The sequence below is a fragment of the Burkholderia lata genome, assembly GCF_000012945.1.
GTDB lineage: Bacteria > Pseudomonadota > Gammaproteobacteria > Burkholderiales > Burkholderiaceae > Burkholderia > Burkholderia lata.
In genome coordinates, this window is the sequence record NC_007510.1 from 341,761 (window position 1) to 795,682 (window position 453,922).

The following is a 453,922-nucleotide window of genomic DNA, read 5'->3' on the forward strand; positions in this document are numbered from 1 at the left end:
AGATCGCGACGCGGCTGTCGGACAACGAGATCAAGGCCGTCGCGGATTACATTGCGGGCCTGCGTTGAGCGGTCAGCCGCGAATGGAATGACCGGGCGCCCGAAGGGCGGCCGGAGTCAGAACAAGAAAAGGGTGGGGCGCCGCATGGTTGCGGTCGCCTTGCCCTTTTTTGTTGTCAGCACTCGCCGGGCCGAGCCATGCCAAGCCAGGATGAAGAGGCATGCCGGGAATGGGGGGCTGTGCTCCCCAAAGCGAACATAGTGAGCGTTGGGGGCTGTTTCCCCTTAGTCGGAGTTTGAATGAGCGTTACCACGTCGGGGTTGCAGTCGAAGTCGGGTCAGGGTGCGTCGAAGCGCGCGGTCGAGCTGCTGAGCTCGATGCGCTTCGCAATTGCGCTGCTGGTGGTGCTGTCGATTGCGAGCATCATCGGCACGGTCCTGACCCAGGACGACCCGTATCCGAACTACGTGAACCAGTTCGGGCCGTTCTGGGCGGACATCTTCCGCTCGCTCGGCCTGTACAACGTGTACAGCGCGTGGTGGTTCATGCTGATCCTGATCTTCCTCGTCATCTCGATCTCGCTGTGCGTGATCCGCAACGCGCCGAAGATGCTCGCCGATGCGAAGAGCTGGAAGGACAAGGTTCGCGAAGGCAGTCTGCGGGCGTTCCACCACAAGGCCGAGTACACGACGTCCGGCACGCGCGCGACGGTCACGGCGACGCTCGCCACGTTCGTCACCAAGGCCGGCTACAAGCACATCGTGCGTGAGAACGACGGCGCGACGCTGATCTCCGCGAAGCGCGGGGCGATGACCAAGTGGGGCTACATCTCCGCGCACCTCGCGATCGTCGTGATCTGTATCGGCGGCCTGCTCGACAGCAACCTGCCGATCAAATTCCAGATGTGGATGTTCGGCAAGAGCCCGGTCAACACGAGCGCGACGATCAGCGAGATCTCGCCCGACCACCGCCTGTCCGCGTCGAACCCGACGTTCCGCGGCTACGCGTGGGTGCCCGAGGGGCAGTTCGTGTCGACCGCGATCCTGAACCAGCCGAGCGGCTCGCTGATCCAGGACCTGCCGTTCTCGATCCAGCTCAACAAGTTCATCGTCGACTACTACACGACGGGCATGCCGAAGCTGTTCGCGAGCGACATCGTCGTGATCGATCGCGAGACCGGCCAGAAGATCCCGGCGCGCGTCGAGGTCAACAAGCCGTTCACGTACAAGGGCGTGTCGATCTACCAGTCGAGCTTCCAGGACGGCGGCTCGCAGATGCAGATGACGGCCTACCCGATGACGGGCGGCAACGCGACGACCTTCCCCGTAAAGGGGACGATCGGCAGTTCGGCGCCGCTGCAGATGCCGGGCAACGACGGCGACACGATCGAGTTCTCCGATTTCCGTGCGATCAACGTCGAGAACATGGCTGACGCGAACGGCAAGCCGGACGTGCGCGGTGTCGCGACGACGAGCTCGCTGAGAGAAGTGTTCGACGAACGGCTCGGCTCCGGCGCCAAGACCTCGAAGCCGACGCAGCTTCACAACATCGGCCCGTCCGTGCAGTACAAGATCCGCGGCAAGGACGGCCAGGCGCGCGAATTCAACAACTACATGCTGCCCGTCGACATGAACGGCGAGCGCGTGTTCCTCGCCGGCGTGCGTGCGAGCCCGAACGACCCGTTCCGCTACATGCGGATTCCGGCCGACAGCCAGGATTCGATCGGCGAATGGATGCACCTGCGCGCCGCGCTCGAGGATCCGTCCGCGCGCGCCGAAGCCGCCGCGCGCTTCGCGCAGCGTTCGCTGCCGGGCACCGACGCATCGCTGCGCAGCCGCCTGCAGGACAGCGCACTGAAGGTGCTGACCCTTTTTGCGGCGAGCGACGACAGCGTCGGCCGTGGCGCCGACGGCCAGCCGATCGGCGGCTTCCAGGCTGTCGCGACGTTCATCGACCGCTCGGTGCCCAAGGCCGAGCAGGAGAAGGCCGCGAGCCTGCTGCTGCGCATGCTCGAAGGCTCGATGTGGGAGGTCTGGCAGATCGCGCGCGAGCGCGCGGGCGAGCCGGCGGCGCAGCAGGGCACCGACACGATCCGCTTCGTGCAGAACGCGATCAATGCGCTATCTGACAGCTTTTTGTATGGATCGCCGGTCTATTTGCAGCTTGACTCATTCAAGCAGGTGCAAGCTTCGGTATTTCAGTTGACGCGCGCACCCGGCAAGAATCTGGTGTATCTTGGCAGCCTGCTGCTGGTCGCCGGCATCTTCTCGATGTTCTACGTGCGCGAGCGGCGCCTCTGGTTCTGGCTGAAGGACGCCGGTTCGGGCGTCGATGTGGTGATGGCAATGTCCACGGCCCGCAAGACCTTCGATTTCGAGAAAGAATTCGTGCAGACGCGCGATGCGGCCGGTGCCGCGTTGCACGCCGCACCTCGCGACGCCGCGCCGGCCGGTGCGGCATCGACGGCCCGTCCGCCTGCCGGCGGCGGTTCCGATTCCGAGAATTCCACCCGGTAACATCATGGATCTCACGCAAGTTTCCTCTTCCCATCGGGCGTCGGCCCAGGCTCCGGTTATGGCGCCGCTGTTCGACGACCGTCCGTTCCTCGCGCGCCTGTCGTTGCTCGACTGGCTGTTCGCACTGGCGCTCGTGGTGGGCGCGGGCTATGCGCTCGTGCACTACAACGCGCACATGGATTACTACGACAAGGCGGTGATGATCGGCACCGTGCCGGCGCTCATCACGCTCGGCTGGCGCTGGAAGCCCGCGCGGCTGATGATGGCGTCGATCGCCGTGCTGGCGCTGCTGTCGATCCAGATCTACCAGGGCGATCTCGCACGCGCCGATTCGGCGTTCTTCCTCAAGTATTTCCTGTCGAGCCAGTCGGCCATCCTGTGGATGAGCGCGCTGTTCGTGCTCGCGACGATCTTCTACTGGATCGGTTTGCTCGCGCGCTCGGAGTCGGGCTCCGCGATCGGCCAGAAGCTCACGTGGGTCGCCGTGCTGATGGGCTTCACCGGGCTGATGGTGCGCTGGTACGAGTCCTACCTGATCGGCGCGGACGTCGGGCACATTCCGGTGTCGAACCTGTATGAAGTGTTCGTGCTGTTCAGCCTGATCACCGCGCTGCTCTATCTGTATTACGAAGGCCACTACGGCACGCGCGCGCTCGGCGCGTTCGTGCTGCTGGTGATCAGCGCGGCCGTCGGCTTCCTGATGTGGTACTCGGTCGCGCGCGATGCGCAGCAGATCCAGCCGCTCGTGCCGGCGCTGCAGAGCTGGTGGATGAAGATCCACGTGCCGGCGAACTTCATCGGCTACGGCAGCTTCGCGCTGTCGGCGATGGTGTCGGTCGCGTACCTGATGAAGGAGCGCGGCGTGCTCGCGGATCGCCTGCCGACGCTCGAAGTGCTCGACGACGTGATGTACAAGTCGATCGCGGTCGGTTTCGCGTTCTTCACGATCGCGACGATCCTCGGCGCGCTGTGGGCCGCCGAAGCATGGGGCGGCTACTGGAGCTGGGACCCGAAGGAAACCTGGGCGCTGATCGTGTGGCTCAACTACGCGGCGTGGCTGCACATGCGCCTGATGAAGGGCCTGCGCGGCACGGTGGCCGCATGGTGGGCGCTCACGGGCCTGCTCGTGACGACCTTCGCGTTCCTCGGCGTCAACATGTTCCTGTCCGGGCTGCACAGCTACGGCAAGCTGTAAGATTTCCGCTGTTCGTCCGACTATGAGACCGCCGGTGCACCGTGTGCCCGGCGGTTTTCTTTTGTAACGGGCGGGCGGTCCGGGCGTCGAACGGCGCAAGACGGGTCGGGTCGAACGCTCATGAAGCTGCGCGCGGCGCATGCAGGAGGAGCAGCACGATGTGGATCAAACGCCCTTTGCGGAACGTACTGACCGGCGGCGATATCGCGCCCGGCGAAATCACGCCGCGTGCAGTGTTCGAGAACCGGCGGCGCGTATTGCAGGCGGCCGGCCTCGCGGCGGCGGGCGGGCTGCTCGGCGGCAGCGGTGCGGCATTTGCCGCCTATGCGTCGCCCGACGCGCGGGCCGCGAAGCTGGCGGCGAAGACGAATCCGAAGTTCGTCGCGGCCGACAAGGTGACGCCGTTCAAGGACATTACCTCCTACAACAACTTCTACGAATTCGGCACCGACAAGAGTGACCCCGCGCAGAACGCCGGCACGCTGCGCCCGCGCCCGTGGCGCGTGAGCGTCGAGGGCGAGGTGCTGCATCCGAAGGTGTTCGATCTCGACGAACTGCTGAAGCTGGCGCCGCTCGAGGAGCGCGTGTACCGGCTGCGCTGCGTCGAGGGATGGTCGATGGTGATCCCGTGGATCGGCGTGCCGCTGTCCGAGCTGATCAAGCGCGTGCAGCCGACCGGCAACGCGAAATACGTGCAGTTCATCACGCTGGCCGATCCGTCGCAGATGCCGGGCCTCTCGACGCCGGTGCTCGACTGGCCGTACTCGGAAGGGCTGCGGATGGACGAGGCGATGAATCCGCTGACGCTGCTGACGATGGGCGTCTACGGGCAGGTGCTGCCGAACCAGAACGGCGCACCGGTACGGATCGTCGTGCCGTGGAAGTACGGCTTCAAGAGCGCGAAGTCGCTCGTGAAGATCCGCTTCGTCGACAAGCAGCCGAAGACGAGCTGGAATACGTATGCGTCGAACGAGTACGGTTTTTATTCGAACGTGAACCCGAACGTCGATCATCCGCGCTGGAGCCAGGCAACCGAGCGGCGCATCGGCGAGGACGGTTTTTTCACGCCGAAGCGCAAGACGCTGATGTTCAACGGCTACGGCGATCTCGTCGCGTCGATGTATCAGGGCATGGACCTGAAGAAGAATTTCTGAGGGCGACGGTGAGAAACGATATGCCCTCTTCGACGCTGACTCCGGCGCGCGCAGCCGGCGCCGGCCAAGGCGCTGCGCGTGCCGCACGAGGCGGCGCGGTCCGTCCTGCCGCGCCACGCTGGCTCGCACCGGCCAAGGTGCTGGTTTTCGCGGCCGGTCTTTATCCGCTCGCGCGTCTCGTGCTGTTCGGGCTGACCGACCGGCTCGGCGCGAATCCGATCGAGTTCATCACGCGCTCGACGGGCCTCTGGACGCTCGTGCTGCTGTGCGTGACGCTCGCCGTCACACCGCTTCGGCGCATGACCGGTTTCGCCGCGCTGCTGCGCTTTCGCCGGATGATCGGGTTGTTCGCGTTCTTCTACGCGACGCTGCACTTCACGACCTACCTGTGGTTCGACAAGTGGTTCGACGTCGTCGCGATCCTGAAGGACGTCGGCAAGCGCCCGTTCATCACGGTCGGTTTCGCCGCGTTCGTGCTGCTGATTCCGCTCGCGGCAACGTCGCCGCGCGCGATGGTGCGCCGGCTCGGCCGCCACTGGGCGACGCTGCACAGCGCGATCTACGCGATCGCGCTGTTCGGCGTGCTGCACTTCTGGTGGATGAGGGCCGGCAAGCACAATCTCGCGCAGCCGAAGCTTTATGCGGCCATCGTGGCCGCGTTGCTCGGCTGGCGGCTCATTGCATGGGGATGGCGGCGCCTGCGCGCGTGACGGCGCAGCCTGAAAAAACAAAAGGCGATGACCGGGAAGTCATCGCCTTGTTTCGTGAGCCGTGCAGGCGGCGCGTCGTTACTTCGCGACGGCCGGGCTCGACGCCGGGGCGGGCATGGACGATGCGCCGCTCGACGACAATTCGGGTGACAGCGTGAGCGGCGTGCCGGACGAATCGGGCACACTGTCGGACGACGCGTTTTCATCGGTCGGCTTCACGTCCGACGGCGGCGCGTCCTGCTGCTGGAGTGGCTTGGGCATCGGAGGCACGGTGGGCAGATAGAGCGCGCCGCTTTGACCGCAGCCGGCAAGAATCGCCAAAGCCGCTACAATCGCGCTCATCCGGAAAACGACTCGCATGATCGTCCCTGAACAATTGAACCGATAGAGTTTAGCATGTCCGATACCGAATACCTGACCCGTGCCGAGGCCGTGCTGGCGGCCGTCGAGCGTACCGTCGACGACGCCAACGACGGCGATCACGACATCGATCTGGAGCGCAACGGCAGCGTCCTGACGCTGACGTTCGAGAACGGCTCGAAGATCATCGTCAACCTGCAGCCGCCGATGAAGGAAGTGTGGATCGCCGCGAAAGCGGGCGGTTTCCACTACCGTTTCATCGACGGCGAATGGCGCGATACGCGCACGGGCACCGAGTTTTTCTCGGCGCTCACCGAGTACGCGACGCAACAGGCCGGCTTGCCGATCACGTTCAACGCGCCGTAACCGCCGAGGCCGAAGCCGGGGCCGCGTCCCGATGCGCCCGTGCCAAAGAAAAAGCGCCCCGCGGGGCGCTTTTTTTATGTCCGGGCCGGTGATCAGTGCGCGAACAGGTTCATGATGTCCTGCTTTTCCTGCTCGTCGACGTGCGGCACGGTTGCGTCGACGTTCTGCGCGGCCGGTGCTTGCGGTACGCCAACCGTCGACACGAAGCCGTGGCCCGGCGCGAACTCGGTGAAGTACAGCTCGCCGCCGAGCGACTCGACGCCGTCCGGCGCGGTCGGCTTGAACTCGGGCACGCCCTTCAGCGCGGCGCCCATGTAGTCGATCCAGACCGGCAGCGACAGGCCGCCCCCCGTTTCGCGATCGCCGAGGCTGCGCGGGTTGTCGTAGCCGATCCACGCAATCGCGGCGAGCGTGTGCTGGTAGCCCGCGAACCACGCGTCGTGCGAGTCGTTCGTCGTGCCGGTCTTGCCCGCGAGGTCGGTGCGCTTCAGCACGTTGGTCCGCGCGCCCGTGCCGCGCTGCGCGACGCTCTGCAGCAGGCTGTTCATCACGTACGCATTGCGCGCGTCGATCGCACGCGGCGCGTTCTGCTCGGCGACGAGCGGCTGCGCGCGCACGACGATCGCGCCGTTCGGATCGGTGACTTCGGCGATCAGGTACGGATTGACGCGGTAGCCGCCGTTCGCGAAGACCGAGTACGCGCCCGCCATCTGCAGCGGCGTGACCTGGCCCGCGCCGAGTGCCATCGGCAGGTAGGCCGGATGGCGTTCGGCGTCGAAGCCGAAGCGCGTGATGTACTGCTGCGCGTACTTCGTGCCGATGTGGTTCAGGATCCGGATCGACACGAGGTTGCGCGAGCGCTGCAGCGCGGTGCGCATCGACATCGGGCCTTCGAAGCCGCCACCGTAGTTCTTCGGCTCCCACGGCTGGCCGCCCGTTTCGGCGGCGCTGAAATACAGCGGGCCGTCGTTGATCACGGTTGCCGGCCCGAGGCCCTTGTCGAGCGACGCCGAATAGATGAACGGCTTGAACGACGAACCCGGTTGCCGCCACGCCTGCGTGACGTGGTTGAACTTGTTCTTGTTGTAGTCGAAGCCGCCGACGAGCGAGCGGATCGCGCCGTCCTGCGGGACGATCGACAGGAACGCCCCCTCGACCTGCGGCAACTGCGTGATCGACCATTTGCCGGTGTCGTTCTTCACGACGCGGACGATCGCGCCCGGGCGGATGCGGCGATTCGGCTGCGCATTGGCCGACAGCGCGCCCGACGCGAAGCGCAGGTTGTCGCCTTCGATCGTCGCATTGCTGCCGTCGATGAACGCAACCGTGATCTGGCGCGGGCTGGCGGCCGTGACGACCGCGGCAATCAGCTCACCGTTGTCGGGGTGTTCGAGCAGCGCATCGTCGATCGCCTGTTCGCGGTCGTCGGCACCGGCCGGCAGCTCGATGAAGCCTTCCGGCCCCCGATAGCCGTGCCGGCGTTCGTAATCCATGATGCCCTTGCGCAGCGCGGTGTACGCGACCTGCTGGTCGGCGGAGTCGATCGTCGTGACGACGTTGAAGCCGCGCGTGTAGGTTTCCTCACGGTACTGCGCGTACATCATTTGTCGGACCATTTCCGCGACGTACTCGGCGTGCACGCTGAAATCGCGGCCCGGACCCTTGACGACGAGCGGCTGTGCGACGGCCTCGTCGTACTGCTCGCGCGAGATGAAGTTCAGCTCGAGCATCCGTTGCAGGATGTATTCCTGGCGCACCTTCGCGCGCTTCGGGTTCACGACCGGGTTATATGCGGACGGCGCCTTCGGCAGCCCCGCGAGCATCGCGGCTTCCGCGAGCGTGATGTCCTTCAGGTCCTTGCCGAAATAGACCCGCGCGGCGCTCGCGAAGCCGTACGCGCGCTGGCCGAGATAGATCTGATTCATGTAGACCTCGAGAATCTGATCCTTCGTCAGCGCACGCTCGATCCGGTACGCGAGCAGCATCTCGTAGATCTTGCGCGTGTAGGTCTTCTCGCTCGACAGGAAGAAGTTGCGCGCGACCTGCATCGTGATCGTGCTCGCGCCCTGCGACGCATGGCCGTTCGTCAGCGCGACGAAGCCGGCGCGGACGATGCCGGTGAGGTCGACGCCGCCGTGATCGTAGAAGCGCGCGTCCTCGATCGCGAGGATCGCATTCTTCAGCGAGTCGGGCACGTCCTTGAAATGGACGACGTCGCGGCGCTCTTCGCCGAATTCGCCGATCAGCACGTGGTCGGACGTATAGATGCGCAGCGGCACCTTCGGCCGATAGTCGGTCAGCGCGTCGAGCGAAGGCATGTTCGGCCAGGCGACGACGAGCGCGTAGCCGAGCACGAGGCCGCCGGCCACGACGAGCGCCACGCACATCGTGGCGAATCCGAGCAGGACTTTTTGCCACCAGGGCCGCTTCTTCGGCTCCGGGGCGGGAGGCGGGGACGTAGGAGTCGTGGATTGCATAGGCATACCGGAAAACAGTCCCGCGATTATAGCTGCCCGGTAAGACCGGTCCTGACGCGGGGGCTACCCGCCGCGAAGCCGCGGGTGTGCGTCCTTCCAGCATAGCCCGCGCGCGCCCGTCGCGAGCCGGTACTGGCCGTTAGGCCGACTGTCGGCCACACGCGCCGCTTTGCAGAATCAGGTCTCGGAAACGCGGCGTGGGCCGCGACGATTTCGGGAGGCTGGGATGGCGGGACGATGGAGGGCGCGGTTTGCGCAGGGCGGGCACCGGTCGACGGGAATCGACGTCGGCGCGGACGAGGTGAGGGTGGTCGTGCTGAGCCGGCGCGGCCGCGGTGCGGAGGTGTGCGTCGAGGCCGGTTCGTCGGAAGCGGAGGGGGCGGCTGCCCGCCTGGCCGGCACGTTCCGCGACGGGCATGCCGGTCTCGCGCTGTTCGACGATGGTGACGGCGCGTTCACGGCCGTGGTACCCGGCGAAGCCCTCGGGGTCGCGCGGGTGGTGCGAGTCGATCCCGTCGCCGTGACGCTCGCGACGGCGGACGGCGCGTACCGCGTCACCCTGGACGACGGGAGGCGGCCATGATGAAGCACGGATGTCGGGTGCTCGCCGTTTGGGCCGGATTGACCGCGGCCAGTGCAAGCGCGTCATTGCCGCCGCTGCCGGCCGTCTGGCCTGCCGCAGCGTTGGATACGCAGGTGCCGGGCGTGCCGTTGCCACAAGGCGCGGTGGACGGTGCGGATCACACCGTCTCGACGGAGGCCGGCCCGCCGCCGTTCGACCAGGCGGCTCGCGCGGTGCTTCAAGCGGAAGCCACCACCACGGCAGCCGGGCTGGAGGGGCCGCCGATCCCGCTGGCGCCGCCGGCCCGGATGGGCGATGCTGCGGCCCGGCAACCGGGCGATGCGGACGACACGCGGCGAATCTCGCTGAATCTGCAGGGCGCGGGGCTCGCGGCCGCGTTCGACGCGTTCGCGCGGTTCACCGGACTCAATATCGTCGTCGGCGAGCAGGTGCGTGGCACCGTCACGTTACGTCTGAACAATGTGCGCTGGCGCGATGCCTTCGACACGCTGCTCGACACGCACGGGCTCGCGATGTCCCGGCGGGGCAGCGTGATATGGGTCACGCCGGCGGCCGAGCTGGCCGCGCGCGAACGCGAGCGCTTCGAAATGCACGCGCGGGCCGCCGATCTGGAGCCGCTTGCGAGCCGGACCTTCGCGCTGCACTACCCGCGCGCGCAGGACGTGCAACGGCTGCTGGCCGGCGCGACCGGCCAGCGCCTGCTGTCGAAGCGCGGCGCCGCGGCGGCCGATCCGCGCACGAACCTGCTGTTCGTCACCGATCTCGCGCCGCGTCTCGATCAGGTCGCGAGCCTGATCGAGGCGATCGACCGGCCGTCGCGGCAAGTCCGGATCGAGGCCCGCATCGTCGAGGGCGAGCAGGGTTTTTCGCGCAATCTCGGCGCGCGCGTCGCGCTGCGGGCGCAGGGGCGGCCGCCGTCGGGCGAGAGCGCCACGTTCACGACCGGTGCGCGCAACGCGCTCGACCTGGCTGCGCGGCCGCTCGGCGGCTTCGAAGCGGCAACCGCCGGCTTCACGCTGTTCGCCGCGCCGCTCAGCCGTGTGCTCGACGTCGAACTGAGCGCGCTCGAGGCTCAGGGGCGGGGCCAGATCGTCTCGAGTCCGCGCGTGGTGACCGCCGATCGCGTCAAGGCCATCGTCGAACAGGGTTCGGAGGTGCCGTACCAGGCGAAGGTCGGCAACGGCGTGAGCGGCGTGCAGTTCCGCCGGGCGACGCTCAAACTGGAGGTCGAGCCCCAGATCACGCCAGACGGGCGCGTGGTACTCGACCTGGACGTGACGAAGGACAGCATCGGCGAGCCGACGGCGGCCGGCCCGGCGATCCATACGAAACACGTCCAGACGCGTGTCGAGGTCGAAAACGGCGGGACGGTGGCGATCGGCGGGATCTATGAGCAACTGAACAGGAACGATGTGACGCGCGTGCCGCTCTTGGGCAAAATACCGTTTCTGGGCGCGCTTTTCCGGCACCGCGCGCAACGCGATCAGCGCAACGAACTGGTCGTCTTCATCACGCCGACCGTCGTCGATGCGCGCTGCAATGAGCGCGGCGCGGCCGGTGCGGATGCCGAAAAAACAGGGCCGGAAGCCGCCGGCGCAGGCTCGACAAGGCAGCCGCTTTGCCAGTAAGCTGCGCCACACACCAGCAAGATTGAAGCAGAGGAAGCCGTTGCAAGCGCGGGACCCACATGCAAACGTATTTTTCGTCGGCCTTATGGGAGCGGGTAAGACCACCGTGGGCCGTGCGGTCGCGCGTCGTCTCGACAGGACGTTCTTCGACTCCGACCACGAAATCGAGGCCCGTACGGGCGCGCGCATCCCGGTGATCTTCGAGATGGAGGGCGAGGCCGGGTTTCGCGATCGCGAAACGCAGGTGATCACCGATCTCACGCAGCGCGAGAATATCGTGCTCGCGACGGGCGGCGGCGCGGTGCTGCGCCCGGAAAACCGCGACTGTCTGAAAAACAACGGCATCGTCGTCTACCTGCGCGCCAATCCGCACGATCTGTGGCTGCGTACCCGCAAGGACAAGAACCGCCCGCTGCTGCAGACCGAAGATCCGAAGGGGCGTCTCGAAGCGCTGTACGAGGTACGAGACCCGCTGTACCGCGAATGCGCGGATTTCGTCATCGAGACCGGCCGTCCGTCGGTCAACGGTCTCGTCAACATGGTGCTGATGCAACTCGAACTGGCCGGCGTCATCGCCAAGCCGCTACAAGCATGATTACTGTCAACGTCGATCTGGGCGACCGCGCCTATCCGATTCACATTGGCGCCGGCCTGATCGGCCGCGCCGAGTTGTTCGCGCCTCACATCAAGGGCTCGTCCGTCACGATCGTCACGAACACGACGGTCGATCCGCTTTACGGCGACGCGCTGCGCGCGGCGCTCGCGCCGCTCGGCAAGCGCGTGTCGACGGTCGTGCTGCCGGACGGCGAGGCGTACAAGAACTGGGAAACGCTGAACCTGATCTTCGACGGCCTGCTGACCGACCGCGCGGACCGCAAGACGACGCTCGTCGCACTCGGCGGCGGCGTGGTCGGCGACATGACGGGCTTTGCGGCCGCGTGCTACATGCGCGGCGTGCCGTTCATCCAGGTGCCGACGACGCTGCTGTCGCAGGTCGACTCGTCGGTCGGCGGCAAGACGGGCATCAACCACCCGCTCGGCAAGAACATGATCGGCGCGTTCTACCAGCCGCAGGCCGTAATCGCGGACATCGGTGCGCTCACGACCCTGCCCGACCGCGAACTGGCGGCCGGTGTTGCCGAGATCATCAAGACCGGCGCAATTGCCGATGCGGAATTCTTCGACTGGATCGAGGCGAACGTCGACGCGCTGAACCGTCGCGACCCGGCTGCGCTCGCGCACGCTGTGAAGCGCTCGTGCGAGATCAAGGCGAGCGTGGTGGCGGCCGACGAACGCGAAGGCGGCCTGCGCGCGATCCTGAACTTCGGCCACACGTTCGGCCATGCGATCGAGGCCGGGCTCGGCTACGGCGAGTGGCTGCACGGCGAAGCGGTCGGCTGCGGAATGGTGATGGCGGGCGACCTGTCGGTGCGGCTCGGCCTGCTCGACGAAGCGTCGCGGCAGCGCCTCGATGCGGTGATCGCGGCCGCGCACCTGCCGACCCGCGGGCCTGCACTCGGCGACGCGCGCTACCTGGACCTGATGCGCGTCGACAAGAAGGCGGAAGCCGGCGCGATCAAGTTCATCCTGCTGAAGCGATTCGGCGATACGCTGATCACGCAGGCGCCGGACGAAGCCGTGTTCGCTACACTGGCGCAGACGACCCACTAACGGCCGCCCGGATGCCCCGGCGCCCCTGACATGGAGGAGACGTGAGCGAGACATCCAGCAGCACACTGCCCGAAGCCGGCCGCGCATCCGCTGCGCCGGTGGCCGAGCCGCCGACGCTGGCGGCGCTGGAAGCCCATCTCGCTCCGTATGCCGCACACGCGTTGCAGTCGCGCGGCCGCCGCCATCCGGAAACACCGCCGGCGGCGCGCACCGAATTCCAGCGCGACCGCGACCGCATCGTCCATTCGACCGCATTTCGCCGGCTCGAATACAAGACGCAGGTCTTCGTCAATCACGAAGGCGACCTGTTCCGCACACGCCTCACGCACAGCCTCGAAGTCGCGCAGATCGCGCGCTCGGTGGCGCGCAACCTGCGCCTGAACGAGGATCTCGTCGAGGCGATCTCGCTCGCGCACGATCTCGGCCATACGCCGTTCGGCCATGCCGGGCAGGATGCACTGAATGCCTGCATGCGCGAGCATGGCGGCTTCGAGCACAACCTGCAGAGCCTGGCGGTCGTCGACGAGCTCGAAGAGCATTACGGCGCGTTCAACGGGCTGAACCTGTGCTTCGAAACCCGCGAAGGCATTCTGAAGCACTGCTCGCGCGAGAATGCGCGCAAGCTCGGCGCGCTCGGCGAGCGCTTCCTGCAGGGCCGCCAGCCGTCGCTCGAAGCGCAGCTTGCCAACATCGCGGACGAGATCGCGTACAACAACCACGACGTCGACGACGGCCTGCGTTCCGGCCTGATCACGATCGAACAGCTCGCGGAAGTCGAGCTGTGGCAGCGCCACTACGAGGCGGCGCTCGCCGAATTCCCGCGCCTCGAAGGCCGCCGTCTCGTACATGAGACGGTGCGCCGCATCATCAACACGCTGATCGTCGACCTGATCGACGAGACGACGCGCAATCTCGCGCGCGTCGCGCCTGCGTCGCTCGACGACGTGCGCGCCGCGCCGCCGCTCGTGTCGCACAGCGAAACGGTCGCCGCGCAGGCGGCCGCCCTCAAGCGTTTCCTCTTCAAGAACCTCTATCGCCACTACAAGGTGATGCGCATGGCGAGCAAGGCGCAGCGTGTCGTCACCGGTCTGTTCGATGCGTTCATCGACGATCCGCGCCTGCTGCCGCCGCCGTACCAGTCGGACGACACCGCGCAGCAGCCGCGCCTCGTCGCGCACTACATCGCCGGCATGACCGACCGCTTCGCGCTGAAGGAGTATCAGCGCCTGTTCGTCATCAACGACAACTGACTGTCACAAACGATCACTAGACTTCGCCGGTTCAATGGCGATGGGAATGTTGCACACGCTGTTGGTAACGTTTTCATAGGAGAGAGGTCGATGAAGAAGAAGCCTGCGGGGACACTGGTTCGTTCGATCGCGCTCGGCGGCGCGCTGATGTTCGGGGTGCAGCACGTGGCGCTCGCCGCGACGGAAATCCAGTTCTGGCATGCGATGGAAGCCGCGCTCGGCGAGCGGGTCAACGCGATCGCCGACCAGTTCAATGCGTCGCAGAGCGACTACAAGATCGTGCCGGTCTTCAAGGGCACCTACGACCAGGCGCTCGCGGCCGGCATCGCCGCCTATCGCAGCGGCAACGCGCCGGCGATCCTCCAGGTCTATGAAGTCGGCACGGCCACGATGATGCAGGCGAAGAAGGCCGTCGTGCCCGTCTACGACGTGTTCAAGCAGGCCGGCGTGCCGCTCGACGAGAAGGCGTTCGTGCCCACCATCGCGAGCTACTACAGCGACGCGAAGACGGGCCATCTCGTATCGATGCCGTTCAACAGCTCGACGCCGGTGCTGTACTACAACAAGGACGCGTTCAAGAAGGCCGGCATCGATCCGAACCAGCCGCCGAAGACGTGGGCCGATGTGCAGGCCGATGCCGAGAAGCTGCGCAAGTCGGGGATGGCATGCGGCTTCACGACCGGCTGGCAGGGCTGGATCCAGCTCGAGAACTACAGCGCGTGGCACGCGCTGCCGTTCGCGAGCCGCAACAACGGCTTCGACGGCGCCGACGCCGTGCTGGAGTTCAACAAGCCGCAGCAGATCGCGCACATCTCGTTCCTGCAGCAGATGGCGAAGGACGGCACGTTCACGTACGCGGGCCGCAAGGATGAAGCGTCGGCGAAGTTCTACAGCGGCGACTGCGGGATCATGACGACGTCGTCGGGCGCGCTCGCGAACGTGCAGAAGTTCGCGAAGTTCAGCTACGGCACCGGCATGATGCCGTACGACGCGAACGTGAAGGGCGCTCCGCAGAACGCGATCATCGGCGGCGCGAGCCTGTGGGTGCTGGCGGGCAAGGATCCGGCGACCTACAAGGGCGTCGCGAAATTCCTCGCGTACCTGGCCTCGCCGGCCGTCGCCGCGAAGTGGCACCAGGACACGGGCTACCTGCCCGTGACGACCGCCGCGTACGACCTCACGCGCCAGCAGGGCTTCTACGCGAAGAACCCGAGCGCCGAAACCGCGATCAAGCAGATGCTGAACAAGCCGCCGCTGCCGTACACGAAGGGGCTGCGCCTGGGCAACATGCCGCAGATCCGCACGGTGGTCGACGAGGAGTTCGAGCAGGTCTGGGCGCAGAAGAAGTCGCCGAAGGACGCGCTCGATTCGGCTGCGTCGCGCGGCGACGAGCTGCTGCGCCGCTTCGAGAAGTCGGGCGGCTGAGCCCGCATCGCATCGTGCCGCCGGCCGCGTCGCATCCTGTACGGATGCACGCGCCGGCTGGCGGCACGGCCACCTTTCCGTTGCGCCTGACCGGATATCCGCGATGCAATCCCGTTCCCGTTTCGGTGCGAGCCTGTTGCCGTACCTGCTGATCGCGCCGCAGCTCGCGATCACCGCCGTGTTCTTCCTGTGGCCGGCCGGCGTCGCGCTGTGGCAGTCGACGCAGATGCAGGACGCGTTCGGCACCTCGAGCGAATTCGTCGGCCTCGCGAACTTCACGCACCTGTTCGCCGATCCGCTGTATCTCGATTCTTTCCGCACGACGCTCGTGTTCAGTTCACTCGTCACGGTGAGCGGACTGGTCGTGTCGCTGATTCTCGCCGCGTGCGCCGATCGCGTGATCCGCGGCGCGCGCGTGTATCGCACGCTGCTGATCTGGCCGTACGCGGTCGCGCCGACGATCGCCGCCGTGCTGTGGGCGTTCCTGTTCAACCCGAGCATCGGCCTGATCACCTATGCGCTCGCGAAGAGCGGCATCGTGTGGAACCACGCGCTGAACGGCGGCCAGGCGATGTTCCTGGTCGTGCTCGCGTCGGTGTGGAAACAGGTGAGCTACAACTTCCTGTTCTTCTACGCGGGCCTGCAGGCGATCCCGCGCTCGCTGATCGAGGCGGCGGCGATCGACGGCGCCGGGCCGGTGCGGCGCTTCTTCAACATCGTGCTGCCGCTGCTGTCGCCCACCAGCTTCTTCCTGCTGGTCGTGAACCTCGTCTATGCATTCTTCGACACGTTCCCGGTGATCGACGCGGCCACCGGCGGCGGCCCGGCGCAGAGCACGAAGACGCTGATCTACAAGATCTTCGCGGAGGGCTTCCAGGGGCTCGATATCGGCAGCTCGGGCGCGCAGTCGGTCGTGCTGATGATCATCGTCGTCGGGCTCACGGTGATCCAGTTCCGCTTCGTCGAACGCAGGGTGCAATACGCATGATCGAAAATCGCAAGGGCTTCGACCTGTTCTGTCACGCGGTGCTGATCGCGGGTGTGGTGCTGGTCGTGTTTCCCGTCTACGTCGCGTTCTGCGCGGCGACGATGAACGCGCAGGAAGTGTTCACGGTGCCGCTGTCGCTCGTGCCGAGCACGCACCTGTTCGAGAACGTCGCGTACATCTGGGGGCATGGCAGCGCCGGCACGACCGCGCCGTTCGGCCGCCTGCTCCTGAACAGCTTCGCAATGGCGTTCGGCATCTCCGTGGGCAAGATCGCGGTGTCGATCCTGTCTGCGTACGCGATCGTCTATTTCCGCTTCCCGTTCCGCAACACGGCGTTCTGGCTGATCTTCGTCACGCTGATGCTGCCGGTGGAGGTGCGGATCTTCCCGACCGTGCAGGTCGTGTCGACGTTGCACATGACGAACACCTATGCGGGGCTCACGCTGCCGCTGATCGCATCGGCGACCGCGACGTTCCTGTTCCGCCAGTTCTTCATGACGTTGCCCGACGAGCTGATGGATGCCGCGCGCATCGACGGCGCGGGGCCGCTGCGGTTCTTCTGGGACGTCGTGCTGCCGCTGTCGAAGACGAGCATCGCGGCGCTGTTCGTGATCACGTTCATCTACGGCTGGAACCAGTATCTGTGGCCGATCCTGATCACGACGGAGGCGTCGCTGTCGACGGCGGTGGTGGGCATCAAGACGATGATCGCGAGCGGCGACGCCGCGACCGAATGGCAATACGTGATGGCGGCGACGCTGCTGGGAATGATCCCGCCGCTCGTCGTCGTGCTGGCGATGCAGCGCTGGTTCGTGCGCGGCCTCGTCGATTCCGAGAAATAAATGACGGACGGCAACCGGGAGAAAGACCAAGAATGGCTGCGCTGAGCTTGAAGGGCGTCAGGAAATCCTACGACGGCAAGCAGCACGTGCTGCATGGCATCGACGTGGAGATCGCCGACGGCGAATTCATCGTGCTGGTCGGCCCGTCGGGCTGCGGCAAGTCGACGTTGCTGCGGATGATCGCGGGGCTCGAGACGGTGACGGACGGCGAGATCGCGATCGGCGAGCGCGTCGTCAACACGCTGGAGCCGAAGGATCGCGATATCGCGATGGTGTTCCAGAACTATGCGCTGTACCCGCACATGACGGTCGCGCAGAACATGGGCTACGGGTTGAAGATCCGCGGGATCGAGCGCACGACGATCGATTCGCGGGTGGCCGCGGCTGCGAAGATCCTCGAGCTCGAGCCGCTGCTCGCGCGGCGGCCGCGCGAGCTGTCGGGCGGCCAGCGGCAGCGCGTCGCGATGGGGCGCGCGATCGTGCGCGAGCCTTCGGTGTTCCTGTTCGACGAGCCGTTGTCGAACCTCGACGCGAAACTGCGCGTGCAGATGCGGCTCGAGATCCAGCGGCTGCATGCGCGGCTCGCGACGACGAGCGTGTACGTGACGCACGACCAGATCGAGGCGATGACGCTCGCGCAGCGCGTGATCGTGATGAACCGCGGCTACGCGGAGCAGATCGGCGCGCCGGTCGACGTGTACGAGAAGCCGGCGACGGTGTTCGTCGCGGGCTTCATCGGCTCGCCCGCGATGAACCTCATGCATGGCCGGCTGTCGGACGACGGCGCGACGTTTACGGTCGCAGGCGGAGGCCCGGCGCTGCCGGTCGCAGGTGCCCCCGGGATCGGCGCGGCGATCGCCACCGGGCGCGACTGGGTGCTCGGCGTGCGTCCCGAACACATGACGCCGCAACCGGGCGTCGCGCAGGCGACGCTGCCGGTCGACTCGTGCGAGCTGCTCGGTGCGGACAATCTCGCACACGGCCGCTGGGGCAATCACGACGTCGCCGTGCGCCTGCCGCACGCGGACCGTCCCGCGCGCGGCACTGCGCTGGCGGCCGCGTTGCCCGCGCACCGGCTGCATTTCTTCGATCCCGAGACCGGCAAGCGTGCCGGCTGAACCTGCTGCACCTGCCGAGACACCGACGATGACAACCCGTACCGACTGGCCTTATCCGCGCGTCGTCGCCCATCGCGGCGGCGGCACGCTCGCGCCGGAGAACACGCTCGCCGCGCTTGACGAGGGCGCGCGCCGTGGCCACCGGATGGTCGAGTTCGATGCGAAGCTGTCGGCCGACGACGTGACGTTCCTGCTGCACGACGACACGGTCGACCGCACGTCGAACGGTCACGGCGCGGCGGCGGGCATGCGTTACGACGCGCTGGCCGCACTCGATGCGGGCGCGTGGTGCGATGCGCGCTTCGCGGGCGAGCGGATGCCGACGCTTGAGGCCGCGGCGGCGCGCTGCATCGCCCACGGGCTGGCCGCGAATGTCGAGATCAAGCCGTGTCCGGGACGCGAGCGCGAGACGGGGCAGCGCGTGGCGGCCGACGCGGCCGCGTACTGGCGTGATGCCGCGATTCCGCCGCTCCTGTCGTCGTTCTCGTTCGATGCACTGCACCAGGCGCGCGCGACGATGCCGGCGCTGCCGCGCGGGATGCTCTACGAGGCCGTGCCGGACGACTGGCATGCGCAAGTCGTCGGCGCGCTCGGCTGTGTTTCGTTGCATGCAGACCACAAACAGCTCGACGAACCGCTCGTGCGCGCGATCAAGGCGGCCGGGCTGCGCATCCTGGTTTACACGGTGAACGACCTCGAACGGGCACGCGAACTCGCGCGCTGGGGTGTCGATGCGGTCTGCACGGACCGCATCGACCTGATTGCCCCCGATGCGCTGGACGACATCGACATCGTCTGACGGCCGCGCCTGCGGCCGCCGAAACCCGTGTCGGGAACGTAACTGACGCGAAAAAACGACGCCCCGACGGGATTCCCGCCGGGGCGTTTCGCATCGTGGAGACGTTACGTCAGGAAAAATCCGCTACAAATTGCAGCAGGATTAACCATTCCCCAAATATTCGACTACGCTTAGAAGCGGTAGCCGACGTTCAGGTACGTCACGATCGGGTTCAGCGAGATGTGAGCCTTCGACGTTTCCGTCAGCGTACCGACCGGCGTGCGGCGGGCCGTCGTGAAGGTCGCGGTCACGCTGACCGGGATGTACGACATCGAGAAGCCGGCGAACCAGTGTTTCGTGAAGTTGTACGTGAAGCCGGCGTTGAACACGGGCGCCCACTGGTTGCTGGTCTGCGCGCTGGTCGGGCCGCCGAGCACGCCGTTCTCGAATGCGCTGTTCGTGATCTTCGCGCCGGTGAACCAGATATACGTCGCGCCGACGCCGACATACGGACGGAACTTCGCGTTGGCGTCGTTGAAGTAGTACTTGAGGAGGAGCGCGGGGCTCCACTGGTACGCGCGGCCAAGCGTACCAAAATTCGAGAACTGGCCCTTGCCGGTGATGTCGAACTTCGGCGGAATGCCGGCGATGAACTCCGTGGCGATGTGGTCGGTCACGAAGTAACCGGTCGCCAGCGCAAGCGTGTCGGCGTCGCTGATGCCGGCGCCGGTGTTGGGCACCGATTGGTTGATGGGCGTGCCGCCGACGCCGTAGAGGAACAGCGGGTCGCTGCTGTCCTGCGGCGCAAGGTGCAGCCAGCCGGTGCTGACGTAGAAATCACCTGCGGATTGTGCATGTGCCGTACCGCCCGCGAACGCGAATGCGAGCGCTGCGGCCCCCGTAATGGCCAGTTTTCGTTTCATTGTGTCTCCTCCGATCAAAGGCGTGCTCATTATGACGACTGCGTTTAAAACCAAACAAGCTCGTAAGTTAGAGTTTTCTCCCTAGGATTCGTACGACCGTACGCTTTCGCGCCTAGCGGGGACAGGCATTCTACGCAGGTGCGCACTTTCGGACCCCCGGGTATTTCCTAACGCGTTCAAACGGACATTCAGCATGGCACGGTTAGCACGACTCTACGTTCCCGACCAGCCGCAGCACGTGATACTGCGCGGCCTGGATCAGCAACCCGCGTTCGTCGACGACCAGGACTACGAACTCTTCATCGATTGCCTGAAGGCCGCCGCACGCGATCATCACCTGTCGGTGCATGCCTACGTGCTGCTGCCGCGCCAGGTGCAACTGCTCGTGACGCCGAGCGACGAAGCGAGCCTGCCGAAAGCGATGCAGGCGGTCGGTCGCCGCTACGTCGCGCATTTCAACCGGCGCTATTCGCGGCGCGGCACCCTGTGGGAAGGCCGCTATCGCGCGACCGTGATCGAAGGCGAGCGCTATTTCCTGCTCGCGAGCCGCGTGGTCGAGATGAGCCCGGTGCGCGCGCAGCTCGTCGCGACGCCCGAGGCCTATCGCTGGTCGAGCTACCGGCACCACGTCGGGCTCACCGTCGACAGCCTGATCACCGACCATCCGCTCTACTGGGCGCTCGGCAACACGCCGTTCGACCGCCAGCGCGCGTACAAGGAGCTGTGCGAGCAGCCGCTCGACGAGCGGCAGGCCGACCAGCTGCAGCAGGCGACGTTGAAGGGCTGGGTGCTCGGCGGCGAGAATTATCGCGAGTGGGCGGCGCGTACCGCGAACCGGCGCGTATCGCCGCTGCCGCGCGGACGCCCCAGAAAGGTGCGTGAAAACACGCCGCCGATTCAGCAGTAACGCAGGGACGGCGGTTCAGGAGGCGGCGCTGCGGGCGCCGCTTCTTTTTGCACCAAAACGATACGGCCCCAATAAAACGGCACCAGATCGAGGCATCCGTTTAATTGGGGTTCGATCAAACGGTTTTTGTTGCTATTCCTTTGATTCGTCGCGTATATTCCGAATTCCGGTGGCCCGGGCGAAGCATGCCCACCCACTGTCGGCCGTGCCGTCTCCCGTCGGGAGCGGGATCGACGGCAACAAGAAAATGGTTCAACGGCCTCCAGGCCCCCTTTACGACGGTGTCCCCATGAACGACCACCAGCAGCCGCTCGCCGCGGTGCCCGCCGCACAAGGTCTGTATGACCCGCAAAACGAACACGACGCCTGTGGCGTCGGCTTCGTCGCTCACATCAAGGGCAAGAAGAGCCACGAGATCATTCAGCAGGGTCTGAAGATCCTCGAGAACCTCGATCACCGTGGCGCGGTCGGCGCCGATCCGCTGATGGGCGACGGCGCTGGCATCCTGATCCAGATTCCGGACGCGTTCTATCGCGAGGAAATGGCGAAGCAGGGCGTGAATCTGCCGCCGGCGGGTGAATATGGGGTCGGCATGATCTTCCTGCCGAAGGAAAACGCATCGCGTCTCGCGTGCGAGCAGGAGCTCGAGCGGACGGTGAAGGCCGAAGGCCAGGTCGTGCTCGGCTGGCGCGACGTGCCGGTCGACCATGCGATGCCGATTTCGCCGACCGTGAAGGCGAGCGAGCCGCTGATCCGCCAGATCTTCATCGGCCGCGGCAAGGACATCATGGTGACGGACGCGCTCGAGCGGAAGCTGTACGTGATCCGCAAGACGGCGAGCCACCGCATCCAGGCGCTGAAGCTCAAGCACGGCAAGGAATACTTCGTGCCGTCGATGTCGGCGCGCACGATCGTCTACAAGGGGCTGCTGCTCGCGGGCCAGGTCGGCGTGTATTACCGCGACCTGCAGGACACGCGTGTCGTGTCGGCGCTCGCGCTCGTGCACCAGCGCTTCTCGACCAACACGTTCCCGGCGTGGGAACTGGCTCACCCGTACCGGATGATCGCGCACAACGGCGAGATCAACACCGTGAAGGGCAACGTGAACTGGCTGAACGCACGTACCGGCGCGATCGCGTCGCACGTGCTCGCCGACGATCTGCCGAAGCTGTGGCCGCTGATCTACCCGGGCCAGTCGGATACCGCGTCGTTCGACAACTGTCTCGAGCTGCTGGTGATGGCCGGCTACCCGCTCGTGCATGCGGTGATGATGATGATCCCGGAAGCGTGGGAACAGCACACGCTGATGGACGAGAACCGCCGCGCGTTCTACGAATACCACGCCGCGATGATGGAGCCGTGGGACGGCCCGGCCGCGATCGCGTTCACCGACGGCCGCCAGATCGGCGCGACGCTCGACCGTAACGGCCTGCGCCCGGCGCGCTACATCGTGACCGACGACGACCTCGTCATCATGGCGTCGGAAGCCGGCACGCTGCCGATCCCCGAATCGAAGATCGTCAAGAAGTGGCGCCTGCAGCCGGGCAAGATGTTCCTGATCGACATGGAACACGGCCGCATCATCGACGACAAGGAGCTCAAGGACAACCTCGCGAACGCGAAGCCGTACAAGAGCTGGATCGACGCCGTGCGCATCAAGCTCGACGAGATCGAGCCGAAGGCCGAGGAAGTCGCGGCCGGCCGCACGCAGGGCGCCGCGCTGCTCGACCGCCAGCAGGCGTTCGGCTATACGCAGGAAGACCTGAAGTTCCTGATGGCGCCGATGGCCCAGCAGGGTGAAGAAGCCGTCGGTTCGATGGGCAACGACTCGCCGCTCGCGGTGATGTCGAACAAGAACAAGACGCTCTATCACTACTTCAAGCAGCTGTTCGCGCAGGTCACGAACCCGCCGATCGACCCGATCCGCGAGAACATGGTCATGTCGCTCGTGTCGTTCATCGGCCCGAAGCCGAACCTGCTCGACACGAACAACATCAACCCGCCGATGCGTCTCGAAGTGTCGCAGCCGGTGCTCGACTTCAAGGACATCGCGAAGATCCGCGCGATCGACCAGTACACGGGCGGCAAGTTCAGCGCTTACGAACTGAACATCTGCTACCCGGTCGCCTGGGGCAAGGAAGGCATCGAGGCGCGCCTCGCGTCGCTGTGCGCGGAAGCCGTCGACGCGGTGAAGTCGGGCTACAACATGCTGATCGTGTCGGACCGCAAGACGGACGCCGAGCATGTCGCGATTCCGGCGCTGCTCGCCACGTCGGCGATCCACTCGCACCTCGTCCAGCAAGGGCTGCGCACGAGCACGGGCCTCGTCGTCGAGACGGGCTCCGCGCGTGAAACGCACCACTTCGCGCTGCTCGCGGGCTACGGCGCGGAAGCCGTGCACCCGTACCTCGCGATGGAAACGCTCGCGAAGATGGCCGAAGGGCTGCCGGGCGACCTGTCGCCGGAGAAGGCCGTCTACAACTTCACGAAGGCGGTCGGCAAGGGCCTGCAGAAGGTGATGTCGAAGATGGGCATCTCGACGTACATGTCGTACACGGGTGCGCAGATCTTCGAAGCGCTCGGCCTGTCGAGCGACCTGGTCGAGAAGTACTTCAAGGGCACGGCGTCGAAGGTCGGCGGCATCGGCCTGTTCGAAGTCGCGGAAGAGGCGATCCGCCTGCACCGCGATGCGTTCGGCGACAACCCGGTCCTGCGCGACATGCTCGACGCGGGCGGCGAGTATGCGTACCGCGTGCGCGGCGAAGACCACATGTGGACGCCGGATTCGATCGCGAAGCTGCAGCACGCGACGCGCAGCAACTCGTACCAGACGTACAAGGAATACGCGCACCTGATCAACGACCAGACCAAGCGTCACATGACGTTCCGCGGCCTGTTCGAGTTCAAGGTCGAGCCGACCAAGGCGATCCCGATCGACGACGTCGAATCGGCGAAGGACATCGTCAAGCGCTTCGCGACGGGCGCGATGTCGCTCGGTTCGATCAGCACGGAAGCGCACGCAACCCTCGCGGTCGCGATGAACCGGATCGGCGGCAAGTCGAACACCGGCGAAGGCGGCGAGGACCAGAAGCGCTACCGCAACGAACTGCGCGGCATTCCGATCAAGGCCGGCGAGACGCTGAAGTCGGTGATCGGCGACGAAATCGTCAGCGACATTCCGCTGCAGGACGGCGATTCGCTGCGCTCGAAGATCAAGCAGGTCGCGTCGGGCCGCTTCGGCGTCACCGCCGAGTACCTCGCGTCGGCCGACCAGATCCAGATCAAGATGGCGCAGGGTGCGAAGCCGGGTGAAGGCGGCCAGCTGCCGGGCCACAAGGTGTCCGAATACATCGGCAAGCTGCGTTACTCGGTGCCGGGTGTCGGCCTGATCTCGCCGCCGCCGCACCACGACATCTACTCGATCGAGGATCTGGCGCAGCTGATCCACGACTTGAAGAACGTGAACCCGAGCTCGAGCATCTCCGTGAAGCTCGTGTCGGAAGTGGGCGTCGGCACGGTCGCGGCCGGTGTCGCGAAGGCGAAGGCCGATCACGTCGTGATCGCCGGCCATGACGGCGGCACGGGTGCGTCGCCGCTGTCGTCGGTCAAGCATGCGGGCACGCCGTGGGAACTCGGCCTGGCCGAAACGCAGCAGACGCTGGTGCTGAACCGCCTGCGCGGCCGCATCCGCGTGCAGGCCGACGGCCAGATGAAGACGGGCCGCGACGTCGTGATCGGCGCGCTGCTCGGCGCGGACGAATTCGGTTTCGCGACGGCACCGCTCGTCGTCGAAGGCTGCATCATGATGCGCAAGTGCCACCTGAACACGTGCCCGGTCGGCGTCGCGACGCAGGATCCGGTGCTGCGTGCGAAGTTCAAGGGCCAGCCCGAGCACGTCGTGAACTACTTCTTCTTCGTCGCCGAGGAAGTGCGCGAGATCATGGCGCAGCTCGGCGTCGCGAAGTTCGACGACCTGATCGGCCGTGCCGACCTGCTCGACACCCGCAAGGGCATCGAGCACTGGAAGGCGAAGGGCCTCGACTTCTCGCGCGTGTTCTACCAGCCGGAAGAATGCGAGGACGTCGCGCCGCGCCACGTCGACGTGCAGGATCACGGCCTCGAGCGCGCGCTCGACCACGTGCTGATCGAGAAGGCGAAGGCCGCGATCGAGAACGGCGAGCATGTGTCGTTCATCCAGCCGGTGCGCAACGTCAACCGGACGGTCGGCGCGATGCTGTCGGGCGTGATCGCGAAGAAGCACGGCCACGACGGCCTGGCCGACGACGCGGTGCACATCCAGCTGAAGGGCACGGCCGGCCAGAGCTTCGGCGCGTTCCTCGCGAAGGGCGTGACGCTCGACCTCGTCGGCGACGGCAACGACTACGTCGGCAAGGGCCTGTCGGGCGGCCGGATCATCATCCGTCCGACCAACGACTTCCGCGGCAAGTCCGAGGAAAACATCATCTGCGGCAACACGGTGATGTACGGCGCGATCGAAGGCGAGTCGTTCTTCCGCGGCGTCGCGGGCGAGCGCTTCTGCGTGCGCAACTCGGGTGCGACGGCGGTCGTCGAAGGCACGGGCGACCACGGTTGCGAATACATGACGGGCGGTACGGTCGTCGTGCTCGGCGAGACCGGGCGCAACTTCGCGGCCGGCATGTCGGGCGGTCTCGCGTACATCTACGATCCGGAAGGCACGTTCGCGGCGAAGTGCAACAAGTCGATGGTCGCACTCGAGCCGGTGCTGCAGCAGGCCGAGCAGGAGCGCACGGTCGACCGCGCGCTCTGGCATGCGGGCACGACGGACGAAGCGCTGCTCAAGGGGCTCGTCGAGCGTCATTTCCAGTTCACGGGTTCGCCGCGCGCGAAGTCGCTGCTGGAAAACTGGGACGCGGCGCGCCGCCAGTTCGTGAAGGTGTTCCCGCACGAATACAAGCGCGCGCTGGGCGAGATCGGTGCGAAGAAGGCAGCGAAGGAAGAACTGGCCGCCTGAGCGACGAACGACATAGCGAATGCCGCGCGCGCATGATTGCCGCGCGCGGCTCCCCCACCCGATACACCGAACAGAAGAGCACCTTATGGGCAAGGCAACCGGTTTTCTGGAGTTCGAACGCCGCCACGAGGCGTACGAAGCACCGCTCACGCGCGTGAAGCACTACAAGGAATTCGTCGCGGCACTGACCGACGCGGACGCGAAGGTCCAGGGCGCGCGCTGCATGGATTGCGGCATCCCGTTCTGCAACAACGGCTGCCCGGTCAACAACATCATTCCTGACTTCAACGATCTCGTTTACCGCCAGGACTGGCAGCAGGCGATCGAAGTCCTGCATTCGACCAACAACTTCCCGGAATTCACGGGCCGCATCTGCCCGGCGCCGTGCGAAGCAGCCTGCACGCTCGGGATCAACAACGACCCGGTCGGCATCAAGTCGATCGAGCACGCGATCATCGACAAGGCCTGGGCGGAAGGCTGGGTGAAGCCGCTGCCGGCCGAGCACAAGACGGGCAAGAAGGTCGCGGTCGTCGGCTCGGGCCCCGCGGGCCTCGCCGCCGCGCAGCAGCTCGCTCGCGCGGGCCACGACGTGACGGTGTTCGAGAAGAACGACCGTGTCGGCGGCCTGCTGCGTTACGGGATTCCCGACTTCAAGCTCGAGAAGTGGCTGATCGACCGCCGCATGCGCCAGATGGAAGCGGAAGGCGTGACGTTCCGGACCAGCGTGTTCATCGGCAAGGATCCGCTGCCCGAGTCGATCGGCAGCCTCGCGAAGGAGACCATCTCGCCGGAGACGCTGAAGGAAGAATTCGACGCGGTCGTGATCGCGGGCGGTTCGGAAACGCCGCGCGACCTGCCGGTGCCGGGCCGCGAACTCGCGGGCGTTCACTATGCGATGGACTTCCTGCCGCAGCAGAACCGCGTGAACGCGGGCGACAAGCTCGTCGACCAGCTGCTCGCGAAGGGCAAGCACGTGATCGTGATCGGCGGTGGCGACACCGGTTCGGACTGCGTCGGCACGTCGAACCGTCACGGTGCGAAGCAGGTCACGCAGTTCGAGCTGCTGCCGCAGCCGCCGGAAGAGGAAAACAAGCCGCTCGTGTGGCCGTACTGGCCGATCAAGCTGCGCACGTCGTCGTCGCATGACGAAGGTTGCGAGCGCGACTGGGCAGTCGCGACGAAGCGTCTCGAAGGCAAGAACGGCAAGGTCGAGAAGCTGATCGCGGTGCGCGTCGAGTGGAAGGACGGCAAGATGCAGGAAGTGCCGGGCTCCGAGTTCGAAATGAAGGCCGACCTCGTGCTGCTCGCGATGGGCTTCACGCAGCCGGCGGCACCCGTGCTCGAGGCATTCGGCGTCGCGAAGGATGCGCGCGGCAATGCGCGTGCGGCGACCGAAGGCGATCGTTCGTACTACACGTCGGTCGACAAGGTGTTCGCGGCGGGCGACATGCGCCGCGGCCAGTCGCTCGTGGTGTGGGCGATCCGCGAAGGCCGCCAGTGCGCGCGCTCGGTCGATGCGTACCTGATGGGGCATTCGAACCTGCCGCGATAAGCGCGGGGCGGTAACCGTCGTCGAAACCGGGCGTCCGAAAGGGCGCCCGGTTTTTTTTGCGCGCGCGATTCGGTGATGCGCCGTGCGTGCGCTGCGCGTTCCGTATCGGGCGTCCGACCGGCGTTTCGGTGCGCCGGCTGCCGTGCCGAACGCACCACGACACGGCTCGGTGCCGCGGCGTCACGATCCTGACGCTCCCGCATTTTCGCGAAGCGTCGCCTAATCTGATCACATCCGGCAGTAATTTCCCGTCATCTCAAATCTTTCGTTTTGTAATGATCCTTGCAAATTGTCATATCATGTCGCCCCTCCGGCCGTGAAACGAGCGGCCATCACATGTGACTGACCCTATTTACAAGGATTCTGGATGGAAGCACTCGTGCAAGGGCTGATCGACGCCGTCAACGGCGTGTTGTGGAACTACGTGCTGATCGCGCTGCTGCTCGGCGTGGGCGTGTGGTTCACGCTGCGGTTCCGGATGATCCAGTTGAAGGCGCTATTCCTCAGCGTGAAGCTGGTCGGCAGCAAGGGCGAGCCGGGCAGCATCTCGTCGTTCCAGGCGTTCGCGACCGGGCTCGCGAGCCGCGTCGGCACCGGCAACATCGCCGGCGTCGCGGTTGCGCTGACGGTCGGCGGGCCGGGTGCGATCTTCTGGATGTGGATGACGGCGCTGGTCGGGATGTCGTCCGCGTTCGTCGAGGCGACGCTCGCGCAGATATTCAAGGTGTCGCACCCGGACGGCAGCTATCGCGGCGGCCCGGCGTACTACATCCAGACGGGCCTGCGCTCGCGCGGCTTCGGCGTGCTGTTCTCGCTGTCGCTGATCCTCGCGTTCGGCTTCGTGTTCAATGCGGTGCAGGCCAATGCGATCGCCGATGCGTTCGACACGTCGTTCGGCTGGAGCCGCGCGACGGTCGGTCTCGGGCTCGTGCTGCTGACCGCGCCGATCATCTTCGGCGGGATTCGCCGGATCGCGGCGGTTGCGCAGGTGATCGTGCCGCTGATGGCAATCGGTTACCTCGCGCTCGCCGTCTATGCGGTCGCGACGCATATCGCGCTGGTGCCGGGCGTGATCGCGCTGATCGTGAAGAGCGCGTTCGGTCTCGAACAGGCGGCGGGTGGCCTGACGGGCTATGCGGTCAGCCAGGCAGTCGCGATGGGCGTGAAGCGCGGGCTGTTCTCGAACGAGGCCGGTATGGGCAGCGCGCCGAACGCGGCGGCGACCGCCAGCACGCGGCATCCGGTCGTGCAGGGGCTGATCCAGATGCTCGGCGTGTTCGTCGACACGGTCGTGATCTGCAGCGCGACCGCCTTCGTGATCCTGCTGTCGGGCCAGTACGAGCTGGGCACCGGCATGGAAGGCGCGGCGCTCACGCAGCGCTCGATCGCGAGCCACGTCGGCGACTGGGGCGGCATCTACATGGCGTTTGCGATCTTCTTCTTCGCGTACTCGTCGGTGATCGGCAACTACGCGTACGCGGAAGGCAACGTCGAATTCATCACGAAGCGGCGCGGCGTGCTGCCGCTGTTCCGTGTCGCGGTGCTCGCGATGGTGATGTTCGGCAGCGTCGGGCAACTGCCGCTCGTGTGGGCGATGGCCGATACGAGCATGGGGCTGATGGCGATCATCAACCTGATCGCGATCCTCGCGCTCGGCAAGTACGCGCACGCGGCCTGGCGCGACTATCGCCGCCAGCGCGCGGAAGGCGTGGCCGATCCGGTGTTCACGCGCAACACGATTCCGGAGCTCGCGAACGTGCTGCCGACCGACGTGTGGGGCGAGCATGGCCCGCTGCCGCAACGTCCGGCCGCGACTGATCCGGCGCGCGTGCCGCGCGCGGTGGCGAGCGAGTCATGAACGGCGACCGGCTGCGCGTGTTCGTCGCGCTGATGCCCGACGCGGTATCGCGCGACGCGCTGCACGCGTTGCCGGTGACCCGCGGCGCGCGGCGTCCGCTGCCCGCGCAACTGCATGTGACGCTCGCGTTCGTCGGTGCGATCGAGCGGGTGTGCTGCGATGAGCTGGCCGCGTGCCTGCCGGCGCTCGCGGCCGCGCATGCATTGCCGTTGATGCCGGTCGAACGGATCGCGTGGTGGCCGAGCCTGCCGCGCGCGCGGCTGATCGTCGCGGAACTGGCCGCCGAGCCGGCGTGTGCGGCGTTGAATGCTGCGCTGTCGACGAAGCTGCGCGAGCTCGGCGTGCCGGCTGACCGGCGGCCGTTCCGCCCGCATGTGACGCTCGCGCGGCTGCCGCACGATGCGGTCGGGCAGCCGGCGCACGGCGGCGCGGTGAAGCGGCCGGTTGCGCTGCGCTTCGATGCGCTTACGTTGTTCGAAAGCCGGTTGTCGCATGAAGGCGTGTCGCATCGGCCGATCGTGTCGGCGCCGATCGCGCGGGCAGATGGTGACGCGGATGGTCCGGCGGAGCAGTGAGCGGCTTGCAAGCGGCGTTGCGATTGCCGGGCGTCATGTGTATTGCGTCGGCGCATCGCATCGCGTCGCCGGTATCGTCCGGCCTACCGGGCCTACCGGGCCTACCGGGCCTACCGGGCCTACCGGGCCTACCGGTCGTAGCGCGCGAGCGTCAACCCCGACAGATCGATCTCCGGATCTCGCCCCGTGACGAGATCCGCCACCACCTTCCCCGATCCCATCGACATCGCCCACCCGGTCGAGCCGTGGCCGACGTTGAGCCAGAGCCCGCCGATCCCGCTCGCGCCGAGCAGCGGCGGCCCGTCGGGCGTCATCGGCCGGCGGCCGACCCAGAAGCGCGCCGACGCACGATCGGCCGCGTGCGGAAACCAGTCGTCGAGCACCTTCATCAGCGTATCGAGCGCCTGCTGGCGCAGCGCTGCGTGCCGGTTGCCGAGTTCCGCGGTACCTGCGACGCGCAACGTCGGGCCGAAGCGCGTGATCGCCGTCTTCAGCGATTCGTCCATCAGCGCCGCGCGCGGCGCCTTTTCATTGTCGACGACGGCGAGCGTCGCCGAGTAGCCCTTCACCGGATACAACGGCACGTCGATGCCGTGCGGCCGCAGCAGGCCGGCGCTGTCGACGCCGAGCGCGACGACGATCGCGTCGGCAGCGAGCCGTGCGTCGCGGTGCTCGCCGCCGGCGTTCGATGCGTGCGGATTCGGTCCGCCGTCCTCGTCGCCGCTGCCGACGATCCGCACGCCGCGCACGCGGCCGGCTTCAACGTCGAGCGCCTGCACTGCCGTGCGAAAGCGGAACGTCACGCCGTTGGCCTCGCACAGCGCCCGCAGTTCGCGCGTGAAGCGAGCGCAGTCGCCGGCTTCGTCGTCGGGCAGGTAGATGCCGCCAACGGGGGCCTGCCGCGCCCAGCGCAAGCCCGGCTCGATCGTCGTGCAGCCGGCCGCGTCGAGTTCGCGAAACGCGATGCCCGCGTCGCGCAGCACCTTCAACGCGGGCTGCACCATCTCGACGTCGAACGCGCCGCGCAGCAGTTGCAGGTAGCCGCGGCTCGCGCCGTAGTCGAATGGATGACGCTCGCGAAACGCGTGCAGGCACGCGCGGCTGTAGTACGCGATGCGCTGCATCCGCTGCTTGTTCACGCGGAACCGCTCGAATTCGCATTCGCGCAGCCAGCGCGCGATCCAGCGCCACTGCGCGGCGTCGAGCGTCGGCCGGAAGATCAGCGGCGAAGCGGGCTTGAACAGGTACTTGAGGATCTTGCCGGGCATCCCGGGCGCGGCCCACGGCATTACGTAGCCGGGGGCGATCACGCCCGCGTTGCCGAGGCTCGTCGCCTGCGCGACATCGGCCTCGCGCTCGATCACGGTGACGTCGCAGCCTGCTTCGCGCAGGTGCCAGGCGGTGGCGACGCCGATCACGCCGGCGCCGAGAACGATCACGTGCATGCGGTTTCCGGAACGAAGCGGTGGCTCACGACGCGACGGCCGGATCGTCGACGAGCGACTTGCCGCGCGTTTCCGGCAGCACGAGCGCGGCGACGATCACGAGCAGGTAGCCGCCGCCCGCGACGAGGCCGATCGCCTTCACGAGCGACATCGACTGCGACAGCGAGCCGACGAGGATCGGGAAGAACGAGCCGAGCCCGCGCCCGAGGTTGTAGCAGAAGCCCTGGCCCGACCCGCGGATCGCGCCCGGATACAGCTCCGACAGGTACGCGCCGACGCCCGCGAAGATCCCCTGCACGACGATGCCGAGCGGGAAGCCGAGCAGCAGCATCGCGGTATCGGTGATCGGCAGCATCGTGTACGCCATGCCGAGCGAGAACGAGCCGATCGCGAACAGGATGAACGACGCGCGGCGGCCGAGCCGGTCGGACAGGATCGCGCCGACCACATAGCCGACGAACGAGCCGACGATCAACACGACGAGATAGCCGCTCGTGTTGAACACCGACAGGTGGCGGACGGTTTTCAGGTAGGTGGGCAGCCACGTCGTGATCGCGTAGTAGCCGCCGAGCATGCCGGTGCACAGCGCGCTGCCGAACAGCGTCGCGCGCAGGTGCGGCGGCGAGAAGATCTCGAGGAAGTGGCCTGACACGCGGCCTTCGTCGCGCGCGCGGCGGGTGGCCGTATAGACGTCGGGATCGCTGACGTTGCGGCGGATGTACAGGATCCACAGCGCGGGCAGGATGCCGATCCAGAAGCACGCGCGCCAGGCGACCTGCTCGGGCAGCAGTGCGAAGAACGCCCAGTAGAGGATCGCGGCCGCGCCCCAGCCGAACGACCAGCTGCTCTGCACGGTGCCGACCGCCTTCCCGCGATGCTCGGGCGAGCGGATCGTCTCGGCCATCATGATCGTCACGACCGACCATTCGCCGCCGAAGCCGAAGCCCTGCAGCGTACGCGTCGCGAGCAACTGCCAGAACGAGTGGGTGAAACCGGACAGGCACGTGAACAGCGCGAACGTCGCGATGGTCCACTGCAGCACGCGCACGCGGCCGTAGCGGTCGGCGAGGATGCCGGCGACCCAGCCGCCGAGCGCCGACGAGATCAGCGAGCTCGTCGCGATCATCCCGGCCTCGCTCTTCGTCATACCCCAGGTGGCGATCAGCGTCGGAATCAGGAACGAATAGATCATGAAGTCGAACGCATCGACCGCGTAGCCGCCGAAGCCGGCGTACAGCGTCCTGCGCTCGCGCGTCGACAGTTCGTTGAACCACTGGAATGCCTGCATGCTTGCCGCCCCCTCTTTTGTCCCGTCTCGCGCTTGCCGTCTGGCGGCTATTTTACGGGCGGGATGCGGGGTGCCAAAAAGGTGAGTGCAGGTGCGCGGCGGCGCGATGAATGGCGAGGGCGGTGGGCGTTCGTTCGGGGAAGGCGTGACGGCCGATCGCGCGTGGGGGCGATGCAGGCCCTGGTGACGGTGACGATCCACGCGCCGGCAGGCGCGCCGGCATTTGCCTCAGAGCGTCAGGCCACCGTCGACGTGAATGACCTGGCCGGTGATCTGTCGCGCGGCGTCCGACAGCAGGAACACGATCAGTGCCGCGACGTCGTCGGGTTCGGCGATCCGGCCGAGCGGTGTCGCCTGTTCGGCCTGCGCCCACGCGGCGGCATTGCCGGCGCTCGGCCCGTGGTCCTTGCGCGTGAAGCCCGGCGCGACCGCGTTGACGGTGATGCCGCGCGCGGCGAATTCGGCGGCGGCGGTGCGCACGAGCGATTCGAGCGCGGCCTTCGCCGCGGCGGTGGCCGCGAACGGCGCGTCGGCGCGGTAGCGGTGCGCGACGAACGAGCTGACCGCGACGATCCGCGGCGCAGCCGACGCTTCGAGCAGCGGCCGCGCGCGGCCCGCGAGTGCGGAGAACGCACCGGGCATCGCCGCGAAGGCGGACGCGAGCGCGTCCGCGGAAAGACCGGAAAAGGATTGCCGCGCGGCGAAGCCGGCATTGGCGACGAGCTGATCGAGCCCGCCAAAGTGCGCGACGGTTGCGTCGACGAGCGACGCGGCGACGCCCGGTTCACCGAGATCGCCGGTGAGCGTGACGCATTCCGCACCCGCCGCCGTGCAAGTGTGGGCGACTTCGGCGAGCCGGTCGCGCGCCGCTTCGTCCGCGCCGCGCGCATGCAGCGCCAACGCGATGCCGGGTGCCGCGAGCCGCCGCGCGAGCGCCGCGCCGATCCCGGAACCCGCGCCGGTGATCAGCGCGATCCGTGCGATGTGCGCGGCGCGTGCGCTCAAGCCGCGACCTTGTCGCTGTCGTTCACGCGCTCGACGTTGATCGTGCCGACGTGGAACGCGGCCAGTGACTCGCGGTGCGCGATGCTGACGATCGCGGCCTTCGGCAGCCGTTCGGCGAACAGGTGATACAGGCGTGCTTCGTTGTCGGCGTCGAGCGCGCTGGTCGCTTCGTCGAGGAACAGGAAGTCGGGCTTGTGCAGCAGCACGCGCGCACCGGCCAGGCGCTGCTGTTCGCCCGGCGACAGCACGCGGGTCCAGTGCGCGGTCTCGTCGAGGCGGTCGACGTAATCCTCGAGGCGGCATGCACGCAGCGCGTCGCGGCAGGCATCGTCGCTGAACGTATCGGGTGTCGCCGGATAGGTGAGCGCGGCCTTCAGCGTGCCGATCGGCAGATAGCTCGTCTGCGGCACGAACATCATCCGCGCGCCGACCGGCGCATCGATCGCACCGTCGCCGAATGGCCACAGGCCCGCGAGCGCGCGCATGAACGTGCTCTTGCCGGAACCCGACTTGCCGATCACGAGCCAGCGCGAGCCGGGCTCGATCGTGACGCTGCCGATGTTCGCGAGCGCGTTGCCGTTCGGCAGCGCGAGCTTGAGCGACGACGTCGACAGCTTCGCGTCGTCGACGTAGTGCAGGTTGATGCCGCCGTGCTCGGTCGCGGGCGACAGGCTTTCCTTCAGGTGCGACGTGCCCATCACGCGCTTGAATTCGCGCAGACGGTTGACGGTGGCGCGCCATTCGACGAGGGTCGAGTAACTGTTGATGAACCACGAGAACGAATCGCTGACGGTGCCGAACGCGGACGAGATCTGCATCAGCACGCCGAACGAGAACGCGCCCGCGAAATAGCGCGGCGCGGCGACGACGAGCGGGAAGATGATCGCGATCTGCCCGTAGAAGCTCAGCACGAACGTGAGCCGCTTCGTGTACTTCATCACGCGCCACCAGTTGTCGCGGATGCGCGCGAAGAGGTTCTGCGCGTTGCCGGTCTCGGTCTTCTCGCCGTCGTAGAACGCGATCTGCTCGGCGTTCTCGCGCACGCGGATCAGCCCGAAGCGGAAGTCGGCCTCGACGCGCTGCTGCTGGTAGTTGATCGACACGAGCGGATGGCCGACCTTCTGGATGATCAGCGAGCCGATCACCGCGTACAGCGCGGCCGCCCACACCATGTAGCCGGGGATCGCGATCGGCGTCGCGCCGAGCGAAACCGTCAGCGCGCCGGCGAGCGACCACAGGATCGTGATGAACGACACGAGCGTGACGACCGTCGACAGCAGGTCGAGCGATAGCGCGAGCGTGGTCGTCGCGAACGACTGGAGGTCGTCGGTGATCCGCTGGTCGGGGTTGTCGGCGAGGCGGTCACGCTCGATCCGGTAGAACGCGCGATCGCCGAGCCACTGGCCGAGAAAGCGGTCGGTGAGCCACTGGCGCCAGCGGAAGCCGAGCATCTGCCGCAGGTAGCGGCCGTACACGGCGAGGATGATGAAGGCGAACGCGAGCGCGGAGAACTGCATCAGCAGGTTCGGGAAGTCGTGGACGTCCTTCGATTGCAGCGCGTTGTAGAACTCCGCGTTCCACTTGTTCAGCCGGACGTTGATCCAGACGACGCAGAGGTTGATCGCGATGATCGTGACCAGCAGCCCCCATGCGATTTTCCATTCGGACGATACCCAGTAGGGCTTGATGAGGCTCCATGCGGATACCGGACGCTCGTCCTGCGGCGCGTCGGAGGCGGAGCGGACGGGATCGATCGATTGGGTCATGTGCTTCCTGATGAGTAGCCGGCGTGCGGGCCGGGCGAAGCCGGGCGCGCGCCGCGATACGGCATGCCGGGACGCGGCGCCGACTGACGGCGGGCGTCCGGATGGTCGCCCGCGCGTCTTAAACGGCACTTAAGGCCGGCGGTGACGCGGCAACCGGCCGCTCGCGCGGCCGGCCTGCGGGCATTGTGCCAGAGCGGCGCGGCACGACGGCGAATTTGCCGCAAGGGGGACAGTTTGCGGCGCTTTCCGCTTTTATGGTCTAATGGCCGACGACGAAACAGGGGTGCTTCGTGGCGCGGCCGGCGGATGTTCCGGGCAGCGCGATGAGGCTGAGAAAAACCCTTTGCACCCGATCCGGGTAATACCGGCGAGGGAAGTTTCTGAACCCGCCGGGCCGCGCTGGCTGCCATCCCACATGGTCAGCGCCCTTGTTCCGCCCGGCCGGCCTTTGCTGCCGGTTTCGTCCTTTTGGGTACGCGCATTGCGCGTTACGGAAGGAATGATGACCGCACAATCTTCAGTCTTTTGCATGGTTCCTGGCCCGATGTCGCGTGCATTCGCATGCGGCGGCGCGTACACGTCGACGCTCGTCGTGCGTGCTTGCGCGAAGGGGGCACGATGAACGCCCGGGATTCCCGACCTGATTTCGCCGTGCTCGGCGGCGGCCTCGTCGGCCGCCTCATCGCCTGGCGGCTCGCGGGCGACGGGCATCGCGTCGCGCTTTACGAGCGCGGCGGCCCGGACGGCGAGCAGTCGGCCGCGTGGATCGCGGCCGCGATGCTCGCGCCGCTCGCGGAAGCGGCGAGCGCGGAGCTGCTGATCACCGAGCTGGGTGCCGCGTCGCTCGCGCGCTGGCCGCAATGGCTCGCGGAACTGCCCGAACCCGTCTTCTTCCAGCATCACGGCACGCTCGTCGTCTGGCACCACGCGGACCGCGCGGAGGCGCCGCTGTTCGAGCGGCGCGTGCGCGCGAACGCGCCGGCCGACCTGTTCGACCGCGGTTTCGTGACGCTTGCCGGCGCGCAGGTCGACGCGGCCGAGCCGGTGCTCGCGGGCCGCTTCGCGCGCGGCCTGCTGCTGCCGAACGAAGGCCAGCTCGACAATCGCCAGGCGCTGCGCGCGCTCGCGGCGGGCCTCGTCGAGCGCGGCGTCGACCTGCACTGGCACGTCACGATCGACGAGGCGAACCTGCCCGCCGCGCATTTCACGATCGATTGCCGCGGGCTCGGCGCGAAACCCGCGCTGCCCGCGTTGCGCGGCATCCGCGGCGAAGTCGCGCGCGTGCACGCGCCCGGCATCGGGCTTACCCGGCCCGTGCGGCTGCTGCATCCGCGCTACCCGCTGTACATCGCGCCGAAGCAGGACGATCTCTATGTGATCGGCGCGACCGAGGTGGAGGGCGAGGACATGTCGCCCGTCAGCGTGCGCTCCGCGCTCGAGCTGCTGAGTGCGGCGTTCTCCGTGCATCCGGCGTTCGGCGAGGCGCGCATCCTCGAACTCAATGCGCAGTGCCGGCCGACGCTGCCCGATCATCGCCCGGCGGTAATCTGGGACGGCGCGTCGACGCTCGCCGTCAACGGCCTGTACCGGCACGGCTTCATGATCGCGCCGGAAGTCGCGCACGCGGCGGTCGCGGTCGCCGAAGCCGCACTCGGCGGCGCGTTCGGCGATGCCGACGCGTTCGCCGCGTGGCGCGACGCCGAGCGCTGGCCGACGCTCCTTCATCACCGCAACGACGCGCGCCAGCCGGCCTGACGCGTGCTGCCGACCGAATTCGACGAAGCCTCATGGATATCCAGATCAACCAACAGAACCTGACGTTGCCCGACGGCGCAACGGTGGCCGACGCGCTCGCCGCGTACGGCGCGCGTCCGCCGTACGCGGTCGCGCTGAACGGCAACTTCGTCGCGCGCACGCAGCACGCGGCGCGCGCACTCGCGGCGGGCGACAAGCTCGACGTCGTGCACCCGGTCGCGGGCGGCTGAGCGCCGCCGGTTCGTCCCCGCTCTTTCAGGAAAACGACATGACGTCCCTCACCTCCGCCGACGCGTTGACGCTGTACGGCGAAACCTTCGCAAGCCGCGTGCTGATCGGCACGTCGCGCTATCCGTCGCTGCAGTCGCTGTCCGATTCGATCGCCGCGTCGCGGCCGGGGATGGTGACGGTCGCGCTGCGCCGCCAGATGACGGGCGGCACGGCCGAAGCCGGCTTCTTCGACCTGCTCAAGCGCCACGCGGTGCCGCTGCTGCCGAACACGGCCGGCTGCCAGACCGTCGCCGAAGCGGTGACGACCGCGCACATGGCGCGCGAAGTCTTCGGCACCGACTGGATCAAGCTCGAACTGATCGGCGACGACTACACGCTGCAGCCCGACCCGGTCGGCCTGATCGAAGCGGCCGCGCAACTGGTCAAGGACGGTTTCAAGGTGCTGCCGTACTGCACCGAGGATCTGGTGATCGGCCGGCGCCTGCTCGACGTCGGCTGCGAGGCGCTGATGCCGTGGGGCGCGCCGATCGGCACGGGCAAGGGCGTCGTGAACCCGTATGGCCTGCGCGTGCTGCGCGAACGGCTGCCCGACGTGCCGCTGATTGTCGACGCCGGGCTCGGCGTGCCGTCGCACGCGTGCCAGGTGATGGAGTGGGGCTTCGATGGTGTGTTGCTGAACACCGCCGTGTCGCAGGCCACGCACCCCGAGATCATGGCGCGCGCGTTCGCGCAGGGCGTCGAGGCCGGCCGTGCTGCCTATCTCGCCGGGCCGATGGATGCACGCGAGACCGCGCATGCGAGCACGCCGGTCGTCGGCATGCCGTTCTGGCACCAGGACGGGGGCGGCGCATGAGCGCGCGTTTCGCCGATGCATTCTGGCCGCCGGCCGACGAACTGGCCGAAGCGGCCGAACGGATTCGCGCGCGGCTCGGCGACTGGCCGGACGGTGCGGCGCCGTGGCGGCTTTGCGTTGCGGTGCCCGATGTGCCGGCCGATGGCGATGTGCTGATCGTCTCGTCCGGCGACCGTGCCGCGCAGGCGCGCGCGTCGGCTGCGTCGCGGCCCGCTGCACCGGGCGCGGTCGCGATCGAATTCGACGAGCAGGGCGCAGTGCTGCATACGGCGGGCGCGCGCTACGCGCTCGCCGCCGCGCATCCGCTCGGGGACGACTGGATCGCGGCGCTTGCCGCATTCCTCGATTGCGGCTTTGCGCCGGTCGATGCGCTGGTGCTGGCGCTGGCCTGGCGCGACGGCGATGAAACGCGCGGCGCCGACGCGTGGCCGGTCGACGCCACGCGGTTCCCGCGGATCGCCGGGCTGCCGGCCGCGCCCGAACCCGCGTTCGCGCCGTGCCCCGAGCAGCTTGGCCTTTATCCAGTCGTGCCGGATGCCGAATGGGTCGAGCGCGTGCTCGATTGCGGCGTGCTGACCGTGCAACTACGTGTGAAAGGCGCGACGCCGGACACCTTGCGGCGGGAAATCGCCCGCGCGGTCGCGGCTGGGCGCCGCCATCCCGATGCGCGTGTGTTCATCAACGATCACTGGCAGATCGCTGCAGATGAAGGTGCGTATGGTGTTCACCTCGGTCAGGAAGACCTCGAAACGGCCGATCTGGCCGCGATTGCGCGCGCGGGCTTGCGGCTCGGACTTTCGAGCCACGGTTATTACGAAATGTTGCGGGCGCTGCATGAGCGCCCGAGCTACCTCGCGCTCGGCCCCGTGTACGCGACCGCGACCAAGGCCGTTGCTGCGCCGCCACAGGGCCTCGCCCGGATCGCCCGTTATGCGCACTTCGCGGGCGCCCAGGCGCCGCTCGTCGCGATCGGCGGGGTGGGGCTCGACGCGCTGCCGGCCGTGCTGGCAACGGGCGTCGGCAGTGTCGCGGTGGTCAGTGCGGTGACGGGCGCGACCGACTATCGGGCTGCCGTTGCTGCGCTGCAGCAATGTTTTCCCGGACAATTTGACAATCATTGACCGCAGGGGCTGAAGCGGCGTCACGACATCATTCCAAGGCAGGCCCTATAATTCGGCGTTCTGCGTAAAAGGACTGTCCGCTCCGTGAGCCCCACTCCTACCGAGACACTGCTGGAACTTCGCGACGTCGACTTTGGCTACGGCGACCGCCTCGTCCTGTCCAACCTGAACCTGCGCTTCGGGCGTGGGCAGGTGGTTGCGGTCATGGGCGGGTCGGGTTGCGGCAAGACGACCGTGCTGCGCCTGATCGGCGGCCTCGTGCGCGCGCGCCGCGGCCAGGTGCTGTTCGACGGCGCCGACGTCGGCGCGCAAACGCGCGACGGCCTGTACGCGCTGCGCCGCAAGATGGGCATGCTGTTCCAGTTCGGCGCGCTGTTCACCGACATGTCGGTGTTCGAGAACGTCGCGTTCGCGCTGCGCGAGCACACCGACCTGCCTGAAGACCTGATCCGCGACCTCGTGCTGATGAAGCTCAACGCGGTCGGGCTGCGCGGTGCGCGCGACCTGATGCCGTCCGAAGTGTCGGGCGGGATGGCGCGCCGCATCGCGCTGGCACGCGCGATCGCGCTCGATCCGCAGCTCATCATGTACGACGAGCCGTTCGCGGGCCTCGATCCGATCTCGCTTGGCATCACCGCGAACCTGATCCGCACGCTGAACCAGGCGCTGGGCGCCACGTCGATCCTCGTCACGCACGACGTGCCGGAATCGTTCGCGATCGCCGACTACGTGTATTTCCTGGCCAACGGCGGCGTGCTCGCGCAGGGTACGCCCGACGAGCTGCGCGCATCGACCGATCCGAGCGTGCGGCAGTTCATCGACGGCGCGCCGGACGGCCCGTTCAAATTTCATTACCAGAGCCCGCCGCTCGCAGCGGATTTCGGGCTCGGCGGAGGGCGCGCATGATCAGCGCGATCGGACGTTACGTCATCGGCGGCCTCGAGCGCACGGGCTACGGCACGCGGCTGTTCGTGCGCCTCGTGCTGGAATTCTTCCCGCTGCTGCGCCGGCCGCGGTTGGTCACGAAGCAGATCCACTTCCTCGGCAACTATTCGTTCGTGATCATTGCCGTGTCGGGGCTGTTCGTCGGCTTCGTGCTCGGCCTGCAGGGGTATTACACGCTGAACCGCTATGGTTCCGAGCAGGCGCTCGGCCTGCTGGTCGCGCTGTCGCTGGTGCGTGAGCTGGGGCCGGTCGTCACCGCGCTGCTGTTCGCGGGCCGCGCGGGCACGTCGCTCACGGCCGAGATCGGTCTGATGAAAGCCGGCGAGCAGCTCACCGCGCTCGAAATGATGGCGGTGGACCCGATCAAGAACGTGATCGCGCCGCGCATGTGGGCGGGCATCATCGCGATGCCGCTGCTGGCCGCGATCTTCAACGCGGTCGGCGTGCTCGGCGGCTACTTCGTCGGCGTCGTGCTGATCGGCGTCGATCCGGGGGCGTTCTGGTCGCAGATGCAGGGCGGCGTGCAGGTCTGGGCCGACGTCGGCAACGGCGTGCTGAAGAGCATCGTGTTCGGGTTCGCCGTGACCTTCATTGCGCTGTATCAAGGGTATGAAGCGAAGCCCACGCCTGAGGGCGTGTCGCGCGCGACCACCAAGACGGTCGTGTTCGCGTCGCTCGCCGTACTCGGCCTCGATTTCCTGCTGACCGCGCTGATGTTCAGCTAAGCCTCAGCCAAGCCAAATTTTGGGATGACGATGAAAAAGACTGCTCTCGACTTCTGGGTCGGCCTGTTCGTGGTGGTGGGCTTCCTTGCGGTGCTGTTCCTGGCGCTGAAGGTCGGCAACATGAGCTCGCTGTCGTTTCAGCCGACCTACTCGGTGAAGATGAAATTCGACAATATCGGCGGGCTCAAGCCGCGTGCGGCCGTGAAGAGCGCGGGTGTCGTGGTCGGCCGCGTGAAGACGATCGGCTTCGACACGAATACGTATCAGGCACTTGTCACGATCGATGTCGACGGCCAGTATCAATTCCCGAAGGATTCGTCGGCGAAGATCCTGACGTCGGGCTTGCTCGGCGAGCAATATATCGGTCTGGATCCGGGCGGTGACACCGAAATGCTGAAGACGGGCGATACGATCACGATGACGCAATCGGCGATCGTGCTCGAAAACCTGATCGGCCAGTTCCTGTACAGCAAGGCTGCCGATGCGGGTGGGGCGAAGCCGGCAGCCGGTGCGCCGGCTGCACCGGCACCGGTGGCGGTGCCGGCGTCGGCGGTGTCCGCTGCGTCCGGTTCGGCGGCCCAATAACCACACGAGAGAAAACAAGAGGGTAATGACCATGCAGACGATCCGCATCAGGCAGGCCGCGCTGGCGGTAGCGGCAGTCGCCGCGTTGAGCGGCTGCGCGACCGTGCAGACGCCGACCAAGGGTGATCCGCTCGAAGGCTTCAACCGGTCGATGTACAAGTTCAACGATACGGTCGATACATATGCGCTGAAGCCGGTCGCGAAGGGCTACCAGTACGTGGTGCCGCAGCCGGTGCGCGACAGCGTGACGAACTTCTTCTCGAACATCGGCGACGTCTACATCGCGGCGAACAACATCGTGCAGCTGCGGATCGCGGACGGTGTCGGCGACATCATGCGCGTCGTGATCAACACGGTGTTCGGTGTCGGCGGCCTGTTCGACGTCGCGACGATCGCGAAGCTGCCGAAGCACACGGCCGACTTCGGGATCACGATGGGCCGCTACGGCATGCCGTCGGGCCCGTATCTCGTGCTGCCGCTGCTCGGCCCGAGCACGCTGCGCGACACGGCCGGCCTGGGCGTCGACTACGTCGGCAACCCGCTCACCTACGTGAAGCCGGATGGCCTGAGCTGGGGCCTGTTCGGCGTCAACCTCGTCAACACGCGTTCGAACCTGCTCGGTGCAGGCGACGTGCTGGATGCCGCGGCGCTCGACAAGTATTCGTTCGTGCGTAACGCGTACCTGCAGCGTCGTCAGATGCTGATCAGCAACGCGCGCGGCGAGGCGGCCGCGACGTCGAGCAACGACGCGCTGCCGAAGTACGACCTGCCGGAGGACGGCGCGGCACCGGCGGCAGCCGGTACGGCGGGCGCGGCAGCGGTGGGCGGCGCAACGGCGCCGGCGGGTGCATCGGGCGCGGCAGTGGCCGCACCGGCATCGGGCACGGCCGAATCGCCGAACCCGGCGAGCGAAACGAACGTGCCGGCGATGCAGGTGGCGCCGCCGTCGCCGGGCGGGTTCCGCTTCCCGAGCATCCGGCTGCACTGACGGATTTACATTCGTTACAGCCGGAAACGATTCAGTCGGTAGCGTGCGCGAACTTGCGCGTAAGCTACCTGCTCCAACCTCCGCATCGACTCATTCATGCAGGTCACTATGATGAAAAAACTGTTCCTGATCCCCGTATTCGCGGCGCTGTTCTCGTTCGGCAGCGCAGCCCACGCGCAAGTCGACCAGTCGAACCCGCAAGCGCTGATCAAGACGGCGACGCAGCAGGTGCTCGACGAAGTCAAACAGCAGACGATCAAGCAGGGCGACACCAATCGCATCATTACGATCGTCAACAAGGACATCCTGCCGTACACCGATTTCCGCCGCACCACGCAGCTCGCGATGGGCCGCAACTGGCGCACCGCGACGGCCGAGCAGCAGCAGCAGGTTCAGGAGCAGTTCAAGCTGCTGCTGATCCGCACGTATTCGGGCGCGCTGGCGCAGCTGAAGCCGGATCAGCAGATCCAGTACCCGCCGTTCCGCGCCGATCCGGCCGATACCGATGTCGTGGTCAAGACGGTCGCGATGAACAACGGCCAGCCGGTCCAGATCGATTACCGCCTGTACAAGTCGGCCAACGGCTGGAAGGTGTATGACCTGAACGTGCTCGGCGCGTGGCTGATCCAGACGTACCAGCAGCAGTTCAACGAGAAGATCCAGCAAAGCGGCGTGGACGGCCTGATCCAGTTCCTCACGCAGCGCAACCAGCAACTTGCCGCCGGCAAGCAAGCGTCGTGAGCGGCTTCGAAGCCGGCTCCTCGCTGACCGTCGCGAGCGCGAAGTCCGCGCTCGCGGACGGTCTTGCGCGCATCGGCGCGGGCGCGACCGCCGTCGATTGCGCGGCGCTGACGCAGTTCGACTCGTCCGCGCTCGCCGTGCTGCTCGCATGGCAACGTGCCGCCAAAGCGCGCGGCACGACCCTCGACATCCTCAATCTCCCTCCGAAGCTCGCCAGCCTCGCGCACGCCTACGGCGTCGACGCGCTCATCGAAGGCACCGGGCGACATTGACCCTGTCCGACCGGAGCCTGCCGCGCCGCCCGGCGCGCGCAAGCTTCAGGCCGCGTGCCTCCGGCACCGGCTTCACCAGCCGGTTTGCCCTATAATCAAGCGTTTTGCGGGGCAGCCAATCGGCGTCCGGCCCCCATTTTCATTCGCAGCAAGCACAGAATAGGCGTCGCGGCCCTGGCGTCGCGCACAGTCATGTCAGCCATAGAAATCCGTCACGTCAAGAAGCGCTACAAATCGCTTCAGGCGCTCAAGGGCGTCAGCCTGTCGGTCGAGGAAGGCGAGTTTTTCGGTCTGCTCGGCCCCAACGGCGCAGGCAAGACCACGCTCATCAGTATCCTCGCCGGGCTTGCCCGGGCCGACGAAGGCAGTATCTCGGTGCGTGGTCACGACGTCGTCAAGGACTTCCGTGGCGCGCGTCGCGCACTCGGCGTCGTGCCGCAGGAACTCGTGTTCGATCCGTTCTTCACCGTCCGCGAGACGCTGCGGATCCAGTCCGGCTATTTCGGGCTGCGCCGCAACGACGACTGGATCGACGAAGTGATGGCCAATCTCGACCTCACCGAGAAGGCCGACGCGAACATGCGCGCGCTGTCGGGCGGGATGAAGCGCCGCGTGCTGGTCGCGCAGGCGCTCGTGCACCGGCCGCCCGTGATCGTGCTCGACGAACCGACCGCCGGCGTCGACGTCGAATTGCGCCAGACGCTGTGGAAATTCATCTCGCGCCTGAACCGCGAAGGCCACACGATCGTGCTGACCACCCATTACCTCGAGGAAGCCGAGTCGCTGTGCGACCGCATCGCGATGCTGCGCCGTGGCGAAGTGGTTGCGCTCGACCGCACCGACGCGCTGCTGCGCCGCTTCGCGGGGCTGCAGCTCTACCTGCGCCTCGCAACCGGCGCGCTGCCGTCCGAGCTGCGCGGGCTGGAGTCCGACCCGGCCGCCCGCGCGCCGGGCGAGCACCTGCTGCGCCTGACGAGCTACGACGATGTCGAGCGGATCCTCGCGCAATGCCGCGCGGCGGGCTGCACGTTCGACGAGATCGAGGTCCGCAAGGCCGACCTCGAAGATGTGTTCGTCCAGGTGATGAACGGGGCAGACGTCATCGAGGGATTGGCATGAGCGGGTTTCAAACGCTGTTCTACAAGGAACTGCTGCGTTTCTGGAAGGTGTCGTTTCAGACGGTGTGCGCACCGATCGTCACGGCGCTGCTGTATCTGACGATTTTCGGCCACGCGCTGTCGGGCCGCGTCGAGGTCTATCCGGGCGTCGAGTACGTGAGCTTTCTCGTGCCGGGCCTCGTGATGATGAGCGTGCTGCAGAACGCGTTCGCGAACAGCTCGTCGTCGCTGATCCAGTCGAAGATCACCGGCAACCTCGTGTTCATGCTGCTGCCGCCGCTGTCGTATCGCGACATCTTCGGCGCGTACGTGCTCGCGTCCGTGGTGCGCGGCCTCGCGGTCGGCACGGGCGTGTTCGTCGTGACGATCTGGTTTATCCCGATGCATTTCGCGGCGCCGCTGTTCATCATTGCGTTCGCGCTGCTCGGCTCGGCGATCCTCGGCACGCTCGGCCTGATCGCCGGGATCTGGGCCGAGAAGTTCGACCAGCTCGCCGCGTTCCAGAACTTCCTGATCATGCCGCTGACGTTCCTGTCCGGCGTGTTCTATTCGACGCACTCGCTGCCGCCCGTGTGGCGCGAGATCTCGCGTCTCAATCCGTTTTTCTACATGATCGACGGCTTCCGTTTCGGGTTCTTCGGCGCGTCCGACATCAACCCGTTCGCGAGCCTCGCGATCGTCACCGGTTTCTTCGTGCTGCTCGCGCTGATTGCGATGCGGCTGCTCGCGACCGGCTACAAACTGCGTCATTGATATCGACAGGCAGCGGCCGCCATCCGGGCGGCGCGCGCCGACAGGAGCCTTACACCATGTTGCCGACTCCCGAACAGGTCAAGCAATACATCGCCGGCGGTCTCGCCTGTACACATCTGGAAGTCGAAGGCGACGGCCAGCATTTCTTCGCGACGATCGTGTCGGCGGCCTTCGAGGGCAAGCGGCCGATCCAGCGGCACCAGCTCGTCTACGCGGCGCTCGGCGATCGCATGAAGCAGGAAATTCACGCGCTCAGCATGAAAACGCTGACGCCCGCCGAATGGCAGAACGCATAAACGGAAATCACTGAGTGCAAGTCACCGTCAACGAGCGCGACGCGGTCCAGAGCGTCGCCACGGCACACCCGGCCGCCAACGGGGAATCGCATGGCCATGGGATGGACAAGCTCGTGATCGAAGGCGGCCACCGCCTGTCGGGCGAGATCGTCGTGTCGGGCGCGAAGAATGCCGCGCTGCCGATCCTGTGCGCGGGGCTGCTCACCGGGGATCCGGTCGATCTCGACAACGTGCCGAATCTCAAGGACGTGCGTACCACGCTGAAGGTGCTGAACCAGATGGGCGTGAAGAGCGAGACGGACGGCTGCCGCGTGCAGCTCGACGCGTCGCGCGTCGACAACCTCGTCGCGCCGTACGAGCTCGTGAAGACGATGCGTGCGTCGATCCTCGTGCTCGGGCCGCTGCTCGCACGCTTCGGCGAGGCGAAGGTGTCGCTGCCGGGCGGCTGCGCGATCGGCGCGCGTCCGGTCGACCAGCACATCAAGGGCCTGCAGGCGATGGGCGCCGAGATCAGCATCGAGCACGGCTTCATCGAAGCCCGCGCGAAGCGCCTGAAGGGCGCGCGCATCGTGACCGACATGATCACGGTGACGGGCACGGAAAACCTGCTGATGGCCGCGACGCTCGCCGATGGCGAGACGGTGATCGAAAACGCCGCGCGCGAGCCGGAAGTGAGCGATCTCGCACACTTGCTGGTCGCGATGGGCGCGAAAATCGACGGCATCGGCACCGATCGCCTCGTGATCCAGGGCGTCGAGCGGCTGCACGGCGCGCGCCATTCGGTGATCCCCGACCGCATCGAGGCCGGCACGTTCCTGTGCGCGGTCGCGGCGGCCGGCGGCGACGTGAGGCTGACGGGCGTGCGCCCGCACATCCTCGATGCGGTGATCGACAAGCTGCGCGAAGCCGGCGTGTCGATCGAGGAAGGCGACAGCTGGCTGCGCGTGAAGATGGACCGCCGGCCGTCGGCGGTGACGATCCGCACGTCGGAATACCCGGCGTTCCCGACCGACATGCAGGCGCAGTTCATGGCCCTCAATACGGTCGCGACGGGCACCGCGCAGGTCGTCGAAACCATTTTCGAGAACCGTTTCATGCACGTGCAGGAGCTGAACCGGCTCGGCGCGAACATCACGATCGACGGCAACACCGCGCTCGTGACGGGTGTGGACAAGCTGTCGGGCGCGAACGTGATGGCGACCGACCTGCGTGCGTCGGCGAGCCTCGTGATCGCCGGGCTGCGTGCCGAAGGCGAAACGCTGGTCGACCGCATCTATCACCTGGACCGCGGCTACGACCGCATGGAAGCCAAACTGACCGCCGTCGGCGCGAACGTGCGCCGACTTTCCGGGAGCCAAGCATGACCGCGCCGCTGACCCTTGCCCTGTCGAAGGGCCGGATTTTCGAGGAAACCCTGCCGTTGCTGGCCGCGGCCGGCGTGCAGGTCACCGAGGATCCGGAAACGTCGCGCAAGCTGATCCTGCCGACGACGAACCCCGACCTGCGCGTGATCATCGTGCGCGCGAGCGACGTGCCGACCTATGTCGAATACGGCGCGGCCGACTTCGGCGTGGCCGGCAAGGACGTGCTGGTCGAGCACGGCGGCTCGGGCCTGTACCAGCCGATCGATCTGAACATTGCGCGCTGCCGGATGTCGGTGGCCGTGTCGGCCGGTTTCGACTATGCGAGCGCCGTGCGCCAGGGCGCGCGGCTGCGCGTCGCCACGAAGTACGTCGAAACGGCACGCGAACACTTTGCCGCGAAGGGCGTGCACGTCGACCTGATCAAGCTGTACGGCTCGATGGAGCTCGCCCCGCTGGTCGGGCTGGCCGACGCGATCGTCGACCTCGTCAGCTCGGGCGGCACGCTGAAGGCGAACAATCTGGTCGAGGTCGAGGAGATCATGGCGATCTCGTCGCGCCTCGTCGTGAACCAGGCTGCGCTGAAGTTGAAGCGCACGGCACTCAAGCCGATCCTCGACGCGTTCGAACGCGCGTCGCAGAATGGCGGTTGAGCGCATCACCGTAACGGAACTCCCATGTCCATCACCATCCGCAAGCTCGATTCGACGAGCGCAGGCTTCGGCGCCGAGCTGCGCGCGCTGCTCGCATTCGAGGCGAGCGAAGACGCGGCGATCGAGCAATCGGTCGCGCAGATCCTCGCCGACGTGAAGTCGCGCGGCGACGCCGCGGTGCTCGAATACACGAACCGCTTCGACCGGCTGAGCGCGAGCAGCATTGCCGCGCTGGAGCTGCCGCAGGACGCGCTGCAGACGGCGCTCGACAGCCTCGCGCCGAAGGCGCGCGCGGCGCTGGAGGCGGCGGCCGCGCGCGTGCGCGCGTACCACGAGAAGCAGAAGATCGAGTGCGGCACGCATAGCTGGCAGTACACGGAAAGCGACGGCACGGTGCTCGGCCAGAAGGTCACGCCGCTCGACCGCGTCGGCCTGTACGTGCCGGGCGGCAAGGCCGCGTATCCGTCGTCGGTGCTGATGAACGCGATTCCCGCGCGTGTCGCGGGCGTCGGCGAGATCGTGATGGTCGTGCCGACGCCGGACGGCGTGAAGAACGATCTCGTGCTCGCCGCAGCGCTGCTCGGCGGCGTCGATCGCGTGTTCACGATCGGCGGCGCGCAGGCGGTCGGTGCGCTCGCCTACGGCACGGCGACGGTGCCGGCCGTCGACAAGATCTGCGGCCCCGGCAACGCGTACGTCGCGTCGGCGAAGCGCCGTGTGTTCGGCACGGTCGGCATCGACATGATCGCCGGCCCGTCGGAAATTCTCGTGCTGTGCGACGGCACGACCGATCCGAACTGGGTCGCGATGGACCTGTTCTCGCAGGCCGAGCACGACGAACTCGCGCAATCGATCCTGCTGTGCCCGGACGGTGCGTTCCTCGAGCGCGTCGAAAAGGCGATCGACGAGCTGCTGCCGTCGATGCCGCGCCAGGACGTGATCCGCGCGTCGCTCGAAGGCCGCGGCGCGCTGATCAAGGTGCGCGACATGGCCGAAGCCTGCCGGATCGCGAACGACATCGCGCCCGAGCACCTGGAAATTTCCGCGCTGGAGCCGCAGCAATGGGGCCAGCAGATCCGCCATGCGGGCGCGATCTTCCTCGGCCGCTACACGAGCGAGAGCCTCGGCGACTACTGCGCGGGCCCGAACCACGTGCTGCCGACGTCGCGCACCGCGCGTTTCTCGTCGCCGCTCGGCGTGTACGACTTCATCAAGCGCTCGAGCCTGATCGAGGTCAGTGCGGAAGGTGCACAGACGCTCGGCGAGATCGCATCCGAGCTCGCGTACGGCGAGGGGCTGCAGGCGCACGCGAAGAGCGCCGAGTTCCGGATGAAGCACTGACCACCCGCTGCGCGGGGCCGCGGCCGGCGCTGACGTGCCGCCCGGCCCGCTCCCGAAGGCCGGGGCTGGAGACACCTGAGCAGGGCGGCAGCCGCCGCCTTGCCGATCATTTGACGCCGGCGCGACGCACGCCGGCTTGAGACCATGACGACGCCACAAGACATCATCCGCCGCGACGTGCTCGCGATGACGAGCTACCCGGTGCCGGACGCGAGCGGGTTCGTGAAACTCGACGCGATGGAGAACCCGTACCCGCTGCCCGAACCGCTCGCCGCGGCGCTCGGCGAGCGTCTCGCGCAGGTCGCGCTGAACCGCTACCCGGCGCCGCGCCCGGCCGCGCTGCTCGACAAGCTGCGCCACGCGATGGGCGTGCCGGCCGGCTGCGAGGTGCTGCTCGGCAACGGCTCGGATGAAATCATCAGCATGATGTCGATGGCCTGCGCGAAGCCGGGCGCGAAGGTGCTCGCGCCGGTGCCGGGCTTCGTGATGTACGAACTGTCCGCGAAGCTCGCGCAGCTCGAATTCGTCGGCGTCCCGCTGAAGGCCGACTTGACGCTCGACGTCGACGCGATGCTCGCGGCAATCGCCGAGCATCGTCCGGCGATCGTCTATCTCGCGTACCCGAACAACCCGACCGGCACGTTGTACGACGATGCCGACATCGAACGGATCGTCGCGGCCGCGCGGCACAGCCTGATCGTGATCGACGAGGCGTACCAGCCGTTCGCCGTGCGCTCGTGGCTGCCGCGCGCCGCCGAGTTCGACAACGTCGTCGTGATGCGCACGGTGTCGAAGCTCGGTCTCGCGGGCATCCGCCTCGGCTATCTGGTCGGTTCGCCCGCGTGGCTGACCGAATTCGACAAGGTGCGCCCGCCGTACAACATCAACGTGCTGACCCAGGCGACCGCCGATTTCCTGCTCGACCACCTCGACGTGCTCGACGCGCAGGCGGCCGACCTGCGTGCGGAACGCACGCGTCTCGCACAGGAAGTGGCCGCGCTGCCGGGCACGACGGTGTTCCCGAGCGCCGGCAATTTCCTGCTGGTGCGCGTGCCGGACGCGGCTGCCGTGTTCGACGCGCTGCTCACCGAGCGGGTGTTGGTCAAAAACGTGAGTAAAATGCATCCGTTGCTGGCTGAATGCGTGCGGCTGACTGTCGGTTCTCCCGACGAAAACGCGCGCCTGCTGGCCGCTTTGAAACTCGCGCTGCCCGGTTGAGCCTCTGGGCGCCGCAGCGCGAAACGATCAATCCCCATTTACATCGACTCAGTCAAGGAATTGCCATGCGTGTGGCGGAAGTCGTTCGCAATACCAGCGAAACGCAGATCCGTGTGAAGCTCAATCTCGACGGCACGGGCCAGCAGAAGCTGGCTACCGGCGTGCCGTTCCTCGACCATATGCTCGACCAGATCGCTCGACACGGTCTGGTCGATCTCGAGGTTGAAGCGCATGGCGATACGCACATCGACGACCACCACACGGTCGAGGATGTCGGCATCACGCTCGGGCAGGCCGTCGCGAAGGCGATCGGCGACCGCAAGGGCATCCGCCGCTACGGCCATTCGTACGTGCCGCTCGACGAGGCGCTGTCGCGCGTCGTGATCGACTTCTCGGGCCGGCCGGGCCTCGAATTCCACGTGCCGTTCACGCGCGCGCGGATCGGCACGTTCGACGTCGACCTGTCGATCGAATTCTTCCGCGGGTTCGTGAACCACGCGGGCGTCACGCTGCACATCGACAACCTGCGCGGGATCAACGCGCACCATCAGCTCGAAACGGTGTTCAAGGCCTTCGGCCGTGCACTGCGCGCGGCGGTGGAGCTGGACGAGCGTGCGGCGGGGCAGATCCCGTCGACGAAGGGCAGTCTCTGAACCTGAACTGACCGGACGGCGCGTCAAGGACAACCTCACGGCTTCGGCGCACGGCGCCGGCTTGCGATGGATCTGCTCAAATCGTTCATTTCGCTGCTGGCGCTGATCAACCCGGTCGGTGCGGTGCCGTTCTTCCTGAGCCTGACGGCGCAGCAGACGGATGCCGAGCGGCGGCGCACGATCCGGATCGCGTCGGTGTCGGTGTTCTGCGTGATCACGGTGACGACGCTGCTCGGGCAGCAGATCATCAACTTCTTCGGCATTTCGGTCGGGTCGCTCGAAGTGGGCGGCGGGATCATCATGCTGCTGATGGCGATCAACATGCTGAACGCACAGATCGGCAACACGCGATCGACGCCGGAGGAGCGCCACGAGGCCGAGCTGAAGGACAACATCGCGGTCGTGCCGCTGGCGATTCCGCTGCTCACGGGCCCCGGCTCGATCAGCACGGTGATCATCTATGCGGCGAACTCGCATCACTGGTATGAGCGGGCCGGGCTGGTCGCGATCGGCGCGGTCCTGGCTTTTCTGTGTTTCGTCGCGATGCGGCTCGCCGAGCCGATCGCGAACTGGATCGGCCGCACGGGCATCAACATCGCCACGCGGCTGATGGGTCTGATGCTGTCGGCGCTGGCGGTGGAATTCATCGTCAATGGACTGAGGGCGCTACTGCCTGCACTGAGATGAAAACTTCGATTGCGATTGTGGATTATGGGATGGGCAACCTGCGCTCGGTCGCGCAGGCGCTCAAGAAGGCCGAACCGGCCGCCGACGTGGCGATCGTCGACACGCCGGCCGCGATCCGCGCGGCCGACCGTGTCGTGCTGCCCGGCCAGGGCGCGATGCCCGACTGCATGCGCAGCCTCGGCGAATCGGGCCTGCAGGAGGCCGTGATCGAGGCGTCGCGCACGAAGCCGCTGCTCGGCGTGTGCGTCGGCGAGCAGATGCTGTTCGACTGGAGCGCGGAAGGCGACACGAAGGGCCTCGGCCTGTTGCCCGGCAAGGTCGTGCGTTTCGAGCTCGACGGCCGCCTGCAGGACGACGGTTCGCGCTTCAAGGTGCCGCAGATGGGCTGGAACCGCGTGCGCCAGTCGCAGCCGCACCCGCTGTGGGACGGCGTGCCCGACGACGCGTATTTCTACTTTGTGCACAGCTATTACGTGACGCCGGACAACCCGGCTCATACGGTGGGCGAAACGGCTTACGGCGCGCCGTTTACGTCCGCGGTCGCGCGGGATAACCTCTTCGCGACCCAATTCCACCCCGAGAAAAGCGCGGAGGTCGGGTTGCGTCTGTATCGCAACTTCGTACACTGGAAGCCGTGAACGTCGCGTGCGTGCCACAGTCGGCGGGCCGGAAAGGCCTGTCGCATGGGGCTCGCGCGCCTAAGCGCCGAAAGAGTTGTACTAAACTAGCGAGACGGCGCGGTACCGGATTGGCCGGTACGCGCCGGATTCTTTTCTTTTTCCACGACGATACCCGATTGCTATGTTGCTGATTCCGGCCATCGATCTCAAAGACGGTCAGTGTGTGCGCCTTAAACAGGGCGATATGGACCAGGCTACGATTTTCTCCGAGGACCCGGCGGCGATGGCCCGCAAGTGGGTCGATCTCGGCGCCCGGCGGCTCCATCTCGTCGACCTGAACGGCGCATTCGCCGGCAAGCCGAAGAATCTCGAGGCGATCGAAGCGATCCTCGACGAAGTCGGCGATGAAATCCCCGTACAGCTCGGCGGCGGCATCCGCAGCCTCGAGACGATCGAGAAGTATCTCGACGCGGGCCTGTCCTACGTGATCATCGGCACGGCGGCCGTGAAGGATCCAGGCTTCCTGCAGGACGCGTGCACCGCGTTCGCCGGCAGCATCATCGTCGGGCTGGACGCGAAGGACGGCAAGGTCGCGACCGACGGCTGGAGCAAGCTCACCGGCCACGAAGTGATCGATCTCGCGCAGAAGTTCGAGGACTACGGCGTCGAATCGATCGTCTACACGGACATCGGCCGCGACGGGATGCTGCAGGGCATCAACATCGAGGCGACCGTGAAACTCGCGCAGGCGGTCGGCATCCCGGTGATCGCCAGCGGCGGCCTGTCGAACCTCGTGGACATCGAGAACCTGTGCGAAGTGGAAGAGCAGGGCGTCGAAGGCGTGATCTGCGGCCGTGCGATCTACTCCGGCGATCTCGATTTCGCGGCCGCGCAAAAGCGCGCGGACGAACTGAACGGCGAACTCGACAACGCGTAAGCGCGGTTGTCCCGCTCGCCGGGGCTGCCTGCAGGCGGCCCCGACCGGAAGCCTCGCGCGAGGCTTTCCGTAACCGGCCGTCCCATCGCGGCATTTGGCGCAACATCATGGCTCTAGCTAAACGCATCATCCCCTGCCTGGACGTGACTGCCGGGCGTGTCGTCAAGGGCGTCAACTTCGTCGAGCTGCGCGACGCCGGCGACCCCGTCGAGATCGCCCGCCGCTACGACGACCAGGGCGCCGACGAACTGACGTTCCTCGACATCACCGCGACGTCCGACCAGCGCGACCTGATTCTGCCGATCATCGAAGCCGTCGCGTCGCAGGTCTTCATTCCGCTGACCGTCGGCGGCGGCGTGCGCGCCGTCGAGGACGTGCGACGCCTGCTGAACGCGGGCGCGGACAAGGTCAGCATGAATTCGTCGGCGGTCGCGAACCCGCAGCTCGTGCGCGACGCGGCCGACAAGTACGGCTCGCAATGCATCGTCGTCGCGATCGACGCGAAGCGCGTGTCGGCCGACGGCGAGACGCCGCGCTGGGAAGTCTTCACGCATGGCGGCCGCAAGAACACGGGCCTCGACGCGATCGAATGGGCGCGCAAGATGGCCGAGCTCGGCGCGGGCGAGATCCTGCTCACGAGCATGGACCGCGACGGCACCAAGTCGGGCTTCGACCTCGCGCTCACGCGCGGCGTGTCGGACGCGGTGCCGGTGCCGGTGATCGCATCGGGCGGGGTCGGCTCGCTGCAGCACCTGGCCGACGGCATCAAGGACGGTCGCGCCGACGCGGTGCTGGCCGCGAGTATCTTCCACTACGGCGAGCACACGGTCGGCGAGGCAAAGCGCTTCATGGCCGACCAGGGCATCCCGGTGAGGCTGTGATGAATACGGAAACGAATGCATTGCCCGCGTGGCTCGACAAGGTCCGCTGGGACGACAACGGCCTCGTGCCGGTGATCGCGCAGGAAGCGTCGACGAACGACGTGCTGATGTTCGCGTGGATGAACCGCGAGGCACTGGCGAAGACGATCGAGACGCAGCGCGCGGTCTACTATTCGCGCTCGCGCAAGCGCCTATGGTTCAAGGGCGAGGAGTCGGGCCACGTGCAGCACGTGCACGAGGTGCGGCTCGACTGCGACGAGGACGTCGTGCTGCTGAAGGTCGAGCAGGTGTCGGGCATCGCGTGCCACACCGGCCGGCATTCGTGCTTCTTCCAGAAATTCGAAGGCACCGTCGACAACGGCGACTGGGTCGCGGTCGAACCGGTGCTGAAAGATCCCGAACACATCTACAAATGACGCAATCGACCGAAGACACGCTGCTGCGCCTCGCGGCCGTGATCGATAGCCGCAAGGGCGGCGACCCCGATCAATCGTACGTATCGCGCCTGTTCCACAAGGGCGACGACGCGGTGCTGAAGAAGATCGGCGAAGAGGCGACGGAAGTCGTGCTGGCCGCGAAGGATGTGCGCCAGGGCGGCGCGCCGACCGCGCTCGTCGGCGAGGTGGCCGACCTGTGGTTCCACTGCCTCGTGATGCTGTCGCATTTCGACCTGAGCCCGGCCGACGTGATCGCCGAGCTCGAGCGTCGCGAAGGGCTGTCGGGTATCGAAGAGAAGGCTCTGCGCAAGCGTCGCGAGCGCGAGGAAAACGGCGGGTGACAGGCCCTTGTCGCAGGATGGCCACAGTGCGTTAAGCTGTAAGAATTGTCATCTAACGGGGGTAGCATCATGACCGATACGCCAAGCCAGTTTCCGCCGCCGTCGGTGCCGGGGGCCGCGGACGCCGAGCGCCTGAACGGGCTGCGCACGCTGACTCACGTGCTCTACGGCCTCTATGCGTTTCATTGGCTGACGGGCGGCGTCACGGGCATCATCGCGATCATCATCAACTACGTGAAGCGCGACGATGTGGCCGGCACGCCGTATGCGGCTCACTTCGAGTGGCAGATCCGCACGTTCTGGCGCGCGCTGATCGCGTACGTGATCGGGTTCGCGCTGATGTTCGTGGTGATCGGATTCGCAGTGATGTTTGTCACATGGATCTGGACGCTGTACCGTATCATCAAGGGTTGGCTGTACCTGAACGACAACAAGCCGCTCGATCCGCAGGCCTGGTTCTGACCGGCCGCGGGCGGGCGTCTGCAGGAGCAACATGAGTCACGATCCGAATTGCCTGTTCTGCAAGATCGCGGCAGGCGAGATCCCGAGCACGAAGGTGCACGAGGACGAAGAATTCGTCGCGTTCCGCGACATCCGCCCGGCGGCCGAGACGCACGTGCTCGTGATTCCGCGCCAGCATCTGCCGACGCTGTCGGCGGCGAGCGACGCCGATGCGCCGATGCTCGGCCGGCTGATGCTGCTCGTGTCGCGTCTGGCCAGCCAGCTCGGCGTCGCGTATACGGGTGGCGAAACCGGTTTCCGTACGGTAATCAATACGGGCCCGGGCGGCGGGCAGGAGGTCTACCACCTGCATGCACATATCCTGGCCGGCCCGCGCCCCTGGCAGCGGATGGGTTGACGGCGCGGGGCGTTTCCCCGCATCGATAGTCGAAGCCGGCGCGTTGCCGGCGATTTACGCCGCGTAGCGGTGTGGTTGAGGAGAGGTTTCATCATGGGTGGATTGAGCATTTGGCACTGGCTGATCGTGCTGCTGATCGTCGCGCTGGTTTTCGGTACGAAGAAGCTGCGCAACATCGGCAACGATCTCGGCAGCGCCGTGAAGGGTTTCAAGGACGGCATGAAGGAAGGCGAAGCACCGGCCGACGCGCAGCAACTGCCGCGCTCGGGCTCGGTCGACGTCAACGCGAAGGAAACGACGCGTTCCGACTCGAACAAGGCGTAACGCCGGCACGCTGACAGGCATTCGCAATGCTGGATCTCGGTCTTTCGAAGATGGCGCTGATCGGCGTCGTCGCGCTCGTGGTGCTCGGCCCCGAGCGCTTGCCGCGCGTTGCGCGTACGGCAGGCGCGCTGTTCGGCCGTGCGCAGCGGTACATCAACGACGTGAAGGCCGAGGTCTCGCGCGAAATCGAACTCGACGCACTGCGGACGATGAAGACCGATTTCGAGTCGGCCGCGCGGAATGTCGAAACAACGATTCACGACAACCTGCGTGAGCACGAGAAGGAACTGAACGACACGTGGCATTCCGCGGTCGGCGGTCTTAACGAAGCGGCGGGCGACGCCGGTTCGACCGGTTCCGACACCGCCGCGCCGTCGTGGCGCGGCAGTACGGCTGCGCTCGCGCCGAAGCGCCGCAACTGGCGCGTCAAGCAGGCGGCTGCGCCTGCCTGGTACAAGCGCGCGACCACCCGCCGTACGCACGTGCAGTCGGGCGCCGCGCGTGTCGCGCGCCACCAGCCGGCCAGCCTGCGCCGGCCGACGCGCTTCTTCTGAGCCGAGCGCATGCTCGCTCGTCAATCCTACCGAGGGCCGGCGTGAGCGACCCCCAGCAGAACCCGGGCGACGCCCCGGAAGAAACCTTCATTTCCCATCTCGTCGAGCTTCGCGATCGCATCATTCGCGCGGGCGCGGCTGTGATCGTCGTGTTCCTCGGGCTCGTCTACTGGGCGCCCGACATCTTCCGGCTGCTCGCGCGGCCGCTGATGGAGAACCTGCCGAAGGACGGCAAGATGATCGTCACCGACGTCACCGGCTCGTTCTTCGTGCCGATGAAGGTCACGATGCTCGTCGCGCTCGTGATCGCGCTGCCGATCGTGCTGTACCAGATCTGGGCGTTCGTCGCGCCGGGGCTGTACCAGCACGAGAAGAAGCTCGTCGCGCCGCTCGTAGGCAGCAGCTACTTCCTGTTCCTGTGCGGGATGGCGTTCGCGTACTTCCTCGTGTTCCCGACGATCTTCCGCGTGATGGCGCACTACAACGCGCCGCTCGGGGCGGAAATGACCACCGACATCGACAACTACCTGAGCTTCGTGCTCGGGATGTTCATCGCGTTCGGGGTCACGTTCGAGGTGCCGATCGTCGTCGTGCTGCTCGTCCGGATGGGCGTGCTGTCGCTGAAGAAGCTGAAGGAGATGCGGCCGTACGTGATCGTCGGCGCGTTCGTCGTCGCGGCGGTCGTCACGCCGCCGGACGTGTTCTCGCAACTGATGCTTGCACTGCCGCTGGTCGTGCTGTTCGAGATCGGGCTGCTGGCTGCGCGGTTCTTCGTGCCGAAGAAGCCGGCCGAGGAAGGCGAGGCGGAGAACGGCGAAGCCGCCAGCTGACGGCAGCGCGCCGGGCGGTGCGCGGCGGCCGGGCTTCCGGCGTCAGGCTTGAGCAAAACCCGGTAGCGTAGTCCGCCGGAGCTCGGGTGGCGAGGCCATCTTCCCGGCAACGAGACTTTCGATGCAAAGCAAAAGGGCAGCCAACCGGCTGCCCTTTTTCATTTCCGACGGTGTCCGGCATGCGGCTCGGCGCTGCGCGCCCGACGTCACTCGGTATCGCTGTCCTGCTCGTCGAGCGCCTGCTTCGGCGGCGGCGGGCGCTTGCCGATCACCACGTTCACGTCGAACTCCTTGCCCTTGCGCACGACGTGCACCTTGGTCGGCGTGCCGGGCTTGATCTGCGCGACGGTGTTCAGCAGCTTCGTCGTGTCGGTGATCTCGTCGCCGTTGACCGAGACCAGGATGTCGCCCGGCTTGATGCCGGCCTTGTCGGCCGGGCCGCCCTGCAGCACGCCGGCGACGATCGCGCCTGATTTCTGCGACAGCCCGAACGACTCGGCGATCTCCGGCGTGACGTCCTGCGGCTCGACGCCGATCCAGCCGCGCGTGACCGAGCCGGACGTGATGATGCTTTCCAGCACCGTGCGCGCAGTCGATACGGGAATCGCGAAGCCGATGCCGAGCGAGCCGCCCGAGCGCGAGTAGATCGCCGTGTTGATGCCGAGCAGGTTGCCGTTCACGTCGACCAGCGCGCCGCCCGAGTTGCCGGGGTTGATCGGTGCGTCGGTCTGGATGAAGTTCTCGAACGTGTTGATGCCGAGGTGATTGCGGCCGAGCGCGCTGATGATCCCCATCGTGACCGTCTGGCCGACGCCGAACGGGTTGCCGATCGCGAGCACGACGTCGCCGACCCGCGACTGGTCGGAGCGGCCGAGCGTGATCGTCGGCAGGTTCGTCATGTTGATCTTCAGCACGGCGAGATCGGTTTCGGGATCGCTGCCGATCACCTTCGCGGTGGCCGTGCGGCCGTCGGCGAGCGCGACTTCGATCTGGTCGGCGCCGTCCACGACGTGCTGGTTCGTTAGAATGTAACCTTCAGGGCTCACGATAACGCCCGAGCCAAGGTTGGCGGCCGGTTCGTCCTGCTGCTTGCGGGCGTTGCGGTCGCCGAAGAAGTAGCGGAACAGCGGATCTTTCGCGCGTGGGTCGGGCGGCAGCGAGCCGTCCTTGCTGGAGAAGACGTTGACGACGGCCGGCATCGCCTTCTGCGCGGCTTCGGCGTACGACGTGGTCGCCGGCGCCCCGCCGATGCCCGGCGCGACTTCCCGCAGCGCAACGATCGGCGTGGCGAGCTGCTTGCCGAGCTGTCCTTGCCGTTGCAGCCATTGCGGCTTGAGCGTCACGACGATGAACATCAGCGCGAGCAGCACGGTAACCGCCTGCGCGAAGAACAGCCAGAAGCGTCTAAGCATCTGAATGGATTAGAGGTTTATATGGATCGGATCGAACTTGAATTGTACTTGAACAATACCCTTGAAACCGCGCGCTTCAAGGACTATTGCCCGAATGGCCTTCAGGTCGAGGGGCGCCGCAAGATCGAGAAGATCGCCACCGGCGTGACGGCGTCGGTCGCGTTTCTCGAAGCCGCGCTCGAATGGGGGGCAGATGCCGTGCTCGTCCATCACGGCTATTTCTGGCGCAACGAGCCGCCGCAGATCACGGGCCGCAAGTACCAGCGCCTGAAGCTGCTGCTCGCGAACGACCTGAACCTGTTCGCGTTCCACCTGCCGCTCGACGCGCATCCCGAATACGGCAACAACGCGCAGCTCGGCGAGCGGCTCGGGCTGATCGGCGAGCAGCGTTTCGGTGAAGGCGACCTCGGCTGGATGGCCACGCTGCCGATGCCCGTCACGCTCGAGCACTTCGTCGCGAAGGTCGAGCGCACGCTCGGCCGCACGCCGCTCGTGCTCGGCGATCTGGACATGCAGCTGCGCCGCATCGCGTGGTGCACCGGCGCCGCGCAAAGCTATTTCGACGCGGCGATCGACGCCGGGGCGGATGTGTTCCTGACCGGCGAGGTGTCCGAATACGTGACGCACACGGCCGCCGAGAGCGGCGTCGCGTTCGTTGCGGCAGGGCACCATGCGACCGAGCGCTACGGAATCCAGGCACTTGGCGCCCACTTGTCCGAAGAATTCGATATCGAACACCTTTTTATCGATATCCATAACCCGGTCTGAATGCCGGATTTGCGGCAGCGCATCGAAATTTCGCAATGTAGCGGACGCTTAAAAGTGAAATGATTTAATCGTTCCGATAGTGGGGGAAAACCCTTAACTATCAATCACTTCGAAGGGATTTTCATCTCCGGGCCTTGTAAATGGCGGCTCCATTCGAGCAAACTAGCGGCGGAATGGAAAGTCGTGACGGAAAATCCAACTCAGAAGTGGGGCGTGTGATGCGAGACAAGGAAGAGAAACGCGTCGACAGCGGCCGCCGTACCTGGCTGATTGCGACATCCGTAGCAGGTGGCGTGGGAGGCGTAGCCACCGTCATACCTTTCGCGGCGTCGCTTGCGCCGTCCGCGAAAGCGAAAGCGGCCGGTGCACCGGTCGAAGTCGACATCAGCGGGCTGAAGCCCGGTGAAATGGTGACCGTGCCGTGGCGCGGCAAGCCGGTGTGGATCCTGAACCGCACCGATGCGATGCTGGCCGACGTGGTCAAGGCCGACAAGGAAGTGGCCGATCCGACCACTGAAAAGCCCTATACGATGCCGTTGCCGGCGTATTGCGCGAACGAATATCGCTCGCGGGCCGATCGCAAGAACATTCTCGTCGTGATGGCCGTGTGTACGCACCTCGGCTGCACGCCAAGCCAACGCTTCACGCCGGGTCCGCAGCCGAACCTGCCGGACGACTGGCCGGGCGGTTTCCTCTGCCCGTGCCATGGTTCGACCTACGACCTCGCCGGCCGTGTGTTCAAGAACAAACCGGCGCCTCAGAATCTCGACATCCCGCCCTACATGTTCACGTCGGCAACGACCCTCGTGATCGGCAAGGACGAGAAAGGAGAAGCGTGATGGCCGACAACAAGGAAGTCTCCACGACAGGTCTCACCGGCTGGATCGATCAGCGCTTCCCGCTCACGTCCACCTGGAAGAAGCACGTTTCCGAGTACTACGCGCCGAAGAACTTCAACTTCTGGTACTTCTTCGGCTCCCTCGCGCTGCTGGTGCTCGTCAACCAGATCGTCACGGGCATCTTCCTGACGATGAACTACAAGCCCGACTCGACGCTCGCGTTCGCGTCGGTCGAGTACATCATGCGCGAGGTGCCGTGGGGCTGGCTGATCCGCTACATGCACTCCACGGGCGCGTCGATGTTCTTCGTCGTCGTCTACCTGCACATGTTCCGCGGGCTGCTTTACGGGTCGTACCGCAAGCCGCGCGAACTCGTGTGGATCTTCGGCTGCGCGATCTTCCTGTGCCTGATGGCCGAGGCGTTCTTCGGCTACCTGCTGCCGTGGGGCCAGATGTCGTTCTGGGGCGCGCAGGTGATCGTGAACCTGTTCTCGGCAATCCCGTTCGTCGGCCCCGACCTGTCGCTGTGGATTCGTGGCGACTACGTCGTGTCGGACGTCACGCTGAACCGCTTCTTCGCGTTCCACGTGATCGCGATTCCGCTCGTGCTGGTCGGCCTCGTGATCGCGCACCTCGTCGCGCTGCATGAAGTGGGGTCGAACAACCCGGACGGCATCGAGATCAAGGCGAAGAAGGACGAGAACGGCGTTCCGCTCGACGGCATCCCGTTCCACCCGTACTACTCGGTGCACGATTTCCTCGGCGTGTGCGGGTTCCTGATGGTGTTCGCGCTGATCGTGTTCTTCTCGCCGGAGATGGGCGGCTACTTCCTCGAGGCGAACAACTTCGTCCCGGCGAACCCGCTGCAGACGCCGCCCGAGATCGCGCCGGTCTGGTACTTCACCGCGTTCTACGCGATGCTGCGCGCGACCACCGACCCGTTCAAGATCGTGCTGATGATCGTGATCGTGTTGCTCGGCGTGCTCGCGCTGATCCGCGCGCGTGGCAAGTGGAAGGTCGGCCTGCCGGTGCTGGCCGCGGCGATCGTCGTGTTCATGTACCTGACGGAGTCGAAGTTCTGGGGTGTCGTCGTGATGGGTTCGGCGGTGATCACGCTGTTCTTCCTGCCGTGGCTCGACCGCAGCCCGGTGAAGTCGATCCGCTACCGGCCGCTGTTCCACAAGGTGTTCCTCGGGATCTTCGTCGTGGCGTTCCTGACCCTCGGGTTCCTCGGCACGCGGCCACCATCGCCGGCCTCGACACTGATCGCGCAGGCCTGTGCGCTGATCTACTTCGCGTTCTTCCTCGGCATGCCCGTCTGGACGCCGCTTGGCACGTTCAAGCAGCCGCCGGAGCGGGTGCGCTTCAAGCCCCATTAACGTGAGCGAGGAGAGAACGACATGAAGAAACTGCTTTCGACACTCGCGCTGATCGGGGCGACCGCGTGCGCGCTGCTGGTGGCGCCGGCGGTTCGGGCGGAAGGTAATTTTCCGCTCGACCGGGCGCCCGATAACACGGAAAATCTCGTTTCGCTTCAGCACGGCGCGCAATTGTTTGTAAACTATTGCCTGAACTGCCACAGCGCGAACCTGATGCGCTACAACCGTCTGACGGATCTGGGCATATCCCAGAAGGAGATCGAAAAGAATCTCCTGTTCACGACCGACAAGGTCGGCAACACGATGTCCGTCGCGATGCGGCCCGAAGACGCGAAGAACTGGCTCGGCACCTCGCCGCCCGACCTGTCGGTCGAGGAGCGCGCGCGCGGCCGCGACTGGCTGTATACGTATCTGCGGAGTTTCTACCGCGACGATACGCGGCCGAGCGGCTGGAACAACGCGGTGTTCGAGAACGTCGGCATGCCCCATGTACTGTGGCAGCTGCAGGGGCAGCGCACCGCCAAATTCGAAGACAAGACGGACGAGGAGACGGGCGAGAAGGCCCATACGCTCGTCGGCTTCCAGCAGGTCACACCGGGGACATTGTCCGCGGTGGATTATGATTCTGCGGTTGCCGACCTGGTGGCGTACATGACCTGGATGTCCGAGCCGGCTCAGCAGACCCGCAAACGCCTCGGCGTATGGGTGCTGATCTTTCTCGGTGTCCTGACTTTCCTGGCCTGGCGGCTCAATGCCGCGTACTGGAAAGATATCAAGTAATCACGCCTGACCGGCGTGGGGCCGGCGCAAGGTGGAACCCCGGAAGGGGTTCGCCGCGTGCCGGCCCTCGGCTTTTTTGAGGAAACGCAAACATGATGGTTCTGTATTCCGGCACAACTTGCCCGTTCTCCCAGCGTTGCCGGCTGGTGCTGTTCGAGAAGGGCATGGACTTCGAAATCCGTGACGTCGACCTGTTCAACAAGCCGGAAGACATTTCGGTGATGAACCCGTACGGTCAGGTGCCGATCCTGGTCGAGCGCGACCTGATCCTGTACGAATCGAACATCATCAACGAGTACATCGACGAGCGCTTCCCGCATCCGCAACTGATGCCGGCCGACCCCGTGCAGCGCGCACGTGCACGCCTGTTCCTGCTCAACTTCGAGAAGGAACTGTTCGTCCACGTCAGCACGCTCGAGAACGAGAAGGGCAAGGCAGCGGAGAAGAACCACGAGAAGGCACGCCTCGCGATTCGCGATCGCCTGACGCAGCTCGCACCGATCTTCGTGAAAAACAAGTACATGCTCGGCGAGGAGTTCTCGATGCTCGACGTCGCGATCGCGCCGCTGCTGTGGCGTCTGGATCACTACGGCATCGAGCTGTCGAAGAACGCAGCGCCGCTGATGAAGTACGCCGAGCGGATCTTCAGCCGTCCGGCCTACATCGAAGCACTGACGCCGTCCGAAAAGGTCATGCGTCGTTGATGGTGCAATGAGTGCATGACGGAGAGGGCGGCGCGGCGTGCCGCGCCCCCGCTCCGGGTTCGAGGATTGTGATGCAAGAGATTTCAACGAAGCCTTATCTGCTGCGCGCGCTGTACGAGTGGTGCACCGATAACGGTTACACGCCGCATATCGCGGTGAGGGTCGATAACTCGACGCGCGTGCCGCGTCAGTTCGTGCGTGACGGCGAGATCGTGCTCAACATCAGCTTCGAGGCGACCAGCCAGTTGCAGATGGGCAACGAGTGGATCGAGTTCACGGCCCGGTTCTCCGGGAAGGCGCACAAGATCGAGATTCCGGTTGCCAACGTGCTCGCGATCTATGCGCGCGAGAACGGGCAGGGCATGGCGTTCCAGGTCGATGCGGTCGCGGGCGAAGGTGCGGATTCGGGTGCGTTCGACGAAGATGCGGCGCAGACGGATGATGCGCCGCGCGACGAATCGCCTGTTGCGTTGACGCCGGTGGCCGACAGCGGCGCGAACGAGGAGCCCTCCGAAGGCGCCGACGAGCCGCCGAAAACCGACGGCGATGGCGACGGTTCAAAAGGTGGCAGCAGACCTCGCCTCAAGATCGTGAAATGAGGTAGAATCTCGCGCTACGCCGGCTTAGCTCATCTGGTAGAGCAGTTGATTTGTAATCATCAGGTGGCGGGTTCGAGTCCTGCAGCCGGCACCATATCTGACAAGGGGTTACGCGATGTTTGCGTAGCCCCTTCGCGTTTCCAATCCCCGTTTTTCTTGACAAACTCGGGCAACGAGTTTTCCCAGCTTTGCCGAGTTGCCTCTACTGCGGCATCAGCAGTTTCACGGGGCGGTGGGCGATCGCTTCTGGGCGCCGGTACGCAAACACAGCCTACTGTTTTGGAGCCGAGGCGAACGGCCAGGAAATCATTGATACCTCTTCGCTAAAGTCCTTCCTTGACGTATCTGTCATAAGGGACGAATAGCTGCGTAACGAGAGATAGGTCGGGAATGAAGGCGTACTCCAGGACAACAAATAGCGCTTTGGCCACCGAACCCATCGAATTCCAGTACACAAAGCAAAGGGCGGAGACACAGCCCCATGCAAAGACGATGAGCGCTAGCCTGAGACGATAGCGAGAATATTGTGTCCGCGACATCTTCGGCGGGTTGGGTAGTCGCAAGACTCCTTGGATGAAATTCCGCATTGTGGGCTCCGCTCGATTGCCTTTCATAGCTACAAGCATCTCTCACCGAAGCATATGCGCACTTTGCTGCGAGTGGCCCAATGGTTTCAGTTGAACCCCGCGCATACCAGCTAGGAGTTGCGCCGCACCAGTGTTGCCGTGAGCTGCGCGATAGCAGCCTATCAATGCGTGAGACGTTGAACAGCCAGTCCGATCGACGTTTCCAAAACGGAAGGAAGTCTATGCTCATCGCGCCTTCGCGGGCGATGATATTTCGATTTTTGGAAACGTCGAAAACAGATAACTTATTGTTTTAATTGAAAATTTCAACCGATTTGTAATCATCAGGTGGCGGGTTCGAGTCCTGCAGCCGGCACCAAATCCAGCAAGGGGTTACGCGATGTTTGCGTAGCCCCTTCGCGTTTCTAGTTCCCCTCTGCATTTCCAGTCAGCATCGGTGCCCGGCTTTGTCAGCTGCGTGCCGTGTGGTGTGCGTCGTGTGCCTTCAGGCAAAGGTCCGCTCTGTTGCAATGGGAGTCGCGCCACCTTCAATTCTTCGTCGATCATCGGAAAGGGGAAGGGGCGTCGAGCGTACCTGCCGGTATCCGGGCTATCGACGGAGCGGAGAGTACAAGCTCTCGTGATGATCCCCTGCGAGTCATGCATGCATGGCGCCGCGCTGGGAAGCGTACGATAGAATTTCTCGTGAAGTTGTTGGCGCAACGATCAGCCGGGTAACGCTCCTGCGCGCGCGTGGCGCAAAGATCCCGAGCTGAAGTCGTGGCACGACCCGGCATGGCGGATGCGTAGCTCGCCGTCTGACGAGTGGTCGTCCAGCAGCAAAAAAACCGCCAGGCACTTCGGTGCCGGCGGTTTTTTCGCCGATGCTCACGCACAGCGATTGACGGGCCGATTCTTCCAGGCGCCTTTATGCGCCTTGGGGTCTGGCAATCCCCCGTTGATAACGGACGTCCCGCTTCTGCGTGTGCGCATTTCATCAGCCCAGATATGCGGTGCAGATGACCGCGCAATATCTAGTCGGAGTTGATCAGCGTTACGCTGAAATTTCTCCATGCCGGGTCGGAGTCGTTTGTTGCCTCAATGTAGTTTCTGCTATCCGCATTGATGACTGTCAGATAATAGACGTTATCGTTTCCGTGTACTTGAAAATTGATGGTATTTGGCACGGTGCCGTCGGATACATAAAAGATGCACCAATTGTCCACGTGATTTTTTTGCGATGCTACAAGATAGTACGGGCCGCCTGTCGAGTACTGAATGAGGCTTAAGTAGTGGCCGAGCTTGTCCTGTATGGTGACCGAGTTTTCGGCATGCTTTTTTACGAAGAAGTTGCACCAATCGTCGGCGACCCATTTTCCTGCGATGACGTAAAGAGGGTCGTTCGATCCATATTGAATCGGGCTCCAGTATTCCGTGTCTATTGCTTGAAATTGATACGTGCCGGGGTTTAATGTGGTCATCGCAGACTCCAGATCGATCGTTGGCTTTCGCTAGGTTTTTATCTGAAATTGAAGCTGAATGGCGAGATAAGGAACTCAGCCTAGAGTAGGTCAAGGTGCGGCGATAGCTGATATTGTTGTCAGGCGTTTGGGTGGGCAATTTTTTTGATGATTGTTTTATTTTTCGAGATTTTCGAGAATATGTGTCTGACCTCAGAAACGAGTTTCATATCTCCTTTGCCCAGAAAAAGAAAAATGCTGATCGTTAAGGCGGGGTGCGCTACTGTCCTGGCTTCGGTGCTGGCCGCTGGCAGTGCCGCAGCACTTTCCCGACCGTTGGCGCAAGACTGCCTGACGCAAGCCGAAGTCCAGCGGATGGATCGCGACTTCTGGGCGACATTCCCGTCGCCGGACGGTTTCGCGACCTATGCGGCACCGAAGTTTTCGCTCGGCACGAACATCACAGAACTGTCGCAGGCGCTTGCAGGCACGACGAGCGGTCCGGCACGGGCGCGTGCCGTTGCAACATTCCTGGCGCAGCATCCGGACGTGTTCGGGTCGTTCAAGAACGCGCACGACTCCGCATATCTGTCCTATCCCGGACACGGCCACAGCCCCGATGCCGTGCATGCGTCATCGACGCTCCCCATCGGGCAGTGCGTTTCCGAATTCAATTACTCGATCGATACGAGCCGTGCCCAGTGCGTAGCCGGGCAGCGCATCCGCGCGTACAGTCTGTCGTTCATCAAGGACAAGGGGCGCGTGATGCTGCGAACAGGCGTGCTCGGGCTCGACGCCTGCAATTGATCCGCGCGCCGTCGGATGGCATGGCAGCAGCGTCATCCCTCAGGGGTTCCGCACATGACGGCCGATACCGTCACATCTGCCTGAATAACCCCGCATACGCGCGGCTCACGGGCAGCATCTCCCGCTGCCCGCGCACGCGAATCCGCAACCGTCCCAACAGATCGCGCTCGACACGATCGATCGCTGCGTACGCAACGATCACGCCGCGATGCACCTGCGCGAGCCGCTCCGGATCGAGCCGCTGCATCAGTTCCTTGAGCGGCGTGCGAATCACGAGCCGTTGTCCGGCCGCGACGACTTCCGTGTATTTCTCCGAAGCCTGGAAGTACAGCACGTCGTCGACCGATATGAGACGCGTCGCATCCTTCACGCCTGCCGTCAGCCAGCGGTTCGGCGCCGCGTCGCGAGCTTGCGCCGCTTGTGCGAGCGCATCGGCCCACGCGTGCGCCTGCCCGGCGACGCGAGCCTGCTCGTCACGCTGATGCCGACGTTCGTCGCCGAAACCAGCATCCATTACGCGGTCGCCTTGCACGCGCCTTGGGCGGCGACGAGCGGCTTCGTGATGCTGTCGTTCGCGGTATGGGGCGTGCTCGTCGGGATGACGCTCGGGCGCGCGCCGAACGTGGTCGTGCGCCGCATGCGCCATGCGAACGGATCGAAGCATGGGAGTTTCCCGTATTCGGTCGATCCGCGATGAAGGGCAGGGAAACGGTCCGCGAGCGGGCAACTGACGGCCTGACAGGCGATACGGCCCGTCTTCGTCAATCGTTGGGGCATCGAACCGAAACGGCGTATGACACCCCCCGATTTGCGCCCCGTTTTCCTGTCACGGTCGCGTCATGGTGCGCCCATAACGTTGCACGTTCCCGTCGCGGCGCACCGCGGGACCGGGAACGTGCGCAACCCGCTCGCGACGACGTGCCCGCGTCGCAGGTGGGGGCCGACCGGGATCTCGCTCCCGGCGGCGCAGCGGTCATGCATCGCGCCATTTCATTCGAAAATACGATCGACGACGGTTCGAACCGGACCGCGGACGATCAGGAGACAGGGACCATGCTGAGTCCGCATGAATTCTCGATGCTGTTGCGCGTTGCGCGAGCGCCGGACAGTGTCGATCCGTCGAATCCGGCCTTCGCCGTGCTGGTCGAGAAGCGGCTGGTCGACGATACGCAGGTGCGCATGAATGCCGTGGCCGCGCGCCCGGCGCTGACACCGATCGGCCAGATGCTGCTGGCGCGCTTCGACGAAGCGGCCTGAGGAGAAGCGTCACGCCTTCATCGAGACGAAGGGCGTGACGCGTTGTAGCGCCGGGCCGTTTACTGCGCGACCGGCACGGTCACGTCGCTGCCGAACCAGTGCATCGAGATCTTCTTCAGCGTGCCGTCCTTGCGCAGCGAGTCGAGCGCGTCGTTGATCGCCTTCTCGAACTTCGGGTTGCCCTTGCGGAACGGGATCGCCATTTCCTGCTTGCCGCCGTTCAGCACGGCACCCGCGCGCAGCGGCAGGTTCGACGTCTTGATCATGTACGGCAGCATCAGGCGATCGTCGAGCGTCGCCTCGATCCGGCCCGCGGCGAGATCGCGCAGCTTCTCCGGCGCGCCCGGATATGTCTGCACCTCGATGCCCGGCACGGTGCGCGCCATCTGGTCATAGTTGGTGCCGAGCGTCACGCCGAGCTTCTTGCCCTTGAAGTCGTCGAGCGACTTGAAGTTGCGCGTGTCGTCCTTGCGCTGGATCAGCTGCGCGGCCGAGTACGTGTACGGCTCGCTGAAGTCGAGTGCTTCCTTGCGCTGAGGCGTGATCGTGACCTGGTTGACGATCACGTCGAACTTGCCGGCCTGCAGGCCGGCGATGATGCCGCTCCATTCGGTCGGGATGAACTGCGTCTTCACGCCAAGCTTGCCGGCGACCGCGTTCGCGACGTCGACGTCGAAACCCTCGAGTTGCCCCGACGTGCCGCGCGAGTTGAACGGCGGATACGTGCCTTCGAGGCCGACGCGCAGCACGCCGGCTTTCTTCACTGAATCGAGCAGGTCATCCGCGTGCGCGGCGACGGCCGTGAAGCCGAGGGCCGACGCGAGCAGCAGGCCCGACAGCAGGAACTTCGAACGTTTCATCGCAGATCTCCAGTGGTCAGCGTGGTGTGGGGGAGCGCCATGCGCCGGGCGGGCAAGGCGGGCCGTAATACGGGCATGTAGACACTACTCGCAACCGGGCCGCGCCGAAACCGGAATTGGCCCTGATTGCAATCGATTTCATGGATGCGGTGGTCGGCAGGCGTGGCTGCTGCCCACATGCGTGGCACGCGGGCTGATCGGCTTGCGCTGGTTTAAATCAGGTCAGATTGGAGGGCGCGTGCAGCTTTGTCTGTAAAATCGCGCGAGCAAAATCGAATGCTCGTGCCATCCGAGGGCGCGTCAAAAGAAAAAAGGCCGTTCATGAACATGCAGAACACAATCGCCGCCTTGAGCGGCGGATTGCTTCAGCAGGACCGGTTGCTGAAGCTCGATACGCCATTGGGTGCCAACGTCCTGACCGTTCAGCGGGCGGTCGGCCGCTCGCGTATCGGGCGCGCGTACGAGTTCACGCTCGACGTGCTGTCGACCGACAGCGATGTGGAACTTAAAAAGCTGATCGCACAGCCGGTGACGTTGTGGATCCAGCAGGGCGATCTCGGCTACCGGCCAGTCAACGGATATGTGCATACCGCACGCCGGCTGGGCGCCGACGGCGGGCTCACGACCTATCAGCTCGCGTTCGCGGATTTCACCCATTTCCTGAAGTTCCGTCGCGATCAGCGGCTCTGGAACGACACGACCGTCGACCAGATCATCAGCGATGTGCTGAACCAGCATCCGCAGGCCCAGGGCCATTTCCGCTTTGCGCTGACGAAGCCGCTGCCGAACCGCTCCTACACACGCCAGCACGACACCGACTGGCATTTCGTGCATCGGCTGATGGAGAGCGAGGGGCTCTACTGCGCATGGCAGCAGGCCGACGACGGCAAGTCGCATACGCTCGTCATCACCGACAACCTGCAGGCGTTCGCGCCGCTGTCGCCGGAAGCCGTGCGCTTTTATCGCGGCGGCGCGGCCAGCGAAGCCGACGCGTTCACGCAATGGTCGGGTACGCGCATGCTGCAGAGCGTGACCCGCACGACGCGCACGTTCGACTACAAGAATCCTTCGCAGCCGTCGAACCCGAAAGGCACGTCGCTGCCGACGATGGGCGGCCAGGGCGAGTTGCCGGATCAACTCGAAGTCTACGAGTACACGGGCGGCTACACGTATCTCGACCAGACGCGCGGTGACCATCTGACGAAGGTCAAGATGGAGGCGTGGGAGTCGCAAGCGAAGCGTTTCCATGGCGCGGGCGGCGTGCGTGCGATCGATGCCGGCCGGCGCTTCACGCTGGCCGATCATCCCGAGCACGATCGTGATCCCGCCGATCAGCGCGAGTTCGCCGCGATCGAGGTCGCGTGGTGGATCGAGAACAATCTGCCCGTCGCAAGCGACAGCGCGGACTTTCCGTACAGCCTGCGCGAAGCGTTGACGCAGGCACAGGACAACTACGGCGCCGATCCTGCGTTTCGCGTTCAGCACGACGACGGTTCGGCCGGCTTCTATCTCGTCGAAGTCGAAGCGCAACGTGTGAGCGTCCCGTATCGCAGCCCGTTCGAGCATCACAAGCCGGAGATGCACCTCGAGACCGCGATCGTCGTCGGGCCGCAGGGCGAGGAAGTCTATACCGACACCCTGAACCGGATCCGCGTGCAGTTCGTGTGGGACCGGATGAACCCGGGTAACGAGAATGCATCGTGCTGGGTGCGCGTCGTGCAGTCGGATACGGGCGGTGGCTACGGCGGCGTGCACGTGCCGCGCATCGGCGAGGAGGTGCTGATCGACTACGTCGGCGGCGACTGCGACCGGCCGCTCGCGGTCGGGCGCGTGTACAACGGCGCGAACCAGCCGCAGTGGCATACCGACGGGATCCTGTCCGGGTATCGGTCGAAAGAGTATTCGGGCAGCGGCTACAACCAGCTCGTGATGGACGACGCGACCGGGCAAAACCGCGTGCAGCTGATGAGCAGCAGCGCGAACAGCCTGCTGCATCTCGGCTACCTCATCGATCACAACGCCAATTCGCGCGGGTCGTATCTCGGCAGCGGGTTCGACCTGCGTTCCGATGCGTATGGTGCGGTGCGGGCGAGCCAGGGCCTGTACGTGACGACGCACCCGAAGGCAGCGAACAGCCAGCCGCTCGACGTGAGGGAAGCGCAGCAGCAGCTCGTGACGGGCGAGACCCTCGTCGAGGCGATGTCGGGCGCGAGCGAGCAGCATCAGGCGGAAAGCCTGAAGGACGCGCAGGACACGATGCGCGCGTTCACGGACGCGACACAGGACAGCGCATCGGGCAGCGCGTCCGGCGGGCGTACGGCAGGCGGCGGCACGGGTAACGCGAACGCATTCAAGGAGCCGGTGATGCTGTTCGGCAGCCCGTCGGGGATCGGGATGTCGACGCAGCAGTCGGTGCACGTGGTCGCGAACGATCACGTGAACGTGGCGAGCGGGCAGAGCGTGCACGTTGCCGCAGGCAAGTCGCTGATCGGGAGCATCGGGCAGAAGCTGAGCCTGTTCGTGCAGAACGCGGGGATGAAGCTGTTCGCGGGCAAGGGCAAGGTGGAGATCCAGGCGCAGTCGGACAACGTCGAGGTGACCGCGCAGAAGACGGTGAAGGTGGTGTCGTCGACGGACCGGATCGAGATCGCGGCCGATCAGGGGATTCTGCTGACGAGCGGCGGCGGGTATGTCCGCATCCAGGGCGGGAATATCGAGATCCATACGCCGGGGGCGGTGGATGTGAAGGGCGCGTCGCATACGTTCGCGGGGCCGGCGAGCATGGGGTATCCGTTGCCGAGCCCGCGGCCGGATCAGCCGGGGCAGTTGGAGTTGTTGCATACGTACGGGAACGGCCAGCCGGTGAAGGGCGGCTTGTTCTCGGTGTTCGATGCGAATGGCGGGCTGTTGAAGAAAGGGGCGCTCGACAACAACGGGCACATGATCGTGAGTGGCCTGCCACCGGGGGCGGTGCAGGTGAAGTTCGGGGAGGATCCGCGCTCGCAGGATCAACAGGCGAGCCGGTTCGATGTGGCGCCGTGGCCGGCCAATCCGGCGCCGGCGGCAGGCGCCGCGGAAACCGCACAGGCGCAGCTCGGTTCGTTTCTGCCGGCAGCGGGTGGTGCAGCCGGCGCGCTGACGGGCCTGGCCGGTGCGGCGACGCAGGGTGGAGCGGCGCTGGCGAAGGCCGCCGTTGGTCAAGGCATGGGCATGGCGCAGCAGGCGCTGGTCGGCATGCTGCCGGCCGGCGCGTCGAATGCACTGGGTGCGGCGAAAACGGTCGCGGGATTGGCGAGCTCGGCGTCGCAGGGCGGTGCTGCCCTTGCGAAGGCAGTGGCAGGCCAGGGCCTCGGTATCGCGCAGCAGGCTGCGGCCAACATGCTGCCGGCGGGGGCGCAGGCGGCGCTGTCGCACGCGGGCCAGTTGAGTGCCGCCGCGCAGCAGGTCAGCGGTCTCGCGCAGACGGCGCGTAGCGCCGCCGCCGCGCTGAAAATGAGCTGAGCGTCGCCCCTTTCAAATACTCGAGAACAGAAAAATCATGACCGCTGCGGGCGTCCTTCAACCCAAACCTACCGATGTGTTCGTGTCTCCGATCATGAAGATCACGGAGGCCGACGTACAAGCCGGCATCGATGTATTCGACAAGTGGCTGATCAAGGTCAGCGGCGGCGTGGTCAACGTCGGCCGGCTGAAGACGGTCGCGGAGAACGTGCCGGTTCTGGCCAATATCTTTGCGGCAGTCGATGCGGTGCTCGACATCAAGGCGATGATCGAGCATGGCGATGAACCGATCGACATGTTCGACTGGGTCAACCTCGGTCTCGATCTGATCGGGGTCGTGCCGTTGCCGCCGGCTACCGCCGAGCTTCGGCTCGGCGCGCGCCCGGTGCTGAAGCTCATTCGGCAAGAGATCGTCAAAAGTGGCAAGGCGGTGGGCGAGGCAGCGTTGCAGGTGCTGCGGGATTCGGTCATCTCCGCAATCGTCGCGAACGTGCAGGAGCGTTATGCGGGCGAGATCGAAAAATTCCTGAAGGTGATACGTGACGGGCTGAAGGAGCTGCTCGAGCACTGCGCCAAATTCATCGGCGATCTGATGAAGGCGATCGCCGACGTGTTCGCCCATGCGGCGGGGAAGAAGTACGAAGTCGGGCACAACGTGAAGTCGGCCGGGTCGCATCTGAAGGGTGTCGGGGAGGCTATCGTTGCGTACGACGGCAGGAAGATCCTCGACAATTTCGGCGGATTCCTCTCGGACATCCGCAAGGTCGAGGGGAAGGTCGTTATCAACACGGCGACCTCCGCCGCCGATCTGATCACCCCGAATTCGACGAAGAAGCTTCAGCTCTTCGCCGACGATATCTACAAGCGGATTCCGACGGTCCAGAAGTGCATTCGCGAGCTCGACGGGAACGATGCGGGCAAGATCGGGTGGATCATCACGATCGGTGAAGACGGCATGCGGAGCTGGCGCAAGAGCCATCCGAAGCCGCAGTCGGCGGGGATTCAGGAACACAAGACGGCGAAGGTCAAAGAGACGCGTCCGGAACATCGAATTGACGAGGTTCAAAAAACCACTGAAGCGCATCATCCGGGGCCGAGTTGTTGCCCGACACATACCCCGGTGAAGACGCCACCTGCCGCCACCCTGAATTCAATCGGATTCGCGCTCGGCGACGAGCAAATCAATCACGAAGACTTCACGATCGACGGGCCGTTACCCATTGCCTGGGCGCGTACCTATCGATCGTTCTTCGACGCGAACGACGAGCAGGGCGAACTAGGCGCACGCTGGATCACGCCGTATACGACGCGTTTCGATATTGCTGCGGAAAAGCTCGTCTATCACGATGCCGCCGGACGAAGTATCGAATACCCGCTACTCGGTGTTGGAAGTGCGCATGATGATCTTTCCGAGGGACAGACGTTATTGCGGCTGGACGAGCAGTGGCTGACGGTGACGCGCGGACATACGCTGCTCGAAGCGTACGAGCGGCACGGCAACGTGTTCCGTCTCGCATTCGTCAAGGACCGCGCCGGCAATCAGGTGACGCTCGACTACGATACCGAAGGGCGGTTGCATCGCCTGATTGCATCGCACGTTCAGGTTGCGTTCCGACATGACGTGCGGGGGCGGATCGTTGGCATTACGCATCATGACGCACAAGGCGAGTACGTCGGCACACTTGCGAGCTACGAGTACGACGACCAGAACGATCTGATCGGGGCGACGGACCGCTACGGTAATCGCCGCGAGTACCGTTATCGACACCACCTCGTGACGCGATATACCGATCGCACTGGCCGCGGTGTGAACCTCGAGTGGAACGGTGACGGCCCGAAGGCAAAATGCTTCCGCGAATACGCCGACGACGGCAGCGATGAGGTCCGCCTCGCGTGGCATCCGGACTTCCGGATGGTCAGCGTGACCGACGCGCTCGGCAATGTCACGCACCACTACTACGACAGCAAGGGTTATTCGTTCCGTGTGATTCATCCGGACGGTAGCGAAGAGTGGATGTATCGGGACGCGAACGACAAACTCGTTCAGTACATCCATCGTGACGGTACCGTCGAGCAGATGGAATACGATGTGCGCGGCAACTTCGTACGCCATCAGCGTACCGACGGCAGCGTGGTCGAGATGGCGTACGACCAGAAGGACCAGCTCGTTCGCGTGACCGATCCACTTGGGCATCCGTGGCTGCGTGAATATGACGATGCGGGGAACATGGTGGCGGAAGTCGACCCGCTCGGCCACAAGACCGAATATGCGTACGACGGGCGAGGACTGCTTACCCGGATCAAGGATGCGAAGGGAGGCGTGAAAGCGCTGAAGTACGACGACGTCGGCCAGTTGACCGGTTATACCGATTGCTCGGGCAAGACGTCGCAGTGGGCGTATGACGCGCAGGGGCGCCTCTCGGAAGCGAAGGATGCGGCGGGTGGGGTAACTGCATACCGTTATGGTGCGAATGGCCAGTTGATCGAAGTCGTGTCGCCGGCGGGGCGCGAGCAACTGAGCTACGACGCGGAAGGGCGTCTGCTGACCCATATCGATCCGCTGAACCGCAACACGCGTTACGGCTACGACGCGAGCGGGCGTATCAATATCCGCACCGATGCGTTGGGGCAATCGCTGTCATATCGCTATGACCGGCTCGGGCGGATCGTTGGGCTGACCAACCAGAATCACGCGAATTACTCGTTTCGCTATGACGTGGCAGGTCGAATGATCGAGGAGATCGATTTCGACGGGAAGGCCACGCGCTATTCGTATGACGAGGCGAGCAGCCGTCTCGAATCGGTCGACGAGGCGGGACAGGTCATGACGATGTCCCACGATCGCGGTGGACGGCTTAATGGCCGTTCGGTCGGCGAAGAGGCGGAGCGTTTCTCGTACGACCCGCTGGGACGATTGATCGAGGCCAGCAATCGATATAGCCGCGTTCAACGGTTCTTCGACCCGGCCGGTAATCTGGTGCGCGAGCATCACGCTTACGACCTGTTCGGTTCGAGCCGGAGTTTCGTATGGCATCACCGGTACGACGAAATCGGCAACCGGATCGGAACGGTCCGGCCGGACGGCCATGCAGTCGACTGGCTCACGTACGGCTCGGGACACGTCCACGGGTTGATGCTCGACGGCAAGGAACTCGTTCAGATCGAGCGGGACGATCTGCATCGGGAAACGTTGCGCACCCTGCCGAGCAAGATCGATCAACACACTGCATACGATCGTGCAGGCAGGTTGGCGCAGCGTACGGTACAGCGTGCGAATGCACCCGCGCCGCTGGCGGAGCGTCGGTATCGTTACGACGCGGCCGGCCAACTCGTACAGATTGAAGACAATCGCAGAGGATTGACGGACTATCGTTACGATCCGGTCGGACGGTTGCTCGAGTCGATCGGACCGGCGGGCAAGGAGCGGTTCGCGTTCGATCCGGCGAGCAATATCATCGACCCGGTACGTGTTGAAGCGCCTCGCACGGAGAGCCGGCCGAGTCCGGTACGTGCTACCGAGAGTACGTTGCCTGCGGAAGTGCCCAAGGTGTTGGGCAACTTGTTGAAGCAATATGCGGGGGAGCATTTCGCGTACGACGCGCGCGGCAATCTCGTCCATCGCAGATCGCCAGCGGGTGAGCAGCGTTACGAGTGGAACGCGTTCAATCGGATGACTGCGGCGACGGTTGACGAGGTCGCTCGCAGGAGCGAGTCGCGGTACTACTACGATGCGCTGGGCCGTCGTATTGCGAAAGAGGTGAACGGCGAGCGCACGGTGTTCGGGTGGGATGGCGATACGCTGGCATATGAGAGTGGGGAGCAGGGCAGCACGCATTACCTTTACGAAGCGGGTTCGTTCGTGCCGATGGTGCAGTACGCGAGTGCATCGGTAGACGGGTTCGAGACGCCGTCGCGCCGTGAGACCGATCGGTATGTACCGGAAGACGATCCGTTGCAACGGTTGCCGGAGCGGGTGGGGGATGCGCACGCGTTCTATTACCACTGCGACCAGATCGGCACACCGCAATTGCTGACGGATGACGAAGGCGATGTGGTGTGGGAGGCGTCGTATAAGGCGTGGGGGGAAGCGCGGGAGGTGATCGCGCGGGCGTCGAAGGTGGCGGGGATCGTGCCGAGGAGTTCGTTGCGGTTTCAGGGGCAACAGGTTGATGATGAAACGGGGCTGCACTACAACCGGCACCGGTACTATGATCCGAGATCGGGGCGTTTCGTATCGAAAGACCCGATCGGGCTCGCTGGCGGCATCAACGTTTATCAATACGCGCCCAATCCGGTCAAGTGGGTCGATCCGTTAGGGCTATCGAAGTCCGAGGGTGGCTGCTCTTGCTCATGTGGCATCAATCCGGTGACAGGTAAGCCGAGAGGGACGCTTCAAAAACTGGCGCAGAAAATCCGCGAGGCTGGAAAGTTTAAGCCCGCCGTAAACCAAAGAACGATTGCAGTTGGTCAGGACGAGTCTGGCGGCTTGTTTGCAGGCAGTAGCAACGGTTTTGATGCAGGTCAACGAGAAATGGCCGATAGTCTTGGAATAAAGAGGGTTCCTACTTCTAAGAATAAGCATGCGGAAGAGAATTTGATGAATTGCGTTCTGGGATTAAAATCAGTTGGAACGTCAAAGCGTGATCCTTGTGGACCTTCAGAGCATAATTGCGCCGGCCAGCTTGCCGACAAAGGTATTGATGTCGACAACTTACATTAAGGTGATATGAATGAGCGATTTTGAGTTTGATATCTCAGTTGATCATGCTTTCGATCGGAGCGGTGGTAAGGCTGTTCTCATTAAATTCTCGGCGCCGGTGGTGGAGTTAAATGTGTATGTGTCGATCGTTGATGTTGGGAAGATCATCCATTTCGGAAGGCGGGGGAGTGACTATGCCTTAGTAGGGGAGTCGGCGAATAGTTCAGTTCATTGGAAAAGAGAGGATGGTGATGTATATGTGCTTGTTGGAGAGGATCAAGAGGTGTGGGATTTCTCGATCGTCATCAATGATGATTTGCTTGATCAAGTGATATCGGAAATTGAGAACTTGCCCTGAATTTGTGCAGGCTCCAATGTCAGCTGGCCGAGAAGGATGGAGGGCTGTCCCTTAGCAGCCCTCTTGATACGATGCAATCAGAGAAGCGGCACGGCAGGCGGGCATCACGAATCCGCCGCGGTTCACCGGACAGTACTTCGATCGCGAAACGGGGCTGCACTATAACCGGCACCGGTATTACGATTCGCAATCGGGTCGATTCATCTCGAAAAACTTTATCGGGCTCGTGGGCAGCATCAACGTTTAGCAGTACGCGCCGAATTCGATAAGCTGGATCGATCCGACTGGACTCTCTGGATTCGAGCCGAAAGTTCTAACGAGTGGAACCGTTTTTTGGAAATGCGTTTGGAACACCTGATAGTCCTACTCCAAGACTTGGGAAAGGCGCGGATCGCAAAGGCGGGAAAGAGTCAGGTGTATCGGCGGCGACGTCAGTGGCTGGACTGGATAGCGGGAAATACGTTGCGCTAGACTTGGAAAAGCGTTGCTCGTGTGGCTTACAAGCGACGAATGACAAATCAAACGATCACGTAACAATTCGACCCATAAACGATTCTGCCGATTCAAAGTTAATTGATTTGGAAAAGCCCGGAGAATTCCCGGCAGCCATCTTGAAATTCGATCATCCAAAAAAGCGGAAGACGGCAATCGATGCTTTCCTGGTGCTGAAATCGGGTTGGAGCATCGATGGTGGACTCGACTCTTGAAAGACTGTCGCCCGAGGCAGGATTCGCACCGCACGTCATGAATTCCGCATATCCATCAGGAACCTAACGAAATGGACTTCAGATTCTTCGCGAATATCGTGACTTACACGTTCGAGGACGGCGTCCACATCGTCGGCCTCGCGGATCACGACCCGCCGTCCAGCTACGTGATCCTGCAGCGCGGAACCGAAGACGACGAGCAGGACGAGGCGCTCGGTCTCGACACCTACTACATGGAGGTCGGTGAAGATGGCGTGGCCGGATACGGTGGCGTCGCGTCGGTTTCGCTGCAGGGGGAAATGCTCAACATCGAACTGTCTCGCGATGTCGCATGGCCGGAAGGGCTGGCGTTGGTGACGATCGTTGTGTGTGCAACCGACCGGCTCGAACACCTGAAGCAGGGGCTGACGGCGATCTTCGCGAGTCAGGCGATCACGCTGCGCCTCGATTGATTTGCGGCCGGGCATGAGGCAGCAACGGTCGCAGGACCAACCTCATGCGTGCGGAATTGGCATAATCACGGCTCGCTGACACGAGCGCTGCAGCGCATGCATATCCTTGTGCCCGCCGCATTGCCACGCGGGCACATTTACCTCTGTTATCACCGCAATACCCATGTCGACCACCTCCGCGACCGAAGTGTCGCTGAAACACATTCTCGAACGCCCGGGCGATTTCTCCGGATGGCTCTATCTCCCTCCGATGCCGTGGACGCTCGACACGGAAGGTGCATTCTCCGAAGACACCAAAGATGCCGGAGACGATGCAGTGCCTGCCATCGCCCGACAGACCGGCTGGCAAGTGACGCTGGACAGCGCGACGATCGAGGACATCGTGATCAATGCGCATGACCAGATTGACGAGCCGACGCTCGCCCAGCTGTTTGACGCGTTCGTGTTCTACATCGAAAACGACGCGTTCATCCTGTTCTGACGTCACGCAGCGAGCACGCCACAAACAAAAAAGGACCGCCAAGCGGTCCTTTTTTCATGAAGCATCAGCGGCGGTACGAAGCTCACCCCTCAAGGCAACGAAATCGTCAAATTAGCCGACTCCGGCCCGACCTTGATCACCTGCGAATAAGGCGCCAACGCCTGCAGCGTCTTGTCCTTCAGGTACGTGTTGAGCCCGAGATACCCGAGCAGCGCCACGAGCGCGAACACCGCCCCAATCGCCCACACCGGCACCTCACGCTTCAACCGATGCGCGATCTGATCCGGCAGCGGCCAATGGGGCGCGAACGGCGCCCGCTTGCCCTTCATGTGCGCGATCTCGTCCCCCAGCCGCGCGGTGAGGTAAGCCAGCTTCTCCGGCCCTTCCAGCAGATACTTCCCCTGGAACCCGAGCAGCAGGCACATGTGAAACACCTCGAGCGACTGCAGCCGCGCCGCGCCCTGCGCGCGACATTCCTCGAGATACTGGAAGAACTTCTCGCCCGCGAGCTGCTCGCCGAACAGCACGAGCTGCAGCGGCCGGCGTTCCCAGTCCGTGCGGATCTTGAACTGCGACGACAGCACCATCTCGTCGATCGCCGCGCAGAACGCGAACTTCGCGCCGTACACGTCTTCAGCCGCGATATTCAGCTTCTTCGCACCGCGCTCGAAATCCGACAGGAATTCCTGGATCCGCGTGCTGAATTCGCCCGCGCTCTCCGGTTCCCGCCCGTTCTTAAGCAGGAACAGCATGAAGAACCCGTCGTACAGCAGGTCGAGCAGCGAACGGGCCTGGAACGAGGCGTCGGTCGACGCGGGCGTATGCAGCGGTGCCGGCGCGTTGTCGCCGAACAGGGAAGGCGCGTAGCTCATGATGTGACCGCGATCAGTTCGAATTTCAGGTCATTGATGCCAGTCGGCGCGTAGATCATCGCGGACTGGGCCTGCAGCATGCGCTCGTACAGCGCACCACGCGAATCGAGCGCGAAGTAGCAGGCGCCCGGGCGCACCGGAATCGCGGGCGGCACCTGCGGCGTGTACGAGAGCCGCACGCCGGGCATGGCCGACAGCACGAGCTTGTCGACGTCGTCGGGGGCACCGACCTTGAAACGGGCCGGCACCGCATCGACGAGCTCGACGCTCGGCATGTCCGCGGACACCGCCAGGTAGAACTCGGTCTTGTCGTCGATCTTGCCGGAATCGAGGCGGCCGAGGTGGAACGACGGGCGCACCTCATCGAGCGTGATCGCGAAGTAGCGCGTCGAGATCACGGTGTCGAGCAGCTCGCGCAGCATCAGGTCGAGACGCGCGAAGCTCGGGCCCGGATCGTCGTGGCGGTACACCGGCAGGTCGGCGAGCGTGTAGCCCTTCGAGAACGTCATCAGCTGGCCCGCAAGGCGCAGCAGTTCCTGGAACAGCCGCTCCGGGTGCAGCGCCGAATGCTGGTGCAGGTGCGCGAGCGTCGCGAACGCGGCGTTTGCGGTGTGCAGCAGCCAGAACGACGCGATGTCGCCCGAGCGGAACTCGATGATGTTCTTCGACGGTTCACGGTGGAAGCCGTACAGCGCGTTCACCTTCGCCTGCAGCGCGTCGACGAGCTGGCGCAGCCGCTGGTGGAGGATCGGCGACGCGTCGATCGCGAGGCACGGCGGCACGAAGCTGTCGTCGATCTCGAAACCCGACGTCGCGGTGCGGCGCACACGCACGAGCGGCACCGACAGCAGCTGGTCGCGCGGTTCGCTGTGCGCGATCAGCTTGACCTGCGTCTTCAGGAACGTGATGTCGGCTTCGGCCGCGTCGGTGAAGTTGTCGCCGACGCTGGTCTGCTCGCTGACGAAGCGCGTCATGAAGCCGGCGGCCGGATCGTCGCTGTAGTTGGTGCCGTTCTCGCGCAGCGGGTGCAGCGCGAGATAGAACACGAATTCGTTGATGCCATCAGGCAGCGTGTCCAGCGCGATCGGCGGCGGCAGGTCGTCGGCCTGCGGCGCGGCATACAGCGCGCCGTCCGGGAACACGAGCGCAAGCTCGGCTACCCGCAGCACGTTGCTGCCGAGCGCATCGCGGTCGATGCGCACCGAGCGCACGCCCCAGTTGTACGGCTGGATCGCCTGGATCGATTCGAACAGGCGCGCTTCGTGGTACGCGTCCTGTCGCTGAAAGTGTTGAGGCCGGAGGAACAGCCCTTCCCCCCACAGCACCTTGGCCGAATAACTCATGTCAAATCCGGTTAATGTCGCGTTGCGATGTAATCGATTTGTTCGTGCCCGAATTAAATCGCCAATTGTTAACTCTTGTTAATTGACATTCGTGCGTCATTGTTTAACCGCAGGAGACCGAAGAAAGCAAATTCAGCGGTTGCGAAGGCGCACCCTGTTGCGGTGCGATGACAGTGCCGTCGGTGACCGTCATCGCGCAATTATGCAGGCCGATGATTATGCCGGATTTCTCCGACTTCACCGGATCGAACGTCAGTTTCCATCGTTGTAGTGCGGGATCGCGGAACAGCGCGACGATGCCGAATGCCTGCGCTTCGCGCGAAACCTTCTCGGTCGCCGTATAGCGCTGGCCCGGAATCAGCGTGATTTCACGCACGTTCAGCAGGTCGGCGCCCAGCGCGGCCTTTTCCTTGGTCGGATCCGTAAAGGCATCGAACGGCGCCTGCTGGAACGATGTCGGGTCCTTCAGCGTATAGAGCCGCACGACGAGCGCGAGCGGCTTGTTGTCGGTCGCGGCGTTCAGGTTCGGCGCCGCGGCGAGCGTGATGCCGAGGTTGCGCGGCGGCTTCTGCGCGTCGGGCACCTCGGGCTTGCCGATCCCGGCCGCGGACATCACGGCGCTCGCGGCCGAGCCGAGCAGCGGGGCGGCCGCGCATCCGGCCAGAAGGGCGCAGGCAACCAGTGGCAGCGCGTAGCGAATCATCAACGATCTCATCGGTTTTCCGGCGGGCTGCCTTTTATCCCTGTCAAATCTGCCGGGTATTTCCGCGTTCGCTGCGTATCCCCGGCATTGCACCGTTCAACTATTAAGCACGCCCGCATCATGGCAGGCGTCCGGAAATTTTTTCCGCCATCCGGGCGGCACGTCGCGAAACCAGTAAAACTTGCCCATTCCGGCCGAAAGAAAAATCGCTGCGAGCCCGCTGCGAGAGGCCATTGGAGGGGGTAGCGCCCGGTTTTAAAAGGAATTACTCTTCACACGACGATTGAATTATGAAAAATTGATCGGTACTATACCCGCGCGCTTCTTGCAAAGCAAAAGAACCAGATTCTCAACGATTTAAAACTCACGCGCCGGTGGATATAACGATGAAAGACCGTCTCTTCGCAAAACTGTCTGGGGTAGTAGTGGCTTGCGGCGTGATCGCCGGTTGTGCGAGCCAGCCTCCCGCACCGCCGACTGCCGAAGTGTTCAACAAGTCGCTGGCGGATGCGGACGCAGTTGCGAAGGCGGGGGACCAGGACAAGGCGCTCGGCCTCTATCAGCAGCTCGCGAAGTCGGATCCGACGCGCGAAGAGCCGTGGTCGCGCATCGCGCAAATCCAGTTCGCCCAGAACCACTACGGCCAGGCAATCGTTGCCGCGCAGGAAGCCCTGCAGCGCGACGCGACCGACCGTCAGGCGAAGAGCGTGCTGGCCGTGGCCGGCCTGCGGATCGCGACGCAGTCGCTCGGCGAACTGCGCCAGGATTCGTCGCTCGCGGGTGACGCGAAGTCGGATGCGCAGGCGCTCGCGAAGCAGCTGCGCGATACGCTGGGCGAATCGGCGCTGTTCCCGCCGGAAACGACGACCCGCGCCACGGGCCGGGGCAAGAAGGGTCGTACGGTCGTCCATACGAAGAAGGCCCAGACGCAGACCGCCGAATCGAACGTCGCGCCGCCGCCGACCAACACGTCGTCGGGCGGCGGGGCGAAGGGCGGTGACCCGTTCGGCGCACTGCGCAACTGACCGCAACACTGACGCGATAACCACAACTAACCTGGGAGCCGTCGAGATGGCCAAGAAAGAAAGCATTCAGAAAAGCTTGCAGAAAATACGGCCGCCGCGCGTCCAACTGACCTACGAGGTCGAGAAGGGCGATGCGATCGAGGTGAAGGAACTGCCGTTCGTCGTCGGGGTCGTCGGCGATCTGGCGGGCCAGTCCGAAATCGAGCAGCCGAAGCTGCGCGACCGTAAATTCGTCAACATCGATCGCGACAATTTCGACGATGTGATGAAGGCGATCGAGCCGCGTGCCGCGTTCCAGGTGGAAAACCGCCTGAGCCCGGAAGGCGGCAAGTTCGCGGTCGACCTGAAGTTCCGTTCGCTGTCGGATTTCAGCCCGGACGAAGTCGTCGAACAGGTCGAGCCGCTGCGCCGCCTGCTCGAGGCGCGCTCGAAGCTCGCCGACCTGCGCAACAAGCTTGCCGGCAACGACAAGCTCGAGGATCTGCTGTCCGAAGTGCTGAAGAACACGCAGCAGCTGCAGGAGCTCGCGAAGGGCACGGGCGGCGACAAAGACGGCGAATGACGACGGAGTGTTGAGATGAACCAGCAAACGGCTGCGGCCCAAGCGAGCGGCGCGGATTACGCCGCCGGGACTTCGCTGCTCGACGACATCGTCGAGAAGAGCAAGGTCGCGAAATCCGATTCCGAGCATGCGCGTGCGAAGGACCTGATCGGCGAACTCGTGCACCAGGTGCTCGACGGCACGGTGATCGTGTCGGACAACCTGTCGGCCACGATCGACGCGCGCGTCGCGGAACTGGACCGCCTGATTTCCACGCAGCTTTCCGCAGTGATGCACGCGCCGGAGTTCCAGCGCCTCGAAAGCACGTGGCGCGGGATGGACTACCTGGTCAAGGAAAGCAACACCGGCCAGACGATCAAGATCAAGGCGCTGCACGCACCGAAGCGCGACCTCGTGCGCGACTTCAAGGGCGCGAGCGAGTTCGACCAGAGCGCGCTGTTCAAGAAGGTCTACGAAGAAGAATTCGGCACGTTCGGCGGTTCGCCGTTCGGTGCGCTGATCGGCGATTACGAGATCTCGCGCCAGCCGGAAGACATGTACTTCATCGAGCAGATGTCGCACGTCGCGGCGGCCGCGCATGCGCCGTTCATCGCGTCGGCATCGCCGGAGCTGCTCGGCCTCGAGTCGTTCTCCGACCTCGGCAAGCCGCGCGACCTCGGCAAGGTGTTCGATACGGTCGAATATGCGAAGTGGAAGTCGTTCCGCGACGCCGAAGATTCGCGCTACGTCGGCCTGACGCTGCCGCGCTTCCTCGGCCGCCTGCCGTTCAATCCGAAGGACGGCCAGACGGCGGAGAACTTCAACTTCGTCGAGGACGTCGACGGCACCGACCACGACAAGTACCTGTGGTGCAACGCCGCGTGGGCGTTTGCTGCGCGCCTGACGGCCGCATTCGACGACTTCGGCTGGTGCGCGGCGATCCGCGGCGTCGAAGGCGGCGGCCTCGTCGAGGACCTGCCGACCCACACGTTCAAGACCGACGACGGTGAAGTCGCGCTGAAGTGCCCGACCGAAATCGCGATCACCGATCGCCGCGAGAAGGAGCTGAGCGACCTCGGCTTCATCCCGCTCGTCCATTGCAAGAACTCAGATTACGCCGCGTTCTTCGCTGCGCAGTCGGTGCAGAAACCCAAGAAATACAGCACCGACAGCGCGAATGCGAACGCCGTCCTGTCCGCCCAGCTTCAGTACATCTTCTCGGTATCGCGCGTCGCGCACTACCTGAAGGCGATGATGCGGGACAAGATCGGCAGCTTCGCATCGGCGCAGAACGTGGAGACTTTCCTTAACCGGTGGATTTCGCAGTACGTCCTGCTCGACGATAACGCCTCGCAGGAACAGAAAGCGCAATTTCCGCTGCGCGAGGCATCCATACAAGTGTCAGAGATTCCGGGCAAGCCGGGCTCGTATCGTTCGGTCGCGTTCCTGCGCCCGCACTTTCAGCTCGACGAACTCTCGATATCTCTGCGACTTGTCGCTGATCTGCCCAAACCGGCAAATTCATAAGCGAGTAAATCGCCCGGGCGGGCCGCCTGGGTAGGACGTTAAAACCACCTCTTTGGGGAGTCGAAGGGCCATGTTACATATGCACTTGCAGTTTGGTAGTCCCGCGGTGAAGGGCGAATCCGCGGACAAGGACCACCAGGGCTGGATCGAGCTGAAATCGTGGGATCACTCGATCGTTCAACCGCGTTCGGCAACCGCATCGACCGCAGGCGGTCACACGATGACGCGTTGCGAACACGGCGACATGATTTTCACGAAGGAAATCGATTCGTCGAGCCCGCTGCTGTACCAACACGCTTCGGGCGGCACCACGTTCGACGAGGTGACGGTCCATTTCTCGCGCGCTGACGGTGAAGGCAAGCGCGTGCAGTATCTGGAAGTCAAGCTCAAGTACGTGATCATCTCGAGCATCGCCCCGAGCGTTCGCGAAGAAGGTCTGCCGCTCGAGACGTTCTCGCTGAAGTACGCAGCTGTGCAGTGGAAGCAAACCCAGCAGAAGATCGGCGGCAACCAGGGCGGCAACACGCAAGGCGCCTGGAGTCTGACGAAGAACGACAAGACCTACGCGGTCTAAAGTCGGTTGCGGCAACGGGGCGCGTGGCGTCCCCGTTGCCGTTTTCGCTGTGAATCCCGGCCGATGAAACGATTCGAACCCAGTTTTCTCGACAAGCTGTTCGACGACGAACCGCACCTGCCGGCCTCGGCAGCGATGCGGCAATTGTCGCTGGACGAGCTCAAGAACACGGTCGCCCGCGACGTCGAGGCGATTCTCAACACCCGTATCGCCCACACCGAGAACGAACTGGCCGCGCTGCCGGAGTGCCAGAAGTCGGTGCTGACCTACGGGCTGAACGATTTTGCGGGGCTGAGCCTGGCGAGTCACTATGACCGCGCGTTCATCTGCAAGTCGATCCAGCAGGCCATCGCACGGCACGAGCCGCGCCTGCAGCAGGTGCAGGTGACGTTCGAGCTGAACGAGCAGGCCACCAACGCGCTTTACTTCGCGATTCAGGCGCTGCTCGTCGTGCACCCGGCCGAAGAGCCGGTGAGTTTCGACGCGATGCTGCAGCCCTCGACGCTGCAGTATTCGGTCACGCGCGCACGCGCCGCAAGAATGCAGTAAATCATGCCGCCGAGCGGGCCGGACCGCCCGGTGGTGGATCAGGGTCCGGCAGGAAATATTGAGGTTCGGGGTCGTCGATGGAAGAATTGCTGCCGTATTACGAGCGCGAATTATCGTTTTTGCGGCGCTATTCGCGAGATTTCGCCGAACGCTATCCGAAGATCGCGGCGCGGCTCGCGTTGTCCGGCGAGCATTGCGAGGATCCGCACGTCGAGCGGATGATCGAGTCGTTTGCGCTGCTCGGCGCGCGTATCAACAAGAAGCTCGACGACGATTACCCGGAATTCACCGAAGCGCTGCTGGAAGTGCTGTATCCGCACTACCTGCGGCCGTTCCCGTCGTGCTCGATCGCGCAGTTCACGCCGGCGTCGCCCGGCCAGCAGACCGAGCCGGTCGTGATCAATCGCGGCACCGAGCTGAAGAGCCGCCCGATCCGCGGCGTGCAGTGCCGGTTCCGCACCGCCTATGACGTGACGCTCGCGCCGATCCGCATCTCGGAGGCGCGCTATACGCCGGTCGCGCTCGCGCCGAGCGCGACGGTGCTGCCGTCCAATGCGACGGGCGTGATCTCGATCACGTTCGAATCGCTCGCCGCGCAGCTCGATCTCGGCGCGCTGAAGCTGCCGACGCTGCGCGCGCACCTGCACGGCGAGCAGTCGTTCGTCGCCGCGCTGACCGACTGCCTGTTCGTCAACGTGCTCGGCGCATACGTCGAGCCCGAACGCAACGGCCGCTGGACCGCGCTGCGCAAGCTGCCGATCGCGCACGCCGGCTTCGACGAGGACGACGCGCTGATCGACTACCCGGCGAAATCGCATCCCGCGTATCGCCTGCTCACCGAATACTTCGCGTTCCCCGACAAGTTCGATTTCGTCGACTTCGACATCGCGGCGATCGCGCGCGCGACGGGCCGCTGCCAGCGCGCGACGCTGCATCTCGTGCTGCAGGACGTGCGCAGCGATTCGCACGTCGCGCGGCTGCTCGAACTGCTGACGGCGAGCCACTTCCGGCTGTTCTGCACGCCGATCGTCAACCTGTTCCGCCAGCACGGCGAGCCGATCCGCATCACGCACCGCGCGGTGTCCTACCCGGTGATCGCCGAGGCGCGGCGCGCATTCGCGTACGAGGTGTATTCGATCGACTCGGTGAAGCTCGTCAGGCAGCAGGCGCACGAGGAATCGGTGATCGAGTTCCGGCCGTTCTATTCGCTGCATCACGGCGAATCGGCGCGGATCGGCCATTACTGGTTCGCGCGCCGCAACGACTGGGTCGCGCAGAAGAGCCCCGGTTATGAAACCGAGATCTCGATCGTCGACATCGATTTCGAGCCGACGTCGCCGCAGACCGACACGCTGAGCCTCGACCTCACCTGCACGAACCGCGACCTGCCGGCGATGCTCGCATTCGGGCTCGAAGGCGGCGATCTGTTCCAGGAAGGCGGCGCGCAGACGAGCGGCATTTCGCTGCTGCGCCGCCCGACGCAGAGCGTGCGCTTCGAGCGCGGCCGCGCCGCGCACTGGCGGCTCGTGTCGCACCTCGCGCTCAATCACGTGTCGCTGGTCGCGCACGGCCTCGCGCCGCTGAAGGAAATGCTGACGCTGTACGACCTGCGGCGCACGGCGGTGTCGATGCGCCAGATCGACGGCCTCGCCGGCGTCGAGCAGCGCGGCGCCGTGCAGTGGCTGCCCGGCAAGCCGTTCGCGACCTTCGTGCGCGGCATCGAGATCCGCCTGACGATCGACGAGGAACACTTCGTCGGTGCGAGCCTCGCGTCGTTCATACGCGTGCTCGACAGCTTCTTCGGGCTGTACGTCCACCTCAACAGTTTCGTTCAACTAGTCGTCGTGTCGAAGCGCACCGGCGAGGAGATCATCCGATGCAAGCCCCGCACCGGCGAATCGATCCTGGCGTAGTCGACGCGCTGCTCGACGAACCGCACCGCTTCGAGTTCTTCCAGGCCGTGCGCGTGCTCGAAGGGCTGTTCGCGCGGCAGGCGTCAGACGCGCCCGGCGCGTGGCGGCAGGGCGACGTGGTCGCGCAGCGCATCGAATTCCGCAACACGCTGTCGCTCGGCTTTCCGCCGAGCGAGATCGAAGGCGCGCGCTCGTTCGACGACGACGGCACCCAGCTCAAGACGGGCGAGGCGCGCGGCGCCGCGCTCGCGGCCGGCGAGCTCGGCCACGTCGAGCTGACGCCCGCATTCTTCGGGCTGCTGGGCGGGCAGGGCGCGCTGCCGCTGCATTACACCGAGCAGATCGTCGCGCGCGAGCACCTGAAGCGCGACCATGCGGCGCGCGCATTCTTCGACGTGTTCTCGAACCGCGCGACCGCGCTGTTCTATGCCGCGTGGAAGAAGTACCGGCTGCCGTTCCACTACGAGCTTGATCGCGACGAGCGCTATCTGCCGCTGCTGCTCGCGATCGCGGGCGTGCCGAGCGACGAGGTGCGCGACAGTCTCGCGGCCGGCGTGGGCGGCGTGCTCGACGAGGCCGTCGCCGGCTATGCGCTCGCCGCGCGGCACCGGCCGATGTCGGCTGCGTACCTGCAGCGCACGCTGTCCGACTATTTCCGCGTGCCGGTGAAGATCGACCAGTTCGTCGGCAAGTGGTACGACGTGCCGCCCGACCAGCTGAGCGTGCTCGGCGAAGTCAACGCGGTGCTCGGCGCGACGGCGCTCGTCGGCGAACGCGTGTGGCAGCGCGACATGCGCGCGCGGATCGTCGTCGGCCCGCTGTCCAAGCGCGACTACGAGGCGTTCCTGCCCGGCGGCGCGCACGCTATCGCGCTGGAGCGGATGCTGACGCTGCTCGCCGGCGTCACGCTCGAATACGAGGTGAAGCTCGTGCTCAAGCGTACCGAGGTCGGCGCCAGCGTGCTCGGCGCGGGCTCGCGGCTCGGCTGGGACGCGTTCCTCTGCACGCGCGACGCGATCGAGGATCGCTCCGACGCCCGCTACGAGCTGCACGTGATTCACTGATTCCGAACGACAACAAACACGCAACGAACCTGAGATCGACGCCATGAGCACGCCTCTGAAGACCCTGATCACGAAACTGAACCCGCTGTGTCGCCACGCCACCGAGCGTGCGGCGAGCGCGTGCCTGGCGCGCGGCCATTACGAGGTCGATCTGGAGCACCTGTTCCTCGCGTTGCTCGAGGAAGCGACGGGCGACCTGCCGCTCGCATTGCGCGCGAGCCGCGTCGATCCGCACGCGCTGCACGCCGATCTCGAGCGCGAACTGACGCGCCTGAAGACGGGCAACACGCGCACGCCGGTGTTCTCCGTGCACCTGATCGCGCTGTTCGAACAGGCATGGCTGATCGCGTCGCTCGACTCGCAGCTCGGCCGCATCCGTTCGGGGCACCTGCTGCTCGCGCTGCTGACCGCGTCCGATCTCGCGCAATTCGCGCAACGGATGTCGTCGCAGTTCGCGGAAATGAACGTGACGGACCTGAAGCACAAGTTCGACGAGATCATGGCCGGCTCGAGCGAAGCCGGGCCGCGTCAGGCGGACGACGAGGGTAGCGACGTCGCGCCGGCCGCCGACGGCATGGCACCCGCGGCCGGCCCGTCGAAGACGCCCGCGCTCGACACGTACACGACCAACCTCACGCAGCGCGCACGCGACGGCAAGATCGACCCGGTGATCGGCCGTGAGGCCGAGATTCGCCAGGCGATCGACATCCTGATGCGCCGCCGCCAGAACAACCCGATCATGACCGGCGAGGCCGGTGTCGGCAAAACGGCGGTCGTCGAGGGCCTCGCGCTGCGCATCGCGGCCGACGACGTGCCGCCGCCGTTGCGCGGCGTCGCGCTGCACGTGCTCGACATGGGGCTGCTGCAGGCCGGCGCGAGCGTGAAGGGCGAGTTCGAGAACCGCCTGAAGAGCGTGATCGACGAGGTGAAGAAGAGCGCGCATCCGATCATCCTGTTCATCGACGAGGCGCACACGATCATCGGCGCGGGCGGCCAGGCCGGCCAGAACGACGCGGCGAACCTGCTGAAGCCGGCGCTTGCGCGCGGCGAGCTGCGCACGATTGCGGCGACGACGTGGAGCGAATACAAGAAGTACTTCGAGAAGGATGCGGCGCTGGCGCGGCGCTTCCAGGTCGTGAAGGTCGAGGAGCCGAGCGAGCCGCTCGCGGCCGCGATGCTGCGCGGGATGTCCGGCCTGATGGAGAAGCACTTCAACGTGCGGATTCTCGACGACGCGATCACCGAGGCCGTGCGCCTGTCGCACCGCTACATCAGCGGCCGCCAACTGCCGGACAAGGCAATCAGCGTGCTCGACACCGCGTGCGCGAAGGTCGCGCTCGCGCACAGCGCGACGCCGGCGGCGATCGACGACACGAAGAAGCGCATCGAGCGGATCGACGCGGAAATCGCGTCGCTGGAGCGCGAGGCGGCCGGCGGCGCGTCGCACGACGAGCGGCTCGGCGAGCTGCGCGCTGCGCGCGACACGGCGCTCGAACAACTGGCGAAGGACGAAGCGCGCTATGAAGCCGAGCGCGTGATCGTCGCCGAGATCACCGAACTGCGCGAAGCGCTCGACAAGGCACGCGGCCCGTCGGAAGACGGCCAGCCGGTCGACGTGCAGGCCACCCGCGACAAGCTCGCGGAACGCGTCGCGGCGCTGCACGCGCTGCAGGGCGGCGAGCCGATGGTGCCGCTGCAGGTCGATGGTCACGTGGTTGCCGAGATCGTCGCCGCATGGACGGGCATTCCGCTCGGCCGGATGGTGAAGGACGAGATCGACACCGTGCTGAACCTGCAACCGCTGCTCGCCGCGCGCGTGATCGGCCAGGACCACGCGCTGGAAGCGATCGCGCAGCGCGTGCGCACCGCGACCGCGAGCCTCGAGGATCCGAACAAGCCGCGCGGCGTGTTCATGTTCGTCGGGCCGTCGGGCGTCGGCAAGACCGAGACGGCGCTTGCGCTGGCCGACATCCTGTACGGCGGCGAGCGCAAGATGGTCACGATCAACATGAGCGAGTATCAGGAAGCGCACAGCGTGTCGGGCCTGAAGGGCTCGCCGCCGGGCTACGTCGGCTACGGCGAAGGCGGCGTGCTGACCGAGGCCGTGCGCCGCAACCCGTATTCCGTCGTGCTGCTCGACGAGGTCGAGAAGGCGCACCCGGACGTGCTCGAGATGTTCTTCCAGGTGTTCGACAAGGGCGCGATGGACGATGCGGAAGGGCGCGAGATCGACTTCCGCAACACGCTGATCATCCTGACGTCGAACGTCGGTTCCACCGCGGTGATGCAGGCGTGCCTGAACAAGCCGGTCGAGGAGCTGCCCGATCCGGACGCGCTCGCCGAGACGCTGCGCCCGCAGCTGTACAAGACCTTCAAGCCCGCATTCCTCGGGCGGATGAAGGTCGTGCCGTACTACCCGATTTCCGACGACGTGCTGGCCGAGATCATCGAGCTGAAGCTCGAGCGGATCCGCCGCCGGATCGAGACGAACCACAAGGCGGCGTTCGAATGGGACGAATCGCTTGTCGATGCGGTGCTCGCGCGCTGCACCGAGGTCGATTCGGGCGCCCGCAACGTCGACCACATCCTGAACGGCACGCTGCTGCCGGAGATCGCGGGCCACGTGCTCGGCCGGATCGCCGACGGCGAGGCCATCGCGCGCATCGCGGTGCGCGCGGACGAGGCCGGCGAATTCACGTACACCGTCGAATGAGCGCGGCCGTGCAACACAAGCATTTGATGAACTGACCGAACCATGCCGATCAATCTCCCCGAGTTGCTGACGCCGATCAGCGATGCGTCGCCCAGCGGCGACGACCTGCTGTTTTCGAACGAATTCGACGCGATCCAGGACGCGCGGCGCTACGACGATCCGACGCTCGACCAGGGCGAGTGGGTGACCGAGATCAAGGAGGCCGACTGGGGCTTCGTGGTCGACCACGCGGGCGAGCTGTTGCGCACGCGCACGAAGGACCTGCGGCTCGCCGTATGGCTGACCGAGGCGCTCGCGCTGGAGGACGGCATCACCGGCCTGACCGAAGGCTATGCGCTGCTCGAGGGCCTGTGCCGCGACTTCTGGGACACCGTGCACCCGCTGCCCGAAGACGACGACACCGAGCACCGGCTCGGCAACGTCGCGTGGCTGTCCGGCCGCACGGCCGAGCTGCTGCGCGCGGTGCCGATGACGGACGGTGCGTCGAACGCGTTCAGCACGCTCGACTGGGAAGTGGCGCAGCACGTTGCACAGGCGATCAAGCGCGACCCCGAACACGCGGACGACATCGCACGCGGCAAGCCGTCAATCGAGCAGATCGATTCGTCGCGGCGCGTGACGTCGATCGCGTTCTACACCGCGTTGCTCGCGAACCTGAAGGCGTTCGAGTTCGCGCTCGATGCATTCGAGGAACGGCTCGTCGAGCGCGCGGGCGATTCGGCGCCGAGCTTCCGGCAGGCGCGCGACGCATTCGAGACCGTGTACCGGCTCGCCGAGCGCTTTGCGCGCGAGCAGGGTTATACGGGCAGCGCACCGCACACGCAGTCGGCACCGCAGGCGCAGCCCGAGCGCATCGAGCCGGTGTTCGGCAACCCGATCCACACGGAGGAGACTCACGTGCAGCCGCAGTCCGTTCCGCGCGCCCCGGTGACGCAGATGATCGCCGGCATCCAGAACCGTGCGCAAGCCGTCGACCAGTTGCGCGCGGTCGCCCGCTATTTCCGCCAGACCGAGCCGCACAGCCCGGTCGCGTATCTCGCCGACAAGGCCGCCGAATGGGCTGACATGCCGCTGCACAAGTGGCTCGAGAGCGTCGTGAAGGACGACGGCTCGCTGTCGCATATTCGCGAACTGCTGGGCGTGAGGCCTGACGAGCAGTCGTAGGCGACGGGCATTTGACCTGAGAGCGCGGGTCCGGCGGGCCCGCGGCCAACAAGAACGTGGATTGACGCATGAACCTGACCGAACTGGCACAGGCGATTCGCGGTGGCCTGATTCAGCAGGATCGCCTGCTGAAGACGGACATCCCGTCGCTGCCGAACAACGCGCTGGTGCCGCGCCGGGCCGTGATCTGTTCCGAACTGGGGCGCGACTTCAGCGTGGCGCTCGACCTCGTGTCGACCGCCAGCGACATCGAGCTCAAGACGCTGATCGCGCAGCCGATGACGGTGTGGATCCAGCAGGCCGACCAGTCGTACCTCCCGATCAACGGCTATGTCCATACGGCGCGCCGGCTCGGCACGGACGGCAGCCTGTCGGGCTACCAGTTGACCTTCGCGTCGTGGATGCACTTTCTCAAGTTCCGCAGCGACATGCGGTACTGGCAGGACAAGCCGGTCGACGCGATCCTGGCCGACGTGTTCGATACGCATCCGCAGGCCAAGGGGCGCTATCAGTTTGCGCTGTCGAAACCGCTGCCGTCGCGGTCCTACTGCCGCCAGAGCGAAACCGACTGGAACTTCGTGCATCGCCTGATGGAGGACGAAGGGCTGTTCGGCTTCTGGCGGCACGCCGGGGACGGCAGCGCGCACACGCTCGTCGTGACCGACGACCTGCACGCGCTCGACGAACTGGCGCCGAATTCCGTCCGGTTCGACCGTTCGGGAGCCGGGAGCGAAGCCACCGGATTCACGCAGTGGGCCGCGTCGCGCACGTTGCAGAGTTCGCAGCACACGACGCGCACGTTCGATTACAAGTCGCCGTCGACGGCCGGCAATCCGAACGGCACGACGTTGCCCACGAAGGCCGGCCAGGGCGATCTGCCGGGCCAGATGGAAGTCTACGAATACACCGGCGCATACACGTATGCGGGGCAGGATCGCGGCGAGCATCTGTCGAAGATTCGCCTTGAGCAATGGGAGTCGCGCGCGAAGCGCTTCTTCGGCGTGGGCGGCGTGCGCGGGATCGACGCGGGGCGGCGCTTCACGCTGGCGGATCATCCCGAGCACGATCGCGATTCGGCGCAGGACCGGGAATTCGCGGCCTTGAAGGTGTCGCGGTACATCGAGAACAACCTGCCGATCTCGGACCACGAAGCGAACTTTCCGCACAGCCTGCAGGCGCGGCTCGCGGAGGCGAAAGCCGGTCACGGTGCGGCGGTTGCGTTCGAAGTCGGTCATGACGACGGTTCGGCCGGGTTCTATCTCGTCGAGGTCGAAGCGCAACGCGCGGCGGTGCCGTATCGCAGCCCGTTCGAGCACAAGAAGCCCGTGATGCAGCTCGAGACGGCCGTCGTCGTCGGGCCGAAGGGCGAGGAGGTCTATACGGACGAGCTGAACCGGATCAAGGTCATGTTCGTCTGGGACCGGCAGAACGGGGGCACCGAAACCGCGTCGTGCTGGGTGCGCGTCGTGCAGTCGGATACCGGCGGCGGCTATGGCGGCGTGCATATTCCGCGGATCGGCGAGGAAGTGCTGATCGGCTATATCGGCGGCGACTGCGACCGGCCGATCGTCATGCATCGCGTCTACAACGGGGCGACCAAGCCGCAGTGGCATAGCGACGGCATCCTGTCGGGCTTTCGGTCGAAGGAGTATGCGGGGTCCGGGCACAACGAGATGGTCCTCGACGATGCGACCGGCCAGAACCGTACGCGACTGTTCAGCAGCAGCGCGAATTCGCTGCTTCACCTGGGCTACCTGATCGAACAGAACGGCAACACGCGCGGCGCGTATCTCGGTTCGGGGTTCGACCTGCGCACGGATACGTACGGCGCCGTGCGCGCCGGGCAGGGGCTTTACGTGACGACGCATCCGAAAGAGGTGAACAGCCAGCCGCTCGATGCGAGCGAAGCGCAGGGGCAACTCACGGATGCGGACGGGCTGCTGGAATCGATGTCGCAGGCGAGTGAAATGCATCAGGCCGAAAGCCTCGGCCCCGGTCACGATGCGTTGAAGCAGTTCGCGGAAGCCACGAAGAACAGTGTTGCGGGGGCTTCGTCGGGCGGCAGGACCTCGGGCGGCGGAACGGGCGACGCGAATGTGTTCAAGGAGCCGGTGATGCTGTTCGCGAGCCCGGCGGGGATCGGGATGGCGTCGCAGCAGAGCGTGCACGTGGCAGCGGACCGGCATGTGAACCTTGTCAGCGGTCAAAGCACGCATCTCACGAGCGGCAAGTCGCTGGTGGCGAGCGTCAAGGACAAGCTCAGCCTGTTCGTGCAGAACGCGGGGATGAAGCTCTTTGCCGGCAAGGGGCCGGTCGAGATCCAGGCCCACAGCGACAACGTCGAGATGATTGCGCAGAAGGCGATCAAGGTGTTGTCGGCGACGGCATCGATCGAAGGCGTCGCGAAGCAGGAGATCCTGCTGACGGCGGGCGGTGCGTATATCCGGATCAAGGGCGGCAACATCGAGATTCACGCGCCGGGCCAGATCGACGTGAAGGGCGCGCAGCACGCCTTCAGCGGTCCGACGAGCATGCACAAGACGTTCAAGACGGAAGGCCGCAAGGCGGACATGCGGATTCGCTATGTCGACGCCGACGGCAACGTGCCGCACGGGGAGCCGATCAAGTTCGCGACCGAGGACGGGACCGAGCATAGCGTCGCGCTCGACGCGGAAGGCCGGGCGGAATTGAAGAACATCGATTTTGACGAGTTCGTGGCCAGCCAGGTCAAACGGACGGGAGAGTGAAATGGGCAGGCCGCTTGTTCAGCATGATGTTTGTATTGATTTGCCGGGGGAGCCGATCAGTTGCTGGGCCGAATCGGATGTGACGGTGTTGCTGCGCAAGCATCGTGACGTCATCTTTGAAATTAGTGTCAAGAAAGACGCGACTTACACGCTTGAGGCCGATAAAGACTGGTTTTATGACGTCGGCGTGAAGAAGCGTGTCCAGAAAGGGCAGTTTCACGACGGGCAGCGGTATCACATTTGGGTGGGGCGTGATTTCAAAGGGAATTTGCTGCTGAAATCGAATGGAAAGCTGGTGCGCAGTTATTCCATGATCGACTTCGATACGCTTGGCGGAAATTCCGATCCGAAGGCAAAGCCGGAGCCGATAATCATCGCGATCGGCGGATTTCCCGGCGCAGCTTCAAGTGGTCCGCGCGTACCATCCGGCGTTAATAATGTATTTGCCAACCCTGCGCCGTTGGTCTGTCGTAATACCGACGGAAACCTGCCGGGTAATGCCTGGTGGGGGCAATTGACGCCTTTGAATTTCAAATATGGAGAAGTGGCGCCGGAGTTTTTGTTTCCCGCTTCTTCTGGTCCGTTGACTCAGCAGAATGTCGACGAAAGTCTGATTGTTCACATCTTCGAGGTGACGCTTGAACGGGCTCCAGCGGAAGTGTGGCGATTGGCTCAGGAGGGTGGGCCGCCGACGGCACTTAAAATTGATGACAAAGAAAAGGTAATGACGCGAAACTGGATTATCAGTCAATTTGCCGGGGGATTGGCTTATGCGAAGGATAATTGGTCTGATTTACGTGAGCTGTTCAATAGAAAATTCGTGTTCATGTCCGTGAAGCACCCGAAACTCGGGATCAAGTATTATTTGGCCTTCAAGGGAAATAGTTCGTTGAGGAAGATGATCACGGAGACTGTCTATAAATTAAAAAGCACAAAAATAATGGCGATCACGGCCGGCGCGGTCGAGGGCATGGCAGAGACTGCAAGCGCATCGGCGCAGGCGTGGAAGGGAGCATTCAAAGGAGCTGGTGGCATTGCTTTCGTGCTGACCATCGGGCTGGACGTGGCTGAGTGGTATCACGATTATGAGCAAGTAGACGCAAACGGACATCGAGGGAGAGGTCTGGCTGATCTCGTCGCCAAGGTCGGGATTGACATTGCTGCCGCTGGGGTCGCATCCATACTCGGCGCGGTTGCCTATTATCTGATTACGACCGCACTCACTGCGGTGGGCGTTGTGATCGGTGGCTGGGTTGTAGGTGCGGTTGCCGTTCTCGTGGTGGGCGTGTCTGCGTTTTTCTTTTATGTGCTGGGTGTTGCCGATAATCACTATTCCTATACTCAGAAGGCGGCCAAGTTTATTCGAAAGGCAGCGAAGTATCTGGAGGAGAATTATCCGAAGGATTATAATGGCTACCCAATGATTGTGACATATTGAGATGATGGAAGCGCGAGAATTGTCGGGTCGGTTTGATGCACTTTTCAAGGTAAATCTGGGATTTGGTTTATTTTTGATTGGGTGTGCCTTCATCCTCGGGTTGCCGATGTTTTCCGGGAATCGGGTTCCGTTTCACTGGTCCATTGCATGGGTGCTGATTTCTGTCATTGGGCAAATCGTTGCGTGGCGTGCGGATAACGGACGAGGGCGATTGGTCCTGTATGGGGTGTTTAGTAGCATTGTGCTTTGTTCGGCGTATTTTTTTGTTGCAGGCATTTCGTGGATCTTTTATTTCGCGTCTGCCTCGATGCCGTCAACGATTCGTTTTGTATGTATCGCTGCAGCGATAGTTGGAACTTTGCTGTGGATGATTCTGATTGGTCGTCAGGTGTCCGCGACTCTCGATAAACCGGCATTCATCTCGCAGGCATTCAAGGACGTGGGCGGCGAGATCGAGTACCGGCTATCGGGAATGCAGCAGGTGACCGCACATGCGGAGGCCCCTGGCCTGGTCAAGAGGATTGGTCTGGGACTGGTGTTGCTGGCAGCCCCTGCCATCTTTTTGGCCGCCAGGATAATGACGCCTTTTTCGTCCTCGCAGGATTTGCTTCTGTTCGTGGCATTGATCTTGTGCCCATGTTCTCAGCTTCTCATGGGCATCATCGTAAAGGTGTATTTGCTGCTGATTCGCTTGCCGCTCAAACTGGAGCGTCTCCACGGGAAGTCGGTCATCCTGGTGGACGAATGAGGGGGCGGGGTACGGCACGTCAGCGGCGTTGCCGGATACCCCGCAATGCCGGGAGAATTCGTGGCAAATGTTTCCGCTCGGGGCGATGCCGTGAAACCTGTTTTGATACAAAGTCCTGGCGATACGAAGCAAGGCGACAGAACTCGAATTGACGACCATCCGTTAGCTGCCAAGATCGGATTGGTTGTTGGATTTATCCCGATAATCATATATTGGCATGCGTTCAGCGGTTTTTGGTCATCAGGGCTGCCCTGGGTCATTGCGTTGGTGCTGGAGATCGGGTGTCCGCTGTTTTTGTATGTGCATTACTTTCTGAATAGACGATCCAGGCGATTGATTTGGGAGGGGATTGCAGTCTGTGTCGGGTTTGTCCCGACGTGGATGCTGCTCGGATCATATTGGCTGTTTTATTTTTGTTTTGCACCGATGTCAGTTGCAATACGCGCGATCGCGCTTTTGATGTGCCTGACGGTGGCGGCAACTTGGGCCTGGCTCTCGTGGGCTGCTTTTGCTCGGGAAAATGATCGGCTTGGATTGCTTGAGCGGCTTTTCAAGGATGAAGACGATCGTATTGTGTATCCTGATGAGTCTGATTCCGTTATTGGAAAGCTGGACGGGCCAGGAAAATCGATCGCGGTCCCATATTGGCTGGTCTCGGTGGTTGGTCCGATTCTTATCGGATATTCGATGTTGTCAGCCCGGCAGTTTGAAGGGAGTGGTGGGCCGCACGGAATGTTTATTATCCTGTCGGCGATCGGACTTCCTGTTACTTGCTGGCTCCTGACAAAATTCTTTGTGCGATTTGCTTATTTTCATATTTATCTCTCAATCAAGCTGGAGCGCAAAACAGGGAAGAGGGTCATTCTCGGTTCATGAGTGCGGATCGCCTGAAGCCGAGGTTTGTCAGTTTTTTGAGCCGTAAATAATGACAATTGATCTTGATGATGCTTCGCCGATAGATTTTCACGGAAAATTGGCGGTTCTTGAGCTGGTGGCGAGTTCGCTCTTGGCCGGCGGATATTTCGTGTTTTCACAATTTGGGGTGATAGCGACCTCGTTGTGGAAGTTAGTGCTGGTCATTCAGCTTTTCGTGTCGACTGTTTTGATTTTTCACTATGTGATGAACCGACGGCCACGTAGGCTCTGGGTCGAAGGCATTGTCTCAATGCTGATGCTGTTCCCGTTTTTGATGACTGCATTTTTCTGGCTGTTTTATTTGCTGTCCATCCCGATTTCGGTCGTATTGAAGACTTCGGTGATAGCAGCTTGTTTCGCGCTTATCGCGCGGCATGCCTTCTTGGTTCTTTCGGATTTTTGTCGTGCGGCAAAGATAGGGTCAGTCGTGCAGACGATTTATCACGACAATGGAAAAAACCTGATCCTGCGTCACTCGTGTGGTGGGTATATCGATGGCTTGACAGCAAGAAACCCCTTGAAACCGGGCGTGGTGTCGGTGGTTGCGTATTTGATGCCGTTCGCAGCTGCGTTGGGGGGGAGTGTGAATCATGTTTTTGGCGAGAGTATCGGTCTCCATGTGTTGGGCGTCGTTTTTTCGCTTCTTACGTTTCCAATGACGCTCTCGCTTATCGGGAATTTTTATGTGCGGCAGCTATTTTTTCGCGTGTATTTGCCGTTGAAGCTTGAACGGCGAACCGGCAAGAGGGTCATCCTCGCGCAATGACTGGCAATGCGTTGCCGATTGTACCGGCCGCATGTCGCTCCGCATGCGGCGGCGTCTGCCCCGCAACTCTGTAGTTGAGCACGTCTTCAAACCATCGCAACCCGATCGCCCGAATCGGTCAGGGGCTCGTCCTGTTCGCCGCACCGGCCGTGCTCCTGGCCGTGCGGATACGGGCACCTTTGCCAGGGTCAGCGGATTTGCTGTTGTTCTCGACGGTGTTACTGACCCCGTGCTCGCTGTTCTTCGCGGGCCTTGTGGTCAAGGGCATCCTGTTGATGATTGCCACGCCACGTCGGCTGGAGCGCATTCACGGGAAGCCGGTCACATTGACGGACGATTGAAACAGCGAGACTGGCGGCCGGCCACGATTCGGCAGCCGCCAGCGAGCGTTCAAAGGGCCAGCTTGCCGACAACCCCTCGCGCGACCCGCATCCAACGAAGCGATGCGAACACCGCTCCGCGAAGCGGCAAAACGCCCCGCCTACTGCCCCACCCGGAACTCGATCCGCCGATTCCTCGCCCGCCCATCCGCCGTATCGTTCGGCGCGATCGGCTGATCCGGCCCGACACCCGTCGTCGTCATCTGCTGCGGCAAAATGCTCTTCGTGATCAGGTAGCCCTTCACCGCATCCGCGCGCGCCTGGCTCAGCGCGATGTTCGACGTACGGTTCCCCGAGTTGTCGGTGTGGCCGATGATGTCGACCGTGCGGTTCTGCATCTTCGCGAGCGCGGCCGCCATCTGGTCGAGGATCAGCCTGCCCTGCGGCGTGAGCGTCGCGCTGCCGGTCTCGAACTCGATCGTCCGGTTCGCGAGCGTCTGGTCGAGCACACCCTGTTCGGATGCCGACACGCGCAGCCCGTTCTTGATCGTATACGTCGGGTTCAGCGTGTTCGCCATGTCGCTCGCGAGCTGCTGGCGTTGCGCTTCGTTGTGCACCTCGCCCTTCATCTCGATCTGCGTGCCGTTGATCTTCAGCTGTCCCTTGCTGATCTGCTTGAGCTGCGCGCCGAGCAGCTTCTGCACGTTCGCGCTCCAGTTCGGCGGCGTTGCAACGTCACCCACCTCGATCTGGTCGACGACGTTCGTTGCGCCGTAGGTATCGCGCAGCTTCTGCAGCACGGCGGCCTTGGTCGCCTCGTCGGGCACCTTGCCGCCGACGACCACCTGGCCGGGCGTCGCGGTCGCGGGCGGCGGCGTGAGGGTGTTCGCGGTGCCGGCCGTGCCGTGCACGACGGCGCCGGAGGCCGTCCCCGGTGCGGCGCCGGTGTTCGCGGACAGCGCGGTCGTCGCGACCGTGCCGTTGCCGACCGGCGTGACGGTCGCGCCCGTATTCTGCGCGAAAGCCGCGCCGCTGGCGAAGAGCCCGGCAGCGAGGAGGGCGGCGACGGCGGGCGAGAAGGCGACCGAAAAGCGCGCGCGCCGGACGTGAATCGTGCGATGCATCCCGTCAGCCTCCGATGAACGCTTCACGGAACGCGTCGATGGCGACGCGCAGCGAGAGTTGCGGTTGGTCGAGGTAGCTGACGAGCTTGCTGATCTGGTGATCGTTTTGCGCATGGGCGTCGATCCACTCGGGATCGTCGATGTCGATGTTGTGGGCGGCGTAGGTCTGCGGGTCGACGACGCTCAGCAGCGTCTTCGCCGACGCGCCGTTGAAGCCGATGATGAGCCGTTCGCGCTCGGCGATCGTGCCGATGAAGATCGCGAGCTCGAAGTCGGCCTGCGCGACGAACGGCGCGATCAGTTCGAGCCAGAACGCGGCGACGAGGCTGCGGTAGAACGGATCGACCGGCAGCGGCAGCGTGAGGCCGCGCTCGATGTGCGACGAGCCGCTCTGCATCACCGGCCGCAGCAGCGAGCCGAGCGCGAGCATCGCGCCGCGCAGCCGCACGGGATGACCGCTTTCGAGCAGCATCTCCTGGAGGCCGTACAGCGACTGGTGTTCGATGAAATCGTTGAAGGTGCCGTCATGCGACGTGCCGGGGCCGCCGACGTCGATCGGCACCTGCGTGTCGCCGAGCGCCTGCAGCGCGCCGGGCGGCTCGTCCTTGCCGAGCAGCGGCGGGATCTGCGTGGCGACGCGCGACCACAGCCGCGCGAACGCGAGCGGGCTGCGCGCGAGGAACGCGAGCGGCCGGTCGACCTCGAGCGCGGTGGCGCCGAGGAACGGGAAGCGGCGCATCGACACGTCGTGGCTCGCGACCATGTGGCCCGCGATCGCGAGCTTGCTGCGCGAGCCGAGGAACGCGAAATGCATCGGCTTCGCATCCTCGTAGACGAGCTTCCAGCGCGGATCTTCCGCGAGCAGTTCGAGCGCCTGCGCGATCCAGCGGTCGAGCGTCTGCAGCAACTGCGGGTTGTGCGGGCTCTTCACGAAGTCGCCACGCGACGGAATCTTGCCGAAGTAGGCGATCTGCGCCTGTACGGTTTGCGTCATTGCGCCCCCTGGGCATTCGTTGCGTTGGCGGCCGCGACGGCCGGCGCTGCGGCCGGCGTGCCCGTGCCGGCGGACTGGGTCGCGTTCTGCGCGGCGCCCGTGCTCGCGTCGGCGACCGACGACGGCAGCTGCAGGCCGCGCAGGCTCTGCTGCTGCGGCTGGTCACCGCCACCGCCGGACGGTTGCGACGTGCTGATGATGCGCATCGTCACCGACACGTTCACGCTGCCCTGCGCCCACGTCAGGTCGAAGGTGCCGTCCGGACGGCGCTTGCGTTGCGCGGAGTTGATCAGCTTCTCGAGACCGTAGCGGCCCGGCTCGTTGACGAGCTGCACCGTGCGGCCGTCGAAGGTCGTCGCGGACAGCGTCGCGCCCGGCGAACCCTGCGGGTTCGGCCACACGAAGTTGGTCCACTGCGGCGGCGTGTTGCGGTAGCGCAGTTGCTGGCCGTCGATCGCGATCGTGTATTCCGTCGTGCCCGTGCTCGGCTGCGGCAGGATCTGGAACACGGTCTGCGGCTCGGACGACGCGGCGGCGCTGCCTGCCGCACCGCCGGCGAGCGGCGCGACCCAGCGCGCGAAGCCGCTGGTGAAGTCCGGCGTGAGGCCGATGCCCATGTCGCCCCACGTGCGGGCGGCGAGGGTGTCGCCGCGGCGCACCGCGAGCGGCCCGAGCGTCGTGCCGACGAACTTCGCGATCGAGCCGTCCGGACCGAACACCTGCGCGATTTCACCGGCGCCGGCCTCGACCTTCGCGCTCGCCGCGAACGGGTACTTCGTCGCGAGCGAGTTCTGGAACGGCTGGTAGACCTGCGCGTTCCATACCTTGTTGACTTCCGCGCTGGCCGGCTGGATCACGACCGCGAACGCCTGCATCAGCGGCCGCACGAGCAGCGGACGCAGCGACTTGCGTTGCGAATCGGTGAGGCCCGTCAGCATCTGCTCGTCGACCAGCTTCAGCGAATCGGCGAGTTCCGAGCCGTTGCCGTCGAGCGTCTGCTGCATCAGCTGGCGCGCGCCCGGGCCCGGGTCGCCCTGGTTCTTGATCACGTTGAAGCGCGTGCGGACCTTCGACAGCGAATCCATGTAGCCCTTGAGCATCGACGTGCCGTCATGCGTCGCGACGATCCGCGCGAGCCCGATGAACTCCTGGCCGATCGGACCCATCGGCACCTCGGCCGGATTGCCGTTGATGTCGATGTTGGCAGCCGCCACCTGGCCGGCCTGCGAGCGCGAGAACAGTTGCTTGACCCAGTTCACGACGCCCGTCTGCGCCTTCTTGATCGTCACGTTCGCGAGCGACGGGTTGTCCCACGACGTCTGGTCGTACGCGGTCTCGAGGATCTTGCGGATCGGCGAATCCTGCGGGTCGCCGAGGCGGTTCATCCCGTCGACGGCCTGGCCGAAGCTGCTGAAGCCCTGCACCGCGATGCCCTGCATGAACTTCTGCCAGTGCTGCGCGTACTCGGTCTTGTACATGCCGACGAGCGTCTTCTGGATCTGCTCGGGGCTGCCCTCGAGCGTCAGGTCATCCTGCGTCGACGTGTTCAGCACCCAGTCCTTCGCCTGCAGTTCCTTGGTCGCCGCGTCGCGGATCGCCGGCTGCACGTAGTCGAACCACGCTTCGCGCGTGAACGTGCCCGGAATCGCGTAGCTGCCTGCCACGAGCCCCTGGTTGCCGTCGCCGACGATGCGCGCGATGGTCATCGGCGCGAAGCGGGTCGACGCGCGTGCCTTGATTTCCTCGTACACGCGCTGGCGGGCCGGCATGCCGCGCACGACGTGGCGCAGGTTCTCGCGGGTCTGGTCGACGAGCGCGAGGTTCGCGTCGATCATCGGCCAGTCGTCGTCGTTCACGCGGGACAGGTAGAACGAGATCATGCGCTCCGCGCTCTTGATCATCTCGTCACGCGGCATGTTGCCGCGATTCGTCTCGAGCCAGCCGCGCCAGAAGCGGGCGAGCTGGTCGGTCAGGTGCGCCTGCTCGACGTGACGCTTGTCGGACAGCATCAGGTACGTCTTGAGCGCGTTGTACGCGTCCTGCACGTTGGTCGGCGACGCGTCGCTGTAGAGGCCGCCCTGCGGTGCGGCCGGCTGCTGCGGGGCCGCGGCCGGCACGGTGCCGGATGCGGCCAGTGCGGCACCGGCCTGCGGCGCGGCACCTGCCGCGTTCGTCGAGACCGGCATCGCGCCACCCTGCACGGCGCCTGATTCGGGCGGGCGCGTCATCGGCACGAGCTGTTCGGGGTGCGCGTTCACGTCCTTCATGAACGACGCGAGGTTCTGCGACACCGGGGCCAGCAGGATCTGGCGCACGCCGTTGTAGTACTCGGTCAGCAGGTGCTGCTCGAGACGGTCGCCCTGGTACAGGCCGAGCGACACCGAAACCGGCTTGTCGCGGCGGAACTGTTCGAGCTGCTCGATCCGGTCTTCGAGGATGTCCATCGCCTGCAGGCGCGACTGCAGGTCGTTGCGGCCCTGCTGCAGGCGCGTGACGTTGTCGAGGTCGGCCTGCACGTTCGCGACGAGCTGCTGGTTGCCGATCGTCGACCAGGTCCAGCCGCCGAGCGCGAGCGCAAGCGCCGCGACGAAGCCGAAGAAGGTCGCGTAGCGCAGCCGCGTCTTGGTCGGGCTCGCGAACTGCCGCACCGTCTGGCGATCCGCGAAGATCACCTTCGAGAACAGGTCGCGCAGGAAGAAGCCGTTCTTCGAGAACGCACTGTGCGGCTTCGGCAGTGCGGCGCCGTCGAGGCCGAAGCGATGCGCGATGCGCTGCGCGGCCGCGCTGTTGGTTTCGCCTTCCTGCAGCGCGCTGGTGAAGTAGAAGCCGCGGAAGATCGGCTTGTACTGGAACGGGTTGTTCTCGAACAGCGTCGCGAGGAACGCGCGCAGCGACGGCTTGATCGTCGAGAATTCGAGCGGGAAGCTCAACTGGCCCGGCGACAGCTGGTTGCCGCGCGACAGCGACAGCTGCGCGACGCTGATCTCCTTCAGCCCTTCGTAGAGTTCCTCGAAGTGCGTGTCGAACTGCGCGACGACGTCGCGCTTGTCGTCGGGCTCGTAGGGCAGGGTGGCGCCCCACACGCGGTCGTACTCGTGCTTGTCGCTGCTGCTGAAGAATTCGGTGAAGCCGGTGATCAGGTCGGCCTTCGTGAACATCACGTAGACCGGCGCGAACACTTCGAGCTTCTCCGTCAGCTCCTGAACGCGCTGACGGAGGTTTTTCGCGAGGTTGATCGCAAATTCGGGGCGGTTGCCGGTGAGTTCGGCGATGCTCGCGGTGACGATGATGCCGTTGATCGGCGCCTTCGGGCGATAGCGCTTGAGCAGGCCGAGGAAGCCGAGCCATTCGCTGCGGTCTTCCTCGTGCACCGAATAGCGGCCGGCCGTGTCGAGCAGGATCCCCTCGGTCGTGAAGAACCAGTCGCAGTTACGCGTACCGCCGATGCCGTGGATCACGGCGCTGTTCTTGTCCGCGAACGGGAATTGCAGGCCGGAATTGAGCACGGCGCTGCTCTTGCCCGCGGCCGGGTTGCCGATCACGATGTACCACGGCAGTTCGTACAGCGCGGAGCCGCCCGACACCTGGCCGATCTTCGACGTCTTGATCGTCTTCACCGCATCGGACAGGCGCGTGCGCAGCACGTCCAGGTCGGCCGTCTTCGAGTCGGGGGCGAGTGCGGCGGCGGCGGGCGCGGCGATCTTGCCGGTTTCCGCCTGCTCTTCCAGCACCTGGCCGAGCTGCTGGTTCGCGCGCTTCACGCGCCAGCGGCGCCACAGCGCGACGACGAGCCACAGTGCGAGGATCGTCGCGAACGCGATCGCCGCCCACAGGAGCGGCAGTTGCAGCATGTCGGCGACGATGAAGAGAATGGCCGCTAGCGCGACGATCCCGACGATCGAGAGCGTACGCGGATGAGTCAGCACGTTGAGGATGCGTTGCATAGGACGTTCAGGTTCCGGTGCGATTCGGTGAGGCGACGCAGGCGCGCCGAGCGGCAAGGGTGGCGCCGCGATGTGTCGCCATGCTGTCAAACGGGATGAAGGGGGCGGGCATCAATGCGCTCGCGGCATCGGAGAAGGCGCGCGCATTAATGAAAGGACGCTGTGAGATTTAAAACGGAAGCGGCGGCCGGAAAAAATCGCGCACCGGAATGCATGATTTTTTGCGCCGCCCATATCGTTTCCTGCCGGGATATTAAAAAGCCCCATGCCGCCCTCATTATTTCCTGTCCGGCAGCCCTGGCTAGCTGCCGCGTCCCAGTTTAAAACCGGGTTTATGGTATTCCACGTGCCCGAGATCCATCATTTTCCAGCGGCCCCCCCAGGTCAGGCCAACCTGTTCGGCGACCTGGCCATACAGCTGGTAGCCGCGCATCGCCCACGGATCTTTCTCGGAAATGACCAGCTTGCCGTCGCGCAGGAATGCGTTGTCGGCCGCCAGCCCGAATTGGTGATAACTCTGGAAGGCTGCCGCGTTGGTCACGCTACCGCCCATCTGCGCCAGCCGGTTCTGTCGTTCCGGGCTCCGATAACCTTCCAGCAACGCCATTTCATAACCATACTGTTCGTGCATGATCTTGTAGACCAGCAGCAAACGCGTACGGAAATCCGGATCCAGCAGGTTCCAGTCGCGGCTCGCATCCTTCAGCGCCGGACGTACCTGTTCGACTTCCTTGGTGGCGAAGACTTCCGGCGGCAGCGGCGGGGGCGGCACGAGCTGTTCGCCCTGCAGCAGCGCGGCGATCTTCTCGTCGGGCACGCGCGCCGTGTCGTCGTACTGGAACAATTGCCGGCCGCGTAACGCAATGGCGACCAATGGCGGCGTCGCAAGAATACCTGCCGATACCATAATCATCAAGCGCCGGCGAATCAGTAAATTTTGCACGTCGTTTAAAGCACCGCGCGTAACGCTTGCCGATTTAACAATCTGACTTCGCGTACGCGAGGCGCGATCGTTCGCACGGCGCGTTAGACGGCCGTGAAACTGGGCGACGGATTCGAATACGGTCGCGCGGATACCCGGTAAAAGCAACAGTGCCGCAACCGCTACGGCAAGGGCGAAATAGGCGACGAGTGCGACGGCAATCAACGAAATCCCCGGAAATTGGAATTGATTGTGTTTTGCAATGCTTGCTCTTAGAATCAGGCTGCTTCGAGAGGCCGGGCTATATTATCGCGGTGAATTAAACCAGGATTCAATGAGACGCTGAATGAGTGCGCCGGAAAATTCAAATTCGAAATCTCCGCCCAGCCTGCTGTCCGATACCAAACCGGCAGGCGACGGAGCTCAGCAGTCGCGCATTCTCGCGAATCTGGAAGGACGTGTCACGCCCCCGGCCGAACCGCCGCGCCGTTCGCTGAAGGCGCCGATCGCCGCCGTCGTGGCGCTGGTGGTTGCCGTCGGTGGCTGGGGCGCATGGCGCATGCAGCATTCCGGCGAGCAGGTTGCCGCCGTCGCGGCCGAGGCCGCGCCTGCCGCAGCCGCACCGGCGAAGGCCGCAGCGGCCAGCGATGCCGCCGTGCAGGTCGCGCAGAATACCGCGTCCGCCGCATCCGCCGTGCAACCGGCCACGATCGTCAACGACGACGCGGCTTCCCGAACCGTTGCTTCCGCATCGTCCGCGTCCGCCGCGGACAACAGCCGTCTGTCGCGCGCGCTTGCCAATGGCGCCGACGACGCATCGGGCGCAGCCACGGCCGGTGCGGCCGCCGCCGCCGCCGCGACGACCAAAACCGCGAAGGCCGACGCCGCGAAGGGCGCGAAGGTCGCCGCGCACGGCAAGACCGACACGAAGGCCGATGCCAAGGCCGAGGCCCGCAAGCGCCGCAAGGAACAGCAGGCCGAGCTCGCGCAGGCGAAGAAGCACCGCGACGCGACGCCGGTCCGTACCGCGAAGGCGGGCGGGAAGGACGATCCGGATGCGGATCTGCTCGCGGCGCTCGTCGCGCGCACGAAGCCGGCCGACAAGAAACTCGCCGCGCAGAAGGCGCAGGCCGTGCCGACCAAGACGGCCGCGACGACCGGCTCGCTGGCGTCCCGCGTGAAAGAGTGTTCGGAGCGCGGTTTCTTCGAGGATCAACTGTGCCGCTGGCGCGTCTGCGAGGGTCACTGGGGCAAGGACCCTGCGTGCCCGAGCGCCGCGCAGTCGGAGACGCGGCAGTAACGCGTCTAGCACGTGTCGACCCGCCGCACCTGCGCCGCCCGTTGGGCGGCGCGTTGCTTTTGGGGGTACGGAATCGGACGGTATGATGCGCGTGACGCTGTCACCGGCGCGTCATGCCCGTCGGGCATACGTCTCCTTTCCTTTTCCGGCGCGGGCGCGCGACCCGCTTTGCGCGGCGCGCCGTGCGCAGCACGACCTTCGACACGATGGACCTGATCGTACAGACTTACGGCGCCGATACGTCCGGCATGGTGTGCGGATTCCGCTTCGTTCCCGGCGGATCCGGTGCGACGCTCGATGCGGACGCGGCCGCCGCATGGCTGCGCACGTGCCGCGCGCACGATCTCGCATCGGACGATTTCGTCTGGCTGCACTTCAATCTCGCGCACGGCGCGAGCGAGCGCTGGATGCGCACGCATCTCGGGCTGCCCGACAGCTTCTTCGAATTCCTCCACGAAGGCTCGCGCTCGACGCGCATCGAGCAGGAAGACGGCGCGTTGCGCGCGGTCGTCAACGACGTGATGTTCAACCTCGAACTGACGCCGTCGGAGATCGCGACGCTGTTCGTCCACGTCGAGCGGCGCATCATGGTCACCGCGCGGCTCAAGCCGCTGCGCTCGGTCGACACGCTGCGCGCATGCGTGCGCGACGGCGAGCAGTTCAGGTCGCCCGCGGAACTGCTCGTGCACCTGCTGCGCGACCAGGCCGACCTGCTGAGCCAGATCATGCGGCGCACGAGCGTCGACGTCGACCGCATCGAGGATCGCTTCCTGTCGCAGCGGCTCACGTCGAGCCGCATCGAGCTCGGCGCGATGCGCCGCACGCTGACGCGCCTGCAGCGCATGCTCGCGCCCGAGCCCGGGTCGATCTTCCGGCTGCTCGCGAAACCGCCTGCGTGGCTGCATCTGGAAGACGTGCAGGAGCTGCGCGAATCGACCGAAGAGTTCTCGCTGGTGCTGGCCGATCTGGCGGGGCTCAACGAGCGGATCAAGCTGCTGCAGGAAGAGATCGGTTCGCGTCTCGACGAGCAGAACAACCGGACGCTGTTCACGCTGACGCTCGTGACCGTGATCGCGCTGCCGATCAACATCGTCGCCGGCTTCTTCGGGATGAACGTCGGCGGCGTGCCGTTCTCGGAGAACAAGCACGGCTTCTGGCTGATGGTGCTGCTGGTCGCGGGTTTCACGGGGCTCGCCGCGTGGTGGGCGTTCCGCCGGCGCGACGACCGTTAGGGCCGTCGTCGCCGCGTCAGCGCAGCAGCGCGATTGCGCGTTCGCCGATCACCATCCCGAGCAGGCCCACGAGCGCGACGAGCGGCGGGGCCGGCGAGCGCACGTGCAGCAGCGCGTACAGCACGCCGACGCCGAGGCCCACCGCGAGCGACATCACGTAATCCATCATGGCGGTCTCCCGTGTGGTCCGGTGTCAGGGCTTGAGGATGACGCGCTCGCGCGCACCGGCCAGCACCGCGCGATACGCGTCGTGTGCGCGCTCGAGTGGATACACGTAGTCGTCGCCGATCGGGAACGGGCGCAGCGTGCCGTTGCCGAAGCCGGGCGCGAGCGTGTCGAGGATCTGCGCCACTGCGGCGCCGCCGAGCTGCAGCGAATCGACGCCCACGAACGTGTGCTGGCCGCGATAGAACGCGAAGATGTCGAACGGCACGCTGCGGTCGATCGTCGAGATGAAGATCTGCCGTGCCCCGATCGCCATCGACGCGTTCGCCGCTTCGAAATACGGGCTGCCGACCGTGTTGTAGACGATGTCCGCGCCGTGGCCGCCGGTTGCCGCGCGCACCGCGTCGGCGACCGGTTCTTTCGACGCGTCGATCATGCGCACGTCGCCCGATGCATGGCCGCGATAGCCGCCGGCGCTGCGCTCGACGCCGATCACGGTCGCGCCGTGCGCGGTCGCGAGCTGGATCGCGGCCTGGCCGACCTTGCCGTTCGCGCCGAACACGAGCACGACGTCGCCGGCCGTCGGTATGCCGGCGCGGCGCAAGCCCTCATAGGCGGTGACGAACGGCACGCCGACGCCGGCCGCTTCGTCGAGCGTCAGCACCGCGGGCTTGCGGCGCACCAGGGCCGCGTCGAGCACGAGCCATTCCGCATGCGAGCCGTCGCGATGCACGCCGAGATCGCCGCCCGAGCCCCACACCGGCGCGCCGATCCAGCCGTCCGGGCCGCTGCGCACGATGCCGGCCCAGTCGCGCCCGGGCGTGCGCGGCCACACCGCGTGCGGCATGCGGCCGAGCGCGGCCTTCACGTCGCTCGGGTTCACGCCGGCCGCGCGCACCTCGATCAGCATCTGGCCGTCGGCCGGGACGGGCGGGTCGATTTCCCTGACCCGCGCGTCGAGCGACTCGATGTCGGCGGCGGGGGCGTCGAAGCGGATGCTGCGCATGATGATCTCCGTGGCGGATGGCTGTCGCGCGGCCCGGCGTGGCGGGGCGTACAGCGGGTGAAAAGGATGAATGCAGTCTAGTCGGCCCGGTTTGACGCGGAAACGTGCAAAGGCGGATGATTGTTTTGCGATAGACGCATAGCCAAATCCAAAGGCCCCGAATGGACGATTTCCTTTCCCCGCATCTGGCGCTGTTCGTCGACGTGGTCGACCAGCAGAGCTTCTCGGCGGCCGCGCGCCGGCTGGGTGTTGCCGCGTCGTCGGTCACGCGGCGCATCGACCGGCTCGAGACGCAGCTCGGCATCCGTCTCCTGCATCGCACCACGCATGCGCTGCGGCCGACCGAGGCCGGGCAGCTGCTGTACGGGCGCGCGACGCGGATGCTGGCCGAGCTGCGCGGCCTGCAGGAGGATCTGCACAGCCAGCACGCCGAGCCGAGCGGGCTGCTGCGCGTCGACTGCCCGGCGCCGTTCGGCCGCCGGCACCTGATGGCCGCGCTGGCCGCGTTCATGCAGCGTCATCCGGCGCTGCAGGTCGACCTGGTGCTGACCGACAGCATGGTCGACCTGCAGGGCGCGCGGCTCGGCTCCGACGTCGATCTCGCGGTGCGCATCGGCCCGCTCGAGGACACGCGCTTCGTCGCGACCGTGCTGGCGCCGCAGCGGCGCGTGCTGTGCGCGAGCGCGGCGTATCTCGCGCGGCGCGGCGAGCCCGAGTCGCCCGACGCGCTTGCCGGCCACGACTGTCTCGCATGGCACGGTGCGCCGCCGCCCGGTGCGTGGCGCTTTGGCGAGCGCCGCCACGTGCCGGCGCAGCCGCGGTTTCGCAGCAATCATTCGGAAGCGTTGCTCGAAGCCGCGATCGACGGGCTCGGCCTCGCGCACCTGCCGACCTGGCTCGCGGGCGATGCGCTGCGCGACGGACGCTTGCGCGCGGTGCTGCCGGAGTTCGCGGCGGCGCCTGAGCCGGCGACGATCCACGTGTTGCGCCAGCAGGCGCGCGGCACCGCACGCGCGTCGCGGCTCGTCGCGTTCCTCGCGACGTGGTTCGCGCAACCGGCGTGGGATGCCGCGTGGGCATGACGGCGGGCGGGTGCCCGTGCCGAAAGAAAAAAGGGCCTCGCATGCGAGGCCCGTCAAAGGTCGGAGAAGCCGGTACGCCGGCCGGCAGCCGCAGGCTGCGCGGCACCGGCCGGATGCGCACCGTTACTGCGTCACTACCTTGCGCGGCTTGAAGATGCCCTGGTATTGCAGTGCCGGGCGTTCCTTCGTCACCGGCTCGATGCCGCCGAAGGTCGGCGTCTGGCGCAGCTTCATCGCGGCCGGCGAAGCGACCGAGCCGATCGACGTCGAGCGCGACGCCGGCGCGAGGTTGTTCGCCACGAGCAGCGCGGCTTCGCTCTTCAGGTTCGCGAGCAGGACCGGATCGGTCGAGCCGTTGACCTGCGTGAGCAACCCGCTCCAGGCCGCATCGCTGTAGTTCACGACGTAGTAGTCGAGCCCGCTCGGGTCGGCGACCACGCCCGTGCAGCCGTCGACGCGCGTTTGCGTCTGCGTGTCCTTCAGCGCGAGCGTCGTGCGTTTCGCGAGACCCTGGCCGTACGCGAGCGTGATCGGCACCGTCCATTGCAGGCCCGGATACGCGTTCTTGTTCGGGAACGGCTGCTGCTTCAGCGTGATGACGGTCTGGTTCTTCGTCAGGTCGCACTGCGTGTCGAGCGAGATCAGCGGCACCCCGGTCTGACGGACATAGCTGTCGCCGATCGCGCCGATCGCCTGGCCGCTTTCCTTCGACAGCGCATCCCACAGACGCTTCGGCGTGCCGTTGCCGAACGAGTAGTCGACCAGGTACTGCTGCAGGCCCTTGCGCAGCGTCTGTTCGCCGAGATAGTTCTCGAGCGTCTTCAGCACGTGGCCGCCCTTGTCGTACGTGAACGCGCTGGCGCTCAGCACGAAGTCGTTCGACGCCCAGCCGTTGAAGTTCGGTGCGACCGGGAACGCGTTCGGGCCGATGTCACGATTGATCACGCGGTACTTGTTCTTCACCTGGTCGAGCCAGCTGAACTCGTTGGGGAAGAACTGGATCGTCGTCTTCGTTTCGAAGAACGTCGCGAACGACTCGTTGAGCCATACGTTGTCCCACCAGTCGGTCGTGACGAGATCGCCGAACCACTGGTGCGCGACTTCGTGCGTCAGCACCTCGTTGCCGTAGTGCGACATCGGCTGGCCCGGCTGCGGCAGGATGTCGTCGGCGAACTCGAGGATCGACCCCCAGTTCTCCATCCCGCCGAAGTTCAGGTCCTTCTGCTCCTTGAACGCGTCGTTCGCGGCCACCGTGTCGAACTTCGTGAGCGGCAGCGCGATGCCCGTGTAGCGGTAGTAGAAGTCGAGCGCCTGCTTGGTGCGGTCCATCGCCGGCTTCGCCCAGTCGCTCATGCCCGGCGGCGTGAACACGCGCAGGTGCAGGCCGCCCTTGCCGCCCGGCAGCGGGCTCGTGAAGTCGTCTTCATAGGTGTCGAACAGGCCGCCGCCGAAGAACAGCAGGTATGACGGCATCGGCGGGGTCTTGTCGAACTGCACGAGCTTGTAGCCGCCGCCGATGTTGGTCGACGGCTTCTCGGCCGCGTTCGACACGACTCGCCAGCTCTGCGGCACTTCGGCCGTCACTTCATAGGTCGGGCGGAACGCCGGCTCGTCCCAGCCGGGGAACCACTGGCGCGACAGGTTGGTTTCGCCTTGCGTGAGGATCGCGCCGCTCGTCTTGCCGTCGGTGCCCTTCAGGTCGACGCGGAAGATGCCTTCCGCGGCCGAGCAGCCCGGATACGGATCGTCGCCGCAGCTGCCGCCGGTCTTCGCGACCGGATCGTCATACGACTTGAAGTTGATGATGCCCGACCATTCCATGTGCAGCGAATAGTTGCCCGGCGAGATCGTGCCGCTCACGGGGCGCAGCTGATAGAAGTCGCCCTTGTCCTGCGGCGTCGCGATCAGCTGGATGTTGCCCGGCTGCAGCGTGATGCGGCCGTTCGTGAACTTGATCCGGTGGCCGGCGATCACGATGTTGTTGACCGGCTTCAGCACCTTGATTTCGACGTCGGCGCGGCCGTCGAACGCGTTCAGCGCTTCGTTCGGGCGGAACCACAGCCGGTAGTTCACGGGTACCACGGTGTCCGGCAACTCGACAGGCGATACGCTCTTGTCGACATTGGATGCGCTTGGCGGCGCGGTGACGGTGGGCGACGAGCCCGAGTGCGGCGCGCCGGCGGAGCTGAGCGCGGACGCCGAGCCCACGCCGCCGTCGTCGCCACCGCAGCCCGCGAGCGCGAGTGCGGCGACGATCGGCAGATAACGCATCTTGCGAATATTGATCGACATGACTGAAACCTCGATTGTTGAAAGAATCGTTCAGTGCTGCGAAAACGCCGGCAAAAACAATCCCCTCGCCGTTAATCAACAGCGATGAAAATGCCAATGACGGATTATTCGAAAAGACGGCGGCCGACTACGTGAATGTAATCATGGTTTACTGCCCCCTCTGGATTTCCGGATGTCGGTTAACTTGCCGGTTCAAAATGGCCGGGCGCGTGTTGTACTGAATTGATTTCGCGCGCACGACACGGAGCCGCACGCCCTGAGTGGGCGCGCTTTTCCCTTGAACAGACGACCTACAGGGCTGGCCGGGCCTGGTCGCAGGATGGCCGGAAGGCGTGTCGCCATTCCGTAAAAACACCGTCATGCGGCTTCAAGGTTTGTCGGCTTGCTCGAAGGATGCGTAAATATACTTGATGGTTTTAGGTAAAGGAAACGAAAAATTTAGAAATTGCATCTATTGAATTCACAGTGCTTCATTGAATGCTGGAAAGCATTAATGCGCTTTTCGTTTGACTGTTATTTTCGTAGTTTTAATCTATTAACGATCTCGCGTGGCGGCGAAAACTACGAAACCCGGCGTACGGAGGCATGCTCGGTACAATGCAGCGACGATCCGCTCACCGATTGCCGCGAGGAGGTTCTCCCATGCCACGAGCCCTGTTCCGTATCGCGCCGCTGCGCGCCGTGCTGCTGCTGTTCGCTGCCGTGCTCCTGCTCGGCGGTTGCGCGGGGCTGACGCGCGACCCGGTGAACGTGACGGTCGCCGGGCTCGACCCGCTCGTCGGGCAGGGCCTCGAGATGCGTTTCAGCCTGAAGCTGCGCGTGCAGAACCCGAACGACGCGCCGATCGAATACGACGGCATCTCGGTCGCACTCGACCTGAACGGCACGCCGTTCGCGAGCGGCGTCAGCGACCGCTCGGGCACCGTGCCGCGTTTCGGCGAGGCCGTGCTCGACGTGCCGGTTTCCGTGTCGGCCTTCGCCGCCGCGCGGCAGGCGTGGAACCTGCCCGGCGCGGCCGCGAACGGCGAGCTGCCGTATGCGCTGCGCGGGCGGCTCGCGGGCGGCGTGCTCGGCACTGTCCACTTCAACGATGCCGGCACGCTGCGCCTGCCCGCGATGCCGGGGTGGGGCGGCTGAGCCGGGCGGGCGCGGCGGCGCGTGGCGCGGGCCGCCGCCCCGCGCTTTGCCGCGCGGGCAAAGCGCGGTATGGTGTGAGCCGCGCGGCGCCCGAAATACGGTCGCGCCGCCCGTTGAAGCCAACCGTAACCGAGTTCGCGTGACCGATTTCCCTGTTTTCCACTGGACCGACGCCGACGGCGCCGATCATGCCGTGCACTGGCGCTCCGAAGCCGGCGTGCAACCGCCGAAGCGCGCGGTGCCCGCCGACGACCGCCTCACCGCCGACGCGGCCTACCGCCTTGCCTGCGAGGGCACCGCGCTCGTCTGGCAGGGCGACTTCCAGAATGCGCGCCAGCTCGTGCAGGCGATGGCGCGCCGTGTCGAACGCAAGCCGAAGAAGGCGAAAGCCGCGGCCGGCGTCGACGCATTCAATCTGCATCGTCTCGCGCAGTCGCAGCGTGCCCGCACGCTCGGCATGCTGCTGATCCCACTCGATGCCGACTACACGATCCCGCTGCGCCGCGCGCCTGATGTGCGTGCCGCATGCGAAGAGGCGTACGGGCCCGGCGGCGCGCCGTCGGTCGTGTCGTTGCGCGAACTGCTCGGCCTCGTCGGCGCGCATGAATGGCGCAAGAAGGGCGTGCCGATCCCGGCGCTCGGCGGCGCGCCGATCCATCCGCACTACGGCGTGTTCTCGCCGGTGCGCGGCGAATACGTCGAACTCGTCGCGCGCGCGCCGCTGCCGGCAACATCGCTCGCGTTCGACATCGGCACGGGCACCGGCGTGCTGGCGGCCGTGCTTGCGTCGCGCGGCGTCGAGCGTGTCGTCGCGACCGACCAGGACGCACGGGCGCTCGCCTGTGCGCGCGAGAACGTCGAACGGCTGGGCCACGCGAATCGCGTCGAAGTCGTCGAGGCCGATCTGTTCCCGGCCGGCCGTGCGCCGCTCGTGGTCTGCAACCCGCCGTGGGTGCCGGCTCGACCGAGCGCACCGATCGAATACGCGGTCTACGATCCGGACAGCCGCATGCTGCGCGGCTTCCTCACGGGGCTCGCCGCGCACCTTGAACCGGGCGGCGAGGGCTGGCTGATCCTGTCCGATTTCGCCGAGCATCTCGGCCTGCGGCCGCGCGACACGCTGCTGCAATGGATCGACGAAGCCGGCCTCGTCGTGCTTGGCCGCGACGATATCCGCCCCGCGCATCCGAAGGCGATGGACGCCGACGATCCGCTGCACGCGGCACGCCAGGCCGAGGTCACGTCGCTCTGGCGGCTCGGCGCACGCGCCTGACCGTGCATTTTCGGTAAACTATCGCCATTCCTCACGAATTCCCGCCGCCGGGCCGTGGTCGACCGACCGTGGCCCGGCGCCGCTTCACGATGTCGAACAAGACCCACGAAATCCGCCCGGAGCAGTCCGTCGAGCTGCTGAAGGAACTGCACATCCTCACCCGCGACGGGAAGCTGAACCAGGACAGCCGCCGCAAGCTGAAGCAGGTCTATCACCTGTTCCAGTTCATCGAGCCGCTGCTGGCCGGCGTGCAGGCCGACAAAAGCAACGTGACGCTCGTCGATCACGGTGCCGGCAAGTCGTATCTCGGCTTCATCCTGTACGACCTGTTCTTCAAGCAGCAGCCGGGGCACGGCACGCCGGCGTTCGCGTCGCACGTGTACGGGATCGAGACCCGCGAGGAGCTCGTCACGCGCTCGGCCGAGCTTGCCGCGCGGCTCGGGTTCGGCGGCATGTCGTTCCTGAACCTGTCGGTTGCCGATTCGATCACGTCGCCGAAACTGCCTGAGACGGTCGACGTCGTCACCGCGCTGCACGCGTGCGACACGGCGACCGACGACGCGATCCGCTTCGCGCTCGCGAAGCGCGCGCAGCACATCGTGCTGGTGCCGTGCTGCCAGGCGGAAGTCGCGGGCGTGCTGCGCAAGAACAAGGGCAAGTCGCTCGCGAACGCGCTGACGGAAGTGTGGCGGCATCCGCTGCATACGCGCGAATTCGGCAGCCAGATCACCAACGTGCTGCGCTGCCTGCAGCTCGAAGCGCACGGCTACCAGGTCAGCGTGACCGAACTGGTCGGCTGGGAGCATTCGATGAAGAACGAGCTGATCATCGCGCAGTACAAGAACCTCCCGCGCCGGCGGCCCGGCGAGCGGTTGAACGAGATCCTCGGGATGTTCGGGCTTGCCGAGCTGAACGCACGATTTTTCGTGCCGGAAGCGGCGGCGGGCGACGAGGCCGTCGAACCGGCCGCTAGCTGACCGACACGCGGGAGGGCGCGTCGCACTCGCCGCGCCGCACGCCGCACGCCGCACGCCGCACGCCGCACGTTGCGCGGCGCGTCAGACGTCGTCGCCCGGCCGGCGCATCCATTCGCGCCAGCCGTCGTGACCGAGGCGGCGCAGCGTTTCCTGATTCTTTTCGTAGATCGCGGACGCGTCCGGGAACGCGTCGACCGCGCGCGCGATGCTGTCTTCGCGCAGCAGGTGCAGGATCGGATACGGCGCGCGGTTCGTGTAGTTCTCGATGTCGTCGGGCTCGCTGCCTTCGAACCGGTAGTCCGGATGGAAGCTCGCGATCTGCAGCACGCCGTCGAGCCGTAGTTGCCGCACCAGCCGGTCGGCAAAGAACAGCGCATCGTTGTAGTCGATGAAATCGGCGAACGCATGCGGGAAGATCACGAGCGTCGTGTCGACCTGCTGCGGGTCCGCCGCGTCGAGCGCGCGCAGCTCCGTTTCGAGTTCGGCGAGCGCGTCTTCCAGCGTCGTCGCTTCGCTGATCGCGTAGCGCACCTGTTCCTTCACATAGACGCTTTTCGCGAACGGGCACAGATTGAGCCCGATCACCGCGCGCGCGAGCCAGTGCCGCGTGGCGGCGAGGATGTCGTCGTGCGATTCGGGGCGGGTGTCGGTCATCGTGAAACCAGTCGGGCGGAAGGGCGGCGAGGGCCGCATTGTAGCGGGCGCGCCGTCACGCGCAGGCGGCTTCGATCAACTGCGTGACGAGCGCGGGCGCGACGCCGATCGGCGTTTCACCGTGCCGATAGGTCTGGCTGGCCGCGTAGATGCCTTCGATCACCAGCGCGAGCGAGTCGGCGAGCACCTGCGGCTGCCGCGCACCGGCGTCTTCGCACAGTGCGACGAGCCGCTTCATCAGCTGTTCCTTGTTCTGCGCGACGCGCTCGCGCGCCGGGTGCGACGCATCCGGGAATTCGGCTGCGACGTTGACGAACGGGCAGCCGCGGTAATCCTTCTGCGTCGCGCGCTCGGCGAGATCGACGAAATACTGGATCAGCTGCGCTTTCGGCTGACCCGGGTGCTTCGCGACGCTCGTGTTGAAGCGGTCGAAGAAGCACGCATCCATCCGCTCCAGGTACGCGAGGATCAGCTCGTCCTTCGACGAGAACTGGCGGTACAGGCTCATCTTGTTGACGCCCGCACGCTCCACGACCGCCTCGACGCCCACCGTCCGCACCCCTTCCTTGTAAAACAGCTCTTCGGCGGCGCGTAGCAGGTGCTCCTGCGCGGTGGCGCCGTCGATCGGCCGGCGCGTGCGGCGCGCCGGCGGTTTGGCGATCTCGATGCCCGACATGATGACCCTCGACTGCATATTGGATTGCTTGACATGTTACCGATTGGTCACTACGATCGCAACACACTTGTGACCGGTCGGTAACAATGCCGAACGGATCGACAGACAAATGCCACGCATCGGCCCGGGTCAGCCGATGCAGCGTGCGGCGGAGGTGGCCTGGCAGGGCGGGCGGCGCGGGTGCGGAGGCACCGGAGCCGCCAACTGGAGAACGCGAAGATGAACTGGGCAGTGACACGAATCGGCGGGCGCTTCCACTACGGATGGCTCGCGGCGGCGGTGGTATTCCTGATCCTGCTGGCGGCGGCCGGCACGCGCGCGACGCCGAGCGTGCTGATGGTGCCGCTCGAACGCGAGCTTGGCTGGAGCCGCGCGACGATTTCGCTGGCGATTTCGGTGAACATCGCGCTGTACGGACTGACGGGTCCGTTCGCGGCCGCCGCCATGCAGCGCTTCGGGCTGCGCCCGACGATCCTCACCGCGCTCGTGACGATGTGCGCGGGCGTCGCGCTGTCGTCGATGATGACGCAGAGCTGGCAGATGGTGGTGATCTGGGGCCTGATGGTCGGCTGCTCGTCGGGCGTCGTCGCGCTGACGCTGTCCGCGACCTTCGTCACGCGCTGGTTCCATGCGCGGCGCGGCCTGATCATGGGCATCCTGACCGCGAGCACGGCCACCGGCCAGCTCGTGTTCCTGCCGATGCTCGCGGCGATCGCGCAGCACCACGGCTGGCGGCCGGTCGTGCTGGTCGTGGCGGCGGCCGCCGCGATCGTGATTCCGCTCGTGGCGTTCCTGCTGCCCGAGCGGCCGGCCGACCTGCAGCTGCGCCCGTACGGCGAGCCGGCCGATGCGCCGCCGGCGCCCGAGGCGACGAAGGAGAACCCGCTCGCGGTCGCGTTCCGTACGCTGCTGACCGCGAGCCGTTCGCGCGATTTCTGGCTGCTGTTCTTCAGCTTCTTCATCTGCGGTGCGAGCACCAACGGTTATGTCGGCACGCACCTGATCGCGATGTGCAGCGACTACGGGATGACCGAAGTGCAGGGCGCATCGCTGCTCGCGGCGATGGGGGTGTTCGACCTGTTCGGCACGACGCTGTCGGGCTGGCTGTCCGACCGTTACGACAATCGCGTGCTGCTGTTCTGGTACTACGGGCTGCGCGGGCTGTCGCTGATCTACCTGCCGCACGCGTTCGGGATCGATTTCTTCGGGCTGCCGCTGTTCGCGATGTTCTACGGGCTCGACTGGATCGCGACCGTGCCGCCGACGGTGCGCCTCGCGACCGACGTGTTCGGCAAGGCCGCGGCGCCGGTCGTATTCGGCTGGATCGTCGCCGGCCACCAGCTCGGCGCGGCGTTCGCGGCGCTCGGCGCGGGGCTGCTGCGTGCGAGTCTCGGCACTTACACGATCGCGTCGATGATCTCGGGCGGGTTGTGCATCATCGGTGCGCTGATCGTGCTGCGGATCAACCGCGGCCCGTCGCGCGCAGCCGCGCAGGCGGCCTGAGCGCAGCAGTCCGGCCGCCCGGCCGGCCGCGCGGCGGTCGGTCGGGCAACGCACGCACGGAGATTTGCATAGCGCGGGAGGATCGGGCGCGCATCGGCTCAAGCGAGTATGCTTGCGGTTCGCCGGGCGTTCGCGCCCCTTCATCGATGTCAGCGAGGAACCGCATGTCCGTCAAACCTGCTCCCACCACTGTTTCGATTCACGATCTGATCGCGGGCCGCTGGAGCCCGCGCGCGTACTCGGATGAAGCCGTCAGCGCCGGTGATCTGCATGCGGTGCTCGAAGCCGCCCGCTGGGCGCCGTCTGCCTATAACGCGCAGCCGTGGCGCTTCATCGTATTCGACCGCACGCAGGACGAAGACGCATTCAAGCACGCGTTCGCGACGCTGGTGCCGTTCAACCAGGGCTGGAATGCGCCGGCGCCCGTGCTGATCGCGGTGACCGCGCACACGCTCACGCCGAAGGGTGAACCGGCCCCCACCGCGCTGTACGACGCGGGCGCCGCCGCGATGTCGCTGGTGCTGCAGGCGCACGCGCTGGGCCTGGCCGCCCACCAGATGAGCGGCTTCGACGCGAAGGCGTTCCGTGACGCGTTCGCGATTCCGGCGGACGTCGCGATTCCGGCGATCATCTCGCTCGGTCACTACGGCAACGTCGACAAGCTCGATCCGGTGCTGCGCGATCGCGAGAAGGCGCCGCGCACGCGCCATGCAATCGGCGAGGTCGTCTATGCGGGCGCGTGGAAGAAGGGTTTCGACGCGGCAGCCTGACCTGTCAGGCGGACGGGCTGCCGCGCGCATCCCGCCCGCGTGTTTCCCCCGGCGCGCCAGGCCGCGCGCCGTCCCGCCGAGGCCCGTTGCGCGGCACCGGTGGCCGGCCCCGGTTGTGATCCCGCGGGCTTCATGTTAAAAAGCCCGTCCTTTCCGTTTTCGCGCCGGCCCTGCTGCGGCAACTTCCCATGACTTACTGCGCGATCGATTTCGGCACGTCCAACTCCGCCGTGGCGCTGCCCGACGGCGACGGCATGCGCCTCGCGCCCGTCGAGGGCGACCACCTGACGCTGCCCACCGCGATCTTCTTCAACAATGACGAAGAGACGGTCGAATACGGCCGTGCGGCGCTGGCTTCCTATATCGACGGCTTCGACGGCCGGCTGATGCGCTCGATGAAGAGCATCCTCGGCTCGCCGCTCGCGGAAACCACGACCGATCTCGGCGACGGCAGCGCGATTGCGTACACGGAAATCATCGCGCGCTTCCTGACGCATCTGAAGCGCAAGGCGGAAACCCGCGCGGGTGCGCCGATCGGCCGTGCGGTGCTTGGCCGGCCGGTGTTCTTCGTCGACGACGATCCGCGTGCCGACCGCCTCGCCCAGGACCAGCTCGAGGCCGCCGCGCGGTCGGTCGGCTTCACGGACGTGCACTTCCAGTACGAACCGATCGCGGCCGCGTTCGACTACGAGTCGCGCCAGCAGGCCGAGCGCCTCGTGCTCGTCGCCGACATCGGCGGCGGTACGTCCGACTTCTCGCTGGTGCGCGTCGGGCCCGAACGGATGGCGCGGCTCGAGCGCAAGGACGACGTGCTGGCCCACCACGGCGTACACGTCGCGGGCACCGACTACGACCGGCGTGTCGAGCTGGCAGCGATCCTGCCGGCATTCGGCTACCGTTCGCTCGACCCCGAAGGGCGCGAGCTGCCGAACAAGATCTACTTCGATCTCGCCACCTGGCACCTGATCAACACGGTCTACACGCCGAAGCGGCTGGGCGAGTTGAAGCTGATGAAGCACCTGTACCAGCAGGTGCAGCAGTACGACCGGCTCACGAGCGTGGTCGAGCAGCGGCTCGGGCACGCACTGATGGCGCGCGCGGAAGAAGCGAAGATCGGTGTCGCGGCGGGCGGGGAGACGATGATCGACCTGAACGACGTGGAAGAAGATCTGCAGATCGCGTTCGATGCCGACCGGCTCGTCGATGCGAGCCACGACGATACCGCACGCATCGTCGACGCCGCGCGCGAGACGGTGCGGCTCGCGGGCGTTGCGCCGCGCGATGTCGGCGCGCTGTATTTCACCGGCGGCTCGACCGGGCTCGCGTTCCTGTCGGGCGCACTGGCGGGTGCGTTCCCGGATGCGCAACCTGTATTCGGCGACCGCCTCGCGAGTGTCGCGACGGGCCTCGGCATTCACGCGCAGCGATTGTTCGGTTGAAGGCGGGCGGCTGAAAGGCCGCCATGTCGGACAACCGGCGCCGAAAAACAAAAAGCCCCGCCGAAGCGGGGCTTTTTTCACGAATTATCGCGCCAAGCTTAGACCGGACGGATGTTCGCAGCTTGCAGACCCTTCGGGCCCGTCTTCACTTCGAATTCAACCTTCTGGTTTTCTTGCAGCGTCTTGAAGCCTTCGACGCGGATTTCCGAGAAGTGCGCGAACAGATCGTCGCCGCCGCCTTCCGGGGTGATGAAGCCGAAGCCCTTTGCGTCATTGAACCACTTGACGGTACCGGTTGCCATGTTACTTGTTCCTAAAAAGATAAAACGGGGCCGAGGCCCATGGGGTGCGGAAAATCAAGGAAGGGGTAATAGGACCAACCGGAGTACCGTTGATGGGCGAACTACGAAAGAACCAATTCACTCGCCACTTGAAATCCTGCGAAGTCCTTTATACGGCTTATCAATCGCGTGGTCAACCGTATTTCCGTGGACTCAGGGTTATTGCGGAGATCAGGTTTACAAAGCTTGCAAACGGCGCGAATTTTTTGTAGGGGCCGAACGATTTTGGCGCCACGTTTCAGGTGCAACCGTTAAACTACGCGCCGCGTGGACGGGTTGCCCTGATCGGGTGACTCGCCCCCCCAAAATTGCGTGCGCGGTGCAGTCCGAGCCGATCCCGGACCGCGGGCCGACCATGCTTTTTGAGACACAGGAGAGGATGTGAAGAGTTCTATTCAACGGAACATCGGCCCGTTTGCATTGATGCTGACGGGGCTGGGTTCGATTATCGGCTCGGGCTGGCTGTTCGGCGCCTGGAAGGCCGCGAAGATTGCCGGTCCGGCGGCGATCTGCGCTTGGATCATCGGCGCTGTCGTGATTCTCGCAATTGCGCTGACGTACGCGGAATTGGGCGCGATGTTCCCCGAGTCGGGCGGCATGGTGCGCTACGCGCGCTACTCGCATGGTTCGCTGGTCGGCTTCATCAGCGCGTGGGCGAACTGGATCGCGATCGTATCGGTGATTCCGATCGAGGCTGAAGCGTCGATCCAGTACATGAGTACGTGGCCGTATCCGTGGGCGCACGCGCTGTTCGTGAACGGCGAGTTGACGGTACCCGGGCTGCTGCTGTCCGCGGTGCTGGTCGTCATCTACTTCCTGTTGAACTACTGGGGCGTGAAGGCGTTTGCCCGAGCGAACACCACGATCACGATCTTCAAGTTCCTGATCCCCGGCCTCACGATCCTCGGCCTGATGCTGACGAGCTACCATCCGGAAAACCTCGGCACCGCATCGAATGCAAGCTTTGCACCGTACGGCTGGTCGGCGGTGCTGACCGCGGTCGCGACGAGCGGCATCGTGTTCGCGTTCAACGGCTTCCAGAGCCCGGTGAACCTCGCGGGCGAAGCGCGCAACCCGTCGCGCAGCGTGCCGTTCGCGGTGATCACGTCGATCCTGATCGCGCTCGTGATCTACGTGCTGCTGCAGATGGCGTACATCGGCTCGGTGAATCCGGCCGACGTCGCGCAGGGCTGGTCGCACTTCAACTTCAAGTCGCCGTTCGCCGAACTGGCGATCGCGCTGAACCTGAACTGGCTCGCGATCCTGCTGTACGTCGACGCGTTCGTCAGCCCGAGCGGCACCGGCACGACGTACATGGCAACGACCACCCGCATGATCTACGCGATGGAGCGCAACAACACGATGCCGAAGATGTTCGGCAACGTGCACCCGCTCTACGGCGTGCCGCGTCAGGCGATGTGGTTCAACCTGTTCGTCTCGTTCCTGTTCCTGTTCTTCTTCCGCGGCTGGAGCTCGCTCGCGGCAGTGATCTCGGTGGCGACGGTGATCTCGTACCTGACCGGCCCGATCAGCCTGATGGCGCTGCGCCGCGCGGCGACCGACATCAAGCGTCCGCTGTCGATTCCGCTGATGAAGCTGATCGCACCGTTCGCATTCGTCTGCGCGTCGCTGATCCTGTACTGGGCGAAGTGGCCGCTGACGGGCGAAATCATCCTGCTGATGATCGTCGCGCTGCCGGTGTACTTCTACTTCCAGGCGAAGTCGGGCTGGACCGGCTGGGGTGACGACCTGAAGGCCGCATGGTGGCTGGTCGCCTACCTGCCGACGATGGCCGTGCTGTCGCTGATCGGCAGCAAGGAATTCGGCGGTCACGGCGTGCTGCCGTACGGCTGGGACATGCTGGTCGTCGCGGCAATCGCACTGGTGTTCTACTTCTGGGGCGTGAATACCGGCTACCGGACCAAGTATCTCGACGAGCGTGAATCGCACGACGAGATCCTCGAAGGGATCGGTGCCTGACGCGTGACCTGCCGCCGGATTCGGCGGCGGCAGCAAGCAGCGGAAAAAAGCCCGCCCGAGCAATGCTCGGGCGGGCTTTTTGTTTGGCGGTCGACGGTTGTCGTGCGCGGCTCAGGCGGCCGGGCTTGCGAACACGTAGTTCGTCATCGCGAGCACGCGCTGGTACGTGCCGAGCGACTGGATGCCGAGCTGGTAGTCGTCGTCCGCCGCGCCGAGCGCCGTGAATACCGGCAGCAGATGCTCGTCGGTCGGATGCATCAGCGCCGCGTGCGGCGCCTGCCGGCGGTAGTCGAGCAGCGCGTCGACGTCGCGCGCGGCCAGCTTCGCCTCGAACCAGTCGGTGAATTCCGTGACGCGCGGGTCCGCATCCTCCGGTGCCGCACCGAAATCGGCGGCGCGCAGGTTGTGCGTGATCTGGCCCGAGCCGATCACCATCACGCCTTCGTCGCGCAGCGGTCGCAGCGCGCGGCCGAGCGCGAAGTGGTGGGCGGCATCCGCGCGCGGCTGGATCGACAACTGCGCCACCGGCACATCGGCTTCCGGGAACATCAGCAACATCGGCACCCACGCGCCGTGGTCGAGGCCGTGCTCGGTCGTCGCGGTCTCGATGCCGGCCGCATTCAGCAGCCCGGCCGCGCGCTCGGCGACGTCGGGCGCGCCGGGTGCCGGGTAGCGGATGTCGTACAGCGCCTGCGGAAAGCCGTAGAAATCGTGGATCGTTTCCGGATGCGCGGCGATGCTGGCGACGGGGCGCTGCGTGCCCCAGTGCGCGGACAGCATCAGTACCGCGCGTGGGCGCGGCAGTTCGGCGGCGAGGTGGGTGAACGCGCCGGACGGCAGCGTCGGGTCGATCGGCAGCGTCGGGGCGCCGTGGGACAGGTAGAGCGAAGGCAAGCGGTTCATGGTGGTGGCCTGCAAAGGGATTTGCCTGTGACTATAGGCGCGCACCGAATATTGATAAATCCGCGTTACGGAATTTGATTGACGCTTGTTTGTTGATAATCCGGGCGACGCAATGCGTTCCACGGCAGGTGGGCGCTGTATTCGTGAAATCGAATGGATTTCCGCGGAAATCGGCGAAGATGCGCGAAGAACGTACTCTGCGCGGACGTGCGTTTACTGAACGTGCCGGATGCCGGCCCACGGTGTCGTCAGCGGTGCGTTGAGCGCGAACAGGTCGAGCACGCGCGTGACGGTCTGGTCGACGAGTTCCTCGATCGTCTTCGGCATCGCGTAGAACGCAGGCAGCGGCGGGAAGACGATGCCGCCCATCTCGGTGACGGCCGTCATGTTGCGCAGATGCGCGAGGTTGAACGGCGTTTCGCGCACCATCAGCACGAGGCGGCGGCGTTCCTTCAACGTGACGTCGGCCGCGCGCGTGATCAGGTTGTCGGACAGCCCGTGTGCGACGCTCGCGAGCGTCTTCATCGAGCAGGGCGCGATCACCATCCCGCCGGTCGCGAACGACCCCGAGGCGATCGTCGCGCCGACGTCGCGCACCGAATGCACGACGTCCGCGCGGTTTTCGACATCGGCCTTCGACAGCTTCAGTTCGTGCTGGATGTTGAGCCAGCCGGCGTTCGAGATCAGCAGGTGCGTTTCGACGCCGCCGGCAGCGCGCAGCAAGTCGAGCAGCCGCACGCCGTAGATCGCGCCGGTGGCGCCGGTGATCGCGACGATCAGCCGGCGTGGCGGCGCGCTGGGAGATGCCATCGAAAGGGGACGACGCGTATTACGCGGCGGCGAACAGTTGCTGCAGTTCGCCCGACTGGTACATCTCCATCATGATGTCCGAGCCGCCGATGAATTCGCCCTTCACGTAGAGCTGCGGGATGGTCGGCCAGTTCGAGAATGCCTTGATGCCCTGGCGGATCTCGTCGTCTTCGAGGACGTTGACCGTCTTGAACTGGTCGACGCCGCAGGCCTTCAGCACCTGGATGGCGCGGCCCGAAAAGCCGCACATCGGGAATTGTGCGTTGCCCTTCATGAAGAGCACGACCTGGTTTTCGTCGACGATTTGCTTGATACGTTGTTGGGTGTCCATGACTGACCTTGCGTTAGCGGGGCGTTAGATCGAAATGATAGCGGATTTCAACCGGGCGGGCCGGGCATCAGCCCGGCAGGCGGCCGCCTGTCGTCCGTTCGATGGCGGCCAGATCGGCGAGCGATTCGACCGCGACGAAGCCGTGCGATGCGAGCACTGCGCGCACGGCCTCGGCCTGGTCGTAGCCATGCTCGATCCAGAGCGTGCCGCCCGGTTTCAGATAAGTGCCGGCGCCCGCGACGATCGTGCGGATCGCGCTGAGGCCGTCGGCATCGTCGGTGAGTGCGCCGCGCGGCTCGAAACGCAGGTCGCCTTGCGCGAGGTGCGGATCGTGCTGCGCGATGTACGGCGGATTGCTGACGATCGTGTCGAATGCGAGCGCCGGATCGAGCGCCGCATACCAGTCGCTCTCCAGCCAGTGCAGCGGGCCGCCGGGGCGGCGCGCGTCGAGCAGCTTGCCGGCGTTGCGTTGCGCGACCGCGAGTGCGGCCGGCGAACGGTCGAGCGCCCACACGCGCGCATCGGGACGCTCGGCGGCGATCGATACGGCGATCGCGCCGCTGCCCGTGCCGAGATCGAGCACGGCCGGATGCGGCAGCCCGTCGATCGCATCGAGTGCGGCTTCGACGAGCAGTTCGGTTTCCGGGCGCGGGATCAGCACGTCGGGCGTCACGTCGAATGGCCGGCCGAAGAATTCGCGCATCCCGACGAGCTGGGCGACGGGCTCGCCGGCCAGGCGGCGTGCCTCGAGCGCGCGGTAGCGTTCGACCGCGGCTGCGTCGAGCGTCGCGTCGCCGCGCGTGATCAGTTGCGTGCGGGTCCAGCCGAGCGCGTGCGCGAGCAACACGCGCGCATCGACCGCGTCGAGCGGCGACGCGCGCAGCAGTTCGTCGGCGGTGGTGTCGGGCATCGCGGCCTCAGTCGGCATCGCCGAGCGACGCGAGCAGTTCGGCCTGGTGTTCGCTGACCAGCGCGCTGATCAGTTCGTCGAGGTCGCCGTCCATGAGCGCCTCGAGCCGGTACAGCGTCAGGTTGATCCGGTGGTCGGTCATCCGGCCCTGCGGGAAGTTGTACGTGCGGATCCGTTCCGAGCGGTCGCCGGAGCCGATCAGGCTCTTGCGCGTCGCGGCTTCCTTCGCGTGCTGCTCGTGATACTGCTTGTCCTTGATGCGCGCGGCGAGCACCTTCAGCGCGCGATCCTTGTTCTTGTGCTGCGAACGGTCGTCCTGGCACTCCACGACGATCCCGGTCGGGATGTGCGTGACGCGCACTGCCGAATCGGTCTTGTTGATGTGCTGGCCGCCCGCGCCGGACGCGCGGAACGTGTCGATCCGCAGGTCGGCCGGATTGATCTCGACCTCGCCGATTTCGTCGGCTTCCGGCATCACCGCGACCGTGCACGCGGACGTGTGGATGCGCCCCTGCGTTTCGGTGGCGGGCACGCGCTGCACGCGATGGCCGCCCGATTCGAACTTCAGGCGCGAATACGCGCCCTGGCCCGCGATCCGCACGATCACTTCCTTGTAGCCGCCGAGATCCGACGCACTTTCCGACATCATTTCGACCTGCCAGCGCTGGCGTTCCGCGAAGCGCAGGTACATGCGCAGCAGGTCGCCCGCGAACAGCGCCGATTCGTCGCCGCCCGTGCCCGCACGGATTTCGAGGAAGATGTTGCGCTCGTCGTTCGGATCCTTCGGCAGCAGCATCTTCTGCAGCTCGGTCTCGAGGCGGGACATGCTCTCGCGCGCACTGCGGATTTCGTCTTCCGCGAAGTCGCGCATCGACAGATCGCCGAGCAGTTCCTGTGCAGCCGTCTCGTCGCTGCGCGACTGGCGCCACAGCGCGTACTGTTCGACCACCGGGCCGAGTTCCGCGTGTTCACGTGTGAGCTTGCGGTACTGGTCGAGGTCGGCCGTGACGTTTTCGCGGCTCAGCAGGTCGTTCAGTTCGGCCAGCCGTGTGGACAGCTGGTCGAGCTTGCGTTGCATGCTCGTCTTCATGGTGTGGAGCGGCGCTCCCGGGCAAGGGGTATTCGGAAAGGATAGGCCGGCACGCGGCCGGCGGCAGGGCGAGCGGCCGGCGCTAGTGGCCGGACTGGTCGTTCGAGCGCGGTGCGTGCTGGTAGAAGCCGCGCATCAGGTCGATCAGCGAATCGCGATCGGCGCCGTTCACGCGGTTGAGCGCGCTCGTCGGGCCGTGGATCAGCTTGTTGGTCAGCGCCTGCGACAGCGCTTCGAGTACGGCGGCCGGATCGTCGCCGCGCGCGAGCAGCTTCTGCGCCTTGTCGACTTCGGCGCGGCGCAGCGCGTCGGCCTGCGTATGCATGTGACGGATCACCGGCACGACGCTGCGCGTGTCGAGCCATTGCATGAAATTCTGCACGCGCGTTTCGATGATCGCTTCGGCCTGCGCGACCGCGGCCTGGCGCGATGCGTTGCCTTCGCGCACGATCGCGCCGAGATCGTCGACGGTATAGAGGAACACGTCCTTCAGCTTGCCGACTTCGGGCTCGATGTCGCGCGGCACCGCGAGGTCGACCATGAAGATCGGGCGGTGGCGGCGCGCCTTCACCGCGCGCTCGACTGCGCCGAGGCCGATGATCGGCAGCGTCGACGCCGTGCACGACACGATGATGTCGAATTCGTGCATGCGGGTCGGCAGATCGGCGAGCGGCATTGCACGGCCGTTGAAGCGTTCGGCAAGCCGCTGGCCGCGTTCGGCCGTACGGTTCGCGACGACGAGTTCGCGCGGGCCTTGCGCAGCGAAGTGCGTGGCGCACAGCTCGATCATCTCGCCGGCGCCGATGAACAGCACGCGCTGATCGGACACTTTTTCGAAGATCCGTTGCGCGAGGCGCACCGCGGCGGCGGCCATCGACACCGACTGCGTGCCGATTTCGGTCGTGCCGCGCACTTCCTTCGCCACCGCGAACGTGCGCTGGAACAGCTGGTTCAGATAGGTGCCGAGTGCGCCGGCTTCCGTCGCGGTGCGGACGGCGTCCTTCATCTGGCCCAGAATCTGGGTTTCGCCGAGCACCATCGAATCGAGGCCGGATGCGACGCGGAATGCGTGCCGGACCGCTTCCGATTGCGGCAGTGCATAGACGTGCGGCGCGAGCTCGTCGACCGGAATCCGGTGATACTCCGACAGCCAGCGGACCGCGCCTTCGCGTGCCGCGCGATCGTCTGTCGCGCAATACAGTTCGGTGCGGTTGCAGGTGGAGAGGATCGCCGCTTCGGGCGTATTGGGTGCCTGCGGGCCGAGAAACACGTTCTTGAACGTGACGAGAGCCGGCTTGATCTGCTCGAGCGGAAACGCCACGCGTTCGCGCAGGGCGACAGGCGCAGTGTGGTGATTGATTCCGATCGTGAGGAGTTGCATATCGAGGGCTATCGTTTAGCCCCATATTATAGCGTTTCAGCGATTTCCTCACTCGCCGCATACCGGGCATCAGCGTGCCGGGGCCGCGAATTTGGGGGCTCGATCGGCACGCGGTCGAGCTGATAGCCGTAGCCGTAGAGCGGCAGCAGCCGGTAGCCGCGCTCCGGAAGCAGTTGCAGTTTGCTGCGCAGCCGGGACGCGTGGGTATCGAGCGTGCGCGACTTCATGTCGCGGCGGCGCGCCCACACCGTTTCGAGGATATGGGCGCGCGACACCGGCCGCGACAGGTTCGTGAACAGCAACTGCGCAAACCTGAACTCCTTCGGCGTGAGTGAAACGATTGCGTCGCCGAAGCGAACAAGGCAGTGCGTGGCGTCGAAAGCGTATTCGCCATACATTTCGCGCGAGCGGGTGGGTGGCCGGCGCACGCCGGCGCGCCGGCTCAGTGCGTTGACGCGCGCGAGCATCTCGGGCCCGCTCACGGGGCGCACGAGGCAATCGTCGGCGCCCGCGTGCAGGCACGACACGATTTCGCTTTCGCGCGGCAACTGCATCACGGCGATGGCCGGCAGCCCGGGCAGGATGGTCTGCGCGCGCGGAATGACTTCCTCGGCCGGCTGGTCGCCGGCCCAATGGCCGGTGATCAGCATGTCGCAGGTGTCGGTGGCGAGCCACTCGAAGAACGCCGTGCTGGACGGAAACGCGTGGCACACATGACCACCCGCAAAGAGCAGGCGGTTCAGGAGCGCGGCATGGCGCGCGTCCGGATCGATCAGAGCGATTCGCATGAGAGTTTCTTCAATACGGCCGCCGGCGCGCGCTTGCCATAACGTCGAGTCGGCCCCTACACTCGAATGTTGGCGGCACCCGGCTGGTCTCGGGTTCGATGGATGAATCGATGCTAGCCGCTGGCAACGTTCACGCCTATGGGACGAATCTGAATTTATAGAAGGCGTCGAATGAACTGGTTTGGAATCCTTGTCCTGGGAGCGGCCGTCGGGCTGTTCGGCCGATGGCTGCATCCGATGCGGCGCACGGGCCGGCCGGCGTGGTGGATCGCGGTGCTCGCCGGCATCGTCGGCGCGGGCGCGGCCCGCATGGCCGGCAATCTCTCGGGACTGTTTTACGATGGCGAGACGCTCGAATGGCCGGTCTGCACCGGTGTCGCGTTCCTCGTCGTAGCCGTGACGGTTGCGCTGTCGGCCCGTCGCTGAATGTTCTCAGGTGAAATCATGAATGCCCGTCTTCCCGAAGTCTCGCCGGTGCCGGCCCGCCTCGCGCTGCTGCGTGGCGCCATGGCCCGCGAGGACCTGGCCGCCTATCTCGTGCCGTCCGCCGATCCCCATCTGTCCGAGTACCTGCCGGAGCGCTGGCAGGCCCGCCGCTGGCTGTCCGGCTTCACGGGCTCGGTCGGCACGCTGGTCGTGACCGCGGATTTCGCGGGGTTGTGGGTCGACAGCCGCTACTGGGTGCAGGCCGATGCCGAACTGGCCGGCACGGGCGTGCAACTGATGAAGATGACGGGCGGGCAGCAGAGCGCGCCGCACGTCGACTGGCTCGCGCAGAACGTGGTGGCCGGTGCGACGGTCGGCGTCGACGGCGCCGTGCTCGGCGTCGCGGCCGCACGCGGGCTGACGAGCGCGCTGAACGCACGCGGCATCGCGCTGCGCACCGACCTCGACCTGCTCGACGCGATCTGGCCCGAGCGGCCGGGTCTGCCCGGCGACGCGGTGTTCGAGCACACGGCGCCGCAGGCCGACACGACGCGCGCGAGCAAGCTGGCCGAAGTGCGCCGCGCGATGCACGCGCAGGGTGCGCAATGGCATTTCGTGTCGACGCTCGACGACCTCGCATGGCTGTTCAACCTGCGCGGCGCCGACGTCAACTTCAATCCCGTATTCGTTGCGCACGCAATGATCGGCGCCGATCGCGCGACGCTGTTCGTCGCCGACGGCAAGGTGTCGCCGGCGCTGGCCGCATCGCTCGCGAAGGATGGCGTCGACGTTCGCGCCTACGACGCCGCGCGCGCCGCGCTTGCGGCGCTGCCTGACGGCGCGACGCTGCTGATCGACCCGCGCCGCGTGACGTTCGGCACGCTCGAGGCCGTGCCGGCCGGCGTGAAGCTCGTCGAGGCCGTGAATCCGTCGACGTTCGCGAAGTCGCGCAAGACGTCCGCGGAGATCGAGCACGTGCGCGTGACGATGGAACACGACGGCGCAGCACTCGCGGAATTCTTCACGTGGTTCGAGCAGGCCGTGAACCGCGAGACGATCACCGAGCTGACGATCGAGGAAAAACTCACGGCCGCACGTGCGCGGCGCCCCGGCTACGTGTCGGCGAGCTTCGCGACGATCGCCGGTTTCAACGCGAACGGTGCGATGCCGCACTACCACGCGACGCCGGAGTCGCACGCGACGATCGCCGGCGACGGCCTGCTGCTGATCGATTCGGGCGGCCAGTACGTGACGGGTACGACCGACATCACGCGCGTCGTGCCGGTCGGCACCGTCAGCGACCTGCAGCGGCGCGATTTCACGATCGTGCTGAAGTCGATGATGGCGCTGTCGCGCGCCCGCTTCCCGCGCGGCATCCGCTCGCCGATGCTCGACGCGATCGCGCGCGCACCGATGTGGGCGGCTGGGCTCGACTACGGCCACGGCACGGGGCACGGCGTCGGCTACTTCCTGAACGTGCACGAAGGCCCGCAGGTGATCTCGCACTACGCGCCGGCCGAGCCGCACACGGCGATGGAAGAGGGCATGATCACGTCGATCGAGCCGGGCGTGTACCGTCCCGGCCAGTGGGGCATCCGGATCGAGAACCTGGTCGTGAACCGCGCGGCCGGGCAGACGGAATTCGGCGATTTCCTCGCGTTCGAGACCCTGACGCTGTGCCCGATCGACACGCGCTGCGTGCTGATCGAGATGCTGCACGACGACGAGCGCGCGTGGCTGAACACGTATCACGCGACGGTGCGTGAGCGCGTCGGCCGGCACCTGAGCGGCGATGCGAAGGCGTGGCTCGACGCACGCACGCAGCCGATCTGACACGACAAGCGATAACGGCCGGACCACGGCCGAGCGACACAACCGAGGGCAAGCAATGGCAGGCACCGCAGTGATCGTGGTCGACATGCAGCGCGGGCTGGTGCAGCGGGCGCAGCCCGCTTACCGGCTCGATGACGTGGTATCGGGCATCAACCGTCTGACGGCGGCGGCACGCGCGGCGAACGCGCCCGTGTGCTTCGTGCAGCATGACGGCGATGCGGACGACGACATCGTGCCCGGCACGCCGGGCTGGGAGCTGCATGCGGGGCTGGCCGTCGGGAGCGACGACTGGCGCGTGCGCAAGCAGGTGAGCGATTCGTTCCACGACACACCGCTCGCGGCGCAGCTCGACCGCCACGGTATCCGTTCGGTGCTGATCTGCGGCTATGCGACCGAGTTCTGCGTCGATTCGGCCGCGCGCCGTGCGGCGCTGCTCGGCTACCGGACGACGGTCGTGTCCGATCTGCACACGACGAACGAGCGCACGCACCTGTCGGCCGCGCAGATCGTCGCGCACCATCACTTCGTATGGCAAAACAATACGCTGTCGGGCAACCCGGTGACGCCGCGTCCGCTCGCTGACGTTCTTGCGACGGAGTTCGCATGACGATCAAGGCTGTGGTGTTCGATTTCGGCGGCGTGCTGATCGACTGGAGCCCCGAGTACCTTTACCGGGAGCTGATTCCCGACGACACGGAGCGTCGCTGGTTTCTCACGCACGTGTGCGCGATGGACTGGGTGATCCGCCAGGACGGCGGGCAAACGATCGAGGAAGGCACGGCCGAGCTCGTCGCGAAGTTCCCGGCGCACGAGGCGCTGATCCGCGCGTTCTACGCGCGCTGGCACGAGATGATCGGCGGCGTGCTCGACGAAGGCGCCGCGCTCGTTGACCGGCTCGACGCGCAGGGGATGCCGCTGTTCGGGCTGACGAACTGGTCCGCGCAGACATTCCCGTATGCGTGGGACAACTTCCCGGTGCTTCGGCGTTTCAAGGAGATCGTCGTGTCGGGCCGTGTGAAGCTCGTGAAACCCGATCCGGCGATCTACCGCGAGATGCACGCGCGGATCGAACCGCACTTGCCGGGCATCGCGCCGCACGAACTGGTGTTCATCGACGATAACGCGAAGAACGCCGCGGCCGCGACGGCGCTCGGCTGGCACGGCATTCATCACACGAGTGCGGCGGCGACCGAGGCGCGGCTGCGCGAACTGGGCGCGCTCGCGTAGGCGGCAAGCGAGCAGCGGCCATCGGATAAAAAAAGCGGGCCAGTGGCCCGCTTTTTTGTTGTGCCGCTCCTGAAGCGGCCACCCTCGGTGCCTGGCCCTGCGTTGCCGCAGTGCCGGGCCCGTGGGGTCGAGCTGGTCAGCGGCTGATCGGCTTGTAGCGCAGGCGCTTCGGCTTCGCGGCTTCCTCGCCGAGGCGCGCACGCTTGTCGGCTTCGTACTCCTGGTAGTTGCCGTCGAAGAACGTGACCTGCGAATCGCCTTCGAACGCGAGGATGTGCGTCGCGATCCGGTCGAGGAACCAGCGATCGTGCGAGATCACCATCACCGAGCCCGCGAATTCGAGCAGCGCGTCTTCCAGCGCGCGCAGCGTTTCGACGTCGAGGTCGTTCGACGGTTCGTCGAGCAGCAGCACGTTGCCGCCGGAGATCAGCGTCTTCGCGAGGTGCAGGCGGCCGCGTTCACCGCCGGACAGGTTGCCGACGATCTTCTGCTGGTCGCCGCCCTTGAAGTTGAAGCGGCCGATGTACGCGCGCGACGGCGTTTCGTACTTGCCCACCGTCAACACGTCGGCGCCGCCCGAGATTTCCTCGAACACCGTCTTCGTGCCGTCGAGCGCGTCGCGGCTCTGGTCGACGTACGCGAGCTTCACGGTCGGCCCCATCACGACTTCGCCCGAATCCGGCTGTTCCTTGCCCGTGAGCATCCGGAACAGCGTCGACTTGCCGGCGCCGTTCGGGCCGATGATGCCGACGATCGCGCCAGCCGGGATCTTCAGGTTCAGGTTGTCGATCAGCAGGCGGTCGCCGAACGCCTTGCTGACGTTCTTGAACTCGATCACTTCGTTGCCGAGGCGGTCGCCGACCGGGATGAAGATTTCCTGCGTTTCGTTGCGCTTCTGGTATTCCTGGCTGTTCAGCTCCTCGAAGCGCGCGATACGTGCCTTCGACTTCGCCTGGCGGCCCTTCGGGTTCTGGCGCACCCACTCCAGTTCCTTCTTGATCGCCTTCTGGCGCGCCGATTCCGACGCTTCTTCCTGCTTCAGGCGCTCTTCCTTCTGGTCGAGCCAGCTGCTGTAGTTGCCCTTCCACGGAATGCCGTGGCCGCGGTCGAGTTCGAGAATCCACTCGGCTGCGTTGTCGAGGAAGTAGCGATCGTGGGTGACCGCGACGACGGTGCCCGGGAAGCGCACCAGGAACTGCTCGAGCCAGTCGACCGATTCCGCGTCGAGGTGGTTGGTCGGTTCGTCGAGCAGCAGCATGTCGGGCTTTTCGAGCAGCAGCTTGCACAGCGCGACGCGGCGCTTTTCACCGCCCGACAGGTGTTCGATCTTGGCATCCCACGGCGGCAGGCGCAGTGCGTCGGCGGCTACTTCGAGCTGCTGCTCGGGGCTGCCGCCGTCGCTCGACGCGAGGATCGCTTCGTACTTCGCCTGCTCGGCTGCGAGCGCGTCGAAGTCGGCGTCCGGCTCCGCGTACGCCGCGTAGATTTCCTCGAGCTTCTTGTTGGCCTGGAACAGGTCGCCGAGGCCATCCTCGACGGCTTCGCGCACCGTCTTCGTCGGGTCGAGCTGCGGCTCCTGCGGCAGGTAGCCGATGTTCAGGTTCGGCATCGGCGTCGCTTCGCCTTCGATGTCCTTGTCGACGCCCGCCATGATGCGGATCAGCGTCGACTTGCCCGAGCCGTTCAGGCCGAGCACGCCGATCTTCGCGCCGGGAAAGAACGACAGCGAGATGTCCTTCAGGATCTGGCGCTTGGGCGGCACGATCTTGCCGACCCGGTTCATCGTGAAAACGTATTGGGCCATTTCGGTGTGAAATTCAGAAGTGGTTGAGACTGCCGCGCAGCGCGCGGGCGTGGCGGCGTCGGGTGATTCGGTACGGAGCGTGCCGCGCGCGGCGCGGCGGCGTCGCCGCGTGTCGGCGGCGCGAGCGGCTATTGTACTTCGCCGCCGAGTGTCGCTGACAGCGGCGGGTGGCCGCTGCGGTTCGTATGGCCGTTCGGCCGAGGCTACAGCCACGCGGCGACGCCGCCGTGCCCCGAGCACGTGCCGCGCCGGTGACGGCTGAAGCTGTACGTGCCGTCGCGGCAGCGCGCGCTCGCGCCTTCGGGCACGCGGCCCGATTTCGAATGCGCGGGGGCGTGCACGGTGTCGCCGTCGCGGTTGCGATACGTGTCGTGTCGGTCGAGATCGGCTTCGTTACTGTAGCCGGGCGGTGCGCGGTACGCGTGTGCCGGAAGGGGCAACGCGGCGCACGCAACGAAGCATGCGGCGGACAGTGTCGCGATGCGCGTGGCGCGGCGGAGCAGGGCAGGCATGGTCTCTCTCGGTCTGTTGTTATCGGTGCCGGGCCGCATGTTAGCCGATCGGCAGAGAAACCGCGCCGCGCCGGGGGAGTGGCGCTACGACGCGCCGGACATCGATGCCGCGCCGTCGGCCAGTGCGGCGTCGAGAATCCATCGACGGAATGCCGCGACCTTTGGCCGTTCCGCGTGATGCGGCGGATAGACGAGGTAGTACGCGAAATCGTCGAGCCACGCGACGTCGGCGAGCTGCACGAGCCGGCCGCTTGCCAGCTCGCCGCGCACCATCGCGGCCGGCAGCAGCCCGGCGCCCTGGCCGGCGACGATCGCCTGCAGCAACAGGCCCGAATCGTCGAACGCGGGGCCGCGCGGCGGGCCGAAATCGTCGATCCGCTGCGCGCCGAACCAGATGTGCCAGCCCTTGCGCTCGGCGTCGTGCAGCTGCGGCCAGCCGACGAGATCGGCGGGCGTCGCCGGCATGCCGAGCCGCGCGACGAGTTCGGGCGACGCGAGCGCGACGATCTCCACCGTCAACAGGCGCTCGCTGCACAGCCCGATGTAGCGCCCGAGGCCGTGACGGATCGCGACGTCGACGCCATCGCGCGAGAAATCCGCGAGCGCGTGGCTCGTGACGACCTGCAGGTCGACGTCAGGGCAGGCCTCCCGGAACTGCGCGAGGCGCGGGACGAGCCACGCGGATGCGAAGAAAGGCGTGACGCTCACCGTCAGCACGCCGCTGTCGGCAGCACCCGACACGCGCTGCGACGCATCGGCGATCTGCCTGAATGCGTTGCGCACCGGCGGCAGGTAGTCGCGGCCGGCGGCCGTGAGCAGGATGCCGCGGTTGACGCGCTCGAACAGCTGCACGCCGAGATGCGTCTCGAGCGTGCGGATCATCTGGCTCACCGCGCCGGGCGTGACCGACAGCTCCTCGGCAGCCGCTTTCACCGACAGGTGGCGGGCAGCTGCTTCGAAGGCGCGCAGCGCGTTGAGAGGCGGTAGGCGGGAACGATTCATTTAGTTTTTCTAAATCGAAAGTCCGTCGAAATATCGTTTGAGACGAGGTGTACGCGCGAGTACCGTTGACGCATTGGATCACATGCTTCGCGACTGCCTGTCGGCGGCCGATGCGATCAACATAGTTCAACTATATCCATGAGGCAATCCGGACGCCGCCTGGCGGCCGGTGGAACCTGAGAGGAGCATCGTCATGAACCGCCCGGGCGCGTCGCGCCTTTTCTACGGCTGGTACGTGGTTGCCGCCGCGTTTGCCGTCACGTTCGTCGGTTTCGGCAGCGCCTACACGTTCAGCGCGTTCGTCGAGTCGCTGCAGCGGGATTTCGCCGCGTCGCGCGGGCAGATCTCGCTCGTGTTCTCGCTTGCGGGCTTCCTGTATTTTGGTTTCGGCATCGTCAGCGGGCCGCTGGCCGACCGCTTCGGCTCGCGGCGGCTTGCCGTCGCCGGGATGCTGCTGACGGCCATCGGGCTTGCGGCTGCCGGCGCCGCGCATACGCTGGTGCAGGTCTATGTCGCGTACGGGCTCGGTGTCGGCCTCGGCGTCGGCTGCGCGTACGTGCCGGCCGTCGGCGCCGTGCAGCGCTGGTTCGTGCGCCGGCGCGGCTTCGCGTCGGGGCGCGCGGTCGCCGGGATCGGCGTCGGCACGCTGGTGATGCCGCCCCTTGCGTCCACGCTGATCGCGCATGTCGGCTGGCGCGGCGCGTATTTCACGCTGGCCGTGATCGCGGTCGTGATCGGCGCGGGGATGTCGTTGCTGATCGAGAACGATCCGCGCGGGCGGGGGCTGCTGCCGGATGGGGCGGCGGCGCATGAGCCCGTCGAAGGCGGCGGCGCGAACGTCACCGTCCGCGACGCGGGGGCTTCGGTGTCCGGTGCCGTGGCGGGCCGCACGCCGGTCGCCGCTTCGGCGCCTGCCGGCGCGACGGTGCGCGAAGCCGTCACGTCGCGCCCGTTCGCGAGCCTCTACGCGGCATGCCTCATTTGCTCGTTCGGCGTGTTCGTCCCGTTCGTTCATCTCGTGCCGTACGCGCTTGATCATGGCGTCTCGTCATCGACGGCCGTGCTGCTGCTCGGCGCGATCGGCGTTGGCAGCACGGCCGGCCGTTTCTTCCTCGGCGGCCTCGCCGACCGCTTCGGCCGCCGCACTTCGCTGCTTGCGATGTTCGCGGGCATGGCCGTCGCGCTCGTCGCGTGGGCCGGCGCCGGCACCGTTGCGACGCTTGCGGCATTCGCACTCGTGTTCGGCGTGTTCTACGGCGGCTGGGTCGCGGTGCTACCGGCGGTCGTGATGGACTATTTCGGCGGCCGCAACGTGAGCGGGATCATCGGCGTGCTTTATACGAGCGTCGCATTCGGCACGCTGATCGGACCGACCGCGGCCGGCTTCATCTACGACGCGGGCGGTGGCTATCTCGTGCCGATCCTGGCCAGCGCCGCCGCCAATGCGATCGCCTTCGCGATCGTCGCGACGACGGGGCGTGCGTCGACAGCCGCCCGTGCGGCGCGCGGATAGGTGCGTTTCGGCCGGTACGTCTTCGCGAATTCCGGTAGGGTGGCCGGATCGTGAATCGAAGGCATCCAACCGGGAGGCCCCATGACATTCGATGAAGTCCGGCAGATCGCACTGGCGTGGCGCGGCGTCGAGGAAGGCACGTCGTACGGCACGCCCGCACTCAGGGTGAAGGGCAAGATGCTCGCGCGGCTGCGCGAGGACGGCGACACGCTCGTCGTGAAGGGTGTCGGCCCCGACGAGCGTGCGTGGCTGATCGAATCGGAACCCGATGTGTATTACGTGACGGATCACTACGTCGGCTGGCCGATCGTGCTGGTGCGGCTGTCGGCGGCCCATCCGGACGCCGTGAAAAACCTGCTTCTGCGAGAATGGCAGGCCGTCGTCCCCGCCAAATGGCGCGACGAGATGGCGCGCGGCACGCGCTGACGCGCCGGTTGCGTCTGGCTGGCCCGGCATCGTCGGATGCTTTCGGCGCGCTCGCGAACCATCGCAAACGGGTACAAGCGTTGCATCGATCGACGTCGATGCAACAAGTGGTTCCATCGAAATTCTTCAATTGGTTCTTAGTGAAGAACCGTTTGATGCTTACACTCCTTCGCTTCGAAGGCAGCTGACGAAAGCCGACGGAAAGGGCGCACGCGATGCGCCGGCGCCTTGCGCGCGGCATCGCACCTGCAGCTTCGCAGACTGCATTGCGCACCGTTTCCGGAACGGCCCCCGATCCGGCTCCGCGCCCGCATCCCGTGCAGGCGCCGCATCCGGCCCGGCTCAAGAACCACAATCCCCCGTGCTGCCTTCACGCGATGCCCGGCCATACCGGAACCGTTTTTTGGAGAGAGACAGATGAGTGGAAGCAACACAGGCCTCGGTACGGGCCTGAAGCAGCGGCACGTGACGATGATGTCGATTGCCGGCGTGATCGGCGCGGGCCTGTTCGTCGGCTCCGGCCACGCCATCGCCGAAGCCGGCCCGGCGTCGATCCTCGCGTATGCGATCGCGGGTGTGCTGGTCGTGCTGGTGATGCGCATGCTCGGCGAGATGGCCGTTGCGCATCCGGACAGCGGCTCGTTCTCCACCTATGCCGATCGCGCGATCGGCCATTGGGCCGGTTTCTCGATCGGCTGGCTGTACTGGTGGTTCTGGGTGCTCGTGATTCCGATCGAGGCGACCGCCGCCGCGACCATCCTCAATGCCTGGTTCCCTGGTGTTGCAACCTGGGCCTTCGCACTCGGCATCACGCTGGTGCTGACGGTGACCAACCTCTTTTCGGTCAAGAACTACGGCGAATTCGAATTCTGGTTCGCGCTGATCAAGGTCGTCGCGATCGTCGTGTTCCTGTGCATCGGCGGGGCGGCGATCGTCGGCATCATTCCGGCGCCGGCGGTGTCGGGCGTGTCGAACCTGTTCGTGCATGACGGCTTCATGCCGCACGGCGCAGGCGCGGTGCTCGCGGCGATGCTGACGACGATGTTCTCGTTCCTCGGCACCGAGATCGTGACGATCGCGGCCGCCGAATCGGACAACCCGCAACGCCAGATCGTGCGCGCGACCAACTCGGTGATCTGGCGCATCACGCTGTTCTATCTCGGCTCGATTCTCGTCGTTGCGGCGATCGTGCCGTGGAACGACCCGTTGCTGCCGAAGCACGGCTCGTATCAGCGCGCGATGGAGCTGATCGGCATCCCGAATGCGAAGGCGATCATCGACGTGATCGTGCTCGTGTCGGTCGCGAGCTGCCTGAATTCGGCGCTGTACACCGCGTCGCGGATGCTGTTCTCGCTGTCCAAGCGCAAGGACGCACCGGCGTTCCTGCACCGCACGGATTCGACCGGTACGCCGCGCGCGGCCGTGCTTGCATCGACCGCGTTCGGTTTCGTGACCGTGATCGCGAACTACCTGATGCCGGAACAGGTGTTCGGCTTCCTGCTGGCGACGTCGGGCGCGATCGCGCTGCTCGTGTATCTCGTGATCGCGATCTCGCAACTGCGGATGCGCAAGACGCTCGAATCGACCGGCGCGGACCTGACGCTGCGGATGTGGCTGTTCCCGTGGCTCACGTGGTTGGTGATCGTGTTCATCTGCGGCACGCTGACCGTGATGCTCGTGAGCGAGGATCACCGGATGGAAGTGGGGGCGACGGCAGTGTTGGCGCTGATCGTGCTGCTCGCGTCGTGGCTGAACAAGCGTGGCCGCGATGCGCAGGCGAGTGAAGGGCGGCGCGCGTCGGCGATGTGATGGAGTGAAGTGATGGCGGGCGGAAAGCCCGCGTCACGAAAAATGGCCCGATCGGCGTTTGCCGGTCGGGCCATTTGCTTTTTTATCCGATGCGGCGGAAAAAATCGACGCGCGACTCGTCGTCAGAGGCAAGAAGCAACGCGCAACTAGCGCGTAATAATCGAACTCGTCTGATTTCATCAACAAAGACTTGCTCTTACATTGGTTGCTTCGATTACCGAGGTGAATCGATGGATGAATCAATTTGGTGTCCTTTGTTGATGATCGCCATTATCAGGCAGAGCCTGATATCCAATTGCGCGATCGATACGCCTTGTCGTTCGTCGACTGTATCGAAGTCGAAACAATGACCGAGCGTTCGACACCGCGCGTCAGCATTGCTTTCGCCGCCCGCGACGGATTCCAGCTCAAGGGAACCTATTTCCCGGCGTCCGACGGCGATCGTTCCCCCGTGCTCATCTGCCCCGCGACAGGAATCCGACAATCCTTTTATTTCCCGTTCGCGGATTGGCTGCGCAAAGACGGCCATTCGACGTTTGTATTCGATTATCGGGGGATCGGCGCGTCGCTCGGTACGAATCACGTTCGCCAATCCCGAGCGCGGAAACAGGATTGGGGGCAACTCGACATGCCCGCGGCGCTCGAGTGGCTCCTTGGCGAAACCGGTGCGCACGACGCACATTTGATCGGACATAGCGCAGGCGCGCAACTGGTCGGCCTGATGCCGAATCATGCGTCGGTTCGTTCGTTGTGCGCCATCTCTGCGTCTTCCGGGTATGTCGGCAACATTCGCTGGCCAAAGCGTTTCGCGGCCCTGCTGCTTGCGCATATGTATGTGCCGATTTCCGTTCGGTTGCTCGGTTACGTTCCGGCCAGGGTACTCGGCTGGGGCGATGATCTGCCGCCGTGTATCGGACTTCAGTGGGCCCGATGGTGCCGTCGGCCGGGATATGTGGCGAACGAATTCGGAGCAGGGGTGGCACGCCACTACTACGACGAATTTACCGCTCCCGTCACCATTGTGGCCGCAACCGACGATCCGCTTGCCACGCCGGCCAATATCGCAGATTGGCTGCGCCTGCTGCCGAGAGCCAGGTCCGACGTCCACTTCATCCATCCAGAAAATCCCGACGGCCGCGCAATTGGGCACGTCGGCATGTTCCGCCGCGAGCATTCGTCGCTGTGGCCGGAACTCACCAGAGGGTTGCTGCGCTGACAGCGCGTGTCGATCAGACGAGCGCAATCAGTTTTGCGCCCAACGTGACCGGATCGAAATCCGGTCATCGGAGCCAGTCATGACAAGGCCGGTGCACCGAAAAGAAAAAAGCCCGCATAAGCGGGCTTTTCACTGAGACGATAACGCGACGCTCAGACGTTGAACAGGAAGTTCATCACGTCGCCGTCGTGCACGACATATTCCTTCCCTTCCGCGCGCATCTTGCCGGCTTCCTTCGCGCCTTGCTCGCCCTTGAACGTGACGTAGTCGTCGAACGCGATCGTCTGCGCGCGGATGAAGCCGCGCTCGAAGTCGGTGTGGATCACGCCGGCCGCCTGCGGTGCCGTGTCGCCGATATGGATCGTCCACGCACGGACTTCCTTCACACCCGCGGTGAAGTAGGTCTGCAGGCCGAGCAGCTTGAAGCCCGCGCGGATCACGCGGTCGAGGCCCGGCTCCTGCATGCCCATGTCGGCGAGGAACGCTTCCTTGTCCGCATCGTCGAGATCGGCGATTTCCGCCTCGATCGCCGCGCACACGGCCACGACCGGCGCATTCTCGCTTTCCGCGTACTTGCGGACCGCGTCGAGGTGCGGGTTGTTCTCGAAACCGTCGTCCTTCACGTTGGCGACATACATCGTCGGCTTCGCGGTAATCAGGCAGAACGGCTTGAGCAGCGCCTCTTCGTCGTCCGACAGCGTGAGGCCGCGCACGGCCTTGCCCTGGTCGAGTTGCGCGCGCACCTTCTCGAGCACGGCGACGAGCTTGCCCGCTTCCTTGTCGTTGCCCGACTTCGCCGCCTTCGAATAACGCGTGAGCGCCTTCTCGACGGTGCCGAGGTCGGCGAGCGCGAGTTCCGTGTTGATCACTTCGATGTCGTCGATCGGGCTGACCTTGCCGGCGACGTGAATGACGTTCTCGTCTTCGAAGCAGCGCACGACGTGCGTGATCGCGTCGGTTTCGCGGATGTTCGCGAGGAACTGGTTGCCGAGGCCTTCACCCTTGCTCGCGCCCGCGACGAGGCCCGCGATGTCGACGAATTCGACGACGGCCGGCACGACACGCTCCGGCTTGACGATCTCGGAGAGCGCCTTCAGGCGCGTATCGGGCACTTCGACGATGCCGACGTTCGGCTCGATCGTGCAGAACGGGTAGTTCTCGGCGGCGATGCCGGCCTTGGTCAGCGCATTGAACAGGGTGGACTTGCCGACGTTGGGCAAGCCGACGATGCCGCATTTGAGACTCATGGAATCCTTCGGACGGGTAAGGCGGCGCGGCCGGACAGGGCACGGCGGCGCGGGAAAAAAGGGCGGCCGGCGCTTGGGGCGCGGCGGGCCGACGGTCAAAGGCGCTATTGTACCGTGCCGGCGCCCCGGATTCCGGGCTGGCGCCGAACGGCCGATGCGACGGGCCGCCACGCCGCGGCATCGGCCTGCGATTCTGCTGATTTCCCGCAAAGTCCGGCCGCGTAAGGGTTTGGCCCCGCGGCTATAATGCCCGCCATGACTGCCCACCACACCTTCGACGTCGCCGTGGTCGGCGGCGGGCTCGTCGGCAAGACGGCCGCGCTCGCGCTGACCCAGTCCGGCTACAAGACAGCCTTGCTCGCCCAGCCGGCCACGCCGCGCCCCGCCGATCTCGCATTCGACACGCGCGTCTACGCACTGTCCACCAGTTCGCAGGCGCTGCTCGAGCGGCTGCGGGTCTGGCAGGCGCTCGATCACAGCCGGCTCGCACCGGTCTACGACATGCGCGTGTACGGCGATGCCCACGCGGAACTGCATTTCTCCGCGTATCAGGCTTCCGTGCCGCAGCTCGCGTGGATCGCTGAATCGTCGCTGGTCGAGGCGTCGCTCGACGCCGCGCTGCGGTTCCAGCCGAATCTCACGTGGTTCGACGCGCGCGCACAGGGCTTCGACGTGCGCGACGACGCGGCCGTGCTCACGCTGTCGTCGGGGCAGGTGCTGGAAGCGGACCTCATCGTCGGCGCCGATGGCGCGCATTCATGGGTGCGCTCGCAAATGGGGGCCAAAGTCGAGCGACGCGACTACCGGCAAACCGGCGTCGTCGCGAACTTCAAGGCGTCGCTGCCGCACCGCGAGACGGCCTACCAGTGGTTCCACGAAGGCGAGATCGTCGCGCTGTTGCCGCTGCCGGACGGCCATGTGTCGCTCGTCTGGTCCGCGCACACCGCGCATGCGGACGAATTGCTCGCGCTCGACCCGGCGCAGCTCGCGGCCGAGGTCGAGCGCGTGTCGCATGGGCAGGTCGGCACCCTCGACTGCGTGACGCCGGCCGCCGGCTTCCCGCTGGCGCTGCAGACGGTCGACAAGCTGATCGCGCCGCGCGTCGCGCTCGTCGGCGATGCCGCGCACCTGATCCACCCGCTCGCGGGGCAGGGGATGAACCTCGGGCTGCGCGACGTCGCGGCGCTTGCCGACGCGATCGCCGGCAAGGAAAGCTTCCGCAACCTCGGCGATACGGTGCTGCTGCGTCGCTACGAGCGTTCGCGCCGCGAGGACATCCGTGCGCTGATGGTCGCGACCGACGGGCTGCAGCGGCTGTTCGCGGTGCCGGGCTCGCTCGCGAAGGCCGTGCGCAACGCGGGCATGGCCTTCGTCGGCGCGCAGCCGCTCGTGAAGCGCTGGCTCGTGTCGGCCGCGCTCGGCTGATCGAACCTTCCGCCGCTTCGCCGGTCGGACACGGTTCCGTTACGGCGTACACTGTGCCGTGCACACCGATTGAGCTGAAGGAAGATTTCGATGAAAAAAACGATCCGCATCGCGTCGCTGGCGCTGGCCGTCACGATGGCGACGCTTGGCTGCACCGCGCAGGCCGACCAGACCACCGACAAGCTGAAAGCGACGCTGCAGGCCCGTCTCGGCAGCGACGCGCCGATCAAGAGCGTGTCGAAAGCGCCGGTCGCCGGCCTTTACGAAGTGAACCTCGGCTCGCAGATCATCTATAGCGATGCGGCAGGCGACTACGTGCTGCTCGGCGATCTCGTCGACACCAAGACGCACAAGAACCTGACCGACGCTCGCCTGTCCGAAATCAACAAGATCGACTTCGCGAGCCTGCCGTTCGCGAATGCGATCAAGGTCGTCAAGGGCAACGGCGCCCGCAAGATCGCGGTGTTCTCCGATCCGAACTGCCCGTACTGCAAGAAGCTCGAGACGACGCTGCAGTCGGTCGACAATGTGACCGTCTACACGTTCCTGTACCCGGTGCTGTCGCCGGATTCGACCGCGAAGTCGAAGGCGATCTGGTGTGCGACCGACCGCGCGAAAACGTGGCAGAGCTGGATGCTCGACCATCGTGCACCGTCCGGCGCCGGTAGCTGCGATACCACCGCGCTCGACAAGAACCTCGCGCTCGGCCGCGGGATGAATGTCACGGGCACGCCGACGATCTTCCTGCCGGACGGCCGCCGCCTGCCGGGCGCCGTGTCGGCCGACCAGCTCAATCAGGCGCTCGCCTCGAGCAAGTAACCGACCACACGCCGGGCCGCATGGCCTGGCCAGCGAGGGGCGCCCGCATCTGCCGGCGCCTCTCTTCGTTTCCGCCGCCGTATTCGACCGACCGATTGCCACGATGACCCAGCCGATCCGCTATTCGATTGTCCCGAAAGATCTTGCCGCGCACCTGTTCGAAGTGTCGGTGACGGTCACCGATCCCGACCCCGAAGGCCAGCGCTTTTCGCTGCCGGTGTGGATCCCGGGGAGCTACCTCGTGCGCGAGTTCGCGCGCAACATCGTGACGCTCGGCGCATTCAACGATGCGGGCCGCAAGGTGCGGATCGCGAAGACCGACAAGCACACGTGGCAGGCCGCGCCCGTGAGCGGCACGCTGACGCTGCGCTACGACGTGTATGCATGGGACCTGTCGGTGCGCTCCGCGTATCTCGACGAATCGGGCGGCTTCTTCAACGCGACGGCCGTGTTCCTGAGCGTCGCCGGCCGTGAGGACGCGCCGTGTGAAGTCGACATCGCGAAGCCGGCCGGCGCGGCATTCCGCGCGTGGCGTGTCGGCACGTCGCTGCCCGAGGGGCGCGGCACCAAGCGTTATGCGTTCGGCGCCTACCGCGCGTCGAACTACGACGAGCTCTCCGACCATCCGGTGACGATCGGCGAATTCGCGCTCGCGACGTTCGATGCGCACGGTGTGCCGCACGACATCGTGATCGCGGGGCGCGTGACGCAGCTCGACATGGAGCGCCTGCGCGCCGACCTGAAGCGCGTGTGTGAAGCACAGATCGCGCTGTTCGAGCCGAAATCGAAGAAGGCGCCGATGGACCGCTACGTGTTCATGACGCTGGCGGTCAGCGACGGCTACGGCGGCCTCGAGCACCGCGCGTCGACCGCGCTGATCTGCAACCGCACCGACCTGCCGGTGAAGGGGCGGCCCGAAACGACGGAAGGCTATCGCACGTATCTCGGTCTCTGCAGCCACGAGTACTTCCACACGTGGAACGTGAAGCGCATCAAGCCGGCGGCGTTCGTGCCGTACGACCTGTCGAAGGAAAACTACACGTCGCTGCTGTGGCTGTTCGAAGGCTTCACGTCGTATTACGACGACCTGATGCTGGTGCGCAGCGGGCTGATGTCGCAGGACGAATATTTCGCGGCGCTCGGCCGCACCGTCGGCGGTGTGCTGCGCGGCACGGGGCGCCTGAAGCAGAGCGTCGCCGACAGCTCGTTCGACGCATGGATCAAGTACTACCGCCAGGACGAGAACGCGACCAACGCGATCGTCAGCTACTACACGAAGGGTTCGCTCGTCGCGCTCGCCTTCGATCTCGCGATCCGCGCGCAGACGCGCAACAGGAAGTCGCTCGACGACGTGATGCGCCTGCTGTGGCAGCGCTACGGCCGCGACTTCTACCGCGGCAAGCAGGCGGGCGTCGAGGAAGACGAAGTCGAGGCGCTGATCGAAGCGGCGACGGGCGTTGCGCTCGGCCGTCTGTTCGCCGATGCCGTGCACGGCACGCGCGACCTGCCGCTCGCCGAACTGCTTGCACCGTTCGGCGTGACGCTCGCGCCCGATGTCGTGAATGGCACGACCGCGAAGCCGACGATCGGCGCGCGCCTGCGCGGCGGCGCGGACTGCACGTTCGCGGCTGTCTACGAAGGCGGCGCCGCACATCGCGCGGGGCTGTCGGCCGGCGACACGCTGATCGCGGTCGACGGGCTGCGCGTCACGGGCACCAACCTCGACGCACTGCTCGCGCGCTACCGGCCGGGTGACAAGGTCGAGGTTCACGCGTTCCGGCGCGACGAGCTGCGCACCGCGAAACTGAAGCTCGACGGCCCGGAAGTCACGCGCTACCGGCTGACGGCGGCGGCGAAGCCGGCTGCGGTCTCGAAGGCCCGGGAGGCTTGGCTGAAGGGTTGAGCGGTCTGAAGCGGGTATCGGGGCGGGATCAAGGATTGTTCTGCTGCTGCAACAATCCGTCGCCTTGAACCCGCTTTTTCGCGGTCATGCGGCCACGCACAATGGCGTCACTCGCGCTACCAAAGCGCAACCCTACTGGAGCCTGACATGACGACCATTCTGCAAATCAATTCCGCTGCACGTTCGCAAGGTGCGCAATCCACGCTGCTGGCCAACGAACTGACGGCAAAGCTGCAACAATCGAACCCCGGCGCGAAGGTCGTGGTTCGCGACTTGCTGGCCGATGCACTGCCGCACCTCGACGAATCGGTGCTCGGCGCATTCTTCACGCCGGCCGACAAGCGCACCGCGGAACAGAATGCGATCGTCGCGAAGAGCGATGCACTGATCGCAGAACTGCAAGCAGCCGACGTCATCGTGATCGGCGCACCGATGTACAACTTCGGCATCTCGTCGCAACTGAAGACGTACTTCGACTGGATCGCACGTGCAGGCGTCACGTTCCGCTACACCGAGAACGGTCCGGAAGGCCTGATCAAGGGCAAGAAGGTTCACGTGGTGACGGCCCGTGGCGGCAAGTACGCCGGTACGCCGAACGACAGCCAGACCCCGTACCTGCGCACGTTCCTCGGCTTCGTCGGCATGACCGACGTGAACTTCATCTTCGCGGAAGGCCTGAACCTCGGCCCGGATGCGCAAAGCGCCGCGCTGGCCGGCGCACGCGAAGCGATCGCCGCCGCGTAAGGTCGATGCGGGTGCGCCGCACCCGCAGCATCGCCCGATAAAAAAACGCCGCGTCCCGAAAGGGGCGCGGCGTTTTTGCATGCCGGCTGGCGTGGCCGAAAGAATCGGCGGCGCGGCCGCTATGCGAGCGTTTCGGCCACTTCCGGCAGGCGCCAGTCGATCGGTTCGCGGTCTGCCTCGACCAGATAGTCGTTCGCGAGCGCGAAATGGCGGCAGCCGAGGAAGCCACGGTGCGCGGACAGCGGCGACGGATGCGGCGCCTCGAGCACGCAGTGCGCGCTCGCGTCGAACAGCGCGCGCTTCGCCTGCGCGTGTGCGCCCCACAGCATGAAGACGAGCCCGCGATGGCGGCCGGCGAGTTCGCGGATCAGCGTGTCCGTGCACTGCTCCCAGCCGCGCTTCGCATGGCTCGCTGCGGCACCGCGCTCGACCGTGAGCACCGTGTTGAGCAGCAGCACGCCCTGGCGTGCCCAGGTGTCGAGGCAGCCGTGGCGCGGCGTGTCATGACCGAAGTTCGCGGCGATTTCCTTGAAGATGTTGCGCAGCGACGGCGGGGTGCGCACGGCCGGCGGCACCGAGAACGCGAGCCCGTGCGCCTGCGGCGTGCCGCGATCGTCGCCGTGGTACGGATCCTGGCCGAGGATCACGACTTTGACGTCGTCCGGGCTCGTCAGGCGCAGCGCGCGGAACACGTCGGTCGGGTAGACCGTCTTGCCGGCCGCACGCTCGTCATCGACGAAGCGACACAGCGGCGCGTACGCGTCGCTGTCGGTAAAGGGCTTCAGCACGTCGCGCCAGACGGTCGGCAGCGCGTCGAATTGCGCGGCGAGGTGCGGAACGTCGGCGGCAGCGGGCTGTGGCGCCGTCGGGGCCGCAGCCGGAGCAGCGGCTTTCTTTGCGGGCTTGCGTCCGGCCGCGGGCGCGTCGGGCGCCGGGGACGGAATATCGGCCGGTGCCGTTTCCGGCACGGGATCGTCGAACAGCGACGCCTGTTGCGGCGCGCGGGGAGTCTTGCGGGTTGCCATGCGTGATGCGGGTTATTGCGCGCGCAGCCGGTAGCCGCGCTGCGCCTTGCTGATGTTGTCGGGAGCGAGGCCCGGCAGCGCTTGCTGCAGTTCGGCGGCGAGCGTTGCGAGCGCCGCTTCCGGGCCGTCGATCAGTTCGAGTTCGATTTCGCTGATCGGTTCGCGGCGCGTTTCGTGTTCCGCCTGGACGACGATCTCGCCGAGGTCCACTGCGGCTTCGACGGTTGCGCCGCCGATTGCGATGCGCCACAGCGTACGCGAAAAATCCGTGCGGAACAGCGCCGACAGTGTGCCGGCCGCGTCATTCAGCGCGGCGGCGGCTTCCGGCACGTCGCAGGCCGCGACGAGCGCAGCGATCTCGAGTGCGTCGCCGGCGACCGGCAGCTCCCATTCGTGGCGGCGATGCAGGCCGCCTTCCGCGCTGCCGACCGTCTTGAACGTCTGCAACCAGCCTTGCGGCGCGCGGCGCACGCGCACTGCGCTCTTCGAGCGGGCCAGCGCGAGATCGGGCGTGTCGTAATAGACGTTCGCGAGCGTGATGTCGTGACCGGGTTCGCCGGTCAGCGTCTCGAAGAAGCGTCGCGCGGCGTCGGCCTGGCCGGCCGGCAGCGCGAGCTTGATTTCCTTTTCGATCGCCATCAGAAGAACATCCGCGCGAGCTCTTCGCCCGGCTGGTCGGCGCGCATGAATGCTTCGCCGACGAGGAACGTGTTCACGTTCGCCGCACGCATCGTGTCGACGTCGGTGCGCGACAGGATGCCCGATTCGGTCACGACGATGCGGTCAGACGGAATCATGTCGAGCATGTCGAGCGTGGTCTGGATCGACGTCTCGAACGTGCGCAGGTTGCGGTTGTTGATGCCGAGCAGCGGCGTCTTGAGCGTCAGCGCCTGTTCCATCTCGTTGCGGTCGTGGACTTCGACCAGCACCGCGAGGCCGAGCGAGTGCGCATACGCTTCGAGATCCTGCATCAGCGGCGTGTCGAGCGCGGCGGCGATCAGCAGGATCGCGTCGGCGCCCATCGCGCGCGCTTCCATGATCTGGTACGCGTCGACGATGAAGTCCTTGCGCAGCACCGGCAGCGTGCAGGCCGCGCGCGCTTCCTCGAGGTAGCGGACGCTGCCCTGGAAGAACTGTTCGTCGGTCAGCACCGACAGGCACGCGGCGCCGTGCTCGGCATACGAACGCGCGATGTCGGCCGGCACGAAATGCTCGCGCAGCACGCCTTTCGACGGGCTGGCTTTCTTGATTTCGGAAATCACGGCCGCGTGGCCGGCCGCATGCTTCGCGCGCAGTGCGCCGACGAAGTCGCGCAGGTCGCGTGCCGATGCTTCCAGTTTCAGTGCCTCGAGCGGCGCGCTGCGCATGGCCGCTGCGACTTCTTCGCGCTTGACGGCGATGATTCGGTCGAGAATGTCGCTCATGTGGATTCCTGCTTGATTCGTAAGGGGAGTCAGCGCTTGAACTGCTGCGTGAAGCGCACGAGTTCGTCGACTTTCGCGCGGGCCTTGCCGCTCGCGATCGCTTCGCGGGCGAGCTGGATGCCGTCCGCGATCGATTCGGCGACGTTCGCCGCATAGAGCGCGGTACCCGCGTTCAGCGTGACGATCTCGCGTGCGACGCTCGGCTGGTTGTCCAGCGCGCCGAGCATCATCGTGCGCGATTCGTCGGCATTTTCCACCTTCAGCGTGCGGTTCGACACCATCTGCAGGCCGAAGTCTTCCGGATGGATCTCGTATTCGTGCACCTTGCCGTCGCGCAGCTCGCCGACGAGCGTTGCCGCGCCGAGCGATACCTCGTCCATCCCGTCCTTGCCGTACACGACGAGCACATGCTGCGCGCCCAGACGCTGCATCACGCGCACCTGGATGCCGACGAGGTCGGGGTGGAACACGCCCATCAACTGGTTCGGCGCGCCGGCCGGATTGGTCAGCGGGCCGAGGATGTTGAAGATCGTGCGCACGCCGAGCTCGCGGCGCACGGCCGCGATGTTCTTCATCGCCGGGTGATGGTTCGGCGCGAACATGAAGCCCATGCCCGTTTCGGCGATCGATGCGGCAACCTGGTCGGACTGCAGGTCGATGTTCACGCCGAGCGCCTCGAGCACGTCGGCGCTGCCGGACTTGCTCGATACGCCGCGGTTGCCGTGCTTCGCGACTTTCGCGCCGGCCGCGGCCGTGACGAACATCGACGCGGTCGAGATGTTGAACGTGTGCGAGCCGTCGCCGCCGGTGCCGACGATGTCGACGAAGTTCGAGTTGTCCTGCACCTCGACGTGATTCGCGAATTCGCGCATCACGGTTGCGGCGGCGGCGATCTCGCCGATCGTCTCCTTCTTCACGCGCAGCCCGGTGATGATCGCGGCCGCCATCACGGGCGACATGTCGCCGCGCATGATGAGCCGCATCAGGTGCAGCATCTCGTCGTGGAAGATCTCGCGGTGTTCGATCGTGCGCTGCAGCGCTTCCTGCGGGGTAATCGTCATCGTGAGGCTCCCGTCAGGCGGCTTGCGCGGCCGCGGCGCGTGCCTGCTTCAGGAAATTCTCGAGCAGCGCGTGGCCATGCTCGGACAGGATCGATTCCGGGTGGAACTGCACACCTTCGATCGGCAGCGTCTTGTGGCGCACGCCCATGATTTCGCCGTCGTCGGTCCACGCGGACACCTCGAGGCAGTCGGGCAGCGATTCGCGCTCGATCGCGAGCGAGTGGTAGCGCGTGACGTCGAAGTGCTTCGGCAGGTCGGCGAATACACCACTGCAGTCGGTTTCGATCTTGCTCACCTTGCCGTGCATGATGGTTTTCGCGCGCACGACGCGGCCGCCGAAGGCCTCGCCGATCGCCTGATGGCCGAGGCAGACGCCGAGGATCGGCTTCTTGCCCGCGAATTCCTTCAGCACGTCGAGCGTGATGCCCGCGTGCTGCGGGTTGCTCGGGCCGGGCGACAGGCAGATCGCATCGGGATTCAGGCTCGCGATTTCGTCGAGCGTGATTTCGTCGTTGCGGTAGGTGCGCACGTCCTCGCCGAGTTCGCCGAAGTACTGGACCAGGTTGTAGGTAAACGAATCGTAGTTGTCGATCATGAGCAGCATGGTCAGTCTCCGGTCAGAAGTCGCTATCGAGGCCGTCCTGGACCTGTTCGGCCGCACGCAGCACTGCGCGCGCCTTGTTCTCGGTCTCTTGCCATTCGGATTCGGGCACCGAATCCGCGACGACGCCGGCCGCCGCTTGCACGTACAGGTTGCCGTTGTGGATCAGGCCCGTGCGGATCGCGATCGCGAGATCCATCTCGCCCGAGAACGACAGGTAGCCGACGGCGCCGCCGTACAACCCGCGCTTGACCGGCTCGAGTTCGTCGATCAGTTCCATCGCACGGACCTTCGGCGCACCGGACAGCGTGCCGGCCGGGAACGTCGCGCGCAGCACGTCGTAGTTCGTCATGCCGGGCTTCAGCTTGCCTTCGACCGAGCTGACGATGTGCTGCACGTGCGAGTATTTCTCGATGACCATCTGGTCGGTCACGTGCACCGAGCCGATTTCCGCGATGCGGCCGACGTCGTTGCGCGCGAGGTCGATCAGCATCACGTGCTCGGCGATCTCCTTCGGATCGTTGAGCAGCTCGGTCGCGAGTTCCGCGTCGCGCTCGGGCGTGTTGCCGCGCGGGCGCGTGCCGGCCAGCGGGCGGATCGTGACGATCTGGTCTTCGCCACGCTTTTCCTGGCGCACGAGGATTTCCGGCGATGCGCCGACCACGTGGAAATCGCCGAAGTTGTAGTAGTACATGTACGGCGACGGGTTCAGCGAACGCAGTGCGCGATACAGCGACAGCGGATTGTCGCGATACGGCTTCGTCAGGCGCTGGCCGACCTGGATCTGCATCAGCTCGCCGGCCGCGATGTATTCTTTCGCCTGGCGCACGGCGGCCAGATAGTCGTCCTTCTTGAACTCGCGGAACGTCTCGGTGCGCACGCTCGCCGACGTGACCGGCGGCTGCACGGTCGTGCGCAGGCGCTGCTTCAGTTCGCGCAGGCGCTGCTTCGCCTTCGTATAGGCTTCGGCCTGGCTCGGGTCGGCGTAGATGATCAGGTACAGCTTGCCGGCGAGGTTGTCGATGACCGCCACTTCCTCGGTCAGCAGCAACTGGATATCGGGCAGGCCGAGATCGTCGCGCGGCGTGGTGTTCGCGAGCTTCTTCTCGATGTAACGCACCGCGTCGTAGCCGAAATAGCCGGCGAGACCGCCGCAGAAGCGCGGCAGGCCCGGGCGCTGCGCCACCTTGAAGCGCGCCTGGAACGATTCGATGAACTGGAACGGGTCACCGTCATGCGTCTCGACGACCTGGCCGTCGCGCACGACTTCCGACACGCCGTTGCGGGTACGCACGAGCGTACGGGCGGGCAGGCCGATGAACGAATAGCGGCCGAAGCGTTCGCCGCCGACCACCGATTCGAGCAGGAACGAGTTGGCGCCCGAGCGTTCGGGCTGGGCCAGCTTCAGGTAGAGGGACAGCGGCGTTTCGAGATCGGCGAGGGCTTCCGCGATCAGCGGGATGCGGTTGTAGCCTTCGTTCGCGAGCGATTGAAATTCGAGTTCGGTCATGTTCCGGTCCTGTTCGGGACGAGCGGCGCGTGCGCCAGGGATCACTTGACGCTGCGCGGGGTGCCGTCGGCGAAAGGGCGGTCGATCGAGAAGTGCCTGTTGCCGGCCGGCACTCCGGGCGTGAACGTCGCGAGCCTGCGGCCGAGCCTGAACGCAAGCGTTCGGACGCGGTAGAACTCGAGGTGGTGCGACGATCGGCGCGCGGATGCGCAGCGAGATAAAAAACGGCGCTGAAGACGTGCTTCAGCGTACCTCATCGAAGAGGTTAGCGCGACCAGCGACGCCAGGGCCAGGCTCCCCGGTCGATGCTGCTCAGACTCCGTTTTTTATTCAGAAACATGCAGATGGAAGAAATAATCAGAGGGTTGGCCGGCCGGCGTTGTGCGCGGAGATCGCGCGAGCTGCGACCAGCAACGAATCGACTATACCATCCGAATTTATCGTTTGTATAGCTTTGCCATGGTTGTAGCCGTACGGCACCGTCAGCGTCGCCATCCCGGCCGCGCGGCCCGCCAGCGCATCGTTTTCCGAGTCGCCGATCGCGACTGCCGCATCCGGTGCGACGCCGAGCGCATTGCAGGCCGTCAGCATCGGCAACGGGTCGGGCTTCTTGCGCGCGACGCTGTCGCCGCCGAGCACGATGCCGAAGCAATCGGCCAGCCCGTACTGCTCGAGCAGCTCGACCGCGAAGCGGTGCGGCTTGTTCGTCACGCACGCGAGCCGGATGCCGGCTGCGCGCAGCGCGTCGAGGCCGGCGGCTACGTCCGGATAGAGGTGCGTGTGGCGGCCGTTGATCTTCGCGTACTCGGTCTGGTAGATCGCCAGCGCGTCGTCGAAGCGCGCGTGCGCTTCGTCGGCCGGGAAGCGCGGCTTCAGCACGCTCTGGATCAGGTGTTCGGAGCCCTTGCCGACGTAGCCGATCACCTCGTCGCGCGACGTGGCCGGTGCGCCGAGCTGCGCGAGCATCCCGTTCAGGCCGGCCGTGAAATCGTCGGCCGTATCGACCATGGTGCCGTCGAGATCGATCAGCGCCGCGTCGATGCGCGGCGTGGCGAAGCGGATCGGGGCGGCTTCCGTGGCGGCCCCGGCCGGCGCATGGCCGGCGAGCGACGATTCGGCCACGGTGTCAGCTCCGCTCGACGGTCGCGAGCGCGGCGCGCATCTCGTCGATCACCGTGCGGTAGTCGGGCTTGCCGAAGATGGCCGAACCCGCGACGAAGGTGTCGGCGCCGGCCGCTGCGATTTCCGCGATGTTGTCGGTCTTCACGCCGCCGTCGACCTCGAGCAGGATCTCGCGGCCGGTGCGCTCCGTGTACGCGTCGATGCGTGCACGTGCTTCGCGCAGCTTGTTCAGCGTTTCCGGAATGAACGACTGGCCGCCGAAGCCCGGGTTGACCGACATCAGCAGCACGAAGTCGAGACGATCCATCACGTGGTCGAGGTAGTTCAGCGGCGTGGCCGGGTTGAACACGAGGCCGGCCTTGCAGCCGTGGTCGCGGATCAGCGACAGCGTGCGGTCGATGTGATCGGAGCCTTCCGGGTGGAAGCTGATCAGGTTAGCACCGGCTTTCGCAAAATCGGGCACGATCCGGTCGACCGGGCGCACCATCAGGTGCACGTCGATCGGCACCTGCACGTGCGGGCGGATCGCTTCGCACACGAGCGGGCCGATCGTCAGGTTCGGCACATAATGGTTGTCCATCACGTCGAAGTGGATCCAGTCGGCGCCGGCGGCGACGACGTTACGGACTTCTTCGCCGAGCCGAGCGAAATCGGCCGACAGGATGCTGGGAGCGATGCGGAATTGGGTCATGGCAGGGGAGCGGGGACGTAGCGGCGCAAAACCGCCATTCTACCGTCCGGCGACCCGGTGCGCGGCGGCGGGCCGTGCGGTCGAGGCCCGATTGCGCATAGAATGCCGAACCAGTGCGGCGCGCCCGCGGCCCCGTTGCCCATGCCGGCGCGGGCAGTCATCTTCCAGCGGAAACACCATGAGTCAGTATCAGTTCACCGTTTCGGTGAAAACCAGCTACTTGCCGGAACAATCCGACCCCGATCGCCGTCAATACGCATTCGCGTACACGCTGACGATCCGCAACACGGGACAGGTCGCGGCGCAGTTGATCGCGCGTCACTGGATCATCACGGACAGCGAGAACCACGTGCAGGAAGTGAAGGGGCTCGGCGTCGTCGGGCACCAGCCGCTGCTGCAACCGGGCGAGCACTTCGAGTACACGAGCTGGGCCGTGATCGCGACGCCGGTCGGCACGATGCGTGGCGCGTACTTCTGCGTGGCGGAGGACGGCGAGCGTTTCGAGGCGCCGGTCGACGAGTTCGCGCTGCACATGCCGCGCACGCTGCATTGAGCGTGCGGAGCGCGTCAGGGCGTTAGCGCGGCTGGCGGTCGTTGCTGCGGGCATGCTTCTTTCTGCCCGACGACGTCCACACGACGATGAAGATCAGCAGGGCAAGCGCTACGAAGGCTTCGAGCGCGAAGATGAGCATCGGATATTGGTCGAGAAAATCTGACATGGCGGTTTCCATCAAGAACGGACATTGTATGTGGTTTGGGCCCCGGTTGGCCGGGTGGGTTGCGGCGGCCGCGGCAGCGGCGCTGCTTGCGGCTTGTGGTGGTACGCCGACGCGGACGTCGTCGCTGAAGCCGCCGACAGGCGCGGCGATCGTGCCGGGTCAGGTCGCCGCGAAGCGGCTCACGCCGGTCGCGTGGCAGCAGGTGCCGGGCTGGCAGGACGATTCGCTGATCGGTGCGACCGCCGCGCTGCGGCAGAACTGCGTGCGGCTCGCGCGCCAGCCGGCCTGGGCACGCGCTTGCGCTGCCGCTGACCGGCTCGACGAGCTCGACGTCAGCAGTGCACGTACGTTCTTCGAAACGTATTTCACGCCGTTCCAGCTCGCGAATACCGACGGGACGCTCGACGGGCTTGTGACCGGCTATTACGAGCCGCTGCTGCATGGTTCGCGTGTGCGCCGCGGCCCGTATCAGTACGCGCTCTACCGATGGCCCTCCGGTTATCGCGCGGGCGCCGCGCTGCCGGCACGCGCGCAGCTCGAACGCGCCGGCATCCTGAACGGCAACGAACTCGTGTGGGTCGACGACCCGATCGAAGCGTTCTTCCTGCAGGTGCAGGGCTCGGGACGCGTGCTGCTCGACGACGGTTCGGTGATGCGGGTCGGCTTCGGCGGCACCAACAACCAGCCGTACCGCTCGATCGGCAAGTGGCTGCTCGATCGCGGCGAGCTGACGCCCGCCCAGGCGACGATGCAGGGCATCAAGGCGTGGGCGAAGGCGAACCCGACCCGCGTCGACGCGTTGCTCGACACGAACCCGCGATTCGTGTTCTTCCGCGACATGCCGACCAAGGAAGATGCGCCGCATGGCGGTGCGGACGGCCCGATCGGCGCGCTGGGCGTGCCGCTGACGCCGGAGCGTTCGATTGCCGTCGATCCGTCGTCGATCCCGCTCGGCACTCCGGTGTTCCTGCAGACCACGCGCCCGCTGACGAATACGCCGATGAACCGGCTCGTGTTCGCGCAGGATACGGGCTCAGCGATCAAGGGCGGCGTGCGGGCCGACTACTTCTGGGGGCTCGGCGACGATGCAGGCGATCAGGCAGGGCGGATGAAGCAGGTCGGCCGGATGTGGCTGCTGTTCCCGAATTCGTGATGTGAGGCGGCGCGGGTGGCTTCGGTCGCTCGGGTCGCCGCCGATGCATTCGACGCGGTATTCGTAGACGCGACGATGGGCGTGGGGTGCGTTGCCCTGATCGTGAGGGCGCCCGTGCGGTGTCAGCTTTCGTGATGCGCGAGTCGCGTCGGCGGGTGCTCCAACGGTGCGCCGGAATGAAACAGCCCGATCGGCCAACGCCGATCGGGCTGTTTCATTTGCAGCGACGGATTCAACGCGCGTAATCAACGCGCAGCGATTTTCGTCAGCCCTTGCGCTTGTCGACGACGCGTCGCGCCTTGCCGACCGAGCGCTCGATCCCGTTCACGGGCAGCACGTTGATCACGGCCGTCACGCCGATCAGCGACTTGATGTCATAGGCGAGCGCCTGTTTTGCCGCGTGGATTGCTGCAGTATCGGGCGCGGTTTCGGGGCAAGGCTCGACGTTGAGCGTCATCACGTCGAGCGGGCCTTCCTTCGTCAGCACGATCTGATAGTGCGGTGCGAGCGCGCGCTGCTTGAGCAACTGCTCCTCGATCTGCGTCGGGAATACGTTCACGCCGCGCACGATCATCATGTCGTCCGAGCGCCCCGTGATTTTCTCCATCCGGCGCATCGTGCGAGCCGTGCCCGGCAACAGCCGCGTGAGGTCGCGGGTCCGGTAGCGGACGATCGGCAGCGCTTCCTTCGTCAGCGACGTGAATACGAGTTCGCCGAGCTCGCCGTCCGGAAGCACTTCGCCGGTTTCAGGATCGATGATTTCCGGATAAAAGTGGTCTTCCCAGATGGTTGGGCCGTCCTTGGTCTCGACGCATTCGGACGCGACGCCGGGGCCCATCACTTCGGACAGCCCGTAAATGTCGACCGCATCGATGCCCATCCGCTGCTCGATCGCGACGCGCATGTCGTTGGTCCAGGGTTCCGCACCGAAGATGCCGATGCGCAGCGAACTCTGCACCGGATCGAGGCCCTGGCGCTCGATTTCGTCGGCGATCGACAGCATGTAGCTCGGCGTCACCATGATGATGTCGGGCCGGAAATCCTGGATCAGCTGCACCTGCTTCTCGGTCTGGCCGCCGCCGAACGGAATCACGGTCAGCCCCGCGCGTTCGGCGCCGTAGTGCGCGCCGAGCCCGCCCGTGAACAAGCCGTAGCCGTAGCTGATGTGTACTTTGTCACCGCGGCGCGCACCGGCGGCGCGGATCGAGCGCGCGACGAGATTCGCCCATGTGTCGATGTCGCCGGCCGTATAGCCGACGACCGTCGGCTTGCCGGTCGTGCCCGACGACGCATGAATGCGCGAGATCTGGTCCTGCGGCACCGCGAACATCCCGAACGGGTAACTGTCGCGCAGGTCGCTCTTCGTCGTGAACGGGAAGCGCGACAGGTCGGCGAGCGTCTTCAGGTCGTCCGGATGGACACCCGCGTCGTCGAACTTGCGACGATAGACGGGGGAGTGGTCATACGCATGCCGGAGCGACCACTTGAGGCGTTCGAGCTGCAGCGCGGTCAGCTCGTCGCGTGAGGCGGTCTCGATCGGCTCGAGCGGTAGCGGGGTAGTCATGCATGTCTCCAGTGTTTGTTATGTGCGAGCCGTCGACGTCAGCGGTCTTCCGGGATGACCGTGCCCTTGATCTGGGCGGATTTGCCGCGAAACATCGCGACGGTTTCGCCGGTCTGGTTCGTGACGCGGATGTCGTAGATGCCTTGGCGGCCGGCGCGCGCTTGCTCGATCGCCTCGGCCGTCAGCACGTCGTCGCCGTGCACCGGGCGCAGGAATTCGATCGAGCAGCCGGCCGCGACGGTATTCACGTTGTACGAGTTGCACGCGAACGCGAACGTCGAATCGGCCAGCGTGAAGATGATTCCGCCATGGCAGGTCTGATGACCGTTCAGGAACTCGGGACGCACGCGCATCTGCAGACGCGCGTAGCCGGCACGTACTTCGGCGATTTCCATCCCGAACGCGCGGCTGCATGCGTCGGCTTCGTACATGGCCCGTGCGGTGGCGCGGGCTAGCGAATCGGGGTCGAGCGTGGCAGTGGCATTTGTCATGTCAACGCCCCTCGAAGCGCGGCGCGCGCTTCTCGATGAATGCTTTCACGCCTTCCGCGTAGTCGTGCGACTGGCCGAGCGTGCGCTGCAGGTCGCGTTCCATGTCGAGTTGCTGGTCGAGCGTGTTCGTGACACTGGCGCGCATCGATTGCTTGATCGATGCGATCGCAAGCGTCGGCTGCTGCGCGAGCTGGGTGGCGAGCTGGCGGGCTGTCGCAGCGAGCGTGTCGTCGTCGACGGCACGCCAGATCAAGCCCCATTGCTCGGCCTGTTCGGCCCCGAGCTTGTCGCCGGTCAGTGCGAGCCCCAGCGCGCGTGCCATGCCGACGCGTTGCGGCAGGAACCACGTACCGCCGGAATCGGGTACGAGCCCGATCTTGACGAAGGCCTGGATGAAACTGCTCGAGCGGGCGGCGAACACGAGATCGCAGGCGAGCGCGAGATTCGCACCGGCGCCGGCCGCCGTACCATTGACGGCGGCGATCACCGGAATCGGCAGACGCTGCAGGCGGCGGATCAGTGGATTGAAGTGTTCGTCGATCAGCGTGCCGAGGTCGGTAGACGCGCCCGGCGTGAAGTCGAGATCGGCCAGGTCCTGGCCGGCGCAGAAGCCGCGTCCCGCACCTGTCAGGATCAGCGCGCGCGCGCCGGCCGCCTCGACATCATCGAGTGCCGACTGCAGCTCGCGATGCATCGCCCGCGTAAAGCTGTTCAGCTTGTCGGGGCGGTTGAGGGTGATCGTGGCCACGTTCGACGCGTGATCGATATCCAGCTGAATCGCCTGATAGGACATGCAGTATCTCCTTCATGACTTCGTTATAGGCGCGCGGTGCGTGGGTTACACGCGTTCGATCGCGAGTGCGATGCCCTGGCCGACGCCGATGCACATCGTACAGAGCGCAAAGCGGCCGCCCGTACGCTCGAGTTGGTGGAGCGCCGTGGTCACGAGCCGGGCGCCCGATGCGCCGAGCGGATGCCCCAGTGCGATTGCGCCACCGTTCGGGTTCACGCGCGGATCGTCGTCGGCGACGCCGAGCATGCGCAGTACCGCGAGCCCTTGGGACGCGAACGCCTCGTTCAGCTCGATCACGTCGAACTGATCGATGGTCATGCCGAGCTGGCGCAGCAGTTTCTGCGTGGCGGGTGCGGGCCCGATGCCCATCACGCGCGGCGCGACGCCGGCTGTCGCCATACCGATGACACGTGCGCGGCGGCGCAGGCCGTACTGGTCGGCTGCCTGCGCATTGGCGAGCAGCAGCGCGCACGCACCGTCGTTGACGCCCGATGCGTTGCCGGCCGTCACCGAGCCGTCCGCACGCACGACGCCTTTCAGTTTCGCGAGCGCTTCGAGCGACGTCTCGCGAGGGTGCTCGTCGCGCGATACGACCACCGGATCGCCTTTCTTCTGCGGAATCGTGACGGCGACGATTTCCTCGGCGAGCGTGCCGTCCTGCTGCGCACGCGCGGCCTTCTGCTGGCTGCGCAGCGCGAACAGATCCTGGTCGGCGCGGCTGATGTTGTAGTCGACCGCGACGTTTTCGGCCGTCTCGGGCATCGAATCGACGCCATACAGCTGTTTCATCAGCGGATTGATGAAGCGCCAACCGATCGTCGTGTCGAAAATGTCAGCTTGGCGTGCGAACGCGCTCGTGGCCTTGCCCATCACGAACGGCGCACGCGTCATGCTCTCGACGCCGCCTGCGATCATCAAGCGCGCCTCGCCCGCCTTGATCGCGCGCGCAGCTGTGCCGACCGCGTCCATCCCGGAGCCGCACAGCCGGTTCAGCGTCGTGCCGGGCACGTCGGTCGGCAGGCCCCCGAGCAGCGCCGACATACGCGCGACGTTGCGGTTGTCCTCGCCGGCCTGGTTCGCGCAGCCGTAGATCACGTCGTCGATCGCCGTCCAGTCGACGTCACGGTTGCGCTCGATGAGCGCCTTGAGCGGCACCGCACCGAGGTCGTCGGCGCGGACATCTTTCAGGGCGCCGCCGTAGCGGCCGATTGGGGTGCGAATCGCGTCGCAGATATAGGCGTCTGTCATGGGCGTATCGATGAGCAACGAACCCGCCAGGTGGCGGATTCGTTCATGGTAGAGAACGTGGCGGCGTTTGCACGTCGGCCATTCGGGTTATGCCGGCTGGCCGGCTTCCACAGGTGCAGCCTTCGGGGCAACATGGACGCGGCTTTGCACCACGCGGAACCGGTTGGCGACGAACGCCGGGTCGGCCAGCGCCGCGTTGGCTGCAGGGTTCGCGCCCGTGCCGTGGAAATCCGAGAACGCTGCCGACTGGTTCACGAACACACCGCCCGTCAGGTTGATCGACAGCGCGACGCCACCGCGCACCGCCGCGTCGTGGGCGGCGTCGACGATCGCATCGTCGGTGCTGTAGACGGAGAGCGTCAGCGCGCCATGTTCCGCCGCGATTTCCCCGGCGAGGTCGAGCGATTGCACGGTCGAGTCGGTCGCGATCACGAACGAGATCGGGCCGAACCATTCCTGCGTGAATTTCTCGCGATCGGCCACGTCGAGTTGCAGCACGAGCGGCGTGCGCACGCGGGCATCGGGGAACGCAGGGTGTTGGAGGGTCAGGCTGTCGGCGAGCACGCGGCCGAGCTGGCGGGCATCGTCGATGCGTGCGGTCACGCCTTCGTTCTGGATTGCGCCGATCAGTTCGACCGAGCGTGCCGGGTCGCCGGTGAGTTTTTGCACGGAAAGGGCGATTGCCTGTGCGACCTCGTCGAAGCTCGCATGGCCGTCCGCCGTCCGGATGCCGTCGCGCGGCACGTAGATGTTCTGCGGTGCCGTGCACATCTGGCCGGAGTACAGCGCCAGCGAGAACGCGATGTTTTTGGCGGCGGCCTTCAGGTCGTCGGTCGAGTCGATCACGATCTGGTTGACGCCAGCCTTCTCCGTATAGACCTGTGCCTGGTGAGCATGGCGTTCGAGCCACGTGCCGTTTTGCGTGCTGCCGGTGAAGTCGATCAACTTGATCTCGGGGCGCAGCGCGAGATCCTGAACGAGTGCGCCGTCGTTGGGTTCGGTCGCGAGGAGCGTGACGACGTTCGGATCGAAACCGGCTTCGCGCAGCACGTCGCGAGCGATCCGGACGGTGACGGCGAGGGGCAGGATCGCGCCCGGATGCGGTTTGACGATCACGGTGTTGCCGGTTGCGAGATCGGCGAACAGGCCGGGGTAGCCGTTCCAGGTCGGGAACGTGCAGCAGCCGAGCACGAGCCCGGTGCCGCGCGGGACGATCGTATAGCGCTTGTGCATCGCGAGCGGCGGGTTCTTGCCTTGCGGCTTTTCCCAGTGTGCTTCGGCGGGGATGCGGCGCAGTTCGTCCCATGCATAGGCGACTGCCTCGAGCGCGCGATCTTGCGCGTGCGGGCCGCCGGCCTGGAACGCCATCATGAATGCCTGCCCCGTGGTGTGCATCACGCTGTAGGCGATTTCGAAGCTGGCCCGATTCAGGCGCGCGAGGATTTCGAGGCTGACGCCGATCCAGGCGCTCGGGCCGGCTTCGCGCCACGAGCGTTGCGCGGCGGCAGCGGCGGCGATCAGTTCGTCGGGCGTCGACTTCGGATACCGGATGCCCAGTGCAACGCCGTACGGCGACCGCTCTGCGCCGACCGTTTCTCCGGACGCTGGCTGGTCGAGCGCGAACGTCTTGTCGAGGTGCGACTTGAACGCGGCCTCGCCATCTGCGTTCGCGCTTTCCCCGTACACTTTGGGGCTCGGCATTTCGGCGAACGGGCTCCAGTACCCGCGGCTCTCGATGGCGGCGAGTGCGTGTTTCAGCGTGTCTTCGTGCTTCGTGAACAGTGCATGGGTCATGGCGGCAGCCTGATGGACGTTGAGAGGGGTTGGATCGATTAATTAACCGACCGGTTGGTCGGAGAATGGTAGCATCAAACTATTCGCATGTGCGAGGCGTTTCTCATTTCATTGATCGAGGAGAAATAGATGGCTTACGAGAACATCCTGGTGGAGACCCGGGGGCGTGTCGGGCTGGTTACGCTGAACCGTCCGAAGGCGCTGAATGCGCTGAACGATGCGCTGATGGATGAGCTGGGTGACGCGCTGAAGGCGTTCGATGCGGACGATGGTATCGGTGCAATCGTCGTGACCGGGAGCGAGAAGGCGTTCGCGGCCGGCGCAGATATCGGCATGATGGCGACCTACTCCTATATGGATGCCTACCGGGGCGACTACATCACGCGCAACTGGGAGACGGTCCGCGAAATTCGCAAGCCGATCATTGCGGCGGTTTCTGGCTTTGCGCTGGGTGGCGGCTGCGAGCTGGCCATGATGTGCGACATCATCTTCGCGGCGGACACGGCCAAGTTCGGCCAGCCGGAAATCAAGCTGGGCGTCATGCCGGGGGCGGGCGGCACGCAGCGCCTGCCGCGCGCGGTGTCTAAGGCGAAGGCGATGGACATGTGCCTGACCGCGCGTTTCATGGATGCTGCCGAAGCGGAGCGCGCGGGGCTCGTGTCGCGCGTATTGCCGGCCGACACGCTGCTTGATGAGGCGCTTGCCGCCGCGGCGACGATCGCCGAGTTTTCGCTGCCGGCGGTCATGATGGTCAAGGAGTCGGTGAACCGCGCGTACGAGACGACGCTGGCCGAAGGCGTCCACTTCGAGCGTCGGCTGTTTCATTCGCTGTTCGCGACCGAAGACCAGAAGGAAGGGATGGCGGCATTCGTCGAGAAACGGAAGCCGGTGTTCAAGCACCGCTGATCGGGCTACTTGGGTAGTTGGCCGGCGACTGGTGGGTATCGGTTGTCGGCGTGATTGCCGGGCCCGCCGAGCCCCAAGCCCCCGTGCGCGTCAGCGCACGGGGGCTTTTTCAAATTTTTTTCACAAAGGGGCTTGCGCAGTTGGGGACGGGTGCTTAGAATCACGCCTCTTTCGCGCTAACGGAAACGCGGCGCGGAAGAGGGAAGCAGGGTTGGCGGTGTGCTGGAGTCTGGAGCGCGCAACCGGCCTGGAGGTTGAGCCCCGCAGTCGCAACGATGTAGTGAAAAAAGTTGTTGACGAAATGCGAAACACGGTTCATAATCTCGCTTCTCTGCTGCTGAAAACGCAGCGCTGCTGAGAAATGCGAAGTTCCTCGCAGAAACGCTCTTTAAAAATTAACAGCCGATAAGTGTGGGCGCTTGATGGAAGCGAGCTGATCCTCGGACCAGATAGCGAAAGTATCAAGAGTCTCACACTAAAGTAAGTCAGGTTTATGAAGTAATTCATTTACCTGTCAGCTTTGAGTGAGCGACCGGTTCTTAACTGAACCGAAAACAGTAACAGGTTTAAACTGAAGAGTTTGATCCTGGCTCAGATTGAACGCTGGCGGCATGCCTTACACATGCAAGTCGAACGGCAGCACGGGTGCTTGCACCTGGTGGCGAGTGGCGAACGGGTGAGTAATACATCGGAACATGTCCTGTAGTGGGGGATAGCCCGGCGAAAGCCGGATTAATACCGCATACGATCTACGGATGAAAGCGGGGGACCTTCGGGCCTCGCGCTATAGGGTTGGCCGATGGCTGATTAGCTAGTTGGTGGGGTAAAGGCCTACCAAGGCGACGATCAGTAGCTGGTCTGAGAGGACGACCAGCCACACTGGGACTGAGACACGGCCCAGACTCCTACGGGAGGCAGCAGTGGGGAATTTTGGACAATGGGCGAAAGCCTGATCCAGCAATGCCGCGTGTGTGAAGAAGGCCTTCGGGTTGTAAAGCACTTTTGTCCGGAAAGAAATCCTTGGCTCTAATACAGTCGGGGGATGACGGTACCGGAAGAATAAGCACCGGCTAACTACGTGCCAGCAGCCGCGGTAATACGTAGGGTGCGAGCGTTAATCGGAATTACTGGGCGTAAAGCGTGCGCAGGCGGTTTGCTAAGACCGATGTGAAATCCCCGGGCTCAACCTGGGAACTGCATTGGTGACTGGCAGGCTAGAGTATGGCAGAGGGGGGTAGAATTCCACGTGTAGCAGTGAAATGCGTAGAGATGTGGAGGAATACCGATGGCGAAGGCAGCCCCCTGGGCCAATACTGACGCTCATGCACGAAAGCGTGGGGAGCAAACAGGATTAGATACCCTGGTAGTCCACGCCCTAAACGATGTCAACTAGTTGTTGGGGATTCATTTCCTTAGTAACGTAGCTAACGCGTGAAGTTGACCGCCTGGGGAGTACGGTCGCAAGATTAAAACTCAAAGGAATTGACGGGGACCCGCACAAGCGGTGGATGATGTGGATTAATTCGATGCAACGCGAAAAACCTTACCTACCCTTGACATGGTCGGAATTCCGCTGAGAGGTGGAAGTGCTCGAAAGAGAACCGGCGCACAGGTGCTGCATGGCTGTCGTCAGCTCGTGTCGTGAGATGTTGGGTTAAGTCCCGCAACGAGCGCAACCCTTGTCCTTAGTTGCTACGCAAGAGCACTCTAAGGAGACTGCCGGTGACAAACCGGAGGAAGGTGGGGATGACGTCAAGTCCTCATGGCCCTTATGGGTAGGGCTTCACACGTCATACAATGGTCGGAACAGAGGGTTGCCAACCCGCGAGGGGGAGCTAATCCCAGAAAACCGATCGTAGTCCGGATTGCACTCTGCAACTCGAGTGCATGAAGCTGGAATCGCTAGTAATCGCGGATCAGCATGCCGCGGTGAATACGTTCCCGGGTCTTGTACACACCGCCCGTCACACCATGGGAGTGGGTTTTACCAGAAGTGGCTAGTCTAACCGCAAGGAGGACGGTCACCACGGTAGGATTCATGACTGGGGTGAAGTCGTAACAAGGTAGCCGTATCGGAAGGTGCGGCTGGATCACCTCCTTTCCAGAGCTTCTCGCAAAGTTGAGCGCTCACGCTTATCGGCTGTAAATTTAAAGACAGACTCAGGGGTCTGTAGCTCAGTCGGTTAGAGCACCGTCTTGATAAGGCGGGGGTCGTTGGTTCGAATCCAACCAGACCCACCACCGTCTTGACTGGCGGTACACCCTGAGGAATATCTGTACATGGGGGCATAGCTCAGCTGGGAGAGCACCTGCTTTGCAAGCAGGGGGTCGTCGGTTCGATCCCGTCTGCCTCCACCAATCTTCAATGACAAGCGTTCGACTTGGGTCGAATCTTTGTCATTGGCGATTGAGCCAGTCAGATTGATATGAGTAAAACCATATCGGCTGTCGTTCTTTAACAATCTGGAAGAAGTAAGTAATTTGGATAGCGGAAGCGTCTATGAGATGGACGTGAAAACTATCCGGGTTGTGATTGTATCGATGTATCTCAAGATGATTCGAACTCTATGTTTGACTCAATTGGAATACGGCACAAATGCGAGAACTCAACCTGTAACGACTGTCGAGAGACAGACTCGTTATAGGGTCAAGCGAACAAGTGCATGTGGTGGATGCCTTGGCGATCACAGGCGATGAAGGACGCGGTAGCCTGCGAAAAGCTACGGGGAGCTGGCAAACAAGCTTTGATCCGTAGATGTCCGAATGGGGAAACCCACTCCTTTTGGAGTATCCATGGCTGAATACATAGGCCATGTGAAGCGAACGCGGTGAACTGAAACATCTAAGTAACCGCAGGAAAAGAAATCAACCGAGATTCCCAAAGTAGTGGCGAGCGAAATGGGATGAGCCTTGCACTCTTTATTTGTATTGTTAGCCGAACGCTCTGGAAAGTGCGGCCATAGCGGGTGATAGCCCCGTAGGCGAAAACAGTATGAAGGAACTAGGTGTGCGACAAGTAGGGCGGGACACGTGAAATCCTGTCTGAAGATGGGGGGACCATCCTCCAAGGCTAAATACTCGTGATCGACCGATAGTGAACCAGTACCGTGAGGGAAAGGCGAAAAGAACCCCGGGAGGGGAGTGAAATAGATCCTGAAACCGCATGCATACAAACAGTCGGAGCCTCGTAAGGGGTGACGGCGTACCTTTTGTATAATGGGTCAGCGACTTACGTTCAGTAGCAAGCTTAACCGTATAGGGCAGGCGTAGCGAAAGCGAGTCCGAATAGGGCGTTCAGTTGCTGGGCGTAGACCCGAAACCAAGTGATCTATCCATGGCCAGGATGAAGGTGCGGTAACACGTACTGGAGGTCCGAACCCACTAACGTTGAAAAGTTAGGGGATGAGCTGTGGATAGGGGTGAAAGGCTAAACAAACTTGGAAATAGCTGGTTCTCTCCGAAAACTATTTAGGTAGTGCCTCGTGTCTCACCTTCGGGGGTAGAGCACTGTCATGGTTGGGGGGTCTATTGCAGATTACCCCGCCATAGCAAACTCCGAATACCGAAGAGTGCAATCACGGGAGACAGACATCGGGTGCTAACGTCCGGTGTCAAGAGGGAAACAACCCAGACCGCCAGCTAAGGTCCCCAAATATAGCTAAGTGGGAAACGAAGTGGGAAGGCTAAAACAGTCAGGAGGTTGGCTTAGAAGCAGCCACCCTTTAAAGAAAGCGTAATAGCTCACTGATCGAGTCGTCCTGCGCGGAAGATGTAACGGGGCTAAGCTATATACCGAAGCTGCGGATGCGTGCTTTGCACGCATGGTAGGAGAGCGTTCTGTAAGCCTGCGAAGGTGTCTCGGAAGGGATGCTGGAGGTATCAGAAGTGCGAATGCTGACATGAGTAGCGATAAAGGGGGTGAAAGGCCCCCTCGCCGTAAGCCCAAGGTTTCCTACGCAACGTTCATCGGCGTAGGGTGAGTCGGCCCCTAAGGCGAGGCAGAAATGCGTAGCTGATGGGAAGCAGGTCAATATTCCTGCACCATTGTTAGATGCGATGGGGGGACGGATCGCGGAAAGTTGTCCGGGTGTTGGAAGTCCCGGTCGCTGCATTGGAGAAGGCGCTTAGGCAAATCCGGGCGCGGAATTCAAGGGTGTGGCGCGAGCTCCTTAGGGAGCGAAGCAATTGGAAGTGGTTCCAAGAAAAGCCTCTAAGCTTCAGTCTAATGATGACCGTACCGCAAACCGACACAGGTGGGCGAGATGAGTATTCTAAGGCGCTTGAGAGAACTCGGGAGAAGGAACTCGGCAAATTGGTACCGTAACTTCGGGATAAGGTACGCCCTTGTAGCTTGATGCCCCTGCGGGCAAAGGGTGAAGGGGTTGCAATAAACTGGTGGCTGCGACTGTTTAATAAAAACACAGCACTCTGCAAACACGAAAGTGGACGTATAGGGTGTGACGCCTGCCCGGTGCCGGAAGATTAAATGATGGGGTGCAAGCTCTTGATTGAAGTCCCGGTAAACGGCGGCCGTAACTATAACGGTCCTAAGGTAGCGAAATTCCTTGTCGGGTAAGTTCCGACCTGCACGAATGGCGTAACGATGGCCACACTGTCTCCTCCCGAGACTCAGCGAAGTTGAAGTGTTTGTGATGATGCAATCTACCCGCGGCTAGACGGAAAGACCCCATGAACCTTTACTGTAGCTTTGCATTGGACTTTGAACCGATCTGTGTAGGATAGGTGGGAGGCTATGAAACCGGAACGCTAGTTTCGGTGGAGCCGTCCTTGAAATACCACCCTGGTTTGTTTGAGGTTCTAACCTTGGCCCGTGATCCGGGTCGGGGACAGTGCATGGTAGGCAGTTTGACTGGGGCGGTCTCCTCCCAAAGCGTAACGGAGGAGTACGAAGGTACGCTAGGTACGGTCGGAAATCGTGCTGATAGTGCAATGGCATAAGCGTGCTTAACTGCGAGACCGACAAGTCGAGCAGGTGCGAAAGCAGGTCATAGTGATCCGGTGGTTCTGTATGGAAGGGCCATCGCTCAACGGATAAAAGGTACTCTGGGGATAACAGGCTGATACCGCCCAAGAGTTCATATCGACGGCGGTGTTTGGCACCTCGATGTCGGCTCATCTCATCCTGGGGCTGTAGCCGGTCCCAAGGGTATGGCTGTTCGCCATTTAAAGAGGTACGTGAGCTGGGTTTAAAACGTCGTGAGACAGTTTGGTCCCTATCTGCCGTGGGCGTTGGATATTTGAAGGGGGCTGCTCCTAGTACGAGAGGACCGGAGTGGACGAACCTCTGGTGTACCGGTTGTCACGCCAGTGGCATCGCCGGGTAGCTATGTTCGGAAGAGATAACCGCTGAAAGCATCTAAGCGGGAAACTCGCCTTAAGATGAGATATCCCTGGGGACTAGATCCCCTTGAAGGGTCGTTCGAGACCAGGACGTTGATAGGTCAGGTGTGTAAGCGCAGTAATGCGTTCAGCTAACTGATACTAATTGCCCGTAAGGCTTGATCCTATAACAAGTCTGTCTCGCGCTGAAAACAGCGCGTCGGACTGGTTGATTCTCGTGTGTGATACACACAACTCAAAATTACTGCTTCTTCCAAGATTGGTTGTGCTGCGAAGTCAGCACAACAACCCTCTTTGCCTGATGACCATAGCGAGTCGGTCCCACCCCTTCCCATCCCGAACAGGACCGTGAAACGACTCTACGCCGATGATAGTGCGGATTCCCGTGTGAAAGTAGGTAATCGTCAGGCTCCCTAAGCCGAGAACCCCCGCCCGAAAGGCGGGGGTTTTTGCATTGGTGCGGCGGAAATGCACCAAGGATCGGGACGGGCGGTCCGGCCGGAGTTTCCACATCACCTCTCCCAAGTACAACCACTCGCGGCTCCCGGCTCGCTAATTGGTCAGCATCATTCGCGATCCGCCAGTCTATTGGTCGTATCGCCGATCAAAGCTGCAATTTCTCTCTCTCACGTATCGGTTGACGCAGTCGTGCGCGATTGGTTTTCCATCGTCGAAAACGAGTGTCGGGTTGGCCGTGCAAGTCCCCTGCAGACAACGCACCGAACCATGGGAGCTCTCCCGATTCCTCCCATCGCTTTCGGCCAAATACCTCAGAATCCGCACGAAATGAACGCTTTATTCGGCGCGTCCACGTAAAATTTGCGAATCCCCATCTCTGCATTCGAAACGATGAACGCCGCCATTCAGGTAGCCCGGGCCGTTTGCCCGCATGATTGTCCGGATACGTGCGCAATGCGTGTAACCGTCGAAAACGGCAAGGCGATCAAGGTCACGGGCGATCCCGACCATCCGCCGACGCAAGGCGTGTTGTGCACGAAAGTCAGTCGATACGCCGATCGCGTTCATCACCCCGACCGCCTCACCGTCCCGCTCAAGCGCATTGGTGCGAAGGGGGAAGGGCGTTTCGTGCCGATCAGCTGGGACGAGGCATTCGATGAGATCGGCCGTCGTCTCGGTGAAATTGCGGCGCGCGCGCCCGAAGCAATCATGCCGTACAGCTATGCGGGGACGATGGGGCTCGTGCAAGGGGAGGGCATCGCCCAGCGGTTCTTCCACAAGCTCGGTGCCTCGCGGCTCGAGCGCACGATCTGCGCGGCAGCCGGTGCAGCGGGGTTGCGTTACACCTATGGCGGCAGTCTCGGCATGCACCTCGAGCATTTCGAGGAAAGCGAGCTGATTCTGATTTGGGGGGCAAACCCGATCGCGTCGAGCCTGCACTTCTGGACGCGCGCGCAGGAGGCGAAGCGCCGAGGTGCTCGCCTGGTCGCCATCGATCCGTACCGTTCGCTGACGGCGGAGAAGTGCCATCAGCATATCGCGTTGAAACCCGGCACCGACGGCGCGTTCGCACTCGGCATGATGCACGTGCTGATTACCGAAAACCTGCTCGATCACGATTACATCGCCAGCCATACGCTCGGTTTCGACGCGCTGAAGGAGCGGGCGCTGTCCTATCCGCCGGAACGCGTTGCGCAGATCTGCGGGATCGACGCGTCGGAGCTGGTCGACCTTGCGCGTCGCTACGGCGCTACCCGCAAGGCATCGATCCGCCTCAACTACGGCATGCAGCGCGTCCGCGGCGGTGGCAACGCCGTACGCGCGATCGCCAGTCTGCCGGCGCTGACGGGTGCCTGGCGGGATCGGGCCGGCGGGCTGTTGCTGTCATCGTCGGAGTCCGCGCCGGTCAACCAGGCTGCGTTGCTACGCCCGGACTTGATGCCGGGATGGCCGCACAAGCTGCCGCGCATCATCAACATGAACGCGATCGGCGACGCGCTGTTGCACCCGGGCGATGCAACCTTCGGGCCGAAAGTTGAGGCGGTGATCGTGTACAACTCGAATCCGGTGGCCGTCGCACCGGACTCTTCGAAGGTCGCGGCAGGGTTCGCGCGTGACGATCTGTTCACGGTCGTTCTCGAGCATTTCAAGACAGATACCGTCGATTTCGCCGACATTGTGTTGCCGGCAACTACGCAGCTCGAGCATCTGGACATCCACAAATCGTACGGTCACACCTACGTGATGGCGAACCTGCCGTCGATTCCACCGGTGGGAGACGCGCGGCCGAATACGGAGATCTTCCGTGGTATCGCGCGCAGTATGGGGCTCGACGAACCCGCGCTTTATCACAGCGACGAAGAGGTCGCGCGCGCGGCGCTCCGCTGGGACGATCCAGTGCTCGACAGCGACTGGGGCACGCTTAAGCGCGATGGCTGGCTGAAGCTCAAGCTGCCGGAGGCGCCGTTCGCGAACGGCGGTTTCCGTACGCCGTCCGGCAAGTGCGAGTTCTACAGCCCGCGACTCGAGCAGATGGGCGTGGATCCCGTGCCCGACTACCTGCCGCCGTTCGAATCGGCCGAGGCTGCGCCCGAGCTCGCCGCACGCTATCCGCTCGCGATGATTTCACCGCCGGCGCGTCACTTCCTGAACAGTACGTTCGTGAACGTCGACAGCCTGCGTCATACCGAAGGTGAACCGCATCTCGACATCCACCCGTCTGACGCCGATGAGCGCGGCATCACCGATGGCGACCTCGTACGCATCTTCAACGATCGTGGATCGATGCAGGCGCTCGCGAGAATTACCGATCGCGCACGCGCAGGGCTCGTCGTCGGTCTGTCGATCTGGTGGAAGAAGCTGTCACCGGACGGCAGAAACGCGAACGAAGTGACGAGCCAGGCGCTCACCGATCTTGGCAATTCGGCGACGTTCTACGATTGCCTCGTGGAAGTTGAACGCATTTGATCGGATATCGCCGTATGATCAGACGAATTTCGACGGAAGTTCGAAGTGGACATCTAACCCTGTTGTCTCAAGGCGAGCGAGCCGTTACGATGCGTTTTAGCACGACCATTCGAAAATCTGTGAGGAGACGCGCAGTATGGACAAAATTTGGCTGAAATCGTACCCACCCGGCGTTCCAGCCGAAATTGACGCGTCTCCTTATCCCTCTGTCCCAGACCTGCTCGACGAAAGCTTCCGGCAGTATCGCGACCGCACGGCGTTCGTCTGCATGGGCAAGGGCATCACGTACGGCGAACTCGACAAGCTATCGCGCCAGTTTGGCGCGTGGCTGCAATCGCGCGGGCTTGCGCGCGGAGCGCGCGTCGCGATCATGATGCCGAACGTGCTGCAGTATCCCGTGGCGATCGCTGCGGTACTGCGCGCGGGCTACACCGTCGTCAACGTCAACCCGCTCTATACGCCGCGCGAACTCGAGCATCAGTTGAAGGATAGCGGTGCAGAGGCAATCGTCATCCTCGAGAATTTCGCGTCGACGCTGCAGGCCGTCATCGCGAATACGGGCGTCAAGCACGTCGTCGTCGCATCGATGGGCGATCTGCTGGGCATCAAGGGATGGCTCGTCAACTACGTCGTGCGCAACGTGAAGAAGATGGTGCCTGCCTGGCAGCTGCCGTCGTTCACGCGCTTCAAGACCGCGCTGTCGGAAGGTGCGCGCCAGGCATTCAAGGCGCAGAAGATCGGCCCCGATGACGTCGCGTTCCTGCAATACACGGGTGGTACGACCGGCGTGGCGAAGGGGGCGACGCTGCTGCACCGGAACATCGTGTCGAACGTGCTGCAGGCGGGCGCCTGGCATCATCCGGCGCATGAGAAGTTCCCGGACGTGAAACAGTTCGTGACCGTTGTCGCGCTGCCGTTGTATCACGTGTTCGCGCTGACCGTCTGCGGCTTCCTGACGATGCGTACGGGCGGCATGGGCATCCTGATCCCGAACCCGCGCGACATCGCCGGCATGATCAAGGAGTTGAAGGGCTACCAGATCTCGACGATCCCGGCGGTCAACACGCTGTACAACGCACTGCTGAATCACCCCGAATTCAATCAGCTCGACCTGTCGAAGCTCGTGATCGCCAACGGCGGCGGCATGGCGATCCAGGAAGGCGTCGCGAAACGCTGGTATGAAAAGACCCATACCGCGATCATCGAAGGCTACGGGCTGTCGGAAACGTCGCCGGTGGCGACCTGCAACCCCGTGACGGCGACTGAATATAGCGGGACGATCGGCCTGCCGCTGCCGTCGACCGAAGTGGCGATTCGCGATGACGCCGGCAACGACGTCGCGCTCGGCGAACCCGGCGAGATCTGCATCCGCGGGCCGCAGGTGATGGCCGGCTACTGGAACCGGCCGGACGAAACCGCGAAGGTCATGTTCGCCGACGGCTTCTTCAAGACGGGCGACGTCGGCGTGATGGATGCGCGAGGTTACGTGAAGATCGTCGACCGGAAGAAGGACATGATCCTCGTGTCGGGCTTCAACGTGTACCCGAACGAAGTCGAGGACGTGGTGGCGTCGCATCCGGGCGTGTTCGAGGTGGCGGCGGTCGGCGTACCCGACGAGCATTCCGGCGAAGCCGTGAAGCTGTTCGTCGTGAAGAAGGACCCGGCGCTCACCGACAAGGACATCCTCGCCTACTGCAAGGAGCGGCTCACCGGCTACAAGCGGCCGAAGCTGGTCGAGTTCCGGACGGAGCTGCCGAAAACGAACGTCGGCAAAATCCTGCGGCGCGAACTGCGCGACGGGCGCGCATAACGGCGCGATCGATCGAACGAAAAAGCCCGGCTTGTGCCGGGCTTTTTTGTTTTGCGGCCCGGCTCGGAAGAAGGCTGTTTTCGAACGAAGCGGCTTCCGGAATGGGCTCGCTGCGGCGGTGCGTTTCGACGTAGCAGGGACGGCGCGGCGCCCCCGCGACGAGCGCGTCGCAGCCGGTACGATTCGCGGCGCTTCGGATTTGCGGCTGCACCCGACCGGAAAAGAAAAAGGCGCCCGAAGGCGCCTTCAATATGCTGCGGCTTGTCAGGCAAGCTGATTAGAACTTGTGACGGATACCGACGCGTGCTGCGACCTGGTTGCTGGTGCTCGAACCTGCGAGACCGTTGATCGCTGCGGTTGCCTGGATCACGTTGCCGTTCGCGTCGAGCACGTTGCCCGATGCGTGCTGGTACACGCCGATCGCGTAGACGTCGGTGCGCTTCGACAGGAAGTAGTCGACACCCAGCGAGCCCTGGTGATACTTGGCTGCCGAGCTGCCGTTGATCTTGCTGCCTTGCGTGTAGTCGTACGCCGCGCCGAGAATCAGCGCCGGGGTCAGCTGATACTTGAAGTTGAGTTCGCCGTTGTTGAACGTCGCGGACTGGTTCACGAACGGGCCTGCCGAGAAGCCCTTGAACTTCGTGTTCGAGTACGTTGCACCGATCGTCGCTGCGCCGAACGTGTATGCACCGCCGGCACCGATGACCTGGTACGTGTTCGCGTTGTTCGCGTACGCGCCGTAGATCGGCGACGAGACCGACGACGACGTCGAACCGTTGTTGAACATGCCGCCGAACTGGTTCGGCGTGCGTGCGTTCAAGTAGCCGACGCCCAAGACCAACGGGCCGTTGTTGTAGCCTGCGCCGAGCGACCAGACCTGGTTCTTCGAGAACTGGCCTGCCTGACCGCCGAAGCTGTACACGCCGCCGAACGAGAAGCCACCGTAGGTGTTGCTCGTGAACTTGACCGCGTTGTTCACGCGATAGGCGTTGTTGAAGTTGTCGAGGTCACCCGGGTGAGCGGCGATGTAGCCACCCCACTGGTCACCTGCCTCGAGCGGGCCGACGAAGTCGACGACGGAGTCGTATTGGCGACCCAGCGTGACCGTACCGTACGGGCTCGACAGGCCGACGTAAGCCTGACGACCGAACATCAGGCCGCCCTGACCGAGCTTGCCGCTGTTCACGTCAAAACCGTTTTCGAGGGTGAAGATCGCCTTCAGGCCGCCACCGAGGTCTTCGGTGCCGCGCATGCCGAAGCGGCTGCCTTGCATCACGCCGCTGGCCATGCTGTACAGGTGCTTGCCGCCCGCGTTGTTGTTGAAGAGCAGGCCTTCATCGATGATGCCGTAAAGCGTCACGCTGCTTTGCGCATGGGCAGCGCCAGCGAACGCGCCCAGCGCGACGAGCGCGAGAAGCGACTTTTTCATTAACGGATCTCCAAGAATCACTGAATTTTTCTGGCGGGGCGGATAGTTATGTTCTGTTGACGGGCCCCATCAACTTCGCAAGAAGTCGGACGTAATGTAGCAAAACCGTTTTTTGCCACAAAGCGAAATGCCGCACCTCAAGGTCGCCATGTTTCCTTTATGCAACAATGGTTAAAATCACGGGTTAACCGCAATTTCCGCTGAATAATCAAGTCGGTTACGCAGCGGACTCGTGCCCTTGCCGCTCGCGGCAGCACCTGCAGCCAGGAGAACAGGATGGTGTTTGATGAACTGATCAGCGAATTCGATCGCGGCCTGCGATCGCTGACCGGCATTAGCCGGATGAGCCGGCCGGTGCCCGCACCGGCAGAGGCGCCGGCCGCCGAGCTGACGCCCGCGGAACGTACGCATGCCGCCGGGCTGATGCGCGTGAACCACGTCGGTGAGGTCTGCGCGCAGGCGCTATATCAGGCGCAGAAACTCACCGCGCGCACGGCGTCGGCGAAGGCGATGTTCGAGGAAGCCGCGCGCGAGGAGGAGGATCACCTCGCGTGGACCGCGCATCGCCTGAAAGAGCTCGACTCGCGGCCGAGCCTGCTGAACCCGCTCTGGTATGCGGGCTCGCTCGCGATCGGCGTGGCGGCCGGCGCGCTCGGCGACAAGGTCAGCCTCGGCTTCATGGCCGAGACCGAGCGGCAGGTCGAGAGCCATCTCGAAGGTCACATGTCCGAGCTGCCGGCGGCCGATACCGCATCGCGTGCGATCGTCGACCAGATGCGTATCGACGAAGTGAAACACGGCAAGGCCGCGGCCGACGCCGGCGGGATCGAGCTGCCGCTGCCCGCGCGAATGCTGATGCGCGCCGCGTCGAAAGTCATGACGAGCACTGCGTACTATCTGTGACATTCTCACCGGGGCGATGCGTGACGTCGCCCCGGTTCCCCGCCGCTGATACCGCCCGTTTATTCCTCGTTTTCCCGCCCCCGAAAGCCCCGTCCGCACACCCGTCTGGCCCGTCTTTCTCACGTATCACCTTCACAAGTTGCACTAGCTCATTCATTTATAACGGTTTTTGGAATGAGGGGCCGCATGAGCATGTGTGCGTAAGTCCTTGTTCTAACTAACAAAATTCGTCAAAAAAGCGGGCCGCTCCCTTGACCGTGCCACACCCTTCCTCTAAAGTGGGAGACAGTGTGAGAAAGTGTATTTTTGTGTGATTTAGCGGGCTATTCCAGCTAAATTCTCAGCATGGAGCGGGTGCTTCGGTGCCCTGAACGGGAGAGCGGACAGTGTTCCAAGGGGCGTCGGCGCTGACGCTCGATGCGAAAGGGCGGATGTCGGTGCCGGCTCGCTATCGCGAAGCGCTGCAAGGACAGGCAGAAGGACGGGTGACTGTGACCAAGCACCCGGACGGCTGCCTGTTGCTGTTTCCGCGCCCCGAATGGGAAGTATTCCGCGCCAAGATCGCCGCGCTGCCGATGGACGCGCACTGGTGGCGGCGCATTTTTCTCGGCAATGCGATGGATGTCGATCTCGACAGCGCGGGCCGGATTCTCGTATCGCCCGAGCTGCGCATGGCAGCCGGACTGGAAAAGGAAGTCATGTTGTTGGGAATGGGTAGTCACTTCGAGCTGTGGGATTCGCAAACCTACAACGCGAAGGAGCAGGCAGCGATGGCGCAGGGCATGCCCGACGCGCTGAAGAATTTCACGTTCTGATTGCGGTGACGGAGACGCCCGCGATGGGAAACGAATTGCAGCATCGGACCGTGTTGTTGGACGAAGCGGTCGAATCGCTCGTGACGCGACCGGACGGCATTTATGTCGACGGCACGTTCGGGCGCGGCGGCCATAGCCGCGCGGTGCTCGCGCGGCTGGCGCCGGGCGGGCGGCTGATCGCGTTCGACAAGGATCCGAGAGCGATCGAGACGGCGCAGGGCATCGAGGATGCGCGCTTTTCGATCGTGCATGACAGCTTTGCATCGATGCGCGACGCGCTTGCGGCGCGCGGCGTCGAGAAGGTGTCGGGTGTGTTGCTCGACCTGGGCGTGTCCTCGCCGCAGGTGGACGATCCGGCGCGCGGCTTCAGCTTCCGCGCCGATGGTCCGCTGGACATGCGGATGGACCCGACGCGCGGCGAGTCGGCGGCGGAATGGCTCGCACGGGCTTCGGTGCAGGAATTGACGGAGGTAATACGGGATTATGGGGAAGAACGGTTTGCTTTTCAGATTGCAAAGGCGCTTGTTGCTCGCCGGGCAGAGTCCGACCGTCTTGGGCCTCTCGACACCACGGGCGAGCTTGCCCAAATCGTGGGTCACGTCGTCAAAACCCGTGAGAAGGGCAAGGATCCGGCAACCCGCACCTTTCAGGCTATACGGATTCACGTCAATCAAGAGCTTGCGGACCTGCAAGTCGTACTAGACGCGGCACTGTCGTTGCTGGAGCAAGGGGGGCGGCTGGTGGTCATCAGCTTTCATTCACTCGAGGACCGGATCGTCAAGCGATTCATGCAGGCGCACGCGAGTGCGCCTGCGGTCGATCGTCGCCTGCCGATCCGCGCCGTCGACCTCCCGAGCCCGCCGCTCAAGATCATCAGCCGCCAGTTTCCGAGTGAAGCGGAAGTCGCTGCGAATCCGCGCGCCCGCTCGGCCGTGATGCGCATCGCGGAGCGCGTCACGCCATGAGCCGCTTCAATATCTTCCTGCTGATCATCGTGATGGGTTGCGCGTTGTCGGTCGTCAATTCGACGAACCAGCAGCGCCAGATCTTCATCCAGCTGCAGCGTGCGCAGTCGCAGGAGCGTCAGCTCCAGCAGGACTACGCGCAGCTTCAATATCAGCAGAGCGCGCTGTCGAAGACGTCGCGCATCGAGCAGCTCGCGAACGATTCGCTGAAGATGCAGCCGATCACGACCGGCCGCACGCAATACCTGACGCTGCCGCCGGGCGCTGCGAAGGCGATCGATGCGCCGATCCCGGCTTCGGCGGACACGGCCGCCAAGGGTAAGGGAGGCGCGCGATGAAGCCGTCCCAGAAGCGCCAGAACGTGAAATTCTCGTCGAGCCCCGTGCTGGGCGTGCATCTGCCGATGTGGCGCTCGAAGCTCGTCGTGTTCATGCTGTTCATGGCGTTCGTCGCGCTGGCCGCGCGCGCGTTCTGGATCCAGGGGCCCGGCAACGCGTTCTATCGGAAGCAGGGCGAAAGCCGCTACCAGCGCACGCTCGATCTGCCGGCGACGCGCGGCAAGATCCTCGACCGTAACGGGCTCGTGCTCGCGACGAGCCTGCCCGTGCGTGCGATCTGGGCGATTCCCGACGCGGTGCCGGACGATCTCGACGCCGACAAGGTCAACCAGCTCGGCAAGCTCCTCGGCATGACGTCGAAGGAACTACGCGTGAAGCTGTCGGAAGACAAGGGTTTCGTCTACGTCAAGCGCCAGGTGCCGATCGACGTCGCGGACAAAGTCGCTGCACTCGACATCCCTGGTATCTATCAGCGCAACGAATACAAGCGCTTCTATCCGGAAGGCGAGATCACCGCTCACCTGATCGGCTTCACGAACGTCGAGGACGAAGGGCAGGAGGGCGTCGAGCTGGGCGACCAGAAGATGCTGTCCGGCACGTCGGGCGTGCGTCGCGTGATCAAGGACCGCATGGGGCACATCGTCGAGGACGTCGCCGAGCAGATCCCGCCGCACAACGGCACGGATGTCGACCTGTCGATCGACAGCAAGATCCAGTACATCGCGTACGCGAACCTGAAGGCCGCCGTCGAGAAGTTCAAGGCGAAGGCCGGCGCGGCGATGGTCGTCGACGTGCGCACCGGCGAGGTGCTGGCACTCGTCAACTACCCGACGTACAACCCGAACGACCGCTCGCGCATGACGGGCGAGCAGTTGCGCAACCGGATCATGACCGACGTGTTCGAGCCGGGCTCGATCATGAAGCCGTTTACGGTGTCGCTCGCACTCGACCTGCATCGCGTGACGCCGAACACGCTCGTCGAGACGGGCAACGGGCATTTCGTGCTCGACGGCGCACCGATTACCGACGACGCGGGTTTCGGCACGCTGACGGTCGGCGGTGTGATCCAGAAGTCGAGCAACATCGGCGCGACGAAGATCGCGATGACGATGCGGCCCGAGGAAATGTGGAATATGTATACGAGCATCGGCCTCGGCCAGGCGCCGAAGGTCGGATTCCCGGGCGCGGTGGCTGGCCGCCTGCGTCCGTGGAAGAGCTGGCGCCGCATCGAACAGGCGACGATGTCGTACGGCTACGGCCTGTCGGTGTCGCTGTTCCAGCTCGCGCGTGCCTACACGGCGATCGCGCATGACGGCGAGCTGATGCCCGTGACCATTTTCAAGACCGACCCCAACCAGCCGGTCGTGGGCACGCAGGTGTTCAACCCGACCACCGCGCGCGAAGTGCGCGCGATGCTCGAGACGGTGGTCGCGCCGGGTGGCACGTCGCCGGATGCGGCCGTGCCGGGTTATCGCGTCGGCGGCAAGAGCGGCACCGCGTACAAGCATGAAGGCCACGGCTACACGCGCAAGTACCGCGCGTCGTTCGTCGGGATGGCGCCGATGCCGAATCCGCGCATCGTCGTCGCGGTGTCGGTCGACGAACCGACCGCCGGCAGCCACTTCGGCGGCCAGGTGTCCGGCCCCGTATTCTCGGCGATCGCCGGTGACACGATGCGTGCGCTGAACGTCCCACCGAACATGCCGATCAAGCAGCTCGTCGTGTCTGACGATTCGCCGGCAGCACCTTCCGCAACCGGGCCGCAAAAGCTGGCCGCGGGTAGCGGTGCGAAGCATATGATCGTGTCCAGCACCACGCGTAATTCACCAGGAGTTGTTCGATGAGCGCCGCTCGCAGTTCCCATCCGGCGCATCAGCAGATCGCAGCCGCGCTTGCGTGGCTGCGTCAGCATGTGGCCCCCGCCGCGCAACTGCATGCCGACACGCGCAGCCTCAAGGCTGGCGACGTGTTCGTCGCGTACGCGGTCGACGGGGCAGACAATCGTGCCTTCATCGCCGACGCCGTCGCGCGCGGTGCGGCCGCCGTGCTGTATCAGCCGGAAGGGCTGGCCGCTGCGCCGGCCGTTCCTGTCGCGCTTGCGGTGCCTGCGCTCGACCAGCTCGCCGGCGAGATCGCCAGCAGCTGGTATGGTGATCCGAGCGACAGCCTGCTCGCGATCGGTGTGACCGGCACGAACGGCAAGACGTCGTGCACGCAATGGATCGCCGCCGCGTTGACGGCGCTTCACCAGCCGTGCGCGGTGATCGGCACGCTCGGCACCGGGATGCCCGGCCAGCTCGTGCCGACCGGCTTCACGACCCCCGATGCGTCGCAGTTGCAGCGCAGCCTTGCGCAGCTGCGCGATGCGGGCGCGAAGGCGGTCGCGATGGAAGTGTCGTCGCACGCGCTGCACCAGGGGCGCGTGAACGGTACGGCGTTCGACATCGCGGTGTTTACGAATCTAACGCAGGACCACCTCGACTATCACGGCACGTTCGATGCATACGAGGCCGCGAAGGCGAAGCTGTTCGCATGGCGCGGCCTGCGCGCGGCGGTCATCAACCGCGACGACGCAGCCGGACAGCGCCTGCTCGAGAAACTGGCCGGCCGCGTGCGCACGATCGCGTACGGAATCGGCGATGCATCGGCGCCGGACGCCGATCGCGAACTGGTCGCGCTCGACGTGCGCGCCACCACGACCGGCACGGCGTTCCGCCTGCGTTCGTCCTGGGGCGACGCGGACGTCGAGGTCGGCACGCTCGGCACGTTCAACGTCAGCAACCTGCTCGCGGTGCTCGGCTCGCTGCTCGCGGCCGACGTGCCGTTCGACGCGGCGCTCGCCGAGATCGCACGGCTCGAGTCCGTCAACGGCCGGATGCAGCGGCTCGGCGGCCGGCTGCAGAACGACGAACCGCTCGTCGTGATCGACTACGCACACACGCCCGACGCGCTCGAAAAGACGCTCGACGCGCTGCGCCCGATCGCCACCGCGCGCGGCGGCCGGCTCGTCTGCATGTTCGGCTGCGGCGGCGATCGCGATGCGACGAAGCGCCCGCTGATGGGCGCGATCGCGGAGCGGTTCGCCGATGAAACCGTCGTCACGAGCGACAACCCGCGCAGCGAGGATCCGCAGCGCATCATCGACCAGATCGTCGCGGGCATGACCGCGCCCGATCACGCACGCCGTATCGAGGATCGCGCGAGCGCGATCCTGCAGGCCGTGCGCGGCGCCGCACGCGAGGATGTCGTCGTGCTGGCCGGCAAGGGCCACGAGGCCACGCAGGAAATCATGGGCAAGAAGCGCACGTTCTCCGATCAGGATCACGCACGGCTCGCGCTGGCAGCGCGCGCGACGCACGGCAAGGGAGGCGCCGAATGACGATGCTCAGTCTCGGCGAAGCCGCTCGCCTGATCCCCGGCGCAACCGTCCACGGCGACGCCGGCGTCACGTTCGACCGCGTGTCGACGGACAGCCGCACGGCCGGCCCCGGCGACCTGTTCGTCGCACTGAAAGGCGAGCGCTTCGACGCGCACGACTTCCTCGGCGACGTCGCTGCGCGCGGTGCCTCCGCGGCGCTGGTCGCGCACGTGCCGGCGGGTGTCACGATGCCGGCGATCGAAGGCGGCGAAACGCGTGCCGCACTCGGCGCGCTTGCGCATGGCTGGCGCAAACGATTCGCGTTGCCGCTCGTTGCGGTGACGGGCAGCAACGGCAAGACGACCGTCAAGGAAATGATCGCGTCGATCTTCGCGGCGGCGGTCGGCGCCGACGCGCGGCTCGCGACGGCCGGCAACCTGAACAACGATGTCGGCCTGCCGCTGACGCTGCTGCGCCTGTCGGCCGCGCATCGTCTCGCGGTGATCGAGATCGGGATGAACCACCCGGGCGAGACCGAAATCCTCGCGCGCCTCACGGCGCCGACGGTCGCGCTCGTCAACAACGCACAGCGCGAGCACCAGGAATTCATGGCGACGGTCGAAGCCGTCGCGCTCGAACACGCGGCCGTGATACACGCGCTGCCGCCGGACGGCGTCGCGGTGTTCCCGGCCGATGACGCATATGCGGGCATCTGGCGCGTCGCCGCAACCGGCAACCGGATCCTCGATTTCGCGCTGCACGATGCCGGACGGCAGAACGACGCGCAGGTCACGGGCCGTCTGCACGGCGGCGAACTCGCGATCGACACGCCCGCGGGCGTCGTCACGGTGCGGCTGCGCGCGCTCGGCGAGCACAATGCGCGTAACGCGCTGGCCGCCACGGCCGCGGCGCTGGGTGCCGGCGTTGCACTGTCGGCGATCAAGCAGGGCCTCGAATCGTTCGAGCCGGTCAAGGGCCGGCTGCAGGTGAAGCAGGCGATCGCAGGCAGCCTCGCGGGTGCAACGGTCGTCGACGATACGTACAACGCGAATCCCGATTCGATGCGTGCCGCGATCGACGTGCTCGCCGCGCAACCGGCGCCGCGCGTGCTGGTGATCGGCGACATGGGCGAGGTCGGCGACGAAGGGCCGGCTTTCCATCGCGAGGTCGGTGCCTACGCGCGCGAGCGCGGGATCGACGCGCTGTTCGCGCTCGGCGATGCGTCGCGCGATGCCTGCACGGCATACGGCGACACGGCCCGCCATTTCGGCGACGTCGGCGCGCTGGTTGAAGCACTGCTCGCAGCGGGCTACGGCGCGCAGGCGACGCTGCTCGTGAAGGGCTCGCGGTACATGAAGATGGAGCGCGTGGTCGACGCGCTGACGAACCAACCCGCGGCGGGCACTGCGCCCGCTGCACACTGAGTAGAAGGAAGGAAGCATGCTGCTGGCGCTGGCGCAATGGCTGCAAGGAGACGCAAGCTTTTTGCGCTTGTTCACGTACCTCACGTTCCGTGCGGTGATGGCCACCATCACCGCGCTCGGGATCGGGCTCGTGTGCGGACCGTGGGTGATCCGCAAGCTGACGCAAATGAAGGTCGGTCAGGCCGTGCGCAAGGACGGCCCGCAGACGCACCTGGTCAAGTCCGGCACGCCGACAATGGGCGGCGTGCTGATCCTGATCGGTATCGCGGTCGCGACGCTGCTGTGGGGCGACCTGACGAACCGTTTCATCTGGATCGTGATGCTCGTGACGTTCGGTTTCGGCGTGATCGGCTGGGTCGATGATTACCGCAAGGTCGTCCACAAGGACCCGCGCGGGATGTCGTCGCGCGAGAAGTATTTCTGGCAATCGGTGATCGGGCTGTTCGCGGCCGTCTACCTCGCCTTCAGCGTGTCCGAGGCGAACAACGTGCGCGTGTTCGACCTGTTCATGGCATGGGTGAGGAGCGGCCTGTCGATGGGCTTGCCGGCACGCGCCGACCTGATGCTGCCGTTCCTGAAGTCGATCAGCTATCCGCTCGGCGTGTGGGGCTTCATCGTGCTGACGTACTTCGTGATCGTCGGCGCGAGCAACGCGGTGAACCTGACCGACGGCCTCGACGGCCTCGTGATCATGCCGGTCGTGCTGGTCGGTGCGTCGCTGGGTGTGTTCGCGTACGTGATGGGCAGCGCGGTCTATTCAAAATACCTGCTGTTCCCGCACATTCCGGGCGCGGGCGAATTGCTGATCTTCTGTTCCGCGATGGGTGGGGCAGGGCTCGCGTTCCTCTGGTACAACACGCACCCCGCGCAGGTGTTCATGGGCGACGTCGGCGCGCTGGCGCTCGGCGGCGCGCTCGGCACGGTCGCGGTGATCGTGCGCCAGGAAATCGTGCTGTTCATCATGGGCGGCATCTTCGTCGCGGAAACGCTGTCGGTGATGCTGCAGGTTTCGTGGTTCAAGTACACGAAGAAGCGCTACGGCGAAGGGCGTCGCCTGCTGAAGATGGCGCCGCTGCATCACCATTTCGAATTGTCCGGCTGGAAGGAAACGCAAGTGGTCGTGCGTTTCTGGATCATCACGCTGATGCTGTGCCTGTTCGGTCTGACCACCCTCAAGCTGCGGTAAAGGAAAGGTAACAAGGATGTCTGGCGAGATGTTTGGAGATCGGCAACGGCCGATGGTGCTCGTACTGGGGCTCGGGGAATCGGGTCTCGCGATCGCGCGATGGTGCGCGAGGCACGGGTGCCGGCTGCGTATTGCCGATACCCGCGAGGCGCCGCCGAACCTTGCCGCGCTGCAGGCCGAAGGCATCGATGCGGAATTCGTCGGCGGGGCGTTCACGCCTGCGCTGCTCGACGGCGGTATCGAGCTCGTCGGGCTGAGCCCCGGGCTGTCGCCGCTCGAACCGGCACTCGCAGCGCTGGTCGCAGCTGCGAACGAGCAGGGCGTCGCGGTGTGGGGCGAGCTGGAATTCTTCGCGCAGGCGCTGCGTGCACTCGGCACGAGCGGCTACCAGCCGAAGGTGCTCGCGATCACGGGCACCAACGGCAAGACTACGACGACGAGCCTCACGGGCCTGCTGTGCCAGCGCTCGGGCAAGAAGGTCGCCGTCGCGGGCAACATCAGCCCCGCGATGCTCGACCGGCTCGCCGCCGCGATCGACGAAACCGCGCTGCCCGACGTGTGGGTGCTCGAACTGTCGAGCTTCCAGCTCGAGACCGCGCGCACGTTCGCGCCCGATGCGGCCGCGATCCTCAACATCACGCAGGACCACCTCGACTGGCACGGCAGCTTCGACGCGTACGCGCAGGCAAAGGGCCGGATCTTCGGCGCAACGACCACGCGCGTGCTGAACCGCGACGATGCGGCCGTAATGAAGTTCGCGCCGGCAGCCGGCGCGGCCGATGCGCCGCGCACGGTCACGTTCGGCCTGAACGAACCGGTGCAGGACGGCGACTACGGGCTGTCGCGCGACAACGGCATCGCGTGGCTGGTGGAAGCCGTCGATCGCGACGCCCCGGATGAAGCTGCGACGACGACCCGTCGGCGCAAGCGCGACGCCCATACGCCCGACATCGCGCAGAAGCGCCTGATGCCGGCCGACGCCCTGCGCATCCGCGGGCTGCACAACGCGGCGAACGCGCTGGCCGCATTCGCGCTCGCACGCGCGATCGACCTGCCGGCCGCGCCGCTGCTGCACGCGCTGCGCGAATACCGCGGCGAGGCGCATCGCGTCGAAGTGATCGCGACGATCGACGACGTGGACTACGTCGACGACAGCAAGGGTACGAACGTCGGCGCGACGGTTGCCGCGCTCGACGGGCTGGCACAGAAGATCGTGCTGATCGCGGGCGGCGACGGCAAGGGGCAGGATTTCGCACCGCTGGTTGCGCCGGTCGCGCGCTGGTGCCGCGCGGTGATGCTGATCGGCCGTGATGCGCCGGCGATCCGCGACACGCTCGCCGAAACGGGTGTGCCGCTCGCCGACCACGTGACGCTCGAAGGGGCGGTGCACGCGGCAGCCGACCTCGCCGAACCGGGCGATGCAGTGCTGCTGTCGCCTGCATGCGCGAGCCTCGACATGTTCAGGAACTACGCCCATCGCGCGGATGTGTTCCGCGCGGCGGTCGACGAAATCGCCATCGACAAAGGAGCGACGCCATGAGCTGGTCCGATCGCCTCGTCTCCCGTTTCAACGATCGCCGCGACACCGGCGGCAATGCCGCGGGCGGCCGCGTCGCGTCCGCCACGCGCGCCGCGACGGGCGGCCTTGCGAGCGTCGTCAACGGCGTGCGCCCGAGCCGTTCGCGGATGCTCGACTTCGACTACTCGCTGCTGTGGGTCGCAATCGCGCTGCTCGGGCTCGGCGTCGTGATGGTGTACTCGGCGTCGATCGCGATGCCCGATTCGCCGAAATACGCGTCGTATCACGATTACGCGTTCCTGATGCGCCACTGCATCTCGCTCGTCGTCGCGTTCATCGCGGCGGTGATCGCGTTCCGCGTGCCGGTGTCGACGTGGGACAAATACGCGCCGCAACTCTTCCTGATCGCGCTCGTCAGCCTCGTGATCGTGCTGATTCCGCACGTCGGCAAGGGCGTGAACGGTGCGCGCCGCTGGATTCCGCTCGGCATCACGAACATGCAGCCGTCGGAAATCATGAAGCTCGCGGTGACGATCTACGCGGCGAACTACACGGTGCGCAAGCAGGAATACATGCAGAGCTTCGCCAAGGGCTTCCTGCCGATGGCGTTCGCAGTCGGCCTGGTCGGTGCGCTGCTGCTGCTCGAGCCGGACATGGGCGCGTTCATGGTGGTCGCGGCGATCGCGATGGGCGTGCTGTTCCTCGGCGGCGTGAACGGCAAGCTGTTCGGTGGCCTCGTTGCGACCGCGATCGGCACCTTCACGATGCTGGTGTGGCTGTCGCCGTGGCGTCGCGAGCGGATCTTCGCGTACCTCGATCCGTGGGACGAGCGCTACGCGCAGGGCAAGGCGTACCAGCTCACGCACTCGCTGATCGCGTTCGGCCGCGGCGAATGGTTCGGTGTCGGCCTCGGCGGCAGCGTCGAGAAGCTGAACTACCTGCCGGAAGCGCATACCGACTTCATCCTCGCGGTGATCGGCGAGGAGCTCGGTTTCGTCGGCGTGCTGGTCGTGATCCTGCTCTTCTACTGGATCGTGCGCCGCGCGTTCGAGATCGGCCGCCAGGCGCTCGCACTCGATCGCACGTTCGCGGGCCTGATGGCGAAGGGTATCGGCATCTGGTTCGGTGCGCAGACCTTCATCAACATGGGCGTGAACCTCGGGCTGCTGCCGACCAAGGGCCTGACGCTGCCGCTCGTGAGCTACGGCGGCTCGGGCATTCTGCTGAACTGCGTCGCGCTCGCGGTGCTGCTGCGGGTCGACTATGAAAACCGGGTGCTGATGCGCGGAGGGAAGGTATGACCGCGTCGCAACGCACGCTGATGGTGATGGCAGGCGGCACCGGGGGCCACGTGTTCCCGGGGCTCGCGGTCGCGCACCGGATGGAAGCGGCGGGCTGGCGCGTCGTGTGGCTCGGCAATCCGGCCGGGATGGAAGCGACGCTCGTGCCGAAGCACGGCATTCCGATGGAATACGTGCGGTTCGGCGGGCTGCGCGGCAAGGGCCTGAAGACCAAGCTGACGCTGCCGTTCAACCTGCTGCGCGCATGCGGGCAGAGCCTCGCGGCGCTGCGCCGCGTGCGGCCCGACGTCGTGCTCGGGATGGGCGGCTACATCACGTTCCCGGCGGGTGTGATGACCGCGCTGTCGGGGCGCCCGCTCGTGCTGCATGAACAGAATTCGATCGCGGGCCTGACGAACAAGGTGCTCGCGAAATTCGCGAAACGCGTGCTCGTCGCGTTCCCCGGTGCGCTGCCGCACGCGGAATGGACGGGTAACCCGATTCGTGCGGAACTTGCCGGCACGGAAGCGCCCAAAGCACGCTATGCAGCCCGCAGCGGCCCGCTGAACGTGCTGGTCGTCGGCGGCAGCCTTGGGGCGGCCGCGCTGAATGAAGTCGTGCCGCGCGCGCTGGCGATGCTGACGCCGGGCGAACGCCCGCGCATCGTGCACCAGGCCGGCGCGAAGCACATTGAAGCATTGAAGGCGAATTACGAAGCGGCCGGTTTCGCGGCCGGCGAAGACGTGCGGCTCGTGCCGTTCATCGACGACATGGCGGCCGCGTATGCGGCGGCGGATCTGGTGATCTGCCGGTCAGGCGCGATGACGGTATCGGAGATCGCGGCGGTGGGCGTGGCGGCGCTGTTCGTGCCGTTCCCGTACGCGGTCGACGATCACCAGACGAGCAACGCCGCGTTCCTCGCCGATGCGGGTGCGGCCGTGCTGGTCCAACAACGCGACCTGTCGGCGGAACTGCTCGCCGACTGGCTGCGCGGCCAGTCGCGGGCATCGCTCGCGGACATGGCGGAACGTTCGCGCTCGCTGGCGAAGCCCGAAGCCACCGACGAAGTCGCGCGCGTGTGCGCGAAGGCGGCCGGCGCGAACCTGGAAACACTGCAATGAAACACATCGTCAAACACATTCATTTCGTCGGGATCGGCGGCGCGGGCATGAGCGGCATCGCCGAAGTGCTCGTCAACCTCGGCTACGAGGTCAGCGGCTCGGACCTGTCGCGCAACGCGGTGACGGATCGTCTCCAGGCGCTCGGCGCGCGGATCGCGATCGGCCACGACGCGGTGAACATCGAGGGCGCGAACGCGGTGGTCGTCTCGACGGCCGTGCGCTCGGACAACCCGGAAGTGCTGGCCGCGCGCGCGAAGCGCGTGCCGATCGTGCAGCGCGCGGTGATGCTGGCGGAGCTGATGCGTCTGAAGCAGGGCATCGCGATCGCCGGCACGCACGGCAAGACCACGACGACGAGCCTCGTCGCGAGCGTGCTCGCGGCGGGCGGGCTCGATCCGACCTTCGTGATCGGCGGGCGCCTGATCAGCGCCGGCGCGAACGCGCGGCTCGGCACGGGCGATTTCATCGTCGCCGAGGCCGACGAGTCGGACGCGTCGTTCCTGAACCTGTATCCGGTGATCGAAGTCATCACGAACATCGACGCCGACCACATGGACACCTACGGCCACGATTTCGCGCGGCTCAAGCAGGCGTTCATCGAATTCACGCAGCGCCTGCCGTTCTACGGCAGCGCGGTCGTGTGCGTCGACGATCCGAACGTGCGGCAGATCATCCCGTTCATCTCGAAGCCGGTCGTGCGCTACGGCCTGTCGCCGGACGCGCAGGTGCGCGCGGAAGACATCGATGCGCGCGACGGCCGCATGCATTTCACGGTGATCCGTGACGGGCGCGCGCCGCTCGCGGTCGTGCTGAACATGCCGGGCCTGCACAACGTGCAGAACGCGCTCGCGGCGATCGCGATCGCGACCGATCTCGGCGTGTCGGACGACGCGATCCAGCTGGCGCTGGCGGAATTCAACGGCGTCGGCCGGCGCTTCCAGCGCTACGGCGAGGTGCCGGCCGCGGACGGCGGCCAGTACACGCTGATCGACGACTACGGCCATCACCCGGTCGAGATGGCCGCGACGATCGCGGCCGCGCGCGGCGCGTTCCCGGGCCGCCGCCTCGTGCTGGCGTTCCAGCCGCACCGCTACACGCGCACGCGCGACTGCTTCGACGATTTCGTCAACGTGCTGTCGACGGTCGACGCGCTGGTGCTGACGGAAGTCTACGCAGCCGGCGAGGCGGCGATCTCGACGGCCAACGGCGACGCGCTGTCGCGTGCGCTGCGCACCGTAGGGAAGGTTGACCCGGTGTTCGTCGCAACGGTCGACGACGTGCCGGACGCATTGGCGAAGGTCGCGCAGAACGGCGACGTGGTGATCACGATGGGCGCGGGTTCGATCGGCGGCGTGCCGGCGAAGGTTGCGCAGCACACTCAACAGAAGGCATGACATGAGCGGGATTGATCCGAAACGTTTCGGCAAGGTGGCGGTGTTGTTCGGCGGCGAGTCCTCGGAGCGCGAGGTGTCGCTCACGTCGGGCAAGCTCGTGCTGCAGGGCCTGCGCGACGCGGGCATCGACGCGCACCCGTTCGACCCGGCCGAGCGCCCGCTGGCGGCGCTGAAGGACGAAGGGTTCGTGCGCGCGTTCAACGCACTGCACGGCGGCTACGGCGAGAACGGCCAGATCCAGGGCGCGCTCGATTTCTACGGGATTCGCTACACGGGCAGCGGCGTGCTCGGGTCGGCGCTCGGCCTCGACAAGTTCCGCACGAAGCTCGTGTGGCAGCAGACGGGCGTGCCGACGCCGCCGTTCGAGACGGTGCTGCGCGGCGACGACCTCGCGGCGCGTGCGACGGACATCGTCGCGAAGCTCGGCCTGCCGCTGTTCGTGAAGCCGGCGAGCGAAGGCTCGAGCGTGGCGGTGCTGAAGGTGAAGACGGCCGACGCGCTGCCCGCTGCACTCGCGGAAGCCGCGACGCATGACCCGATCGTGATCGTCGAGAAGAGCATCGAAGGCGGCGGCGAATACACCGCGTGCATCGCCGGCGATCTCGACCTGCCGGTGATCAAGATCGTGCCGGCCGGCGAGTTCTACGACTATCACGCGAAGTACATCGCCGACGACACGCAATACCTGATTCCGTGCGGGCTGCCCGCCGACAAGGAAGCGGAGCTCAAGCGCGTCGCGCGCCGGGCGTTCGACGTGCTCGGCTGCACCGACTGGGGCCGCGCGGACTTCATGCTCGACGCCGACGGCAACGCGTACTTCCTGGAAGTGAACACCGCACCGGGCATGACCGACCACTCGCTGCCGCCGAAGGCCGCGCGCGCGGTCGGCATCAGCTATTCGGAGCTGGTCGTGAAGGTGCTGTCGCTCACGCTCAACGACTGACGCAGGAACGGAACGACGTATGTGGAACAACGTTCGCCAACTCAACCTTGCCGCCAGCGCGCTGTACGCGCTGTTGCTGCTCGTGTTGGCGGCGGCCGGTTGCTACTGGCTGATCCAGCGCCCGACGTTCGCGCTGCGGGAAATCCGGATCGACGGCGACACCGAGCACATCAATTCGCCGACGGTGCGCGCGGGCGTGGTCGGCCGGCTGAAGGGCAATTTCTTCACGGTCGATCTCGATGCAGCGCGCGCCGCGTTCGAGCAGATGCCCTGGGTGCGCCATGCGAGCGTGCGCCGGGTGTGGCCGAATGCGCTGGCTGTCACGCTCGAGGAGTACAAACCGCTCGGGACCTGGGGCAGCGACCAGCTCGTGAGTGTCGACGGCGAGCTGTTCACCGCGAACCAGGGCGAGCTGGAGCAGGAGCTGCCGGCGTTCGACGGCCCGGAGGGCAGTGCGAAGGAAGTCGTCACGCGGTATCGCGACTTCGGGAAATGGTTTGCGCCGCTGAAGGCGGCGCCGGAAGAAGTGACGCTGTCGGCGCGGTACGCGTGGACGGTGAAGCTGTCGAACGGCATGCAGGTCGAGCTGGGCAAGGAACGCAACAGCGAGTCGCTGCATGACCGGAGCCAGCGCCTGGTCGCCGCATGGCCGGCTGTCACGGAGCGCTGGGGCAACGACATCGAGTACGCGGACCTGCGCTATCCGAACGGATTCGCGATTCGCGCGGCAGGCATGCGGTTCCTGACCGATACCGACAAGCGCAAGAAGTAACGAGAGATCACACGCAAGAGCACTTTATGAGCAAAGACTACAAGGATCTGCTGGTTTCCCTCGACATCGGCACGTCGAAGGTGGTGGCCATCGTCGCCGAGCTGAAGGGCGAAGGCCACTACGAGGTGATCGGTCTCGGCCAGAGCGAGTCGAAGGGTCTGAAGAAAGGTGTGGTGGTCAACATCGAGGCCACCGTGCAGTCGATCCAGCGCGCGCTCGAGGAAGCCGAGCTGATGGCCGACTGCAAGATCACCAACGTGTTCACGGGGATCGCCGGCAGCCACATCCGCAGCTTCAACTCGAGCGGGATGGTCGCGATCAAGGACAAGGAAGTCACGCAGACCGACGTCGCGCGCGTGATCGAGACCGCGAAGGCGATCAACATCCCGACCGATCAGCAGGTGCTGCACATCCTCACGCAGGAATTCATCATCGACGGCCAGGAAGACGTGCGCGAGCCGATCGGCATGAGCGGCATCCGGCTGGAAGTGAAGGTGCACATCGTGACGGGCGCGGTGAGTGCCGCGCAGAACATCGTCAAGTGCGTGCGCCGCTGCGGGCTCGAAGTGAACGACCTGATCCTGCAGCCGCTCGCGTCGTCGCTGGCCGTGCTGACGGAAGACGAGAAGGATCTCGGCGTGGTGCTGGTCGACATCGGCGGCGGCACGACGGACATCGCGATCTTCGCCGAAGGCGCGATCCGCCACACCGCGGTGATTCCGATCGCCGGCGACCAGATCACGAGCGACATCGCGATGGCGCTGCGCACGCCGACGCCGGATGCGGAAGACATCAAGGTCGGCTACGGGATCGCGAAGCAGGCGCTCGCCGATCCGGACGAAATGGTGGAAGTGCCGGGCCTCGGCGAACGCGGTCCGCGCACGCTGTCGCGCCAGGCGCTCGCAGCCGTGATCGAGCCGCGCGTCGAGGAACTGTTCTCGCTCGTGCAGCAGGTCGTGCGCGAATCGGGTTACGAAGAACTGCTGAGCTCCGGCGTGGTCATTACCGGCGGGGCGTCGATGATGCCCGGCATGGTCGAGCTCGGCGAAGACATTTTCCTGAAACCGGTGCGCATCGGCGCGCCGGAGTATGCAGGCGGCCTTTCCGACGTCGTGCGCAATCCGCGCTATTCGACGGCGATGGGGCTGCTCGTCGAAGGCAGTGCTCAGCGCATGCGCGGCCGCAAGGTCGCCGTGCAGTCCGGCAACGCGGGGCAGGTGTTCTCGCGGATGAAGGAATGGTTCCTGAGCAACTTCTGACGAACCGAATCGAAATTCGCGCTGGTGCCGGCGGCTGGCGCGCGACAGGGGGTTGCCCGATCTCCTGCCGAATAACGGCCGAGTAGCAGTAATTCTCTTGACGGAGGCAACAATGGAATTCGAAATGCTGGAAACCGAAACCAACGGCACCATCATCAAGGTGGTCGGCGTTGGCGGCGCTGGCGGCAATGCCGTCCAGCACATGATCAACCGCGGCGTGCAGGGCGTCGACTTCATCGTGATGAACACGGATGCGCAGGCGCTGTCGCGTTCGCGCGCATCGTCGGTGATCCAGCTCGGCAACACGGGTCTGGGCGCCGGCGCGAAGCCGGAAATGGGCCGTGCGGCAGCGGAAGAAGCGCGTGAGCGCATCGCCGACGCACTGCGCGGCGCGCACATGGTGTTCATCACGGCCGGCATGGGCGGTGGCACGGGCACGGGCGCGGCACCGGTAGTCGCGCAGATCGCGAAGGAGATGGGCATCCTGACGGTGGGTGTCGTCAGCAAGCCGTTCGAGTTCGAAGGCGGCAAGCGCATGCGCGTCGCTGAAGCCGGTTCGCAGCAACTGGAGGATCACGTCGACTCGCTGATCGTCGTTCTGAACGACAAGCTGTTCGACGTGATGGGCGACGACGCCGAGATGGACAAGTGCTTCCAGTGCGCGGACGACGTGTTGAACAACGCGGTCGCAGGCATCGCTGAAATCATCAATGTCGATGGCCTCGTGAACGTCGACTTCGAAGACGTGAAGACGGTGATGGGCGAGCAGGGCAAGGCGATGATGGGCACGGCGACGGTTGCCGGCGTCGATCGCGCACGCCTCGCGGCAGAACAGGCCGTGGCGAGCCCGCTGCTCGAAGGCGTCGATCTGTCGGGCGCGCGCGGCGTGCTGGTCAACATCACGTCGAGCCGTTCGCTGCGCCTGTCGGAAACGCGCGAAGTGATGAACACGATCAAGAGCTACGCGGCAGAAGATGCAACGGTGATCTTCGGTGCGGTGTACGACGACGCGATGGGCGATGCACTGCGCGTGACGGTCGTGGCGACGGGTCTGGGCCGTGCGGCGAAGAAGCAGCAATCGGCACCGATGACGCTGCTACGCACGGGTACGGACAACCAGCCGGTCAGCGCGGTTTCGCACGGCTACGCACCGACGCATCACGTCAGCACGGCCGACTACGGCGCGCTCGATACGCCGGCGGTGTGGCGCAATTCGCGCGAGACCGCGGCATCGCACGTGCAGGCGCTGCAGGAGAAGGGTGTCGACACGTACGACATCCCGGCTTTCCTGCGCAAGCAGGCTGACTGACGCAAACACAGGCGAAGCCGCGGCGAATCTGCCGCGGTATCGCCGGCGTGACGGATGCTACGGACCACGACAGGCCGCGTCGGCTGCGACGCCGGGCCGGGAAACGTGCCCTCTCCGCTCAAGCGGGGCGGAATGGACCGTGCTGTCCGCGACACGCTGAAAAACCGTATCGCTATGAGGGACCAGCCATGATTCAAGTGGGCGACGCGCTGCCCGACGCGCAATTGTTCGAGTACATCGACGACGCGCGCGAAGGGTGCACGCTGGGGCCGAACGCCTACAGCGTGCGCGACCAGGTTGCGGGAAAGCGGGTGGTGATCTTCGGATTGCCGGGCGCTTTCACGCCGACCTGCTCGGCGCAGCATGTGCCGGGCTACGTCGAACACGCCGAGCAATTGCGCGCGGCGGGTATCGACGAGATCTGGTGCGTGTCCGTCAACGACGCATTCGTGATGGGCGCATGGGGACGTGATCTGCACACCGCGGGCAAGGTGCGCATGATGGCGGACGGCAGCGCGGCTTTCACTCATGCGCTGGGGCTGACGCAGGATTTGTCCGCGCGTGGCATGGGAATTCGTTCCCTGCGCTACGCGATGGTGATTGACGGCGGTGTGGTCAAGACGCTGGCCGTCGAGGCGCCGGGCAAATTCGAAGTGAGCGATGCGGCGAGTGTTCTCGCGACGTTGACGTCCTGATCGTGCGGTGCGCCGTTGCCTTCCGGCAACGCTGCTCACCGGCCTCAGGGCAGTTGTAACACGGGCTGATGACCGGAAACGCCTCCGTTCCGGGCATCGGCCCGTCCCGTATCGGCGCGGGTAAACAGTCGAAACAGATTGATACGCAGTTTCAAACGACGCTGAATAGGGAATTACGCTATAATCTCCCCTATCGAATATAACTCCTGATTGATATCTTCAATCACGACGAAGAACATCATGCTGAAGCAGCGCACCATCAAGTCCATCGTGAAGACCGTGGGTATCGGTGTCCACTCGGGCCGCAAGATCGAGCTGACGCTCCGTCCTGCTGCGCCGGGCACGGGCATCGTCTTCTCGCGCGTCGACCTTCCCACGCCCGTCGACATTCCCGCCGCGGCGACGTCGATCGGCGATACGCGGCTCGCGTCGGTGCTGCAGAAGGATGGCGTGCGCGTGTCGACCGTCGAGCACCTGATGTCGGCGTGTGCCGGCCTCGGCATCGACAACCTCTATGTCGACGTGACGGCCGAGGAAATCCCGATCATGGACGGCAGCGCAGCGACCTTCGTGTTCCTGATCCAGTCTGCCGGGATCGAGGAGCAGAACGCGCCGAAGCGCTTCGTCAAGGTGAAGAAGACGGTCGAAATCCGCGATGGTGACAAGTTCGCGCGTCTCGATCCGTACTTCGGTTTCAAGCTGAAATTCTCGATCGACTTCCGTCATCCGGCCGTCGACAAGACCGGTCAGGAACTCGAGGTCGATTTCGCGAATACGTCGTACGTGCGCGAGATCGCGCGTGCACGCACGTTCGGCTTCGCACACGAGGCCGAGATGCTGCGCGAGATGGGTCTCGCCCGTGGCGGCAGCATGGAAAACGCAATCGTGCTCGACGAGTACCGCATCCTGAACAACGACGGGCTGCGCTATGACGACGAGTTCGTAAAGCACAAGATGCTCGACGCGATCGGCGACCTGTACGTGATCGGCCATCCGCTGCTGGCGTCGTACACGGCGTACAAGTCGGGCCACGGGCTGAACAACGCGCTGCTGCGCGAACTGCTCGCGAACGAAGATGCGTACGAGATCGTCACGTTCGACGATCCGCAAGCCGCCCCGAAGGGCTTCGCGTTCGACATGCAGACGGCCTTCGCCTGACCGGCGTTCCGCGCAAGCAATAAAAAAAGCAGCCTTCGGGCTGCTTTTTTTATTGGCCGGGCGCTGGCGCTGCCGACGGCGCGCACCGTCAGCGCGGCTTCGCGCCATGCCGGGCCGCCATCCGCGCGAGCGCGTCCTGCAGCGGCGACGGTTCGAGATGGTCGGCCAGGTCGCGCAACGCGGCTGCGCCGACCGACGTCATGCGCGCCTGTTTCACGTGCGGAGGCTCCGGCGCATCCTTCGGGCGCACGCGCACGCGCAGCGTCGAGACCGGCCAGCCGCGCTTCTGCAGATCGCCGAGCAACCGTGGTTCGACCTGTCGCAGCCGAGCGGCCAATGCGTTGTGCGCGGCAAAGAGGGTCAGGGTGCCGTCTTTCACGAAGCCGGGCTCGACGTGGTTCGCCAGGTAGTCGGGCAGGAGTGCGGCAAGATCGCGCTGCAGCGACGCGATTTGCTCGACGCCGGCGCGCAGCGCCGCAAACGCGTCGGTGCGGCTGAGCACTTCGGACACGGGTTGCGGGCGATACGGGGCGAGCGGGCCGAAACGCTTGGAAAATCGGTTCATCGAGACATTCTTCGGGCGCGCACGCGCGCAGACATTGACGCCGATTGTACCCGCGCGGGCCCGTGCACGGGCGGCTTTCGCCCCGTTGGCCCGGCCGTCGGCGCGTAGTGCCAGTCCGCCCGAGACACGGGCGCATGCTTCCCCGCGTGCTAAAATTCCTCGTTTGAGTCCACTAATTCGCTAAGCCGCCGAGGCTCGGGCGTCGGGGCGCGCAACACGCGCCGGGCGCCGGTGCTGCGACGCAGGATCCGATCCGATGACAACCGGTTTTCTCCAGAAAATTTTTGGCAGCCGCAACCAGCGGCTCGTCAAGCAATACCAAAAGACCGTCACGACGATCAATGCGCTCGAAACGCAGATCGAGAAGCTGACGGACGACCAGTTGCGCGGCAAGACGGACGAATTCCGCCAGCGGGTCGCGGCCGGCGAGTCGCTCGACAAGCTGCTGCCCGAGGCTTTCGCGGTGTGTCGCGAGGCCAGCCGTCGCGTGCTGAAGATGCGGCACTTCGACGTGCAGATGATCGGCGGCATGGTGCTCCACTACGGCAAGATCGCGGAAATGCGCACCGGCGAGGGCAAGACGCTCGTCGCGACGCTGCCCGTGTACCTGAACGCGCTGGCAGGCCGCGGCGTGCACGTGGTGACCGTCAACGATTACCTCGCGCAGCGCGACGCCGAATGGATGGCGCGCCTCTACAACTTCCTCGGTCTGTCGGTCGGCATCAACCTGTCCGGCATGGAGCACGACCAGAAGCAGCAGGCCTACGCGGCGGACATCACGTACGGCACGAACAACGAATTCGGCTTCGACTACCTGCGCGACAACATGGTCTACGAGACCGACGCGCGCGTGCAGCGGGCACTGAACTTCGCGGTCGTCGACGAAGTGGACTCGATCCTGATCGACGAGGCACGCACGCCGCTGATCATTTCGGGCCAGGCCGAGGATCACACCGAGCTGTACGTGCGGATGAACGCACTGCCGCCGCTGCTCGAGCGCCAGATCGGTGAAGAGAAGGCCGACGGCACGGGCGTCGAGAAGCCGGGCGACTACACGCTCGACGAGAAGGCACGCCAGGTGTTCCTGACGGAATCGGGCCACGAAAAGGCCGAGCGCCTGCTCGCTGAATGGGGCCTGATCGGCGAGGGCGAGAGCCTGTACGCGCCGCAGAACATCACGCTGATGCACCACGTGTACGCGGCACTGCGCGCACACACGCTGTTCCACAAGGATCAGCACTACGTCGTGCAGAACGGCGAAGTGGTCATCGTCGACGAATTCACGGGCCGCCTGATGGCCGGCCGCCGCTGGTCCGACGGCCTGCACCAGGCGGTCGAGGCGAAGGAGCACGTGAAGATCCAGAGCGAGAACCAGACGCTCGCGTCGATCACGTTCCAGAACTACTTCCGGATGTACGCGAAGCTGGCCGGCATGACCGGTACCGCCGACACCGAAGCGTACGAATTCAACGAGATCTACGGCCTCGAGACGGTCGTGATCCCGACCAACCGTCCGCCGAAGCGGATCGACAAGCAGGACCAGATCTACAAGACGGCCAAGGAGCGCTATGACGCGGTGATCCGCGACATTCGCGACTGCTACGAGCGTGGCCAGCCGGTGCTGGTCGGCACGACGTCGATCGAGAACTCCGAGCTGCTGTCGCACCTGCTGAAGCAGGCCGGGTTGCCGCATGAGGTGCTGAACGCGAAGCAGCACGAGCGCGAAGCCGCGATCGTCGCGGAAGCCGGCCGTCCGAAGCGCGTCACGATCGCAACCAACATGGCCGGTCGCGGTACCGACATCGTGCTCGGTGGCAATGCCGAGAAGCAGGCCGCGTTCATCGAAGCCGACGAAGCAATTCCCGCCGACGAAAAGGCGCGCCGCATCCAGCAACTGCACGACGAGTGGGAAACGCTGCACGAGCAGGTGAAGGCCGCGGGCGGCCTGCACATCATCGGTACCGAGCGCCATGAATCGCGCCGGATCGACAACCAGCTGCGCGGCCGTGCGGGCCGCCAGGGCGATCCGGGCTCGTCGCGCTTCTACCTGTCGCTCGACGATCCGCTTCTGCGTATCTTCGCGGGCGACCGCGTGCGTTCGATCATGGACCGCCTGAAGATGCCGGAAGGCGAGGCGATCGAGGCCGGCATCGTCACGCGCTCGATCGAATCCGCGCAGCGCAAGGTCGAAGCGCGCAACTTCGACATCCGCAAGCAGCTGCTCGAATACGACGACGTGTCGAACGACCAGCGCAAGGTGATCTACCAGCAGCGTAACGAGCTGCTCGAAGCGCACGACATCACCGAGACGATCACCGCGATGCGTCATGGCGTCGTGACCGAAGTCGTCCGCCAGTTCGTGCCGGAAGGCAGCATCGAAGAGCAGTGGGACGTGCCCGAGCTCGAGGAAGCGCTGCGCAACGACTGGCAGCTCGACCTCGCGATCCAGGAAATGGTGAACGAGTCGTCGTCGATCACGGCCGAGGAGATCCTCGACGCGGTGATGACGGCCGCCGACGAGCAGTACGAGGCGAAGGTCGCGATGGTCGGCCGCGAATCGTTCAGCGCGTTCGAGCGCTCGGTAATGCTGCAGACGGTCGACCGCCTGTGGCGCGAGCACCTCGCGGCGCTCGACCACCTGCGCCAGGGCATCCACCTGCGCGGCTATGCGCAGAAGAATCCGAAGCAGGAATACAAGCGCGAAGCGTTCGAGCTGTTCGCCGCGATGCTCGAGGCGATCAAGCAGGAAGTCACGCGCGTCGTGATGAACGTGCAGATCCAGTCGCCGGAACAGCTCGAGCAAGCCGCCGAGCAGATCGAGGAGCGTGGCGGTCATCTCGAGAACGTCGAGTACCAGCACGCCGATTACGCGGAAGCCGGTGCGCCGGTGGCGAACGTCGCGGTTGCCGCGGCGGCCACCGCGACGGCCGACATGGTCGGCAGCGCGATGACGCACAGCGGCCCCGGCGGCGAAATGCCGAAGGTCGGTCGCAACGACCCGTGCCCGTGCGGCAGCGGCAAGAAGTACAAGCAGTGTCACGGGAAGCTGTCATGATCGACGGCGGCGCGCGTCACGCGTGCCGCTTCGTTTGCAGCTTCGAGTGAGTAATGTGAGTTGCGGCGGCCCGCGCGTGCGGCCGCCGGTTCTTCCAATCGATGCCGGCGCATGCCGGCATTTTCCATCCGGCAGGTGTGCCCCATGGCTGTCAATTTTCCGTCGATCGATCCCGCCCAACTGCATCCCGTCGCCGGCGTCACGCTCGGCTGGGCGGAAGCGAACATCCGCAAGCCGAATCGCAAGGACGTGCTGGTCATCTCCGTCGACGAAAGCGCGACGGTCGCGGGCGTATTCACCGAAAACCGTTTCTGCGCAGCGCCGGTCATCGTCTGCCGCGAGCACCTGGCGAAGGTACGCGCAGGCGGCGCGGGCATTCGCGCGCTCGTCGTGAATACGGGCAATGCGAACGCGGGCACCGGCGAGCCGGGCCTCGTGAACGCACGCGAAACCTGCGCGGAACTCGCTCGCCTCGCGGGCATCGAGCCGGCGCAGGTGCTGCCGTTCTCGACCGGCGTGATCCTCGAGCCGCTGCCGATCGATCGCCTGAAGGCCGGGCTGCCGGCTGCGCTCGCGAACCGCAAGGCCGCGAACTGGTTTGATGCCGCGCAGGCGATCATGACGACGGACACGCTGCCGAAGGCCACGTCGCGCCAGGTGACGATCGACGGCCACACGGTCACGCTGACGGGCATCAGCAAGGGCGCGGGCATGATCAAGCCGAACATGGCGACGATGCTCGGCTTCCTCGCATTCGACGCGAACGTCGCACAGCCGGTGCTCGACACGCTCGTGAAGGAAGTGGCCGACCGCTCGTTCAACTGCATCACGATCGACGGCGATACGTCGACGAACGACTCGTTCATCCTGATCGCGTCGGGCAAGAGCACGCTGCCGGCGATCACGTCGACCGATTCGCCGGCCTATGCGGCGCTGCGCGATGCGGTGACGGAAGTCGCGCAGGTGCTGTCGCAACTGATCGTGCGCGATGGCGAAGGCGCGACGAAATTCATGACGGTGCAGGTCGAAGGCGGCAAGAGTGTCGCGGAATGCCGCCAGATCGCTTACGCGATCGGCCATTCGCCGCTCGTGAAGACGGCCTTCTACGCATCCGACCCCAACCTCGGCCGGATTCTCGCGGCGATCGGCTATGCGGGCGTCGCGGATCTCGACGTCGACAAGATCGACCTCTATCTCGACGACGTGCTCGTCGCGAAGGCGGGCGGCCGCAACCCGGCCTACCAGGAAGAGGACGGCCAGCGCGTGATGAAGCAAAGCGAAATCACGATCCGCGTGCAGCTCGGCCGCGGCGACGCGCAGGCGACCATCTGGACGTGCGACCTGTCGCACGACTACGTGAGCATCAACGCGGATTACCGCTCCTGATCGGGAGTGCCCGGACGACATGGACAAGCTTGAACAGTTTCTGACGCGCGCCGAAGCACTGCTCGGCCGTCTCGAGGGGATGCTGCCGCCCGCGCCGGCATCGGTCGACTGGAATGCCGCCCACGCGTTCCGCTGGCGCAAGCGCCAGGGGCGCGGCTATCTGCAGCCGGTGCCGGCCGTTTCGTCGATCACGCTCGACGATCTGCACAACATCGATCGCCAGAAAGGGCTGATCGAACAGAACACGCGGCAGTTCGTGCAGCAGAAGCCGGCCAACAACGTGCTGCTGACCGGCGCGCGCGGTACCGGCAAGTCGTCGCTGATCAAGGCGTGCCTGAACGCGTATGCGCAGGACGGCCTGCGCCTGATCGAAGTCGACAAGGACGACCTGCATGATCTCGGCGACATCGTCGACCTGATCTCTCAGCGTCCCGAGCGCTTCATCGTGTTCTGCGACGACCTGTCGTTCGAGGAGGGCGAGTCGGGCTACAAGGCGCTGAAGGTTGCGCTCGACGGCTCGATCGCCGCGCAATCGGACAACGTGCTGATCTATGCGACGTCGAACCGCCGCCATCTGCTGCCCGAGTACATGAGCGACAACGAGACGTACAAGCATCTCCCGGATGGCGAGATTCACCCCGGCGAAGTCGTCGAGGAAAAGATCTCGCTGTCGGAGCGCTTCGGTCTCTGGGTCAGCTTCTATCCGTTCAAGCAGGACGACTACCTCGACATCGTCGGGCACTGGCTGCGTCATTTCGGCTGTCCGGATGCGGAGATCGAATCCGCACGCGGCGACGCGCTTGTATGGGCGCTCGAGCGCGGCTCGCGGTCGGGGCGCGTCGCGTGGCAGTTTGCGCGTGACTGGTCGGGCCGCAAGGAGCAGGCATGAGCGCGGATCTCGCACAAGGCGCGGTGCGCGCACCCGATGGCCGCAAGGTGACGGAAGTCGCGGTCGGCGTGATGGTGCAGCCGGACGGTAGCTACCTGCTCGCGCAGCGGCTGCAAGGCAAGCCGTATGAAGGCTACTGGGAATTTCCGGGCGGCAAGCTGGAGGCCGGCGAAAGCGTCGAGGACGCGCTTGCGCGCGAACTGCACGAGGAGCTCGGTATCGAAGTCACGGCCAGCCATCGCTGGCACACGCTCGAGCACGATTATCCGCATGCGTACGTGCGGCTGTACTTCTGCAAGGTGACGGGCTGGACGGGCGAGCCGCACAGCAAGGAAGGGCAGGCGTTCGTGTGGCAACAACTGCCGGTTGCGGTCGCGCCGCTGCTGCCGGCCGCGCTGCCGGTGCTCGAACTGCTCGAGAAGGAAGCCGCGTCGGACTGACGTCAAGATGGCCCACCGGAAAGGCGGGCCATATCACCAGCGGGCGGCGCCGCGCGCCGCTCAGCTGTCTCGACGGCCTTCCGTGCCGTCTTCTTCCGACGAGGGGCCCTCGTCGGAGGATCCACCGATCCGGTACTTTTCCGCGGCCCATGCGCCGAGGTCGAGCTGCTTGCAGCGGGCCGAGCAGAACGGGCGGAACTGATTTTCGGGTGTCCAGCGCACTGCGGCGCCGCACGACGGGCATTTCACAACGGTAGTCATACGAAAGCGATCAGGCCTGCGGCCGTTACAGATTGCACAGTGTCAGATGGAACGGCACGTCGATGTCCACCGCGCGCGGCCGCACATCGCCGTCCTGCACGGTGAACCGTACCCACAACATGTATTTGTTCGCGCTCGCTTCGGGAATGACGCGCAGCTCCGGCGGTACGCGCACCTGCATCAATTGGTACGTGCGGCCGGACAGCATCTGCTGGTAGCTGCCCTGCATCGCCATGACCTTCGACGCCTGACCCGACTCGCGCGCGAGGCGTAGCACGATCGTCACGGCGTCGCGCAGCGGCAGCATCGGCAGGATCCACTTCGCGATGTCCTGGCGCCGCTGCTCGGCGGGCCACTGCTGCCATGCGTAGTACGACGGCAGGTCGAACTTGCACGTGCCGCCGGGGATCACCGCACGGCTGCGGATGCTGGCGAGCCACTCGTTGTCGACGAGGTGCTGCCCGGTCTTGCCCTGCATCTGCGCGAGATTCGCGAGCGTCTGCTCGATTTCGCCGAGCACGGCTTCGAGCGCGTTCTGCTCGATGCCCGGATTGCCGCGAAAGGGGGCGAGCGTCTGGCGTTGACGTTCGAGCTCCTTCATCAGATCCGATTTCAGGTCCGCGCGGCCCGTTACCTCGGCGATTTCGAACAGCGTCGTCAGCGCGACGTGGTGTTCACGCGGGTCCTCCTGAGCCAAAAAGAACGCGAAGCGCTCGAAGAGATCTTCGAGGCGCAACAGCGTGCGAATTCGCTCGTTGAACGGATACTCGTAAAGAATCAAGCGCGCTCGCCTCTTGGGTAGGGATTGAAACAATGCAGGACATTCTAATGCTCACTCTCTACCCTAGCAACGCGCCAATTTCGTACACCATCACGATTGGGCGCGAGGTTCAGCGCGCGGCGGCCGCAAACCCGAGATAGCGTTGGTGCAATGCATCGACTTGCGCGGCGAGCGCGTCGGGTGTCGTCGCGTCGTTGACGATCACGTCGTCGGCCGCCGCGAGACGGGCTTCGCGCGTTGCCTGTTTCGCGATGATCGCTTCGACCTGCTCGCGCGTGAAGCCGTTGCGCCGCATCACGCGTGCAATCTGCGTTTCGACCGGGCAATCGACGACGAGCACGCGATCGCTGCGCGCCTTCCAGTTGCCTGACTCGACGAGCAGCGGCACGACGAACATCACGTACGGGCCCGGCGCTTCGCGCGCTTCGCGATCGGTCTCCGCGCGGATCAGCGGGTGCGTGATCGCTTCGAGGCGGCGGAGCGCGGCGTCGTCGCTGAAGATCAGTGTGCGCATCTTCGCACGATCGAGCGAGCCGTCGGCGGCAACGAAGCCGCGACCGAATGCCTGTTCGATCGCGGGCATCGCGAGGCCGCCCGGTGCGGTAATGCGATGGGCGATCAGATCGGTATCGACCAGCGACGCGCCGCGGGCGCCGAACAGGTCGGCGACGGTCGTCTTGCCGCTGCCGATGCCGCCGGTGAGTCCGATTGCGAACATGTCAGCCTCCGAGCGCCGAATAGAAAGGGGTGCCGAAAAACAGCGTCGCGACGCCGCCTGCCGCGAGGAACGGGCCGAACGGAATCGGCTCCTCGAAGCGCATGCGGCCGCGCCAGGTCGCAATGAGCCCGACGATCGCACCCGTCACCGCGGCGAACAGCACCACTTGCGGCAATGCGGCCCAGCCCATCCATGCGCCGAGCGCGGCGAGCAGCTTCAGGTCGCCGAAACCAATGCCCTCGATGCCGCGCAGCCATTTGAACAGCCAGTAGATCGACCACAGGAACAGGTAGCCGGCCATGGCCCCGATCACGGCCGAGCGCAGCGATGTGAACGTGCCACCGAGGTTCAACACGAGCCCGGCCCAGAGGAGCGGCAGCGTCATCGAGTCGGGCAGGTAGCCGGTCCGGATATCGATCGCGCTCATCGCGAGTAGCGCGGCGCACAGCGCGAACGCGGCAAGCGCGGCGACGGTCGGGCCAAATGCCGCGAGCGAGCCGGCGGCGAGCAGCGCGCACGCGAGTTCGACGAGCGGATAGCGGATGCCGATCGCGTGGCCGCAGCGCCGGCAGCGCCCGCGCAGCATCAGGTAGCTGACGAGCGGGATGTTTTCCCATGCGCGCAGCACGTGGCCGCAATGCGGGCAGGCGCTGCGCGGGCGCCACAGATCGTAGCGCGGCGGGTAGCCGTCGTCGGGCGGGGCGCTCGCGTTGCCGGTCGCTTCGTCGATCTCGGCCTGCCACGCGCGCTGCATCATCACGGGCAGCCGGTGCACGACCACATTCAGGAAGCTGCCGATGCAAAGGCCGATGACGACCGCGAACGCATACTGCAGCGCGGGCGGCAGCATCGCCAGCGCGAGCAGCGTGCTCTCGGGCGAATCGGGAACGGCGGACAGGGGCGCTGGCGTCATGAGGCTCAAGGTTCGGACTAAAAGGCGACAGAATCGGTTGCGATGCTACACCACGTTGCCGAGCTGAAGGATGGGCAGGTACATCGCGATCACGAGGCCGCCGACGAGTGCACCCAGTACGATCACGATCAGCGGTTCGCCGAGCGCGGCGAGTGCGTCGAGACGCGCGTCGAGCTGGCGTTCGCACAACGCGGCGATGTCGGCGAGCATCATGTCGAGCGCCCCCGTCTCCTCGGCGACGGCGATCGGCTGCACGACGTCGTCCGGAAAGCAACCGGCCGACTGCATTGCATCAGCGAGACGCGCGCCGCGCAGCACGCGGGCTGCGATGTGCGCGGTGGCATGCTCGAACACAGGATGGCCGGCGGTGCGCTCGAGCGTGGCAAAGGCGTCGGCGAGCGGCACGCCGGCGCCGAGCAGCGTCGCAAGCGAGCGGCACCAGCGTGCGGCTGCGTACCGGCTGAGCGCACCACCCGCGAGCGGCGCGTGCAGCAGGTGCCGCGCGACAGCTTGGCGCAGCGGCGCCGACCGCCGCAGCGCGTGATGTGCAGCCAGCCCGGCTGCTGCCATACCGGCAGCGAGCACACCGCCCCACGCCGACAGCGCGGAGGACAGCGCGAGCAGCGCGCGAGTCGGCGCCGGCAGTGCGGCGCCAAAACCGTCGAAGATCTGGCGGAACGTCGGCACGACCCACACCATCAACGCCGCCGAGATCGCGAGCCCGAACAGGATGACGGCCGCAGGATAGGCGAGCGCGGCGCGCAGCTTGCGCCACTGCGCGTCGGTGCGCTCGCGGTGTTCCGCAAGCCGTGTCAGCACGATGCCAAGCGAGCCGGACGCTTCGCCGACCTCGATCAGCTGGCGATACAGCGTGCCGAACTGGGATGGATAGCGTGCGAGTGCCTCGGCGAAGCGCCGGCCGCCGACGATTTCGCGCGCGAGACCGGCGGCGATGCGCGGCAGGCCGTCGTGCGGCCGCGTACGCGCGAGCATCTCGAGCGACGGCGCGAGCGGCAATCCGGCCTGCAGCAGGCTCGCGAGCTGGCGCGTGAAGCGCGTGACGTCCCGCGCGCTGGCCGTTGGCGCCCGGGCCGGCCCGCGGACGTCGAGCGACAGCACGGCGATGCCGTCGCGTGCGAGCGCGGCACGTGCGCTCGCGGCGTCGAATGCGATGACGTTCCCTCGGCGCGACGTGCCGTCGCGACGGCGGCCGCGCCACGCGAAGCGGGTTTCGCGCGGCGGCGTGCGCATGCTCATGTGGCAGGTGTCGCGGCGAGGGCTTCCGCGATGCTGGTCGTGCCGTCGTGAACGCGCGCGAGCGCCGCGTCGCGCAGACTGCGCACGCCTTCGGCCGCCACGCATTGCGCGAGTTCGCCGACACTCGCCCGTGCGACGATGCGTTCTGCCAGCCCGGGCGATACCGGCATGGTCTGATGCAGGCCGACACGGCCGCGATAGCCGATGCCGTGGCAGGCCGGACAGCCTCGCGCGACGAACGGCCGCCATCCGGCTGCGAGGGCGGCCGGGTCGCAGCCGGTTTCGCGCAGGACAGGCACCGGTGCGTCCGAGTGTATGCGGCAGGCGGTGCACAGCCGCCGGACGAGGCGTTGCGCGGTGACGAGGTGCAGTGCGGCCGCGAGGTTGTACGGTGCGACGCCGATGTCGAGCAGCCGCGCGACGGCGGCCGGCGCGTCGTTCGTGTGCAGCGTCGACAGCACGAGATGGCCGGTCTGCGCTGCCTTGATCGCGACGTCGGCTGTCTCCGCATCGCGAATCTCGCCGACCATGATGATGTCCGGATCCTGCCGCAGTAGCGCGCGCAGTGCCGTCGCGAACGTGAGCCCCGCTTTTTCGGCGACACCGACCTGGCTGATGCCGTCGAGCTGAATCTCGGCGGGATCCTCGACCGTGCAGACGTTGTGCGCGTCGCGATCGAGCATCTGCAGCGCGCAGTAGAGCGACAGCGTCTTGCCGCTGCCGGTGGGGCCCGTGACGAGCACGAGGCCATGCGGTGCGCGTATCGCGGCCTCCATCGCGGCTGCCTGCTGCGCGTCGAAGCCGAGGCGTGCGAGTGTGAGGTCGGGTGGCATGGTTTCGAGCCGTCGCAGCACCAGCTTTTCACCGAACAACGTGGGCAGCGAGCTGACCCGGTAGTCGCCGCGCGTACCGCCGTCGATCGCGATGCGCAGCCTGCCGTCCTGCGGGAGCCGCCGCTCGGCGATGTCCATGCGCGCGAGCACCTTGATTCGTGTGACGAGCGCGTCGCGCAGATGCAGGGGCGGCCGCGCATGTTCATGCAGCACGCCGTCGATGCGCAGGCGGATGCGCCAGCCGGCTTCGAATGGTTCGACGTGGATGTCGGATGCGTCGCGCACGCGTGCCGCGTGAAGCGTGTCCGTCAGCAGCCGCACGGCTGGCGCATCGTCGAGCTGGGCCGCGTCGAGCGCGCGCGATGCGGTGGCGGGCGACACATCGGAGTGAGCGGGCGGCTGCTGCGTGCGCAGCGGCGCCCCGGGAGGAGGGAAATGCATGTGAGCCGGCACGCTGGCCGCCTGTTGACCGTGACCAGCAGATGGTCGCGCGTCGCGGGCGGCGCTGGCAGTCAGCCGTTCGGCTAGCGGGAGGTGACGCGTGCGGTGCGCGAGCCGCGCGGCTTGAAGAGCTTGACGGTGCGCACGGCCTGATCGTCGCTGCGCATCACTTCAAGCATCACGTCACCGATTTTCAGGCACACGTCGTCTTCCGGAATTTCCTCGAGGATTTCGAGCACCAGGCCGTTCAGCGTCTTCGGCCCGTCGGTCGGCAGCTTCAGGTGCAGCCAGCGATTCAGTTCGCGCAGCGGCATGCTTGCCGAGACGATGCATTCGCCGTTGTCGTCCCAGCCGCCCTTGCGTTCGCTGCGCGGCATCGACGTGGTGAATTCGCCGATCAGCTCCTCGATGATGTCTTCGGGCGTGACGAGCCCTTCGAGCTCGCCGTACTCGTTGACGACGAGCGCGGTCCGCTGCCGCGTTTCCTGGAAAAACTGGAGCTGCTGCACCACCGGCGTGCCGGACGGCACGTAGTACGGTTCGGCGAGCAGCGTGCGCAGCGTCTCGCGGTCGAACTCCTGGTTGTGCAGCGCGGTCAGCGTCTTGCGGACGTGCAGCACGCCGAGCACCTTGTCGATGTCGCCTTCGTAGACGACGAGTCGGTTGTGATAGCAGGTTTCGAGCTGGTGCAGGACGTCGTCGAGCGGTGCGTAGAAGTTGAGCGACTCGATCTGGCGGCGCGGCACCATCACGTCGTCGACCGTGATGTTCTCGAGGTCGAACAGGTTGAGCAGGATGCTGCGGTGTTTGGTCGGCATGAAGCTGCTCGATTCGAGCACGATCGCGCGCAGCTCGTCGGCCGACATCCGCTGGTCGCGACCCTTCGCCGTATTGATGCGCAGCACGCGCAGCACGCCGTGCGCGAGTGCGTTGACGAACCAGACGACCGGCTTGAACACGCGCATCAGCGGCGCGATCACGAGGCTCGCAGGCAGCGCGATGCGTTCAGGGAACGTCGCGCCGACGATCTTCGGCGCGATTTCGGCGAACACGATGATCAGGAACGCGACGATACCGGTCGCGATCGACAGCGCGACGTTGTTGCGGCCGAACGTATGCAGCGCGAGCGATGTCGTCAGGACCGGGATGATCGTGTTGAACAGGTTGTTGCCGATCAGGATCACGCTGAGCAGCAGGTCAGTGCGCGTGAGCAGGCCTTGCGTGGTTTTCGCGCCGAGTGCGCCCTGGCTGGCGAGATGCTTCAGCCGATGGCGGTTGAGCGCCATCATCGCGGTCTCGGAAATCGAAAAGAAGCTGGAACAGAGGAGAAGCAGGAAGACGGCGCCGATTTGCGCCCATAAGGGAATTTGGTCCACGCGTCGGAAGGGCAGTGAGGGACAGGGATGGAAGGAATATAGCAGAGGCCGGCGACCGCGATGTGTCGTGCGCGACACGAGGGGCCTGCGGCGACCGGGCAAAAAAAAACCGTGCACGGAGTGCACGGTTTTTTACAAATCTGGTCGGGGTGAGAGGATTCGAACCTCCGGCCTCTACGTCCCGAACGTAGCGCTCTACCAGGCTAAGCTACACCCCGATTTGGACTCTTCCGATTTCGCCGTCTTCTTCAAGACCGCTGCGTCGTCAAGCAAGAATGTAACTATAACGACGTTTCTTTAAAAAGGGAAGACCTTGGAGAGAAAATTTTTCGAGACAGGTGATTTTCCCGTGTCGAACGTACGTCGCAGCCGTGGCCGCGACGCACGACATCTACTTACGACTGCCGCGACGTCGAGTACGAGCACAACGCGAGCAGGCTTTCCTTGTATACCGAATCGGGGAACGCAGCGATCGCAGCCGCCGCCGCCTGCGCTTCCTGGCGTGCGCATTCGAGCGTGTGATCCAGTGCGCCCGAGCGCGTGATCGCTTCAAAGATCGTGTCGAAGCGATCGGTACCACCCTGTTCGATCGCCTCGCGTGCCAGCGCCGACTGTTCGGGCGTGCCGCGTTCGATCAGATAGATGAGCGGCAGCGTCGGCTTGCCTTCGCGAAGGTCGTCGCCGGCATTCTTGCCCATCGCCTCGACGGTGCCCGCGTAGTCGAGCCAGTCGTCCATGATCTGGAATGCCGTGCCGATCCGGCGGCCGTATTCGGCGGCGGCAGCCTCGGTCGGCGCATCGGCGCCTGCGAGCACCGCGCCCAGGCGGGCCGACGCCTCGAACAGCTTGGCCGTCTTGTAGCGGATCACCTGCATGTAGCGCGTTTCGTCGACGTCTGCGTCGTGCATGTTGAGGAGCTGCAGCACCTCGCCTTCGGAAATGATCGTCGTCGCTTCGGACAGGATCTCCATCACGCGCATCTTGCCGACGCCGACCATCATCTCGAACGAGCGCGAATAGAGGTAGTCGCCTACCAGCACGCTCGCCGCGTTGCCGAACAGCGCATTGGCGGTCTGGCGGCCGCGGCGCAGCTCGGATTCGTCGACGACGTCGTCATGCAGCAGCGTAGCCGTGTGGATGAACTCGACGACGGCGGCCAGCACGTGCCGCTGGTGCGACGTCTCGCCGAGTGCGCCGGCGACGAGCAGCAGCAATGCCGGACGCAGCCGCTTGCCGCCCGCGCCGATGATGTACTCGGCGATCTGGTTGATCAGCAGCACATCGGACGCGAGGCTTTGCCGGATAACGCGATTCACCTGCTCCATGTCACTGGTGATCGGAGCGAGCAGATGGGCGGCGCTGAGGGTGGGGGAGGCGGTGGACGACGACATGATGATGGAATTGGGTGATGCGGCGGATTATAAGTCGAATCCGAGATATCCCGGTCTGTGACACGTGCCGCAGCCTCGAATTTGGCCGTTTGGCCGTTTGGCCGAGGCCCGCTCGCGGCAATCGTCAATGGGTTTTGACTTCGGTGCTAACCCCATGTATAATCACGTGTTTTCCGCGCGTGGTGTGCGGAAAATTTGGATCCAGAGTGAGGTTCTCAATGTACGCGGTCATAAAAACCGGCGGCAAGCAGTACAAAGTTGCCGTTGGCGAAAAACTCAAAGTAGAACAGATACCGGCTGACATTGACGCTGAAATCACGCTCGACCAGGTTCTCGCAGTGGGCGAAGGCGAATCGATTAAGTTCGGTACGCCGCTGGTCAGTGGGGCTTCCGTCAAGGCCACCGTTGTGTCGCACGGTCGTCATGCCAAGGTCACCATCTTCAAGATGCGTCGCCGGAAGCACTACCAAAAGCACGGCGGCCACCGCCAGAACTACACTGAGCTGCGCATCGACGCGATCAACGCGTAAGCGCCTCGGTAAAGGAGCAATCAGATGGCACACAAAAAGGCAGGCGGCTCTTCCCGGAACGGCCGCGACTCCGAGTCGAAACGTCTCGGCGTGAAAGTGTACGGCGGCCAGGCAATCAATGCCGGCGGCATCATCGTGCGTCAGCGCGGTACGCGTATGCACGCAGGCGAGAACGTCGGCATGGGCAAGGATCACACCCTGTTCGCGCTGGTCGACGGTCACGTCAAGTTCGCGACGAAGGGCGCGGACAAGAAGCATCTGGTCATCGTTGTCCCGGCGGCTGCCTAAGTTCAGGCACCCACGGGCTTCGTAGCCGAAAGGCCCCGCAGTCTTCGCGGGGCCTTTTTTTATTTGGTCGCCGGTCGCGTGTGCGTTCGGCGACCATCGCGCAACCGGCGTACGATCGGCCGAATGGCAGATTGTTCAAGCGCGCCGGCGCGCGGCACAATAGCGGAAATACTGGGCGGAGTGACGAATGAAGTTCATTGACGAAGCACGAATCGAAGTCATCGCCGGAGACGGAGGCGATGGCAGTGCGTCGATGCGCCGCGAGAAATTCGTCCCGTTCGGCGGGCCGGACGGCGGCGACGGCGGCCGGGGCGGTAGCGTATACGCGATCGCCGACCGCAACATCAACACGCTGATCGACTACCGTTACGCGAAGAAGCATCTGGCGCGCAACGGCGAAAACGGGCGCGGCTCGGATTGTTACGGCAAGGGCGGCGACGACGTCACGCTGCGCATGCCGGTCGGCACGATCATCAGCGACATGGATACCGGCGAGCTGATCGCCGACCTGACCGAGCACGACCAGCAGGTGATGCTTGCGCAGGGCGGCTCCGGCGGGCTCGGCAACCTGCATTTCAAGTCGAGCACGAACCGCGCACCGCGGCAGAAGACGGACGGCAAGCCCGGCGAGCGTCGCATGCTGAGGCTCGAACTGAAGGTGCTCGCCGACGTCGGCCTGCTCGGCATGCCGAACGCGGGCAAGTCGACGTTCATTTCGTCTGTGTCGAACGCGAGGCCGAAGATTGCCGACTACCCGTTCACGACGCTTGCGCCGAATCTCGGCGTGGTGCGTGTCGGTCCGAGCAAGAGCTTCGTGATCGCGGACATCCCGGGGCTGATCGAGGGCGCCGCCGAAGGCGCGGGCCTCGGCCACCAGTTCCTGCGCCACCTGCAGCGCACCGGCGTGCTGCTGCATCTGGTCGATCTCGCACCGTTCGACGAAAGCGTCGATCCGGTTGCGGAAGCGACGGCGATCGTCGGCGAGCTGCGCAAGTACGACGAGGCGCTCTACGAAAAGCCGCGCTGGCTCGTGCTCAACAAGCTCGACATGGTGCCGGAAGACGAGCGCAAGGCGCGCGTCGCGGATTTCCTCGAGCGCTTCGAGTGGGACGGCCCCGTGTTCGAGATCTCGGCACTGACGGGCCAGGGCTGTGAAGCGCTGTGCTACGCGATCTACGACTACCTCGCCGAACATTCGGACGCGCATCGTGCGGCGGAGGCGGAAGATCTCGCGGCGGACGTGCGTTTCCGCGACGAGCCGCCTGCCAAGGGCGGTGCGGCGCCGGGCGACGACGCCTGAGCGATTCCGGAACGCGCCGGGCGTGCCGCCCGGCGTCAGCGTTCAATCGCGCCCCGGCCGGGCAGGCAGCAGATACAGGAGACAGTGCAGGATGCGTTCGATCATCGCGGATTCGAAGCGATTGGTGGTGAAGGTGGGCTCCAGCCTCGTGACCAACGACGGCAAGGGGCTCGATCATGCAGCAATCGGCCGTTGGGCGGCTCAGATCGCCGCACTGCGCGCCCAGGGCAAGGAAGTCGTGCTCGTCAGTTCGGGCGCGATTGCCGAAGGGATGCAGCGGCTAGGCTGGAGCAAGCGGCCGCGGGAAATCGACGAGTTGCAGGCTGCCGCCGCAGTCGGCCAGATGGGGCTCGCGCAGGTCTATGAGAGCCGCTTCACCGAGCACGACATCCGCACCGCGCAGATCCTGCTGACGCATGCCGACCTGGCGGACCGCGAGCGTTACCTGAATGCACGTTCGACGATGCTGACGCTGTTGCGGCTCGGCGTCGTGCCGATCATCAACGAGAACGACACGGTCGTCACCGACGAAATCAAGTTCGGCGACAACGACACGCTCGGCGCGCTCGTTGCAAACCTGATCGAAGGCGATGCACTGATCATCCTGACCGACCAGTCGGGGCTGTTCACCGCCGATCCGCGCAAGGATCCGAATGCGACGCTCGTTGCAGAAGCCAATGCAGGCGCGCCGGAACTCGAGGCGATGGCCGGCGGCGCGGGTTCGAGCCTCGGCCGCGGCGGGATGCTGACGAAGATCCTCGCGGCGAAGCGCGCGGCACACAGCGGCGCGAACACCGTGATCGCGAGCGGCCGGGAGACCGACGTGCTCGTGCGTCTGGCGGCCGGCGAGGCGATCGGCACGCAACTGATCGCACGTACCGCGCGGATGGCGGCGCGCAAGCAGTGGATGGCCGACCACCTTCAGGTGCGCGGCCATGTCGTGATCGACGCGGGCGCGGTCGAGAAGCTGACGGCCGGCGGCAAGAGCCTGCTGCCGATCGGCGTGATCGACGTGCAGGGTGCGTTCGCGCGCGGTGAAGTCATCGCGTGTGTTGGCCCCGACGGGCGCGAAGTGGCGCGTGGGCTCACGAACTACAGCAGTGCGGAGACGAAACTGATTCACCGCAAACCGAGCGGCGAGATCGAATCCGTGCTCGGCTACATGCTGGAGCCCGAGTTGATCCATCGCGACAACCTGGTGCTGGTGTGACCATACGTGCCGGTTCCGGCCGTCAAATGAAAAAGCCCGCGTGATGCGGGCTTTTTTCATGCGGCGGACAGGGGCGCGGCGGGTGCCGCGCGCCGTCAGCGCAACTGGCTCATCGCGGTGCGGTGAAACCGGATGTTTTCCAGGATCTGCTGGGTCGTGCCCTGCGGCATCTTGTTCGAGCAGAAGTAGTCCTGATAGAGCGCCGAGTGGTAGGCATTCAGCTCGCCGTTCTCGATGCGCCGCCAGTCGTTCTCGACGGTGCGATCCCAGCCGTCGTGTTCCGAATTCAGGCCGGCATACTGGCGCCATTCGTAGGTGTCGCAGCGGATACCTTCGTAGTTCACGTTGCGCGCGCCGGCCGGGCTCGTGATGACGACCGCGTAGCGCACGACGCCATCGGTGCCGACGGCGAGCGATTTCGCATCGACGAAGAACTTGAGCGGCGTGTTCTGCGATACGTTGAACGGCAGCAGGTCGCCCGTTTGCGGCAGCGGCGGCAGCGAGTCGACCGCGTTTTCCTTCCAGGTGCCCTGGCGGTCCAGCAGATACACGAACTCGCTGTCATCCTTGTTGGTGGGCGTCTTCGAATTCGCGCAGCCTGCCAGCGTGGCTACCGCGGCAATCGATGCGAGCGCGAGAGCAATCGCTTTCAATATGCATTCCTCGTAAAAAAAGGGCGCGACACCAAGGTCGCGCCCGGTCATGCAGTTCGATTCGTCATTTGCCGACGATCACGTGGGGCGGCATCTCGTCGAGCGTGCTCGCTTCCACTTCGATCTCCGAACAGACTACCGATGTGTCGACAATCGTCAGCGTCTGCTGGGCCTGTACGCCAATGACGCGCGGATAGCGCGACAGACGCGGCCCGCGCGGCTTCTCGGCTCGCTGCGCCGGGCGGCGCAGGAAGCGCGACAGTTCCGTCAGCGCCAACTGATAGACATCCCGCTTGAACTCGATCACCGCATCGAGCGGCACCCAGTACTCGTTCCAGCGCCACGCATCGAACTCCGGGTGGTCGGTCGCGCGCAAGCAAATGTCGCAATCGCGTCCAACCATCCGCAGCAGGAACCAGATCTGCTTCTGGCCGCGGTAATGACCGCGTACTTCGCGTTTAATGAACTTGTCAGGCACCTCATAACGCAACCAGTCGCGAGTGCGGCCGATTATCTTGACGTGTTCCGGATGCAGGCCCGTTTCCTCGTGCAGTTCCCGGTACATCGCCTGCATGGGGGTCTCGCCATACTTGATCCCACCTTGAGGAAACTGCCAGGAATGCTCGCGGAGCCGCTTGCCCCAAAACACCTCGTTGCGCGCGTTCAAGAGGATGATGCCGACGTTCGGGCGAAAGCCTTCACGATCCAGCATACAACCACCTTCGAATCCTTTAAAATTGCTTTGATTATAAACAGATAACGGGCGCTGCGCACCGTGACGGAGCGAATCCGCGCGGGGTACACCGGCTGAATTGTCCCTGATTAGTCTGCTACGTCGTCTGCGCCATCGTCGTTCGTCGCGCGCAGCTTTTTCACCTTGAAACTTTTTCGGGCGCCCCGCCTGGGGGCGCCGTTTTTGGAACCGTCCGCATGAAAGCTTCCCGTTTCTTTATCGGCACCCTGAAAGAAGCACCCGCCGACGCAGAGATCGTCAGCCACAAGCTGATGGTGCGCGCCGGCATGATCCGTCGCGTCGCCGGCGGCATCTATAACTACCTGCCGGTCGGCCTGCGTTCGATTCGCAAGGTCGAGGCGATCGTGCGCGAGGAAATGAACCGGGCGGGCGGCATCGAGCTGCTGATGCCGGCCGTGCAACCCGCCGAGCTGTGGCAGGAGTCGGGCCGCTGGGAGCAGTACGGCCCCGAGCTGCTGCGCTTCAAGGACCGCAAGGACAACGACTTCGTGATCGGGCCGACGCACGAGGAAGTCATCACCGACATCGCGCGCAACCAGATCAAGAGCTACCGGCAGATGCCGGTGAACTTCTACCAGATCCAGACGAAGTTCCGCGACGAGATCCGTCCGCGCTTCGGCGTGATGCGCGGCCGCGAATTCATCATGAAGGACGCGTACTCGTTCGACAAGGATGCGGCCGGCCTGAACGAGTCGTATCGCAAGATGTACGACGCGTACGTGCGCATCTTCACGCGCCTCGGCCTGGAGTTCCGCGCGGTCGCGGCCGACAGCGGCTCGATCGGCGGCAACTTCTCGCACGAATTCCACGTGATCGCCGACACCGGTGAAGACGCGATCGCGTACTGCCCGACGTCCGAATTCGCGGCGAACATCGAGGCGGCCGAAGCGCTGCCGCTGATCGCCGAACGCGCAGCGCCGGCCGAAGCGATGGAGAAGGTCGCGACGCCCGGCAAGGCGAAGTGCGAAGCCGTCGCCGAACTGCTGGCCATCCCGCTCGAGCGCACGATCAAGTCGATCGTGCTCGCGACCGACAACGAAGGTGCCGAGCCGACCATCTGGCTCGTGATGCTGCGCGGCGATCACGACCTGAACGAGATCAAGGTGTCGAAGCTGCCGGGCCTGAAGAACCACCGCTTCGCGACCGAGCAGGAAATCGTCGAGTGGTTCGGCACGCCGCCGGGCTACCTCGGCCCGGTCGGCACGAAGAAGCCCGTGAAGGTGATCGCGGACCGCACGGTCGCGAACATGAGCGACTTCGTCGTCGGCGCGAACGAGGTCGATTACCACATCGCTGGCGTGAACTGGGGCCGCGACCTGCCCGAGCCGGACGTCGCCGACGTGCGTAACGTGAAGAAGGGCGACCCGTCGCCGGACGGCAAGGGCGTGATCGACATCTGCCGCGGCATCGAAGTCGGCCACGTGTTCCAGCTCGGCACCAAGTACTCGGAAGCGATGGGTGCGACGTTCCTCGACGAGTCGGGCAAGCCGCAGCCGATGCTGATGGGCTGCTACGGCGTCGGCGTCACGCGTATTCTCGGCGCGGCGATCGAGCAGAACTTCGACGACAAGGGCATCATCTGGCCCGAGTCGATCGCGCCGTTCGAAGTCGTGCTGTGCCCGATGGGCTATGACCGCAGCGACATGGTGCGCGAGACCGCCGACAAGCTGTACGCGGAACTCGTCGCAGCCGGCATCGACGTGATCCTCGACGATCGCGGCGAGCGCCCGGGCGTGATGTTCGCCGACTGGGAGCTGATCGGCGTGCCGCATCGCCTCGTGATCGGCGAGCGCGGCCTGAAGGAAGGCAAGATCGAGTATCAGGGCCGCCGCGACGCCGAAGCGACGCTGCTGCCGGCCGACGCGGCTGCGGCGACGGTCGCGGAGAAGATCCGCGCCGCGCTCGCGCGCTAAGCGCACCGACCGGGGAACGCGGTGGAATACACCTTCCTGTCGGCCACCGTGCTCCTGGTGCTGATCACCGATCCGCTCGGCAACATCCCGCTGTTCATTTCGGCCATGCGGGATGTGCCGCGCGAGCGGCGCGTGAAGCTGATCCTGCGTGAAGTGGGGATCGCATTCGTGATCCTGCTGTTCTTCATGCTGGTCGGCGACCGCTTCCTGCGGATGATGAGCCTCACCGACCTGTCGCTGCGGCTCGGCGGCGGGATCGTGCTGTTCCTGATCGCGCTGCGGATGATCTTCCCGCATCCGGACGGCGCGCTCGGCAACGATCCGCGCGCGGGCGGCGAGCCGTTCATCGTGCCGCTCGCGATTCCGGCGCTCGCCGGGCCGTCCGCGCTCGCGACGGTGATGCTGCTGACGTCGCAGGGGCCCGGCAAGATGCTCGAGTGGGTCGGCGCGCTGACGGTCACGATGATCGTCTGCGCGGTGACGCTGGTGCTGGCCGAGCGGATCCAGCAATGGATCGGCGAGCGGACCGTCGCGGCGTTCGAGCGGTTGATGGGCCTCGTGCTCGTCGCGATTTCGGTCGAGATGATGCTGGGCGGTGTCCGCGCGTTCGTGCACCAGCTGTAGGGCGACGCGGCGCGCATCCAGGACACCCACGAAAAAAAAGCGGCGCTCCGGGAAACCGGGGCGCCGCTTTCTATTTATATGGTGCGGAGGAGCGGGGCGCTCAGACGTTCGTGGTCAGCGCGCGGATCGTCGGCAGGTTGCGCCAGTAGCCCTTCGCATCCATCCCGCAGCCGAACACGTAGCGGTCGGGCACCGGGAAGCCGCAGAAGTCGGGGTGCAGTGGCTTTGCCTTCGAGAGCGTCTTCTCGCACAGCACGGCCGACATGAAGCGCTGCGCACCCATGTCGAGGATGCGGTCGCGGATCGCGGCCATCGTCTCGCCTTCGTCGAGGATGTCGTCCAGCACGAGCACGATCCGGTCCTTCACCGATTCGCGCGGCGCGACGCGCCAGTGCATTTCCGGGCTGCCCTGCGTCGTATTGCGATAGCGGGTCAGGTGGATGTAGTCGAATTCCAGCGGGAAATCGAGATGCGGCAGCAGCATCCCGGTAAACACCGCGGCGCCGCCCATCACCGAGAGAACGAGCGGGAACGCATCGCCGATCTCGGCGCGGATCGCGTCGGCCATCCGGGAGATCGACGCATTGACGGCGTCGGCCGAGACGATCTCTTCGGAGTGGTTGAAAATGTGGAGGGCTTCTTCGCGGTTCATGTGTTCTGGCGGGCAGTCGGTATACAAATAAGAATGAAGCAGAACGGACGGCGCGCGCTACAGCAAAAACCCGCGCGCCGGCCGATGGGCGGAATCAGCGCATGCCGGGCATCATGCCCTTCAGGCCGCGCATCATCTTCTGCATGTTGCCGCCCTTCAGCTTCTTCATCATCGTACGCATCTGGTCGTACTGGTTCAGCATCCGGTTGACTTCCTGCACCGGCACGCCCGCGCCGGCTGCAATGCGGCGCTTGCGCGTCGCCTTGATGATCTCGGGTTTCGCGCGCTCGGCCGGCGTCATCGAGCTGATGATGCCCTCCATCCGGCGGATCGACTTCTCGGCCTGGCCCATGTCGGCGCCGGCCGCCGCCTGCTGGAACTGCGCAGGCAGCTTGTCCATCAGCGACGACAGGCCGCCCATGTTCTTCATCTGGGAGATCTGCGCGCGGAAATCGTTCAGGTCGAAGTCGCCGCCTTTCTTGACCTTGTCGGCGAGCTTCTGCGCGGCCTGCACGTCGACGCCGCGCTGCGCCTCCTCGACGAGCGCGAGGATGTCGCCCATGCCGAGGATCCGGTTCGCCATCCGGTCGGGGTGGAACACCTCGAGGCCGTCGAGCTTCTCGGCGACACCGACGAACTTGATCGGCTTGCCCGTGACGTGACGCACCGACAGCGCGGCACCGCCGCGCGAGTCGCCGTCGAGCTTGGTCAGCACGACGCCGGTGAGCGGCAGCGTGTCGTTGAACGCCTTCGCGGTGTTGACCGCGTCCTGGCCGAGCATCGCGTCGACGACGAACAGCGTTTCGGCCGGCTTCAGCGTGCCGTGCAGCGCGGCGATTTCCTGCATCATCACTTCGTCGATGCCGAGGCGGCCGGCCGTGTCGACGATCAGCACGTCATGGTAGTGGCGCTTCGCCCAGTCGACGGCCGCGATCGCGATGTCGACGGGTTTCTGGTCCGGCGTGGACGGGAAGAAGTCGGCGCCGACCTGTTCGCTCACCGTTTTCAGCTGCATGATTGCGGCCGGGCGATACACGTCGCACGACACGGTCAGCACCTTCTTCTTGTACTTCTCGCGCAGCAGCTTCGCGAGCTTGCCGGCGGTCGTGGTCTTGCCCGCACCCTGCAGGCCGGCCATCAGGATCACCGCGGGCGGCGTGACCGCGAGGTTCAGCTCGGCGGCCTTGCCTTCGTAGTCGCCGCCGATCACGGCGGTCAGTTCCTTCTGGACCACGCCGACCAGCGCCTGACCCGGCGACAGGCTGCTGATCACTTCTTCGCCGAGCGCCTTTTCCTTGACCTTGGCGATGAATTCGCGGACGACCGGCAGCGAAACGTCGGCCTCCAGCAGGGCGAGACGCACCTCGCGGAGCATCTCCTGCGTGTTCGCCTCGGTAAGCCGGGCCTCGCCGCGCAGCGTCTTGACGACGCGCGCCATCCGTTGAGTGAGATTGTCGAGCATGGGGAGCGATGGACAGTGGGGCCCGAAGGCGCGGCGGAACCGAACAAAGGGAGCCGTCGCGGGAAGGGGGCCTAGTGTAAACTTCGAACATGGATATTGTACTGTATGCCCTCACCGCATTCCTGTACGGCGGCCTCGCCGTCGCAGGCTGGCGCACGCACCGTCAGGGCGCGACGCCGCTCGTCGCGAGCGTGCCGGCCGTGCCGGTTCCCGCGTCCGCCGCGTCCGGGATGAGCGGGGCCGGCCGCGCGCTGCTGTTCGCCGCGCTGGTCGCGCACGGCGTGCTGCTCCACACGACGATCTTTCCGAACGACGCGATGGTGTTCGGCTTCGCGTTCGCGCTGTCCGCGATGTTCTGGCTCGGCGCCGGCATCTACTGGATCGAGAGCTTCTTCTTCCCGCTCGACAGCCTGCGCCTGCTGGTATTGCCGCTCGCGTGCGGCGCGTCGCTGCTGCCGCTCGTGTTCGGCGGCGTGCGGGTGCTTCCTTATGCCGCAGCACCGCTGTTCAAGCTGCATTTCCTGATCGCGAACATCGCATATGGCCTGTTCGCGATCGCGGCGCTGCACGCGATCCTGATGCTGATGGTCGAGCGGCGCCTGCAGTCGCTGAGGAGCGGCGGGCGCGATGGCTCGACGGGCTGGATCGCGAGCTGGCTCGAGACGCTGCCGCCGCTGCTTACGCTCGAGAAGCTGCTGTTCCGCCTGATCGGCGCCGGCTTCGTGCTGCTCACGCTGACGCTCGCGTCGGGCATCCTGTTCAGCGAGCAGGTCGACGCGCGCGCGCTGCGGCTCGACCACAAGACGGTATTCGCGATCCTGTCGTGGCTGATGTTCGGCGGCCTGCTGGTCGCCCGCAAGACGTCGGGCTGGCGCGGCCGTGGTGCCGCGCGCTGGGTGCTCGTGTCGTTCGCCGCGCTGCTGCTCGCGTATGTCGGCAGCCGGTTCGTTTTCGAGGTGCTGCTGCACCGTTCCGTGGTTTGAACGCAGGTTTCCGATGCGACAGATTCTTCTCCTGATTCTTCTCTTCTTCGCGGGTTCGTGGATCGCGCGCAAGCTGCGCCAGGCCCAGGAGCAAGCACAGGCGCGCACCGGCCGCGGCGCCGGTTACGACGGTACGCCCGGCGCCGGCGGCGCGGGTGCGGCACGCCCGAACGGCGACGCGCGGGCGCTGCCCGAGCCGATGGTGCGCTGCGCCGAATGCGGCGTGCATGCGCCGAAGGGCGACGCCGTTGCCGCGGGCGGCGAATACTTCTGCAGTGCCGAGCACGCGCAGCGCCACGCCGCACGGTCGAGCGGTCGCGACGCACGATGAGCGACGCGCTGCTGCTGTCGGTCGACGCGAACGGCTGGGTGCGCGAAGCGCGCCATGCGCCGTCGCCGAACTTCGAGGTGCGGCCCGCGGGCGCGGTGCCGACGCTCGTGGTCGTCCACAACATCAGCCTGCCGCCCGGCGAATTCGGTGGCGATGCAATCGAGGCGCTGTTCCTGAACCGCCTCGATTGCGATGCGCACCCTTATTACCAGAGCCACCTGCGCGACGTGCGCGTGTCCGCGCACTTCCTGATCCGCCGCAGCGGCGAGCTCGTGCAGTTCGTGTCGTGCGACGAGCGCGCGTGGCACGCGGGCTCGTCCGAGTTCTTTGGCCGCGCGCGCTGCAACGACTTCTCGATCGGCATCGAGCTCGAAGGCGCGGACGACGTGCCGTTCGACGACGCGCAGTATGCGATGCTCGCCGCGCTCTCCCGCACGCTCGCGGCACGCTACCCGGTCGACGCATTCGCCGGGCACTCGGACGTCGCGCCGGGCCGCAAGACCGACCCGGGCCCGCATTTCGATTGGCAACGCTTCGCGAGCGATGCCGGTTTTTCCGCCGAATACTTTCCTTTCCGTCAGCACTGATCGCGGGGTTTTTTGACCGGAGAAAGTTTTTTCTCCGACCAATGCCTTGTCGTGTCTGCGCGTGAGCGATGTCAAGACCTCCATCGCAAATTATCCGTTTTGACGTCCTCCGAATGTCCACTATACTTGGTGCCAGTTGAGTAGTTTTGTACTAGATATAGTGTGTGTCGCAGGGGAAACCCGAGCGGCACCGGCCGGCGGGCAACGCCGGCGGACAGGGTTCTCAGGGCGGCGCGTCAGGCCGGGCGGTCCGGGCGTCGCGATCAGCGCAGCGAACTTCGACGGGGCAGGGTACACATGACGAAGCACACGACCGGATCGGTTGTCGCGCATCGACCGAACCGGCTTCCCCGGCGCATCGCTCGCCTCTTACCGCTCGCGCACCGCGTTGCGCAGCGTTCGTTTTAATCCGCGGTTCTCTCCGCACCATCCAACACCAGGAGCTTTGCACATGCAAACCACCGACAACGCGACGTCCCAGTACGAGAGCGCCTCGAGCCGTCCGCTCGGCGGGACCGAACAGGGCGCGAAGGCGCTCGCGCCGCAGGCCACGTTCGCCGACTACAAGGTGATCCGCCGCAACGGCAGCGTCGTCTCGTTCGAACCTTCGAAGATCGCGATCGCGGTGACCAAGGCTTTCCTGGCCGTCAATGGCGGGCAGGGCGCGGCATCGGCGCGTGTGCGCGAGCAGGTCGAGCAACTGACGCACAACGTCGTGCGCGCGCTCGTGCGCAGCCGCCCGAACGGCGGTACGTTCCATATCGAAGACATCCAGGATCAGGTCGAACTCGCGCTGATGCGCGGCGGCGAGCACAACGTCGCGCGTGCGTACGTGCTGTATCGCGAGAAGCGTCACCTCGAGCGCCAGCATGCGGGCGAGGAAGCAGCGGCAGCGGGCGGCGAGGCGAGCACCGGCATCAACGTCGTCGACAACGGCGTCACGCGCCCGCTCGACCTGAACGCGCTGCGCGCACTGGTCGTGTCGGCATGCGACGGCCTCGGCGCTGCGGTTAACCCTGACCCGATCGTCGCGGAAACGGTGAAGAACCTGTACGACGGCGTGCCGATGAGCCAGGTCTACGACTCGGCGATCCTGGCTGCGCGCACGATGATCGAAAAGGATCCGGCATACAGCCAGGTCACGTCCCGCATCCTGCTGCACACGATCCGTCGCGAGATCCTCGGCGAAGAAGTGGTCCAGGCCGAGATGTCGACCCGTTACGCGGAATACTTCCCGCAGTTCCTGAAGCGCGGCGTCGACGCCGGCCTGCTCGACGACAAGCTGCTGCAGTTCGACCTGAAGCGCCTCGGCGAAGCACTCGACGCGAACCGCGACCTGCAGTTCGGCTACCTCGGCCTGCAGACGCTGTACGACCGCTACTTCCTGCACGTCGAAGGCACCCGCATCGAAATGCCGCAGGCATTCTTCATGCGCGTCGCGATGGGCCTGTCGCTGAACGAGATCGACCGCGAAACGCGCGCGATCGAGTTCTACAACGTGCTGTCCAGCTTCGACTTCATGAGCTCGACGCCGACGCTGTTCAACTCGGGCACGCACCGCTCGCAGCTGTCGTCGTGCTACCTGACGACGGTCGCGGACGATCTCGACGGCATCTATGAAGCGCTGAAGGAAAACGCGCTGCTGTCGAAGTTCGCCGGCGGCCTGGGCAACGACTGGACGCGCGTGCGTGCACTCGGCTCGCATATCAAGGGCACGAACGGCAAGTCGCAAGGCGTGGTCCCGTTCCTGAAGGTCGTCAACGACACGGCCGTCGCGGTCAACCAGGGTGGCAAGCGCAAGGGCGCGGTCTGCGCGTACCTCGAATCGTGGCACCTCGACATCGAGGAGTTCCTGGAGCTGCGCAAGAACACGGGCGACGATCGCCGCCGCACGCACGACATGAACACGGCGAACTGGATTCCCGACCTGTTCATGAAGCGCGTGATGGAAGGCGCCGACTGGACGCTGTTCTCGCCGTCGACCTGCCCGGACCTGCACGACAAGTTCGGCGCGGAATTCGAGGCGGCTTACACGGCTTACGAAGACAAGGTCGCGCGCGGCGAGATCAAGCTGTTCAAGAAGATCCCGGCGGCGCAGCTGTGGCGCAAGATGCTCGGCATGCTGTTCGAGACGGGCCACCCGTGGATCACGTTCAAGGATCCGTGCAACGTGCGCTCGCCGCAGCAGCACGTCGGCGTCGTCCACTCGTCGAACCTGTGCACGGAAATCACGCTGAACACGAGCGACTCCGAAATCGCGGTGTGCAACCTCGGCTCCGTGAACCTCGTCGCCCACCTGGTGAAGCAGGCCGACGGCAGCTTCGCGCTCGACCACGACAAGCTGAAGCGCACGATCAGCGTCGCGATGCGCATGCTCGACAACGTGATCGACATCAACTACTACGCGGTGGCGAAGGCGCGTAACTCGAACCTGAAGCATCGCCCGGTCGGCATGGGCATCATGGGCTTCCAGGACTGCCTGCACCTGCTGCGCACGCCGTACGCGTCGGAAGCGGCGGTCGCGTTCGCCGACCGTTCGATGGAAGCGGTCTGCTACTACGCGTACCACGCGTCGACCGAGCTGGCCGAGGAGCGCGGCCGCTACTCGAGCTACCGCGGCTCGCTGTGGGATCGCGGCATCCTCCCGCAGGACACGCTGAAGCTGCTCGCCGAAGCGCGCGGCGGCTACGTCGAGGTCGACACGTCCGAATCGCTCGACTGGACGTCGCTGCGTTCGCGGATCGCCACGCACGGCATGCGCAACTCGAACTGCGTCGCGATCGCACCGACGGCGACGATCTCGAACATCATCGGCGTGTCGGCCTGTATCGAACCGACCTTCCAGAACCTGTACGTGAAGTCGAACCTGTCGGGCGAATTCACGGTGGTGAACGAGTACCTGGTGCGTGACCTGAAGGAACGCGGCCTGTGGGACGAAGTGATGGTTGCCGACCTGAAGTACTTCGACGGCATGCTGTCGCGCATCGACCGGATCCCGGCCGATCTGCGCGCGATCTACGCGACCGCGTTCGAAGTCGACCCGACGTGGCTGGTCGAAGCGGCATCGCGTCGCCAGAAGTGGATCGACCAGGCGCAGTCGCTGAACATCTACATGGGCGGCGCGTCGGGCAAGAAGCTCGACGAGGTCTACAAGCTCGCATGGCTGCGCGGCCTGAAGACGACCTACTACCTCCGCACGATGGCGGCGACGCACGTCGAGAAGTCGACGGTCGCACACGGCGCGCTGAACGCGGTGCCGACGAGCGGCGGTTCGAGCAGCGGCGGCGCGCAAGGCGCAGCCGGCGGCTTCGGTGCGGCAGGCGGCGCAGCATCGTCGTCGGGCGCAGTCGACGCAGCACCGGCACTCGCACCGGTCGAGGCAGATGGCCCGGTGTGCACGATGCGTCCGGGCGATCCTGGCTTCGACGAATGCGAAGCGTGCCAGTAACGCAGTACGCCTGACCTGAGAAGCAGGTCAGCGCGGCGCACACGACAATCGATCGAGGTTGAAGTGTGCGCCGCTCTCAACTAAAAAAATGATAAGGAATCTGTAACGCGGCACCTGCGTTGCAGGCAGTGACAAGCGATCGAAACATCCCCGACGACGTCGCGTTTCGATCAGCGTTCGATGCGTCGAGCGCACCTCGCGATACACGCGCGACACACGTCGCGCTCTGCATGAACGACGATGCGTTGCTCAAAGTGTTGTATCGAGGTCGCAACGCGAATCGAAAAAAGGATTTTTCGTGAGCGAACCCTTTTATCGCTCAGGAAAAGATGGTACAAACCGTTCTAAATTGATGGTGAGAATTTATGCTCAACTGGGATGAAGAGAAGACTGCCGTAACTCCCGCGAGCGGAGCGCAGCAAAACGCGATGCGCACCTCCGCAGGAGCGGCTGTCGGACTGCAGGCTGCAACGCCTGCCGCCCATCAGGTCCGCGACATTTTCGAAGGCGATCTTGCGGTGCCGCCGCAAGCATCGGCTGTTCCCGCCGGCGGTTCGGAAGCGCGGGTCAATGTCGCCGACAAGCGCATCATCAACGGCCAGACTGACGTCAATCAGCTGGTGCCGTTCAAGTACAAGTGGGCGTGGGAAAAGTATCTGGCCGGTTGCGCGAACCACTGGATGCCGCAGGAAATCAACATGTCCCGCGACATCGCTCTGTGGAAGGACCCGAACGGTCTGACCGAGGACGAGCGCCGCATCGTGAAGCGCAACCTCGGTTTCTTCGTGACGGCCGATTCGCTCGCGGCGAACAACATCGTGCTCGGCACGTACCGCCACATCACGGCGCCCGAGTGCCGGCAGTTCCTGCTGCGCCAGGCGTTCGAAGAGGCGATCCACACGCACGCGTACCAATACATTGTCGAATCGCTCGGTCTCGACGAAGGCGAGATCTTCAACGCGTACCACGAGGTCACGTCGATCCGCGCGAAGGACGAATTCCTGATCCCGTTCATCCACACGCTGACGGATCCGGCCTTCAAGACCGGCACGCTCGAAGCGGATCAGAAGCTGCTGAAGTCGCTGATCGTGTTCGCCTGCATCATGGAAGGCCTGTTCTTCTATGTCGGGTTCACGCAGATCCTCGCGCTCGGCCGCCAGAACAAGATGACGGGTGCTGCAGAGCAATATCAGTACATCCTGCGCGACGAGTCGATGCACTGCAACTTCGGCATCGACCTGATCAACCAGATCAAGCTCGAGAATCCGCATCTCTGGACCGCCGAATTCCGCGCCGAGATCCGCGAGCTGTTCAAGCAGGCTGTCGAACTCGAATACCGCTACGCCGAAGACACGATGCCGCGCGGCGTGCTGGGTTTGAACGCGTCGATGTTCAAGAGCTATCTGCGCTTCATCAGCAACCGCCGTTGCCAGCAGATCGGCCTTGACCCGCTGTATCCGAACGAGGAAAACCCGTTCCCGTGGATGAGCGAGATGATCGACCTGAAGAAGGAACGCAACTTCTTCGAGACGCGTGTGATCGAGTATCAGACGGGCGGTGCGCTGTCCTGGGAATAACCCGCAGCAGCGAACCCGTCACATGATGGTGCAGCCGGCGGCCTCTCGGCCCCGGCCCAAGGTTTAGGAGCAAGAACGCCTGATGCAAAGCATGCCCGGTGCCTTAACGGCACGACGACACGACAGGCACTTTGCGAACCCTTCAGTGGGATGGGCAAACTTCCCTCCGGAAAAAGCGGACAGCCGTGTGGCGGTCCGCTTGATCAAGCGATTAGGGGTAGCGGCGCGAGGTGCGCCGGCTACCGACTTGATTTGGCGCGCGAGGCCGGGTGGTCACGCGCGCCATACCGTATTCATTAGCGTAAGCGCGTGGTATCCGCGTACGCCGATGAATAGCCCGCTTCGAAGCGCACGTCCTGAACAGCGTCCGCGGGAAGCGGGTTTTGACGAAGGGTGTAGTTTGAACTGACTCTCATCTGAACCTGAAGGAGAACAACATGGCACTTGCCAAGAAGAAACCGGCTGCAAAGAAGGCCGCAGTGAAGAAGGTCGCTGCGAAGAAGGCTGCTGCGCCGGCGAAGAAGGCCGCTGCAGTGAAGAAGGTTGCTGCCAAGAAGGTCGCGGTGAAGAAGGTTGCCGCGAAGAAGGCAGCACCGGCGAAGAAGGCAGCAGTGAAGAAGGTTGCTGCCAAGAAGGTCGCAACGAAGAAGGTTGCAGCCAAGAAGGTCGCAGTGAAGAAGGTTGCTGCGAAGAAGGCAGCACCGGCGAAGAAGGCCGCAGTGAAGAAGGTTGCAGCCAAGAAAGTCGCAGTGAAGAAGGTTGCTGCGAAGAAGGCCGCACCGGCCAAGAAGGCTGCTGCGAAGAAGGCCGCGCCGGCGAAGAAGGCTGCTGCGAAGAAGGCTGCGCCTGCCAAGAAGGCTGCCGCGAAGAAGGCTGCGCCTGCTGCGAAGAAGGCTGCCCCTGCGAAGAAGGCCGCTGCTCCCGCGAAGAAGGCTGCCGCTGCTGCTCCGGCTCCGGCGAAGAAGGCCGCGGCTCCGAAGAAGGCTGCTGCTCCGAAGAAGGCCGTCGTGAAGAAGGCTGCACCGGCAACGACCGCGTCGACCGCATCGGTTGCGCCGGCATCGGGCGTGAAGACCGCGCTCAACCCGGCAGCGGCATGGCCGTTCCCGACCGGCAGCCGTCCGTAATCGAGGCTGACCTGCACCACCCGGACACTCACGTGGTGTCCGCGGGTTGAGTAGCGCTACTCAATCAGTCCCGCCATCTGGCTCAGGTGGCGGGATTTTTTTCGTCTGTACTTGCCGATAGGCAGGTTGCCCGTATGCCGGTTGCGGCGGGTACGGACGAAAAAAAACGCATGTGCAGCTTCGCACATGCGTTCGACCGCGGCTTGCGCCGCGAGCTGAGGTACCCGTTAGTGCGTGACGCGCGTGACGCCGCCGCTCGACAGCAGTCGCACGCGCTCGCCGGCGCGGAACGCTTCGCCGCTTGCTGCCTGCGTGATCGAGCGCAGATCGCCGTTGTCGAGGCGCACGGTGATTTCGACACCGTTCGCCGTGCTGAGGTTTTCGCCGACCGCGTTGCCCGCGACCGCGCCGACGAGGCCGCCGGCGATCGCGGTCAGGATCGACCCCTTGCCGCCGCCGATCGCGCTGCCTGCCACCGCGCCGAGTGCGCCGCCGCCGATCGTGCCGATCGCGCTGCCGCCGCCGTCGGACTGGATGCGCACGGCGCGGACGCTTTCGACCGTGCCCATGCGGACCGTCTGTTCGCGCTGCGCCTGGCCGACGCTATAGACATCCGCCGAACCGGGTGCGGTGAAGCAACCGGTGAGCGTCAGCGAGGCCGTCAGCATGGCCGCGAGCGTGAGGGTCTTTTTCGTCAACATCTTTGCTCTCCCACAAAATTCATTTGAGACTGTAACCGAATGCAGTCTCGAAGCGCGCGTCGATCTCGGCGCGCGTCAGTACGTAAGTCTGGGGCCCCTGGTGGGCGATCTTGATCGAGCCCATCAGGCTCGCGAGGCGGCCCGTGGTTGCCCAGTCGAGGCCATGTTCGATGCCGTACAGCAGGCCACCCCGGAAGGCATCGCCGCAGCCGGTCGGATCGGAGATACGCTCGGCCGGCACGACAGGAATCAGCTCCGTGCCCTGCTTGTGGCGGATGGTCGCGCCGTGCTCGCCACGCGTAATGACGAGCGCGTCGACCCGGCTGGCGATTTCATCTTCGGACCATCCCGTCTTGTCGCTCACCAGCTTGGCCTCGTAGTCGTTGACCGCTACATAGGTCGCAAGTTCAATGCTGCGGCGCAGCGTCGCACCGTCGAACAGCGGCAGGCCCTGGCCCGGATCGAATACGAACGGCACACCGGCCTTCGCGAGTTCTTCGACGTGCTGCACCATCCCGTCGAAGCCGTCGGGGCCGACGATCGCGAGCTTGATGCCCGGCGCGTCGCCTGCGTGGTTCAGGTGCGACTGCATCATCGCGCCCGGGTGGAACGCCGTGATCTGGTTGTTGTCGAGATCGGTCGTGATCATCGCCTGCGCCGTATACGTGTCGGGCAGCACGCGGACGTGGTCGCGACGCAGGCCGAGCTGGTCGAGCCGGTCGAGATACGACTGGGCGTCGAGCGCGCCCACCGTCCCCATGATCCGCGCATCGCCGCCGAGCAGGTGCAGCGCGTACGCGATGTTGCCCGCGCAGCCGCCGAATTCGCGGCGCATCGTCGGCACGAGGAAGCTCAGGTTGATGAGGTGCACCTGGTCGGGGAGGATGTGCTCACGAAACCGCCCTTCGAAGGTCATGATGGAATCGTAGGCGATCGAGCCGCAAATCAACGTAGCCAAGGTGTGCGTTCCTGTAGAAATGAGGGACCCCTGCGCGACAACGCCGCGCGAAAGGCGCGGCGCGGCAGGGGAAAGCGAGAGAAAGCTTACTTCAGTGCGGCGAGCGCTGCATCGTAGTTCGGCTCGTCCTTGATTTCGCCGACGAGTTCCGCGTGGATCACCTTGTCCTGCGCGTCGAGCACGACGACCGCACGTGCGGTCAGGCCGTTCAGCGGGCCGCTCGTCACGTCGACGCCGTATGCGTTCGCGAACGCGCGGCCGGTGCGGAACGTCGAAGCAGTCACGACGTTCTCGAGGCCTTCGGTCGTGCAGAAGCGCGTCGCAGCGAACGGCAGGTCGGCGGACACGACGACGACGACCGTGTTGTCGAGCGACGATGCGGCTTCGTTGAACTTGCGGGTCGACGTCGCGCAGGTCGGCGTGTCGAGGCTCGGGACGATGTTCAGCACCTTGCGCTTGCCGGCGAAGCTGGCGAGCGACAGGTCGGCGAGGTCCTTGCCGACCAGCTTGAAATCGGCGCCTTGTGCGCCGACGGCCGGGAACGTGCCGGCGAGATCGATCGGGTTGCCACCCAGCGTAACTTTGCTCATGTTCGTGCTCCGAAATAGCGCGCCGCTCGGGCGCGCGGGTTGAGACGGGCGCGCAGGCGCGCGCCGCGGCGCGTCACGGATAGAAAATCTGGACGCGGAAATTCGAGGCGGGCGTGCCGTTCGTTTCGACGCGGACGACCATCGTCTGCGTCGCGCCGGGCGGCAGCCCGGCGTCGATCGGCGTGCCCGGGCGCACGTAGTCGCGCGGCGCGAGTACGCGGCGCACGGTCACGTGGTTGGTGTCGTCGAGCAGCGTCAGCTCGAGCGACGGATAGGCGAGTGCGACACGGTAGCGGTTCGTCAGCGGCACCTTCAGTTCGAGCTCGCGCGGACCGTCGAGCTGGCGCAGGTCGGTCGCGTCGAGCCGCAGGCCGTCGATCGCGCGCGGCGGCGTGACCTTGCAGCCGAGCGGCGCGCAGGCCTGCCGGAACCAGCCCTGCGTGACGGGCCAGTAGATCATCAGCGATTCGCGCTGCCACCACGCGAGTTGCGTGACGAGCAGCACGGCCAGCACGGCAGCGACGAGGCCGCCGAAAAAGCCGCCGAGCATGCCGCGCCGCTGCGGCGCGCGCGTCTCGCGCGTGACGGCGAAATGCGGACGATCGTCGTCGGTCAATGCAGCGGGGAACGGTGCGGCTGGCGCGTTGGTCGTTGCGGCGGGCGTTTCGTCGTGCCGTGGGGTGCCGGTGTCGGGCTCGCCCCCGGCTTCGGCTTCGGTGACAGCCGGCGCCGGTGCGAACGCAAAACGCGGTTCGCGTGGCGCGCGTTCGTCGTCCGGCACGGCGAAGTGCGCGGTGCCGACGGGTTCGGCGGGTTCGGCGGCATCGCGAGCGGTCTCCGCGTCCGACGGAACGTGGGGGACGAAGCGGGGCTCACGCGGGTCGCGCTCGACGGGCGTGGCCGATGGTTCGGTATCCTGCTGCGTCTGCGTCTGCGTCTGCGTCTGCGTCTGCGTCGATTCGGCGGGTTGCGCGACGGCAGTGGCGGCGTCCAGCTCGGCCGGGGAGGGCGCGAACGGAGCGGGCGTACCCGACAGGTGAACGACGCCGGCTTCGGTGGACGGTAGCGCGAGCGGGATCAGCGGCTCGGTGCGCACGGTCTGCACGCTGTGCTGCAGCGACGGGTCGACGCCGGCATCGAGCCACGGCGCCCACATGTCCCAGCCTTCCGGCTTGTAATCGGTGTCGGAAGGCGACCCGGCCGGCGCTTCGGCGGCGAACAGCCGAGGCAGGGCCGGATGATGCGCGTGGCCGTCATCCGGCGCGGCAGCCGGTTCGGTCAGGGCCGGCTCGGGCTGCTGCGCGTGCTCGGGAACGAGCGACTCGGATGCGTTGAAGACTTCGTGGCAGTGCCCGCAGCGCACGAGCCCTTGATGCAGCGAGAGCTGTTCCTGCTGCAGCCGGAAGACGGTTTCGCAATGAGGGCAGCGCGTCGCAAGAAGCATGTCGAGCCGGGCGGCCTGCTGGCCAGAGTGAAGGACAGCGCTATTCTAATGGCTTTCGCGTCGGGTTCCGGCGAGGCATACCCAACCTTCGTGCTCACGCCAGACCGAGATGTCGACGTAGCGTGCGTAGACGGCCGCCACTTCGTCCGCCTGGCGCGCGAGCACGCCCGACAGCGCGATGCGCCCACCCGGCTTGACCTTCGATGCGAGCATCGACGCCATCAGCTTCAGCGGATTCGACAGGATGTTCGCGACGACGATGTCGAATTCGCCGTCCGGGCACGCATCGGGCAGCCCGTACGTGACATCCGCATGGTTGCGTTCGCTGTTCTGCCGCGCCGATTCGACCGCCTGCGGATCGATGTCGATGCCGATGACGGGGTTCGCCCCGCATTTCTTCGCGAGGATCGCGAGAATGCCCGAGCCGCAGCCGTAGTCGAGCACCGACTGGCCCGGCTTCACCGACTGCTCGAGCCATTCCATGCACAGGCGCGTGGTCGGGTGGCTGCCGGTGCCGAATGCGAGGCCCGGATCGAGTTCGAGGATGAGCGCATCGGGATCGGGCGCATCGTGCCACGACGGCACGACCCAGATCCGCTCGCCGATCGGGATCGGCTCGAACTGCGATTGCGTGAGCCGCACCCAGTCCTGTTCCTCGACTTCGCGGACGGTGAACGCCGGCGTCTCGGCGACGCCGATCTCGTTCGCGGCAGCCGCGAGGAGCACGGCCGGCTCATGGTCGGCCGCGAGCAGCGCGACCACGCGCGAGTGCTGCCACGCGGTGCGGTCGGGCACGAGGCCCGGCTCGCCGAAGAGCGGCTGTTCGTCGGGCGTGTCGGCGTCGGCGTCTTCCACGGACACCGACAGCGCGCCGAGTTCGAGCAGCGCGTCGGACAGTGCCTCCGCATGCTCACGGGCCAGTTCGACGACGAGTTCGCGATAGCTCATGCTTACGCTTCTTCCGGTGCGACCTGCTGCTTCTGGGCGAGCCGGTTTTCGAGGTAGTGGATGCTGGTGCCGCCTTCGACGAACTTCGAATCGATCATCAGCTCGCGGTGCAGCGGGATGTTGGTCTGAATGCCTTCGACGACCATTTCCGACAGCGCGATGCGCATCCGGCTGATTGCCTGCTCGCGCGTCGCGCCGTAGGTGATCAGCTTGCCGATCATCGAATCATAGTTCGGCGGCACGAAATAGCCATTGTAGGCGTGCGAATCGACGCGCACGCCAGGACCGCCCGGCGTATGCCACGACGTGATCCGGCCCGGCGACGGCGTGAACTTGAACGGATCTTCTGCGTTGATCCGGCATTCGATCGCATGTCCGCGGAATTCAATGTCGCGCTGGCGCAGCGTGAGCTTCTCGCCGGCCGCGATGCGGATCTGTTCCTGCACGATGTCGACGCCCGTGATCAGCTCCGATACCGGGTGCTCGACCTGCACGCGCGTGTTCATCTCGATGAAGTAGAACTCGTTGTTCTCGTACAGGAATTCGAACGTGCCCGCGCCGAGGTAGCCCATCTTCTTGCAGGCGTCCGCGCAGCGGTCGCCGATGCGGTCGATCAGGCGGCGCGGAATGCCGGGTGCCGGCGCTTCCTCGATCACCTTCTGGTGGCGGCGCTGCATCGAGCAATCGCGCTCGCCGAGCCAGATCGCGTTCTTGTACGCGTCGGACAGCACCTGGATTTCGATGTGGCGCGGGTTCTCGAGGAACTTCTCCATGTACACCTGCGGGTTGCCGAACGCACGGCCGGCTTCCTCGCGGGTCATGTTGACCGCGTTGACGAGCGCGGCCTCGGTGTGCACGACGCGCATCCCGCGCCCGCCACCGCCGCCTGCCGCCTTGATGATGACCGGATAGCCGATCGCGCGCGCAATCTTGACGATCTCTTTCGGATCGTCCGGCAACGCGCCTTCCGAGCCCGGTACGCAAGGCACGCCGGTCTTGATCATCGTCTGCTTCGCGGTGACCTTGTCACCCATCATGCGGATCGTTTCCGGGCGCGGGCCGATGAACGTGAAGCCCGACTGCTCGACGCGTTCCGCGAAATCGGCATTCTCCGACAGGAAGCCGTAGCCGGGGTGGATCGCCTCGGCATCGGTGACTTCCGCGGCGCTGATCAGCGCCGGCATGTTCAGGTAGCTCAGGTTCGACTGGGCCGGGCCGATACAGACGGCTTCGTCCGCGAGGCGGACGTACTTGGCTTCCTTGTCGGCTTCCGAGTAGACGACCACCGTCTTGACGCCGAGCTCGCGGCACGCACGCTGGATGCGCAGCGCGATTTCACCGCGATTGGCAATGAGGATTTTTTCAAACATAGCGAGTATTCGTCTCTTCGAGGGGCGCGCGAACGGCGCCTGGCGGGCATCGGCGGCGCGCGGCCCGGAGGCCGCGCGGCGGACTTAGCCGATCACGAAAAGCGGCTGACCGTATTCGACGGCCTGGCCGTTCTCGACGAGGATTTCCTTGATCACGCCGGCCTTGTCCGACTCGATCTCGTTGAGCAGCTTCATCGCTTCGATGATGCAGATCGTCTGGCCCTCCTTGACCGTGTCGCCCACCTGGACGAACGGGTCCGCGCCCGGCGACGGTGCGCGATAGAACGTGCCGACCATCGGCGACGTCACGACGTGGCCCTGCGGGACCGCCGGAGCGGCTGCGCCGCCTGCGGCCGGCGCGGCAGCGCCTTCGGTCGGCAGCGCGACCGGAGCGGGCGCGCTGACTTGCGGGGCATACCCAGCCGTCGGCTGCACGTAGACCGGCGGCGCGTTCTTGACGATGCGCACCTTGCCTTCGCCTTCCGTCACTTCCAGCTCGGAGATGCCGGATTCGGAAACGAGGTCGATCAGAGTTTTCAGCTTACGAAGATCCATCGGGAATTCCCCTTTCAATACGTGAAAGCGCCGGTTAGGGGCCGGCGCTGAATCTAGATCGCGAAATCAGCCGCGCGACGTGCCTTGCAGCTTGTCCAGCGCGTACTCGAGCGCGTACAGATAACCTTTCCAGCCGAGCCCGCAGATCACGCCTTCGGCCTGGTCGGAAAAGTAGGAGTGGTGCCTGAACGCTTCGCGGCGATGCACGTTCGACAAGTGAACCTCGACGAACGGGATGCCAACGCCGGCGATCGCGTCCCGGATCGCGACGCTCGTGTGCGTATACGCGGCCGGATTGATCAGGATGAAATCGGTCTGTTCCTCCCGCGCGGCCTGAATGCGGTCGACCAGTGCACCTTCATGGTTGCTCTGGAACGACGACAGTTCGGCGCCGGCTTCCCGGGCGCGCGCGGCAAGCGCCTGATCGATCTGTGCGAGCGTGACGCGGCCGTACACCTCCGGTTCCCGGGTGCCGAGAAGGTTCAGGTTGGGGCCGTGCAGCACCAGCAATCGTGTCATGGTCGCTTCTATTTCTGCGGAATTGCGCGAACTTTAGCGCTATTTAGAGAAATTTGTCTAGTTTTGCCGAACGGCCAAGCGCGCCGGACCCGCAAGAATTACCGGCACTCAGGCAAAGTATCGGCGAATTCACGCGAAATTGCGGCGATCCACGGGCAAATCGCCGCCAACGTGCGGGCCGCCGTTCGGGCAGGTTACAGCGCGTCGAGCGTCTTTTTCAGCTCGGCCGGTTGGATTTGTCCCAATTTTGTCTCGCGAATCTTGCCGGTTTCGTCGATGACGACCGTAAACGGCAACGCGCCGGCGGTATTTCCGAAATTACGGGCCAGATCGGCGCCCGCATATCCGCTGATGAATACCGGATAGTCGACCTTCACCTTCTGCAGAAAGTTCTTCACGTTCTGTTCGGAATCGACGCCGATCCCGATGAAACGGATGCCCTTCTGTTTGTACTGATGCGACAGCGCGACGAGCTCCGGCATCTCCTCGACGCACGGGCCGCACCATGACGCCCAGAAATTGACGACGACCTTCTGGCCCTTGAAGGCGGACAGCGTGGCCGGCTTGCCGTCGGTGCCCGTCAGCGACGCCGCCCACAACTGTTCGACCGGGCTGCCGTGCGCGGCGGGCGCGGCGACGGCGACACCGTCATCGGTGGTGCCACGGAACAAATGGCCGGCGGCGAGCCCGCCGGCAACGGCGGCGGCCGCGACGACCGCGAGCGCCAACATGCGTTTCATCATCATCGTTGAATCATTCCGGTTCGGAAGGGGCCTTGCCTGCTTCGACGAGCGCGCGCAGCGCGGCGGCATCCGCGCGGGCGACCCGGCCGCGCGCGTCGGCCTTGACCGCGCCGCGCAGGTCGTCGCTCGCATAGAGCGCGAGGTGGATGCCGATCGCATCGACGTCGCGTCGCGGGCGCCACAGGAAACTGAGCGTCTCGACGTCGGCGCGACCCGCGAAGTGCCGCGTCTCGGATACGTCGTACTGGACGTTCTGGTTCAGCAGGTAGATCGAGACGTCCTTCGGGTTGTCGGTGAATGCCTGCAAATGGATATCCGAATGCGCGTTCGCGGTGCCGTTCAGCACGGCGCCCGTCACATAAGGATGGAACTCGGCGAGCCGGCGCATCCAGTCGAGCGCGACTTCGCGCAGGCGGCGCAGTTCGTCCGGCTGCGTGTCGCTCTGGAACAGGGCGAGAAACTCGCGCAGTTCTTCCTCGATCAGGTCGTTATCCGGCAGCCATTCGCCGGCAACGCGCGTATCGCCCAACAACTGGCGCGCGGCCTTGCGTTTCGCGCTGGCATAGTCCAGGCCGTCCTCCGCGATCAGGCGTGCGGCGGACTGGGCGATTTCCTCGCGGACGCGCCGCGGGTCGAGAAGGGTTTTGCGAGACATGATCCGGCAATCATACTCGATCGCCGCAGCGCCCGAGCACGGGTGCGGCGGCCTGCCGCCCGCAGTGCAGGCGCCGTTTGCGCGCAGCGTTCGGGCCGCCGGGCACGGCAGGCCGTCAGTTACAATACTGTTCTTTGTGTCGCGGCAAAAGCCGTTGGCCGGGCGCCGGCCGCACGGCCCGTCCGCCGCGCCGCACACGCATCCTTTCCGAATCGACGGCGCCCGGCGGCGCGAAAGCATTCATCTATGCACATCCACATTCTTGGCATCTGCGGCACCTTCATGGGCGGTCTCGCCGTACTCGCGCGCGAGGCGGGCCACACGGTGACGGGTTGCGACGCGGGCGTCTATCCGCCGATGAGCACGCAGCTCGAGGCGCAGGGCATCACGCTGATCGAGGGCTACGGCGCCGAGCAGATCGACCTGAAACCGGACCTGTTCGTGATCGGCAACGTCGTCACGCGCGGCAATCCGCTGATGGAAGCAATCCTGGATCGCGGCCTGCCGTACGTGTCGGGCCCGCAGTGGCTCGGCGAGCACGTGCTGGCCGGCAAATGGGTGCTCGCGGTCGCGGGCACGCACGGCAAGACCACCACGTCGTCGATGCTTGCGTGGCTGCTGGAAGACTCGGGCCTGAATCCGGGCTTCCTGATCGGCGGCGTGCCGCTGAACTTCGGCGTGTCGGCGCGGCTCACCGATTCGAGCTTCTTCGTGATCGAGGCCGACGAATACGATACGGCGTTCTTCGACAAGCGCTCGAAGTTCGTCCACTATCGGCCGCGCACCGCGGTGCTGAACAATCTCGAATTCGATCACGCCGACATCTTCCCGGATCTCGCCGCGATCGAGACGCAATTCCACCATCTCGTCCGTACCGTGCCCGGTGTCGGCCGGATCGTCACGAACGGCCGCTCGGACGCGCTCGAGCGCGTGCTGGCGCGCGGTTGCTGGAGCGAGGTCGAGCGGTTCGGCGTCGACGGCGGCTGGCAGGCGCTGCCGGCCGAGGACGGTGTGCCGGTCGACGAGCGCTTCGCGGTGTATTCGCACGCGGAACGTGTCGGTGAAGTTACGTGGCAAGTACAGGGCGATCACAACCGGATGAACGCGCTCGCGGCGATCGCGGCTGCGCGCCACGTCGGTGTGCCGCCCGCGCAGGCGGCCGAATCCCTCGCGTCGTTCCGCAACGTGAAGCGCCGGATGGAAGTGCGCGGCAGCGTGGACGGCGTGACCGTCTACGACGACTTCGCGCACCATCCGACCGCGATCGAAACCACGATCGCCGGCCTTCGTGCACGCATCGGCAGCGAGAATGCTCGCATCCTCGCCGTGCTCGAGCCGCGTTCGAACACGATGAAGCTCGGCGTGATGAAGTCGCAATTGCCGGCGAGCCTGGCCGATGCCGATCTCGTGTTCGGCTACGGCGCGCCGACCGGGCGCGACGCGCTCGGCTGGAACCTGGCCGAGGCGCTGGCGCCGCTGGGCGAGAAGGCGCACGCATTCGACGATCTGCACCTGCTGGTGAAGTCCGTCGTCGCAGCCGCGCGCCCGGGCGACCACGTGCTCGTGATGAGCAACGGCGGCTTCGGCGGCGTGCACCAGAAGCTGCTCGATGCGCTCGGGAGCCGCACGTGATCCTGTACCTGCACGGCTTCCGGTCGTCGCCGGAATCGCAGAAGTCGCGCCAGCTCGCCGCGCGCATGGCCGAGCTCGGCCGCACCGACGAGTGGCGGTGCCCGTCGCTGTCGGTGTCGCCGCTCGAAGCGATCGCGGTCGCGGAAGCCGAAGTGGCCGGCGCGCGCGACGTGACCGTCATCGGCAGCTCGCTCGGCGGCTATTACGCCACGTGGCTGGCCGAAAAGCACGGCTGGAAGGCCGTGCTGCTGAATCCGGCGATCGTGCCGCAGCGCGATCTCGAGCAGCATCTCGGCGAACAACCGCTGTACCACGGCGGCGGCACGATCGTCGTCGAGCGCCGTCACCTGCATGAGCTCGATGCGCTGCGCGTGCCGGCGATCACGCGTGCCGAACGCTACTATCTGTTCGCGGCGACCGGTGACGAAGTGCTCGATTACCGCGAGATGCTCGCGCATTACCCGGGCGCGAAGACGCGCGTGATCGAAGGCAGCGATCACGGGATCAGCGAATTTGCCGACTATGTCGACGACGTTCTCGCTTTTTGCGACGGAAAGACGTCTTAAACCGGCCATGTGCCGATCGAATTCCCATCATCATGCGGCGCCGCCGACGTGGCGCCCGGCAGTCTGAACGAGAGTACTGAGTGAACGTTTTCTTCGAGGAATCGGGCAGTTTCAAGGCGGGCAGCGTGCTGTCGCGCCAGGGCGACGCGTTTCAGGTCGAGTTGCCCGGCGGGCGGCGGGCGAAGGTGCGCGCGAAAGACGTGCTGATCGAATTCGACAAGCCGGCCGCAAGCGAGCTGATGCAGGAGGCCGACTCGGCCGCGCAGCAGATCGATCTGGACTTCCTGTGGGAATGCGCGCCGGCCGACGAGTTCGCGTACACGGCGCTGGCCGCGGAATACTTCGGCGCGACGTACGGCCCGGTCGAGCGCGCGGCGCTGGTGTTGCGACTGCACGGCTCGCCCGTCTACTTCCGCCGCAAGGGGCGCGGCCAGTACCAGCGCGCGCCGGAAGAGCAGCTCAAGATGGCGCTCGCGTCGCTCGAGCGCAAGCGCCAGCAGGCGCTCGTCCAGGTGCAGTATGAAGAGGAACTGAAGGCCGGCAAGCTGCCGGAAGCGTTCGCGGGCAAGGTGCTCGGGCTGCTGACGCGGCCGGACAAGAACGCGATCGAATACAAGGCGATGGAAGCGGCGGCCGGTGCGCGCGGCGTGTCGCCTGCGCGGCTGATGCTCGACTGCGGCGGCATCGCGTCGCCGCGTGCGCTGCACGAGGCGCGCTTCCTCGCCGAATTCTTCCCGCACGGCACGGGCTTTCCGGCCGTCACGGTCGGCGCGCTGCCGGACGACCTGCCGCGTGCGGACGTCCAGGCGTTCTCGATCGACGACATCACGACGACCGAAATCGACGACGCGTTCTCGGTCGAGCACCTGGCCGACGGCCGCGTGCGGATCGGCGTGCACATCGCGGCACCGGCGCTCGGCATCGTGCGCGGCGACTCGGTCGACGCGATCGCGCGTACGCGCCTGTCGACCGTGTACATGCCGGGCGACAAGATCACGATGCTGCCGGACGACGTTGTCGACGTGTTCACGCTGAAAGAGGGCGACTACCGCCCGGCACTGTCGCTGTACATCATCGTCAACCGCGAAACCCAGGAGATCGTCGCGAACGAGACGCGCGCCGAGCTCGTGTTCGTGAAGAACAACCTGCGCCACAACCACCTCGACGAGCTCGTCAACGAAGAGACGCTCGCAGCCGGCACCGGCGACTATCCGCACAAGGACGACATCGCCGTGCTGTGGCCGCTCGCGCAGGCGCTGTTCGAGAAGCGCCAGGTCGCGCGCGCGGGCTACGGCCTGAAGCGCGAGGTGCAGCGCAACACCGACTACAACTTCTATGTCGAAGGCGAGCACGTGTCGATCACGCCGCGCCGTCGCGGGTCGCCGCTCGACCTGATCGTGTCGGAGCTCGCGATCCTCGCGAACTCGACCTGGGGCGCGTTCCTGCACGACCACACGGTGCCGGGCATCTACCGCTCGCAGCGCGGCTTCGGCGCGCCGGGCCCGAAGCGCACGCGGATGCAGACGACGGCCGCGCCGCACGAAGGCCTCGGCGTCGCGCAGTATGCGTGGAGCACGTCGCCGCTGCGCCGTTACGTTGACCTCGTGAACCAGTGGCAATTGCTCGCCTGCGTGCAGCATGGCGTCACCGCGAAGCTCGCCGCGCCGTTCAAGCCGAAGGACGCCGACCTGTACGCGGTCGTGCAGGGCTTCGACGACACCTACACGGCCTACGCCGACTATCAGCGCCGGATGGAATATTTCTGGTGCCTGCGCTGGCTCGCGCAGGAGCAGAAGAAGCAGGTCGTCGCGAGCGTCGTGAAGGGCGATCTGGTGCGCCTCGAGGAAATTCCGCTGCTGCTGCACGTGCCGGGGCTCGGCGTGCATGCGCGCGGCACGCGCGTGCTGCTCGACGTGATGTCGCTCGACGAGCTGACGATCGAGGCATCGGTGCGGTTGCTGAACGTGCTCGACGCGCCGACCGTGACGAGCGGCGATGCTGCCGAGGAAGAAGATGACGCCGAAGGCGGCGACGACACGCTGATCGACGCCGAAGACGCGACGGCCGAAACCGAAGCCGAAGCGCTGGCGGAAGCGGACGGCGCGACGGCCGGTGAAGGCGGCGAAGCCGCGAACGGTAACGCCAGCGAAGAGGGGCGCGCATCATGACCGCGGCTGCGTCGACGAGCGGCGCCGACCGCTATGTAGTGTTCGGCAACCCGGTGGCGCACAGCAAGTCGCCATTCATCCACGCGCAGTTCGCCGCGCAGACGGGCGAGCCGGTCGAGTACACGCACCGGCTTGCGCCGGTCGACGGTTTCGACGCGGCCGTGCGCGCGTTCGTCGCCGAAGGTGGTCGCGGTGCGAACGTGACGGTGCCGTTCAAGCTCGAAGCGCATGCGCTCGCCGACACGCTGTCGCCGCGCGCGGCAGCGGCGGGCGCCGTGAATACGCTGCGCATCGATGTCGATGGCCGCATCCACGGCGACAACACCGACGGTGTCGGCCTCGTGCGCGACATCGAAGCGAATCTCGGCGTGTCGCTGGCGGGCGCCCGCATCCTGCTGCTCGGCGCGGGTGGCGCGGCGCGCGGGGTCGTGCTGCCGCTGCTCGACCGCGCGCCGCTGTCGATCACGATCGTGAACCGTACCGCGAGCAAGGCCGAGGCACTCGTCGGCCAGTTCATGCAGGCCGCGCACGACGCGGGCTGCACGCTCGCGGGCGGCGGCCCCGATGTCGTGCGCGCGGAGCGGTACGACGTGGTGATCAACGCGACGGCCGGCAGCCTCGATGCCGCGCTGCCGGAGTGTGATGCGGCGGCATTCGGCGCAGGCACGCTCGCGTACGACATGATGTACGGCGCGCAGCCGACGGTGTTCATGCAGCACGCGGCGTCGCTCGGCGCGCGCACGGCCGACGGGCTCGGGATGCTCGTCGAGCAGGCGGCCGAATCGTTCTTCATCTGGCGCGGCGTGCGGCCGGACGGCGCACCGGTGCTGGCCGCGCTGCGCCAGGCGCTCGCGGCGAGCTGAACGGAGCGCGGCTCGTGGTGGCGGTGAGCGGCACGCAGCACACGCGGACGGTGAGCCCGACCCGCTGGATCGTCTATGCGGGATCGGTGTTCGCGGGCGCGTGGCTCGCGACGCAACTGTTCTATCTCGCGCAGATCGCGCTGTGGTCGTTCGTGAACCCGGGCTCGACCGCATTCATGCGCACCGACGCGTGGTGGCTGTCGCGCGACAAGCCGCCCGCGCAGATTCAGCATCAATGGGTGCCGTACGACCAGATCTCGCGCAACCTGAAGCGCGCGCTGATCGCGTCCGAAGACTCGACCTTCGCGACCAACAACGGCTACGACGTCGACGCGATCCTGCAGGCGTGGGAGAAGAACAAGGCGCGCGGCCGGATCGTCGCGGGCGGCTCGACGATCACGCAGCAGCTCGCGCGCAACCTGTTCCTGTCGCGCGAGAAGAGCTACATCCGCAAGGGGCAGGAGCTCATCATCACGTGGATGCTCGAAACGGTGCTCGACAAGGAGCGGATCTTCGAGATCTACCTGAATTCCGTCGAGTGGGGACGCGGCGTGTACGGCGCCGAGGCGGCCGCACGCTATTACTACCGGATTCCCGCAAGCCGGCTCGGCGCGTGGCAGTCGGCGCGTCTCGCGGTCATGCTGCCGAAGCCGCGCTGGTTCGACGCGCATCGCGGCTCGGCCTACCAGGCGCAGCGCGCGGCGGTCATCGCTCGCCGGATGGGTGCGGCCGAGCTGCCGCAATCGGAGTGAACGGCGGCGCGCTCGCGCCGTCGCATTGACCGTTTCGCCACCCGTGCGCCGCTCGCGCGTCGTTTGTGCGATGCAGCGCATTCGTGTCGCGCGCATTTCGGGCCACATCCTTTAGACGAATCCGTCTATTTCGTTTTGCTGAGCAATACCGGGTGTCGTGCGACTTTGTTAGCCGATATGGCACGAAATTCGGAGTTTTTTAGTATTTCCGGGTAAACGAGAAAGCCGATGAAAGGCGCGTGAAATGCAACGTTTCGCGAACCGAAGCATTCCTGAAAGGTGTGCGCTGCACCGGCCGCCAGCCAAATATTTCAAAATTTTTCAAAGCTGACGGGCTCGCGTATATTGGCCAGCGCCTCGGCTTATCGGCCGCAATCGAGGCGGGGGGCGGCTTATCCGGCTGCTCGACACAAAAAACATCCGAGAGAAGGAAAGCAACGATGCCAGCGAGCAAAGCGAAGCTGTTGTTGGGAGTGGTGTTTTCTTCGCTGATTCTGACGGCCTGCAACGACGACGTGACATCGTCCTCTGCTGCCAGCGCCGACAATTCAGCCGATCCCGCCAGTCAGGTGGACAGGGCGTACAACGATCCGAACAGTTATTCGTCGAGCGCGAACGCGTCGCTCGACGCCTCCGCCGCGGTTGAAAAGGCCGCCGTCACGCATCACCAGATCACACTCAACGGCAAGACGATCCGCTACACGGCCACGGCCGGCCACCTCGTCGCGCGCAATCCGCAGACCGGCGCGCCCGAAGCATCGTTCTTCTACGTCGCCTATACGGCCGACAACCAGCCCGCGGCGAAGCGGCCCGTCACGTTCCTGTACAACGGCGGCCCCGGCTCGGCCTCGGTGTGGCTGCATCTCGGCTCGTTCGGCCCGCGCCGGATCCAGACGGGCGACCCGAACGCGAACACGTCGACGTTCCCGTTCGTCGACAACCAGGAAAGCCTGCTCGACACGACCGACCTCGTGTTCGTCGATGCGATCGGCACCGGCTTCTCCGAAGCGGTCGCGCCGAACACGAACCAGACGTTCTGGGGCGTCGACCAGGACGGCGGTGCGTTCCGCGATTTCGTGACGCGCTACATCGCCGTGAACCAGCGCAACGATTCGCCGAAATACCTGTTCGGCGAGTCGTACGGCACGCCGCGCACCGACGTGCTCGCGAACCTGCTCGAGACGGCCGGCGTGAAGCTCGCCGGCATCGTGCTGCAGTCGTCGATCCTGAACTACAACGTGAACTGCGACATGGCGAGCGACTACATCGGCAACTCGAACAACGGGTCGAGCCCGGTGAGTTGCGCGGGCTTCGTGCCGTCGTATGGCACCGTCGGCGCGTACTACCAGCTCGACAACCCGAACCCGTCGAGCCTGCCGCAGTATGCGGACCAGATGCGCCTGCTGACGGCCGGCAGCTACGCGCCTGCCGTGAACGCGTACCTCGCGAGCCATACGCCGCCCCCGCCGTCCCTCGTCACGACGATGGTGAATTCGACCGGCGTGAAGCAGTCGCTGTGGAATGCGAACTTCAACGTGATCCCGACCTTCTTCGACAACAGCTTCCAGTTGTCGCTGATCCCGGGCACGCTGATCGGCCGCTACGACGCGCGCGTGAACGTGCCGGTGTCGAGCCCGCTGGCATCCGGCGGCGACCCGTCGAGCACGTACATCACGCAGCCGTTCACCGACACGATCGGCAAGTACCTGCCGAACGAGCTGAAGTACACCGCGCAGTCGTCGTATTCGTTGAGCAGCAATGCGATCAACACGTGGGACTGGACGCACGACGGCCTCGCGATGCCGGACACGATCCCCGATCTCGCTGCGGCGCTGTCGCTGAATCCGCAACTGAAGGTGTTGTCGCTGAACGGGTATCACGACATCGCGACGCCGTTCTACCAGACCGAGCTCGATCTCGCGCGGCTCGGGACGCAACCGAACCTGACGATCAAGGACTATCAGGGCGGACACATGGTCTATCTCGACGATACGTCGCGTCCGCAGGAGAAAGCGGACCTCGTGACCTTCTACAACGCGGCCGCGCACTGATGCTGCGCCAGGCAGGCGACGCGCGCCCGCGGTGGCGCCGCGCCTGCCGTCGACGACCTCATTCCAGACTGGAGCCTGATATGAAGAATCGTTTCATCGTCGTTGCCGCGGCGCTCGCCTGTGTCGGCGCCGCAGCATCCGTATCCGCGTTCGCGCAGGCAAGCGACGCCGCCGCACCGGTGCGTGCGCGCCAGGCGCAGCTCGGCGATCCGTACGTGCCGCCGGCCGCGCGCAAGCCGACCGCCGGCACGCAGACGACGGGCGCCGCGTTGCATGCGCAGGTGGTGCGCAAGCTCGCGCAGCAGTTCAGCGCAGCCGACGCGCAGAACACGGGTTCGATCACCGAATCGCAGGCCCGCGCGGCCGGCCTCGGCTATGTCGCGAACCACTTCCGCCAGATCGACTCGGGCGGCAACGGCCGCGTGTCGTTCGCGGACGTCCAGCGCTACATGCAGGCACGCAGCACGAGCCAGCAGTAAGCGCGGCGCGCGGTGAACAAACGGGGGCGGAACCTGCTGCACGGCGGGTTCCGCCCCCGTGTACATGAAGCCGCCGTTTCGTCGCGTACACGGCGGATTCGTGCCGGATTCTCATTATCTGGGCAACGCATTCAAATATTGGAGACGAGTGCGTGCGCTCCTACAATCCGAAGCACATCGACAGCTTCGGACCCACGCATCGCGCGGCGCCCGACGCACACGGAGACACCTTCCATGACGTTCGCCGGGCGCTTTATTCGGTGCATCGACCGCCGCCTCGTCGCGACGCCGGACGCAGTTCCGGCATCGCGCGAACGGCTTCACCGGTTCCGTTGAAGAAGCCCGCCCCATGACCAAGATGCCCGACACACTTGCCCTCGACGCCCGGCGCGCGACGCCGGACGATGCATCGCTGACCGACAGCATCGGCGCGACCAGTACGCCGCTCGATCTCGCTGCGCAGCAGGCCGGCACGCAGACGTTGCTGCGCGGTCTTGCGATCCTCGAGGCGATCGCGAACGGCGCGCGCGACATGCGCGCGATCGGCGCCGCGCTCGGCACGACGCGCAGCACCACGCACCGCCTCGTCAGCAGCCTCGTGCAGGCGCGCTACCTGCGCCAGGTGCAGGGCGGCTACCTGCTCGGCCCGAAGCTGATCGAGCTCGGCACGATCGCGCTCGAGCAGATGCCGCTCACCGCGGTGGCGCGCCCGCACCTCGAAGCGCTCGCGGAAGCGACGCTCGACACGATCCATCTCGGCGTGCGCGACGGCGACGACGTGCTGTACATCGACAAGATTCCCGGCACGCGCGGCCTCGAGATGCGCTCGCGCGTCGGCCACCGGATGCCGCTCGCGTCGACCGGCATCGGCAAGGCGATGATGCTCGACACCGATCCCGACACGTGGCGCTCGCTGTTCGAGGCTGCCCGGCGTGCGCTCGCCGGCGTCAATTTCAAGCCGGACAACCGGCCCGAGACGAGCGCGTTCCTGCAGCGCATGGCGCACTACGCGGCCGGCGGTTACACGTTCGATCTCGAGGAAAACGAGGCGTCGATCCGCTGCGTGGCCGCGCCGATCCGCGATGCATCGGGCGCGATCGTGGCGGCCGTGTCGGTCGCGAGCACGATTCCGTACATGCCGCACGACCGGATGGACGAACTGATTCCGCTCGTGCAGCGCGAAGCGCGAGCCATTTCCGCGGAACTGGGCTGGAGCCCGCCGCAGGGTACCCGCAGGATCAAACGATGACGACTTCGACCCGGCCCGTTCCGGATGCCAGCTCCGCCACCCCGTCGCTGATCGCGCTCGACTGGGGCACGACGTCGCTGCGCGCTTACCTGTACGACGCGCACGGCGCGCTCATCGACACGCGCAGCCGTGCAGCGGGTGTGATGCATGTGCCCGGCGGCGGCGCGCGCGCGTTCGACGCGGTGTTCGAGGAAGCATGCGGCGACTGGCTCGACCGCACGCCGGGCCTGCCGGTGCTCGCCGCCGGGATGGTCGGCAGCGCGCAGGGCTGGCGCGAGGCGCCGTACGTCGCGGTGCCGGCCGGCGCCGACGCGCTCGTCAAGGGCCTCATCACGGTGACGACGTCGCGCGGCACGACGATCTCGATCGTGCCGGGCGTCATCGCCACGGGTGAATTGCCCGACGTGATGCGCGGTGAAGAAACGCAGATATTCGGTGCACTCGCGAGCGATCCCACGCTTGGCGCCGATCGTTCAGGGGTACTGATCGGCTTGCCGGGCACCCATGCGAAATGGGCGTGGGTGAGGGACGGGCTGATCGAGCGCTTCCAGACCTTCATGACGGGCGAGCTGTTCGCGGTGCTGCGCGACCACACGATCCTCGGCCGCACGATGCGCGCCGGTGCGTCGCCCGATCGGGCGGCGTTCGTGCGCGGCGTCTCGGTCGCGCGCGGCGCGCAGCACACGGGGCTGCTCGCGACGATCTTCAGCACGCGCACGCTCGGCCTGACCGACCGGCTCGCGCCCGATGCGCAGGGCGACTACCTGTCCGGGCTGCTGATCGGCCATGAGCTCAACGCGCTCGACGCGATGCTCGCGGAGCGCGGCATCGCGCTCGCGGACCAGCCGCTGCTGCTGATCGGCGACGACAGCCTGTGTGCGCGCTACGCCGATGCGCTCCAGGAATTCGGCCACCTGCACGCCCGCGTCGTCGCGCATGCGACCGACCGCGGCCTGTGGCGGATCGCGTCGCGTGCCGGGCTCGTGCGTGCAGATGGCGAGCCCGTCTGCGCCGACCAATGACTTGTTTGCAGAGGAACCTTCGATGCCGTCCGACCTGACCTTGCCCGCGCCGTACGCGCCCCACGCCGCGCTGATGCGTGCGTTCGACGCGTGCCCGCTGATCGCGATCATGCGCGGGATCACGCCCGCCGAAGCGGCCGACCACGGCCATGCGCTCTATGAAGCCGGCTTCCGGATCGTCGAGGTGCCGCTCAACTCGCCCAATCCGTTCGACAGCATCGCGGCGCTGCGGCGCGCGCTGCCCGACGACGCGATTGTCGGCGCGGGGACCGTGCTGCGCGCCGAGTATGTCGACCGCGTGCAGGACGCGGGCGGCGCGCTGATCGTGATGCCGCACAGCGACGCGGCCGTGATCCGCCGCGCACGCGAGCGCGGCCTGGCGAGCGCGCCGGGCGTGGCGACGCCGACCGAAGCCTTTGCGGCGCTCGCGAACGGCGCCGACGTGCTGAAGATGTTCCCGGCCGAGCAGCTCGGCGTGCACGTCGTGAAGGCGTGGCGTGCGGTGATCGACCGCGCGGTGCCGCTGATCCCGGTCGGCGGCATCTCGCCCGACAACATGCAGCCGTTCCTCGACGCCGGCGCGAACGGTTTCGGGCTCGGCTCGGCGCTGTACCGTCCCGGCCAGTCGGCCGACGCGACCGCGGCGAACGCGCGCGCGTTCCAGGCCGGCTTGCGCACGGCGCGCGGCGGAGCCGCATGATGGGCCGCCTCGCGGACAAGGTCGCGATGGTGACGGGCGCGGGCCGAGGAATCGGCGCCGCGATCGCCCGCGCGTTCGTTCGCGAGGGGGCGGCGGTTGCGCTCGTCGATCTCGACTTCCCGCAGGCGCAGCGCACCGCCGCCGAGATTGCGCAGGAGATCGCCGGTGCGCGCGTGCTGCCGCTGCAGGCGGATGTCGCACGGCAGGACGCGGTGCGCGAGGCACTGGCGCGGACCGAGGCGGCCTTCGGCCCGCTCGACGTGCTCGTGAACAACGCGGGCATCAACGTGTTCGCCGATCCGCTGACGATGACCGACGACGACTGGCGCCGCTGCTTCGCGGTCGACCTCGACGGCGTGTGGCACGGCTGCCGCGCGGCGCTGGAGGGGATGGTCGAACGCGGCCGCGGCAGCATCGTGAACATCGCGTCGACGCACGCGTTCAGGATCATCCCGGGCTGCTTTCCGTACCCGGTCGCGAAGCACGGCGTGCTGGGTCTCACGCGTGCGCTCGGCATCGAATACGCGGCCCGCAACGTGCGCGTGAACGCGATCGCGCCGGGCTACATCGAGACGCAGCTCACGCGCGACTGGTGGGATGCGCAACCTGACCCTGCTGCCGCACGCGCGGAGACGCTCGCGCTGCAGCCGATGAAGCGGATCGGCCGGCCCGAGGAGGTCGCGATGACGGCCGTGTTCCTGGCGTCCGACGAGGCGCCGTTCATCAATGCCGCGTGCATCACCGTCGATGGCGGGCGCGCGGCGCTGTATCACGACTGACGCAACGATTCGAAAGACCGCACGTGCGACGGCCGCGCGCACGCTGCGTCGAAACCAACAAGCGGCTGCATCCTGTTCGATGAAGACAAGGAGACACTGGAGATGAAACGCAGAACGTTCGTAACGCTGGCCGCCGCGGCCGCGGTGGTGATCGGGAGCCCCGTCGTGCATGCGGCCGATCCGGTCAAGATCGGCTTCCTGGTGAAGCAGCCGGAAGAGCCGTGGTTCCAGGACGAGTGGAAGTTTGCCGAGATGGCCGCGAAGCAGAAGGGCTTCACGCTGGTGAAGATCGGCGCGCCGTCCGGTGAAAAGGTGATGAGCGCGATCGACAACCTGTCCGCGCAGAAGGCGCAGGGCTTCATCATCTGCACGCCCGACGTGAAGCTCGGGCCGGGCATCGTCGCGAAGGCGAAGTCGCACAACCTGAAGATGATGACGGTGGACGACCGCCTCGTCGACGGCGCGGGCAAGCCGATCGAGTCGGTCCCGCACATGGGCATTTCCGCGTACAACATCGGCAAGCAGGTCGGCGACGGCATCGCGGCCGAGATCAAGAAGCGCGGCTGGGACATGAAGGACGTCGGCGCGATCGACATCACCTACGAGCAGTTGCCGACCGCGCACGACCGCACGAGCGGCGCGACCGACGCGCTGGTGGCCGCCGGCTTCCCGAAGGCGAACGTGATCGCGGCGCCGCAGGCGAAGACCGACACGGAGAACGCATTCAACGCGGCGAACATCGCGCTCACGAAGAATCCGCAGTTCAAGCACTGGGTGGCGTACGGCCTGAACGACGAAGCCGTGCTCGGCGCTGTGCGCGCGGCCGAAGGGCGCGGCTTCAAGGCGGACAACATGATCGGCATCGGCATCGGCGGTTCCGATTCGGCGCTGAACGAGTTCAAGAAACCGCAGCCGACGGGCTTCTACGGCACCGTGATCATCAGCCCGAAGCGTCACGGCGAGGAAACCTCGGACCTGATGTACACGTGGATCACGCAGGGCAAGGCACCGCCGGCGCTGACGCTGACGACCGGCATGCTCGCGACGCGCGACAACGTGTCGAAGGTGCGCGACGAGATGGGGCTCGCGTCGAAGTAAGCGGCCCGCCGGCTGCCGCGGCGATGCGGCGGCCGGCGGTCGATCGATCCGGAAGTGGGGAGACGACGTGTCAGCGGCACTGCGTTTTGACAATATCGGCAAGGTCTTTCCTGGCGTGCGCGCACTCGACGGCATCTCGTTCGACGTGCACGCGGGCGAGGTGCATGGCCTGATGGGCGAGAACGGCGCGGGCAAGTCGACGCTGCTGAAGATTCTCGGCGGCGAATACCAGCCCGATGCGGGCAGCGTGCTGGTCGATGGCCAGCCCGTGCAGTTCGCGAGTGCGGCCGCGTCGATCGCGGCCGGCATCGCGGTGATTCACCAGGAGCTGCAGTACGTGCCGGACCTGACGGTCGCGGAAAACCTGCTGCTCGGCCGCCTGCCGAATGCGTTCGGCTGGGTGCGCAAGCGCGAGGCGAAGCGTTACGTGCGCGAGCGGCTCGCCGCGATGGGCGTCGATCTCGATCCCGATGCGAAGCTCGGGCGGCTGTCGATCGCGCAGCGGCAGATGGTCGAGATCTGCAAGGCGCTGATGCGCAATGCGCGCGTGATCGCGCTCGACGAACCGACCAGCTCGCTGTCGCATCGCGAGACGGAAGTGCTGTTCAAGCTCGTCGACGACCTGCGTGCGCAGGGCCGCGCGCTGATCTACATCTCGCACCGGATGGACGAGATCTACCGGCTCTGCAATGCGTGCACGATCTTCCGCGACGGGCGCAAGATCGCGTCGCACGAGTCGCTCGCCGACGTGCCGCGCGAACGGCTCGTCGCCGAGATGGTCGGGCGCGAGATTTCGGACATCTACCATTACGCGCCGCGTGCGCTCGGCGATGTGCGCTTCGCCGCCGAAGGCATCGACGGCCCGGCATTGCGCGAACCCGCGAGCTTCTCGGTGCGCGCGGGCGAGATTGTCGGCTTTTTCGGGCTCGTCGGCGCGGGCCGCAGCGAACTGATGCGGCTCGTGTACGGCGCGGATCACCGGCGCGCGGGCGTGCTGACGCTTGACGGCGCGCGCATCGACGTGAAGCGCACCGGCGACGCGATCCGCCACGGCATCGTGCTGTGCCCCGAGGACCGCAAGGAAGAGGGGATCATCGCGATCGCGTCGGTCGCGGAGAACATCAACATCAGCTGCCGCCGCCATTCGCTGCGCGCGGGGCTCTTCATCAACCGCAAGGCCGAAAGCGAAACGGCCGACCGTTTCATCCAGCGGCTCAAGATCAAGACGCCGAACCGGCGGCAGAAGATCCGCTTCCTGTCGGGCGGCAACCAGCAGAAGGCGATCCTGTCGCGCTGGCTCGCGGAGCCCGACCTGAAGGTCGTGATCCTCGACGAACCGACGCGCGGGATCGACGTCGGCGCGAAGCACGAGATCTACGACGTGATCTACCGGCTCGCGGAACGCGGCTGCGCGATCGTGATGGTGTCGTCGGAGCTGCCGGAAGTGCTCGGCGTGTCCGACCGCATCGTCGTGATGCGCGAAGGCCGGATCGCGGGCGAACTGCCGCGCGAACAGGCGAACGAGCACGCGGTGCTGAGCCTGGCGCTGCCGCAGACGAGCGCCGTCGAGGCGGCCTGACACGGAACACGACAATCGAATCGGACACGCGCGGCGCGGGCCGTGCGATGCAGGAGCAGGAGACACAATCATGCAAGTCAACGAAAACCTTGGCAGCGCCGCCGTGAAGCCGTCGGCCGACGCGCTGGTGCCGCAGCAGAGCGATCGCCAGAAGTGGTGGCAGCATCTGACCGAATACAGCCTGATCGCGATCTTCGCGGTGATGTTCATCACGATGTCGCTCACCGTCGATCACTTCTTCTCGATCGACAACATGCTCGGCCTCGCGCTGTCGATCTCGCAGATCGGGATGGTCGCGTGCACGATGATGTTCTGTCTCGCGTCGCGCGACTTCGACCTGTCGATCGGCTCGACCGTCGCGTTCTCCGGCGTGCTGTGCGCGATGGTGCTGAACGCGACCGACAACACGTTCGTCGCGATCATCGCGGCGGTCGCGGCCGGCGCCGCGATCGGCTTCGTGAACGGCGCGGTGATCGCATACCTGCGCATCAACGCGCTGATCACCACGCTCGCGACGATGGAGATCGTGCGCGGGCTCGGCTTCATCGTGTCGAAGGGGCAGGCGGTCGGCGTGTCGTCGGATACGTTCATCGCGCTCGGCGGGCTGTCGCTGTTCGGCGTGTCGCTGCCGATCTGGGTCACGCTGCTGTGCTTCATCGCGTTCGGCGTGCTGCTGAACCAGACGGTATACGGCCGCAACACGCTCGCGATCGGCGGTAACCCGGAAGCGTCGCGGCTCGCGGGGATCAACGTCGAACGCACGCGCGTGTACATCTTCCTGATCCAGGGCGCGGTGACGGCGCTCGCGGGCGTGATCCTCGCGTCGCGCATCACGTCGGGCCAGCCGAACGCCGCGCAGGGCTTCGAGCTGAACGTGATCTCGGCGTGCGTGCTCGGCGGCGTGTCGCTGATGGGCGGCCGCGCGACGATCTCGGGCGTCGTGATCGGCGTGCTGATCATGGGCACCGTCGAGAACGTGATGAACCTGCTGAACATCGACGCGTTCTACCAGTACCTCGTGCGCGGCGCGATCCTGCTCGCGGCCGTGCTGCTCGACCAGTTGAAGAACCGCGGCGTCCGCGACTGACCCGATCCGCTCTTACGGAGACGAACCGCATGACCATCGACACTTCCGCGCACGACCCGCACGCCGCGAGCCATGCGCGCTATGCACGGTATCCGAGCCTCCAGGATCGCGCGGTGCTGATCACGGGCGGCGCGACCGGCATCGGCGCGGCGTTCGTCGAACACTTCGCCGAACAGGGCGCACGCGTCGCGTTCGTCGACCTCGACGCGGCGGCCGGTACCGCGCTGGCGGACAGCCTCGCGCACGTCCGTCATGCGCCGCTGTTCCTCCAGTGCGACCTGACCGACATCGATGCGCTGCGCCATGCGATCGACGCGATCCGCGCGCGCATCGGCGCGATCGCGGTGCTCGTGAACAACGCGGCGAACGACACGCGCCACGCGATCGGCGACGTGACGCCCGAATCGTTCGACGCGGGCATCGCGGTGAACCTGCGCCACCAGTTCTTCGCCGCGCAGGCGGTGATCGACGACATGAAGCAGCAGGGCGGCGGCGCGATCATCAATCTCGGCTCGATCAGCTGGATGCTGAAGAACGGCGGCTATCCCGTCTACGTGATGGCGAAGGCCGCCGTGCAGGGGCTGACGCGCGGTCTCGCGCGCGACCTCGGCCCGTTCGGTATCCGCGTGAATTCGCTGGTGCCCGGCTGGGTGATGACCGACAAGCAGCGCCGGCTGTGGCTCGACGACGCGGGCCGCGCGTCGATCAAGGCCGGCCAGTGCCTCGATGCCGAGCTGCTGCCCGCCGATCTCGCGCGGATGGCGCTGTTCCTCGCGGCCGACGACAGCCGGATGATCACCGCGCAGGACGTGATCGTCGACGGCGGCTGGGCCTGACCGTTCGCACGACCCGCATCGTTTCTTCGACGAAGGAAAGGAGTTCACCATGACCGCCACGTCCTCGCGCGCATCGTCGTCCACCAGCCAGTCGCGCCGCGCGCGCCTGGCCGCCGCCGCGCAGCCGGTCAGCCCCGGCCCGCAGACAGCAGCCTTTGCGCAGGGCGTCGGCGCCGCGCATGCGGCGGCCGTCACGCTGTCGAATGCATCGCTGCGGCTCGACGTGTTGCCGCATCTCGGCGGCGGCATCGCGCGCTTCGACTGGCGTGGCGACAACGGCGCGCTGATGCCGGTGTTCCGCCGCTGCGAGCACCCGGAGACGGCGACGGACCCGAACGAGCTCGCGTGCTATCCGCTGTTGCCGTACTCGAACCGGATCGGCGACGGGCGGTTCGAATGCGACGGGCGTCGCGTCGCGGTGCCGCGCAACCGCCGCGACGAACCGCTGCCGATCCACGGCGACGGTTGGCTCGCGCCGTGGCAGGTGGACGATGCGACCGGCACGTCGCTGCAACTGTCGCTCGATCGCACCGCCGGCGCGCCGTATGCATTCCGCGCGATCCAGTCGTTCGAGCTCGACGACGCGACGCTGTCGATCGCGCTGACGATCGAGAACGCGGGGCGCGCGCGGCTGCCGTTCGGGCTCGGCGTGCATCCGTTCCTCGTGCGCGACGCCGCGACCGAGCTGGCCGCGGCTGCCGGCGGCCTGTGGCTGTCGGGCGCCGATTTCCTGCCGGTGCGGCACGTGAGCGTGCCGCCAGCCTGGCAGTTCGGCGTCGCGTATCCGCTGCCCGCCGCGCTCGTCAATCATGCGTTCACCGGCTGGGGCGGCCACGCGACGGTGAGCTGGCCGCGCCGCGGGCTGTCGCTGACGGTGGCGGCCGACGCCGACGCGTACGTGCTCTATACGCCGCCCGGCGAGGATTTCTTCTGCTTCGAGCCGGTCGATCATCCGATCAATGCGGTGAACCTGCCGGGCGGCGCGACCGCGCACGGGATGACGCTGCTCGCGCCCGGCGAGCGGCTCACGCGGCGTTTCGCGTTCACCGTCGAGCGTGCCGATGCGCGCAGCAATGCGGCGACACGCGAGGCGCGCCGGCGACGCGGGTAAAATACGCGGTCTACCAACGGTTTGCCGCGAGTACCCGCCATGTCTTCCCCGCTTACTTTCATCGAATCGCTGCGCGCCGCGTGGCAGCGCACCAATTCGCTGCTGTGCGTCGGCCTCGATCCCGAGCCGTCGCGTTTCCCCGTGCAGTTCGACGGCCAGCCCGACGCGATCTTCGAATTCTGCCGGCAGATCGTCGACGCGACCGCGCAATACGCGAGCGCGTTCAAGCCGCAGATCGCCTACTTCGCCGCGCATCGCGCGGAAGACCAGCTCGAACGGCTGATCGCCCACATCCACCTCCAGCATCCGGGCCTGCCCGTGATCCTCGACGCGAAGCGCGGCGACATCGGCAGCACGGCCGAGCAGTACGCGCGCGAAGCGTTCGAGCGCTATCGCGCGGACGCCGTCACGGTGAACCCGTACATGGGCTACGACTCGGTCGAGCCGTACTTCGAGCACGAAGGCAAGGGCGTGATCGTGCTGTGCCGCACGTCGAACCCGGGCGGTTCCGACCTGCAGTTCCTCGACACGAACGGCCGGCCGCTGTACCAGGTCGTCGCCGACCTCGCGGCGAACAAGTGGAACGCGAAGAACGGCCAGCTCGGCCTGGTGGTCGGCGCGACGTTCCCGAAGGAAATCGAGATCGTGCGCGGGATCGTCGGCGACATGCCGCTCCTGATTCCCGGCATCGGCGCGCAGGGTGGCGACGTGCAGGCGACCGTCAACGCGGGCCGCACGGCTGACGGCACCGGCATGATGATCAACTCGTCGCGCGCGATCCTGTACGCGAGCAAGGGCGAGGATTTCGCCGAAGCCGCGGCGCTCGCCGCGCAAAAGACCCGCGACACGATCAACGCGCATCGTTGATCGGTCGCACCGGTTGCCCGCCTGGGCAGCCGGTTCCGGCGGGCTCCCGCGCGCGAGCCCGCCGCTTCCCCCCGTTTTCCCGCTCCTCCGCCCGCCCGGCCCGCACTGGCGCACGCGGACAACTTCCCGTCGCTTCCGCACCGCATGCCCGCAATTTAGTCGCGCGATGCTCCCGCTCGTCATCGATCCGTAACGAAAATGTCAAGAAAGGGAGTGACGCCATGCCCAAGCTGTCCCGCCGTCTTCTGAGCGCCTTTGCCGCATCGCTGTGCATGACGTTCGCCCATGCGGCGGATCTCTCGCACTGGCCGGCCGACAGTGCGAAGGCGCTGAACGCGATGATCGCCGCGCATGCGCACCGCGGCGATTACGCGGTGTTCGACGCCGACAACACGACCTACCGCAACGACCTCGAGGAGTCGCTGCTGCCGTACCTCGAGAACCACGGCGTGCTGACGCGCGACACGCTCGACCCGTCGTTGAAGCTGATCCCGTTCAAGGATTCCGCCGACTACAAGGAATCGCTGACGAGCTATTACTACCGGCTGTGCGAGATCGACGACCTGGTCTGCTACCCGTGGATCGCGCAGGCGTTCGCCGGCCAGTCGCTGGCCGACCTGAAGCGTCACGTCGACGCGATGCTCGCCGACGGCAAGCCGATCCCGATCCGCTACTGGCAGGGCGACAAGGTGGTCGACGGCACGGTGAACCCGCCGCACTTCTTCCGCGGGATGCAGGAGCTGTACAACGCGCTGCGCGAGAACGGGATCGAGGTCTACGTGATGACGGCCGCGCACGAGGAGCTCGCGCGGCTCGTGCTGTCCGACCCGAAGTACGGCTACAACGTGAAGCCGCAGAACGTGATCGGCGTGACGACGCTGCTGCGCAACCCCGCGACGGGCGCGCTGACCACCTCGCGGCTGCAGATCAAGGCCGGCAAGTACGACGAGGCCGCGAACCGCAGCCTGGTGATCACGCCGTTCCTGATGAACCCGATGACCTGGTACGAAGGCAAGCTCGGCTCGATCGTCGGCTGGATCGACCAGTGGAAGAAGCCGGTGCTCGTCGCGGGCGACACGCCGACGTCCGACGGCTACATGCTGCTGAACGCGACCGACGTCGCGCGCGGCGGCGTGCGCGTGTGGGTGAACAAGAAGGACAAGCAGATGGCGCAGATCCGCGCATGGTCGGATGAATCGGCCGCGCAGCAGAAGTCGCTCGGCCTGCCGGTGACGGCGGACAAGAACTGGATCGTCGTGAAGCCCGACGCGATCCAGTGAGCGGGCAAGCGGGGGCGCGCGGCGTGGCGCCCCCCGGCTCGATCAGCCCTCGCGCTCGTCGAGCAGCTTCAGCAGCCCGCGCAGCGCATGCGCGGCCGCCTGCGTGCGGATCTGTTCGCGGTCGCCCTTGAACACGAGCGTCTCGACGTCGGTATGCAGCCGGTTGCTCCAGCCGAACGACACGGTGCCGACCGGCTTCTTCTCGCTGCCGCCTGCGGGGCCCGCGATGCCGGTGACGGACAGCGCGACCTGCGCGCGGCTGTTGCGCAGCGCGCCTTCGGCCATCGCGCGCGCGACGGGCTCGCTGACGGCGCCATGCTTGTCGATCAGGTCGGGCGGCACGCCGATCATCTCGATCTTGGCCTGGTTCGAGTACGTGACGAAGCCGCGCTCGAACCACTGGCTGCTGCCGGAAATGTCGGTGATCGCGGCGGCGATCATGCCGCCGGTGCAGGATTCGGCGGTGGCGAGCGCCAGGTGCTCGTCACGCAACTTGTTGCCTGCGCGAATCGCAAGCTGATGGACGACGGAATCGGTAGGCATACGCGTCGGGAAACGGGAGTCGGGAAATCGGTCAGCCGACGACGGAGCGCCAAAGGGCGATCACGAGCAGCGTCATGAACGCAGCGACCAGGTCGTCGACCATGATGCCGAGCCCGCCTTTCAGGCGGCGGTCGAAATAGCGGATCGGCGGCGGCTTGAGCATGTCGAAGAAGCGGAACGCGACGAACGTCCACAGCTGGCCGACGAAGGTCGCGGGCGTGACGAACAGCATCACGAGCCAGATCGCGACGATCTCGTCCCAGACGACGGCGCCCGGATCGGCCGAGCCCATCTTCCTCGCGGTGAAACCGGTGATCCACGTGCCCGCCACGAAGCCGACCGCAATCAGCGCCCACCATTCGGGCACCGTCAGGTAGCGGTTGAGCACGACGAACGAGAGCCAGCCGAACAGCGAGCCGAACGTGCCGGGCATGATCGGCGCGAGCCCGCTGCCGAAGCCGAGCGACACGATGTGCGCCGGGTGCGACAGCATGAAGCGCGCGGTCGCGCGCGGCGGCGCGTTGCCGCCGGATGCGGCGCCGGGCTCGGCCGCGGCGTGCGCGGGCGTCGGGTCAGTCTGCATGGAAGTGATCGAAGCCGTGCAACGTGAGAGCGAGAGGCGCGCCGGCGGCGTCGCGCCACGCGATCGCGGGCTGCTCCGACGGCGCGGACAACGCGCGTATTGTACCGATTCGCGTGACCGCCACGCCGGCCGTTACGCCGGCTGCTTCGACCGCCGCGCGGGCCGCCGCCGGCGCGGTGAAGCACAGTTCGTAGTCGTCGCCGCCGGCCAGCGTGCAGCGGCGCTGCACGTCGGGTGGCAGCGTCGCGAGCGCGGCCGAGCGCGGCACCGCGTCGGCATCGATTTCGGCACGCACGTTCGAGCGGGCCAGGATGTGCTGCAGGTCGCCGGCGAGGCCGTCCGAGATATCGAGCGCCGCGTGCGCGACGCCCGCGAGCCCGAGGCCGAGCGCGATGCGCGGTTCGGGGCGCTCGAGCGCACGCCGGAACGCGGCTGCTTCGTCTGCGCCGGCCGCCCATTCGCCACGCGCGACACCGAGGCCGGCGCGTGCATCGCCGAGCGTGCCGGACACCCAGACGTCGTCGCCGTCGCGCGCGGCATCGCGGCGCAGTGCCGCGTCGGGTGAGACTTCGCCGAAGACGGTCACGCACAGGTTCAGCGGGCCGCTCGTCGTGTCGCCACCGATCAGCTCGCAGCCGTAGCGCTCGGCGAGCGCGAACAGCCCGTTGCTGAACGCTTCCAGCCACGCGGCGTCGGCCCGCGGCAGCGCGCACGCGAGCGTGAACGCGCGCGGCTCGGCACCCATCGCCGCGAGGTCGGACAGGTTGACCGCGAGCGTCTTGTGGCCGAGCGCGTCGGGCGCGACGTCGGGGAAGAAGTGGCGGCCTTCCACCAGCATGTCGGTCGAAATGGCCAGCAATTTCCCGGATCGGGGCGTGATCAACGCGCAATCGTCGCCGATGCCGAGTGTCGACGTACGGGCGCCCTGCGCGGCGCGGCGCGTGAAGAAGCGTTCGATCAGCGAAAACTCGGAGAGGGCGGCTGGCACGGCGGATGGATCCGAAACGTTGGAAGGAACGGCATTGTACGAGGCGAACGGCGGCGTTCCTGCACCGTTCAGTACAATTTTGTCGCGGCTGTTGCACCCGAATCGCCGGTCTGGCGGCCGATGATTGGCGCTACAATGCCGTCGAAGAGTTATTCTAATCCGCCCGCCAAGAGACACATGTCTACCCAAGCCTCCTCCAAAGCCAAGCTCCGCGAAGCCGCGCTCGACTATCACGAATTCCCGACCCCCGGGAAAATCGCGATCGCCCCGACCAAGCAGATGATCAACCAGCGCGACCTCGCGCTCGCATACTCGCCGGGTGTGGCGTACGCGTGCGAGGAGATCGTCGAGAATCCGCTGAACGCGGCGCGCTTCACCGCGCGCAGCAACCTGGTCGGCGTCGTCACGAACGGTACGGCGGTGCTCGGTCTGGGCAACATCGGCCCGCTCGCGTCGAAGCCGGTGATGGAAGGCAAGGCCGTGCTCTTCAAGAAGTTCGCGGGCATCGACGTGTTCGACATCGAGCTGAACGAGTCGGATCCGCACAAGCTCGTCGACGTGATCGCCGCGCTGGAGCCGACCTTCGGCGGGATCAACCTGGAAGACATCAAGGCGCCGGACTGCTTCATCGTCGAGCGCGAAGCGCGCAAGCGGATGAAGATCCCGGTGTTCCACGACGACCAGCACGGCACCGCGATCGTCGTGGCCGCGGCCGTCACGAACGGGCTGAAGGTCGTCAACAAGGACATCAAGAAGGTCAAGCTTGTCGCGTCCGGCGCGGGGGCGGCCGCGCTCGCGTGTCTCGACCTGCTGGTCGACATCGGCCTGCCGATCGAGAACATCATCGTGACCGACCTGGCGGGCGTGGTCTACAAGGGCCGCACCGAGCTGATGGATCCGGACAAGGAGCGTTTCGCCCGCGAAACGGACGCGCGGACGCTGGCCGAAGTGATCGACGGCGCGGACATCTTCCTCGGCCTGTCGGCTGCCGGCGTGCTGAAGCAGGAGATGGTGAAGGGCATGGCCGAGCGCCCGCTGATCCTCGCGCTCGCGAACCCGACGCCGGAAATCCTGCCGGAACTCGCGCTCGAAGTGCGCCCGGACGCGGTGCTGGCCACGGGCCGCACCGACTACCCGAACCAGGTCAACAACGTCCTGTGCTTCCCGTTCATCTTCCGCGGCGCGCTCGACGTCGGCGCGACGACGATCACGCGTGAAATGGAAATCGCGGCCGTCAACGCGATCGCCGAGCTCGCGCAGCACGAGCAGAGCGACATCGTCGCGACCGCGTACGGCATCCAGGACCTGTCGTTCGGGCCCGAATACCTGATTCCGAAGCCGTTCGATCCGCGCCTGATCGTGAAGATCGCACCGGCCGTCGCGCAGGCCGCGATGGACGGCGGCGTCGCGACGCGCCCGATCGAGGACATGGAGGCGTACCGCGTCCACCTGCAGCAGTTCGTGTACCACAGCGGCACGACGATGAAGCCGATCTTCCAGATCGCGCGCGCCGCGCCGGAAGAGAAGAAGCGCGTTGTGTTCGCGGAAGGCGAAGAAGAGCGCGTGTTGCGTGCCGTTCAGATCATCGTCGACGAAAAGCTCGCGAAGCCGGTCCTGATCGGCCGCCCGTCGGTGATCGAGCACCGTATCCAGCGCTACGGCCTGCGCCTGACGCCGGGCACCGACTTCACGGTCGTCAACACCGAGCACGACGAGCGCTACCGCGACTTCTGGCAGACGTACTACAAGATGATGGCGCGCAAGGGCATCAGCGAGCAGCTCGCGCGGGTCGAGATGCGCCGCCGCACGACGCTGATCGGCTCGATGCTGGTGAAGAAGGGCGAAGCGGACGGGATGATCTGCGGCACGATCAGCACCACGCACCGCCACCTGCACTTCATCGACCAGGTAATCGGCAAGCGCCCGGGCTGCAGTGTGTACGCGGCGATGAACGGCCTCGTGCTGCCGGGCCGCCAGATTTTCCTCGTCGACACGCACGTGAACGTCGATCCGACCCCGGAAGAGCTGGCCGAGATCACGATCATGGCGGCGGAAGAAGTGCGCCGCTTCGGCATCGAGCCGAAGGTCGCGCTGCTGTCGCACTCGAATTTCGGCACGAGCAACGCCCCTTCGGCGAAGAAGATGCGCGATACGCTCGCGATCCTGCAGGAACGTGCACCGGAGCTGAAGGTGGACGGCGAGATGCACGGCGATGTCGCGCTCGACGCGGCGCTGCGCAAGGAAATCCTGCCGGAATCGACGCTGGAAGGCGAAGCGAACCTGCTGATCCTGCCGAACATCGATGCCGCGAACATCGCGTACAACCTGCTGAAGACGGCCGCGGGCAACAATATCGCGATCGGGCCGATCCTGCTGGGTGCTGCGCAGCCGGTGCACGTGCTGACCGAATCGGCGACCGTTCGCCGCATCGTCAACATGGCGGCGCTGCTGGTCGCCGACGTGAACGCCACGCGCTGAGCCAAAACGAACGCGCCAGGCCGGTCGAACCGGCATGGCGCGTCAGGCAAAATTGTAAACAAAAGCAAAAAAAGAGGCGTGCCCGCAATGGGCACGCCGCGGGCAGGGCGCAAACGCGCTTCCCTCAAGCAACATCAGCATCTCTCTCCACTCAGCGTAGCAGCGTGGCAAGGAGGCAGAGTCTTGCCGCGCCAGAGATGCCGCTCGCATTTTATCCTATGTAAGATAAATGTAGTGTGATTTCGGTAAAAAATGCGCAATTCCGGGTATCACTGGCCTTTCGATTCCCAAACGGACATTGATTCGCGCGGCCAATAACGCTACGCTAACGCCTTTGTTGGTCGTCAACTACTTGATTTAACAGCGGGAACCCTGGTTCATGGCACGCAAGTGGCTCCGCAACGGCGCGCTCGCGTCCGTCTTCGCGATGTTCGCGATGGGTATCGTCGGCACGCCGACGGGCAGTCTGGTTTCCGCCGCTTACGCACGGGAGGCCGTTCCGGCCGACGTGGCGGCGAGCGGGCTCGATACGATTCCGACCGCCCGTCTTCCGCGCGAGGCCGTGACCACGCTGGGCCTGATTGGCGCCGGCGGCCCCTATCCGTACGAGAAAGACGGCGTCGTGTTTGGCAACCGCGAGCGGATCCTGCCAAAAGCGAAGCGCGGCTACTACCATGAGTACACGGTACCGACGCCGCGTGCCCGCAATCGCGGTGCGCGCCGGATCGTCTGTGGCGGGCCATTGCGCCGGATCGACAACTGTTATTACACGGGCGACCACTACAGCAGTTTTAAACGTATTGTTGAATGACTTCGGGACGAATGGCATGAGCGACTCCATCTACGCGCACGAAACGGCGGCGGCGGAACTGTTCGCGTCCGGCGACGGCAATCTGTTTCAGCGCGTGATCCAACTGCACGCGGCGGCGCAGGCTGGCGGCACGCCGGAGCAACAGGAAGCCGAGCCCGGGCTTTCATCGAACGAGGAGCCTATGAGCCTTTTCACGACCGTGCGACCCAATCTCGTGCAATCGATCCGCGCGTTCCGCGTGCAGGATCTTGCCGACGAAGCCGGCCGGCTCGGCCAGCATTTCCTGTATGCGTTTTGCGGTGCCGCGCAGTCGAAGCAGGAAGTGATGGAAACGATCGCGACGTCGTTCCTGTTCCCGAAGCATTTCGGGAAGAACTACGACGCGCTGTACGACTCCCTGACCGACCTCGTCGCGAAGGCCGGCGCGCAGCCCGGTTTCGTGATCGTCCTCGACGGGCTGCCGATCGCGCAGAAGTTCGACAAGGAAGGGCGCGAGACGCTGCTCGACGTGTTCCGCGAGGCGGCCGAATTCTGGGCCGAGCGCAAGGTCGCTTTCCGCGTGTTCTACTCGTTCGCGTAAGCGCACGTCGGCCGGCGGCCAATCCGGCGAACACCCGACAAAAGCCCGCTTCGAGCGGGCTTTTTTGCGTCCGCACGTTTCGTGCTCGCAGCGTCTGACCCGACGAAAGCCTTTCATCGCCCACTTATTTCCGCGACAATCGGTCAGCCCGGCCGCAGCCGTCGCGCCGGGCGCACAACATCAATCATTCGAGAGAGGGCCGTTTTCCCATGACCGCTACCCGATTCGCGGCGCACACCCGCGCGCGCCGTCCGCTCGTGCACGCGTTGGCCGCGTGCGCACTGTCGCTCGGTATCCCGCTGGCGACGCACGCCGCGTCGCTCACCCCCGAACAGACCGTCGACGTTTATCTGGGCGCCATCGTCAACAACGACGCGGCCAAGGTCGAGCAGTTCAACGCCGCGGTGCGTGCGACCGCCGAGCCGAAGGATGCCGAGAACATGGTGCTGCCGGCCAATATGTACGGCGAGATGCGTGAACAGATGCTCGGGCAGATGCTGGCGTCGATGCCGGATTCCGGGCGCAAGGCGCTCGCGCCGTCGCTCGACTCGATGCTGGTCGCGTACACGGGCGCGCTGCAGCGCTCGCAATGCAAGGCCACCGGCGTGAAACGCGCGCCGCGGGCAGGCGGGAAGGGGCAGGAACTCGCCACGGTCGATTTCGAGTGCAAGGTGGCCGACGTGACGCCGCCGGGCGACGAGGCCATGAAGGCCGGCAAGGACGCGAAGACCGACCAGCAGCGCTTCGCGGCGGCCAAAACGATGTTCACGGGCGTGGCGCGTGCGTTCAACGACGCACCGGTCAGCCGGCGCATCACGGGGCAGGTGGAGATGGTCGGCTCGGACAGCAAGGGCTGGACGACCGACAGCCCGGAAAGCCTGCTGAAGCCGGTCGTCGACGCGTTGTTCGGCCCGGTTGTCGCGGCGGTTGCCGCCAGCCAGCAATGAGGCCGTCACGCCATCTCGATCGATTCGAACCGTTGATGACCCGACCGATGAACGTTTTCCTTCACGCGCGCAGCGGCGCGCGTTTTCCGTGGTTGCGCGCCACCCGCGCGGCCGTGCTGTCCATGTTCATGGCGGCTGGTGCCGCGCACGCGGCGGTGCTGTCGCCCGAGCAGACCACCGACCTGTATCTGGGCGCCTTCGTCAATGGCGACGTCGCGAAGGCGGTGCAGTTCAACGATGCCGTGCGCACGCGCTTCGACGGCAAGGACGCGCTCGACGTGGCGGCCTTGTCGAAGCTCGGCGACGAGACGCACGAGCGCCTGGTCACCGGCTTGCTGTCGAGAATGCCGCCCAAGTCTCGCGACGCGTTGCGCGGGCCGATCGGCGCGGCGATCACGTCGTATCAGCACGGGCTGGCCCGTTCCGAATGCAAGGCCACCCGTTCGACGCAGAAGCCCAACGAATACGTGGAGGATCAGTCGATCGCGACGGTCGATTTTTCGTGCCGAGTCGTGGACATCGAGCCCGGCGTGAAGGCGCTGAAAGAGAAGCTCGGCAATCCGCGCCTGAAGACCAACAAAGCGCTGACGGCTTTCATTACGGCGTATTTCTCGGGCATCGCGAAAGTCTATGACGAGGCGCCGATGGGGCGCACGGTGACGGGGCAGATTGACCTCTACGGCAAGGACGAACGGGGCTGGCTCACGGGTTCCCCGGGCGATGTGCTGCCCCCGCTGGTCGACGCGTTGCTCGGTCCGATCAGTACGCCGGACGGTCAGGCCAGCCAGTAAGCGGCGGCATCCTGGCGGCCGGCGCACCTCGCCGGCGAGCCGTGCCTGCGAACAGGGAGCGAACGATGAAGATCTGCATGCGAGGGCTGCTGGTAGGCGTCGCCGTGATATCGATGTGCGGCACGGCCGTTGCGGATACCGTCGCCACCGGGCCCGCCCTCGTGCCGGCTTCGACGACGGCGCATGCGGCCGTCGAACGGTTGCTCGCCGACCTGCGCACGCATTCGACACCCGACCAGTACGCGGCGGTGGCTGGCGCGATTCACACGTCGCCGGCGCTGGCGGCGCAACTGGACGAGCTGGTCGGCGCCGGCCAGCTGACGCGCATTGCGGTCGACAGCGGCGAGCCCGCGCTCGGCAGGACGACCGGTGCGTTGCGCAACGGGAGCGTGTGGATCCTGACGCCGGCATTCGTCGCGAACCAGGCGCCGCGGCGCCTGTTCGACGTCGTGGAGGAGGACGACATCCTGCCGGACAACATGGTGTTCGCGCTCGGCTACATGGCATGGCGCGCGAAGCACGATGCCGATGTGAGCCGCGCATCCGGGGCGCTGCGGGCGTCGGACGACAGCGCGGACGCGAAGAAGCAGCGATGGATCGACCTGAATATGCGGATCGACGCCGGCGGCTTCATCCAGGGCTGGAACGACACGGTGGATGCCGCGACGTTTCGGCATGACGGCCGGCCGATCAGCATCGTGCAGGCCGTGCAGATGATGATGAACCTGCGCTATCGCGGCCCGCTGATCAAGGCGATCCAAGCAGCGCCGCCGGCGCGCAAGCTGCGGATCACCGGGCCGGCGCTCGAGCCCGATGCAGGCAACCTCGACGCGCTGGTGTCGGCGCTCCAGAGCGCTCCGGTCATCGACATCGAGCCGTTGAACGCGGCCCGCTGACGCGCGCCGGCGTCATGCGTCGACGCGTGCCCGGTCGCGCGTCACCATCCGCCCCAGCGCGCCGCGAGCGCGGCGAGCACGGCCGCGCCGGCCGTCTCGGTGCGCAGCACGCGGGGCCCGAGCGACAGTGCGGTGAATCCGCGAGCGCGAGCCGCGTTTTCCTCGTCGGGCGACAGCCCGCCTTCCGGTCCGATCAGCAGCGTGACGGTTGCCGCAGGCGGTGCGTCGGGCAGTGACGTGAACGGGATGCTCGCGCGCGGCGACAGCAGCAGCCGCAGCTCGCCGTCGGCCGGTGCGGCCGGCAGCGTATCGAGCCAGGCGTTGAAGCCGGCGACCGGTGCGACGTCGGGCACGCGGTTGCGTCCGCATTGTTCGCACGACGCGCGCACGACGCCGCGCCAGTGCGCGACGCGCTTGTCCGCGCGCTCGCCGGACAGCTTCACGACGCCGCGCGCGGTCGACAGCGGTACGACCGCCGCCACGCCGAGCTCGACGGCCTTCTCGATCACCCAGTCCATCTTGTCGCCGCCGGCGATGCCTTGCGCGAGCGTCACGCGATAGGGCGGCTCGGCTTCGGCCGGTTCGAACGTGTCGATCTGCGCGAGCGCGCTGCGCTTGTCGATCTCGACGAGCCGCGCGCGGTACTGGCCGCCGGTGCCGTCGAACAGCGCGAGCACGTCGCCGGGCTGCAGGCGCAGCACTTGCGCGTGGCGCGCGACATCGGCCGGCAACGCGAGCGTGGCGTCGGCGCGCAGTGCCGCGTCGACGAAAAAGCGCGGCACGGCCGCGGTGGTGGTGGCTTCGTTCATGCGTGTAACGGTTGGGGTCATGCGTCTAGGCGGCGCCCGAGCGCCCATCGGTAGCCGTCGAGATCCTCGATCTGTGCGAACCGGTCACCCCAGAACTGATCCTGCGGCGCGCTCAGCGACTTCGCGCCCGCGTCGAGCGCGCGCTGCCAGGTGGCGTCGACGTCGTCGACATACAAATAGAACGACTGAGGCGCGGTGGCGTTCGCGCTTTTCGGCGTGAGCGCGGTCGAGCCGAAGGCACCTTCGGGCGCGAACATCACGATCAGCTGGCCGCGGTAGGCCATCTCGACGTGCATGATCGCGCCGTCCTCGTCGTGTACGTCGCGCAGCTCGAAGCCGAATGCGGCCTTGAAGAAATCGATGGCCGCGCGCGCGTTGCGTACGGCCAGGTAGGGCGTCAACCAAGGCACGTTGGCCGGACGTGGATCGGTCATGAAAATCTCCTGTGGGGGCGCTTGGGCACGTGCTCTGATTCCATGCTTCGGCGTTCGTTCAGGGGGCGGCGCGGCGTCCGGGGCGTTTCGCCCCGGTGCCATGCATCGCGAATCCTGCCGGGACGCGATGGAAAAACGGAAGCGAGGCGGCCGCGCGGACGTTCAGCGGCGAACGCCCAGTGTATCGCGCAGCGCGCACGGCAGGGCAAAGAGGGACGCATGCAGCCGCGCGTCGTAGTAGCGCAAGCCCTGGACGCGGCGGGCCGCGAGCCGTTCGTCGATGTCGTGTGCGAACAGTGCGGCGGCGTCGAGCGTGTCGCTCGCGATCGCCATCAGCCACTGCGAGCCGTAGAGCGGCACGTGCGCGGACAACGGATCGACGACCGCGAAGCACGCGCGCAGGTCGTCGAGCAGCGCGGCGATGCGCGCCGCGTGGAACACCGGCGAGCCGAGGTGCATCGAGATTGCGCCGCACGGCGTCAGGATCCGCTTGAGCCGCGCGTAGAACGCGCGTGTATAGAGGCCGGCCGCCGGCGAATCGGGCGGCGTGAGGTCGAACACGACGAGATCGAAGTGCTCGACGGTCGACTCGACGAAATGTGCGGCGTCGCCGATCACGACCTCGACACGCGGGTCGTCGAGCGCACCCTGGTGCACGTCGTCGAGATAACGGCGTGCCATCCCGACCACCTCGTCGTCGAGTTCCGCGATCACGATCCGCTCGATGCATGCATGCTTGAGCAGCTGGCGCGCCGCGCCGCCGTCGCCGCCGCCGAGCACGAGCGCCCGGCGCGGCGCCGGATGCGCGAGCGCGGCCGGGTGCGTCATGCACTCGTGATAGACGTACTCGTCGCCAACCGACGTCATCGGCCGGCCGTCGAGCGTAAACAGGCGGCCGAGCTGCGGGGTCTCCCAGACTTCGATCTGCTGGTGCGGGGACGCGACGCGCGCGAGCCGCCGCGCGTTCGGGAAGCCGTACGCGGCGTCGGGCGTTGGGTGAAAGAGAAGAGTTGTGCTCACGGGCGGGCCGCTCAGGGCTGGCAGTTCCGACGTCTGAATTATAGGAGGCGGGCGGTTTGACGGAAAACCGTGCCGGAACACTGTGGATGGACAAGGGAAATGTCAGCCCATCTGTTAAAATGACGAGCTTTGCAGCCCCGTCCGTAGGCTCCGTCCGCTTCGCGTCCGTCAGGCGCCGCACCGCGCGCCGGGAACGATCGACGCTCGAGCTTCCGGATGCCGCCGTGCCCCCGTTTCCTCGACTCGTTCTCCGGACTCGACATGACGACTTCGTCTCCCGCCTCCACCACCCTGATGGCCAACGCGATCCGTGCGCTCGCAATGGACGCCGTCCAGCAAGCGAACTCCGGCCACCCCGGCATGCCGATGGGCATGGCCGAAATCGGCGTCGCGCTCTGGTCGCGCCATCTGAAGCACAACCCGACGAACCCGCACTGGGCGGACCGCGACCGCTTCGTGCTGTCGAACGGCCATGGCTCGATGCTGCTGTACTCGCTGCTGCACCTGACCGGCTACGACCTGCCGATGGAAGAGCTGAAGAACTTCCGCCAGCTGCACTCGAAGACGCCGGGCCACCCGGAATACGGCATCACGCCGGGCGTCGAGACGACCACCGGCCCGCTCGGCCAGGGGCTCGCGAACGCGGTCGGCATGGCGCTCGGCGAAGCGCTGATGGCCGACGAGTTCAACCGCGACGGCGCGAAGATCGTCGATCACCACACGTACGTGTTCCTCGGCGACGGCTGCCTGATGGAAGGCATCTCGCACGAAGCCTGCTCGCTCGCCGGCACGCTGAAGCTGAACAAGCTGATCGCGCTGTACGACGACAACGGCATCTCGATCGACGGCGACGTCGTGAACTGGTTCCACGACGACACCCCGAAGCGTTTCGAAGCCTACGGCTGGAACGTGATCCCGCACGTGAACGGCCATGACGTCGACGCGGTCGACGCAGCCATCGCAAAGGCGAAGCTGTCGGACAAGCCGACGCTGATCTGCTGCAAGACGGTGATCGGCCAGGGCGCGGCGACCAAGGCCGGCGGCCACGACGTGCACGGCGCGGCGCTCGGCGCGGAAGAAATCGCGAAGACGCGCGAAGCGCTCGGCTGGACGTGGGCACCGTTCGTGATTCCGCAGGAAGTCTATGCGGCATGGGACGCGAAGGAAGCCGGCAAGCGCGCGGAAACCGAATGGGATGCGACGTTCGCTGCTTATCGCGCCAAGTTCCCGGCAGAAGCCGCTGAATTCGAGCGCCGGATGGCCAACCAGCTGCCGGCCGACTGGGCCGAAAAGGCTGCGGCGATCATCGCCGGCGCGAACGAGCGCGGCGAGACGGTGGCGACCCGCAAGGCGTCGCAGCAGGCGATCGAAGGCCTGGCTGCCGCGCTGCCCGAGCTGCTCGGCGGCTCGGCCGACCTGACCGGCTCGAACCTGACCAACTGGAAGGCGTCGAAGGCCGTCCGTGCGAATCCGGAAGGCCCGGGCGTCCAGCTGGGCAACCACATCAACTACGGCGTGCGCGAATTCGGCATGAGCGCCGCGATCAACGGCCTCGCGCTGCATGGCGGCCACAAGCCGTTCGGCGGCACGTTCCTGACGTTCTCCGACTACAGCCGCAACGCGCTGCGCGTGGCTGCGCTGATGAAGGTGCCGTCGATCTTCGTGTTCACGCACGATTCGATCGGCCTCGGCGAAGACGGCCCGACGCACCAGTCGATCGAGCACGTGTCGAGCCTGCGCCTGATCCCGAACCACGACGTGTGGCGCCCGGCCGACACGGTCGAGACGGCCGTCGCATGGACCCACGCGATCGCCGCCGACCGTCCGTCGAGCCTGATCTTCAGCCGCCAGAACCTCGCGTTCAACCCGCGTACCGATGCGCAGATCGCGAACATCGAGAAGGGCGGTTACGTGCTGAAGGACTGGGACGAAGAGATCGTCGCGCGCAAGATCATCCTGATCGCGACGGGCTCGGAAGTCGAACTCGCGATGAAGGCCATCGAGCCGCTCGCGCAGCAAGGTATCGCGGCACGTGTCGTGTCGATGCCGTCGACCAACGTGTTCGACCGCCAGGACGCCGAATACCGTGAACGCGTGCTGCCGCACGGCGTGCGCCGCGTCGCGATCGAAGCGGGCGTGACCGCCTTCTGGCACAAGTACGTCGGCCTCGAAGGCGGCGTCGTCGGGATCGACACGTTCGGTGAATCGGCGCCGGCCGGCGTGCTGTTCAAGTACTTCGGCTTCACCGTCGAGCACGTCGTCGAGACCGCCAAGGCCGTGCTGGCCTAAAGAGACATACGCGACGCGCGCCCCCCCCTCGCGCGCGTCGCACCGTGAAGCTGCACGAAACGAATTTTTTTCAGCCATCAGGAGATAGACCATGACGATTCGCGTCGCAATCAACGGCTACGGCCGTATCGGCCGCAACACGCTGCGCGCGTTCTACGAGAACGGCAAGAAGCATGACATCGAGATCGTCGCGATCAACGATCTGGGCGATGCGAAGACCAACGCGCACCTGACCCAGTACGACACCGCGCACGGCAAGTTCCCGGGCGAAGTGTCGGTCGACGGCGATTACCTCATCGTCAACGGCGACCGGATCCGCGTGCTGGCCAACCGCAACCCGGCCGAACTGCCGTGGGGCGAGCTCGGTGTCGACATCGTGATGGAGTGCACGGGCTTCTTCACGACCAAGGAAAAGGCGAGCGCGCACCTGAAGGGCGGCGCGAAGAAGGTGATCATTTCGGCGCCGGGCGGCAAGGACGTCGACGCCACGATCGTCTACGGCGTGAACCACGACGTGCTGAAGGCCGAGCACACCGTGATCTCGAACGCATCGTGCACGACGAACTGCCTCGCGCCGCTCGTCAAGCCGCTGCACGACAAGATCGGCCTCGAAACGGGCCTGATGACGACGATCCACGCTTACACCAACGACCAGGTGCTGACGGACGTCTATCACGAAGACCTGCGCCGCGCGCGTTCGGCCACGCACAGCCAGATCCCGGCCAAGACGGGTGCTGCTTCGGCGGTCGGCCTGGTGCTGCCGGAACTGAACGGCAAGCTCGACGGCTACGCAATTCGCGTCCCGACGATCAACGTGTCGATCGTCGACCTGTCGTTCATCGCGAAGCGCGACACGACGGTCGAGGAAGTCAACGCGATCATGAAGGAAGCATCGGAAGGCGCGCTGAAGGGCATCCTCGGCTACAACACCGCACCGCTGGTGTCGATCGACTTCAACCACAACCCGGCTTCGTCGACGTTCGACTCGACGCTGACCAAGGTGTCGGGCCGCCTCGTGAAGGTGTCGAGCTGGTACGACAACGAGTGGGGTTTCTCGAACCGCATGCTGGATACGGCTGTCGCATTCGCGAACGCGAAGTAATCCCGCACGTTGCGCGGCTGCCGCAAGGCGGCCGGCGTAGCGAACGAGCCCGGCCCGGTTTTCCGGCCGGGCTTTTTAATTGCCTGCAGTTATTGCCCGCCGTTGTTGCTCGATGCTGCCGTCACCTGCTCGAGTGCGGCGACGAACGCGCGCTTCAGCGGGCTGTCGAGGTCGGTCCACGCGAGGCCGATACCCGTTCGGTGGCCGGCCAGGTCGAGCGGCCGCGCGAGCACGTTCGGCGGCAGCGCGCTGGCGGCCTCCGCCGGAATCAGCCCGATGCCCATCCCCGCCGCGACGAGCGCGAGCATCGTCGTGAACTCCCCGAACTCCTGCGCGATCTCGAGCGTCGTGCCCGCGCGGCTCAGCGCGAGCAGCATGTCGTCGTGAAAGCCCGGCGCGTAGCGGCGCGCGAGCACGAACGCGGGCTGGCCGCGCAGCGCGGCCGGCGAGATCGCATCGTGCGCGGCGAGCGGGTGGTCGAGCGGCAGCGCGACGACGAAACCTTCTTCGAGCACCACGCGCGTGTCGATGCCCGCATACGCGGCCGGCAGCCGGATCATCCCGAAATCGATCCGCCGGTCGCGTAGCGCGGCGATCTGGTCGGGCGTCGGCAGGTCCTTCAGTTCGAGCGTGATCAGCGGATAGCGCTCGCGCATCGTGCGCAGCACGGCCGGCAGCAGCACGGGCAGTACCGACGACACGAACGCGATCCGCAGCGTGCCGATCTCGCCGCGGCTCGACAGCCGCGCCATCTGTTCCGCGCGGGCGGCCTGCTGCAGCGTGGCGCGCGCCTCGGGCAGGAACACGCGCCCCGTATCGCTCAGTTCGACCTTGTGCCGGTCGCGCTCGAACAGGCGCGCGCCGAGTTCTTCCTCGAGCGCCTTGATCTGCATGCTCAGCGCGGGCTGCACGATGAACAGGCGCTGCGCGGCGCGCCCGAAATGCAGCTCTTCCGCGAGCGTGACGAAGGCGCGCAATTGCTTGAGTTCCATGGGCGGCGGGCAGGAGAGGGCGGTGATCAGGTTTCATGATAACCGGATCAAAAAAGACCATTGGCGCAGCGCCCGGCCGGCGGCCGAAGATACCGTCAACGCGAGACCGGCCGCGATGGGCCGCCGGCTCGACTGGCACGAGGAGACACGCATGACCAACGCGCTTGAACGGTTCCGCCTCGACGGCCGCCGCGCACTGATTACCGGTTCCGGACGCGGAATCGGGCTGACGCTTGCCCGTGGGCTGGCCGAAGCGGGGGCGGCGATCGTCATCAACGATCGCAATGAGGAGAAGGCCGCGACGCTCGTGCGGCATCTGCGCGAGGAAGGCTTCACGGCCGACTACGCGGTATTCGACGTCGCCGAGCACGCACAGGTGCGCGCGGCGATCGACGATTTCGAGGCGCGCGTCGGTGCGATCGACATCCTCGTGAACAACGCGGGCATCCAGCGCCGCGCACCGCTCGACGCGTTCGAACCCGATGACTGGCACGCGCTGATGCGCGTGAACCTCGACGGCGTGTTCAACGTCGCGCAGGCCGTTGCGCGGCACATGATCGCGCGCGGCCGCGGCAAGATCATCAACATCTGCTCGGTGCAGAGCGAGCTCGCGCGGCCGACGATCGCGCCGTACGCGGCGACCAAGGGCGCGGTGCGGATGCTGACGAAAGGGATGTGCGCCGACTGGGCACGCCACGGCATCCAGGCGAACGGCCTCGCGCCCGGCTATTTCGAAACCGAACTCAACCGCGCGCTGGTCGACGACGCAGCGTTCTCGGACTGGCTGTGCAAGCGCACGCCGGCCGGCCGCTGGGGGCGCGTCGACGAGCTGTGCGGCGCGGCGATCTTCCTCGCGTCGGCCGCGTCCGATTTCGTGAACGGCCAGACGCTGTTCGTCGACGGCGGCTTGACCAGCGCCGTTTAAGCGGCGGCGCTTGCGCCGTGTGCGCAGCGCCGTTGCGCCGGCTCGCGCCGGCATCCGAATTCCCAGAAGAGCCCGCCGTCATGAGCGGGCCGATGTCCCGGTCGCGCGACGCGTAGCCGGGTTCCGGAACGGAAGGCAGGAGACAGGAGACAACGATGGATCGCATTTCCCCGCCGCCCGCGCGGCACGATGCAGGGTCCGGTGCGCCGGGCGAGACCGTCGAGCGCCGCGGCGTCGACACGAAGCAGCTCAACCGCGCGGCATGGACCTGCTCGCTCGGCAGCGCGCTCGAATACTACGATTTCGCGTTGTACACGCTCGCGTCGGCGCTGGTGTTCGGGCCGCTGTTCTTTCCCGCGCAGACCGCCGAGATGCGGCTGATCGCGAGCTTCGGCACCTACTTCGTCGGCTTCGCGGTGCGCCCGCTCGGCGGCGTCGTGTTCGGCATACTCGGCGACCGGATCGGCCGCAAGTTCGTGCTGACCGCGACGGTGCTGCTGATGGGCATCGCGAGCACGCTGATCGGCGTGTTGCCGACCTTCGCGACGGCCGGTTACTGGGCGCCCGCGCTGCTGATCCTGCTGCGCATCCTGCAGGGCCTCGGTGCCGGCGCGGAGCAGGCCGGCGCCGCGGTGCTGATGACCGAATACGCGCCGCCGGGCAAGCGCGGCTTCTATGCGTCGCTGCCGTTTCTCGGCATCCAGCTCGGCACGGTGCTCGCGGCGGCCGTCTATTTCCTGCTGCTCGCGAACATCGACCGCGTGACCGACGGCTGGGGCTGGCGCGTGCCGTTCCTGTTCAGCGCGGTGATCGTCGCAGTCGGGATCTACATGCGCGTGCGGCTGCACGAGTCGCCGACCTTCGTGCGGCTCGAGAAGCGTGCGCAGGTCCTGGCCAATCCGCTGAAAAGCGCCGTGCAGCATTCGAAGCGCTCGCTGCTGATCGGCATCGGCCTGCGGATGGCCGAGAACGGCGGCTCGTCGATTTACCAGGCGCTCGCGGTCAGCTATCTCGCCGGCGTGATCGGGATGAAGGGGCCGGTCGGTGCGCTCGCGCTGGTGTGCGCGGCGACCGTCGGCGCGTGCACGGTGCCGCTGGCCGGCTGGCTGAGCGACCGTTACGGCCGCGTGCGCGTGTATCGCACGTTCGCATGGCTGCAACTCGCGCTCGCCTTCCCGGTGTGGTGGATCTTCAGCCACGGCAACGTGGTCGCGAGCGTGATCGCGATCTCGGTCGCGCAGGGCTTCGCGAACTGGGGGATGCTCGGCGCGCAGGCCGCGCTGCTGCCCGAACTGTTCGGCGCGCGCCATCGCTACATGGGCGTGTCGTTCTCGCGCGAAGTGTCGGCGGTGCTCGCGGGCGGGATCGCGCCGCTCGTCGGTGCGACGATCATCGCAACCGTGATCGCCATGCACGGCGGCGACCACACGGCCGGCGTGCGCGCATGGGTGCCGATCGCCGCGTACCTGGTGCTGCTGACGCTGATCACGCTGTTCACGACGTCGCGGATGCCGGAAACGCTGAACCGCGATCTCGACGATCCGCTCGACGCGGCGCAGGCGGCACCGGCCCCGGACGCCGATGCGATCGCGCGGCACGCATGAACGGGCCGGGCGGCTGACGCGGCCCGGCACGCTTTCGCATTCAACTTATCTCGACAGGAGCAAGCGCAGATGGCGCACGAATCGACCCAGCGGCCCGACCTGCTGATGACGGGCCCTTACCAGCCGTGGGACGACGCATGGCTGGCCGGCTATAACGTTCACCGGCTGTGGGAAGCCACCGACCGCGCGGCGTTCCTCGCCGAACACGGCGCCGGCGTGCGCGCGATCGCGACGCGCGGCGATCTCGGCGCGAATGCCGAGCTGATCGCCGCGCTGCCGAAGCTCGAGATCATCTCCTGCTACGGCGTCGGTACCGATGCGATCGATCTCGCCGCCGCACGTGAACGCGGCATCCGCGTGACGAACACGCCCGACGTGCTGACCGGTGACGTGGCCGACCTCGGCGTCGGGCTCGCACTCGCGATGATGCGCCACATCGGTGCCGGCGACGCGTACGTGCGTTCCGGCGCATGGTCCGACGGCGACATGCCGCTCGTCACACGGCTTTACGGCAAGCGCGTCGGCGTGGTCGGCTTCGGCCGGATCGGCACGACGATTGCGCGTCGGCTGTCGGGTTTCGACGTCGAGCTCGGCTACTTCGACGTCGCACCGCGCACGGACAGCCCGCACCGTTTCTTCGGCGACCTCGCCGAGCTGGCCAGCTGGTGCGACCTGCTGATCGTCACGCTCGCGGGCGGGCCGACGACGCGCCACCTCGTCGACGCCGCCGTGCTCGACGCGCTCGGGCCGCAAGGCTATCTGGTGAACGTGTCGCGCGGCACGACCGTCGACGAACCGGCTTTGCTCGACGCGCTCGAGCGCAACGCGATCGCCGGCGCGGCGCTCGACGTGTTCTGGAACGAGCCGCGCATCGACCCGCGTTTCCTCGCGTTGCAGAACGTGCTGCTGCAGCCGCACCATGCGAGCGGTACGATCGAGACGCGCCAGGCGATGGGCTGGCTCGTGCGCGACAACCTTGCCGCGCACTTCGCCGGTGCGCCGCTGGTCACGCCGGTCGTCTGAGGAGGCTGTCATGCGTATGCGTTGCATGTGTGTCGTGATCCACGGGCCGAACGACCTGCGGGTGGAAGAGCAGGACGCGGGCGAGATCGGCCCGGGCCAGGTGCGTGTCGATGTCGCGATGGGCGGCATCTGCGGCTCCGATCTCCATTACTTCCGGCACGGCGGTTTCGGTGCGATCCGGCTGCAGCAGCCGATGGTGCTCGGCCACGAGGTGGCCGGCACGGTCGCGGAAGTGGCGCCGGACGTGACGTCGGTGAAGGTCGGCGATCGCGTCGCGGTCAATCCGAGCCGGCCGTGCGGCGCATGCCGCTACTGCCTCGAAGGGCTGCCGAACCAGTGTCTCGACATGCGCTTCTACGGCAGCGCGATGCGGATGCCGCACGTGCAGGGCGCGTTCCGCAATGCACTCGTGTGCGACGCGGTGCAGTGCGTGAAGGTCGCCGATCACGTGCCGCTGTCGCTCGCGGCGCTCGCCGAACCGTTCGCGGTCGGGCTGCACGCGGTGTCGCGCGCGGGCCCGCTGATCGGCAAGCGCGTGCTCGTGTCGGGCTGCGGGCCGATCGGCGTGCTGGCGGTTGCGGCGGCGCGCGTGCACGGCGCGGCGGAGATCGTCGCGACCGACGTGGTCGAGGCGCCGCTCGAAGTGGCGAGCGCGCTCGGCGCCGACCGCACGATCAATGCGGCGACCGATGCCGGCTGGGTCGAGCGTTACGCTGCCGACAAGGGCACGTTCGACGTGATGATCGAGTGTTCGGGCAATGCGCGCGCGTTGCGCGACGGGCTGGACGTGATGCGTCCGCGCGGCGTCGTCGTGCAGCTCGGGCTTGGCGGCGATGTCAGCCTGCCGCAGAACGTCGTGGTCGCGAAGGAGCTGTCGATCTGCGGATCGTTCCGTTTTCATGCGGAATTCGCGCTCGCGGTGCAGCTGATCAACGCGGGGCGCGTCGACCTGCGCCCGGCCGTCACGCGCGTGTTCCCGATGCGCGATGCGAACCTCGCGTTCGAACTGGCCGGCGACCGGCAGCGCGCGATGAAGGTGCTGATCGACTTCGCGGACGAGGCTGCATGATCGTGAGGCGCTGACGCACGACGGTATCCGCGTCATGAAAAAAGGCACGCCCGCGGTTCGCGCGGCGTGCCTTTTTTGCGTCGTACTGCGGAAACGGACTACCCGCGCATTACTGCGTGACCTGCCGCACGCCGACGCGCTGCGATGCGAGCCACAGCACGATCAGCACACCCGACAGCGCCGCGCCCGCGATACACACGCCGCGCCAGCCGTCGATGCCGTACGCGACGCTCGCCGCGAACGACCCGAACGCCCCGCCGATGAAGTAGCTCGTCAGGTAGATCGTCGTCACGCGGCTGCGTGCGTTGCCGGCCAGCGCATAGATCACGCTCTGGTTCGAGATGTGCATGCCCTGCACGCCGACGTCGAGCAGCAGGATGCCCGCGATCAGCGCGGCGAGCGAGTGCGCGCCGGTCGCGATCAGCGCGAACGATGCGAGCACCGCCGCCGCGAACAGCCCCGTCGCCGCATTGCCGTGCCCGCGATCGACGAGCCGGCCGGCCGACGTCGCCGCGAGCGCACCCACTGCGCCAACGACGCCGAACAGGCCGATCTGCCCTTCGGAATAGCTGTACGGCGGCTGGCTCAGCAGGAACGTGAGGCCCGTCCACAGCAGGCTGAAGCATGCGAACACGAGCGCGCCGTAGGTCGAGCGCAGCGCGATCAGCGGTTGCGCGCGCACCAGCGCGACGAGCGACTTCATCAGCGCCGCATAGTCGAGGCGCGCATCGCGGCGATCCTTCGGCAGCTTCACGGCGAGCACGACGGTCAGCACCGCCACCATCACCGCAGCGATGCCGTACACCGCGCGCCAGCCGAACCCGTCGGCGATCGCACCGGCCGCGACGCGCGCGAGCAGGATGCCGAGCAGCAGCCCGCTCATCACGGTGCCGACCGCGCGGCCGCGCGAGCGTGCGTCGGCGAGCGATGCGGCGAACGGCACGAGCAGCTGCGTCGAACAGGTGACGAAGCCGACCGCGATGTTCGCGACGACGAACATCGTGAAGTTCGTGCTGAACGTGACCGCGACCAGCGCGACGACGTTGAGCATCAACAGCCGCACGATCAGCGTATGACGGTTGACCGCGTCGCCGAGCGGGACGATCAGCAGCAGGCTTGCCGCGTAGCCGAGCTGCGTCAGCGTGACGAGATAGCCGAGCTCGGTCGGCGCGCGCCCGAAGCTGCGCGCGATCGCGGCGAGCAGCGGCTGCGCGTAATAGATGTTGCCGATGACGATGCCGCACGCGCAGGCGAACAGCAGCGTCATGCCGCGGGTGAGGGGAGGATGGGTGTCGTGATGCGGTTCCATGGTCGCGAAAAACAGCGGCGCCGGCCGGCGGCACGGGGCCGTCGGATGCGCGGGGTGACGGAAATCGGGGCCGGCGTCAGCGGATCGGCGGTGAGCCGATGCGCGCCGGGCGGATCGCGGCCGGGCCCGGATCGGGCGGGCGGCGGATCGTCGTGCGGCGGGCGGAGGCAGGGCGGGCCCGGGCGAGCCGTTCCGGTGCGGTGACAGCGGCGATGCACGGGAACGGATGTGCGTATGATGCGGGAATCGAACCATAGCGTCCAAGACTGGATCGTTATGCACTTCATTGGTAAAACCAATACATTGGCCGCCATGCTACTGCGCCACATCCGCTATTTCCTGGCCGTCGCCGAGCAGCGCAGTTTCACGCGCGCGGCCGACGCGCTGCACGTCTCGCAGCCGACGCTGTCGCAGCAGGTGCGCCAGCTCGAGGAATCGCTCGGCGTGCAGTTGTTCGACCGCTCGGGCCGCACGGTGCAGCTCACCGAGTTCGGCGAAGTCTATGCGCGCCATGCGCGCGCCGCGCTGCACGAGCTCGATACGGGGCAGCGCGCGCTGCATGACGTCGCCGATCTCGGCAGCGGGTCGTTGCGGCTCGCGATGATGCCGACCTTCGCGGCCTACCTGAGCGGCTCGCTGATCGACGCGTTCCATGCCGACTATCCGAATGTTGCGCTGTCGATCGACGCGATGCCGCAGGAACGCATCGAGGCGTTGCTGGCCGACGACCGGCTCGACGCGGGCTTCGCGTTCATGCCGCCGCGCGCGCCGGACATCGACGCGCTGCCGCTGTGGGACGAGCCGCTTGCGCTCGTGACGGGCCGCACGCACCGTCTCGCGCGGCGCCGCCGCGCACTGACGCCGGCCGAGCTCGGCGGCGAGCCGCTGGTGCTGCTGAGCCGCGCGTTCGCGACGCGCGAGAGCATCGACCGGTATTTCATCGAGCACGGGGCGCAGCCGAAGATCGCGATCGAGACGAATACGATCAGCGCGGTGCTGGAACTCGTGCGGTGCGGCCGGCTGGCGACGGTGCTACCCGACGCGGTCGCGCGCGAGAGCGCCGACCTGTGCGCGCTGGAGATCGATCCGCCGCTGCCGGCGCGCACGGCAGCCCTGCTGACGCGCAAGGGCGCGTACCGCAGCGTCGCGGCGCGCGCGTTCATCGAGCGTGCGCTCGCGTATCGCGATCCGTCGGGAGGTTGACCGGTACGACCGGGCGGTGCGCGCGGCGGGGGCCGCTCGACCGCCCGCCCGCGTTATGCGCGCGGCGTCGGGAAGAAGATGCCCGCGCGCTGCGCGGCGTTCGCGATGTGCGTTTCGATCGCGGTGCCTGCCGCAGCCGCATCGCGTGCGATCAGCGCGTCGACGATCGCGCGGTGCTCCTGCCACGTCGACAGCAGCAGCTCGCGCCGGTAGAACGGCATGCGCTGGCTTTCCTTCATGATGTCCGCGCTGCTGCGCAGCACCGATTCGATCGCCGCGTTGCCGGCGAGATGGATGATCCGCATGTGGAAGTCGAAGTCGAGCTGCGACGCCTCGTCGAGCGCGCTTTCGGTGAGCGCGACATGCAGGTCGGCGAGGTTGTCCTCGAACCACGCGATGTCGTCATCGCTGACGACGTGCGCGGCCATCCGCGCGGCGAACCCTTCGAGCGCATAGCGCATCTGGTACGTGTCGGGCGGCGACGACTGCTCGGCGAACCGCCACGCATGCGCGGCCGTGGCCTGCGCGCTTTCGACGTACACGCCCTTGCCGGCGCGGATGCGCAGCATCCCGAGCGCCTCGAGCGTCGAGAGCGCCTCGCGCAGCGACGCGCGGCTGATCTCCAGCTCCTCGGAGAGCTGGCGCTGGGCCGGCAGCAGGCTGCCGACCGGATAAACGCCTGCCTCGATCCGGTCGCGGATCGTCGCGATGGCGGCGTCGGTCACGGTATGCGGAACGTTTTTCATGATGTGAACTTTGGCCGGTCTGACCGGCATTGTAATCCGCACGCAGGCGGTGCATGACCGGCCTACGGGAAAGCCACGATCTGTCTCTGTCCGGTGCATCGAAACCAGGCGGGCGGGGGCGGGAAATCCCTATTTCGTCCGTCCTTGACTCCACTATATCGGCTTCCTACTATCCACCATAACATCACTGGTCTTACCAGTATGAACAGACGAAACTGCAACCGTTGGATCGGGAGAGCGCCGTGTCGAAATTCCTCAATTCGCTGTTTGGCCGAGTAGTCGTCGCATTGATTCTAGGGATCGCGCTCGGCGCGTTCTTCCCGCATTTCGCCGAGTCGTTGCGACCGCTCGGCGACGGCTTCCTGAAGCTCATCAAGATGGTGATCGGGCCGATCGTGTTCTGCGTCGTGGTCAGCGGGATGGCCAACGCGGGCGACCTGAAGAAGGTCGGCCGGGTCGGCCTGAAGGCCGTCATCTACTTCGAGATCATGACGACGCTCGCGCTCGGCATCGGCCTCATCCTCGCGTGGCTCACGCGGCCGGGCGTCGGGATGAACATCGACCTGCGCTCGCTCGACGCGTCGTCGCTCGCGTCGTACGCGAAGAACGCCGAAAGCCTGAAGGACACGGCCGGCTACCTGATGAAGATCATCCCCGAGACCGCGATCGACGCGTTCGCGAAGGGCGACATCCTGCAGATCCTCGTGTTCGCGGTGCTGTTCGGCTCCGCGCTGTCGCTGCTCGGCGACAAGGCGCAGCGCGTCAACTCGCTGATCGAGGAACTGTCGCATGTGTTCTTCCGGATCATCGGCTTCATCATCAAGCTCGCCCCGCTCGGCGTGCTCGGCGCGATCGCGTTCACGACCGGCAAGTACGGCGTCGCGTCGCTCAAGCAGCTCGGCTACCTGGTCGCGGTGTTCTACCTGAGCTGCTTCGTGTTCGTCACGGTCGTGCTCGGCACGGTGATGCGGCTCGCGGGCTTCTCGGTGTTCAAGCTGATCCGCTACCTGCGCGAGGAACTGTCGATCGTGCTCGGCACGGCGTCGTCGGACGCGGTGCTGCCGCAGGTGATGCGCAAGCTCGAATACATGGGCGTGAAGGATTCGACGGTCGGCCTCGTGATCCCGACCGGCTATTCGTTCAACCTCGACGGCTTCTCGATCTACCTGACGCTCGCCGTGCTGTTCATCGCGCAGGCCACCAACACGCCGCTGTCGACGCATGACCTGATCGTCGTGCTGCTCGTGTCGCTCGTCACGTCGAAGGGCGCGCACGGGATCCCGGGCTCGGCGATCGTGATCCTCGCGGCGACGCTGTCGGCGATCCCCGCGATTCCGGTGCTCGGCCTCGTGCTGATCCTGCCGGTCGACTGGTTCGTCGGCATCGCCCGCGCGGTGACCAACCTGATCGGCAACTGCGTCGCGACGGTGGTCGTCGCGGTGTGGGAGAACGACATCGATCGTGCCCGCGCGAAACGCGTGCTGAACCGCGAGCTGCGCTACGTGCCGGCCGAAGAGGAAGACCGCGCGGCGCCGGTCGCCGGCGACCAGGCTCACGCGCTCTGAGCGCACCCCCCGCGCGGGGCGGCTTCCCCTGGTCGTCCCGCGCAACCGAATTCATGTGGCCGGCGCCTCGAAGCGCCGGCACGTCATCGAACCTCAGGAGACGACATGGCAGCCCCCATCCTCGATCCGAATGCGCCGGCCTTCACGCGGCGCTACATGAACCTCGCCGACCCGCGCCTCGGGGCGCTGGCGCTCTTTGCCAGCGACGAATTCTTCGCGCCGAAGGAGCGCATGCTGAATCCTGAGCCGGCCGTGTTCATTCCCGGCAAGTACGACGACCACGGCAAGTGGATGGACGGCTGGGAAACGCGCCGCAAGCGCACGACCGGCCACGACTTCTGCGTGGTGCGGCTCGCGCGGCCGGGCGTGATCTACGGTGTCGACCTCGATACGAGCCACTTCACCGGCAACTTCCCGCCGGCCGCGTCGATCGACGCATGCGTTGCCGAAGGCGACATGCCGCCCGACGACGCGCAATGGCGCCCGATCGTCCCGGCGACGACGCTGCAGGGCAATTCGCATCACTACGTGAGCGTCGACGATGCGCAGCCCTATACGCACCTGCGCGTGAACCTGTACCCGGACGGCGGCCTCGCACGGCTGCGCGTGTACGGCCAGCCGCAGCGCGACTGGCGCCAGGTGCCGGCCGGCGAGCTCGTCGATCTCGCGGCAACCGAGAACGGCGGCTACCTCGTGGCCGCGAACAACCAGCACTTCGGCCCGGCGTCGCAGATGCTGATGCCGGGGCGCGGCGTGAACATGGGCGACGGCTGGGAAACGCGGCGCCGCCGCGAGCCCGGCAACGACTGGGCGATCGTCGCGCTCGCGCGGCCGGGCATCATCCGGCGCGTCGAGGTCGATACCGCGTTCTTCAAGGGCAATTTCCCCGACCGCTGCTCGCTGCAGGCTGCACAGGTCGCAGGCGGCACCGACGATTCGCTCGTCACGCAGGCGATGTTCTGGGCCGAGCTGCTCGGCGAGCAGAAGCTGCAGATGGACCACGTCCACACGTTCGACCAGCTCGCCGCGCTCGGCCCCGTCACGCACGTGCGTTTCAACATCTTCCCGGATGGCGGCGTGTCGCGCCTGCGTCTGTGGGGCGAGCCGGCTTGAAGGAGGGCAACGGCATGAGCGAATCCCACATCCTGCGCGTCGAGCGCCTGACGCGCGAAGCGTTCGCGCCGTTCGGCGACGTGATCGCGCTCGAAGGCGCGCGGCATTTTCCGATCAACGGCGGCACGACCGAGCGCTTCCACGATCTCGCGACGATCGACGTGTGCGCGGACGGCGGCCGCCCGCTCGTCAGCGTGTTCCGCGCGCAGCCGCGTGCGCTGCCGGTCGCGGTCACGCTGATGGAGCGCCATCCGCACGGCAGCCAGGCGTTCATCCCGCTCGCGGCCGTGTCGCGCTACGCGATCGTCGTCGCGCCGGCCGGCGAATTCCGGCCCGACGCGATGCGCGCGTTCCTCGCGGAAGGCTGGCAGGGCGTGAACTATGCGAAGGGCGTCTGGCACCATCCGCTGCTCGCGCTCGACGCGGTCAGCGATTTCGTGATCGTCGATCGCGGCGGCACGCAGCCGAACTGCGACGAGATCCCGCTCGAGCGCGCGTGGGCGCTCGAGTTCGAGCCGGCCTGCGCGGCCTGACGCAAGCGCAACGCCCGACTCCGGCTGCCTGACGGCAGCCCGGGCGGACCGGTCGAAGGGTTTTCGAAAGCCGGGGCGCGCGACTCACGCGGCGGCGTGCGGCCGCTATCCCGAAAAGAACACGGCCCGGGCGGCGAGATGCCGGCCGGGCCGTGCTGCGTGCGCGAAGCGCGCGAATCAGTGCTTGCGGTGCGGGCAGTTCTCGGTCGTGCAGGAACCGTACATCGCAAGCGAGTGCTCCTGGAGCCGGAAGCCGCGCTCCTTCGCGATCGCCTGCTGGCGGCCTTCGATCTCGGCGTCGAAGAATTCCTCGACACGGCCGCAATCGAGGCACACGAGGTGATCGTGGTGCGAGCCTTCGTTCAGTTCAAACACGGCCTTGCCGGATTCGAAGTTGCTGCGGGTGAGCAGGCCGGCCTGCTCGAACTGCGTCAGCACGCGGTAAACGGTGGCCAGCCCGATGTCGAGCTGCTCGTTGAGCAGGTTCCGGTAGACGTCTTCTGCCGTCAGGTGGCGCACCGGGCTTTGCTGGAAGATCTCGAGAATCTTGAGGCGCGGTAGGGTGGCCTTTAGCCCGATATTCTTGAGATCCGTCGGATTGGTCATGGCTAGGCATCCCTAGAGTACAATGCAGGGCTTCAATGTTACCGGCTTTTCGCCGTTCCAGAAACACGCGCGGCCTGCACACGGGCCTGCACGGTGAGGGAAATGATTCCAGAATCTCTTTCGCACTTTCAGAGGAGCCGCATGCGGAGTGTCATCATCGCTGCCGCCGCCGTTGCCGCGCTGGCTGGTTGTTCGTCGTACGACAGCGTAACGCAGCGCATCGCGCAGAGCATCACCCCCTACCGGATTACCGTCGTGCAAGGCAACTTCGTGTCGCAGGAGAAGGCCGCACAGCTGCAGGTCGGCATGTCGCGCGAGCAGGTGCGCGCGCTGCTCGGCACCCCGTTGCTGGCCGACATGTTCCACGCCGACCGCTGGGATTACCTCTTCTACTTCAAGCGCGGCTCGACGGCAGTCGTCCAGCAGCGCGATCTCGTCGTGACGTTCTCGGGCGATCGCGTGGCGGGCTGGACGGGGGCGGACAACCTGCCTTCCGAACTCGACCTGCTGGCCGATATCGACGGCGACCGCGGCGGCAAGAAGGCGAAGGCGGCCGCAGCGGCGAAGAAGGCCGCCGAGGCTGCCGCAGCCGCGAGCGCCGCGCAAGCGGCAGCGAGCGCGCCGGCGCCGGAGGCTGTCGCCAGCCCGTCCGCCGCGCCGGCGTCCGGTGCGGCGGTCGACCAGGATGCGAACGCGCAGGCCGCCCGTGCGGCCAACCGTGCGACCAACCAGGTGTCGGGTCAGGGCTCGGCCGCACGGCGGTTCGCGCCGTCCACGCAGGCTGCCGGCGGTGCGCCGGTGCCGGGCGGCCAGCCGCCGGGCGCGGTTCCGGCGATCCAGCCGCAGTTCCAGTTCCATCGTCCGCCGCAGCCGAACGCGTCGAACGAGGCGTCGCCGCCGGTCGGCCCGCAAGGCTCGGACACGCTGCAGAACCAGCCGATCACCGCGCCGGCGCAGTAAGTCCGCGTGCGGAAACCGGGCGGCATGAGCCGCCCGTCTTTAGACCTGTCGTGTAGAAAGCCATGAAGATTGCGATTGCCGGTGCATCGGGCCGAATGGGCCGGATGCTGATCGAAGCCGTTCTCAACGATTCCGACGCGCAGCTCGTCGGCGCGCTCGACCGCGCCGATTCGCCGTTCCTCGGCCAGGACGCCGGCACGTTCCTCGGCAAGGAAACCGGGGTCAAGCTGACCGCCGACCTCGACGCCGTGTTCGCGCAGGCCGACACCCTGATCGATTTCACGCGTCCGGAAGGCACGATGGCCCATATCGAGGCCGCACTGCGCCACGACGTGAAGCTCGTGATCGGCACGACCGGCTTCACCGCCGAGCAGAAGGCCGAGCTGCAGGCCGCGGCGGGCAAGATCGGCATCGTGTTCGCGGCGAACATGAGCGTCGGCGTGAACGTCACGCTGAAGCTGCTCGAATTCGCGGCGAAGCATTTCTCACATGGCTACGACATCGAAATCATCGAGGCGCATCACCGTCACAAGGTCGACGCGCCGTCGGGCACCGCGCTGATGATGGGCGAAGCCGTTGCCGGCGCGCTCGGGCGCTCGCTCGACGATTGCGCGGTGTACGGCCGCCACGGCGTGACGGGCGAGCGCGATCCGTCGTCGATCGGCTTCGCCGCGGTGCGCGGCGGCGACATCGTCGGCGATCACACGGTGCTGTTCGCCGGGATCGGCGAGCGCATCGAGATCACGCACAAGTCGTCGAGCCGCGTGTCGTACGCGCAAGGCGCGTTGCGCGCGGTCCACTTCCTGTCGGCGCGCGGCGCCGGCCTGTTCGACATGCAGGACGTGCTCGGCCTGCGCTGACCCCACGGGGAAACTCCGATGGCGATACCCACCGGCGTTGTCCACTACCTCGAAAGCGGCGATGCGATCACGCATGCCGTCGCCTATGTGCTGCTGGCGATGTCCATCGCCAGCTGGTGCTTCCTCTTCATGAAAGCCTGGCTCCTGGTCCGCGCGAAGCGGCAGGGGCCGCGCGCGCTCGCCGCGTTCTGGCGCGCGCCGTCGCTCGACGCGGGCATTGCCGCGCTCGCCGGCGCCGATCGCGAGCGCGTGTTCGTGCCGCTCGCCGAAGCCGCCCGCGATGCGGCCGACGATCACGACCCGGCCGCGCTGGCCGCGCGTGTCGACCGCAGCGAACGCGTGCTGCGCGCGCTGCGGCACGCGATGCTGCGCTCGCAGCGGCGCCTCGAATTCGGCCAGGTGCTGCTCGCGTCGATCGGCAGCACCGCGCCGTTCGTCGGGCTGCTGGGCACCGTGTGGGGCATCTACCACGCGCTCGGCAGCATCGCCGCGAGCGGGCAGGCGCAGATCGAGAACGTCGCGGGGCCGGTCGGCGAGGCGCTGATCATGACCGCGTTCGGGCTCGTCGTCGCGATTCCCGCGGTGCTGGCCTACAACATCCTCGGGCGGCTCGTGCGGCAGCTCGCCGAGGAGCTCGACGGCTTTGCGCGCGACCTGCACGTGTTCGTGTGCGCGCAGGAAGCCTGACGCACCCATTCCGGAGAAGCGGCCATGGCATTCGGCGGACTCGAGCACCACAAGACGTCCGCGCCGATGGCGGAGATCAACATGACTCCGCTGATCGACGTGATGCTGGTGCTGCTCGTCATCTTCATCATCACCGCGCCGCTGATGACGCACGCGATCCGGCTCGACCTGCCGAAGGTCGCGGCCAGCGTCGCGCACGACACGCCGCAATCCGTCACCTTGTCGATCGACGACGCGGGCAAGCTGTACTGGGACGACTCACCGGTCGCGCTCGATGCGCTGCCCGCGCGCTTCCGGGCCGCCGCCGCGGGCGGCGCGCCGCCCGAGCTGCGGCTGCGCGCATCGCGCGCGACCCGCTACGACGTGATCGCGCAGGTGATGGGCGCCGCGCAGGCCGCCGGCCTCACGCGGATCGGCTTCGTGACCGACGTGCCGCCGCCGGGCGGTTCCGCGGCGGCGCCTGCCGTGCCGGCCAACCGCTGAGCGGAGCCGGCGGGCCTATCCCTGCCTTGGGATCGGGCCGCGCGCCGCAAGACCGGTCGAATGGGCCGGCGCGGGCGGTATAATCAACGTTTTTCCCGGTTGGCAGGCTTTTTTCAGGTAACCCGGAATTTTCCAGGCTACCCGGGCATGCTGCGGGTTACCCGGAAAATGCCCGGAAACCGCGAACAGGTCCGGCAACAGCGAACCTGCAGGTCCGCCGGGCAAGCACGATATTCGATCCACTCCTGCGCGCGCGCCGTCGCGCCGCTTAAAGCCTAGTCCGAACCACACCATGCACGAGAGATACGTACCCGCCGACGTCGAAGCCGCCGCCCAGGGCGACTGGCGCGCAGCCGATGCCTACAAGACGCAGGAAGATTCGCAGAAGCCGAAGTTCTACTGCGTGTCGATGCTGCCGTACCCGTCCGGCAAGCTGCACATGGGTCACGTGCGCAACTACACGATCAACGACGTGATGTACCGCTATCTGCGGATGAACGGCTACAACACGCTGATGCCGATGGGTTGGGATGCGTTCGGGATGCCGGCCGAGAACGCCGCGATGGCGAACGGCGTGCCGCCCGCGAAGTGGACCTACGACAACATCGACTACATGAAGGGCCAGATGCAGTCGATGGGCCTCGCGATCGACTGGTCGCGCGAAATCGCGACGTGCAAGCCCGACTACTACAAGTGGAACCAGTGGCTGTTCCTGAAGATGCTCGAGAAGGGCATCGCGTACAAGAAGACGGGCACCGTGAACTGGGACCCGGTCGACCAGACCGTGCTCGCGAACGAGCAGGTGATCGACGGCCGCGGCTGGCGGTCGGGCGCGCTCGTCGAGAAGCGCGAAATCCCGATGTACTACCTGCGCATCACGCAGTACGCGGATGAGCTGCTGAACGACCTCGACGGCCTCGGCTGGCCCGAGCGCGTGAAGATCATGCAGCAGAACTGGATCGGCAAGAGCTTCGGCGTGAACTTCGGCTTCCCGTACGAACTCGACGGCGAGAAGAAGCTGCTGCGCGTGTTCACGACGCGCGCCGACACGATCATGGGCGTGACCTTCTGCGCGATCGCGGCCGAGCATCCGCTCGCCACGCGCCTCGCGCAGGACAAGCCGGAACTGCTCACGTTCATCGACGAATGCAAGCGCGGCGGCGTCGCCGAGGCCGACGTTGCGACGATGGAGAAGAAGGGCGTCGCGACGGGCTTCTCGGTCGCACACCCGCTGACCGGCGAGCCGGTCGAGGTGTGGATCGGCAACTACGTGCTGATGAGCTATGGCGAAGGCGCGGTGATGGGCGTGCCGGGCCACGACGAGCGCGATTTCGCGTTCGCGAAGAAATACGACCTGCCGATCAAGCAGGTGATCTCGGCCGAAGGCCAGCAGTACTCGCTCGACGCATGGCAGGAGTGGTACGGCGACAAGGAAACCGCGGTCTGCGTGAACAGCGGCAAGTACGACGGCCTGCGCTACGCGGAAGCCGTCGACGCGGTCGCGGCCGACCTGAACGCCGGCGGCTTCGGCGACAAGCAGGTCACGTGGCGCCTGCGCGACTGGGGCGTATCGCGCCAGCGCTACTGGGGCACGCCGATCCCGATCATCCACTGCCCGTCGTGCGGCGACGTGCCGGTGCCGGAGCAGGATCTCCCCGTCGTGCTGCCGGAAGACCTCGTGCCGGACGGCTCGGGCAACCCGCTCGCGAAGTCGGAAGCGTTCCTGAACTGCGCGTGCCCGAAGTGCGGCGCGGCAGCCAAGCGCGAAACCGACACGATGGATACCTTCGTCGATTCGTCGTGGTACTTCTCGCGCTACACGGCGCCGGACGCCGAGACGATGGTCGATGCGCGCACCGATTACTGGATGCCGATGGATCAGTACATCGGCGGCATCGAGCACGCGATCCTGCACTTGCTGTATTCGCGTTTCTGGACCAAGGTGATGCGCGACCTCGGCCTCGTGAAGTTCGGCGAGCCGGCGAAGAACCTGCTCACGCAGGGCATGGTGCTGAACGAGACGTTCTACCGCGAGGATGCATCGGGCAAGAAGACCTGGTACAACCCGCTCGACGTGACCGTCACGCACGACGACAAGGGCCGCCCGGTCGGCGCGACGCTGAACACGGACGGCCAGCCGGTCGTGCTCGGCGGCATCGAGAAGATGTCGAAGTCGAAGAACAACGGCGTCGATCCGCAGCTGTTGATCGACCAGTACGGCGCCGATACCGCGCGCCTGTTCACGATGTTCGCTGCACCGCCCGAGCAGCAGCTCGAGTGGTCGGGTGCGGGCGTCGAGGGCGCAAGCCGCTTCCTGCGCCGCGTGTGGAGCTTCGGTGCGGCGAACCGCGAAGCGCTCGCCGCGCGCGCGGGCTTCGATGCGGCCGCGCTCGGCGAAGCCGACAAGGCGCTGCGCCGCGAGATCTACAGCGTGCTGAAGCAGGCCGATTTCGACTACCAGCGCCTGCAGTACAACACGGTGGTGTCGGCTGCGATGAAGATGCTGAACGCGATCGACGGCGCGAAGGGTGCGACGCCCGGCGTGCTGCGTGAAACGTACGGTGTGCTGCTGCGCGTGCTGTACCCGGTCGTGCCGCACGTCACGTTCGAGCTGTGGAAGGCGCTGGGCTACGCGGACGAATTCGGCCCGCTGCTCGACGCACCGTGGCCGAAGGTCGACGAGGCCGCGCTCGAGCAGGCCGAGATCGAACTCGTGCTGCAGGTGAACGGCAAGGTGCGCGGCGCGCTGAAGGTGGCAAAGGACGCGAGCCGCGAGGCGATCGAAGCCGCGGCAGTGGCCGACGACGCGTTCGCGAAGTTCAGCGACGGCAAGCCGGCGAAGAAGATCGTCGTCGTGCCGGGCCGCCTCGTGAACATCGTCGTCTGACGGCCGCTGGCCGTCGGACGTACCCAGAAGGAGCGAAGGTGATCCGCAGATCGTTTTTGATGCTCGCTGTCGGCAGCGCGGTTGCGCTGTCGGCATGCGGCTTCCAGTTGCGCGGCCAGCAGGACTACGCGTTCAAGCACCTGCTGATCGCCGGCGCGCCGGCGCCGGTCGAGGCGCGCCTCGTGCGCCTCGTCGAGGCCGGCAGCGACACGAAGATCGTCAAGTCGGCGGACGACGCCGATGCCGTGCTGCGCATGTGGGAGTCGCGTGGCCAGAACACGCTGACGCTCAACAAGTACGGCTCGGCGCAGGAATACGCGCTGTTCTACACGCTGACCTACACGTTGACGAGCAAGGACGGCACCGTGCTGATCCCGCCGAGCGCGATCGCGCTGAACCGCGCGATGACGTACAGCGATCAGTACACGAACGCGAAGGCGCAGGAAGCCGACCTCCTGTACGCCGACATGCAGAGCGACGCGGTCGACCAGCTGATGCGGCGTCTCGCGATCGTCCATTCGCTGACGCCGGCGCCGGAAGACGTGGTACCGGGCGTCGCACCGCGCGCGCCGTTGCCGCCGCCGCCGCTCTGATCGACGGCGCACGTATCGATGCAACTGCGACTTGATGCGCTGGAGCCGCACCTCGCGAAGGGGTTGGCCGGGCTCTATACCGTCTACGGCGACGAGCCGCTGCTCGCGCAGGAAGCGTGCGACCGCATTCGTGCGGCCGCGCGCGCGGCCGGCTTCACCGAACGTTCGGTGCATACGGTCGAGCGCGGCTTCGACTGGAGCGTGCTGCTCGGCGCAACCCAGGCGATGTCGCTGTTCGGCGAGCGTCAGCTGATCGAGCTGCGCATTCCGTCGGGCAAGCCCGGCAAGGAAGGCGCCGATGCGCTGAAGACGCTCGCGGCCACGCCGAACCCCGACGCGCTGATGCTCGTCACGCTGCCGCGTCTCGACGCGGCCACGCAGAAATCCGCGTGGTTCACGGCACTGCAGAACGGCGGCGTCGCGCTGAAGATCGATCCGGTCGACCGCGCGCAGCTGCCGAACTGGATCGGCCAGCGTCTCGCGCTGCAGGGCCAGCGCGCCGCGCCCGGCGACGACGGGCGGCGCGCGCTGCAGTTCATCGCCGAGCGCGTCGAAGGCAACCTGCTTGCCGCCCACCAGGAAATCCAGAAGCTCGGGCTGCTGTATCCGCAGGGCGCGCTGTCGTTCGAGCAGGTGCACGACGCGGTGCTGAACGTCGCGCGTTACGACGTCTTCAAGCTGAACGAAGCGATGCTCGCCGGCGACGCCGCGCGGCTCGCGCGGATGATCGACGGGCTGAAGGGCGAGGGCGAGGCGATCGTGCTCGTGATGTGGGCCGTCGTCGAGGAATTGCGCACACTGCTGCGGATCAAGCGCGGCACGACGGCGGGCAAGCCGCTCGCGACGCTGCTGCGCGAGAACCGCGTATGGGGGCCGCGCGAGCGGCTGATCGGCCCCGCGCTGAATCGCGTGTCCGAAGCCGTGCTCGAGAGGGCGCTTGCGTTTGCCGCGAAGCTCGACCGTCAGGTCAAGGGGTTGACGGCCGTCGCGCCCGGCCGCCGCACGCAGGACGAACCGCCGCCCGATCCGTGGGACGGGCTGTTCCAGCTCGCGATGACGGTGGCCGGTGCCCGCGGCGAGCGACCGCCGACCGCGGGGCGCGTGCGACGCTAAGTCCCGTTCGGGCCTTCAGCGCGGGCTGCGCAACCCGCTTACAATGTTTCGATAGTTGGCGCGGCCCTCCGGCCGCCGCCGCTCACGCCTCCCCACGAATTCATGCCGCCCAGCGCGGCGCGCTTCTCGAGTCACACGATGGATATCGATCAGTACATGACCGACCTGGGCCGTCGCGCCCGGCACGCTTCCCGCGCGATGGCGCGCGCCAGCACGGCCGCGAAGAACGCGGCGCTCGACGCGGTGGCGCGCGCGATCGAACGTGACGCGCAGGTGCTGAAGGACGCGAATGCACGCGATGTCGCCCGCGCCCGTGAAAAGGGGCTCGATGCGGCGTTCGTCGATCGCCTGACGCTGTCGGACAAGGCGCTGAATACGATGGTCGAAGGCTTGCGCCAGGTGGCGTCGCTGGCCGATCCGATCGGCGAGATCAGCAACCTCAAGTACCGCCCGAGCGGCATCCAGGTCGGCCAGATGCGTGTGCCGCTCGGCGTGATCGGCATCATCTACGAATCGCGCCCGAACGTGACGATCGACGCGGCTGCGCTGTGCCTGAAGTCGGGCAATGCGACGATCCTGCGCGGCGGCTCCGAAGCGCTCGAATCGAACACGGCGCTCGCGAAGCTGATCGGCGAGGGGCTCGAAGCAGCCGGCCTGCCGCAGGATGCGGTGCAGGTCGTCGCGACGGCCGATCGCGCGGCGGTCGGCAAGCTGATCACGATGACCGAATACGTCGACGTGATCGTGCCGCGCGGCGGCAAGAGCCTGATCGAGCGCCTGATCAACGAGGCGCGCGTGCCGATGATCAAGCACCTCGACGGCATCTGCCACGTGTACGTCGACGATCGCGCCGATCTCGCCAAGGCGCTGACTGTCTGCGACAACGCGAAGACGCACCGCTACGGCACCTGCAACACGATGGAGACGCTGCTCGTGTCGAGCGGTGTCGCGGCGAAGCTGCTGCCGCCGCTCGGCAAGCTGTATCGCGACAAGCAGGTCGAGCTGCGCGTCGATGCGGCCGCGCGCACGGTGCTCGCCGATGCGGGCGTCGGCCCGCTCGTCGACGCCACCGAGGAAGACTGGCACACCGAGTATCTCGCGCCGGTGCTCGCGATCAAGGTCGTCGACGGCCTCGACGCCGCGATCGAGCACATCAACCATTACGGCTCGCACCACACGGACGCCATCGTCACCGAGGATCACGACCGCGCGATGCGGTTCCTGCGCGAGGTCGATTCGGCGAGCGTGATGGTCAACGCATCGACGCGCTTCGCGGACGGCTTCGAATTCGGCCTCGGCGCGGAAATCGGCATCTCGAACGACAAGCTGCACGCACGCGGCCCCGTCGGCCTGGAAGGGCTGACGTCGCTGAAGTACGTCGTGCTCGGACACGGCGAAGGCCGCCAGTAAATAGCGAGGCACACAATCGATGGCGATGCTCTGGGTCAAGACGTTCCATATCGTTCTGATCGCCGCGTGGTTTGCGGGGTTGTTCTACCTGCCGCGCATCTACGTGAACCTGGCCATGGAAACCGATCCGGCCGCGGTGCGACGCCTGCTGTTGATGGCACGCAAGCTGTTCCGTTTCATGACGATGATCGCGGTGCCGGCGCTGGCCTGCGGGCTCTGGCTCTGGCTGTCGATCGGCATCGGGCAGGGGCAGGGCTGGATTCACGCGAAAGTGACGGTCGTGCTGCTGCTCATCGTCTATCACGCGTATTGCGGGCACCTGCTGCGGGTGTTCGAGCGCGGCGAGAACCGCCGCACCGACAAGTGGTATCGCGTGTTCAACGAACTGCCGGTGCTCGGCATGCTCGCGGCGGTTGCGCTGGTCGTGATCAAGCCGTTCTGAGCGGCAAGGCCTGCGAGGTTGCAGGCGTCGCCTGATGCAAAACGGCGCCCCGCGGGGCGCCGTTTGTCGTTTACGCGCGCTCGACGTGGTCGGCGCGGTGCCGGCTCAGTCCTTCGCGCCGTCGTCGATCCGGCGGCGCGTGATCGCTTCCTTCGCGCGGCCGACCCGTTCCATCAGCGCAGGGCCGCGCGACAGCGCGACGCCGACCGCGAGGATGTCGCCGATCGCGAGATGCGACATCCGCGACGTCATCGGCGAGAACACGTCCGTTTCCTCCGCAACGTTCGACGCGAGACTGACCGTCGCGAGCTTCGCGAGCGGCGAATGGCTCTGCGTGATCGCGACGACCTTCGCGCCGCATGCGAGCGCGGAGCGTGCGGCGTCGACGATGTCGCGCGTGCGGCCGGTGTTCGAGATCGCGACGACGACGTCGTGTGGCCCGAGCAGTGCGGACGACATCGAGAACGTGTGCGGATCCGAATAGGCGACGCTCGGCACGCCGAGCCGGAAGAACTTGTGCTGGATGTCCTGCGCGGCGATGCCCGAGCCGCCGGCGCCGTAGAACTCGATCCGCGATGCGTTCGACAGCAGCGCGATCGCATCGGCGACGCTGCCCGCGGACAGGCTGTTGCGCACCTCGATCAGTGCGCCGATCGTGCGGTCGAACACCTTGCCGATGATGCCGGGCGCCGGCTCGTCGGGCTCGACGTCGCGATAGACCGACGACACGCCGGGCGCGACGCTCTGTGCGAGCCGGATCTTGAACTCGCGAAAGCCGCTGCAGCCGAGCGCCTGGCAGAACCGGGCGATCGTCGGCTGGCTGACGCCCGCGCGCGTCGACAGCTCGGTCATCGCGAGGTCGAGCACCTCGCGCGGCGCGGCGAGGATGTAGTCGGCGAGCTTGCGCTCGGACGGGCGCAACTCGGCGCGGATCGCTTCAATGCGGGGCAGCATGGGACGGCAGGCAGAAATCGGGTTCGGATGAGCGAGTGTATCGCAATCGAATTGTAGAAAATCTACAAGAAAATGCTAGCGCTGACGCGATGCTTTTTATGAGGTGGGTTAGGGTTTTCACTAGGTATCGCCTTACTGGTAGCGGGAATAAGGGTTGCGGGGTGCTGAATCTGCATTGCACGTATGTAGTTTTTCTACTAGACTGACTTCGTTCTGTCGACGCGTTCGACCGTCCCCACGATTCCAACCGCCGGTGTCGGCCGGCATACAGGAGCGCCCAGCATGACGTCGCTGCACCCCACTCTGGCGAAGGTCACCGAACGCGTGATCGCCCGCAGCCAATCGACCCGTTTCGCCTATCTGCAGCGCATCGACGGCGCGCAGGGCAAGTTCCCGGCACGCGGTGCGCTGTCGTGCGCGAACCTCGCGCACGGCTTCGCCGGCCTCGAGGGCAACGACAAGTTCTCGATCAAGGCGATCCGCGAGCCGAACATCGGCATCGTGTCCTCGTACAACGAGATGCTGTCCGCGCATGCGCCGTACAAGGATTTCCCGGAGATCATCAAGGCGGCCGCGCGCGAGAACGGCGGTGTCGCGCAGTTCGCGGGCGGCGTGCCGGCGATGTGCGACGGCGTCACGCAGGGCAACCCGGGGATGGAGCTGTCGCTGTTCTCGCGCGAAGCGATCGCGATGGGTACGGCCATCGCACTCACGCACAACATGTTCGACGCGGCGCTCTGCCTCGGCATCTGCGACAAGATCGTGCCGGGCCTGCTGATCGGCGCGTTGCAGTTCGGCCACCTGCCGACGATCTTCGTGCCGGCCGGCCCGATGACGAGCGGCCTGTCGAACGACGACAAGGCGAAGATCCGCCAGCAGTTCGCGACCGGCCAGGTCGGCCGCGATGCGCTGCTCGAAGCCGAATCGGCCGCGTATCACGGCCACGGCACCTGCACGTTCTACGGCACCGCGAACAGCAACCAGATGCTGATGGAGCTGATGGGCCTGCACCTGCCGGGCTCGGCATTCGTTCACCCGCACACGCCGCTGCGCACCGCGCTCACCGCCGAGGCCGCGCGCCGCGTGCTTGACCTGACCGTCGAGCGCGGCCATTACACGCCGATCGGCCACGTGATCGACGAGAAGGCGATCGTCAACGGAATCGTCGCGCTGCTCGCGACGGGCGGCTCGACCAATCACACGCTGCACCTCGTCGCGATCGCACGCGCGGCCGGCATCCTGATCGACTGGAACGACTTCGACGAACTGTCGGCCGTCGTGCCGCTGCTCGCGAAGATCTACCCGAACGGCAAGGCCGACGTGAACCACTTCCACGCGGCGGGCGGCGTGGCCTTCCTGGTCCGCAACCTGCTCGAAGGCGGGCTGTTGCACGAGGACGTGACGACGGTCGCCGGCCGTGGCCTGTCGCACTACACGAAGGAGCCGAAGCTGATCGACGGCAAGCTGACGTGGGTCGACGGCGCGCCCGAGAGCCACGACACGAAGGTGCTGCGCGGCATCCGCGACCCGTTCCAGCCGGACGGTGGCCTGCGCCTGATGCAGGGTCGACTCGGTCGCGGCGTGATCAAGATTTCGGCGGTCGCGCCCGAGCACCGCAAGGTGACGGCGCCCGCGATCGTGTTCGATTCGCAGGAATCCGTGCAGGAAGCATTCGATCGCGGCGAGCTGAAGCGCGATTTCGTCGCGGTCGTGCGCTTCCAGGGCGCGCGCGCGAACGGGATGCCCGAACTGCACCGTTTGACGCCGCTGCTCGGCGTGCTGCAGGATCAGGGCTTCCATGTCGCGCTCGTCACCGACGGCCGCATGTCGGGTGCGTCGGGCAAGGTGCCGGCGGTGATCCACGTGTCGCCGGAGGCGCTGCTGGCCGGCCCGCTCGGCAAGGTGAAGACGGGCGATACGCTCGTGATCGACGCGGAAGCCGGCGTGCTCGACATCGAGGTCGACGCCGCCGAGTGGCAGGCGCGCCCGGTCGCGCAGCCGCTGCACCAGGCCGAGAACGAGGTCGGTTTCGGGCGTGAACTGTTCGGCGTGTTCCGCGCGGCCGCCGCGCCGGCCGAGCAGGGCGCATCGGTTTTCGGCGCGCTGGTCGGCGAAACGGCCGCCCACGTCGCCGCATGAATTTCAAGGAGCCAATTCAATGAAGACGATTGCTGAAATCGTGAAGCTGGGCCCGGTCATCCCGGTGCTCGCATTCGACTCGGTCGAGCAGGGCGAACACGTGTCGCGTGCATTGCACGCGGGCGGCGTGAAGGTGCTCGAGATCACGCTGCGCACGCCGGCCGGCCTGGAAGCGATCCAGCGCGCCAGCCAGCTCGCGGACGACATCGTCGTCGGCGTCGGCACGATCACGAAGCCCGAGCATTGCGAGCAGGCGAAGCGCGCGGGCGCGAAGTTCGGCGTGTCGCCGGGCCTGACGAAGGAGCTGCACCTCGCGTCGCTCGACGCGGGCCTGCCGCTGCTGCCGGGCGTGATGACGCCGAGCGACATCATCCAGGCGCTCGAATTCGGCTATGAGATCGTGAAGTTCTTCCCTGCGCAGCAGGCGGGCGGCGTGCCGATGCTGCAGGCGTTCCACGGCCCGTTCCCGGCGCTGAAGTTCTGCCCGACCGGCGGCATCACCGTCGAAACGGCACCGAACTTCCTGAAACTGCCGAACGTCGTGTGCGTCGGCGGTTCGTGGCTCACGCCGAAAGCCGCGCTTGCCGCGCAGGACTGGGCCGAAGTCACGCGCCTCGCGCAAGCCGCGAGCCAGCTCCCCCGCTGAGACTTGTACGAAATGACGGTTTGACCCTCGGAAATCAGGCGCTTAGTGCTTGTTTTACCGAGGGTTTTTGCTGATGGAACCGGTTCTATCCGCGGACCGTAAAGATAAGTAAAATTCAGCGTCCTGACGGGGTGGGTACCCCCCGTGTTCCGGAGACCTGCATAGCCGGGCATACTCGCAACAACTCGCCCGGTTCGAACAATTCTAGGAGGAGTGCCACATGGGGGCTGTCCAAGGCAGCATGCTGCTCGTATTCACGCTGATCGCGATCGCCGCGCTGATCCTGATGATCGCGCGCTACAAGATCTACCCGTTCCTGGTGCTGATCATCGTTTCGCTCGGCCTCGGTCTCGTCGTCGGCATGCCGATGGACAAGATCGTCAAGTCGTTCGAGGCGGGCACCGGCGGCACGCTCGGCCACATCGCGATCGTCGTCGGCCTCGGCACGATGCTCGGCAAGATGATGGCCGAATCGGGCGGCGCCGAACGGATCGCGACCACGCTGATCGACTGGTTCGGTGAAAAGAACATCCACTGGGCGATGATGTTCGTCGCGATCATCGTTGGCCTGCCGGTGTTCTTCGAAGTCGGCTTCGTGCTGCTGATCCCGATCGCGTTCAACGTCGCGAAGCGCACCGGCAAGTCGCTGCTCGTCGTCGGCCTGCCGATGGTGGCCGGCCTGTCCGTCGTGCACGGCCTGATCCCGCCGCACCCGGCCGCGCTGCTGGCCGTTCAGCAATACGGCGCCGATATCGGCAAGACGATCGCGTTCGGCCTGATCGTCGGCGTGCCGACCGCGATCATCGCGGGCCCGCTGTTTGCGCTGACGATCTCGAAGTTCGTGAAGCTGCCGGAGAACAACCCGCTCGCCGCTCAGTTCGTCGATACGCACACGGATGGCCGCAAGCGTGAACTGCCGAGCTTCGGCATCACGCTGTTCACGATCCTGCTGCCCGTCGTGCTGATGCTCGTCGGCAGCTGGGCCGACCTGCTGTTCACGCCGAAGTCGCTGCCGAACAACCTGCTGCGCTTTGCCGGCAACTCGGACGTCGCGCTGCTGATCGCCGTGCTCGTGAGCTTCTTCACGTTCGGCAAGCTGCAGGGCTTCAACCGCGACCAGATCCAGAAGTTCTGCGGCGAGTGCCTGGCACCGATCGCCGGCATCACGCTGATCGTCGGCGCGGGTGGCGGCTTCGGCGGCGTCCTGCGCGACAGCGGGATTTCGCAGCAGATCGTTGAAACCGCGAAGCACGCGCACCTGTCGCCGCTGCTGCTCGGCTGGTTCGTTGCCGCGCTGATGCGTCTCGCGACGGGTTCGGCGACGGTCGCAATGACGACGGCCTGCGGCATCGTCGCGCCGATCGCCGCGGCGGCCGGCACGACGGTCAGCCCGGAGCTGCTGGTGCTGGCCACGGGCTCGGGCTCGCTGATCTTCTCGCACGTGAACGACGGCGGCTTCTGGCTGATCAAGGAATACTTCGGGATGACGGTCGGTCAGACGTTCAAGACCTGGTCGTTGCTCGAAACCATCATCTCGGTGCTTGGTCTTGGCTTCACGCTGCTGCTGAGCATGGTTCTGTAACAAGGGGTAGGCAATGATTCTGATCGCAATGGGCGTGTCGGGTGCGGGCAAGTCGCTAATCGGCGAAATGCTGGCGGAACGCCTGTCGTGCAGCTATACCGATGGCGACGCGTTTCACAGCGCGGCGAACAAGGAAAAGATGCACAACGGCATTCCGCTGACCGACGACGACCGCTGGCCGTGGCTGCGCACGATCCGCGCGGCCATCGAGGAGAAGCAGCGTGCCGGCGAGACGGCCGTGTTCACGTGCTCGTCGCTGAAGCGCTCGTACCGCGACGTGCTGCGCGGCACCGACACCGACGTGCGGTTCGTGTATCTGAAGGGTACGTTCGAGATGTTGCACGAGCGCCTGAAGAGCCGCACCGGCCATTTCTTCGATCCGTCGCTGCTGAAGAGCCAGCTCGACACGCTCGAGGAGCCGGGCCCGGACGAAGCGATCGAGGTCAGCATCGAGCTGACGCCCGAACAGATCGTCGATCAGGTCATGCTGAAGATCGGCATCGCGCAGCAGCACTGAGCGCGGTTCGCGGCAATCGTCATGAAAAAGGCGCCCCTCGGGGCGCCTTTTTTCGTTTGTGGCTCCGCAGGCCGGTCAGGCCGCGTGGGCCTGCTGCGCGATGCCGTCGAGCAGCACGTCGAGCATCGTGTCGTGCACGGCTGCCGGATCGAGCTGCGCATAGAGCGGGGCGGCCGCCTTGACGAGCGGATGCGCGGCGTCGGACAGCGCTGCCATTTCCGCGAGCTCGACGTCGTTCGCGGCGCGCGTGAGGCCGCCGGCTTCGGCCGCGGCCAGCCCGATCACGCTCGCATACCAGCCGACGCACACCGACGGCAGCGCCGCGCGCGGGATGCCGGCGTCGGCCAGCGCGCGATGCACGGCCTCGATGTGCGCGAGATCGGCCGGCCCGGTACTCATGTGCCGCTGCAGCAGCGCGAACGCGGCCGGGTAGCGCAGCGCGAGCGCGCGGTACTGGCGTGCGAGATCGCGCAGCCGTTCGCGCCACGGCAGCGCGGCGTCGACCGGCACGAGCGAGCGCGACAGCGCGTTCGCGATCGCGCGGCTCAGGCCTTCCTTCGACTTGAAGTGGTACAGCACGCTCATCGGGTCGCAGCCGACCGACTGCGCGAGCTTGCGCACGCTGAACGCGGCTTCGCCGACGTCTTCGAGCAGCGCGAGCGCGGCCGCGACGATGGCCTCCTTGTCGAGGCCGCGCGGGCCCTGGGCGGGTTTGTCTTTCATCGATGCAGACGGGCGAGCCGGTAAGGTACCGGCTGTAAACTTGACGAAAGCTTATTCTACACTGTAGAATTATTTCTGCGGTGTAGAAATTGGGTGTCCCGGCACCTTTCAATACGTGCTTTCGCACAGTCCGGGATCCAGGCGGCACGAGCGTGCCCGCCGTCAACACGGGCCATCGCGCCCCTTTTCACGTTGACACCCATGTGGAACCGGCTGCCCCACCCGCGAAGCCAGAAGGCTCTTCGACAGGCGGCCCAAGACCATGCAAGTGCAATCATGACTTTCAATAATCAACCCCTGATCCAGGGCGAATCGCGTTTCGAACAAACGCATCTGAACATCGAAAAAGACAACTGGAACTGGTGCGACCCGGCCCGCTACGACGGCGAGCGCCCGGCCAACTGGTACGAGGCGTCGCTGTCGCGCCACGCGAACAGTGCGCCGCTGGCACACGATGCCGTCTGCGACGTGCTCGTGATCGGCGCGGGCCTGCTCGGCGCGTCGGCCGCGCTGCATCTCGCGGAAGCGGGCGTCGATACCATCCTCGTCGACAAGCACCACGTCGGCTCGGCCGCGTCCGGCCGCAACGGCGGGCAACTGACGCCCGGCCTCGCGCGCTGGGAAGCCGCCGACATGATCGATCACCTGTCGCACGACGACGCGAAGCGGCTGTGGCGCTTTGCGTCGTCCGAATCGATGGACCTGATCGATGCGATCGGCGCACGTTACGCGCTCGAGCTCGACCGCAAGCGCGGCCACATTACGGCGGCGGTGCACCCGGGCCACATGAGCGCGCTGCTGGACGGCGCGGATGCGCGCCGCCATCTCGGCGACGCGGGCGTGACGCTCGTCGGCCGCCATCAGCTGCATGACGAATACGTGCGCTCGGGGCTGTACCACGGCGCGGCGATCGATGCGATCGGCGGGCAGATTCATCCGCTCGCGTTGGTGCGCGGCCTCGTGCACGGCTTCCGCCTGAACGGCGGCGCGCTGTTCGAGGGCACCGAGGTGCTCGAGCTCGACGAGACGCCGGAGGGCGTCGTCGCAACGACGCCGGGCGGTACGATCACCGCGCGCAAGGGCGTCGTGCTCGCGCTGCACAACACGACGTTCCGGCTGCTCGACGACGGTGCCGCAACGACCGTGCCGTTCTTTACCTACGTGAGCGTGACGGCGCCGCTCGACGTCGATGTCGCGACCCTGATGCCGGCCGGCATGCCCGTGTACGACACGCAGTTCCAGATCGACTATTACCGGCCGGTGCGCGGCAACCGCCTACTGTTCGGCGGGCAGGGCACCGGCACGTGCTGGGCGCAACCGGACGTGAACGCGTACCTGCTGACGCGGCTGAACACGGTGTTTCCGCAGCACGACGGCCGGTTCGCGCTCGACTACTGCTGGAGCGGCGTCAGCGACTTCACGCTGAACGGCGCGACCGACAGCCGCAAGACCGACGGCCGCGTGCCGATGTACATGGTGCAGGGCTGGAGCGGCCACGGCGTCGCGCAGACGGTGCGGATCGGCAAGGCGATCTGCGACGATTTCGTCGGACGCAACGACGATTTCTCGATGCTGACCGGCATCGACCATCGCGCGATTCCGCTCGGCCGCCAGTTGTCGCCGATCGCGATTCCCGCCGCGAAGGCCGCGATGAGCGTGATGAGCGCGCTCAACCCGGGGCGGATGATCTCGTTCTGACGCTGTTGCGGCAGGCAACAAAAAAGCCCGATGCGATTGCTCGCATCGGGCTTTTTTACGTGCTCGGACGGCGGCGCTTACGCGATCCGCTTCGCGAGTTCGACGGCCTTGCCGATGTACGACGCAGGCGACATCGCGAGCAGGAGATCCTTCGCCTCTTGCGGGATCGCGAGCGTGCCGACGAACTCCTGCAGCGCTTCGCGCGTGATGCCCTTGCCGCGCGTCAGCTCCTTCAGCTGCTCGTACGGGTTCTCGATGCCGTAGCGGCGCATCACCGTCTGCACCGGCTCGGCGAGCACTTCCCAGCAGTTGTCGAGGTCTTCGTTCAGGCGCTGCGGGTTCACTTCGAGCTTGTCGAGGCCGCGGATCAGCGAGTCGTACGCGAGCAGCGAATAGCCGAGCGCGACGCCCATGTTGCGCAGCACCGTCGAGTCGGTCAGGTCGCGCTGCCAGCGCGACACCGGCAGCTTGTCGGCGAGGTGGCGCAGCGTCGCGTTGGCGAGGCCGAGGTTGCCTTCCGAGTTCTCGAAGTCGATCGGGTTGACCTTGTGCGGCATCGTCGACGAGCCGATTTCACCGGCCTTCGTCTTCTGCTTGAAGTAGCCGACCGAGATGTAGCCCCACACGTCGCGGTCGAGGTCGAGCAGGATCGTGTTCGCGCGCGCCACGGCGTCGAACAGCTCGGCCATGTAGTCGTGCGGCTCGATCTGGATCGTGTACGGGTTGAACGTGAGCTTGAGGCGGTTCTCGATCACGTCGCGCGAGAACGCTTCCCAGTCGAATTCCGGATACGCGGACAGATGCGCGTTGAAGTTGCCGACCGCGCCGTTCATCTTGCCGAGGATCTCGACCTTCTCGATGCGCGTGATCGCACGGGCGAGGCGGGCCGCGACGTTCGCGAGTTCCTTGCCGAGCGTCGTCGGGCTGGCCGGCTGGCCGTGCGTGCGCGACAGCATCGGCTGCTCGGCGTGCGCGTGTGCGAGTGCGACGAGGCGCTGGTAGACCGTGCGCAGCGCCGGCAGGATCACGTGTTCGCGCGCGCCGGCGAGCATCATCCCGTGCGACGTGTTGTTGATGTCTTCCGACGTGCACGCGAAGTGGATGAATTCGCTGGCTTTTTCGAGTTCTTCCTGGCCCTTCACCGATTCCTTCAGCCAGTATTCGACGGCCTTCACGTCGTGGTTCGTCACGCGCTCGATGTCCTTGATGCGGGCGGCGTCGTGCGCGGTGAAGCGCTCGGCGAGCTGCAGCAGGAATTGTTCGGACGCATCGGAGAAGCGCGGGACTTCCGCGAAGCCGGCGCGCGACAGCGCGATCAGCCAGTGCACCTCGACGGTGACGCGGTGGCGCATGAAGGCGGCTTCGGAGAGCCAGTCGCGCAGCGCTTCGGTCTTGCTGGCGTAGCGGCCGTCGATGGGCGAAAGCGCGGTGAGGGCGAAAAGCGTATCGGGACGAGTGTCGGACATGATCGGGCGGGCCTTGGGGCCGGGTCGAGCGAGGGGAAGGAGAATCCGGCATTTTACCATTGGCGCGGGACGATCCCGGTCGCGCGCGGCCGGCGGGCGTCTCCGCGTGCGGATGCTGTCTCGGCGCCCGTTCGCGACGGGGCGCCGGGCCGCTCGCCGCACCGCCGCCCGTGCCCGCCCGCCGGTAGAATGCAGGCTTCTTCCCGACCGCCGCCCGCCGCGCCCGCCTGCATGGAACTGAAATGGCTCGAAGACTTCGTTTCGCTCGCGGAAACGCGCAGCTTTAGCCGGTCCGCCGAGCTGCGGCACGTGTCGCAGCCGGCGTTTTCGCGGCGCATCCAGGCGCTCGAGGCATGGCTCGCGACCGAACTGATCGATCGTTCGGTCTATCCGACGCGGCTCACGCAGGCCGGGCAGATCTTCTACGAACAGGCGCTGACGATGCTGTCGCAGGCGCACGAGGCGCGCACGCTGCTGCGCGGCCACGTCGGCGCGCCGGTGCCGACGATCGAGTTCGCGGTGCCGCACACGCTGTCGCTCACGTATTTCCCGCGCTGGCTGCAGCGGATCGAGGCGAAGATGGGGCAGGTCCACACGCGGCTGCGCGCGCTGAACGTGCACGACGCGGTGCTGTCGCTCGTCGAGGGCGGCTGCGATCTCGTGATGGGCTACCACCACCCGAGCCATCCGGTCGCGCTCGACCCGGCGCGCTACGACATGCTGATCCTCGGCAGCGAGCCGATCAGCCCGTTCTCGGCGCCGGGCCGCGCGGGGCGGCCGCGCTATACGCTGCCCGGTACGGCCGATGCACGCGTGCCGTACCTGTCATATACGCCGAATGCGTATCTCGGCCGGATGACGGAGGTCATCGTCGCGAATGCGACGACCCCGCTGTTCCTCGATCGCGTCTACGAAACCGACATGGCCGAAGGGCTGAAGGCGATGGCGCTCGCGGGCCACGGTATCGCGTTCCTGCCGCACAGCGCGGTCGAGGACGCGGTCGCGGGCGGCCGCCTGATCCGGCTCGACCGGTCGGTGCGCGGTGGCGCGTACCCGTTCACGCTGACGATGGAGATCCGGCTGTACTGCGACAAGCTCGCGCTGCAGGGCGACGACCCGCGGCAGAAGCTCGTGCGCGCGCTGTGGGACGTCGTACGCGACGAACTGCGCGAAACCGCGGGTTAACCGTCGGCGGTTAACCACCCGCCGCACGGCCCGGCCGGCTGTCGTCGAGCTTGCGTCGCCTGTCGGGCGGCTGTCCGGCGGCCCTCCCGCCTCCACGAAACACGATTTTTCACGCACGCGATGCACGATCGATCGCGTGCGTTCTTGCGCAAATCGACCGCAGATTTGCGAAAAATCGCGATCATGCAAGAAACGCATAATCGAATAAGCAAACGGCATTGGATAAAAAAAACGGGTTTTTCGACAATGTGCGCACCTGTTGACCGTTGGAGCATCCATGTCTTCGCAATTGCAGTCCATCCCGTCCTACCTTCACGCCGACGATCTCGGCCCGTGGGGCAACTACCTTCAGCAAGTCGATCGCGTCGCGCCGTACCTCGGCTCGCTGTCGCGCTGGCTCGAAACGCTGAAGCGCCCGAAGCGCATCCTGATCGTCGACTGCCCCATCGAGCTCGATAACGGTACCGTCGCGCACTTCGAAGGCTATCGCGTGCAGCACAACGTGTCGCGCGGCCCGGGCAAGGGCGGTGTGCGTTACCACCAGGACGTGACGCTGTCGGAAGTGATGGCACTGTCCGCATGGATGTCGGTCAAGAACGCGGCCGTGAACGTGCCGTACGGCGGCGCGAAGGGCGGTATCCGCGTCGACCCGCGCAAGCTGTCGCGTGGTGAGCTCGAGCGCGTGACGCGCCGCTACACCAGCGAAATCGGCATCATCATCGGCCCGAACACCGACATTCCGGCGCCGGACGTCAACACCAACGAACAGGTGATGGCGTGGATGATGGACACGTACTCGATGAACCAGGGCCAGACGTCGACCGGCGTCGTGACCGGCAAGCCGATCGCACTCGGCGGTTCGCTCGGCCGCAAGGAAGCAACGGGCCGCGGCGTGTTCGTCGTCGGCAGCGAAGCGGCGAAGAAGAAGGGCCTCGAGATCGAAGGCGCACGAATCGCGGTGCAGGGCTTCGGCAACGTCGGCGGCATCGCGGCGAAGCTGTTCCAGGAAGCGGGTGCGAAGGTGATCGCGGTGCAGGATCACACGGGCACGATCTACCAGCCGGCCGGCCTCGATTCGAACAAGCTGCTCGACCACGTCGCACGCACGGGCGGTGTCGCGGGCTTCGAAGGCGCGGAACCGATGCCGAATGACGAGTTCTGGACCGTCGAAACCGACATCCTGATCCCGGCGGCACTGGAAAACCAGATCACCGAGAAGAACGCAGGGAAGATCCGCACGAAGATCATCGTCGAAGGCGCGAACGGCCCGACGACGACGGCGGCGGACGACATCCTGACCGCGAACGGCGTGCTGGTGATCCCGGACGTGATCGCGAACGCAGGTGGCGTGACCGTGTCGTATTTCGAATGGGTGCAGGATTTCTCGAGCTTCTTCTGGACGGAAGACGAGATCAACCACCGTCTCGAACGCGTGATGCGCGAAGCGTTCTCCGGCGTGTGGGCGGTCGCGGAAGAGCACAAGGTGTCGGTGCGTACGGCAGCGTTCATCGTTGCGTGCAAGCGCATCCTGATGGCGCGCGAAATGCGCGGCCTGTACCCCTGATTCGCGGTTGCCGATTTCAGATCGGTTGACTACGATCAATCCATGACGCAATCCATCCGGTTGCGTGCATGAACCCTCGCGGGCGGTGCCGAATCCGGTACCGCCCGCGCGCGCATTCAGGCGCCGGAAGGGGCGCCCGAAGCCGGGAGGAAGGCTTCGCGCAGCGCGATTCGTAGTGCGGTAAACAACCAGTACTTTCAAAAATATTACTTTGATACACTGGCGCGGGTTTTAGCCAAGGAGATGACCAAAATGAAATACCAAAAGGCAGTCCTGATGTTCGCGGCGCTTTGCGCGTTCGCAAGTGGCGCGCATGCTCAGGAGACGGGCACGCTGAAGAAGATCAAGGACACGGGCGTGATCGCGCTGGGCCACCGCGAATCGTCGATTCCGTTCTCCTACTATGACCAGAACCAGCAGGTGGTCGGCTATTCGCGCGAATTCCAGCTGAAGGTGGTCGACGCGGTGAAGAAGAAGCTGAACCTGCCGAACCTGCAGGTGAAGAACATTCCGGTCACGTCGCAGAACCGCATCCCGCTCGTGCAGAACGGCACGGTCGACATCGAGTGCGGCTCGACGACCAACAACGCGGAACGCCAGCAGCAGGCTGCGTTTTCCGACACGATCTTCGTGATCGGCACGCGCCTGATGACGAAGAAGGATTCGGGCGTCAAGGATTTCGCCGACCTGAAGGGCAAGACGGTCGTGACCACCGCCGGCACGACGTCCGAGCGCCTGCTGCGCAAGATGAACAACGACAAGCAGCTCGGCATGAACATCATCAGCGCGAAGGATCACGGCGATTCGTTCAATACGCTGGAATCGGGCCGCGCGGTCGCGTTCATGATGGATGACGCGCTGCTCGCGGGCGAGCGCGCGAAGGCGAAGCAGCCGGGCGAGTGGGTGATCGTCGGCACGCCGCAATCGGAAGAAGCGTACGGCTGCATGATGCGCAAGGGCGATGCGGACTTCAAGAAGGTCGTCGACGACGCGATCTCGCAAGTCGAGAAGTCGGGCGAAGCCGCGAAGATCTACGCGAAGTGGTTCGAAAACCCGATCCCGCCGAAGGGGCTGAACCTGAACTTCCCGCTGTCCGATTCGATGAAGAAGCTGTACGCGAACCCGAACGACAAGGCGCTCGACTGACCGCACGGCCGTTGATGCAGAAATGACGCTAATGAGACGGAAGAGGCCCCGCTTCTTCCGTCTCTTTTTGCTGGAGTCTTGCCCATGTCTTACCACTGGAACTGGGGCATCTTCCTGAGCCCCGTATCGACCGGCGAGCCGACGACTTATTTCGGATGGCTGATGTCCGGCTTCTGGGTGACCATCGAAGTGTCGCTCGTTGCCTGGGTCATCGCGCTGATCGTCGGTTCGCTGTTCGGCGTGCTGCGCACCGTGCCGAACAAATGGCTGTCCGCGATCGGTACCCTGTACGTGTCGATTTTCCGGAACATTCCGCTGATCGTGCAGTTCTTCGTCTGGTATCTCGTGATACCGGAGCTGCTGCCGGCGTCGATCGGCACCTGGATCAAGCAACTGCCGCCCACCACGCAGTTCTTTACCGCGTCGATCATCTGTCTCGGCCTGTTCACGGGCGCGCGCGTGTGCGAACAGGTGCGCTCGGGGATCAACGCGCTGCCGAAGGGCCAGCGTGCCGCCGGCCTCGCGATGGGTTTCACGCAATGGCAGACGTACCGCTACGTGCTGCTGCCCGTTGCGTACCGGATCATCGTGCCGCCGCTCACGTCGGAATTCCTGAACATCTTCAAGAACTCCGCCGTCGCGTCGACGATCGGCCTGCTCGACCTGTCCGCGCAAGCGCGCCAGCTCGTCGACTACACCGCGCAGACGTATGAGTCGTTCATTGCGGTGACGCTCGCCTACGTGATCATCAACCTCGTCGTGATGTCGTTCATGCGCTGGATCGAAGGCCGTACGCGGCTGCCCGGCTATATCGGAGGCAAGTGATGCATCAGTTCGACTGGAGTAGTATTCCCGGCGCGCTGCCGACGCTGTGGACGGGGGCGGTCGTCACGTTCCAGATCACGCTGATCGCGATCGTGGTCGGGATCGTCTGGGGCACGCTGCTGGCGCTGATGCGGCTGTCGGGTGTGAAGCCGCTCGCGTGGTTCGCGCAGGGCTACGTGACGGTGTTTCGCTCGATCCCGCTCGTGATGGTGCTGCTGTGGTTCTTCCTGATCGTGCCGCAGCTGCTGCAGGGCGTGCTCGGGCTGTCGCCGACGATCGACATCCGTCTTGCGTCGGCGATGGTCGCGTTCTCGCTGTTCGAAGCCGCGTATTATTCCGAGATCATCCGCGCCGGCATCCAGGCGGTGCCGCGCGGGCAGGCGAACGCCGCGTTTGCGCTCGGCATGAACTACGCGCAGGCGATGCGCCTCGTGATCCTGCCGCAGGCGTTCCGCGCGATGGTGCCGCTGCTGCTCACGCAGGCGATCGTCCTGTTCCAGGATACGTCGCTCGTGTACGTGATCAGTCTCGCGGACTTCTTCCGCACGGCGGCCAACATCGGCGATCGCGACGGCACGACCGTCGAGATGGTCCTGTTCGCCGGCGCATGCTATTTCGTGATTTGCTCGTTGGCGTCTGCACTCGTCAAGGGTCTCCAGAAAAAGGTCACAAGATGATTTCCATCAAGAACGTTTCGAAGTGGTACGGCCAGTTTCAGGTTCTCACCGACTGCACGACCGAGGTCAAGAAAGGCGAAGTGGTCGTCGTGTGCGGCCCGTCGGGCTCGGGTAAATCCACGCTGATCAAGACCGTGAACGGCCTCGAGCCGTTCCAGCAGGGCGAGATCCTCGTGAACGGCCAGTCGGTCGGCGACAAGAAGACGAACCTGTCGAAGCTGCGCTCGAAGGTCGGGATGGTGTTCCAGCATTTCGAGCTGTTCCCGCACCTGTCGATTACCGAGAACCTGACGCTCGCGCAGGTCAAGGTGCTCGGCCGCGGCAAGGACGAGGCGAACGAGAAGGGCATGAAGCTGCTCGACCGCGTCGGCCTGAAGGCGCATGCGCACAAGTTCCCGGGCCAGCTGTCGGGCGGCCAGCAGCAGCGTGTCGCGATCGCGCGCGCGCTGTCGATGGACCCGATCGCGATGCTGTTCGACGAACCGACGTCCGCGCTCGACCCCGAGATGATCAACGAAGTGCTCGACGTGATGGTCGAACTCGCGCAGGAAGGGATGACGATGATGGTCGTCACGCACGAGATGGGCTTCGCGAAGAAGGTCGCCCATCGCGTGATCTTCATGGACAAGGGCGCAATCGTCGAGGACGACCGCAAGGACGATTTCTTCTCGAATCCGAAATCGGAACGTGCGAAGGATTTCCTCGCGAAGATCCTGCACTGAGTGTTCGTGCTCATTGGCGCGGCAGGTGCGCCGATACGAAAACCGCCCGGCCGAGCGCCGGGCGGTTTTTTTTCGTCCGCCGCCGGCGGGCGTTACCAGCTGTAGCGGTAGCCGACCTGCCCGACGATGCCGCGCCGGTAGTCGCCGCCGATGTTGCGCGCGATCTTTGCGTTCGCGTACAGCTCGCCCGACTTGCCGAAGCCCGCGGTCACGCCGACGCCGAGCTCGTACCACGTGCGGCCGAGATGCGTCGCGAACGGCGTGCCGCCGACGACGGTCTGGCCCGGCGACAGGAAGTCGTGCAGCACGTCGGCCGTGAAGTACGGCGTGGCAGCACCGCCGCCTGAATCCGACTGGAGGTTCGGCCGGAAGATGCGTACGCCGACGCGGCCGCGCAGCGCGTTCGTCGTCGTACCCGATACCGCCGAGACGTTGTCGTTGAACCCGTTCAGCTTCAGGTACTGATACATCAGCTGCGCCTGCGGCTCGACCGCGACCGGCAGTGCGCCGATCGCGAACGGCTTGCCGACTTCCTGCGACAGCGCGATGCCGAAGCCGTTCTGCGACGCCTCGTTGCCGTAGCTGTCGCGATAGCGGTTGCCGTAGTGCGTGACCTGACCGACGCTGTCGAAGTACGTGCCGTCGGACAGGTACTTCGTCCAGTAGCCGCCGAGGCTTTGCGCGTGCATTTCGACCGAGCCCGTCGACGTCGACAGGTTGGCCGTATCGGCGCGCGCCATGTCGCTGAAGCTCGCGTTCGACACGCCGATGCTGGCCGTCACGCCCGCATGCGTGCTGCCGCCGCCGTTCGGTGCCTGGTCGAGCGTCCAGTCCTTGCCCAACTGCGCGAAGAACGTGCGCTCGTCGGCCGCGAAACGGCCCGCGTTCGCGTCGAGACTCTGGCCGCCGATGCGCCCCCACACGCCGTCGCGATTGCCCGGCTGCTGCTTTTCGAGGTTGTAGATGTCGCCGACGCGCTCGTGCAGCTTGCCCAGTGTCGAGAAGCCGTAGTCGGCGTTCAGCAGCGGCGTGAGGGCGTAGCCCGACACGCCGGGGCGATACGCGAGCGTGCCGCCGTTGCCATTTCCGTTGCCGCCGCCATCGCCGCCGCCGGACGGGTGAATCGGGTCGCCGGGGTCCGACGGATCGAGTTGCGACCGCAGGTACCAGCCGTTCGCGTCGCTCTGCCCGCCGCGATAGAGCCGGTACTCGTACGCGCCCGCCTGCACGGGGCCCGCGAGCTGGAACGCCGATGCGGTGGTCGTGCCGCCGTTGGCCGTGACGACCACCGGAATCCCGTCGCCCTTCGTCTGCGCGCCGGTGCCGGCCGTGTTGGCGATCTTCAGGCCCGTCGTGCCGCTCGCGGCGCCGCCGTTCACGATCACCCGGTCGGTCGGCGATGCGTCCGCGCCGAGGAACGTGTTGAGCGCGATCGTGCCGCCGTTGCCGACGTAGCTGCCGGTCGTCAGCGTCTTGTAACTGCTCGCGAGCGTCGGCGAACCGGTCGGCGCGGCGAATGCGACCAGGCCCGCGTTGTTCAGGCTGCTCAGTACCGAGCTGCCCGTCATGCGCCACGTGCTGGTGTTGTCGATGGTCAGCGCGACCGGGTCGATCTTGCCGGTGAGCGTCGTGCCGTTCGCGAGGAACACGTTGCCGGTGCTCGATGCGTCGGAGACGATGTCGCCGGCCAGGTTCACGGCCGACGCGGTGAAGGTGGCGTGGTTGCCGTTCGACAGGTCGAGCAACGTACCGTTGCCGGCCGTCACGACCGTGCCGTTGCGCACGGCGATGTCGGCCGTGCCGCCGCGCGCGGCGAACGCGGGCCCGGTGGCGGACGTGACGCTGCCGCCGTCGACGAGCACCGAGCTCGTCGCGCCGTTTGCGAGCGTATCGGATGTCAGCACGCCGGCCGTCGCGCCCTTGAGCGTCGTACCGGTCAACGCGAGCACGCCGCCGCTGTCGGCGGTCGCGCCGTTGCCGGCGGCGCTGGCGATCGTCGAGCCCGTATCGCCGATGCGGCCGCCGTTCTGCGCGACGAGGCCGTCGGCTGTCGTGCCCGACGTGGTGATCTTCGTACCCGACAGCAGCGCGGTCGCGCCGCCGGTCGTCACGATCGCGGCAGAACCCGCGCCGGTCGTCGCGACGGTCGTGCCGTTGGCCGCCAGCGTCGAATCCGCGCCCGACACGAAGAAGCCGCGCGCGTTGTCGCCGGTGGTCCTGACGACGGTCGCCGCATCGGCTGCGATGCGTGCGCCGGCCCCCGTCGACGACAGGCCGTCGGCGCCAGCGCCCGTCGTGCCGATCTGCGTGCCGGACAGCGCGATCGTCGCGTTCGTCCCCTGGTTGTCGATCCCCTTGCCCGAGCCGCCGACCGCGATCGACGTCGCGCCGGCCGCGAGCCCGCCGCCCGTCACGGTCGAGTCGATCAGCACGCCGTCGGCGCTGCCGTTCGCGATCACGGTGCCGGCGCCCGACAGCGCGACCGATGCGCCGGCGCCCGTCAGGTGGACGCCGGCGATGCCGTCGTCGGCTTCGATCGAACCGGTGTTGGTGAGCGTCGCCGACGCGCCCTGGACGAGCGCGCCGGTGCCGTCGGATACGCGGATCGTCGACGCGTTGCTCGCCGTGCCGAGCGTGCCGATCACGACGCCGGTCGAGCCGGCGCCCGTCAGCAGCACCGTTTCGCGGTTCTCGAGCGTGCCGAGGTTCTGCGCGACGAAGCCGGTGACACCGGCCGTCGATGACGTGACGGCGGCGTGGTTGGTGAGTGTCGTTGCGACCGGAGCGCCGGCGTTGGCGCCGGTGAGGTCGTGCGCCTGGCCGTCGACGACGCCGGCGATCGCACCGGCCGCGTTCAGGTTGATCGTCGCGCCCGCGTCGATCGTGCCTTGCGCGCCGCCTTCGACCGCGATCGCGATGCCGTTCGCGCCGTTGACGTTGTAGATCGCGTTGCCGGTCGACAGCACGGTGCCGGCATCGGTCGCGAGCACGCCGTGCGCGCGCTGGCCGTTGACGTCGGTCGTCAGCGCGCCGGCCGTCGACGTACCCGTGTAGGCCGCGCCGCCCGCGACGCGGAACAGCGTCGAATCGTCGGTGTCGACGCTGAGGTGCTGCGCGGCGACGTTGATCTTCGAGCCCGCGCCATACGCATAGAAGCCGATCTGGCTGGTGCCCGACATGAAGGCCGGCACCGCGTTGGCGCCGACGTTGATCGTCGCGCCCGAGCGTGCGTGCACGCCGATCGCGCCGGTGCCCGTCAGGTTGAGCGCGCCGTTGAGCGTGGCCGTGGCGCTCGGCCCTTCGGCCCACACGCCATAGTTGCGCGTGCCCGAGGCCGGATCGAGGCCGCCGGCGACGTTGATCGTGCCGCTCGACAGGGCGGACGTTGCCTGCGCACCGGTGCCGACGACCATGATGCCGATACCGTTCACGCCGTTCAGCGTGATGGTGCCGGTATTGGTCACGGTCGCGGCCGTGTTGGCCGCGAGCATGCCGACGTTGGCGAGCGGCGTGCCGGACGCCGCGCCGTTGACGACGATCGTGCCTGCGTTGGTCAGCGTGCCGGAGGTCGAGCCGATGCTCGCCATCGCGGCGCCGTTTTGCGTCTGCGAGCCGATCACGATCGTGCCGAGGTTGCGCGCGGTGCCGGAATCGCCGAGCAGGATGCCGTATGCGTGCGCGGCGAGCGCGACGTCGTTTGCCGTTCCGCCGGGCGCGTACTGCGCCGAGCGGCCGAGGTAGATCGTGCCGCCGGCTTCGTTCGTGAAGCTGCCGCCGGCGACTAGGCCGCCGATCACCTGGCTGTCGAGCGTCGTCGCATTGACGCCGACGTTGATCGTGCCGGCGTTCGATGCCGTCGCGCCGCCTGTCACGGCGACCGCGTAGTTCTGCAGGTTCGGCTGGTTGCCGTCGAGCGTCCACGCGCCGACGTTCATCACGCCGTTGTTGACGAACGACGTGCCCGCGCCGTTCGCAAACACGCCGTTGCCTTCGGTGTACGCGTGGAAGTCGAAGTTGTTCGGCGGCGTGCTGCCGCTCGTGTCGAAGTCGTCGCCGGACGCGTACCCGGACGAGATCACGCCGTTGTTGACGCCGCTTGCACCGCTCAGCAGGCGTACCAGCGTGAAATCGCCCGACAGGCGCCCGTCGTTGATGAAGTGCGCGCCGTTTTCCGCGAGGACAGCCGAGCTCGAGACGATCGTGTTGGTGCCGCGGAAGTCGATCTGGCCGTCCTTGCCGATCTGCAGTGTCGCGTTCGCGCCCGTGCCGTGCATCGCCGACAGGAAATCGATCGGCAGCGTGTTCTTGTCGCCCGAGGACACGTTGTTCTGATACTGGAAGGTTTGCTGCGAGAACGTGACCGCCTGGCTGAACGCGCTGTCGTAGGCGGCCTGCGAGCCGAGCGCGCCGCTTTGCACCGAGCGCACGAGAAAGTCGTTGTACGCGGCGAGCGATGTGGCGTCGGTGACCTTCCACGTGCTGCCGTCGAACGCGGTGAAGGTGCCCGCGTAGGCCGGCACGTCGAGCTGGCGGCTGCCGATGGCGCCGCCGTTCGCGAGGTAGTCGCCGGTGGTGAACTGGATCTGGTTGCGCGAGTTCCAGTTGACGGTGCTCGTCGTGGCGCCCGTGCCGTCCGCGAAGGTCAGGTCGGTCCCCTTCGCGGCCATCGAGATCGCGTTGCCGGCTGCATCGGGCGCGTTCGCCGCATTGCCGATCGACACGTTGAGCGTACCGCCGGTGGCGGTGACGGTGCCGATGCGCGTGTTCACATACTGGTTGCCGTTCACGTCGTGGTAGACGGGCACCTCGGTCGCGCCGGCCGTCGACGCGGAGAACGCGGACGAGTCGTAGGTCGCGACCGACGTGCGGGTGCCGGTGATCGAATCGGGCGTGCTGACGCTGTGCGTCTTGCCGCCGAGCGACAGCAGCGGCTGGTTCGGGTTGCCCGACACGATGGTCGTGCTGCCGATCGGCGTGAGCGTGTAGCCCGGGTCGCCGCCGGCGCCGGTCCATGCACCCGACACGCCGACGGTGTCGCCACCCGAGACGGTGGCGGAGCCTGCCAGGTTGTCGTTGACCGTCGGGCTGAAACTGCCGGGCGCGCAGGTGCCGCCGTTCGCGACAGCCGTGCCGCCGCCGCAGGTCGATGCGTGCGCGGAACCGGCCGACAGCGCGGCCAGCAACGCGCCGAATGCCACGATGCGAAGCGAGGTCCGGTGCGTGGCCGCGTGTGCGGCGCGGTGGCGCGTGCCGGACGAACTACCCGAACGTTTGCCGCGCGCCCGTGCCGTTTCCGCAACCGCGACCCAGCAGCCGGTGGTCTCGCTCCATATCGATCGAAATGAATGATTCACGACAAGCCCCTCTCTCTTCTTTTGATGTGGTTTTCACTGCGGCGCAGTGAAATCGCAATCCGCGGTGGAGAATGGCGTGAATGGGTGTGCGGCGGCCGTGGCCGTTTCTCCACCAATCGCAATTCGTTACACCGAGGATGGGCGGAGTCTATTGATCGGGCGGGTGATGGATTGTCGGGAAGCTAACAAATGCGGCAATCATGCCGTTTTCATCGAATATATTTTGATTGTGTGATGAATCGAACTGAAAGCCTTGATGGATAAGGGTTTGGTGGATTTGAGCGATATCGATTCGCGATTGCTGGATCGGTGAGGTGGCGCACGGTTTTAGCCAGGCTGGTGCGTTAAAATACCGCTCCCGGATTATGTGCAGGCTGGACGTCGAATTTTGTTTTTTCTTTTGATTTATTTTCGTTTGAAGATAAATCAAATCGGGAAAATGTGGCGCGGCGTCGCTTCGATTTACCGGGCCGGGGTCCGGATGAAGCGAATTCGGCGCTCGGATGGGCGATTCGTTCCGATGGCGAACGTTACTGTATCGCCTGCGCACGACGCCACCGCCGCGATCGGGCGCGGCGAGCCTTCGATTTGCCGCGCAGTAGCGAAAAGATGAAGGGAAGAGGGCGCTGGCGCGCCGGGCTCAGAAGTCGATTGCGTCGTCGGAATCGACTTCTGCGGCCGTGGCGAGCGCCTCGCGTGCGTCGCGCGGCGCCGATGCCGACGCGTCGAGCGCCGGATTGCGCAGCTTCTCGAGCACGCGTTCGGGCACCGGGATCTGCATCCGTGCGGCGACGTCGCCGCACTGGAACATGATCAGCTCGCCCGGCTCGAATGCGGTCCAGACCTCGTTGTCCGTGAGCGGCTGCGTCGCGATCACCGCGACGCGATCCTCGGGCGTCGTGTATTTCGCGAAGTCGATCGACAGGTCTTCGTCGACGAGATGCGCGGTCGAGAACGGCCAGCGCCGCACGAGGTAGTGCAGCCGCGTCGAGCAGTGCGCGAACAGCGCCTGGCCGTTCGACATCAGGAAGTTGAACACGCCGTGATCGGTGATCCCGCGCGTCAGCTCGCCGACGCGCTCGAACAGTTCGGGCAACGGCGGCTGCGCGCCGGGGAATGCTGCGCGCAGTCCCTGCATCAGCACGCAGAATGCCTGTTCGCTGTCGGTCGTGCCGACCGGATGGTAGACGCTGCCGTCCATGTCCGGTGCGTAGTCCTGCAGGTCGCCGTTATGCGCGAAGATCCAGTGCCGGCCCCACAGCTCGCGCATGAACGGATGGCTGTTCTCGAGCAGGATGTGGCCTTGCGTCGCCTTGCGGATGTGCGCGATCGTGTTCTTGGACTTGATCGGGTAGCGCTTCACCATTTCGGCGATCGGCGACGTGGCCGAGGCCTGGTGATCGATGAACAGGCGGCAGGCTTTATCTTCGAAGAACGCGATGCCCCAGCCGTCGGCGTGGTGATCGGTGAGCCCGCCCCGGGCCGCGAAACCTGTGAAGGAGAATGTGACGTCCGTCGGCGCGGCGCAGTTCATTCCTAAGAGTTGGCACATTTTACTTGGGGCAGCAGGCTGAGGCGGGGGGTAACGAACCGGGCGAACCCCGGTACAATGCGGCTTCTAGCATATCACCGAGCCCTGAGCGGTAAAAAGCGGATTCCGCTGGCCAAAGGCCCCGTGTTGCGGTTTGCCGTCAGTCGGCCCGCGGCACGCGTGTTCCGGCCCCGCCGACGGCCAGCCCGTTCCTCACGACGCCTCCTATGACTGCCTCGAACGCTTCTTCCCCGGCGACGCTCTCGCTCGCCCGTCCCGACGACTGGCACCTGCACCTGCGAGACGGCGACATGCTGGCCGCCGTGCTGCCGCACACCGCACGCCAGTTCGGCCGTGCAATCGTCATGCCGAACCTGAAGCCGCCGGTGACGACCACCGCGCAGGCGCAGGCCTATCGCGAGCGCATCCTCGCCGCGCTGCCGGCCGGGATGACGTTCGAACCGCTGATGACGCTGTACCTGACCGACAACACGCCGCCCGACGAGATCCGCCGCGCGCGCGAAAGCGGCTTCGTGCACGGCGTGAAGCTGTATCCGGCCGGCGCGACGACGAATTCCGACCACGGCGTCACCGATCTCGCGAAATGCGCGAAGACGCTCGAGGCGATGCAGGAAACTGGCATGCCGCTGCTGGTGCACGGCGAAGTGACCGATGCGTCGATCGACCTGTTCGACCGCGAGAAGGTCTTCATCGACCGCGTGATGACGCCGCTGCGCCGCGATTTCCCGGGCCTGAAGGTCGTGTTCGAACACATCACGACGAAGGATGCGGCCGACTACGTGCGCGACGCCGACGCGGCGCCCGGCCTGCTCGGCGCGACGATCACCGCGCATCACCTGCTGTACAACCGCAATGCGCTGTTCGTCGGCGGGATTCGCCCGCATTACTACTGCCTGCCGGTGCTGAAGCGCGAGACGCATCGCGTCGCGCTCGTCGAGGCCGCGACGTCGGGCAACCCGCGCTTCTTCCTCGGTACCGACAGCGCGCCGCATGCGCGCGACGCGAAGGAAACCGCGTGCGGCTGCGCGGGCTGCTACACGGCGCTGCATGCGCTCGAACTGTATGCGGAAGCGTTCGACACGGCCGGCGCGCTCGACAAGCTGGAAGGCTTCGCGAGCTTCTTCGGCGCCGATTTCTACGGGCTGCCGCGCAGCGCCGAGACGGTCACGCTGCGTCGCGAGGCATGGGAGCTGCCGCGCGAGATCTTCGCAGGCGATACGCCCGTCGTGCCGCTGCGCGGCGGCGAGACGATCGGCTGGAAACTGGCGTGACGGTCGCACCGCCGAGCGCGCCCGGCCACACGGCCGGCCGCGCTCGGTGCTAGAATGCGCGTCGCAAAGCAGGCCAGGCAGTCGCGGCCTCGCCGCCTTCGGGCGCGCGGGGGCGAGGAAAGTCCGGACTCCACAGGGCAGGGTGATGGCTAACGGCCATCCGTGGCGACACGCGGAACAGGGCAACAGAAAGCAAACCGCCGATGGCCCGGCGCAAGCCGGGATCAGGTAAGGGTGAAACGGTGCGGTAAGAGCGCACCGCGGCGACGGCGACGTTCGCCGGCACGGTAACCTCCACCCGGAGCAATTCCAAGTAGGCAGGCGCGCATTTTCGGATGCAGGACGGGGCCCCCGTCTCGTCTGCGGGTAGGAAGCTTGAGCGCGTCAGCAATGGCGCGCCTAGAGGAATGGCTGCCACGCGTTGCGTGCTTCGGCGCGCAGCGTGCACAGAATCCGGCTTATCGGCCTGCTTTGCCGTTCGAATGCGAAAGGGCCGGCGTCTCCCCACGGAGCGCCGGCCCTTTTTTCATGCGCGCTCTTCATGCGCGCTCGCCGTGTGTTCAGGCGGCGACGATGTCGAACGAATGCGTGAGTTCGGCCGTCTTCGCGATCATGATCGACGCGGAGCAATACTTGTCGTGCGACAGGTTGATCGCGCGCTCGACCGTGGACGGGTTCAGGTTGCGCCCGGTGACGGTGAAGTGGAAGTGCACCTTCGTGAATACCTTCGGATCTTCGCTCGCGCGCTCGGCCTTCAGCGTGACCGAGCAGCCGCTGACTTCCTGGCGGCTCTTCTTCAGGATCAGCACGACGTCATAGGCCGTGCAGCCGCCGGTGCCGAGCAGCACCATTTCCATCGGGCGCGGCGCGAGGTTGTGGCCGCCGCCTTCGGGCGCGCCATCCATCGTGACGAGGTGGCCGCTGCCGGTCTCGGCGGAAAACGCCATGCCGTCCTGGCCCATCCAGCTTACTTTGCATTCCATGCTTGCACTCCAGCGTTGCCTGATTCGGATTCGATCCGGCATTGTAGCCCGCTGAGCAACGGTCGGCTGATGCGCTGCACGACGCGTAATGCCGGAGCCGCGCGAGCCGCGTGCCGGACGGCCAATTCCCGCTCGAATTTAGGGGTTTTGCTCTAGAAGAGGGCGGTTTCTGACCCCGTCATACGGTATCAGGTGTTTGATTTTAAAGGGGAAACCAATTTTTCAAACGGGTTTCCTTAAATTCCGCATTATGGTGTTTGATTTCGCAATGCAAATTTTCTTGTGGAGTCGGCGACGCGTTCGTATAATGAGCCTCATTGGTTGTCGCGCTGCGGCAACCTCCGAATGTCTCCTCCACCCTCCTCCTATGGTGGATTAAGCCCGAACCAGCCGTTCGGGCTTTTTTTCGTCCCATGCAAACATCGGCGCGCGGCTTGCGCGCCCCGGCATCGTTACACCGGTTGCTTGGCGGCCGGCTGCGATGTCGCGCCGGGCAGCGTGCCGGGCGAGCGTGCATCAGGTGCCGGCGCGTGGACGGCCGACGCATGGCCGTGCCCGCGTGCGCAGAAATGACGGACGCGTTCGCGCACCGCGCGCAGGCGGGCGACGCGATCCTCGGCGTGGGCGGCGCGGGCTTCGGCAATGCGTGTATCGAGTGCGTCGAGCTTGGCTTCGCAGTCGGCGCGGGCGGCGACGGCAGGCGCCGCGGCGGCCAGCAGCGCGGCCGTGAGGAAGGGCGTAAGTCGTTGATTCATCATGCTTGTTTGTTGTTTTCCAGATTCGGCCGGTCTGGCGCGGGATGGTCATGTGCCGCGCGTCGATGGGTGCCTCCCCGGGCGCTCGGTTCGCCTGGCTTGTCGGGGCACGAACGGATTTTGGCCCATTTCGGCGCCCGTGGACACGGGATGTGGATTCCCTTTGACCGCGTTGCCGTATTTCCTTTATAATTCAGGGCTTTTCCGCATTCATGCCCACGGAAAAAGAACAGGGAGAGCCTGCACCGCGCCTCGAAGCGCACACAGACAAGCAGGAAGAACACATCGGGCAAAGCAATTTTTTTGGATCGATCATGAAGACGTTTTCCGCAAAAGCCCATGAGGTGACGCGCGAATGGTACGTGATTGACGCGACGGATAAGGTTCTCGGCCGTGTTGCCAGCGAAGTGGCACGCCGTCTGCGCGGCAAGCACAAGCCTGAGTTCACCCCGCACGTCGACACTGGTGATTTCATCATCATCATCAACGCAAGCAAGTTGAAGGTCACGGGCAACAAGACTCTGGACAAGAAGTACTACCGTCACTCGGGTTACCCGGGCGGTATCTATGAAACGACGTTCGGCAAGATGCAAGAACGCTTCCCGGGCCGTGCGCTCGAGAAAGCGGTCAAGGGCATGCTGCCGAAGGGCCCGCTCGGCTACGCGATGATCAAGAAGCTGAAGGTCTACGCTGAAGCTACGCATCCGCATTCGGCTCAACAGCCGAAGGCGCTCGAGATCTAAGGGGAGCCCACATGATCGGTAACTGGAACTACGGTACGGGCCGCCGCAAGAGCGCAGTCGCACGTGTCTTCATCAAGGCTGGCAAGGGCGACATCATCGTCAACGGCAAGCCCATCGCTGACTACTTCTCGCGCGAAACGTCGCTGATGATCGTGCGTCAACCGCTGGAACTCACGAACCACGGCCAGACGTTCGACATCAAGGTCAACGTCAACGGCGGCGGCGAAACGGGTCAGGCAGGTGCAGTGCGCCACGGTATCACCCGTGCACTGATCGACTACGATGCGACGCTGAAGCCGTCGCTGTCGAGCGCAGGCTTCGTCACGCGCGATGCACGTGAAGTCGAGCGTAAGAAGGTTGGTCTGCGCAAGGCACGCCGCGCAAAGCAGTTCTCGAAGCGTTAATTCCGCTTCATGGCCTCGCCGCTCCCGGGCGGCGTCCGCCGGAAAAACCGCCAGTGTTCGCGCTGGCGGTTTTTTTATGTCTGTCTCCAGGCGCGTGCTGCCGCGGCCCGCGCGGGCGTGTTTGATGAAATCGACAAGAACCTATTGATTTCATGGACTTCAGCACGATCTTCTGATCGGCCCTACAATAGCGGCTAAAGCTTTTTGGAGAGTTCGCAATGAACGCTGTTACCGAATCCGCAGCAACGACGGCCGAAATGCCGGTTCCGTTCGTCTTCACCGACGCCGCAGCCGACAAGGTCAAGCAACTGATCGACGAAGAGGGCAATCCCGACCTGAAGCTGCGCGTGTTCGTGCAGGGCGGCGGCTGCTCCGGCTTCCAGTATGGCTTCACGTTCGACGAGGAAGTCAACGAGGACGACACCGTGATGAACAAGAACGGCGTCCAGCTCCTGATCGACTCGATGAGCTACCAGTACCTGGTCGGCGCAGAGATCGACTACAAGGACGACCTCAACGGCGCCCAGTTCGTGATCAAGAACCCGAACGCGAGCACCACCTGCGGGTGCGGTTCGTCGTTCTCGGTCTGAGCACACGGCTGATCCGACCCGGTTCGCCGGAATGAAAAACGGGGCTTCATGCCCCGTTTTTTTATGCCCGTTCGCAATGGCGATGCGGTGCCCGCCGTATGGCAGGCGCCGCGTCAGCGCGGATAGAGCGCGCCGAGCACGCGGTTGCCGGCCGCACCGGTGACCGTCGCGAGATTGCCGGGCTGGCGCGCGGTGAAACGGTACGCGAGCCACGCGAACGCGAGCGCCTCGACCTGCTGCGGCGGCACGCCGAGCGTGGCTGTCGTATCGACCGTGGCCGGCACGCCGGCCTCGCGCAGCGCGTGCCGGAGCGCGTCGAGCAGCACCGGATTGCGTGCGCCGCCGCCGCAGACGAACACGGCCTTGCAGCCGGCTGCGTGTTGCGCGATCTCGCGTGCGACCGACACGGCGGTAAGCGCGGTGAGGGTCGCCTGCACGTCCTCCGGCGCAACCTGTGCGAACGCGGCGAGCTTCGCGTCGAGCCATGCGGGATTGAACAGGTCGCGCCCGGTGCTTTTCGGCGGCGGAGCAGCGAAATACGGTTCGTCGAGCAGCGCGTCGAGCAGCGGCGCGTGGACGGTGCCGCGCGCGGCGAACTTGCCGCCGTCGTCGTACGGCTTGCCGAGATGGCGGGTCGCCCATTCGTCGAGGAGCGCATTCGCGGGGCCGCAGTCGAAGCCGCGCACGTCGCCGCCTTCGCCGGGCAGAATCGTGATGTTGCTGATCCCGCCGAGATTGCAGACGACGCGCGTCTCGCCCGGCGCGCCGAACACCGTGGCATGGAAGGCCGGCGCGAGCGGCGCGCCGTGGCCGCCTGCCGCGACGTCGCGGCTGCGGAAATCGGCGATCACGTCGACCTGGGTCAGCTCGGCGAGCAGGGCCGGATTGTTGATCTGCCGCGTATAGCCGCGCTCGGGGCGATGGCGCACGGTCTGGCCGTGCACGCCGATCGCGCGGATCTCGTCGCGCGACAGTCCGGCCGTGCGCTGCAATTCGTGGCAGCACACCGCGTAGCGCGTGACCAGTGCGTTCGCCGCGAGCGATTCGCGGTCGATCTCGTCGTCGCCGGGCTGCTGCAGCGCGAACAGCGCGTCGCGCAGCGATTGCGCGAAGCCGACGAACGCTTCCGCGAGCACGACCGGTGCCTTGCCGGCCTCGAAACGCACGGCGACGCCATCGACGCCGTCCATGCTGGTTCCCGACATCAGCCCGAAGTAGATGCCGTCGGCCGGATGGGCGTTTTGCGGCTGTCGTTGCGGCACGTTGGGTTCTCCTGGATCGTGCGGCGCGGGCCGGTGCCGCGCGCCTTGCGCCCGATTATCCGCGCAACGTGACGCGCCGTTAAGCGATGGGCGCGCAAGTTATGGGAAAATCCCTGTCTTTGCGACATTCTTCCTGGCACCGATGAGCACCGAACCCAGTTCCAAGCCTGTTTTCCCGATCACCGACGAAGTCCGGCATGCGCTCGCCGTCACGAAGCGCGGCGTCGACGAGCTGCTGGTCGAGGAAGAGTTCGCGCAGAAGCTCGCGCGCAGCGCGGCGACGGGCACGCCGCTTCGCATCAAGCTCGGCCTCGACCCGACGGCGCCTGACATCCACATCGGCCATACGGTCGTGCTGAACAAGATGCGTCAGCTGCAGGACCTCGGCCACACGGTGATCTTCCTGATCGGCGATTTCACGTCGCTGATCGGCGACCCGTCGGGCCGCAACGCGACGCGCCCGCCGCTCACGCGCGAGCAGATCGAGTCGAACGCGAAGACCTACTTCGAGCAGGCCGCACTCGTGCTCGACCGCGACAAGACCGAAATCCGCTACAACAGCGAATGGTCGATGCCGCTCGGCGCGGACGGGATGATCAAGCTCGCGTCGCGCTACACGGTCGCGCGGATCCTCGAGCGCGAGGATTTCACGAAGCGCTTCCAGGGCGGCGTGCCGATCTCGATCCACGAATTCCTGTACCCGCTGATGCAGGGCTACGACTCGGTCGCGCTGAACGCCGACCTCGAGCTCGGCGGCACCGACCAGAAGTTCAACCTGCTGGTCGGCCGCGAACTGCAGAAGCAGTACGGCCAGGAACAGCAGTGCATTCTGACGATGCCGCTGCTCGAAGGTCTCGACGGCGTCGAGAAGATGTCGAAGTCGAAGGGCAACTACGTCGGCATCAGCGAGCAGCCGACCGACATGTTCGGCAAGCTGATGAGCATCTCGGACACGCTGATGTGGCGGTACTTCGAACTGCTGTCGTTCCGCCCGATGGACGAGATCGGCGGCTTCAAGCGCGAGATCGAAGGCGGCCGCAACCCGCGCGACTTCAAGGTGCTGCTCGCGCAGGAAATCGTCGCGCGCTTCCACTCGCAAGCCGACGCCGAGCGTGCGCTCGAAGATTTCAACCACCGCGCGAAGGGCGGCGTGCCGGACGACATTCCGTCGGTCACGCTCGCGGGCGCGCCGCTGGCGATCGGCCAGTTGCTGAAGCAGGCCGGCCTCGTGCCGTCGACGAGCGAGGCGCTGCGCAACATCGAGCAGGGCGGCGTGAAGATCGATGGCGCGACCGTGTCGGACAAGGGCCTGAAGGTCGAAGCCGGCGAGTTCGTCGTGCAGGTCGGCAAGCGCCGCTTCGCGCGCGTCACGCTGACCGCATGATCGCGCTGATCCAGCGCGTGAAGCGCGCCGACGTGCGCGTCGGCGACCGTACGACCGGCGAGATCGGCGCGGGCCTGCTCGCGCTGGTCTGCGCGGAGCGCGGCGACACCGACGCAGCGGCCGACAAGCTGCTCGCGAAGATGCTCGGCTATCGCGTGTTCAGCGACGCCGCCGGCAAGATGAACCTGCCGGTATCGAATATCGACGGTGAGGGCCGCGCGGGCGGCCTGCTGCTCGTGTCGCAGTTCACGCTGGCGGCCGATACCAACAGCGGGCTGCGTCCGAGCTTTACGCCGGCCGCGCCGCCCGACGAAGGCGCGCGGCTGTTCGACTATTTCGTCGCGGCCGCGCGTGCGCGCCATCCGGTCGTCGAGACGGGCGAGTTCGGCGCCGACATGCAGGTGTCGCTCGTCAACGACGGCCCCGTGACATTCTGGCTGCAAGTGCGGCCCTGATTCTTCCCCGGAGACGCGCCGCGATGGCCACCACGCAGATTCTTTTCATCCGCCATGGCGAGACGGCCTGGAATCGCATCAAGCGCATCCAGGGTCATATCGACATCCCGCTGGCCGAAACAGGCCTCGAGCAGGCACAGAAGCTGGCCGCGCGGCTCGCACGCGACGCGCGTGACGGCGCACGGCTCGACGCGATCTATTCGAGCGACCTGATGCGCGCGCAGCAGACTGCGCAGCCGTTCGCCGACGCGCTCGGGCTTTCGCTGCGGCTGCGGGAAGGGCTGCGCGAACGCTCGTACGGCCAGTTTCAGGGGCACGACAGTGCCGAGATCGAGACGCTGTTCCCCGACGCCTACGCGGCCTGGCAGACGCGCGACCCCGGCTTCGCGCCGGAGGGCGGCGAGTCGCAGCGCGAGTTCTACCACCGCGTGCTGCATGCGCTCGAACCGATCGTCGCCGAGCATCCGGGCGGCCGGATCGCGTGCGTCGCGCATGGCGGCGTGCTCGATTGCGTCTATCGTTTCGCGAACGGCATCGAGCTGTCGGCGCCGCGCAACTATCAACTGCTCAACACGAGCATCAACGTCGTCGATTACGTCGATGGCCGCGCGCAAGTCGTGCAGTGGGCCGACGTGTCGCACCTGGACGCGGCAAGCGACGACGACGGGTACCGCAAGGTGCTCTGAGCCAGCAGGCCCCGTCCGGCATTGCCGGCCGGGGTGTCCTTCCTGCGTGGCGGTTGCCGCTTGCCTTACTGCGGCAGCGCGTGGCGCGTCTTGTAGTCGAGCGCGTACGCGATCTTGCCGGGCTTGTCCGCCGTGATCGGCTGGCGCAGCTTGTCGAACTCCCCCTTGCTGTATTTCTTCCCGCCGTTGATCGCGTCCGCGCGGCCGAGGTCGGCGCCCGTCTTGCCGTCGATCACCGGGTCCGTGGCCGCGACCATGCGCGTCGACGCATTCCAGACCGCGTTCAGGTAGCCCGTGTCGGCCTTCGCCGGATCCGGGTCGGTTGTGCCGGCGCGCGTCAGGTCATAGCCGGTGAGCGCGAACGTGCCCGGTTGCGCGCGCAGCCAGTCGGCCCAGTAGAACTCGAGATAGTCGGTCGCTTGTGCGGGCTTGCTGTAGCCGATGTCGCGCGTGAAATAGACGAGCGAGCGGTAGCGGTCGTTCGTCATCCCGAGTTTCAGGCCGAGCCCGGTCGGCAGTTGCGCGGTCGTGATCGGCTTGCCTTCGCCGTTCTTGAGGCGCAGATAGCCGCGGCTCTGCATCTGCTGCCAGAACGCGTCGCCCGAGTAGTCGCTGAGGTTGTCCTTGACGACGACGTGTACGTGCAGCGCCGGGCCGCCGTCGGGCGTCTCGTAGTAGGTCGACAGGCCGTGATGGCCGTCGGTCAGGTACAGCGCATCGCCATTCGGGCCGATCACGACCGGGTTCAGCACCGAGCGGTCGCGGGCGTTCGCATCGGTGGTCGTGCACGTGTAGCTCGCGGGATCGCGCAGCGTCGACTTGGCCGTATAGCCGCTCGATGCGACGCCGACGAGGCCTTCGTCCGCGCAGAAGTCGTCAAATTTCTTGTCGGGCTGCAGTTCGTAGCGGCCGAGCTTGTAGTAGATCTGGTCGTAGCCGATCGCGCCCTGCGTCGGGTGGAGGTCGCCGAGCGTCACGTCGATCAGGTCGCCCGCGCGAGCGGCCTTCCACTTGCCCGGTTGCGGCGTGACGGTGGCCGGCGGCGTGGGGGCCGGCGTGGTCGGGGTGCCGCCGGATGGCGTTTGCGCGTCCGAACGCGCGACGGCGGCGACATCGTCGCCTCCGCAGGCGGAAAGGGCGAAAACGGTGGACAGGCTGGCGGCAAGGGCGAAACGGATCGGCAGGCGTGGCATCGCGGGCATCGGGTGTCGGTCGGGTGGGCGGGACACCGCGCGGGTCACGACAGGCGGGACGTGCGGCACGGGCGACCGTGCGCGGGTGCAAGCCCGTCAGCTTGTCACAGGTATTTGACAGTAAATTGAAATGATAAGAGGAAGCGGATCGTCAGGCAGGCGGGGTGCCGTCGGGCGGTGTCGCGGCGGCACGGCGGCGCGCACGCTTTGACGCGCCGTTCACGAGCGCCCAGCGCAGCACAGGGGCGACGACCCGGATGCCGGGCCGGACCACCGCGCGTCGCAGCGGCGCGAACGCCGACACGCCAAGCATGCGCTGCGCCCACGGCGGCAGCAGGTCGATTCCCGCGTGCATCACCAGCGACGCGGCCGGCCGCAGAGCAGGCTTCGCGACCGGCACGTTCAGAAGGATGGACATCACGTCGAACGTGCGTGGCCCGGCCTCGAGTTCGGGCAGCATGCGTGCGAGATAGGCGGCCACTTCGGCACGCGAGCGAGGTACTTCACGTGCGCCGAGCATTTCGGCGATCAATGCCGTTTCGGCGTAGTAGCGATCCTGCAGCTCGCCCGGCAGCGCCGGATTCACGTAGCGCAGATGTGCGGCGAGGAAACTCGACACTTCCGCGACATGCACCCAGGTCAGCAACGCCGGATCGTCGGCGCGGTACGGCCGGCCGTCCGGCGCGGTGCCCGATATGTGCGAGTGGATCGATTTTACGCGCTCGACCAGCGCGAGTGCGTCCGCGCGGCTGCCGAACGTCGTGCCGGTGATGAACGTGGCGGTGCGCCGCAGGCGGCCGAGGATGTCGGTGCGGAACGACGAGTGATCCCAGACGCCCGCGAGTGCGAGCGGGTGGAGCGCCTGCAGCAGCAGCGCGGCGATGCCGCCCGTCATCATCGACGTGAAGTCGGCATGCACGCGCCAGCAGATGGCATCGGGACCGAACAGCCCCGGATCTCCCGGCGGCGAAGAGAGGTCGAGCGACGGGCCGCCGCCGCCCGCCGTCAGGTGCGTGACGCCGGCCACGAGCCGCTTGCGGATCGGCTCGGCCCAGCGCGGGCCCGGTGCGGGTGCGGCGGAGTGGGAGCTGGGCGGCGTCGTCATGGCGGGTGCGGCTCGGGCGGCGGGTTACTTCCCGTCGGGGGTATCCCACTCGCCGCGTTCGGTGCGGCCGGTGTCGGGCACGGAAAGCCCGAAGTGGCGATAGGTAAGCAGTGTCGCGACGCGCCCGCGCGGCGTGCGCTGCAGGAAGCCCTGCTGGATCAGGTACGGCTCGAGTACGTCTTCGATCGTGTCGCGCTCCTCGCCGATCGCTGCCGCGAGGTTGTCGATGCCGACCGGGCCGCCGTCGAACTTGTACAGGATCGCCTCGAGCAGCTTGCGGTCCATCAGGTCGAAGCCGACCGGATCGACGTCGAGCATCGCAAGTGCCGCATCGGCGACGGCCGCGGTGATCTGGCCGTCGGCCTTCACTTCCGCGAAGTCGCGCACGCGGCGCAGCAGCCGGTTTGCAATCCGCGGCGTGCCGCGCGAACGCTTCGCGATTTCGAGCGCGCCGTTCGGATCGATCTGCGCGTTCAGCAGCGACGCCGAGCGCCGCACGATGCGCGACAGTTGCTCGGCATCGTAGAACTCGAGGCGCGCGACGATCCCGAAGCGATCGCGCAACGGGTTGGTCAGCATCCCGGCGCGAGTGGTGGCGCCGACCAGCGTGAACGGCTGCAGGTCGAGCTTCACGCTGCGCGCGGCCGGGCCTTCGCCGATCATGATGTCGATCTGGTAATCCTCGAGTGCCGGATACAGGATTTCCTCGACGACCGGCGACAGCCGGTGGATCTCGTCGATGAACAGCACGTCGTTCGCTTCGAGGTTCGTCAGCAGCGCGGCGAGATCGCCCGCGCGCTCGAGCACGGGGCCCGACGTCTGGCGCAGGTTCACGCCCATCTCCCGCGCGATGATGTGCGCGAGCGTCGTCTTGCCGAGGCCCGGCGGCCCGAACAGCAGCACGTGGTCGAGCGGCTCGGAGCGGCGCTTGGCGGCTTCGATGAAGATCTCGAGTTGGCCGCGCACCTTTTCCTGGCCGACGTAGTCGTCGAGCTGGCGCGGCCGCAGCGCACGTTCGAACACCTCCTCGTGCGACGAGGCGGGCGTGGCGGCGATGATCCGCTGCTCGGTGGCGAGTTTGTCGGTTTCAATCATGCGGCCATTGTACCGCGCGCCGCTATCCCGCCCACCTGGCCGAACGGCCGACTGGCGAGCGCTGCGCGGCCGCGCGACACTGGCTTCAACGCACCGGCTGGCGGTGCGTCATGCGGGCATCGTGCGTGGGTCAGACCTTCGACAACGCCTTCAATGCGAGCTTGATGCCTTCGGATACGCCGGTGCCGGCCGGCACGTTCTTGATCGCGGCGAGGCCTTCCTTTTCGGAATAGCCGAGCGCGAGCAGCGCGTTGAGGATGTCGGTTGCGTGGTCGGACGGCGACGCGGCGCCGGCGAGCTCGCCGAGATCGGCGCCGAGCTTGCCCTTCAGTTCGAGCAGCAGGCGCTCGGCCGTCTTCTTGCCGATGCCGGGCAGGCGCGTGAGGCGCGCGGCGTCCTGCATCGTCACGGCTTGCGCGAGTTCCTGCACGCTCATGCCGGACAGCACGGCGAGTGCCATGCGTGCGCCGATGCCGGTGATCTTCAGCAGCTCGCGGAAGGTCGTGCGCTCCTGCGGCGTCAGGAAGCCGTACAGCAGGTTCGCGTCCTCGCGGACGATCTGCTGCGTGAGCAGTACGACGCGCTCGCCGTTTTGCGGCAGGTTGTAGAAGGTACTCATCGGCACGTCGATTTCGTAGCCGACGCCGTTGCAGTCGACGAGCAGGTGAGGCGGGTTCTTTTCGAGCAGGATGCCGGCGATGCGACCGATCATGGATGGCTTGATGCGAGGAAGAAAGCGCGAGTGTAGCGCACGTGCGGCGCTATGCCGACGGAGTCGGCCATCCGGCCGGGGCGATGTACGTCGCGTGTGCGACGCGCTCAGGCACCGCGGCCGAGCCGGCGTGCCGCGTGAGGGCGCGCGCCGGTGTCAGCCGACCAGCCGCCCGCGCCGCACGCGCAGCCCTTTCTTCGCGAGCGCCGGCGCGAGGCCGCCGAGCGTGCTGAGCGTGTTGCCGCCGTGCGCGTGGCAGATCGCCATGCCGAGTGCATCGGCCGCGTCGGAGCCCGGTTGTCCGGAGAGATTGAGCAGGCGCGTGACCATTTCCTGCATCTGCGTCTTGGTCGCGCGGCCGTAGCCGACCACCGCCTGCTTGAGCTGCAGCGCCGTGTATTCGGCAACGGGCAGGCCGCCCGCGACGAGGCCGCAGATCGCGGCGCCGCGCGCCTGGCCGAGCAGCAGCGTCGACTGCGGGTTCACGTTGACGAACACCTTTTCGATCGCGGACTGGTCGGGGGCGTGCTCGCGCACGATGGTCGAGACGCCCTGGAAGATCGTACCGAGCCGGGTGGCCAGGTCGGCGGTCGGCGTGCGGATCACGCCGCTCGCAACATACGCGAGCCGGTGGCCGCTGACGTCGATGATGCCGAAGCCGGTGACGCGCAGGCCGGGGTCGATGCCGAGAATTCGCATGGGTAAGGAGAAAAGCCTGATGCAGCGATACTACAACGAATGGTGCGGCGTGCCGGCCGCACGGTCGCGTACGAGGGCGCCGCGCAATAAAAAACCCGGCGGGTGCGATGCCGCCGGGTTGTCGTGCAGCGGCCGCGCGGGCCGCGTGCGATCAGTGACGGAAGTGGCGCACGCCCGTCAGGATCATCGCGATGTTGTGCTCGTCGGCTGCAGCGATCACTTCGTCATCGCGCATCGAGCCGCCCGGCTGGATCACGCAGGTCGCGCCCGCCGCCACGACGACGTCGAGGCCGTCGCGGAACGGGAAGAACGCGTCCGATGCCACGGCCGAACCGGCCAGCGTCAGGCCTGCGTTCTGCGCCTTGATGCTCGCGATGCGTGCGGAATCGACACGGCTCATCTGGCCTGCGCCGACGCCGAGCGTCATGCCGTTGCCGCAGAACACGATCGCGTTCGACTTCACGTACTTCGCGACACGCCATGCGAACAGCAGGTCGTCCATTTCCTTCGCGGTCGGCTGGCGCTTCGTGACGACGCGCAGTTCGCTCGGCTGCACGTTCTTCGAGTCGAGCGACTGCACGAGCAGGCCGCCGCCCACGCGCTTCAGGTCGAACGCGTTATGGCCGTCGCCGAGCGCGATTTCGAGCAGGCGCACGTTCTGCTTCGCGGCGAACACCTGCTTCGCGGCGTCGGAGAACGACGGTGCGATCAGCACTTCGACGAACTGCTTCGCAACGGCCTGGGCCGCCGCTTCGTCCACTTCGCGGTTGAACGCGATGATGCCGCCGAATGCCGACGTCGGGTCCGTCTGGAACGCCTTCGCGTACGCGTCGGCCGAATCGTTGCCGACCGCGACGCCGCACGGGTTCGCATGCTTGATGATCACGCAGGCCGGTGCGTCGAACGTCTTCACGCATTCCCACGCTGCGTCCGAATCGGCGATGTTGTTGTACGACAGTTCCTTGCCCTGCAGCTGGCGGTAGTTCGCCAGCGCGCCGGCCGGCGTCGCGAGGTCACGGTAGAACGCGGCGCTCTGGTGCGGGTTCTCGCCGTAGCGCAGGTCCTGCACCTTGTCGAACGCCAGGTTCAGCGTCGCCGGGTACGCGCTGCGCGATGCGTGCTTCAGCTCGTCGGTCAGGCTCGTCAGGTAGTTCGTGATCGCGCCGTCGTATTGCGCGGTGTGCGCGAACACCTTCGTCGCGAGGCGGAAGTTGGTCGCGTAGCCGACCGCATTGCCGTTCGCCTTCATTTCATCGAGCACGACCGCGTAATCGGCCGGATCGACAACAACCGTCACGTCGCGGTGGTTCTTCGCAGCCGAGCGCAGCATCGTCGGGCCGCCGATGTCGATGTTCTCGATCGCGTCGGCGAGCGTGCAGTCGTCCTTCGCGATCGTCGCGACGAACGGGTACAGGTTCACGACCAGCAGGTCGATCGTCGGGATACCGTGCTGTTCCAGCGCCTGCATGTGCTCGGGCAGGTCGCGGCGGGCCAGGATGCCGCCGTGCACCTTCGGGTGGAGCGTCTTCACGCGCCCATCGAGCATTTCCGGGAAGCCCGTGTAATCAGCCACTTCGGTCACGGGCAGGCCCGCGTCGGCGAGCAGTTTCGCGGTGCCGCCCGTCGACAGCAGCTTGACGCCGAGGTCGGACAGCGACTTCGCGAAGTCGACGATGCCGGTCTTGTCGGAAACGGAAATGAGCGCTTGCTTGATCATGATGGAACCACCAATAGCCAGGGAAACGGGGACGGGACGGCTGCCTACAGCAGGCCGTGCTGCTGCAGCTTCTTGCGCAGCGTATTGCGATTGATGCCGAGGTACTCCGCGGCGAGCGACTGGTTGCCGCCTGCCTGTACGAGCACGACCTCGAGCATCGGCTTTTCGACGCAGGACATCACCATTTCATAGACGTCGTGCGGATTGGAGCCGTCTAGATCCCGGAAATACACGTCCAGGCTCTCGCGGACACATTGTTCGATGTTGTGCTTGCTCATGCTGCTAACTGGTTATGGTCGTCCGACTCGCCCTGGCCGTTTTCCTCTTCGTCATCGACGTAGACGAGGTGGTCCGACAGCGCCTTTTGCGCCTCAAAGAATGCATTGACGGCGGCGAGCTGCTCGCGGGAGGAATCGAGCGTGTTCATCCTGTGCCGGAACCCGTTGGCACCGGAAAGGCCGCGAGTGTACCAGCCGATGTGCTTGCGCGCAGTACGGACTCCCGTGAATTCACCATAGAAAGCGTAGTGGTCTTCCAGGTGTTCGTTCATCACGTGCTGGATCTCGTCGATCAGCGGCGGGGGCAGCAGCTCGCCGGTTTGCAGGAAATGATCGATTTCGCGGAACAGCCACGGCCGACCTTGCGCGGCACGACCGATCATCAGCGCGTCGGCGCCGGTTGCATCGAGCACGGCCTTCGCCTTCGCGGGCGACGTGATGTCGCCGTTCGCGACCACCGGAATCCGTACGGCCGCCTTCACGGCCGCGATGGTGTCGTATTCGGCGTCGCCGCGGTACAGGTCGGCGCGCGTGCGGCCGTGCACGGTGAGCATCGAGATGCCGGCGGCTTCGGCGAGGCGCGCGACCGTGATCGCGTTCTTGTGCTCGCGATCCCAGCCCGTGCGGATCTTCAGCGTGACGGGTACCGCATCGGGCCCCGTGCCGACCGCCGCGACGACGGCCTCGACGATGCGTTGCACCAGCGGTTCGTTCTGCAGCAGCGCGGAGCCGGCCGCGACGTTGCAGACCTTTTTCGCCGGGCAGCCCATGTTGATGTCGATGATCTGCGCGCCGTTGTCGACGTTGTAGCGGGCCGCTTCGGCCATCATCGCCGGATCGGCGCCCGCGATCTGGACCGCGATCGGCTCGACCTCGCCTTCGTGGTTCGCACGCCGCATCGTCTTCGCGCTTTTCCACAGCTGCGCGTTGGACGCGACCATCTCGGACACGGCGTAACCGGCCCCGAGCCGCTTGCAGAGCTGGCGGAACGGACGATCCGTCACGCCGGCCATCGGGGCGACGAACAGGTTGTTACGCAATACGTGAGGGCCGATAACGGGCATCGCAATGGCACCGCCCGCGGCGGGCGCGGGCAGGGAAAGGGCAGACGGAAACGCGCATTTTACCGTATTCCCATGCCCCGCCGATTTGACCCGGTTTGAGTGGCGCGACTGTGCGCGCCGCGCGTCAGTTGCGCTGGCCGAACATCATCTGGCGCGCGATCACTTTCTTGAGCGGCGGCACGAACTCGAGCGCGGTGAGCGCGGCGCCGCGCAGCAGCGGGAGCGGGCCCGAGTCGATCGTGAACAGGCGCGCGAGCGTGTCGGTCGCGCCGATCGTAAAGCGCCGGTCGAGTGCGCGGCGCGCGTTGAAGGAGGCGAGCGCGGTCGCTTCGAAGCCTTGCGCGGACAGCGTATCGACGAGCGTATGCGCATCGCGCAGCCCGAGGTTGAGCCCCTGGCCCGCAACGGGGTGCAGGGTTTGCGCGGCATTGCCGACGATCGCGACGCGGCCGTTGACGAGCGTTTGAGCGGCGTTCAGGCCGAGCGGGAACGACGCGCGGCCCGCAATCGCGACGAAGTCGCCCATGCGTTCGCCGAACGCGCTGCCGAGCTCGCGCAGGAACGCGTCGTCGGGCAGCGCGGCGCGGCGTGCCGCTTCGTCGGGCGTGCAGCACCAGACGAGCGCGTACTCGGCCTGGCGCGGCCCGCCGAGCGGCAGCAGCGCGAGCGGGCCTTCGTGCGTGAAGCGTTCCCACGCGACGTTCGGGCGCGGCGCCGATACGGTGACCGTGCCGACGAGCGCGGTCTGTCCATAGTCGCGGCGATGTTTGCCGGCGTCGGCCTGCTGTTCGTGGAACAGCCCGCCTTCGGCATTGATGACGACGCGTGCGCGCAGCGTGCGATCGCCCTGCGGGCCGTCGAGCGTCAGCGTCACGCCGTCGGCGTCCTGCTGCGGCGCGCGCGCGGTGGTCGACGTGTGCCAGTCGACACGCGTGCCGCGCACGGCGCCGGCGAGCGCCTGCATGAGCGAGCCGTAGCGCACGACATAGCCGAGCGCGGCGACGTCGTGCTCGTCGCGGTCGATCAGCGTGCGGCCGAAATGGCCGCGCTGCGAGACGTGGATATGTTCGATCGGCGTCGCGTCGGCGGGCCATGCGAGCGTGTCGAGCAGCACGCGGCTGCCGTGCGACACCGCGATCGCGCGCGGATCGTTCGCGCTCGCGGCCGGTTCGCGTGCATCGATCAGCGCGATCGATGCATGCTGCGTGGCGCTGCGGCGCGCGAGCCAGCCGGCGAGCGCGAGCCCGACGGGGCCCGCGCCGACGATGGCGAGGTCGTAGTCCGGCGTGGCCGGGGAGGAAGCGGTCGTCATCTTGATTCGTGAAACGGTGGTAACGGTCGGCTGCAGCCGGTCATGCGCCTGCGCGCATCAGCGCTTCGATCTCGTCCGCTGCGACGGGCACGCCGCGCGTGATCAGTTCGCAGCCGTGCTCGCGCACGATCGCGTCGTCCTCGATGCGGATGCCGATGTTCCAGTACTCGGGCGGCACGTCGTCGGCGGCGCGCACGTACAGGCCGGGCTCGATCGTCAGCGTCATGCCGGCTTTCAGCGTGCGCCACGGCAGCACGCCGTTGCCGTCACGCTCGGCGAGCCGTTCGCGGTAGTCGCCGCAATCGTGCACGTCCATGCCGATCCAGTGGCCGGTGCGGTGCATGTAGAAGCGCGCGTAGGCGCGCTCGGCGATCACGTCGTCGACGTTCGAGAAGCGCGATTTCGGGATGATGCCGGTGTCGAGCAGCCCCTGCGCGAGCACGCGCACGGCGGCGTCGTGCGGCGCCTCGAACGGCACGCCGGCACGCGTCGCATCGATCGCGGCCTGCTGCGCGGCGAGCACGATGTCGTACAGCGTGCGTTGCGCGGGCGAGAAGCGCCCGTTGGCCGGGAACGTGCGCGTGATGTCCGACGCGTAGCCGTCGAGTTCGCACGCGGCGTCGATCAGGATCAGGTCGCCATCTTTCGCGGTCGCGTTGCCGGCCGGGTAGTGCAGCACGCACGCGTTCGCGCCGGCCGCGACGATCGAGCCGTACGCGGGCGACTGCGCGCCGTGCTTGCGGAATACGTACAGCAGCTCGGCCTCGAGTTCGTATTCGCGGACGCCGGGGCGGCACGCCTGCATCGCGCGGCGGTGCGCGAGCGCGGAGATGTGCGCGGCGCGCATCATGATCGCGAGTTCGTGCTCGTCCTTCACGAGCCGCATGTCGTCGAGCAGCGGCGTGAGGTCGAGCATCGCGTCCGGCGCGGCGACACCCGAGCGCGCCAGCGCGCGCACCGCGTCGATCCAGCCCGCGAGCTGGCGATCGAAGTCGGCCGATGCGCCGAACCGGTAGTGCACGGTGCCCGCGTCGGCGAGCAGGCGCGGCATCTCGGTATCGATCACGTCGACCGCGAACGCCGCGTCGAAGCCGAATGCGTCGCGCGCGGCTTCGGGCCCGTAGTGGAAGCCTTCCCAGATCTCGCGGTCGACATTCTTGCCGCGGCAGAACAGGATCGATTCCGGCGCGCCGTGCGGCGCGGCCGCGTTCAGCACGAGCACGGCATCCGGCTCGCTGAAGCCCGTCAGGTAGTGGAAGTAGCTGTCGAACCGGTACGGATAGTCCGTATCGCGGTTGCGCGGCACTTCGGGCGCGGTGGGGACGATGGCGACGCCGCCGCCGGCGGCACGCAGTGCGGCAAGCACGCGTTCACGGCGCTGGCGGTAGACGTCGACGGCGATGGCGGTATCGAGGGGCGCGTTCATTCGTGCGATTGTAGCGCCGCGGGACGCCGTGCGTGAGAGAGGGGGCGGGAAGCCGCCCTGGAAGGCCCGCGCGGCGGTTGTTGCAAACCATCCACAGGCCGTCCGGGCGATTTTCTGTCACGCGATGCTGGCCGGTTATGATCGGCGACAACGTATACTCTCGGCGGTTCCCTTAAAAAGGCAGATGATGAAATTAATCGGTTCGCTCAGCAGCCCGTACGTCCGCAAGGCGCGGATCGTGCTGGCTGAAAAGAAGATCGACTACAAGCTGGAGCTCGAGAACGTGTGGGCGCCGGAGACGGATATTCATGCATCGAATCCGCTCGGCAAGGTCCCGTGCCTCGTGATGGAGGATGGTGCCGCGGTGTTCGATTCCCGCGTGATCTGCGAATACGTCGACACGCTGTCGCCGGTCGGCAAGCTGATTCCGCCGTCGGGCCGCGAGCGCCTCGAGGTGCGCTGCTGGGAAGCGCTCGGCGACGGCGTGATCGATGCGGCAGTCGCGATTCGCATCGAACTGACGATGCGCGACGAGGCGCAGCGCAGCGCAAGCTGGATCGCGCGTCAGCAACGCAAGATCGACGACGGTCTCGTCGCGATGTCGCAGGGCCTCGGCGGCAAGACGTGGTGCGTCGGTAATCATTACACGCTCGCCGACATCGCCCTCGGCTGCGCGCTCGGCTATCTCGACTTCCGGATGCCCGAGCTCAACTGGCGCGATCGCCACCCGAACCTCGACAAGCATTTCGTGAAGCTGCAGCAGCGGTCGTCGTTCACCGATACGCTGCCGCAGAACTGAGCCGCACGCGACGCATTCACGCGTTCACGGATTCGGCAGACGAAAGAAAAGCGCCCCGCGGGGCGCTTTTCTTTTTGCCGGGCCGCCCCGCAGCGAGGGCGGTCGCCCGCGTCATTCGATCGACGCGTACACGGCTTCGCCGAGCGTGAACGAATCGCTGCGCGCAATCGGCCACCACTTGTCGTACAGCGTAAAGCCGCAGGTGTTGCCGTCGAGCAGCGAGCCGGGCTTCAGGTACTTCAGCAACTGCGACATCAGCCGGACCTCGTGCGGTGCGATGCGCTGCACGATGTGATGCGCGCGCAGCTCCGACGGATGCGCGAGGCCGGCCGCCTGCACGAGTTCCTGCAGCGCGTGCAGCGTGTTGCGGTGGAAGTTGTACACGCGATCGGCCTTGTCGGGCACGACGAGCGCGCGCTGGCGCACCGGGTCCTGCGTTGCGACGCCGGTCGGGCAGCGGCCTGTGTGGCAGGTCTGCGCCTGGATGCAGCCGACCGCGAACATGAAGCCGCGCGCCGAGTTCACCCAGTCCGCGCCGATCGCGAGCGTGCGCGCGACGTCGAACGCGGTGATGATCTTGCCGCTCGCGCCGAGCTTCACGCGATCGCGCACGCCGATCCCGACGAGCGTGTTGTGCACGAGCAGCAGCCCTTCCTGCAGCGGCACGCCGACGTGGTCGGTGAATTCGAGCGGCGCCGCACCGGTGCCGCCTTCCGCGCCGTCGACGACGATGAAGTCCGGCACGATGCCGGTCTCGAGCATCGCCTTCGCGATCCCGAAGAATTCCCACGGATGGCCGACGCACAGCTTGAAGCCGGTCGGCTTGCCGCCCGACAGCGTACGCAGCCGTTCGACGAATTCGAGCAGCCCGCGCGGCGTCGAGAACTCCGAGTGCGTCGCGGGCGAGATGCAGTCCTTGCCCATCGGCACGCCGCGCGTCTCGGCGATTTCCGGCGTGATCTTCGCGGCCGGCAGCACGCCGCCGTGGCCGGGCTTCGCGCCCTGCGACAGCTTCACCTCGATCATCTTGACCTGCGGATCGGCGGCCTGCTTCGCGAACTTGTCGGGGTTGAAGGTGCCGTCGTCGTTGCGGCAGCCGAAGTAGCCGGACGCGATTTCCCAGATGATGTCGCCGCCGTTCTCGCGGTGGTACTTCGACAGCGAGCCTTCGCCCGTGTCGTGCGCGAACCCGCCTTTCTTCGCGCCGAGGTTCAGCGAGCGGATCGCGTTCGCGGACAGCGAGCCGAAGCTCATCGCCGAGATGTTGAAAATCGAAATGTCGTACGGTTGTGCGCGGTTCGCGCCGACGCGGACGCGGAAATCGTGGTTCGGCAGCTTCGTCGGCGCGAGCGAGTGGCTGATCCATTCGTGCGCGACGGCCTTCACGTTCAGCTCGGTGCCGTACGGGCGGTTGTCGGCGACGTTCTTCGCGCGCTGGTAGACGAGGCTGCGCTGCGCGCGCGAGAACGGCTTCTCGTCGGTGTCGTCCTCGACGAAATACTGGCGGATTTCAGGTCGGATGAATTCGAACAGGAAGCGGAAGTGGCCCCAGAGCGGGTAGTTACGCAGGATCGCGTGGCGGTCCTGCTTCAGGTCGTACAGGCCGAGGGCGACGAGGGCGACGGGAATGATGATCCAGAACCAGGAAAGCACGTGGATCGAGGCGAGCGCGGCCGCGGCGACGAGCAGCAGGACGGCACACCACATCGCCAGATAGCGTCGTGAAAGCATGGGGACTCCGTAAGAATCTTGAAATGCCGCCATGCGTGCGCTGCGCGGCGGCGTGCCGGCCGCGGCGGAATCGTGTTCCGCCGGGCGCGGCGTGCCGCAAGTCTAAACCGAATATGTGTCAGCGTGCTTCGGCAAGCGCCCGCGCGGGTGCCGTCTGACCGGGCTGGCCGATGACTGCGGATTCGATGATCCCGCCGCCGAGGCAGATCTCGCCGTCGTACAGCACGGCCGACTGGCCGGGCGTGACGGCCCACTGCGCGTCGTCGAACGCGAGCGAGAAGCGTGCTTCGCCTGCCGGGCCGGGCGTGGCGGCGCCGAATGCGCATGCCGCGTCGGCCTGCCGGTAGCGGGTCTTCGCGCCGCATGCGAAGCCTTCGGCCGGCGGCTCGCCGGCGACCCAGCTCACGTTGCCGGCGACGAGCTCGCGCGCCAGCAGCCACGGATGATCGTGACCCTGCACGACGTACAGCGTGTTCGACGCGATGTCCTTCGCGGCGACGAACCACGGATCGCCATTGCCGCTCTTGCTGCCGCCGAGGCCGATGCCCTTGCGCTGGCCGAACGTGTAGAACGCGAGGCCGATGTGCTCGCCGACGATCTTGCCGTCCGGCGTCTTCATCGGGCCCGGTTTCGTCGGCAGATAGCGGTTCAGGAAATCGCGGAACGGCCGTTCGCCGATGAAGCAGATGCCGGTCGAATCCTTCTTCTTCGCGTTCGGCAGCCCGATCTGTGCGGCGATCTCGCGCACCTTCGTCTTCGGGATCTCGCCGAGCGGGAACATCGTCTTCGACAGTTGCGCCTGGTTCAGCCGGTGGAGGAAGTACGACTGGTCTTTCGTATGATCGTAGGCCTTCAGCAGTTCGAAACGCCCGTCACGCTCGCGCACGCGCGCATAGTGGCCGGTCGCGATCATTTCCGCGTCGAGCGACATCGCGTGGTCGAGGAACGCCTTGAACTTGATTTCGGCGTTGCACAGCACGTCGGGGTTCGGCGTGCGGCCGGCCGAGTATTCGCGCAGGAATTCGGCGAACACGCGGTCCTTGTATTCGGCCGCGAAGTTGACCGCTTCCACGTCGATGCCGATCAGGTCGGCCACCGACACGACGTCGATCCAGTCCTGGCGCGTCGAGCAATACTCGCCGTCGTCGTCGTCTTCCCAGTTCTTCATGAACAGGCCGACCACGTCGTAACCCTGTTCCTTCAGCAGCCACGCGGTCACCGACGAATCGACGCCGCCCGACATGCCCACTACTACACGGCGCTTGCTCATTTGTTGACCGCCTGACGTTCGAATGCTTCGGGGCGCGGCGCGACCGAATGCGTGTGCACGAAATCGAGCGGAATGCGCCGCCCGGCGAGGTAATCGTCGACGCAGCGCATCACCGCGGGCGAGCGATGGCGCTCGCCGCACGCGCGCAGTTCGTCGGCGGTCATCCACAGCGTGCGGACGATGCCGTCGTCGAGCGCGTGGCCCGCGACCGGCTCGCCGGCCGTGCCGCAGAACGTGAAGCGCAGGTAGGTCGCGCCGGCGGTGCCGGGGCGGTCGTAGTGCGCGAGATAGACGCCGACGAGCGCGTCGGGCGTGAACGGGTGCGCGGTTTCCTCGAGCGTCTCTCGGATCACGGCGTCGGCCAGCGTTTCGCCGGCTTCGAGGTGGCCTGCCGGCTGGTTGATGCGCAGGCCCGACGAGGTTTCTTCCTCGATCATGAGAAAGCGGCCGGCGTGCTCGACGAGCGCGGCGACCGTCACATGCGGGGTCCAGATTTCGGGTTTCATGGTTCGGCATTTTACCGGTTGCGCCCGAACGCTGCCGGTCGCTGCGTTAAACGAATCGGACCCTTTCAATTCGTCTGTCCCGCCGATACGCGGCGATGCCGGCCGGGCCGGCGTCGCCATCTCGCACGATCGTGCGGAGCGTGGGGGTACGGCCTTCGCTTTCGCCTAAAGTGAAAGGTGAATGCCGTCGCTCGTGAGCCGGTCGTCAGCCTGCCCGGCTCGTTGCGCAGTAGAAATCGCAGGAAACGAAAAACTGACGATGACGGAGGGACCGACGATGCATATTGGCGTGCCTGCCGAAACGCGGGCGAACGAGACGCGCGTGGCCGCGACGCCGGAAACCGTGAAGAAATACGCGGCGGCCGGGCATCGGGTCAGTATCGCGAAAGGGGCCGGCATCGCCGCGAGTTATCCGGACGAAGCCTACGCGGCCGCCGGTGCCGAACTGACGGGCCAGTCAGCTGCTTTCGATGTCGACATCGTGCTGAAAGTGCAGGCGCCCACCGACGCCGAACTGCCGTTGCTCAAGCGCGGCGCCGTGCTGGTCGGCATGCTCGACCCGTTCAACGGCGAACAGGCGGCGCAGCTCGCCGCGGCCGGCGTGACGGCCTTCGCGCTCGAAGCCGCGCCGCGCACGACGCGTGCGCAGAGCCTCGACGTGCTGTCGTCGCAGGCGAACATCGCGGGCTACAAGGCCGTGCTGGTGGCCGCGGCGCTGTATCCGCGCTTCTTTCCGATGCTGATGACGGCCGCGGGCACCGTGAAGGCCGCGCGCGTGCTGATTCTCGGCGCGGGCGTCGCGGGCCTGCAGGCGATCGCGACCGCGAAGCGCCTCGGCGCGGTGATCGAGGCGTCCGACGTGCGGCCGGCCGTGAAGGAGCAGATCGAGTCGCTCGGCGCGAAATTCCTCGACGTCCCGTACGAAACCGACGAAGAGCGCGACGCTGCGCAGGGCGTGGGCGGCTATGCGCGCCCGATGCCGCCGTCGTGGCTCGGCCGCCAGGCCGCGCTCGTGCACGAGCGCGCGAAGCAGGCCGACATCGTGATCACCACCGCGCTGATTCCCGGGCGCCCGGCGCCGACCCTGATCTCGGTCGAGACTGTGCAGTCGATGAAGCCGGGCTCGGTGCTCGTCGATCTCGCGGCCGGCCGCGGCCCGGAATTCGACGGCCGCAAGAGCGGCAACTGCCCGCTGACGGTCGCCGACCAGGTGATCGTGCACGACGGCGTGACGATCGCCGGCTACACGAATCTCGCGTCGATGGTCGCAGCGGACGCGTCGGCGCTGTATGCACGCAACCTGCTCGACTTCATGAAGCTGATCGTCACGAAGGACGGCACGCTGAACATCGACCTGACCGACGACATCGTCGCCGCGACGCTCCTGTGCCGCGACGGCGAAGTCGCGCGCAAGTAGCCGGGAGAGGAGGCGACCATGGAAGTCATCAATCACACGGTGATCAACGTGATCATCTTCGTGCTGGCGGTGTACGTCGGCTACCACGTGGTGTGGAACGTCACGCCGGCGCTGCATACGCCGCTGATGGCCGTGACCAACGCGATCTCGGCGATCGTGATCGTCGGCGCGATGCTGGCGGCGGCGCTGACCGTCGGCGCGACCGGCAAGGTGTTCGGCACGCTCGCGGTCGCGCTCGCGGCCGTCAACGTGTTCGGCGGGTTCCTCGTGACGAGGCGCATGCTCGAGATGTTCCGCAAGAAGGCGCCCAGGCAGGCCGAGGGCGGCAAGGAGGGCGCGCGATGAGCATGAACGTCGTCACGCTGCTGTACCTCGTCGCATCGGTGTGCTTCATCCAGGCGCTGAAAGGCCTGTCGAACCCGAAGAGCGCGCGGCGCGGCAACCTGTTCGGGATGGCCGGGATGGCCATCGCGATCCTCACGACGATCGCGCTGATCGTCAAGCAGGCCGAGTGGCTCGGCGCGAACCTGCCGCTCGGCATCGCGCTGGTGCTCGGCGCGCTGATCGTCGGCGGCGGCGTGGGGGCGTTCGTCGCCGCGCGCGTCGAGATGACGAAGATGCCGGAGCTCGTCGCGGCGATGCATTCGCTGATCGGTCTCGCGGCCGTGTGCATCGCGTATGCGGTGGTGTCGGAGCCGGAAGCGTTCGGGCTCGTGCCGCAGGACGCGGTGTCGTCGGACTTCATCCCGTACGGCAACCGTGTCGAGCTGTTCATCGGCACGGTCGTCGGCGCAATCACGTTCTCCGGGTCGGTGATCGCGTTCGGCAAGCTGTCTGGCAAATACAGGTTCCGGCTGTTCCAGGGCGCGCCGGTCGTGTATGCGGGCCAGCACCTGCTCAACCTGATGCTCGCGCTCGCGATGCTCGGCTTCGGCATCCTGTTCTTCGTCACGCAGTCGTGGCTGCCGTTCATCATCATGACGGCGATCGCGTTCGCGCTCGGCGTGCTGATCATCATCCCGATCGGCGGCGCGGACATGCCGGTGGTCGTATCGATGCTGAACTCGTACTCGGGGTGGGCGGCGGCCGGCATCGGCTTCTCGCTGAACAACGCGATGCTGATCATCGCCGGTTCGCTCGTCGGCTCGTCGGGCGCGATCCTGTCGTACATCATGTGCCACGCGATGAACCGCTCGTTCTTCAACGTGATCCTCGGTGGCTTCGGCGGTGAGGCGGCCGCCGGTGGCGCGGCAGGTGCGAAGGAGCAGCGGCCGGTGAAGTCGGGCTCGGCCGAAGACGCGTCGTTCATGCTCGGCAACGCGGAAACGGTCGTGATCGTGCCGGGATACGGGCTGGCCGTGGCCCGTGCGCAGCACGCGCTGAAGGAACTGACCGACAAGCTGGTCGAGAAGGGCATCGACGTGAAGTACGCGATCCATCCGGTCGCGGGGCGGATGCCGGGGCACATGAACGTGCTGCTCGCGGAAGCGGAAGTGCCGTACGAGATCGTGCACGAGATGGAGGACATCAACGGCGAATTCGGCCTGGTCGACGTGGTGCTCGTGCTCGGCGCGAACGATGTCGTGAACCCGGCCGCAAAGAACGATCCGGCGTCGCCGATCGCGGGGATGCCGATTATCGAGGCGTACAAGGCGCGCACGGTGATCGTCAACAAGCGCTCGATGGCGGCCGGCTACGCGGGGCTCGACAACGATCTCTTCTACATGGACAAGACGATGATGGTGTTCGGCGATGCGAAGAAGGTCATCGAGGACATGGTGAAGTCGGTCGAATGAGGCACGCACGCTCGCACGCACGAGCGACGCGGCTGCCTGCTTCGACTTCCGGGCAGCCTGTGACCGGACAGGCCCGACCGGCGCAAGCCGGCCGGGTCTTTTTCATGGTGCGACCAGATTCGCGACGCACGCGGCGATCGTGTCGCGGACGCGCACGATCGCCGGGTCGCGCTGCGTGCTCGTGCGCCAGCCGATTTCCACCGGGTAGTGCGGCAAGTCGACCGGGCAGGCGAGCGCGCGCAACGGGGTGGATTGCGCGATTGCGCGTGCCGCGTGCGCGGGAATCGTCGCGACCGCGTCGGAGCCGGCGAGCAGGTACGGCAACGCGGCGAAATGCGTGGTCGACGCCGCGACGCGCCGCTTGTGGCCGAGCGGGGCCAGCGCCTCGTCGACGATCCCGATCACGCCGCCCGACGACACGAGCAGGTGGTCGCGCCGCAGGAAATCGGCGAGCGTCAGCGTGCGCGGCGCCCGCTCGCGGGCGGCCGGGTCGATCAGGCACGCATAGCCGCCCGTCGCGACCGCGCGCCGGCTGAGCCCGTTCGCCGAGAAGCCGCCGGATGCGATCGCGAGGTCGACGCCGTGGCGCAGCAACGCGTCGCCGGCGATGCCGCTGTGCGTCTGCCGGAAGATCAACCGGATGCCGCCGGCTTCCCGCGCGACGGCGTCGATCAGCGCGCGGCCGAGCGCGATCTCGAAGTCGTCCGACAGCCCGATCGAGATCGTGCGGCCGATGCGGTCGCCGCCGTCGGCCGCGATCGCGAGGCTTTCGCGGCAACGGTCGAGCGCGTCGGACAGGATCGGCTTCAGTTCGTCCGCGCGCGGCGTCGGCGCGAGCCCGCGGCCGGTGCGCACGAACAGCGGATCGGCATAGATCACGCGCAGCCGCGCCAGCGCCGCGCTCACCGCCGACTGCGTGAGACCGAGCCGCAGCGCCGCGCGGCTCGCGCCGCCTTCCTCGTACAGCGCCTCGAACACTTTCAGCAGGTTCAGGTCGAGGCCGGCGATATCATCTGCATTCATGACACTTATCGTTCTATCGATTTGATCGATGACATCATATCGATAAAGATGGCGTTACCCCATTCACCGGAGACGCCTCCATGTCCATGTCAGTCATCGCCGCGCTGCAGATCGGCGCATCGCCCGCCGGCACGCGCGCCACGCTCGACACGATCCTCGGCTACGAAACCGCGATCCGCGACAGCGGCGCGTCGCTCGTCGTGCTGCCCGAGGCCGTGCTCGGCGGCTATCCGAAAGGCGAGATCTTCGGCACGCGGCTCGGCTACCGGCTGCCCGAAGGCCGCGACGCGTATGCGCGCTACGCCGCGCAGGCGATCGACGTGCCGGGGCCGGAAACCGACGAGCTGGCCGCGCTGTCGCAGCGCACCGGTGCGAGCCTCGTGGTCGGCGTGATCGAGCGCGGCGGCAGCACGCTGTACTGCACGGCGCTGTTCTTCGATCCGCGCGACGGGCTCGTCGCGAAGCACCGCAAGCTGATGCCGACCGGCACCGAGCGGCTGATCTGGGGGCAGGGCGACGGCTCGACGCTGCCCGTCGTCGATACGGCGGCGGGCCGCGCGGGCGCCGCGATCTGCTGGGAAAACCACATGCCGCTGCTGCGCTGCGCGATGTATGCGAAGGGCGTGCAGATCTGGTGCGCGCCGACCGTCGACGAGCGCGACGTCTGGCAGAGCTCGATGCGGCATATCGCGCACGAAGGGCGCTGCTTCGTCGTCAGCGCGTGCCAGGTGCAGCCGTCGCCGCGCGCGCTCGGCATCGACGTGCCGGGCTGGGATCCGGAGCGGCCGCTGATCCGCGGCGGCAGCGTGATCGTCGGGCCGCTCGGCGACCTGCTGACGGAGCCGCTGATCGGCGAAGCCGGGCTCGTGACCGCGCGTATTGATACCGACGAACTCGTGCGGGCACGCTACGACTTCGACGTGGTCGGGCATTACGCGCGCCCCGACGTGTTCTCGCTGCACGTCGACGAGCGGGCGAAGCGGACGGTGGTGTTCGGCGAGTAGGGAACGATGGGCCGGGCGCCGCACGGCGGCCCGGAACATGAACGGCGGCGGCGCGCAACGCGCACGCCGTCGTGCCGCGTCAGCGCGTCAGCGCATCGGTGCTTCCGCGATCCGCATGTAGTCGGCGATCCGCCGTCCTTCCATGTCCGGAAACTGCTCGTGCACGATGATGTCGCCCATCCGCGCGATGTCGAAGGTGCGGAAATCGCCGCGCAGCTCGCACCACGCGCCGATCGTCCAGCGCCCGCCCCAGTAGACGAGCCCGAGCGGCCACACGCGGCGTTGCGAATGCGCGCCGAGCCGGTCGCGGTAGTCGAAGCTGACGACGTGGTGCGTGTCGATGGCCTGATGGATCGCGTCGACCTTCGCGCAAAACGTCTCGTCGATGTGGAACGACGGCGCGAACACCGGCAGGCGGTCGAGCGCCGTGCGCTTGTCGGCCGGCATCGCCGACGCGATCTTCGCGAGGGCCGAACGCGCGCCGCTTGCGAAGCGCGCACCGCCCCAGGTTTCGAGCATGCGTGCGCCGGTGGCGAGCGCGGCGAGCTCCTCGGCCGTGAACGTGAGCGGCGGCAGGCTCGCGTTGCGGTTCAGCCGGTAGCCGATGCCGGCTTCGCCTTCGATCGGCACCCCTGACAGTTGCAGGTCGCGCACGTCGCGATAGACCGTGCGCGGCGACACCGACAGCCAGTCGGCCAGCTGCTGCGCGGTCGTGAGACGACGCCCGCGCAGCAGCTCGGCGATCTGGAACAGGCGGTCGGCACGGCGCGTCATGACGGCACCTCGATTCCAACGGCAGTGGGGACTTCGCGATGATAGCGCCGCGCGCGCCCGATGGCCGCTGCGCTCAGTGGCATTTCGGCGCGTGCAGGCCGACGCGGTTGCCTTCCGTGTCGATCAGGTAGCCGACGTAGCCGTAGTTGTTCGGCAGCTCGACGACCGAGCCCTGCACGACGCCGCCCGCGCGCTTCGCGCGTTCGAGCGCCGCGACGACCGATTCGCCGGCGTTCAGGTAGACGAGCACGCCGTTCGCGCTCGGCTTCAGCTGCTGCGGATCGAACACGATGCTGCCGCCCGTGCTCGATGCGTCGCGGTCGAACGTGGCCATCGGCACGCCGCCGATGACTGCGCGCTGCAGCGTCGTCTGCAGCACGGATTCGTAAAAGCGGATCGCCCGGTCGAAATCGAGGGACGGAATGTCGAACCACGCGATCGCGCGCTCGAGGGTGGGGGTGGCAGTGGCCGTTGCGGATGTCATGACGCGCTCCTAGTTGCGTGGTTTGTTGTTCGGGTTCGGTGCGGAAACCAGCCTTGCATTGCGCCGGGATTGCAGTGTGATCGCGGGCTGCTGACACCGTATTGTCAGTAGAGTTGTCACCCTTGACATGCAACCGTATGGTTGCATAATACGGTCATTGACCCGGGAGTGGCATGGATCTCGTTTTCAAGGCGCTGGCCGATGCCACGCGCCGCCAGTTGCTTGATTTGCTGCACGCGAAAAGCGGGCAGACCCTGTCCGAGCTGTGCGACGGGCTCGCGATGAGCCGGCAGGCCGTGAGCAAGCATCTCGCGTTGCTCGAGGCCGCGAATCTCGTCGCGACGACGTGGCGCGGCAGGGAGAAGCTGCATTACCTGAATCCGGTGCCGATCCACGACATCGCGGAACGCTGGATCGGCAAGTTCGAGCGTCAGCGCCTGCAGGCGCTGGCGGATCTCAAGCGCGGGCTGGAAGCGGCCGGCGATCCTGGAGACAACGATGAGTAATCCCGCCTTTGTGTACGTGACGTTCATCGCATCGACGCCCGAGCGCGTGTTCGATGCGCTCACCAACGCCGAGCTGACGAAGGACTACTGGGTGCGGCACCGCAACGCGTCGCCCGACTGGCGGCCGGGCTCGCGCTGGGAGCATCAGGACTACGACGATCCGTCGCGGGTCGACATCGTCGGCGAAGTGGTCGAGCACGATCCGCCACGCAAGTTGGTCGTCACGTGGCGCACGCCGACGGGGGAGGGTGAGGAGTCGCGTGTGACCTATCTCGTCGAGCCGCACGAGGGCGTCGTGAAGCTGACCGTCACGCACGACGGGCTGGTGCCGGGCTCGGAGATGGATCGCGGGATTCGCGGTGGCTGGCCGGTCGTGCTGTCGAGCCTCAAGACGCTGCTCGAGACGGGGCAGGCGCTGCCGTTCACGATGGGGCGCTGGGAGTGCTCGAAGCACTGAAACGAAACGCCGCCGTTGCCGCGGGTGCGGTAACGGCGGCGTTCCGGTTGCCGCGGAGGGGGCGCACCAGCGGCCCCATCGCGACCATGACGCAGGTTACGCGTCGCCTTCCGGCGTGGCCGGGCGCGCCTTCACGCTGCCGGCGATCAGGTCGAAGCGGAACAGCCGGCATTCGAGCGCGCCGTTGAACAGCGGCGTCTTCGCCGATTCGCGCAGCCGCAGCTGGCCCGGCAGCGATCGGTCGGACGTCAGCAGGAACGCCTGCCAGCCCGTGAAGCGCTGCTTCAGCGCATCGCCGAGCGCGTTGAAGAACTCGCTGTCCGGCGCGTCGGTGTGGGTGCGGCGGAATGCATCGTCGTTGCCGCGGTTGCGGCCCGTCTCGCGCACCTCGCCGCGCGCGCTGCGGCCGCGCACTTCGATCCGCTCGCCGTACGGCGGGTTCGCGAGGATGATGCCCGGGCCGTCGCACGGCGGCGTCATCCCGCGTGCGTCGACCTGCTTGAGCCATACCGACGGCACGCCTGCGCGGTCGAGGTTCGCGCGCGCCTTCTCGAGCATGTCGCCGGAGATGTCGCTGCCGTATACGCCGAGTGCGTCGCCGCGTTTGCCGCGCGCCGCGCGCTTCGCGTCCAGCGCCGGGACCTTCAGCCCCTGCCACGCGGTGATGTCGTATTGCTTGAGTTTCTCGAAGCCGAACCGGCGCTCGACACCCGGCGCCACGCCGAGCGCGATCTGCGCGGCTTCCGCGAGGAACGTGCCGCTGCCGCACATCGGGTCGTACAGTGCCGTGCCGGGCGTCCAGCCCGTCAGGCGCAGGATGCCGGCCGCGAGGTTCTCGCGCAGCGGCGCCGCGCCCTTGTCGAGACGCCAGCCGCGCTTGAACAGCGGCTCGCCCGACGTGTCGAGGTACAGCGTGCATTCGCCCGCCGTCAGGAAGGCGAACACGCGCACGTCCGGCGCACCGGTGTCGATGCTCGGGCGCGCGCCGGTCTTGTCGCGCATCCGGTCGCAGATCGCGTCCTTCACGCGCAACGTCGCGAATTCGAGGCTCTTCAGCGGCGACTTGATCGCGGTGATGTCGACGCGCAGCGTCTGCGTGGCCGCGAACCAGCGCTCCCACGGCTGCTCGAGCGCGAGCGCGTAGACGTCCTGCTCGTTGCGGTACGCGCGGTGCGCGATCTTCAGCAGGACCCGGCTCGCGATCCGCGAATGGAGGTTCGCGGCCATGCCGGCGGCCCAGCCGCCGCTGAAGTGGACGCCGCCCGGCACCTGCGCGCCCGCGGTGAACGGCGCGCCGTTCAGGTGGCGGCCGGCGATTTCGGCCAGCTCGGCGGCAAGCGCCGCTTCGAGGCCGCGCGGGCAGGGGGCGAAGAATTCGTACAGGGTGGGCGAGGACATAAGGCGGGTGAGGACGTGCAAAAGTCCACTATTGTACGCGGCGCGGGCGGCCGGGGCCGGCGTTGCGTCGCGTTTCGATGCTGCGGCGCGGGCCCGGGCGCCGCGCAGGCGTGCCCGGAGGCCGCGCGGCGGCGCCCGGGCGGGCACCGCCATACTGCCGCAGGGTCAGTGCGAGCCCGTCTGGCCGGCGCGCGCGGCCGGGCCGCTGCCCGGCCAGAACAGCGCGAGCGGGTTCGACAGCACCGTGCGGACGATCGCGACGATGAGCGCGCGCACCTTGGTCCGGCGCAGGCTGCGCGAGCGCACGGCCATCGTAAACGCGAGCGCGAAGCTCACGAGCACGTTGAGGATCGCCATGCTGAGCACGCCGGCGCCGGCCCACCACAGCTCGGGCGTGCCGAGCGCGTCCTTGCCCAGCACGCCGAGCGCGATGCCGATCGACCCGGCCGACAGCGTCACGTGCCGCACCTCGAACGGGAACATGAACACGGTGACGATCGCCGGAATGAGGCCGAGCATCAGGCCGAGGCCGACGTTCGCGACCACGCCGGCCACATTCGACCGGCAGAAGTGCGCGAGCTTCGCGGCGCCGGCCGCGCCGAGCGTGAGGCGCAGCCGGCGGTTGTACGTGAGCGCGTCGCCGACCCGGTGCAGCACGAACCAGTTGTCGGCCCAGCCCGCGATCAGGCTCGACGCCCACAGCAGCACGCCGGTCAGCGCCGCGTAGAGCGGCGTCGGGCCGAGCAGCGAGAACGAGTGCAGTGTCACGTGCGCCTTTTCCGGCGAGATCAGGTTCGCGTGCAGCACGTTGCCCGCGAACAGCTGCACCAGCAGGCACACGGGCAGCACGACGAGCACGTTGCCGGAAATCGCGGCGGCCTGCGTGCGGATCAGCGCGATCACCGACGACACGAACGCCTTCACGCCTTCCTCGTGGCCGGTGTCGTCGAGCTCGCGCGCGAGCGTCGGTGCGGTCATCGCGGGCTGCTTGGTCGCGAGCGTGAAGTGCAGGAAGTGCATCAGCATGAAGCTGGCCGCGTAGTTGACGCCCGCGAGCAGCCCTTCGAACATCGATTGCAGGTGCGCGCCCGTGATCGCGAATTTCACGCACACGGTCACGACCGTGACGAGGCCGCCGCCCGCGGCCATCCGCAACATCTTCAGGTACTCGGCGCGGCCGCGCGAGATGTAGTGCTCGCCGGTGTCCGCGTTGGTTTCGACGAGCTTGCGCGCGAACAGCGAGAAGTTGCTGCGCACGAGGTGCGACACGCTCTGGCTGTTGTGGTTCGCGTCGACGAGCTCGGCCGTCAGGTGCGCCATGCCGTGCAGGTCGTCGCGCGCCATCCACGCGTTCAGCAGCATCTCGGCGCGCAGGATGCGCATGCGCATCCGCTCGACCTGGAACACGATGTCGACCGACACGCCGTTGCGGTACAGGTGCGAGAACACGTCGTCGACGGCGATCCGGCATTCGTCGAGCAGCACGCGCAGGTAGTTCACCTCGTGCAGCAGCTTGCTCGGGTCGCCGCCGTCCTCGACGGCCGCGTGCGCAGTCTCGACCGCGAGCATCGCGCGCATGAGGCGGTAGAACGGCTGCGTTTCGAGCGGCTTGCGTGCGTCGTCGTCGGAAAGCCGGCTGCGCACCGTCTGCGACAGCCCGGTCGAGCTGATCTGGCAGGTCAGGTTGTGCAGTGCGGCCAGCAGGTCGCGCGAGAACGAGCCCGGTTCATGGCGCTCTTCGTCGGTGACGTCGAACGAGATCAGCTCGGCGAGGCGCGCGAGGAGATCGTCGGGCAGCGTGTCGATCCATTGCGCGTCTTCCGGCGTCGGGAACATCAGCGTGAACAGCGCCGACAGCTCGCGGCGGTTCGGCGCGGGCGGGATCAGCGACGAGTCGATCCGCTCGAACAGCGCGCCGAAGAAGCCCGAGTGCACGGGCATGCCGGCGTCGCACAGGAGCGAGATGCCGTCGCACTCGCGCAGGATGCCGCGCAGGATGCGCGCGGCGTGGGTTTTCCACGCGGGATTGCGATCGAGCACGTGGAACAGGTAGCGCAACCGCGCATGGGCCGGATACGCGCGCGCATCGGCGTCGCGATCGGCCGGCGTGTCCTGCGCGGCCTGCATCGTGCCGGTGCGGCGCAGCCAGTGCGCGAGCTCGATCAGCCATTCGCTGCGCTCGGCGTACGACGCATCGGCGTCGGCGTGCGCGAGCAGCGCATCGAGCTGGTGACCGGCATTGCGCGACGCGCGCCACTTCTTGATCAGGGTCGTCAGGGAACGAAACATAAACGGAATAGCGAAAGCCCTCGGCGGGCGGGTTCGGGATGCCGGCCGGGGAAACGGCGCGGCGCCGGGGAGAACGGGTGAGACGGGGCCGGTTGCCGGACGAGGCGCGACGACCCGCGATGCGGCTGCCCCGCTGCGGTGCACGCCGATCGCGTGCGGGCGCCGGGAGGCACGGCGGTCGGGCCGAACGCGGCCCGGCGCCGCTGGCTGGCGCGCACGACGAGCGGCGCGAGCCGGAAAGTGCGTAGGATCGTCAATCGGGCCGGAAAACGCAAGCCGACCGTATGGCATGGCGCCGGTTCCGGCCGACTTTGACAAACAATGCAAGGCGGCCGTTTGGCCGATGCATCGCGATGCGAGGCGGGCTGCGGCGCGGCAACGCCGATGGCAGTCATCGCCTCGTCGACGATCCCGATCACGCCGTCAGAAACCGCGCAGGCGAGCACGCCGTCGAGCGTTCGCCTGCGCGCTGCCTGCTTACGCGCCAGGCTTGCCCGTCACGCTGGCGTCGCCGCCGGAAATCGGGTTGGCCGGGCACGGCACGACCGGTGCGGCAGCCGTCTTGCCGGCGGCGGATGCCGTCGAAGCCGGTGTGCCACGGCGCGCGGCCATCGCGCGTACGCCGGCCGCGGCCTGCGTGGCAATCACGTCGAGCGCGCGCCGGTGGCCGGCGACGAGCGCGTCGTAGCCGTCGGCGACCGGTTCCGCGACGCTCGTGCGGCAGGTCATCACCGCCTGCGTGGCGAGCGAGCGCACGCTCCACACGGCGTCGACCGCCGCGCGCTTGGCCGGCCACGATTCGAAGCGCTGCACGTTCACGCTGATCCGGTACACGGGCACGCCGGGCGGGTACGCGGAATTCGCGACGTCGATCGTGCCGAGCTGCGCGGCGAGATCCTCCGACAGCGCGCGGCGGATCTCGTCGGCGGGCGGCGACGCCCAGCGTTCCTGCTCGAGCACGTCGACCTGCGCGGCGTTCTTCTGCACGACCAGCTGGTTCTTCGCGACCTGCTCGGGCACGCCGACGGACGGCACCTCGATCAGGAACGCCGGGTTGGCCGGCACGGTGCGCAGCGGCGCTGCGGCGTCGGCCGGGCTGAGCGTGTAGAACCGCGCGGGCGGCGAGCTGCACGCGGCGAGCGCGAGGGCGGCGACAGCCGCCGCCGCGCCGCTCGCGAAACCGTTCACGCGTGTCGTCATTGTTGATCTCCTGGCTTGCCCTTGAGCAGCGATTCGGGGTGACGCTCGAGGTAGTCGGCGAGCGCGTTCAGCGACTGCAGCGTGCGCGTGAGCTCCTTCAGCGCGCCGCGCACGTCGGACTGCAGCGGCGAATCCTGCTGCAGCGTCGCTTCGGCGGTCGAGAAGGTCTGCTTCGCGGCCGACAGCGTGTCGCGCGCTTCCGGCGCGACCTGCGTGTCGAGCTGCTTGAACAGCTTGTCGGCGTTCGACAGTGCGCTGTTCAGGTTCGCGCCGATCTGGTCGAACGGCACCTTGTCGAGCTTCTTCGCGATGTCGGCGACTTGCAACTGAAGCTCGTCGAGCGTGTTCGGCACGGTCGGCAGCTCGAGCGGCTGGCGCGCCGTGTCGATCTTCACGGCCGGCGCCTTCGGGAAGAAGTCGAGCGCGACGTACAACTGGCTCGTCAGCAGGTTGCCGGTGCGCAGCTGGCCGCGCAGCCCGTGCTGGACGAGCCGCTCGACGATCTCGCGGCGGGCCGGTTCGCCCTTGCTCTCGATCGTTTCGCGGAAGCGGCGGCCGAGGCGCTCCGGATACACGTTCATCGTCACCGGCATCAGGAAGTTCTTCGTCTTCGGATCGAAGTCGATGCCGATGTTCGTCACTTCGCCGAGCACGATGCCGCGGAAGTCGACCGTCGCGCCGACGGCGAGCCCGCGCAGCGACTGGTTGAAGTTCATCACGACCTGCAGCGGCTGGCCGTCCGGGTCGCGCATCGCGTCGCCTTCGTCGGACGCGAGGCGGAACGTCGTGTTGTTCGGCGCCGTCGTGCCGGAGCCCTGGTTGGGCGGCGTCTGGAACGCGATGCCGCCGAGGATCACCGTCGCGAGCGACTGCGTGTTCAGCTTCAGGCCGCTGGAGTCGAGCCGCAGGTCGACGCCGCTTGCCTGCCACCAGCGCGAGTTCACGCCGACGTACTGGTCGTACGGCGCATTGACGAACACGTTGAACGTGACGCCCGTGCCGTCCTTGTCGAGCGAGAAGCCGACCACCTGGCCGACCTGCACGCGACGGTAGTAGACGGGCGAGCCGATGTCGACCGAACCGAGCGAATCGCCGCGCAGCACGTATTGCGTGCCTTTCTGGTCGCCCGTGACGGCGGGCGGCGTCTCGAGGCCCGTGAAGTCGGTCAGCGTATCGTCCGAGCGCCCGGCGTCGACGCCGATGTACGCACCGGACAGCAGCGTGCCGAGCCCCGACACGCCGGTCGCGCCGACGCGCGGCCGCACGATCCAGAAGCGCGAGCCCTTGACCGCGAAGTCCTCCGCTTCCTTCTTGAGCTGCACCTGGACGAGCACGCGCGACAGGTCTTTCGACAGCTTGATCGTCTTGACCATGCCGATCTCGACGTCCTTGTACTTGACCTGGGTCTTGCCGGGCTCGAGCCCTTCGGCGCTGTGGAAGCTGATCGTGATTTCGGGGCCGCGCTCGCGCACGGACTTGATCACGAGGCCGATGCCGATCAGCGCGGCGATCAACGGCACGAGCCAGACGAGCGACGGCAGCCAGCCGCTTTTCGTCGAGATCGTCGGATCGGGCGGCCGGGGCGCGTCGTGCTGCGGGCCTTGTGGACTATTCATGGTGATTCCCTGAGGTTTCGACTGGATCCCAGATCAGGCGGGGATCGAACTGCATCGATGCGAGCATCGTCAGGATCACGACGGAACCGAACGCGAGCGCGCCGGGGCCGGCCGTGATGATGGCGAGCGAACGAAAATGGACGAGCGCGACGGTCAGCGTCACGACGAAGATGTCGAGCATCGACCAGCGGCCGATGCGCTCGACGATCCGGAACAGGCGCGTGCGCTGCAGCGGCCGCCAGGCGGTGCGGCGCTGCGCGCTGATCACGAGGATCAGCAGCACGCCGAGCTTGAGCATCGGCACGAGGATGCTCGCGACGAACACGACGACGGCAAGCGGCCAGTCGCCGGAGACCCAGAAATAGATGACGCCGCTCATGATCGTGTCTTCCTGCGAGCCGACGATCGACGCCGTGCGCATGATCGGCAGCAGGTTCGCGGGAATGTACAGGATCGCGGCGGCGAGCAGCAGTGCCCACGTGCGCATCAGGCTGTTCGGCGTCCTGAAATGGAGCGTGGCGCCGCAGCGCGCGCAGTGTGCATGCGGATGGTCGAGCGTCTGCACGAGCCCGCAGGTGTGGCAACTGACATAGCCCTCGCGGGCGGCGGTCGGGATCGTCATCGGCGGGCGGCTTCCGGCAGCGGGGCGGCATCGTCGGGCTGCCCGGGCGCGCGACCGGCGCGCAGGTCGTCGGCGATGTCCCACAGCGTGCGCGGATCGAACATCAGCACGACGGCGATCATCAGCGTGAGCGCGGCGAATGCGAACAGCGCGGCATCGGGAACGACACGCGCGAGGCTGACCATCTTCACGATGGTCACGAGGATCCCGAGCATGAACACCTCGATCATGCCCCACGGCCGCACGAGCTCGATCGCGCGCAGCACCAGGTTGAAGCCGGGCGGGACGAGGCCGCGCCGGATCGGCAGCAGCAGGTACAGCAGCGCGGCCATCTCGATGAGCGGGAACAGCACGGTCGAGCAGAACACCATCACGCCGACGATCGCCATGTCCTGGTGCCACAATGAATCGATCGCACCGATCAGCGTGGTCTGCACGCGGTTGCCGTTCACGTCCATTTCGAGGATCGGGAACACCTGCGCGATCGTGAACGTGATCAGCGCCGCGAGCGCGAGCGCGCAGATCCGCTCGATCTGCGCGGCGCTGTTGCGATAGAGCAGCGCGTCGCAGCGCGGGCAGCGCGCGGATTCACGTCCGCTCAGGCGCGGTTTGTGCAACAGTGCGTCGCACTCGTGACAGGCAATCAGGTCGTTTCGTTGCATGGAAAAAGCAGTTGTGCGACGGCTGGGGAGACGCGTCGACGGGGCCGGAACCCGCGCCAATCTTACCAAAAGGCCTTTTTCGGCGTGTCAACGATCGCGGGTTCGGTGACTGATCGGTAACATGACAGGAAACCGTCAGCCGGCTGACGTGCCTGTCTTCAGAGTCCGCGCGTGTCAAAAGGTTGCGGTAGCATGGCGCCCTTGACAAGCGTCGGACCAGTTGCCGGCGCGGCCGTTCGCTGAACTGAGGAATCCAAGATGGCATCGAAATCGCTGCTGGCCAGGCCGGTACGCTATACGCAGACGGCGATCGCGCTGCACTGGCTGATCGCGCTGCTGATCGTCTGCGCGTTCGCGCTGGGCTGGGTGATGACCGACATCCCCGGCTTCACGCCGACCAAGCTGAAGTACTTCTCGTGGCACAAGTGGATGGGCGTGACGGTATTTGCGTTGGCCGTCATCCGCGTGCTGTGGCGTGCAACCCACGTGCCGCCGTCGCTGCCGGGCGGTACGCCCGCGTGGCAGCGTGCGGCGTCGCATGGCGTGCACATCCTGCTGTACGTGCTGATGATCGTGATTCCGGTGACGGGCTACCTGTACAGCTCGGCGTCGAACATCCCGGTCGTCTATCTCGGCATCGTGCCGCTGCCGCGGCTGATCGATCCCGATCCGGTGCTGAAGGAAACCTTCAAGACGCTTCACGTGTCATTGAATTACATTCTGCTTGCGCTCGTTTCGCTGCACGTGGTCGCGGCGCTCAAGCACCAGTTGTTGGACCGCGACGGCCTGCTGTCGCGGATGCTCCCCTTTGCCAAATGAAGGATCCCATGAAAGTGTCTTTCTCCCGCTCCATGCTGACCGCGTTCGCCGCGGTGTCACTTGTCGCGTCGGGCGCGGCGCTCGCCGATGTCGATCTCGCGAAGAGCAAGGTGTCCGCCGTGTCGAAGCAGATGAACGTGCCGACCGAAGGCGCGTTCAAGAAGTTTTCCGCGCAGGTGAAGTTCGATCCGGCGAAAGCCGCGCAGGGCAGTGCCCAGATGACGATCGACGTCGCGAGCTATGACCTCGGCGACAAGATGTACAACGACCAGGTTGCCGGCAAGGACTGGTTCGACGCGAAGGCGTATCCGCAGGCCACGTTCGTATCGTCGGCGATCGCGCCGGCGGGCGGCAACAAGTACAACGTGACCGGCAAGCTGACGATCAAGGGCAAGTCCGAGAACGTCACGGTGCCCGTCACGGTCACGCAGAGCGGCGCGACGCAGACCTTCGACGGCGTGCTGCCAATCAAGCGTTCGGCCTTCAACGTCGGCACCGGCGAATGGAAGGACACGTCGGTCGTCGCGGACGAAGTGCAGATCAAGTTCCACCTCGTCGCCACCAAGTAAGCGGCGGGCTGTTGCCTCACCCGAACGCCGCGCGAGGGCGCGGCGCCGTTCCAAGGAGAAAGAGTTTGAAAAAGCAACTGATCATCGCCGCGGGCGCGCTGGCAGCGTCGCTGTCGTTCTCGGCCTTTGCCGAAAGCGTCACGTACCAGTTCGACCCGAGCCACACGTACCCGAGCTTCGAGGCTGACCACATGGGCGGCCTGTCGGTCTGGCGCGGCAAGTTCGACAAGTCGAGCGGCTCCGTGACGCTCGACCGCGCGGCGAAGACGGGTACCGTCGACGTGACGACCGACATCGCGTCGATCCACACCGGCAGCGCGAAGCTCGACGAGCATCTGCAGACGGCCGAATTCTTCGACGTCGCCAAGTTCCCGCAGGCGAACTACAAGGGCGCGATCAAGTTCGACGGCGACAAGCCGGTGTCGGTGGTCGGCAACCTGACGCTGCATGGCGTCACGAAGCCGGTCACGCTGAAGATCGATTCGTTCAAGTGCATGCCGCACCCGATGCTCAAGCGTGAAGTGTGCGGTGTCGACGCCGTCGGCGAATTCGACCGCAGCGATTTCGGCCTCGACTACGGCAAGCAGTACGGCTTCAAGATGAAGACGAAGCTGCTGATCACGGCCGAAGCGCTCAAGCAGCAGTAAGCCCGCCGGCCGGGCCGGCCTTCGCGCCGGCCCGCTGCGAGCCCGCCGCCGCGTTCCCGTCAGGGGGCGCGGCGGTTTTTATTTGCGCGCCTATAATCGCCCGAGCGCCGTACCCGGCGCCGGGCAGGCCGACGGCGCGCGAGCGGCCGCCTCGAACAGAACGTACAACGACAAGGAGATCGCCGATGCATGCCGTCACGCAGTCCCGTTCCATTGCCTCGTCGCCGCGCGTGTGGCGCGCGGTGGTCGCCGCATCGATCGGCAACGCGCTCGAGTGGTTCGATCTCGTCGTCTACGGCTTCTTCGCGGTGACGATTTCCAAGCTGTTCTTCCCGGCCGGCAACGACACCGTGTCGCTGCTGCTCACGCTCGGCACGTTCGGCGTGTCGTTCTTCATGCGTCCGCTCGGCGCGATCGTGCTCGGTGCATATGCCGACCGCGAGGGCCGCAAGGCCGCGCTCACGCTGTCGATCCTGCTGATGATGGGCGGCACGCTGATCATCGCGGTGCTGCCGACCTACGAGACGATCGGCGTCGCGGCGCCGGTGATCCTCGTCGCCGCACGGCTGATGCAGGGCTTCTCGGCCGGCGGCGAGTTCGGCAGCGCGACCGCGTTCCTCGCCGAGCACGTGCCGGGCCGGCGCGGCTTCTTCGCGAGCTGGCAGGTCGCGAGCCAGGGGCTCACGACGCTGCTCGCCGCCGGCTTCGGCACCGTGCTGAACGCGCAGCTCACGGCCGCGCAGATGGCGTCATGGGGCTGGCGCGTGCCGTTCTTCTTCGGCCTGCTGCTCGGGCCGGTCGCGTACTACATCCGCACGAAGGTCGACGAGACCCCCGAATTCCTCGCGGCGGAAGGCACCGCGAACCCGCTGCGCGACACGTTCGCGTCGCACAAGGCGCGCCTCGTTGCTGCAATGGGCGTGGTCGTGCTCGGCACCGTCGCGACCTATCTCGTGCTGTTCATGCCGACCTACGGCGTGAAGCAGCTTGGCCTCGCGCCGTCGGCTGCGTTCGCGGCGATCCTCGTCGTCGGCGTGATCCAGATGGCGTTCGCGCCGCTCGTCGGCCACTGGTCGGACACTTACGGCCGCGTGCGCGTGATGATCGCGCCGGCCATCGGCATCCTCGTGCTGATCTATCCGGCATTCGCGTACCTGGTCGCCCATCCGGGCTTCGGCACGCTGATCGCGCTGCAGGTGCTGCTCGCGTTCCTGATGACGGGCTATTTCGCGGCGCTGCCGGGTTTGCTGTCCGAAGTGTTTCCGGTGCAGACGCGCACGACCGGGATGTCGCTCGCCTATAACGTCGCGGTGACGATCTTCGGCGGCTTCGGGCCGTTCATCATCGCGTGGCTGATCAAGGCGACCGGGATGAAGACAGCGCCGAGCTTCTACCTGATGTTCGCGGCCGTACTGAGCCTCGTGGCGCTGGTCGTGCTGCGCAAGCGGTTCGGGTTCCGGTAACCGGGCGGTGCGGCGCGGGGCGCGTCAGTTGCCGGCGCGCTCGCATACGGGCCGTGCCGGCATCAGTTGCGGTTTGGCTTCGATGGTCCGCACCGGGCGCCCGGCGAGCGCGGCAAGCGCCTGCCTGAGTTGCCAGTCGGTTGCCGTGCCGAACTCGCGCTGCGGCAGCGCCGCGCTCTTCGCCGTATCGATCTTCGCGAGCGCACGTTGCTCGCGCAGCTTCTGCCGTTCCTTGCGCACCTTCGCGAACGGATCGGGCGCCAGCCGGTCCGCATACGGCGCACGGGGGAGATCGGCTTCCCGGTACCACAGCAGCACGCCGTCGACGTCCGAGTCGCGGCGCGGTGGCACGAGCCAGTCCGGCACGACGCCGTAGCCGTCCATCGGGCAGCCGTTCGGCCGCAGGTTGCGCGCGTACGTGAAATTCAGGCGGGTGCCGTCGATCAGGTCGACGCCCGTCTGCGCGAGCCCCTTCCCGTAAGTCGGCATGCCGAGCAGCTTCGCGCGGCCGAGATCCTTCAGCGCTGCCGCGGTCGCCTCGGCGGCCGACGCGCTCTGTCCGTCGACGAGCACGACGAGCGGCACGGTACGCCACCAGACGTCCGTCTGCAGCGTCGCGAGCGGGTCCTGGCCGTGCATGACCGGCAATTCGTAATCGGGCCAGTTGGTCGTGTAGCGGCGGCGGTTGGCATCGCCGCGCTCGACCGTCACCATCGCGGTGCGGTCGCGACCCGTGAACAGCGCGGTGATGCCGATCGCCGCATTGAGCGCGCCGCCGCCGTTGATGCGCAGGTCGAGAATCAGGCCTTTCACCGGCGGGCCCGCGCGGCGCGCGGCCTGCACCGCGTCGATGTAGTCGCCGACCGCCGGTTCGGGGAAGCTCGACAGCCGCGTGTACAGGATGTCGCCGTCGAGCCGTTTCGCGGTCGCGGGATGCGGCTTGAGGATCGTCCGCACGGGCGCGAAGTTCAGCACCGTGTGCGACGGGCCGCGCTGGACCGTGAGTTTCAGCGGTACGCCCGCGTCGCCCTTGGAGAGTTTGGCCAGGTCGGCGGGGTCGATGCCGACGACGCTCGTATCGTTCATCGCGACGACCAGATCGTCGGGACGCACGCCGGCTTTTTCCGCGGGCGCGTCGGGAATCACGTCGACGATGTGCAGCCCGTCGGGCCGCGTCTCGAACACGATGCCGATGCCGGGCGTGCCGTCGCGCGCGCGCCGTTCGTCGTCGCGCCGCTCCTGCTCCTCCTTCGCGTCGAAGAAACGCGCGTACGGCAGTGTCTTGATTCCCGCGTGGGTCGTTGCGTCGAGCAGCGCGCCGATGTCGATGTCGGTCAGGTGCTGTTTCTTGAGCACTTCGACAGCCGCCTTGAGCTCGCAGATCTGCGGTTCCCAGTCGGGCGGGCAGGGCGATGGCGGTTGAGCGGCGGGTGCAGAAGCGGGCGGGGCGGACGCCGGCTGTTGCGCACGGACGGATGACGCACACGGCAGGAGCGCGGCCGTGACGGCTGCGCAAACGGCAAGGCGAAGAACGACACGCGTGGGAGGCATCATCGGGACCGCACGTTTGAACGGAGGGCGAAGGTGCTGTCCTGCCGACGCACAGCCGGCGGGCGGCGCGGCGGGACGGTCACGATTGTAGCCGACGCGCGCGACGGGGCAGGGCGAGCGGGGGGGGGCGCGATGTACGTCGGGTGGCGCAGGCAAAAAAAAGCCGGCCCAACCGGGCCGGCTTTTCGTCTGTGCCGAAGCAGCGTGACGCTTAAACCTGCGCGCCTGCGTTCGGATCGTCCGGATCGTGCGCGGACTTCTTTTCCTTGATCAGGTCTTCGCGCTTGATGCCGAGCCACATCGCGAGCGAGCCCGCGACGAACACCGACGAGTAGATGCCGAACATGATGCCGACCGTCAGCGCGAGTGCGAAGTAGTGCAGCGTCGGGCCGCCGAAGAAGAACATCGACAGCACCATCATTTCGGTCGACGTGTGCGTGATGATCGTACGCGACATCGTGGTCGTGATCGCGTGGTTGATCACTTCCTGCACGCTCATCTTGCGTTCGCGGCGGAACGTTTCGCGGATCCGGTCGAAGATGACGACCGACTCGTTGACCGAGTAGCCGAGCACCGCGAGGATGGCCGCGAGCACCGCCAGCGAGAACTCCCACTGGAAGAACGCGAAGAAGCCGAGAATGATCACGATGTCGTGCAGGTTGGCGATGATGCCGGCCACTGCGTACTTCCACTCGAAGCGGAACGACAGGTAGATCACGATGCCGATCACGACGCACGCGAGCGCGAGCAGGCCGTCGGTCGCGAGCTCCCGGCCGACCTGCGGGCCGACGAACTCGACGCGCTGCAGCGTGACGTCCGGGCTCTGCGCCTTCAGCGCGCCCATCACCTGGTCGCTCTGCTGCGCGGACGTGAGGCCTTCCTTCAGTTGCAGGCGGATCAGCACGTTGCGCGATGTGCCGAAGTTCTGCACCTGCGCGTCGGCGTAGCCGAGCTTGCCGAGCGTCGCGCGCACGGGTTCGAGTTCAGCGGCCTGCTGGTACTGCACCTCGATCACCGTCCCGCCGGTGAATTCGACGGACAGGTGCAGCCCGCGGTGGAACAGGAAGAACACGGCGGCGAGGAACGTGACCAGCGAGATCACGTTGAACACCAGCGCGTGCCGCATGAACGGAATGTCTTTACGGATGCGGAAAAATTCCATGGTCTTCTCCGGGGCCTTATTGGGTCGAGCCCGGTTTCTTCGGCGACACGCCTTGCTGCGCGCGGTTGCGCAGCTGCGGCTTGCCGGCGGCGCGCGGCGCGTTGCCCTTGGCGGGCGCGGCGAGCTTCGCGGCACGTGCGGTGTCGGTCGATTCGTCTGCGTCGGAGAACGATGCGGCGGCAGCGGCGCCTTCCGGCTTCCACACCTGGCCGATCGCGAGCGACTTCAGCTTCTTGCGGCCGCCGTACCAGAGGTTGACGATCCCGCGCGAGAAGAACACCGCGGAGAACATCGACGTCAGGATACCGAGGCAGTGCACGATCGCGAACGCGCGAACCGGGCCCGAGCCGAACGCGAGCAGCGCGAGGCCGGCGATCAGCGTCGTGACGTTCGAGTCGAGAATCGTCGCCCAGGCATGCGCGTAGCCGGCCTGGATCGCGGTCTGCGGCGGCTGGCCGGCGCGCAGTTCTTCACGCACGCGCTCGTTGATCAGCACGTTCGCGTCGATCGCCATACCGAGCGCGAGCGCGATAGCGGCGATACCGGGCAGCGTCAGCGTCGCCTGCATCAGCGACAGCACGGCGACGAGCAGCAGCAGGTTCACCGACAGGCCGATCACCGACACCACGCCGAACAGCATGTAGTACGCGATCATGAACACGGCGATCGCGCAGAAGCCCCAGATCACCGAGTGGACGCCCATCTTGATGTTGTCGGCGCCGAGGCTCGGGCCGATCGTGCGTTCCTCGATGATGTCCATCGGAGCCGCGAGCGAACCGGCGCGCAGCAGCAGCGCGAGGTCGGCCGCAGCCTGCGGCGTCGGCTGGCCCGTGATCTGGAAGCGGTCGCCGAGTTCCGACTGGATCGTCGCGACCGTCAGCACTTCGCCCTTGCCCTTCTCGAACAGCACCATCGCCATCGGCTTGCCGATGTTCTCGCGCGACACCGCGCGCACCGAGCGGCCACCCGCCGAATCGAGGCGGATGTTGACCGACGGACGCTGGTGATCGTCGAAGCCGGCCGATGCATCGATGATGCGGTCGCCCGTGAAGATCACTTCCTTCTTCAGCAGCACCGGCGCCTGGTTGCCCTGCGTGAACAGCTCTTCACCCGGCGGCACCGGATCGTTCGGGTTCGGGTGCGTGTTGATCGGGTCGGCGAGGCGCGCTTCGAGCGTCGCGGTGCGGCCGATGATGTCCTTCGCCTTCGCGGTGTCCTGCACGCCCGGCAGCTCGACGACGATGCGGTCGCTACCTTGCTGCTGCAGGATCGGCTCGGACACGCCGAGTTCGTTCACGCGGTTGTGGAGCGTCGTCAGGTTCTGCTTGAGCGCGGCGTCCTCGACGGACTTCTGCACGGCCGGCGTGAACGTGCCGACGACTTGCGTACCGCCACCGCCGGGCTGGGTCGCCCATTGCAGTTCGGTGATCGACAGCGCGAGCACCTTGCGGGCGTCTTCCGCCGTCTGCGCATCGCTGAAGTTGACGACCACGGACTGGTCGACGCGGCTCACGCCGCCGTCGCGGATGTTCTTGTCGCGCAGCAGCGTGCGCGCGTCGGACGCGTCGGAATCGAGCTTCTTCGTCAGCGCGCCCGTCATGTCGACCTGGAGCAGGAAGTGGACGCCGCCACGCAGGTCGAGGCCGAGATACATCGGCAGCGCATGCAGGGCAGTCAGCCAGCGCGGCGACGCGCTCTGCAGGTTCAGGGCGACGACGTACTGCGGATCGTTCGGGTCGGCGTTCAGCGACTTCTGCAGCAGGTCCTTGACGCGCAGCTGCGTATCGGTGTCCTTCAGGCGCACGCGGATGTTCGCGTTGGTCGCCGTGTTCTCGAAGGTGACGTCGTCCGGCGTGATCTGCGCGGAGGCGAGCGCCGATTCGACCTGGGTCAGCGTGGTCGAGTCGAGCTTGACCGTGGCCTTGCCGCTCGACACCTGCACCGCCGGCGATTCGCCGAAGAAGTTGGGCAATGTGTACAGAAGGCCGATGGCGAGCGCCACGACCATCACGACATATTTCCAGAGTGGATAACGATTCATGAGGGAGCCGAACGGGTGGTTGGCGTGAAAGCGTCGCGTCCGGCGCCGCGGCGGCCCGCTCTCTCAGGCGGGCACGGCGCGGGGAGCCGGACGCTCGGTGAAGGGCTTACAGCGACTTGATCGTGCCCTTCGGCAGAATGGTCGTGACCGCAGCCTTCTGCACGGTGATTTCGGTGCCTTCGGCGATCTCGACGCCGATGTAGCCTTCGGTGACCTTCGTCACCTTGCCCACGAGGCCGCCGCTCGTGACGACTTCGTCGCCCTTGGCCATGGCCGCGAGCATGTTGCGGTGCTCCTTCTGACGCTTCATCTGCGGACGGATCATGATGAAGTAGAGCACGGCAAACATCAGGATGAGCGGCAGGAAGCTCATCAGGCTCGATTCGGCGCCACCGGCACCTTGGGCGAACGCGTTGGAAATGAACGGCACGTTGGTCTCTCCGTAGGGGAAGATCGAAAAATAAGCCGGTTATTCTACCACCGGCCCCATGCGCAAACGGATCGGCAAATGCGCTTTCGGATCAAGCTGTTAAAGCGCGAACCGGTACCGTTGCGACTTGTTTGGAAAGGTAATTGTAATATTTGGCAGTCGGGTTCGACAGTCGGGACGCTTTATTTAGTACACGTCCCATGTGACGGGCCGCCCATCGGGCCGCCCGTGCGCCTGCCGGCCCGTCAGTCGACGCCTCTGGCGCGATCCTCCGCGAAGCGCTGGCGGAACGCGTCGAACGTGTGGGTCTCGATCGCTTCGCGGATCTCGCTCATCAGCTGCAGGTAGTAGTGCAGGTTGTGGATCGTGTTGAGCTGCGCGCCGAGGATCTCGCCGACGCGGTGCAGGTGATGCAGGTAGCCGCGCGAGAAGTTCTGGCACGTGTAGCACGTGCAGCTCGCGTCGAGCGGTTTCAGCGAGTTCTTGTGCGTCGCGTTGCGGATCTTCACGTCGCCGAAGCGCGTGAACAGCCAGCCGTTGCGCGCGTTGCGGGTCGGCATCACGCAGTCGAACATGTCGACGCCGTTGGCGACGCCTTCGACCAGGTCCTCCGGCGTGCCGACGCCCATCAGGTAGTGCGGCTTGTTGGCCGGCAGCTTCGGGCCCACGTGGCGCAGCACGCGCATCATGTCTTCCTTCGGCTCGCCGACCGACAGCCCGCCGATCGCGAGGCCGTGGAAGCCGAGTTCCGCGAGGCCCGCGAGCGATTCGTCGCGCAGGTCCTCGAACATCCCGCCCTGGACGATCCCGAACAGCGCGTTCGGGTTGCCGAGCCGGTTGAACTCGTCGAGCGAGCGCTTCGCCCAGCGCAGCGACATGCGCATCGAGTCGGCCGCTTCCTTGTGCGTGGTCGGCACGCCGTTGGTCGCGTACGGCGTGCACTCGTCGAACTGCATCACGACGTCGGAGTTCAGCACCTTCTGGATCTGCATCGACACTTCCGGCGACAGGAACAGCTTGTCGCCGTTGATCGGCGACGCGAACGTGACGCCGTCCTCGGTGATCTTGCGCAGGTCGCCGAGCGAGAACACCTGGAAGCCGCCCGAGTCGGTCAGGATCGGCTTGTTCCAGCCCATGAACGCATGCAGGCCGCCGTGCGCGTCGATCGTGTCGAGGCCCGGGCGCAGCCACAGGTGGAACGTGTTGCCGAGGATGATCTGGGCCTTGATCTCGTGCAGCTCGCGCGGCTGGATCGCCTTCACGGTGCCGTACGTGCCGACCGGCATGAAGATCGGCGTCTCGACCACGCCGTGATTGAGCTTCACGCGGCCGCGGCGCGCATGGCCATCGGTCGTCAGCAGTTCGAATTCGAGCCCGTTCGCCGGGCGGTCCTGCACGGGGGCGTGCGTATCGTGGGATGAACCTTCGGTCATCGCGTCATTCTCCTCGCTACCGGAAAACAGTCCGGCGCAGGTTGGAAACGTCGCCGGAAGCCGGCGGCGGGGAAAAATCGGGTGCGCGCCATCGTAGCGCGCGCAGCGGGAAAACGGGGCACGGTGGCCGCGCGGTGCGCGGGCCGTCGCGCATGCCGCGCTTACGCGAGCGGCGCCTCCGGCGTGTCGCGCCGCGTCAGCAGCATCGCATCGCCGTAGCTGAAGAAGCGGTAGCGCTGCTCGATCGCGTGGCGGTACGCGGCGCGGATCGTCTCGACGCCCGCGAACGCGGACACCAGCATCAGCAGCGTCGACTTCGGCAGGTGGAAGTTCGTGACGAGCCGGTCGACCACGCGGAAACGATAGCCGGGCGTGATGAAGATGTCGGTCTCGGCCTGCGTGGCCGCGAGCGGGCGACCCGCTTCATCGGCCGCGCGCGCCGCGGCTTCGAGCGCGCGCATCGACGTCGTGCCGACCGCGATCACGTTGCCGCCGCGTGCGCGGGTCGCGGCGATCTTGTCGACGAGCGACTGCGGCAGGTCGTACCACTCGCTGTGCATCTTGTGCTCGGCGATGTTGTCGACGCGCACCGGCTGGAACGTGCCGGCGCCGACGTGCAGCGTCAGCGTCGCGCGCTCGACGCCCATCGCGTCGAGCCGGTCGAGCATCGGCTGGTCGAAGTGCAGCCCGGCGGTCGGCGCGGCGACCGCGCCCGGATTGCTCGCGTAGACGGTCTGGTAGCGCGTCTCGTCGGTCGCGTCCGGATCGTGCTCGATATAGGGCGGCAGCGGCAGGCGGCCGTACTGCTCGATCAGGTCGAGGCACGGCTCGGGGAAGTTCAGCGTGAAGAACGGGTCGACGCGCTCGCCGACCGTCACGTCGAACGCATCGGCGAGCCGCAGCGTCGTGCCGGCGCCCGGCGACTTGCTCGCGCGGATCTGCGCGAGCGCCGTGTGCGTGCCGGTCACGCGCTCGATCAGCACCTCGATCTTGCCGCCGCTGGCCTTCTGGCCGAAGAAGCGCGCCTTCAGCACCTTGGTATCGTTGAAGACGAGCAGGTCGCCGGCCGAGATGCACGACGGCAGCTCGGTGAAATGGCGGTCGACCAGGCGTGCGGGCGCGACGGTGCCGTCGACCTCGAGCAGGCGGCTCGCGGTGCGATCGGGCAGCGCGGTTTGGGCAATCAGCTCGGGCGGCAGATTGAAATCGAAATCGGAAAGCGTGAACATGCGGGCTGGTTCGAAGCGGCCGGCGGGCGTCGCCGGCAGGGCGGAAACGCGTAAATGGGGCGCGCGAGCCGCTATGATGACGGGATGCGCGGCCTGGCCGGCGTCGTTCGTTCGGACGACGTGAAAGCCGCTATTGTACTTGCCTTGCGAAGCACCCAGACGATCCGATGCCTGTGTCACCACGCCGTTCCCCCGCTGCCGTTGCCGATTCCGCCGATCCGTTCGACGCGGAGGATGTCGCGCTACCCGCGCAAAGCGCGGGGGAGCGTGGTTCCGCGGAGCGTGCCGCACCGCGCCGCGCCGGCCCGAAGCGTGGCGCCGACGGCAGGCTCGCGCAGCCGGCCGCTGCAGCGCCCGATGCCGATGCCGATGACGTCGCGAGCGACGCAGCAGGTGCGGCCGGTGCGAAGCGCAAGAAGAAGCCGGCTGCCGACAAACCGGTGAAGACCGTCGACAAGCTCGCGAAGCTCGGCCTCACGCGCTCGATCGATCTCGTGCTGCATCTGCCGATGCGCTACGAGGACGAAACCACGCTCACGCCGATCGGCGAGCTGCTGCCGGGCGGCATCGCGCAAGCCGAAGGCGTCGTGTTCGACAACGAGGTCGCGTACCGGCCGCGCCGCCAGCTGGTCGTGAAGATCCAGGACGACGACGGCGAGCACCTCGTGCTGCGCTTCCTGAATTTCTACGGCTCGCAGGTCAAGCAGATGGCTGTCGGCCAGCGCCTGCGCGTGCGCGGCGACGTGCGCGGCGGCTTCTTCGGGATGGAGATGGTGCATCCGGCGGTGCGCGTCGTCGAAGCCGATGCGCCGCTGCCGCAGGTGCTCACGCCCGTCTATCCGAGCACGGCCGGCGTGTCGCAGGCCTATCTGCGCAAGGCGATCGAGAACGCGGTCGAGCGCACGCCACTGCCCGAGCTGCTGCCGCCCGAGATCCAGCGTGACTACCTGAAGCCGCTCGACGTGCCGACGCTCGAGCAGGCAGTGCGCATCCTGCACCACCCGCGTGTCGATTCCGACGAAGCTGCGCTGATGGACGGCTCGCATCCGGCGTGGACGCGCATCAAGTTCGAGGAATTGCTCGCGCAGCAGCTGTCGCTCAAGCGCGCGCACGAGGAGCGCCGCACACGCGCGGCGCCTGCGATGCCGCGCCGCACCGCGACCGATGCCGATTCACTGACGACGCGGCTCTATGGCGCGCTGCCGTTCACGCTGACGGGCGCGCAGGCACGGGTCGTCGACGAAATCGCAAATGACCTCACGCTCGCGCACCCGATGCAGCGCCTGCTGCAGGGTGATGTCGGCAGCGGCAAGACCGTCGTCGCGGCACTGGCCGCCACGCAGGCGATCGACGCCGGCTACCAGGCCGCGCTGATGGCGCCCACCGAAATCCTCGCGGAACAGCACGCGCGCAAGCTGCGCGCGTGGCTCGAGCCGCTCGGCGTCACGGTCGCGTGGCTCGCGGGCAGCCTGAAGGCGAAGGAGAAGCGCGCGGCGATCGAGGCGGCCGCGCTCGGCACCGCGCAGCTCGTGATCGGCACGCACGCGATCATCCAGGACACGGTTGAATTCGCGCGGCTCGGCCTCGTGATCGTCGACGAGCAGCACCGCTTCGGCGTCGAGCAGCGCCTCGCGCTGCGTGCGAAGGCCGCGAATGCGGCCAACGGCGCGCGCGACTTCCAGCCGCACCAGTTGATGATGTCGGCCACGCCGATTCCGCGCACGCTCGCGATGACGTATTACGCCGATCTCGAAGTCTCGACGATCGACGAGCTGCCGCCGGGCCGCACGCCCGTGCTGACACGCCTCGTCGGCGATGCGCGGCGCGAGGAGGTGATCGCCCGCGTGCGCGAGGCCGCGCTGACCGGGCGCCAGGTGTACTGGGTGTGCCCGCTGATCGAGGAGAGCGAGACGCTGCAGTTGCAGACGGCCGTCGAAACCTACGAGACGCTGGCCACCGCGCTCCCGGAGCTGAAGGTCGGGCTGGTGCACGGCCGGCTGTCGCCGGCCGACAAGGCGGCCGTGATGGAAGCGTTCACGCGCAACGACGTGCAGCTGCTCGTCGCGACGACGGTGATCGAGGTCGGCGTCGACGTGCCGAACGCGTCGCTGATGGTGATCGAGCACGCGGAGCGTTTCGGCCTCGCACAGCTGCACCAGTTGCGCGGCCGGGTCGGGCGCGGCACCGCGGCGTCGGTGTGCGTGCTGCTGTACACGGGGCCGCTGTCGCTCACGGGCCGCGAGCGGCTGAAGACGATGCGCGAGACGACCGACGGCTTCGAGATCGCACGGCGCGATCTCGAGATCCGCGGCCCCGGCGAATTCCTCGGCGCCCGCCAGTCGGGCGCGGCGATGCTGCGCTTCGCGAACCTCGAGACTGACGGCTGGCTGATCGATCCGGCCCGCGACGCCGCGACGCGGCTGATTGCCGCGTATCCCGAGATCGTCACGCAGCATCTCGCGCGCTGGCTCGGCGCGCGGGAGCAGTATCTGAAGGCCTGATCCGCGGGTCGGGGCCGGATTTAAAACCGCCGTTTGAAGCATTCCGATGCAGAGAAACTTGGCGAACCGGTGTCACAGGGTGTATAAATTAAACCTATCGCTTGTATATCTCTGATTGACCCACAATGACGCTGACTGAATTGAAATACATCGTCGCGGTCGCGCGCGAACGGCATTTCGGCCGCGCGGCCGAAGCATGCTTCGTGAGCCAGCCGACGCTGTCGGTGGCGATCAAGAAGCTCGAAGACGAGCTCAACGTGCAGATTTTCGAGCGCGGCGCGAGTGAAGTGAGCGTGACGCCGATCGGTGACCAGATCGTCACGCAGGCGCAGCGCGTGCTCGAGCAGACCTTCGCGATCAAGGAGATCGCGAAGCAGGGCAAGGATCCGCTGGTCGGCCCGTTCCGCCTTGGCGTGATCTACACGATCGGGCCCTATCTGCTGCCGACGCTCGTCAAGCAGATGATCCAGCGCGTCCCGCAGATGCCGCTGATGCTGCAGGAAAACTACACGCTGAAGCTGCTCGAACTGCTGAAGCAGGGCGAGATCGACGCCGCGATCATGGCGCTGCCGTTTCCGGAAACCGGCCTGATGGTGCGCCCGCTGTACGACGAACCGTTCGTCGTCGCGCTGCCTGCCGGCCATCCGTGGGAGAAGCGCGAGGAAATCGACGCCGAGGATCTCAAGCAGGAAACCATGCTGCTGCTCGGCAACGGCCACTGCTTCCGCGATCACGTGCTCGGCGTGTGCCCGGAGCTGATGCGCTTCTCGCAGACCGCCGACGGCATCCAGAAGACCTTCGAGGGCTCGTCGCTCGAGACGATCCGCCACATGGTTGCAAGCGGCGTCGGCATCACCGTGCTGCCGCGCATGTCGGTCGCCGAGGTCGGCCCGCGCGCGAACGGCCCCGACGCCGAACTCCTGTCGTACGTGCCGTTCAACGAGCCGGTGCCCGACCGCCGCGTGGTGCTCGTGTGGCGCAAGAGCTTCACGCGGATGCCCGCGATCGACGCGATCAGCGACGCGATTGCCGCGTGCGAACTGCCGGGCGTCGCGAAGCTCGACATGCCGGCGACGATGAACTGAGCACGCAGCAGCATGCGCGTGTGGCAGCACGATGAACGGGGTCTTGCGACCCCGTTTATTTTTCTCTATCGCATAGATGAAATTAATCAAATTTAAATAAACGATAGCTGAATATAGAATCTTCTACATGGATCGGCGTCGTGTCGACGACGGGTCCGCATGTCGAATGCAAGCGCCAAAGGAGGATGTCATGATGCGGTCGGTATTGCAGCACGCGCAGCGGAACATCCCGTCGCGCGACGCGGTCGTACATCGCGCCAGGGCGGCGGTTCGCAGCCTGCGTCCGATTGCGTTCGCGTACCTGGCGGACCGTGTGTATGGTGGCTGAACGCCGCCGCGCGCCGGTTCAGTGTTCCCCCGATTCACCTGCCGTCAAGCCATGAGGGAGCATCGCATGTCTGAAAGCTGGAATACCGCCCGCAGCGCCGGCACGACGCCTGCCGGCAGCCGGTTCCCCGAGCGCCCCGCCTGCGGCACATCGCAGCGGGCGCGCGCGCCACAGGTCTCGCACGACATCCCGTAGTACGACAGGAGGACCAACCTGTTCCGTTTCCCATCCCCGCAATGACACTCCACCCACCGCACCCGGCATGCCGCCGGAGCGAACGAGTGGAGTCATACGAGCAAGCCAAGGAGAAATCGCATGTCGAACGAAACGAAGTGCCCGTTCAACCACACCGCTGGTGGCGGCACGACGAACAAGGACTGGTGGCCGAATCAGCTTAACCTGAACATCCTGCACCGGCATTCGGCGCTGTCCGATCCGATGGACAAGGATTTCGACTACGCCGAAGCGTTCAAGAAGCTGGACCTTGCGGCGGTGAAGAAGGACCTGCACGCGCTGATGACGGCGTCGCAGGACTGGTGGCCGGCCGACTTCGGCCACTACGGCGGCCTGTTCGTCCGCATGGCCTGGCACAGCGCCGGCACGTACCGCACGGCCGACGGCCGCGGCGGCGCGGGCGGCGGGCAGCAGCGCTTCGCGCCGCTCAACAGCTGGCCGGACAACGTGAGCCTCGACAAGGCGCGCCGGCTGCTGTGGCCGATCAAGCAGAAATACGGCCGCAACATCTCGTGGGCCGACCTGCTGATCCTGACCGGCAACGTCGCGCTCGAATCGATGGGCTTCAAGACCTTCGGCTATGCCGGCGGCCGCGTCGATACGTGGGAACCGGACGACGTGTACTGGGGCTCGGAAAAGATCTGGCTGGAACTGAGCGGTGGCCCGAACAGCCGCTACTCGGGCAAGCGCGACCTCGAAAGCCCGCTCGCCGCGGTGCAGATGGGCCTCATCTACGTGAACCCGGAAGGCCCGGACGGCACCCCCGACCCGGTTGCTGCCGCGCATGACATCCGCGAGACGTTCGCGCGCATGGCGATGAACGACGAAGAGACGGTCGCGCTGATCGCGGGCGGCCACACGTTCGGCAAGACGCACGGCGCCGGTCCGGCCTCGAACGTCGGCGCCGAGCCGGAAGCCGCGGGTCTCGAAGAGCAGGGGCTCGGCTGGAAGAGCACGTTCGGCACGGGCAAGGGCAAGGATGCCATCACGAGCGGCCTCGAAGTCACGTGGACGTCGACGCCGACGCAGTGGAGCAACGACTTCTTCAAGCACCTGTTCAGCTACGAATGGGAGCTCACGAAGAGCCCGGCCGGCGCGCACCAGTGGGTCGCGAAGGACGCTGGCGACGTGATTCCGGATGCATTCGACGCGTCGAAGAAGCATCGCCCGACGATGCTGACGACCGACCTGTCGCTGCGTTTCGATCCGGCCTACGAGAAGATTTCGCGCCGCTTCTACGAGAACCCGGCCGAGTTCGCCGATGCGTTCGCACGCGCCTGGTTCAAGCTCACGCACCGCGACATGGGCCCGCGTGCCCGCTATCTCGGCCCGGACGTACCGGCAGAGCATCTGCTGTGGCAGGACCCGATTCCGGCCGTCGACCACAAGCTGATCGACGATGCCGACGTCGCGGCGCTGAAGGCGAAGGTGCTCGCATCGGGCCTGTCGGTGTCGCAGCTCGTGTCGACCGCATGGGCGTCGGCTGCGACGTTCCGCGGTTCGGACAAGCGCGGTGGCGCGAACGGTGCGCGTATCCGCCTGGCGCCGCAGAAGGACTGGGAAGTGAACCGTCCGGCTGAACTGGCGAAGGTGCTTGCGACGCTCGAAGGCGTGCAAAAGGCGTTCAACGACGCGCAGACGGGCGGCAAGAAGGTGTCGCTCGCCGACCTGATCGTGCTGGCCGGTGCGGCCGGCGTCGAGCAGGCAGCGAAGAACGCGGGCGTCGCGGTGACTGTGCCGTTCGCACCGGGCCGTGCGGATGCAACGCAGGAAGAGACCGATATCGAAGCGATGGCCGTGCTCGAGCCGGTCGCGGATGGTTTCCGCAACTTCCTGAAGCACGCGTACCAGACGCCGGCCGAGGCGCTGCTGGTCGACAAGGCGCAACTGCTGACGCTGACCGCGCCCGAGATGACGGCGCTTGTCGGTGGCCTGCGCGTGCTGGGTGCGAACGCCGGCGATGCGAAGCAGGGCGTGTTCACCGACCGTCCGGAAGCGCTGACGAACGACTTCTTCGTGAACCTGCTGGACATGGGCACGGAATGGAAGCCGGTGTCGGCCGCGAACGACGTGTTCGAAGGGCGCGATCGTGCGACGGGCCAGGTCAAGTGGACGGGCTCGCGCGTCGACCTGATCTTCGGCTCGCATGCGCAGCTGCGTGCGCTGGCCGAGGTGTATGGCAGCGCCGATGCGAAGGAGAAGTTCGCGCACGACTTCGTCGCGGCCTGGAACAAGGTAATGAACCTCGACCGCTTCGACCTCGCGTAAGCATCGCCGTGCAGTAGGGCAGTGAGGCAGTAACGGGAAACGGCCGGTCGCCCGACCGGCCGTTTCTTCCAGACCCTGAGTTTCGTTGAAGGAGTGACGATCATGACGCAAATGATGCTGAACATGCGCGCCGTACTGGCGTCGCCGGCCGAGATCGCGCGGTACGCAGTCGGATTCGCGATCGTCATCGGCGGTGCGGCCGAACTGGCGTCGCAGGCGGTGCACGCGATCGCGGCTGCCTGAGCGCGGCGTTTCACGCGCCACGTATCGTGGCGAGCCGTGCGTGCGGGTGGTGCGGTAACTGTGGTATCTGTAGGCAGGTAGTCCGATTCGCTTTCATTGCTCTGGCTCATTGAATAAGGAGTCCGGAATATGTCCGGGAAGACTCACGCGGCCCGGATCAATATCGGCATCAGCGACAAGGCCCGCAAGAAGATCGCGGAAGGCCGGCTGACGCCTGCGCATGCCGACTCCGGCCCTGATTGATCCGCACGCATCGGGCCGCACCCAGGCCGATCCGCCAGACGGATCCGCGCGTGTGTCGGCTCTGTCCCTTGATTGGTGCGATTCGCGGCTCGGCCAGGTGCGGCGAGCGCTGGCAGCGCGCCGGCGTTCGGCTGCTACCGCCCGCGAGCCGCGCCGACATGACGCGAAGCACCGCTCGGCTCTAAAATGCCGGGGTTATCTTCCCGGTGCTTCGCCATGCTTGCCCGCTTTCCCCTGTATCTGCGGCTCGTCCGGATGGACAAGCCGATCGGCAGCCTGCTGCTGCTGTGGCCGACGCTCAACGCGCTGTGGATTGCGTCCGACGGCCACCCGCGCTGGCCGCTGCTCGTGATCTTCTCGCTCGGCACGCTGCTGATGCGTTCGGCCGGCTGCGCGATGAACGACTACGCCGACCGCGATTTCGACCGCCACGTGAAGCGCACAGCCGACCGGCCGCTGACGTCGGGCAAGATCCGCGCGTGGGAAGCCATCGCGATCGCGGTCGGGCTCGCATTCGTCTCGTTCCTGCTGATCCTGCCGCTCAACACGCTGACGAAGCAGCTGTCCGTCGTCGCACTGTTCGTCGCGGGATCGTATCCGTTCATGAAGCGCTTCTTCGCGATTCCGCAGGCGTATCTGGGCATCGCGTTCGGCTTCGGCATCCCGATGGCGTTCGCGGCCGTGCAGGACACGGTGCCGACGATCGCGTGGGTGATGCTGATCGCGAACATTTTCTGGTCGGTCGCGTACGACACCGAATACGCGATGGTCGATCGCGACGACGATATCAAGATCGGCATCCGTACGTCCGCGCTGACGTTCGGCCGCTTCGACGTCGCGGCCGTCATGCTGTGCTACGCGGTGACGCTCGGCATCTACGTATGGATCGGCGTGACGCTCGGTTTCGGCCTCGCGTACTGGGCCGGCTGGGCGGCGGCGGTCGGCTGCGCGCTGTATCACTACACACTGATCAAGGACCGCGAGCGGATGCCGTGTTTCGCGGCATTCCGGCACAACAACTGGCTCGGCGGCGTGCTGTTCGCGGGGATTGCCGCGCATTACCTGCTGGCTGGGAGCTGAGCGTCCCGATCTGTCCGCCGGCGTCATGTCGTGCGGATCGCGGCAACAAAAAAAGCGGCCTGGGCCGCTTTTTTTGTTGGTTGAGCAAGGCAAAGGGGGCGGCCCGTGCGGCGCAGAGCGCACCGGGCCGGCACCGCCCCGGCGCGCTTACGCGCGGCCGAGCTCGTCGCCCATTTCCTTCGCGCGTGCCTCGGCTGCAAGCGCGCCGCGCACGATCGCATCCTTCACGCCTTGCGCGTCGAACGACGCGAGCGCGGCGGCCGTCGTGCCGCCCTTCGACGTCACGCGTTCGCGCAGCACGCTCGCGGGCTCGCCCGATTGCGCGGCGAGTTGTGCGGCGCCCGTGAACGTCGCGACCGCGAGTGCGCGCCCCTGTTCGTCGTTCATGCCGAGCTGGCGCGCGGCTTCCTGCAGCGCTTCGATGAAATAGAACACGTACGCGGGGCCGCTGCCCGAGATCGCGGTGACGGCGTCGAGCTTCGACTCGTCGTCGAACCACACGATCTCGCCGACCGCGCCGAGCACGTTCGATGCGAGTTCGCGGCCCGCCGCGTCGACGCCCGGCAGCGCGGTGAGGCCCGTCACGCCCATGCCGACGAGCGCGGGCGTGTTCGGCATCGTGCGCACGATGCGGTCGTAGCCGCCGAGCCAGCGCGCGAGGTCCGTGCCGCGAATGCCGGCCGCGATGCTGATCACGAGCTGCGACTTCAGGTGCGGCGCGAGCGCCTGCGCGACGTCCTTCAGCACCTGCGGCTTCACCGCGAGCACGACCGCGTCGTAGTCGGCGAGCGTCGCGTCGATGGCCGCGCCGGTGTGCACGCCGAACTGCTGGGCGGCGCGCGCGCGCACCTCTTCGTTGACGTCGATGGCATACAGGCCGTCAGCGGCAACGCCGCGCTTGATCAGGCCGCCGATCAGGGCCGCGGCCATGTTGCCGCCGCCGATGAATGCGATTTTCATGATGTCCGAATGAGCGAGTGAGTGAACGGTAGGGCGTAAGGGAGGCGGCGTTTAGTGCGAGTAATCGCGCGCGCCGAAGATCGCGGTGCCGACGCGCACGATCGTCGCGCCTTCGAGCACCGCCGCGTCGAGATCGGCGGACATGCCCATCGACAATGTGTCGAGCGGCAGGCCGTCGGCGCGCAACGTGTCGAACAGCGCGCGCAGCGCACGATGCGGTGCGCGTTGCGCTTCGGTGTCGCCGGCCGGTTCGGGAATCGCCATCAGGCCGCGCAGCCGCAGCGACGGCAGCGCGGCGACCGCGCGCGCAACCTCGGCCACGTCGCCCGGTGCAACGCCGCTCTTCGACGCCTCGCCGCTGATGTTCACCTGCACGCACACATTGAGCGGCGGCAGGTGCGCGGGGCGCTGTTCCGACAGGCGTTGCGCGATCTTCAGCCGGTCGACCGAATGGACCCAGTCGAAGCGTTCGGCAACCGGGCGCGTCTTGTTCGATTGCAGCGGCCCGATGAAATGCCATTCGAGGTCCGCGCGCAGGTCGGCGAGCGCATCGATCTTGTCGATCGATTCCTGCACGTAGTTTTCGCCGAAGGCACGCTGCCCGGCCGCATGCGCGGCGCGCACGTCGTCGGCGGGAAACGTTTTGGACACGGCGAGCAGCGACACGGTGGCGGGATCGCGGCCGGCCGCACGGGCGGCGTCGGCGATGCGCTGATGAACGGATTCGAGACGGGCGGCGAGATCGGACATGACGGGCACGGAAGCAGGCACGGAAGCAGGCATGGTGTGGATGCGCCGCGGCACGCGACGCATCGATCCGCCCATTATACGGACGCCGCGCGCGAGGCCCGGCGCCCATCCGTCATTCGCATGAACCGGCCCTAGCCGTACAGCAGATGCTCGACGAGCTGGATCCAGTGGGCGACCGGAATCTGCGTGCCGCTCTGCAGGTGCGCGATGCAGCCGACGTTGCCGGAGACGATCATCTGCGGTTCGAGCGCCTGCAGCTTCAGCAGCTTCTGCTTGCGCAACCGGTACGACAGCGACGGCTGCGTCAGCGAATAGGTGCCGGCCGACCCGCAGCACAGATGGCTGTCGGCCGGCAGCCGCACGTCGATGCCGAGCGTCTCCAGCAGGCGTTCGACCTTGCCGCGCGACTGCTGGCCGTGTTGCAGCGTGCACGGCGGGTGGTACGCGACCGTATGGATCGCACGGCGCCGCGCGAGCGTCGCGAGTTCGGCCTCGAACGCGAGCAGCACGTCGGAGATGTCGCGCGTGAGCGACACGATGCGCTGCGCCTTCTCCGCGTAGGCCGGGTCGTCGCGCAGCAGGTGCGCGTATTCGAGCACCGTGGCGCCACAGCCCGACGCGTTCATCACGATCGCCTCGACGCCCTGTTCGACATGGGGCCACCATGCGTCGATGTTGCGGCGCGCGTCGTCGAGCGCTTCGTCGTGATAGTTCAGGTGCAGGCGGATCGCGCCGCAGCAGCCCGCGTCGGGCGAGACGACCGTCTCGATGCCGAGCGCGTCCAGCACGCGCGCGGTCGCGATGTTGATGTTCGGCAGCATCGAAGGCTGCACGCAGCCGCCGAGCATCAACATCTTGCGCGTATGGGTGAGGTGCGGCCATTCGAGCAGCCGCGTGCGCGGCGGCACCTTGTCGCGCAGCCGCTTCGGCAGCAGCGGCCGCACGTGCTGGCCGAGCCGCATCACCGGCGAGAACAGCGCCTCGTTCGGCACGAGGCTCGCGAGCAGGCGGCGCACGAGACGCTGCTGCACCGGGCGCTGCACCTGCGCCTCGACATGCTTGCGGCCGATCTCCACGAGCCGGCCGTACTGGACGCCGGACGGGCAGGTCGTCTCGCAGCTGCGGCACGTGAGGCAGCGGTCGAGGTGCTGCTGCGTGCTGCGCGTGACGGGCGCGCCTTCGACCATCTGCTTGATCAGGTAGATACGGCCGCGCGGGCCGTCGAGTTCGTCGCCGAGCAACTGGTAGGTCGGGCAGGTCGCGGTACAAAACCCGCAATGCACGCACTTGCGCAATATCGCGTCGGCCTCGTCGCCGTCGGGCGTATTGCGGATGAAATCGGCGAGGTTCGTTTGCATCGAGCCCTCAGAGATCGGGGTAGAGCCGGCCGCGGTTGAAGATGCGCGCGGGATCGAACGCGGCCTTCAGCCCGCGGTGGATTTTCATCATCGGGGCGGGGAGCGGCGTGAACACGCCCGCGCTGCGGTCGTATGCGTCGCCCGAGCGGAACAGCGTCGCGTGGCCGCCGGCCTGCTTCGCGCTCATTCGCACGGTCTGCGCGTCGGCGTCGGTGATCCACCAGCGCTGCGCGCCACCCCATTCCATCAGCTGGGTGCCGGGCAGGTGCATCGGTTCGGTGATCGACGGCAGCGCGAGACGCCAAAGCGCATAGCCGGGCGGGATGCCGTTGAAGAACGGGTCGGTATGCTCGCGCAGGCCTGCCCAGAAGCGCTCGGCCTCGACCGCGTCGACGACTTCGCCGCCGAGCAGCGTCTTCGCGGATTTCACGGCCGCTTCGGCACCCGACAGGCGCAGCACGAGCGTGCCGTTGCGCCACCCGCTCGCGCTGACGGGCAGCGGATGGCCGCCCCATTCGTTGAGCTTGCGCACCGCGTCGGTCGCGGTCATCTCGAACTTCAGCGTGACTTCGGCGACGGGCATCGGCAGGACCTTGATCGACAGGTCGAGCATCAGCCCGAGCGTGCCGAGCGCGCCGGCCATCAGGCGCGACACGTCGTATCCCGCGACGTTCTTCACGACCTGCCCGCCGAAACGCAGCATTTCGCCGCGGCCGTTCATCAGTGTGACGCCGAGCACGAAATCGCGCGGTGCGCCGCAGGTGGCACGCCGCGGGCCCGCGAGGCCGGCCGCGACGCAGCCGCCGACGGTGGCCGAGCGGCCGAAGTGCGGCGGCTCGAACGGCAGCATCTGGCCGCACTCGGCGAGGACGGTTTCAAGCTGCGCGAGCGGCGTGCCCGCGCGGACCGTGACGACGAGTTCGGCCGGGTCGTACGACACGACGCCCTGAAACGCGCGTGTGTCGAGTATTTCGCCCTCGAGCGCCTGGCCGTACCAGTCCTTGGTGCCGCCGCCGCGAATCCGCAGCGGCCGGCCGTCGGCACTGGCGGCGCGAATGCGCTCGGCCCATCCGGCGACGATGTCGTCCTCTTCCATGTTCTGTTGCTGCCTCGACTTGTTGTTCGGTCGATTGTACCGGGGTGGCGCGATTCCACATCGCGACTATCCCTAAGCCCGGTATTGCAGGCCGCATGCCTGAGCCTTCGCGCGAACGGGCCACTCGGGCGCGGCCGTCCACCGCGACCCGGCTGCCGGCACGGGCCGCGTACCGCGCGCGACGCTCAGAAACGCGGCAGGTCGGGGTGCGGCAGCAGCCCGCCGCGCACGTGCTGGCGACCGTACTCGGCGCAGCGCGCACGGGTCGGGATGCCCTTGTCCGGGTTCAGCAGCCCCGCCGGATCGAACGCGCGCTTGACCGCGAAGAACGCATCGCGCTCCTGCGGCGAGAACTGTACGCACATCGAATTGAGCTTCTCGATGCCGACGCCGTGCTCGCCCGTCACGCTGCCGCCGAATTCCACGCAGCATTCGAGGATCTCCGCGCCGAACTGCTCGGCGCGGTGCAGTTCGTCCGGATCGTTCGCGTTGTACAGGATCAGCGGATGCATGTTGCCGTCGCCCGCGTGGAACACGTTGATGCAGCGCAGCCCGTAGCGCGTTTCGAGCTGTTCGATGCGCGCGAGCAGCGGGCCGATCGCGCGGCGCGGCACGGTGCCGTCCATGCAGTAGTAGTCGGCGGAAATCCGGCCGGCGGCCGGGAACGCATTCTTGCGGCCCGACCAGAAGCGAAGCCGCTCGTGTTCGTTGCGCGATACCTGGATGCGTGTCGCGCCATGCTCGCGCAGCACGGCCGTCATCCGCACGATCTCTTCCGCGACTTCTTCCGGCGTACCGTCCGATTCGCACAGCAGGATCGCCTTCGCCTCGAGGTCGTAGCCCGCGTGCGTGAACGCCTCGACGGCCTGCGTGGCCGGCTTGTCCATCATTTCGAGCCCGGCCGGGATGATCCCCGACGCGATGATCGCCGCGACGGCCTCGCCGCCCTTGACGACGTCGTCGAAGCTCGCCATCACGAGCTGGGCCGTTTGCGGTTTCGGGATCAGTTTCACCGTGACTTCGGTGACGATCGCGAACATCCCTTCGCTGCCGATCATCACGGCGAGCAGGTCGAGGCCCGGCATGTCGAGCGCGAGCGAGCCGAATTCGACGATCTCGCCGTCGATCGTCACCGCGCGCACGCGCATCACGTTGTGCACGGTCAGCCCGTATTTCAGGCAGTGGACGCCGCCGGAATTTTCCGCGACGTTGCCGCCGATCGTGCACGCGATCTGCGACGACGGATCGGGTGCGTAATACAGGCCGTACGGCGCGGCGGCTTCCGAGATCGCGAGGTTGCGCACGCCGGGCTGCACGGTCGCCGTGCGCGCGTAAGGATCGACTTCGACGATGCGCGTGAAGCGCGCCAGCGACAGCACGACGCCGAGCGCGATCGGCAACGCACCGCCCGACAGGCTCGTGCCCGCGCCGCGCGGCACGATCGGCACTTCCATGCGGCGGCAGATCTGCACGATCCGCTGTACCTGCGATTCCGTTTCGGGCAGCGCGACCGCGAGCGGCAGGCGGCGGTACGCGGACAGGCCGTCGCATTCGTACGGCGCCGTGTCTTCGTCGCGGTACAGCAGGCAGTGCGTCGGCAGCACGGCCATCAGCGCCTGCACGACTTCACGCTGGCGCTGCGCGCGTGCCGCGCTCGACAGTTCGACGGGAGCGTTCATTGGGTCTCCTGCAGCAGGCGGCGCGACGTCGCGCCGCCGTGTCAGCACGTGAAAATCTTGCCCGGATTCATCAGGTTGCGCGGATCGAGCGCGAGCTTGATCGCACGCATCGTATCGATCGCGTTGTCGCCGTGCTCCTTCGGCAGGAAGCGCATCTTGTGCAGCCCGACGCCGTGCTCGCCCGTGCAGGTGCCGCCGAGGCGCAGCGCGCGCTCGACGATCCGGTCGTTGATGTGCTCGGCTTCGGCGATTTCTTCCGGCTTGTCGGGGTCGATCAGGATCGCGACGTGGAAGTTGCCGTCGCCGACGTGGCCGACGATCGGGCAGGGCAGCGACGACGCGCGCAGGTCGACTTCGGTTTCCTCGACGCACGCGGCGAGCTGCGAGATCGGCACGCACACGTCGGTCGTCACCGCGCGGCAGCCGGGTTTCAACTGCAGCATCGCGAAATACGCGTTGTGGCGGGCGGCCCAGAGCCGGCTGCGATCCTCGGGGCGGGTCGCCCATTCGAAGCCCTGGCCGTTGTTCTGGCCGGCGAGCGCCTGCACGAGCTCGGCCTGTTCCTTCACGCCGGCCTCGGTGCCGTGGAATTCGAAGAACAGCGTCGGCGCTTCGGTCAGCGTCAGGTTCGAATGGCGGTTGATCGAACGCACCGCGAGCGCATCGACGAATTCGACGCGCGCGATCGGCACGCCGATCTGGATCGTCTCGATCACGGTGCGCACCGCGTCGCCCATCGACGGGAACGTGCAGATCGCGGCGGATACGGCTTCGGGCAGCGGATGCAGGCGCAGCGTGATTTCCGTGATCACGCCGAGCGTGCCTTCGGAGCCGACGAACAGGCGCGTGAGGTCGTAGCCGGCCGACGACTTGCGGGCGCGCGAGCCGGTTTTCACCACGCGGCCGTCGGCGAGCACGGCGGTCAGGCCGAGCACGTTCTCGCGCATCGTGCCGTAGCGCACGGCGTTGGTGCCCGATGCGCGCGTTGCGGTCATCCCGCCGATGCTCGCGTCGGCGCCCGGGTCGATCGGGAAGAACAGGCCGGTGTCGCGCAATGCTTCGTTGAGCGCCTTGCGCGTGATGCCCGGCTCGACCGTCACGGTCAGGTCTTCCGCGTTGATCGACAGCACGCGGTTCATTTCCGACAGGTCGAGCGAGACACCGCCGCGTACCGCGAGCAGATGGCCTTCGAGCGACGAGCCGGCGCCGTACGGGATCAGCGGGACGCTGTACAGCGAGCATAGCGACACGACTTCGCGCACGTCGTCCGCGCTGTGTGCGAACACGACGGCGTCGGGCAGTTGCGGGTCGAACGGCGATTCGTCGCGGCCGTGGTGGGCGCGGACGGCTTCAGCAGTCGACACGCGCTCGCCGAAGGCGGCGCGCAGCGCATCGAGCATGGCGGGGGGAAGGGGGCGGCGCGTGGCGGCCGGCTGGGCAGGGTGATTCACGTACGTCTCCTTGTCGATCCCGGTGAGCGCGTTGGCGCCGGCCCGGCTCCCGTGCTGCAGGGTTTCGGCCCATTCTACGCTGTAACGCCCGCTGCGCCCGCCTCCGCGGGCTGCGATAATCGCGGTCGAACACAACCGGGCCGCGTCGCGGCCGCGCACGAGAGGACATTCGCATGGGCAACCGCTTGAGCAAGATCGCCACGCGCACGGGCGACGATGGCACCACCGGACTCGGCGACGGCCGGCGCATCGGCAAGGACGACACGCGGATCGCCGCGATCGGCGACGTCGACGAACTGAACTCGAACCTCGGCGTGCTGCTCGCCGAAACGTTGCCGGACGAGATCCGCTCGGCGCTCGTGACGATCCAGCACGACCTGTTCGATCTCGGCGGCGAATTGTGCATTCCCGGCCATACCGTGCTCGACGACACGCATCTCGCGCGTCTCGACCGGTGGCTCGCCGACTACAACGCGACGCTGCCGCCGCTGAAGGAATTCATCCTGCCGGCCGGCTCGCGCGCGGCGTCGCTCGCGCACGTGTGTCGAACCGTGTGCCGCCGCGCGGAGCGCTCGATCGTCGCGCTCGGGCGCACCGAGACACTCAACGATGCGCCGCGGCGCTACGTGAACCGGCTGTCGGACCTGCTGTTCGTGCTGGCGCGCGTGCTGAACCGCACCGACGGCGGCTCGGACGTGCTGTGGGAGCGCGGCCGGGTCCGCTGACGTTTTGCCCCTTTTCCGCACTGCGACAATTTGCCCAAGGGGCATCCATTTTTAAAGATGTATCGTATGTGCATGTTTAACGGAGAACGAACATGACCCACATCACCGCTGACCAGATGGCTCGCGTGAAGGCCACTGCCCCTGTCCTCGCCGTGCACGGCGCGACGATCACGAAGCACTTCTACCAGCGCATGTTCGCGCGCCATCCGGAACTGAAGAACCTGTTCAACCAGACGCACCAGAAGACGGGCAGCCAGCCGGAAACGCTCGCGAAGGCCGTCTACGCGTATGCGGCGAACATCGACAATCTCGGCGCGCTGGGCGGCGCAGTGACCAAGATCGCGCACAAGCACGCGAGCCTGAACATCCGCCCCGAGCATTACCCGATCGTCGGCGAGAACCTGCTCGCGTCGATCGTCGAAGTGCTGGGCGACGCGGTCGATGCAGAAACGCTCGAGGCCTGGCGCGTCGCGTACGGCCAGCTCGCGCAGATCCTGATCGGCGTCGAGGCCGACCTGTACGCGGGCGCCGCGTGGAGCGGGTTCCGCCCGTTCAAGGTCGAGCGCAAGGTGCGCGAAAGCGACGAGATCACGTCGTTCTACCTGACGCCGGCCGACGGCGGCGCGGCGCCGACGTTCGAGCCCGGCCAGTACATCACGGTGAAGCGCTTCGTCGGTGATCTCGGCGTCGACCAGCCGCGCCAGTACAGCCTGTCCGACGCGCCGCACGGCAAGTGGCTGCGCATCTCGGTGAAGCGCGAGGCCGGCAAGCCGGAAGTCATTCCGGCCGGCAAGGTGTCGACGCTGATGCACGACGGTGTGGAGGAGGGGGCGATCGTCGAGGTGACCGCGCCGATGGGCGAATTCTCGCTGAAGCGTGGCGTCGAGACGCCGGTGGTGCTGATCTCCGGCGGTGTCGGCATCACGCCGATGATGTCGATGGCGTCGACGTTGATCGCCGAGGGCAGCCAGCGCGAAGTGCGGTTCGTCCACGCGTGCCGCTCGGGCGCGGTGCATGCGTTCCGCGACTGGCTGAACGATACGGTGCGCGACCATGCGAACGTCAAGCGCACGGTGCTGTACGAACTGGTCGGCCCGAACGATCGCGCCGGCATCGACTACGACCTGGAAGGGCGCCTCACGCCGGAACGCGTGCAGCAATACGCGCTGGTGCCGGATGCCGATTACTACATCTGCGGCCCGATCGGGTTCATGAAGGCGCAGCGTGACGCGCTCGTCGCACTCGGCGTCGCGCCGGAACGCGTGAACACCGAAATCTTTGGTTCGGGCGCGCTCGAGTGATGCACGGGAGGATTGCCTCCGGCCAATGAAAAAGCCCGGCGTGAGCCGGGCTTTTTTGTTGCGTGCATACGGCGTCAGGCGCGCAGCATCAGCGTGGCATGATAGCGCCACACTTTCGGATCGGCGCTGACGAGCGGCATGCCTTCATGGAGCGCCTGCGCGACCATCACGCGGTCGAACGGATCGGCATGATCCGGAAAATCGGGCAACGCAGCGACGCCTTCGACGTGATCGCTGCTGATCGGCAACTCGGCAAAACCTGCGAGCCGGAACGCCGAGCGTGCATCGCGCGGATGAACGGGCAGATTGCCTTTGCGGTATTTGATCGCAATTTCCCAGATGGATGCGGCGCTGACGTACAGCGTGTTTTCGGGATGCTCGATCAACGCGGCCGCGGTCGCCGAAAGTTGAGGCGCGCCTTCAGCCGCCCATAGCGCGATGTGAGTATCGAGCAGAAGCTTCACGGTGCGAGCCCCTGTTCCGAACTGGCGTCGAAGTCGGTGGCGATCGATTCGTCACCGGCATTGAACGCCTCGATGGTTGTCGGGATGTTCAGCCCGGCAAGCAACTGACGCGCGGCGCCGATCCGCTTCGGCGCCGCGTAAGGAACGATTCGCGCAACCGGATGACCATTGCGGGCGATCACGACTTCCGACTCGCGCCCCAATTCAAGCGCTTCGACGAGGCTTGAGAGCCGCGACTTGGCATCGTGCATGTTGACGGTCGGCATCGTCACTCCGATGGTTAGCTAGATAACGTTAGCTAGTCTAGCAGAGCGAGATGACGACCGCACGCTGGCCGCATGGCCAACCCGCCGGCAGGCGGGGCATGCGGCCAGCCCGTTTGCTCCGTCAGTTCCCGCTGCCGCGTGTGACGCGGCGCGCCTTCACCGATTCCGCGAGGCCTTCGAGCACCTTCACGCTGTCGTCCCACGCGATGCACGCATCGGTGATGCTCTGGCCGTAGATCAGCTCGCAGCCTTCCTTCAGGTCCTGGCGCCCCTCGACGAGATGCGATTCGATCATCACGCCGACGATGCGGGCGTCGCCGGCCGCGATCTGGCGGCCGATGTCGGCGCAGACGGGGATCTGGTTCTCGTGCTTCTTCGAGCTGTTCGCGTGGCTCGCGTCGATCATCAGGCGCGCGGCGAGGCCGGCCTTGCCGATGTCCGCGCACGCGGCGTTCACGCTGTCCGCGTCGTAGTTCGGTGCCTTGCCGCCGCGCAGGATCACGTGGCAGTCCTCGTTGCCGGCCGTCGACACGATCGCCGAATGGCCGCCCTTCGTCACCGACAGGAAATGGTGCGGCTGCGATGCGGCCTTGATCGCGTCGACCGCGATCTTCACGTTGCCGTCGGTGCCGTTCTTGAAGCCGACCGGGCACGACAGCCCCGACGCGAGCTCGCGGTGCACCTGCGATTCCGTCGTACGCGCGCCGATCGCGCCCCACGAGATCAGGTCGGCGATGTACTGCGGGCTGATCATGTCGAGGTATTCGGTCGCGGCCGGCAGGCCCATCTCGTTGATCTGCAGCAGCAACTCGCGCGCGGTGCGCAGCCCCTCGTTGATCTTGAAGCTGTTGTCGAGGTGCGGATCGTTGATGAGGCCCTTCCAGCCAACCGTCGTGCGTGGCTTCTCGAAGTACACGCGCATCACGATTTCCAGTTCGCCCTTGAAGCGCTCGCGCTCCTTCACCAGCCGGCCCGCGTACTCGATCGCCGCCTTCGTGTCATGGATCGAGCACGGCCCGACCACGACGATCAGCCGGTCGTCCATCCCGTGCAGGATGCGGTGCATCGACTGGCGCGAGTTGTAGATCAGCTCGGACGCGGCTTCGGAGCACGCGAATTCGCGGATCAGGTGGGCGGGCGGCGTCAGTTCCTTGAGTTCGCGAATGCGGACGTCGTCGGTGTTGTGCGGGGGCATGCTGTTTCTCCTTGGTTCCGGGCGCCGTTCGGTCAGTGCGAGTGGGCGTGCGGCAGATTCATCAATTCAAGCGATTCAGTGGTTTCGGTCGGGGCCGCGGGACCGCAGCGGCGGCGACCGGGTGGCGAAGGGCGAAAAAAAACCGCCGGGTTCGCCGGCGGTTTTTTCGGGAATTTCGGTTGCGCTTTACGCGCCATCAACCCTCTCGATCCGCCAGCGGTCTGAGATACCAAAAAAAGTAAAAGTAAAACTTGGCGGACATGACGGAGATTCGGTTCGTCAAAAAAGTTGATTCGGAATTTATACCCCGTCGCCGGGCGGCTGGCAACCGGGAAACGTCGAAAATGCGGACATTCCGCGCGTTTTCTTCAAAATGCGCGGAATGTCTGCGCCGAGATGCGGTTATGCCGTACCGCCGACCGTCATCCTGTCGATCCGCAGGGTCGGCTGGCCGACGCCGACCGGCACGCTCTGGCCTTCCTTGCCGCACACGCCGACGCCCGAGTCGAGCGACATGTCATTGCCGATCATGCTCACGTCCTTCAGCGATTCGGGGCCGCTGCCGATCAGCGTCGCGCCCTTCACCGGGTAGGTGACCTTGCCGTTCTCGATCATGTACGCCTCGGACGCCGAGAACACGAACTTGCCGTTCGTGATGTCGACCTGGCCGCCGCCGAAGTTCACCGCGTACAGGCCGTTCTTCACCGATGCGATGATTTCCTGCGGATCCTTGTCGCCGTTCAGCATGTAGGTGTTGGTCATGCGCGGCATCGGCAGTGCCGCGTACGACTCGCGCCGTGCGTTGCCCGTGACCGGCATCTTCATCAGGCGCGCATTCAGCGTGTCCTGGATGTAGCCCTTCAGGATGCCGTCCTCGATCAGCGTCGTGCACTGCGTCGGGTTGCCTTCGTCGTCGATGTTCAGCGAGCCGCGGCGGTTCGGCAGCGTGCCGTCGTCAACGACGGTCACGCCCTTCGCGGCGACCCGCTCGCCGATCCGGCCCGCGAATGCCGACGAGCCCTTGCGGTTGAAGTCGCCCTCGAGGCCGTGGCCGATCGCTTCGTGCAGCAGCACGCCCGGCCAGCCCGGCCCGAGCACGACCGTCATCGCGCCGGCCGGCGCGGGGCGGGCGTCGAGGTTGACGAGCGCCGCATGCACGGCGTCGTCGACGTAGCGCGACAGCACGTCGTCGGTGAAGTAGCCATAGTCGAAGCGGCCACCGCCGCCGCCGGAGCCGATCTCGCGACGGCCGTTCTGCTCGGCGATCACCGTGACCGACACGCGCACGAGCGGGCGGATGTCGGCCGCGAGCGCGCCGTCGCTGCGTGCGACCAGCACGACGTCGTACTCGCCGGCGAGGCCTGCCATCACCTGCGTGATGCGCGGGTCGCGGCCGCGTGCCATCTGCTCGATGCGCTCGAGCAGCTTGACCTTGGCCGTCGCGTCGAGCGATGCGAGCGGATCGGACGGCAGGTACAGGTCGCGGCCCGAGATGCCTTTCAGCGACGTCGCCGCCTTGATCTTCTGGCGGCCGCCGCCGGCTGCTGCGATCGCCTTGGTGGCCGCAGCGGCTTGCGCGATCGCTTCCGGCGACAGGTCGTCGGAATACGCGAACGCGGTGCGGTCGCCCGCGACCGCGCGCACGCCGACGCCCTGGTCGATGCTGAAGCTGCCCGATTTGACGATGCCTTCCTCGAGGCTCCACGCTTCGCTGCGGGTCGCCTGGAAGTACAGGTCCGCATAGTCGACGCGATGCGTGAAGATGTCGGCGATCGTGCGCGTGAGCAGGCTTTCGTCGAGGCCGTACGGCGTGAGCAGGATGTCCTTCGCCAGCGCGAGGTTGCGGATGCCGGGTTCGATGATGTTCATGCGGATATCGGGGTTTCTCAAAAAGTTGTCGGGTGCTTCTGGGCAGATGGGTTGGCCGCGCGGCGTTTCAAGCGGCGCGGCCGGAATCAGGTGAGCACGCGGTGCCGCCACGCGGGCAGGCTCTGGCGCACGTCGGCGATGCGCTGCGGATCGATCGCGCCGAGCACGACGCTGGCGCCCACGTCGCGGACCGCGACTATCTCGCCCCACGGGTCGATCAGCATGCTGTGGCCCCAGGTGCGCCGGCCGTTCTCGTGCTTGCCGCCTTGCGCGGCCGCGAGCACGTAACACTGGTTCTCGACGGCCCGCGCGCGCAACAGCGTTTCCCAGTGCGCGCGGCCCGTCGTATACGTAAACGCCGACGGGACGACGATCAGCGCGCAGTCACCCAGCCTGCGATACAGCTCCGGAAAGCGGAGATCGTAACAGACCGACAGGCCGACCCGCCCGAACGGCGCGTCGAACGCGACGACCGTATCGCCCGCGCGAATCGTGCGCGCCTCGTCGAACGACTCGTCGCCTTTCTCGAAGTTGAACAGGTGGATCTTGTCGTAGCGCGCGGCTTCGTTGCCGGACGGATCGAACACGAGCGTCGTGTTGAGCACGCGATCGGGCTCCGGCGCCTTCAACGGTAGCGTGCCGCCGATCACCCAGATGCCGTGGCGACGTGCGGCGTCCGCGAGGAAGTGCTGGATCGGGCCGTCCTGGTAGGGTTCGGCGAGCGCGAGCTTGTCGGTGTCGCGGTGGCCCATGAAGCAGAAATACTCGGGCAGCAGCACGAGCTGCGCGCCTTCGCCGGCGGCTTCCGCGATCAGGCGGCGGGCTTCGGCGAGATTGCGCGCGACGTCCGGCGTGCTCACCATCTGCAGCGCGGCGACCTGGAAGGGCGTGGCGGAACGGGTGTGGTCGGTCATCGCGGGATCGGTTGCGTCATAAATGGGGTGCGGCCCGGCACCGTGCGCGGTTCGGCATGTGGCTCAATGGTTCGCCGCATCGGCCGGACCGTGATTCATCTTACCCTGATCGCCCCGCACCCGCTCAATGTGCGGGTGTGCCCACGAGCCGGTGATCGCGTAGTCGAGCGCGAACGCGCGCGACAGCGTCTCCGACAGCGCGTAGTTCGCGGCCAGCACGCCGACGCCGAGCAGCGGGTTGATGATAGCCGCCCCGATCGCGGCGGCACCCGCGCTGATTTTCGGCGCGACGTGCGCGTGCAGGTCCTGCGTTTCGGTGCCGAGATCGACCGCACCGCGCACGGTGACATTCGCGGGCCCCGTCATCATCGAGAAGTCGTCGGTGCGGGCGATCCCGTTCGAGATCTGGCCGGTGCCGGTGATCTTGTCGAACGGCAGCCCCTTGCCGATCACGTCGCGGAAATTCAGCGTCAGGAAGCGCGCGAGGCTCTGCAGGCTCAGCACGCCGAGCAGCTTTGCCGCGCCCGGATCGACCTTCAGGATCTGGCCGTGTTCGAGATCGAGCGCGATCTGGCCGCCGAGCGACGGGAAGTCGAGCGCGGTCGGGCCGCCGCGCCAGCCGACCTTGCCGGTAACCGAACCATGGCCGTCCGCCAGCGTGCGCGGCAGGCCGACGCGGTCGAGCAGTGCGCCCGCGTTGCCGATGTCGAGCTTGAAGTCGAACACGGTGCGGCGCGGTGCGTCGTTCTCGTCGGTGCCGCGGGCGAGCGCGCGGCGCGACGTGCGCCAGTTGCCGGTCGCCGTCAGCTTCGCGTCCGGGTTCGACAGCTCCAGCTTGTCGAGTTGCCAGACCGGCGTGCCGGCTTCGTCGATATTGCGCGCGTTGACGACGAGGCGGCCGATGTCGTGGTTGCGTGCGACGACCTGGTCGACGATCAGGTCGATCGACGGCATCGGGCGGTCGGTCGGCGTCGGCAGGTTCATCGCGCGGCCGACGAGATCGTGCTGCGCGCTGTCCGGGATCACGAGCTTCGCGAGCCGCGCGTTCAGCACGCCCGCACCGTTGTGGCCGCCGCCCGGCGCCCACGACAGGTAGCCCGATACCTGGTTCGATGCGATGTTCGCCTGCCACAGCTCGTCGATGTGCGACGCGCCGACGATCACGTTTTCCCAGTTGCGCTTGAGCAGCTTCAGCGTGCCGAAATGGAACGCGAAGCGCTTCGGCGCGAAACTGGCGAAATCGACGCGCGGCGCGCCCTGCGGCTCCTGCGCGCGCGGCGTCTCGGACTTCAGCGTATGGGCAAGTGCGAGCCACGCATCGGCGTCCAGTTCGTTCACGTCGACGGCCGCGCTCACGCCGTCTTGCGGCATGTCGGGCATCCGGTGGATGCCCATCGCGCCGCGCACCGCGCGCAGCGGCTGGCCGCGCGTTGCGTCGAGCAGGTAGGTCGCGGACACGGGGCCGAGCGTCAGGTCGGCGTGCTCAAGGCGCTTGCCGTCCGCCTGCGGCGCCGGCTGCAGCGTGAAGCTGAACGGCATCGGCGTGCCGGCCGCTTTCGCGAACGGCGCAGGGAAATTCAGCGCGACGCCGGTCAGGTCGGAATGCGCGCTGATATCGGGCAGGCGGCCCGGCGCGCCGCGCACGGCGACCTTGTATGGTGCGTCGCCAACCACGTGCTCGAGCAGCGCGGCGGCCGGGCCGTGCAGGTTCAGGCCGCGCGCGGCGTCGAGCGCGAGCCGGCCGTCGACGTCCACCGTGTACGGCCCGTGCGACTGGAAGTTGCCGTTCGCGCGCACCGGGCCGCCGAGGAAGCGCCCCGACAGGTCGTGCAGCGACGCGCCGGCCTCGGTGAACCGGACACTGCCGCGCAGTGCGGACAGCGGCGGCACGCCGTTGGTCGTCAGCGTGTTGCCGCCGAACGCGAGCGCGCCTTCGATGTGCGTATGCGGATGCGCGACGTGCTGCGGAATCGTGATCTTGAGCGCAAGCGACGCGGGCCCCTGCGCATCGATCCGCTGGCCGATATGCCCGCTCATCGTACCGAGCGAGCTGTTGTCCGCGTAGTCGATCAGGTCGGCCAGCGGGCCCTGCGCATGGCCGTCGATGATGAGCGGCGAGTGGGTCGGATTGCCGAGATCGTCGATGCGGCCGGCGACCTTCGTCAGCGCGACGCGCTTGTAGTGCGCGCGGTGGATGTCGAAACGCAGCTTGTTCTGCGCGAGTTCGAACACGCCGTCGATCCCATCGAGCGCCGGCCAGACGCTCGGCGTGCCGTTCGCGAGCTTGCGCGGCGGGTACGGCGTCGGTTCGAAGCGGCCGCCGGTGAACGGCGCGACGATGTGGAACACGCCGGCGTCCGGCTCGTGTTCGAACGGGAATTTCTCGAGCGGGCCGCGGGCGACGATCGACGCGCCCTTGGTCACCTGGCCGTCCTGCAGCGCGTGGCCGAGATAGTCGCGCAGGTGTTCGGACATCCCGGTCGGCAGGTAGCGCGGAATGCGGGCCACCGACGCCCGGGCGAAATCGGCGCGCAGGTCGAGCGAGCCGCGCCCGTGGCCGGGGTTCGTGTACGAGCCGGACACTGCGATTTCGGCGTCGGGGTTCGAGACGAGCAGGTCGGGCAGCGAGACGTCGACGCGCGCGTGCTTGTCGCCGGGCTCGGGCGTGATCGTCCATTTCGCATTGCCGCGCAGCCGGTCGAACGTCAGGCGCGGCTCGTCGAATTCGCCGGGCACCGTGACGGCTGCATTGACCGTGTCGAAATGCGCGGAGCCGCCCGTCTCGTTCGCATCGACACGGCCCCACAGGTTCTCGACGCCCGGCCAGCCGGCGCGCGGGTGACCGCGCGGCGAGAGCCCGGGAGGCGGTTCCTGCGCGGCGAAGCTGATGCCTTGCAGATCGCCGAGGAAGCGGTAGCGAACGATCGGCGCGGCGCCCGTGCGCCGCTCCTCGTCGGCGAGATCGGCATGCGCGGGTTTCGCGCGCTCGACCTCGATGTGATAGTTCGACACCATCCCGCGCGGGTCGATCTTGATCAGCTCGTTGCGCAGGCGTGCCGGTAGCGGCAGCCCGCGAATGAACTCGCTGAGGATGCCGAGATCGACGCGGTCGCCGACGACGCTCAACAACTGCCCCTGGCTCACGGTCGGCACGCGGTAACGGGCCGTCAGCGTCGACAGCGCAAGCGAGCGGGCAAGCGGCGTGCCGTCCGGCAGCGGCGGCTGGCCGAGCTCCGCGTTGAAGCGCGTCAGGTGCAGCGTGTAGTCGTGGCCGGCGTCGAGCTGCATGTCCCACCCGAAGCCGACCGTCGGCACGTCGAGCCGCGGCTGCGTCGGGCGCACGCGCAGTGCGACGTCCGCGCCCTGCAGGTCGCCGCCCGCCGAGTGCAGGTGGCCGTCGCTGAAAGTGGCCCAGATCGCGTTGTCGATCCGGCCCGCGTGGATCGTGAGCGGCACGTCGAGGTAGCGCGCCAGCGTCTGCAGGTCCACCGGGCCCGTCGACAGGTACGCGTCGCCCGCCCAGTTCGACGGCTTGCCGACCGGCGCGAGCGGCTTGTGCCTGAAGCGTGCGCGGAAATCGAGCGGGCCGAGCAGCAGCGTGCCGTTGGCAGGCGCCTGCAGCGCGGCCTTGTGCACGCGGCCGTTGTTGAGCACCGCAAGCCGGATGCCCGACAGCACGAGCTCCGGTGCGTCATGCTGCGCGTCGCGCCAGCGCAGCGTGCCGCCGCGCAGCACGATCGCCTCCTGCTTCAGCAGCCAGGTGCCGAACGTGTCGTTGCCGCCGTGGGTGGTTGCCACGCCGACGCCCGCGATGCTCAGCGAGCCGTCGGCCGCCCGAGCGACGACGAGGTCGGGTTGGTCGACGATCAGGCTCGACAGCGCGGGCGACAGCCGCAGCAGCGACATCCACGACAGCGCGGCCGTCGCATGCGGCACCGACAGCGCGACCTTGCCGTCATGGCCGCGGATCGTCAGGTTCGTGAGTTCGACGCCCGGCTGCATGCCGGACCAGTTCGGGGAAAGCTTGCCGATCGAAAGCTGCGCGTGGAGCTTGTCGGACACCGCGCGCTCGATGCGCGGGCGGAATTCGTCGATGCGGGGCAGCAGAACGTAGCGCAGCCCGAGGAGCGCGCCGGACGCGACGAAGTAGGTGCCGATCCCGACTGCCAGCGTCACCCTGAACACGCGACGCAAGACCGGATGATCGTGCTTCGGAGGTCCCGCTTCGGGCGCAGCTACGGCGGATTCCTGACGGTCGGACATGCGGCGGACGGGCGGCGATATGGTAGTTTTGCAGACTGACGTTGAAATGTATCACACGGGTTCGTGCCGGCGGCCGTTGCGGCAGCGCGGCACGGGCTTTCCGGCGCGCGGTTTCGCGACGGGCGCACCTGCCCCGCGATGCCGCGCCGAGTCTACAGGGCCGGTCGGGAGCGGGGCGCGCATGCGTTTCCCGGGCCGGCCGGCCTTTCCGCCAGGCCCGCTTCTCGATGACCGACGCTTCCGCCCTGATCTGCACGTCCTATTCCCGTTACCTGGCCCGCGCGGCCGCCGCGCGACCCGCGCTCGCCGACCAAGTCGCCGCGTGGGCTGCCGCGCCGCTCGGTCGCGCGCAGCTCGACGCGCGCCTCACCGAACTGCTGGCAACGCCGGCCGGCACCGCCGCGCCGACCGAGGACCAACTGAAGCGCGCACTGCGGCAACTGCGCGCCGAGGCATTCGGCGCGGTGGCGGAGCGCGACCTGCGCGGGCTGGCGGACGTCACCGAGGTGACGGGTGCGATGACCGATCTCGCGGAAGTGGCCGTGCAGCGCTCGCTCGCGCTGCTGTCGGCCGAGCTCGAGGCGCTCTACGGCGAGCCGCGCAGCGCCGACGGCCAGCGCGTCGTGCTTGGCGTGGTCGGGATGGGCAAGCTCGGCGGCCGCGAGCTGAATGTATCGTCGGACATCGACCTGATCTTCGTCTACGAGGACGACGGCGAGACGACCGGCGGCGCGCGTTCGCCGCTGTCCACGCAGGAATACTTCACGCGGCTCGGCCGGCGGCTGATCGGCGTGTTGTCGGAAGTCACCGCCGACGGCTACGTGTTTCGTGTCGACATGCGACTGCGTCCGAACGGCGATTCGGGGCCGCTCGTCTGCAGCCTCGGCATGCTCGAAGAGTATTTCTACGTACAGGGCCGCGAGTGGGAGCGCTATGCGTGGATCAAGGGGCGGCTCGTGTCGGAAGGCGACAGCGACGCGGCGCAGCGGCTGGAATCGCAGCTCGAGTCGATCGTCAAGCCGTTCGTGTACCGCCGCTATCTCGACTTCGGCGTGATCGGCGCGATCCGCTCGCTGCACCAGCAGATCCGGCAGGAAGCCGCGCGCCGCGCGTCGATGCGGCCCGACAAGGCCGACGACATCAAGCTCGGGCGCGGCGGGATCCGCGAGATTGAGTTCAGTGCGCAGGTGTTCCAGTTGATCCGCGGCGGTCAGGATGCGGAATTCCGCGTGCGGCCGACGCTCGCGGTGCTGCGTCATGCGCAGGCGCGCGGGCTGATCGGCGAGGATGTGCGCGCGCGCCTGACCGACGCCTATAACTTCCTGCGCACGCTCGAGCACCGGCTGCAGTACCGCAACGACGCGCAGACGCACGCGATGCCGGTCGAGCCGGACGAACGCGCGGCGCTGGCCGCATCGCTCGGCTTTGCCGACTACGCGGCGCTGATGACGGTGCTGGACGGCCATCGCACGTTCGTCGAAGCGCAATTCCACGAGATTTTTGCCGACAAGGTGGGCGGCGGCTCGTGTGCGGCGGGCGACGATACCGCGGCCGCGTGGATCTGGAGCGGCGCGCTGGCCGACGACGGCGAGGACGACGCACTGGTCGCGCGTCTCGACGGCCTCGGCTTTACCGATCCGGCCGCGGTGCTCACCCGGCTGCGCGCGATCTGGCAGTCGTCCCGCTACACGGGCCTGCCGGAAAAGAGCCGGCAGCGCTTCGACAGCGTCGCGCAGCGTGCGCTCGAGGCCGCGCCGAAGATCGATGCCGCGCGCCGCGACGATACGGTCGTGCGCCTGTTCGACCTGCTCGAGACGGTCAGCCGGCGCGGTGTCTATCTCGCGTTGCTGACCGAATATCCGGCCGCGCTCGATCGCGTGCTGTCGGTGCTCGGCGCGACGCGCTGGGGCGGCGGCTACCTGATCCGCCACCCGCAACTGCTCGACGAACTGCTCGACGACGAGGCGATCGCGAGCCCGTTCGACTGGCCCGCGTTCAAGGACGCATTGCGTGCGCGCCTCGCCGCGGCCGACGGCCCCGAGCAACAGATGGACCTGCTGCGGCACGCACAGCACGCGGAGGTGTTCCGGATCCTGCTGATCGATCTGGCCGGGCAACTGTCGGTCGAGCACGTGAGCGACCGGCTGTCCGAGCTGGCCGACGCGGTACTCGACGTGACGATCGAAGTCGTCTGGTCGCAGCTCGCGAAGCGCCATCGCGACGTGCCGAAGTTCGCGGTGATCGCGTACGGCAAGCTGGGCGGCAAGGAGCTCGGCTACGCATCGGATCTCGACCTGATCTTCCTGTACGACGACGCGGACGAGCGCTCGGCCGACGTCTACACGACCTTCACGCGGCGCCTGATCACGTGGCTCACCACCGCGACCGGGGCGGGCGCGCTGTTCGACATCGACCTGCGGCTGCGGCCGAACGGCGAGGCCGGGCTGCTCGTCACCGATCTCGACGCGTTCCGCCGCTACCAGTTGCGCGAGGGCGATGCCGCGAATACCGCGTGGGTCTGGGAGCACCAGGCGCTGACGCGTGCCCGCTACAGCGCGGGCGACGCGCAGATCGGTACGGACTTCGAGGCGATCCGCCAGCAGGTGCTGACGACGCCGCGCGACGGCGGCGTGCTCGCGAAGGAAATCGTCGACATGCGCGGCAAGGTGTTCGCCGGCCACCCGAACCAGACCGAGCTGTTCGACCTGAAGCACGATCGCGGCGGAATGGTCGACATCGAGTTCATCGTCCAGTACTGGGTGCTGCTGCACGCGTCGAGCGACGCCGAGCTGATCCGCAATACGGGCAATATCGCGCTGCTGCGCGAGGTTGCGCGCTTCGGGCTGATGGGCGAGGACGAGGCCGAGCGGGTCGGGGCGGCGTACCGCAAGTACCGGAAGCTGCAGCACAAGCTGCGGCTCGACGGGATGGAGAAGGCACGGGTCGATCCGGCCGTGGTGGCCGACGAGCGCGCGGCCGTGACGGCGCTGTGGACGCGCGTGTTCGGGGCGGTTGAAACGGATAGTTGAAACGGCCGTTCGATGCGGTGCGGCAGGGCGGACGCGATTGTGCCGCCGTGCCCCCCAACAAAAGACCGGCGCGTGCGCCGGTCTTTTGCATTCGACGAACGGATAACGGATAACGGATGGCCGGCGTCAGGCCGCCAGCATTTCCTTCGCGTGCTTGCGCGTCGTGGCCGTGATCTCGAGCCCGCCGAGCATTCGCGCGACTTCCTCGATCCGGTTGGCGCGGTCGAGCGCGATGACCGTCGACACCGTGCCGCCGCGGTCGTCGGCGCCTTTTGTGACCTGGAAGTGGTGGTCGCCGCGCGCGGCGACCTGCGGCAGGTGCGTCACGCACAGCACCTGGCGATCGCGCCCGAGCTGGTGCAGCAGGCGGCCGACCACTTCGGCGACGCCGCCGCCGATCCCCGTATCGACTTCGTCGAAGATCAACGTTGGTGTCGGGCTGGCCGCGCTGGCGATCACCGCGAGCGCGAGGCTGATCCGCGCGAGCTCGCCGCCCGACGCAACCTTCGCGAGCGGCCGCAGCGGCACGCCGGGGTGCCCGGCGACCCGGAATTCGACCTGCTCGAGCCCGTGCGGGCCGCCGTCGGCGAGCGGCACGAGCGCGACCTCGAAGCTCCCGCCCGCCATCGACAGTTCCTGCATGCCGGCCGTGACGGCCGTGCCGAGCGTCCTGGCGGCCTGGGTGCGCGCCTTGGACAGGTGTTTGGCGTCGGCGAGATAGGCTTCCCGCGCCTTGGCCTGCACCGCTTCGAGCGCGCCGAGATCGGCGGCCGCATCGAGTGCGGCGAGCTGGGCGCGGCGGGCCGCGTGTTCTTCGTGCAGCGTGTCGGGCGGCAAGCGGAACTTGCGGGCGGTCGAGTGCAGCGCATCGAGGCGCGTCTCGACCTGCGCGAGCCGCTCGGGATCGAGATCGACGCGCTGCGCATAGTGGGACAGCGAATAGACGGCTTCCTGCAGCTGGATCTCGGCCGGTTCGAGCGACGCGAGCGCGTCGCCGAGCGTGGTGTCGTAATCGGCGAGGCTGCGCAGCTTCGACACGATCGCGCCAAGCTGCGCAAGCATCGCGTCGTCGGACTCGGACAACGCGTTGAGTGCGCCGCGCACGCCTTCGATCAGGTTCGCCGAATGCGACAGGCGCTTGTGCTCGTTGCTGACTTCGTCCCATTCGCCGGGCTGCGGCGCGAGCTTGTCGAGCTCGGCGAGCTGCCAGGCGAGCTTTTCGCGTTCGAGCTGCAGCTCGCGCTCGTGCGCTTTTGCCGCCTCGATCGCCTGCGTCGCATCGCGCCACACGCGCCACGCGCGCGCGACGTTCGCGGCATCGGCGACGAGCCCGGCGTGCGTGTCGAACAGCTCGCGCTGCGCGTCGGGCCGCATCAGCAACTGGTGCGCATGCTGGCCGTGGATGTCGACGAGCATTTCGCCGAGCTCGCGCAGCTGCGCGAGCGTCGCGCTGGTGCCGTTGATGAACGCGCGCGACCGGCCGTTCGCATCGATCACGCGGCGCAGCATCACGGTGTCCTCGGTGTCGAACGCGTGTTCGTCGAGCCAGCGCGCGACGCGGTCGTGCTGCGTGAATTCGGCGGTGATGTCGGCGCGGCCGCAGCCGATGCGCACGACGCTTGCGTCGGCGCGTTCGCCGAGCGCGAGGGCAAGGGCGTCGATCAGGATCGATTTCCCGGCGCCGGTTTCGCCGGAAAAGACGGAAAAGCCGCTGTCGAATTCGAGATCGAGCGCGGCGACGATGACGAAGTCGCGGATCGAGAGGTGGCGGAGCATGGTGTCGGGCGGAGCGGCGTCAGGACGCCTTGTCGTCTTCGTTCGAGGCGTGTTCGTTCCAGTGCAGCTTCTTGCGCAGCGTCGCGTAGTAGCTGTAGCCGATCGGGTGCAGGAACGGCACCGTGTGCTTCGAGCGGCGCACCTCGATCGTGTCGTTCAGTTCGAGCGCGGTAAACGACTGCATGTCGAAGTTCACGTTGACGTCGCGCCCGCCGACGATCTGGATCGCAATTTTTGAATCGTCGGGCAGCACGATCGGCCGGTTCGACAACGCATGAGGCGCGATCGGCACAAGCACGATGCCCGCCAGCTGCGGATGGAGGATCGGGCCGGCCGACGACAGCGCGTAAGCAGTCGAGCCGGTCGGCGTGGCGACGATCAGGCCGTCCGAACGTTGGTTGTACATGTACCGGCCGTCGACCGATGCGCGCAGTTCGACCATCCCGGAGAAGCCGCTGCGGTTCACGACGACGTCGTTGAAGGCGATCGCGTGGTAGATCGGTTCGCCGTCGCGCATGATCCGGGCTTCGAGCAGCGCGCGCTCCTCGCGCTCGAACTTGCCCGACAGGATCACCGGGACGAGCGCCTGCATGTCGGCCGCTGCGATATCGGTGATGAAGCCGAGCCGCCCGTGGTTGATCCCGATCAGCGGTGTCTTGTACGGCGCGAGCTGACGGCCGATGCCGAGCATCGTCCCGTCGCCGCCCAGCACGACCGCCACGTCGGCGCGCGCCCCGATTTCGGCCGGGGTCAGCGCCGGGTAGCCGGTGATGCCGATCTCGCGCGCGGTCTCGGCTTCGAAGACGACCTCGAAGCCCCGCTTGGCGACGCAGGCGGCCAGCGTGGCGAGCGGCTCGGCGATGTTGGGCGTGTTGCTCCGGCCGACGAGCGCGACAGTGTTGAACTGATTACCGGTTTTCATGCCGGCATTACACCATAGCTCGTTGACGAAAAGAACCGGCTGTGCGCAGGCGGGGCCGGATCGGGCCGGCCCGCGCAACGGTAGCCGACGCCACTCGCCGCGGTCGCGCGGTTGCGCTAAAATTTTCCACCATGCTAGATCCTCGCGCACGAACCCTCCTGAAAACCCTGATCGAACGGTATATCGCCGACGGTCAGCCAGTCGGATCGCGCACGTTGTCCCGTTACTCCGGGCTCGAGCTGAGCCCGGCGACGATCCGCAACGTGATGTCCGACCTGGAGGAGCTCGGCCTCGTGTCGAGCCCGCATACGTCGGCCGGCCGCGTGCCGACGCCGCGCGGCTACCGGCTGTTCGTCGACACGATGCTGACGGTCGAGGCGCCGATCGACGCCGAAGCCGTCGCGCGGCAGGTGCAGAACACGCTGCAGGCCGGCGAGCCGCAGCAGCGGGTCGTGGCGGCCGCCGCGAGCGTGCTGTCGAACCTGTCGCAGTTCGCGGGCGTCGTGCTGACGCCGCGCCGCAGCCACGTGTTCAAGCAGATCGAGTTCATGCGCCTGTCGGACAAGCGCATCCTGCTGATCATCGTCACGCCCGAGGGCGACGTGCAGAACCGGATGCTCGCGACGCCGCCTGCGCGACGAGATCGACCAGTTGCGCGGCGACATGACGGCGCTGATGCATCTGGCCGTGACGGCCAGCACCGAGGTGCCCGATACCGAGGACACCGTGCTGATTTCCGGCGAGCGCAACCTGCTCGAGGTGGCGGACCTTTCTTCCGACATGGCGCGGCTGCGCAAGCTGTTCGACGTATTCGACCAAAAGACGGGCCTCCTGCAACTGCTCGACGTGTCGAGCCACGCCCAGGGCGTGCAGATCTTCATTGGCGGCGAATCGACGCTCGTGCCGATCGAGGAAATGAGCGTCGTCACCGCGCCTTACGAGGTGAACGGGCAGATCGTCGGCACGCTCGGCGTGATCGGCCCGACCCGCATGGCGTACAACCGCGTGATACCGATCGTCGACATCACTGCGCGCCTGCTGTCGCTCACGCTGAGCCAGCAGTAGCCCGCCAGCGCCAGCCCGATCCCGCCCCGTCATCGTGCCGCGGCACTGCGTAAGCAGGCAGTCGGCCGAACGGCCAGCCGACCGGTGCGGGGCGGCCCGCTATAATTGAGAGCCGTCCGGTCCCGTGCCCCGAGCACGTAATTGCCCATGCGTTTCGATCTTGAGCCGCCTTCGAGCACCGCGGCTGCCCATCGCATCGGTGTGCTGCTGATCAATCTCGGCACGCCCGACGCCCCTACGCCGCGCGCGGTGCGGCGCTACCTGGCCGAATTCCTGTCGGATCCGCGGGTCGTCGAGATTCCGCAGGCCGTCTGGCAGGTGCTGCTGCGCACGCTGATCCTGCCGCTGCGCGGCCGCGCGTCCGCAAAGAAATACGCAGCCGTCTGGATGCCCGAGGGCTCGCCGCTGCGTGTGTACACGGAGCGCCAGACGGACAGCGTGCGGCATCTGCTCACGTCGAACGGCTATCACGTGATGGTCGATTACGCGATGCGCTACGGCAGCCCGAACATTTCGCACGCGCTCGCGCAGTTCAAGCGTGCGGGCGTCGAGCGCGTGCTGCTGATGCCGATGTATCCGCAATACTCGGCGTCGACCACGGCCACCGCCTTCGACGCCGCTTTCGACGCGCTCGCGCGCATGCGCAACCAGCCCGAGGTACGCACGGTGCGGCACTACGCCGACCATCCGGCCTATATCCATGCGCTGGCCGAGCAGGTGCGCCAGTATTGGGCGCAGCACGGCCGGCCCGATTTCGCGGCCGGCGACAAGCTCGTGCTGAGCTTTCACGGCGTGCCGAAGCGCACGCTCGACCTCGGCGACCCCTATCACGACCAGTGCCAGCAGACGGGTGCGCTGCTGACGGCCGCGCTCGGGCTGTCGACGACCGAGTGCCGCGTCACGTTCCAGTCGCGTTTCGGCAAGGCCGAATGGCTGCAGCCTTACACCGCGCCGACGCTGCGCGAGTTCGGCGAGGCCGGCGTGCGGCGCGCCGACGTGTTCTGTCCCGGTTTCACGGCCGACTGCCTGGAGACGATCGAGGAGATCGGCATGGAAGTGCGCGACGAGTTCCTCGCCGGCGGCGGCAAGGCGTTCCACCGCATTCCGTGCCTGAACGGTGCGCCCGCGTGGATCGGCGCGCTCGGCGAGATCGTCGCCGAGAATCTGCAGGGCTGGCCGGTCAGGGCCGCGCAGCCCGAAACGGTGAGCTGAGATGAAACGACCCCCACGCTCACTTCGTTCACTGCCCCCCGAGGGGGCGGTCAGCCTCCTTGGGGCGGCCCGGCGGAGGCTGCGATGAATTACAAGATTTCGACCGAACCGGGCGCGAAGCTGCGCATCGACAAATGGCTGTGGGCGGCCCGGTTCTTCAAGACGCGCTCGCTTGCGACCGATGCGGTCGACAAGGGGCACGTGAAGATCGGCGGCGCGGCGGTCAAGCCGGCGAAGGAAGTGCGCGTGGGCGACGAGGTCGAGATTGCGATCGACGGCATCGTCTGGCACATTGCCGTGCTCGGCGTGTGCGACGTGCGCGGGCCGGCGAGCGTCGCGCAGACGCTTTACGCGGAAACGGAAGCGGGGCGGGCCGCACGGCTCGCCGAACTGGAGCGGCGCCGCACGTATCGCGAGCCGGCAGCGGAATTGCACGGCCGGCCGACGAAGCGCGACCGGCGCATCATCGACAGATTTTCTGGTGGGAGCTGAACATCTGGTCGAACGTCGCCCGCGCGCTCCCGTATTCGGTCGTGCGGTCGGTAACGGCTCCGGACAGGCAGATGGTGGTGGTGCCGGCAATGAGTACCAGCGCGACCACCGAGATCGCAAAGGTCAGTTTCACGGTACTCCCCTCGAGAAGAAGGGTGAAAACGGCGCCAGGTGGATGTCAGGCGGCGGTCAGCTAGGGGTAAACACGCTTTTCCGACGCTTGAGTGCAGTGTAGTGCAGCGGGCCTGTGCCAAGCTAGTACTTGCCAGGTAAGCGTTGTTACAGCCCGTTTCGCCCGTAATGGCGGACTATGCGGGCAATGTCCCGGCGTGACGCCCGGTTGTTTCGCGGCATTGGAGAATGCCGGCGAATAACCCTCTTGAAATCGTAGTTTTCACCCTTATTTGCACCAGCAATGTGCGGTGCCATCGGATATACGGTCCGGCGGTTGCCGATTTGGCTTCAACCTCTAATCGACTTTCAGCGACATGGAAAACACGCAAGAGAACCCGGCTACCCAATCGGCCGAAGATATCGGCAGCGAGAAGCAGGCGGCGCAAGGCGCTGCTCCCGCCGCCGAAGCAGCCGACGCGGCGCTCGCGGAGGCTCAAGCCAAGGTCGCCGAGCTGCAGGAGAGCTACCTGCGGGCGAAGGCCGAGACCGAGAACGTCCGCCGCCGCGCGCAGGACGACGTCTCGAAGGCGCACAAGTTCGCGATCGAGGGTTTCGCGGAGCACCTGCTGCCGGTGCTGGACAGCCTGGAAGCGGCCGTCAACGATACATCTGGCGATATCACGAAGGTACGCGAAGGCGTCGAGCTGACGCTGCGCCAGCTGACGAACGCACTCGAGAAGGGCCGTGTCGTCGCGCTGAACCCGGTCGGCGAGAAGTTCGATCCGCACCAGCACCAGGCGATTTCGATGGTGCCGGCCGAGCAGGAGCCGAACACCGTCGTCACCGTGCTGCAAAAGGGCTACACGATCGCCGACCGCGTGCTGCGTCCGGCGCTCGTCACCGTCGCGCAGCCGAAGTAAGGCCGTCGCGATGCTGCCCGCCGGCGTCGATCCGGCCGCGTTCAACACGTTCGACATGCAGGCGCTGGACGCCGGCACGTTCGACGCGGCGATCGACGGTGCGGGCGACGCGCTCGCGGTGGTGTTCTTCTGGGGCGTCGACTGCTTCAACTGCGAGATCGCGAAGAAGGCGATGCTCGCCCAGCCCGACGCGATCCGCGCGCTGGACCTGAAGTGGTTCCATTGCAACGTGTACGAACACCATCAGCTGGGGCGCCGCTTCGGGCTGCACGGCGTGCCGACGTGGTTCTTCTTCCACCGCGGCAAGCGGCTGGGTCGTGCGACGGGCTGGCATGGCCTCGCGCAGTTCCAGGCAGCGGTTTCGGCGGCACGCGCGAAAATCGCCGCGTCGGGCGGCGATCCGTCGGACGGCGATCCGCTAGCCGGAGGCGATTGAAAAAATTTAATATCCGCATCGCTCGTCGGGTCTTGAAAACGGATCGGACGGACGCATTTCGGGAACAGAGTTGAATTCTGGCGCGCAAAACCGCCCCAAAACGCGGGGTTTTGCGCAGCAAACAAGCATTTCTGGAGATTAGGAAAAAATGGGAAAGATCATCGGTATTGACCTCGGCACCACGAACTCGTGCGTCGCCATCATGGAAGGCAACCAGGTCAAGGTCATCGAGAACTCGGAAGGCACGCGCACCACGCCGTCGATCATTGCCTACATGGACGACAACGAAGTGCTCGTCGGCGCGCCGGCCAAGCGTCAGTCGGTGACCAACCCGAAGAACACGCTGTTCGCGGTGAAGCGCCTGATCGGCCGCCGCTTCGAAGAGAAGGAAGTCCAGAAGGACATCGGCCTGATGCCGTACACCATCGTCAAGGCCGACAACGGCGACGCATGGGTTGAAGCACACGGCGAAAAGCTGGCGCCGCCGCAGGTTTCGGCGGAAGTGCTGCGCAAGATGAAGAAGACGGCCGAAGACTACCTCGGCGAGCCGGTCACGGAAGCCGTGATCACGGTGCCGGCGTACTTCAACGACAGCCAGCGCCAGGCAACCAAGGACGCCGGCCGCATCGCGGGCCTCGAAGTCAAGCGGATCATCAACGAGCCGACCGCAGCCGCGCTCGCGTTCGGCCTCGACAAGGTCGAGAAGGGCGACCGCAAGATCGCCGTGTATGACCTCGGCGGCGGTACGTTCGACGTGTCGATCATCGAAATCGCGGACGTCGACGGCGAAATGCAGTTCGAAGTGCTGTCGACCAACGGCGACACGTTCCTCGGCGGCGAAGACTTCGACCAGCGCATCATCGATTACATCATCGGCGAGTTCAAGAAGGAGCAGGGCGTCGACCTGTCGAAGGACGTGCTCGCGCTGCAGCGCCTGAAGGAAGCCGCTGAAAAGGCGAAGATCGAGCTGTCGTCGAGCCAGCAGACCGAAATCAACCTGCCGTACATCACGGCAGACGCGTCGGGCCCGAAGCACTTGAACCTGAAGATCACCCGCGCGAAGCTGGAAGCGCTGGTGGAAGACCTCGTCGAGCGCACGATCGAACCGTGCCGCATCGCGATCAAGGACGCAGGCGTCAAGGTGTCGGACATCGACGACGTGATCCTGGTCGGCGGCCAGACGCGCATGCCGAAGGTGCTGGAGAAGGTGAAGGAATTCTTCGGCAAGGATCCGCGTCGTGACGTGAACCCGGACGAAGCTGTCGCAGTCGGCGCGGCGATCCAGGGCCAGGTCCTGTCGGGCGACCGCAAGGACGTGCTGCTGCTCGACGTGACCCCGCTGTCGCTCGGCATCGAGACGCTCGGCGGCGTGATGACGAAGATGATCAGCAAGAACACGACGATCCCGACGAAGCACGCTCAGGTGTACTCGACGGCGGACGACAACCAGGGCGCCGTGACGATCAAGGTGTTCCAGGGCGAACGCGAAATGGCAGCGGGCAACAAGCTGCTCGGCGAGTTCAACCTCGAAGGCATCCCGCCCGCACCGCGCGGCGTGCCGCAGATCGAAGTGACCTTCGACATCGACGCGAACGGCATCCTGCACGTCGGCGCGAAGGACAAGGCGACCGGCAAGGAAAACAAGATCACGATCAAGGCGAACTCGGGTCTGTCCGAAGCCGAAATCGACCAGATGATCAAGGACGCGGAAGCGAACGCAGCGGAAGATCACAAGCTGCGCGAGCTGGCTGATTCGCGCAACCAGGGCGACGCGCTGGTTCACAGCACGAAGAAGGCGCTGACCGAGTACGGCGACAAGCTGGACGCGGGCGAGAAGGAAGCCATCGAAGCGTCGCTGAAGTCGCTCGAGGAACTGCTGAAGGACTCGTCGGCCGACAAGGCTGCGATCGACGCGAAGGTCGAGGAGCTCGGCAAGGTGTCGCAGAAGCTCGGCGAAAAGATGTACGCCGACATGCAGGCCCAGCAAGCAGGTGCGGCCGGCGCAGCGGGTGCAGCGGAAGGCGCGGCCCACGCAGGCGGTGCACAACAGGCTGCCGACGACGTCGTCGACGCCGAGTTCAAGGAAGTGAAGAAGGACTAAGCCGGGTTGCCCCGGTGCCGCACGCCGCGCGCGCAACCCGCGCGCGGCGCGGCTGACGGGTTGGCTGACAAGCGGTCTGTCTTTCCTTCCGGATGGCCGGATCGACTCCACGCCTGGCGGGCTTCGCGGCCCTCCGGGCACATTTGTTTTTTGGCGGGTGCTGCACGAGCCGTCCGCGGACGGGCGCAGTGCCAGACGAGTCGAGAGACTTTACTGCAGGCGAAAGGAGCCGCCGCGTGCGCGATGCGCGGCTGCACAGTGAATCGATATGGCGAAACGGGATTACTACGAGGTTCTGGGCGTCGCGAAGAATGCGGGCGACGACGAAATCAAGAAGGCGTATCGCAAGCTTGCGATGAAGTATCACCCTGACCGCAATCCGGACAACAAGGATGCGGAAGAGCATTTCAAGGAGGTGAAGGAAGCCTATGAAATGCTGTCGGACGGCCAGAAGCGGGCAGCGTACGACCAGTACGGCCACGCGGGCGTCGATCCGAACATGGGCGGTGCGGGCGCACAGGGCTTCGGCGGTTTCGCGGACGCGTTCGGCGACATCTTCGGCGACATCTTCGGCCAGGCAGCGGGCGGTGCCGCGCGCGGCGGCCGTGGCGGCCCGCAGGTGTATCGCGGTGCCGACCTGCGCTACAGCATGGAAATCACGCTCGAGCAGGCCGCACACGGCTACGACACGCAGATCCGCGTGCCGAGCTGGGTATCGTGCGAGGTCTGCCACGGGTCGGGCGCGAAGCCCGGCACGAAGCCGGAAACCTGCCCGACCTGTCACGGCCAGGGCACGGTGCGCATGTCGCAGGGCTTCTTCAGCATCCAGCAGACCTGCCCGAAGTGCCACGGCACGGGCACCTACATCCCCGAGCCGTGCGTGCATTGCCACGGGTCGGGCAAGGTGAAGGAAACCAAGACGCTCGAAGTGAAGATCCCGGCCGGGATCGACGACGGGATGCGGATCCGCTCGGCCGGCAATGGCGAGCCGGGCATCAACGGCGGGCCGCCGGGCGACCTGTACGTCGAGATCCACATCAAGCCGCACTCGGTGTTCGAGCGCGACGGCGACGATCTCCACTGCCAGATGCCGATCCCGTTCACGACCGCCGCACTCGGCGGCGAGATCGAGGTGCCGACGCTGGCCGGCCGTGCGTCGTTCCCGGTGCCGGAAGGCACGCAGTCGGGCAAGACGTTCCGCCTGCGCGGCAAGGGCATCAAGGGGCTGCGTTCGAGCATCGCGGGCGATCTGTACGTTCACGTGCAGGTCGAGACGCCGGTGAAGCTGACCGACAACCAGCGCGACCTGCTCAAGCAGTTCGAGAAGTCGCTGGCCGAGGGCGGCGCGCGTCACAGCCCGCAGAGCAAGAGCTGGTTCGACCGTGTGAAGAGCTTCTTCGAGTAACTCGAGTAACAGCATGACTGAAGGTAACGAGAGCGCGTCGTTCGCGCTCTTGGACGATTGCGACTCGACCGCGCTCGCGCGGTCGAGTCGTTTGTATTCGGGGTTCGTGCGCGAACGTGTGTGCACGGATCCGGCTCGACTCGACGAGGTCGACGCAGCCGTGGCGCAGGATCTGCGCGACGGGCTGCATGCGGTCGTCGTCGGCGATTACGAATTCGGACGCAATCTGCAACGAGCGCAGCCGGGCCATGCCCCGCTGCGCTTTTTGCTGTTTGCGCGCTGCGAGCGCCTGTCGCGGGACGAAGTCGACGCGTGGCTCGCGCAGCGGGACGGCGGCGGCACGCCGTCGATCGCGGGCGTCGCGCATGTCGCGAAGAGCGTGTCGCGCGATGCGTTCGACGTGGCGATCGCCGCGGTGCACGACGCGCTGCGCGCAGGCGATTCGTATCAGGTCAACTACACGTACCGGCTGAACTTCGACGTGTTCGGCACGCCGCTCGCGCTGTACCGGCGGCTGCGTGCGCGTCAGCCCGTGCGCTACGGTGCGCTGATCGCGTTGCCCGACGGCACGTGGGTCGTGTCGTGCTCGCCCGAGCTGTTCGTCGAGAAGTACGGCGACGTGCTGCGCGCGCGGCCGATGAAGGGCACCGCGCCACGTTCGGCCGACCCGCGCGACGATGCGGCCGCGGCCACGTTCCTTGCGAACGATCCGAAGAACCGCGCGGAAAACGTGATGATCGTCGACTTGCTGCGCAACGACGTGTCGCGGATCGCGCGCACCGGGACGGTCCGCGTGCCGGCGCTGTTCTCCGTCGAGCCGTATGCGTCGGTGTGGCAGATGACGTCGACGGTCGAGGCCGGCTGGCGCGACGGAACGACGTTCGCGCAGATGCTGCGCGCGCTGTTTCCGTGCGGATCGATCACGGGCGCGCCGAAGCACAAGACGATGCAGCTGATCGATGCGATCGAGTCGACGCCGCGCGGGCTCTATACGGGCGCGATCGGCTGGCTTGACGCTGCGAAACAAGGCGCGGATTCCGACGCGCCAGGTGATCGCCTGGCAGGTTGCGGCGATTTTTGCCTGTCGGTCGCGATCCGTACGTTGACGCTCGATGCGGCCGGCGAAGGCGATGATCGTGGAGGTGCAACGCGAGCCGACGTCGAAGCACGCCAACCGGCAACGGCAATCGCCGGCCGGCGCCGCGGCACGATGGGTGTCGGCGCGGGCATCGTGCTCGACAGTGTCGCGGCCGACGAATATGCGGAGTGCGAATTGAAAGCGCGATTCCTGACGGATGCCGATCCCGGCTTCCAGCTGTTCGAAACGACTGCCGCCACGCGTGCGGACGGCATACGGCATCTCGATCGCCATCTCGCGCGGCTGCAGCGTAGCGCGGATGCGTTCGGCTTCCGTTTCGACACCGATGCATTGCGTCGCGAGATCGACGCGCGTTGTGCGGCGCTCGACGGCGACGGCGCATACCGGATGAAGCTCTCGCTCGCGAAGGACGGCACGATCGAGATCGTCGCGGCACCGCTCAAGCCGCTGCCGGCGGGGCCGGTCGGCGTGCTGCTGGCGTCCGCGCACGGCTTCGCACCGACCCGTACGAGCGATGCGCTGCTGCTGCACAAGACCACACGCCGCGCCGAATACGATCGCGCGTGGCAGGCGGCGGAGGCGCTTGGCGGCTTCGACATGCTGTTCGTCAACGAGCGCGGCGAGGTGACGGAAGGCGGGCGCTCGAACCTGTTCGTGAAGCTCGACGGCCAGTGGGTGACGCCGCCGCTCGAGTCGGGCGTGCTGCCGGGCGTGATGCGCGGCGTGCTGCTCGACGATCGTGCGTTCAGCGCGACGGAGCGGGTCGTGACCCGCGACGATCTCGCGCGTGCGGAGGCGCTGCTGCTGACCAACGCGCTACGCGGCGCGCTCGACGCGGTACTGAAGTGAAATAACCGCCAGATAATCGATCAGCGCTGGCAGCGCAGGAAAGAAAAAGCGCGGCGCCCCGCAAAGGGCGCCGCGCTTTTTTCATCGAGGCGCAGGCAAACGCATCGCCGGCGCCGCGACAGACGTCAGAACGAATGCTCGGGGCCGGGGAACGAACCGTCCTTGACCGCGCGCACGTAAGCTTCGACGGCCGCCTGGATGTTCGGCTCGCCCTGCATGAAATCCTTCACGAAGCGCGGCCGCTTGCCGGGGAACACGCCGAGCATGTCGTGCAGCACGAGCACCTGGCCCGAGCAGTCGGCGCCCGCGCCGATGCCGATCGTCGGCACGCGCAGCATGTGCGTGACCTCGGACCCGATCAGCGTCGGCACGGCTTCGAGCAGCACGACCTGCGCACCCGCCGCTTCGACCGCGCGCGCGTCGCGCAGCAGTTGCGCGGCGCCGGCTTCGGTCTTGCCCTGTACCTTGAAGCCGCCGAACGCGTGGACCGACTGAGGCGTGAGGCCCACGTGCGCACATACGGGCACCGCGCGCTCGACGAGGAAGCGGATCGTCTCGGCGAGCCATTCGCCGCCTTCGAGCTTGACCATCTGCGCACCGGCGCGCATCAGCTTGACGCTGCTTGCGAATGCCTCGGCCGGCGTGCCGTACGTGCCGAACGGCAGGTCGGCCATGATCAGCGCGCGCGGCTGCGCGCGGGCAACACAGGCGGTGTGATACGCGATGTCGTCGAGCGACACGGGCAGCGTGGTCGTGTGGCCTTGCAGCACGTTGCCGAGCGAATCGCCGATCAGCAGCACGTCGACGCCCGAACGGTCGAGCAGTGCGGAAAAGCTCGCGTCGTAGCAGGTGAGCATCGCGATCTTCTCGCCGGCGTCGCGCATTGCCTGCAGCTTGGGCACCGTGACGGCAGGCCGGCTCGATTCCTGGAGATAGGTCATGGGAAATCCGGTTCGAATGGGTGAAGAACGACAGGCGAGGACGCGTCAGCGCGTCGTCTCGCCCTTGACGAAGAATTCCTTGCGGCCGCGCATCGTCTCGATGCGCTCGACCAGCAGGGCGAGATCTTCGGGGGAATCCAGCGGGTTCAGGTGTTCCGCGGCGACCGTCAGCACCGGCGTGCGGTCGTAGTGGTAGAAGAATTCGTTGTACGCGTCGACGAGCGAGCGCAGGTACGCGTCGCTGATCTGCAGCTCCATCGGCAGCCCGCGCTTCTGGATGCGCGAGAACAGCACTTCAGGGCTCGCCTGCAGATAGACGACGAGGTCGGGCGACGGCGCCTGCGGCACGTCCACGTGCGTCGCAACCGAGCGGTAGAGCTGCCACTCGTCTTCCGGAAGGTTCAGCCGCGCGAAGATGTCGTTTTTCTGCGGCATGAAATCGGCGATGACCGGGCGGCCCGTTTCGAGCGCACCGATCAGCTCGCGCGCCTGCTGCGCACGCTGCAGCGCGAACGACAGCTGCACGGGCAGCGCGTAGCGCGCGGTGTCGCGATAGAAGCGTTCGAGGAACGGGTTGTCCTGCGGGCGCTCGAGCAGCGTCTGCATCGACCAGCGTTCGCCGAGCAGGCGCGCGAGCGTCGTCTTGCCGACTCCGATCGGGCCTTCGATCACGAGATAGCGATGCGGGGCGCGCAGGTCGGGCGCAGTAACGGTAAGGGGAGTCAGGGTCATCGGCAGCGGTTCTTGTCGGCGTCTTCGCTGGCAGCGAGCGCCTTCTGCATCAGGCACTGGCAGGTCTGCACCTTCTCGACCCGCTGATCAGCGACGGCGGCGAGGAAGGCATCGGCACGGCCGCGTGCGGGGATGTCGAGTGCCGGCTCGATCTCGACGAGCGGCACGAGCGCGAACGCACGGTCGGTGAGGCGCGGGTGCGGGACGATCAGGTCGGGTTCGTCGATCGAATCGTCGCCGAACAGCAGGATGTCGAGATCGAGCGTACGCGGCGCGTTGCGATACGGACGCTCGCGGCCGAAGTGATGTTCGATCTTCTGGCAAAGCGCGAGCAGCTCGCGGGCCGACAGCGTCGTGTCGAGCTTGACGACGCAGTTGTAGTAGTCGTCGCCGCCCGCTTCGAAGGGCGCCGTGCGATACAGGCTCGATTTGCCGAGGATCGAGATGGTGCGCTGCTGCGCAAGGCACACCACCGCGTCCTTCAGGGTCTGGCGCGCATCGCCGAGATTCGCCCCCAGTCCGATATATGCAACCGTCATGGCATCACTTCCTACGTCGTTCGCCGGCGAGCGCGTCAGTCGTCGGAACCGTCCGAGGCGTCCGGTGCCTGCTCGGCAGCACCTTCACCCGGCTTGCGGTTTCGCACGCCGCCGCGGCGGCGCCGCTTGCGGGGCGATTTTTCCTTCGTGCCGCCCTGCGTGAGCAATGCCTCGCGAGCGGCCGCGTCGCCTTCGATGAAATCCGTCCACCACTGTCCGACTTCCGCATCAAGCTCGCCGGATTCGCAGCGTAACAGGAGGAAATCATACCCCGCTCTAAACCTTTGGTGTTCCAGCAGCCGCATCGCGCTGCGGCCCGAGCGCTTCTCGAGGCGCAGCTGCAGGCCCCAGATCTCGCGCATGTCGGCCGAATAACGCTTGTGGATCGCGAGTTTCTCGGTCTGCATGTCGAGCACGTCGTCCATCGCGCGATGGAGCGCCGGCACCGGGATTTCGCCTTCGGCCGTGTATTGCTCGAAGCGCTGGCGCATGTCGTGCCACAGCAGCGTCGCGAACAGGAAGCCCGGCGAGACCGGCTTGCCGGCGCGCACGCGTGCGTCGGTGTTGTTCAGCGCGAGCGTGATGAACTTCTCGCCCTGCGGCTGTTCGAGCACGACGTCGAGCAGCGGCAGCAGCCCGTGGTGCAGGCCTTCCTTGCGCAGCTGCGTCAGGCACGCGAGCGCGTGGCCCGACAGCAGCAGCTTCAGCATTTCGTCGAACAGGCGCGCGGCCGGCACGTTGTTGATCAGGTCGGCGAGCGCGTTGATCGGCTCGCGCGTATGCGGCTCGATCTCGAAACCGAGCTTGGCCGCGAAGCGCACGACGCGCAGCATCCGCACCGGATCCTCGCGGAAGCGCGTGGCCGGATCGCCGATCATCCGCAACAGGCGGGCGCGCACGTCGGCCATCCCGTCGTGGTAGTCGAGCACCGTCTGCGTCGACGGGTCGTAGTACATCGCGTTGATCGTGAAGTCGCGGCGCGCGGCGTCTTCGTGCTGCTCGCCCCACACGTTGTCGCGCAGCACGCGGCCGCTCGCGTCGACCGCGTGCGTGCGGCGATCGAGTTCGTCGCGCTTCAGGCGCTTCGGCGGCTCGGCGGCGGCGGCCTCGGGCGGCGCATCGACCAGCGCGCGGAACGTCGACACCTCGATCAGCTCCTGGCCGAACTGCACGTGCACGATCTGGAAGCGGCGGCCGATCAGGCGCGCGCGGCGGAACAGGCGCTGCACCTCGGTCGGCGTTGCATCGGTCGCGACGTCGAAGTCCTTCGGCGCGATGCCGAGCAGCAGGTCGCGTACCGCACCGCCGACGATGAAGGCACGGAAGCCCGCCTGCTGCAGCGTGTCGGTCACGCGCACGGCATTCTTCGAAATCAGCGCCGGGTTGATGCCGTGCACGCTGGCCGGCACGACGGTCGGTTCATGGTTGCTGCGCGGTTTCTTCGCGCCGCCGCCGCGGGCGCCCTTCGGGGCGCGCGGGGTAGCAGGGGCCGCTTCGTCGGCCGGGGCCGTTGCGGGAGAGGTTTGCTCGGTTTCGTCCTGGCCGAGCAGCTTGCGGATGAATTTTTTGATCACGACGTTCAGAAGAGATCGAGGATGCGCCAGCCGCGGTTGCTTGCATGCGCACGCAGCGTGTCGTCAGGGTTGGTCGCGATCGGGTCGGTGACTTTCTCGAGCAACGGGATGTCGTTGTGCGAGTCGCTGTAGAAATAGGTGTGGGTGAAGTCGCTCCATTGCTTGCCGAGCGACGCGAGCCATGCTTCGGTGCGCACGATCTTGCCTTCGCGATAGCTCGGCGTGCCGGTCGGCCGGCCCGTGTACGGCGAATCGGGATGCCCGTCGGTCGTTTCGACTTCGCAGGCGATCAGCGTGTCGACGCCGAACGCGGAGGCGATCGGGCGCGTGATGAATTCGTTGGTTGCCGTCACGACGCAGCACAGGTCGCCAGCATCGAGGTGCTTGCGCACGAGCTCGAGCGCGGCGGGTGTCATTGCGGGCCGGATCACCTCGTGCATGTACTGCTCGTGCCATTCGGCGAGCTGCGCGCGCGAATACTTCGCGAGCGGCGTGAGCATCGCCGTGAGGTACGCGTGGATGTCGAGCTTGCCGGCCTTGTAGTCGGCGAAGAACTGATCGTTCTGACGCGAGAAGCTTTCCGCGTCGACGATGCCGAGCTTCACCATGAAGCGGCCCCATTCGTGGTCGCTATCGGTCGTGATCAGCGTGTGATCGAGGTCAAAGAGTGCCAGATTAGTCATGGAAGCGCATTTTACTCGAAGCGGTTCGGGCCCGTGCCCGGTGGTGTGATGTCGTCGCCGGGACGCGCCAGCATGCGGCGCAGCAACGGCAGCGTGACGGCGCGTTTCTGCTCGAGCGAAAAGCGGTCGAGCGCGTCGAGCAGCGCCATCAGGCTCGGCATGTCGCGGCGGAAATGGGTCAGCAGGTAGGCGGCGATGTCGTCGGTGAGCGCGATCCCGCGCTCCTTCGCCGCGAGCTTGAGCACGGCGATCTTGCCGGCGTCGGACGGCGGCGACAGGTGGAACACGAGCCCCCAGCCGAGGCGCGTGCGGAGATCCTCGCGCACGTCGAGCGCGAGCGGCGCCGCGGGCCCTGCCGCGACGAACGCGCTCGACGGGTGCGCGCGCACTTCGTTGAACAGGTTGAACAGCGCGACCTGCTGCGTGTCGCTCATCCGGTCGCAGTCGTCGATCGCGTAGATGCCGATGCGCGGGTCGAACGTGAACGCGCCGAGCGGGCTCTGCGGCGTCAGGTAGCGCGCATAGCCGTACGACGCATCGCTCACGAGCGCCTGCAGCAGGTGGGTGCGGCCGCAGCCGGGCTCGCCCCAGATGTAGAACGACCGATCCGGCACCGGGCCCGCCGCGAGCGCGAGGTCGAGCTTCTGCAGGCGCGAGATGAGCTCGTCGTTCTCCTCGTTCATGATGAAGTTGTCGAACGTGGCGGGCGGCGGCGTGCCGAGATCGAGCGTCAGTTGACGGGACACAACAGTCACAATGCGGGTCGGTTGAAAATATGCGCGCCGTACGCCGGGCACGCGCCGGGAACTGCGTCTTCACGGGCTTCACGCGCGACCGCACGCACGGCGCCGCGCCGGTTTCGGCGCGGTTCGCTCGGCGATGAAAACGGGGACGTGTTGACCAAGATGCAATCCCTGACGATTCGGTGCTGGGAATTCCGGCCAACGGGCCGGCTTCGGGTAAAATCGCATTTTACCGACCTTCTCGCATTCCCCCATGAATCCTCCGAAATCCGCTCCTGACGCTCAGGGTCTGTCCTATCGCGACGCAGGTGTCGACATCGACGCGGGCGACGCGCTCATCGACAAGATCAAGCCTTTTGCGAAGAAAACCCTGCGCGACGGCGTGCTCGGCGGCATCGGCGGGTTCGGCGCGCTGTTCGAAGTGCCGAAGAAGTACAAGGAGCCCGTGCTCGTGTCGGGTACCGACGGCGTGGGCACCAAGCTCAAGCTGGCGTTTCATCTGAACAAACACGACACCGTCGGCCAGGATCTCGTCGCGATGAGCGTGAACGACATCCTCGTGCAGGGCGCCGAGCCGCTGTTCTTCCTCGACTACTTCGCGTGCGGCAAGCTCGACGTCGACACCGCGGCAACGGTCGTCAAGGGCATCGCGCAGGGTTGCGAACTGTCGGGCTGCGCGCTGATCGGCGGTGAAACGGCCGAAATGCCGGGCATGTACCCGGACGGCGAATACGACCTGGCAGGCTTCGCGGTCGGCGCGGTCGAGAAGAGCAAGATCATCGACGGCAGCACGATCGCCGAAGGCGACGTGGTGCTGGGCCTCGCATCGAGCGGCATCCACTCGAACGGCTTCTCGCTCGTGCGCAAGATCATCGAGCGCGCGAACCCCGACCTGTCGGCCGATTTCCACGGCCGCTCGCTGGCCGACGCGCTGATGGCGCCGACCCGCATCTACGTGAAGCCGCTGCTCGCGCTGATGCAGAAGCTGACGGTGAAGGGCATGGCGCACATCACGGGCGGCGGTCTCGTCGAGAACATTCCGCGCGTGCTGCGCGAAGGCCTCACCGCCGAGCTCGACCAGGACGCATGGCCGCTGCCGCCGCTGTTCAAGTGGCTGCAGGAGCACGGCGGTGTTGCCGATGCGGAAATGCACCGCGTGTTCAACTGCGGCATCGGCATGGCCGTGATCGTGTCGGCGGCCGATGCCGACGCAGCGATCGCCGACCTGACCGCCGCCGGCGAACAGGTGTGGAAGATCGGTACCGTGCGTGCGACCCGCGAAGGCGAGGCGCAGACGGTCGTGGTCTGACGCGCTGCCAGCAGCAGATGCAGCAAGGAAAGCCGCCCGGAGTCGATCCGGGCGGCTTTTTTTTCGGGCGTTGCGTGGCATGCGGGCGCGCGCCGATGAAGGAGGGACGACGATGACCGAAGACGAACGCGCAATCCGCGAGCTCGTGGACAACTGGTTCGTGTCGAGCCGCCGCGGTGATCTGGCAACCGTGCTCGACCTGATCGCCGACGACGCGATCTTCATGGTGGCCGGCAAGCCGCCGTTCGACAAGGCGGCGTTTGCGGCCGCGTCGCGTGACGCGAATGCCGGGGGCGGCAACGCGCCGCAGATCGACGGCCGCTACCGGATCGACGAGTTGCGCGTGTTGGGCGACTGGGCGTACATGCGCAATTTCATCGAGATCGAGGCGACCCCGCCGGGCGGCGAGATGATCCGCCGGTCGGGCCATACGCTGACGATCTTCCGCAAGGCCGACGGCCGCTGGCAACTCGTGCGCGACGCGAATCTCGTGACGCTCGCGCATTGAATCCGGCGGTGGGCGTGGCGATACCCGCCGGCGCTCATGCAGACGGCCGTGTCGCGCCCGCTGGCCGCGCACCGGCCAGCAACGGCGGGACGAGCAGATAAAGCAGCGCGGCCGCGGCCCAGACGAGCCCCGGCCACGTCGCGCGTGTCGCCGCATAGGTCGCGGTGACGACCAGCGGCCCCGCGACGCCGATCAGGCTCGCCACGCTCGCGAGTGCGCCTTGCAGTTCGCCCTGGCGCGCATCGTCGACCTGTCGCGCGAGCATCGCCTGCAGGGCCGGCAGCGTCATCCCGCCCGCCGCGAACAGCGGCAGCAGCGCGAACGGCACCCACGCGGCGGTCGCGAATGCAATCGCCGCGAGCCCGAGCGCGTCGCCCGCGAGGCCCAGTGCGAGTGCGCGACGCTCGCCGAGCCGGGCGATCAGCGGACCGATCGCGAATGCCTGCGCGAGTGCGTGGCACGCGCCGTAGCCTGCCAGCGACAGCCCCGCGATCGGCGTCGACCAGCCGAAATGCTCCTGGCCGTACAGGATCCACAGCGTCGCGGGTGCCTGCGACACCAGCGCCACGATCACGTAAATGCCGATCAGCGGCGCGAGCGCCGGTGCGCCGCTCAGCCGGCGCAGGCTGGCGAACGGGTTGAGCGCGCCGACCGCATGGCCTTCGCGGGCCGAACGCGGCCGCGATTCCGGCAGCGCGCGCCAGACGAGCGCAAGGTTGAGCGCGTTGAGCACGGCGGCCGCGACGAACGGCGCGCGCACATGCAGCGCGCCGAGCAGGCCGCCGATCAACGGGCCCGCGATGAAGCCGATACCCATCATCGCGCCGAGCTGGCCGAAGCGTCGTGCGCGATCGGGCTCGGCGGTGACGTCGGTGACATAGGCCGTCGCGACCGCGACGTTCGCGCCGGTGATGCCCGCGATCAGCCGCCCCACGTAAAGCCACGCGAGTGTCGGCGCGAGCGCCATCAGCAGGTAGTCGAGCGCGGCGCCCGCCAGCGACACGAGCAGGACGGGCCTGCGGCCGAAGCGGTCGCTCAGCGCGCCGAGCAGCGGCGCGCACAGGAACTGCGCGAACGCGTACAGCGCGAGCAGGATCCCGTAATGGGTGTCGGTGCTGCCTGCGCTGGCGAGCGAGTGCAGCAGCCCCGGCAGGATCGGCATCACGATCCCGACGCCGATCGCGTCGAGCAGGACCGTGGCCAGGATGGCAATCAGGGACGGATTCAAGAGTGTGACTCTATCGGTGATAGAGTGGCGATTATTCCACAGCTTTCCCTATCGGTGATAGAGATGAAGGACACAGGGGCGCGGCTGACGCGCGACACGGTACTGCGCGCGGCGCTCGAACTGCTCGACGAAGTCGGCATCGACGGGCTGTCGACACGGAAGCTCGCCGAGCGGCTCGGCGTGCAGTCGCCGACGCTTTACTGGCATTTCCGGAACAAGGGCGAACTGCTCGACGCGATGGCCGAGGCGATCATGCTCGAGCGTCACGATGCGTCGCTGCCGCGGCCGGGCGAAGCGTGGGATGCGTGGCTTTTAGACAACGCGCGCAGTTTCCGTCGCGCGCTGCTGGCCTATCGCGACGGCGCGCGCCTGCATGCCGGCACGCGGCCGCGCGCGCTGCATTTCAGCTCGATTGAACGCAAGGTTGCGCTGCTCGGCGACGCGGGTTTCGCGCCGGACGAGGCGGTCGACGTGATGTATGCGCTGGGCCGCTTCGTGGTCGGATGGGTGCTGGAAGAGCAGGCGGAATCAAGCGACGAAGCCGCTGCGCCGCTACCGGACGCGGCCGAGTACCCGTTGCTTGCCAAGGGCTGGGCCGCGCTGCGCGGGCGCAGCGGCGACGACGCGTTCGAGCGCGGCGTCGCGTGGATCGTAGACGGCGCCCGCGCGCGCCTGGCAGCGCGCGAGCGCGGCTGACGCGGTCAGCCCGGCGTGCTGCCGTCGAGCACGCGTTCGAGCGCGTCGAGTGCGCGGGCCGTCGAGTCCGGTGCGATGCAGTCGACGACGATCCGCTCCGGCATCGCGCGCAGCCAGGTGATCTGGCGCTTGCAGAGCTGGCGCGTCGCGAAGATGCCCTTGTCGCGCATCGTCCGGTAGTCGGTGTCGCCGTCGAGGAATTCCCACGCCTGCCGGTAGCCGACGCAGCGCATCGACGGCAGGTCGGGATGGAGGTCCTCGCGTCGGCGCAGTCGCTCGACTTCGTCGATGAAGCCTGCGTCTAGCATCGCGTCGAAGCGCTGTGCGATCCGTTTGTGCAGTACCGCGCGATCCGACGGTTCGAGCGCGACCGGCACGAAGCGGTAAGCGGCGGCCGCATCGTCCGTGCGGCGCGGCGCGGCGAGCAGTACCGACATCGGCTGCCCGCTCAGCATGAACACTTCGAGCGCCCGCTGGATCCGCTGCGAGTCGTTCGGCGCGAGCCGTGCGGCCGTGTCGGGATCGACTTGCGCGAGCCGCGCGTGCAGCGCGGGCCAGCCGTCACGCTCGGCTTCGGCATCGAGTGTCGCGCGCACATCCGGATCGGCGCCTGGCAGGTCGTTGAGCCCCTGCGTCAGCGCCTTGTAGTACAGCATCGTGCCGCCCGCGAGCAGCGGTGTGCGGCCACGCGCGGCGATCTCGCCGATCAGGCGCAGCGTGTCCGCGCGGAAGCTCGCGGCCGAATACGCGTCGGCCGGATCGATGATGTCGATCAGGTGATGCGGCACGCTCGCGCGCTCGTCGCGCGAAGGCTTCGCGGTGCCGATATCCATGTCGCGGTAGACGAGCGCCGAATCGACGCTGACGATCTCGATCGGGCGGCGCGCGGCGAGCGCCAGCGCCGCGGCCGTCTTGCCCGATGCGGTGGGGCCGAGCAGGCAGGCGATCGTCGTCGGGCTGGCGTGCGGTGCCGCGCTCATTGGCCGCGCATGAAGAGGCGGTCGAGATCGTTCAGCGTGAGCTGATACCACGTCGGCCGGCCGTGATTGCACTGGTCCGCGCGTTCGGTCGCCTCCATCTGCCGCAGCAGTGCATTCATCTCGTCGAGCGTCAGGCGCCGGTTCGCACGTACCGCGTGATGGCAGGCGAGCGTACCGAGCAGTTCGTGCTGACGCTCGGTGAGCACGCGAGAGCCGCCGAACGCGTGAAGATCGGCGAGCACCGCGCGCGCGAGCGACTGCAGGTCGGCATCCTTCAGCAACGCCGGGACCGCGCGGATCGCGAGCGTCGTCGGCGACAGTACCGCCAGGTCGAAGCCGAGCGATTCGAGCGTGTCGCGTTCTTCCTCGACCGTGCCGATCTCGACCGGCGTGGCCGTCATGGAGATCGGCAGCAGCAGCGCCTGCACGGCGACCGAGCGGTCGGCAAGCGCGTTCTTGAACTGTTCGTACAGGATCCGCTCGTGGGCTGCGTGCATGTCGACGATCACGAGGCCGTGCGCGTTCTGCGCGAGCACGTAGATGCCGTGGATCTGGCCGAGCGCGAAGCCGAGCGGCTGCTCGTCGTGAGCAGTGGCCGCGATCGGCGAAGCCAGGAAGCCCGGCAGCGGCGCAAGCGGCGCGTCGGCCGAATCGCGGGCGATGGTCGTCGTGCCGTCCGGCGTGCCCGCGCCCGTGTCCTTGCGGCCGAACAGCGCGTCATAGAGCGCGAGCGGCTGCGCGACGGGCAGCGTGCCCTGGGTCATCCGCGCCTGGCGCATCCAGGTGTTGCCCGACGATGACGACGACGACGGCGAGAAGCCGCTGCCGCCGATCGCGTTGCCCTGCTGGCTCTGGCCGAGCGGGGTGTCCAGAAACGAAGCGGGCCCGCGCGGCGCCGGTGAGAGTTGCGCGGCATGGCCGCCCGCCGTGGTCTCCGGCGACGCGCCCGCGTGGCGCGCCAGCGCGCGCTGGACCGCATGGAAAACATATTGGTGGATCGAGCGCGAATCGCGGAAACGCACCTCGATCTTCGACGGGTGCACGTTCACGTCGACGGCTTCGGGCGGCAGGTCGAGGAACAGCACGTAAGACGGGTAGCGGTCGCCGTGCAGCACGTCCTCATAGGCAGCGCGCACCGCGTGCGTCAGCAGCTTGTCGCGCACGAAGCGGCCGTTGACGAAGAAGTATTGCTGGTCGGCGCGCCCGCGGCTCGCGGTCGGCAGGCCTGCGCAGCCGTAGACCGCAAGCGGGCCGGCCTGCTCGTCGAGCGGCAGGTGCGCGGTCGCGAAGCTGTCGCCGAGGATTTTCGCGACGCGCTGCGCGGGCTCGGTCGCATTCCAGTGCTCGACCGCCTTGCCGTTGTGCAGTACCGAGATCGCGACGTCCGGCCGCGCGAGCGCTGCGCGGCGGATCATTTCCAGGCAGTGTCCGAACTCGGTCTGCTCGCTCTTCAGGAACTTGCGGCGCGCGGGCGTATTGAAGTACAGCTCGCGGACCTCGATCGTCGTGCCGGTCGAGCCGGCGGCGGGGGACAGCACGCCCGTCTGCGCGTCGATCTTCATCGCATGCGCGGCATCGGCCGTCCGGCTCGTGATCGACATCTCGGCGACCGACGCGATCGACGCCAGCGCTTCGCCGCGGAACCCGAGCGTGGCGACTGCCTCGAGTTCCTCGAGCGAGCGGATCTTGCTGGTCGCGTGGCGCATCAGCGCGAGCGCCAGCTCGTCCGGCGGAATCCCGCAGCCGTCGTCGGTGATCGAGATGCGCTTGACGCCGCCTTCTTCCAGCACGATGCGCAGCGTGCTGGCGCCGGCGTCCATCGCGTTCTCGAGCAGCTCCTTGACGACCGACGCCGGGCGTTCGACGACCTCGCCGGCGGCGATCTGGCTGATCAGCTGGTCGGGCAGGGGCTGGATCGCGCGCAGCGGGCGCGGAGCAGGGGCGGGCGCGGCGCCCGCCGCCGTTTCGGTGATATCGGACATGGCCGAATTATAGCGAGGCGGTGAATGCGTGCCGGGGCGACCGGCGGTTACGTTTTTTCACGGAGCCTTAAGGTAGTTTCGGTATCATGGGTTCGTTACACGCACCGCCTTGACCGGCGGGCGCTTCAGCCTTTTTCGGCCGTTCCGGCCCTTTCGCCATCGAGGAATCGCATTTGGATACGCTGCTTCATTTCGTCAACCTTGTCCTGCATATCGACGCTTTCCTCGGCGATTTCATCCGGCAGTACGGTGCGTGGGTCTATCTGGTGCTGTTCCTGATCGTGTTCTGCGAGACGGGGCTCGTCGTGTTCCCGTTCCTGCCCGGCGATTCGCTGCTGTTCATCGGCGGCGCGTTCGCGGCGACGGGCGAGATGAATGTCGGCCTGCTGATCGTGCTGCTGCTCGTCGCGGCGATTACCGGCAACACGGTGAACTACATGATCGGCCGCTGGGTCGGCCCGAAGGTGTTCAATACGCATATCCCGGTGCTCGAACGCTTCCTCGATCGCACCGCGCTGCAGAAAACCCACTCGTTCTACGACAAGCACGGCGGCAAGACGATCGTGCTCGCGCGCTTCATCCCGGTCGTGCGTACGTTCGCGCCGTTCGTTGCGGGCGCGTCGTCGATGAGCGTCGCGCGCTTCCAGCTTTTCAACGTGATCGGTGCGCTGGTGTGGGTGCTGCTGCTCGTGCTGCTCGGCTATTTCTTCGGCAACATCCCGTTTATCCGCCAGTACCTGAACGTGATCGTGCTGGTCGGGATCGGCGCGGCGGTCGTGCCGGTCGCGCTCGGTGCGGTGTGGAAGCTGGTGCGCGGGCGGCAGTCGGATAATGCGCAGAAAACGGGCGGGCGTTGAGCGGGAGCGTTTCGTTTTCTTCGCGGTGCAATAAAAAAGCGTGGCAGGTGCCACGCTTTTTTTTCGTCCGGTGCCGCCGTTACGCGTTGCGATGCGAGATCGGGGTTTCGGGCGTCGGGTATTGCGCGTCGCGGAACGTCTCGATGATCACGCGGTTGGTGTCGCAGTACACCTGCCAGTAGTTTTCGGGGGCCGTGGACGGGCGCACGAACAGCAGCGGGCCTTCCGGCGTGAACTGCAGCACGCCGACGTCCGGCGCCGGGGTGGTCAGCACGTTCGGGATCTGCTGGATCGACGACTTCAGGCGGTTGATTGCGTCGACTGCATCGACGCCGTTCGCGATCTTCGCGGTCAGGTCGACGCGACGATACGACGTTGCGCTGTAGTTGGCGATGTTGTCCGAGAAGATCTTGTTGTTGCCGACGATCGTCACGATGTTGTCGGGCGTGATGATCGTCGTGCCGAACAGGCCGAGCTCCTTGACCGTGCCCGTGACGCCGCCCGCATTGATCACGTCGCCGATCTTGAACGGGCGCAGCACCTGCATGAACACGCCTGCGGCGAAATGCGCGAGCAGGCCGCCCCAGGCGGTACCGATCGCGAGGCCGAGGCCGGCGAGCAGGGCGGCGAACGAGGTCGTCTGCACGCCGAAGATCTGCAGGATCGCGAGGATCAGCAGGACCGTCAGCAGCACGCTGACGACGGAGGTCAGGTAGTCGGTCAGTGTCGGGTCGACTTTGCCGCTGCGGCGGACGACCTTGCCGAGCAGACGCGTGCCGATGCGGATCGCCCAGCGGCCGATGAACCACAATACGATCGCGGCGAGGAGGTTGAGGCCGAAGTCGAGACCGCGGGTCATCAGGAATTGCTGGGCTGTGGCGAGATCGATCATGCGTTCTCCGAAGTCAAGGGTAGAAAGGGCGGCGCATGCACCGGGTGGGTGGCGCTTTTATAACCTGAGCTGGGAGGGGCGGCAACCTGCCTGACACTGCTTGACGTAATGGAAAACGGGCAGGACGCGTGTGCGTGCTGCCCGTCTGGTGCCTCGGATCGACGCCGATTGCGGCGCACGACCCGGAAGTTGTCGTATTTACGATGCCGCGCGGCCGTAGGTGTCTTCGAAGCGGACGATGTCGTCTTCGCCAAGATACGCGCCCGACTGGACTTCGATCAGTTCGAGCGGGATCTTGCCGGGGTTCGTCAACCGGTGGGTCGCACCGAGCGGAATGTAGGTCGACTGGTTTTCGGTCAGCATGATTTCCTTGTCGCCGTTCGTGACCATTGCGGTGCCCTTCACGACGATCCAGTGCTCGGCGCGATGGTGGTGCATCTGCAGGCTCAACTGCGCGCCGGGGTTCACGATGATGCGCTTGACCTGGAAGCGATCGCCCTGGTCGATACCCTCGTATGAACCCCACGGGCGGACGACGCGGCGATGCGTAACCGATTCGTGGCGACCGGAAGCGTTCAGCCACTCGACGATCTTCTTGACGTCCTGGGCTTTATCGCGATGCGCGACCAGCACGGCATCGGCGGTTTCCACGATCACGATGTCGTCGAGGCCGATTGCCGCAACCATCCGGTGTTCCGCGCGGATATACGAGTTCGTCACGGCATCGGTGAAGATGTCGCCGATGAGCGCGTTGCCTTGCTCGTCGGCGTCAGCGATGTCCGCAAGCGCGCTCCACGAGCCGATGTCGTTCCAGCCGAGGTCCGCCGCCGCAACGACAGCGGCGCGTTCGGTCTTTTCCATCACCGCATAGTCAATCGAGACATTCGGGCAGGCTGCGAATACGTCCGCGTCGAGACGGACGAAGTCGTTGTCACGCTTGGCGGATTCGAATGCGAGTTCTGCCTGACGGGCGATCTCCGGTGCATGGCGACGCAGTTCTTCCATGTACGTGGACGCCTTCAGCATGAACATGCCGCTGTTCCAGGAGTAGTTGCCGTCGCTGACGAAGCGCTCGGCTGTCGGTGCGTCGGGCTTTTCGACAAACGCGTCAACCTTGTAGACCTGCTTGCCGTCCGCGATGGCCGGGCCGCGGCGGATGTAGCCGAAGCCGGTGTGTGCTTCCGTCGGTGTGATGCCGAACGTGACGAGGTACTGGTCTGCTGCGATGGCCGCTGCCTCGGTGGCTGCAGCGATGAATGCCGGCTCGTTGAGGATCACGTGGTCCGACGGCAGCACCAGCAGCAGTGCGTCGAGCGATTCGTGCAGGGCGAGCAGCGCGGCGATCGCGATTGCGGGCGCGGTGTTGCGGCCTACCGGCTCGAGCACGATCGACGACGGCGTGATGTTGACCTGGCGGAGTTGTTCTGCGACCAGGAAACGCTGTTCGTTGTTGGTGAGGACGATGGGGGCTGCGGCGCCCGGAATGTGCTGGAGACGAGCCGCCGTCTGCTGGACGAGCGTCCGATCGCCTGTCAGCTTCAGGTACTGCTTGGGATAACCGCCACGCGACATCGGCCAAAGGCGCGTGCCGCTGCCACCACACAGAATTACCGGATGAATGTTCATGGAGAAAGATCCTGAGTTGCCGATGCATGGCGCGTTCAGTTGCGCCAACGTCTTGATTAAATCTTGTAAGTTATTAAAAGAAAGCGTCGCCAATATTGAGCGCGCGATGTGTCTGTACTGATCGAGGATCGTAAATTCTACGGCGATACCTCATTTTCTCACACTCATTGACTGCAACGCCATGCGAGGTGCTGGAGTCCATTCCTGCTCCAACGAATTGCTTTTAGAAGTGGGCGCAAACGATTACCTCGAATTTTCACGAGTGGGCGTTTCGCAGGTATCGCCAATTTTCGAACGATGGCTTCGGGCGATGTAAACAGATGAAGAGTCCAATCCCAATAGATCGGGTAGCGCAGCAATACACCTGCCGTCAGCATATCGAGCGAGAGCTTGCGATCGCGCCAAGGTGGTGCGAGCGCATCGTGTGTCAACCCCCAGCCTGCATAAAAGGGCAGTCCATATGTGAAGACAGCTTTCCGGCGAATCAACGCTTCAAAACCAGACAGCGAAGAAAGCGTGTGCACTTCATCCGCTATCTCAATCAGCGAAATCAGATCAGAGTCCTGCTCCATCACGTCGGCGAGAGCTGCCGCTTCTATTAAGCCGCGGCGATTGCCCGACAGGACGTCAGGATGGGGTTTATAGACAATAAATGCGTCCGGGTTGTGGGCGCGTACCGTTCGCAGCAATTCTTCGGTTGTCGTGATGCCGCGCGTACCGAGTCGAATCGACGCGTCGTCTGCGACCTGTCCCGGCACGAGCACAACGCGCTTGCCCGGCGGCGCGTGCCAAGCCGGCTTGCGGCGACCGAGATTGTACTTTGTCAACCCTAGGCGGGTGATCTCGTTGCGCAATGCGTCAGCCCGCGCGAGTTCAGTTTCATTGAAATCCGTTTCGTTCAGGATCACCGTCAGGTCGCTCGGGCGGCTCGGGTCGAAATAGAGGCCGCGCCGGTCGATTATCTGGCTGCATGGAGCGACGTGGTCTGAGCCGAGGCCGATCGAGTGCAGGAAGCCGTCCTCGATACGGACGGCCGGTGTGTCGGGTGGCAAGCCCTCTGTACTACGCGCACCCCAAAATGCGGCATGCTCTCCTTCCGCAAGCTTGCTTGCGTCATCCGTCCAGCGCAGTGTTCCGCCACCGGCCGTCAGGAAAGGAGTAGCGAAGGGTCGTTTCCACCACTGGAAACGGATGCCTGCTACGTGGCGTATATCGGCGAAGCGTAATACGGTTGCGCGATGAGCTTCGATTGCGTCAAGGAGTGCTTCGAGCGAATCGGATGTCTTTCCTGCAGGGGCGAGATGACGGGAAAGGCGTATGAACACAACTTCGAACAATGATTCCAGAGTCGCGTGCGATTGCCTTGCCGGCTGGGGCGCATCGTCGTGCGTCAATCCCCAGCCAGCGTAGTACGGCATACCGAATACATGTACCGGGACGCCACAAAGCAACGCTTGCATCCCTTCAACTGCGGAGAGCGTATAGACGTGGTCGAAATACGGGAGGGAAGCGCAGAGTGACTCGCTTGTGTCGATGTATCGATTCGAACCGCGGATTCCTGGATGGGACGACGAAAGCCATTCTCCTGAACTCGATATGCCACTACGGGCGAACCAAATTTCTGCCTCTGGTTGCTCGCGGTGCACTGCGGCCAGCATTCGGGAAAACTGCCTTTCCCTTTCTCTGCGCGGTGCCTGCAAATAGACGGATGCGGGCTCGTCGAGCACCAGCACTCGCTGTGCGGTGCCGCGCTCGAGCAAGCCGAGCGGAATACGCGTGGCGCAGCTCGATGGATCGAATACGTTGGCGGCACGGAATCGCTCCACGAGCCGCGTGATATTCAATGCCGAGCCGATTGCGGATAAGGTCGCGAGTTCGGCATCGATGCGGCCGATCCATCCATCGGCCGTTTCAGATTCGAGGGAAGTGGTGAACCACGAGAGCGCCGGCCCTTTTTTGCGTGGCATGATGCCATTCGGCCAAGAGTGCGTATGGATCGTCGGTGAACGTGACATGCAAGCGCTTACGGGGCCAAGGTTTCCAGGAACCGATCGACATGTTCGAAATGTGTCTGCCAAGTTGGGACTTGGAAGCGGGCCATGCGCGTGAGCTGGGCCTTGCGATCGGTGCTGTCAGGATGTGCGAATGCGCGGATACGTGTGATCCAGCCCGGACCGTCAAGCGGATCCAGATAGTCTGGAATATCGCCCGCGATCTCTTGAAACACACGAAGGTCGCTGGCCAATACAGGGACGCCAAGCGTCAGCGCCTCGACGAGGGGCATCCCGTAGCCTTCAACAAAGGATGGGAACAACAGTGCACGCGCGTGCAACAGCCACGCGCGCAGGCGCTCGTCCGTGCAGTCGGCCTCTTCAATGACGGCTCCGCGAATTGGCTCGCAGCGCTCCAGCATGTCCACGACGTTTTCGCATTCCCATCCGCGGCGGCCGACGATGACGAGCTTTGGGGCGTGTTCGCCGAGTGCTTCAACGAGTCGCCGCCAGATGTGCAGCATGAACCAGTGATTCTTGCGCGGCTCGATTGTGCCGAGCATCACGAAATACGGATGATCGAGCGGGCGTGGCAAATTTTCGCGTGATGTGATGCCAGGGGCGAGACGGGCGACGACGCTGGGGGGCGAGGGTAAGCCTGCGCGCCGTGCTTCCGCGCCCAGCGCATCAAGTGTGTCTTGCGAATTCGCTATCAGGCCATCCGCGTGACGTAATGCTGTATGTATGCGCTGCCGATGTGCATCGTCGATGCCGGGGCGGCAATATTCGGCGTGCGTGAGCGGAATCAGGTCGTGCACCATAAAAACGGAGCGAATGTTACGGCGTTGCAGCGCACGATAATAGCGGAGGTGCTCCATGCCATTGTGACTTGTATGCAACAGTACCGCCCGTTCGAAGCGTTCGCGGTGCGGAGTCAAGACGCTGCGAGCAACCAGCGCTCGGATGGCCGCGCGGCTGGGCACCGGCCCGCGGAGCATGTTGAAAGCGCGCTCCGATTCCTTTTGGGTAAGCGTTTTGGAATAGCCAAGTTCACTCAGAATAGCGCGGGCCTGAGAATGGTATCGCTCAACATACGCAAGGCCGACGCGATCCACGCCTGTCGGGTGCAAGCCGTTGGCCAGACGGGAAAGCAGGCGGGAGATGTCGAGGAAGATGTTTAACACGCGCGTAATTTTCTTGTGGGCGGCATCATTACGTGCCCGAGCGATTCGCGGCAGAGGGGGCGTGGATCCCTGCCGATAAAACGCATATTTGATTCTACATCGTGCGACAATCCATGCCGCGTTTGAATGACGGGATTGGATCAGCAAAAAATGTCAATTTTATACCGCAGTACGTGGGTGACCATTATTGTTGGTGGCGTAATTGCGTTGAGCGCCTGCTCGACGGTGCCAACCTCGGGACCCAGCCGCTCTCAGATCAACAGTGCTGGTGCACAGAGTAATCCTGATGGGATCCAGGTTGTCGACGTAACCGACGAGGTCGCCAGAAAGCTATACGCCGAGCGCGGCCGCACGGATTTTTCCGCGATATTGGGAAGCGACACCGCCTTCCGCCAGCAGCTTGGCGTGGGCGATGGCGTGGAAATCTCGATTTGGGAGGCGCCGCCTGCGACGTTGTTCGGCGGCGGTGCTGCTGAAACTTCGGTAACTAGCGCGCCAAGCGGTGCGCGTGTGACCACGCTGCCGGCACAAGTGGTGGATGGCGACGGCAATATCAACGTGCCGTTCGTCGGAGCAGTGAGGGCCGCGGGCCGTACGCCGACGCAACTGCAGAACTACATCGTCTCGCAACTCAAGAACAAGGCGCATGACCCGCAGGTGCTGGTCCGGCTTGCAAAGAACGAAACGTCGTATGTGACAGTTGTCGGAGACGTACCTGGGAGCACCCGCATGCAATTGAGCGCGCGTGGCGAGCGATTGCTGGATGCTCTGGCTGCTGCGGGGGGCGTACGTCAGCCGATCGACAAGATCACGCTTCAGGTAACGCGCGGAAATACCGTTGCGTCACTGCCACTGGAATCGGTGATTCGCAACCCGCGCGAAAATGTGCCGTTGCGTGCGGGAGATGTTGTGACGGTGTTGTTCCAACCGTACAGCTTTACAGCGCTCGGAGCGACGGGCAAGAACGAAGAGGTCAATTTCGAGGCCCAAGGGATAACGTTGGCCCAAGCGTTGGGGCGCTCCGGGGGGCTTCAGGATTCTCGTTCGGACGCTCAAGGCGTGTTCGTTTTCCGCCTGGAAAATGCCAGTGCGCTCAATTGGCCGAATCAACCCGTGCGTACGACGGTTGATGGCAAAGTCCCGGTCATCTATCGCATCAATCTGCGAGATCCGAATTCGTTTTTTGTGGCGCAGAGCTTCATGATGGATAACAAGGACTTGTTGTATGTGTCGAATGCGCCGGTGACGGAGATCCAGAAGGTATTGAACTTGGTGTTCTCGGTGGCCTATCCAGTTGTCACTGGTGTGCAAACATTTAAGTAATACGTTCGATCCTGATAAGATCGTGTGTATGGCAATAGCAAGGTGAGCATGAAACGCGTCATCGCAATTGACGGTCATAACCTAGCACTCCAGCATGGAACAGGTGTTGCGACCTATGCCAAGAGTCTTGCTGACAATGTCGAGCAAATGGGGTGGGATGCGTGGACCTTATACGGCGCTCCTATCTCAGCCCGTCAGACGCCCATACTTCGGGAAATCTCTTTCTTTGATTACTTGGGCGGCACGAATCAAAAACGCGGCCTGTTAAAAAGTGCTTATCTCGAGGCGAAAGAGTATCCGCGAGCACCATTCGGGTACAACGTGGTGGAAATTCCGCAATCCGGTGTGGTGGAGGTGCGTCGCTTCGGTAGTCGACTCCCAAAGCATTCTCGAATTTTCAATGTAAATGACCTATTTCTGGTTGCGCGACGATATTTCAAGCGGCATAAGAAATTTCTAAAGGTCAGGTTCGAGGAGAAGCCGGATGTTATGCATTGGACTTATCCGCTGCCGATAAAAGCGGAAGGGGTGCCGAATATTTACACTATTCATGATTTGGTTCCCCTGCGTTTGCCGTATACCACGCTCGATAACAAGCGATACTATCATCGTCTGATTAAGGGTTGCTTGGATTCCAGCGATAAAATTTGCACGGTTTCAGAAAAATCCAAGGAAGATATTCTGAATCTATTTAATGTGTCGTCAGATCATGTGGAAAATACATATCAATCTGTCGACACTGCACATGTATTGGAAAATAAAAGCCAGGCGGACGCTGAGCAGGAGGTGGCGGGAATATATGGTTTGGAGCCATATAGCTACTTCTTGTTTTTTGGCGCAATCGAACCTAAGAAAAACGTTGGGAGATTGGTTGAGGCCTTTCTCTCGTCGCATGTCGACGCGAAATTGGTTATCGTCGGATCGTTAGCGTGGAAGTCGAATGAAGAAGTGCGGCTTTTGGAAAGCATGAAGAAGAACGATTCTGGAATTCGATCCAATATCAAGATGTTTGATTATGCGCCACGCCCGTTCTTGATGAGCCTAATTCGATGCGCAAAGGCGGTCGTCTTTCCGTCTCTTTACGAAGGATTTGGTCTGCCGCTGCTGGAGGCGATGCAACTCGGAATTCCGACGTTGTGCTCGACGGAAGGGTCGTTGCCCGAGATAGCTGGAAATGCGAGCGTGTTGGTTGACCCATACGATACTAGTGCTATTGCTCGCGGTCTGAATTTAATAGACAAGGATGATCGATTGAGGGGTGAGTTGTCGCGCATAGGGTTTGAGCGAGCAAAGGAATTTTCTGCAGAAAGTTATCGGGGAAGGTTGACATCTTTATATGATGCCGTGCTTTAAGGTCGGCGGCGAATTGTAAGTGGTGTAAAAAATCGAGAGCGCAGTGAGGTCAGTTATGTGGAAAGTAATGAAGAAGAAAAATGAGAGTCGCCCAACGACTAGGGCGGTTGATCCGATTTCTGCCGCGATGGATAGTATGAAGGTCGGGGCATGGGAGAAGGCGGCAAGGCAGTTCCGCATTGCTAGTTCTCGCGGCGACTTGAACGATGCTGAAATTCAGTATGGCCACGCATTGAAGGAGGCTGGCTTCTTGTCACTGGCAGAGTCCCATTATCTCGCCGGTCAGCAAGATTCCGAAAAATCCGTTGATCATTTTATTCAACTCGGACACTTGAATAAGGTGCGTGGCGGATTTAAAGAAGCATTCGATTTTTATGCGCGAGCTCTGAGCTTGGCTAAAGATATGGCCAATGAAGGTGTCGCGACTGAAGTTGGTGAGTATATGGCGCCGCTCCGGCGATTGATCGCGGCGAACAGTGCAACGGATGATGGGGTTGATTTCTATATATCCAGTGCAGCGTCAACGCTTCTCAAGTCAATCAAAAATCCGGCCGGAGCAAGCCTGGGAAAGGCGAACTATTCCTATGCCTTTGCAGCAAATGGGTTTGTGTCTGCGCTAGAGGACGGGGGGTATGTCATCAGTTCGGTCGAGAACCCTGAATTTTTCCCCGCCCCGCAAGCGAACCATTCGAAGAAAATGGTTCACATAAATTTTGCCCCTCCGCCACTTGCGAGAGTGATGAAGGGCGCATATAACATTCTTCACTTTGCCTGGGAATTTTCGCGAATTCCATCGGATGCGGAGACGGTTTCGCCTCATCCCTTCGAAAATTGGGCAAGACAACTGGCGGCATTTGATGAAATTTGGTTGCCTTCAAATTATGCAGTCAGCGTAATTTCCGGAATCGTAAATAAACCAGTTCACTGGGTGCCGTCCCCAATTTCAGCTCCAAAAAAGAAGGCCAATCGCGCAAAGCATGCGGGGCGTAGCGCACATGTACGGAAACTGCGAGACATCTCCTGGGTGCCGTTGAGCATATTTCCGCGCCTCCAAGGAAATTTCGCAAATCATGCGATAAATCGGGCGAGATTGACTTCGGAGGTGATTCAGAGCGCGAGTGAAAAATCGGTTCCGCCGATATTTCTTACGATCTTGAATCCTCATGACAAAAGAAAGCAACTGAAGCCGTTGCTTGGTGCGTTCTGTGAATTTTCGAAGACACATAAGGATGCTGTTCTCCTGATAAAAACGAGTTCACCGGACGACACAAACAGAACCATCAACGATCGGATCCTAAATTATCAGATTGCGGACGATGCCGATCTGGTTCGACCGTACGTTAGCCAGAACGTCTGGATATTCAATGGTGCACTGTCTGGCGAGCAACTGGAGTCGTTGTACGATTTGGCCTCATTTTTCGTGTGTACTTCCCGCGCAGAAGGGCAAAATTTGCCACTGCTTGAGGCGATGGCTCATGGTTGCGTTCCTGTGTCTGTTGATCACACTGCAATGTCCGACTACATCGATGAAGGGAACTCAGTTGTAGTTCCGAGTTACTTGAGTCAGCCGCCGGCGGCAATGCGTCGCGCATATCAAATGTTCGATGACTTTGAGACATACACAGTGAATGAATCGGCTGTTCACGATGCGCTCCAACGAGCTGTTTCCCTGAGCGACTCTGACTTTATGGAAAAATCAAATAATTCTATTTTAAGAGTTTCTCAAGACTACTCTGGCTCTATTTTGTGCAAAAAAATGGAAGATCGCGGCTATTTTCCGGAGGCAGGGGAATGAGTGCTCAGGCGTATATGGACATATCCCCGCTCTTTGAGGAGCATTGGACGGGGATTCCAGTCGTGACCGCAATGATTGCGGAGCGAGCACGTGCGGATTCGAACATCGACTGGAGATTCATTTATGAATCGATTGAAGTTGATGATGAAATTGTCGACAATTTGTTGACGCTCCGGAGCGGCGGCGACTACCTTGAGTATTTGGAATCGCAGCTTTGGAAGGGGCGAACGATAGATTATGCTCGGGCAGCGAACAGCGCTGCGCTATTTCCTAATATGAAGGCGCTACGGGGTTACTTTGGTAAAGAAGCAACTATTTACCATGATTTCTCCACATTGCTGACCCCGCAGTTTCACAACCAGGACACCATCAATCACCACGCGAATAGGTTTTTGGGGGACGTGCGTAGTACTGGTATGCATTTTTGCGTTTCAAGATCTACTGCTCTCGATCTCATTAACTATTTTTCCGTTGATGAGGAGATGGTGAAGGTTTTGCCGCTCGGCGTTGATCTTTCACCGGAAACATTAAGTTCGGTATTGGCGGAACGAGAGGAAATTGACGCAGAGCCTTATATTTGTGTGCTTGGAACGATTGAGCCTCGGAAAAACGGAAAATTATCTTTGATTTTCTTGAAAAATATCCTCAATTTCTGGATAAATACAAAGTTGTTTTTATTGGCCGAGATGGTTGGTTGAATGAAAAAGAGCGTCTCTTGAAGCGCTTGAACGAGATTAACCCCAGATTTTCGGAGCGGATCGTTTTTCCTGGGTTCGTTTCGGAAGCGAAAAAGATGCTGCTGCTGGCAATGTCACGGTTCGTGGTTTATCCATCTTTCTTTGAAGGATTCGGGATTCCGATTGCGGAAGCCGGAGTTTTGGGTAAATACGTCGTTTGCTCCAATACCTCAAGTCTGCCGGAGGTCTATCCGGAGAGATCGTTCCTGTTTGATCCCAAGGACGTGCATTCTTTCGCGCGCGCGATGGAAAACGCCGAATCGGCAAATAATCTGACTTTTTTGGACAGGTTGAGTTTCACCGAAATCTGGAAAGACTGCCGAAGCCGGTCGTGGGATAACACGTATGAAATGATCGCAAATTGGGTTGGGTCCGAAGGGTGATTCGTGAAAGCTAAGACTTCTTTCTTTAAATTGAATTCCGTAAACCATTCCGTTTTGACCGGATGGGCGGGGCCTGATAATGGTCCGAATTGCACTAAGCTGCATTTCTTTGCGGGAGATATTTTGGTTGGCGCCGCTGGAGCTGACCTCTTTGACGCCGGCGCAAAAAAGGCAGGTTATCGTGACGGATGGTGCGGATTTGAGTTCGAGATTCGCGACTCGCATTTTGTGTTGTCCGACGCGATTTCAATTCGTTGTGGAGTGAGTGGTGCGGAATTGCACACGCTTTCGATTAGTGATGTCAATGCTGGCCCGCGGAAAAATAGAGTTGGCAAGAGTGTGGAGGATCTGGTCTCCTACGCTATTGATGTGAGATACGATGATTTGTCGTATTACGAGCCGTTAATAACGCGACTTTCGCGCGCCTTGGCGCCCAGGAAATATGTTGATTTTGCATATCGATTCGTGCTCGAGCGTAGGCCAGATGAAGGTGGGCTGGATGCGTATGTCAGGTATGCCAAGACGGAACCGATGTTGGTCGTCGCAATGTTGAAGGATTCGGACGAGTATAAATCGAAGCGGAACGCCGGACTTCCAGGAGTTTTCTCTGCGGATTTTCCTGGCTGCCCGCTTTTCGAATGAGTAAATAATCAAATAACGCGCCGGGGTTGAAGTGAATAACGGGAATAAATTCGATTTTACAAATATGGTTGCTGCGGTTTCCAGGTATGCGGCAAATAATGAGGAAATCGATCTTTCTGACGAGAAATTTATCGACTGGTTGGGCGGAGACCTTGGCGATAGTGATATTTCGGCGCGTGATATCTATCAGGCCTGTTTGAACAGATTGCCGGAAGCTGAGGTCTGCAGAATTCGCTATTCGAGTGGAAGGGAGCGTGCTAGGCATATCTCACAGGTTATTAATAGCGAGGAATTTCGGAGAATCTTTCACGGATTGCTTTGTAAATCGTATCCCGAGGCTCAAAGAATATTTTTTCTACACATCCCGAAGACGGGGGGGACGGATCTTCGTGAGCGCTTCCGTGGAGATGCCTCTACTCTGATTTGGGACGTTTCACACGAGTCGGATGTCCATGGCGCGCAACTCGCGCATCAGCAATTCCCGAAATTTCAACGCGCGGAATCTAAAAGAATACTATTCACTGGTCATTACGACATCAATGATCTATTTTCGCGATCCAGTTTGAGGTCTTCTGATAAGGCATTTACTGTAATTAGGAACCCGGTGGATGTGGTTGTGTCCGCGATCAATTTCGTGCTCACCGAGTTGGAGCGATACCCGGAGCGACCTTACGCGCAGAATTGGAACGCTAGGTTGGCGATGCTCGGTGTGGAACAAAGATCCGAAGGTCAGGCGTGGGAGCGTTGGCAAATATCAAGGCTTTTGCGCAGCCCGGACTTTTACGATGAATATGCGAATTTGATTTCCCGATATCTGGGAGGGCACGACGGAGCGATGGATTCGATTGTCGATAACATTGTGGTTGCTGACATGGATTTGGTTGAAATCTCGGCATTGGAGTCTTACGTTGAACGATATGTGGGTCCAAGAACTAGTGCATCATATTTGAATGTGTCAAAGAAGGTGATCCAGTCGGAAGGGGACCTCGACTTGCGAGACCGAATTTATATTCGAGATGTGATGTGCTCCCGGGATATGAACATTTTTAATTTCCTGAAGGATTTTTTTCATTCTGGAAATGGGGTGATTACTCCATCGACTTGCTTTGCCTGATTTTCTTGGGAAGATCATTGGTTTGTAGGAGAGTATATGCTTACGAGTATAGATGTTGAGGATGTTTATCGAATCGTCCTTGATAGAGAGCCAGAGGGGAGCGACGTCATCGATTATTGGATCGATCGCGTTAAGAGCAAGGCTGAGTTGATTAAAATATTTGTGGAGAGCGAGGAGTACAAATCGCGTCACAATATTGCCTCGTCAGTTGACGTCGATGAGGCGTTGGCGGATTCGGCCGCAATTGAAGCTATGTTTAATTCAATTCTCGGGCGATCGGCAAACGACGAGAAATTTCTCGCGGAAGTTGGAAATAAACACTCGATCAATTACTGGGTCAAGCGGTTGGTCGAATCTGACGAATTCGCAAAGCGGTTTGAAATCAAAAGGCAGAATAACCCCCGCCTCAGTCATGGTCTCTCGGATAGACAATTTCGTGTGCCGTCATTGAGTGAAAGAATTCTGCCGGAGCGTATTCTGGTAACCGGAAGCTGCCTTTCCGAAGTGTGGCGTCACGTACTCAATGGAACTCATCCTGAAGTGAAGGTTGAGCATATTCTGTTTAATAATGCATCTGATTTGCCGGACATTTCGGACGAGGATCTGAAGAAGTATTCATTCCAGGTTGCTCAAATTCCTGTCCGATCTCTGATATCCGATGGGGAGCTGCTGTCGTCCGCATTTTCGAGCGGTAATGATGATGAAGCTGCTAAGTTATTTGAGGAGTGCGTTTCACGCCTTGCGCGAAACGTTGCAGCACTTAGAAAATATAGCGATCAGAGTGGAATTCCGTTGCTCTTCTTGAATTTCGCCATTCCTCAGGTTTCTCCGCTTGGACGTCTGTTGCCTCGGTATTCACTGAGCAATTATTCGTATTTCGTGTCAAAGCTGAATCAGGCACTCGACGAAGAAGTTCGAGGCATAAAGGGAGCTCACGTTATCGATTTCGATGGAATCCTCTCGAGTCTTGGGAAGAGGTATTTCATGGACGACGTGACTTCTCACGGCAATCATGCTTCCTTCATGGGTGCTGCCTATCCGGATTATGAGCTCAATCTGACGCCGGTAGGGTCATATGACGAGATATTCAATCCGAAGGTTGCGGAAATTACGTTGGCTGCGTTTAATGAATGCTGCGCCGTTCATGAAACGATCGTATCCGACAAGAAGGTCAAGCTTGTTATTTTCGATCTCGACGGGACATTGTGGCGTGGCGTAGCAGCTGACGGCGATGATCTTGGCCCGCATATGACGGAGGGGTGGCCGTTAGGCATGCTGGAGGCGGCGGCGATTCTTAGAAATAGAGGTATTTTGATCGCTATTGCCAGTAAAAACGAATACTCTAATGTCGAGACTGCCTGGAATCACTTGTACGGCAAGCGATTTCCGCTCGATCGATTTGTTAGCGTTAAGGCTAACTGGAATCCCAAAGTTCAGAATATTGGGGAGATTTTGGCGGAAACTAATTTGCTTCCGGGGAATGTGCTGTTTGTTGACGACAATCCCGTCGAGCGTGAGCAGATTAAGTTTGCATACCCGGATATGTACGTCATTGATGGCCCAGTCGGCACCTGGAGACGCACTCTTCTTTGGGCATCCGAGTTGCAGGTCCCGTACATCACTGAGGAATCCAAGTCGCGAACGGAGTCAATCAAAAGTATGGTTGCCCGGGAGCAGATCAAGGCCCAGGTATCTGACCAAGACTACGTTGCAAGCCTGCAGGTTGTGGTTAAGATTGGAGAAATCGAGAGTCGAGATCATCGTCGATTCCCGCGGGCGTTCGAGTTGTTGAATAAAACCAATCAATTCAATTCGACCGGTCGCAGGTGGACTGAGTCTGAGATTGAGTCGTACTTTAGCGATGGCGGTGTGATGATCTGTGCTGATGTTTCAGATCGTCTGAGCGAGTATGGAATGACGGCGGTTATGTTGTATAAGGGTGGGGAGTGCACTCAGTTTGTTATGAGCTGCAGAGTTTTTGGTCTGAGAGTGGAGTTTTCTTTGGCTGATTATGTCGCCAGAAAGATTTCTGGGATTCAAGCGACCACTTATCTCTACAGGAAAACCGAAAAAAACGGACCATTTAAGAATTTCCTGGTAAAGCTGGATTTCCCTGAGTCCATGTTGTCGGATGGCGAGGGTGTCAATGGCTTGCTCTTTGATAAGGGTACGGATTTTCTGAAAGGGCTGTCGTTGGGTGTGACAGCAGAAAAGGATGAGAGGAAGTAATTTTCTTGTGATTTAGATTCCGACTGCAGGCACTACCTCGATGGTGGCGCCTGCAACGGAGCAGGATTTTTCTTTGTGTCCGTGATGCGAATTATTTCTTTTTCCTTTCATAGTAATGGTATGCGTCTTCAACGTTGGGAAATTGATATAGTTTGCCGTTCTCAAGCACGCACGCGCGAGTGCACAGTTCCCGAATTCGGTGTGCGTCGTGTGAAACAATGATCATCGAGCGATCTTTTCTTTTTTCAAATAATTCTTCGTTGCATTTTTGTTGAAATCGGGAGTCGCCGACTGCAATAACTTCATCGATTAAAAAGCAATCGAATTCAATTGCCATTGAGATGGAGAATGCGTATCTTGCGAGCATCCCGCTCGAATATGTTTTAACCGGTTCGCGTAAATACGGGCCGAGTTCGGAAAATGATTCTACGTAAGGAAGTGTTGAATCGTATGAGGCATTGTAAATTCTGCAAATAAATCGCAGATTATCGAATCCTGTCAAGGTGCCTTGAAATCCGCCACTAAATGCCAGCGGCCAAGATACGCTCATTGACCGACGAACCTTCCCTTCATCGGGGCGCTCGGCGCCGCTTATCAGTCGAATGAGTGTCGATTTGCCGGCGCCATTCCCACCTAGAATGCCAATCTTCTCACCCCGTAAGACGCGCAAATTGACTTTGTTCAAGATGGTGCGTTGACCATTTCGAGTATTGTAGCGACGAGTGACGTTGGAGAGTTCGATCATTTGTTTCCTACCCTCTTGGCTGCGGCTGCGACTACGGCAAGGCCACCCCAAGTAATCAGCAGATTTAGAACTGCGACATAGCCGATGTCATAATGCGGTTTCACTGCGTCACCGAAATATCCATATCTGAATAAGTCGACGCAATTCGGGAGTGGAAACAGAAGAACTATGTTTCGAAATTTTTCTGGCAACCAGTCATTCATGGCAAATGCTCCCGAAATTGGGAGCTGAAAATAGGCGATTGGATGCCAAAGACGATCCACGACTTCGCTAAATTCAGTGAGCCCACCAATTAGTAGGGCCATGCCGGCGGCATACCAAGCAATCATTCCCCATCCGATAATCATATCGGAAATATTGTGCGGAGGATCGATGATGGATAGGCTGGAGAGTCCAAATACCAGTATTATCATCGACAGGGTAGCGCCCGATAATTCCAAAATGATGCGAGCAATGAAAAGATCAATTACTCGTACATTTCGATGGAATAATAGGGTTTGATTTGGCTCGATGGCCATTGTGCAGCGGCCGATTGTATTTCGCCAGGCGAGGATGGTCGAATAGCCAGTGAGGGCAAATGCGATAATACTAATATGGTGAGCGCCAGCGGACTCTTTCAGCAGTGTCCACAATAACATGATGCCGATAGTAAACAGCATCGGCTCGGCAAATAGCCAAGCGAATCCGATATTGTGACGACCAAATCTCGTGATGATCTCTCGCATTAGCAGCGCGCGGACAACTCTCGCTTGTATCATCAGCGATCGCAAGAAGCTGGGGCCGGGTTCATGGGACCGACTAGTCACGATGTTCCTTAACGCTGGCAATGAGGAGGCTGAGGCATCCCCAGACGATCAGGCCAAGGACGAAGGTCGTAAGCACGCTTCGTACTCGGTAGGGGCGCATTGCTTTGTCAGGCGCATTGGGTTGGGAGATTCTCTCCACATACAATTGTTGGCGCATCGCGTCGCTGCGGGCGGCTTCTAGGGATGCCATTGCGGAACTCAACTGCTTGTCGGCGAACTCTCGGTTTAGGGCGAGGCGCTCATAGTCGGCGCTCTTGATCGACAGTGATGTGTCGCTCTTGCCGGTCACCGTATGCGTAAGATTTGCGACCTCTGCTTCGAGATTTGCGATCTTTCCTTTCAGCGCAGGAATTTGTGGGTTGGCGGGTGAAATCAGTTGGACTTGCGCCAATTGAGTTCGATTTGAGACAAGCTCGTTCTGTAGCAGTGCGGCGCGTTGCAGTTGGAGTTCGGATTGTTTTTCCGGATCGAAAACGGACTTATTCTGTCGAAAAGCCAAAATTGATTTGGCTGCACGCTGGACGCTTTCTTCCGCTCGGTTGACCTCTATTTGTGCAACGCGGATGGTGTCTTGCATTGCGCGTGCGTTCATTTCGTTTACGCGCTTTTCACCTAGCTCTAAAAGCTTTTCGTTGAATTTCTTTGCATCCGCAGCCGCGAAACCTTCAACGCTCAGCGTGGTAATGCCGGTGTCGGTGTCGTACCGAACATCGACGCGACGTCGAAAATAGCGAACGAGATCTTCGAAGGTTGTATAGGCACCTAGAAAACCGAAGCGACTGATAAAGTCGCCGCGGCCGGAGCCATAGGCTGTCACAAAATCTTCTTTTTGATTGATTGCAGCCAATGCATCGCGAGACGTCATGTAATCGGTGACTGCATAAGCGTTTTCGCTACTGGAGCTACTCAATCCGCTGCCTTGCAGAAACGCGCCGACCAGCCCGGTTGAGGGTGTATTTTTTTGTGTACTTCGGATTACGAAAGTGGATTCGGATACGTAAAGATCCGAAGCGATAAGACCGTAGTATACGGAAACCAAAACGGTCGGCACTAACACAGTCAAGGCGAAGAGTCGATCGACGTTCTTGATTCGTTCAAGTAAGCCTTTTTCAGTCACAGGAGCGTGTGGCGTCATGTTGCTTGATGTATCTTCCAAATCCAGTTCTGATGGTGGTGAGCGTGTGATGCTCAGAGGCGATGCATAGACGAAGGGGGTATTGTGCCGGACGCTGCATTTGGCGTTGACTGGCCGCGATTTTTCGTGTACGCGTGCGCTTCGGGTTTCCTGGTGCCGGCATCCGGTGACGTTGATCGAACCTCGGGAAGTCGGCGAAGAGCAAGTCACGGATTATAGCTAGTCAAGCTACGCGAAATCAGGTCTTCGGTGCTTTGCACCACATTTTTCTTTTTCTTGTTTTGCTTGAAACATTGATGCGATAAGCTTTCGTTCCCCCAAGAGGGGGCTAGCCTACTTCGCTATCGAGCTTCATCGGTGGTGCAAGCCATCGGCGTGTGGTGTTTCTTTGTGCAGTGTAAAAACAAACGTATGTTTCGCTCCTTCCTTGCCTTACAAGGTACGGCTTCCCCATTCTTTGGCAAGCTGGCTGCCGCACTGGGCGGTCGCGGCCACTCGGTCCGACGGATTAATTTTTGCGGCGGTGACTTTGCCTATGGTGGCGAAGGCGGAGCCTGGAACTACAATGGCAAGCCAGAGATGTTGCTGGACTGGTACCAGCACATTGTGGAGCGACACCACTTTACGGACATCCTTCTCTTCGGGGATTGCCGGGCGATCCATCGTCCCATTCATACTGTTGCTCAATCCCGCGGCTTGCGAGTCCACGTCTTTGAAGAGGGCTACCTTCGTCCTCACTGGATCACGATGGAACTCTACGGAGTCAATGGTCGTTCGCTGCTTCCGCGCGATCCCGCCTGGTATCTTGACCAACGTGAGCACACTCCGCCGGCAGCACCTGGTCAACCGACGGGCTACAACTTATTAGAGCGTGCGTACCACGACATCGCTTATCGTGTTGCCAATGTAGTACATGCACGACGCTTTCCGCACTACAAAAGCCACCGTCCCAAAAACGGCTTCCAAGAGTATGCTGGCCTCGCCTATCGGGCTGTCCAGTCGCGTGTTCATCAAAAAGAAGCCAACCGGGTCACAAGCGATCTAGTCGACCGCAAGCGTAATTATTATCTGTTCCCGCTACAACTGAATTCGGATGCGCAGATCGTTGTGCATTCACCGTTTGAAGGTGTGTGCGAGGCGATATCGACCGTTTTGCGTTCTTTCGCCCGTCACGCTCCGCATGATTCATGGCTTGTCATCAAGAACCACCCACTTGATACGGGTTTGATTGCTTATAGGCAATTTGCGACTGTGTTGGCCAGGGAACTCGGTGTTGACGACCGGCTGTGTTTTATCGACGCAGGCCATCTCCCCACCTTGCTCGATCATGCTCGGGGCGTAATCGTAGTAAACAGCACGGTTGGCTTGTCCGCTGTTCACCATCAGCGCCCACTAATCGCTCTCGGCACTGCGATCTATTCGATTCCTGGTCTGACCTGGCAAGGTGGTCTTGATGATTTCTGGACGCAAGCCGACATTCCCGATACGCGTCTCTATCAAGCTTTCGTCGATTACGTGGTGCACCACACACAGATCAACGGTGATTTCTATACAAAGACGGGCATCGAAATGGCTGTTGGCGGGGTGGTCGCTCGCCTCGAGGGCGAGCATGGTTAAACACATGCCAAGTAATGTCGTCATCACGGGCGCCAGTGCGGGAATTGGCCGCGCGCTCGCGATTGCCTATGCGTCGCCGGGTGTTGTGCTGGGGCTTATCGGCCGTGATGTCGCGCGGCTCGAATCATGCGCAGCGGACTGCCGCGCGCGTGGCGCCGTGGTCGTCTTGAATTCGATCGACGTACGTGATGCCGAGGCGATGCGGGTATGGCTCGACTGCTTCGATGACGAACATCCGATCGACTTGCTTATCGCGAATGCGGGCGTTGCGAGCACCCTTGCGAATTCGCGCGACTGGGAGGGGCGGGAGCGTACCGTGCGCATAGTCGATACCAACTTCTACGGCGTAATCCATGCGGTGTTGCCGGTGATTGACCGGATGAAAGCACGCAAGCGCGGTCACGTCGCCATGGTGGCGTCGCTTGCAGCGCTGCGCGGTATGGCGATTTCGCCAGCCTATTGCGCGAGCAAATCCGCAATCAAGGCGTACGCTGATTCAGTGCGTCCACTTCTGAGGCGCGATGGTATTCGCATCGCCGTGATCTTGCCCGGCTTCGTCAAGACTGCAATGAGCGATGTGTTCCCTGGAGATAAATTATTCATGTGGAGTGCTGACCAGGCAGCTTCCTATATCCGCCGCAAGCTTGGAGCTGGCCGAGCGGAGATCGCATTTCCGGGGTTGCTTGCGTTCGGTATGCGTTTGCTGCCGCTGCTGCCTATCGCGCTTGCGGATGCAATCCTGGACCGGTTGTCGTATCTGCCGTCCGAGGAAGATCCTTCGTGATCGTCGAGTTTGGTTTCGCGTGTGCATTTGCGGCAGGGATCTCGTTTCTGCCGGACCGCCTCGCTGTTCCGCGCGGAGCAGTACGACGTCCGGTGCGTGCATATCTGCTTCACTCATTGGCGGTAGTTTTTCTTACGTCAGTCTTTCTGCTAGTCACTGCCCGTCCAATTTTTTCGGCGTCCATGGCTATTGCAGTCGTCGCACTCGTTGCGCTCGTGAGTAATGCAAAATACGAGTCGCTTCGTGAGCCGTTCGTATTCAGTGATCTCAGTCTCTTTAGTCAGCTGTTTTCGCATCCGCGTCTGTACCTGCCATTTCTGAGCGCTGGCAAAGTAGCGGCAATTGGCGTTGGCCTGCTGGCCGTAGTTGGCTGGTATCTTGCGGAGCTGCCTGTAGCTCCCCGCCCAGCAATCGTGTCGTTGATCGCAGCTAGCTTCGCATTTGTGTTGACACGGCACTATTCAAGGGCGCTGCCGCTGACGCTTGATCCAGGCATTGACCAGCAACGCCATGGCTTTTTTACCGTGTTTGTTGCGTATTTGCTGAATGGCCTGCGTCCCGCGACGTTTGACGCGTTCAGGCGTGCAACTGAGGCGAGTCCATTTGCGTTTGGTATGCGGTCAACGCGCCCCGACGTCATCGTGATCCAGAGCGAATCGTTTTTTGATGCAACGCGCATTTCACCGAGCGTTGTGCCCACATTGTTTGCGAACTTTGATCGCGCATGCAGCGAGGCGGCCAGTTACGGCGCGCTTGCGGTTCCTGCTTGGGGCGCAAATACGATGCGGACCGAGTTCGCAGTGCTGACGGGCGTACCTTCGAGTCAGCTTGGCTACGCGCGCTTTTACCCATACGCTTTTGTACGGCGCGCTTGTGGGTCGATCGCCGCTTGGTTTCGGCAGGAGGGTTATAAAACTGTCGCGGTCCATCCGTACTATGGCGATTTCTTTGGCAGGCGCCGTGTCTTCCCTTTGCTCGGATTTGAGCAATTCCTGGACATCGCATCCTTTGGCGGTGCTCCACGAGCAGGTCCGTATATCGCGGACGCGGCAGTGTTGGACACAGTGATCAACGAACTGGAGGCGCCTCGCGACACGCCGCTGTTCGTATTTGCTATGACGATGGAAAACCACGGGCCGCTGCACCTCGAGCAGGTTTTGCCTGGTGAATCGTCTTCAAGGCATACTCTCGGCGAAGATGCCTCCTGGCGCGATCTGACAGCATATCTGCGACATATTGAAAACGCAGACGCGATGATCGGGCGCTTACTAGATTATTTACGCACCAGCGATCGTGAAACAGTCGTTTGCTTTTACGGCGACCACGTTCCCGCTTTACACCATGTTTTCGAGAAACTAGGCGTTTCTCCGCAGCACAGCGACTACTTCATTTGGCGAAATTACGGCGTAGATACCCCTGAATGCCGGGACTTGGCAGCCGAGGAACTGGGGACGGCACTGCTGAGTGTGGTACAAGACGACGGAAATCGCACGGAACAGCCGTGCGCATCCGAGAAAGCGACATAAAAGATGAACAGTAAGATTGCAATAATTGGGATAGCGTGTCGATTTCCCGGGGGCGCAAACAACCCTGGCGATTTCTGGCAACTGCTGCGCGACGAACGCGACGCAGTAACCGAAATCCCCGCCGACCGCTTCGGCACCGATTTCTACCAGCACCCGTCTAAGCGCGAGCCGGGCAAGAGCTACACGTTCTCGGCCGGCGTCGTCGACAACGTCGCCGGCTTTGATGCCGCGTTCTTCGGCATTTCCCCGCGTGAAGCGGCCCAGATGGACCCCCAGCAGCGCCTGCTGCTCGAACTCGCATGGGAAGCATTCGAGGACGCGGGCGTGCGCCCGGCCGACATGCGCGGCAGCAATTGCGGCGTCTTCGTCGGTGCCGCCAGCATGGATTACGGCAACCGCAACATGGACGATCTGAATGTAATCGATCCATATTCGGCGACCGGCAATACGCTGAGCATCGCGTCGAACCGCGTGTCCTACCTGTTCGACCTGCGCGGCCCAAGCATGTCCGTCGACACGGCATGCTCGTCGTCGCTCGTCGCGCTCCACCAGGCTGTCAAGGCACTGCAATCCGGCGAAGCCGACGTGGCGCTCGCAGGCGGCGTCAACCTGCTGCTGCACCCGTTCGGTTTCGTCAGTTTCTCCAAGGCGTCGATGCTGTCACCGCGCGGCCGTTGCCGCGCGTTCGATGCGACCGGCGACGGCTATGTTCGCTCGGAAGGCGGTGCATTCGTGCTGCTCAAGCCGCTCGATCGCGCGCTCGCCGACGGCGATACGATTCATGCGGTGATCGCCGGCTCCGGCGTGAATTCGGTCGGCCATTCGCCGGGCGGCATCAGCGTGCCGGGCGCGGCCGCACAGGCGTCGCTGCTGCGCAGTGTGTACGCGCGCGCGGGTATCGATCCGCAGTCGCTGGCGTATCTCGAAGCGCACGGCACGGGCACGGCGGTCGGCGATCCGATCGAGGCGCGTGCGCTGATCGACGTCGTGTCGGGCGAGCGCCCGGCGGATCGTCCGCTGCTCATCGGTTCGGTCAAGACCAACATTGGCCATCTCGAAACGGCATCCGGCATGGCCGGGCTGCTGAAGGCCGTGCTGTGCCTGAAGCATCGCGCGGTACCGCGCTCGCTGCACTTCGTTACGCCCAATCCAGGCATCGATTTCGACGGCGGGCGTCTGCGCGTCGTCGATCGCTACATGCCGCTCGACGCAGGCGACGCGCCGCTGACGGTCGGCGTCAACTCGTTCGGCTTCGGCGGAACGAACGCACACGTCGTGCTGACGGAGGCGCCGGCTGCAAACGAGGCGTCGACGGTCGTGCCCGAGCACGAGCCGACGCAAGCGCAACTGTCTCCGCTCGTCCTGACCGCGCGCAGTGCAAATGCGCTCGGCGCGCTCGCGGGCCGCTATCTGGCGATGCTCGACAGCGGCGGTGACTGGCAGGCGCTTGCCGCTGCGGCCGCGCGTCGTCGCCAGTGGCTGGAGCATCGCGCAATCGTTGCACCGGCCGGCGTGGCGGAAGGCCGTGCGGCGCTGGCGGCACTGGCTCAGCCGGCAGCGGAAGGGTTGCCGGCATGCGTGGCAACTGGCCAAGCGCCCACCGACGCGGTGCGCACCGCGCTCGTCTTCTCTGGCAACGGCTGCCAGTGGGTCGGGATGGGCAACGAACTCTATGCGGAGAACGCCGTGTTCCGCGCGGCGCTCGACGAAGTCGACGCGCTGTGGTGCGCCGACGGCAGCCCGTCGCTCGTCGACGTGATGCGCGGCGGCCCGAGCGCGGAATGGCTGGCCGGCGCAGGTGCCGAGTGGCTTGCCGCGACGGAGAACGCTCAGCCGCTGCTGTTTGCGATCCAGGTCGGCATGATTCGCGTGATCGACGCGCGCGGGATGCGTTACGACGCGGCGATCGGCCATAGCGTCGGCGAGATTGCCGCGGCTTGGGTGACGGGCGCGCTGTCGCTCGCCGACGCGGTTCGCGTGATCAAGATCCGCAGCCGCGCGCAGGCGATGACGCGCGGCAGTGGCCGGATGGCGGCCGTCGGTATCGGCGACGCGGCGGCGCGCGAACTGATCGCGCGCCACGGGCTGGCGCGTCGCGTCGAGATCGCTGGCATCAACAGTCCCGATGCAGTAACGCTCGCGGGCGAACTGCAGGGCTTGCAGGCACTCGAGGCCGCGTTGCGCGGCAGCGGCAAGTTCTTCCAGATGCTGGATCTCGACTACGCGTTCCACAGCAGCCACATGGACCGCATCGAGACGGTCGTGCTGGCCGAACTGGCGAGCCTGCGGCCGCAGCCGGGCGACGGCACGTTCGTGTCGACCGTGACCGGCGGCGCGCTGGCCGGCACCGAGCTCGATGCCCGCTACTGGTGGCGCAACATTCGCGAGCCGGTGCGCTTCGGCGACGGCATCGCGCATCTGATCGAGCAGGGCGTCCGGCTGTTCGTCGAGGTCTCGCCGCATTCGATCCTGCGCACATACGTGAAGCAGGCATTCGCGGCCGCCGGCGCGACCGGCGCGGCGCTGCCGACGCTCAAACGCGATCACGGCAGCGCGGCCATGCTGCAGCAAGCGATTCTCGCGGCGATCGCGCACGGCGCGAACGTCGATCCCGGCCGCTTCGCGCCGGGCGAATCGCGTGCTGCATTGCCGTCCTATCCCTGGCAGCGCGACCGCTTTTGGTTGACGCCGACCATCGAAGGCTACGGCCTGGTCAATCGCCGCCGCGAGCATCCGCTGCTCGGCTATCGCCTGCACGAGCACGCATTCGCGTGGGAAAACCAGCTCGATCCGGCGAAGCTACCGATGCTGGCCGATCACGTCGTCGACGGCGGCGTGGCGTTTCCGGGGGCCGGGTACGTGGAAATGGCGCTCGCCGCTGCACGCACCTTCTTCGATACGCCGGATGCTGCGCTCGAAAACGTCGAAATCCGCACGCCGGTGGTATTCCAGCCGCAGCAGGCGAAGCTGTTCCGGCTCGTGATCGAACCGCGTACCGCGACCTTCACGATCGAGACGCGCGACCGGATGTCCGACGGCGCGTGGACGCTGAACGTGACGGGGCGAATGCTGGAAAGCGGCAACACGCTCGGCGATGCGAGCATCGTGCCGTCCGGCGTGCTCGATCGCCTGCTCGCGTTGCCCGCAGCCGACGGCGCCACGCTATATGCAAACACGGCAGCCATCGGCCTCAGCTACGGGCCGGCATTCCGCTGGGTCCGCACCGTGCGGGTCGCCGTGGATGACGGCGCGGCGCTGGCCGACATTGCCGCGCCGGCCATATGCGGCGACGCACGGGCGTTGTCCGCCTATTTGCTGCATCCGGCGCTGATGGACAGCGGGTTTCATCCGCTGTTCGCATTGCTTGCGGCGCACGCGCGCGAAGGCGAGCATCCGGCCTACGTGCCCGTGCAGATCGGCCGGGTCGACTATCTGCGCGGCGACACGGTCGAGCGGGTGCTGGTGCGGATCGACCGTCACAGCCCGCATTCGATCGTCGCGCATTTCGAATTCCTCGACGCACGCGGCGCGATCGTCGCGCGGCTCGGCGCATGCCGGTTCCGGCGCGTCGATCTCGTCGGCCGTCGGCAGAACCTGCCCGCGCGCTTCGTCTACCGCCTTGAGGAAGTGCCGCTGCCCGGCGACGTCAATGCGGCCGGTTTGCCGGCCCCCGACGCGTTGCTCGCGCATGCTGCCGCGCGGCTTGATGCGGCCGGGCACGACGGCCGCCGGACGCAGCATCTGACCGAAATCCTGCCGTTGCTCGATGTGCTGGCGAGCCTCTACGCGCTCCGCGCGTTCGATGCGCTCGGCGCATTCGCCGGTACGTGGCAGCCGGCGGCCGGGCGTGCGGCGTTGGCCACGCGTCTTGCCGACATGCTGGTCGAGGACGGTCTCGCTCATCGCGATGGCGGGCTGCTCGTGCGCGACGACGCGGCGTGCGCAGCGTTGCCGCCGCTCGACGAGCTGTGGCGCGGGTTGCTGGCCGAATCGCCGGGGCACGTGGCCGAGCTGACGCTGCTCGCGCATTGCGGCGCGGCGTTGCCGGAGGTGCTGAACGGCACGAAGGACGGCGCCCGCTTGCTGTCGCCGACCGGGCACAGCCTGGTGGAACAACTCCTTGCCGCGTCGCCGACGTGGCAGCACGTGCATGCGTTGCTGGCCGTGAGTGTCGAGCAGGCGGTCGACGCATGGCAACCGGCACGCCGGTTGCGCGTGCTCGAACTGGGTGCGACGGACGGCGACGTGCTGCAGACGCTCGGCATGCATCTCGCGGCCGCACGTTGCGATCACGCGATCGCCGCGACCGCAGGCCAACTGGCCGGGTTCGACGCGGATGCGGAAGCGGCGGTGCGCACGGTTGCGCTGCAGTCGGGCGAGCGGCTGTCGCTGGCGGCCGACGAAGCCGGCCCTTACGACCTGATCGTCGCGAACCGCGCGTTGAGCGGCCGTCACGATGTGGCCGACGCGTTGAATGCAATGCGGTCATGGCTGGCGCCGGGCGGACTGCTGCTGCTGGCCGAGTCGCGTCGCGGCCGTTTCTCCGACATCGTATCCGGCGCACAGGCTTCGTCGACGGAAGCCGATGCGCCCGTGCCGCTGACACCGGCGGATCTCGATGCCGCACTCGAAGGCGCGGGCTTCGTCGATGTCGTGCGGCACGTCGAGCAATCGCTCGATCTGGACGGCACGCCGACGTTCGTCATCGCGCGCAACCCCGCGAGCGCCGTTGTCGCGCAACGCGGCGAGGATCCGAGCGATCTCGATACGCTTGCGCGCAGCGAGCAATGGCTCGTGATGCACGCACCAGATGCCGCCGGCAGTTTCGGCGGGCGACTGGCCGATGCACTGGCGCGCGCGGGCTATCCGGCCGACATCGTCGACGTCACGCACGCGGCCGACGCGATTGCGTCGTTGCCGGCCGGACGGCCGGCGCATGTCGTCTTCTGCGCGCCGGAAACGCCGCTCGCCGAATCGGCGACGGGCGATGGCCTGATGGACGCGCAGCGTAACGGCGTGATCGCTCTTGCGGCACTCGTTCGCGCGCTCGGTGCGCAGCCGAACGCGGCCACGCGGCTGACCGTCGTCACGCGCGGCGGCGCGCCATTCGCCGGGACCGCGAATGCGCATCCGGAACAGGCCACGCTGTGGGGCCTCGGTCGCGTGCTGGCGAACGAGCATCCCGAACTCGCGTGCCGCCTGATCGACGTCGATCGAGCGGCGGACCGGATCCCCGACGCGCTGATTCACGAGCTGACCGGCGCAGCGGTCGAGGAAGAGGTCGTCCTGGGCGCACACGGGCGGCAGGTGCCGCGCATGCTGACCGCCACGCAGGCTGCGGCCCGCGATGATGGCGCGATCGCGTGTGCGGCCGTGCTCGCGTTCGACGCACCGGGCTCGTTGCGCAATCTCGAATGGTTCGCGTTGCCGGAAAGCCCGCTGGGTGACGATGAGGTGGAGATCGAGCCGGTTGCGACCGGCCTCAATTTCCGCGACGTGATGTATGCGATGGGGCTCTTGTCCGACGAGGCGGTCGAGACCGGCTTCGCGGGCGCGACGATCGGCATGGAACTGTCCGGCCGCGTCGTACGGGTGGGCAACGCCGTGACGGAATTCGCGCCGGGCGATGCGATGCTCGGCTTTGCGCCGGCGTCGTTCGCGACGCGCGTCAGGACGCGCGCGCAAGCGATTGCACTGAAACCCGAGCGGCTGTCGTTCGAGGAAGCGGCGACCGTGCCGACCACGTTCTTCACCGCGTATTACGCGCTTGTCGAACTCGCGCGTCTGCGTCGCGGCGAGCGCGTGCTCGTGCACGGCGGCGCGGGTGGTGTCGGGATCGCCGCGATCCAGCTTGCGCGCCACTTCGGCGCGGAAGTGTTCGCGACGGCCGGCAGCGACGAGAAGCGAGAGTTCGTGCGCCTGCTCGGTGCGGACCATGTGCTCGATTCTCGCAGCCTCGCGTTCGCGGACGAGATTCGTGCGCTGACGGGCGGCCAGGGCATCGACATCGTGCTGAATTCGCTCGCCGGCGAAGCGATGGTGCGCAGCATCGATACGCTGCGGCCGTTCGGTCGTTTCCTCGAGCTTGGCAAGCGGGATTTCTACGAAAACAGCCATATCGGGCTGCGGCCGTTCCGCAACAACATCAGCTATTTCGGTATCGACGCCGACCAGTTGATGGGGGCGCTGCCGGAGCTGACCGCGCGCCTGTTCGGCGAAGTGATGGCGCTGTTCGAGGCAGGCGTGCTGCATCCGCTGCCGTATCGCGCGTTTCCCGCCGAACGGGCGGAGGATGCGTTCCGCTACATGCAGCAGGCGCGGCAGATCGGCAAAGTGCTCGTGACCTATCCGTCCGGCACGCCGGCTCCGACGCGCGGCGTCGCGCGCGCGGGCTCGCTCGCACTCGATCCGCATGGCACGTACCTGGTGGTCGGCGGCACGGGCGGGCTCGGTTTCGCGAGCGCGCGCTGGATGGTCGAGCGCGGCGCACGCCGGCTGACACTGGCGAGCCGTTCCGGCGACCTCGCTGCTGCTGCACGCGAGGAAGTCGAACACTGGCACAAGACGCTCGGCGTCACTGTCGATGTTGTGTCGTGCGATGTGACCGACGCAGCGGCGGTCGATGCGATGATCGACGCGATCGTCCGGCGCGACAGCCCGCTCAAGGGCGTGCTGCATTCGGCGATGTCGATCGACGACGGCCTCGTGCGCAATCTGGACGATGCGCGCATGGCCGCGGTGCTCGCACCGAAGGTGGCCGGCGCGTGGAACCTGCATCGCGCGACGCGCGCGTTGCCGCTCGACCTGTTCGTGGTCTATTCGTCGGCGACAACCTATCTCGGCAATCCGGGGCAATCGAACTACGTCGCGGCCAACAGTTTCCTCGAGGCACTCGTCGAACATCGTCGCGCGGCGGGATTGCCGGGCACGTTCATGGCCTGGGGGCCGCTGGAGGATGTCGGCTTCCTCGCGCGTCACGCGGATACGCGCGAGGCGTTGCAGTCGCGGATCGGCGGTGCGTCGATCACGTCCGACGAGGCGATGGTCGCGCTCGAGCGCGCACTGGTGGCGGGCGCGGCCGGCGAAGCCGTGGTCCGGCTCGACTGGCATGCCGTGGCACGCGGGATGCCGGCCGCGAAGGCGCGCCGGTATTCGTTGCTGCAATCGCATGCGAAGGGCGGTGATGCGCGCGACGGCGGCACGCAACTGCGGGAAGAAGTGCTGGCGTTGCCGCGTGACGAAGCGATCGCGCTGGTTGCCCGGACACTGCAGGGGCAGATCGCGCGGATCCTGCACATGACGCCGGATCGCATCGCGCTCGACAAGTCGGTGCTCGACATGGGCATGGATTCGCTGATGGGAATGGAACTCGGCCTCGCGGTCGAGGAAGCGTTCGAGGTCAAGCTGTCGGTGATGGCAATAGCCGAGGGCGCGTCGGTGACGACGCTGGCCGGACGTATCGTCGATTCGATCGGCGCATCGACCGATGCGGACGCCGGTTCCGCGACGGATGCCGCTCAGGAAGCCGTCGCGGCGCTCGCGGCGAAGCATGCGATCGACGGCGAAGCGCGTGCGATGCTCGATACGCGGCAGGCGCCCGTCGCGGGCCAGGCGTCGCCGACGCTGGAGGTCGCGCGATGAGCGCGCCGTCCGGCTGGGCAACGAGTCAGGGCACGCTGGCACGTCCGCTGGCGATCGACGGTCACGGGCTGCACACGGGGCGCCGGGTGGGCGTGCGGATCCTGCCCGTGCGTCCGGAAGAGGGTGTGACGGGGATCGCGTTCCGTCGCGTCGCGCAGGGGCGCACGCTCGCGACGCTGCCGGTCGATCCCGCGCTGCGCCGCGCGCAGCCGCTGTGCACGATGCTGCGCAACGCCGACGGCGTCGGCGTTCGCACGATCGAGCATCTGCTCGCATCGCTGCTCGCGTGCGAGATCGATCATGCGATCGTCGAGATCGATGCCGAGGAAGTGCCGATTCTCGATGGCAGCGCTGCGCCTTGGGTGGATGCCATCCGCGCGTGCGGCCGGGTCGCGCTCGATGCGCCGAAACGCTTCATCCGCGTGCTGCGGCCCGTCGTCGTCACGGACGGCGAGGGCGACCAGCGGCGCGAAATGCGGATCGAACCGGCGCCGCGTTACGAACTGAGCGTGCGCAACGACCTGCGCGGCTTCGGCGACATGCACTGGGACGGTGCGCTGACGCCGGCCGCATTTGCGACCGAAATCGCGCCGTCGCGCTCGTACGGCCGCGTGAAGTGGGCGGTACCCGCGATCGTCGCCGGTTACCTGCGCGGGGTGCCGATCCTGCGCGGCGCGCGGCCGTCGTGCACCGCGTCCATCGTCGGCAATCGCGTGCTGGGCGGGATGCGGCTGCCGGAAGAGTTCGTCCGGCATCGCGTGCTCGACCTGGTCGGCGATCTGGCGCTGGCCGGCGCGCCGCTGCTGGCGCGCGTGAGCGCGCTGCGGCCGAGCCACGAGATGAATTTCCGGCTGGTGGACGCGCTGCTGGCCGAACCGGATGCGTGGCAGTGGGCCGAGTTTCCCGACGCGTGACACCACGCTTTTTCATGACGCGCGGCGTAACATAGCGTCTTTTCGAGATACAGCGAAGGAAGCAATGGCACTGGGAGAGCATCTTCGCCAGCAACTGGCGGCGAAAGCGCTGAAACGGCAACTGGAGCGCGCAACTGATGCTGCCGCGGCACCGGGCGTGCCGGGCACGCTGGCCGCGCAGACCGCATCGGCGCGCAGCCGCTTCGAATCGATGCCGCAGTATCAGCAGGTCCGGATCATGCGCGAGATGGGCGAGAAGCTGCGGGTCGACTCGCCGTTTTTCCGTGTGCACGACGGCGTGGCCGGTGCGACGACGCAGATCGGCGGCCGCGAGTACCTGAACTTCGCGAACTACAACTACCTCGGCCTGGCCGGCGATCCGGCCGTGTCGTCACGCGCGAAAGCCGCGATCGACCGCTACGGCACGTCGGCTTCCGCGAGCCGGATGGTCGCGGGCGAGCGCCCGGTGCAGCGCGACCTCGAGCGCGCGCTGGCCGCGTTCTACGAGACCGACGACTGTGTCGCGTTCGTGAGCGGCCATGCGACGAACGTGACCGTGATCGGCGCGCTGTTCGGCCCCGGGGATCTGGTCGTCCACGATTCGCTCGCGCACAACAGCATCGTGCAGGGTGCGCAACTGAGCGGCGCGAAGCGGCTGAGCTTCGCGCACAACGACTGGCAGGCGCTCGACGAACTGCTGTCGCGCGTGCGCCGCGAATACCGGCACGTGCTGATCGCGATCGAAGGGCTGTACAGCATGGACGGCGATTTCCCCGACCTGCAGCGCTTCGTCGACGTGAAGACGCGCCACGGTGCCTTCCTGCTGGTCGACGAGGCGCATTCGCTCGGCGTGCTCGGCGCGACCGGCAAGGGTATCCGCGAGCACTGCGGTGTCGCGCCCGACCAGGTCGACATGTGGATGGGCACGATGAGCAAGACGCTGGCCGGTTGTGGCGGTTTCATCGCCGGCTGTCAGCCGCTGGTCGACATGCTGCGCCATCTGGCGCCGGGCTTCCTGTACAGCGTCGGGCTCGCGCCGACGCTCGCCGAAGCATCGCTGGCTGCGCTCGAGCGCCTGCAGGCCGAGCCGCAGCGCGTTGCGCAACTGCAGGCGCGCGGGCGGCAGTTCCTGACCGAGGCGCGTGCCGCGGGGCTGAATACGGGCACGAGCGCCGGGTTCGCGGTCGTGCCGGTGATCACGGGGAGCTCGCTGAAGGCCGCGCAATGGGCCAATGCGATGTTCGACGAAGGGATCAACGTGCAGCCGATCTTCTATCCGGCCGTCGAGGAAAAGGCGGCGCGCCTGCGCTTCTTCATCTGCTCGACGCACGAGCCGGAGCAGATCAGCCGGACGGTCGCCGTGTTGTCGCGTCTCGCGGGGCGCAGCGCATGACGCTGGCCGGCGCGTTCGCGCAAGCGGTTCCGCGCGCCGGTGAGCGCGTGCGGTTTCGCTCGGCCGATGCGGGCGACGCGGCAGCGTGTGCACCGCTTGTGTTTGCGTCCGGCGTGGCCGAATTCGGGTTCTTTCTCGGCGAAAGCGACGCACGCTGCATCGCCTTCCTGCAGCAGGCGTTCCGGTCGCGTCACGGGCGCTTCTCGTGGCGCCGGCATCGTGTCGCGGTCGCCGACGACGGCGCCGTGCTCGCCGTGATGGCGATTCACGACGGGCAGCAGACGATGTTCGACGACGTGCATGTCGTGTGGGCACTGGCGCGTTGCTTCGGCGTGCGCCGCACGATTGGCCAGTTGTTGCGCGGGCTGATCCTCGAAACGGAAATTCCGGCGCCGAAGCGCTCGCAGATCCTCGTCGCGCATTGCGCAACCGACGAGCGGCAGCGCGGCACGGGGATCTTCAGCGCACTGTTTCGCGATGCGCTGGACACCGGCGCATTGCCCGGCGACGGCAGTCGCGACGTCGTGCTCGACGTGCTGACCCGCAACGTGCGGGCCCGCGTGCTGTACGAACGGCTCGGATTCACCGCGCTGCCGCGGCCGCGTGCCCGTTCGCGCCGGCTACCGGCCGAACTCGATTCGATCCGGATGCGGCTTTCTCGCCGCGTCTGACGGCGCGAATGACAGCCCGTTGCGTTACTTGTGCCGCGGGCTGAACGGCCGCTGCTGCACATCGGCGCCGTGCGCGACGATCGCCATGCTTTCCGGTACTTCCTCCCACGCACCCCGCAAGTCGACGAGCGGCTCGGACACGACCATGAACGCGTCGTCGCCGGCTTCGGCGATGCGCGGGTTGTGCGGATACAGCTCGTGCAGGTGCTTGAACGACGTGCTGTGGAACAGCGAACGTGACTGCCGTTCGCTCGAATAGCGCACCGCGATGATCCGTTCGCCGTCCGTCGCGCAGATCGTCATGTTGAGCGGGTCGGCCACGCGATGCCGCGCGGCGGTTTCCTCGACCACGCCGACCATCCGCTCGAGCGCCGGCAGCGGCGTCTGCTCGAGGCCGTAGGTCAGCGCGAGGCGAAACATCAATTCGGAGTCGG

General features: G+C 65.7%; 397 protein-coding genes, 4 tRNA genes, 3 rRNA genes, 1 other RNA gene, 5 pseudogenes and 1 riboswitch (2 of these 411 running past the window's edge). Of the genes and pseudogenes, 258 read left to right on the forward strand and 152 right to left on the reverse strand.

Features of this window, described 5'->3' with window-relative positions; translation table 11 throughout:
* From BCEP18194_RS07495 to msrQ, 5 genes are all read left to right on the forward strand, one after another.
* Positions 1-68, forward strand: the end of a protein-coding gene (locus BCEP18194_RS07495) for a c-type cytochrome (protein ID WP_011350684.1). Its footprint begins 586 nt before the window's first position; 68 of the gene's 654 nt are visible here — the last part of the coding sequence; its start codon lies off the left edge, out of view; it ends in the stop codon at positions 66-68.
* 231 nt (positions 69-299) lie between these two features.
* Complete coding sequence (locus BCEP18194_RS07500) at positions 300-2,516, forward strand: cytochrome c biogenesis protein ResB (protein WP_011350685.1); 2,217 nt, start codon at positions 300-302, stop codon at positions 2,514-2,516.
* Between the two features lie 4 nt (positions 2,517-2,520).
* The gene (ccsB, locus tag BCEP18194_RS07505; protein ID WP_011350686.1) at positions 2,521-3,711 is read left to right on the forward strand and encodes a c-type cytochrome biogenesis protein CcsB; all 1,191 of its coding nucleotides are present in this window, start codon (positions 2,521-2,523) and stop codon (positions 3,709-3,711) included.
* A 158-nt stretch (positions 3,712-3,869) separates the two neighbouring features.
* Entirely contained in the window at positions 3,870-4,865 is a 996-nt protein-coding gene (gene msrP / locus BCEP18194_RS07510; RefSeq protein WP_011350687.1) for a protein-methionine-sulfoxide reductase catalytic subunit MsrP, read from the forward strand.
* A 20-nt stretch (positions 4,866-4,885) separates the two neighbouring features.
* A complete protein-coding gene (gene msrQ, locus BCEP18194_RS07515; RefSeq protein ID WP_011350688.1) occupies positions 4,886-5,575 on the forward strand; it encodes a protein-methionine-sulfoxide reductase heme-binding subunit MsrQ in 690 nt (229 codons plus the stop codon).
* Positions 5,576-5,653: 78 nt separating this feature from the next.
* Here msrQ and lptM read toward each other — a convergent pair whose 3' ends face one another.
* Positions 5,654-5,935 (reverse strand): LPS translocon maturation chaperone LptM, encoded by a 282-nt coding sequence (gene lptM, locus BCEP18194_RS07520; protein WP_041492722.1) that lies wholly within the window; start codon positions 5,933-5,935, stop codon positions 5,654-5,656.
* A 36-nt stretch (positions 5,936-5,971) separates the two neighbouring features.
* On the opposite strand from lptM, the gene cyaY reads away from it, so the two are divergent.
* On the forward strand, positions 5,972-6,301 hold the full coding sequence (gene cyaY, locus BCEP18194_RS07525) for an iron donor protein CyaY (protein ID WP_011350690.1): 330 nt from the start codon (positions 5,972-5,974) through the stop codon (positions 6,299-6,301).
* A gap of 92 nt (positions 6,302-6,393) precedes the next feature.
* Here cyaY and BCEP18194_RS07530 read toward each other — a convergent pair whose 3' ends face one another.
* Positions 6,394-8,784 carry a penicillin-binding protein 1A gene (locus BCEP18194_RS07530; RefSeq protein ID WP_011350691.1) on the reverse strand — a complete coding sequence of 797 codons (2,391 nt, stop codon included), beginning with the start codon at positions 8,782-8,784 and terminating at the stop codon, positions 6,394-6,396.
* Between the two features lie 346 nt (positions 8,785-9,130).
* Here BCEP18194_RS07530 and BCEP18194_RS41865 point away from each other — a divergent pair.
* The 10 genes and pseudogenes from BCEP18194_RS41865 to ugpQ all read left to right on the forward strand — a co-directional run.
* Positions 9,131-9,361: pseudogene (locus tag BCEP18194_RS41865) on the forward strand (pilus assembly protein); the annotation flags it as partial.
* Positions 9,358-10,989: a type IV pilus secretin PilQ gene (locus BCEP18194_RS07540; protein ID WP_011350693.1), complete on the forward strand. Its 1,632-nt coding sequence runs from the start codon at positions 9,358-9,360 to the stop codon at positions 10,987-10,989. The pseudogene BCEP18194_RS41865 and the gene BCEP18194_RS07540, both read left to right, overlap by 4 nt.
* Positions 10,990-11,029: 40 nt before the next feature.
* Positions 11,030-11,584 (forward strand): shikimate kinase, encoded by a 555-nt coding sequence (locus BCEP18194_RS07545; protein ID WP_011350694.1) that lies wholly within the window; start codon positions 11,030-11,032, stop codon positions 11,582-11,584.
* Positions 11,581-12,660: a 3-dehydroquinate synthase gene (gene aroB, locus BCEP18194_RS07550; RefSeq protein ID WP_011350695.1), complete on the forward strand. Its 1,080-nt coding sequence runs from the start codon at positions 11,581-11,583 to the stop codon at positions 12,658-12,660. The genes BCEP18194_RS07545 and aroB overlap by 4 nt, the downstream gene beginning before the upstream one ends.
* A 41-nt stretch (positions 12,661-12,701) precedes the next feature.
* On the forward strand, positions 12,702-13,910 hold the full coding sequence (locus BCEP18194_RS07555; protein ID WP_011350696.1) for a deoxyguanosinetriphosphate triphosphohydrolase: 1,209 nt from the start codon (positions 12,702-12,704) through the stop codon (positions 13,908-13,910).
* Between the two features lie 90 nt (positions 13,911-14,000).
* The gene (gene ugpB, locus BCEP18194_RS07560) at positions 14,001-15,335 is read left to right on the forward strand and encodes a sn-glycerol-3-phosphate ABC transporter substrate-binding protein UgpB (RefSeq protein WP_011350697.1); all 1,335 of its coding nucleotides are present in this window, start codon (positions 14,001-14,003) and stop codon (positions 15,333-15,335) included.
* A gap of 103 nt (positions 15,336-15,438) precedes the next feature.
* The gene (gene ugpA / locus BCEP18194_RS07565; RefSeq protein ID WP_011350698.1) at positions 15,439-16,323 is read left to right on the forward strand and encodes a sn-glycerol-3-phosphate ABC transporter permease UgpA; all 885 of its coding nucleotides are present in this window, start codon (positions 15,439-15,441) and stop codon (positions 16,321-16,323) included.
* On the forward strand, positions 16,320-17,165 hold the full coding sequence (gene ugpE / locus BCEP18194_RS07570) for a sn-glycerol-3-phosphate ABC transporter permease UgpE (RefSeq protein ID WP_011350699.1): 846 nt from the start codon (positions 16,320-16,322) through the stop codon (positions 17,163-17,165). Before ugpA ends, ugpE begins: the two co-directional genes overlap by 4 nt.
* 32 nt (positions 17,166-17,197) lie before the next feature.
* Entirely contained in the window at positions 17,198-18,283 is a 1,086-nt protein-coding gene (locus BCEP18194_RS07575; protein ID WP_011350700.1) for a sn-glycerol-3-phosphate import ATP-binding protein UgpC, read from the forward strand.
* Between the two features lie 28 nt (positions 18,284-18,311).
* Positions 18,312-19,082, forward strand: coding sequence for a glycerophosphodiester phosphodiesterase (gene ugpQ / locus BCEP18194_RS07580; RefSeq protein WP_011350701.1), 771 nt, complete (start codon positions 18,312-18,314; stop codon positions 19,080-19,082).
* A 170-nt stretch (positions 19,083-19,252) separates the two neighbouring features.
* Here the strand turns inward: ugpQ and BCEP18194_RS07585 are convergent, their stop codons facing one another.
* A complete protein-coding gene (locus tag BCEP18194_RS07585) occupies positions 19,253-19,984 on the reverse strand; it encodes an OmpW/AlkL family protein (RefSeq protein WP_011350702.1) in 732 nt (243 codons plus the stop codon).
* Between the two features lie 193 nt (positions 19,985-20,177).
* Here BCEP18194_RS07585 and BCEP18194_RS07590 point away from each other — a divergent pair, with 193 nt between their 5' ends.
* From BCEP18194_RS07590 to thpR, 5 genes are all read left to right on the forward strand, one after another.
* Positions 20,178-20,891: a transposase gene (locus BCEP18194_RS07590; RefSeq protein ID WP_006477151.1), complete on the forward strand. Its 714-nt coding sequence runs from the start codon at positions 20,178-20,180 to the stop codon at positions 20,889-20,891.
* Between the two features lie 289 nt (positions 20,892-21,180).
* Complete coding sequence (locus BCEP18194_RS07595; RefSeq protein WP_011350703.1) at positions 21,181-25,884, forward strand: glutamate synthase-related protein; 4,704 nt, start codon at positions 21,181-21,183, stop codon at positions 25,882-25,884.
* An 85-nt stretch (positions 25,885-25,969) separates the two neighbouring features.
* Positions 25,970-27,436, forward strand: coding sequence for a glutamate synthase subunit beta (locus BCEP18194_RS07600; RefSeq protein WP_011350704.1), 1,467 nt, complete (start codon positions 25,970-25,972; stop codon positions 27,434-27,436).
* A gap of 367 nt (positions 27,437-27,803) precedes the next feature.
* Positions 27,804-29,294 carry an alanine/glycine:cation symporter family protein gene (locus tag BCEP18194_RS07605; RefSeq protein WP_011350706.1) on the forward strand — a complete coding sequence of 497 codons (1,491 nt, stop codon included), beginning with the start codon at positions 27,804-27,806 and terminating at the stop codon, positions 29,292-29,294.
* Positions 29,291-29,869, forward strand: a complete 579-nt coding sequence (gene thpR, locus BCEP18194_RS07610; RefSeq protein ID WP_011350707.1) for an RNA 2',3'-cyclic phosphodiesterase — start codon at positions 29,291-29,293, stop codon at positions 29,867-29,869. The genes BCEP18194_RS07605 and thpR overlap by 4 nt, the downstream gene beginning before the upstream one ends.
* Positions 29,870-29,997: 128 nt before the next feature.
* Here the strand turns inward: thpR and BCEP18194_RS07615 are convergent, their stop codons facing one another.
* From BCEP18194_RS07615 to BCEP18194_RS07630, 4 genes are all read right to left on the reverse strand, one after another.
* Positions 29,998-31,314 (reverse strand): D-amino acid dehydrogenase, encoded by a 1,317-nt coding sequence (locus BCEP18194_RS07615; protein ID WP_011350708.1) that lies wholly within the window; start codon positions 31,312-31,314, stop codon positions 29,998-30,000.
* Between the two features lie 25 nt (positions 31,315-31,339).
* A complete protein-coding gene (locus tag BCEP18194_RS07620) occupies positions 31,340-32,602 on the reverse strand; it encodes an MFS transporter (RefSeq protein WP_011350709.1) in 1,263 nt (420 codons plus the stop codon).
* A gap of 228 nt (positions 32,603-32,830) precedes the next feature.
* The gene (locus BCEP18194_RS07625) at positions 32,831-33,607 is read right to left on the reverse strand and encodes an SDR family NAD(P)-dependent oxidoreductase (protein WP_011350710.1); all 777 of its coding nucleotides are present in this window, start codon (positions 33,605-33,607) and stop codon (positions 32,831-32,833) included.
* Positions 33,604-35,373 carry an ABC transporter ATP-binding protein/permease gene (locus BCEP18194_RS07630; RefSeq protein ID WP_011350711.1) on the reverse strand — a complete coding sequence of 590 codons (1,770 nt, stop codon included), beginning with the start codon at positions 35,371-35,373 and terminating at the stop codon, positions 33,604-33,606. Before BCEP18194_RS07630 ends, BCEP18194_RS07625 begins: the two co-directional genes overlap by 4 nt.
* Positions 35,374-35,642: 269 nt before the next feature.
* Positions 35,643-35,766, forward strand: a riboswitch (TPP riboswitch).
* 225 nt (positions 35,767-35,991) lie between these two features.
* Between BCEP18194_RS07630 and BCEP18194_RS07635 the strand changes: the two genes are divergently transcribed.
* The 29 genes from BCEP18194_RS07635 (at position 35,992) to tatC (ending at position 57,452) form a co-directional block, all read left to right on the forward strand.
* Positions 35,992-37,128 carry an FAD-dependent oxidoreductase gene (locus BCEP18194_RS07635; RefSeq protein WP_011350712.1) on the forward strand — a complete coding sequence of 379 codons (1,137 nt, stop codon included), beginning with the start codon at positions 35,992-35,994 and terminating at the stop codon, positions 37,126-37,128.
* Between the two features lie 32 nt (positions 37,129-37,160).
* On the forward strand, positions 37,161-37,358 hold the full coding sequence (thiS, locus tag BCEP18194_RS07640; RefSeq protein WP_011350713.1) for a sulfur carrier protein ThiS: 198 nt from the start codon (positions 37,161-37,163) through the stop codon (positions 37,356-37,358).
* Between the two features lie 38 nt (positions 37,359-37,396).
* Positions 37,397-38,212: a thiazole synthase gene (locus BCEP18194_RS07645; RefSeq protein ID WP_011350714.1), complete on the forward strand. Its 816-nt coding sequence runs from the start codon at positions 37,397-37,399 to the stop codon at positions 38,210-38,212.
* Positions 38,209-39,333: a thiamine phosphate synthase gene (gene thiE / locus BCEP18194_RS38935; RefSeq protein ID WP_011350715.1), complete on the forward strand. Its 1,125-nt coding sequence runs from the start codon at positions 38,209-38,211 to the stop codon at positions 39,331-39,333. The genes BCEP18194_RS07645 and thiE overlap by 4 nt, the downstream gene beginning before the upstream one ends.
* Positions 39,334-39,417: 84 nt before the next feature.
* Positions 39,418-40,239: an ABC transporter ATP-binding protein gene (locus BCEP18194_RS07655; protein ID WP_011350716.1), complete on the forward strand. Its 822-nt coding sequence runs from the start codon at positions 39,418-39,420 to the stop codon at positions 40,237-40,239.
* On the forward strand, positions 40,236-41,003 hold the full coding sequence (gene mlaE, locus BCEP18194_RS07660; protein ID WP_011350717.1) for a lipid asymmetry maintenance ABC transporter permease subunit MlaE: 768 nt from the start codon (positions 40,236-40,238) through the stop codon (positions 41,001-41,003). Before BCEP18194_RS07655 ends, mlaE begins: the two co-directional genes overlap by 4 nt.
* A 24-nt stretch (positions 41,004-41,027) precedes the next feature.
* Entirely contained in the window at positions 41,028-41,588 is a 561-nt protein-coding gene (mlaD, locus tag BCEP18194_RS07665) for an outer membrane lipid asymmetry maintenance protein MlaD (RefSeq protein ID WP_041492723.1), read from the forward strand.
* A gap of 31 nt (positions 41,589-41,619) precedes the next feature.
* Positions 41,620-42,576: an MlaA family lipoprotein gene (locus BCEP18194_RS07670; RefSeq protein ID WP_011350719.1), complete on the forward strand. Its 957-nt coding sequence runs from the start codon at positions 41,620-41,622 to the stop codon at positions 42,574-42,576.
* Positions 42,577-42,687: 111 nt separating this feature from the next.
* Positions 42,688-43,317 carry an MlaC/ttg2D family ABC transporter substrate-binding protein gene (locus tag BCEP18194_RS07675; protein ID WP_041492999.1) on the forward strand — a complete coding sequence of 210 codons (630 nt, stop codon included), beginning with the start codon at positions 42,688-42,690 and terminating at the stop codon, positions 43,315-43,317.
* The gene (locus BCEP18194_RS07680; RefSeq protein ID WP_011350721.1) at positions 43,314-43,589 is read left to right on the forward strand and encodes an STAS domain-containing protein; all 276 of its coding nucleotides are present in this window, start codon (positions 43,314-43,316) and stop codon (positions 43,587-43,589) included. Before BCEP18194_RS07675 ends, BCEP18194_RS07680 begins: the two co-directional genes overlap by 4 nt.
* A 192-nt stretch (positions 43,590-43,781) precedes the next feature.
* Positions 43,782-44,708, forward strand: a complete 927-nt coding sequence (locus BCEP18194_RS07685) for an ABC transporter ATP-binding protein (RefSeq protein WP_011350722.1) — start codon at positions 43,782-43,784, stop codon at positions 44,706-44,708.
* Positions 44,705-45,460 carry an ABC transporter permease gene (locus BCEP18194_RS07690; protein WP_011350723.1) on the forward strand — a complete coding sequence of 252 codons (756 nt, stop codon included), beginning with the start codon at positions 44,705-44,707 and terminating at the stop codon, positions 45,458-45,460. The genes BCEP18194_RS07685 and BCEP18194_RS07690 overlap by 4 nt, the downstream gene beginning before the upstream one ends.
* 56 nt (positions 45,461-45,516) lie before the next feature.
* On the forward strand, positions 45,517-45,756 hold the full coding sequence (locus tag BCEP18194_RS07695) for a BolA family protein (protein WP_006477131.1): 240 nt from the start codon (positions 45,517-45,519) through the stop codon (positions 45,754-45,756).
* A 14-nt stretch (positions 45,757-45,770) separates the two neighbouring features.
* On the forward strand, positions 45,771-47,120 hold the full coding sequence (gene murA / locus BCEP18194_RS07700; RefSeq protein ID WP_041492724.1) for a UDP-N-acetylglucosamine 1-carboxyvinyltransferase: 1,350 nt from the start codon (positions 45,771-45,773) through the stop codon (positions 47,118-47,120).
* A complete protein-coding gene (gene hisG / locus BCEP18194_RS07705) occupies positions 47,117-47,770 on the forward strand; it encodes an ATP phosphoribosyltransferase (RefSeq protein ID WP_011350725.1) in 654 nt (217 codons plus the stop codon). Before murA ends, hisG begins: the two co-directional genes overlap by 4 nt.
* 24 nt (positions 47,771-47,794) lie before the next feature.
* Positions 47,795-49,111 (forward strand): histidinol dehydrogenase, encoded by a 1,317-nt coding sequence (gene hisD, locus BCEP18194_RS07710; RefSeq protein WP_011350726.1) that lies wholly within the window; start codon positions 47,795-47,797, stop codon positions 49,109-49,111.
* 144 nt (positions 49,112-49,255) lie between these two features.
* The gene (gene hisC, locus BCEP18194_RS07715; RefSeq protein WP_011350727.1) at positions 49,256-50,329 is read left to right on the forward strand and encodes a histidinol-phosphate transaminase; all 1,074 of its coding nucleotides are present in this window, start codon (positions 49,256-49,258) and stop codon (positions 50,327-50,329) included.
* 65 nt (positions 50,330-50,394) lie between these two features.
* A complete protein-coding gene (gene hisB / locus BCEP18194_RS07720) occupies positions 50,395-50,982 on the forward strand; it encodes an imidazoleglycerol-phosphate dehydratase HisB (protein ID WP_011350728.1) in 588 nt (195 codons plus the stop codon).
* Positions 50,983-51,048: 66 nt separating this feature from the next.
* Positions 51,049-51,669 carry a YchE family NAAT transporter gene (locus BCEP18194_RS07725; protein ID WP_011350729.1) on the forward strand — a complete coding sequence of 207 codons (621 nt, stop codon included), beginning with the start codon at positions 51,049-51,051 and terminating at the stop codon, positions 51,667-51,669.
* Complete coding sequence (gene hisH / locus BCEP18194_RS07730; RefSeq protein ID WP_011350730.1) at positions 51,666-52,307, forward strand: imidazole glycerol phosphate synthase subunit HisH; 642 nt, start codon at positions 51,666-51,668, stop codon at positions 52,305-52,307. The genes BCEP18194_RS07725 and hisH overlap by 4 nt, the downstream gene beginning before the upstream one ends.
* Positions 52,308-52,470: 163 nt before the next feature.
* Complete coding sequence (gene hisA / locus BCEP18194_RS07735; protein WP_011350731.1) at positions 52,471-53,226, forward strand: 1-(5-phosphoribosyl)-5-[(5-phosphoribosylamino)methylideneamino]imidazole-4-carboxamide isomerase; 756 nt, start codon at positions 52,471-52,473, stop codon at positions 53,224-53,226.
* A 107-nt stretch (positions 53,227-53,333) separates the two neighbouring features.
* On the forward strand, positions 53,334-54,107 hold the full coding sequence (hisF, locus tag BCEP18194_RS07740) for an imidazole glycerol phosphate synthase subunit HisF (RefSeq protein WP_011350732.1): 774 nt from the start codon (positions 53,334-53,336) through the stop codon (positions 54,105-54,107).
* Entirely contained in the window at positions 54,107-54,523 is a 417-nt protein-coding gene (gene hisI / locus BCEP18194_RS07745; RefSeq protein ID WP_011350733.1) for a phosphoribosyl-AMP cyclohydrolase, read from the forward strand. Before hisF ends, hisI begins: the two co-directional genes overlap by 1 nt.
* Entirely contained in the window at positions 54,520-54,885 is a 366-nt protein-coding gene (locus BCEP18194_RS07750) for a phosphoribosyl-ATP diphosphatase (RefSeq protein ID WP_006485344.1), read from the forward strand. Before hisI ends, BCEP18194_RS07750 begins: the two co-directional genes overlap by 4 nt.
* A 69-nt stretch (positions 54,886-54,954) precedes the next feature.
* Complete coding sequence (locus BCEP18194_RS07755) at positions 54,955-55,347, forward strand: DUF4870 family protein (RefSeq protein ID WP_011350734.1); 393 nt, start codon at positions 54,955-54,957, stop codon at positions 55,345-55,347.
* A gap of 31 nt (positions 55,348-55,378) precedes the next feature.
* The gene (locus BCEP18194_RS07760) at positions 55,379-55,744 is read left to right on the forward strand and encodes a histidine triad nucleotide-binding protein (RefSeq protein WP_011350735.1); all 366 of its coding nucleotides are present in this window, start codon (positions 55,379-55,381) and stop codon (positions 55,742-55,744) included.
* Positions 55,745-55,837: 93 nt separating this feature from the next.
* Positions 55,838-56,068 (forward strand): Sec-independent protein translocase subunit TatA, encoded by a 231-nt coding sequence (gene tatA, locus BCEP18194_RS07765; RefSeq protein WP_011350736.1) that lies wholly within the window; start codon positions 55,838-55,840, stop codon positions 56,066-56,068.
* Between the two features lie 26 nt (positions 56,069-56,094).
* The gene (gene tatB / locus BCEP18194_RS07770; RefSeq protein WP_011350737.1) at positions 56,095-56,622 is read left to right on the forward strand and encodes a Sec-independent protein translocase protein TatB; all 528 of its coding nucleotides are present in this window, start codon (positions 56,095-56,097) and stop codon (positions 56,620-56,622) included.
* Positions 56,623-56,663: 41 nt separating this feature from the next.
* Positions 56,664-57,452 (forward strand): twin-arginine translocase subunit TatC, encoded by a 789-nt coding sequence (gene tatC / locus BCEP18194_RS07775; protein WP_011350738.1) that lies wholly within the window; start codon positions 56,664-56,666, stop codon positions 57,450-57,452.
* 206 nt (positions 57,453-57,658) lie between these two features.
* Here tatC and BCEP18194_RS07780 read toward each other — a convergent pair whose 3' ends face one another.
* Positions 57,659-58,864 (reverse strand): Do family serine endopeptidase, encoded by a 1,206-nt coding sequence (locus tag BCEP18194_RS07780; protein ID WP_011350739.1) that lies wholly within the window; start codon positions 58,862-58,864, stop codon positions 57,659-57,661.
* 21 nt (positions 58,865-58,885) lie between these two features.
* On the opposite strand from BCEP18194_RS07780, the gene BCEP18194_RS07785 reads away from it, so the two are divergent.
* From BCEP18194_RS07785 to BCEP18194_RS07815, 7 genes are all read left to right on the forward strand, one after another.
* Positions 58,886-59,632, forward strand: coding sequence for a Nif3-like dinuclear metal center hexameric protein (locus BCEP18194_RS07785; RefSeq protein ID WP_011350740.1), 747 nt, complete (start codon positions 58,886-58,888; stop codon positions 59,630-59,632).
* 218 nt (positions 59,633-59,850) lie between these two features.
* A complete protein-coding gene (gene petA / locus BCEP18194_RS07790) occupies positions 59,851-60,471 on the forward strand; it encodes a ubiquinol-cytochrome c reductase iron-sulfur subunit (RefSeq protein WP_011350741.1) in 621 nt (206 codons plus the stop codon).
* Positions 60,468-61,850 carry a cytochrome b gene (locus BCEP18194_RS07795; protein WP_085964603.1) on the forward strand — a complete coding sequence of 461 codons (1,383 nt, stop codon included), beginning with the start codon at positions 60,468-60,470 and terminating at the stop codon, positions 61,848-61,850. Before petA ends, BCEP18194_RS07795 begins: the two co-directional genes overlap by 4 nt.
* A gap of 21 nt (positions 61,851-61,871) precedes the next feature.
* The gene (locus BCEP18194_RS07800; RefSeq protein WP_011350743.1) at positions 61,872-62,630 is read left to right on the forward strand and encodes a cytochrome c1; all 759 of its coding nucleotides are present in this window, start codon (positions 61,872-61,874) and stop codon (positions 62,628-62,630) included.
* A gap of 92 nt (positions 62,631-62,722) precedes the next feature.
* On the forward strand, positions 62,723-63,334 hold the full coding sequence (locus tag BCEP18194_RS07805; protein WP_006400565.1) for a glutathione S-transferase N-terminal domain-containing protein: 612 nt from the start codon (positions 62,723-62,725) through the stop codon (positions 63,332-63,334).
* A 71-nt stretch (positions 63,335-63,405) separates the two neighbouring features.
* Positions 63,406-63,933: a ClpXP protease specificity-enhancing factor gene (locus BCEP18194_RS07810; protein ID WP_011350744.1), complete on the forward strand. Its 528-nt coding sequence runs from the start codon at positions 63,406-63,408 to the stop codon at positions 63,931-63,933.
* A gap of 18 nt (positions 63,934-63,951) precedes the next feature.
* Positions 63,952-64,027, forward strand: a tRNA-Thr gene (locus tag BCEP18194_RS07815).
* A gap of 1,506 nt (positions 64,028-65,533) precedes the next feature.
* Here the strand turns inward: BCEP18194_RS07815 and BCEP18194_RS41120 are convergent.
* The gene (locus BCEP18194_RS41120; RefSeq protein WP_011350745.1) at positions 65,534-65,980 is read right to left on the reverse strand and encodes a fascin domain-containing protein; all 447 of its coding nucleotides are present in this window, start codon (positions 65,978-65,980) and stop codon (positions 65,534-65,536) included.
* Positions 65,981-66,214: 234 nt separating this feature from the next.
* On the opposite strand from BCEP18194_RS41120, the gene BCEP18194_RS07820 reads away from it, so the two are divergent.
* Positions 66,215-66,766: a hypothetical protein gene (locus tag BCEP18194_RS07820; RefSeq protein WP_041492725.1), complete on the forward strand. Its 552-nt coding sequence runs from the start codon at positions 66,215-66,217 to the stop codon at positions 66,764-66,766.
* A 70-nt stretch (positions 66,767-66,836) separates the two neighbouring features.
* Here BCEP18194_RS07820 and BCEP18194_RS39310 read toward each other — a convergent pair.
* Positions 66,837-67,160: pseudogene (locus BCEP18194_RS39310) on the reverse strand (LytTR family DNA-binding domain-containing protein); the annotation flags it as partial.
* A 15-nt stretch (positions 67,161-67,175) separates the two neighbouring features.
* On the opposite strand from BCEP18194_RS39310, the pseudogene BCEP18194_RS40720 reads away from it, so the two are divergent.
* Positions 67,176-67,463: pseudogene (locus BCEP18194_RS40720) on the forward strand (hypothetical protein); the annotation flags it as partial.
* A 356-nt stretch (positions 67,464-67,819) separates the two neighbouring features.
* Positions 67,820-68,023 (forward strand): hypothetical protein, encoded by a 204-nt coding sequence (locus BCEP18194_RS07835; RefSeq protein WP_011350748.1) that lies wholly within the window; start codon positions 67,820-67,822, stop codon positions 68,021-68,023.
* Positions 68,024-68,082: 59 nt separating this feature from the next.
* Here the strand turns inward: BCEP18194_RS07835 and BCEP18194_RS07840 are convergent, their stop codons facing one another.
* Entirely contained in the window at positions 68,083-68,883 is an 801-nt protein-coding gene (locus BCEP18194_RS07840) for a transporter substrate-binding domain-containing protein (protein ID WP_011350749.1), read from the reverse strand.
* 321 nt (positions 68,884-69,204) lie between these two features.
* Between BCEP18194_RS07840 and BCEP18194_RS07845 the strand changes: the two genes are divergently transcribed.
* The 7 genes and pseudogenes from BCEP18194_RS07845 to BCEP18194_RS07865 all read left to right on the forward strand — a co-directional run bounded on the left by BCEP18194_RS07845 (position 69,205) and on the right by BCEP18194_RS07865 (position 79,081).
* Positions 69,205-72,384, forward strand: coding sequence for a type VI secretion system Vgr family protein (locus tag BCEP18194_RS07845; RefSeq protein ID WP_041492726.1), 3,180 nt, complete (start codon positions 69,205-69,207; stop codon positions 72,382-72,384).
* Between the two features lie 37 nt (positions 72,385-72,421).
* Positions 72,422-77,104: an RHS repeat-associated core domain-containing protein gene (locus BCEP18194_RS07850; RefSeq protein ID WP_011350751.1), complete on the forward strand. Its 4,683-nt coding sequence runs from the start codon at positions 72,422-72,424 to the stop codon at positions 77,102-77,104.
* A gap of 10 nt (positions 77,105-77,114) precedes the next feature.
* Positions 77,115-77,441 (forward strand): hypothetical protein, encoded by a 327-nt coding sequence (locus BCEP18194_RS07855; RefSeq protein WP_011350752.1) that lies wholly within the window; start codon positions 77,115-77,117, stop codon positions 77,439-77,441.
* 73 nt (positions 77,442-77,514) lie between these two features.
* Positions 77,515-77,685 (forward strand): annotated as a pseudogene (locus tag BCEP18194_RS39315) (RHS repeat-associated core domain-containing protein); the annotation flags it as partial.
* Positions 77,686-77,761: 76 nt separating this feature from the next.
* Positions 77,762-78,148 carry a hypothetical protein gene (locus BCEP18194_RS41125; protein WP_157687159.1) on the forward strand — a complete coding sequence of 129 codons (387 nt, stop codon included), beginning with the start codon at positions 77,762-77,764 and terminating at the stop codon, positions 78,146-78,148.
* A 71-nt stretch (positions 78,149-78,219) separates the two neighbouring features.
* On the forward strand, positions 78,220-78,600 hold the full coding sequence (locus tag BCEP18194_RS38690; protein WP_011350753.1) for an Imm10 family immunity protein: 381 nt from the start codon (positions 78,220-78,222) through the stop codon (positions 78,598-78,600).
* Positions 78,601-78,763: 163 nt separating this feature from the next.
* Positions 78,764-79,081, forward strand: a complete 318-nt coding sequence (locus BCEP18194_RS07865; protein WP_011350754.1) for a DUF7716 domain-containing protein — start codon at positions 78,764-78,766, stop codon at positions 79,079-79,081.
* Positions 79,082-79,170: 89 nt separating this feature from the next.
* Here BCEP18194_RS07865 and icmH read toward each other — a convergent pair whose 3' ends face one another.
* The 3 genes from icmH to tssJ form a co-directional block, all read right to left on the reverse strand.
* On the reverse strand, positions 79,171-79,953 hold the full coding sequence (gene icmH / locus BCEP18194_RS07870) for a type IVB secretion system protein IcmH/DotU (protein WP_011350755.1): 783 nt from the start codon (positions 79,951-79,953) through the stop codon (positions 79,171-79,173).
* Positions 79,950-81,296 (reverse strand): type VI secretion system baseplate subunit TssK, encoded by a 1,347-nt coding sequence (gene tssK / locus BCEP18194_RS07875; protein ID WP_011350756.1) that lies wholly within the window; start codon positions 81,294-81,296, stop codon positions 79,950-79,952. The genes icmH and tssK overlap by 4 nt, the downstream gene beginning before the upstream one ends.
* A gap of 103 nt (positions 81,297-81,399) precedes the next feature.
* Positions 81,400-82,011: a type VI secretion system lipoprotein TssJ gene (gene tssJ / locus BCEP18194_RS07880; protein ID WP_011350757.1), complete on the reverse strand. Its 612-nt coding sequence runs from the start codon at positions 82,009-82,011 to the stop codon at positions 81,400-81,402.
* A 374-nt stretch (positions 82,012-82,385) separates the two neighbouring features.
* Here tssJ and BCEP18194_RS07885 point away from each other — a divergent pair, with 374 nt between their 5' ends.
* The 15 genes from BCEP18194_RS07885 (at position 82,386) to BCEP18194_RS41130 (ending at position 100,024) form a co-directional block, all read left to right on the forward strand.
* Entirely contained in the window at positions 82,386-83,024 is a 639-nt protein-coding gene (locus BCEP18194_RS07885; protein ID WP_011350758.1) for a tetratricopeptide repeat protein, read from the forward strand.
* 46 nt (positions 83,025-83,070) lie between these two features.
* Positions 83,071-83,586 carry a type VI secretion system contractile sheath small subunit gene (gene tssB / locus BCEP18194_RS07890; RefSeq protein WP_006484395.1) on the forward strand — a complete coding sequence of 172 codons (516 nt, stop codon included), beginning with the start codon at positions 83,071-83,073 and terminating at the stop codon, positions 83,584-83,586.
* A gap of 15 nt (positions 83,587-83,601) precedes the next feature.
* Positions 83,602-85,092: a type VI secretion system contractile sheath large subunit gene (tssC, locus tag BCEP18194_RS07895; RefSeq protein ID WP_011350759.1), complete on the forward strand. Its 1,491-nt coding sequence runs from the start codon at positions 83,602-83,604 to the stop codon at positions 85,090-85,092.
* Between the two features lie 70 nt (positions 85,093-85,162).
* Positions 85,163-85,666, forward strand: a complete 504-nt coding sequence (locus BCEP18194_RS07900; RefSeq protein ID WP_006477093.1) for an Hcp family type VI secretion system effector — start codon at positions 85,163-85,165, stop codon at positions 85,664-85,666.
* A gap of 63 nt (positions 85,667-85,729) precedes the next feature.
* A complete protein-coding gene (gene tssE, locus BCEP18194_RS07905) occupies positions 85,730-86,215 on the forward strand; it encodes a type VI secretion system baseplate subunit TssE (protein ID WP_006477092.1) in 486 nt (161 codons plus the stop codon).
* Positions 86,216-86,292: 77 nt separating this feature from the next.
* Positions 86,293-88,128: a type VI secretion system baseplate subunit TssF gene (gene tssF / locus BCEP18194_RS07910; protein WP_011350760.1), complete on the forward strand. Its 1,836-nt coding sequence runs from the start codon at positions 86,293-86,295 to the stop codon at positions 88,126-88,128.
* Positions 88,092-89,192, forward strand: a complete 1,101-nt coding sequence (gene tssG / locus BCEP18194_RS07915; protein WP_011350761.1) for a type VI secretion system baseplate subunit TssG — start codon at positions 88,092-88,094, stop codon at positions 89,190-89,192. Before tssF ends, tssG begins: the two co-directional genes overlap by 37 nt.
* A gap of 43 nt (positions 89,193-89,235) precedes the next feature.
* Entirely contained in the window at positions 89,236-91,905 is a 2,670-nt protein-coding gene (tssH, locus tag BCEP18194_RS07920; protein WP_011350762.1) for a type VI secretion system ATPase TssH, read from the forward strand.
* A 42-nt stretch (positions 91,906-91,947) separates the two neighbouring features.
* Positions 91,948-93,069 (forward strand): type VI secretion system protein TssA, encoded by a 1,122-nt coding sequence (tssA, locus tag BCEP18194_RS07925; protein WP_011350763.1) that lies wholly within the window; start codon positions 91,948-91,950, stop codon positions 93,067-93,069.
* Between the two features lie 68 nt (positions 93,070-93,137).
* Positions 93,138-95,816, forward strand: coding sequence for a type VI secretion system Vgr family protein (locus BCEP18194_RS07930; protein WP_011350764.1), 2,679 nt, complete (start codon positions 93,138-93,140; stop codon positions 95,814-95,816).
* Position 95,817: 1 nt separating this feature from the next.
* Positions 95,818-97,254 carry a hypothetical protein gene (locus BCEP18194_RS07935; protein ID WP_011350765.1) on the forward strand — a complete coding sequence of 479 codons (1,437 nt, stop codon included), beginning with the start codon at positions 95,818-95,820 and terminating at the stop codon, positions 97,252-97,254.
* A gap of 4 nt (positions 97,255-97,258) precedes the next feature.
* Positions 97,259-98,002, forward strand: a complete 744-nt coding sequence (locus tag BCEP18194_RS07940) for a hypothetical protein (RefSeq protein ID WP_157687160.1) — start codon at positions 97,259-97,261, stop codon at positions 98,000-98,002.
* Positions 98,003-98,047: 45 nt separating this feature from the next.
* On the forward strand, positions 98,048-98,878 hold the full coding sequence (locus tag BCEP18194_RS39320) for a hypothetical protein (RefSeq protein ID WP_011350767.1): 831 nt from the start codon (positions 98,048-98,050) through the stop codon (positions 98,876-98,878).
* A gap of 49 nt (positions 98,879-98,927) precedes the next feature.
* Entirely contained in the window at positions 98,928-99,683 is a 756-nt protein-coding gene (locus BCEP18194_RS07945; protein ID WP_041492727.1) for a hypothetical protein, read from the forward strand.
* Positions 99,684-99,757: 74 nt separating this feature from the next.
* The gene (locus BCEP18194_RS41130; RefSeq protein ID WP_011350769.1) at positions 99,758-100,024 is read left to right on the forward strand and encodes a hypothetical protein; all 267 of its coding nucleotides are present in this window, start codon (positions 99,758-99,760) and stop codon (positions 100,022-100,024) included.
* A gap of 140 nt (positions 100,025-100,164) precedes the next feature.
* Here BCEP18194_RS41130 and BCEP18194_RS07950 read toward each other — a convergent pair whose 3' ends face one another.
* The 4 genes from BCEP18194_RS07950 to BCEP18194_RS07965 form a co-directional block, all read right to left on the reverse strand.
* Entirely contained in the window at positions 100,165-101,127 is a 963-nt protein-coding gene (locus BCEP18194_RS07950) for an OmpA family protein (RefSeq protein WP_011350770.1), read from the reverse strand.
* Between the two features lie 4 nt (positions 101,128-101,131).
* Positions 101,132-102,121 carry a type VI secretion system-associated protein TagF gene (gene tagF / locus BCEP18194_RS07955; protein WP_011350771.1) on the reverse strand — a complete coding sequence of 330 codons (990 nt, stop codon included), beginning with the start codon at positions 102,119-102,121 and terminating at the stop codon, positions 101,132-101,134.
* On the reverse strand, positions 102,118-106,065 hold the full coding sequence (tssM, locus tag BCEP18194_RS07960; protein WP_011350772.1) for a type VI secretion system membrane subunit TssM: 3,948 nt from the start codon (positions 106,063-106,065) through the stop codon (positions 102,118-102,120). The genes tagF and tssM overlap by 4 nt, the downstream gene beginning before the upstream one ends.
* A 301-nt stretch (positions 106,066-106,366) precedes the next feature.
* Positions 106,367-107,212 (reverse strand): M15 family metallopeptidase, encoded by an 846-nt coding sequence (locus tag BCEP18194_RS07965; protein ID WP_041492728.1) that lies wholly within the window; start codon positions 107,210-107,212, stop codon positions 106,367-106,369.
* Between the two features lie 121 nt (positions 107,213-107,333).
* Here BCEP18194_RS07965 and BCEP18194_RS07970 point away from each other — a divergent pair, with 121 nt between their 5' ends.
* The gene (locus BCEP18194_RS07970) at positions 107,334-108,287 is read left to right on the forward strand and encodes a hypothetical protein (RefSeq protein WP_011350774.1); all 954 of its coding nucleotides are present in this window, start codon (positions 107,334-107,336) and stop codon (positions 108,285-108,287) included.
* 206 nt (positions 108,288-108,493) lie between these two features.
* Positions 108,494-109,519: a transporter gene (locus BCEP18194_RS07975; RefSeq protein WP_041493004.1), complete on the forward strand. Its 1,026-nt coding sequence runs from the start codon at positions 108,494-108,496 to the stop codon at positions 109,517-109,519.
* Between the two features lie 16 nt (positions 109,520-109,535).
* On the opposite strand, the gene BCEP18194_RS39325 is transcribed toward BCEP18194_RS07975, so the two are convergent.
* Together BCEP18194_RS39325 and BCEP18194_RS07980 are read right to left on the reverse strand one after the other, a co-directional pair.
* Positions 109,536-109,688, reverse strand: a complete 153-nt coding sequence (locus BCEP18194_RS39325) for a DUF1427 family protein (protein ID WP_011350776.1) — start codon at positions 109,686-109,688, stop codon at positions 109,536-109,538.
* 24 nt (positions 109,689-109,712) lie between these two features.
* On the reverse strand, positions 109,713-110,690 hold the full coding sequence (locus BCEP18194_RS07980) for a quinone oxidoreductase family protein (protein ID WP_011350777.1): 978 nt from the start codon (positions 110,688-110,690) through the stop codon (positions 109,713-109,715).
* 161 nt (positions 110,691-110,851) lie between these two features.
* Here BCEP18194_RS07980 and BCEP18194_RS07985 point away from each other — a divergent pair, with 161 nt between their 5' ends.
* On the forward strand, positions 110,852-111,772 hold the full coding sequence (locus BCEP18194_RS07985) for a LysR family transcriptional regulator (RefSeq protein WP_011350778.1): 921 nt from the start codon (positions 110,852-110,854) through the stop codon (positions 111,770-111,772).
* 123 nt (positions 111,773-111,895) lie between these two features.
* On the opposite strand, the gene BCEP18194_RS07990 is transcribed toward BCEP18194_RS07985, so the two are convergent.
* On the reverse strand, positions 111,896-114,064 hold the full coding sequence (locus BCEP18194_RS07990) for a M1 family metallopeptidase (RefSeq protein ID WP_011350779.1): 2,169 nt from the start codon (positions 114,062-114,064) through the stop codon (positions 111,896-111,898).
* Positions 114,065-114,706: 642 nt separating this feature from the next.
* Between BCEP18194_RS07990 and BCEP18194_RS07995 the strand changes: the two genes are divergently transcribed.
* The 3 genes from BCEP18194_RS07995 (at position 114,707) to BCEP18194_RS08005 (ending at position 117,451) form a co-directional block, all read left to right on the forward strand.
* Positions 114,707-115,201 carry an LEA type 2 family protein gene (locus tag BCEP18194_RS07995; RefSeq protein ID WP_041492729.1) on the forward strand — a complete coding sequence of 165 codons (495 nt, stop codon included), beginning with the start codon at positions 114,707-114,709 and terminating at the stop codon, positions 115,199-115,201.
* Between the two features lie 139 nt (positions 115,202-115,340).
* Positions 115,341-116,474, forward strand: coding sequence for a methyltransferase (locus BCEP18194_RS08000; protein WP_011350781.1), 1,134 nt, complete (start codon positions 115,341-115,343; stop codon positions 116,472-116,474).
* 89 nt (positions 116,475-116,563) lie between these two features.
* Positions 116,564-117,451 (forward strand): class I SAM-dependent methyltransferase, encoded by an 888-nt coding sequence (locus BCEP18194_RS08005; protein ID WP_011350782.1) that lies wholly within the window; start codon positions 116,564-116,566, stop codon positions 117,449-117,451.
* Positions 117,452-117,532: 81 nt separating this feature from the next.
* On the opposite strand, the gene BCEP18194_RS08010 is transcribed toward BCEP18194_RS08005, so the two are convergent.
* Together BCEP18194_RS08010 and BCEP18194_RS08015 are read right to left on the reverse strand one after the other, a co-directional pair.
* Positions 117,533-118,105, reverse strand: a complete 573-nt coding sequence (locus tag BCEP18194_RS08010) for a DUF1415 domain-containing protein (RefSeq protein ID WP_041492730.1) — start codon at positions 118,103-118,105, stop codon at positions 117,533-117,535.
* Positions 118,106-118,160: 55 nt separating this feature from the next.
* On the reverse strand, positions 118,161-118,781 hold the full coding sequence (locus BCEP18194_RS08015) for a TetR/AcrR family transcriptional regulator (RefSeq protein WP_011350784.1): 621 nt from the start codon (positions 118,779-118,781) through the stop codon (positions 118,161-118,163).
* A 219-nt stretch (positions 118,782-119,000) separates the two neighbouring features.
* Between BCEP18194_RS08015 and BCEP18194_RS08020 the strand changes: the two genes are divergently transcribed.
* The 3 genes from BCEP18194_RS08020 to BCEP18194_RS08030 all read left to right on the forward strand — a co-directional run bounded on the left by BCEP18194_RS08020 (position 119,001) and on the right by BCEP18194_RS08030 (position 122,493).
* Positions 119,001-120,284 carry an MFS transporter gene (locus tag BCEP18194_RS08020; protein WP_011350785.1) on the forward strand — a complete coding sequence of 428 codons (1,284 nt, stop codon included), beginning with the start codon at positions 119,001-119,003 and terminating at the stop codon, positions 120,282-120,284.
* Positions 120,285-120,448: 164 nt separating this feature from the next.
* Positions 120,449-121,054: a nitroreductase family protein gene (locus BCEP18194_RS08025; protein WP_011350786.1), complete on the forward strand. Its 606-nt coding sequence runs from the start codon at positions 120,449-120,451 to the stop codon at positions 121,052-121,054.
* A 188-nt stretch (positions 121,055-121,242) separates the two neighbouring features.
* Positions 121,243-122,493 carry an Hsp70 family protein gene (locus tag BCEP18194_RS08030; protein ID WP_011350787.1) on the forward strand — a complete coding sequence of 417 codons (1,251 nt, stop codon included), beginning with the start codon at positions 121,243-121,245 and terminating at the stop codon, positions 122,491-122,493.
* Positions 122,494-122,591: 98 nt separating this feature from the next.
* Here the strand turns inward: BCEP18194_RS08030 and BCEP18194_RS08035 are convergent, their stop codons facing one another.
* On the reverse strand, positions 122,592-122,795 hold the full coding sequence (locus BCEP18194_RS08035) for a cold-shock protein (protein ID WP_006477070.1): 204 nt from the start codon (positions 122,793-122,795) through the stop codon (positions 122,592-122,594).
* Between the two features lie 420 nt (positions 122,796-123,215).
* Here BCEP18194_RS08035 and BCEP18194_RS08040 point away from each other — a divergent pair, with 420 nt between their 5' ends.
* Positions 123,216-124,814: an APC family permease gene (locus tag BCEP18194_RS08040; protein ID WP_011350788.1), complete on the forward strand. Its 1,599-nt coding sequence runs from the start codon at positions 123,216-123,218 to the stop codon at positions 124,812-124,814.
* A gap of 111 nt (positions 124,815-124,925) precedes the next feature.
* Here BCEP18194_RS08040 and BCEP18194_RS08045 read toward each other — a convergent pair whose 3' ends face one another.
* The 7 genes from BCEP18194_RS08045 to BCEP18194_RS08075 form a co-directional block, all read right to left on the reverse strand.
* Positions 124,926-125,717, reverse strand: a complete 792-nt coding sequence (locus tag BCEP18194_RS08045; protein ID WP_011350789.1) for a DODA-type extradiol aromatic ring-opening family dioxygenase — start codon at positions 125,715-125,717, stop codon at positions 124,926-124,928.
* 213 nt (positions 125,718-125,930) lie between these two features.
* Positions 125,931-126,527: a UbiX family flavin prenyltransferase gene (locus BCEP18194_RS08050; protein ID WP_011350790.1), complete on the reverse strand. Its 597-nt coding sequence runs from the start codon at positions 126,525-126,527 to the stop codon at positions 125,931-125,933.
* Between the two features lie 19 nt (positions 126,528-126,546).
* Positions 126,547-126,858: a Grx4 family monothiol glutaredoxin gene (gene grxD, locus BCEP18194_RS08055; protein ID WP_011350791.1), complete on the reverse strand. Its 312-nt coding sequence runs from the start codon at positions 126,856-126,858 to the stop codon at positions 126,547-126,549.
* 67 nt (positions 126,859-126,925) lie between these two features.
* Positions 126,926-127,768, reverse strand: coding sequence for a peptide chain release factor N(5)-glutamine methyltransferase (prmC, locus tag BCEP18194_RS08060; RefSeq protein WP_011350792.1), 843 nt, complete (start codon positions 127,766-127,768; stop codon positions 126,926-126,928).
* 7 nt (positions 127,769-127,775) lie between these two features.
* Entirely contained in the window at positions 127,776-128,858 is a 1,083-nt protein-coding gene (gene prfA, locus BCEP18194_RS08065; RefSeq protein ID WP_011350793.1) for a peptide chain release factor 1, read from the reverse strand.
* An 82-nt stretch (positions 128,859-128,940) separates the two neighbouring features.
* Entirely contained in the window at positions 128,941-130,239 is a 1,299-nt protein-coding gene (hemA, locus tag BCEP18194_RS08070) for a glutamyl-tRNA reductase (RefSeq protein ID WP_011350794.1), read from the reverse strand.
* A gap of 26 nt (positions 130,240-130,265) precedes the next feature.
* The gene (locus BCEP18194_RS08075) at positions 130,266-131,027 is read right to left on the reverse strand and encodes a response regulator transcription factor (protein WP_011350795.1); all 762 of its coding nucleotides are present in this window, start codon (positions 131,025-131,027) and stop codon (positions 130,266-130,268) included.
* A gap of 171 nt (positions 131,028-131,198) precedes the next feature.
* Here BCEP18194_RS08075 and BCEP18194_RS08080 point away from each other — a divergent pair, with 171 nt between their 5' ends.
* From BCEP18194_RS08080 to BCEP18194_RS08095, 4 genes are read left to right on the forward strand one after another with little or no spacing between them, the layout of a single operon-like run.
* On the forward strand, positions 131,199-131,453 hold the full coding sequence (locus BCEP18194_RS08080) for a hypothetical protein (RefSeq protein ID WP_011350796.1): 255 nt from the start codon (positions 131,199-131,201) through the stop codon (positions 131,451-131,453).
* A gap of 18 nt (positions 131,454-131,471) precedes the next feature.
* Positions 131,472-133,286 carry an aminopeptidase P family protein gene (locus BCEP18194_RS08085; protein ID WP_011350797.1) on the forward strand — a complete coding sequence of 605 codons (1,815 nt, stop codon included), beginning with the start codon at positions 131,472-131,474 and terminating at the stop codon, positions 133,284-133,286.
* A gap of 55 nt (positions 133,287-133,341) precedes the next feature.
* Complete coding sequence (locus BCEP18194_RS08090; RefSeq protein WP_011350798.1) at positions 133,342-133,893, forward strand: cysteine hydrolase family protein; 552 nt, start codon at positions 133,342-133,344, stop codon at positions 133,891-133,893.
* The gene (locus BCEP18194_RS08095) at positions 133,890-134,513 is read left to right on the forward strand and encodes an HAD family hydrolase (RefSeq protein ID WP_011350799.1); all 624 of its coding nucleotides are present in this window, start codon (positions 133,890-133,892) and stop codon (positions 134,511-134,513) included. Before BCEP18194_RS08090 ends, BCEP18194_RS08095 begins: the two co-directional genes overlap by 4 nt.
* A 136-nt stretch (positions 134,514-134,649) precedes the next feature.
* Here the strand turns inward: BCEP18194_RS08095 and ettA are convergent, their stop codons facing one another.
* The 3 genes from ettA to gcvA all read right to left on the reverse strand — a co-directional run bounded on the left by ettA (position 134,650) and on the right by gcvA (position 137,831).
* Positions 134,650-136,317 carry an energy-dependent translational throttle protein EttA gene (gene ettA / locus BCEP18194_RS08100; protein ID WP_011350800.1) on the reverse strand — a complete coding sequence of 556 codons (1,668 nt, stop codon included), beginning with the start codon at positions 136,315-136,317 and terminating at the stop codon, positions 134,650-134,652.
* Positions 136,318-136,520: 203 nt separating this feature from the next.
* Complete coding sequence (locus tag BCEP18194_RS08105) at positions 136,521-136,829, reverse strand: DUF3761 domain-containing protein (RefSeq protein ID WP_041492731.1); 309 nt, start codon at positions 136,827-136,829, stop codon at positions 136,521-136,523.
* Between the two features lie 84 nt (positions 136,830-136,913).
* The gene (gene gcvA / locus BCEP18194_RS08110) at positions 136,914-137,831 is read right to left on the reverse strand and encodes a transcriptional regulator GcvA (RefSeq protein WP_011350802.1); all 918 of its coding nucleotides are present in this window, start codon (positions 137,829-137,831) and stop codon (positions 136,914-136,916) included.
* Between the two features lie 193 nt (positions 137,832-138,024).
* Between gcvA and BCEP18194_RS08115 the strand changes: the two genes are divergently transcribed.
* The 4 genes from BCEP18194_RS08115 to BCEP18194_RS08130 all read left to right on the forward strand — a co-directional run bounded on the left by BCEP18194_RS08115 (position 138,025) and on the right by BCEP18194_RS08130 (position 142,795).
* Positions 138,025-139,344 (forward strand): MFS transporter, encoded by a 1,320-nt coding sequence (locus BCEP18194_RS08115; RefSeq protein ID WP_011350803.1) that lies wholly within the window; start codon positions 138,025-138,027, stop codon positions 139,342-139,344.
* A gap of 81 nt (positions 139,345-139,425) precedes the next feature.
* Complete coding sequence (locus tag BCEP18194_RS08120; protein WP_011350804.1) at positions 139,426-139,770, forward strand: MmcQ/YjbR family DNA-binding protein; 345 nt, start codon at positions 139,426-139,428, stop codon at positions 139,768-139,770.
* A 417-nt stretch (positions 139,771-140,187) separates the two neighbouring features.
* Positions 140,188-141,579 (forward strand): GABA permease, encoded by a 1,392-nt coding sequence (gene gabP, locus BCEP18194_RS08125; protein WP_011350805.1) that lies wholly within the window; start codon positions 140,188-140,190, stop codon positions 141,577-141,579.
* Between the two features lie 247 nt (positions 141,580-141,826).
* Positions 141,827-142,795, forward strand: a complete 969-nt coding sequence (locus tag BCEP18194_RS08130; RefSeq protein ID WP_244272916.1) for an alpha/beta hydrolase family protein — start codon at positions 141,827-141,829, stop codon at positions 142,793-142,795.
* Positions 142,796-142,947: 152 nt separating this feature from the next.
* Here the strand turns inward: BCEP18194_RS08130 and ychF are convergent, their stop codons facing one another.
* Positions 142,948-144,042: a redox-regulated ATPase YchF gene (gene ychF, locus BCEP18194_RS08135; protein WP_011350807.1), complete on the reverse strand. Its 1,095-nt coding sequence runs from the start codon at positions 144,040-144,042 to the stop codon at positions 142,948-142,950.
* Between the two features lie 246 nt (positions 144,043-144,288).
* Between ychF and BCEP18194_RS08140 the strand changes: the two genes are divergently transcribed.
* From BCEP18194_RS08140 to BCEP18194_RS08155, 4 genes are all read left to right on the forward strand, one after another.
* Positions 144,289-145,467, forward strand: coding sequence for a UbiH/UbiF family hydroxylase (locus BCEP18194_RS08140; protein WP_011350808.1), 1,179 nt, complete (start codon positions 144,289-144,291; stop codon positions 145,465-145,467).
* 90 nt (positions 145,468-145,557) lie between these two features.
* Positions 145,558-146,286: a DsbC family protein gene (locus BCEP18194_RS08145; RefSeq protein ID WP_011350809.1), complete on the forward strand. Its 729-nt coding sequence runs from the start codon at positions 145,558-145,560 to the stop codon at positions 146,284-146,286.
* Between the two features lie 103 nt (positions 146,287-146,389).
* Positions 146,390-148,189 (forward strand): M61 family metallopeptidase, encoded by a 1,800-nt coding sequence (locus tag BCEP18194_RS08150; protein ID WP_011350810.1) that lies wholly within the window; start codon positions 146,390-146,392, stop codon positions 148,187-148,189.
* A 147-nt stretch (positions 148,190-148,336) separates the two neighbouring features.
* Positions 148,337-148,933 (forward strand): FMN-dependent NADH-azoreductase, encoded by a 597-nt coding sequence (locus BCEP18194_RS08155; RefSeq protein WP_011350811.1) that lies wholly within the window; start codon positions 148,337-148,339, stop codon positions 148,931-148,933.
* A 119-nt stretch (positions 148,934-149,052) separates the two neighbouring features.
* Here the strand turns inward: BCEP18194_RS08155 and BCEP18194_RS08160 are convergent, their stop codons facing one another.
* From BCEP18194_RS08160 to rpe, 8 genes are all read right to left on the reverse strand, one after another.
* Positions 149,053-149,958, reverse strand: a complete 906-nt coding sequence (locus BCEP18194_RS08160; RefSeq protein ID WP_011350812.1) for a uracil-DNA glycosylase — start codon at positions 149,956-149,958, stop codon at positions 149,053-149,055.
* Positions 149,959-149,970: 12 nt separating this feature from the next.
* Positions 149,971-150,597 (reverse strand): CYTH domain-containing protein, encoded by a 627-nt coding sequence (locus tag BCEP18194_RS08165; RefSeq protein ID WP_011350813.1) that lies wholly within the window; start codon positions 150,595-150,597, stop codon positions 149,971-149,973.
* The gene (trpC, locus tag BCEP18194_RS08170) at positions 150,597-151,382 is read right to left on the reverse strand and encodes an indole-3-glycerol phosphate synthase TrpC (protein WP_011350814.1); all 786 of its coding nucleotides are present in this window, start codon (positions 151,380-151,382) and stop codon (positions 150,597-150,599) included. The genes BCEP18194_RS08165 and trpC overlap by 1 nt, the downstream gene beginning before the upstream one ends.
* 29 nt (positions 151,383-151,411) lie before the next feature.
* Entirely contained in the window at positions 151,412-152,443 is a 1,032-nt protein-coding gene (trpD, locus tag BCEP18194_RS08175; protein ID WP_011350815.1) for an anthranilate phosphoribosyltransferase, read from the reverse strand.
* 13 nt (positions 152,444-152,456) lie between these two features.
* On the reverse strand, positions 152,457-153,047 hold the full coding sequence (locus tag BCEP18194_RS08180; protein ID WP_011350816.1) for an aminodeoxychorismate/anthranilate synthase component II: 591 nt from the start codon (positions 153,045-153,047) through the stop codon (positions 152,457-152,459).
* 13 nt (positions 153,048-153,060) lie between these two features.
* Positions 153,061-154,554 carry an anthranilate synthase component I gene (gene trpE, locus BCEP18194_RS08185; protein ID WP_011350817.1) on the reverse strand — a complete coding sequence of 498 codons (1,494 nt, stop codon included), beginning with the start codon at positions 154,552-154,554 and terminating at the stop codon, positions 153,061-153,063.
* A 357-nt stretch (positions 154,555-154,911) separates the two neighbouring features.
* Positions 154,912-155,676, reverse strand: coding sequence for a phosphoglycolate phosphatase (locus BCEP18194_RS08190; protein ID WP_011350818.1), 765 nt, complete (start codon positions 155,674-155,676; stop codon positions 154,912-154,914).
* Between the two features lie 4 nt (positions 155,677-155,680).
* The gene (rpe, locus tag BCEP18194_RS08195) at positions 155,681-156,367 is read right to left on the reverse strand and encodes a ribulose-phosphate 3-epimerase (protein WP_011350819.1); all 687 of its coding nucleotides are present in this window, start codon (positions 156,365-156,367) and stop codon (positions 155,681-155,683) included.
* A gap of 178 nt (positions 156,368-156,545) precedes the next feature.
* On the opposite strand from rpe, the gene apaG reads away from it, so the two are divergent.
* Positions 156,546-156,920 carry a Co2+/Mg2+ efflux protein ApaG gene (apaG, locus tag BCEP18194_RS08200; protein WP_011350820.1) on the forward strand — a complete coding sequence of 125 codons (375 nt, stop codon included), beginning with the start codon at positions 156,546-156,548 and terminating at the stop codon, positions 156,918-156,920.
* Between the two features lie 22 nt (positions 156,921-156,942).
* On the opposite strand, the gene BCEP18194_RS42040 is transcribed toward apaG, so the two are convergent.
* Complete coding sequence (locus BCEP18194_RS42040; protein ID WP_240462024.1) at positions 156,943-157,086, reverse strand: hypothetical protein; 144 nt, start codon at positions 157,084-157,086, stop codon at positions 156,943-156,945.
* A gap of 28 nt (positions 157,087-157,114) precedes the next feature.
* Here BCEP18194_RS42040 and mltA point away from each other — a divergent pair, with 28 nt between their 5' ends.
* A complete protein-coding gene (gene mltA, locus BCEP18194_RS08205) occupies positions 157,115-158,239 on the forward strand; it encodes a murein transglycosylase A (protein WP_241025284.1) in 1,125 nt (374 codons plus the stop codon).
* A gap of 265 nt (positions 158,240-158,504) precedes the next feature.
* Here the strand turns inward: mltA and paaK are convergent, their stop codons facing one another.
* The 5 genes from paaK to paaN form a co-directional block, all read right to left on the reverse strand.
* On the reverse strand, positions 158,505-159,803 hold the full coding sequence (gene paaK / locus BCEP18194_RS08210; protein WP_011350822.1) for a phenylacetate--CoA ligase PaaK: 1,299 nt from the start codon (positions 159,801-159,803) through the stop codon (positions 158,505-158,507).
* Positions 159,804-159,841: 38 nt separating this feature from the next.
* The gene (gene paaI, locus BCEP18194_RS08215) at positions 159,842-160,294 is read right to left on the reverse strand and encodes a hydroxyphenylacetyl-CoA thioesterase PaaI (RefSeq protein ID WP_011350823.1); all 453 of its coding nucleotides are present in this window, start codon (positions 160,292-160,294) and stop codon (positions 159,842-159,844) included.
* A gap of 1 nt (position 160,295) precedes the next feature.
* Complete coding sequence (paaG, locus tag BCEP18194_RS08220) at positions 160,296-161,087, reverse strand: 2-(1,2-epoxy-1,2-dihydrophenyl)acetyl-CoA isomerase PaaG (RefSeq protein ID WP_011350824.1); 792 nt, start codon at positions 161,085-161,087, stop codon at positions 160,296-160,298.
* Positions 161,088-161,132: 45 nt separating this feature from the next.
* Positions 161,133-162,335 carry a 3-oxoadipyl-CoA thiolase gene (gene pcaF / locus BCEP18194_RS08225; RefSeq protein WP_011350825.1) on the reverse strand — a complete coding sequence of 401 codons (1,203 nt, stop codon included), beginning with the start codon at positions 162,333-162,335 and terminating at the stop codon, positions 161,133-161,135.
* A gap of 87 nt (positions 162,336-162,422) precedes the next feature.
* Positions 162,423-164,129, reverse strand: a complete 1,707-nt coding sequence (paaN, locus tag BCEP18194_RS08230) for a phenylacetic acid degradation protein PaaN (RefSeq protein ID WP_011350826.1) — start codon at positions 164,127-164,129, stop codon at positions 162,423-162,425.
* 129 nt (positions 164,130-164,258) lie between these two features.
* Here paaN and BCEP18194_RS08235 point away from each other — a divergent pair, with 129 nt between their 5' ends.
* The 8 genes from BCEP18194_RS08235 to BCEP18194_RS08270 all read left to right on the forward strand — a co-directional run bounded on the left by BCEP18194_RS08235 (position 164,259) and on the right by BCEP18194_RS08270 (position 175,131).
* On the forward strand, positions 164,259-165,035 hold the full coding sequence (locus tag BCEP18194_RS08235; protein WP_011350827.1) for an enoyl-CoA hydratase: 777 nt from the start codon (positions 164,259-164,261) through the stop codon (positions 165,033-165,035).
* A 568-nt stretch (positions 165,036-165,603) separates the two neighbouring features.
* Positions 165,604-167,136 (forward strand): 16S ribosomal RNA (locus BCEP18194_RS08240).
* 63 nt (positions 167,137-167,199) lie between these two features.
* Positions 167,200-167,276 (forward strand) — tRNA-Ile (locus BCEP18194_RS08245).
* A gap of 41 nt (positions 167,277-167,317) precedes the next feature.
* Positions 167,318-167,393, forward strand: a tRNA-Ala gene (locus BCEP18194_RS08250).
* A 287-nt stretch (positions 167,394-167,680) separates the two neighbouring features.
* A 23S ribosomal RNA gene (locus tag BCEP18194_RS08255) occupies positions 167,681-170,562 on the forward strand.
* Positions 170,563-170,693: 131 nt separating this feature from the next.
* Positions 170,694-170,806, forward strand: a 5S ribosomal RNA gene (rrf, locus tag BCEP18194_RS08260).
* Together the 16S, 23S and 5S rRNA genes with 2 tRNA genes alongside form the textbook arrangement of a ribosomal RNA operon.
* 439 nt (positions 170,807-171,245) lie before the next feature.
* Positions 171,246-173,321: a molybdopterin-containing oxidoreductase family protein gene (locus BCEP18194_RS08265; RefSeq protein ID WP_011350828.1), complete on the forward strand. Its 2,076-nt coding sequence runs from the start codon at positions 171,246-171,248 to the stop codon at positions 173,319-173,321.
* 136 nt (positions 173,322-173,457) lie between these two features.
* Complete coding sequence (locus BCEP18194_RS08270; protein WP_011350829.1) at positions 173,458-175,131, forward strand: long-chain fatty acid--CoA ligase; 1,674 nt, start codon at positions 173,458-173,460, stop codon at positions 175,129-175,131.
* A gap of 277 nt (positions 175,132-175,408) precedes the next feature.
* On the opposite strand, the gene BCEP18194_RS08275 is transcribed toward BCEP18194_RS08270, so the two are convergent.
* Complete coding sequence (locus BCEP18194_RS08275) at positions 175,409-176,560, reverse strand: porin (protein WP_011350830.1); 1,152 nt, start codon at positions 176,558-176,560, stop codon at positions 175,409-175,411.
* A 276-nt stretch (positions 176,561-176,836) separates the two neighbouring features.
* On the opposite strand from BCEP18194_RS08275, the gene coq7 reads away from it, so the two are divergent.
* From coq7 to lpxC, 18 genes are all read left to right on the forward strand, one after another.
* Positions 176,837-177,463 carry a 2-polyprenyl-3-methyl-6-methoxy-1,4-benzoquinone monooxygenase gene (coq7, locus tag BCEP18194_RS08280; protein WP_011350831.1) on the forward strand — a complete coding sequence of 209 codons (627 nt, stop codon included), beginning with the start codon at positions 176,837-176,839 and terminating at the stop codon, positions 177,461-177,463.
* A gap of 386 nt (positions 177,464-177,849) precedes the next feature.
* Positions 177,850-178,278: a division/cell wall cluster transcriptional repressor MraZ gene (gene mraZ, locus BCEP18194_RS08285; protein WP_006487094.1), complete on the forward strand. Its 429-nt coding sequence runs from the start codon at positions 177,850-177,852 to the stop codon at positions 178,276-178,278.
* A 23-nt stretch (positions 178,279-178,301) separates the two neighbouring features.
* Positions 178,302-179,243, forward strand: a complete 942-nt coding sequence (gene rsmH, locus BCEP18194_RS08290) for a 16S rRNA (cytosine(1402)-N(4))-methyltransferase RsmH (protein ID WP_011350832.1) — start codon at positions 178,302-178,304, stop codon at positions 179,241-179,243.
* On the forward strand, positions 179,240-179,581 hold the full coding sequence (gene ftsL / locus BCEP18194_RS08295) for a cell division protein FtsL (RefSeq protein WP_011350833.1): 342 nt from the start codon (positions 179,240-179,242) through the stop codon (positions 179,579-179,581). Before rsmH ends, ftsL begins: the two co-directional genes overlap by 4 nt.
* Entirely contained in the window at positions 179,578-181,425 is a 1,848-nt protein-coding gene (locus BCEP18194_RS08300) for a peptidoglycan D,D-transpeptidase FtsI family protein (RefSeq protein WP_011350834.1), read from the forward strand. The genes ftsL and BCEP18194_RS08300 overlap by 4 nt, the downstream gene beginning before the upstream one ends.
* Positions 181,422-182,960, forward strand: a complete 1,539-nt coding sequence (locus BCEP18194_RS08305) for a UDP-N-acetylmuramoyl-L-alanyl-D-glutamate--2,6-diaminopimelate ligase (RefSeq protein ID WP_011350835.1) — start codon at positions 181,422-181,424, stop codon at positions 182,958-182,960. Before BCEP18194_RS08300 ends, BCEP18194_RS08305 begins: the two co-directional genes overlap by 4 nt.
* The gene (locus tag BCEP18194_RS08310; protein ID WP_011350836.1) at positions 182,957-184,363 is read left to right on the forward strand and encodes a UDP-N-acetylmuramoyl-tripeptide--D-alanyl-D-alanine ligase; all 1,407 of its coding nucleotides are present in this window, start codon (positions 182,957-182,959) and stop codon (positions 184,361-184,363) included. The genes BCEP18194_RS08305 and BCEP18194_RS08310 overlap by 4 nt, the downstream gene beginning before the upstream one ends.
* Positions 184,364-184,379: 16 nt before the next feature.
* Entirely contained in the window at positions 184,380-185,549 is a 1,170-nt protein-coding gene (mraY, locus tag BCEP18194_RS08315) for a phospho-N-acetylmuramoyl-pentapeptide-transferase (RefSeq protein WP_006477019.1), read from the forward strand.
* 28 nt (positions 185,550-185,577) lie between these two features.
* On the forward strand, positions 185,578-187,089 hold the full coding sequence (gene murD / locus BCEP18194_RS08320) for a UDP-N-acetylmuramoyl-L-alanine--D-glutamate ligase (RefSeq protein WP_011350837.1): 1,512 nt from the start codon (positions 185,578-185,580) through the stop codon (positions 187,087-187,089).
* Positions 187,086-188,369, forward strand: coding sequence for a putative lipid II flippase FtsW (ftsW, locus tag BCEP18194_RS08325; protein WP_011350838.1), 1,284 nt, complete (start codon positions 187,086-187,088; stop codon positions 188,367-188,369). The genes murD and ftsW overlap by 4 nt, the downstream gene beginning before the upstream one ends.
* On the forward strand, positions 188,366-189,469 hold the full coding sequence (gene murG / locus BCEP18194_RS08330) for an undecaprenyldiphospho-muramoylpentapeptide beta-N-acetylglucosaminyltransferase (protein WP_011350839.1): 1,104 nt from the start codon (positions 188,366-188,368) through the stop codon (positions 189,467-189,469). Before ftsW ends, murG begins: the two co-directional genes overlap by 4 nt.
* Positions 189,466-190,863 carry a UDP-N-acetylmuramate--L-alanine ligase gene (gene murC / locus BCEP18194_RS08335; RefSeq protein WP_011350840.1) on the forward strand — a complete coding sequence of 466 codons (1,398 nt, stop codon included), beginning with the start codon at positions 189,466-189,468 and terminating at the stop codon, positions 190,861-190,863. The genes murG and murC overlap by 4 nt, the downstream gene beginning before the upstream one ends.
* A gap of 1 nt (position 190,864) precedes the next feature.
* On the forward strand, positions 190,865-191,806 hold the full coding sequence (locus tag BCEP18194_RS08340) for a D-alanine--D-alanine ligase (RefSeq protein WP_011350841.1): 942 nt from the start codon (positions 190,865-190,867) through the stop codon (positions 191,804-191,806).
* A 19-nt stretch (positions 191,807-191,825) separates the two neighbouring features.
* Positions 191,826-192,578 carry a cell division protein FtsQ/DivIB gene (locus BCEP18194_RS08345; protein ID WP_011350842.1) on the forward strand — a complete coding sequence of 251 codons (753 nt, stop codon included), beginning with the start codon at positions 191,826-191,828 and terminating at the stop codon, positions 192,576-192,578.
* A 26-nt stretch (positions 192,579-192,604) separates the two neighbouring features.
* Positions 192,605-193,837: a cell division protein FtsA gene (gene ftsA / locus BCEP18194_RS08350; RefSeq protein ID WP_006487138.1), complete on the forward strand. Its 1,233-nt coding sequence runs from the start codon at positions 192,605-192,607 to the stop codon at positions 193,835-193,837.
* Positions 193,838-193,949: 112 nt separating this feature from the next.
* Complete coding sequence (ftsZ, locus tag BCEP18194_RS08355) at positions 193,950-195,146, forward strand: cell division protein FtsZ (RefSeq protein ID WP_011350843.1); 1,197 nt, start codon at positions 193,950-193,952, stop codon at positions 195,144-195,146.
* 188 nt (positions 195,147-195,334) lie between these two features.
* On the forward strand, positions 195,335-195,841 hold the full coding sequence (locus tag BCEP18194_RS08360) for a peroxiredoxin (RefSeq protein ID WP_011350844.1): 507 nt from the start codon (positions 195,335-195,337) through the stop codon (positions 195,839-195,841).
* A 240-nt stretch (positions 195,842-196,081) separates the two neighbouring features.
* Positions 196,082-196,999 (forward strand): UDP-3-O-acyl-N-acetylglucosamine deacetylase, encoded by a 918-nt coding sequence (gene lpxC / locus BCEP18194_RS08370; RefSeq protein ID WP_011350845.1) that lies wholly within the window; start codon positions 196,082-196,084, stop codon positions 196,997-196,999.
* Between the two features lie 88 nt (positions 197,000-197,087).
* Here the strand turns inward: lpxC and BCEP18194_RS08375 are convergent, their stop codons facing one another.
* Positions 197,088-197,564, reverse strand: a complete 477-nt coding sequence (locus BCEP18194_RS08375; RefSeq protein WP_011350846.1) for a DUF721 domain-containing protein — start codon at positions 197,562-197,564, stop codon at positions 197,088-197,090.
* A gap of 256 nt (positions 197,565-197,820) precedes the next feature.
* Between BCEP18194_RS08375 and secA the strand changes: the two genes are divergently transcribed.
* The 4 genes from secA (at position 197,821) to BCEP18194_RS08395 (ending at position 203,334) form a co-directional block, all read left to right on the forward strand.
* Positions 197,821-200,619, forward strand: coding sequence for a preprotein translocase subunit SecA (secA, locus tag BCEP18194_RS08380; RefSeq protein WP_011350847.1), 2,799 nt, complete (start codon positions 197,821-197,823; stop codon positions 200,617-200,619).
* Positions 200,620-200,763: 144 nt separating this feature from the next.
* The gene (gene argJ, locus BCEP18194_RS08385) at positions 200,764-202,005 is read left to right on the forward strand and encodes a bifunctional glutamate N-acetyltransferase/amino-acid acetyltransferase ArgJ (protein ID WP_011350848.1); all 1,242 of its coding nucleotides are present in this window, start codon (positions 200,764-200,766) and stop codon (positions 202,003-202,005) included.
* 19 nt (positions 202,006-202,024) lie between these two features.
* Positions 202,025-202,894 (forward strand): ATP-binding protein, encoded by an 870-nt coding sequence (locus tag BCEP18194_RS08390; RefSeq protein WP_011350849.1) that lies wholly within the window; start codon positions 202,025-202,027, stop codon positions 202,892-202,894.
* Entirely contained in the window at positions 202,891-203,334 is a 444-nt protein-coding gene (locus tag BCEP18194_RS08395; protein WP_011350850.1) for an NUDIX domain-containing protein, read from the forward strand. The genes BCEP18194_RS08390 and BCEP18194_RS08395 overlap by 4 nt, the downstream gene beginning before the upstream one ends.
* A gap of 60 nt (positions 203,335-203,394) precedes the next feature.
* On the opposite strand, the gene BCEP18194_RS39350 is transcribed toward BCEP18194_RS08395, so the two are convergent.
* From BCEP18194_RS39350 to BCEP18194_RS08435, 9 genes are all read right to left on the reverse strand, one after another.
* Positions 203,395-203,595, reverse strand: coding sequence for a DNA gyrase inhibitor YacG (locus BCEP18194_RS39350; protein WP_011350851.1), 201 nt, complete (start codon positions 203,593-203,595; stop codon positions 203,395-203,397).
* Positions 203,596-203,620: 25 nt separating this feature from the next.
* Positions 203,621-204,376 (reverse strand): cell division protein ZapD, encoded by a 756-nt coding sequence (gene zapD, locus BCEP18194_RS08400; protein ID WP_011350852.1) that lies wholly within the window; start codon positions 204,374-204,376, stop codon positions 203,621-203,623.
* 109 nt (positions 204,377-204,485) lie between these two features.
* Positions 204,486-205,094 carry a dephospho-CoA kinase gene (coaE, locus tag BCEP18194_RS08405; protein WP_011350853.1) on the reverse strand — a complete coding sequence of 203 codons (609 nt, stop codon included), beginning with the start codon at positions 205,092-205,094 and terminating at the stop codon, positions 204,486-204,488.
* 1 nt (position 205,095) lies between these two features.
* Positions 205,096-206,007: a prepilin peptidase gene (locus tag BCEP18194_RS08410; protein ID WP_011350854.1), complete on the reverse strand. Its 912-nt coding sequence runs from the start codon at positions 206,005-206,007 to the stop codon at positions 205,096-205,098.
* A 45-nt stretch (positions 206,008-206,052) separates the two neighbouring features.
* On the reverse strand, positions 206,053-207,264 hold the full coding sequence (locus BCEP18194_RS08415; protein WP_011350855.1) for a type II secretion system F family protein: 1,212 nt from the start codon (positions 207,262-207,264) through the stop codon (positions 206,053-206,055).
* Entirely contained in the window at positions 207,261-208,538 is a 1,278-nt protein-coding gene (locus tag BCEP18194_RS08420; RefSeq protein ID WP_011350856.1) for a GspE/PulE family protein, read from the reverse strand. Before BCEP18194_RS08420 ends, BCEP18194_RS08415 begins: the two co-directional genes overlap by 4 nt.
* Positions 208,539-208,621: 83 nt before the next feature.
* Positions 208,622-209,914, reverse strand: a complete 1,293-nt coding sequence (locus tag BCEP18194_RS08425) for an HlyC/CorC family transporter (RefSeq protein WP_011350857.1) — start codon at positions 209,912-209,914, stop codon at positions 208,622-208,624.
* A 141-nt stretch (positions 209,915-210,055) separates the two neighbouring features.
* A tRNA-Pro gene (locus tag BCEP18194_RS08430) sits at positions 210,056-210,132 on the reverse strand.
* A gap of 177 nt (positions 210,133-210,309) precedes the next feature.
* Entirely contained in the window at positions 210,310-211,305 is a 996-nt protein-coding gene (locus BCEP18194_RS08435; protein WP_011350858.1) for a polyprenyl synthetase family protein, read from the reverse strand.
* Positions 211,306-211,523: 218 nt separating this feature from the next.
* Here BCEP18194_RS08435 and rplU point away from each other — a divergent pair, with 218 nt between their 5' ends.
* The 4 genes from rplU to proB all read left to right on the forward strand — a co-directional run bounded on the left by rplU (position 211,524) and on the right by proB (position 214,633).
* Positions 211,524-211,835 (forward strand): 50S ribosomal protein L21, encoded by a 312-nt coding sequence (gene rplU / locus BCEP18194_RS08440; protein WP_006025184.1) that lies wholly within the window; start codon positions 211,524-211,526, stop codon positions 211,833-211,835.
* 24 nt (positions 211,836-211,859) lie between these two features.
* Positions 211,860-212,123, forward strand: a complete 264-nt coding sequence (rpmA, locus tag BCEP18194_RS08445; protein ID WP_006476999.1) for a 50S ribosomal protein L27 — start codon at positions 211,860-211,862, stop codon at positions 212,121-212,123.
* 187 nt (positions 212,124-212,310) lie between these two features.
* Complete coding sequence (gene obgE / locus BCEP18194_RS08450; protein ID WP_011350859.1) at positions 212,311-213,423, forward strand: GTPase ObgE; 1,113 nt, start codon at positions 212,311-212,313, stop codon at positions 213,421-213,423.
* A gap of 91 nt (positions 213,424-213,514) precedes the next feature.
* Positions 213,515-214,633, forward strand: a complete 1,119-nt coding sequence (gene proB / locus BCEP18194_RS08455) for a glutamate 5-kinase (RefSeq protein WP_011350860.1) — start codon at positions 213,515-213,517, stop codon at positions 214,631-214,633.
* Positions 214,634-214,728: 95 nt separating this feature from the next.
* On the opposite strand, the gene BCEP18194_RS08460 is transcribed toward proB, so the two are convergent.
* Complete coding sequence (locus BCEP18194_RS08460) at positions 214,729-215,337, reverse strand: CNP1-like family protein (protein ID WP_011350861.1); 609 nt, start codon at positions 215,335-215,337, stop codon at positions 214,729-214,731.
* A gap of 13 nt (positions 215,338-215,350) precedes the next feature.
* Positions 215,351-215,998, reverse strand: a complete 648-nt coding sequence (locus BCEP18194_RS08465) for an RNA pyrophosphohydrolase (protein WP_011350862.1) — start codon at positions 215,996-215,998, stop codon at positions 215,351-215,353.
* A gap of 218 nt (positions 215,999-216,216) precedes the next feature.
* Here BCEP18194_RS08465 and BCEP18194_RS08470 point away from each other — a divergent pair, with 218 nt between their 5' ends.
* Positions 216,217-217,953, forward strand: coding sequence for a proline--tRNA ligase (locus BCEP18194_RS08470; protein WP_011350863.1), 1,737 nt, complete (start codon positions 216,217-216,219; stop codon positions 217,951-217,953).
* A gap of 21 nt (positions 217,954-217,974) precedes the next feature.
* A complete protein-coding gene (locus tag BCEP18194_RS08475; RefSeq protein ID WP_011350864.1) occupies positions 217,975-218,577 on the forward strand; it encodes a MarC family protein in 603 nt (200 codons plus the stop codon).
* Between the two features lie 100 nt (positions 218,578-218,677).
* Here the strand turns inward: BCEP18194_RS08475 and BCEP18194_RS08480 are convergent, their stop codons facing one another.
* Both BCEP18194_RS08480 and ffh read right to left on the reverse strand, forming a co-directional pair.
* The gene (locus tag BCEP18194_RS08480) at positions 218,678-219,229 is read right to left on the reverse strand and encodes a hypoxanthine-guanine phosphoribosyltransferase (protein WP_011350865.1); all 552 of its coding nucleotides are present in this window, start codon (positions 219,227-219,229) and stop codon (positions 218,678-218,680) included.
* Between the two features lie 94 nt (positions 219,230-219,323).
* The gene (ffh, locus tag BCEP18194_RS08485; RefSeq protein ID WP_011350866.1) at positions 219,324-220,691 is read right to left on the reverse strand and encodes a signal recognition particle protein; all 1,368 of its coding nucleotides are present in this window, start codon (positions 220,689-220,691) and stop codon (positions 219,324-219,326) included.
* Between the two features lie 89 nt (positions 220,692-220,780).
* On the opposite strand from ffh, the gene BCEP18194_RS08490 reads away from it, so the two are divergent.
* The 7 genes from BCEP18194_RS08490 to BCEP18194_RS08515 all read left to right on the forward strand — a co-directional run bounded on the left by BCEP18194_RS08490 (position 220,781) and on the right by BCEP18194_RS08515 (position 228,744).
* Positions 220,781-221,674, forward strand: coding sequence for a cytochrome C assembly family protein (locus BCEP18194_RS08490; RefSeq protein ID WP_011350867.1), 894 nt, complete (start codon positions 220,781-220,783; stop codon positions 221,672-221,674).
* A gap of 13 nt (positions 221,675-221,687) precedes the next feature.
* Entirely contained in the window at positions 221,688-222,005 is a 318-nt protein-coding gene (locus BCEP18194_RS08495) for a PP0621 family protein (RefSeq protein WP_011350868.1), read from the forward strand.
* Positions 222,002-222,592: a 1,6-anhydro-N-acetylmuramyl-L-alanine amidase AmpD gene (ampD, locus tag BCEP18194_RS08500; protein WP_011350869.1), complete on the forward strand. Its 591-nt coding sequence runs from the start codon at positions 222,002-222,004 to the stop codon at positions 222,590-222,592. The genes BCEP18194_RS08495 and ampD overlap by 4 nt, the downstream gene beginning before the upstream one ends.
* A gap of 451 nt (positions 222,593-223,043) precedes the next feature.
* Positions 223,044-226,040 carry a ribonucleoside-diphosphate reductase subunit alpha gene (locus BCEP18194_RS08505; RefSeq protein ID WP_011350870.1) on the forward strand — a complete coding sequence of 999 codons (2,997 nt, stop codon included), beginning with the start codon at positions 223,044-223,046 and terminating at the stop codon, positions 226,038-226,040.
* A gap of 365 nt (positions 226,041-226,405) precedes the next feature.
* Positions 226,406-227,617, forward strand: coding sequence for a ribonucleotide-diphosphate reductase subunit beta (locus BCEP18194_RS08510; RefSeq protein ID WP_011350871.1), 1,212 nt, complete (start codon positions 226,406-226,408; stop codon positions 227,615-227,617).
* An 82-nt stretch (positions 227,618-227,699) separates the two neighbouring features.
* Positions 227,700-228,026 carry a hypothetical protein gene (locus tag BCEP18194_RS39370; protein WP_081436571.1) on the forward strand — a complete coding sequence of 109 codons (327 nt, stop codon included), beginning with the start codon at positions 227,700-227,702 and terminating at the stop codon, positions 228,024-228,026.
* 28 nt (positions 228,027-228,054) lie between these two features.
* Positions 228,055-228,744, forward strand: a complete 690-nt coding sequence (locus BCEP18194_RS08515) for a histone H1-like DNA-binding protein (protein WP_011350872.1) — start codon at positions 228,055-228,057, stop codon at positions 228,742-228,744.
* 227 nt (positions 228,745-228,971) lie between these two features.
* Here the strand turns inward: BCEP18194_RS08515 and BCEP18194_RS08520 are convergent, their stop codons facing one another.
* From BCEP18194_RS08520 to BCEP18194_RS08565, 10 genes are all read right to left on the reverse strand, one after another.
* The gene (locus BCEP18194_RS08520) at positions 228,972-229,445 is read right to left on the reverse strand and encodes a glycine zipper 2TM domain-containing protein (RefSeq protein WP_011350873.1); all 474 of its coding nucleotides are present in this window, start codon (positions 229,443-229,445) and stop codon (positions 228,972-228,974) included.
* A 19-nt stretch (positions 229,446-229,464) separates the two neighbouring features.
* On the reverse strand, positions 229,465-230,403 hold the full coding sequence (locus tag BCEP18194_RS08525) for a carbohydrate kinase family protein (protein ID WP_011350874.1): 939 nt from the start codon (positions 230,401-230,403) through the stop codon (positions 229,465-229,467).
* Between the two features lie 86 nt (positions 230,404-230,489).
* A complete protein-coding gene (tpx, locus tag BCEP18194_RS08530) occupies positions 230,490-230,993 on the reverse strand; it encodes a thiol peroxidase (RefSeq protein ID WP_011350875.1) in 504 nt (167 codons plus the stop codon).
* Between the two features lie 73 nt (positions 230,994-231,066).
* The gene (locus tag BCEP18194_RS08535) at positions 231,067-232,437 is read right to left on the reverse strand and encodes a zinc-ribbon and DUF3426 domain-containing protein (protein ID WP_011350876.1); all 1,371 of its coding nucleotides are present in this window, start codon (positions 232,435-232,437) and stop codon (positions 231,067-231,069) included.
* A gap of 45 nt (positions 232,438-232,482) precedes the next feature.
* On the reverse strand, positions 232,483-233,385 hold the full coding sequence (gene prmA / locus BCEP18194_RS08540; protein WP_011350877.1) for a 50S ribosomal protein L11 methyltransferase: 903 nt from the start codon (positions 233,383-233,385) through the stop codon (positions 232,483-232,485).
* A gap of 2 nt (positions 233,386-233,387) precedes the next feature.
* Positions 233,388-234,755 (reverse strand): acetyl-CoA carboxylase biotin carboxylase subunit, encoded by a 1,368-nt coding sequence (accC, locus tag BCEP18194_RS08545; RefSeq protein ID WP_011350878.1) that lies wholly within the window; start codon positions 234,753-234,755, stop codon positions 233,388-233,390.
* An 84-nt stretch (positions 234,756-234,839) separates the two neighbouring features.
* Positions 234,840-235,310 carry an acetyl-CoA carboxylase biotin carboxyl carrier protein gene (accB, locus tag BCEP18194_RS08550; RefSeq protein WP_011350879.1) on the reverse strand — a complete coding sequence of 157 codons (471 nt, stop codon included), beginning with the start codon at positions 235,308-235,310 and terminating at the stop codon, positions 234,840-234,842.
* 66 nt (positions 235,311-235,376) lie between these two features.
* A complete protein-coding gene (gene aroQ, locus BCEP18194_RS08555; protein WP_011350880.1) occupies positions 235,377-235,829 on the reverse strand; it encodes a type II 3-dehydroquinate dehydratase in 453 nt (150 codons plus the stop codon).
* 194 nt (positions 235,830-236,023) lie between these two features.
* On the reverse strand, positions 236,024-236,575 hold the full coding sequence (locus BCEP18194_RS08560; RefSeq protein ID WP_011350881.1) for a TlpA family protein disulfide reductase: 552 nt from the start codon (positions 236,573-236,575) through the stop codon (positions 236,024-236,026).
* Between the two features lie 7 nt (positions 236,576-236,582).
* On the reverse strand, positions 236,583-237,227 hold the full coding sequence (locus BCEP18194_RS08565) for a hypothetical protein (RefSeq protein ID WP_011350882.1): 645 nt from the start codon (positions 237,225-237,227) through the stop codon (positions 236,583-236,585).
* A gap of 42 nt (positions 237,228-237,269) precedes the next feature.
* On the opposite strand from BCEP18194_RS08565, the gene mpl reads away from it, so the two are divergent.
* From mpl to BCEP18194_RS08655, 18 genes are all read left to right on the forward strand, one after another.
* The gene (mpl, locus tag BCEP18194_RS08570; RefSeq protein WP_244272918.1) at positions 237,270-238,859 is read left to right on the forward strand and encodes a UDP-N-acetylmuramate:L-alanyl-gamma-D-glutamyl-meso-diaminopimelate ligase; all 1,590 of its coding nucleotides are present in this window, start codon (positions 237,270-237,272) and stop codon (positions 238,857-238,859) included.
* Positions 238,856-239,425, forward strand: coding sequence for a YqiA/YcfP family alpha/beta fold hydrolase (locus tag BCEP18194_RS08575; RefSeq protein WP_011350884.1), 570 nt, complete (start codon positions 238,856-238,858; stop codon positions 239,423-239,425). Before mpl ends, BCEP18194_RS08575 begins: the two co-directional genes overlap by 4 nt.
* An 80-nt stretch (positions 239,426-239,505) precedes the next feature.
* A complete protein-coding gene (locus BCEP18194_RS08580) occupies positions 239,506-241,593 on the forward strand; it encodes a ribonuclease catalytic domain-containing protein (protein WP_011350885.1) in 2,088 nt (695 codons plus the stop codon).
* Positions 241,590-242,456, forward strand: a complete 867-nt coding sequence (aroE, locus tag BCEP18194_RS08585) for a shikimate dehydrogenase (protein WP_011350886.1) — start codon at positions 241,590-241,592, stop codon at positions 242,454-242,456. Before BCEP18194_RS08580 ends, aroE begins: the two co-directional genes overlap by 4 nt.
* Positions 242,457-242,470: 14 nt before the next feature.
* On the forward strand, positions 242,471-243,208 hold the full coding sequence (gene mtgA / locus BCEP18194_RS08590; protein WP_011350887.1) for a monofunctional biosynthetic peptidoglycan transglycosylase: 738 nt from the start codon (positions 242,471-242,473) through the stop codon (positions 243,206-243,208).
* A gap of 440 nt (positions 243,209-243,648) precedes the next feature.
* The gene (locus BCEP18194_RS08595) at positions 243,649-245,259 is read left to right on the forward strand and encodes a S10 family peptidase (RefSeq protein WP_011350888.1); all 1,611 of its coding nucleotides are present in this window, start codon (positions 243,649-243,651) and stop codon (positions 245,257-245,259) included.
* Positions 245,260-245,339: 80 nt separating this feature from the next.
* Positions 245,340-245,738 carry an EF-hand domain-containing protein gene (locus BCEP18194_RS08600; RefSeq protein ID WP_011350889.1) on the forward strand — a complete coding sequence of 133 codons (399 nt, stop codon included), beginning with the start codon at positions 245,340-245,342 and terminating at the stop codon, positions 245,736-245,738.
* Positions 245,739-246,087: 349 nt separating this feature from the next.
* Positions 246,088-246,987: an IclR family transcriptional regulator gene (locus BCEP18194_RS08605; RefSeq protein WP_011350890.1), complete on the forward strand. Its 900-nt coding sequence runs from the start codon at positions 246,088-246,090 to the stop codon at positions 246,985-246,987.
* Entirely contained in the window at positions 246,984-248,009 is a 1,026-nt protein-coding gene (locus tag BCEP18194_RS08610) for a 2-dehydro-3-deoxygalactonokinase (protein WP_011350891.1), read from the forward strand. Before BCEP18194_RS08605 ends, BCEP18194_RS08610 begins: the two co-directional genes overlap by 4 nt.
* Before the next feature lie 22 nt (positions 248,010-248,031).
* Complete coding sequence (locus tag BCEP18194_RS08615) at positions 248,032-248,709, forward strand: 2-dehydro-3-deoxy-6-phosphogalactonate aldolase (RefSeq protein WP_041492734.1); 678 nt, start codon at positions 248,032-248,034, stop codon at positions 248,707-248,709.
* Positions 248,709-249,488 carry an SDR family oxidoreductase gene (locus BCEP18194_RS08620; protein WP_041492735.1) on the forward strand — a complete coding sequence of 260 codons (780 nt, stop codon included), beginning with the start codon at positions 248,709-248,711 and terminating at the stop codon, positions 249,486-249,488. Before BCEP18194_RS08615 ends, BCEP18194_RS08620 begins: the two co-directional genes overlap by 1 nt.
* Positions 249,489-249,590: 102 nt before the next feature.
* Positions 249,591-250,586 (forward strand): arabinose ABC transporter substrate-binding protein, encoded by a 996-nt coding sequence (locus BCEP18194_RS08625; RefSeq protein ID WP_011350894.1) that lies wholly within the window; start codon positions 249,591-249,593, stop codon positions 250,584-250,586.
* A gap of 67 nt (positions 250,587-250,653) precedes the next feature.
* Entirely contained in the window at positions 250,654-252,165 is a 1,512-nt protein-coding gene (araG, locus tag BCEP18194_RS08630; RefSeq protein ID WP_011350895.1) for an L-arabinose ABC transporter ATP-binding protein AraG, read from the forward strand.
* A gap of 70 nt (positions 252,166-252,235) precedes the next feature.
* Positions 252,236-253,252 carry an L-arabinose ABC transporter permease AraH gene (araH, locus tag BCEP18194_RS08635; protein ID WP_011350896.1) on the forward strand — a complete coding sequence of 339 codons (1,017 nt, stop codon included), beginning with the start codon at positions 252,236-252,238 and terminating at the stop codon, positions 253,250-253,252.
* A gap of 29 nt (positions 253,253-253,281) precedes the next feature.
* Positions 253,282-254,088: an SDR family NAD(P)-dependent oxidoreductase gene (locus BCEP18194_RS08640; RefSeq protein ID WP_011350897.1), complete on the forward strand. Its 807-nt coding sequence runs from the start codon at positions 253,282-253,284 to the stop codon at positions 254,086-254,088.
* A gap of 49 nt (positions 254,089-254,137) precedes the next feature.
* Positions 254,138-255,199 carry an aldose 1-epimerase gene (locus BCEP18194_RS08645; protein WP_011350898.1) on the forward strand — a complete coding sequence of 354 codons (1,062 nt, stop codon included), beginning with the start codon at positions 254,138-254,140 and terminating at the stop codon, positions 255,197-255,199.
* 39 nt (positions 255,200-255,238) lie between these two features.
* Positions 255,239-256,066, forward strand: a complete 828-nt coding sequence (gene pyrF / locus BCEP18194_RS08650; RefSeq protein ID WP_011350899.1) for an orotidine-5'-phosphate decarboxylase — start codon at positions 255,239-255,241, stop codon at positions 256,064-256,066.
* A gap of 221 nt (positions 256,067-256,287) precedes the next feature.
* Positions 256,288-257,346 (forward strand): phosphorylcholine phosphatase, encoded by a 1,059-nt coding sequence (locus tag BCEP18194_RS08655; protein ID WP_011350900.1) that lies wholly within the window; start codon positions 256,288-256,290, stop codon positions 257,344-257,346.
* Positions 257,347-257,388: 42 nt separating this feature from the next.
* Here BCEP18194_RS08655 and BCEP18194_RS08660 read toward each other — a convergent pair whose 3' ends face one another.
* The 3 genes from BCEP18194_RS08660 to thiL are packed head-to-tail and all read right to left on the reverse strand — an operon-like array spanning position 257,389 to position 259,460.
* On the reverse strand, positions 257,389-257,889 hold the full coding sequence (locus BCEP18194_RS08660; RefSeq protein ID WP_011350901.1) for a CinA family protein: 501 nt from the start codon (positions 257,887-257,889) through the stop codon (positions 257,389-257,391).
* Between the two features lie 31 nt (positions 257,890-257,920).
* The gene (locus BCEP18194_RS08665; RefSeq protein ID WP_011350902.1) at positions 257,921-258,472 is read right to left on the reverse strand and encodes a phosphatidylglycerophosphatase A family protein; all 552 of its coding nucleotides are present in this window, start codon (positions 258,470-258,472) and stop codon (positions 257,921-257,923) included.
* Positions 258,462-259,460: a thiamine-phosphate kinase gene (thiL, locus tag BCEP18194_RS08670; protein WP_011350903.1), complete on the reverse strand. Its 999-nt coding sequence runs from the start codon at positions 259,458-259,460 to the stop codon at positions 258,462-258,464. Before thiL ends, BCEP18194_RS08665 begins: the two co-directional genes overlap by 11 nt.
* A gap of 135 nt (positions 259,461-259,595) precedes the next feature.
* Here thiL and BCEP18194_RS08675 point away from each other — a divergent pair, with 135 nt between their 5' ends.
* The 6 genes from BCEP18194_RS08675 (at position 259,596) to BCEP18194_RS08700 (ending at position 265,963) form a co-directional block, all read left to right on the forward strand.
* Positions 259,596-261,938: an NADP-dependent malic enzyme gene (locus tag BCEP18194_RS08675; RefSeq protein WP_041492736.1), complete on the forward strand. Its 2,343-nt coding sequence runs from the start codon at positions 259,596-259,598 to the stop codon at positions 261,936-261,938.
* 379 nt (positions 261,939-262,317) lie between these two features.
* The gene (locus BCEP18194_RS08680) at positions 262,318-262,749 is read left to right on the forward strand and encodes a ribonuclease domain-containing protein (protein ID WP_011350905.1); all 432 of its coding nucleotides are present in this window, start codon (positions 262,318-262,320) and stop codon (positions 262,747-262,749) included.
* A 16-nt stretch (positions 262,750-262,765) separates the two neighbouring features.
* Positions 262,766-263,329 (forward strand): barstar family protein, encoded by a 564-nt coding sequence (locus tag BCEP18194_RS08685; protein ID WP_011350906.1) that lies wholly within the window; start codon positions 262,766-262,768, stop codon positions 263,327-263,329.
* A 209-nt stretch (positions 263,330-263,538) separates the two neighbouring features.
* Positions 263,539-264,276, forward strand: a complete 738-nt coding sequence (locus BCEP18194_RS08690; protein WP_011350907.1) for a hypothetical protein — start codon at positions 263,539-263,541, stop codon at positions 264,274-264,276.
* Between the two features lie 35 nt (positions 264,277-264,311).
* The gene (locus BCEP18194_RS08695; RefSeq protein WP_244272920.1) at positions 264,312-265,067 is read left to right on the forward strand and encodes a hypothetical protein; all 756 of its coding nucleotides are present in this window, start codon (positions 264,312-264,314) and stop codon (positions 265,065-265,067) included.
* Positions 265,068-265,132: 65 nt separating this feature from the next.
* Positions 265,133-265,963 carry a hypothetical protein gene (locus tag BCEP18194_RS08700; protein ID WP_011350909.1) on the forward strand — a complete coding sequence of 277 codons (831 nt, stop codon included), beginning with the start codon at positions 265,133-265,135 and terminating at the stop codon, positions 265,961-265,963.
* Between the two features lie 41 nt (positions 265,964-266,004).
* On the opposite strand, the gene BCEP18194_RS08705 is transcribed toward BCEP18194_RS08700, so the two are convergent.
* The 3 genes from BCEP18194_RS08705 to speE all read right to left on the reverse strand — a co-directional run bounded on the left by BCEP18194_RS08705 (position 266,005) and on the right by speE (position 268,226).
* A complete protein-coding gene (locus BCEP18194_RS08705) occupies positions 266,005-266,772 on the reverse strand; it encodes a 16S rRNA (uracil(1498)-N(3))-methyltransferase (RefSeq protein ID WP_011350910.1) in 768 nt (255 codons plus the stop codon).
* A gap of 17 nt (positions 266,773-266,789) precedes the next feature.
* Entirely contained in the window at positions 266,790-267,206 is a 417-nt protein-coding gene (locus BCEP18194_RS08710) for a VOC family protein (protein ID WP_041492737.1), read from the reverse strand.
* A gap of 162 nt (positions 267,207-267,368) precedes the next feature.
* Entirely contained in the window at positions 267,369-268,226 is an 858-nt protein-coding gene (speE, locus tag BCEP18194_RS08715) for a polyamine aminopropyltransferase (protein ID WP_011350912.1), read from the reverse strand.
* A 216-nt stretch (positions 268,227-268,442) separates the two neighbouring features.
* Here speE and tkt point away from each other — a divergent pair, with 216 nt between their 5' ends.
* Together tkt and gap are read left to right on the forward strand one after the other, a co-directional pair.
* A complete protein-coding gene (gene tkt / locus BCEP18194_RS08720; protein WP_011350913.1) occupies positions 268,443-270,515 on the forward strand; it encodes a transketolase in 2,073 nt (690 codons plus the stop codon).
* Between the two features lie 91 nt (positions 270,516-270,606).
* Entirely contained in the window at positions 270,607-271,617 is a 1,011-nt protein-coding gene (gap, locus tag BCEP18194_RS08725) for a type I glyceraldehyde-3-phosphate dehydrogenase (protein WP_011350914.1), read from the forward strand.
* 89 nt (positions 271,618-271,706) lie between these two features.
* Here gap and BCEP18194_RS08730 read toward each other — a convergent pair whose 3' ends face one another.
* A complete protein-coding gene (locus BCEP18194_RS08730) occupies positions 271,707-272,609 on the reverse strand; it encodes a LysR substrate-binding domain-containing protein (protein ID WP_011350915.1) in 903 nt (300 codons plus the stop codon).
* A gap of 151 nt (positions 272,610-272,760) precedes the next feature.
* Between BCEP18194_RS08730 and BCEP18194_RS08735 the strand changes: the two genes are divergently transcribed.
* The 4 genes from BCEP18194_RS08735 to BCEP18194_RS08750 all read left to right on the forward strand — a co-directional run bounded on the left by BCEP18194_RS08735 (position 272,761) and on the right by BCEP18194_RS08750 (position 277,230).
* Positions 272,761-273,534: an SDR family NAD(P)-dependent oxidoreductase gene (locus BCEP18194_RS08735; RefSeq protein ID WP_041493006.1), complete on the forward strand. Its 774-nt coding sequence runs from the start codon at positions 272,761-272,763 to the stop codon at positions 273,532-273,534.
* A 155-nt stretch (positions 273,535-273,689) separates the two neighbouring features.
* Positions 273,690-275,138 carry an MFS transporter gene (locus tag BCEP18194_RS08740; RefSeq protein WP_011350917.1) on the forward strand — a complete coding sequence of 483 codons (1,449 nt, stop codon included), beginning with the start codon at positions 273,690-273,692 and terminating at the stop codon, positions 275,136-275,138.
* Positions 275,139-275,207: 69 nt separating this feature from the next.
* Complete coding sequence (locus BCEP18194_RS08745; protein WP_011350918.1) at positions 275,208-276,161, forward strand: 2-hydroxyacid dehydrogenase; 954 nt, start codon at positions 275,208-275,210, stop codon at positions 276,159-276,161.
* A 10-nt stretch (positions 276,162-276,171) separates the two neighbouring features.
* Positions 276,172-277,230, forward strand: coding sequence for an L-idonate 5-dehydrogenase (locus BCEP18194_RS08750; protein WP_011350919.1), 1,059 nt, complete (start codon positions 276,172-276,174; stop codon positions 277,228-277,230).
* Between the two features lie 109 nt (positions 277,231-277,339).
* On the opposite strand, the gene BCEP18194_RS08755 is transcribed toward BCEP18194_RS08750, so the two are convergent.
* Positions 277,340-278,539, reverse strand: coding sequence for an MFS transporter (locus tag BCEP18194_RS08755; protein ID WP_011350920.1), 1,200 nt, complete (start codon positions 278,537-278,539; stop codon positions 277,340-277,342).
* 312 nt (positions 278,540-278,851) lie between these two features.
* Between BCEP18194_RS08755 and cynR the strand changes: the two genes are divergently transcribed.
* Positions 278,852-279,742: a transcriptional regulator CynR gene (gene cynR / locus BCEP18194_RS08760; protein ID WP_011350921.1), complete on the forward strand. Its 891-nt coding sequence runs from the start codon at positions 278,852-278,854 to the stop codon at positions 279,740-279,742.
* Between the two features lie 53 nt (positions 279,743-279,795).
* Here the strand turns inward: cynR and BCEP18194_RS08765 are convergent, their stop codons facing one another.
* A complete protein-coding gene (locus tag BCEP18194_RS08765) occupies positions 279,796-280,518 on the reverse strand; it encodes a FadR/GntR family transcriptional regulator (protein ID WP_081436572.1) in 723 nt (240 codons plus the stop codon).
* A 212-nt stretch (positions 280,519-280,730) separates the two neighbouring features.
* Here BCEP18194_RS08765 and BCEP18194_RS08770 point away from each other — a divergent pair, with 212 nt between their 5' ends.
* The 3 genes from BCEP18194_RS08770 (at position 280,731) to BCEP18194_RS08780 (ending at position 283,699) form a co-directional block, all read left to right on the forward strand.
* Positions 280,731-282,053 carry a C4-dicarboxylate transporter DctA gene (locus BCEP18194_RS08770; RefSeq protein ID WP_011350923.1) on the forward strand — a complete coding sequence of 441 codons (1,323 nt, stop codon included), beginning with the start codon at positions 280,731-280,733 and terminating at the stop codon, positions 282,051-282,053.
* Between the two features lie 105 nt (positions 282,054-282,158).
* Positions 282,159-283,166: an allantoicase gene (alc, locus tag BCEP18194_RS08775; RefSeq protein WP_011350924.1), complete on the forward strand. Its 1,008-nt coding sequence runs from the start codon at positions 282,159-282,161 to the stop codon at positions 283,164-283,166.
* Between the two features lie 14 nt (positions 283,167-283,180).
* Complete coding sequence (locus tag BCEP18194_RS08780; RefSeq protein WP_041493007.1) at positions 283,181-283,699, forward strand: ureidoglycolate lyase; 519 nt, start codon at positions 283,181-283,183, stop codon at positions 283,697-283,699.
* A gap of 177 nt (positions 283,700-283,876) precedes the next feature.
* On the opposite strand, the gene fur is transcribed toward BCEP18194_RS08780, so the two are convergent.
* A complete protein-coding gene (gene fur / locus BCEP18194_RS08785; protein ID WP_011350926.1) occupies positions 283,877-284,305 on the reverse strand; it encodes a ferric iron uptake transcriptional regulator in 429 nt (142 codons plus the stop codon).
* A 141-nt stretch (positions 284,306-284,446) separates the two neighbouring features.
* Here fur and BCEP18194_RS08790 point away from each other — a divergent pair, with 141 nt between their 5' ends.
* From BCEP18194_RS08790 to BCEP18194_RS08830, 9 genes are all read left to right on the forward strand, one after another.
* Positions 284,447-285,265, forward strand: coding sequence for an outer membrane protein assembly factor BamE (locus BCEP18194_RS08790; protein ID WP_011350927.1), 819 nt, complete (start codon positions 284,447-284,449; stop codon positions 285,263-285,265).
* Positions 285,266-285,327: 62 nt separating this feature from the next.
* Positions 285,328-286,125: a 4-hydroxy-tetrahydrodipicolinate reductase gene (dapB, locus tag BCEP18194_RS08795; protein ID WP_011350928.1), complete on the forward strand. Its 798-nt coding sequence runs from the start codon at positions 285,328-285,330 to the stop codon at positions 286,123-286,125.
* A gap of 18 nt (positions 286,126-286,143) precedes the next feature.
* A complete protein-coding gene (locus BCEP18194_RS08800) occupies positions 286,144-286,812 on the forward strand; it encodes a MotA/TolQ/ExbB proton channel family protein (protein WP_011350929.1) in 669 nt (222 codons plus the stop codon).
* A 24-nt stretch (positions 286,813-286,836) separates the two neighbouring features.
* Positions 286,837-287,295 carry an ExbD/TolR family protein gene (locus tag BCEP18194_RS08805; protein ID WP_011350930.1) on the forward strand — a complete coding sequence of 153 codons (459 nt, stop codon included), beginning with the start codon at positions 286,837-286,839 and terminating at the stop codon, positions 287,293-287,295.
* A 292-nt stretch (positions 287,296-287,587) separates the two neighbouring features.
* The gene (leuS, locus tag BCEP18194_RS08810) at positions 287,588-290,182 is read left to right on the forward strand and encodes a leucine--tRNA ligase (RefSeq protein WP_011350931.1); all 2,595 of its coding nucleotides are present in this window, start codon (positions 287,588-287,590) and stop codon (positions 290,180-290,182) included.
* 38 nt (positions 290,183-290,220) lie between these two features.
* Positions 290,221-290,775 (forward strand): LPS assembly lipoprotein LptE, encoded by a 555-nt coding sequence (gene lptE, locus BCEP18194_RS08815; protein ID WP_041492738.1) that lies wholly within the window; start codon positions 290,221-290,223, stop codon positions 290,773-290,775.
* A gap of 18 nt (positions 290,776-290,793) precedes the next feature.
* On the forward strand, positions 290,794-291,888 hold the full coding sequence (holA, locus tag BCEP18194_RS08820) for a DNA polymerase III subunit delta (protein ID WP_011350933.1): 1,095 nt from the start codon (positions 290,794-290,796) through the stop codon (positions 291,886-291,888).
* A 138-nt stretch (positions 291,889-292,026) separates the two neighbouring features.
* The gene (locus tag BCEP18194_RS08825) at positions 292,027-293,298 is read left to right on the forward strand and encodes a glutamate-5-semialdehyde dehydrogenase (protein WP_011350934.1); all 1,272 of its coding nucleotides are present in this window, start codon (positions 292,027-292,029) and stop codon (positions 293,296-293,298) included.
* Between the two features lie 19 nt (positions 293,299-293,317).
* Positions 293,318-293,740 carry a CopD family protein gene (locus BCEP18194_RS08830; protein WP_011350935.1) on the forward strand — a complete coding sequence of 141 codons (423 nt, stop codon included), beginning with the start codon at positions 293,318-293,320 and terminating at the stop codon, positions 293,738-293,740.
* 105 nt (positions 293,741-293,845) lie between these two features.
* Here BCEP18194_RS08830 and BCEP18194_RS08835 read toward each other — a convergent pair whose 3' ends face one another.
* Positions 293,846-294,694, reverse strand: a complete 849-nt coding sequence (locus BCEP18194_RS08835) for a MurR/RpiR family transcriptional regulator (protein ID WP_011350936.1) — start codon at positions 294,692-294,694, stop codon at positions 293,846-293,848.
* Positions 294,695-294,976: 282 nt separating this feature from the next.
* Between BCEP18194_RS08835 and edd the strand changes: the two genes are divergently transcribed.
* The 4 genes from edd to BCEP18194_RS08855 all read left to right on the forward strand — a co-directional run bounded on the left by edd (position 294,977) and on the right by BCEP18194_RS08855 (position 299,578).
* Positions 294,977-296,833 (forward strand): phosphogluconate dehydratase, encoded by a 1,857-nt coding sequence (gene edd, locus BCEP18194_RS08840; protein WP_011350937.1) that lies wholly within the window; start codon positions 294,977-294,979, stop codon positions 296,831-296,833.
* A gap of 19 nt (positions 296,834-296,852) precedes the next feature.
* Positions 296,853-297,479 carry a bifunctional 4-hydroxy-2-oxoglutarate aldolase/2-dehydro-3-deoxy-phosphogluconate aldolase gene (gene eda, locus BCEP18194_RS08845; RefSeq protein ID WP_011350938.1) on the forward strand — a complete coding sequence of 209 codons (627 nt, stop codon included), beginning with the start codon at positions 296,853-296,855 and terminating at the stop codon, positions 297,477-297,479.
* A 220-nt stretch (positions 297,480-297,699) separates the two neighbouring features.
* Positions 297,700-299,061 carry a GntP family permease gene (locus BCEP18194_RS08850; RefSeq protein WP_011350939.1) on the forward strand — a complete coding sequence of 454 codons (1,362 nt, stop codon included), beginning with the start codon at positions 297,700-297,702 and terminating at the stop codon, positions 299,059-299,061.
* Positions 299,062-299,074: 13 nt separating this feature from the next.
* Positions 299,075-299,578 carry a gluconokinase gene (locus BCEP18194_RS08855; RefSeq protein ID WP_011350940.1) on the forward strand — a complete coding sequence of 168 codons (504 nt, stop codon included), beginning with the start codon at positions 299,075-299,077 and terminating at the stop codon, positions 299,576-299,578.
* Positions 299,579-299,653: 75 nt separating this feature from the next.
* Here the strand turns inward: BCEP18194_RS08855 and BCEP18194_RS08860 are convergent, their stop codons facing one another.
* The gene (locus BCEP18194_RS08860) at positions 299,654-300,301 is read right to left on the reverse strand and encodes a TetR/AcrR family transcriptional regulator (protein WP_011350941.1); all 648 of its coding nucleotides are present in this window, start codon (positions 300,299-300,301) and stop codon (positions 299,654-299,656) included.
* Between the two features lie 276 nt (positions 300,302-300,577).
* Between BCEP18194_RS08860 and BCEP18194_RS08865 the strand changes: the two genes are divergently transcribed.
* Positions 300,578-301,999: an NAD(P)/FAD-dependent oxidoreductase gene (locus tag BCEP18194_RS08865; RefSeq protein WP_011350942.1), complete on the forward strand. Its 1,422-nt coding sequence runs from the start codon at positions 300,578-300,580 to the stop codon at positions 301,997-301,999.
* A 77-nt stretch (positions 302,000-302,076) separates the two neighbouring features.
* Here the strand turns inward: BCEP18194_RS08865 and purB are convergent, their stop codons facing one another.
* On the reverse strand, positions 302,077-303,465 hold the full coding sequence (gene purB, locus BCEP18194_RS08870; protein WP_041492739.1) for an adenylosuccinate lyase: 1,389 nt from the start codon (positions 303,463-303,465) through the stop codon (positions 302,077-302,079).
* Between the two features lie 231 nt (positions 303,466-303,696).
* Between purB and BCEP18194_RS08875 the strand changes: the two genes are divergently transcribed.
* The 6 genes from BCEP18194_RS08875 (at position 303,697) to BCEP18194_RS08900 (ending at position 309,584) form a co-directional block, all read left to right on the forward strand.
* Positions 303,697-304,650: a LysR substrate-binding domain-containing protein gene (locus BCEP18194_RS08875; protein WP_011350944.1), complete on the forward strand. Its 954-nt coding sequence runs from the start codon at positions 303,697-303,699 to the stop codon at positions 304,648-304,650.
* Positions 304,651-304,927: 277 nt separating this feature from the next.
* Positions 304,928-306,214, forward strand: coding sequence for a Glu/Leu/Phe/Val family dehydrogenase (locus tag BCEP18194_RS08880; protein ID WP_011350945.1), 1,287 nt, complete (start codon positions 304,928-304,930; stop codon positions 306,212-306,214).
* 252 nt (positions 306,215-306,466) lie between these two features.
* Positions 306,467-307,360 carry a glutamate/aspartate ABC transporter substrate-binding protein gene (locus BCEP18194_RS08885; protein WP_011350946.1) on the forward strand — a complete coding sequence of 298 codons (894 nt, stop codon included), beginning with the start codon at positions 306,467-306,469 and terminating at the stop codon, positions 307,358-307,360.
* Positions 307,361-307,444: 84 nt separating this feature from the next.
* Positions 307,445-308,185 (forward strand): amino acid ABC transporter permease, encoded by a 741-nt coding sequence (locus BCEP18194_RS08890; protein ID WP_011350947.1) that lies wholly within the window; start codon positions 307,445-307,447, stop codon positions 308,183-308,185.
* Complete coding sequence (gene gltK / locus BCEP18194_RS08895; protein ID WP_011350948.1) at positions 308,185-308,862, forward strand: glutamate/aspartate ABC transporter permease GltK; 678 nt, start codon at positions 308,185-308,187, stop codon at positions 308,860-308,862. The genes BCEP18194_RS08890 and gltK overlap by 1 nt, the downstream gene beginning before the upstream one ends.
* The gene (locus BCEP18194_RS08900; protein ID WP_011350949.1) at positions 308,859-309,584 is read left to right on the forward strand and encodes an amino acid ABC transporter ATP-binding protein; all 726 of its coding nucleotides are present in this window, start codon (positions 308,859-308,861) and stop codon (positions 309,582-309,584) included. Before gltK ends, BCEP18194_RS08900 begins: the two co-directional genes overlap by 4 nt.
* Positions 309,585-309,676: 92 nt before the next feature.
* Here BCEP18194_RS08900 and BCEP18194_RS08905 read toward each other — a convergent pair whose 3' ends face one another.
* Both BCEP18194_RS08905 and BCEP18194_RS08910 read right to left on the reverse strand, forming a co-directional pair.
* A complete protein-coding gene (locus tag BCEP18194_RS08905) occupies positions 309,677-314,938 on the reverse strand; it encodes an autotransporter outer membrane beta-barrel domain-containing protein (protein ID WP_011350950.1) in 5,262 nt (1,753 codons plus the stop codon).
* A 640-nt stretch (positions 314,939-315,578) separates the two neighbouring features.
* A complete protein-coding gene (locus tag BCEP18194_RS08910) occupies positions 315,579-316,490 on the reverse strand; it encodes a class II glutamine amidotransferase (RefSeq protein ID WP_011350952.1) in 912 nt (303 codons plus the stop codon).
* 206 nt (positions 316,491-316,696) lie between these two features.
* Here BCEP18194_RS08910 and pyrC point away from each other — a divergent pair, with 206 nt between their 5' ends.
* Both pyrC and rnpB read left to right on the forward strand, forming a co-directional pair.
* Positions 316,697-317,761, forward strand: coding sequence for a dihydroorotase (pyrC, locus tag BCEP18194_RS08915; RefSeq protein ID WP_011350953.1), 1,065 nt, complete (start codon positions 316,697-316,699; stop codon positions 317,759-317,761).
* Between the two features lie 65 nt (positions 317,762-317,826).
* Positions 317,827-318,238: RNase P RNA component class A (rnpB, locus tag BCEP18194_RS38780), an RNA gene on the forward strand.
* An 83-nt stretch (positions 318,239-318,321) separates the two neighbouring features.
* Here rnpB and BCEP18194_RS08920 read toward each other — a convergent pair.
* Both BCEP18194_RS08920 and BCEP18194_RS08925 read right to left on the reverse strand, forming a co-directional pair.
* Positions 318,322-318,786 carry an OsmC family protein gene (locus tag BCEP18194_RS08920; RefSeq protein WP_081436573.1) on the reverse strand — a complete coding sequence of 155 codons (465 nt, stop codon included), beginning with the start codon at positions 318,784-318,786 and terminating at the stop codon, positions 318,322-318,324.
* Positions 318,787-319,196: 410 nt separating this feature from the next.
* Positions 319,197-319,502, reverse strand: a complete 306-nt coding sequence (locus tag BCEP18194_RS08925) for a DUF1090 family protein (RefSeq protein ID WP_011350955.1) — start codon at positions 319,500-319,502, stop codon at positions 319,197-319,199.
* Positions 319,503-319,813: 311 nt separating this feature from the next.
* Here BCEP18194_RS08925 and rplM point away from each other — a divergent pair, with 311 nt between their 5' ends.
* The 3 genes from rplM to erpA all read left to right on the forward strand — a co-directional run bounded on the left by rplM (position 319,814) and on the right by erpA (position 321,236).
* A complete protein-coding gene (gene rplM / locus BCEP18194_RS08930) occupies positions 319,814-320,242 on the forward strand; it encodes a 50S ribosomal protein L13 (protein ID WP_009687896.1) in 429 nt (142 codons plus the stop codon).
* An 11-nt stretch (positions 320,243-320,253) separates the two neighbouring features.
* On the forward strand, positions 320,254-320,646 hold the full coding sequence (gene rpsI, locus BCEP18194_RS08935) for a 30S ribosomal protein S9 (RefSeq protein ID WP_006476904.1): 393 nt from the start codon (positions 320,254-320,256) through the stop codon (positions 320,644-320,646).
* Between the two features lie 218 nt (positions 320,647-320,864).
* Positions 320,865-321,236 (forward strand): iron-sulfur cluster insertion protein ErpA, encoded by a 372-nt coding sequence (erpA, locus tag BCEP18194_RS08940; RefSeq protein WP_011350956.1) that lies wholly within the window; start codon positions 320,865-320,867, stop codon positions 321,234-321,236.
* A gap of 113 nt (positions 321,237-321,349) precedes the next feature.
* On the opposite strand, the gene BCEP18194_RS08945 is transcribed toward erpA, so the two are convergent.
* Positions 321,350-322,498 carry an anhydro-N-acetylmuramic acid kinase gene (locus tag BCEP18194_RS08945; protein WP_041492740.1) on the reverse strand — a complete coding sequence of 383 codons (1,149 nt, stop codon included), beginning with the start codon at positions 322,496-322,498 and terminating at the stop codon, positions 321,350-321,352.
* A gap of 142 nt (positions 322,499-322,640) precedes the next feature.
* On the opposite strand from BCEP18194_RS08945, the gene tyrS reads away from it, so the two are divergent.
* From tyrS to BCEP18194_RS08960, 3 genes are read left to right on the forward strand one after another with little or no spacing between them, the layout of a single operon-like run.
* Entirely contained in the window at positions 322,641-323,882 is a 1,242-nt protein-coding gene (tyrS, locus tag BCEP18194_RS08950; protein WP_011350958.1) for a tyrosine--tRNA ligase, read from the forward strand.
* A complete protein-coding gene (dtd, locus tag BCEP18194_RS08955) occupies positions 323,879-324,337 on the forward strand; it encodes a D-aminoacyl-tRNA deacylase (protein ID WP_011350959.1) in 459 nt (152 codons plus the stop codon). Before tyrS ends, dtd begins: the two co-directional genes overlap by 4 nt.
* A gap of 23 nt (positions 324,338-324,360) precedes the next feature.
* Entirely contained in the window at positions 324,361-325,023 is a 663-nt protein-coding gene (locus tag BCEP18194_RS08960) for a histidine phosphatase family protein (protein WP_011350960.1), read from the forward strand.
* A gap of 65 nt (positions 325,024-325,088) precedes the next feature.
* Here BCEP18194_RS08960 and BCEP18194_RS08965 read toward each other — a convergent pair whose 3' ends face one another.
* The 10 genes from BCEP18194_RS08965 to BCEP18194_RS09010 all read right to left on the reverse strand — a co-directional run bounded on the left by BCEP18194_RS08965 (position 325,089) and on the right by BCEP18194_RS09010 (position 335,624).
* A complete protein-coding gene (locus BCEP18194_RS08965; protein WP_041493008.1) occupies positions 325,089-326,216 on the reverse strand; it encodes a ParB/Srx family N-terminal domain-containing protein in 1,128 nt (375 codons plus the stop codon).
* Between the two features lie 151 nt (positions 326,217-326,367).
* The gene (locus BCEP18194_RS08970) at positions 326,368-327,321 is read right to left on the reverse strand and encodes an oxygenase MpaB family protein (RefSeq protein WP_011350962.1); all 954 of its coding nucleotides are present in this window, start codon (positions 327,319-327,321) and stop codon (positions 326,368-326,370) included.
* A gap of 24 nt (positions 327,322-327,345) precedes the next feature.
* Positions 327,346-328,416, reverse strand: a complete 1,071-nt coding sequence (ruvB, locus tag BCEP18194_RS08975) for a Holliday junction branch migration DNA helicase RuvB (protein WP_011350963.1) — start codon at positions 328,414-328,416, stop codon at positions 327,346-327,348.
* Positions 328,417-328,546: 130 nt separating this feature from the next.
* Positions 328,547-329,128 carry a Holliday junction branch migration protein RuvA gene (gene ruvA, locus BCEP18194_RS08980; protein WP_011350964.1) on the reverse strand — a complete coding sequence of 194 codons (582 nt, stop codon included), beginning with the start codon at positions 329,126-329,128 and terminating at the stop codon, positions 328,547-328,549.
* A gap of 156 nt (positions 329,129-329,284) precedes the next feature.
* Positions 329,285-329,827 carry a crossover junction endodeoxyribonuclease RuvC gene (ruvC, locus tag BCEP18194_RS08985; protein ID WP_011350965.1) on the reverse strand — a complete coding sequence of 181 codons (543 nt, stop codon included), beginning with the start codon at positions 329,825-329,827 and terminating at the stop codon, positions 329,285-329,287.
* 151 nt (positions 329,828-329,978) lie between these two features.
* A complete protein-coding gene (purH, locus tag BCEP18194_RS08990) occupies positions 329,979-331,544 on the reverse strand; it encodes a bifunctional phosphoribosylaminoimidazolecarboxamide formyltransferase/IMP cyclohydrolase (protein WP_011350966.1) in 1,566 nt (521 codons plus the stop codon).
* A 44-nt stretch (positions 331,545-331,588) separates the two neighbouring features.
* On the reverse strand, positions 331,589-331,822 hold the full coding sequence (locus BCEP18194_RS08995; RefSeq protein ID WP_006476892.1) for a Fis family transcriptional regulator: 234 nt from the start codon (positions 331,820-331,822) through the stop codon (positions 331,589-331,591).
* Positions 331,819-332,886, reverse strand: a complete 1,068-nt coding sequence (gene dusB / locus BCEP18194_RS09000; RefSeq protein WP_011350967.1) for a tRNA dihydrouridine synthase DusB — start codon at positions 332,884-332,886, stop codon at positions 331,819-331,821. Before dusB ends, BCEP18194_RS08995 begins: the two co-directional genes overlap by 4 nt.
* Positions 332,887-333,010: 124 nt before the next feature.
* Entirely contained in the window at positions 333,011-334,198 is a 1,188-nt protein-coding gene (locus BCEP18194_RS09005) for a UbiH/UbiF/VisC/COQ6 family ubiquinone biosynthesis hydroxylase (RefSeq protein WP_011350968.1), read from the reverse strand.
* Positions 334,199-334,238: 40 nt separating this feature from the next.
* Complete coding sequence (locus BCEP18194_RS09010) at positions 334,239-335,624, reverse strand: aminopeptidase P N-terminal domain-containing protein (RefSeq protein ID WP_011350969.1); 1,386 nt, start codon at positions 335,622-335,624, stop codon at positions 334,239-334,241.
* Between the two features lie 187 nt (positions 335,625-335,811).
* Here BCEP18194_RS09010 and BCEP18194_RS09015 point away from each other — a divergent pair, with 187 nt between their 5' ends.
* Positions 335,812-336,423 (forward strand): glutathione S-transferase family protein, encoded by a 612-nt coding sequence (locus BCEP18194_RS09015; RefSeq protein ID WP_041493009.1) that lies wholly within the window; start codon positions 335,812-335,814, stop codon positions 336,421-336,423.
* A gap of 111 nt (positions 336,424-336,534) precedes the next feature.
* On the opposite strand, the gene BCEP18194_RS09020 is transcribed toward BCEP18194_RS09015, so the two are convergent.
* The 3 genes from BCEP18194_RS09020 to BCEP18194_RS09030 all read right to left on the reverse strand — a co-directional run bounded on the left by BCEP18194_RS09020 (position 336,535) and on the right by BCEP18194_RS09030 (position 339,930).
* Positions 336,535-338,154 (reverse strand): FMN-binding glutamate synthase family protein, encoded by a 1,620-nt coding sequence (locus BCEP18194_RS09020; protein ID WP_011350971.1) that lies wholly within the window; start codon positions 338,152-338,154, stop codon positions 336,535-336,537.
* 118 nt (positions 338,155-338,272) lie between these two features.
* Complete coding sequence (gene mnmA / locus BCEP18194_RS09025) at positions 338,273-339,424, reverse strand: tRNA 2-thiouridine(34) synthase MnmA (RefSeq protein ID WP_011350972.1); 1,152 nt, start codon at positions 339,422-339,424, stop codon at positions 338,273-338,275.
* Positions 339,421-339,930 (reverse strand): NUDIX hydrolase, encoded by a 510-nt coding sequence (locus BCEP18194_RS09030; protein WP_041492741.1) that lies wholly within the window; start codon positions 339,928-339,930, stop codon positions 339,421-339,423. The genes mnmA and BCEP18194_RS09030 overlap by 4 nt, the downstream gene beginning before the upstream one ends.
* Before the next feature lie 277 nt (positions 339,931-340,207).
* On the opposite strand from BCEP18194_RS09030, the gene BCEP18194_RS09035 reads away from it, so the two are divergent.
* The 3 genes from BCEP18194_RS09035 to BCEP18194_RS09045 are packed head-to-tail and all read left to right on the forward strand — an operon-like array spanning position 340,208 to position 343,143.
* Positions 340,208-341,347: a Re/Si-specific NAD(P)(+) transhydrogenase subunit alpha gene (locus BCEP18194_RS09035; RefSeq protein ID WP_041493010.1), complete on the forward strand. Its 1,140-nt coding sequence runs from the start codon at positions 340,208-340,210 to the stop codon at positions 341,345-341,347.
* An 18-nt stretch (positions 341,348-341,365) separates the two neighbouring features.
* Positions 341,366-341,692, forward strand: a complete 327-nt coding sequence (locus tag BCEP18194_RS09040; RefSeq protein ID WP_011350975.1) for an NAD(P) transhydrogenase subunit alpha — start codon at positions 341,366-341,368, stop codon at positions 341,690-341,692.
* Positions 341,689-343,143 (forward strand): NAD(P)(+) transhydrogenase (Re/Si-specific) subunit beta, encoded by a 1,455-nt coding sequence (locus BCEP18194_RS09045; protein WP_011350976.1) that lies wholly within the window; start codon positions 341,689-341,691, stop codon positions 343,141-343,143. Before BCEP18194_RS09040 ends, BCEP18194_RS09045 begins: the two co-directional genes overlap by 4 nt.
* 102 nt (positions 343,144-343,245) lie before the next feature.
* Here BCEP18194_RS09045 and BCEP18194_RS09050 read toward each other — a convergent pair whose 3' ends face one another.
* A complete protein-coding gene (locus tag BCEP18194_RS09050) occupies positions 343,246-344,166 on the reverse strand; it encodes a LysR family transcriptional regulator (RefSeq protein WP_011350977.1) in 921 nt (306 codons plus the stop codon).
* 80 nt (positions 344,167-344,246) lie between these two features.
* Here BCEP18194_RS09050 and BCEP18194_RS09055 point away from each other — a divergent pair, with 80 nt between their 5' ends.
* Positions 344,247-345,170 (forward strand): carbon-nitrogen hydrolase family protein, encoded by a 924-nt coding sequence (locus BCEP18194_RS09055; RefSeq protein ID WP_011350978.1) that lies wholly within the window; start codon positions 344,247-344,249, stop codon positions 345,168-345,170.
* Between the two features lie 87 nt (positions 345,171-345,257).
* Here BCEP18194_RS09055 and BCEP18194_RS09060 read toward each other — a convergent pair whose 3' ends face one another.
* Positions 345,258-345,944, reverse strand: coding sequence for a helix-turn-helix transcriptional regulator (locus BCEP18194_RS09060; RefSeq protein WP_011350979.1), 687 nt, complete (start codon positions 345,942-345,944; stop codon positions 345,258-345,260).
* Between the two features lie 73 nt (positions 345,945-346,017).
* Positions 346,018-346,428 (reverse strand): VOC family protein, encoded by a 411-nt coding sequence (locus BCEP18194_RS09065; protein WP_011350980.1) that lies wholly within the window; start codon positions 346,426-346,428, stop codon positions 346,018-346,020.
* A gap of 173 nt (positions 346,429-346,601) precedes the next feature.
* Here BCEP18194_RS09065 and BCEP18194_RS09070 point away from each other — a divergent pair, with 173 nt between their 5' ends.
* Together BCEP18194_RS09070 and BCEP18194_RS09075 are read left to right on the forward strand one after the other, a co-directional pair.
* Complete coding sequence (locus tag BCEP18194_RS09070) at positions 346,602-346,934, forward strand: ArsR/SmtB family transcription factor (RefSeq protein WP_011350981.1); 333 nt, start codon at positions 346,602-346,604, stop codon at positions 346,932-346,934.
* Positions 346,927-347,391 (forward strand): SRPBCC family protein, encoded by a 465-nt coding sequence (locus BCEP18194_RS09075; RefSeq protein WP_011350982.1) that lies wholly within the window; start codon positions 346,927-346,929, stop codon positions 347,389-347,391. The genes BCEP18194_RS09070 and BCEP18194_RS09075 overlap by 8 nt, the downstream gene beginning before the upstream one ends.
* A 96-nt stretch (positions 347,392-347,487) precedes the next feature.
* On the opposite strand, the gene BCEP18194_RS09080 is transcribed toward BCEP18194_RS09075, so the two are convergent.
* From BCEP18194_RS09080 to BCEP18194_RS09105, 6 genes are all read right to left on the reverse strand, one after another.
* Positions 347,488-348,789, reverse strand: coding sequence for a THUMP domain-containing class I SAM-dependent RNA methyltransferase (locus BCEP18194_RS09080; RefSeq protein WP_011350983.1), 1,302 nt, complete (start codon positions 348,787-348,789; stop codon positions 347,488-347,490).
* Positions 348,790-348,954: 165 nt separating this feature from the next.
* Entirely contained in the window at positions 348,955-351,078 is a 2,124-nt protein-coding gene (locus tag BCEP18194_RS09085) for a site-specific recombinase (protein ID WP_011350984.1), read from the reverse strand.
* Positions 351,079-351,555: 477 nt separating this feature from the next.
* On the reverse strand, positions 351,556-352,278 hold the full coding sequence (locus tag BCEP18194_RS09090; RefSeq protein ID WP_011350986.1) for a PqiC family protein: 723 nt from the start codon (positions 352,276-352,278) through the stop codon (positions 351,556-351,558).
* A complete protein-coding gene (locus BCEP18194_RS09095; RefSeq protein WP_011350987.1) occupies positions 352,275-353,894 on the reverse strand; it encodes an intermembrane transport protein PqiB in 1,620 nt (539 codons plus the stop codon). Before BCEP18194_RS09095 ends, BCEP18194_RS09090 begins: the two co-directional genes overlap by 4 nt.
* A complete protein-coding gene (locus BCEP18194_RS09100) occupies positions 353,887-354,516 on the reverse strand; it encodes a paraquat-inducible protein A (RefSeq protein WP_011350988.1) in 630 nt (209 codons plus the stop codon). The genes BCEP18194_RS09095 and BCEP18194_RS09100 overlap by 8 nt, the downstream gene beginning before the upstream one ends.
* A complete protein-coding gene (locus BCEP18194_RS09105; protein ID WP_011350989.1) occupies positions 354,513-355,178 on the reverse strand; it encodes a paraquat-inducible protein A in 666 nt (221 codons plus the stop codon). The genes BCEP18194_RS09100 and BCEP18194_RS09105 overlap by 4 nt, the downstream gene beginning before the upstream one ends.
* A 258-nt stretch (positions 355,179-355,436) precedes the next feature.
* Here BCEP18194_RS09105 and BCEP18194_RS09110 point away from each other — a divergent pair, with 258 nt between their 5' ends.
* The 4 genes from BCEP18194_RS09110 (at position 355,437) to BCEP18194_RS09125 (ending at position 358,676) form a co-directional block, all read left to right on the forward strand.
* On the forward strand, positions 355,437-355,997 hold the full coding sequence (locus tag BCEP18194_RS09110) for a cytochrome b (protein ID WP_011350990.1): 561 nt from the start codon (positions 355,437-355,439) through the stop codon (positions 355,995-355,997).
* Positions 355,998-356,005: 8 nt separating this feature from the next.
* Positions 356,006-356,566 (forward strand): YceI family protein, encoded by a 561-nt coding sequence (locus tag BCEP18194_RS09115; protein WP_011350991.1) that lies wholly within the window; start codon positions 356,006-356,008, stop codon positions 356,564-356,566.
* Between the two features lie 65 nt (positions 356,567-356,631).
* On the forward strand, positions 356,632-357,213 hold the full coding sequence (locus BCEP18194_RS09120) for a YceI family protein (protein ID WP_041492742.1): 582 nt from the start codon (positions 356,632-356,634) through the stop codon (positions 357,211-357,213).
* A 185-nt stretch (positions 357,214-357,398) separates the two neighbouring features.
* Positions 357,399-358,676: an MFS transporter gene (locus BCEP18194_RS09125; RefSeq protein ID WP_011350993.1), complete on the forward strand. Its 1,278-nt coding sequence runs from the start codon at positions 357,399-357,401 to the stop codon at positions 358,674-358,676.
* Between the two features lie 24 nt (positions 358,677-358,700).
* Here the strand turns inward: BCEP18194_RS09125 and BCEP18194_RS09130 are convergent, their stop codons facing one another.
* The 6 genes from BCEP18194_RS09130 to queA form a co-directional block, all read right to left on the reverse strand.
* On the reverse strand, positions 358,701-360,230 hold the full coding sequence (locus BCEP18194_RS09130; protein ID WP_011350994.1) for a S41 family peptidase: 1,530 nt from the start codon (positions 360,228-360,230) through the stop codon (positions 358,701-358,703).
* A 208-nt stretch (positions 360,231-360,438) separates the two neighbouring features.
* Positions 360,439-361,389 (reverse strand): protein translocase subunit SecF, encoded by a 951-nt coding sequence (gene secF / locus BCEP18194_RS09135; RefSeq protein WP_011350995.1) that lies wholly within the window; start codon positions 361,387-361,389, stop codon positions 360,439-360,441.
* Positions 361,390-361,405: 16 nt separating this feature from the next.
* The gene (secD, locus tag BCEP18194_RS09140; protein WP_011350996.1) at positions 361,406-363,430 is read right to left on the reverse strand and encodes a protein translocase subunit SecD; all 2,025 of its coding nucleotides are present in this window, start codon (positions 363,428-363,430) and stop codon (positions 361,406-361,408) included.
* Positions 363,431-363,536: 106 nt separating this feature from the next.
* The gene (yajC, locus tag BCEP18194_RS09145; RefSeq protein WP_006476868.1) at positions 363,537-363,860 is read right to left on the reverse strand and encodes a preprotein translocase subunit YajC; all 324 of its coding nucleotides are present in this window, start codon (positions 363,858-363,860) and stop codon (positions 363,537-363,539) included.
* A gap of 245 nt (positions 363,861-364,105) precedes the next feature.
* The gene (gene tgt / locus BCEP18194_RS09150) at positions 364,106-365,293 is read right to left on the reverse strand and encodes a tRNA guanosine(34) transglycosylase Tgt (RefSeq protein WP_011350997.1); all 1,188 of its coding nucleotides are present in this window, start codon (positions 365,291-365,293) and stop codon (positions 364,106-364,108) included.
* 161 nt (positions 365,294-365,454) lie between these two features.
* Positions 365,455-366,522 (reverse strand): tRNA preQ1(34) S-adenosylmethionine ribosyltransferase-isomerase QueA, encoded by a 1,068-nt coding sequence (queA, locus tag BCEP18194_RS09155; RefSeq protein ID WP_011350998.1) that lies wholly within the window; start codon positions 366,520-366,522, stop codon positions 365,455-365,457.
* Positions 366,523-366,689: 167 nt separating this feature from the next.
* Here queA and recG point away from each other — a divergent pair, with 167 nt between their 5' ends.
* From recG to ubiA, 5 genes are all read left to right on the forward strand, one after another.
* Complete coding sequence (recG, locus tag BCEP18194_RS09160) at positions 366,690-369,023, forward strand: ATP-dependent DNA helicase RecG (protein ID WP_011350999.1); 2,334 nt, start codon at positions 366,690-366,692, stop codon at positions 369,021-369,023.
* 125 nt (positions 369,024-369,148) lie between these two features.
* Positions 369,149-370,108, forward strand: a complete 960-nt coding sequence (locus tag BCEP18194_RS09165) for a hydrogen peroxide-inducible genes activator (protein WP_011351000.1) — start codon at positions 369,149-369,151, stop codon at positions 370,106-370,108.
* 643 nt (positions 370,109-370,751) lie between these two features.
* Complete coding sequence (gene katG / locus BCEP18194_RS09170) at positions 370,752-372,938, forward strand: catalase/peroxidase HPI (protein ID WP_011351001.1); 2,187 nt, start codon at positions 370,752-370,754, stop codon at positions 372,936-372,938.
* Positions 372,939-373,040: 102 nt separating this feature from the next.
* Positions 373,041-373,181: a hypothetical protein gene (locus BCEP18194_RS41610; RefSeq protein WP_167316015.1), complete on the forward strand. Its 141-nt coding sequence runs from the start codon at positions 373,041-373,043 to the stop codon at positions 373,179-373,181.
* A gap of 459 nt (positions 373,182-373,640) precedes the next feature.
* Positions 373,641-374,504 (forward strand): 4-hydroxybenzoate octaprenyltransferase, encoded by an 864-nt coding sequence (ubiA, locus tag BCEP18194_RS09175; protein WP_011351002.1) that lies wholly within the window; start codon positions 373,641-373,643, stop codon positions 374,502-374,504.
* Between the two features lie 147 nt (positions 374,505-374,651).
* Here the strand turns inward: ubiA and proC are convergent, their stop codons facing one another.
* The 6 genes from proC to BCEP18194_RS09205 form a co-directional block, all read right to left on the reverse strand.
* A complete protein-coding gene (gene proC / locus BCEP18194_RS09180; protein ID WP_011351003.1) occupies positions 374,652-375,464 on the reverse strand; it encodes a pyrroline-5-carboxylate reductase in 813 nt (270 codons plus the stop codon).
* A 51-nt stretch (positions 375,465-375,515) separates the two neighbouring features.
* Positions 375,516-376,214 carry a YggS family pyridoxal phosphate-dependent enzyme gene (locus tag BCEP18194_RS09185; protein WP_041492743.1) on the reverse strand — a complete coding sequence of 233 codons (699 nt, stop codon included), beginning with the start codon at positions 376,212-376,214 and terminating at the stop codon, positions 375,516-375,518.
* Positions 376,215-376,345: 131 nt separating this feature from the next.
* Positions 376,346-377,572: a glycolate oxidase subunit GlcF gene (glcF, locus tag BCEP18194_RS09190; RefSeq protein ID WP_011351005.1), complete on the reverse strand. Its 1,227-nt coding sequence runs from the start codon at positions 377,570-377,572 to the stop codon at positions 376,346-376,348.
* Positions 377,573-377,579: 7 nt separating this feature from the next.
* A complete protein-coding gene (gene glcE, locus BCEP18194_RS09195) occupies positions 377,580-378,668 on the reverse strand; it encodes a glycolate oxidase subunit GlcE (RefSeq protein WP_011351006.1) in 1,089 nt (362 codons plus the stop codon).
* Between the two features lie 185 nt (positions 378,669-378,853).
* Positions 378,854-380,347, reverse strand: coding sequence for an FAD-linked oxidase C-terminal domain-containing protein (locus tag BCEP18194_RS09200; protein WP_011351007.1), 1,494 nt, complete (start codon positions 380,345-380,347; stop codon positions 378,854-378,856).
* A 41-nt stretch (positions 380,348-380,388) separates the two neighbouring features.
* A complete protein-coding gene (locus tag BCEP18194_RS09205; RefSeq protein ID WP_011351008.1) occupies positions 380,389-381,798 on the reverse strand; it encodes an FAD-binding oxidoreductase in 1,410 nt (469 codons plus the stop codon).
* Between the two features lie 173 nt (positions 381,799-381,971).
* Between BCEP18194_RS09205 and BCEP18194_RS09210 the strand changes: the two genes are divergently transcribed.
* The gene (locus tag BCEP18194_RS09210) at positions 381,972-382,523 is read left to right on the forward strand and encodes a cob(I)yrinic acid a,c-diamide adenosyltransferase (protein WP_011351009.1); all 552 of its coding nucleotides are present in this window, start codon (positions 381,972-381,974) and stop codon (positions 382,521-382,523) included.
* 92 nt (positions 382,524-382,615) lie between these two features.
* Positions 382,616-383,824, forward strand: coding sequence for an NO-inducible flavohemoprotein (gene hmpA / locus BCEP18194_RS09215; protein WP_011351010.1), 1,209 nt, complete (start codon positions 382,616-382,618; stop codon positions 383,822-383,824).
* Between the two features lie 74 nt (positions 383,825-383,898).
* Here hmpA and BCEP18194_RS09220 read toward each other — a convergent pair whose 3' ends face one another.
* The 3 genes from BCEP18194_RS09220 to aroG all read right to left on the reverse strand — a co-directional run bounded on the left by BCEP18194_RS09220 (position 383,899) and on the right by aroG (position 385,749).
* Positions 383,899-384,288: a type II toxin-antitoxin system VapC family toxin gene (locus BCEP18194_RS09220; RefSeq protein WP_011351011.1), complete on the reverse strand. Its 390-nt coding sequence runs from the start codon at positions 384,286-384,288 to the stop codon at positions 383,899-383,901.
* Complete coding sequence (locus BCEP18194_RS09225) at positions 384,285-384,554, reverse strand: type II toxin-antitoxin system Phd/YefM family antitoxin (RefSeq protein ID WP_011351012.1); 270 nt, start codon at positions 384,552-384,554, stop codon at positions 384,285-384,287. Before BCEP18194_RS09225 ends, BCEP18194_RS09220 begins: the two co-directional genes overlap by 4 nt.
* A 121-nt stretch (positions 384,555-384,675) precedes the next feature.
* Positions 384,676-385,749 carry a 3-deoxy-7-phosphoheptulonate synthase AroG gene (gene aroG, locus BCEP18194_RS09230; RefSeq protein ID WP_011351013.1) on the reverse strand — a complete coding sequence of 358 codons (1,074 nt, stop codon included), beginning with the start codon at positions 385,747-385,749 and terminating at the stop codon, positions 384,676-384,678.
* Between aroG and BCEP18194_RS41615 the strand changes: the two genes are divergently transcribed.
* Positions 385,748-386,041: a hypothetical protein gene (locus tag BCEP18194_RS41615; protein WP_167316011.1), complete on the forward strand. Its 294-nt coding sequence runs from the start codon at positions 385,748-385,750 to the stop codon at positions 386,039-386,041. The genes aroG and BCEP18194_RS41615 overlap by 2 nt on opposite strands.
* Before the next feature lie 110 nt (positions 386,042-386,151).
* On the opposite strand, the gene tldD is transcribed toward BCEP18194_RS41615, so the two are convergent.
* The 3 genes from tldD to BCEP18194_RS09245 all read right to left on the reverse strand — a co-directional run bounded on the left by tldD (position 386,152) and on the right by BCEP18194_RS09245 (position 392,795).
* The gene (gene tldD / locus BCEP18194_RS09235; protein ID WP_011351014.1) at positions 386,152-387,618 is read right to left on the reverse strand and encodes a metalloprotease TldD; all 1,467 of its coding nucleotides are present in this window, start codon (positions 387,616-387,618) and stop codon (positions 386,152-386,154) included.
* A gap of 86 nt (positions 387,619-387,704) precedes the next feature.
* The gene (locus BCEP18194_RS09240; RefSeq protein WP_011351015.1) at positions 387,705-388,532 is read right to left on the reverse strand and encodes a carbon-nitrogen hydrolase family protein; all 828 of its coding nucleotides are present in this window, start codon (positions 388,530-388,532) and stop codon (positions 387,705-387,707) included.
* Between the two features lie 63 nt (positions 388,533-388,595).
* Positions 388,596-392,795 carry a YhdP family phospholipid transporter gene (locus BCEP18194_RS09245; protein ID WP_011351016.1) on the reverse strand — a complete coding sequence of 1,400 codons (4,200 nt, stop codon included), beginning with the start codon at positions 392,793-392,795 and terminating at the stop codon, positions 388,596-388,598.
* A 227-nt stretch (positions 392,796-393,022) separates the two neighbouring features.
* Here BCEP18194_RS09245 and glnE point away from each other — a divergent pair, with 227 nt between their 5' ends.
* A complete protein-coding gene (glnE, locus tag BCEP18194_RS09250) occupies positions 393,023-395,824 on the forward strand; it encodes a bifunctional [glutamate--ammonia ligase]-adenylyl-L-tyrosine phosphorylase/[glutamate--ammonia-ligase] adenylyltransferase (RefSeq protein WP_011351017.1) in 2,802 nt (933 codons plus the stop codon).
* 126 nt (positions 395,825-395,950) lie between these two features.
* Here the strand turns inward: glnE and recN are convergent, their stop codons facing one another.
* A complete protein-coding gene (gene recN, locus BCEP18194_RS09255; protein WP_011351018.1) occupies positions 395,951-397,600 on the reverse strand; it encodes a DNA repair protein RecN in 1,650 nt (549 codons plus the stop codon).
* Between the two features lie 19 nt (positions 397,601-397,619).
* Complete coding sequence (locus BCEP18194_RS09260) at positions 397,620-398,522, reverse strand: NAD kinase (protein WP_011351019.1); 903 nt, start codon at positions 398,520-398,522, stop codon at positions 397,620-397,622.
* A 131-nt stretch (positions 398,523-398,653) separates the two neighbouring features.
* Here BCEP18194_RS09260 and BCEP18194_RS09265 point away from each other — a divergent pair.
* From BCEP18194_RS09265 to BCEP18194_RS09275, 3 genes and pseudogenes are all read left to right on the forward strand, one after another.
* Positions 398,654-399,587: pseudogene (locus tag BCEP18194_RS09265) on the forward strand (HrcA family transcriptional regulator).
* A 147-nt stretch (positions 399,588-399,734) separates the two neighbouring features.
* Positions 399,735-400,799 carry a ferrochelatase gene (hemH, locus tag BCEP18194_RS09270; RefSeq protein ID WP_011351020.1) on the forward strand — a complete coding sequence of 355 codons (1,065 nt, stop codon included), beginning with the start codon at positions 399,735-399,737 and terminating at the stop codon, positions 400,797-400,799.
* A gap of 84 nt (positions 400,800-400,883) precedes the next feature.
* Positions 400,884-401,291, forward strand: coding sequence for an RNA-binding S4 domain-containing protein (locus tag BCEP18194_RS09275; protein ID WP_011351021.1), 408 nt, complete (start codon positions 400,884-400,886; stop codon positions 401,289-401,291).
* Here BCEP18194_RS09275 and BCEP18194_RS41620 read toward each other — a convergent pair.
* Positions 401,263-401,424: a hypothetical protein gene (locus BCEP18194_RS41620; protein ID WP_006476841.1), complete on the reverse strand. Its 162-nt coding sequence runs from the start codon at positions 401,422-401,424 to the stop codon at positions 401,263-401,265. The two genes, BCEP18194_RS09275 and BCEP18194_RS41620, sit on opposite strands and share 29 nt — an antisense overlap.
* 355 nt (positions 401,425-401,779) lie before the next feature.
* Between BCEP18194_RS41620 and grpE the strand changes: the two genes are divergently transcribed.
* The 5 genes from grpE (at position 401,780) to BCEP18194_RS09300 (ending at position 408,215) form a co-directional block, all read left to right on the forward strand.
* The gene (gene grpE, locus BCEP18194_RS09280) at positions 401,780-402,325 is read left to right on the forward strand and encodes a nucleotide exchange factor GrpE (protein WP_011351022.1); all 546 of its coding nucleotides are present in this window, start codon (positions 401,780-401,782) and stop codon (positions 402,323-402,325) included.
* A 10-nt stretch (positions 402,326-402,335) separates the two neighbouring features.
* Entirely contained in the window at positions 402,336-402,761 is a 426-nt protein-coding gene (locus tag BCEP18194_RS09285) for a thioredoxin family protein (RefSeq protein WP_011351023.1), read from the forward strand.
* Positions 402,762-402,909: 148 nt separating this feature from the next.
* Positions 402,910-404,862 (forward strand): molecular chaperone DnaK, encoded by a 1,953-nt coding sequence (dnaK, locus tag BCEP18194_RS09290; RefSeq protein WP_011351024.1) that lies wholly within the window; start codon positions 402,910-402,912, stop codon positions 404,860-404,862.
* A 268-nt stretch (positions 404,863-405,130) separates the two neighbouring features.
* Positions 405,131-406,267: a molecular chaperone DnaJ gene (gene dnaJ / locus BCEP18194_RS09295; RefSeq protein WP_011351025.1), complete on the forward strand. Its 1,137-nt coding sequence runs from the start codon at positions 405,131-405,133 to the stop codon at positions 406,265-406,267.
* A gap of 13 nt (positions 406,268-406,280) precedes the next feature.
* Positions 406,281-408,215 carry an aminodeoxychorismate synthase component I gene (locus BCEP18194_RS09300; protein ID WP_011351026.1) on the forward strand — a complete coding sequence of 645 codons (1,935 nt, stop codon included), beginning with the start codon at positions 406,281-406,283 and terminating at the stop codon, positions 408,213-408,215.
* A 125-nt stretch (positions 408,216-408,340) separates the two neighbouring features.
* Here BCEP18194_RS09300 and panB read toward each other — a convergent pair whose 3' ends face one another.
* Genes panB through hda form a run of 6 tightly spaced genes read right to left on the reverse strand, consistent with a single transcriptional unit; the run spans position 408,341 to position 413,430 of the window.
* Positions 408,341-409,156: a 3-methyl-2-oxobutanoate hydroxymethyltransferase gene (gene panB / locus BCEP18194_RS09305; protein ID WP_011351027.1), complete on the reverse strand. Its 816-nt coding sequence runs from the start codon at positions 409,154-409,156 to the stop codon at positions 408,341-408,343.
* A gap of 45 nt (positions 409,157-409,201) precedes the next feature.
* On the reverse strand, positions 409,202-409,888 hold the full coding sequence (locus BCEP18194_RS09310; RefSeq protein WP_011351028.1) for a deoxynucleoside kinase: 687 nt from the start codon (positions 409,886-409,888) through the stop codon (positions 409,202-409,204).
* Entirely contained in the window at positions 409,885-410,427 is a 543-nt protein-coding gene (gene folK, locus BCEP18194_RS09315) for a 2-amino-4-hydroxy-6-hydroxymethyldihydropteridine diphosphokinase (RefSeq protein WP_011351029.1), read from the reverse strand. Before folK ends, BCEP18194_RS09310 begins: the two co-directional genes overlap by 4 nt.
* Positions 410,428-410,462: 35 nt before the next feature.
* On the reverse strand, positions 410,463-412,001 hold the full coding sequence (gene pcnB, locus BCEP18194_RS09320; RefSeq protein WP_011351030.1) for a polynucleotide adenylyltransferase PcnB: 1,539 nt from the start codon (positions 411,999-412,001) through the stop codon (positions 410,463-410,465).
* A 5-nt stretch (positions 412,002-412,006) separates the two neighbouring features.
* Positions 412,007-412,684, reverse strand: a complete 678-nt coding sequence (locus tag BCEP18194_RS09325) for an HAD family hydrolase (RefSeq protein ID WP_011351031.1) — start codon at positions 412,682-412,684, stop codon at positions 412,007-412,009.
* An 11-nt stretch (positions 412,685-412,695) separates the two neighbouring features.
* Positions 412,696-413,430: a DnaA regulatory inactivator Hda gene (gene hda, locus BCEP18194_RS09330; protein WP_006484992.1), complete on the reverse strand. Its 735-nt coding sequence runs from the start codon at positions 413,428-413,430 to the stop codon at positions 412,696-412,698.
* Between the two features lie 250 nt (positions 413,431-413,680).
* On the opposite strand from hda, the gene purM reads away from it, so the two are divergent.
* Both purM and BCEP18194_RS09340 read left to right on the forward strand, forming a co-directional pair.
* Positions 413,681-414,736 (forward strand): phosphoribosylformylglycinamidine cyclo-ligase, encoded by a 1,056-nt coding sequence (purM, locus tag BCEP18194_RS09335; protein WP_011351032.1) that lies wholly within the window; start codon positions 413,681-413,683, stop codon positions 414,734-414,736.
* Positions 414,737-414,848: 112 nt separating this feature from the next.
* On the forward strand, positions 414,849-415,244 hold the full coding sequence (locus BCEP18194_RS09340; protein WP_011351033.1) for a YybH family protein: 396 nt from the start codon (positions 414,849-414,851) through the stop codon (positions 415,242-415,244).
* Between the two features lie 34 nt (positions 415,245-415,278).
* Here the strand turns inward: BCEP18194_RS09340 and tet are convergent, their stop codons facing one another.
* Complete coding sequence (gene tet, locus BCEP18194_RS09345) at positions 415,279-416,472, reverse strand: Tet(A)/Tet(B)/Tet(C) family tetracycline efflux MFS transporter (RefSeq protein WP_011351034.1); 1,194 nt, start codon at positions 416,470-416,472, stop codon at positions 415,279-415,281.
* A gap of 63 nt (positions 416,473-416,535) precedes the next feature.
* On the opposite strand from tet, the gene tetR reads away from it, so the two are divergent.
* Entirely contained in the window at positions 416,536-417,168 is a 633-nt protein-coding gene (tetR, locus tag BCEP18194_RS09350; protein WP_011351035.1) for a tetracycline resistance transcriptional repressor TetR, read from the forward strand.
* Between the two features lie 5 nt (positions 417,169-417,173).
* Here the strand turns inward: tetR and miaA are convergent, their stop codons facing one another.
* Both miaA and mutL read right to left on the reverse strand, forming a co-directional pair.
* Positions 417,174-418,148, reverse strand: coding sequence for a tRNA (adenosine(37)-N6)-dimethylallyltransferase MiaA (gene miaA, locus BCEP18194_RS09355; RefSeq protein ID WP_011351036.1), 975 nt, complete (start codon positions 418,146-418,148; stop codon positions 417,174-417,176).
* Entirely contained in the window at positions 418,145-420,130 is a 1,986-nt protein-coding gene (mutL, locus tag BCEP18194_RS09360) for a DNA mismatch repair endonuclease MutL (protein ID WP_011351037.1), read from the reverse strand. The genes miaA and mutL overlap by 4 nt, the downstream gene beginning before the upstream one ends.
* Before the next feature lie 173 nt (positions 420,131-420,303).
* Here mutL and BCEP18194_RS09365 point away from each other — a divergent pair, with 173 nt between their 5' ends.
* The gene (locus BCEP18194_RS09365) at positions 420,304-420,987 is read left to right on the forward strand and encodes a DedA family protein (protein ID WP_011351038.1); all 684 of its coding nucleotides are present in this window, start codon (positions 420,304-420,306) and stop codon (positions 420,985-420,987) included.
* 79 nt (positions 420,988-421,066) lie between these two features.
* Here BCEP18194_RS09365 and BCEP18194_RS09370 read toward each other — a convergent pair whose 3' ends face one another.
* From BCEP18194_RS09370 to BCEP18194_RS09380, 4 genes are all read right to left on the reverse strand, one after another.
* A complete protein-coding gene (locus tag BCEP18194_RS09370; RefSeq protein ID WP_011351039.1) occupies positions 421,067-421,879 on the reverse strand; it encodes a mechanosensitive ion channel family protein in 813 nt (270 codons plus the stop codon).
* A gap of 198 nt (positions 421,880-422,077) precedes the next feature.
* The gene (locus tag BCEP18194_RS09375) at positions 422,078-423,505 is read right to left on the reverse strand and encodes a mannose-1-phosphate guanylyltransferase/mannose-6-phosphate isomerase (RefSeq protein WP_011351040.1); all 1,428 of its coding nucleotides are present in this window, start codon (positions 423,503-423,505) and stop codon (positions 422,078-422,080) included.
* A gap of 164 nt (positions 423,506-423,669) precedes the next feature.
* On the reverse strand, positions 423,670-425,472 hold the full coding sequence (locus BCEP18194_RS39410; RefSeq protein WP_244272922.1) for a capsular biosynthesis protein: 1,803 nt from the start codon (positions 425,470-425,472) through the stop codon (positions 423,670-423,672).
* A gap of 56 nt (positions 425,473-425,528) precedes the next feature.
* Entirely contained in the window at positions 425,529-426,680 is a 1,152-nt protein-coding gene (locus BCEP18194_RS09380; protein WP_041492744.1) for a glycosyltransferase family 4 protein, read from the reverse strand.
* Between the two features lie 150 nt (positions 426,681-426,830).
* On the opposite strand from BCEP18194_RS09380, the gene BCEP18194_RS09385 reads away from it, so the two are divergent.
* The 8 genes from BCEP18194_RS09385 (at position 426,831) to BCEP18194_RS09410 (ending at position 436,256) form a co-directional block, all read left to right on the forward strand.
* On the forward strand, positions 426,831-428,003 hold the full coding sequence (locus BCEP18194_RS09385) for a polysaccharide biosynthesis/export family protein (protein WP_050781598.1): 1,173 nt from the start codon (positions 426,831-426,833) through the stop codon (positions 428,001-428,003).
* Between the two features lie 48 nt (positions 428,004-428,051).
* On the forward strand, positions 428,052-429,356 hold the full coding sequence (locus BCEP18194_RS39415) for a glycosyltransferase family 4 protein (protein ID WP_157687161.1): 1,305 nt from the start codon (positions 428,052-428,054) through the stop codon (positions 429,354-429,356).
* Between the two features lie 67 nt (positions 429,357-429,423).
* Complete coding sequence (locus BCEP18194_RS39420) at positions 429,424-431,151, forward strand: glycosyltransferase (RefSeq protein ID WP_157687162.1); 1,728 nt, start codon at positions 429,424-429,426, stop codon at positions 431,149-431,151.
* Entirely contained in the window at positions 431,148-431,849 is a 702-nt protein-coding gene (locus BCEP18194_RS09395; RefSeq protein ID WP_011351046.1) for a hypothetical protein, read from the forward strand. The genes BCEP18194_RS39420 and BCEP18194_RS09395 overlap by 4 nt, the downstream gene beginning before the upstream one ends.
* Entirely contained in the window at positions 431,804-432,271 is a 468-nt protein-coding gene (locus tag BCEP18194_RS09400) for a glycosyltransferase (RefSeq protein WP_244272961.1), read from the forward strand. The genes BCEP18194_RS09395 and BCEP18194_RS09400 overlap by 46 nt, the downstream gene beginning before the upstream one ends.
* 3 nt (positions 432,272-432,274) lie before the next feature.
* Positions 432,275-432,913 carry a hypothetical protein gene (locus tag BCEP18194_RS41135; RefSeq protein ID WP_011351048.1) on the forward strand — a complete coding sequence of 213 codons (639 nt, stop codon included), beginning with the start codon at positions 432,275-432,277 and terminating at the stop codon, positions 432,911-432,913.
* Positions 432,914-432,944: 31 nt separating this feature from the next.
* The gene (locus tag BCEP18194_RS41140; RefSeq protein ID WP_011351049.1) at positions 432,945-434,027 is read left to right on the forward strand and encodes a sulfotransferase family 2 domain-containing protein; all 1,083 of its coding nucleotides are present in this window, start codon (positions 432,945-432,947) and stop codon (positions 434,025-434,027) included.
* Positions 434,028-434,063: 36 nt separating this feature from the next.
* Positions 434,064-436,256, forward strand: coding sequence for an HAD-IIIC family phosphatase (locus BCEP18194_RS09410; RefSeq protein WP_011351050.1), 2,193 nt, complete (start codon positions 434,064-434,066; stop codon positions 436,254-436,256).
* A gap of 91 nt (positions 436,257-436,347) precedes the next feature.
* On the opposite strand, the gene BCEP18194_RS39425 is transcribed toward BCEP18194_RS09410, so the two are convergent.
* Genes BCEP18194_RS39425 through BCEP18194_RS09415 form a run of 3 tightly spaced genes read right to left on the reverse strand, consistent with a single transcriptional unit; the run spans position 436,348 to position 438,963 of the window.
* Positions 436,348-437,001, reverse strand: a complete 654-nt coding sequence (locus BCEP18194_RS39425) for an ABC transporter ATP-binding protein (RefSeq protein ID WP_011351051.1) — start codon at positions 436,999-437,001, stop codon at positions 436,348-436,350.
* Complete coding sequence (locus BCEP18194_RS39430; RefSeq protein ID WP_011351052.1) at positions 436,998-437,759, reverse strand: ABC transporter permease; 762 nt, start codon at positions 437,757-437,759, stop codon at positions 436,998-437,000. The genes BCEP18194_RS39425 and BCEP18194_RS39430 overlap by 4 nt, the downstream gene beginning before the upstream one ends.
* A gap of 40 nt (positions 437,760-437,799) precedes the next feature.
* The gene (locus BCEP18194_RS09415) at positions 437,800-438,963 is read right to left on the reverse strand and encodes a hypothetical protein (RefSeq protein WP_244272926.1); all 1,164 of its coding nucleotides are present in this window, start codon (positions 438,961-438,963) and stop codon (positions 437,800-437,802) included.
* 390 nt (positions 438,964-439,353) lie between these two features.
* Here BCEP18194_RS09415 and BCEP18194_RS09420 point away from each other — a divergent pair, with 390 nt between their 5' ends.
* The 7 genes from BCEP18194_RS09420 to BCEP18194_RS09450 all read left to right on the forward strand — a co-directional run bounded on the left by BCEP18194_RS09420 (position 439,354) and on the right by BCEP18194_RS09450 (position 453,488).
* On the forward strand, positions 439,354-440,559 hold the full coding sequence (locus BCEP18194_RS09420) for a capsule biosynthesis protein (protein WP_011351054.1): 1,206 nt from the start codon (positions 439,354-439,356) through the stop codon (positions 440,557-440,559).
* The gene (locus BCEP18194_RS09425; RefSeq protein WP_011351055.1) at positions 440,552-441,343 is read left to right on the forward strand and encodes an SDR family NAD(P)-dependent oxidoreductase; all 792 of its coding nucleotides are present in this window, start codon (positions 440,552-440,554) and stop codon (positions 441,341-441,343) included. The genes BCEP18194_RS09420 and BCEP18194_RS09425 overlap by 8 nt, the downstream gene beginning before the upstream one ends.
* The gene (locus BCEP18194_RS09430) at positions 441,340-442,869 is read left to right on the forward strand and encodes an LTA synthase family protein (protein ID WP_011351056.1); all 1,530 of its coding nucleotides are present in this window, start codon (positions 441,340-441,342) and stop codon (positions 442,867-442,869) included. The genes BCEP18194_RS09425 and BCEP18194_RS09430 overlap by 4 nt, the downstream gene beginning before the upstream one ends.
* Before the next feature lie 3 nt (positions 442,870-442,872).
* Positions 442,873-450,510 carry a type I polyketide synthase gene (locus BCEP18194_RS09435; protein ID WP_011351057.1) on the forward strand — a complete coding sequence of 2,546 codons (7,638 nt, stop codon included), beginning with the start codon at positions 442,873-442,875 and terminating at the stop codon, positions 450,508-450,510.
* Entirely contained in the window at positions 450,507-451,424 is a 918-nt protein-coding gene (locus BCEP18194_RS09440) for a UDP-3-O-acyl N-acetylglycosamine deacetylase (RefSeq protein WP_011351058.1), read from the forward strand. Before BCEP18194_RS09435 ends, BCEP18194_RS09440 begins: the two co-directional genes overlap by 4 nt.
* A 64-nt stretch (positions 451,425-451,488) precedes the next feature.
* On the forward strand, positions 451,489-452,817 hold the full coding sequence (locus BCEP18194_RS09445) for an aminotransferase class I/II-fold pyridoxal phosphate-dependent enzyme (protein WP_011351059.1): 1,329 nt from the start codon (positions 451,489-451,491) through the stop codon (positions 452,815-452,817).
* Positions 452,814-453,488, forward strand: a complete 675-nt coding sequence (locus BCEP18194_RS09450) for a GNAT family N-acetyltransferase (protein ID WP_011351060.1) — start codon at positions 452,814-452,816, stop codon at positions 453,486-453,488. The genes BCEP18194_RS09445 and BCEP18194_RS09450 overlap by 4 nt, the downstream gene beginning before the upstream one ends.
* A gap of 24 nt (positions 453,489-453,512) precedes the next feature.
* Here the strand turns inward: BCEP18194_RS09450 and BCEP18194_RS09455 are convergent, their stop codons facing one another.
* Positions 453,513-453,922: the 3' portion of a class II glutamine amidotransferase gene (locus tag BCEP18194_RS09455; RefSeq protein ID WP_011351061.1), read on the reverse strand. It continues 424 nt past the right edge of the window; 410 of the gene's 834 nt are visible here — the last part of the coding sequence; its start codon lies beyond the right edge, outside the window — the gene reads right to left on this strand; its stop codon occupies positions 453,513-453,515.

What these genes read in the sequence shown, in the direction of transcription:
- BCEP18194_RS07500 (WP_011350685.1), top strand. Translation starts at nt 300, where the DNA reads ATGAGCGTTACCACGTCGGGGTTGCAGTCGAAGTCGGGTCAGGGTGCG.
- ccsB (WP_011350686.1), top strand. Translation starts at nt 2,521, where the DNA reads ATGGATCTCACGCAAGTTTCCTCTTCCCATCGGGCGTCGGCCCAGGCT.
- msrP (WP_011350687.1), top strand. Translation starts at nt 3,870, where the DNA reads ATGTGGATCAAACGCCCTTTGCGGAACGTACTGACCGGCGGCGATATC.
- msrQ (WP_011350688.1), top strand. Translation starts at nt 4,886, where the DNA reads ATGCCCTCTTCGACGCTGACTCCGGCGCGCGCAGCCGGCGCCGGCCAA.
- lptM (WP_041492722.1), bottom strand. Translation starts at nt 5,935, where the DNA reads ATGCGAGTCGTTTTCCGGATGAGCGCGATTGTAGCGGCTTTGGCGATT.
- cyaY (WP_011350690.1), top strand. Translation starts at nt 5,972, where the DNA reads ATGTCCGATACCGAATACCTGACCCGTGCCGAGGCCGTGCTGGCGGCC.
- BCEP18194_RS07530 (WP_011350691.1), bottom strand. Translation starts at nt 8,784, where the DNA reads ATGCCTATGCAATCCACGACTCCTACGTCCCCGCCTCCCGCCCCGGAG.
- BCEP18194_RS07540 (WP_011350693.1), top strand. Translation starts at nt 9,358, where the DNA reads ATGATGAAGCACGGATGTCGGGTGCTCGCCGTTTGGGCCGGATTGACC.
- aroB (WP_011350695.1), top strand. Translation starts at nt 11,581, where the DNA reads ATGATTACTGTCAACGTCGATCTGGGCGACCGCGCCTATCCGATTCAC.
- ugpB (WP_011350697.1), top strand. Translation starts at nt 14,001, where the DNA reads ATGAAGAAGAAGCCTGCGGGGACACTGGTTCGTTCGATCGCGCTCGGC.
- ugpA (WP_011350698.1), top strand. Translation starts at nt 15,439, where the DNA reads ATGCAATCCCGTTCCCGTTTCGGTGCGAGCCTGTTGCCGTACCTGCTG.
- ugpE (WP_011350699.1), top strand. Translation starts at nt 16,320, where the DNA reads ATGATCGAAAATCGCAAGGGCTTCGACCTGTTCTGTCACGCGGTGCTG.
- BCEP18194_RS07575 (WP_011350700.1), top strand. Translation starts at nt 17,198, where the DNA reads ATGGCTGCGCTGAGCTTGAAGGGCGTCAGGAAATCCTACGACGGCAAG.
- ugpQ (WP_011350701.1), top strand. Translation starts at nt 18,312, where the DNA reads ATGACAACCCGTACCGACTGGCCTTATCCGCGCGTCGTCGCCCATCGC.
- BCEP18194_RS07585 (WP_011350702.1), bottom strand. Translation starts at nt 19,984, where the DNA reads ATGAAACGAAAACTGGCCATTACGGGGGCCGCAGCGCTCGCATTCGCG.
- BCEP18194_RS07590 (WP_006477151.1), top strand. Translation starts at nt 20,178, where the DNA reads ATGGCACGGTTAGCACGACTCTACGTTCCCGACCAGCCGCAGCACGTG.
- BCEP18194_RS07595 (WP_011350703.1), top strand. Translation starts at nt 21,181, where the DNA reads ATGAACGACCACCAGCAGCCGCTCGCCGCGGTGCCCGCCGCACAAGGT.
- BCEP18194_RS07600 (WP_011350704.1), top strand. Translation starts at nt 25,970, where the DNA reads ATGGGCAAGGCAACCGGTTTTCTGGAGTTCGAACGCCGCCACGAGGCG.
- BCEP18194_RS07605 (WP_011350706.1), top strand. Translation starts at nt 27,804, where the DNA reads ATGGAAGCACTCGTGCAAGGGCTGATCGACGCCGTCAACGGCGTGTTG.
- thpR (WP_011350707.1), top strand. Translation starts at nt 29,291, where the DNA reads ATGAACGGCGACCGGCTGCGCGTGTTCGTCGCGCTGATGCCCGACGCG.
- BCEP18194_RS07615 (WP_011350708.1), bottom strand. Translation starts at nt 31,314, where the DNA reads ATGCACGTGATCGTTCTCGGCGCCGGCGTGATCGGCGTCGCCACCGCC.
- BCEP18194_RS07620 (WP_011350709.1), bottom strand. Translation starts at nt 32,602, where the DNA reads ATGCAGGCATTCCAGTGGTTCAACGAACTGTCGACGCGCGAGCGCAGG.
- BCEP18194_RS07630 (WP_011350711.1), bottom strand. Translation starts at nt 35,373, where the DNA reads ATGACCCAATCGATCGATCCCGTCCGCTCCGCCTCCGACGCGCCGCAG.
- BCEP18194_RS07635 (WP_011350712.1), top strand. Translation starts at nt 35,992, where the DNA reads ATGAACGCCCGGGATTCCCGACCTGATTTCGCCGTGCTCGGCGGCGGC.
- thiS (WP_011350713.1), top strand. Translation starts at nt 37,161, where the DNA reads ATGGATATCCAGATCAACCAACAGAACCTGACGTTGCCCGACGGCGCA.
- BCEP18194_RS07645 (WP_011350714.1), top strand. Translation starts at nt 37,397, where the DNA reads ATGACGTCCCTCACCTCCGCCGACGCGTTGACGCTGTACGGCGAAACC.
- thiE (WP_011350715.1), top strand. Translation starts at nt 38,209, where the DNA reads ATGAGCGCGCGTTTCGCCGATGCATTCTGGCCGCCGGCCGACGAACTG.
- mlaE (WP_011350717.1), top strand. Translation starts at nt 40,236, where the DNA reads ATGATCAGCGCGATCGGACGTTACGTCATCGGCGGCCTCGAGCGCACG.
- mlaD (WP_041492723.1), top strand. Translation starts at nt 41,028, where the DNA reads ATGACGATGAAAAAGACTGCTCTCGACTTCTGGGTCGGCCTGTTCGTG.
- BCEP18194_RS07670 (WP_011350719.1), top strand. Translation starts at nt 41,620, where the DNA reads ATGCAGACGATCCGCATCAGGCAGGCCGCGCTGGCGGTAGCGGCAGTC.
- BCEP18194_RS07675 (WP_041492999.1), top strand. Translation starts at nt 42,688, where the DNA reads ATGAAAAAACTGTTCCTGATCCCCGTATTCGCGGCGCTGTTCTCGTTC.
- BCEP18194_RS07685 (WP_011350722.1), top strand. Translation starts at nt 43,782, where the DNA reads ATGTCAGCCATAGAAATCCGTCACGTCAAGAAGCGCTACAAATCGCTT.
- BCEP18194_RS07690 (WP_011350723.1), top strand. Translation starts at nt 44,705, where the DNA reads ATGAGCGGGTTTCAAACGCTGTTCTACAAGGAACTGCTGCGTTTCTGG.
- BCEP18194_RS07695 (WP_006477131.1), top strand. Translation starts at nt 45,517, where the DNA reads ATGTTGCCGACTCCCGAACAGGTCAAGCAATACATCGCCGGCGGTCTC.
- hisG (WP_011350725.1), top strand. Translation starts at nt 47,117, where the DNA reads ATGACCGCGCCGCTGACCCTTGCCCTGTCGAAGGGCCGGATTTTCGAG.
- hisD (WP_011350726.1), top strand. Translation starts at nt 47,795, where the DNA reads ATGTCCATCACCATCCGCAAGCTCGATTCGACGAGCGCAGGCTTCGGC.
- hisC (WP_011350727.1), top strand. Translation starts at nt 49,256, where the DNA reads ATGACGACGCCACAAGACATCATCCGCCGCGACGTGCTCGCGATGACG.
- hisB (WP_011350728.1), top strand. Translation starts at nt 50,395, where the DNA reads ATGCGTGTGGCGGAAGTCGTTCGCAATACCAGCGAAACGCAGATCCGT.
- BCEP18194_RS07725 (WP_011350729.1), top strand. Translation starts at nt 51,049, where the DNA reads ATGGATCTGCTCAAATCGTTCATTTCGCTGCTGGCGCTGATCAACCCG.
- hisH (WP_011350730.1), top strand. Translation starts at nt 51,666, where the DNA reads ATGAAAACTTCGATTGCGATTGTGGATTATGGGATGGGCAACCTGCGC.
- hisA (WP_011350731.1), top strand. Translation starts at nt 52,471, where the DNA reads ATGTTGCTGATTCCGGCCATCGATCTCAAAGACGGTCAGTGTGTGCGC.
- hisF (WP_011350732.1), top strand. Translation starts at nt 53,334, where the DNA reads ATGGCTCTAGCTAAACGCATCATCCCCTGCCTGGACGTGACTGCCGGG.
- hisI (WP_011350733.1), top strand. Translation starts at nt 54,107, where the DNA reads ATGAATACGGAAACGAATGCATTGCCCGCGTGGCTCGACAAGGTCCGC.
- BCEP18194_RS07750 (WP_006485344.1), top strand. Translation starts at nt 54,520, where the DNA reads ATGACGCAATCGACCGAAGACACGCTGCTGCGCCTCGCGGCCGTGATC.
- BCEP18194_RS07755 (WP_011350734.1), top strand. Translation starts at nt 54,955, where the DNA reads ATGACCGATACGCCAAGCCAGTTTCCGCCGCCGTCGGTGCCGGGGGCC.
- BCEP18194_RS07760 (WP_011350735.1), top strand. Translation starts at nt 55,379, where the DNA reads ATGAGTCACGATCCGAATTGCCTGTTCTGCAAGATCGCGGCAGGCGAG.
- tatA (WP_011350736.1), top strand. Translation starts at nt 55,838, where the DNA reads ATGGGTGGATTGAGCATTTGGCACTGGCTGATCGTGCTGCTGATCGTC.
- tatB (WP_011350737.1), top strand. Translation starts at nt 56,095, where the DNA reads ATGCTGGATCTCGGTCTTTCGAAGATGGCGCTGATCGGCGTCGTCGCG.
- BCEP18194_RS07780 (WP_011350739.1), bottom strand. Translation starts at nt 58,864, where the DNA reads ATGCTTAGACGCTTCTGGCTGTTCTTCGCGCAGGCGGTTACCGTGCTG.
- BCEP18194_RS07785 (WP_011350740.1), top strand. Translation starts at nt 58,886, where the DNA reads ATGGATCGGATCGAACTTGAATTGTACTTGAACAATACCCTTGAAACC.
- petA (WP_011350741.1), top strand. Translation starts at nt 59,851, where the DNA reads ATGCGAGACAAGGAAGAGAAACGCGTCGACAGCGGCCGCCGTACCTGG.
- BCEP18194_RS07800 (WP_011350743.1), top strand. Translation starts at nt 61,872, where the DNA reads ATGAAGAAACTGCTTTCGACACTCGCGCTGATCGGGGCGACCGCGTGC.
- BCEP18194_RS07805 (WP_006400565.1), top strand. Translation starts at nt 62,723, where the DNA reads ATGATGGTTCTGTATTCCGGCACAACTTGCCCGTTCTCCCAGCGTTGC.
- BCEP18194_RS07810 (WP_011350744.1), top strand. Translation starts at nt 63,406, where the DNA reads ATGCAAGAGATTTCAACGAAGCCTTATCTGCTGCGCGCGCTGTACGAG.
- BCEP18194_RS41120 (WP_011350745.1), bottom strand. Translation starts at nt 65,980, where the DNA reads ATGACCACATTAAACCCCGGCACGTATCAATTTCAAGCAATAGACACG.
- BCEP18194_RS07820 (WP_041492725.1), top strand. Translation starts at nt 66,215, where the DNA reads ATGCTGATCGTTAAGGCGGGGTGCGCTACTGTCCTGGCTTCGGTGCTG.
- BCEP18194_RS07835 (WP_011350748.1), top strand. Translation starts at nt 67,820, where the DNA reads ATGCTGAGTCCGCATGAATTCTCGATGCTGTTGCGCGTTGCGCGAGCG.
- BCEP18194_RS07840 (WP_011350749.1), bottom strand. Translation starts at nt 68,883, where the DNA reads ATGAAACGTTCGAAGTTCCTGCTGTCGGGCCTGCTGCTCGCGTCGGCC.
- BCEP18194_RS07845 (WP_041492726.1), top strand. Translation starts at nt 69,205, where the DNA reads ATGAACATGCAGAACACAATCGCCGCCTTGAGCGGCGGATTGCTTCAG.
- BCEP18194_RS07850 (WP_011350751.1), top strand. Translation starts at nt 72,422, where the DNA reads ATGACCGCTGCGGGCGTCCTTCAACCCAAACCTACCGATGTGTTCGTG.
- BCEP18194_RS07855 (WP_011350752.1), top strand. Translation starts at nt 77,115, where the DNA reads ATGAGCGATTTTGAGTTTGATATCTCAGTTGATCATGCTTTCGATCGG.
- BCEP18194_RS38690 (WP_011350753.1), top strand. Translation starts at nt 78,220, where the DNA reads ATGGACTTCAGATTCTTCGCGAATATCGTGACTTACACGTTCGAGGAC.
- BCEP18194_RS07865 (WP_011350754.1), top strand. Translation starts at nt 78,764, where the DNA reads ATGTCGACCACCTCCGCGACCGAAGTGTCGCTGAAACACATTCTCGAA.
- icmH (WP_011350755.1), bottom strand. Translation starts at nt 79,953, where the DNA reads ATGAGCTACGCGCCTTCCCTGTTCGGCGACAACGCGCCGGCACCGCTG.
- tssK (WP_011350756.1), bottom strand. Translation starts at nt 81,296, where the DNA reads ATGAGTTATTCGGCCAAGGTGCTGTGGGGGGAAGGGCTGTTCCTCCGG.
- tssJ (WP_011350757.1), bottom strand. Translation starts at nt 82,011, where the DNA reads ATGAGATCGTTGATGATTCGCTACGCGCTGCCACTGGTTGCCTGCGCC.
- BCEP18194_RS07885 (WP_011350758.1), top strand. Translation starts at nt 82,386, where the DNA reads ATGAAAGACCGTCTCTTCGCAAAACTGTCTGGGGTAGTAGTGGCTTGC.
- tssB (WP_006484395.1), top strand. Translation starts at nt 83,071, where the DNA reads ATGGCCAAGAAAGAAAGCATTCAGAAAAGCTTGCAGAAAATACGGCCG.
- tssC (WP_011350759.1), top strand. Translation starts at nt 83,602, where the DNA reads ATGAACCAGCAAACGGCTGCGGCCCAAGCGAGCGGCGCGGATTACGCC.
- BCEP18194_RS07900 (WP_006477093.1), top strand. Translation starts at nt 85,163, where the DNA reads ATGTTACATATGCACTTGCAGTTTGGTAGTCCCGCGGTGAAGGGCGAA.
- tssE (WP_006477092.1), top strand. Translation starts at nt 85,730, where the DNA reads ATGAAACGATTCGAACCCAGTTTTCTCGACAAGCTGTTCGACGACGAA.
- tssF (WP_011350760.1), top strand. Translation starts at nt 86,293, where the DNA reads ATGGAAGAATTGCTGCCGTATTACGAGCGCGAATTATCGTTTTTGCGG.
- tssG (WP_011350761.1), top strand. Translation starts at nt 88,092, where the DNA reads ATGCAAGCCCCGCACCGGCGAATCGATCCTGGCGTAGTCGACGCGCTG.
- tssH (WP_011350762.1), top strand. Translation starts at nt 89,236, where the DNA reads ATGAGCACGCCTCTGAAGACCCTGATCACGAAACTGAACCCGCTGTGT.
- tssA (WP_011350763.1), top strand. Translation starts at nt 91,948, where the DNA reads ATGCCGATCAATCTCCCCGAGTTGCTGACGCCGATCAGCGATGCGTCG.
- BCEP18194_RS07930 (WP_011350764.1), top strand. Translation starts at nt 93,138, where the DNA reads ATGAACCTGACCGAACTGGCACAGGCGATTCGCGGTGGCCTGATTCAG.
- BCEP18194_RS07935 (WP_011350765.1), top strand. Translation starts at nt 95,818, where the DNA reads ATGGGCAGGCCGCTTGTTCAGCATGATGTTTGTATTGATTTGCCGGGG.
- BCEP18194_RS07940 (WP_157687160.1), top strand. Translation starts at nt 97,259, where the DNA reads ATGGAAGCGCGAGAATTGTCGGGTCGGTTTGATGCACTTTTCAAGGTA.
- BCEP18194_RS39320 (WP_011350767.1), top strand. Translation starts at nt 98,048, where the DNA reads ATGCCGGGAGAATTCGTGGCAAATGTTTCCGCTCGGGGCGATGCCGTG.
- BCEP18194_RS07945 (WP_041492727.1), top strand. Translation starts at nt 98,928, where the DNA reads ATGACAATTGATCTTGATGATGCTTCGCCGATAGATTTTCACGGAAAA.
- BCEP18194_RS07950 (WP_011350770.1), bottom strand. Translation starts at nt 101,127, where the DNA reads ATGCATCGCACGATTCACGTCCGGCGCGCGCGCTTTTCGGTCGCCTTC.
- tagF (WP_011350771.1), bottom strand. Translation starts at nt 102,121, where the DNA reads ATGACGCAAACCGTACAGGCGCAGATCGCCTACTTCGGCAAGATTCCG.
- tssM (WP_011350772.1), bottom strand. Translation starts at nt 106,065, where the DNA reads ATGCAACGCATCCTCAACGTGCTGACTCATCCGCGTACGCTCTCGATC.
- BCEP18194_RS07970 (WP_011350774.1), top strand. Translation starts at nt 107,334, where the DNA reads ATGAGTGCGCCGGAAAATTCAAATTCGAAATCTCCGCCCAGCCTGCTG.
- BCEP18194_RS07975 (WP_041493004.1), top strand. Translation starts at nt 108,494, where the DNA reads ATGGACCTGATCGTACAGACTTACGGCGCCGATACGTCCGGCATGGTG.
- BCEP18194_RS39325 (WP_011350776.1), bottom strand. Translation starts at nt 109,688, where the DNA reads ATGATGGATTACGTGATGTCGCTCGCGGTGGGCCTCGGCGTCGGCGTG.
- BCEP18194_RS07980 (WP_011350777.1), bottom strand. Translation starts at nt 110,690, where the DNA reads ATGCGCAGCATCCGCTTCGACGCCCCCGCCGCCGACATCGAGTCGCTC.
- BCEP18194_RS07985 (WP_011350778.1), top strand. Translation starts at nt 110,852, where the DNA reads ATGGACGATTTCCTTTCCCCGCATCTGGCGCTGTTCGTCGACGTGGTC.
- BCEP18194_RS07990 (WP_011350779.1), bottom strand. Translation starts at nt 114,064, where the DNA reads ATGTCGATCAATATTCGCAAGATGCGTTATCTGCCGATCGTCGCCGCA.
- BCEP18194_RS07995 (WP_041492729.1), top strand. Translation starts at nt 114,707, where the DNA reads ATGCCACGAGCCCTGTTCCGTATCGCGCCGCTGCGCGCCGTGCTGCTG.
- BCEP18194_RS08005 (WP_011350782.1), top strand. Translation starts at nt 116,564, where the DNA reads ATGTCGAACAAGACCCACGAAATCCGCCCGGAGCAGTCCGTCGAGCTG.
- BCEP18194_RS08010 (WP_041492730.1), bottom strand. Translation starts at nt 118,105, where the DNA reads ATGACCGACACCCGCCCCGAATCGCACGACGACATCCTCGCCGCCACG.
- BCEP18194_RS08015 (WP_011350784.1), bottom strand. Translation starts at nt 118,781, where the DNA reads ATGTCGGGCATCGAGATCGCCAAACCGCCGGCGCGCCGCACGCGCCGG.
- BCEP18194_RS08020 (WP_011350785.1), top strand. Translation starts at nt 119,001, where the DNA reads ATGAACTGGGCAGTGACACGAATCGGCGGGCGCTTCCACTACGGATGG.
- BCEP18194_RS08025 (WP_011350786.1), top strand. Translation starts at nt 120,449, where the DNA reads ATGTCCGTCAAACCTGCTCCCACCACTGTTTCGATTCACGATCTGATC.
- BCEP18194_RS08030 (WP_011350787.1), top strand. Translation starts at nt 121,243, where the DNA reads ATGACTTACTGCGCGATCGATTTCGGCACGTCCAACTCCGCCGTGGCG.
- BCEP18194_RS08035 (WP_006477070.1), bottom strand. Translation starts at nt 122,795, where the DNA reads ATGGCAACCGGTACCGTCAAGTGGTTCAATGACGCAAAGGGCTTCGGC.
- BCEP18194_RS08045 (WP_011350789.1), bottom strand. Translation starts at nt 125,717, where the DNA reads ATGAACCGCTTGCCTTCGCTCTACCTGTCCCACGGCGCCCCGACGCTG.
- BCEP18194_RS08050 (WP_011350790.1), bottom strand. Translation starts at nt 126,527, where the DNA reads ATGGCATCTCCCAGCGCGCCGCCACGCCGGCTGATCGTCGCGATCACC.
- grxD (WP_011350791.1), bottom strand. Translation starts at nt 126,858, where the DNA reads ATGGACACCCAACAACGTATCAAGCAAATCGTCGACGAAAACCAGGTC.
- prmC (WP_011350792.1), bottom strand. Translation starts at nt 127,768, where the DNA reads ATGCCCGACACCACCGCCGACGAACTGCTGCGCGCGTCGCCGCTCGAC.
- prfA (WP_011350793.1), bottom strand. Translation starts at nt 128,858, where the DNA reads ATGAAGACGAGCATGCAACGCAAGCTCGACCAGCTGTCCACACGGCTG.
- hemA (WP_011350794.1), bottom strand. Translation starts at nt 130,239, where the DNA reads ATGCAACTCCTCACGATCGGAATCAATCACCACACTGCGCCTGTCGCC.
- BCEP18194_RS08075 (WP_011350795.1), bottom strand. Translation starts at nt 131,027, where the DNA reads ATGCGAATCGCTCTGATCGATCCGGACGCGCGCCATGCCGCGCTCCTG.
- BCEP18194_RS08080 (WP_011350796.1), top strand. Translation starts at nt 131,199, where the DNA reads ATGAACTGGTTTGGAATCCTTGTCCTGGGAGCGGCCGTCGGGCTGTTC.
- BCEP18194_RS08085 (WP_011350797.1), top strand. Translation starts at nt 131,472, where the DNA reads ATGAATGCCCGTCTTCCCGAAGTCTCGCCGGTGCCGGCCCGCCTCGCG.
- BCEP18194_RS08090 (WP_011350798.1), top strand. Translation starts at nt 133,342, where the DNA reads ATGGCAGGCACCGCAGTGATCGTGGTCGACATGCAGCGCGGGCTGGTG.
- BCEP18194_RS08095 (WP_011350799.1), top strand. Translation starts at nt 133,890, where the DNA reads ATGACGATCAAGGCTGTGGTGTTCGATTTCGGCGGCGTGCTGATCGAC.
- ettA (WP_011350800.1), bottom strand. Translation starts at nt 136,317, where the DNA reads ATGGCCCAATACGTTTTCACGATGAACCGGGTCGGCAAGATCGTGCCG.
- BCEP18194_RS08105 (WP_041492731.1), bottom strand. Translation starts at nt 136,829, where the DNA reads ATGCCTGCCCTGCTCCGCCGCGCCACGCGCATCGCGACACTGTCCGCC.
- gcvA (WP_011350802.1), bottom strand. Translation starts at nt 137,831, where the DNA reads ATGAATCGTTCCCGCCTACCGCCTCTCAACGCGCTGCGCGCCTTCGAA.
- BCEP18194_RS08115 (WP_011350803.1), top strand. Translation starts at nt 138,025, where the DNA reads ATGAACCGCCCGGGCGCGTCGCGCCTTTTCTACGGCTGGTACGTGGTT.
- BCEP18194_RS08120 (WP_011350804.1), top strand. Translation starts at nt 139,426, where the DNA reads ATGACATTCGATGAAGTCCGGCAGATCGCACTGGCGTGGCGCGGCGTC.
- gabP (WP_011350805.1), top strand. Translation starts at nt 140,188, where the DNA reads ATGAGTGGAAGCAACACAGGCCTCGGTACGGGCCTGAAGCAGCGGCAC.
- ychF (WP_011350807.1), bottom strand. Translation starts at nt 144,042, where the DNA reads ATGAGTCTCAAATGCGGCATCGTCGGCTTGCCCAACGTCGGCAAGTCC.
- BCEP18194_RS08140 (WP_011350808.1), top strand. Translation starts at nt 144,289, where the DNA reads ATGCCCGCCATGACTGCCCACCACACCTTCGACGTCGCCGTGGTCGGC.
- BCEP18194_RS08145 (WP_011350809.1), top strand. Translation starts at nt 145,558, where the DNA reads ATGAAAAAAACGATCCGCATCGCGTCGCTGGCGCTGGCCGTCACGATG.
- BCEP18194_RS08150 (WP_011350810.1), top strand. Translation starts at nt 146,390, where the DNA reads ATGACCCAGCCGATCCGCTATTCGATTGTCCCGAAAGATCTTGCCGCG.
- BCEP18194_RS08155 (WP_011350811.1), top strand. Translation starts at nt 148,337, where the DNA reads ATGACGACCATTCTGCAAATCAATTCCGCTGCACGTTCGCAAGGTGCG.
- BCEP18194_RS08160 (WP_011350812.1), bottom strand. Translation starts at nt 149,958, where the DNA reads ATGGCAACCCGCAAGACTCCCCGCGCGCCGCAACAGGCGTCGCTGTTC.
- BCEP18194_RS08165 (WP_011350813.1), bottom strand. Translation starts at nt 150,597, where the DNA reads ATGGCGATCGAAAAGGAAATCAAGCTCGCGCTGCCGGCCGGCCAGGCC.
- trpC (WP_011350814.1), bottom strand. Translation starts at nt 151,382, where the DNA reads ATGAGCGACATTCTCGACCGAATCATCGCCGTCAAGCGCGAAGAAGTC.
- trpD (WP_011350815.1), bottom strand. Translation starts at nt 152,443, where the DNA reads ATGACGATTACCCCGCAGGAAGCGCTGCAGCGCACGATCGAACACCGC.
- BCEP18194_RS08180 (WP_011350816.1), bottom strand. Translation starts at nt 153,047, where the DNA reads ATGCTGCTCATGATCGACAACTACGATTCGTTTACCTACAACCTGGTC.
- trpE (WP_011350817.1), bottom strand. Translation starts at nt 154,554, where the DNA reads ATGACCGAACTCGAATTTCAATCGCTCGCGAACGAAGGCTACAACCGC.
- rpe (WP_011350819.1), bottom strand. Translation starts at nt 156,367, where the DNA reads ATGACCCAATTCCGCATCGCTCCCAGCATCCTGTCGGCCGATTTCGCT.
- apaG (WP_011350820.1), top strand. Translation starts at nt 156,546, where the DNA reads ATGAGTCAGTATCAGTTCACCGTTTCGGTGAAAACCAGCTACTTGCCG.
- BCEP18194_RS42040 (WP_240462024.1), bottom strand. Translation starts at nt 157,086, where the DNA reads ATGTCAGATTTTCTCGACCAATATCCGATGCTCATCTTCGCGCTCGAA.
- mltA (WP_241025284.1), top strand. Translation starts at nt 157,115, where the DNA reads ATGTGGTTTGGGCCCCGGTTGGCCGGGTGGGTTGCGGCGGCCGCGGCA.
- paaK (WP_011350822.1), bottom strand. Translation starts at nt 159,803, where the DNA reads ATGACTACCCCGCTACCGCTCGAGCCGATCGAGACCGCCTCACGCGAC.
- paaI (WP_011350823.1), bottom strand. Translation starts at nt 160,294, where the DNA reads ATGACAAATGCCACTGCCACGCTCGACCCCGATTCGCTAGCCCGCGCC.
- paaG (WP_011350824.1), bottom strand. Translation starts at nt 161,087, where the DNA reads ATGTCCTATCAGGCGATTCAGCTGGATATCGATCACGCGTCGAACGTG.
- pcaF (WP_011350825.1), bottom strand. Translation starts at nt 162,335, where the DNA reads ATGACAGACGCCTATATCTGCGACGCGATTCGCACCCCAATCGGCCGC.
- paaN (WP_011350826.1), bottom strand. Translation starts at nt 164,129, where the DNA reads ATGACCCATGCACTGTTCACGAAGCACGAAGACACGCTGAAACACGCA.
- BCEP18194_RS08235 (WP_011350827.1), top strand. Translation starts at nt 164,259, where the DNA reads ATGGCTTACGAGAACATCCTGGTGGAGACCCGGGGGCGTGTCGGGCTG.
- BCEP18194_RS08265 (WP_011350828.1), top strand. Translation starts at nt 171,246, where the DNA reads ATGAACGCCGCCATTCAGGTAGCCCGGGCCGTTTGCCCGCATGATTGT.
- BCEP18194_RS08270 (WP_011350829.1), top strand. Translation starts at nt 173,458, where the DNA reads ATGGACAAAATTTGGCTGAAATCGTACCCACCCGGCGTTCCAGCCGAA.
- BCEP18194_RS08275 (WP_011350830.1), bottom strand. Translation starts at nt 176,560, where the DNA reads ATGAAAAAGTCGCTTCTCGCGCTCGTCGCGCTGGGCGCGTTCGCTGGC.
- coq7 (WP_011350831.1), top strand. Translation starts at nt 176,837, where the DNA reads ATGGTGTTTGATGAACTGATCAGCGAATTCGATCGCGGCCTGCGATCG.
- rsmH (WP_011350832.1), top strand. Translation starts at nt 178,302, where the DNA reads ATGGGAAACGAATTGCAGCATCGGACCGTGTTGTTGGACGAAGCGGTC.
- ftsL (WP_011350833.1), top strand. Translation starts at nt 179,240, where the DNA reads ATGAGCCGCTTCAATATCTTCCTGCTGATCATCGTGATGGGTTGCGCG.
- BCEP18194_RS08300 (WP_011350834.1), top strand. Translation starts at nt 179,578, where the DNA reads ATGAAGCCGTCCCAGAAGCGCCAGAACGTGAAATTCTCGTCGAGCCCC.
- BCEP18194_RS08305 (WP_011350835.1), top strand. Translation starts at nt 181,422, where the DNA reads ATGAGCGCCGCTCGCAGTTCCCATCCGGCGCATCAGCAGATCGCAGCC.
- BCEP18194_RS08310 (WP_011350836.1), top strand. Translation starts at nt 182,957, where the DNA reads ATGACGATGCTCAGTCTCGGCGAAGCCGCTCGCCTGATCCCCGGCGCA.
- mraY (WP_006477019.1), top strand. Translation starts at nt 184,380, where the DNA reads ATGCTGCTGGCGCTGGCGCAATGGCTGCAAGGAGACGCAAGCTTTTTG.
- murD (WP_011350837.1), top strand. Translation starts at nt 185,578, where the DNA reads ATGTTTGGAGATCGGCAACGGCCGATGGTGCTCGTACTGGGGCTCGGG.
- ftsW (WP_011350838.1), top strand. Translation starts at nt 187,086, where the DNA reads ATGAGCTGGTCCGATCGCCTCGTCTCCCGTTTCAACGATCGCCGCGAC.
- murG (WP_011350839.1), top strand. Translation starts at nt 188,366, where the DNA reads ATGACCGCGTCGCAACGCACGCTGATGGTGATGGCAGGCGGCACCGGG.
- murC (WP_011350840.1), top strand. Translation starts at nt 189,466, where the DNA reads ATGAAACACATCGTCAAACACATTCATTTCGTCGGGATCGGCGGCGCG.
- BCEP18194_RS08340 (WP_011350841.1), top strand. Translation starts at nt 190,865, where the DNA reads ATGAGCGGGATTGATCCGAAACGTTTCGGCAAGGTGGCGGTGTTGTTC.
- BCEP18194_RS08345 (WP_011350842.1), top strand. Translation starts at nt 191,826, where the DNA reads ATGTGGAACAACGTTCGCCAACTCAACCTTGCCGCCAGCGCGCTGTAC.
- ftsA (WP_006487138.1), top strand. Translation starts at nt 192,605, where the DNA reads ATGAGCAAAGACTACAAGGATCTGCTGGTTTCCCTCGACATCGGCACG.
- ftsZ (WP_011350843.1), top strand. Translation starts at nt 193,950, where the DNA reads ATGGAATTCGAAATGCTGGAAACCGAAACCAACGGCACCATCATCAAG.
- BCEP18194_RS08360 (WP_011350844.1), top strand. Translation starts at nt 195,335, where the DNA reads ATGATTCAAGTGGGCGACGCGCTGCCCGACGCGCAATTGTTCGAGTAC.
- lpxC (WP_011350845.1), top strand. Translation starts at nt 196,082, where the DNA reads ATGCTGAAGCAGCGCACCATCAAGTCCATCGTGAAGACCGTGGGTATC.
- BCEP18194_RS08375 (WP_011350846.1), bottom strand. Translation starts at nt 197,564, where the DNA reads ATGAACCGATTTTCCAAGCGTTTCGGCCCGCTCGCCCCGTATCGCCCG.
- secA (WP_011350847.1), top strand. Translation starts at nt 197,821, where the DNA reads ATGACAACCGGTTTTCTCCAGAAAATTTTTGGCAGCCGCAACCAGCGG.
- argJ (WP_011350848.1), top strand. Translation starts at nt 200,764, where the DNA reads ATGGCTGTCAATTTTCCGTCGATCGATCCCGCCCAACTGCATCCCGTC.
- BCEP18194_RS08390 (WP_011350849.1), top strand. Translation starts at nt 202,025, where the DNA reads ATGGACAAGCTTGAACAGTTTCTGACGCGCGCCGAAGCACTGCTCGGC.
- BCEP18194_RS08395 (WP_011350850.1), top strand. Translation starts at nt 202,891, where the DNA reads ATGAGCGCGGATCTCGCACAAGGCGCGGTGCGCGCACCCGATGGCCGC.
- BCEP18194_RS39350 (WP_011350851.1), bottom strand. Translation starts at nt 203,595, where the DNA reads ATGACTACCGTTGTGAAATGCCCGTCGTGCGGCGCCGCAGTGCGCTGG.
- coaE (WP_011350853.1), bottom strand. Translation starts at nt 205,094, where the DNA reads ATGTTCGCAATCGGACTCACCGGCGGCATCGGCAGCGGCAAGACGACC.
- BCEP18194_RS08410 (WP_011350854.1), bottom strand. Translation starts at nt 206,007, where the DNA reads ATGACGCCAGCGCCCCTGTCCGCCGTTCCCGATTCGCCCGAGAGCACG.
- BCEP18194_RS08415 (WP_011350855.1), bottom strand. Translation starts at nt 207,264, where the DNA reads ATGAGCATGCGCACGCCGCCGCGCGAAACCCGCTTCGCGTGGCGCGGC.
- BCEP18194_RS08420 (WP_011350856.1), bottom strand. Translation starts at nt 208,538, where the DNA reads ATGCATTTCCCTCCTCCCGGGGCGCCGCTGCGCACGCAGCAGCCGCCC.
- BCEP18194_RS08435 (WP_011350858.1), bottom strand. Translation starts at nt 211,305, where the DNA reads ATGTCGTCGTCCACCGCCTCCCCCACCCTCAGCGCCGCCCATCTGCTC.
- rplU (WP_006025184.1), top strand. Translation starts at nt 211,524, where the DNA reads ATGTACGCGGTCATAAAAACCGGCGGCAAGCAGTACAAAGTTGCCGTT.
- rpmA (WP_006476999.1), top strand. Translation starts at nt 211,860, where the DNA reads ATGGCACACAAAAAGGCAGGCGGCTCTTCCCGGAACGGCCGCGACTCC.
- obgE (WP_011350859.1), top strand. Translation starts at nt 212,311, where the DNA reads ATGAAGTTCATTGACGAAGCACGAATCGAAGTCATCGCCGGAGACGGA.
- proB (WP_011350860.1), top strand. Translation starts at nt 213,515, where the DNA reads ATGCGTTCGATCATCGCGGATTCGAAGCGATTGGTGGTGAAGGTGGGC.
- BCEP18194_RS08460 (WP_011350861.1), bottom strand. Translation starts at nt 215,337, where the DNA reads ATGACCGGGCGCGACCTTGGTGTCGCGCCCTTTTTTTACGAGGAATGC.
- BCEP18194_RS08465 (WP_011350862.1), bottom strand. Translation starts at nt 215,998, where the DNA reads ATGCTGGATCGTGAAGGCTTTCGCCCGAACGTCGGCATCATCCTCTTG.
- BCEP18194_RS08470 (WP_011350863.1), top strand. Translation starts at nt 216,217, where the DNA reads ATGAAAGCTTCCCGTTTCTTTATCGGCACCCTGAAAGAAGCACCCGCC.
- BCEP18194_RS08480 (WP_011350865.1), bottom strand. Translation starts at nt 219,229, where the DNA reads ATGAACCGCGAAGAAGCCCTCCACATTTTCAACCACTCCGAAGAGATC.
- ffh (WP_011350866.1), bottom strand. Translation starts at nt 220,691, where the DNA reads ATGCTCGACAATCTCACTCAACGGATGGCGCGCGTCGTCAAGACGCTG.
- BCEP18194_RS08490 (WP_011350867.1), top strand. Translation starts at nt 220,781, where the DNA reads ATGGATATTGTACTGTATGCCCTCACCGCATTCCTGTACGGCGGCCTC.
- BCEP18194_RS08495 (WP_011350868.1), top strand. Translation starts at nt 221,688, where the DNA reads ATGCGACAGATTCTTCTCCTGATTCTTCTCTTCTTCGCGGGTTCGTGG.
- ampD (WP_011350869.1), top strand. Translation starts at nt 222,002, where the DNA reads ATGAGCGACGCGCTGCTGCTGTCGGTCGACGCGAACGGCTGGGTGCGC.
- BCEP18194_RS08505 (WP_011350870.1), top strand. Translation starts at nt 223,044, where the DNA reads ATGCAAACCACCGACAACGCGACGTCCCAGTACGAGAGCGCCTCGAGC.
- BCEP18194_RS08510 (WP_011350871.1), top strand. Translation starts at nt 226,406, where the DNA reads ATGCTCAACTGGGATGAAGAGAAGACTGCCGTAACTCCCGCGAGCGGA.
- BCEP18194_RS39370 (WP_081436571.1), top strand. Translation starts at nt 227,700, where the DNA reads ATGCAAAGCATGCCCGGTGCCTTAACGGCACGACGACACGACAGGCAC.
- BCEP18194_RS08515 (WP_011350872.1), top strand. Translation starts at nt 228,055, where the DNA reads ATGGCACTTGCCAAGAAGAAACCGGCTGCAAAGAAGGCCGCAGTGAAG.
- BCEP18194_RS08520 (WP_011350873.1), bottom strand. Translation starts at nt 229,445, where the DNA reads ATGTTGACGAAAAAGACCCTCACGCTCGCGGCCATGCTGACGGCCTCG.
- tpx (WP_011350875.1), bottom strand. Translation starts at nt 230,993, where the DNA reads ATGAGCAAAGTTACGCTGGGTGGCAACCCGATCGATCTCGCCGGCACG.
- BCEP18194_RS08535 (WP_011350876.1), bottom strand. Translation starts at nt 232,437, where the DNA reads ATGCTTCTTGCGACGCGCTGCCCTCATTGCGAAACCGTCTTCCGGCTG.
- prmA (WP_011350877.1), bottom strand. Translation starts at nt 233,385, where the DNA reads ATGAGCTATCGCGAACTCGTCGTCGAACTGGCCCGTGAGCATGCGGAG.
- accC (WP_011350878.1), bottom strand. Translation starts at nt 234,755, where the DNA reads ATGTTTGAAAAAATCCTCATTGCCAATCGCGGTGAAATCGCGCTGCGC.
- accB (WP_011350879.1), bottom strand. Translation starts at nt 235,310, where the DNA reads ATGGATCTTCGTAAGCTGAAAACTCTGATCGACCTCGTTTCCGAATCC.
- aroQ (WP_011350880.1), bottom strand. Translation starts at nt 235,829, where the DNA reads ATGACACGATTGCTGGTGCTGCACGGCCCCAACCTGAACCTTCTCGGC.
- BCEP18194_RS08560 (WP_011350881.1), bottom strand. Translation starts at nt 236,575, where the DNA reads ATGATGATGAAACGCATGTTGGCGCTCGCGGTCGTCGCGGCCGCCGCC.
- BCEP18194_RS08565 (WP_011350882.1), bottom strand. Translation starts at nt 237,227, where the DNA reads ATGTCTCGCAAAACCCTTCTCGACCCGCGGCGCGTCCGCGAGGAAATC.
- aroE (WP_011350886.1), top strand. Translation starts at nt 241,590, where the DNA reads ATGACCGCGGCTGCGTCGACGAGCGGCGCCGACCGCTATGTAGTGTTC.
- BCEP18194_RS08595 (WP_011350888.1), top strand. Translation starts at nt 243,649, where the DNA reads ATGCCAGCGAGCAAAGCGAAGCTGTTGTTGGGAGTGGTGTTTTCTTCG.
- BCEP18194_RS08600 (WP_011350889.1), top strand. Translation starts at nt 245,340, where the DNA reads ATGAAGAATCGTTTCATCGTCGTTGCCGCGGCGCTCGCCTGTGTCGGC.
- BCEP18194_RS08605 (WP_011350890.1), top strand. Translation starts at nt 246,088, where the DNA reads ATGACCAAGATGCCCGACACACTTGCCCTCGACGCCCGGCGCGCGACG.
- BCEP18194_RS08610 (WP_011350891.1), top strand. Translation starts at nt 246,984, where the DNA reads ATGACGACTTCGACCCGGCCCGTTCCGGATGCCAGCTCCGCCACCCCG.
- BCEP18194_RS08615 (WP_041492734.1), top strand. Translation starts at nt 248,032, where the DNA reads ATGCCGTCCGACCTGACCTTGCCCGCGCCGTACGCGCCCCACGCCGCG.
- BCEP18194_RS08620 (WP_041492735.1), top strand. Translation starts at nt 248,709, where the DNA reads ATGGGCCGCCTCGCGGACAAGGTCGCGATGGTGACGGGCGCGGGCCGA.
- BCEP18194_RS08625 (WP_011350894.1), top strand. Translation starts at nt 249,591, where the DNA reads ATGAAACGCAGAACGTTCGTAACGCTGGCCGCCGCGGCCGCGGTGGTG.
- araH (WP_011350896.1), top strand. Translation starts at nt 252,236, where the DNA reads ATGCAAGTCAACGAAAACCTTGGCAGCGCCGCCGTGAAGCCGTCGGCC.
- BCEP18194_RS08640 (WP_011350897.1), top strand. Translation starts at nt 253,282, where the DNA reads ATGACCATCGACACTTCCGCGCACGACCCGCACGCCGCGAGCCATGCG.
- BCEP18194_RS08645 (WP_011350898.1), top strand. Translation starts at nt 254,138, where the DNA reads ATGACCGCCACGTCCTCGCGCGCATCGTCGTCCACCAGCCAGTCGCGC.
- pyrF (WP_011350899.1), top strand. Translation starts at nt 255,239, where the DNA reads ATGTCTTCCCCGCTTACTTTCATCGAATCGCTGCGCGCCGCGTGGCAG.
- BCEP18194_RS08655 (WP_011350900.1), top strand. Translation starts at nt 256,288, where the DNA reads ATGCCCAAGCTGTCCCGCCGTCTTCTGAGCGCCTTTGCCGCATCGCTG.
- BCEP18194_RS08660 (WP_011350901.1), bottom strand. Translation starts at nt 257,889, where the DNA reads ATGCCTACCGATTCCGTCGTCCATCAGCTTGCGATTCGCGCAGGCAAC.
- BCEP18194_RS08665 (WP_011350902.1), bottom strand. Translation starts at nt 258,472, where the DNA reads ATGCAGACTGACCCGACGCCCGCGCACGCCGCGGCCGAGCCCGGCGCC.
- BCEP18194_RS08675 (WP_041492736.1), top strand. Translation starts at nt 259,596, where the DNA reads ATGCCGTCGAAGAGTTATTCTAATCCGCCCGCCAAGAGACACATGTCT.
- BCEP18194_RS08680 (WP_011350905.1), top strand. Translation starts at nt 262,318, where the DNA reads ATGGCACGCAAGTGGCTCCGCAACGGCGCGCTCGCGTCCGTCTTCGCG.
- BCEP18194_RS08685 (WP_011350906.1), top strand. Translation starts at nt 262,766, where the DNA reads ATGAGCGACTCCATCTACGCGCACGAAACGGCGGCGGCGGAACTGTTC.
- BCEP18194_RS08690 (WP_011350907.1), top strand. Translation starts at nt 263,539, where the DNA reads ATGACCGCTACCCGATTCGCGGCGCACACCCGCGCGCGCCGTCCGCTC.
- BCEP18194_RS08695 (WP_244272920.1), top strand. Translation starts at nt 264,312, where the DNA reads ATGACCCGACCGATGAACGTTTTCCTTCACGCGCGCAGCGGCGCGCGT.
- BCEP18194_RS08700 (WP_011350909.1), top strand. Translation starts at nt 265,133, where the DNA reads ATGAAGATCTGCATGCGAGGGCTGCTGGTAGGCGTCGCCGTGATATCG.
- BCEP18194_RS08705 (WP_011350910.1), bottom strand. Translation starts at nt 266,772, where the DNA reads ATGAACGAAGCCACCACCACCGCGGCCGTGCCGCGCTTTTTCGTCGAC.
- BCEP18194_RS08710 (WP_041492737.1), bottom strand. Translation starts at nt 267,206, where the DNA reads ATGACCGATCCACGTCCGGCCAACGTGCCTTGGTTGACGCCCTACCTG.
- tkt (WP_011350913.1), top strand. Translation starts at nt 268,443, where the DNA reads ATGCCGCCGTGCCCCCGTTTCCTCGACTCGTTCTCCGGACTCGACATG.
- gap (WP_011350914.1), top strand. Translation starts at nt 270,607, where the DNA reads ATGACGATTCGCGTCGCAATCAACGGCTACGGCCGTATCGGCCGCAAC.
- BCEP18194_RS08730 (WP_011350915.1), bottom strand. Translation starts at nt 272,609, where the DNA reads ATGGAACTCAAGCAATTGCGCGCCTTCGTCACGCTCGCGGAAGAGCTG.
- BCEP18194_RS08735 (WP_041493006.1), top strand. Translation starts at nt 272,761, where the DNA reads ATGACCAACGCGCTTGAACGGTTCCGCCTCGACGGCCGCCGCGCACTG.
- BCEP18194_RS08740 (WP_011350917.1), top strand. Translation starts at nt 273,690, where the DNA reads ATGGATCGCATTTCCCCGCCGCCCGCGCGGCACGATGCAGGGTCCGGT.
- BCEP18194_RS08745 (WP_011350918.1), top strand. Translation starts at nt 275,208, where the DNA reads ATGGCGCACGAATCGACCCAGCGGCCCGACCTGCTGATGACGGGCCCT.
- BCEP18194_RS08750 (WP_011350919.1), top strand. Translation starts at nt 276,172, where the DNA reads ATGCGTATGCGTTGCATGTGTGTCGTGATCCACGGGCCGAACGACCTG.
- BCEP18194_RS08755 (WP_011350920.1), bottom strand. Translation starts at nt 278,539, where the DNA reads ATGGAACCGCATCACGACACCCATCCTCCCCTCACCCGCGGCATGACG.
- cynR (WP_011350921.1), top strand. Translation starts at nt 278,852, where the DNA reads ATGCTACTGCGCCACATCCGCTATTTCCTGGCCGTCGCCGAGCAGCGC.
- BCEP18194_RS08765 (WP_081436572.1), bottom strand. Translation starts at nt 280,518, where the DNA reads ATGCCGGTCAGACCGGCCAAAGTTCACATCATGAAAAACGTTCCGCAT.
- alc (WP_011350924.1), top strand. Translation starts at nt 282,159, where the DNA reads ATGGCAGCCCCCATCCTCGATCCGAATGCGCCGGCCTTCACGCGGCGC.
- BCEP18194_RS08780 (WP_041493007.1), top strand. Translation starts at nt 283,181, where the DNA reads ATGAGCGAATCCCACATCCTGCGCGTCGAGCGCCTGACGCGCGAAGCG.
- fur (WP_011350926.1), bottom strand. Translation starts at nt 284,305, where the DNA reads ATGACCAATCCGACGGATCTCAAGAATATCGGGCTAAAGGCCACCCTA.
- BCEP18194_RS08790 (WP_011350927.1), top strand. Translation starts at nt 284,447, where the DNA reads ATGCGGAGTGTCATCATCGCTGCCGCCGCCGTTGCCGCGCTGGCTGGT.
- dapB (WP_011350928.1), top strand. Translation starts at nt 285,328, where the DNA reads ATGAAGATTGCGATTGCCGGTGCATCGGGCCGAATGGGCCGGATGCTG.
- BCEP18194_RS08800 (WP_011350929.1), top strand. Translation starts at nt 286,144, where the DNA reads ATGGCGATACCCACCGGCGTTGTCCACTACCTCGAAAGCGGCGATGCG.
- BCEP18194_RS08805 (WP_011350930.1), top strand. Translation starts at nt 286,837, where the DNA reads ATGGCATTCGGCGGACTCGAGCACCACAAGACGTCCGCGCCGATGGCG.
- leuS (WP_011350931.1), top strand. Translation starts at nt 287,588, where the DNA reads ATGCACGAGAGATACGTACCCGCCGACGTCGAAGCCGCCGCCCAGGGC.
- holA (WP_011350933.1), top strand. Translation starts at nt 290,794, where the DNA reads ATGCAACTGCGACTTGATGCGCTGGAGCCGCACCTCGCGAAGGGGTTG.
- BCEP18194_RS08825 (WP_011350934.1), top strand. Translation starts at nt 292,027, where the DNA reads ATGGATATCGATCAGTACATGACCGACCTGGGCCGTCGCGCCCGGCAC.
- BCEP18194_RS08830 (WP_011350935.1), top strand. Translation starts at nt 293,318, where the DNA reads ATGGCGATGCTCTGGGTCAAGACGTTCCATATCGTTCTGATCGCCGCG.
- BCEP18194_RS08835 (WP_011350936.1), bottom strand. Translation starts at nt 294,694, where the DNA reads ATGCTGCCCCGCATTGAAGCGATCCGCGCCGAGTTGCGCCCGTCCGAG.
- edd (WP_011350937.1), top strand. Translation starts at nt 294,977, where the DNA reads ATGACGTCGCTGCACCCCACTCTGGCGAAGGTCACCGAACGCGTGATC.
- eda (WP_011350938.1), top strand. Translation starts at nt 296,853, where the DNA reads ATGAAGACGATTGCTGAAATCGTGAAGCTGGGCCCGGTCATCCCGGTG.
- BCEP18194_RS08850 (WP_011350939.1), top strand. Translation starts at nt 297,700, where the DNA reads ATGGGGGCTGTCCAAGGCAGCATGCTGCTCGTATTCACGCTGATCGCG.
- BCEP18194_RS08855 (WP_011350940.1), top strand. Translation starts at nt 299,075, where the DNA reads ATGATTCTGATCGCAATGGGCGTGTCGGGTGCGGGCAAGTCGCTAATC.
- BCEP18194_RS08860 (WP_011350941.1), bottom strand. Translation starts at nt 300,301, where the DNA reads ATGAAAGACAAACCCGCCCAGGGCCCGCGCGGCCTCGACAAGGAGGCC.
- BCEP18194_RS08865 (WP_011350942.1), top strand. Translation starts at nt 300,578, where the DNA reads ATGACTTTCAATAATCAACCCCTGATCCAGGGCGAATCGCGTTTCGAA.
- purB (WP_041492739.1), bottom strand. Translation starts at nt 303,465, where the DNA reads ATGTCCGACACTCGTCCCGATACGCTTTTCGCCCTCACCGCGCTTTCG.
- BCEP18194_RS08875 (WP_011350944.1), top strand. Translation starts at nt 303,697, where the DNA reads ATGGAACTGAAATGGCTCGAAGACTTCGTTTCGCTCGCGGAAACGCGC.
- BCEP18194_RS08880 (WP_011350945.1), top strand. Translation starts at nt 304,928, where the DNA reads ATGTCTTCGCAATTGCAGTCCATCCCGTCCTACCTTCACGCCGACGAT.
- BCEP18194_RS08885 (WP_011350946.1), top strand. Translation starts at nt 306,467, where the DNA reads ATGAAATACCAAAAGGCAGTCCTGATGTTCGCGGCGCTTTGCGCGTTC.
- BCEP18194_RS08890 (WP_011350947.1), top strand. Translation starts at nt 307,445, where the DNA reads ATGTCTTACCACTGGAACTGGGGCATCTTCCTGAGCCCCGTATCGACC.
- gltK (WP_011350948.1), top strand. Translation starts at nt 308,185, where the DNA reads ATGCATCAGTTCGACTGGAGTAGTATTCCCGGCGCGCTGCCGACGCTG.
- BCEP18194_RS08900 (WP_011350949.1), top strand. Translation starts at nt 308,859, where the DNA reads ATGATTTCCATCAAGAACGTTTCGAAGTGGTACGGCCAGTTTCAGGTT.
- BCEP18194_RS08910 (WP_011350952.1), bottom strand. Translation starts at nt 316,490, where the DNA reads ATGTGCCAACTCTTAGGAATGAACTGCGCCGCGCCGACGGACGTCACA.
- pyrC (WP_011350953.1), top strand. Translation starts at nt 316,697, where the DNA reads ATGACTGCCTCGAACGCTTCTTCCCCGGCGACGCTCTCGCTCGCCCGT.
- BCEP18194_RS08920 (WP_081436573.1), bottom strand. Translation starts at nt 318,786, where the DNA reads ATGCCGGATCGAATCCGAATCAGGCAACGCTGGAGTGCAAGCATGGAA.
- BCEP18194_RS08925 (WP_011350955.1), bottom strand. Translation starts at nt 319,502, where the DNA reads ATGATGAATCAACGACTTACGCCCTTCCTCACGGCCGCGCTGCTGGCC.
- rplM (WP_009687896.1), top strand. Translation starts at nt 319,814, where the DNA reads ATGAAGACGTTTTCCGCAAAAGCCCATGAGGTGACGCGCGAATGGTAC.
- rpsI (WP_006476904.1), top strand. Translation starts at nt 320,254, where the DNA reads ATGATCGGTAACTGGAACTACGGTACGGGCCGCCGCAAGAGCGCAGTC.
- erpA (WP_011350956.1), top strand. Translation starts at nt 320,865, where the DNA reads ATGAACGCTGTTACCGAATCCGCAGCAACGACGGCCGAAATGCCGGTT.
- tyrS (WP_011350958.1), top strand. Translation starts at nt 322,641, where the DNA reads ATGAGCACCGAACCCAGTTCCAAGCCTGTTTTCCCGATCACCGACGAA.
- dtd (WP_011350959.1), top strand. Translation starts at nt 323,879, where the DNA reads ATGATCGCGCTGATCCAGCGCGTGAAGCGCGCCGACGTGCGCGTCGGC.
- BCEP18194_RS08960 (WP_011350960.1), top strand. Translation starts at nt 324,361, where the DNA reads ATGGCCACCACGCAGATTCTTTTCATCCGCCATGGCGAGACGGCCTGG.
- BCEP18194_RS08965 (WP_041493008.1), bottom strand. Translation starts at nt 326,216, where the DNA reads ATGCCACGCCTGCCGATCCGTTTCGCCCTTGCCGCCAGCCTGTCCACC.
- BCEP18194_RS08970 (WP_011350962.1), bottom strand. Translation starts at nt 327,321, where the DNA reads ATGACGACGCCGCCCAGCTCCCACTCCGCCGCACCCGCACCGGGCCCG.
- ruvB (WP_011350963.1), bottom strand. Translation starts at nt 328,416, where the DNA reads ATGATTGAAACCGACAAACTCGCCACCGAGCAGCGGATCATCGCCGCC.
- ruvA (WP_011350964.1), bottom strand. Translation starts at nt 329,128, where the DNA reads ATGATCGGTCGCATCGCCGGCATCCTGCTCGAAAAGAACCCGCCTCAC.
- ruvC (WP_011350965.1), bottom strand. Translation starts at nt 329,827, where the DNA reads ATGCGAATTCTCGGCATCGACCCCGGCCTGCGCGTCACCGGCTTCGGC.
- purH (WP_011350966.1), bottom strand. Translation starts at nt 331,544, where the DNA reads ATGATCAAGCAAGCGCTCATTTCCGTTTCCGACAAGACCGGCATCGTC.
- BCEP18194_RS08995 (WP_006476892.1), bottom strand. Translation starts at nt 331,822, where the DNA reads ATGAGCAAGCACAACATCGAACAATGTGTCCGCGAGAGCCTGGACGTG.
- dusB (WP_011350967.1), bottom strand. Translation starts at nt 332,886, where the DNA reads ATGCCCGTTATCGGCCCTCACGTATTGCGTAACAACCTGTTCGTCGCC.
- BCEP18194_RS09005 (WP_011350968.1), bottom strand. Translation starts at nt 334,198, where the DNA reads ATGACGACCGCTTCCTCCCCGGCCACGCCGGACTACGACCTCGCCATC.
- BCEP18194_RS09010 (WP_011350969.1), bottom strand. Translation starts at nt 335,624, where the DNA reads ATGAACGCGCCCCTCGATACCGCCATCGCCGTCGACGTCTACCGCCAG.
- BCEP18194_RS09015 (WP_041493009.1), top strand. Translation starts at nt 335,812, where the DNA reads ATGAAATTAATCGGTTCGCTCAGCAGCCCGTACGTCCGCAAGGCGCGG.
- BCEP18194_RS09020 (WP_011350971.1), bottom strand. Translation starts at nt 338,154, where the DNA reads ATGCTTTCACGACGCTATCTGGCGATGTGGTGTGCCGTCCTGCTGCTC.
- mnmA (WP_011350972.1), bottom strand. Translation starts at nt 339,424, where the DNA reads ATGAGCAAGCGCCGTGTAGTAGTGGGCATGTCGGGCGGCGTCGATTCG.
- BCEP18194_RS09030 (WP_041492741.1), bottom strand. Translation starts at nt 339,930, where the DNA reads ATGAAACCCGAAATCTGGACCCCGCATGTGACGGTCGCCGCGCTCGTC.
- BCEP18194_RS09035 (WP_041493010.1), top strand. Translation starts at nt 340,208, where the DNA reads ATGCATATTGGCGTGCCTGCCGAAACGCGGGCGAACGAGACGCGCGTG.
- BCEP18194_RS09040 (WP_011350975.1), top strand. Translation starts at nt 341,366, where the DNA reads ATGGAAGTCATCAATCACACGGTGATCAACGTGATCATCTTCGTGCTG.
- BCEP18194_RS09045 (WP_011350976.1), top strand. Translation starts at nt 341,689, where the DNA reads ATGAGCATGAACGTCGTCACGCTGCTGTACCTCGTCGCATCGGTGTGC.
- BCEP18194_RS09050 (WP_011350977.1), bottom strand. Translation starts at nt 344,166, where the DNA reads ATGAATGCAGATGATATCGCCGGCCTCGACCTGAACCTGCTGAAAGTG.
- BCEP18194_RS09055 (WP_011350978.1), top strand. Translation starts at nt 344,247, where the DNA reads ATGTCCATGTCAGTCATCGCCGCGCTGCAGATCGGCGCATCGCCCGCC.
- BCEP18194_RS09060 (WP_011350979.1), bottom strand. Translation starts at nt 345,944, where the DNA reads ATGACGCGCCGTGCCGACCGCCTGTTCCAGATCGCCGAGCTGCTGCGC.
- BCEP18194_RS09065 (WP_011350980.1), bottom strand. Translation starts at nt 346,428, where the DNA reads ATGACATCCGCAACGGCCACTGCCACCCCCACCCTCGAGCGCGCGATC.
- BCEP18194_RS09070 (WP_011350981.1), top strand. Translation starts at nt 346,602, where the DNA reads ATGGATCTCGTTTTCAAGGCGCTGGCCGATGCCACGCGCCGCCAGTTG.
- BCEP18194_RS09075 (WP_011350982.1), top strand. Translation starts at nt 346,927, where the DNA reads ATGAGTAATCCCGCCTTTGTGTACGTGACGTTCATCGCATCGACGCCC.
- BCEP18194_RS09080 (WP_011350983.1), bottom strand. Translation starts at nt 348,789, where the DNA reads ATGTCCTCGCCCACCCTGTACGAATTCTTCGCCCCCTGCCCGCGCGGC.
- BCEP18194_RS09085 (WP_011350984.1), bottom strand. Translation starts at nt 351,078, where the DNA reads ATGTTTCGTTCCCTGACGACCCTGATCAAGAAGTGGCGCGCGTCGCGC.
- BCEP18194_RS09090 (WP_011350986.1), bottom strand. Translation starts at nt 352,278, where the DNA reads ATGACGACACGCGTGAACGGTTTCGCGAGCGGCGCGGCGGCGGCTGTC.
- BCEP18194_RS09095 (WP_011350987.1), bottom strand. Translation starts at nt 353,894, where the DNA reads ATGAATAGTCCACAAGGCCCGCAGCACGACGCGCCCCGGCCGCCCGAT.
- BCEP18194_RS09100 (WP_011350988.1), bottom strand. Translation starts at nt 354,516, where the DNA reads ATGACGATCCCGACCGCCGCCCGCGAGGGCTATGTCAGTTGCCACACC.
- BCEP18194_RS09105 (WP_011350989.1), bottom strand. Translation starts at nt 355,178, where the DNA reads ATGCAACGAAACGACCTGATTGCCTGTCACGAGTGCGACGCACTGTTG.
- BCEP18194_RS09110 (WP_011350990.1), top strand. Translation starts at nt 355,437, where the DNA reads ATGGCATCGAAATCGCTGCTGGCCAGGCCGGTACGCTATACGCAGACG.
- BCEP18194_RS09115 (WP_011350991.1), top strand. Translation starts at nt 356,006, where the DNA reads ATGAAAGTGTCTTTCTCCCGCTCCATGCTGACCGCGTTCGCCGCGGTG.
- BCEP18194_RS09125 (WP_011350993.1), top strand. Translation starts at nt 357,399, where the DNA reads ATGCATGCCGTCACGCAGTCCCGTTCCATTGCCTCGTCGCCGCGCGTG.
- BCEP18194_RS09130 (WP_011350994.1), bottom strand. Translation starts at nt 360,230, where the DNA reads ATGATGCCTCCCACGCGTGTCGTTCTTCGCCTTGCCGTTTGCGCAGCC.
- secF (WP_011350995.1), bottom strand. Translation starts at nt 361,389, where the DNA reads ATGGAATTTTTCCGCATCCGTAAAGACATTCCGTTCATGCGGCACGCG.
- secD (WP_011350996.1), bottom strand. Translation starts at nt 363,430, where the DNA reads ATGAATCGTTATCCACTCTGGAAATATGTCGTGATGGTCGTGGCGCTC.
- tgt (WP_011350997.1), bottom strand. Translation starts at nt 365,293, where the DNA reads ATGACCGAAGGTTCATCCCACGATACGCACGCCCCCGTGCAGGACCGC.
- queA (WP_011350998.1), bottom strand. Translation starts at nt 366,522, where the DNA reads ATGTTCACGCTTTCCGATTTCGATTTCAATCTGCCGCCCGAGCTGATT.
- recG (WP_011350999.1), top strand. Translation starts at nt 366,690, where the DNA reads ATGCCTGTGTCACCACGCCGTTCCCCCGCTGCCGTTGCCGATTCCGCC.
- BCEP18194_RS09165 (WP_011351000.1), top strand. Translation starts at nt 369,149, where the DNA reads ATGACGCTGACTGAATTGAAATACATCGTCGCGGTCGCGCGCGAACGG.
- katG (WP_011351001.1), top strand. Translation starts at nt 370,752, where the DNA reads ATGTCGAACGAAACGAAGTGCCCGTTCAACCACACCGCTGGTGGCGGC.
- BCEP18194_RS41610 (WP_167316015.1), top strand. Translation starts at nt 373,041, where the DNA reads ATGACGCAAATGATGCTGAACATGCGCGCCGTACTGGCGTCGCCGGCC.
- ubiA (WP_011351002.1), top strand. Translation starts at nt 373,641, where the DNA reads ATGCTTGCCCGCTTTCCCCTGTATCTGCGGCTCGTCCGGATGGACAAG.
- proC (WP_011351003.1), bottom strand. Translation starts at nt 375,464, where the DNA reads ATGAAAATCGCATTCATCGGCGGCGGCAACATGGCCGCGGCCCTGATC.
- BCEP18194_RS09185 (WP_041492743.1), bottom strand. Translation starts at nt 376,214, where the DNA reads ATGTCCGATCTCGCCGCCCGTCTCGAATCCGTTCATCAGCGCATCGCC.
- glcF (WP_011351005.1), bottom strand. Translation starts at nt 377,572, where the DNA reads ATGCAAACGAACCTCGCCGATTTCATCCGCAATACGCCCGACGGCGAC.
- glcE (WP_011351006.1), bottom strand. Translation starts at nt 378,668, where the DNA reads ATGGAAGAGGACGACATCGTCGCCGGATGGGCCGAGCGCATTCGCGCC.
- BCEP18194_RS09200 (WP_011351007.1), bottom strand. Translation starts at nt 380,347, where the DNA reads ATGAACGCTCCCGTCGAACTGTCGAGCGCGGCACGCGCGCAGCGCCAG.
- BCEP18194_RS09210 (WP_011351009.1), top strand. Translation starts at nt 381,972, where the DNA reads ATGGGCAACCGCTTGAGCAAGATCGCCACGCGCACGGGCGACGATGGC.
- hmpA (WP_011351010.1), top strand. Translation starts at nt 382,616, where the DNA reads ATGACCCACATCACCGCTGACCAGATGGCTCGCGTGAAGGCCACTGCC.
- BCEP18194_RS09225 (WP_011351012.1), bottom strand. Translation starts at nt 384,554, where the DNA reads ATGCCGACCGTCAACATGCACGATGCCAAGTCGCGGCTCTCAAGCCTC.
- BCEP18194_RS41615 (WP_167316011.1), top strand. Translation starts at nt 385,748, where the DNA reads ATGCTGTTTCTCCTTGGTTCCGGGCGCCGTTCGGTCAGTGCGAGTGGG.
- aroG (WP_011351013.1), bottom strand. Translation starts at nt 385,749, where the DNA reads ATGCCCCCGCACAACACCGACGACGTCCGCATTCGCGAACTCAAGGAA.
- tldD (WP_011351014.1), bottom strand. Translation starts at nt 387,618, where the DNA reads ATGAACATCATCGAACCCGGCATCCGCAACCTCGCGCTGGCGAAGGAC.
- BCEP18194_RS09240 (WP_011351015.1), bottom strand. Translation starts at nt 388,532, where the DNA reads ATGACCGACCACACCCGTTCCGCCACGCCCTTCCAGGTCGCCGCGCTG.
- BCEP18194_RS09245 (WP_011351016.1), bottom strand. Translation starts at nt 392,795, where the DNA reads ATGTCCGACCGTCAGGAATCCGCCGTAGCTGCGCCCGAAGCGGGACCT.
- glnE (WP_011351017.1), top strand. Translation starts at nt 393,023, where the DNA reads ATGACCGACGCTTCCGCCCTGATCTGCACGTCCTATTCCCGTTACCTG.
- recN (WP_011351018.1), bottom strand. Translation starts at nt 397,600, where the DNA reads ATGCTCCGCCACCTCTCGATCCGCGACTTCGTCATCGTCGCCGCGCTC.
- BCEP18194_RS09260 (WP_011351019.1), bottom strand. Translation starts at nt 398,522, where the DNA reads ATGAAAACCGGTAATCAGTTCAACACTGTCGCGCTCGTCGGCCGGAGC.
- hemH (WP_011351020.1), top strand. Translation starts at nt 399,735, where the DNA reads ATGCGTTTCGATCTTGAGCCGCCTTCGAGCACCGCGGCTGCCCATCGC.
- BCEP18194_RS09275 (WP_011351021.1), top strand. Translation starts at nt 400,884, where the DNA reads ATGAATTACAAGATTTCGACCGAACCGGGCGCGAAGCTGCGCATCGAC.
- grpE (WP_011351022.1), top strand. Translation starts at nt 401,780, where the DNA reads ATGGAAAACACGCAAGAGAACCCGGCTACCCAATCGGCCGAAGATATC.
- BCEP18194_RS09285 (WP_011351023.1), top strand. Translation starts at nt 402,336, where the DNA reads ATGCTGCCCGCCGGCGTCGATCCGGCCGCGTTCAACACGTTCGACATG.
- dnaK (WP_011351024.1), top strand. Translation starts at nt 402,910, where the DNA reads ATGGGAAAGATCATCGGTATTGACCTCGGCACCACGAACTCGTGCGTC.
- dnaJ (WP_011351025.1), top strand. Translation starts at nt 405,131, where the DNA reads ATGGCGAAACGGGATTACTACGAGGTTCTGGGCGTCGCGAAGAATGCG.
- BCEP18194_RS09300 (WP_011351026.1), top strand. Translation starts at nt 406,281, where the DNA reads ATGACTGAAGGTAACGAGAGCGCGTCGTTCGCGCTCTTGGACGATTGC.
- panB (WP_011351027.1), bottom strand. Translation starts at nt 409,156, where the DNA reads ATGACCTATCTCCAGGAATCGAGCCGGCCTGCCGTCACGGTGCCCAAG.
- BCEP18194_RS09310 (WP_011351028.1), bottom strand. Translation starts at nt 409,888, where the DNA reads ATGACCCTGACTCCCCTTACCGTTACTGCGCCCGACCTGCGCGCCCCG.
- folK (WP_011351029.1), bottom strand. Translation starts at nt 410,427, where the DNA reads ATGACGGTTGCATATATCGGACTGGGGGCGAATCTCGGCGATGCGCGC.
- BCEP18194_RS09325 (WP_011351031.1), bottom strand. Translation starts at nt 412,684, where the DNA reads ATGACTAATCTGGCACTCTTTGACCTCGATCACACGCTGATCACGACC.
- purM (WP_011351032.1), top strand. Translation starts at nt 413,681, where the DNA reads ATGAATCCTCCGAAATCCGCTCCTGACGCTCAGGGTCTGTCCTATCGC.
- BCEP18194_RS09340 (WP_011351033.1), top strand. Translation starts at nt 414,849, where the DNA reads ATGACCGAAGACGAACGCGCAATCCGCGAGCTCGTGGACAACTGGTTC.
- tetR (WP_011351035.1), top strand. Translation starts at nt 416,536, where the DNA reads ATGAAGGACACAGGGGCGCGGCTGACGCGCGACACGGTACTGCGCGCG.
- miaA (WP_011351036.1), bottom strand. Translation starts at nt 418,148, where the DNA reads ATGAGCGCGGCACCGCACGCCAGCCCGACGACGATCGCCTGCCTGCTC.
- mutL (WP_011351037.1), bottom strand. Translation starts at nt 420,130, where the DNA reads ATGTCCGATATCACCGAAACGGCGGCGGGCGCCGCGCCCGCCCCTGCT.
- BCEP18194_RS09370 (WP_011351039.1), bottom strand. Translation starts at nt 421,879, where the DNA reads ATGATCGATCTCGCCACAGCCCAGCAATTCCTGATGACCCGCGGTCTC.
- BCEP18194_RS09375 (WP_011351040.1), bottom strand. Translation starts at nt 423,505, where the DNA reads ATGAACATTCATCCGGTAATTCTGTGTGGTGGCAGCGGCACGCGCCTT.
- BCEP18194_RS39410 (WP_244272922.1), bottom strand. Translation starts at nt 425,472, where the DNA reads ATGCCACGCAAAAAAGGGCCGGCGCTCTCGTGGTTCACCACTTCCCTC.
- BCEP18194_RS09385 (WP_050781598.1), top strand. Translation starts at nt 426,831, where the DNA reads ATGTCAATTTTATACCGCAGTACGTGGGTGACCATTATTGTTGGTGGC.
- BCEP18194_RS39415 (WP_157687161.1), top strand. Translation starts at nt 428,052, where the DNA reads ATGAAACGCGTCATCGCAATTGACGGTCATAACCTAGCACTCCAGCAT.
- BCEP18194_RS39420 (WP_157687162.1), top strand. Translation starts at nt 429,424, where the DNA reads ATGAAGAAGAAAAATGAGAGTCGCCCAACGACTAGGGCGGTTGATCCG.
- BCEP18194_RS09395 (WP_011351046.1), top strand. Translation starts at nt 431,148, where the DNA reads ATGAGTGCTCAGGCGTATATGGACATATCCCCGCTCTTTGAGGAGCAT.
- BCEP18194_RS09410 (WP_011351050.1), top strand. Translation starts at nt 434,064, where the DNA reads ATGCTTACGAGTATAGATGTTGAGGATGTTTATCGAATCGTCCTTGAT.
- BCEP18194_RS39425 (WP_011351051.1), bottom strand. Translation starts at nt 437,001, where the DNA reads ATGATCGAACTCTCCAACGTCACTCGTCGCTACAATACTCGAAATGGT.
- BCEP18194_RS39430 (WP_011351052.1), bottom strand. Translation starts at nt 437,759, where the DNA reads ATGATACAAGCGAGAGTTGTCCGCGCGCTGCTAATGCGAGAGATCATC.
- BCEP18194_RS09420 (WP_011351054.1), top strand. Translation starts at nt 439,354, where the DNA reads ATGTTTCGCTCCTTCCTTGCCTTACAAGGTACGGCTTCCCCATTCTTT.
- BCEP18194_RS09425 (WP_011351055.1), top strand. Translation starts at nt 440,552, where the DNA reads ATGGTTAAACACATGCCAAGTAATGTCGTCATCACGGGCGCCAGTGCG.
- BCEP18194_RS09435 (WP_011351057.1), top strand. Translation starts at nt 442,873, where the DNA reads ATGAACAGTAAGATTGCAATAATTGGGATAGCGTGTCGATTTCCCGGG.
- BCEP18194_RS09440 (WP_011351058.1), top strand. Translation starts at nt 450,507, where the DNA reads ATGAGCGCGCCGTCCGGCTGGGCAACGAGTCAGGGCACGCTGGCACGT.
- BCEP18194_RS09445 (WP_011351059.1), top strand. Translation starts at nt 451,489, where the DNA reads ATGGCACTGGGAGAGCATCTTCGCCAGCAACTGGCGGCGAAAGCGCTG.
- BCEP18194_RS09450 (WP_011351060.1), top strand. Translation starts at nt 452,814, where the DNA reads ATGACGCTGGCCGGCGCGTTCGCGCAAGCGGTTCCGCGCGCCGGTGAG.